Below are 456,738 nucleotides of genomic sequence, written 5' to 3'. Positions count from 1 at the left end.
CCCTGGCGCGCAAGCTGCACGAAGGCTTCAGACGAGTTAACGATATGGCACGGCACGCTGCCCGGCGGCAGGTCGAAGTTTTGCTGCAGGAACGCCTGATGCATATCGTCCAGATGGTCGAACGCCACGGCAGGGGCTTTCAGCAGCGCTGCGCGGGTGACGCCGTTCGGGAAGTAGCGCTCGGCAAAGGCTTTTGAACCCACAAACAGGTAATCCAGGGCGCCTAACTGATCGACAAGACAGCTTGGCAGCGCCTGAGGCTGGATACTGACCGCCCCAACTACCTCACCGCGACGCAGGCGCTCCTGAGTGCGGGTTTCGTCTTCAACCTGCAAATTCAGACGGATAGGGGAGTCCGCGAGGACCGGCGCAAGGGCCGGCAGCAGCCAGGTTGCCAGACTGTCGGCGTTGACCGCCAGAGAGAGCAGCAGCGGCGTAGAACCCGTTTGCTCGTCACCCAGCCACTCGTCTTCCAGCAGTTCAACCTGGCGCAGCAGGGCGAGGAGCTTTTGTCCTTGCTCGGTTGGACGTGGCGGTACGGTACGTACCAGCAGCGGTTGGCCGAACATATTTTCAAGCTGTTTGATACGCTGAGAGACGGCGGACTGCGTGATGCAAAGCTTTTGCGCCGCGCGCTCAAAACCTCGTTCACGAATAACTGCATCAAGTGCCTGTAGTGTTCTGTAGTCCGGACGTTTCATTGCTCTGGCTGGCTCCTTAATTTTGCTTATTCTGCACTATGACACAATTTTCCCTTTGTGGCAGACGAATTCCATTCGACGTGTTCTATAATGCGCCCTGAGTTTTCACACCACAGGCAAAACGATCATGACGCAGGATGAACTGAAAAAAGCAGTAGGATGGGCCGCTCTCCAGTACGTACAGCCGGGTACCATTGTCGGTGTCGGTACGGGATCAACCGCGGCACACTTTATCGATGCGCTGGGCACGATGAAGGGGCAGATCGAGGGCGCGGTTTCCAGCTCTGATGCTTCCACGGAAAAGCTGAAAAGCCTCGGCATTACCGTTTTCGATCTCAACGAAGTGGATCGTCTGGGGATTTACGTTGATGGTGCGGATGAAATCAACAGCCACATGCAGATGATCAAAGGCGGCGGCGCGGCGCTGACGCGTGAAAAAATCATCGCCTCCGTTGCGGACAAGTTTATCTGCATCGCGGACGCCTCCAAGCAGGTGGACATTCTGGGGAATTTCCCGCTGCCGGTTGAAGTGATCCCGATGGCCCGCAGCGCGGTTGCCCGTCAGCTGGTGAAGCTGGGTGGTCGCCCGGAATACCGTCAGGGCGTAGTGACCGACAACGGTAACGTGATCCTCGACGTTCACGGTCTGGAAATTCTCGACGCGATTGCGCTGGAAAATGCCATCAACGCCATTCCTGGCGTCGTGACCGTAGGGCTATTCGCCAACCGTGGCGCGGATGTGGCGCTGATCGGCACCGCTGACGGCGTGAAAACCATCGTAAAATGATCTGACGGGGGGAGTCCTCCCCCCGCTAAAAAATTTTTGATACGCTAAATTCGGTGACTTGTGTCACGTTTTTATGCCTCTTTTGCCGATCCTTCCGCATTTGTAAATTTCCATAGCATTTTCCTCTGCCATTTTGCGCTGTATGACTTTCCTTCAGCGTGCCGACGCAAACGTTCATATTGCTGCAATAGTTTTTTTTGATATGTTGGCTACAGCGGATTTATATCCAGCACAACATCAGTTCAGACAAAAACAGGGTCGGGTAAATGGCAAAGGTATCACTGGAGAAAGACAAGATTAAATTCCTGCTGGTCGAGGGCGTGCATCAAAAAGCAATCGATAGCCTTCGTGCGGCAGGTTACACCAACATCGAATTTCACAAAGGCGCGCTCGATACCGAAGAGCTGAAAGCGTCCATCCGTGATGCCCACTTCATTGGCCTGCGATCCCGTACTCACCTGACTGAAGATGTGATTGCCGCGGCGGAAAAGCTGGTGGCTATCGGCTGCTTCTGCATCGGTACCAACCAGGTTGACCTGAATGCTGCCGCGAAACGCGGTATTCCTGTCTTCAACGCCCCGTTCTCCAACACCCGTTCCGTGGCGGAGCTGGTGATTGGCGAACTGCTGCTGCTTCTGCGCGGCATTCCGGAGGCTAACGCCAAAGCACACCGCGGCGTCTGGAACAAACTGGCTGCGGGCTCCTACGAAGCCCGTGGGAAAAAACTGGGTATCATCGGCTATGGCCACATCGGTACCCAGCTGGGGATTCTGGCGGAATCTCTCGGTATGCATGTCTATTTTTACGATATCGAAAGCAAGCTGCCGCTGGGCAATGCCACCCAGGTTCAACACCTGTCTGACCTGCTGAACATGAGTGACGTGGTGAGCCTGCACGTGCCGGAAAATGCGTCCACTAAAAACATGATGGGTGCAGAAGAGCTGGCGCTGATGAAGCCGGGCTCACTGCTGATTAACGCCGCGCGTGGCACGGTTGTCGATATCCCTGCGCTGTGCGATGCGCTGAAGCGTAAGCACCTGGCGGGCGCCGCCATCGACGTTTTCCCGACGGAGCCTGCGACCAACAGCGATCCGTTTACCTCTCCGCTGTGCGAGTTCGACAACGTGATCCTGACGCCACACATCGGCGGTTCAACCCAGGAAGCGCAGGAGAATATCGGTCTGGAAGTGGCGGGTAAGCTGAGTAAATACTCCGACAACGGTTCTACGCTTTCTGCGGTGAACTTCCCGGAAGTGTCGCTGCCGCTGCACGGTGGCCGTCGTCTGCTGCACATCCACGAAAACCGTCCAGGCGTGCTGACCGCGATTAACCAGATCTTTGCCGAGCAGGGCGTTAACATTGCCGCGCAGTATCTGCAGACCAACTCGCAGATGGGCTATGTGGTTATTGATATCGAAGCGGATGACGATGTGGCCGAGAAAGCGCTGCTGAGCATGAAGGCCATTCCGGGGACGATTCGCGCGCGTCTGCTGTACTGATGGTGCGAGGTAAATGCAAAACGGTAACGACAGTTACCGTTTTTTATGTTTTCACCCTCTCCCTGTGGGAGAGGGTTGGGGTGAGGGCATCAGGCTGCACGCCTGTTTCACCACTCCCATAGCTTCGATGGCGTCACCACCGCCGGTAACGGCACATCCCATTTTTCTACCGGCAACGCCTCCACGCGCTGGCAATCATGCGCGTAGCCCACCGGCTGCAACCCATACTGCTGCCAGTTTTGCAGCGTCCGGTCGTAAAAACCACCGCCCATTCCCAGGCGCTGTCCCTGCTCATCAAACGCGACCAACGGCGTAGTCAGTACATCCAGCTGTGACAGCGGGAGCACGTCGCGCACGTCGAGTTTCGGTTCGGTGATTTTCAGACGATTCACTACCAGCTCGCTGTGCGGGTGATAGTGCAAAAACAGCAGATTGCCTTCACTGAACGGGTGCAGCACCGGCAGGTATACCTTCTTCCCGGCGCGCCAGAGTTGCTCTATCAGCGGTTGGGTGTCCAGCTCGCCGTCAAACGACAGAAAGAGGGCAACCGTGCGCGCCATCACGACAGGGGGATACGCCATCATACGGGCGGCGGCCTGCTGGGCAAAATGCGCTTGCTGAACGGGGGTTAACGCACGACGGCGTTGACGAATGAGCTGACGAATGTCCTGGCGTGAAGCCGAAACTTCAGGGAATTGAGTCATGGTAGTCGGTAGAAGAAAAGAGAGGGAATCTCCGAGATGCCGCCGCAGGCTGTAACCCTTGAACCCTTGGTTCAAGGTGAATGTGTCGTCATAGTTTTAAGGCTTCTCGGACGGACCGAGCATGCTCACCAACCATGGAGCGCCACATTCTTGTGGTATGAAATATCGGCTCAGGGGACTGGCCCGCTTGCGAACATCTCAGAGAAATTTTGTCTTCACAGTTACTCTACCATAGTCAACTGAGAAGTGTTATTCAAACTTGGGTCCCGGTCTTTCGGGATTGCGACCTTGATCAAGCAATGCCTGTTCTATGGTCTGCTGGAGCATTTTAATGCGCTGCTCCATGCTTGCCGCGTAGTCGCGGGTCTTCGCTTTTTCCTGAGTCAGTTCATAGCTGATGTTCAACGCGGCGATGAAAACCAGCTGCTCAGTATTTGTGACTCTAGTGCGTTCTTTTAGATCTTGCAACCGCTGATTCAAATCGTCCGCAGCCTGATTCAAAGCATCCCTTTGTTCAGGCGGACAATTCACTCGCAGTGAACGGCCAAAAATCTGGAGATCGACGGGTTGTGCAGACATGCCACCTTCCTGCTGATTGACTGCGCTGCCTTCGCCTGATGCCCCGGGGGCTGCGAAGGGGCGACACTATAGCTACCCTGATGTGAAGATACAAGCCCTTTTCTGGTATCACCAGGGTCCAAAGTGGTAGCATATCATGAAACTTCCCCCCAATGATGACGAATGCGCATGTCTATACAGAACGAAATGCCTGGTTACAAGGATTTAAACCAGTTACTGAACCAGCAGGGAGTCGGTTTAACCCCTGCCGAAATGCACGGTCTGATCAGTGGCATGCTGTGCGGCGGAAACAGCGACAGCTCATGGCAGCCGCTGATCCACGACCTCACGAATGAAGGGCTGGCGTTTGGTCACGAGCTGGCGGAAGCGCTGCGTAAAATGCATGCCGCCATCAGTGATTCGCTGGAAGACGATGGCTTCCTTTTTCAGCTTTATCTGCCTGAAGGCGACGACGTCAGCGTGTTCGATCGCGCCGATGCGCTGGCGGGGTGGGTAAATCACTATCTGCTGGGTCTGGGCGTCACGCAGCCTAAACTGGATAAAGTCACCGGCGAAGCGGGTGAAGCGATCGACGATCTGCGCAACATCGCCCAGCTTGGCTACGATGAAGACGAAGACCAGGAAGAGCTGGAAATGTCTCTCGAAGAGATCATCGAGTACGTGCGCGTGGCGGCACTGCTGTGCCACGACAACTTTACGCGCTCACAGCCGACTGCGCCGGAAGTCCGCAAGCCAACCTTACATTAAGAAAAATAACGCACAGGAGGGTGTCATGGTTATCTCGAGTCAAGAGTATTCGCGCCGCCGTCAGGCGCTGCTGGCAAAAATGCAGCCGGGCAGCGCCGCGCTGATTTTTGCCGCGCCCGAAGTGACGCGCAGCGCCGACAGCGAATATCCCTATCGCCAGAGCAGCGACTTCTGGTACTTCACCGGTTTTAACGAGCCGGAAGCGGTACTGGTGTTGATTAAGAGTGATGACACCCACAACCACAGCGTGATTTTCAACCGCGTGCGCGATCTGACGGCCGAAATCTGGTTTGGTCGCCGCTTAGGGCAAGAGGCCGCACCGGAAAAGCTGGGCGTTGACCGTGCGCTGGCGTTTAGCGAAATCAACCAGCAGCTCTACCAACTGCTTAACGGCCTCGACGTGCTCTATCACGCGCAGGGCGAATATGCTTACGCCGATGAGATTGTTTTCACCGCGCTGGATAAGCTGCGCAAAGGCTCGCGGCAGAACCTGTCCGCACCGGCCACGCTGACGGACTGGCGTCCGGTGGTGCATGAGATGCGCCTGTTCAAGTCTGAAGAAGAGCTTAACGTGATGCGCCGCGCGGGCGAAATCAGCGCGCTGGCGCACACCCGTGCGATGGAGAAATGCCGTCCCGGGATGTTCGAATACCAGCTGGAAGGCGAAATTCACCACGAATTTAACCGCCACGGCGCGCGCTATCCCTCCTACAACACCATTGTCGGCGGCGGGGAAAACGGCTGCATTCTGCACTACACCGAAAACGAAAGCGCGCTGCGCGACGGCGATCTGGTGCTGATTGACGCCGGTTGCGAATATCAGGGCTATGCGGGGGACATCACCCGGACCTTCCCGGTGAACGGTAAATTCTCGCCGGCACAGCGCGCGATTTACGATATTGTTCTCGAATCCCTTGAGACGGCGCTCAGGCTGTATCGTCCAGGTACCTCCATCCAGGAAGTGACCGGCGAAGTGGTGCGCATCATGATTACCGGTCTGGTCAGGCTCGGTATTCTGAAAGGGGACGTAGATACCCTTATTGCTGAAAATGCGCATCGACCGTACTTTATGCACGGCCTGAGCCACTGGCTGGGGCTGGACGTGCATGACGTTGGCGCCTACGGCACCGACCGTTCCCGCGTGCTGGAGCCGGGCATGGTGTTAACCGTGGAGCCGGGTCTCTATATCGCGCCGGATGCCGACGTGCCTGAAGCGTACCGCGGGATTGGTATTCGTATTGAAGATGACATCGTGATTACCGAGACCGGTAACGAAAACCTGACCGCCAGCGTCGTGAAAAACGCTGACGATATCGAGGCGCTGATGGCAGCGGCGCGCGCATGAGCGTGATTATCGTTGGCGGCGGCATGACCGGGGCCACGCTGGCGCTGGCCATTTCGCATTTGACGCAGGGGCAGCTTCCGGTGCACCTGGTGGAAGCCGTTGCGCCAGAGGCGTCCAACCACCCCGGGTTTGATGCCCGCGCCATCGCGATGGCGCAGGGCACCTGCCAGCAGCTTTCGCGCATTGGTATCTGGCAGGCAATTGCCGACCGTGCTACGGCGATCGGGACCGTACACGTCAGCGATCGCGGCCATGCAGGTTTTGTCACGCTGGACGCGCAGGATTACCGGATTGATGCCCTGGGTCAGGTTGTTGAGCTACACGACGTCGGATTGCGTCTGTTCCGCCTGCTCCAGGACGCGCCGGGCGTCACGCTGCATTGCCCCGCGCGCGTGGCCAGCGTGAGCCGAAGTGAAGCGTCGGTCAGCGTGACGCTGGAAAGCGGCACCGTCCTTGAAGGCCAGCTTCTGGTCGCTGCGGACGGTTCGCGCTCCTCGCTCGGCACCCAGTGCGGCGTGGAGTGGCGCCAGCAGCCTTACGGCCAGGTGGCGGTCATTGCGAACGTCGCTACCGCAGCTGACCACAACGGCAGGGCGTTTGAGCGCTTTACGCAGCATGGCCCGCTGGCGATGCTGCCGATGTCGGACGGGCGCTGTTCCCTGGTCTGGTGCCATCCGCAGGATAAGGCTGAAGAGGTGAAGGCCTGGTCCGACGAACGTTTTTGCACCGAGCTGCAGAAAGCCTTTGGCTGGCGGCTGGGGCGTATTACCCATGCCGGCAAGCGGACGGTCTATCCGCTTTCGCTGACTACGGCATCTCAGTCCATCTCCCATCGTCTGGCGCTTGTCGGTAACGCCGCGCAGACGCTGCATCCCATCGCGGGGCAAGGCTTTAACCTTGGCTTACGCGACGTCATGAGCCTGGCCGAATCACTGGCGCAGGCGTGGGGCGAGCAAAAAGACTGCGGGGCTTATTCGGTGCTGAGTCATTACCAGAAGCGCCGTCAGGCGGATAAAGAGGCTACCATCGGTGTGACCGATGGCCTGGTCCATCTTTTTGCCAATCGCTGGGCACCGCTGGTTGCGGGTCGCAATCTCGGGCTGATGGCGATGGAACTATTCATTCCGGCACGTGACGTGCTGGCGCAGCGGACCCTGGGTTGGGTCGCGCGTTAAGGAGTTATCACCGTGCAAAATGTTGATGTCGCCATCGTTGGCGGCGGAATGGTCGGACTGGCATTGGCCTGTGGATTACAGGGCAGCGGCCTGCGCGTGGCGGTGCTGGAGCAAAAACAGCCCCAGCCCGTTGCCCCGGATGCGCCGCCGGAACTCCGCGTCTCGGCCATTAATGCGGCCAGCGAAAAGCTGCTGACGCACCTTGGCGTCTGGTCAGATATTGTGGCGAACCGCGCCAGCTGTTATCACGGCATGGAGGTGTGGGATAAAGACAGCTTTGGTCATATTGCTTTTGATGATGAAAGCATGGGCTATAGCCATCTGGGCCACATCGTTGAAAACGCGGTGATCCACCACGCGCTGTGGCAAAAAGCACAGCAGTGCAGCGACGTGACGCTGATTGCGCCTGCGCAGATCCAGCAGGTGGCGTGGGGCGAAAACGAGGCGTTTATCACCCTGCAGAGCGGCGACATGCTGACCGCGCGCCTGGTGGTCGGTGCTGACGGTGCCAACTCCTGGCTGCGTAATAAAGCCGATATCCCGCTGACCTTCTGGGACTATCGTCATCACGCTCTGGTCGCGACGATCCGCACCGAAGAGCCGCACGGCGGCGTGGCGCGCCAGATTTTCCACAACGACGGCATACTGGCGTTCCTGCCGCTTGCCGATCCGCACCTGTGCTCGATAGTCTGGTCCCTGGTGCCGGACAAAGCCCGGCAGATGCATGAGGCGACGCCGGAGGCCTTTAACCAGGCGCTGTGCGTGGCCTTTGATAACCGCCTTGGCCTGTGCACGCTTGAGAGCGAGCGTCAGGTGTTCCCGTTAACCGGCCGCTACGCGCGTCAGTTTGCGGCGCACCGTCTGGCGCTGGTGGGGGATGCGGCGCATACCATTCATCCGCTGGCCGGGCAGGGCGTTAATCTTGGCTTTATGGACGCGGCGGAGCTGGTAGAAGAACTGCGTCGCCTGCATCGCGAAGGGAAAGATATCGGTCAGCATCTCTACCTGCGTCGCTATGAGCGCAGCCGCAAGCACAGTGCGGCGATGATGCTGGCGGGGATGCAGGGCTTCCGCGAGCTGTTTGCCGGCGCAAATCCGGCAAAAAAACTGCTGCGCGATATCGGTCTTAAACTGGCCGACACGCTTCCTGGCGTCAAACCTCAACTTCTCCGTCAGGCGATGGGTCTTAACGATCTCCCTGACTGGCTGCGCTAACTTAGATCCCCGTCACACTTTATTTTCCCGGCCTCTGCGCCGGGGAAATTCCCTCGTTTGAAATATTCTAATTTCACGTCATTTTTCGCATTAGATAATCTAATGTCACATTTTTCTCGTTACGGAAATTCGGCCCGATTTTCCGCACGAAATATCACCATGTGCTAAATCCTGTTAGATCATTGTTAATTTTGTGCGGGGTTAATCGCATTTTTCCAGTGAATAACTCTGTAGGCTTTTTAGCGATTTTTGGTCATAAGCTAATGTGATGACCCATTTTGCCTTATGGTTAACCGCCGGTTTCGGTGGTAAGTTCAGGTAAAAGAGAACGTTTGCGTCGGTGCCCGAACGCGGGGCCGATACCGGGTTTCACGGTGAATTTTTCAACGAGGACAAGATGGCTCAACAGACTCCTTTGTACGAACAACACGTGTTATGCGGCGCCCGCATGGTGGACTTCCATGGCTGGATGATGCCGCTGCACTACGGCTCGCAGATTGATGAGCACCACGCGGTGCGCACCGATGCCGGTATGTTCGACGTGTCCCATATGACAATTGTCGATCTGCGCGGTAGCCGCACCCGGGAGTTTTTGCGTTATCTGCTGGCAAACGACGTCGCCAAACTGAAGACGCCGGGTAAAGCGCTCTATACCGGCATGCTGAATGCCTCGGGCGGCGTGATTGATGACCTTATCGTCTATTACTTCACTGAAGATTTCTTCCGCCTCGTTGTAAACTCCGCCACCCGCGAAAAAGACCTCTCCTGGATCACCCAACACGCCGAACCTTATGCCATCGACATCACCGTCCGTGACGATCTGTCGCTGATCGCCGTGCAGGGACCAAACGCGCAGGCGAAAGCCGCCTCTCTGTTTAACGACGAGCAGCGCAACGCCACCGCTGGCATGAAGCCGTTCTTTGGCGTGCAGGCGGGCGATCTGTTTATCGCCACCACCGGCTACACCGGTGAAGCGGGCTACGAAATTGCGATGCCAAACGAGAAGGCCGCTGATTTCTGGCGTGCGCTGGTGGAAGCGGGCGTGAAGCCTGCGGGTCTGGGCGCGCGCGATACGCTGCGTCTGGAAGCGGGCATGAACCTCTACGGTCAGGAGATGGATGAAGGTGTCTCTCCGCTGGCCGCCAATATGGGCTGGACGATCGCGTGGGAACCGGCTGACCGTGACTTTATTGGCCGTGAAGCGCTGGAGATGCAGCGCGAGAAGGGCACTGAACAACTGGTGGGCCTGGTGATGACCGAGAAGGGCGTGCTGCGCGGCGAACTGCCGGTGCGCTTTACCGATGCTGACGGCAATCCTCGCGAAGGCGTGATCACCAGCGGAACCTTCTCACCGACGCTGGGCTACAGTATTGCACTGGCACGCGTGCCGGCGGGGATTGGCGAAACGGCGGTGGTGCAAATCCGCAACCGCGAAATGCCGGTCAACGTGACCAAACCGATTTTTGTTCGCGCCGGTAAGCCGGTCGCCTAATCATTTTTATCAGGAGAACTTCAATGAGCAATGTGCCAGCAGAACTGAAATACAGCAAAGAACACGAGTGGCTGCGCAAAGAGGCGGACGGCACTTACACCGTAGGGATCACCGAGCACGCGCAAGAGCTGCTGGGTGACATGGTGTTTGTTGACCTGCCTGACGTGGGCACGACCGTGAGCGCGGGCGACGACTGCGCCGTGGCGGAGTCCGTAAAAGCAGCATCCGATATCTACGCGCCGGTAAGCGGTGAAATTGTTGCCGTCAACGACGCGCTGAGCGATTCGCCAGAGCTGGTCAACAGCGAGCCTTATGAAGGCGGCTGGATCTTCAAGATCAAAGCCAGCGACGAATCCCAGGTTGCCGCGCTGCTGGATGCGACCGCATACGAAGCACTACTGGAAGACGAATAACGTTGTGCCGGATGGCGCTGCGCTTATCCGGCCTGGAGATCAACGTAGGCCCGGTAAGCGTTAGCGCCACCGGGCAACAGCGTTACAGATAACTACGATTCACTGCACGTTTCAGGAACCATCGCTCATGACACAGACTTTAAGCCAGCTTGAAAACCGTGGCGCCTTCATCGAACGTCACATTGGGCCGGATGCTCAGCAACAGCAGGAGATGCTAAAGACAGTAGGCGCGGATTCATTAAACGCACTGATCGGCCAGATTGTGCCAAAAGACATCCAGCTTGCCACGCCGCCTCAGGTGGGGGAAGCCACTACGGAATTCGCCGCGCTGGCGGAGCTGAAGGCCATCGCCGGCCTGAACAAGCGCTATAAGTCTTACATTGGCATGGGCTACACCAACGTGCAGTTGCCGCCGGTGATCCTGCGCAACATGCTGGAAAACCCGGGCTGGTACACCGCCTATACGCCGTATCAGCCAGAAGTCTCCCAGGGCCGTCTGGAAGCGCTGCTGAACTTCCAGCAGGTGACGCTGGACCTGACCGGCATGGATATCGCCTCCGCTTCTCTGCTGGATGAAGCGACAGCTGCCGCCGAAGCGATGGCGATGGCTAAGCGCGTGAGCAAGCTGAAAAACGCTAACCGCTTCTTCGTGGCGGCGGACATGCATCCTCAGACGCTGGACGTGGTGCGCACCCGTGCGGAAACCTTCGGATTTGACGTGATTGTCGACGACGCTGACAAAGTGCTGGATCATCAGGACGTCTTTGGCGTGCTGCTCCAGCAGGTGGGCACCACCGGTGAAGTTCACGACTACGGCGCGCTGATTGCCGAGCTGAAATCCCGCAAGGTGGTTGTGAGCGTTGCCGCCGATTTTATGGCGCTGGTGCTGCTGACGGCGCCGGGCAAACAGGGCGCGGATATCGTATTCGGCTCAGCACAGCGCTTCGGCGTACCGATGGGCTACGGCGGCCCGCACGCGGCGTTCTTCGGCGCGAAAGATGAATTCAAACGTTCCATGCCTGGCCGTATTATCGGCGTCTCCAAAGATGCTGCCGGTAATACCGCGCTGCGCATGGCGATGCAGACCCGCGAGCAGCATATCCGCCGCGAGAAAGCGAACTCCAACATCTGTACCTCACAGGTGCTGCTGGCGAATATCGCCAGCCTGTACGCCGTGTTCCACGGCCCGGCTGGCCTGAAACGCATTGCCAGCCGCATTCACCGCCTGGCCGATATCCTGGCCTGCGGCCTGCAGCAAAAAGGTCTTAAGCTGCGCCATGCCCACTACTTCGATACCCTGTGCGTGGACGTGGCGGACAAAGCCGCCGTGCTGGCCCGCGCGGACGCAGCAAAGATCAACCTGCGCAGCGACATCCACAACGCCGTCGGCATTACGCTGGATGAAAGCACCACCCGCGACGATATCCTGAACCTGTTCAGCGTGCTGCTGGGTGACGCGCACGGTCTGGACATTGATGCGCTCGACAAAGAAGTTGCGCTCGACAGCCGCTCCATTCAGGACAGCATGCTGCGTAACGACGCCATCCTGACGCACCCGGTCTTTAATCGCTACCACAGCGAAACCGAGATGATGCGTTACATGCACTCTCTGGAGCGCAAGGATCTGGCGCTGAACCAGGCGATGATCCCGCTGGGATCCTGCACCATGAAGCTGAACGCCGCAGCAGAGATGATCCCGATCACCTGGCCTGAATTCTCCGAGCTGCACCCGTTCTGCCCGCCAGAGCAGGCGGAAGGTTATCACGTGATGATCAACCAGCTTTCCGACTGGCTGGTGAAGCTGACCGGTTACGACTCGCTCTGCATGCAGCCGAACTCCGGCGCGCAGGGTGAATATGCGGGCCTGCTGGCAATCCGTCACTATCACGAAAGCCGCAACGAAGGCCATCGCGATATCTGCCTGATCCCAAGCTCAGCCCACGGCACCAACCCGGCCTCTGCCCAGATGGCGGGCATGGAAGTGGTGGTGGTGGCGTGCGATAAGAACGGCAACATCGACCTGGCTGACCTGCGCGCGAAAGCCGAGCAGGCGGGCGACAGACTCTCCTGCATCATGGTGACCTATCCGTCCACCCACGGCGTGTACGAAGAGACCATCCGTGAAGTGTGCGACGTGGTGCACCAGTTCGGCGGTCAGGTATACCTCGACGGTGCAAACATGAACGCGCAGGTGGGCATTACCTCGCCGGGCTTTATCGGCGCGGACGTATCGCACCTCAACCTGCACAAAACCTTCTGCATTCCGCACGGCGGTGGCGGCCCGGGCATGGGCCCAATCGGCGTGAAAGCGCACCTGGCACCGTTTGTGCCGGGCCACAGCGTGGTTCAGATTGAAGGCATGCTGACCCGTCAGGGCGCGGTTTCTGCGGCACCGTTCGGTAGCGCCTCTATCCTGCCAATCAGCTGGATGTATATCCGCATGATGGGCGCGGAAGGGCTGAAGCAGGCGAGCCAGGTGGCCATTCTGAACGCCAACTATATTGCGACGCGCCTGAAGTCTGCCTTCCCGGTGCTCTATACCGGCCGCGACGGTCGCGTGGCGCACGAGTGCATCCTCGATATTCGTCCGCTGAAAGAGCAGACCGGCATTAGCGAGCTGGATATTGCCAAGCGTCTGATCGACTACGGCTTCCACGCGCCTACTATGTCGTTCCCGGTTGCGGGCACGCTGATGGTGGAGCCAACGGAGTCCGAAAGTAAAGCCGAACTGGACCGCTTTATCGACGCGATGCTGGCCATCCGCATGGAGATCGACCGCGTACAGGACGGTGAGTGGACGCTGGAAGATAACCCGCTGGTTAACGCCCCGCACACCCAGCACGAGATGGTGGCGGAGTGGAACCACGGTTATTCCCGCGAGCTGGCGGTCTTCCCGGCAGGTGTGGCGAACAAATACTGGCCGACCGTGAAGCGTCTCGATGACGTCTACGGCGACCGTAATCTGTTCTGCTCCTGCGTGCCGATGAGCGAATACCAGTAACATTGCTGATGTAGTAACGTAGGCCGGGTAAGGCGAAGCCGCCACCCGGCTTTTTTATTGGGAGAAGATAATGGCAATTGCACTGGTCACCGGCGCCAGCCGCGGCATCGGGAAAGCCACCGCGCTGCAGCTGGCTCGCGAAGGCTACACCGTGGCGGTGAACTATCATCACAACATTAAGGCCGCAACGGATGTGATCAACCAGATTGTTGAGGCGGGCGGTAAAGCCTTTGCCGTTCGGGCAGACATCAGTGATGAAGCTCAGGTGCTGGCGATGTTTGACAGCCTCGATCGTGAAGGCGAGCCGCTGACCGCGCTGGTCAATAATGCGGGGATTCTGTTTGAGCAATCCACCATTGAGAATCTCTCCGCCGAGCGCATTAACCGCGTCCTGGCGACCAACGTCACGGGCTACTTCCTCTGCTGCCGGGAAGCGGTAAAACGCATGTCCTTCAAACATGGCGGCAAGGGCGGGGCGATAGTAAATGTCTCTTCCGCGGCGTCCCGTCTGGGCGCGCCGGGTGAATATGTGGATTACGCCGCGTCCAAGGGGGCGGTGGATTCGCTGACAACGGGTTTATCGCTTGAGGTCGCAGCGCAGGGCATTCGCGTTAACTGCGTCCGTCCGGGTCTGATCTATACCGATATTCATGCCTCCGGCGGAGAGCCGGGGCGAGTGGATCGCGTAAAATCGTTACTGCCGATGCAGCGCGGCGGCCAGCCGGAAGAGGTCGCCCAGGCGATTGTCTGGCTGCTGAGCGAAAAGGCGTCGTACGTAACGGGGAGTTTTATCGAGTTAGCGGGCGGGAAATAAGCCGGGTGGCGACCCGGCCTACTATGCGTATAGGCCCGGTAAGCGCAGCGCCACCGGGCAAAAAATCACAGCGCCTCGCCGTTGCTGGCAATCACGCCTTTATACCACTCGAAGCTCTTCTTACGGGAACGCGACATGTCGCCCGTGCCGTCGTCGTGCTTGTTCACGTAGATAAAGCCGTAGCGCTTGCTGTACTGGCCGGTGGTGAACGACACGCAGTCGATACAGCCCCATGGCGTATAGCCCATCAGATCCACGCCATCGTGGGTGACGGCCTTGATCATCTCTTCCACGTGGGCACGCAGGTAGTCGATGCGATAGTCATCGTTAATGCTGCCGTCTTCTTCCACCTTGTCGTAGGCGCCGAAGCCGTTTTCCACGATAAACAGCGGCTTCTGGTAACGCTCGTACAGTTCGCACAGGGAATAGCGCAGGCCTACCGGGTCAATCTGCCAGCCCCAGTCGGAGGCCTTCACGTGCGGGTTCGGTACGCTGCCTTCGAAACCGGAGATGGCATCGCCGGTACCGCCTTCCGCCTTCACCGCGTTGGTCATGTAATAGCTGAAGCCCAGGTAGTCGCAGGTGCCTTCACGCAGGATCTGCTCGTCGCCCGCTTCCATTTTGATGGAGAACCCGCGGCGCTCCCATTCGTTCAGCACGTAGGACGGGTAGTAGCCGCGCAGCTGGACATCGGTAAAGACGTAGCGCTCGCGCATTGATTCCTGGGCGAACATCACGTCTTCCGGTTTGCAGGAGAACGGATAGAGCGCCACCATCGCCAGCATGCAGCCGACTTTCATCTCCGGGTTGATGCGGCGCGCGGCTTTCACCGCCAGGGCGCTGGCCACAAACTGGTGGTGCAGGACCTGATACATGGTCTCTTCCGGATTTTCATGTTCGGTATAGACCACGCCCGAGCAGCAGTAGCCGAACAGCGGCGCGCGCCAGTTACGCTGGTTGTTGATTTCGTTGAAGGTCATCCAGTATTTGACCTTGTTTTTGTAGCGCTCAAAGACCACTTCCGCGAAGCGTACAAAGAAATCGACCACTTTACGGTTGGTCCAGCTACCGTACTCCTTCACCAGGTGCAGCGGCATTTCGAAGTGGGAGAGGGTGATCACCGGTTCGATGTTGTATTTCAGCAGCTCATCGAACATGTCGTCGTAAAACTTCAGCCCTTCTTCGTTTGGCTGCGTTTCGTCACCGTTCGGGAAGATACGCGTCCAGGCAATCGAGGTGCGGAAACACTTGAAGCCCATCTCGGCAAACAGCTTGATGTCTTCTTTGTAATGGCCGTGGAAATCAATCGCCTCATGATTGGGATAATATTTCCCCGGCACCACGTCCTGCGTGATTTCGCGCGGCACGCCGTGTGCGCCGCCGGTTAATACGTCGCAAATGCTTGGCCCTTTGCCGCCTTTGTTCCAGCCGCCTTCAACCTGGTGAGCGGCAACCGCGCCACCCCATAAAAAATCTTTTGGTAAGGTCAGTTTTTTCATCGCTGCTATTCCCAATAAATGGCTTATTGGCATCGAGTCTAGCAAAGCGAAATTAAATGTCACGATATAACAAATTGGGCATAATGTGATTTGTTACATCAAAAAAACAGGATGTTTTATTCTGTAAGTTTCTTCGCCAGCTTACGGCCGAGAGATTCCAGAATATAGATGACGGGAATTTGCGTGGTGATATCGTAGACACCTGCAATACGCGTCTGGGGAACGTGCCAGGAGAGATTAAAGTCGGCCAGTTTTGCGAGACGCGAGTGCTCGTGGCTGGTAATGGAGAGCACCTTGCAGTGATGCAGGCTAAACTGGCTGGCGAAGCGCAGGATCTCCTCGGTCTCACCCGAGACGGAGAGCACAATCGCCAGCGCATTTTTCGCCATGTCATTGGTGACCGGGAAATAAGGGTCATCAATATGGTTACTGAATTTTCCGATATTAGAAAAGAAACGTGCGCCATATTTTGCCAGCGAGCCTGACGTTCCTGCGCCGACAAATATAATGCGTTCCGACGATAAAATAATATCGACCGCACTATCTAATAACGCGTCGAACTCTTCATTATTTACGCTTTTAAAGAAGCTGATTATTTCGCTGGCGCCGAAATTCGCCTGCTGGGGCTCGTTTTGTTCAAGATAAAGCTTAAAGCGTACGCGAAACTCCGAGTAGCCTTCGCAGTTAAGCTTGCGGCAAAAGCGCAGGATAGTGGTCGTCGAGACACCCGCCGCATCCGCCAGCTCGCGGATGGTCATGTACATGACTTTGTCACGGTTTTTAATGACATAGTTGTAGACCATCATCTCCAGGTTATTGAGACTGGCAATGGCGGAGTGGGTAAACATACTCACAATGGCATAACCCTTATTCAGACCTCATGTATCCATCATAACATGCGGCCAGACGGCAGGATCCATTTTTATGCTCTTGATTCTTAATGATTAAATTTTAATGTGAACAAATGTTAGGTGAAAAATTCATTTATGCCTATGATTTTTAGGTATAAATCCTGAAGTGAAATTATTTTAGCTAACAGGTGTTCACTGGAATCATTCTCAGTTAGCATAGTGATGCGATGAATAATCATCTTTTGTTTTCCCGGAGTTTTGTATGGTGAGTAGACCATTAATCGCACAGGGATATTCGCTGGCTGAGGAAATAGCCAACAGCATCAGCCACGGCATTGGCCTGGTGTTTGGGATTGTCGGTTTAGTGTTATTGCTGGTGCAGGCGGTCGATGCCAATGCCAGCGCAATGGCTATTACCAGCTACAGCCTGTATGGCGGGAGCATGATCCTGCTTTTCCTGGCCTCGACGCTGTATCACGCGATCCCGCATCAGCGGGCCAAGATGTGGCTCAAGAAGTTTGACCACTGCGCTATCTACCTTCTTATTGCAGGCACCTACACGCCGTTTCTGCTGGTGGGGCTCAACTCACCGCTGTCGCGCGGCCTGATGATTGTTATCTGGAGCCTGGCGCTGCTCGGGATCCTGTTTAAGCTCACCATCGCGCACCGGTTTAAGGTGCTGTCGCTGGTCACCTATCTGACCATGGGCTGGCTGTCGCTGATCGTGGTGTACCAGCTGGCAATCAAACTGTCGATAGGGGGCGTCACGCTTCTGGCCTTAGGCGGCGTGGTGTATTCGCTCGGCGTCATTTTCTACGTCTGCAAGCGTATTCCGTACAACCATGCCATCTGGCACGGCTTTGTGCTGGGCGGCAGCGTGTGCCACTTTTTGGCGATTTATTTGTATGTGGGCCAGGCGTAGTTTTTTGTCGGGTGGCGGCTTCGCCTTACCCGACCTACGGGATTTGTAGGCCCGGTAAGCGCAGTGCCACCGGGCGATACAGCATCACTCTTCCAGTGAATAGGGCAGAGGCTCGATGCTCAGTGTGTTCACATCGTCACGCACGCGGAACACGCTGTCCGCTTCCATGTCGTTGTTCATAACGGCCTGCACCAGAAGACGTCCATCATCCAGCTGTACGGCGGCTAATACGGTGCCGGTACGGCGCCAGTTTTCACCCATCTTCAGCTCTAAATCTTCACCTGCTTCAGGTACGCGGCTGGCATGTCCCGCGAGTGTCCATAGCGCGCGTTTGTTTGCCCCGCGGAATTTTGCTCGTGCGACCATCTCCTGGCCGGTGTAGCAGCCTTTTTTAAAGCTGATGCCGCCCAGCGCCTGCAGGTTCGTTGCCTGAGGAATAAACTGCGCGCTGTTTGCGGCGTCAATGATCGGCAGACCCGCTTCGATGTTCAGCGCCAGCCACTGCTGACTGTTGTTAAGCTGCGCTTCGCCGCGCAGCGCCTCGGTGACGCGCTCGGCGGTTTCAGCATCGGTGACTAACAGAAAACGCTCTGCCGGGTGTTCAAACCACAGGATGGAGGTCGCGCCTTCGCTGACGAGCTGCTTTTCGGCATCCGGCAGTTCGCTGAACAGATTTTTCAGCGCCGCACGCGCCTGGAAGCCAGCCACACCCAGCAGGACATGTTCGTCGTCCGGGGCGATAGTGACTTTGGAGAAGACCGCGTATTTTTTCAGCTCTTTGAGCTGGGCGTCACGCAGGCTGCGGCGCTCAATAAAGGCAAAACCGTTCTGACGGCGGAACAGACGCAGGTTGCTCCACATTTTGCCTTTTGGGTCGCAATGGGCGGCCAGCAGGTGCTGGTGTTCGGTCATCTGACTGACGTCGGCGGTCACCTGGCCCTGCAAATATTTTTCGGCGTCGGCACCGGTGAGGGTCGCCAGCGCCCAGTCATCAAGAGAAATAAGCGTCAGCGGCAGACGCGCAGAGGCGGCGGGCTGGCGAGGAGAAAATGGTGTAAAGGCCATAACGATATCCTGAATTGCTTAACGCTTTAATAATGCCTAATGGTAAAAGAGCCTGCAGGCAATGCAAGCGCTTTCAACAGGCCATTTGTGCCATAAACCGGTTGTGCGTAACACCACGCAAAATAATGTAATCCGCTGTCTTTGTAGGGATTATTCTGGAAGCCTGCTCGTCGATCGCAATATTCCAGTAATGAAACGCTCAAAAACACGTTACACTAGCTGGTGTCCCCGTAGAGAAATAAAGAACACTGAATGGGGTACCGACTGTGCCAAACGTAATGCAGGAAACTGAACATGGATATTAACAACAAGGCCCGTATTCACTGGGCGTGCCGTCGCGGCATGCGTGAACTTGATATTTCCATCATGCCTTTCTTCGAATATGAGTATGACACCTTAAGCGACGATGATAAGCGTCTGTTTGTTCGCCTGCTTGAGTCTGACGATCCGGATTTATTCAACTGGCTGATGAACCACGGCAAACCCGCCGACACCGAGTTGCAACGGATGGTGCAATTAATTCAAACACGGAATCGGGAACGTGGTCCTGTGGCAATCTGATCTTCGCGTCTCGTGGCGCTCGCAGTGGATGTCTTTGTTGCTCCACGGCCTGGTTGCGGCCTTTGTGTTACTGATGCCGTGGCCGCTGAGCTATACGCCGCTGTGGCTGCTGTTACTCTCGTTTGTCGTGTTTGACAGCGTACGCAGCCAGCGTCGCATTAATGCCCGTCAGGGAGAGATCAAGCTACTGATGGATTCCCGCCTGCGCTGGCAGGGAAAAGAGTGGGATATTCTCGGTATGCCCTGGATGCTCAACTGCGGCATGATGTTACGGTTACGCAAGGTGGACGGCGGGCGTTGCCAGCATCTTTGGCTGGCGGCTGACAGTATGGATGCTGCCGAGTGGCGAGACCTGCGCCGGATGCTGTTGCAACAGACGACGCAGGAGTAATAGGCGTTAGCTAAACTTTTCTGCCATTTCGCCCAGAATCTGCTCGCACCAGTTTTGCAGGCGTTCATCGCTAAGATCGTACTGGTTGGTTTCATCCAGCGCGAGCCCAACAAACAGCTCGCCGTCGGCAATAATCGGTTTTTTACTGGTGAACTCGTAACCTTCGGTTGGCCAGTAGCCGATGAACGACACCCCTTTCGGCGCCAGCTTGTCGTGCAGCATGCCGAGCGCGTCCAGGAACCACTCCCCGTAACCCAGCTGATCTCCCATCCCGTACATGGCAACAATCTTGCCGTCGAGATTGACTGAATCGAGTTGATCCCAGATGGCTTCCCAGTCTTCCTGTATCTCACCAAAGTCCCAGGTTGGGATGCCGAGGATCAGCACATCGTACTGTTCCATCAGCGCGACCGCGTCATCTTTCAGGTTATGCAACGTCACCAGTTCCGGGCCAATGATGTCGCGAATTTTCTCTGCCGCCATTTCGGTGTAGCAGGTGCTGGAACCATAGAACAGACCAATATTCATCGCGTAACTATCTCAATTCTTGCGTTGACTTTGCGCGTAGTGTACCAGAAACCGGTCACAATCAGGCATAATGACCTGACTGCAGAATCAAAGGGGCTGATGTGGAAAAGGATCTCGCACTCGTTGAACAGTTTCTCGACGCGCTGTGGCTGGAAAAAAATCTGGCCGAGAATACGCTCAGCGCCTATCGGCGCGATCTTACCATGCTGGTGGAGTGGCTGGCCCGTCGGCAGCTCTCGCTGGCGAGCGCGCAAAGCGACGACCTGCAGGCACTGCTCGGTGAACGTGTAGAAGGGGGATACAAAGCCACCAGTTCCGCGCGCTTGCTCAGCGCCATGCGTCGGCTGTTCCAGCATCTCTACCGTGAGAAGATCCGCGAAGACGATCCCAGCGCGCTGCTGGCATCCCCAAAACTTCCGCAGCGGCTGCCGAAAGATCTCAGCGAAGCACAAGTTGAGAGATTATTACAGTCACCGGCAGTTGACCTGCCGCTGGAGTTACGCGATAAAGCCATGCTTGAGCTATTGTATGCTACAGGCCTGCGCGTTTCGGAACTGGTTGGCCTGACGATGAGCGACATCAGCCTGCGTCAGGGCGTGGTGCGCGTCATCGGTAAAGGAAACAAGGAAAGGCTGGTTCCGCTGGGCGAAGAGGCGGTTTACTGGCTGGAAACGTATCTGGAGCACGGTCGCCCGTGGCTGCTCAACGGCGCGTCTATCGACGTTCTGTTTCCGAGCCAGCGCGCACAGCAGATGACGCGGCAAACGTTCTGGCATCGCATCAAGCATTACGCCACACTGGCCGGTATCGACAGTGAAAAGCTTTCGCCGCACGTATTGCGTCATGCCTTCGCGACGCATCTGCTCAACCACGGCGCGGATTTACGCGTGGTGCAGATGCTGCTGGGACATAGCGATCTTTCCACGACGCAAATTTACACCCATGTCGCGACGGAACGCCTGCGGCAGCTACACCAACAGCACCACCCTCGTGCGTGAGTGCCGACGAATTGTAACAGGATCAACTATGAAAAAGAGTTTCGCGCTGTTCACCCTGCTGGCAGCCTCCTTTACCGGTTTCGCCCATGCGGACGACGCCGCTATCAAACAGTCGCTCGCTAAGCTTGGCGTCACCGGCAGCGATATTCAGCCAGCACCGGTCGCTGGGATGAAAACGGTACTGACCAACAGCGGCGTGCTGTATGTCACCGAAGACGGTAAACACATTATTCAGGGGCCAATGTACGACGTGAGCGGCGCGCAGCCGGTTAACGTGACCAACCAGCTGCTGATGAAAAACCTGAACGCGCTCGAAAAAGAGATGATCGTCTATAAGGCGGCGCAGGAAAAACACGTCATCACCGTCTTCACCGACATCACCTGCGGCTACTGCCACAAGCTGCATGAAGAGATGAAAGATTACAACGCGCTGGGTATTACCGTGCGCTATCTGGCCTTCCCGCGCGCGGGCGTACAGAGCCAGCCAGAGCAGGACATGAAGGCCATCTGGTGTGCGAAAGACCGCAACAAAGCCTTTGATGATGCGATGAGCGGAAAAGAGGTTAAGCCAGCCTCCTGCGATATCGACATTGCTAACCACTACGCGCTGGGCGTGCAGTTTGGCGTGAGCGGTACGCCAGCGATTGTCCTGAGCAACGGGTATGTCGTTCCGGGCTATCAGGGACCAAAAGAGATGAAAGAGTTCCTCGACGCGCACCAGAAACAGGTTAGTGGTAAATAATCCGCGTGAAAGCCCCGATAAAATTGCGCCGCCGCGAGGCGGTTGAACCGGTTGATTTACCGGACGATCTCCCGCCGCTGCTGAAGCGCCTCTACGCCAGCCGCGGCGTGCGTCGCGCTGAAGATCTTGAACGCAGCGTGAAAGGGATGCTGCCCTGGCAGCAACTGAACGGCATCGAAAAAGCCACTGAAATGCTCTACAACGCGCTGCGTGAGAACACGCGTATTGTGGTAGTAGGGGATTTCGACGCCGACGGCGCAACCAGCACCGCGCTGAGCGTGCTCAGCCTGCGCGCGCTGGGCTGCGATAACGTCACGTATCTGGTGCCGAACCGTTTTGAAGACGGCTACGGCCTCAGCCCGGAAGTGGTCGATCAGGCCCACGCCCGCGGGGCGCAGATGATCATGACCGTCGATAACGGGATCTCTTCCCATGCGGGGGTCGATCATGCCCACGCGTTGGGGATCCCGGTGCTGGTTACCGATCACCATCTCCCCGGTGAAACGCTGCCTGCCGCCGAGGCGATTATTAACCCCAACCTGCGCGACTGTGATTTTCCGTCGAAATCCCTTGCGGGCGTAGGCGTGGCGTTTTATCTGATGCTGGCGTTGCGTACCCTGTTACGCGACAAGGGCTGGTTCGAATCCCGCGGCATTGCCGTACCGAACCTGGCCGAATATCTCGATCTGGTGGCACTGGGTACCGTCGCTGACGTGGTCCCGCTCGATACCAATAACCGTATTTTGACCTGGCAGGGCTTGAGCCGTATCCGGGCAGGCAAGTGCCGCCCGGGGATCAAGGCGCTGCTGGAAATCGCCAACCGCGACCCGCTCAAGCTGGCGGCAAGCGATTTGGGCTTTGCCCTCGGGCCGCGCCTGAACGCGGCCGGAAGACTGGACGATATGTCCGTTGGCGTCGCGCTGCTGCTGTGCGACAACATCGGTGAAGCGCGCGTGCTGGCCAACGAGCTGGACGCCCTGAACCAGACACGTAAAGAGATTGAGCAGGGGATGCAGGCCGAAGCGCTGACCCTGTGTGAAAAACTGGAGCGCAGCGGCGATACGCTGCCGGGCGGCCTGGCGATGTACCATCCCGAGTGGCATCAGGGCGTGGTCGGCATTCTGGCGTCGCGCATCAAAGAGCGCTTCCACCGCCCGGTGATCGCCTTCGCTCCCGCAGGCGACGGCACGCTGAAAGGCTCTGGCCGCTCGATTCAGGGGCTGCACATGCGCGACGCGCTGGAGCGTCTCGATACGCTGTATCCGGGCTTGATGATCAAGTTCGGCGGCCATGCGATGGCGGCAGGCCTGTCGCTGGAAGAGGCGAAATTCGACGAGTTCCAGCGCCTCTTCGGCGAGCTGGTCACCGACTGGATTGACCCGGCCCTGCTGCAGGGTGAAGTGGTGTCCGATGGCGAGCTTTCACCGCTTGAGATGACGATGGACGTGGCGCAAATGCTCCGCGATGCCGGTCCATGGGGGCAGATGTTCCCGGAGCCGCTGTTCGACGGCCGTTTCCGCCTGCTGCAGCAGCGCATCGTCGGCGAGCGTCATCTGAAGGTGATGGTTGAACCGGTCGGCGGCGGCCCGCTGCTGGACGGCATTGCCTTTAACGTTGACACGGCGGTATGGCCGGACAACGGCGTGCGCGAGGTCGAGCTGGCGTACAAACTGGACATCAACGAGTTTCGCGGTAACCGCACCCTTCAGATCATCATCGACAATATCTGGCCAATTTAGCGGCAGTAATCTCTATAAAAAAGGGCGTGGATTCGGTACAATCCCGCTCTTATCACCGCATTTTGACAAGTCCATAAAAGAAAACAGACCATGTTTGAAATTAATCCGGTAAAAAACCGTATTCAGGACCTCACGGAGCGCTCTGACGTTCTTAGGGGGTATCTTTGACTACGATGCCAAGAAAGAGCGTCTTGAAGAAGTAAACGCCGAGCTGGAACAGCCGGACGTCTGGAACGAACCTGAACGCGCACAGGCGCTGGGTAAAGAGCGTTCCTCTCTCGAAGCTATCGTAGATACGCTGGATCAAATGGCCCAGGGGCTGGAAGATGTTTCCGGTTTGCTGGAGCTGGCCGTCGAAGCCGACGACGAAGAAACCTTTAACGAAGCCGTAGCAGAACTCGACGTGCTGGAAGAGAAGCTGGCGCAGCTTGAATTCCGTCGCATGTTCTCCGGCGAATACGACAGCGCTGACTGCTATCTCGATATTCAGGCAGGTTCTGGCGGTACCGAAGCGCAGGACTGGGCCAGCATGCTGATGCGTATGTATCTGCGCTGGGCCGAAGCGCGCGGCTTTAAAACTGAAATTATCGAAGAGTCTGAAGGTGAAGTGGCCGGTATTAAATCCGTCACCATCAAGATCATCGGTGATTACGCCTACGGCTGGCTGCGCACTGAAACCGGCGTTCACCGCCTGGTGCGTAAGAGCCCGTTCGACTCCGGCGGCCGTCGTCATACCTCCTTCAGCTCCGCGTTTGTTTACCCGGAAGTTGATGAAGATATCGATATCGAAATCAACCCGGCGGACCTGCGTATCGACGTTTATCGCGCATCCGGCGCGGGCGGCCAGCACGTTAACCGTACGGAATCGGCGGTGCGTATTACCCACATTCCAACCGGGCTGGTAACGCAATGCCAGAACGACCGTTCCCAGCATAAGAACAAAGACCAGGCCATGAAGCAGATGAAAGCGAAGCTTTATGAGCTGGAGATGCAGAAGAAAAATGCTGAGAAACAGGCGATGGAAGACAACAAGTCTGACATCGGCTGGGGCAGCCAGATCCGTTCTTACGTCCTTGATGACTCCCGCATCAAAGACCTGCGTACCGGGGTTGAAACCCGCAACACGCAGGCGGTGCTGGACGGCAGCCTGGACCAATTTATCGAAGCAAGTTTGAAAGCAGGGTTATGAGGAACCAACATGTCTGAACAACAAGCACAGGGCGCTGACGCGGTAGTCGATCTTAACAACGAACTGAAAACCCGCCGCGAGAAGCTGGCAGCGCTGCGCGAGCAGGGCGTGCCGTTCCCGAACGATTTTCGTCGTGACCACACCTCAGACCAACTGCACGCTGACTTCGACGCGAAAGAGAACGAAGAGCTGGAAGCGCTGAACGTTGAAGTGGCCGTTGCGGGCCGCATGATGACCCGTCGTATCATGGGTAAAGCCTCTTTCGTGACCCTGCAGGACGTTGGTGGCCGTATTCAGCTGTACGTTTCCCGTGACGATCTGCCGGAAGGCATCTACAACGAGCAGTTCAAGAAGTGGGACCTGGGCGATATCCTGGGCGCAAAAGGTAAACTGTTCAAAACCAAAACCGGTGAACTGTCTATCCACTGCACCGAGCTGCGTCTGCTGACCAAAGCCCTGCGCCCGCTGCCGGACAAATTCCACGGCCTGCAGGATCAGGAAGCGCGCTACCGTCAGCGCTACCTGGATCTCATCTCTAACGATGAATCCCGCAAGACCTTCAAAATTCGCTCCCAGATTATGGCCGGTATCCGCCAGTTCATGGTCAACCGCGACTTTATGGAAGTGGAAACCCCGATGATGCAGGTGATCCCTGGCGGCGCGTCTGCGCGTCCGTTCATCACCCATCACAACGCCCTGGACCTGGACATGTACCTGCGTATCGCGCCGGAACTGTACCTGAAGCGTCTGGTGGTTGGTGGTTTTGACCGCGTGTTCGAGATCAACCGTAACTTCCGTAACGAAGGGATCTCCGTTCGTCATAACCCAGAGTTCACCATGATGGAACTCTATATGGCGTATGCGGATTACAAAGATCTGATCGAGCTGACCGAATCCCTGTTCCGTACGCTGGCGCAGGATATTCTGGGCACCACGCAGGTTCCTTACGGTGAAGAAGTCTTCGACTTCGGCAAGCCGTTCGAAAAACTGACCATGCGCGAAGCGATCAAGAAGTACCGTCCGGAAACCAACATGGCCGATCTGGATAACTTCGATTCTGCGAAAGCGATCGCCGAAAGCATCGGTATCAAGGTTGAGAAGAGCTGGGGTCTGGGCCGTATCGTGACCGAGATCTTCGAAGAAGTGGCCGAAGCGCACCTGATTCAGCCGACCTTCATCACCGAATACCCGGCTGAAGTCTCTCCGCTGGCGCGTCGTAATGACCAGAACCCGGAGATCACTGACCGCTTCGAATTCTTCATCGGTGGCCGTGAAATCGGCAACGGCTTTAGCGAGCTGAACGATGCGGAAGACCAGGCTCAGCGCTTCCAGGATCAGGTTGATGCGAAAGCGGCAGGCGACGACGAAGCGATGTTCTTCGACGAAGATTACGTGACCGCGCTGGAGCACGGTCTGCCACCAACGGCGGGTCTGGGTATTGGTATCGACCGTATGGTGATGCTGTTCACCAACAGCCACACCATCCGTGACGTGATCCTGTTCCCGGCGATGCGTCCGGTGAAGTAAGGCGTTAAGATGTAAAAAAAGCCCCGAAAGGGGCTTTTTTATTGCGCCGCGAAGGCTTTGAGTTTTTCGCGGGCGGTTGTCGCTTCCATGACCATCCACGGGCTAAAGGCCCAGGGCGTCGCGTCCAGCGCGCGGAATAGCGCGTCCAGCTCAACCCACTGATAGTCCATCACTTCATCTTCGTTTATCGTCACGTCATTGGTGATGCGGGCGGCGAACACCGGGCAAATTTCGTTTTCCACGATCCCGGACGGGTCGGTTTCCCGATAGCGAAATTCAGGGGCGACGGCGGTGATATCGGTCAGTTCTGCGCCCACTTCAAAGCGGCAGCGGCGGATTATCGCCTGGACTGTCTCTTCACCCGACTGCGGGTGGCCGCACACGGAGTTGGTCCAGACGCCGGGCCAAGCTTTTTTGCTTAAGGCGCGTCGGGTGATCAGACATTCGCCTTTTGCGTTAAAAAGCCAGGAAGAGAACGCCAGATGCAGCGGGGTATGTAACGTGTGCGCGGCATATTTTTCCTGAGTGCCAATCACCATTCCCTGGTCGTTTACCAAAATAACGTGTTCTTGAATACTCATTGATGCTCCAGTGCCAAATTGCCGAGTGGTTCAGCACCATCAGCCGAAGCATTATACTGCATTCTTATACGAACGGTTTGGCTCGTAGAGCGGAAAAGGGCATGACCCCTGTTCGTTTTGGCTGTTATCATAGTGCGCCATTCACGCTGACCGAGGATCTGTTTTGTTTGCAGGAAGCCTGACGAGAAAACCCCTTACCGCTATTTTTTGCCTGACGCTGACGCTATTACTGGCGGGCTGTTCAGGGAGCAAATCTTCGGATACGGGAAGCTATTCCGGTTCGGTCTACACCGTCAAACGCGGGGACACCCTGTACCGGATTTCGCGCGCAACGGGAACCAGCGTGAAGGATCTGGCGCGGCTGAATAACCTCTCGCCGCCCTACACCATCGAGGTGGGGCAGCAGCTGAAGGTTAGCGGCGGTTCGTCCTCGGGCAAAAAGTCCTCTTCGAAAGGCAAAACCGCCAAAGTGACGCCGTCCTATCAGGTGCCGCAATCGTCATGGCCGCCGGTTGGACAGCGCTGCTGGATTTGGCCTGCCAGCGGTAAAGTGGTCGCCCCTTACTCACTCTCTGAAGGTGGCAACAAGGGTATTGATATCGCCGCTGCGCGCGGTACTCCGGTTTATGCCTCCGGGGCCGGGAAGGTGGTTTACGTCGGTAACCAGCTGCGCGGCTACGGTAACCTGATCATGATTAAGCATGGCGAAGACTACATCACGGCCTATGCGCACAACGACACGATGCTGGTCAACAACGGGCAGAACGTCAAAGCCGGGCAGAAGATTGCCACCATGGGCAGCACCGGTACGGATTCAGTGAAGCTGCATTTCCAGATCCGCTATAAGGCGACGGCCATCGATCCGCAGCGCTATCTTCCTGCGCCCGGCAGCAAACCGAAGTGCTAAGTGATTATTTAATCGCCGGTTAGTTGTGAAGAGGCTTGTATGAAGGTGCGTAAGGTCTATAATGCCTTACGCACCTCAAAGCGGGCGTAGTTCAATGGTAGAACGAGAGCTTCCCAAGCTCTATACGAGGGTTCGATTCCCTTCGCCCGCTCCAATCTCCTGATAAATCAACAAATTATGATTTATCCGTTAGTTACGTTGCCCCGCTTTAGCAGGTACAACTTAAACTACCCATTGTTCTACGCCCGCACCTGTCGCGTGATTGGTCTGTGGTACAAGGGAGCATATCATCACGCTGGCGGTGGTTCCAAGTTCTTACCGCGACAGTACAACAACGAACAAAAAGCCGCATACCTGGCATAACTCCCGAACAGACTGATCATACGCATTTAAGCCCGATGCGCGGCGTTATGGCTGCGTAAACAGGTGAATAGTGGTAATGCCCCGGTAGCTACAGATCCGGCTCTGCCAGCGCTTCGCTCACGCTCCGAAAGGTACACGAGCACCCTGATAAGGTGTGATCTCTCTGAACATTGATGTAGTCGCCTAACGGCTCCGCTTGTTGCTTGTACCACTAACGGGGCTTTATGGCTTCTATTGTCTGAAATCTGATACATTGCACAAACATCATATGGATTACTGTAAAGTTCATCTCTATGATTATGTGTGCCATTGCTAGTTAAGAAATGCGGAGAGGACAATATGGATGTTACTGATGAGGCTTTGTTGAGTTCTGGCTTTACACCATCGGATTTGAAGAAGATAAAGAACAACGTTGAAAGCTATGGTGGAACCTTGGGGAATGCAATCAGGGACCTGGCCAGGCGATTTATTCTTGCCGTGTGGGTTGTATCCGGTTGCCTTGCTGTATTCATTTTTCTTGTGATGTTCGCATCTGAGCAGAGTGTTTTCTCTGGTGCTATTGGCCTTTCTTGTGGCGCAGCGGTTGCAATTTTTATACAACCGCCTGTACTTGCTTATAAATCTTGGCGATTCTGTAGAGCGAACAAATCTTAATTAGTACTGTTATCAGTAGCCAGAAGATCAAAAATGACTTTCGCTTTGACACCATATCCAGCGATTTTCATCGTTAGCTTAGGCTTGCTCATTGTGTCAACTTTTCGGTAGTAATCACGCGGCAGCCAACGGAATAATCGCCAAGCTCCGGGTTTCCTTGCTAAGCCGAAGATACTATAGACACTCGCCCCTAGAGTCACCGTATTATAAAGAGCTAATCCACTTTTTGGGCTAAACCCCATGAATTGTGCGGTCTCCATTGCGCCATCAGCAAAAATTCCTTCCGATTTGGATTGTTCACCATAGCGAAGATGGCTTGCTTCTTTTGTTATACCGTTAATACCATCAACAAATAAAACTGCTCCTGCAAGAACTCCAACAGGGGTCATAGTGGACATCATAACCATCCCACCAAATAATGCTGCTCCAGATACCACTATATGGATTGCCGAAATCACGTATCCGACGATTTTATTGTTTTCCCTGACAAACTCGACCTTTGCATAAAGTTGGGCGGCTCTGGTTCTTAACAAGCGTTCTTGTTCTTGCAGATTATCTGTTTCGGCACGCAGATTTTTGATGCATGCAATGCATTCTTCATCGGTTTTGGCCCGTCGTGCAGTTTCAAATTCTTTCTCTACGACCTGCCTTATCTCTTCGACAAACTTGATACGTGTTATCCCATCTTGCAAATAGAATGCTGATAGCCGATTTGCAGTTTCGACGAGTTTCCGGGCTTCCAGATTTACCATGGTATCTGACCATGTTCTGTTCCAGCCCCTGTTGAGCAGCGCAATATCCATTAAAGACTCCCTCCCAAAATGTGTCTGGTCATTTTACGTGCAATAAGGTCGAAGACAACAGGAAATACTTTCACAACCCGCCCCCGTGGGTGTCCCGTTGCTTTATCCTTCCAGTTTACATTCTCCTGTTCAAAATATCCCCGGCTCTGTTGGTGATCTGCTAGACCGTCAGCCCAGGCCCTCGGTGAAAAGCGCTTTTCTTCGCCAAATATCGCTACGTGATGCCTTCAGCGACACACCTCACTGCAACAAGCAGTGCAGTTACACAATGCTGCTTTAGGCTGACGGAAGGGAAATAACTTGATGTTTTGGAGTGCATCTGTTCGCAAATTGTACGGCTGTTTAACATATTCTTTGTTATGCGCACCAGGATTGTAGAGGCTCAATCCTAATGTCTATTTGTGCATTGTCCAGGCTAGAGTTCTCAGATCTGTATGAGTTGCTCATTAATCGGGATGCCTTTTCGCTTCAGTGACTCAATGGCTCTTTCTATAGATGCATGGCTGACGATTCCAACGTAGAATCAACTCTAACTAGTCAAAATCAACAGATTGATCACCCGTAACGGACCTGAACACGTTCACTCGGAGCTTGCCATTCCGGTGCTTTCGTTATTTTGTTGCATTTCGAGTGGGAAAATAAGCCTTTCAACCACAACCAGAGAGACACACCATTATGTCATCACCCACCATGGTTCAGGAATACCCGGAACTCAATACTCTTAATCCCCTGCTAAATAGTATTGTTGATAAAACCGTTGATAATGTTGCACGAAAACTGATCGGCGGTTTTCGTAATAAACGAAATTCTCAACCGAATGCCAAGTCCCCCAACCTCAGTACAACGGTGGATGATACGCTTAACGCCACGTCGTCTGCGAGTGTGCTTGCCGTGGCGAATCGGGGTGTTCAGTGGAAGGAAATGATAAGCAAAAGTTTCACTCATGGCATTTCCTCTATTTCCACCATGAAGTTTGATGGCCAGTTCACGATCAAGAATGGTGTGCCGGAAGGCCTGAAAGATGTGCCAAATTCCCCAGGTGTCTATGTGGTTTATGACAGCGCCGGTGAGGTGCGGTATATCGGCGATGCGAAGGATTTACAGAAACGGTGGCATGCCGGGCATCTGAATGAAAATAAAAACGCCGAAAAGAATGGCACAGAATACAAAATGGCGGCGGAGTTTGAATCGGGCTGCACCGTCAAATTTATGGTCATGGATTCGGCAGAGACGGCAGCAGCGGTCGAGGCTAACATTTTAAAAAATGAGAAACCCCCGGTAAATAAGAAAGAAGAGCTGTGCACAGAACAGGGTACACGTTCTAATATCGAAGCAAAAAAAATGAAAGATGCGGCAAACGAGGCGGGAGGTCTAGCCTTTGGCGCAGGGAAAGAGGCATTAAAAAATGTCGGGTGGGATGTGTTTGAAATGCTCAGTACCACGATGATTAAAGCATTGAAGGATGAAGTTGTTGACCTGTTTATCACCCAGAAAGCGCAGGTGAAAATCCGTCTAAAACGCTTTTTTAATAAAATATGGCAGGTTATCGTTAACCTGATAAAAGCCCCGTTAAATCTGCTTAGAGGTTTATTCGAGTTTGTGTTAAATGCACTGTCTCAGGCCATCGGGAAAATTTATCAGTTAGCAAAAAATATCTATGATCTGGGCATGGCGGCACTCTCGCTGATGAAGGGGAGCAAAACCATGACCAGAGAAGAAACTATCTATAAGATCTCTGAGGTCATTATAACCAGCGGGACACTGGTGTTCTGGGATGCGGTAGAACCGGTGATTGAATCCGGTATGGTGGCTCTTTTTGCTCCACTGGCTCCCTTTGCCCCTTATATATCTGCCTCCCTGTGCGCGATGGGATTTGGACTGAGTAGTTACCTTTTGGCCGATATTGTCCCTAAAGCCGTCAGCCTAATTCTCTCAACGGAACCTGCCTATACCGCAAAAGGACGGGAGGCTTTCCAGCAGTTGATTGCTAACCATGAAACCAGTGTGAGTATGGTGGCAGAACTGCAAAAATATGCAGGTAGCACGGTGAATCTGATGAGTGAAACTCGGGAGCATACGTCAGAACTGAACAATGATGTCATCAGACTGACTCGCTTCACTCTTGCCGAAGAGATTAAAAAGCTGGGAGCGCAGTAATATGACGGTTGTCACGATTGTTGAGAAGAACAAAGACTGTAGCATCGACAGTTTCAAAAAAAATCTCCACGAAATAGGCAAAAAGCTGAAAGAGGGACAAGAGAGAAGTAAAGGGATACAAAAAGCGGCAGCTGACTTCAATAATCGGGGTTTTTTGGAACGTTGGGGTGGCAGTCTCACTTCGAGAAATGACACTGACTTAGCGACGATGATTGCAAGCCTGGGGGGCAGTCTGAATATCACCCAGGAAGTGATCGAGTGTTTATTACAAATCCAGTCAGAAAAAAATGTCGTGCTGAAAGAGTTTCATCTGGCGTTAATGAATACGATTCGAGACTTGAAACACAACGACACGATGCTGGATCTCAGCAGCCGTGAAAACTCAATGGCTATTTTTGAACATCTGAAATCCCAGGTGGAAGACAAACTGGAACAGGCACAGCGTGTCGAGGAACATGAAGAGGAGATTAACCGGTTACAGTCATTGACCTGGCAACAGGAGGAGATGCTTCAACGTTTGCAGGTAAGTCAGGATGAGCACGCAACACAGCTTGCACTCCTGAAGCAGGTTGTCCCACAATTCGAGCGACAGCAGCAGGAGCAATGGCAACAGTCAGGGAAGCTGGCTCTGGCCCTTGAAGAGCAGGCGGATCAGTACCAGCAACAGTTGGCCTTACTGAAGGATAAGCTGACCTTGCATGAAAACGTCGCAACAGGCATGGCAGCGCGGGTCAGCGAATTAGAGAAGACGTCTCGATTAAAACGTGCAGGACTGCGCGATTACTTGCTGTTTGCAACTAGCGCACTTGCCGCCGGACTGGTCGTTATCGAAGTGATGCGTTTTAACGGCGTTATTTAACTGCGAGGTTTACCCATTTATCTCCGCTGGGATGGGAACACATCAACCTGAGTGGAGATTGCGTCTGGCGAACAAACCTCAAGCTGGGACAGGGAAAAAACCGTTCTTTACGCTCAGTAGATAGCAGCCTGTATAAAAAATAGGCTTAACGTATGATATTTTCCGTTTCCCAAGTGGACCCCATTTAGAACCATTGAAGCAGCGGTAAACAGCGGTCATTCGGTCTGAGTGTCTCAAAGTATTTTGCAACATATGTACATTTATAATGAGCTAGCTATTAGACATTCCTATCGAGCTTTGACAAGGATTGTAACAGCAAAGTTGTAATGTCCGCTTTGGGCTAAGGTTACTACTTACTAAAATGTACCTTTGAAAAGTAGACTCTCTGCGGTACGCTTTTCGGTATCATTTACCTCGATTTTTCACGCAGCGCGCCGGAGGACTTCCGCCCCGGACGGGGCCCTGAATGCCCCTGATATCTGATGCTCCGGAGCTTAACCTGTCGCCAGCTGTCATTCTGCCCAATGAGAATTTCATGCCGATGCTGCCCGGAGGTAAAGGCCCGGTTAATCCTGCCCGGGCCTACCTGCTTTCCCTCAACTCCGCCCGTAGTTGGCAGACCAGGGCCTCGTTCCTTAGGATTCTCGCCGACATGCTCGGGGCCGCTTCCCTGGAGTCCAACCGCAGGGGTAGCCTGTGGCGCCATTACGTAATGGCCGTCACGGAACTCCTGCGCGATACCGGCCGTGCCACTGCCACCATCTGCGGCAGCCCAGGGCATTTCGCAATCTCTGTAAACCAGGCAAGTGCAGACGTTGTTGACAACGGAAAAGCAACATTTGAGAGGTAGATTGCATGCTCTCACTCTGTCAAAGCAAAAAAGGCTGTATTACGCAGCCTTTTAAAATTCACCCTTTCGGGAACACCCACACATGCTTCTCCGGCAGCGATAGATGGCAGTGCTGCGGATCCCGCACCTCATGCCCATACGCGCGAATGACAAAATCATCCCCCACCGTGCGGAACAGGTACTCCCAGCGGTCGCCGAGGTACATGCTGGTGAGCAGCGGTAGCTCAAGCTGATTTTCCCCTGGCCCCTCAACCACCGCGACGCGCTCGACGCGGATCACCGCCGTGGCGTCATTACCGCTCTGTACCCCTTCGCCCGCCTGGCCCCACAGCACCCAGCCTTTGCCTTCGATACGCGCTCTGCCGTCGCGCACTTCGGTGACCTTGCCGTGCAGGCGATTGTTGCTGCCCATAAACTCGGCGGTAAACAGCGTCTTCGGCGAGCCGTACATCTCCTGCGGCGTGCCCTGTTGCTCAATTTTGCCGTTGTTGAGCAGCAGGATGCGGTCGGAAATGGACATCGCTTCGTTCTGGTCGTGCGTCACCATCAGTGCAGATAACCCGAGCTTGATAATCAGCTCGCGCAGGAACACGCGGGCCTCTTCGCGCAGCTTGGCGTCGAGGTTGGAAAGCGGCTCGTCCAGCAAAATCACCGGTGGGTTGTACACCAGCGCCCGGCCAATCGCCACGCGCTGCTGCTGCCCACCGGAGAGCTGGTGCGGGTGACGTTTGCCAAGATGGCCCAGGCCAAGCTGGTCCAGCACGTCCTGCACGCGCTGCTGGATCTCTTTGGCCGGGACTTTGCGCAGCTTGAGCGGATAGGCCACGTTCTCAAACACGGTTTTGTGCGGCCACAGGGCGTAGGACTGGAATACCAGCCCCAGGTTACGCTCTTCCGCCGGGACCTCACTGCGCGGCGTGCCGTCGTAAACTTTACTGTTGCCAATCACAATCGAGCCCTGAGTCGGTTTTTCCAGGCCCGCGACGGCGCGGAGCAGGGTGGTTTTGCCGCTGCCGGAGGGGCCTAACAGGGAGACCACTTCGCCGCGCTTCAGGTTCATGGAGACACCTTTTAAAACAGGATTGTCGCCGTAGGTTAAGTGCAGATCGTCAACCGCTAATTCAATCATGTATTTTCACTCCGAAACGAAGGGCAATGCCCAGACCTACCACGACAAGCAGGATGTTAATGAAAGAGAGCGCCGCCACGATATCAATGGCACCCGCGGCCCAGAGGGAAACCAGCATCGAGCCGATGGTCTCCGTGCCGGGTGAAAGCAGGTACACGCCCGTTGAATATTCGCGCTCAAAGATCAGGAACATCAGCAGCCACGAACCGATAAGACCGTAGCGGGAGAGCGGAATGGTGACGTGGCGGGTGATCTGCCCGCGCGTCGCCCCGGTGCTGCGCGCCGCCTCTTCAAGCTCCGGCCCTACCTGCAGCAGCGTGGAAGAGATAAGCCTCAGCCCGTAAGCCATCCACACCACGGTATAGGCCAGCCAGACGCTGAAAATGGTGCTGCGCAGCGAACGCAGCCAGACGATGACGTTCTCACGCATCCAGTCGGTCCAGGCAAACCCGGAAAGCCAGCCTGATTTTAGCGAGTTATCCAGCCACATCGGCAGGAACAGGAACACCCACAGGAAGGCCAGACCCGCCAGCAGGCCAGGCACGGCGCGCGGCACCAGCACGCTGTAGTCCAGGAAACGCGTGGTGTTGTCCGGCTTACGGTGCATGGCAATGCCGACAAACAGGTAGCACACCACGGCCAGCGCGCCGCCAATGACGCCAATCGCCATGGAGTTGACGATGGCGCGCAGCAGGTTGGGCTGCGCCCAGATGGTGCGGAAGGTGTTCAGAGAAAGCTCGTCCCACAGCGAAACGCCCACGCCCCAGTTGGAGATAAACGCGCGCAGCACCACGCCGAGCAGCGGAACTCCGATGGTGACGGTGAGCCAGAAGGCAATCACCGCGCCAGCCACCCAGCGCCATTTACCCAGCGGTAGCGCGCGGGCCTGCGAGGCCTTGCCCTTCATGGTGACGAAGCGGTTGGCGGTGCGCATCAGGCGACGCTGGAGCATCACCAGCGGGATGGTGATGCAGATCAGCACCACGGCAACCGCCGCCATCAGGTTATAGGATGGGGTACCCATCTTGTTCGTCAGCTTATAGAGATAGGTCGCCAGCACCATGTTGCCTTCCGGGTCGCCGAGGACCAGCATCAGGCCGAACACTTCCAGCCCGAGGAAGAACAGCAGCACGGTGGCGTACAGAATGGACGGGCGTACCATCGGCAGGCTGACGGAGGTCATCACCTGCCAGGGCGACGCGCCCGCGGTGCGCGCGGCTTCTTCCACGTCGGAGCCCACGCTGCGCAGCGCTGACGAGATATACAGATAGGCGTGCGGGACGTGCGTCAGGCCGGCAATGACCACAATGCTCGACATGTCGTAGATGTTCCACGGCACAAAGCCAATCAGCGCCTCGGCCCACTGGGAGAGAAAGCCCACCGGACCGGCGGCCACCACGTAGCCGAAGCCCAGCACCATCGGTGACACGAAAATCGGGACCAGGATCAGCGGCTCAATCAGCCGGCGACCGGGCAGGTCGGTACGCACCATCAGAAACGCCAGCACGCCGCCCAGCGGGATAGAGATAAAGACCAGCCCGAAAGCCAGAATAAAGCCGCTTTTCAGGGCCTTATAAAAATCGGGGTCGGTGAAAATAAAATCAAATGATTCAAAGCTCCACTCTTTTGACGGCGAAAAGAACGGCGCGGACAGGAAGCTCTGGATCACGATAAACGACAGCGGCGTGTAGATAACCAGGGCGGTTATCAGCACGACGATGCCTCGCGGCAGGCTTTGCCACTTTCTGCGTAATGTATTCATGGGGTATCCCTGGTGTTGCAGCCCAGAAAAACGAACTCAGTCGATAAGGGAGCGCGGCGGCCAGCGCCGCGCTCAGACGCTTATTTAGCGGCGGCGGTACGCCACTCTTTGATGTACTCGAGGCGTTTTTTCGGCTGCAGGTATTCCAGCAGCGTTTGATCAACCGGGATCGGCTTCAGCGCGTTGCCGAGGATTTTGGTCAGGCCGTCGATATCGTTCTTGCCTTCGATATCGTTACGAATGGAGGGGATGTCCGCCTGATTGGCCAGAATGTTTTGCCCTTGTTCAGAGAGCACGTAGTCCAGCCACAGCTTCGCGGCATTGCTGTTTTGCGATTGCTGGCTGATGAACGACACGCGCGACAGCACCAGGGTGTAATCCTTCGGATAGGCAATGCCGAGTGACGGATCGTTCTTCGCACGCGCTTCCGCATAGGAACCGAGGATGTTGAAGCCGATCAGGTTTTCACCGGAGGAGACGCGCTCCATCATGGTGCCGGTAGACGACTGCACCGACAGGCCTCCTTTGGCGACGTCGGCCAGGGTCTTAAAGTAGTTTGGATCGGCGTTGTGATCCTGCACCGAAAGCATAAAGCCCAGACCCGATTTTTCGATATCGTAGGTGGTGACTTTGTTCTTGAATTTGTCCGTCTGGCTGGCAATCAGCTTCGCCAGCGCGGCGTGAGAATCCGGCACGTCGCCAGCCGGGATCAGACGCTTGTTGTAGATAAAGACCACCGGCTCATAGGTGGTGCCGTAGGCCTTATCTTTCCAGACCGCCCATTTCGGCAGCTGGCTTTGCTCCGGAGATTTGTACTCCATGGCGTAGTCGGTGGCGAGCTTCAGGCCGGTGTCCATCGAGGAGCTCCAGACCACGTCGCCGCTCACGCCGCCGGAAGCCTGTTCGCTGATGAAACGGTTGTACAGCTCGGTGCTGTTCATGTCGTTGTATTCGACTTTAATGCCCGGGTAGGTTTTTTCGAAGCCCTGGATCAGCGGCCCGGCAGCTTTGATGTCGGTGGTGGAATAGATGACAACCTTGCCCTCTTTCGTGGCGGCATCAACCACTTTTTGATACTCAGCAGGATAACCCTGCGGCAGGGCAGACAGTGCAGAAGCAGAGAACAGTACGGTAGCGGTAAGCAGAGAAATTCGGAACGTGTTCGACATTATAGTTAACCTTTTAGTTACATTTGAGGAACTAATTGTCAACATAGCGTAAAGCGCGCCTCCGACAATAGGGAGGCGAGGGCAATGATTCCGAAGTGTGATTGTCGCCGTCGTTTCAGCAATTAACACCATAAAATCCGCGAACGTTAGCCAACGAACGGTTGCGGATTACGGTTTATCGGGGGCTTTACGGTATAACCGGCGGGGATGACCAATATTGCCGTACAGCATTTCAACGCTGATTAAACCGCTCTCCACGCAGTATTCAAGATAGCGGCGCCCCGTGGTTTTGCTGATCCCCACGTTTTCCACCACCTCCTCAACCGACATCGCGCTGTCGGGATGCTCGGCGAACAGGCGTTTAATCCGCTCCAGCGTCTGGGGCTCAATGCCCTTTGTGGACGGCGTAACGGAGGCTTCCGCGGCAGGCAGATGAAACAGGCGATCCAGCGCATGCTGGTCGACTACCTTCACCTGCTGCACGGTGTGGATGAAGCGCATAAACCGCTCCAGCGAAGCGTGCAGGCGCTGGAAAAAGACGGGCTTGATGAGGTAATCAAACGCGCCGCTGCGCATGGCGTGGCTGCAGGTCTGCATATCGCTGGCGGCGGTGATGAAGATCACCGAACACTCATAGCTTTTCAGCAGCGGGTTATCGATGAGCTCCACGCCTTTACCGTCCGGAAGATAGTTGTCCAGCAGAATAAGTCGCGGCTGATGCTGACGAATCAGGCTGCATGCCTGCTCAATCGACGCGGCGATACCCACCACGCGTAAATGAAAATTCTGCTCGATATACTCGCGATGCAGCTCCGCCAGGTGCGGCTCATCTTCAACGATCACAACATCAAGTGCTCGGGTCATGCTTTAGCCCATTCGGAATAAACACAGAAAAAATAGTCCCTTGTGGCGTGTTGTCGGCAATCTCAATGCTGCCGCCAGCCTTATCGATATATCCTGCCACCAGATACAGGCCAATACCGTGCTCGGTGCCCACAATGTCGTTTTCACGTTCCGGTTTGCTGCTGAATCCCTGGCGGAAAATATGCGGCTTCATCGCATCCTCCACCCCACAGCCCCGGTCGGCCACCTCGATCAGCAGCTCCTGGTTACGGTCAGAAATGTAGAGTTCCACCGGCGCGGGGACCGGAGCCTTAAGGGTCGCGTCCACCGCGTTATCCAGCAGGTTACCAATAATGGACATCAGCTCCGTTTCGTTGAGCGTGGCAGGCATGCGGGTGAGCTGGCAGGCGGGGTCAAACAGCAGCTCGATGCCTTTTTCGCGCGCACTGACGTATTTTCCAAGCAGCAGACCACACAGCGCGGGAGAGGAAAAACGGGCGGAGACGAAGTCCAGCACCCGCTGCGCGCCTTCGGACTGCACCTGGATGTAACGAATCGCCTCGTCATAGTGTTTCATCTGCAGCAAGCCCACCAGCGTGGCGGTCCAGTTCAGTTGCTCGTGGCGCATAATGCGCAGGTTATCGGCATAGCGCTTGATCTGACTGAGCTGGCTGCTGAGGGTGTTGATGTCATTTTTGTCGCGAAAGCTGTAGACCCAGCCGCTTTCAACGCCGGGTTCGACCTCAATCGCCACCCGGTTGACGATTACCTCCCGCTGGTTCAGCACGGCAATCTGGTCGTGGCTGCCACTGCTCACCGAGGCGTAGCGCTGGGATAAAAAGCCCGGCGACGTCTGCAAAACGTCTTCCAGCGGTTTGCCGATAAGCGCTTTCTCACTTTGCCGAATATCCAGCATTTCTCGTGCGGCGCGGTTAATTAAAATCAGCTGCTTCTCTTCATTGACGGCAAATACCCCCTCATACATGGCTTCTAATAGCGCGCGCTGCTGCAAAACCAGCTGAGCGATATCTTTCGGCTCCAGTCGGAACATCTGTTTTTTGAGATTGCGGGTAAACAGCCAGGAGAACACAAACAGCAGCAGCAGAAGAGCCGCGCCGTACAGCCCGGACTGCCAGAGAATGCGGGCATTAATATTGGCAATATAGGAGGTCAGATAGCCGACCGAGACAATACCAATCACCTGGTGCTGCGCGTTAAAGATTGGCGCTTTGCTGCGCAGTGAAACCCCAATCCCGCCCTGGCGCACGGAAATAATGGTTTTGCCCTTTAATACCTCCGCATTATCTCCGCCGATCATCGGTAAATTAATCCGCTCCGGGGATTCCGAATGATAGAGGTGCTGTTCCTCGGTATCGCCAATCACAATGTAGCTGGCATCGCTTTCGGCGCGCAGCGGCTGGATTAACCGGGCGATGCCGGGGATATCTCTGGCCGCAACCATTGCCGCCAGACCCGGCATCAGCGCGATCTGGCTGGCCTGAACCCGGGCACGCTGGCCGAGATCGTGATGGAGCTGCCGGTCAATAAAATGAAACAGGATCGTTCCCAGCAGAACTAACAGCAGGCAAGAGAAGCACACCAGCGCTAAAAATAGCTTTACCTGAAAAGAGAGTCTGCGTTTCATTCAACCTGCGGATGTTATGTAAAAGTGACATTTGCCGAGCCTGACATGGGCAAATAGCGGACGCAATCTGGCAAGAAAAGAGTTGTGACCTGGCTTTTCGTTTTCGGCGTTATAGCCATCAGGATCCCGTCAGGCTATTCTTCATTCAGCACGATAATAATTACAGAGGCAATGTCATGGATAAAGAGCTACTGGATGCGGGTTACCGGGCCTATACCGGCGAGAAAATTGACGTTTACTTCAACACCGGGATCTGCAAACACTCCGGTAACTGCGTGCGTGGCAGCGCAAAGCTGTTTAATCTAAAACGTAAACCGTGGATTATTCCCGATGAAGTGGACGTTGAAACGGTTGTCCGCGTGATTGATACCTGCCCGAGCGGTGCGCTGAAGTATCGCCAAAAATAAGCGAGGAACCATGGATATTCTGGAAGGCCATAACAAGTTTTACGTGAATGATGCGAACGGCAACCAGGTCGCGGAGATTGTCTTCGTGCCGACTGGCGAGCATCTGAGCATTATCGAGCACACCGATGTGGATGAGAGCCTGAAAGGGCAGGGTGTCGGTAAACAGCTGGTGGCGAAAGTGGTGGAGAAGATGCGCGGTGAGAACCGCAAAATTATTCCGCTGTGCCCGTTCGCGAAACATGAGTTTGATAAAACGCGGGAATATGACGATATTCGGGCGTAAATAACACCGGCGATGGCCGGTGTTATTTTATCTTACCTGCTCAAGCAGCAATACCATCGCGATCAGCACCATTATCCCTCCAGATGCCATGCTCACGCGCCGCGCCGCCTGTGGCCGGGTCGCCAGCACCGCTTTCGAACCATACCCCACCAGCAGATAGACCAGCGTACAGGTGATAAGGTGCATCATCCCAAGCGTGGACATTTGCATTGCTAACGACCAGCTCCCGGTCGGGTCTGTAAACTGCGGGAGCAGGGCCAGGAACAGCAAAAACACTTTCGGGTTTAGGCCGCTAATACAGAGCCCTTTCACCGCCCACTGTCGCCAGTTTCCCGCGTGGTGGCTCGCCTTTTCCGGGGCGGCAGGGTGACGCAACAGTCCGATGCCGAGCCACAGGAGATACGCGGCCCCCGCGAGGGTCAGCCCGGTTAACGCCAGCGGATGTTGAGCAATCACGACCCCCACGCCAGCCACGACAATGAGCGTGGCTAACAGATGCCCTGACATCAGCCCCAGCACCGCCGGTACCACGCGTCGCCCGTTAATCCCGGCGCTAATGGCGTAGGCCCAGTCGGCGCCTGGCGTCATGATGAGCAGAAACGAAACCACCCAAAAGCCGGCCACAATACTCATTTCCATCGTTCTGAAAACTCCCGCAGTGCGTTAAACGTTGCGAAAAAGAATATCGTTAACCCTGCGAAATAGGCTTTCAATGTTATGCTCATAACACGGTGAAATTGAGAAAATCTTCCAAATGGACAGCATCGATCGAAAAATTCTTGCGGCGCTCCAGTCTGATGGACGCCTGTCGCTTACCGAGCTGGCTGAGCGGGTTAATCTGAGCCTCTCACCCTGCCATCGTCGCGTGCGGGCGCTGGAGCAAAGCGGGGCCATAACAGGATACCGTGCCAGCCTCGACCCCGCCAAAATGGGGTTTAACTTCCTGGCAATCGTCTTTGCGACGCTGAAAGAAGGGGACCGAAAGGCGGTTAGCGCGTTTGAAGAGGCGGTGGAGGAGATCCCGCAGATCGTGCTGGCGCAGCGTCTGTTTGGCGATCCCGATTATCTGATGCACGTTGTGACCCGCGACCTCTCCGCTTTCCAGAAGCTCTATGACGAGAAGCTTTCCGCCATGCCTGGCGTGCAGCATCTTCGCTCAACGCTTGTCATGAAAACGGTGGTGCAGGACAGACCTTTTCCGCTGGACGTTACGGGACGAGACTGAATGACATGCCCGGCAGAGAGCCGGGCATGAAAGGGGGGTTAGCCGACGAACATTACCGACACGCACAGCACCCCGACGATCAGCGTCAGCAGGTTGCCAATGGAACGGTACGGTTTCAGGGAGGGGATCAGATACGTCGACAGCGTCGGCATGATAAACAGGATCATGGCGATAAGCGGGCCGCTGATGGCGTAAATCATCGAAATGGCGTTCGGGTTAATGCAGCAGACAGCAAAGGTGATTAACGACACCCCCATAATGGAAATCGCGCGGTTAAAGGCGCGGCTCTTTTTCACGCCTACCTGATTGAGCGACGACTTCACGATCTCCGTCGCCCCTTCAATCACCCCAAAATAGGTGCCGAGGAACGATTTCGACATCGCAATTATCGCCACGACAATCCCGGAAATTCCCAGCCACGCCGGTGAAGAGGGCATCATCGACAGCGCGGACAGGATCGTCACCCCTTCCTCTTTGGCGGCCACAATGTACGACGGCGGAATAGAGAGCAGGCAGCTGAAGACAAAGAACAGCACGCTCAGGCAGATAATCAGGTACGCCACCTTCATGATTTTCTTGCATTTATCCATGGCGCCGTCGCCAAATTTCTCGCGACGATCAACGGCAAACGTGGAGATAATCGGCGTATGGCTGAACGCAAACACCATCACCGGAATCGAAATCCAGACCTGGTGCAGCGTGTGGCGATCGACGGCCATCTGGCTGGTCAGCAGCGAGGGCTGCCAGCTGCCGATCAGATAGAGCGAGACAAACAGGAAATAGGCAATCAGCGGAAACACCAGGAAGCCCATCACTTTTATCGTGATATGCCGTCCCATCAGGAAGATCAGATTCAGGACCAGCACCACGCCCAGGCTGACCAGCACGCGAACGGCGGTATCCACCGTCAGGTGTTTTCCCAGTTGCTCGGTTAACGAGTTGGTGATGGCCACCGCATAAATCTGCACCACCACAAAGAAGGCGATGAAATAGAGTGTGGTGATCAGGTTGCCGATCTTCCGGCCGTAATAGTGCGAAACGGCGCCGGTGATCCCTTCGTTGCCTTTCGTTTTTGACGAGAGGATAAATTGCGCCAGCGCTTTGTGCGGCCAGTAGGTTAAGGGGTAGGCCACGAGGGCAGTAATAAACAGGACGATTGCGCCTGCGGAGCCCAGCTGAATGGGCAGGAAGAGCGTTCCTGCGCCCACGGCCGTGCCGTAGAGAGCGAAACTCCAGAGAGTCTCATCTTTTGACCAAATTTTCGACATTAGAGCAACGTATCAACTATCAAACCATCAGAATGGAGTGCAATTTACCATAGTTATGCACGGAGAGCGCAGTTGCTTCGAAGGCGTTTGGCCGGAACGGACGTCCGGCCAGAAAGCGTTTAGCCTGCCAGGGCGCGTCGTTGCTGGCGGCGCTTAAGAAATTTCTCGCGAAGGCAATCGTACGCCCAGTTATAGAACATGGTGTACGGCAGGAAGAACAGGAAGAAACCTATTTCCAGTGTGAATGCCTGCAGCAGGGTGACGCCCAGTACGGCGGCGACAATCGACACGCCAATCACAATAAACCCGCATTCGAACCCCAGCGCATGCAACGCACGCACTTTTGCCGTACGTTTGACGCGCTGAACGGGCCAGAAACGGTCGAAGCCGAAGTTATAAATAATGTTCCACAGCATGGCGGTGGTCGCCAGAATAATGGTCAACCCACCCATTTCCACCACGGAACGCTGCATGAGCCACGCCGCCGTAGGGGCGAGGATCGCCGTCGCGATCCCTTCAAAACAGACAGCATGAAAGATCCGCTCCGGCAGTTTACGTTGGAGTGCATCCTGATGTTGCATAGCGATAGACCTCGTTAATTCGCCGGTATGGGCGTTGATGTGGCCTATTTTCATCGCTAAAGCTGATATATTAAAGATAGTATCCATCGCTAAAGTAGATAGGTTATGCGCTATTCACCCGAAGCCCTTACCGCGTTTGTCGAGACCGTTGCGGCAGGCTCTTTCTCTGCGGCCGCACGCCGGCTGCGTAAAAGCCAGTCGACGGTCAGCACGTCCATTGCCCATCTTGAAGCCGATCTGGGCTTCGAGCTGTTTGACCGCTCGACACGCCAGCCGGTGTTAACGGCCCAGGGGGAACAGGTGTTGGGCTATGTGCAGGCTATTCTCGCCGCCAGCACGCGGCTGGATGAGCTGGCGGTGTCGCTATCGGCGCAAACGGAGGCGCGTCTGACGTTTGTCCTTTCCGATACCCTCAACCCGGACGTGCTGGAAGAGATGATGAAACAGTTTGACGCGCGCTTTCCCCATACGGAATTCGAATGTCTGATTGGCGAGGAGGAGGACGTGATCGATCTGCTGCAAAAGGAGCGAGCGCAGATTGGCCTCACCGAGGCGCGAGACGGTTATCCTACGGATATCGGCGCTATCCGGCTGCCGATGCAGACCCGCATGGCGATCTATGTCGCGACCACGCATCCGCTCGCCGGACAACATGACGTTCAGCGTGACGAGCTGCACGGCTGGCGAGAGCTACGGCTGAGCACCTATCTTGAGCGCGAGGCGGAGATCGCGCGCGGGCCCGTCTGGTCAGCCCCGAATTACCTGTTACTCTTGAGTATGGCGGTACAGGGGTTTGGCTGGTGCGTCTTGCCGTGCGCGCTGGTGGATGAGTTTGCCGCCGCGAAATCCCTGGTACAGCTCAATGTTCCCGGCTGGCCGCGGGCGATCGGCATCGATCTGCTGTGGAATAAACGATCCCCTCCCGGCGTTGCCGGAAGCTGGCTGCGGCAGTATCTGCAGGATGCACGCTGATCCTTGTGATTAAACTCACTATTTTTAAACAATTAAGATAATTGCCAGTAACAATCCTCTACTATCGTCATGTCATTTAACACAGAGGTCGTGATGAAAGATGTCGTAATAGTGGGTGCGTTGCGTACAGCTATCGGCTGTTTTCAGGGAGCGCTTGCGCGTCACTCGGCGGTCGACCTGGGGAGCGTGGTGGTGAAAGCGCTGGTGGAACGTAGCGGGATCGCAGCACATGAAGTTGACGAGGTGATTCTGGGACAGGTCCTCACGGCCGGTGCCGGGCAAAACCCTGCGCGTCAGGCGGCGCTGAAGGGCGGGCTGCCCAATACCGTCTCCGCTATCACCATCAACGACGTCTGTGGTTCAGGGTTAAAAGCGCTGCATCTCGCGACGCAGGCCATTCAGTGTGGTGAGGCGGACGTGATCATTGCGGGCGGGCAGGAGAATATGAGCCGCGCGCCGCACGTGTTGACCGACAGCCGCACTGGCGCACAGCTGGGCAACAGTCAGCTGCTCGACAGCCTGGTGCATGACGGCCTGTGGGATGCCTTCAATGACTATCATATGGGTGTGACGGCGGAAAATCTGGCGCGCGAGTACGGTATCAGCCGTGAGGTGCAGGACGCCTATGCGCTGAGCTCGCAGCAAAAAGCGCGTGCGGCGATTGATTCCGGTCGTTTTCGCGACGAAATTGTCCCGGTCAGCGCGCTGCGTCAGAACGGCGAGGTGATGGTTGTGGATACCGATGAACAGCCGCGCACCGACGCCAGCGCTGAAGGGCTGGCCAGGCTGAATCCTGCTTTTGAAATGCAGGGCTCGGTGACGGCGGGAAACGCCTCTTCCATTAACGACGGCGCAGCCGCCGTCATGATGATGAGCGAAAGCAAAGCCCTCGAACTCGATCTTCCCGTGCTGGCCCGCATTAAGGCATTCGCCAGCGTGGGGGTTGATCCTGCGCTAATGGGGATCGCGCCGGTCTACGCCACCCGTCGCTGTCTGGAGCGTGCGGGGTGGCAGCTTTCTGATGTGGATCTGATTGAAGTGAACGAAGCCTATGCCGCACAGGCGATCTCCGTCGGAAAAATGCTGGAGTGGGATCCGCTTCGGGTTAACGTGAACGGTGGGGCGATCGCGCTGGGGCACCCGATCGGGGCGTCCGGCTGCCGGATCCTGGTTTCGCTGGTCCACGAAATGAAAAAGCGCAATGCCCGCAAAGGGATTGCCACGCTCTGTATCGGCGGCGGGCAAGGGGTGGCGCTGGCCATCGAACGCTAACCTTTCCTCATTGAAAAGACCTCCTCCGGGAGGTTTTTTTGTGCCCTTTTTCTCCCGTCGGTTTAATTGTGATCCGAACATCATTTCCGTTATAAACAAAAATAAAAAATGAAACGTTGTTTTAAATGTAATTGAAAAGCTCACTTTATGCCGATAGTATGTGCTTATTATGAAAAACGGAACGCTGTTTCGTTTTACTTCCCGCCTTCGGGCATGACCACATCTGGAGGTTACCGTGGACGTCAGAGAAAGCATCCACAGCGCGCACGCCAAAACGCTGGATACTCAGGGGCTGCGCAAGGCATTTTTAGTCGAGCAGATATTCGAGGCCGACAGGTACACCATGGTTTACAGCCATATCGACCGCATTATTGTGGGCGGCATTATGCCCGTCACGAAAACCGTCTCCGTGGGCGGCGAGGTCGGTAAACAGCTGGGCGTGAATTATTTCCTCGAGCGTCGCGAGCTGGGGGTGATCAATATCGGTGGGCCGGGCACCATCACCGTAGACGGACAGTGCTATGAGATTGGCCATCGCGAGGCACTGTACGTAGGTAAAGGGGCGAAAGACGTGGTCTTTGCCAGCATCGACGCCAGCAAGCCTGCGAAGTTTTACTACAACTGCGCGCCGGCTCACACCACCTGTCCAACCAAAAAAGTGACCACGGCAGACGTCGCGCCCGTGACGCTGGGCGACAACCTCACCAGCAACCGCCGTACCATCAATAAATACTTCGTGCCGGACGTGCTGGAGACCTGTCAGCTCAGCATGGGGTTGACCGAGCTTGCGCCAGGGAACCTGTGGAACACCATGCCGTGCCATACCCACGAGCGCCGCATGGAAGTCTACTTCTACTTCAACATGGATGAGGACGCCTGCGTGTTCCACATGATGGGACAGCCGCAGGAAACGCGCCATATCGTGATGCACAACGAGCAGGCGGTGATTTCGCCGAGCTGGTCTATTCACTCCGGCGTTGGGACAAAAGCCTACACCTTTATCTGGGGAATGGTGGGCGAAAACCAGGTCTTTGATGATATGGACCATGTTGCGGTCAGCGATCTGCGCTAGTCGCGGGCAGTGAAGCATAAACCTGCCTGTGAGTGACAGGCTCTGAAAGAGTAAGGAATAAACATGATTCTGGATGCATTCTCTCTGCAGGGGAAAGTGGCGGTGGTTTCCGGATGTGATACCGGGCTGGGTCAGGGGATGGCGTTAGGCCTGGCGGAAGCGGGCTGCGATATCGTCGGGATTAATATCGTTGAACCGACGGAAACCATCGAACGCGTGACGGCGCTGGGTCGCCGTTTCCTGAGCCTGACCGCCGACCTGCGTAAAATCGATGCCATTCCTGAACTGCTGGATCGCGCGGTGGCGGAATTCGGCCATATCGACATTCTGGTCAACAACGCCGGGCTGATTCGCCGTGAAGATGCGATCAACTTCAGTGAACGCGACTGGGATGACGTGATGGATTTGAACATCAAGAGCGTATTTTTCATGTCCCAGGCGGCGGCAAAGCACTTTATCGCCCAGGGGAACGGCGGCAAGATCGTGAATATTGCCTCCATGCTCTCGTTCCAGGGCGGTATACGCGTGCCGTCTTACACCGCGTCTAAAAGCGCCGTGATGGGCGTGACCCGCCTGCTGGCGAACGAATGGGCGAAGCATAATATTAATGTTAATGCCATTGCGCCGGGTTACATGGCGACCAACAACACCCAGCAGCTGCGTGCAGACGAGCAGCGCAGCGCGGAAATCCTCGACCGCATTCCGGCGGGGCGCTGGGGGCTTCCGCGCGATCTGATGGGGCCGGTGGTCTTTCTGGCCTCGTCGGCATCGGACTATATCAACGGCTACACCGTGGCGGTCGATGGCGGCTGGCTGGCACGTTAATTCCACCTGCATGACGAACCTCTGCCCTCGGGTGGAGGTTTTTTTTGGCTAAAAATTGCCATTATCCATATGACATAAGATGAAAAATCCATACTGAAAATTCATAAATGACGAGCTTCACAGTTTTATTGTTTAAATATTAGGTAATTAATAAAAAACAGTGCGATTTCAGCATTAGTTGAAATTGTAATGTCCATCACAGATCGTGATGCCATAGCGAAATAATCCATATCTTCACGAATTCCCGCCTGACACTTTTCTTCACTATCTCGTAATTTCATTTAACGAATTTTGCTGTTGAGGCAGGAAAAATATGACATCTATAAATGACTCTACCCTAATGCCCGCTGCGCTGCGCGATACCCGGCGCATGAACCAGTTTGTCTCCATTGCCGCTGCCGTGGCGGGCCTGTTATTTGGACTGGATATTGGCGTCATTGCCGGTGCATTACCGTTTATTACCGATCACTTTACCCTGAGCAGCCGCCTGCAGGAGTGGGTGGTGAGCAGCATGATGCTGGGCGCGGCCATCGGCGCGCTGTTCAACGGCTGGCTCTCGTTTCGTCTGGGGCGCAAATACAGCCTGATGGCCGGGGCGATTCTGTTTGTCGCCGGCTCCATTGGCTCCGCGTTTGCCGCAAACGTTGAGGTTCTGCTGCTTTCCCGCGTACTGCTGGGCGTGGCGGTGGGGATTGCCTCCTATACGGCACCGCTTTATCTCTCCGAAATGGCGAGTGAGAACGTGCGCGGGAAGATGATCAGCATGTATCAGCTGATGGTCACGCTGGGTATTGTGCTGGCGTTCCTGTCTGACACGTACTTCAGCTACAGCGGCAACTGGCGCGCAATGCTTGGCGTGCTGGCGCTGCCAGCGGTGGTGCTGATTGTCTTAGTGATTTTCCTGCCGAACAGCCCGCGCTGGCTGGCGCAAAAAGGGCGCCACGTGGAGGCAGAAGAGGTGCTGCGCATGCTGCGCGATACCTCCGAAAAAGCCCGCGAAGAGCTGAACGAGATCCGCGAAAGCCTGAAGCTCAAGCAGGGGGGCTGGGCGCTGTTTAAAATCAACCGCAACGTGCGCCGGGCGGTCTTCCTCGGCATGCTGCTGCAGGCGATGCAGCAGTTCACCGGCATGAACATCATCATGTACTACGCGCCGCGCATATTCAAAATGGCCGGGTTCACCACCACGGAACAGCAGATGATCGCCACCCTGGTGGTCGGGCTGACCTTCATGTTCGCCACCTTTATTGCCGTATTCACCGTGGACAAGGCGGGCCGCAAACCGGCGCTCAAAATTGGCTTCAGCGTGATGGCGCTCGGCACGCTGATCCTCGGCTACTGCCTGATGCAGTTTGATAACGGCACGGCCTCCAGCGGACTTTCCTGGCTTTCTGTCGGGATGACCATGATGTGTATCGCAGGCTACGCGATGAGCGCCGCGCCCGTAGTGTGGATCCTGTGCTCCGAAATCCAGCCGCTTAAATGCCGTGACTTTGGCATCACCTGCTCCACGACCACCAACTGGGTATCGAACATGATCATCGGTGCGACTTTCCTGACGCTGCTGGACGCGATTGGCGCAGCGGGAACGTTCTGGCTCTATACGGTGCTGAACGTGGCGTTTATTGGTATCACGTTCTGGCTGATCCCGGAGACTAAAGGCGTGACGCTGGAACACATCGAGCGCAAGCTGATGGCCGGGGAGAAGCTGCGGAACATCGGCGTGTGATCGTATTGCCTGTCTACGTATTCCAGCGTATGCAGGCGATAACCGATATTGGTTTAACAAGGCGCTGAACAGAGCGCCTTTTTTTATTGGCATCGGTTATGTTAAAAGAAGAAATCAACGAAAAGGAGGGATGATGAAAACGATCGGCCTGTTAGGTGGAATGAGCTGGGAATCGACAATCCCTTATTATCGCCTGATTAACGAAGGGGTGAAGCAGCGTCTGGGTGGTCTGCACTCCGCAAGCCTGCTCCTGCACAGCGTGGATTTCCATGAAATCGAAGCCTGCCAGTCGAGCGGCGAGTGGGATAAAGCCGGGGAGATCCTGGCCCAGGCGGCGCTCGGGCTTGAGCGGGCCGGCGCCGAGGGGGTAGTGCTGTGTACCAATACCATGCACAAGGTGGCGTCGCATATTGAGAACCGCTGCTCGCTGCCGTTCCTGCATATCGCTGACGCGACCGGGCGTGCAATTGCGGCATCCGGGATGCGCCGCGTAGCGCTGCTGGGCACACGCTACACCATGGAGCAGGATTTCTACCGCGGGCGCTTACACAGCGAGTTTGGGATCGAAAGTCTGATCCCGGAAGAAGAAGACCGGGCGCGCATCAATCAGATTATCTTTGACGAGCTCTGCCTTGGAACCTTCAGTGAAACCTCCCGCGCCTTCTATGTCAGCGTCATCGAGAAACTCGCGCAGCAGGGGGCCGAAGGGGTGATCTTTGGCTGCACGGAGATCGGTTTACTGGTACCCGTTGAGCGAAGCCCTCTCCCGGTATTTGATACCACCGCTATCCATGCTGCGGATGCCGTGGCGTTTATGTTGTCCTGAGCGTCCGGTTCTGGTTACGTGTTGGCGGCGTCATAAGCGGATTGTGCCGCCACAATAGCATCAATATTATTTTCCACCCAGTGCGCCAGCACCGTCACCGTTTCAGTTAACGTCTGGCCAAGCGGTGTCAGGCTGTACTCGACTGTGACAGGTACCGTGGCGAATATCTTTCGCGACACCAGCCCATCTCGTTCCAGCTTGCGTAAAGACTGGGTCAGCACCTTTTTGGTGATTCGCTGAATATCGCGTTGAAGATGATTAAAGCGCATCGGTCCATTCTCAAGGCGCGCAAGGATTAACAGTGCCCACTTATCGGCGATACGCGTCAGCACGCCGCGTGTCGGGCAGCGCTCATCGAACACGTTGTAAGGAGGCATCTCCTTTTTCAATACTGCTGTAGGGGTCATGGTGGTTCCCTCGAGGTAACCAGGTGAGATAAAAGTGCCTTCTTACGCCCGTGAATATTTGCGTGTATAAAACGACGTAAGGTTTCTATTTGATACCAGGGAACCGAAAATGGCAACGGGCTCGCAGAGCAATTTTAAAATCGTCTTAATCGTTTGACTCACAAGGCAATATTGCATCAGGAGATAAATCATGAGCGTTGTAGTTATCTATTATTCTGGCTACGGTCATACTAAACGCGTTGCAGAAACAGTCGCCGAGGGCGCGCAGGCTGAGCTGATCGCCATTGACAGCAATGGCGATATTCAGGAAAGCGACTGGCAAAAACTCAACGATGCTAAAGCGATTATTTTTGGCGCGCCAACCTACATGGGAAGCGTACCGTGGCAGTTTAAGAAATTCGCTGATGCGACCTCTAAAGCCTGGTTCGTGCGTAGCTGGCAGGACAAAGTGTTCGCGGGCTTCAGCAACAGCGCCAGCCTGAACGGTGATAAGCAGGTGTCGTTACAATACCTGCAAACGCTGGCCTCTCAACACGGTGGGATTTGGGTGAGCCTGGGGCTACCGCCGTCAAATACGCTTGCCGCTACCCGTCAGGACATTAATAATCTGGGCGGTTCTGTTGGTTTATTGGTGCAGTCTCCTTCAGATGCCGATGCTGGCGCCATTGCCAGCGGCGATCTGCAAACCGCGGTGAAATTCGGCGAGCGTGTAGCGGCTATTGCGAAACGTTTTAACTGAGTGTTCAGGCGCCCGCTGTTTAGTGGGGCGTCTGATTCAACATCTTATTCAGCCGGTCGGTCAACATACTTAGCCCTCCTTGCAGATGCTCACTGAACGCCTCCACCAGCGCCGACGCCGGGCGATGCAATGGGCGGATTAGGCTCACGGTAAAAGGAACCGAGACGCTAAACCGACGCACAACAATTCCACTTTCCGCATAGTCCAGCGCCGTAAGCGGATTCACCACCGCGACGCCGACGCCTGCGCGCACCATCGCACAAATCGAGGCCGCGCTGTGCGTTTCTACCACCATTCGCCGTTTTACCTGATGCTCGGCAAACAGGGTATCCAGCAGCTGTCGATAACTGTCGGTCTGCGACAGGCTAATGTAGTTTTCCCCATGGAAATCTTCCGGCGTGAGCACCGCCTTACCGGCAAGCCGATGTCCGGCGGGCAGAACGCACACTTCATCTAATGAGAGCAATTCCGTGCGCGCCGTGCCCGCTGGGGAGGAGAGGGTCTCGGTTATCCCTAAATCATGGCGCTGAGCCGAAAGCCACTCTTCAAGCAGGGGAGACTCCTGCGGCACGATGGTGAGGCTGACCTCCGGATAGCGGGCCAGAAAGGGCTGGAGCAGCATCGGCAAAAAGGATTGCGAGAAGACGGGCAGGCAGACAATCGACAGCTCGCCCTGGCGAAACTCGCGCAGGCTTTCCGCGGCACTCACTATTCTGTCCAGCCCGTACCAGGAGCGCTGGACTTCCTCAAACAGACGTAACCCCTGTACCGTCGGGTGAAGCCTGCCCCGCGTGCGTTCGAACAGCTTCAGCCCCAGCACTTTCTCGAAGCGGGCCAGCTCGCGGCTTACCGTCGGCTGCGAGGTATGCAGCATCTGTGCGGCTTCGGTGAGATTACCGGTGGTCATCACGGCGTGGAAAATCTCGATATGGCGTAAATTGACGGCGGGCATAGGGCACCTGAAAGCAGAGAACTGTCCATATCATTTTTGCATAGACTCGCGATAAAACGATATTTTTTATTCTCTTTGCGGTGTGGCGTAATCATCAAAACGCATTTATCCGGAGAAAACCATGCCACGCCCGCTGAACCAGACTGATACCGATTTGAACGCCGACAACCTGCTGCGCCTGCCTGCCGAGTTTGGCTGCCCGGTGTGGGTCTACGACGCGCAGATCGTCCGCGAGAAGATCGCCGCCCTGCATCAGTTCGACGTGGTGCGTTTTGCCCAGAAGGCCTGCTCCAATATTCATATTCTGCGCCTGATGCGCGAGCAGGGCGTGAAGGTGGACTCCGTGTCACTCGGCGAAATCGAGCGTGCGCTGGCGGCCGGATACGATCCGAAAGCTGACAGCGACGCGATCGTCTTTACCGCCGATGTGATCGACGATGCGACGCTTGAGCGCGTTCACGAGCTGCAGATCCCGGTGAATGCCGGTTCTGTGGATATGCTGGAGCAGCTGGGTCAGGTTTCTCCCGGCCATCGCGTCTGGCTGCGCGTGAACCCGGGCTTTGGTCATGGCCACAGCCAAAAAACCAATACCGGCGGCGAAAACAGCAAGCACGGGATCTGGTATGCCGATATGCCTGCCGCGCTGGAGGTATTACAACGCTACAGCCTGAAGTTGGTGGGGATTCATATGCACATTGGATCAGGGGTGGATTACGGCCACCTGGAGCAGGTGTGCGGCGCGATGGTGCGTCAGGTTGTCGACTTCGGTCAGGATCTGGAGGCGATCTCTGCGGGCGGCGGTCTCTCCATTCCTTATCGCGAAGGGGAAGAGGCGATCGATACCGATCACTATTACGGTCTGTGGAGCGCCGCGCGCGATCAAATCGCCGCGCATCTTGGCCACGCGGTAAAACTGGAAATTGAGCCGGGCCGTTTCCTGGTGGCAGAAGCCGGTGTGCTGGTTTCGCAGGTGCGCAGCGTGAAGGAGATGGGGTCTCGCCACTTCGTACTGATTGACGCGGGCTTTAACGACCTGATGCGTCCGTCCATGTACGGCAGCTATCACCACATTACCGCCCTGGCTGCCGACGGCCGCGATTTAACGCAGGCGCCGCGCGTTGAGACGGTCGTTGCGGGGCCGCTGTGCGAATCGGGTGACGTGTTTACCCAGCAGGAAGGCGGCAAAGTGGAGACCCGCGCGCTGCCAGAGGTCAAGCCGGGGGATTATCTTGTGCTGCACGACACCGGCGCGTACGGGGCGTCAATGTCCTCTAACTACAATAGCCGCCCGCTGCTGCCGGAAGTGCTGTTTGATAACGGCAAGGCGCGGCTGATCCGCCGTCGCCAGACCATTCAGGAACTGCTGGCTTTAGAACTCATCTGAGTAAAGTAGGGCCCGGTGGTGACCGAATCGCGTAATACCAGCGTGCCGGTAAACGGCGGGATGGCATCGACCGGCTGGTTTCTTGCCAGCCGGATCGCCTGATCGATGGCGGTGACAATCATATTGTCGATGGGCAGATAAACCGATGAGAGCGCAGGCTCCAGCCATTTCGCGCTTGGGGCATCGTCAAAGCCGAACAGTGAAATATCCTGCGGGATTTTAAGCCCCGCTTGGTGCAACGCTTTGGACGCGCCCAGCGCCATGTCGTCGTTACAGGCAAACAGGGCGCTAAACGATACACCGTCGGCAATCAATTCCTTGCACAGCTCATATCCCCCGGTCATTCCCGCATCGCCGTACTTAATCCGACGCTCGTCCAGACGGATGCCGTGCTTTTCCAGCGCCTTGCGATAGCCCATCAGCCTCGCTTTCCCGGTTGGGGTATGGATCGGGACGGTGATACAGGCGATCTCCCGATGCCCCTGTTCGATCAGATAATCCACAGCCTTAAATGCGGCATCCTGCTGTTCGAAGAACACGCAGCGATCCGGTGCCTGGCTCACTTCACGGTTAATGACCACCAGCGGTGTTTTTACGGTGTTCATCAGTTTGATGATCGCTTTTTCGCTCATATAGCGCGTATAAAGCACGATGGCATCGCACTGGCGATCGGCCAGCATCTGCACCGCCTGTTCTTCCTGTTCCGGTGCGTCGTGACCGTCGGTGACGATCAGCTGTTTCCCGTGGGTTTCAGTCTGCCGCGACGCCTGCTGGAGAAGGCGGCCAAAGTAAAAGCCGTCGAAGGTCGAGACGACCAGACCAATGCTGTTGCTGGTCTGGTTAGCCAGCGAGCGTGCGAGAAAGTTCGGCCGATAGCCCAGCTCTTCCATCGCAGCAAACACCTGCTGACGCGTACTCTCTTTAACCTGACCCGTGCCGTTCAGCACGCGCGATACCGTGGCCTTCGACACGCCCGCGCGCAGTGAGACATCCAGCATTGTTGCCATTCTACATTCCTGCTTCCACGTAATGATCTGCAGTTTAACACAGAGCTTACGCCGTATAAGCGATGCGGGAAGCGCAAAAATTCCGCCACGATCACGCTTTTTGGTAACGATTCGTCAGGCCTGCCTGAAGTCAAACTAAATAGTCTGACTCTGGTAAAATAATCGCCAATCGAGCTGGAGACGTCAGGCCAGCCCATTAATGAGAATACGCAGGTGAAACGTGAAAAAGACAGTTATCCTCCCGCTCTACGATGCACCGCAGTATGCTGAGCAGGTTACCGACTGGATCTGGCAGGCCTTTGGCGAAGGGCTTCCCCGGGAATTTTTCCACAGTATTGTTGAGCACAGCCAGACGCCGGGGGCATTACCGTTGACGTTTATTGCCGTTGAGGACGAAAAGCTTCTTGGTACGGTGGGGCTCTGGCGCTGCGATTTGATCACCCGACAGGATCTCTGTCCGTGGCTGGCGGCGCTGTACGTTGACGACGCGGCGCGAGGCAAGGGGCTGGCGGGAGAACTTCAGCGGCATGTTATCGCTTACGCCGCGCAGTTCGGGTATGAGGAGCTCCATCTCTGGTCTGCCTGCCGCGACTTCTACGAACGTTACGGCTGGCAGTATATCGGTGATGGGCTGGAATACCCCAACACGCGGGTTCACCTCTACCGTTATTCGCTCTGCGCTTCTGCAGGTGACGCAACGGAGTGACGACGGACCAGCGTCGGGCTAAACAGATGCGTTATTTCCGGCGGCTGACGCTGTTCAGCCAGCGCGAGTGCCAGCTCGGCGGCCTGCGTTGCCATGGTGATGATAGGGTAGCGCACGGTAGTCAGCCGCGGGCGAACGTAGCGGGAGACCAGCACGTCGTCGAAGCCAATCAGTGAAATTTCGGCCGGTACCTCAATCCCGTTGTCATTCAACACCCCCATCGCTCCTGCGGCCATGGAGTCGTTATAGCTGGCAACCGCCGTGAAATTCCGTCCGCGACCCAGCAGCTCGGTCATGGCCTGTTCACCGCCGCTCTCATCCGGTTCGCCGTAGGCCACCAGACGGTCATTACACGGCAGCCCGTTTTCACGCAGGGCGTCGTAGTAGCCCTGCAGGCGATCCTCCGCATCGGAAATCGGGTGATTGGAACAGAGATAGCCAATTCGGGTATGGCCCTGCTGAATCAGGTGCCGCGTGGCAAGCCAGGCACCGTAGCGGTCGTCGAGCGCCACACAGCGTTTCTCAAAACCGGGAATGATACGGTTGATAATCACCATGCCCGGCATCTGCTTCATCAGATGAATCAGTTCGGCATCCGGGATCATTTTGGCATGAACCACCAGCGCCGCGCAGCGGTGACGGATCAGCTGCTCAATGGCCTGGCGTTCCTTTTGTTCGTTATGATAGCCATTGCCGATCAGCAAAAAATTGCCTGTCTGATAAGAAACCTGTTCAACCGCTTTCACCATGGCGCCGAAAAAGGGATCGGAAACATCGCCCACCACCAGCCCGATGGTTTCTGTCGACTGCTGGGCGAGCGCGCGGGCATTGGCATTGGGATGATAATTCAGGGATTCCATGGCGCTTTGTACCGCCTGACGTGATGCGTCACTGGCTTTTGGTGAATCATTAATTACGCGCGAGACGGTTGCCACCGACACGCCTGCCAGACGGGCCACATCCTTTATTGTCGCCATTCATTACCTTCTTATTGGGGGTAAGCGTTTACACACCAAATAGTGTTGCGGAAAAGCGCCGTGCATTCAAGGGGAGCGGATTTTCGCGCTCCACAAACGTGACGCAGCACACCCCTGGCGGTGTAATCGTTACACGCCCAGTCATGTCTGAAGAATGTGAATCTGAACCTTTAGTTACACTTTGCCTCAGGCTGTTGCGATTGTCCGATAGCAAGGGTGTTAAAGAGGTTGATACAGTTGAGATCCCAGAGGTATTGATTGGTGAGAATTCTTAGTACGGTTTCGTACTCATCTCTTGCACCAACCTGCGCGGATGCGCAGGTTTTTTTTCGCCTCCACTTTTGCTGTCGCTCCCTTAACACTTCTCGTGTAATCTGCCACCATTTACTATCGACCCTCCACACTGGCTGGCAAAGGGAGTTGAGATGCTATTTGGGTTCTTCCGTACGCTTTTCCGTATTCTGTTTCGCATCCGCATCACCGGCGATGCCCGGGCGCTTCGCGGCGAACGCGTTCTCATCACACCAAACCATGTTTCCTTTATAGACGGCATCCTGCTGGCGCTGTTTTTGCCCGTGCGCCCGGTGTTTGCGGTGTATACCTCCATCAGCCAGCAGTGGTACATGCGCTGGCTCACGCCGTTGATTGATTTTGTCCCGCTCGACCCGACAAAACCGATGATGATTAAACATCTGGTACGCCTGGTCGAGCAGGGGCGCCCGGTGGTCATTTTTCCGGAAGGGCGTATCTCCGTGACCGGTTCGTTGATGAAAATCTACGACGGTGCGGGGTTTGTCGCGGCGAAGTCAAAAGCGACCGTGGTGCCGCTGCGTATTGAAGGCGCGGAGCTGACCCATTTCAGCCGTCTCAAGGGGCTGGTGAAGCAGCGTCTGTTCCCCAAAATCACGCTGCATATCCTGCCGCCAACGTCGTTACCGATGCCCGACGCGCCGCGTGCCCGCGATCGCCGTAAAATCGCCGGGGAAATGCTGCATCAGATTATGATGGAAGCGCGTATGGCCGTGCGCCCGCGCGAAACGCTGTACGAATCCCTGCTTTCCGCGCAGTACCGCTATGGCGCGAAGAAAAACTGTATCGAAGACATCAACTTTACCCCGGATACCTATCGCAAACTGCTGACCAAGACCCTGTTTGTGGGCCGTATTCTGGAGAAGTACAGCAAAAAGGGCGAAAAGATTGGCCTGATGCTGCCTAACGCGGGCATCAGCGCGGCGGTGATTTTCGGCGCGGTTTCCCGGGGCCGGATCCCGGCGATGATGAACTACACGGCGGGCGTGAAGGGGCTGACCAGCGCCATTACTGCCGCTCAGATTAATACCGTCTTTACCTCCCGTCAGTTTCTGGACAAAGGCAAACTCTGGCACCTTCCCGAGCAGCTCACCCAGGTGCGCTGGGTCTTCCTGGAGGATCTGAAAGCGGACGTGACCACCGGCGACAAGCTGTGGATTTTTGCGCATCTGCTGGTGCCGCGTCTGGCGCAGGTCAAACAGCAGCCGGAAGATGACGCCATTATCCTCTTCACGTCAGGCTCGGAGGGCAACCCGAAAGGCGTCGTCCACAGCCACAAGAGCATTCTGGCGAACGTTGAGCAGATTAAAAGCATCGCCGACTTTACCGCGAACGACCGCTTTATGTCGGCGCTGCCGCTGTTCCACTCTTTTGGCCTGACGGTGGGGCTGTTCACGCCGCTCCTGACCGGCGCAGAAGTGTTCCTCTACCCGAGCCCGCTGCATTACCGCATTGTGCCGGAGCTGGTGTATGACCGTAACTGTACCGTTCTGTTCGGGACCTCAACCTTCCTGGGGAACTATGCGCGCTTCGCCAATCCGTATGATTTTTATCGCGTGCGGTATGTGGTGGCTGGCGCGGAAAAACTGCAGGAGAGCACGCGCCAGATCTGGCAGGACAAGTTTGGCCTGCGCATTCTCGAAGGCTATGGCGTTACCGAGTGTGCGCCCGTGGTCTCGATTAACGTGCCGATGGCGGCGAAACCGGGCACGGTTGGCCGAATTCTGCCGGGGATGGACGCGCGTCTGCTGGCGGTGCCGGGCATTGAGGACGGTGGCCGCCTGCAGCTGAAAGGGCCAAACGTGATGAACGGGTATCTGCGCGTGGAAAATCCGGGCGTGCTGGAAGCGCCTACGGCGGAAAACGTCAACGGCGAGATTGAAACCGGCTGGTACGACACCGGCGATATCGTCCGTTTCGATGAGCAGGGCTTTGTACAGATTCAGGGACGCGCGAAACGCTTCGCCAAAATCGCCGGTGAAATGGTCTCTCTGGAAATGGTGGAGCAACTGGCGACGGCCGTGTCCGCGGATAAGATGCATGCGACGGTGGTGAAGAGCGATGCCAGCAAAGGCGAGGCGCTGGTGCTGTTTACGACCGACGGTGAGCTGAAGCGCGACAGGTTACTGAGCTATGCGCGTGAACACGGTATTCCTGAACTGGCCGTGCCGCGCGATATTCGCTACCTGAAACAGCTCCCGGTGCTGGGCAGCGGAAAACCCGATTTCGTGACCCTGAAAGGCATGGTTGAAGAGGCGGAACAGCAAAATGCGTGAGTCAGTACACACTAACACATCCCTCAGGTCGAAAGGCATGATGGCCGTAATCGCCGCGCAGTTTCTTTCTGCGTTCGGTGATAACGCGCTGCTGTTTGCCACGCTGGCGCTGCTGAAAGCCGAGTTTTACCCCGACTGGAGTCAGCCGATCCTGCAGATGGTGTTTGTGGGCGCTTACATTATTTTTGCTCCGTTTGTGGGGCAGGTGGCGGACAGCTTCCCGAAAGGCCGGGTGATGATGTTTGCCAACGGCCTCAAGCTGCTGGGGGCGGCCAGCATTTGCTTTGGCTTCAATCCGTTTATTGGCTACACGCTGGTGGGCATTGGCGCCGCTGCCTACTCCCCGGCGAAGTACGGCATTCTCGGCGAGCTGACCACCGGGGATAAGCTGGTGAAAGCCAATGGTCTGATGGAGTCATCTACCATTGCCGCTATCCTGATTGGCTCCGTTGCGGGCGGCGTGCTGGCCGACTGGCATGTGCTGGCGGCACTGGGCGTGTGTGCAGTGGTGTATGGCGGGGCTGTCGTGGCGAACCTGTTTATTCCGAAGCTGCCTGCGGCTCGCCCGGGTCAATCCTGGCGATTTAAACCGATGACCGGCAGTTTCTTTACCGCCTGCCGCGTGCTGTGGCGTAACGGTGAAACGCGTTTCTCCCTGATGGGGACCAGCATGTTCTGGGGCGCGGGCGTCACCCTGCGCTTCCTGCTGGTTCTGTGGGTGCCGGTGGCGCTGGGCATTACGGACAACGCGACGCCAACCTATCTTAATGCGATGGTGGCCATCGGCATTGTGGTTGGGGCGGGCGCGGCGGCGAAGCTGGTCACGCTGGAGACGGTCGCACGCTGCATGCCCGCAGGGATCCTGATTGGCGTCGTGGTGCTTATCTTCTCGCTGCAGCATGCGTTGTTGCCCGCGTATGCCCTCCTCATCCTGATTGGTATTCTGGGGGGCTTCTTCGTGGTGCCGCTGAATGCGTTACTGCAGGAGCGGGGCAAGCAGACCGTCGGGGCAGGCAATGCCATTGCGGTACAAAACCTGGGTGAAAACCTGGCGATGCTGTTAATGCTGGGGCTTTACTCGCTGGCGGTAAAAGTGGGTGTGCCGGTGGTCGGGATTGGCGTCGGGTTTGGCGGGCTGTTTGCGATTGCGATTGCGGGTTTGTGGATGTGGCAACGTCGCCGTTGATATCTGGCCGGGTGGCGGCTTCGCCTTACCCGGCCTGGGTTTGAGCACCTGTAGGCCCGGTAAGCGTAGCGCCACCGGGCAAAAGCGTCAGGCTATGGTGCAGGATAAGTATAAACCTGATGCACTGCTTCAATCTCCGCTAACACCTCTTCACTCAGGTTCAGGTGGAAACTCTCAATATTGGTTTTCAGCTGTTCCATCGTGGTTGCGCCCAGCAGGGTACTGGCAACAAACGGCTGACGACGCACGAAGGCCAGCGCCATCTGCGCAGGGTCAAGACCGTGACGCTTCGCGATATCCACATAAGCGGCAACGGCTTTCTGCGTCTGCTCGCCGCTGTAGCGAGTAAAGCGGCTAAAGAGGGTGTTACGCGCCCCGGCCGGTTTCGCGCCGTTCAGGTATTTCCCCGTCAGGGTGCCGAAGCCGAGACAGGAGTAAGCAAGCAGTTCCACTTCTTCATACTGCGACACTTCGGCCAGGCCCACTTCATAGCTGCGGTTAAGCAGGCTGTACGGGTTCTGAATAGTCACGATACGCGGCAGATCGTGCTTATCCGCCAGGTGCAGATAGCGCATGACCCCAAAGGCCGTTTCGTTAGACACGCCAATGTAGCGGATTTTTCCCGCACGCTGGCATTCGGTCAGCGCTTCCAGCGTTTCCAGCAGCGTCACCACGGGGGCGCTCTCATTCCAGCTGTACCCGAGCTTGCCAAAGCAGTTGGTTGGCCGCTGCGGCCAGTGTACCTGGTACAGGTCAAGATAGTCGGTTTGCAGGCGCTTGAGGCTGGCGTCCAGCGCGGCGCGGATATTTTTGCGATCGAGGATCTGGTTCGGGCGGATCCCGGTATCGTTGTTGCGCGCGGGGCCGCTGACTTTGGAGGCAATCACCAGCTTTTCACGGTTGCCGCGTTTTGCCAGCCAGTTACCAACGTAGGTTTCGGTAAGTCCCTGCGTCTCAGGACGTGGCGGAACAGGGTACATCTCTGCGACATCAATCAGGTTAATGCCCTGGCTGACGGCATAATCGAGTTGTGCATGGGCATCGGCTTCGCTGTTTTGTTCACCAAATGTCATCGTGCCCAACCCCAGTTGGCTAATTTCCAGAGCGCTGTGGGGGATACGGTGATAATGCATAGCCGGCTTCCTCAGTAGACATATAAACCGCGTCAGGGCGTACCCGACAAAGGAATATAAACATGGCAGAGGGGAAGCAAAAGGGGAAGAAAAAAATCAAAAAGGCCAGCAAGCGACTGACCTCTCTCTGATTATCGCTCGATAATTTGCGATACTTCGTCGCGATTGATCTGCATTTTATTGCCTTCCTGGTCGCGGTAGCTGACCAGACCGGTATCATCGTCGACTTCGGGTTTACCGTCGGTCAGGATCATTCGACCATCTTTTGTCGCCATGACGTAATCGCTGCTACAGCCCGATACGGCAAACGCTAAACCGACTGCTGACACTAATACTGCCCATTTTTTCATCGTTATCGTCCTCATCTGGCTTGTATCAAATCATAATCTAGTATTAACCCGATATGGCGACTTGAGGAAGCGGTAAAATCTTAAAAAGCAGTCGATTATGTTTGAGAGCTCTCAAAATAAGTAAAAAACTATGTTTTCAACAGGAAATGACGTGCGAGTAGTGCGCCGGTGAAATTCTTTTTGAGATAAAAACCGCGCGGCAACGTCAGTATCGGCTCACCCTGCGCGCCGATTGCCTCGGTAAGGGCTTTACTGTTGGCTGCTTTTGGGCGCAGCTGTAATACCTCTCCGTGTCGGGCGGTGATGCGCTCAACCTGCCCAAGAACAATCATGTCCATCAGCTCCTCCCAGTCCAGACGCAGCTGATGCTCCTCATTCTCGTCCGGGCTCCAGAGCAGCGGCGCGCCAACGCGACGGTCGGCCAGGGGGATCTGACGCTCACCCTCAACCGGTACCCACAATACGCGCTTCAGCTTGTGACGAACGTGGCTGGTTTCCCACGTTACGCCGGTATTGCCGGTTAATGGCGCAACGCAGACAAAGGTGGTCTCAAGCGGCTTGCCCTGGCGGTCTACAGGAATGGTTTTTAGCTCCACGCCAAGGGCTGCAAAATCTTGCTCAGGTTTGCTCCCTGCGCTTGCACCCAGCCATAGCTCCAGCAGCATGCCGATCCAGCCTTTATCTCGTTTCAGATCCTTCGGGATCGGCAGCCCGGCCATTGCTGCCAGCTCGCCAAGCGAAAAACCGGCCAGACGCTGTGCCTGCAGTAGCAACTGGCTCTCGCTGGACGGTGGTGAGCCCAAGGGTGTAAGCGGATGCATGACGGTAACCTTTTGATTAAAAAATAAACGAAGAATTTGTCCCCTGTGGATAGAGTTTAACTTTTTCTGTACCAATATGACATCTCTATGATTTATAGGTTTTTTTATCGGTCTGAAATCGTTTCGCCTGGGTGGAAAAAGCGGTTGTTCAAATCTGGTCACTGACAATGAACAGGATCTTACACCATGTTATCCACAGAAAAATGGGATAACTGGGCATAACCCTGACTACTGTTTCCATTTACAGCCTTGACGTGCGATGAAAATCGAATTTTCACACAAATTGTGACTAACTTATTGGCACAATCTGTGGATAAAAGCGACGCTGTTCGATCTTTCATCAGCACGACGATCCCTGGTGTGACGATCGTCACGCCATTCAGTTTTTTGTTTACGTAAATGCATATAACTCTATGAATATAATCATGTTAATGAATGCGAGCAAAAGAGGGTGTGCGGCGGTCGTTGAGGTTGTTCATCGGTAATCAGACACTTCTTCACAACTATATCCACAGAAAAGGTGAATAAAATTCCCTTCACTGTCGCTCATCTGTTTATAACTCAGCACTTATTTGTGAGTTATTCAATTGTTATTAGGTTGCAGGCCTGTAAGAGAGTGGTTTACCGCCTCCCTGTAGTGTGAAACAATCATTCATATATAAGGTTTAGTTTGGGGTAGTCCGGTGATTGATGACGATGGCTACCGCCCGAACGTAGGAATAGTAATTTGTAATCGTCAGGGCCAGGTGATGTGGGCCCGTCGATATGGTCAACACTCCTGGCAGTTCCCGCAAGGCGGGATCAATCCGGGAGAGTCCCCAGAACAAGCGATGTACCGGGAGCTTTTTGAAGAGGTCGGTTTGAGCCGAAAAGATGTTCGCATCCTGGCTTCGACCCGCAACTGGTTGCGTTACAAGTTACCGAAACGTTTGGTGCGTTGGGACACAAAGCCGGTTTGTATCGGCCAGAAACAGAAGTGGTTTCTGTTGCAGTTGGTGGGCAACGATTCAGACATCAATATGCAAACCAGCAGTACGCCGGAGTTTGATGGCTGGCGCTGGGTGAGCTATTGGTATCCTGTTCGTCAGGTCGTGTCATTTAAGCGCGATGTTTACCGTAGGGTGATGAAAGAGTTTGCAAGTGTGGTGATGCAGCTTCAGGAGATCCCGCCTAAGCCGCAGAGCGCACCTGCCTGGCGACGTAAAAGAGGTTAAGCTACGCAAATCATGCTCACCCGCTTGCGAGAAATAGTCGAGAAGGTGGCCAGCGCGCCGCGTCTGAACGAGGCGTTGAATATTCTGGTCACCGACATCTGTCTTGCGATGGAGACCGAGGTCTGTTCGGTGTATCTGGCCGACCACGATCGGCGCTGCTATTACCTGATGGCGACCCGTGGTTTGAAAAAACCACGTGGACGCACCGTTACGCTCGCATTTGATGAAGGTATCGTGGGTCTGGTTGGGCGACTGGCTGAACCCATTAACCTTGCTGACGCGCAAAAACACCCCAGCTTTAAATACATCCCTTCCGTAAAAGAAGAGCGCTTCCGCGCTTTCCTTGGCGTGCCGATTATCCAGCGTCGCCAGCTGCTCGGCGTGCTGGTTGTCCAGCAGCGTGAGCTACGTCAGTACGACGAAAGCGAGGAGTCTTTCCTCGTCACGCTGGCCACGCAGATGGCGGCGATCCTCTCTCAGTCTCAGCTTGCCGCGCTCTTTGGTCAGTATCGCCATACGCGCATTCGTGCCCTTCCGGCATCGCCAGGTGTAGCGATTGCTGAAGGCTGGATGGATGCCACGCTGCCGCTCATGGAGCAGGTTTACGAAGCCTCAACGCTTGATGAAGCGCTTGAGCGCGAGCGTCTTACCGCCGCGCTGGAAGAGGCCGCGAATGAATTTCGTCGCTACAGCAAACGCTTTGCCGCAGGCGCGCAAAAAGAGACGGCGGCCATCTTTGACCTCTATTCGCACCTGCTTTCCGATGCGCGTCTGCGTCGTGAGCTTTTTGCGGAAGTGGATAAAGGCTCGGTCGCGGAGTGGGCGGTTAAGAAGGTCATCGAAAAATTTGCCGATCAATTTGCGGCTTTGACCGACGGTTACCTGAAGGAGCGGGCAGGCGATCTGCGCGCCCTGGGGCAGCGCCTGCTGTTCCATCTTGATGACACCATTCAGGGCCCGAATGCCTGGCCAAAACGGTTTGTTCTGGTCGCCGACGAACTCTCGGCAACGACGCTGGCTGAACTGCCGCAGGACAGGCTGGCCGGTGTGGTGGTACGCGATGGTGCCGCCAACTCACACGCCGCTATTATGGTGCGCGCGCTGGGCATCCCTACCGTTATGGGGGCGGACATTCAGCCGTCGGTGCTGCACCGACGTACGCTGGTGGTCGACGGCTATCGCGGTGAGCTGCTGGTCGATCCTGAGCCAGTTCTGCTCCAGGAATACCAGCGTCTTATCAGCGAAGAGAATGAACTAAGCAAGCTGGCGGAAGATGACGTTAACCTGCCCGCCCAGCTTAAGAGCGGTGAGCGGATCAAAGTCATGCTCAACGCCGGTTTAAGCCCCGAGCATGAAGAGAAGCTGGGCAGCCGCATCGACGGCATTGGCCTGTACCGAACCGAAATCCCGTTCATGCTGCAAAGCGGTTTCCCCTCTGAAGAGGAACAGGTGGCGCAGTATCAGGGCATGCTGCAGATGTTTAACGACAAACCTGTCACCCTGCGAACCCTGGACGTCGGGGCGGATAAACAGCTGCCCTATATGCCGATCAGCGAAGAAAACCCGTGCCTGGGCTGGCGTGGGATCCGCATTACGCTCGATCAGCCGGAGATCTTCCTGATCCAGGTGCGCGCGATGCTGCGCGCCAACGCGGCGACGGGCAATCTCAGCATCTTACTGCCGATGGTCACCAGCATTGATGAGATCGACGAGTCCCGGCGACTGATCGAACGTGCTGGCCGTGAAGTGGAAGAGATGATCGGCTATGCGATCCCGAAACCGCGGATTGGGGTCATGCTTGAAGTGCCTTCGATGGTCTTTATGCTGCCGCAGCTGGCAAACCGCGTTGATTTTATCTCTGTCGGCACCAACGACCTGACGCAATATATTCTGGCCGTCGACCGTAACAATACCCGCGTCGCCAGTATCTACGATAGCCTGCATCCGGCGATTATTCGCGCCTTAGCGATGATTGCCCGAGAAGCGGAGCAGTACGGCATTGATTTACGCCTGTGCGGTGAAATGGCCGGGGATTCCATGTGCGTTGCGATCCTGATTGGTCTGGGATACCGCCATCTGTCGATGAACGGTCGCGCTGTTGCTCGCGTGAAATACCTGTTGCGGCATATCGACATCGATGATGCCCGCGAGCTGGCAGAACGCAGCCTTGAGGCGCAGCTGGCAGCGGAGGTCCGTCATCAGGTCGCGGCGTTTATGGAACGACGCGGTATGGGCGGTCTGATCCGCGGCGGGCGGTAATCGCCTTTCGCCCTCTCCCTGTGGGAGAGGCGCGAGGTGAGGGCACCAGCGCGCATAAAACCCTATACACATCTTTTACATCTCTGGCGCATCCTCCGCGCCCGCCTTATGCTATGATTCGCAACTTTGGAGCCTCTGCTTACGGCAGAATCGCATTTCTACCGCTGTCCACTTTCAGCGGAATAACAACATCTTGTGGTGACAGATGAACAGTGGTTATCTGCATTTTCCGGAATTTGATCCGGTCATTTTCTCAGTAGGACCTGTTTCGCTTCACTGGTACGGTCTGATGTACCTGGTGGGCTTCATTTTTGCCATGTGGCTCGCTGGCCGTCGCGCCAGCCGTCCTGGCAGCGGCTGGACCAAAAACGAAGTTGAAAACCTGCTGTATGCGGGCTTCCTCGGCGTATTCCTCGGTGGCCGTATTGGGTATGTGCTGTTCTATAACTTCCCGGTATTCCTGAACGATCCGCTCTATCTATTCCGCGTCTGGGACGGCGGCATGTCCTTCCATGGCGGCTTGATTGGGGTGATCCTGGTGATGGTGATTTTTGCCAAACGCACCAAACGCAACTTCTTCCAGGTGTCCGATTTTATCGCGCCGCTGATCCCGTTTGGTCTCGGGGCGGGCCGTCTGGGCAACTTCATCAACGGTGAGCTGTGGGGCCGCGTCGACCCGAGCGTTTCCTTTACCATGCTGTTTCCGGGCTCGCGCGCGGAAGACATGGCGCTGCTGCCGTCGCATCCTGAGTGGCAGTCCATTTTCGATACCTACGGCGTGCTGCCGCGCCATATGTCTCAGCTGTACGAGCTGGCGCTGGAAGGCGTGGTGCTGTTTATCATCCTCAACCTGTTTATCCGCAAACCGCGCCCGATGGGGGCTGTCTCCGGCCTGTTCCTGATTGGCTACGGCGCATTCCGTATTATCGTTGAGTTCTTCCGCCAGCCGGACGCACAGTTTACCGGCGAGTGGGTACAGTACATCAGCATGGGGCAGATCCTCTCCATTCCGATGATTGTCGCGGGTGCCATTATGATGATTTGGGCGTATCGTCGTCGTCCACAGCAACAGATTTCCTGAGGAACCATGAAACAGTATCTTGAACTGATGAAAAAAGTGCTCGATGAGGGCACGCCGAAAAACGACCGCACCGGCACCGGTACGCTCTCCATTTTTGGCCACCAGATGCGCTTCAACCTGCAAGAAGGTTTCCCGCTGGTGACGACAAAGCGCTGCCATCTGCGCTCGATCATTCATGAACTGCTCTGGTTCCTGCAAGGCGATACTAACGTTGCGTATCTGCACGAAAATAACGTCTCAATCTGGGACGAATGGGCAGATGAAAACGGCAATCTGGGCCCGGTTTACGGCAAGCAGTGGCGCGCATGGCCCACGCCTGATGGCCGCCATATTGACCAGATCACCACCGTGATGAACCAGCTGAAAAACGATCCGGACTCGCGCCGCATCATCGTTTCCGCCTGGAACGTCGGCGAGCTGGATAAAATGGCGCTGGCACCGTGCCACGCGTTCTTCCAGTTCTATGTGGCGGATGGAAAGCTCTCCTGCCAGCTCTATCAGCGCTCCTGTGACGTGTTCCTCGGCCTGCCGTTTAACATTGCCAGCTATGCGCTGTTAGTTCACATGATGGCGCAGCAGTGTGACCTGGAAGTGGGCGATTTCGTCTGGACCGGTGGGGATACCCATCTCTACAGCAACCATATGGAACAGACGCATCTCCAGCTGACCCGCGAACCGCGTGCGCTGCCGAAGCTGATTATCAAACGCAAACCGGCATCAATCTTCGATTACCGCTTTGATGATTTCGAGATTGAGGGCTACGATCCGCACCCGGGCATCAAAGCGCCCGTCGCGATCTGATGCGATAAAGCCTGACACAACCGGTGCTGTTTAGCGCCGGTTTTTTTTCGCCTTTCTCCCGTTTCCCGAAGCGTTATCCAGAAAGCCTGCAACGCGCTGCAACTCTCCCAATTCTGCGGATAACGTCTCGTAAAACGAGGATCCGATGCTCGTCATGTCCACGGCGCTTCGCCACACTCCCGGTATGAAAAAAGAGAACGGTTTTACGCTTATCGAAACGCTGGTCGCCGTTTCGCTTGTCGTCATCCTTAGCGCCTCGGGCCTGTACGGCTGGGACAGCTGGCAACGGCAGCAGCGGTTGTGGCAAACCGCCAGCCAGGTGCGAGATTACCTGCTGTTTCTGCGCAACCATGCCAACCGCCACAACCGCGACCATCAAATTACCCGTCAGCGGATGGGGGACCGGGACTGTCTGGCGAGCTCTGCCGTGCAAGGCTGTGAGAAGGACAGTCCCTTTGTGCTGATACCCCTCTGGCCTGAGGTCACGATCGGCGAGGTCACGCCGTCCCTCGGGTTCTATGGATTACGGGATACGGCATGGGCGGGGCGGATACGCGTTCAAAGCCGTGCTGGAGAATGGCTGATTATGGTCTCAAATGGAGGACGCATCAGGATGTGTCAGGTCTCTGAGGGAGGTGCATGTTGATGAGGCAGCGCGGTTTCTCACTAACAGAAGTGCTGATTGCCACGGCGATGAGCAGCCTTTTGCTGATAAGCGCATCGCGTTTTTTACCCGGGCTACAGCGGGCCGTATTACTGCAATCCGGCCAGCGAGAGCTGGAAGAAGAGGTCTGGCAACACCTGTTCGCCCTCGGCAAACAGCTTCAGCGTGCGGGGTACTGCGCGGGAAATTGCCAGGGACAGGCGCTGGCGATCGGCAGGCAGGGGAGCTGCATCATTGTGCGATGGGATGCCAACAGTAACGGTCGCTGGGATAGCAGCGCATCAGAAAATGACAGCACCGGTTTTCGTCTGGAATCGGGGGCGCTGGAAACCCTGCGTGGCGCGACGTCGTGTGAAGGAAAAGGGTGGGAAAAGCTCACGGACCCGGACAGGATTGCGATCGCGCATTTTGTCGTGAGGAAAGTGGAACATGCCGGTTTTGCGCCAGAGCTGAATATCGAACTGGCCGCGAGGCGTAAAGGCGATAAAGGGGAACTCTGGCAGGCGTTGTATACGGTCACGGGGTATAACCTGTGAGCCGTCAACGCGGGATGTCTTCGCTGGCGCTGGTTCTGCTTTTACTGGTGCTCGGTACCCTGATCCTGACGGGGCTAAACCAGCAGGTCACAACGTTCAGTGCGCTCGTTGGCGGTGAGAGCCGCTCGCTTCAGCAGCAGGCGACGGTACAGTCCGCGCTTGAGTGGGGACGTGTTCAGCGCTGGGCGCCAGAGCTACAAATCCAGTGCAAAACGACATCGACATGGCGAGTGTGTTTGCGTCAACTGAGTGAGGTGCGTTTACTACTGATAGCCAGCGGCAACGACCTGCTGCTCTGGCGCGCAGGAGAGATCGTCGACGGGAACGTTCGCTTTTCGCCTCACGGCTGGAGCGATTTTTGTCCCCTTAAGGAGAGCGCGTTATGTCAGTTGCCGTGAGCAGAGAAAAAGGGTTTAGCATGGTTGAGGTCCTGCTGGCGATGATGCTGCTGGTGGTGGTCGTGACCGCACTGTCGGGGTATCACCGGGCGCTGGCGGCGCGGTTCACCGCATTTAACCAGTATCGCCAGCTCTGGCACCATGCCTGGAACCAGTCTCAGCTCTCAACAAATGTTCTTCCTGCAGGCTGGCAGGCCCGTCGGGGGCAGACAACGCTCGCAGGATGTGTCAGCATCACGGTTACACTTATTTCTCCTCTGGGGCGGCGCGGTGAGTTAACGCGTCTGCATTGCCCGGTTAGCCAGTAGTCGGGAGCGTCTATGTTAAGGGTCTACCACTCAAATCGTCTGGATGTGCTGGAAGCACTGATGGAGTTTATCGTTGAGCGCGAGCGGCTTGACGATCCTTTTGAGCCTGAAATGGTGCTGGTGCAGAGCACCGGTATGGCACAGTGGCTGCAAATGTCGCTTTCCCGCAAGTTTGGTATTGCCGCGAATATTGATTTTCCGCTGCCGGCGAGCTTCATCTGGGAGATGTTTGTCCGCGTGTTGCCGGATATCCCGGAGCAGAGCGCGTTCAACAAGCAGGCCATGAGCTGGAAGCTGATGGCGCTGCTGCCGGAAATGCTGCAGCACGATGAATTTGCCATGCTGCGTCACTACCTCAATGACGATACCGACAAGCGCAAGCTGTTCCAGCTGGCGTCGCGCACCGCCGATCTCTACGACCAATACCTTGTTTATCGCTCTGACTGGTTAATTCGTTGGGAAGCGGGCGAGTTGGTTGAAGGCCTGCCGGAGGCGCAAATATGGCAGGCCCCGCTGTGGAAAGCCCTGGTAGAGCATACGGAGAAACTGGGCCAGCCTAAGTGGCACCGTGCCAATCTCTACGATCGGTTTATCTCGATACTTGAAAATGCGTCGGAGCGCCCGGCCCGACTGCCGTCACGCGTATTTATCTGCGGAATATCCGCATTACCCCCTGTCTATCTGAAAGCGTTGAATGCGCTGGGTAAACATATTGATATCCATATTTTGTTTACCAACCCTTGCCGACAGTACTGGGGGGATATCCTCGACGAACGCTGGCTGGCGCGGCTGGTGACCCGCCAACGAAAACGCCTTTTTGAAGAACGATCCATCCCGCTGTTTAAAGACGGCTCGACGGCCGGGCAGCTTTTCGATGAAGACGGTATTCAGAACCTGCCCAATCCGCTGCTTGCCTCATGGGGGAAGCTGGGGCGTGACTACATTCACATGCTTTCAGACATCACTTCCTCAGGTGAAGGTGACGTGGATGCCTTTGTTGAGATCGCCCCGGACAGCCTGCTGCATAATATCCAGTTAGATATTCTGGATCTGGAAAACCGTGCCGTCATGGGCGTGACGGCGAACGAGTTCGAACGCAGCGACAATAAGCGAAAACTGGATCCTGACGATCGCAGTATCACGATCCACGTTTGTCACAGCCCGCAGCGTGAGGTCGAAGTGCTTCACGACCAGCTGCTGGCGATGCTGCAGGAAGATCCCGACCTGACGCCACGCGATATCGTGGTGATGGTGGCGGATATCGACAGCTACAGTCCCTTTATTCAGGCCGTTTTTGGCAGCGCAACGGGCGAGCGATACCTGCCTTACGCGATATCTGACCGTCGTGCCCGTCAGTCGCATCCGGTATTGCAGGCGTTTATCACTCTCCTGTCACTGCCGGATAGCCGGTTTATCTCCGAAGACGTCCTGGCGTTGCTGGATGTTCCCGTGCTGGCCGCACGCTTCAACATCAATGAAGAGGGCCTGCGCTACCTTCGTCAGTGGGTTAACGAGTCTGGCGTACGCTGGGGGATCGATGACGATAACGTTCAGGAATTCGAGCTTCCCCCTACCGGGCAGCACACCTGGCGATTTGGCCTGACGCGTATGCTGTTGGGCTATGCCATGGAAAGCAGCCAGGGCGAGTGGAATGAGGTGCTGCCTTACGATGAGTCCAGCGGGTTAATTGCTGAACTGGTGGGGCATTTAGCATCGCTATTAATGCAGCTTAACCGCTGGCGATATGCGCTGTTGCAGCCGCGTCCACTTGAAGAATGGCTCCCTGTCTGCAGGGCGTTACTCAATGATTTCTTCCTGCCGGACAATGACACCGAAGCGGCCATGGCGCTCATTGAAACCCAGTGGCAGGCTATCATCGACGAAGGCGTGAATTCTCACTACCACGAGGCCATCCCGCTCTCGCTGTTGCGGGATGAGCTGACGCAGCGGCTTGACCAGGAGCGAATCAGCCAGCGTTTCCTGGCGGGTCCTGTCAATATCTGCACCCTGATGCCCATGCGCTCTATCCCGTTCAGGGTAGTCTGCCTGCTTGGCATGAACGACGGTGTGTATCCGCGCGCGCTGCCGCCGCTGGGGTTCGATTTGATGAGCGCAAACCCTAAACGGGGCGATCGTAGCCGCCGTGATGATGACCGCTACCTCTTCCTGGAAGCGCTCATTTCCGCGCAGAGTAAGCTCTATATCAGCTATATCGGTCGTTCCATTCAGGACAACAGCGAGCGTTTCCCCTCCGTACTGGTGCAGGAGCTGGTGGACTATATCGGCCAGAGCCACTACCTGCCGGGAGATGAGGAGCGCAACTGTGATGAGAGCGAGCAGAGGGTGAAAGCCCATATCACCTGTTTCCACAGCCGCATGCCGTTTGACCCGGTGAACTATATTGCCAGCGAGCGCCAGAGCTACGCCCTTGAGTGGTTGCCGGCGGCGAAAAAGGAAGGGAATGCGCATACCGATTTCATTCAGGAACTTGACCCGCGCCCTATCGACACTCTGACCTTCGAGCAGCTTCAGCGGTTTTGGGCGCATCCGGTGCGCGCCTTTTTCCAGCAACGACTGCAGGTCAACTTCCGCTCTGAAGAGAGCGAAATTCCTGAGGCAGAGCCGTTTACGCTGGAAGGTCTGGAGCGCTATCAGTTAAATCTGCAGCTGCTGAACGCGCTGGTTGAAGAGGAAGATGCCGACAAACTTTACCGCCGCTACCGTGCTGCAGGTCAGCTGCCCTACGGAGCGTTTGGGGAGATCGTCTGGGAGGCGCAGTGTCAGGAGATGACCGCCCTGGCAGAGCGCGTACGAGCGTGCCGACAGCCAGGGAAAAGTATTGAAATCGATCTCAACTGCAACGGGGTACAGCTCACGGGCTGGTTAACCCAGGTTCAGCCGGATGGGCTGCTGCGCTGGCGGCCCTCTATGCTCAGCGTTTCCCAGGGTTTGCAACTCTGGCTCGAACATCTTGTCTACAGTGCGGGTGGGCATAAAGGCGAAAGCCGGATTTTCGTGCGCAAAGAGGGCGAGTGGCGCTTCCCGCCGATGGAAGCCGAGCAGGCGTTAGGGTATCTCTCTTTGTACATTGAGGGCTACCGCCAGGGAATGAACAAACCGCTCCTGTTACTGCCGGAAAGTGGCGGCGCCTGGATAAAAGCCTGTTATGACGCGCAGAATGATGCGATGTTAACGGATGAGGCTTCGCTGCAGAAAGCACGCAGCAAATTTATGCAGGCCTACGAAGGAAACATGATGGTGCGGGGCGAAGGGGATGATGTCTGGTATCAGCGTTTGTGGCGAACGCTCGAGCCAGAATACCTGGAGGCTATCACGGAAGAGGCGCAGCGCTACCTGCTGCCGTTGTTTAAATTTAATCAGTCATGAGCGCTGTATAAAAATTGCGCAGATAAGGGTGTTCATTTATGATGCATTTCTTATCACGGACTGATGTACCCAAAGAAAGAGATGTTGGCGTGTCCAGCACGCAGTTTGTTAATGATGTAGCCGTGATAAAGAGGTCGTAATGCCAGGCAGCACCTTGTTTAAAGCGTTTGTTTTGTTTATTGCCCTTTGGGCGCCCGTCACTCACGCAGACTCCGGTTGGCAACCCGTTCAGGAAACTATCCGTAAGAGCGAAAAAGATACCCGTCAATATCAGGCTATTCGCCTTGATAACGGGATGACCGTGCTGCTGGTTTCCGACCCACAGGCGGTGAAATCCCTGTCGGCATTAGTGGTGCCGGTTGGGTCGCTGGAAGATCCTGATGCTCATCCTGGGCTTGCACACTATCTGGAACATATGACGCTGATGGGGTCAAAAAAATACCCGCAGCCAGATAGCCTGTCCGAATTTCTGAAGATGCATGGCGGCAGCCACAATGCCAGTACGGCGCCGTACCGCACCGCCTTTTATCTCGAAGTTGAAAATGATGCGCTGGAAGGGGCGGTCGATCGCCTCGCTGATTCCATCGCCGCGCCGTCGCTGGATAAAAAATACGCCGAGCGTGAACGCAATGCGGTGAATGCCGAGCTGACCATGGCCCGCACCCGAGACGGTATGCGCATGGCGCAGGTCAGCGCCGAAACCATCAACCCTGCGCACCCGGGCTCGCGCTTCTCCGGGGGTAACCTGGAAACCTTGAGCGACAAACCGAACAGCCCGGTGCTGGATGCCCTGCACGCGTTTCGCGATAAATACTACTCCGCCAACCTGATGAAGGCGGTCATCTACAGCAATAAACCGTTGCCAGAGCTGGCAGCCATGGCGGCCAAAACCTTTGGCCGGGTGCCGAATAAAAATATCGACCTGCCGCAAATAACCGTTCCGGTGGTCACGGATGCGCAAAAAGGCATCGTGATCCACTACGTTCCTGCCATGCCGCGTAAAGTGCTGCGCGTGGAATTCCGCATTGATAACAATACGGCGCAGTTTCGCAGTAAAACCGATGAGCTGGTCACCTACCTGATTGGTAACCGTAGCCCGGGTACGCTGTCTGACTGGCTGCAAAAGCAGGGGCTGGCGGAAGGCATTCGCGCCGACTCCGATCCGGTTGTGAACGGCAATAGCGGCGTGCTGGCGATCTCCGCGACGCTGACCGACAAAGGACAGGCCAACCGCGATGAAGTTGTGGCGGCTATCTTTAGCTACCTCGCTTTGCTGCGCGAGAAAGGCGTCGATAAACGCTATTTTGATGAACTCGCGCACGTGCTGGATCTCGATTTCCGTTACCCATCCATCACCCGCGACATGGACTATGTGGAGTGGCTGGCGGATACCATGATCCGCGTGCCGGTGGAACATACTCTCGACGCGGTGAATATTGCCGACCGGTACGATGCCGGGGCGGTAAAAGCCCGCCTGGCGATGATGACGCCGGAGAATGCCCGCATCTGGTACATCAGTCCGAACGAACCGCATAACAAGACGGCGTATTTTGTCGATGCCCCTTATCAGGTGGATAAAATCAGCGCTCAGACCTTCGCCGACTGGCAGAAAAAGGCCGGGGAGATTGCGTTGAAGCTGCCGGAGCTGAACCCCTATATTCCGGATGACTTCTCGCTGATCAAAACGACGAAAGATTACCCGCACCCGGAACTCATCATTGATGAGCCCACGCTGCGCGTCGTGTATACCCCAAGCCGCTATTTCGCCAGTGAGCCTAAAGCCGATGTCAGCGTGGTGCTGCGTAACCCGAAAGCCATGAACAGCGCCAAAAATCAGGTGATGTTCGCGCTCAATGACTATCTCGCCGGTATCGCGCTCGATCAGCTCAGCAACCAGGCCGCCGTGGGCGGGATCAGCTTCTCCACCAATGCCAATAACGGTTTGATGCTTAATGCAAACGGCTATACCCAGCGCTTGCCTCAGCTTTTCCAGGCCCTGCTGGAGGGCTACTTCAGCTACACGCCGACGGAAGAGCAGCTTGAGCAGGCTAAATCCTGGTATGCCCAGATGATGGATTCTGCCGAGAAGGGCAAGGCTTACGATCTGGCCCTTATGCCAGCGCAAATGCTGTCGCAGGTTCCTTATTTCCAGCGTGAGGATCGCCGCGCGCTGCTGCCTTCCATCTCCTTAAAAGACGTGCTCGCGTACCGCGATGCGCTGAAAACCAACACGCGTCCGGAGTTCCTGATCGTCGGCAACATGAGTGAGGAGCAGGCCAAAACCCTGGCGGAGAATGTTCGCACTCAGCTCGGCTCTAAAGGCGACGAGTGGTGCCGCAACCAGGACGTGCTGGTTGAGAAAAAACAGAATGTGATTTTTGAAAAGGCGGGCAACAGCACGGATTCCGCGCTGGCCGCGGTCTTTGTGCCAACGGGCTATGATGAATTCGCCAGTTCAGCGCAGAGCGCCGTGCTGGGACAGATTATTCAGCCGTGGTTCTATAACCAGTTACGCACAGAGGAGCAGCTTGGCTACGCGGTGTTTGCCTTCTCCATGAACGTCGGTCGTCAGTGGGGGCTTGGTTTCCTGCTGCAAAGCAGCGATAAACAACCGGCGTATCTCTGGCAGCGTTACCAGGCCTTCTTCCCGCAGGTGGAAGCAAAACTGCGCGCCATGAAGCCGGAAGAGTTTGCCCAGATCCAGCAGGCCGTCATCGCGCAGGTGATGCAGCCGCCGCAGACGCTGGGTGAAGAAGCCTCGCAACTGAGCAAAGATTTCGATCGCGGTAATCTGAAATTTGATTCGCGTGATAAAGTAGTGGCCGAGATAAAACAGCTGACGCCGCAGAAGGTTGCCGACTTCTTCCATCAGGCGGTCATTAAGCCGCAGGGAATAACCATCCTGTCTCAGGTTTCCGGTAGCCAGAACGGGAAAACGGAGTACGTAAACCCGAAAGGCTGGAAAGTCTGGAAGAGCGTCAGCGCGCTGCAGCAATCTATGCCCTGGAGTAAGAAAGAATGACCGATACCGCTGAGTCCCTTGATCCCTTACGTTTACCTCTGCAGGGTGAACGATTGATTGAAGCCTCAGCGGGAACCGGAAAAACCTTCACCATCGCCGCCCTCTATCTGCGCCTGCTGTTAGGGCTTGGCGGCAACGCTGCTTTTCCACGTCCTTTGAGCGTGGAGGAGCTGCTGGTGGTGACCTTCACCGAGGCCGCTACCGCGGAGCTGCGGGGCCGTATTCGTACCAATATCCACGAGCTGCGCATTGCCTGTCTGCGTCAGAGCACGGATAACCCCCTCTACGCCAGCCTTCTGGAAGAGATTGCCGATAAGCAGCAGGCCGCCCAGTGGCTGCTGCTCGCTGAACGGCAGATGGATGAAGCGTCCGTCTTTACCATTCACGGTTTTTGCCAGCGCATGCTGAGCCTGAATGCGTTCGAGTCCGGTATGCTGTTCGAACAGCAGCTCATTGAAGATGAGTCCGTGCTTCGCTATCAGGCCTGCGCGGATTTCTGGCGTCGCCACTGCTACCCCTTACAGCGTGATATCGCCGAAGCGGTACATGCGTTATGGAAAGGCCCGGAAGCGCTGCTGCGCGCGATCGATCGTTATCTGCAGGGGGAAGCGCCGGTCATTAAATCCCCACCGCCGGCAGATGAAACCCTGGCCTCACGGCATGAAAAAATCATCGCGAAAATTGCGGATATCAAGCAAAAATGGATGGAGTCAGTCGGCGAGATTGACGCCATTATCGAAAATTCCGGGATTGACCGTCGCAAGTTCAACCGCGGCAATCAGGCAAAATGGATCGACAAGGTCAGCGCCTGGGCGCAGGAAGAGACGCGGGGCTATCAGCTCCCGGATGCGCTGGAGAAATTCTCCCAACGTTTCCTGGCTGAGCGGACCAAAGCCGATGGCATTGTGCCTGAGCATCCGCTGTTTGTGGCGATTGAAACCCTGCTGGCGGAGCCCCTTACGCTCAACGATCTGATGATCACCCGCGCCATGACCGAAATTCGTGAAGCCGTGGCGCGCGAGAAACGCCGCCGGGGTGAACTGGGTTTCGACGATATGCTGAGCCGCCTGGATGCGGCGCTGTGCAGTGAGAATGGCGAAGCGCTTGCCGCCGCGATTCGCACCCGCTTCCCGGTCGCGATGATTGATGAATTTCAGGACACCGACCCTCAGCAGTACCGCATTTTCCGCCGTATCTGGCGCCAGCAGCCCGACACCGCGCTGCTGTTAATCGGCGATCCCAAACAGGCCATCTACGCCTTCCGCGGCGCGGATATTTTCACCTATATGAAAGCCCGCAGCGAGGTTGACGCGCATTACACGCTCGATACTAACTGGCGCTCCTCTCCCGGCATGGTGGAAAGCGTCAACGCGCTGTTTAGCCGTATGGATACGGCGTTTATGTTCCGGGAGATCCCGTTTCAGCCGGTAAAATTTGCCCCGAAAAATGCCTCGCTGCGCTTCGAGTTTAACGGCGTGACGCAGCCTGCCATGAACTTCTGGCTGCTGGATGGGGAAGGCTGTGGCGTTGCCGACTATCAAAATGCCATGGCCCAGCACTGTGCCGCGCAAATCCGTGACTGGCTCAGTGCCGGGGCGCGGGGCGCGGCGCTGCTGTGGAAGGGGGATAACCCCACCCCGGTAAAGGCATCGGATATTACGGTGCTGGTTCGCAGCCGTCAGGAGGCCGCATTCATCCGCGACGCCCTGACGTTACTGAATATCCCCTCCGTCTACCTCTCGAACCGTGACAGCGTCTTTGAAACGCTTGAGGCGCAGGAGATGTTATGGCTGCTGCAGGCCGTGCTGGCCCCGGAGCGGGAAAGCACGCTGCGCAGCGCATTAGCCAGCGCGATGCTCGGACTGAACGCGCGCGATATTGATACCCTCAACAATGACGAAGCCGCGTGGGATGCCGTGGTAGAGGAGTTTGTGCGGTATCGCGAAAAATGGCAGAAGCGCGGCGTGATGGCGATGGTGCGCGAGCTCATGGCTCAGCGCCACATTGCGGAGAATATGCTGGCTACCGCAGGCGGGGAGCGGCGTTTGACCGATATTTTACACATCAGCGAACTCTTGCAGGAAGCGGGTACGCAGCTGGAGAGCGAGCACGCCCTGGTGCGCTGGCTGGCGCAGCAGATTGCCGATCCGAACAGCAATTCCTCCAGCCAGCAGATGCGCCTCGAGAGTGATAAACATCTGGTGCAGATCGTCACCATTCACAAGTCGAAAGGTCTGGAATATCCGCTGGTCTGGCTGCCGTTTATCGCCAATTACCGCGTGCAGGATCAGGCTTTTTACCACGATCGCGAGTCTTTTGAGGCGGTGCTCGATCTCAGCAACGCGGAGTCCAGCGTTGAGCTGGCAGAGGCCGAACGTCTGGCGGAAGATTTACGCCTGCTCTACGTGGCGCTAACCCGCTCGGTCTGGCACTGCAGCCTGGGTGTTGCGCCGCTGTTCCGGCGTCGGGGCGAAAAGAGCGGGGAGAGCGATTTTCATCTGAGCGCGCTGGGGCGGCTTATTCAGCAGGGTGAACCCAAAGACGCGGCGGGCCTGCGCCAGTGCATCGAATCCCTTTGCTCTGAGCATGTTGCCCTGCATATTCCTTCGCTGCCCGACAACAGCCGCTGGCACATGCCAGAGCCGCACGAGTCAGATCTCCATGCCCGTCGGGTGATACGCACTATTGCGGACGACTGGCGCGTGACCAGCTACTCCGGCTTACAGCAGCACGGGCAGAGTATTGCGCAGGATCTGATGCCAAAACTGGACGTGGATGCCGCAGGCGCCGGTAGCGTACCCATTGAGCCGGTGCTGACGCCGCACCAGTTCCCGCGCGGCGCCTCGCCGGGCACGTTTTTGCACAGCCTGTTTGAAGAACTGGATTTTACCCAGCCGGTTTCCGAAGAGTGGGTGCTAAAGATGTTACAGAGCGGTGGTTACGACGCGCAATGGCAGCCGGTTCTCACCGACTGGATCCGCGCGGTTCTGCATGCTCCGCTCACCGCGCAGGGGATCTCGCTTAGCCAGTTGACCGCCAAAGATAAGCAGGTGGAGATGGAGTTTTACCTCCCCATCGCCAGCCCGCTCAGGGCCGAGGCGCTTGATGCGCTGATCCGCGAGTACGATCCGTTATCCGCCGGATGCCCGCCTCTGAACTTCCGCCAGGTACAGGGGATGCTAAAAGGCTTTATCGACCTTGTTTTCCGCCACGAAGGGCGCTACTACCTGCTGGATTACAAATCGAACTGGCTGGGCGAAAACAGCGAAGCCTATACCCAACAGGCGATGGCGTCGGCTATGCAACTGCATCGCTACGATCTGCAGTACCAGCTTTATACCCTGGCGCTGCACCGTTACCTGCGCCATCGTATTGCCGATTACCGTTACGACGCGCATTTTGGCGGCGTGATTTACCTGTTCCTGCGCGGCGTGGATGCCAACGACCCGCGTTCCGGCGTCTTTAGCACGCGTCCGGCTGTGGAACTGATTGAAAAAATGGATAACCTGTTTGCTGCAGGCACGGAGGAGGTGGCATGACTATGCAGGCGCTACTGATGGACGCGGTTGAACAACGATTACTGCGCCACCTGGACGTGCAGTTTGCCATGATGGTGGCAGGCGAGGAGCCTGCCGTCATGCTTGCCGCCGCCATTCTGAGCAAAGACGCGGGGGAGGGGCACGTATGTCTGCCGCTGTCGCGTCTGGCGGTGGATGAGAAAACGCCTCCGGCTTTACAGGCGTGTTTCGCGCTGCTGGGTGACGCCGTGGACTGGCAGGCGATACTACGCCGTTCGCCTGCCGTGAGCGGAGCCGATACCGGGACGCCAATGATTCTGGTCGGCGAGCGTTTGTATCTTAACCGGCTGTGGCGTAACGAACTGACGGTGGCGCGCTTCTTCAGCGAGACCAACGCGCCGCTTCCCTGCGATGAAACGCGGCTCCGGCAAACGCTGGATGCGCTGTTTTCCTCTGACGAGGCGACTGACTGGCAGAAAGTGGCGGCTGCCGTGGCCTTAACGCGACGGATCTCGGTGATTTCTGGCGGTCCGGGCACCGGGAAAACGACCACCGTGGCAAAACTGCTTGCCGCGCTGATTCAGCTCTCGGGCGAGCAAAAGTGCCGTATTCGCCTGGCGGCCCCCACCGGTAAAGCGGCGGCGCGTCTGACGGAGTCGTTAGGCGGCGCGCTGCAAAAGCTGCCGCTTACCCGGGAGCAGCTTGCGCTTTTCCCCAACGAAGCCAGCACGCTACACCGTTTGCTTGGCGCTCAGCCAGGTAGCCAGCGTCTGCGCTACCATGCCGGTAATCCGCTGCACCTTGACGTGCTGGTGGTGGATGAAGCGTCGATGATTGACCTGACGATGATGTCGCGTTTGATTGATGCGCTACCGCCGCACGCGCGCGTCATTTTTCTCGGCGATCGTGACCAGCTTGCCTCCGTGGAGGCGGGAGCCGTACTGGGCGATATCTGCACCTATGCCAGTCTGGGATATACCGCTGAACGCGCTCAGGAGCTCGCCCGTCTCACCGGATGTACGCTCACCTCTGAAAGCCACTCGCTTGCGGGCGCGCTGCGCGACAGCCTGTGTCTGCTGCAGAAAAGCTACCGTTTCGGCAGCGATTCCGGCATCGGCCAGCTTGCGGCGGCCGTAAACCGGGGAGACAGGCACGCCACCTCCGCGGTGTTTGCCGGAACCTTTACGGATATTGAGAAAAAATCGCTGGAAAGCGGGGAGGCGTATCAGGCGATGCTGGATGACGCCCTGCAGGGGTACCAGCACTTTCTGACGGGCGTACAACAGCAGCGTCCGCCGGAGCAGGTCATTGCCGCGTTTGGTGAATATCAGCTGCTCTGTGCGCTGAGGGAAGGTCCCTTTGGTGTCCGGGGCCTGAACGACAGGCTGGAACAGTTGCTGGCGCAAAAGCGTAAAATTAACCGTACCCCGCACTCGCGCTGGTATGAAGGGCGGCCGGTGATGATTTCCCGTAACGACAGCGCGCTGGGGCTCTTTAACGGGGACATCGGGATTGCGCTCGACTGCGGACAGGGCCTGCGCGTCTGGTTCCAGATGCCGGACGGGAGCGTGAAGTCTTTCCAGCCCAGCCGCTTGCCCGAGCATGAAACCGCCTGGGCGATGACGGTGCATAAATCCCAGGGCTCCGAGTTTAACCACGCGGCGCTGGTCCTGCCCACGCAGCTTTCCCCCGTCATCACCCGCGAGCTGATCTATACCGCCATTACGCGCGCGCGTCAGCGCCTGTCACTGTATACGGATGAACGCGTGCTGGTGCAGGCGATAGCCACCCGCACGGAACGCCGAAGCGGGCTGGGCGCGATATTTGAGTCACTCTGAACGAACGCCCTCGCCGCACGGTGAGGGCGTCGTATCATCCCAGGTCCGCCATCAGCACTTTTGAACGGCGCTGATAGTTGTACATCTCTTTCTTCGTTTCCGGCAGGGAGTCAATATCCACCGGCGTGAACCCGCGCTCCTGGAACCAGTGAATGCTGCGCGTCGTCAGGACGAACAGCTTGCTCAGCCCCATCTGGCGCGCCTGTGCCGCCACGCGCTCAAGCAGCATTTCACCGCGTGAAGAGCTGCGGTAATCAGGATGCACCGCCACGCAGGCCATTTCACCGATCTTCTCTTCCGGGAACGGATAGAGCGCGGCGCAGGCGATGGTCAGGTTATCGCGCTGAATAATGGTGAATTTGTCGATCTCCATCTCCAGCTGCTCGCGTGAACGACGCACCAGAATACCCTGCTGTTCCAGCGGGCGGATCAGTTCCAGAATACCGCCGATATCGTTGATGGTGGCGCGGCGTATCTGCTCCGCGCTCTCCATGACAATCTGCGTACCAATACCGTCGCGGGAGAACAACTCCTGCAGCAGGGCGCCATCTTCCTGATAGCTGATCAGGTGGCTACGGCGCACGCCGCTGCGGCAGGCCTTCACGGCGCCACGCAGGAAGCGGACGGTGCCGGAGTAGTAATCGCCTTCAGCTTCCAGCGCCTCCACGCGGGCCTGGGCTTCATTCGGGAAGAGTTCCGGCACGATCGTTCCTTCATCGTTCACGACGCCCTGGGAGGAGCAGAACCCAATCATTTTTTCCGCCTTCAGCTTGATCGCCAGCTGCGTGGCGATCTCTTCTGAGGTGAGGTTAAAGCTTTCGCCGGTCACTGAAACGGCGACCGGGCCCATCAGGACGATGGCTCCGCTGTCCAGCTGGCGGTGTATGGCTTCTTCATCAATACGACGAATGCGGCCGCTGTGGCAGTAATCTACGCCATCGTCCACGCCGAGCGGCTGGGCAATGATGAAGTTGCCGCTCACGACGTTGATATGCGCGCCCTGCAGCGGCGTGTTGTTCAGGCTCATGGACAGGCGAGCGGTAATATCCAGCTGCAGCAGACCTGCCGCCTGCTTCACCAGCTCAAGGGTTTTGGCATCGGTGACGCGGGTATGTTTGTGGTAAATCGGCTCGTGCTGGTGAGCGGCCAGGTTGGCGTCGATCTGCGGGCGCGCGCCATAGACCACCACCAGGCGGATCCCCAGGCTGTGCAGCAGGCCAATGTCATTGACGATGCTGGAAAAATTTTCATGCTCAATGGCTTCGCCGCCAAGCATGATGACAAACGTTTTTCCCCGATGGGCGTTGATATAGGGAACAGAATGGCGGAATCCCTGGACCAGTTCGGTTCTACGTTCCTTCACCATGGCACAACCCTTAATGAATGTTTATTCGTAATTTCTGTATTTTTATTCGATTGTGGCCGCGTGTGCAAGCGCAAATTTTCCGCGACCCACAGAAAATGATAAGTAATCCGTGCGTTAGCGTATGATTGTTTACCCTTTTATAGATGACAGTTTATGAGTCATTCGTTAAAGTTTTCGGTCAATCTGGAGATTTTGTATATCAGTCAGTGTTCTTGCTCGGGAGAAGCATGTCGGGATCCAATTCAGCAATAAGCCGCCGCCGTTTGTTAAAAGGGGCCGGGGCAATGTGGTTGCTTAGCGTCAGTCAGGTCGGTCTTGCCGCCACCAGTCAGGTCGTGGCGGTGCGCGTCTGGCCATCGTCGACCTATACGCGCGTGACGGTCGAATCCAATCGCGTGCTGAAATATAAGCAATTTGCCCTCAGTAACCCGGAACGTGTGGTGGTGGATCTCGAAGGCGTTAATCTCAACTCCGTGCTGAAAGGGATGGCGGCGCAGATCCGCGGCGACGATCCGTTTATTAAATCGGCGCGCGTCGGGCAGTTCGATCCGCAAACCGTGCGCATGGTGTTTGAACTGAAGCAGAACGTGAAGCCGCAGCTTTTTGCCCTGGCGCCTGTCGCGACGTTCAAAGAGCGCCTGGTGATGGATCTCTACCCGGCCAATGCGACGGATATTCAGGATCCGCTTCTCGCTCTGCTGGAGGACTACAACAAGGGCGATCTGCAGCGTCAGGTTCCGCCGGCGCAAAGCGGTCCGCAGCCGGGGAAAGCAGGGCGCGATCGTCCGATTGTGATCATGCTCGATCCAGGCCACGGCGGCGAAGACTCCGGTGCGGTGGGGAAATACCGCACGCGTGAAAAAGACGTGGTCCTGCAAATTGCCCGTCGTCTGAAGGCGCTGATTGATAAAGAAGGCAATATGCGCGCCTATATGACGCGCAATGAAGACGTCTTTATTCCGCTGAAGGTCCGGGTGGCGAAAGCGCAGAAGCAGCGCGCAGATTTGTTCGTCTCAATCCATGCGGATGCGTTTACCAGCCGTCAGCCAAGCGGCTCGTCGGTGTTTGCGCTCTCAACCAAAGGCGCAACCAGTACCGCCGCGCGATACCTGGCGGACACCCAGAACGCCTCGGACCTGATCGGTGGCGTGAGCAAAAGCGGCGATCGCTACGTCGACCACACCATGTTCGATATGGTGCAGTCGCTGACCATTAACGACAGCCTGAAGTTTGGTAAAGCGGTGCTGGGCAAGCTGGGCAACATCAATAAGCTGCATAAGAACAGCGTTGAACAGGCCGGGTTTGCGGTACTCAAGGCGCCGGACATCCCGTCCATCCTCGTTGAAACCGCGTTTATCAGTAACGTGGAAGAGGAGCGTAAGCTCAAGACGGCAAAATTCCAGCAGGAAGTGGCGGAGTCGATTCTGGCAGGGATTCGTGCGTATTTCTCTGACGGGGCGACGCTGGCGCGGCGCGGGTAGATCTTTTGGCCGGGTTTACGCCCGGCAAATTCACAAACGACAGATACAAAAAAACACCCTTAAGGGTGTTTATTGTTTTAGAAGTGTTGGTTGCGGGGGCCGGATTTGAACCGACGACCTTCGGGTTATGAGCCCGACGAGCTACCAGGCTGCTCCACCCCGCGTCCGTCTTTCTACTCTTGTAGAAGCTTACTTCTTCAAATTTGATTGGTTGCGGGGGCCGGATTTGAACCGACGACCTTCGGGTTATGAGCCCGACGAGCTACCAGGCTGCTCCACCCCGCGTCCGTCTTTCTACTGTCGTAGAAGATACTTCATCAAATTTTAATTGGTTGCGGGGGCCGGATTTGAACCGACGACCTTCGGGTTATGAGCCCGACGAGCTACCAGGCTGCTCCACCCCGCGTCCGTGGATGCGCACTATACTCGGATAGGTTTGTGATGCAACCCCTTTTTCACATTTATCATGATTTTGTATGCAAATTGAACGACATGGCGCTGTTTGGACTATTTTTTGCGCAAAATTTGCCAAAGGGCATGCGATCGCATTTCATTAGCCCTGGCGGTTTGTTATCTTCATCACGCGGAAATGGGCAACTTAAAGACGAGACAGAATGAAAGGACGTTGGGCGAAGTATCTGATGGCGGGCGCAATGGTAGCGATTCTTGCGGCCTGTTCTTCCAAACCGACCGATCGCGGTCAACAGTATAAAGACGGGAAGTTATCCCAGCCTTTCTCTTTAGTTAATCAGCCTGATGCTGTCGGCGCACCGATTAATGCCGGTGATTTCTCCGAGCAGGTCTACCAGATCCGCAACGCGTCACCGCGTTTATATAGCGCACAGAATAACGTTTATAGCGCGGTACAGGACTGGCTGCGGGCGGGCGGTGATACGCGCAACATGCGCCAGTTTGGTATCGACGCCTGGCAGATGGAAGGGGCCGATAACTACGGCAACGTTCAGTTTACCGGCTACTACACCCCGGTTATCCAGGCGCGACACACGCGTCAGGGCGAATTCCAGTACCCTATCTACCGTATGCCGCCTAAACGCGGTCGTCTGCCGTCGCGTGCCGAAATTTACGCCGGTGCGCTGAGTGAAAATTACGTTCTGGCCTACAGCAACTCGCTGATGGATAACTTCATCATGGACGTTCAGGGCAGCGGCTATATTGATTTTGGCGACGGTTCACCGCTTAACTTCTTCAGCTATTCCGGTAAAAACGGCCACGCCTATCGCAGTATTGGCAAGGTGCTGATCGACCGCGGCGAAGTGAAGAAAGAAGACATGTCGATGCAGGCGATCCGCGAGTGGGGCGAAAAGCACAGCGAGGCCGAGGTGCGTGAGCTGCTGGAGCAGAACCCGTCGTTCGTCTTCTTTAAACCGCAAAACTTCGCGCCGGTGAAAGGGGCGAGCGCGGTACCGCTGATTGGCCGTGCGTCGGTGGCATCGGATCGTTCGATTATTCCTGCGGGCACCACGCTGCTGGCAGAGGTCCCGCTGCTGGACAACAACGGCAAATTCAACGGCCAGTATGAGCTGCGTCTGATGGTGGCGCTGGACGTCGGCGGCGCGATCAAAGGTCAGCACTTCGATATCTATCAGGGCATTGGCCCGGATGCAGGCCACCGTGCAGGCTGGTATAACCACTACGGACGCGTGTGGGTACTGAAGGCCGCACCGGGTGCCGGGAACGTATTCAGCGGCTGATTGTGGTATTCTGAGCGCAATACGGATTACTGTTCAGGGTGAGGAGAACCTCACCCTTTTTACATCTGAGGTGTTATGTCTGTGGTAATCAGCGATGCCTGGCGCCAGCGTTTTGGCGGCACGGCACGTCTCTATGGTGAAAAAGCCCTGCAGCTGTTTGCGGATGCGCATGTCTGCGTCGTGGGCATTGGTGGTGTGGGGTCGTGGGCCGCAGAAGCGCTGGCGAGAACCGGTATTGGCGCAATCACGCTGATTGATATGGATGACGTGTGCGTCACCAACACCAACCGTCAAATCCACGCCCTGCGTGATAACGTCGGCCTGGCAAAATCTGAGGTCATGGCGGAGCGCATCCGTTTGATCAACCCGGAGTGCCGCGTGACGGTGATCGACGACTTTGTGACGGCAGATAACGTCGCGGAGTACATGAGCAAAGGCTACAGCTATGTGATTGACGCCATCGACAGCGTGCGTCCAAAAGCCGCGCTGATCGCCTACTGTCGTCGTTACAAGGTCCCACTGGTGACGACCGGCGGCGCGGGCGGGCAAATCGATCCGACGCAGATCCAGGTGGCCGATCTGGCGAAAACCATTCAGGATCCTCTTGCCGCCAAGTTGCGTGAACGCCTGAAAAGCGACTTTAATGTTGTGAAAAACAGCAAAGGCAAGCTGGGCGTTGACTGCGTGTTCTCGACCGAAGCGCTGGTCTACCCGCAGGCGGATGGCTCCGTGTGTGCGATGAAAAGCACGGCGGAAGGGCCAAAAAGAATGGATTGTGCCTCAGGCTTTGGCGCGGCCACCATGGTGACCGCTTCCTTCGGCTTTGTGGCGGTGTCTCACGCCCTGAAGAAGATGATGGCGAAGGCGGAACGTCAGGCCTGAACCTGACGGGCGGCGTCCAGTACCGCGTCGCTGAGCGCGATCAACCCCTGACCGCGCGAGGCGCTGAGCTGCGCGCGCAGCCCCAGCTCATCAAATAACGCCAGCGGCGAGTGCGCCAGCAGTTCCGCCGCGCTTTTCCCTTCCACTGCCGTCAACAATACGGCCAGCAGACCCCGAACGATGCGGCCTTCGCTGTCGCCGAAGAAGTGCAGTTTCTCGCCGGACACGCTTACGCCCAGCCAGACGCGGTTTTCACAGCCAGCGATCTCTTTCGCCTGCGCCTTGAGATCGTCAGAGAGGGTCGGTAATTGCTTACCAAGAAGAATCAGCTGGCGATATTTATCTTCCCATTGTGAAAGCGGGGCAAAGGTCTGTTTTAACGTCTCTTCAGTGATGACGGTGCCAAACGGATGTCCGGCTAAAGCAGCGTGAGTCATTAATCCACCAGTATTTCAAGCGCGCGGTCAACGGCAGCGACCAGCGCGTCAACATCGCTTTGTGTGTTATAGGGCGCGAACGAGGCACGCAGCGTACCGCTCACGCCGAGCGCCGCCAGCAGCGGCTGCGCGCAGTGCTGCCCGGCGCGCAGGGCGATGCCATACCCGGCCAGCAGCGTCACCATGTCGCTGTGATGCACACCCGTAAAATCAAAGGCGAGCAGGCTTGAGTCCTGAACGCGGAACGAGCGGAAACCCGGGCGCTTCTTCAGTTCTTCCTCTGCCAGCGTCGCCAGTCCCCGGCTCCAGCTTTCAGCCTGAACAACGTCTGTTTCTGCCAGCCACTCCAGCGCCGCGCTTAGGCCAATGACACCCGCCACGTTCGGCGTACCGGCTTCCAGGCGGTAAGGTACATCCTGCGTTTTGAAACCGTCAAAAGTCACTTCCGTGATCATCTTGCCGCCCCCGAGCCACGGCGTCATTTTTGCCAGCAGTTCCGGCTTGCCGTACAACGCCCCTATACCGGTTGGTCCGTAGAGCTTGTGCCCTGAGAAGGCATAGAAGTCGATATCCAGCGCCTGTACGTCGGCGGGGAAGTGCACCACGCCCTGCGCGCCGTCGACCATCACCACCATCCCGCTGGCATGGGCTATCCGAATAGCCTGAGCCAGGTCCGGGCAACCACCGGTAACGTTGGACATCTGTCCGAGCGCCAGAATGCGGCTGCGGGGGGTAATCAACTCAGGGAGACGGGCCACATCGGGCAGAAGGTCTGCGCCAAGCGGAAGCTTCACCACACGTGCACCCGTTTGTTCGGCCACCATCAGCCACGGCACCAGGTTGGCGTGATGTTCCGCCTCGCTGACGACGATCTCATCGCCCGGCTGAAGTAGCGGGCGCGCGTAGCACTGGGCCACCATATTGATGGCCTCGGTGGTGCCGCGCGTCCAGACGATGTTCTTCCCGCTTTCGGCATTGATCAGGTGCGCAACCCGATCGCGCGCCGCTTCATAGCGCGCGGTTAATCGCTGCGCTTCGGCAAACTGGCTGCGATGCACGTTCCCGGCGCTCAGGCTGTAGAACTGCTGCGTGGCGTCAATGACCGCCTGTGGCTTGAGGGCGGTGGCGGCACTGTCCAGATAAATACCGGCATCGGCCAGCGCCGGAAACTGTGCGCGGAACTGCGCAGGACTGAAAGCGTTCATGGGATTCCTCATTTCAATATCACGATCGTCGCGCAATTTCAGCGGCAGGGCAAGGAGGTTGATATCTATCGGAATTGTCTGCTTATCCTGATGACCCCAAAAAAGCAGGTTATGCTAAATAGTGTTAGGCGGATGTTTTAGCCTGTTATAAATCGAGGTTTGAATAGCATTAATTGCTAAAGGAGAATAATCATGAATAAGACAGCTGCAATCATCTCTGCCTGTGCGTTTACTTTTGCCCTGAGCGCCTGTTCCGGTAACAACTACGTGATGCACACCAACGATGGTCGTTCCATCGTTTCGGAAGGGAAACCGACAACCGATAACGATACCGGGATGATTTCGTACAAAGATGCTAACGGGAACAAGCAGCAGATCAACCGCACGGACGTGAAAGAGATGAAAGAGATCGAGCATTAACAGATCGCAGGCGAAAAAAAGCACCGCAAATTGGCGGTGCTACATTAATCACTATGGACAGACAGGGTAAATGTACAGGAAGTGAAAAATTGGTAGCGTTGCTACCGTGGTCTGAATCGCAGACCAATTGCAAACACAACAACACAACATCACAACCGTAAGCCAAAAGCCCTTCAGAACACGCATTCCGAAAAAAGCTCTTCGTTCCGGCTCAGGAAGTGCCGCCACTATAGGTATTTGCTGGTAGTTCCTCAACGGACAAATTATAATGGCTCAGATAAAAAAAACTAATAGGTTAAACGTTGTTTCCTATTTGTTAAATTCCGTTAACATCTAAGCCAGATAACCATGTCAAAGCGATTGCCCCCCCTCAACGCATTACGTGTTTTTGATGCAGCAGCACGTCACCTGAGCTTCACCCGCGCAGCCGATGAGCTTTTTGTGACACAGGCCGCAGTAAGTCACCAAATCAAGTCTCTGGAGGATTTTCTGGGCCTTAAGCTGTTTCGTCGACGCAACCGCTCGTTGCTGTTGACCGAAGAGGGGCAGAGCTATTTTCAGGATATTAAAGAGATTTTTTCGCAGCTCACTGAAGCCACGCGTAAGCTACAGGCCCGCAGTGCAAAAGGTGCCCTGACTGTCAGTTTATTGCCCAGTTTTGCCATTCAGTGGCTGGTGCCAAGACTCTCAAGCTTTAACTCAGCTTATCCGGGGATAGACGTTCGAATCCAGGCCGTGGATCGTCAGGAAGACAAGCTGGCCGATGACGTGGACGTCGCGATTTTTTATGGTCGCGGTAACTGGCCGGGCTTGCGTGTTGAGAAATTATACGCAGAATATCTCCTGCCGGTCTGTTCTCCCCTGCTGTTAACGGGTGACAAGGCGCTGAAGTCCCCCGCTGACCTGGCGCAGCATACGCTTTTACATGATGCCTCTCGACGCGACTGGCAAACTTATACCCGTCAATTAGGTCTTACTCATATAAACGTGCAGCAGGGACCCATCTTTAGCCACAGTGCGATGGTGTTACAGGCTGCCATTCACGGGCAGGGCGTGGCGTTGGCGAATAACGTCATGGCGCAGTCCGAAATTGAGGCAGGTCGCCTGGTCTGCCCTTTTAATGATGTACTGGTCAGCAAGAATGCGTTTTATCTGGTTTGTCATGACAGTCAGGCAGAACTGGGTAAAATAGCCGCCTTCCGGCAGTGGATACTGGCGAAAGCGGCAAGCGAGCAAGAAAAATTCCGCTTCAGGTATGAACAATAACGTTTGTGTGCCGGGCACGCATTAATTCAGGACTTAAACATGACCAGCCGATTCATGCTGATTTTTGCCGCGGTGAGTGGCTTTATTTTTGTTGCACTGGGCGCCTTCGGCGCACATGTCTTAAGCAAGTCGTTGGGCGCTGTAGAGATGGGCTGGATCCAGACCGGCCTTGAATATCAGGCGTTCCATACGCTGGCGATCTTTGGGCTGGCGGTGGCGATGCAGCGCCGTATCAGCATCTGGTTTTACTGGAGCAGCGTCTTCCTGGCGCTGGGCACGGTGCTTTTTAGCGGCAGCCTCTACTGTCTGGCACTTTCGCATTTACGCCTGTGGGCGTTTGTTACACCTGTCGGCGGCGTCAGCTTCCTGGCGGGTTGGGTATTAATGTTTATCGGAGCTATCCGTCTGAAACGCAAGGGCGTTGTTCATGAATAAGGTTGTTTTATATTGTCGCCCGGGGTTTGAGAAAGAGTGCGCCGCGGAAATTACCGATAAAGCGGCGAAGCGCGAAATCTTCGGCTTTGCTCGCGTAAAAGAAAACGCGGGTTACGTGGTTTTTGAATGCTATCAGCCTGAAGATGCGGATAAGCTGGCACGCGAGCTGCCGTTCAGCTCGCTGATCTTTGCGCGCCAGATGTTTGTCGCGGGTGAGTTGCTGAAGGATCTTCCCCCGGAAGACCGCATCACCCCCATTGTCGGCATGCTGCAGGGCGTGGTGGAGAAGGGCGGCGATCTGCGCGTTGAAGTGGCGGATACCAACGAAAGTAAAGAGTTGATGAAATTCTGCCGTAAGTTCACCGTTCCGCTGCGTGCGGCGCTGCGTGATGCGGGCGTGCTGACGAACTACGAAACGCCGAAGCGTCCGGTGGTGCATATCTTCTTTATCGCACCGGGCTGCTGCTATACGGGCTATTCGTACACCACCAACAACTCTCCTTTCTTTATGGGCATCCCGCGTCTGCGCTTCCCGGCCGATGCGCCAAGCCGTTCCACGCTCAAGCTGGAAGAGGCGTTCCACGTCTTTATCCCGGCGGATGAGTGGGATGAGCGTCTGGCAAACGGCATGTACGCCGTCGATCTCGGCGCGTGCCCGGGCGGCTGGACCTATCAGCTGGTGAAACGCAACATGTGGGTATCGTCCGTCGATAACGGCCCAATGGCGCAAAGCCTGATGGACACCGGGCAGGTCACCTGGTTGCGTGAAGACGGCTTCCGCTATCGCCCGAACCGTAACAACATCTCATGGATGGTGTGCGACATGGTTGAGAAACCGGCGAAAGTGGCTGCGCTGATGGCCTCCTGGCTGGTAAACGGCTGGTGTCGCGAGACCATTTTCAACCTCAAGCTGCCGATGAAAAAGCGCTATGAGGAAGTGTCGCAGAACCTGGCCTACATTCAGGAGCAGATGGACGAACACGGGATTAACGTGGAGATCCAGGCACGTCAGCTGTATCACGACCGCGAAGAGGTGACGGTGCATATTCGTCGCTGGTGGGCGGCCGTAGGCGGGCGTCGCGACGAGCGATAGTACGTGCTTTGTTTTGCCCGGTGGCGCTGCGCTTACCGGGCCTACAAAACCGTGTCGTCGCTTTAACGTTCTAACCTTAACTGCTGTAAATTCCCGTCCAGCTGTAAATCCGTCTGTAGCGTTGCGATTTCCCGGCAGATAAACGCCATCTCTTTATGCGCCTCCAGCTTCTTGCGCCATTTTTCTGGCACCTCGTCCAGACGGGCGTAAATGCCTTCCAGACTCTGAAAATCGGTCAGCAACTGCGCGGCGCTCTTCGGCCCAATCCCGGCCACTCCCGGCACTTTAGAACTGCTGATGCCAGCCAGGCCCCAGTAATCCGGCAGTTGCTCTGGCGATACGCCAAACTCGCTGGCGATGAACGGCGCGTCCAGCCAGCGTTTTTGAAAATAGTCGCGAATACGGATAGTGGGGGAGAGCAGCTGGCAGTAGCCTTTGTCTGTAGAAACGATAGTGGCCTGATGCCCGGCACTCGCCACCTTTACGGCCAGGGTGGCTGCGAGATCGTCGGCTTCATTTCCCTGGGCGCCCCAGCAGGGGACGCCCCGCAGTTCAAATGCGGCGCGCAGCATGGGCAATTCGGCGTGAAGATCGTCCGGCATCGGTGCGCGTCCTGCTTTGTAGTCGGGCAGACGCTGGTGCCGCCAGCCCGTATTGCGGGCTTCGTCATCAAATACCGCGACCGCATGGGTGGGTTCACTGTGGCGGATAAGCTGTTCCAGCGCGTGCAGGCAGGTGTCTTTACAAGGCGTCCCCTGTACCGCATGGATACGGCGAATCAGGTTAAGTGCATCGACGATAAGTAAATGAACGGCCACAGATAATCTCCCTTCTATCTAATGCATGAAGGGTAACACTGTCAGCAGCATGAAACTATGAATGGTGGGGAAAACAGGAAGAAGCCTCGCAAAACGAGGCTTCCTGAGAGGCTTAATCGCAGGTTACGATCTTCATCGCCAGGCCGCCGCGAGAGGTTTCGCGGTATTTGGCGTTCATATCTTTACCGGTTTCGTACATGGTCTCGATAACCTTATCGAGACAGACGCGCGGTTCGCTGGTGCGGCGCAGCGCCATACGCGCCGCGTTCACCGCCTTCACGGAGGCAATCGCATTACGCTCGATGCACGGAACCTGTACCTGGCCGGCAACCGGGTCACAGGTCAGCCCCAGGTTGTGTTCCATGCCGATTTCCGCAGCAATGCACACCTGCGCCGGGCTTGCGCCCAAGAGCTCCGCCAGACCGGCTGCCGCCATGGAGCACGCCACGCCGACTTCACCCTGACAGCCCACTTCCGCACCGGAAATGGAGGCGTTCATCTTATACAGAGAACCAATCGCACTGGCCACCAGCAGGTAGCGCGCCAGCGAGTTCGCATTCACTTCACGGATAAACTTGTCGTAGTACGCCAGTACCGCCGGAACGATGCCGCAGGCACCGTTGGTCGGCGCGGTGACCACACGGCCCCCAGCGGCGTTTTCTTCGTTTACCGCCAGGGCAAACATGTTGATCCAGTCCACCACGGCCATCGGGTCCGTTGTCGTTTTGTCGGTGCTCACCAGCATACGGCGCAGCGCTGCCGCACGACGCGGTACGCGAAGCTTGCCCGGCAGAACGCCTTCGGTGGTGATCCCGCGCTCAATACCGCCGCGCATCACATCCCAGACGTTAGCGAAGTGCTGTTCCAGCTCCTCTTTGCTGTGCAGCGCCAGCTCGTTTTTCATCATCAGACCGGAGAGGGAAAGGCCCGTCTCCTGGCAGTGACGCTGGAGGTCTGCCGCCGTTTTGTACGGATACGGCACCTCGACAGAAGAGGTGTTGGTTTGACCAAAGTGGTCTTCGTCGACGATAAAACCGCCGCCGATAGAGTAATAAGTCTGGCTGTATACCGCTTTGTCGCCGGCCAGCGCGGTGATGCGCATACCGTTTTCGTGCAGCGACAGGTTGTCCGCATGGAAATTCATGCAATGGTCAACCGGGAATTCAACCTCATGCTCGCCGTTCGCCAGCAGCAGGCGCCCGTGGGTGTTCACGTCCTGGATAAAGCCAGGGATCGCATCAATATCAACGGTATCCGGCAGGTTTCCCGCCAGGCCCATGATAATGGCGATATCGGTGTGGTGGCCTTTCCCGGTCAGGGAAAGCGAGCCGTATACATCGACAACCACGCGGGTGATGTCGTGCAAGATGCCGCGTGCAATCAAGTCATCCGTGAACTGCTTACCGGCTTTCATCGGTCCGACGGTGTGAGAGCTGGAAGGACCAATACCGATTTTGAAAATATCGAATACGCTAATCATGATGCGTCCATTGCTTTCAGTCAGAGAGGAGGGAGTGCGCCGTCCGGGGACGGCGCGGGTGAGAATCAGAACATGGTGTACAGGGAGTAGAAGATCGCAGAGATAGCGATAAGCCCCATGATAACCACAAAGACGTTGCTGACATGACCGCTGTACTTACGCATAGCCGGGACTTTCTGAATCGCGTACATCGGCATCAGGAACAGAATCATCGCGATTACCGGGCCGCCCAGGGTTTCAATCATGCCCAGGATGCTTGGGTTCAGCGTCGCTACCGCCCAGGTGGTGAGCAGCATGAACAGTGCAGTGATTTTGTTCAGCTTGTTGATTTCAATGCTCTTGCCTTTACCGCGCAGAGATTTAATCACCATACCGTTGAAGCCTTCACGTGCGCCCAGGTAGTGGCCCAGGAAGGATTTGGTGATGGCGATCATCGCGATGATCGGTGCCATCCACGCAATCAGTGGTGCGTTAAAGTGGTTCGCCAGGTAAGACAGAATAGAGATGTTCTGCTCTTTCGCTGCCGCCAGGTCCGCCGGGGAGAGGCTCAGTACGCAGCTGAAGACGAAGAACATAACGGTCAGCACCATCATGATGTGAGCGCGTGCCAGAATGCTGGAGCACTTCTTCTCTGCACCATTACCGTACTCTTCACGTTTCGCCACGGCGAAAGAGGAGATGATAGGAGAGTGGTTGAAGGAGAAGACCATTACCGGGATCGCCAGCCACAGGGTCATCAGCAGGCCGTTACCGGTCGCAGACGCGCTGCTCAGGGACAGGGTTTCCAGCGCTGCACCGTTCCACTGTGGGATCAGGTAGCAGGCCAGCAGCATCAGTGCGGCCACAAACGGGAACACCAGTACGCTCATCGCTTTCACAATCATCTGCTCACCGAAGCGCACGATGGTCATCATGCCGACAATCAGGATCAGAGACAGGATGGCACGCGGTGGCGGCGTCATGTGCAGCTGGTGCAGCATGAAGCTTTCAACGGTGTTGGTGATCGCCACGCTGTAAACCAGCAGGATAGGGTAAATCGCGAAGAAGTAGAGCAGGGTAATCAGTTTACCTGCGCCCACGCCGAAATGCTCTTCAACCACTTCAGTGATGTCTTCACCCGGGTTTTTACCGGACAGCACGAAGCGGGTCAGACCGCGATGTGCAAAGAAGGTCATCGGGAAAGCAATGATAGCCATAATGATCAGCGGGATCAGACCGCCGACGCCTGCGTTGATAGGAAGGAACAGTACACCAGCGCCGATTGCCGTGCCGTAAAGGCCAAGCATCCACATGGTATCCGTTTTGCGCCAACCACTTCGGGATTCAATCGAAGCAACGGTGCTGGTTTGAGTGGTTTCCATCTGTATCTCCTGGAGGAAGCGAATTGTCAGGTTTTTAGTCAAATCCGATGAAAAAGTGCCTGACGGTAATATGAAATTCGTTCAGTGACGGTTTTTTAATAATTTTTGCCCGTAACTATTGGCGGGCGGAAAGATACATTCTAGTTATGAATCTATCAGTGATCGTGATCCCAAATGCAATAATCCACTTATGATGTGGGCATCTTTAGACCATTTATCTGTTAAAAAAACATCAAAGAGAATTTACGGGCGCGAAGGCTACCACCAACGACATGTGCGCTGAAAGACCGCCCCGTGATATAGGTGTCTTTCGCTGTAAAGAAATAGGTTTTTAGTATTTTCTGGCAGGTAATTTGGATTAAGGCTGATAATTTACGGTTGCAAAATGCAGGTAATCGTTTGCGTATGTGACAACTTTGTAAAAGATATAAGTGATGCCTATGAATTACATCAGGAATAAAAAAAGCCGGGACGCGCAACAGGGCGCCCCGGCTTTGATGAGATATCGCTAAGCGTCAGGTGCAGATTTCGTAGCAAGGAATATAGGCAGAGCCCGGCAGCTTCATGCGGTGCTGGGCGACAAAGCCCTGAAGCATGTCATCCATACGGCGCATCATCTCCGGATCGCCGTGGATCTTGTACGGACCGTACTGCTCAATGGCGCGGATACCGACCTCTTTGACGTTGCCCGCCACAATCCCGGAGAAGGCGCGACGCAGATCGGCGGCCAGGACTTCCACCGGCTGATCCGGGTAAAGTTTCAGGTTCGCCATATTCTCGTGTGAAGGCTCGAACGGGATCTGCAGATCCGGTGCAATGCGGATTGACCAGTTAAAGCTGTAGGCATCCCCGGTATCGCGACGGTTCTCTTTCACCAGCGGCATCGCTTTTTTCATCTGACGCGCCACTTCCGCAGCATCGTCGATGATGATGCGATAGTGACGACGCGCGGCTTCACCCAGCGTGTGCACGATAAACTCGTCCAGCACGCGGAAGTAGTCGGCGCTCTCTTTTGGCCCGGTCAGGATCAGCGGCAGAACCTGATCTTTGTTGGCCGGGTTCATCAGAATACCCAGCAGATAGAGCAGCTCTTCCGCTGTCCCCACGCCGCCCGGGAAGATGATGATGCCGTGGGCGATACGGACAAACGCTTCAAGACGTTTCTCGATATCCGGCATGATAATCAGTTCGTTAACCAGCGGGTTAGGTGGCTCAGCGGCGATGATGGACGGCTCGGTCATACCGATAAACCGTCCCTCTTTGTAGCGCTGCTGCGCGTGACCCACTGCGGCACCTTTCATTGGCGCTTCCATCGCACCCGGACCACACCCGGTACAGATATTGAGTTCGCGCAGGCCAAGCTGGGTGCCCACCCGACGCGCATAAAGGTATTCGGTTTCGTTAATGGAGTGACCGCCCCAGCAGACAACCATGTTCGGCGCTTCACCCACGTGCAGGGCACGGGCGTTGCGCAAAATGGAGAACACCAGGTTGGTGATATGGACCGAGCTTTCCAGATCGAGATGCTGGAAACGGCCTGCGTTGTGGATCTGCCCGTTAACAAACAGGATGTCACGCAGCACGGCAAACAGGTTAGCCTGAAGTGAACGGATGATGCGTCCGTCGACAAACGCCTCTTCCGGCGGGTTGATGACTTCAAGCTTCACGCCGCGCTCGCGGCGCAGCACGTTGATATCAAAGCTTTCGAAGCGGGACAGCAGTTCTTTACTGTTATCTGTCAGGCTTCCGGAGTTCAGAACGGCAAGTGAACAGTTACGAAACAGTTGATAAAGATCGCTGCTGGCCGTGCGTTTAAGCATGTCCACTTCCAGCTGCGACAACATATCCATTGAGCCAAGCGGGCTAATATGTGTAATCAAGTGAGCTCCTTACGGGACGATTATCGTCTTTCCCTGTTGATTACAATAGCCCTGGCGCGTGACGTTTCACAACCTAAAGCGCGGAAGATACCGCGCATATTGTGAAAATATTTATATTACTGACGCACCAGCCGGCCCGTCGCCGGCACAAAATCGGTATTGGTGCGCCACGGGTTAATGTCCAGACCGCCGCGGCGGGTGTAGCGCGCGTAAACGCTCAATTTTTCTGGCTGGCAGAAGCGCTGAATATCGCTAAAGATGCGCTCCACGCACTGCTCGTGGAATTCATTGTGATGGCGGAACGACACCAGGTAGCGCAGCAGCTTTTCCCGGTCAATTTTCGGGCCGCGGTACTGGATCTGCACCGAGCCCCAGTCCGGCTGATGCGTGATCAGACAGTTGGATTTCAGCAGATGGCTGACCAGCGTCTCTTCGACCACCTTGCCGCTCGCCGCGTTTTCGAGGTAGTCCGCGCTGAATTCATAATTCTCCACCTCGATGTCCTGATCGTCGATGCAGGTTCCGTTGAAGTGGGCGACCGGCTGGCCTTCCAGCTCGTGCAGGCGATAGAGTGAGACGCTCACCTTTCCCTGCGCGCAGGCGCTTAAATCACGTTCCAGGGTGTGCTGAACGTCGTCCCAGCTGTTGAATTTGGTCTGGTTAAAGCTGTTGAGATAGAGCTTAAAGCTTTTCGACTCGACGAGATTCACGCTGGCGTAGTCCAGCTCAACGTGACCCACCGCCACCTGCGGCAGGCCGCGCGCGTTGAGCCACGAGAGTTCGTACAGCGTCCAGATATCGCCACCCACGAACGGCAGCGCGTCCGCGTGCAGTCCCAGAGGATCGCGGTTCAGGCTACGCGGCACGCCCTGCAGCAGGCTTGCATCGTAGGTATCGCGGTAATCGGTCGATTTACCCAGCGTTAAGCCGGTTAACGCCTGATGATTTTCGTAAGACATGTTTCATAGCCACTTTACAGGTACACTTATGGCCTGAGTTTATCCTGTCTGACAAGAAGAGAGAAATCGGTGGACATCGAAACTGCAAATGCCCTCACTACCTTTACGACCCGCTACTGCGATGCATGGCATGAAAAGCAGGGCACGTGGCCGCAAAGTGCTGATTTATATGGCGTCCCTTCGCCGTGCATTATCTCTTCGCTTGACGATTACGTGATCTGGCAGCCGAAGCCGAATACCGGCGAGCAGAATGTAAATGCGGTTGAACGGGCAATGGACATTGTGGTACAACCAGCGGTTCATGCGTTTTATGCCATGCAGTTTGCAGGGGATATGCCTGCGCGCTTTGCGGACATGACGCTGACGCTGTTGCAGACCTGGAGCGAAGACGATCTGCAGCGTGTTCAGGAAAACCTGATCGGTCATCTGGTCACGCAAAAGCGCCTTAAGCTTTCTCCGACGCTCTTTATCGCCACGCTGGACAGCGAGCTGGACGTTATCTCCGTCTGTAACCTGTCAGGTGAAGTGATTAAAGAGACTATCGGTACCCGCAATCGCGAGACTCTCGCCCCCTCTCTTGCGGATTTCCTCACCCGACTTGAGCCCCTTCTGTAATCCATGCTGCTACAGCGCGTGTGAGAGATCTCTTACAAGGTTTGTGAGAGATCGCTGGAACATTCAGTATTACCTCATTAAATTCAGATTAATATCACTCTATTTTTCAATGGATTAGTTGTTCATCCTATTATTTTTAGGGAGTCCCGGCGTCTTACAACGCTGGCTGAGTGGGTTGTAAGACGAAGCGGAATAGCGGATTCTATCTCCGTCGACAGGAAGCCGACACGAGAAACGAACATCAGGATGATGGCGTTTCTCACACAGGACTCGTCAGGATGGCGCTGCAGGAAGGCTTCAGGATGAAGCAAAGTGGATAACGCAGGATGCGTAAGGGACACCTCCAGGAAGGAGAACGAGAGCCGGTCAGGATGATCGGTGGGTCAGGAAGGCCAGGACGTTTCAGGATGAAACAAACACGTCAGGAAGATGTGTGCAGGATGCGAAAGGTAGACGGATGACCAGGCCTTCGGGCTTCAGGAAAAGTTGTCACGGATGAGCAGGGAGCACGAATTGTAGCTGGAATGCTGCGGAACGAACCGGGAGCACTGTTTTTACAGTGCTCCCTTTTTTTATTTCTGCCTTTCGCAATGCTATGCTGCGCGCCGTTCACATTTTCAGTTGAGGTTACTATGACGCAACACGATAGCGTTCGTGCTCAGTTGCACGCCATCGAAGCCCTTTTGCGCCAACATCAGCTGTGGCAGGAGACCGCGCCGCAGCCAGAAGCGTTCGCCAGCACCCAGCCCTTCTGCCTGGATACGCTGGCCCCGTTTGAGTGGCTGCAGTGGGTGTTAATTCCGCGCATGCACGCCCTGCTTGAGGGGGGGCACCCCTTGCCGCAGGCGTTTGCTGTCTCTCCCTATTATGAAATGGCGCTCGAAGCGACGCACCCTGCGCGCGACGTCATGCTGGTCGAACTGGAAAAACTGGATGCCCTGTTTGCCGGTGAAGATGCATGACGCTTGAGATCCTCTATCAGGACGAGTGGCTGGTGGCGGTGAATAAACCGTCAGGCTGGCTGGTGCACCGCAGCTGGCTGGATCGCGACGAGAAAGTGGTGGTGATGCAGACCGTTCGCGACCAGATTGGTCAGCATGTATTTACCGCCCATCGCCTCGACCGGCCGACCTCCGGCGTGCTGCTGATGGGGCTTTCCAGCGAAGCTGGCCGTCTGCTGGCGCAGCAGTTCGAACAGCACCAGATCCAGAAGCGCTACCACGCGGTCGTGCGTGGCTGGCTGACCGAGTCTGCCACCCTGGACTACCCGCTGGTGGAGGAACTGGACAAAATCGCCGATAAATTTGCCCGGGATGACAAAGGCCCGCAGCCCGCCGTGACGGATTATCGCGGCATGGCGACGACGGAAATGCCGGTGGCCACCAGCAAATTTCCGACCACACGCTACAGCCTGGTTGAGCTTCTGCCCAAAACCGGGCGTAAGCACCAGCTGCGACGCCATCTTGCGCATCTGCGCCACCCGATTATTGGCGACAGCAAACACGGTGATTTGCGCCAGAACCGCAGCGCGGCCGAGCACTTTGGGTGCCATCGTCTGATGTTACACGCAAGCGAGCTCAGCCTGACGCACCCGTTTACCGGCGAGCCTCTGACTATCCGTGCGGGGCTGGACGACGTCTGGATGCAGGCGCTGTCACAGTTTGGCTGGCTCGGACAACTCCCCGAAAATGAAAGGGTTGAGTTTGTATCGGGCAACGTTCAGGATGAAGAGTAAGCGCATTCACTATGGGAAAATAGCATGGCTGAAGTAGGCATTTTTGTCGGCACAATGTACGGCAACTCGCTGCTGGTCGCGGAAGAGGCTGAGGCGATTCTGGCAAGCCAGGGTCATAAAGCCACGGTCTATGAAGATCCAGATCTGGCGGACTGGGAAAAGTATAAAGATAAATACATTCTGGTGGTGACCTCCACCACCGGGCAGGGCGATCTGCCGGACAGCATCGTGCCGCTGTTCCAGGGCATTAAAGACCAGCTTGGCTATCAGCCAGATGTTCACTACGGCATCATCGCCCTCGGCGACAGCTCTTACGCTAACTTCTGCGGCGGCGGCAAGCAGTTCGATGCGCTCCTGCAGGAGCAGAGCGCCCAGCGCGTGGGCGAGATGCTGCTGATTGATGCGGGTGAGCACCCGGAGCCAGAAAGCGAATCAAACCCGTGGGTGGAGAACTGGGCCTCACTTCTCAAATAACACGCTGCCCGGCGGCGCTTCGCTTGCGCGGGCCTACGGGTTTTCCAGGCCGGGTCAGGCGTAGCCGCCACCCGGCATTACCCCCCCCAACGCGATTTCCGTGAACCACCTTCCACTCCTCTGGGCTTATGCCCTAAACAACCTCCCTCACACCCTTTAATACTGTGTTTTTGCACGGTGAGGTGAAGAGGCACTCCTTCATATACTTTTCCGGTCACGATAAAACGGCTTCAGGCCGTACCAAAACGACAAAATCAATCTCATTCTGCTTACCCTACCGGTGCTGTACAGAATGAACCAGGCGAAAGCTATGTTTCAGGAGTGCAACAATGAGTTCATTAAGCCACGCAGCGAGCAGCGCTGAAAAGCGCACCAATGCCCGCTACTGGATAGTGGTGATGCTGTTTATCGTCACGTCCTTTAACTATGGTGACCGCGCCACGCTGTCGATTGCCGGCTCGGAAATGGCAAAAGATATCGGCCTCGATCCCGTGGGCATGGGTTACGTTTTCTCCGCCTTCTCGTGGGCCTACGTCATCGGGCAAATTCCTGGCGGCTGGCTGCTGGACCGCTTTGGCTCTAAACGGGTCTATTTCTGGTCCATCTTCATCTGGTCTGCCTTTACCCTGCTGCAGGGCTTCGTCGATATCTTCAGCGGCTTCGACATTATCGTGGCGCTCTTCACGCTGCGCTTCCTGGTGGGGTTAGCGGAAGCGCCTTCCTTCCCGGGCAACAGCCGCATTGTGGCGGCCTGGTTCCCGGCGCAGGAGAGGGGAACGGCGGTGGCGATTTTCAACTCCGCGCAGTACTTCGCGACGGTGATCTTTGCGCCCATTATGGGCTGGCTGACCCATGAGGTGGGCTGGTCGCACGTGTTCTTCTTTATGGGCGGACTCGGGATCGTCATCAGCTTTATCTGGCTGAAAGTGATCCACGAACCCAACCAGCATCCTGGCGTAAACAAAAAAGAGCTGGAGTACATCGCAGAAGGCGGCGCGCTGATCAACATGGATCAGAAATCCTCGACGGCGAAAGTCCCGTTCATCCAGAAATGGGCGCAGATCAGGCAGCTCGTCGGTTCGCGTATGATGATCGGGATCTATCTGGGCCAGTACTGTATCAACGCCTTGACCTACTTTTTCATCACCTGGTTCCCGGTTTACCTGGTGCAGGCACGCGGCATGTCGATTCTGAAAGCGGGGTTTGTCGCCTCGGTTCCGGCCATCTGCGGCTTCGTGGGAGGCGTGCTCGGCGGGGTCATTTCCGACTGGCTGATGCGCCGCACTGGTTCCCTGAACATCGCGCGTAAAACGCCTATCGTGCTCGGCATGCTGCTTTCCATGACCATGGTGTTCTGTAACTACGTCAATGCCGAGTGGATGATTATCGGCTTTATGGCGATGGCCTTCTTCGGCAAAGGCATTGGCGCGCTGGGCTGGGCGGTGATGGCGGATACGGCCCCGAAAGAGATCAGCGGCCTGAGCGGTGGTCTGTTCAACATGTTCGGTAACATCTCCGGGATTGTTACGCCCATCGCTATCGGCTACATCGTCGGCACCACCGGATCGTTCAACGGTGCGCTAATCTACGTGGGTGTGCACGCGCTGGTGGCGGTCCTGAGTTACCTGGTGCTGGTGGGGGATATCAAACGCGTCGAACTTAAACCTGTTGCGGAGCGTGGCTGATGACAACGCAATCGAGCCCAACCGTCACGGAGATGAAGGTCATCCCGGTGGCCGGGCAGGACAGCATGCTGCTCAATATTGGCGGTGCGCATAACGCCTGGTTTACCCGTAATATCGTCGTGCTGAAAGACAGCGCAGGAAATACCGGCGTGGGCGAGGCGCCAGGCGGAGAGGTGATTTACCAGACGCTGGTCGATGCCATTCCGCAGGTCGTGGGGCAGGAGATTGCCCGCCTGAACAAGGTGGTTCAGCGGGTGCATAAGGGCAATCAGTCGGCAGACTTTGAGACGTTCGGAAAAGGTGCCTGGACGTTTGAACTGCGCGTCAACGCGGTTGCCGCCCTGGAAGCGGCCCTGCTTGATTTACTGGGGAAGGCGCTCAATGTCCCGGTCTGCGAACTGCTGGGGCCCGGCAAACAGCGCGATGCGGTCACCGTGCTGGGCTATCTGTTCTACGTTGGCGATCGCAATAAAACCGATCTCCCCTATCTGGCCCGAACCGCGGGCGACCACGACTGGTATCAGTTACGCCACCAGGAGGCGCTCTCCAGCGACGCGGTGGTGCGGCTGGCCGAGGCGGCGCAGGATCGCTACGGCTTCAAGGATTTCAAGCTGAAGGGCGGCGTACTGCCCGGCGAGCAGGAGATTGAAACGGCCCGGGCGCTGAAAAGGCGCTTCCCGGATGCACGGATCACCGTCGATCCGAACGGCGCATGGCTGCTGGATGAAGCCATTAGCCTGTGCAAAGGGCTGGGGGATGTTCTGACCTATGCGGAAGACCCCTGCGGCGCGGAGCAGGGCTTCTCGGGCCGTGAAGTGATGGCCGAGTTCCGACGCGCCACCGGGCTGCCGGTGGCGACCAATATGATCGCCACGAACTGGCGCGAAATGGGTCACGCAGTGATGCTGAACGCCGTCGACATACCGCTGGCGGACCCGCACTTCTGGACGCTCTCCGGCGCAGTGCGCGTGGCCCAGCTGTGCGATGACTGGGGGCTCACCTGGGGCTGTCACTCGAACAATCACTTTGATATTTCGCTGGCGATGTTTACCCACGTTGGCGCCGCAGCGCCGGGTAACCCGACCGCCATCGACACCCACTGGATTTGGCAGGAAGGGGAAGCCCGCCTGACGAAAAATCCGCTGGAAATCACAGAGGGCAAAATTGCCGTACCGGATGCGCCGGGCCTGGGCGTGGAGCTGGACTGGGATCGGATCCAGAAAGCCCATGAGGCGTATAAAAAATTGCCGGGCGGCGCGCGTAACGACGCGGGCCCGATGCAGTACCTTATTCCCGGCTGGACATTTGACCGTAAGCGCCCTGTTTTCGGACGTCACTGATAAAAGGATTGAATGATGAGTACTTTTTCTACCCCTGTCGTCACCGCCATGCAGATCGTTCCGGTTGCGGGCCATGACAGCATGCTGATGAATCTGAGCGGCGCGCACGCGCCGTTCTTTACCCGTAACATTGTCATTATCAAAGACAATGCTGGCCATACCGGCGTGGGCGAAATTCCGGGCGGGGAGAAGATCCGCAAAACCCTGGAAGAGGCCATTCCGCTGGTGGTGGGCAAAACGCTGGGCGAATACAAAAATGTCCTCAACACCGTGCGCAATACCTTTGCCGATCGCGATGCCGGGGGCCGGGGCCTGCAGACCTTCGATCTGCGCACCACTATCCACGTGGTGACCGGAATTGAAGCCGCGATGCTGGATCTTCTGGGCCAGCATCTGGGCGTTAACGTTGCGTCGCTGCTGGGCGAGGGGCAGCAGCGCAGCGAAGTGGAAATGCTGGGCTATCTGTTCTTTGTCGGCGACCGCAAGCTGACGCCACTGCCGTATCAGAGTCAGCCCGAAGAACAATGCGACTGGTACCGGCTTCGCCACGACGAGGCAATGACCCCCGATGCGGTGGTGCGCCTGGCGGAAGCCGCTTACGAGAAATATGGCTTCAACGATTTTAAACTGAAGGGCGGCGTGCTGGCCGGGGAAGAAGAGGCGGAAGCCATCACCGCGCTGGCAAAACGCTTCCCGCAGGCGCGCGTGACGCTGGATCCGAACGGCGCCTGGTCGCTTGATGAAGCGATCGCGATCGGCAAGCAGCTGAAAGGCGTGCTGGCGTATGCGGAAGATCCGTGCGGCGCTGAACAAGGCTTCTCTGGACGTGAAGTGATGGCGGAATTCCGTCGCGCTACAGGGCTGCCAACCGCGACCAATATGATTGCTACCGACTGGCGTCAGATGGGGCATACCTTATCCCTCCAGTCAGTCGACATTCCGCTGGCTGACCCGCACTTCTGGACGATGCAGGGCTCGGTGCGCGTGGCGCAGATGTGCCATGAGTTTGGCCTGACCTGGGGTTCGCACTCCAACAACCACTTCGATATCTCTCTGGCGATGTTCACGCACGTCGCCGCCGCCGCGCCGGGCACCATCACCGCTATCGACACCCACTGGATCTGGCAGGAAGGTAATCAGCGTCTGACTAAGCAGCCGTTTGAGATTAAAGGTGGCATGGTGCAGGTGCCTTCCACGCCGGGGTTGGGGGTTGAGCTGGATATGGATCAGGTCATGAAGGCCCATGAGCTGTATCAGAAACACGGTCTGGGCGCGCGCGACGATGCGATGGCGATGCAGTATTTGATCCCGGACTGGACATTCGACAATAAACGTCCGTGCATGGTACGATAAACGCATTGGGACCGCTCCCATGAGCGGTCTTTTACGTGGTGTATGCTTAACGTAACGACTATGCGTAAGGATGGCTTATGAAAATTGTTATCGCACCGGACTCGTATAAGGAAAGTTTGAGTGCGCTTGAGGTTGCGACAGCGATAGAACGTGGTTTTCGCGAGATCTTTCCCGAGGCGGTTTATGTGAAACTGCCGGTCGCGGACGGTGGCGAAGGGACGGTTGAGGCGATGATCGCAGCAACGCAGGGAAGCATTGTGCATGTTCCGGTGACCGGCCCGCTGGGCGAGCGCGTGGAGGGGTTCTATGGCTTGTCCGGAGATAAGCAGAGCGCCTTTATTGAAATGGCGGCGGCAAGCGGCCTGGAGTTGGTTGCACCTTCGCAGCGTAATCCGCTGAAAACCACCTCCTGGGGCACGGGCGAACTGATTCGTCACGCGCTGGATGCGGGCGTTAAGCATATCATTATTGGCATTGGCGGCAGCGCCACCAATGACGGCGGCGCAGGCATGGTGCAGGCGCTGGGTGCGAAGCTGCTGGACGACAATGAACAGCCTCTTGGGCTGGGCGGGGGCGAGCTGGGAAAACTCGCGCGTATCGACCTGAGCGGGCTGGACAGACGTCTGGCGGAATGCCGGATTGAGGTGGCCTGCGATGTAACCAATCCGCTTACCGGGAAGGACGGCGCGTCAGCCGTATTTGGCCCGCAGAAGGGGGCCACACCCGAGATGATCGTCACCCTGGACAACGCGCTTGCGCACTATGCGAGCGTGATTGCCCGGGACCTGGATATTGATGTGCTAAACCTTGCTGGCGGCGGCGCGGCGGGGGGCATGGGCGCGGCGCTCTACGCCTTTTGCGGCGCGCAGCTGCGCCAGGGCATTGAGATTGTGACCGATGCGCTACACCTGGCCGACCAGGTGGCCGATGCGGATCTGGTGATCACGGGAGAAGGCCGCATTGACAGCCAGACGATCCACGGCAAAGTCCCGGTGGGCGTGGCGAAAGTGGCGAAACGCTTTAACAAACCCGTTATCGGCATTGCGGGCAGCCTGACGTCGGACGTCGGCGTAGTACACGATCACGGCATTGATGCGGTGTTTAGCGTGATCTACACCATCTGCTCGCTGGAAGACGCGCTGGAAAATGCCGGTGAGAACGTCAGGATGGCCGCAAGAAATATCGCGGCGGTGCTGAAAGTGGGGCAGGCATTTTAGCTGTGATTGCCGGGTGGCGGCTTCGCCTTACCCGGCCTACGTTAGTGCACCTGTAGGCCCGGTAAGCGGAGCGCCACCGGGCTTTTACCTCAGCTCCCCAACACCTTCATCGCTTCGCGCGTCACGTTATCCATTTCATCCAGCAGTTCCAGGAACTCCGGTTCAAGCTCCGATTCCGGCGTGCCCGCACGCAGCTGCTGCTCCAGCAACTGACAGAGGTTTTTCAGCCGCGGTACGCCGCTGTACCCGCAGCTGCCGTGCAGCTTGTGGATTGCGTCCAGCAGATCTTCCGGGTTTTCACCCACCAACTGCTCTTCCACCTTATTGCGAATTTCCGGCAGAAACGCGACCAGCATTTGCAGCATGTCGCGGGCGAGATCGGGTTTACCTGCCGCCTGGCGCAGCGCAAGCTGCCAGTCAAAGGTGGCGTTCTGATTAACGCTTATCTCAGCCTGCTCGCTGGAAACCGTGTACGTTCCGCCAATATGACCCGGCTTGTAGCGCAACAGCAGGCTATGAAGTTTCTCTTCATCGATGGGCTTTGCCAGATAGTCATTCATCCCGGCGCTCAGCAGCTTCTCCTTCTGGCCCGCCATCGCGTGCGCGGTGACAGCAATAACCGGCGTTTGCTGCTGATGCGGCAGCTGGTGGATCAGCTCGCAGGCCCGAATGCCGTCCATGCCCGGCATCTGAATATCCATCAGGATTAAATCGAACTGCATCTGCTTAGCCTGTTCAACCGCCTGCGCGCCGCTGGTGCACAGCTCAACATGCTGAACCTGGTCTTCAAGCAATGCGCCAATGAGCTTCAGGTTGGCCGGATTATCATCCACCGCCATCACGCTCATCGGCAATTTTTGCTCATCGTTAATCAGCGGAAGGGCATGCTGGCTAAGACGGCAATATTCCGTGAGCGCGGGCAGCAGGCGGGTCGCAGTGAGCGGTTTAAGCAAGCAGGCGGCGGCCCCGTCATTTTTCAACTCTTCTGCATTCAGTTGCGCGTGGCAAGGCAGCGCCAGCAGCAGGTAGTCGGTCATCGACGCGGCTTTCGCCAGCCGCTCCTGCTGCATGGTCAGCTCGCCGGTGAAGGTGACCGGGATCCCCATCAGCAGGATGTCATAATGCTCAACGGCCAGAGCGGAGAAGGTTGGGCTGTAGACCACCTCCAGCGGCGTGGTGCTTAAGATGTCGAGCGCACACTGCGCCGCTGCAGCGTTAGGTTCAACGTAGGCCAGACGCTTGCCTTTCAGGCAGTCCGTTACCGGGCCATCGGTCAGCACGTTCGGATTTAGGTCCAGATTAATGTGGAACCAGAAGGTTGAACCGCGATTTGGCTGGCTGTGGAAAGAGATATCGCCGCCCATCTCGTTCACCAGACGCTGGGTGATCACCAGCCCCAGACCGGTGCCGCCATGACGGCGGGAGATGCTGGCATCCGCCTGACGGAACGCCTGGAACAGACGCGACTGGTCGCGCTCCGGAATGCCGATGCCGGTATCGCGGATCTGAACTTCAATCTGGACCTTATTGCTGCTGATCGAGCGTTTCTCTACCAGGACGTCGATATTACCGCTTTCGGTGAATTTAATGGCGTTCCCGACAAGGTTGGTAATGACCTGCTGCAGGCGCAGCGGATCGCCAATGACGTTATCCGGCACGTCGTTTTTAATGTTAAGCGTCAGCTCAAGGCCTTTGTCGTGCGACGAGTGCGCGAGCAGCGTCACTACCTCATCGAGCGTGCTGCGCAGCGGGAAGGGAATACTCTCGAGGATCAGCTTGCCCGCTTCCAGCTTGGAGAAGTCCAGCACGTCGTTGATGATCGCCAGCAGGTTGTTGGCCGAGCGTTCAATGGTGTGCAGGTGATCGCGCTGAGTAGGATTCAGCTCGCTTTTCAGGGTCAGACGGGTAAAGCCGATCACGCCATTGAGCGGCGTGCGCAGCTCGTGCGACATATTGGCAAGGAATTCCGATTTGATACGCGCCGCTTCCTGAGCGCGCTTTTTCGCCAGATCCAGCTCAACGTTCTGGATCTCCATCTGCTCCAGCGTTTCGCGCAGGTCGGACGTCGCCTGGTCAACGTTGTGCTGCATCTCTTCGTGATAGGCCGCCAGCGACATCGCCATCGAGTTGATGCCGTTTTTCAGCATATCCAGCTCGCCCAGCATAAACCCTTCCACACGGCTGTCGAGCTGTCCCCGGCGGATGCGGTCAACCGTGTTAACCATGTTGCGGATGGGACCCGTCACGTCGCGCATCAGGCGCCAGCCGAAGATCAGCGCAATGCCGATGCAGAACAGCATCATCACGCCGGAAATGAAAATCTCTTTGTACTGCTGTAGCCGGACCGACTTGAGATCCAGCTCCAGCGCCACATATCCCAGCATATTATTGCTGGATTTGGCGTCGGATTGCGCAGACTCATCGGGGGAATAACTCTCCGACACGATCGGCGTGCGCAGGATCATGATATCGCCGCGCCGCAGTACGGTGAGGTGACGCGGGAACGGCGTACCGTCCGGGATCTTCAGGGCTGCCGGATCGAGATGAAAGTTCGAGGTGACAAACAGGCGGTTATGTTCGTCGTAAACGGAAATGGCGCGTACGATGTCCGAGTGGCGGCGGTGGAGTACGCTGATTAACTGCCCAATGGATTCGCGGTTTTGCAGGTTCATGCCGTACTCGCTGGAGACGGCAAGCGGTTCGATAATGCTGGCGCCTGCATCCTCCAGCTGTCGCTGCAAATCGTTATAGCGGTGCACCACAAAGAAGATACTCAGCAGCAAACCGATGAGAACGGTGGGGGCGAGGATCAAAATCATCATGCGCGCGCGCAGGCTGTAGTTGGTCATGGCGTTCCGTTATGGGACAATTAAGATAATTATGTTTATGTGAGAAAAATCTCTGCGATGGCGCAATTCTACTCTGCAAAGCGACGCGTGACGACGCGTCAAATCATCACTGTTGAGGCCACGGACCTTGATCCGTTTGGTCAGGGAGTGGCACGCCACAATGGTAAGGCTCTGTTTATAACAGGTTTACTGCCAGCAGAACGAGCAGAAATTACGCTGACGGAAGATAAACGCCAGTTTGCGCGCGGGCAGGTTAAGCGTCGACTCAACGACAGCCCGGAGCGAGTGGCGCCCCGCTGTCCTCATTTTGGCGTGTGCGGCGGCTGCCAGCAACAGCACGCAAGCACAGAATTACAGCAAAAAAGCAAAAGCCGCGCGCTGGCGCGTCTGCTTAAACATGACGTTAACGAAATTCTTGCCGATGCGCCCTGGGGCTATCGTCGTCGCGCACGCCTGAGCCTCAGCTATCAGCCAAAAACGGAGCGGCTGGAGATGGGGTTTCGCAAGGCCGGCTCCAGCGACATCGTTGATGTGAAGCAGTGCCCCATTTTGGTGCCCCATCTTGAGGCATTGCTTCCGGAGGTGCGCATCTGCCTCTCCGGGCTGGACGGCGTTCGCCATCTTGGGCATGTCGAACTGGTCATGGCAAACAATGGCCCGCTGATGGTGCTGCGCCATACCGCGCCGTTGTCGAAAAAAGATCGCGAAAAACTGGAACGCTTTTCGCATTCCCACGACCTGGCGCTTTTCCTTGCACCACAAAGCGAGATACTTGAACAGGTTACCGGTGAGGCGCCCTGGTATGCGTCAAACGGGCTACGCTTAACGTTCAGCCCGCGGGATTTCATTCAGGTGAATGATGGCGTTAACCAGCAGATGGTGGCGAAAGCGCTGGCGTGGCTGGATGTTCAGAAAAGCGACCGGGTGCTCGATCTGTTCTGCGGAATGGGCAACTTCACGCTGCCGCTGGCGCGAGAAGCGGCCAGCGTCGTCGGCGTGGAAGGCGTTGAGGCGCTGGTGGCGAAAGGGCAGGAGAACGCGCGGCAGAACGGCTTGCAAAATGTGACATTCTTTCATCAAAATCTTGAGGAAGATGTCACCCAACAGCCGTGGGCAAAGCAGGGCTTCGATAAAATTTTGCTCGACCCGGCACGTGCCGGTGCCCCGGGCGTGATGGCACATATTATTAAACTCGCGCCGAAGCGTGTGGTCTATGTTTCCTGTAACCCGGCAACCCTTGCCCGGGACAGCGAGGCATTACTCAGCGCGGGTTACCAGATTCAGCGTCTGGCAATGCTGGACATGTTCCCGCACACTGGGCATCTGGAATCGATGGTGTTGTTCGAGCACATCTAATTTGTTTGGCTTGTCGACTTCGACAGGCCCTGGTCCCTAAAGGAGAGGACAATGGTTGCGGTAAGAAGTGCACATCTCAATAAAGCTGGGGAGTTTGACCCACAAAAATGGATCGCAAGTCTGGGAATTTCCAGCCAGCAGTCGTGTGAACGCTTAACCGAAACCTGGGCCTATTGTCTGCGCACCACGCAGGGGCATCCCGACGCCGATCTTCTCCTGTGGCGCGGCGTGGAGATGGTTGAAATCCTGTCCATGCTGAACATGGACATCGAAACGCTGCAGGCCGCCCTGCTGTTCCCCCTCGCGGATGCGGACGTGGTCAGCGAAGACGTGCTGCGCGACAGCGTCGGGAAATCCGTCGTCGCGCTGATCCACGGCGTACGCGATATGGCGGCTATCCGCCAGCTTAAAGCCGCGCACACCGATTCCGTCTCCTCAGAGCAGGTCGATAACGTTCGCCGGATGCTGCTGGCCATGGTGGATGATTTCCGCTGCGTGGTCATCAAGCTGGCCGAGCGTATTGCCCACCTGCGAGAGGTGAAGGATGCGCCGGAAGACGAGCGCGTGCTGGCCGCCAAAGAGTGTACAAACATCTATGCGCCGCTGGCGAACCGCTTAGGGATTGGTCAGCTGAAATGGGAGCTGGAAGATTACTGCTTCCGCTATCTGCACCCGGCGGAATATAAACGGATTGCCAAACTCCTGCACGAGCGCCGTATCGACCGAGAGCACTATATTGAGGAGTTTGTCGGCGGCCTGCGTCAGGCGATGAAAGAAGAGAACGTGCGCGCCGAAGTCTACGGTCGACCAAAACACATCTACAGCATCTGGCGCAAAATGCAGAAGAAACACCTCGCCTTTGACGAGCTGTTTGACGTGCGCGCCGTGCGTATCGTGGCGGAGCGTCTGCAGGACTGCTACGCCGCGCTGGGGATAGTACACACTCACTTCCGTCATCTGCCGGATGAGTTCGATGACTATGTCGCCAACCCCAAACCGAACGGCTATCAGTCTATTCATACCGTGGTGCTTGGCCCGGGCGGTAAAACGGTCGAGATTCAGATCCGCACCAAACAGATGCATGAAGATGCCGAACTGGGCGTTGCCGCGCACTGGAAATACAAAGAAGGCACGTCCGGCGGGGCGCGTTCAGGCCACGAAGACCGCATTGCCTGGCTGCGTAAGCTGATTGCGTGGCAGGAAGAGATGGCCGATTCCGGCGAGATGCTCGACGAAGTGCGCAGCCAGGTCTTTGACGATCGGGTGTATGTCTTTACGCCGAAAGGGGACGTTGTTGACCTGCCGGCCGGCTCTACGCCGCTCGATTTTGCCTACCACATCCATAGCGATGTGGGGCACCGCTGCATCGGGGCGAAAATTGGCGGGCGTATCGTACCGTTCACCTATCAGCTGCAGATGGGTGACCAGATTGAAATCATTACCCAGAAGCAGCCGAACCCGAGCCGGGACTGGCTTAACCCGAACCTGGGGTATGTCACCACCAGCCGCGGACGCTCGAAAATTCACGCCTGGTTCCGTAAACAGGATCGTGACAAGAATATCCTTGCCGGTCGTCAGATCCTCGACGACGAGCTGGAGCATATTGGAATCAGCCTGAAAGAGGCGGAGAAATTCCTGCTGCCGCGCTACAACTTCAACGAGCTTGATGAGCTGTTAGCGGCCATTGGCGGCGGTGATATTCGTCTGAATCAGATGGTGAACTTCCTGCAGGCGCAGTTCAATAAGCCAAGCGCGGAAGAGCAGGACGCGGCGGCGCTGAAGCAGTTGCAGCAGAAAACCTACGCGCCGCAGCAGCGCAGCAAGGACAACGGCCGTGTGGTGGTCGAAGGTGTCGGTAACCTGATGCACCACATTGCTCGCTGCTGCCAGCCAATCCCAGGGGATGATATCGTCGGCTTTATCACCCAGGGGCGCGGAATTTCGATTCACCGTTCCGACTGCGACCAGCTTGCCGAGCTTCAGTCCCATGCGCCGGAGCGCATCGTGGAAGCGGTCTGGGGGGAAAGCTATTCTGCTGGCTATTCGCTGGTGGTGCGCGTTACCGCCAACGACCGCAGCGGCCTGCTGCGCGACATTACGACCATTCTCGCCAACGAGAAGGTCAACGTGCTGGGCGTCGCCAGCCGCAGCGATACCCGCGAGCAGCTTGCCACCATCGATATGACCATCGAAATCTACAACCTGCAGGTGCTGGGCCGCGTGCTTGGCAAGCTGAACCAGGTGCCGGATGTGATTGACGCGCGTCGTCTGCACGGCGGCTAAACATCCTCTTCCGTAGGCCGGGTAAGGCAACGCCGCCCCCCGGCATTTTTTCATCAGGACAGAACTATGACTCAAATCGACCGCCTGCTCGGCATCATGAAGCGCCTGCGCGACCCGGAAAACGGCTGCCCGTGGGACAAAGAGCAGACTTTCGCCACCATCGCCCCGTACACCCTTGAAGAGACCTACGAGGTGCTGGACGCCATTTCCCGTGAAGATTTTGACGACCTGCGCGGCGAGCTGGGCGATCTGCTGTTCCAGGTGGTGTTCTACGCGCAGATGGCGCAGGAAGAAGGGCGCTTTAACTTTGACGATATTTGCGCTGCCATCAGCGACAAGCTTGAGCGCCGTCATCCCCATATTTTCGGTGACGCCACCGCAGAAAACAGCACCGAAGTGCTGGCCCGCTGGGAGCAGATCAAAAGCGCAGAGCGGGCAGAAAAATCCCAGCACTCCGCGCTGGATGATATCCCGCTGAGCCTGCCCGCGCTGATGCGCGCGCACAAAATCCAGAAACGCTGCTCCGCCGTGGGGTTTGACTGGACCTCCCTCGGCCCGGTGCTGGATAAAGTGCACGAAGAGATTGACGAGGTGATGCACGAAGCGCAGCAGGCGGTGGTGGATGAAGCAAAGCTTGAGGAAGAGATGGGCGATCTGCTGTTTGCGACCGTCAACCTTTCTCGCCACCTGGGTGTAAAAGCGGAAACGGCACTGCAAAAAGCCAACCTGAAATTCGAACGCCGCTTTCGCGAAGTAGAGCGGATTGTCGCCTCGCGAGGCCTGGAAATGACCGGTATTGACCTCGACGCGATGGAAGAAGTCTGGCAGGAAGTAAAGCGCCAGGAAACTGATCTCTAACGACATTTTGCGATCAAGCGCAATTTGTGTGATTTTTTAAATGACAAGCGCTTGATTTGCGTCAAAAACATTTACCCAAAAGGGGCTATTTTCTCACTCCGTATGTTTGTCATGGCCTGGAATGGAGACGGAGAATGAAAGTTTGTGGCGCTCGCCGTGTTCGGGTATACTACTTTCCCGTCCTGGTTATTCCATCGTTTCACCCTAACTTCTCAGGTTCAGCATGACAACGAACTATATTTTTGTGACCGGCGGGGTCGTATCCTCTCTGGGTAAAGGCATTGCCGCAGCCTCCCTCGCAGCCATTCTTGAAGCCCGTGGCCTCAATGTGACCATGATGAAACTGGATCCGTACATCAACGTCGATCCAGGTACCATGAGCCCAATCCAACACGGGGAAGTGTTCGTTACTGAAGACGGCGCTGAAACCGATCTGGATCTTGGCCACTACGAGCGTTTCATCCGCACCAAAATGACCCGTCGTAACAACTTCACGACCGGCCGCATTTACTCCGACGTTCTGCGTAAAGAGCGCCGTGGTGATTATCTGGGTGCCACCGTTCAGGTTATCCCGCACATCACTAACGCCATCAAAGAACGCATTGTTGCGGGTGGCGAAGGCCACGACGTGGTGCTGGTTGAAATCGGCGGTACCGTGGGTGATATCGAATCCCTGCCATTCCTGGAAGCGATTCGTCAGCTGGCGGTAGACATTGGCCGTGAACACGCGCTGTTCATGCACCTGACGCTGGTGCCGTACATGGCCGCTGCAGGTGAAGTGAAAACCAAACCGACTCAGCACTCTGTTAAAGAGCTGCTCTCCATTGGTATTCAGCCAGACATCCTGGTTTGCCGTTCCGATCGTGCGGTGCCAGCGAACGAACGTGCGAAAATTGCATTGTTCTGTAACGTGCCTGAAAAAGCCGTTATTTCAATGAAAGATGTCGATTCCATTTATAAAATCCCGGGCCTGTTGAAATCTCAGGGCCTGGACGATTATATTTGTAAACGATTCAGCTTGAACTGTCCGGAAGCTAACCTGTCTGAATGGGAACAGGTTATTTACGAAGAAGCCAATCCGGCAGGCGAAGTGACTATCGGTATGGTCGGCAAGTACATTGAGCTGCCGGATGCCTATAAGTCCGTGATCGAAGCGTTGAAACACGGTGGTCTGAAGAACCGTGTCTCCGTGAACATCAAGCTGATTGATTCGCAGGATGTTGAAACGCGTGGCGTTGAAATCCTGAAAGATCTGGATGCTATTCTTATCCCTGGCGGCTTCGGCTACCGTGGAGTAGAAGGCAAGATCGCCACCGCGCGCTATGCGCGTGAAAACAATATTCCATACCTCGGCATCTGTCTGGGTATGCAGGTTGCGCTGATCGAATTTGCGCGCAACGTAGCGGGAATGGAAAACGCGAACTCTACGGAATTTGTGCCAGACTGTAAGTACCCTGTTGTGGCGCTTATCACCGAATGGCGTGACGAAGAAGGTAACGTCGAAGTCCGTACCGAGAAGAGCGATCTGGGTGGCACCATGCGTCTTGGCGCACAGGCCTGCCAGCTGACTGACGATAGCGTGGTTCGCAAGCTGTATGGCGAGCCGGTCATTACCGAGCGCCATCGTCACCGCTATGAAGTCAACAACATGTTGTTGAAACCTATTGAAGCCGCGGGCCTGCGTGTTGCGGGACGCTCCGGGGATGATCAGTTAGTCGAGATCATTGAAGTGCCAAACCATCCGTGGTTTGTCGCCTGCCAGTTCCACCCGGAATTTACTTCAACGCCACGTGACGGGCATCCGCTGTTTGCAGGCTTTGTGAAGGCCGCCAGCGACTACCAGAAGCGTCAGGCGAAGTAAAAAAAGTTAGAACGGCAACGCGTACCTTTGGTACGCGTTGTTTGTCTGGAGTTTTAGTTTAACTTGTACTGAGGAAAATCTAATGTCCAAAATCGTTAAAGTCATCGGTCGTGAAATCATCGACTCCCGTGGTAACCCGACCGTTGAAGCCGAAGTTCACCTGGAAGGTGGTTTCGTTGGTATGGCTGCTGCTCCATCAGGTGCTTCTACCGGTTCCCGCGAAGCGCTGGAACTGCGCGATGGCGACAAATCTCGCTTCCTGGGTAAAGGCGTACTGAAAGCGGTTGGCGCTGTAAACGGTCCTATTGCTCAGGCAATCATTGGCAAAGACGCCAAAGACCAGGCTGGCATCGACAAGATCATGATCGATCTGGACGGTACTGAAAACAAATCTAACTTCGGTGCGAACGCAATCCTGGCTGTTTCTCTGGCAAACGCCAAAGCGGCTGCGGCTGCGAAAGGTATGCCACTGTTCGAGCACATCGCTGAACTGAACGGCACCCCAGGCAAATACTCCATGCCTGTACCAATGATGAACATCATCAACGGTGGTGAGCACGCAGACAACAACGTTGATATTCAGGAATTCATGATTCAGCCAGTTGGCGCGAAATCCCTGAAAGAAGCGGTACGTATGGGTTCTGAAGTGTTCCACAACCTGGCTAAAGTTCTGAAAGCTAAAGGCATGAACACGGCTGTTGGTGACGAAGGTGGCTATGCGCCAAACCTGGGTTCTAACGCAGAAGCACTGGCTGTTATCGCAGAAGCAGTAAAAGCTGCAGGCTACGAGCTGGGCAAAGACATCACCCTGGCGATGGACTGTGCAGCATCTGAATTCTACAAAGACGGTAAATACGTTCTGGCTGGCGAAGGCAACAAAGCGTTCACCTCCGAAGAGTTCACTCACTTCCTGGAAGACCTGACCAAACAGTACCCAATCGTGTCTATCGAAGACGGTCTGGACGAGTCTGACTGGGCTGGCTTCGCATACCAGACTAAAGTACTGGGCGACAAAATCCAGCTGGTGGGTGACGACCTGTTCGTAACCAACACCAAGATCCTGAAAGAAGGCATCGAGAAAGGCATCGTTAACTCCATCCTGATCAAATTCAACCAGATCGGTTCCCTGACCGAAACGCTGGCTGCGATCAAAATGGCGAAAGACGCTGGCTACACCGCGGTTATCTCTCACCGTTCTGGCGAAACTGAAGACGCTACCATTGCTGACCTGGCTGTGGGTACCGCTGCAGGCCAGATCAAAACCGGTTCTATGAGCCGTTCTGACCGTGTTGCTAAATACAACCAGCTGATTCGTATCGAAGAAGCGCTGGGCGAAAAAGCACCATACAACGGTCGTAAAGAGATCAAAGGCCAGGCATAATCGCCTACGCCTTAAAATGAAAATGCCAGTCGAATGACTGGCATTTTTTTTGGCTATTTAAAATCGACCGCCATTTGCTCCGGAATGGTCAGCCCCTGGGTGGTTTGCACGCAGCGGGCGATATAATCCGTAAACCGGGGTGGCTTCGGCATCCCCATGCTCAGCAGCTTATCGTTGCTGAAGCGCACGTTAAGCGTGGCAAACGCACCGTATAACCGCATGGCTTTTAGCATCAGACGTTCGTTGCACGGGCCAAAAATCGTTTTCAACTCGCGGCGCATTCTGACCAGCGTTTCGTAGCTAACCTGCGCATATTTATCCCCGACGGGGGCTTTCTCCAGCGCCTGCGCCATCGCCTGATCGATATCCGCAAAGCGAACGCTGTTCTCTTCACCGGCAGAAATGTGTACCACTTCCCCCGGACGCGCGTTGCTGTTCAGCAGCATTAACAGCGCGTCGGCGCAATAATCCACCGGAACAACGTCGATCCTGTCTTCCATGGAGCACATAAACTTCTGCAGCATCAGGCCCATGCTAAAGACCCAGAAAATGCTGCTCGACGGCGTGCAGCCGTGGCGGGTATGGCCGACAACGATGGACGGACGCGCGATGAGCAGCGGCAGGTTCGGACATTCCTGGCGCATCAGCTGTTCGATGGTTGACTTCGAATAAGTGTATTCCACCAGGTGTTCAGCATTCTCTCTGAATTCGGCGCTTTCGGCGACCAGGGAATCCTGCTCCGGTGTGCATGACATTGCCGTGCCTACGTGGAGGAAACGCTGCAGTCCTGAGACCTGCTCCATACGGCGCGCCAGCGCCAGCGTTCCTTCAACGTTGACCTTCCAGATGAGTGGGTTGTTACCAAATGAGGCGACAGCCGCACAGTTCACGACATGCGTGACCCGATCCAGACGGGTATCGTTCAGGAAGGCTTCAGGCTGGCTGAGGTCGCCAATCAGGATATTATCCACATTCAGAGAGGCCAGTTTGTCCTCAGGAACGTTGAACTTGCGCATGTTCTCCAGCACGCGCTCCAGCCCGCTCTGCGGATCGCTGGCACGCGCGAGCAAAAGCAGTTTTACGGGTTGATCGCTGGTGAGTATTTTTTCCAGTACTGCACCGCCCAGAAATCCGGTCACGCCTGTAATCAATAACATCTTCATTAATACCGTCTCATTATGATTGATGAGGCGGATTGTAGGCGGGCAAAAGTAAACGGCATTTAAATAATAAAACGCCGAAATCAATGGCGTCTTAAGCTTATTTTAAGGAAAGAAAATCAGGTGGAGATATTGGACATTACAGGTTGGGTAAAAATTCAATTTATTAAAATTAATATTTTAAGGTGTTGATTTTAATGTTTTTTACGGCTTATCTGCCAAGTGGTTAGCTTAATTCAAAATGTAATAAATATAATACTTTGTTACACCAAACATTTACCGGATAAATGATTTAAACGCCCCTTAACGTAAATCAGACGACACAAGACGCAGGCTGTTTTATTTAGCCTGCGAATGATTTTCAGAGCAAAAGGGGAAGCGTGGCGCTGGCTGTTTGCTGGCTAACGTCGCCGTAATGACCATCCAGCGCAATCAGGGACGTAGTCAGCAGCTCAACCAGCAGCATGACCCCAACCTTAGCATTGAGCGCGCCCGCGCTAAGCGGCCCCTCTGGCTTGGCGGCCACCAGTTGCATGTCGCTCAGGGACGCCAGCGGGCTGCGGGGCGTATTGCTGAGAGCCAGTACCTTAACGCCACGTTTGCGGGCAAGCTTCACCACGTGGAGTAAATCCCGCGTTGAACCCGAGCTGGAGATAGCCACCACCAGGGTCTCTTTTGAAAGCGTTGTCGCATTCATGGCCGCGCGGTGCATATCGCTAAACAGCTGTGCGGGTTTCCCCAGACGCAACAGCTTGTAGTGGAGATACTCCCCGAGGATCGCGCTGGCCGCAACGCCATAAATCTGCACCGACTGCGCCTGATGCAGCGCCAGCGCGGCCTTTTCAAGCAGCGCGCGGTCAAGAAGCCTGGCGGTATCCTGCAATGCCTGCACCGACTCATCCACCACGTTATCAATCTCATCCCCCGCCTGACGCGCGGGCTGGCCCTGCTGAATATCCAGCGCAAGCGCCATTTTAAATTCGTTATAGCCCTTGCAGCCCAGCGTCCGGCAAAGACGCGTGACGCTGGCCTCGCTGGTGTGGCTCTCGCGCGCCAGCTCGGTGATCGTCAGGTAGAGCACCCGGGCTGGATCGCTAAGGACAAACTCACCGAGTTTTTGTTGTGTTGGGCTGTACCCGGAAGCCTCCTGGCGTAGCTTCAGCAGCAGGTTTTCATGGTCTGACATGCTCGATCCTTAATGCGTTTCTCTGCGACTAGTGTGGCGGAAAGCGGGGGAAAGATGCCAGTCATTTTGAAAAAGTATGATCGTCGTCCTGGTTTGTGATGATAATTTTCACTATTAAATATTTATGTGGTAAAAATTTTCATCGTTTAATGAGGGGATGAAAAAATGATGCAAATATTCAGTGGGGCTTCTTCAGGAGGATGGTTTGAAAAAGCGCAGCGCTTTGGCAAATCCTTTATGTTGCCGATTGCCGTGTTGCCTGCGGCGGGTCTGCTGCTGGGGATAGGCGGCGCGCTATCGAATCCCAACACGCTGGCAGCCTATCCGTTTTTAGACGTGAGCTGGCTGCAGGCCATTTTCACCATCATGAGCAGCGCAGGATCCATCGTGTTTGCGAACCTCTCGGTGTTGTTTGCCGTTGGGGTGGCCGTCGGGCTGGCAAAAAGCGATAAGGGCACGGCGGGTCTGGCGGCGTTACTCGCGTTTCTGGTGATGAATGCCACCATCAACGCGCTGCTGATCCTCACCGGCAAACTGGCGCATGAGAACCCGGGGGCCGTGGGGCAGGGCATGACGCTGGGTATTCAGACGCTGGAAACCGGCGTGTTTGGCGGCGTGGTGATTGGACTGGTGACCTGCGCGCTCCATCATCGGTTTAATAAAATTGCGCTTCCGCAGTTTCTGGGTTTTTTTGGCGGCTCGCGCTTTGTTCCTATTATCAGCTCGCTGGCGGCGATACTCGTCGGTGCGCTCATGACCGTGGTCTGGCCGCATTTCCAGAAGCTGATTTTTGGTCTGGGCGGGCTGGTGGATGCGACCGGCTATCTGGGCACCCTGCTGTACGGCTTTATTCTCCGCATGCTGGGCCCGTTCGGTCTGCACCACATCTTCTATCTGCCTTTCTGGACCACCGCGCTTGGCGGGAGTGAAATCGTCAACGGACACCTCGTGGAAGGCACGCAGCGGATCTTCTTCGCTCAGCTGGCTGACCCGAACACGCAACATTTCTATGAGGGTACGTCACGCTTCATGTCCGGGCGCTTTATTACGATGATGTTTGGCCTGCTCGGGGCGTGCCTGGCGATGTACCACACGGCAAAACCCGAGAACAAAAAACGCGTTGCCGGACTGCTGCTTTCTGCGGCGTTAACCTCGTTCCTGACGGGGATTACCGAGCCTATCGAATTCTCGTTCCTGTTTATTGCGCCGGTACTCTACGTCATCCATGCGCTGTTTGACGGGCTGGCATTCATGCTCGCGCACATGCTGCATATCACCATCGGGCAAACCTTCTCCGGCGGTTTCATCGACTTCGTGCTGTTCGGCATTTTGCAGGGAGAGGCCAAAACCAACTGGATGTTCGTTCCGCTGGTCGGCGTACCGTGGTTCTTCCTGTACTACTTTACCTTCCGCTATCTGATTAACCGCTTTGATTTCGCGACGCCGGGTCGGGAAAAGGAGGCGATGGCTGACGAAGTCAGTCTGCCGCAAAACGAACGCGCTGCTGCGGTGATCGCCGGATTAGGCGGAAAAGACAATCTGGACGAGGTGGACTGCTGCGCCACGCGTCTTCGCGTGACGGTTAAAGACGGCAGCAAAGTGAATGACGCGGCGCTGAAAGCCACCGGGGCGCGCGGCGTTATCGTGCGCGGCAACGGCGTTCAGGTCATCTATGGCCCGCACGTCACGATTATCAAAAACGAAGTGGAAGAGATCTTATCGTAATGAAAACTGTACTGGAAAACCTGAAGGGAAAACTGATCGTCTCTTGTCAGGCGCTGGAAAATGAACCGCTGCACAGCCCGTTTATTATGTCGAGAATGGCGCTGGCGGCGGCACAGGGCGGGGCCGCGGCTATTCGCGCCAACAGCGTGGCGGATATTGAGGCCATAAAGCAGCAGGTGTCTTTGCCGGTCATCGGCATCATCAAACGGGATTATCCAGAAAGCGAGGTGTTTATCACCGCGACAATGAAAGAGGTGGATGAGCTCATGCGCGTCTCGCCGGACATCATTGCGCTTGATGCGACGGCGCGGGAACGTCCCGGCGGAGAATCCCTGGAAACGCTGGTCTCGCGCATCCGCTCACGCTATCCCGCGGTGCTGCTGATGGCGGATATCTCCTCCGTGGACGAAGCCGTGACGGCACAGGCGCTGGGCTTCGACTGCGTCGGCACCACGCTTTACGGCTACACGGCGGAAACCGCGGGCCATGTATTGCCTGACAACGACTGCGCGTTCCTGAAAGCGGTGCTGGCGGCCGTGACGGTGCCCGTGGTTGCAGAAGGCAACGTGGATACGCCTGAACGTGCGGCCAGGTGTCTGGCGCTGGGCGCGCATACGGTGGTGGTCGGCGGCGCGATCACCCGTCCACAGCAAATCACGGAACGGTTTATGGCGGTGATTGGCGCGTAAAGCACCGATGGAGCATGACCATCCGGCGGGGATCTGCGATACTTATCGTTTATCCCCTTTACTGAGATGACTATGCAGTACCCGATTAACGAGATGTTCCAGACCCTGCAAGGCGAGGGTTACTTTACCGGCGTTCCCGCTATTTTCATTCGTTTACAGGGATGCCCGGTTGGCTGTGCCTGGTGTGACACCAAACATACGTGGGATAAGCTCGCAGATCGGGAAGTGTCGCTGTTTAGCATTCTGGCGAAAACCAAAGAGAGCGATAAGTGGGGCGCGGGCAGTGCCGAAGATCTGCTGGCCATTATTGGCCGTCAGGGCTGGACGGCCCGTCACGTCGTGATCACCGGCGGTGAACCCTGCATCCACGATCTGACCCCGCTGACCGAGCTGCTCGAAAAGAACGGCTACAGCTGCCAGATCGAAACCAGCGGCACCCATGAAGTGCGCTGCTCGCACACCACCTGGGTGACGGTATCGCCAAAAGTGAATATGCGCGGCGGGTATGACGTGCTGTCTCAGGCGCTGGAGCGCGCGGATGAGATTAAGCACCCGGTAGGGCGCGTGCGTGATATCGAAGCGCTGGATGAACTGCTGGCCACCCTGACGGATGAAAAGCAGCGGGTGATTGCCCTGCAGCCTATCAGCCAGAAAGACGATGCAACGCGCCTGTGCATTGAAACCTGTATTGCGCGCAACTGGCGCCTGTCGATGCAGACGCACAAATATCTGAATATTGCCTGAAAAAAAGCCCGGTGGCGCGAACGCTTACCGGGCCTACGGTTCGAGGCGCTTGTAGGCCGGGTAAGCGTCAGCGCCACCCGGCAAGCATCACTCCCCGCGATAGATGCAGCCCGCGGTGCAGGTCTCTTTGATCATCACCGCGCTCAGCAGCGGTACCCGCGGTTTCATCTGATCCCAAATCCATTTTGCCAGCACTTCGCTGGTCGGGTTTTCAAGGCCCGGGATCTCATTCAGGTAGTAGTGATCCAGACGATCGTAGGTCGGCTTAAACGCCGCCTTCAGCTCGGCAAAATCCATGATCCAACCGGTATGCGGATCAACTTCACCGGTGATCTCAAGACGCACCATGAACGAATGCCCGTGCAGACGGCCACATTTATGCCCTTCAGGGACATGCGGAAGGTGGTGGGCGGCTTCGAAGGTGAAATCTTTAAACAGTGTGGTGGACATGATCGCTCTCAGTAATGCGGAAAAAACCGCCGCATAGTACCGGAAAGCACAATTTTTAGCATTAACTAAAACGGCTCTGAGCGGCAACCGCCTCGTATTCAGGGTGTTTATCGCTTTTTGTTCTTTTATTTCATATGGTTATTTAATCGGTTTTATCGCTAAGCATGACAACCAAAACAGGTTAGTCCATTTGGTTATTTATTATTTCCATCCCTTCTTTAATTGTTATTATCCTCGCCGTTAACCTTATCTTCAGTTTGGATTTATTCGCTTAAAGTCCGCTTGGCTACTGGAACATAACGACGCATGACAACACAGGCCCCACCTTCAAATTTGCTTCCCCTGAACCCGGAGCAACTGGCGCGCCTTCAGGCTGCCACCTCTGATTTTTCTCCCACTCAGCTTGCCTGGGTCTCCGGTTATTTCTGGGGAATGCTCAATCAACAGCCTGGCGCTGTGGCGGGTGCTCCGGCCACGGCCGTTGAAATTCCGGCCATTACCCTGATTTCCGCCTCGCAGACGGGCAATGCCCGCCGCGTGGCCGAAGCACTGCGCGACGACCTGCTGGCCGCGAAACTGAACGTGAACCTGGTTAACGCCGGGGATTACAAATTTAAGCAAATCGCGTCAGAAAAACTGCTGGTGGTGGTTGCCTCTACGCAGGGTGAAGGTGAACCCGCTGAAGAAGCGGTGGCGCTGCATAAGTTCCTGTTCTCGAAAAAAGCGCCGAAGCTGGATGGCACGGCGTTTGCCGTCTTTGGCCTGGGCGACACCTCCTATGAATTCTTCTGCCAGTCCGGCAAAGACTTCGACAGCAAGCTGGCGGAGCTGGGCGCGGAGCGCCTGCTGGACCGCGTTGACGCGGATGTCGAATACCAGGCCGCCGCCGCCGAATGGCGCGCCCGCATCGTTGAGGTGTTAAAAGCGCGCGTGCCGAAAGAGACGTCGGCGCAGGCCGCGTTCACCGCGACGGGTGCTGTTAACGACATCCACACCAGCCCGTACACCAAAGAGGCGCCGCTGACGGCGAGCCTGTCGGTGAACCAGAAAATTACCGGCCGCGATTCAGAAAAAGATGTGCGCCATATCGAAATCGATCTGGGCGACTCGGGCCTGCGCTATCAGCCTGGCGATGCGCTGGGCGTCTGGTATCAGAACGATCCGGCGCTGGTGAAAGAGCTGGTTGAGCTGCTGTGGCTGAAAGGCGACGAGCCTGTCACCGTTGACGGTAAAACGCAGCCGCTTTCTGATGCGTTGCAGTGGCATTTTGAGCTGACGGTGAACACCCCGAATATCGTCGAAAATTATGCCACCTTGACGCGCAGCGAATCCCTGCTGCCGCTGGTGGGCGACAAGGCGAAACTTCAGCATTACGCCGCGACGACGCCGATCGTTGATATGGTGCGCTTCTCTCCGGCTCAGCTGGATGCCGATGCGCTGATCGGTCTGCTGCGTCCGCTCACTCCGCGCCTGTACTCCATCGCCTCTTCGCAGGCTGAAGTGGAGAGTGAAGTGCATATTACCGTCGGCGTAGTGCGTTACGATATCGAAGGCCGCGCCCGCACGGGTGGGGCATCAGGCTTCCTGGCGGATCGCGTGGAAGAAGAGGGCGAAGTGCGCGTCTTTATCGAGCACAACGATAACTTCCGCCTGCCGGCAAACCCGGAAACGCCGGTCATTATGATTGGCCCGGGCACCGGCATTGCGCCGTTCCGCGCTTTCATGCAGCAGCGCGCGGCAGACGGCGCGCCGGGTAAAAACTGGCTGTTCTTTGGCAATCCGCACTTTACTGAAGATTTCCTCTACCAGGTTGAGTGGCAGCGCTATGTGAAAGAAGGCGTACTGACCCGCATCGATCTGGCCTGGTCCCGCGACCAGAAAGAAAAAGTATACGTACAAGACAAACTGCGCGAACAGGGCGCAGAGCTGTGGCGCTGGATCAATGACGGTGCCCACATTTATGTCTGCGGCGACGCCAATCGCATGGCGAAAGACGTTGAGCAGACTTTGCTGGAAGTGATTGCCGAATTCGGCGGTATGGATGCCGAAGCGGCGGACGAATTTTTAAGTGAGCTGCGCGTTGAGCGCCGTTATCAGCGAGATGTCTACTAATGAGCGAAAAACATCCAGGGCCACTGGTGGTCGAAGGTAAACTGACAGACGCCGAGCGCATGAAGCTGGAAAGCAACTATCTGCGTGGCACCATTGCTGAAGATCTGAATGACGGTCTCACCGGCGGTTTCAAAGGCGACAACTTCCTGCTGATCCGTTTCCACGGCATGTACCAGCAGGACGACCGCGACATCCGCGCCGAGCGTGCAGAGCAGAAGCTGGAGCCGCGTCACGCGATGCTGCTGCGCTGCCGTTTGCCGGGCGGGGTGATTACCACCAAACAGTGGCAGGCGATCGACAAGTTTGCCGGTGAAAACACGATCTACGGCAGCATCCGTCTGACTAACCGTCAGACCTTCCAGTTCCACGGCATTCTGAAGAAGAACGTCAAGCCGGTGCACCAGATGCTGCACTCCGTTGGGCTGGACGCGCTGGCGACCGCCAACGACATGAACCGTAACGTGCTCTGCACCTCGAACCCGTATGAGTCCGAGCTGCACGCCGAAGCGTACGAGTGGGCGAAGAAGATCTCCGAGCACCTGCTGCCGCGCACGCGCGCCTATGCAGAGATCTGGCTCGATCAGGAAAAAGTCGCCACCACCGACGAAGAGCCGATCCTCGGTCAGACCTACCTGCCGCGTAAGTTTAAAACCACGGTCGTTATTCCACCGCAGAACGATATCGACCTGCACGCCAACGACATGAACTTCGTGGCGATTGCCGAAAACGGCAAGCTGGTGGGCTTTAACCTGCTGGTGGGCGGCGGCCTGTCCATCGAACACGGTAACAAGAAAACCTACGCCCGTACCGCCAGCGAGTTCGGCTTCCTGCCGCTGGAGCATACGCTGGCCGTGGCGGAAGCGGTGGTGACGACCCAGCGCGACTGGGGTAACCGTACCGACCGTAAAAACGCGAAAACCAAATACACCCTGGAGCGCGTGGGCGTGGAGACGTTCAAAGCGGAAGTGGAGCGTCGCGCGGGCATCAAGTTTGAGCCGATCCGCCCTTACGAATTCACCGGTCGCGGCGATCGCATTGGTTGGGTGAAGGGTATCGACAATAAATGGCACCTGACGCTGTTTATCGAAAACGGCCGTATTCTGGATTATCCGGGCCGTCCGCTGAAAACCGGCCTGCTGGAAATTGCGAAGATCCATAAGGGCGAGTTCCGCATTACGGCTAACCAGAACCTGATCATTGCTGGCGTGCCGGAAAGCCAGAAGGCGAAGATCGAGAAGCTGGCGCGCGAACATGGGTTGATGGATGCGGTGAAGCCGCAGCGCGAAAACTCAATGGCCTGCGTGTCGTTCCCGACCTGTCCGCTGGCGATGGCGGAAGCGGAACGTTTCCTGCCGTCGTTTACCGACAAAGTGGAAGCGATTCTGGAAAAACACGGCATTCCGGACGAGCATATTGTTATGCGCGTCACCGGGTGTCCGAACGGCTGCGGTCGTGCGATGCTGGCCGAGCTCGGACTGGTGGGGAAAGCGCCGGGTCGTTACAACCTGCACCTGGGCGGTAACCGAATCGGTACGCGCATCCCGCGTATGTTCCGCGAGAACATCACCGAGCCGGAAATTCTTCATTCCATCGACGAGCTTGTCGGGCGCTGGGCGAAAGAGCGCGAAGCGGGTGAAGGCTTCGGCGACTTTACGGTGCGTGCGGGCATCATTCGCCCGGTGCTCGATCCCGCCAGGGATTTCTGGGAGTAAACACGAGAGGTAATTATGTCCGTACTCGATCTAAACGCCCTTAATGACCTGCCAAAAGTCGAACGCATTCTGGCGCTGGCAGAAACCAATGCCCACCTTGAAAAGCTGGACGCCGAAGCGCGCGTGGCATGGGCGCTGGAAAACCTGCCGGGAGAGTATGTGCTCTCGTCGAGCTTTGGTATTCAGGCGGCGGTCAGCCTGCATCTGGTGAATCAGATCCGTCCGGACATTCCGGTGATCCTCACCGACACCGGCTACCTGTTCCCGGAAACCTACCAGTTCATTGACGAGCTGACGGACAAGCTCAGGCTGAACCTCAAAGTTTACCGCGCGACGGAGAGCGCGGCCTGGCAGGAGGCACGCTACGGCAAGCTGTGGGAGCAGGGCGTTGAGGGCATTGAGAAGTACAATGAGATTAACAAAGTTGAGCCGATGAACCGGGCGCTGAAAGAGCTTAATGCGCAGACGTGGTTTGCGGGTCTGCGCCGCGAGCAGTCCGGTAGCCGGGCAACCTTACCGGTGCTGGCGGTGCAGCGCGGGGTGTTTAAAGTGCTGCCGATCATCGACTGGGATAACCGGACGGTGTATCAGTACCTGCAAAAGCACGGGCTGAAATACCATCCGCTGTGGGACCAGGGCTATCTGTCGGTGGGCGATACCCACACCACGCGTAAGTGGGAACCGGGAATGGCGGAAGAAGAGACGCGATTCTTCGGGCTGAAGCGCGAGTGCGGGTTGCACGAAGGGTGATAACCTTTTTGCCCGGTGGCGCTGCGCTTACCGGGCCTACAAAGGCTCGTTCCCTATGTAGGCCCGGTAAGGCGTAGCCGCCACCGGGCTTAACGGCCTCAGGCTTTCCCCGCTTTCGCCAGCTCCTTCACCAGCGGCAGCATCACCTTCACCACATCACGACTGCGGTGCTCAATCCGCTGCGGCAGCGCGCGATCGATGTGCTGCTGATTGTCCAGCATCACGTTGTGCCAGCTCGTCCCGTCCGGGAAGGCCTTCGATTTAGCCCGCTGCTGGTAGCCATCTTTTTTGCCCAGCGCCCAGTTTGTCGCTTCCACGTACAGCACCGGAATGCCCGCCTTATCGAACACTTCCCCGTCGTTGCAGCAGCCTGTGCCTCGCGGATAATCCGGGTTACCGCCAGGGTTGCTGGTGGCATAAACACCATGGCTGCGGGCTATCGCCAGTGCCCGGTCGCGCGTCAGTTTCCGCACGGTACCCGGCGTACTCTGCCCGCTGTTGAAATAGAGCTTGTCGCCGACGATCAGGTTGTCGAGGTTAATCACCAGCAGCGTATTTTTCTTCTCCTCAGCGCTCATGCGCTTAAGGAGATTCTCAGCGCCGAGTTTGCCCTCTTCTTCGCCGCTGGTGGCAACAAAACGAATGCCATATTGGGTGGGAATATCTTTCATCCGCTCGGCCAGTTCGAGCATCACGCCCAAGCCTGCGGCATTGTCGTCCATGCCCTGCAGCGTCAGCCCGCCAAGATTATTATCCGTATCGGCGTCACTCATCGGGGCGTAGGTATCAAGGTGCGCCATAATAATAATTTGCTCTTTTGCGGTGCCTTCGTGGGCCGCAATCACCGTACTGCCGGTCACGTTATGCCAGTTTTTCGTTTTATTTCGTGAGGTATAGACGTAGCGGCTGTGAAACGACCGGATATCGCTCTGATAACCCATGTCGGCAAACTGCTGGCGAAGATAGTCTGCAGAGAGCATTTCCGCAGGCGATCCGGTCATGCGACCGGGGAAAACGGTGGCAATATGCCGCGCCTGCATATTGGCGATTTCACCATAAGGTTGGTTTTTTGCCTGAGCGGGAAGAATAAAGCAAACGCCGAGCGCCAGGGCAGCAATACGGTGGCGCGTTGCGGAAAACATAGTGAGTCCTTAAAAACAGAGCAAAATAGTCACCCGCCTAGTATGAAACTGTGATCGTCCATACACAATTTGAATTGCTCTTAAATGCCCGAAATATCGCGTGTTAAGCACTTTTTGGTATTAGCATTTTCATCGCGTTATTCCATTGAGTAACTACTCATTCCAATTCGTAATTTCATTCGGTCTAAGCCGCCCCCTATAGTCCCTCTATTCCTCGTTGTTAGTGAGTTGTTGCTTGTGGACTATCTGCCCTTATTTGCTGCGATTAAAGAGAAACCGGTGCTGGTTGTTGGCACGGGTGAAATCGCCGATCGCAAAATTGCGTTTCTGCAGCGCGCAGGGGCGCAGGTGCAGGTCGTTGCAGAGGCAGATTTTCACGAGTCACAAATCGATAGCGTCGTGCTGGTGATTGCGGCGACCGAAGATCGTGACCTCAACCGGCGGATCTCCGACGCCGCTCAGGCCCGTTACCGCCTGGTGAACGTGGTGGACGACCAGCCTTTATGCTCGTTTATTTTCCCGTCGATCGTTGACCGCTCGCCGCTGCTGGTGGCGATCTCCTCCGGCGGGACCGCACCGGTGCTGGCGCGCGTGCTGCGGGAAAAAATCGAAGCGCTGCTGCCGACCAGCCTCGGGCGGATGGCGGAGAAAGCCAGCTATTGGCGCAACCATCTGAAAACCCGCCTGACCAGCGTGACGGAACGCCGTCGCTTCTGGGAGCGCGTGTTTCGCGGCCGCTTTGCCAGCCTGATGCATGCCGGTAATGAGACAGCGGCGCAGAAAATCCTCGAGGACGAACTGGATAACCCCGGCAGCACTGGCGGGGAGATCATTCTGGTAGGCGCAGGGCCGGGCGATGCCGGGCTTCTGACGCTGCGCGGCCTGCAGGTGCTGCAGGATGCGGACGTGGTGTTCTACGACCATCTGGTTACCGACGGCGTGCGCGAGCTGATCCGTCGTGACGCGGAGCAAATCTGCGTCGGCAAACGGGCAGGCGAGCATTCTGTGCCGCAGCACGACACCAACCAGATGCTGGTTGACGCCGCCAAAGCGGGCAAAACCGTGGTGCGCCTGAAGGGGGGCGATCCGTTTATCTTCGGTCGCGGCGGCGAAGAGCTGCAGGCGGCAGCCGAAGCGGGCATACCGTTCCAGGTGGTGCCCGGCATCACGGCGGCCTCTGCGGTGACGGCTTACGCCGGTATTCCGTTGACCCACCGCGATTACGCTCAGAGCGTCACCTTTGTGACCGGACACTACAAGGCGGACAGCACGCCGTTTGACTGGTCGCATCTCGCCCAGAGCCGCCAGACGCTGGCGATATACATGGGCACGATGAAGGCGGCGGACATCAGCGAACAGCTAATTCAGCACGGTCGCGAGGCGACGACGCCCGTTGCCGTCATTTCTCGCGGCACGCGCGTCGATCAGCACGTTGCGACGGGCACCCTGGAACATCTTGCAACCCTGGCGAAAGACGCCCCTATGCCCGCCCTGATCGTGGTGGGGGAAGTGGTGCAGCTGCACAGTACGCTCGCCTGGTTTCAGCACACAACCGATACAGAAGGCTTTGGTTCTTCTGTTGTAAATTTGGCTTAAGGAACGGTTATGGACCAAAAACGTCTTACACACCTGCGGCAGCTCGAAGCGGAAAGTATCCATATCATCCGCGAAGTGGCCGCCGAGTTTTCTAACCCGGTGATGATGTACTCCATCGGTAAAGATTCCAGCGTCATGCTGCATCTGGCGCGTAAAGCGTTTTATCCAGGTACGCTGCCGTTCCCGCTGCTGCACGTGGATACCGGCTGGAAATTCCGCGAGATGTACGAGTTCCGCGATCGTACCGCGAAAGCCTACGGCTGCGAGCTGCTGGTGCATAAAAACCCGGAAGGGGTAGCGATGGGCATTAACCCGTTCGTCCACGGCAGCGCCAAACACACCGATATCATGAAGACCGAAGGGTTGAAGCAGGCGCTGAACAAATACGGTTTTGATGCGGCCTTCGGCGGTGCGCGCCGTGACGAAGAGAAATCCCGCGCTAAAGAGCGTATCTACTCCTTCCGCGACCGCTTCCACCGCTGGGACCCTAAAAACCAGCGTCCGGAGCTGTGGCACAACTACAACGGCCAGATTAACAAGGGCGAAAGCATCCGCGTCTTCCCGCTCTCCAACTGGACCGAGCTGGATATCTGGCAGTACATCTATCTGGAAAACATCGAAATCGTTCCGCTGTACCTGGCTGCCGAGCGCCCGGTGCTGGAGCGCGACGGCATGCTGATGATGATCGACGACGATCGCATCGACCTGCAGCCGGGCGAAGTGATCAAAAAACAGATGGTCCGTTTCCGCACCCTCGGCTGCTGGCCGCTGACCGGCGCGGTGGAGTCCAGTGCGCAAACGCTGCCGGAGATCATCGAAGAGATGCTGGTATCGACCACCAGCGAGCGACAGGGGCGCGTGATTGACCGCGACCAGGCAGGCTCCATGGAGCTGAAGAAACGTCAGGGTTATTTCTAAGGAGCCGCCATGAACACCACTATTGCTCAACAAATTGCCAAAGAAGGCGGTGTGGAAGCGTATCTGCATGCGCAACAACACAAAAGCCTGCTGCGTTTTCTGACCTGCGGCAGCGTGGATGACGGGAAAAGCACCCTGATTGGCCGCCTGCTGCACGATACGCGCCAGATTTACGAAGATCAGCTCTCTTCCCTGCATAATGACAGTAAGCGTCACGGTACCCAGGGTGAAAAGCTGGATCTGGCGCTGCTGGTGGATGGCCTGCAGGCGGAGCGCGAGCAGGGCATCACCATCGATGTGGCCTACCGCTATTTCTCTACCGAGAAGCGCAAATTTATTATCGCCGACACCCCGGGGCACGAACAGTACACCCGCAATATGGCGACCGGCGCGTCGACCTGCGACCTGGCGATCCTGCTGATCGACGCGCGTAAAGGCGTGCTGGATCAGACCCGTCGCCACAGCTTTATCTCCACGCTGCTGGGGATCAAACACCTGGTGGTGGCGGTCAACAAGATGGATCTGGTGAACTTCAGCGAAGAGAAGTTCGAGGAGATCCGCCAGAGCTATCTGACCTTTGCCGAACAGCTGCCGGGCAACCTGGATATCCGCTTTGTGCCGCTCTCGGCGCTGGAAGGGGATAACGTCGCCTCCCAGAGCGCGAACATGCCGTGGTACAGCGGCCCGACGCTGCTGGAAGTGCTGGAAACGGTTGAAATCCAGCGCGTGGTCGACACCCAGCCGATGCGCTTCCCGGTGCAGTACGTGAACCGTCCAAACCTCGACTTCCGCGGTTTCTCCGGTACCCTTGCGTCAGGCTCTGTGAAGGTCGGTCAGCGCGTCAAGGTGCTGCCATCCGGCGTGGAATCGACCATCGCCCGTATCGTCACCTTCGACGGTGATCTGCAGGACGCGGGCGCCGGTGAAGCGGTTACGCTGGTGCTGAAAGACGAGATTGATATCAGCCGGGGCGATCTGCTGGTGGATGCCCAGGAAACCCTGGCCGCCGTACAGGGGGCTTCCGTGGATGTGGTGTGGATGGCAGAGCAACCGCTGACGCCGGGCCAGAGCTACGACATCAAAATTGCCGGCAAGAAGACCCGCGCCCGCGTGGACGGTATTCAGTTCCAGGTGGACATCAACAATCTGACCCAGCGCGAGGTTACCGAGCTGCCGCTGAACGGTATTGGTCTGGTCGATCTGACCTTCGACGAACCGCTGGTGCTGGATCCGTATCAGCAGAACCCGGTGACGGGCGGGCTTATCTTTATCGACAGGCTGACCAACGTTACCGTCGGGGCCGGTATGGTACGCGAACCGATTAAACAGGCTGCCGTGGCCTCTGAATTCAGCGCCTTTGAGCTGGAATTGAACGCGCTGGTGCGTAAACACTTCCCGCACTGGGGCGCGCGCGATCTGCTGGGAGGCAAGTAATGGCCGCCCATGATGAGAACGTCGTCTGGCATCCTCATCCGGTCACCGTCGCCCAGCGCGAACAGCTCCACGGTCACCGTGGGGTTGTGCTGTGGTTTACCGGGCTGTCCGGCTCGGGTAAATCGACGGTGGCGGGCGCGCTGGAAGAGGCATTGCATCAGCAGGGCGTAAGCACGTACCTGCTGGATGGCGACAACGTGCGCCATGGCCTGTGCAGCGATTTAGGGTTCAGCGACGACGACCGCAAAGAGAACATCCGCCGGGTCGGGGAAGTCGCCAGCCTGATGGCCGATGCCGGGCTGGTGGTGCTGACCGCGTTTATCTCTCCGCACCGCGCCGAGCGCCAGATGGTGCGCGAACGCGTCGGTCAGGATCGCTTTATTGAAGTGTTTGTGGATACGCCGCTGGAGGTTTGCGAAGCGCGCGACCCGAAAGGGCTGTACAAAAAAGCGCGTGCCGGAGAACTGCGCAACTTCACCGGAATTGACGCGGTCTACGAAGCACCTGAATCGCCTGAAATTCACCTGGAGGGTCAACAATTGGTAACAAATTTAGTAAGCCAATTATTAGACCTGCTCAGACGGGACGATATTATCAGATCCTGAGACGGTATCGTTCGGGAGCTGTCTTCCCGAACGATGAGTCACGGTCACAGGACTAGCTATGCGCAACAGTGAACATTACATTACCACCACCGGGTCGGAGCCGCTTGCGACCGACGACGAAACGACCTGGTCATTTCCTGGGGCCATCATTGGCTTCGTCTCATGGTTGCTGGCGCTGGGTATCCCGTTTCTTATCTACGGCGGCAACACGCTGTTCTTCTTTCTCTACACCTGGCCTTTCTTTCTGGCGCTGATGCCCGTGGCGGTTGTCGTCGGCATTGCGCTGCACTCGCTTCTCAATGGCAAGCTGCTCTACAGTACCGTGGTCACGATTGTGACGGTGGTTCTGATGTTTGGTCTGTTATTTTTGTGGCTCATGGGCTAACTTCAGCCATAATTCAAACCGTAACCAACTGTGTAACGATATTGAGCAGGACGATTCTGCGGAAAAAATGTGGTACATTTGCCCGCGATGTTGCGGCATCTCTGTTACCCCGGCGTAGTGCTCTGGGGAGGTCTTGGGATGATGATGCCGTTTTTCAGGGGGCAGGATGGGTAAACTAACGCTGCTGTTGCTGGCTTTGCTAATCTGGCTGCAATATTCGCTGTGGTTCGGTAAGAACGGACTGCACGACTATAGCCGGGTGAGCGATGACGTCGCGGCTCAGCAGGCAACAAACGCCAAACTTAAGGCGCGAAACGATCAACTCTTCGCTGAAATTGATGACCTCAATGGCGGGCAAGAGGCGATTGAGGAACGCGCACGCAATGAACTCAGTATGACTAAGCCGGGCGAAACCTTTTATCGTCTGGTTCCGGATGCGTCTAAACGCAATCAGGGCTCAGCACAAAACAATCGATAATCAGGCCCAGGATTACGACATGGCAGTAACTTTTTCGGACGTTTGCGCCGTGGTGCCGGCCGCAGGTTTTGGCCGGCGCATGCAGACAGAATGTCCCAAGCAATACCTCTCTATTGGCGATAAAACGATCCTCGAGCACGCCGTGGCGGCGCTGCTGGCGCACCCGCGGGTGACGCGGGTGATCATCGCTATCAGCCCGGGCGATGCGCGCTTCGCGCAGCTACCGCTGGCAAATCATCCACAGATTACCGTTGTCGATGGCGGTGCCGAGCGCGCCGATTCCGTGCTGGCAGGCATTCAGGCTGCCGGTAACGCGCCGTGGGTGCTGGTGCATGACGCGGCGCGTCCGTGTCTGCATCAGGACGATCTCGCTCGCCTGCTGGCGTTGAGCGAAACCAGCAAAGTGGGTGGCATTCTGGCCGCCCCCGTGCGCGACACCATGAAGCGTGCCGAGCCGGGCAAACGGGCTATCGCCCACACCGTCGATCGCGTCGATCTATGGCACGCGCTGACGCCGCAATTTTTCCCCCGCGAATTACTCCACAACTGCTTAACGCGCGCGCTTAACGAAGGTGCGACCATTACGGACGAAGCCTCTGCGCTGGAGTACTGCGGTTTCCACCCAACGCTTGTTGAAGGACGTGCTGATAATATTAAAGTGACGCGTCCGGAAGATTTACAGCTCGCGGAATTTTATCTTACCCGTTTGACCCATCAGGAGAAGGCATAATGCGAATTGGACACGGTTTTGATGTACACGCCTTTGGCGGCGAAGGCCCAATTATCATTGGCGGCGTGCGCATTCCTTATGAAAAAGGGCTGCTGGCGCATTCTGATGGCGACGTGGCGCTGCATGCGCTGACCGACGCGCTGTTGGGCGCGGCCGCACTGGGTGATATCGGCAAGCTGTTCCCGGACACCGATCCGGCGTTTAAAGGGGCAGACAGCCGTGAACTGCTGCGCGAAGCGTGGCGCCGCATCCAGGCGAAAGGCTACACCCTTGGCAACGTCGACGTGACGATTATCGCCCAGGCCCCGAAAATGCTGCCGCACATTCCGCAGATGCGCGTATTTATTGCAGAAGATCTGGGCTGCCATATGGACGACGTGAACGTGAAAGCGACGACGACCGAGAAGCTGGGCTTCACCGGTCGTGGCGAAGGGATTGCCTGTGAAGCCGTGGCGCTGCTGGTGAAGGCGAGCAAATGACAGACTTCGACAACCTGACATATCTGCATGGCAAACCGCAGGGGAACGGGGTGCTGAAAGCCAGCCCTGAAGATTTCCTCGTGGTCGAGGATCTGGGCTTTGAGCCGGATGGCGAAGGCGAACATATCCTGGTGCGTATTCTGAAAAATGGCTGCAATACCCGCTTTGTGGCCGACGCGCTGGCAAAATTTCTCAAAATTCATGCCCGCGAGGTGAGCTTTGCCGGGCAGAAAGATAAACACGCCGTCACCGAACAGTGGCTCTGCGCGCGCGTTCCCGGCAATACGATGCCTGATTTAAGCAAATTTGAGCTTGAGGGCTGTAAGGTACTGGAATATGCCCGCCACAAGCGCAAACTGCGTCTGGGGGCGTTGAAAGGCAACGCGTTTACGCTGGTGCTGCGCGAAGTGACTGATCGTGAAGACGTTGAAAAACGTCTGAACGCCATCAGTGACCGCGGCGTACCGAACTACTTTGGCGCGCAACGTTTCGGCATTGGCGGCAGCAACCTGCAGGGCGCACTGCGCTGGGCGCAAAGCGACGCGCCGGTGCGGGACAGGAATAAACGCAGTTTTTGGTTGTCGGCGGCCCGCAGTGCGTTGTTTAATCAGATTGTGAGCGAAAGGCTGAAAAAACCGGACGCGAATCAAGTTGTTGTTGGCGATGCGCTACAATTAGCGGGACGCGGAAGCTGGTTTGTGGCAACGGCCGAAGAGATGGCCGATGTCCAGTCGCGCGTGGACGCAAAAGGGCTGCTGATCACCGCTGCGTTGCCCGGTACGGGCGACTGGGGAACACAGGGCGACGCCCTGGCCGCCGAGCAGTCAGCCGTGGCGGATGCGCCAGAATTGCAGTCCTTGCTGGTGCGGGAAAAAGTCGACGCGGCACGCCGCGCGATGCTGCTCTATCCGCAGCAGTTAAGCTGGAACTGGTGGGATGACGTGACCGTCGAGTTACGCTTCTGGCTGCCGGCAGGCAGCTTTGCCACCAGTGTTGTCAGGGAACTTATCAACACCTCGGGTGATTATGCGAATATTGCTGAGTAACGATGACGGGATCCACGCGCCAGGCATTCAGACCCTGGCGAAACACCTCCGCGAGTTTGCGGATGTGCAGGTTGTGGCACCCGATCGTAACCGCAGTGGAGCGTCTAACTCGCTGACGCTGGAGTCGTCGCTTCGCACCTTTACCTTTGAAAATGGCGATATTGCCGTACAGATGGGCACGCCAACCGACTGTGTTTTTCTGGGCGTAAACGCGCTGATGCGGCCGCGTCCGGATATCGTCGTCTCCGGCATTAACGCCGGGCCTAACCTCGGCGATGACGTGATTTACTCCGGCACCGTGGCGGCCGCAATGGAAGGACGTCACCTGGGGTTCCCGGCGCTGGCGGTCTCGTTGAACGGCTACACGCACTACGATACCGCCGCCGCGGTGACCTGTTCGATCCTGCGGGCGCTCGGCCGCGAGCCGTTGCGTACCGGACGCATCCTCAACATCAACGTGCCGGATCTTCCTCTTGATGAAATTAAAGGCATCCGCGTCACCCGTTGCGGGAGTCGACATCCTGCCGATCAGGTGATCCCGCAGCAGGATCCGCGCGGCAACACGCTTTACTGGATCGGCCCTCCCGGCGATAAGTGCGATGCGGGTCCGGATACCGACTTTGCCGCCGTGGAGGAAGGCTATGTTTCGGTTACCCCGCTGCACGTAGATTTAACCGCGTATAGCGCGCATGATGTGGTGTCGGGCTGGCTGGATCGCGCAGGAGTGAACGCGCAATGGTAAACAAACGTGTACAAACTCTTCTGGAACAACTACGCGCGCAGGGGATCCGCGACGAGCACGTGCTTGAAGCGCTCGCCCTGGTTCCGCGTGAGAAATTTGTAGACGAGGCGTTTGAACACAAAGCGTGGGAAAACGTGGCGCTGCCCATCGGGCAGGGCCAGACGATTTCGCAGCCTTACATGGTGGCTCGCATGACGGAGCTGCTGGAGCTGACGCCCGACTCCCGCGTGCTGGAGATTGGCACCGGTTCGGGGTATCAGACCGCGATCCTGGCGCATCTGGTGCATCATGTTTGCTCCGTTGAGCGGATCAAAGGTTTACAGTGGCAGGCGCGTCGTCGCCTGAAACAACTTGATTTACATAATGTTTCGACACGACACGGTGATGGATGGCAGGGTTGGAAGGCTCGTGCCCCGTTTGACGCGATCATCGTGACGGCGGCCCCGCCTGAAATTCCAGCAGCCCTGTTGTCGCAGCTGGACGAGGGGGGCATTCTGGTTCTGCCGGTCGGGGACGAGCAGCAGCTGTTGAAGCGCGTTCGTCGGCGCGGCGGCGAGTTTATTATCGACACCGTGGAAGCCGTGCGCTTTGTGCCTCTGGTGAAGGGGGAGTTGGCCTGAGACTCGGAATTATCCAGGGTTATTAAGGCAAATTCAGCGTATGGTGTGGCGCGAAAGATTCGTGCCATCACGGTAAATTTTAAGTCACTGGTAGTTAACACATTCCTGGGGGATAAATGAGCGCGGGAAGCCCTAAATTCACCATCAGCCGTGTTGCGGCATTATCACTGGTTTCGCTCTGGCTGGCAGGCTGTACAAGTTCTAACAACGCGCCTGCGCCCGTCAGTTCCGTCGGCGGAAACAGCGGCTCCGGTAACACGTCCAGCGGAATGTTAATCACGCCGCCACCTAAAATGGGGACGGCTGCACCGCAGCAAACGCCACAAATTCAGCCTGTGCAACATCCTGTTACACAGCCAATGCAGGTTAAGCCAGTTGAACAACCTGTTCAGACCCAAAATGGCCGCATAGTCTATAACCGCCAGTATGGGAACATTCCGAAAGGCAGCTACACCGGTGGCAGCACCTATACCGTGAAACGCGGCGATACGCTGTTCTACATTGCGTGGATCACCGGGAACGATTTCCGTGACCTCGCGCAGCGCAATAACGTCCAGGCCCCATACGGTCTGGAAGTCGGGCAAACGCTCCAGGTGGGCAACGCGACGGGCACGCCGCTTACGCCTGGCAACACGGTTTCAGCGGCCGATGTGACGGCTCAAAATAACAGCGTTAAGCCTGCACAAAAATCCACCACGGTGGTTGCTTCACAACCTGTAATTACGTATTCTGAGGATTCAGGTGATCAGACTGCTAACAAAATGTTGCCGAATAATAAAGGGACTGCGACTGCTGTCACAGCACCGGTTACGGCACCTGTGGTTAGCTCTACTGAACCGACTGCCAGCAGTATGACCTCCAGTTCGCCGATTTCTGCATGGCGCTGGCCGACTGACGGCAAGGTTATCGAGAACTTCTCTTCCTCCGAAGGGGGAAATAAAGGGATCGATATCGCAGGGAGTAAAGGACAGGCTATCATCGCGACCGCAGATGGACGCGTTGTGTATGCCGGTAACGCTCTGCGCGGTTACGGTAATCTTATTATCATCAAACATAACGATGATTACCTGAGTGCCTACGCCCATAACGACACAATGCTGGTCCGGGAACAACAAGAAGTTAAGGCGGGGCAAAAAATCGCTACCATGGGTAGCACCGGAACCAGTTCTACACGCTTGCATTTTGAAATTCGTTACAAGGGGAAATCCGTAAACCCGCTGCAGTATTTGCCGCAGCGATAATTTGACGGGGCATGCCAGCCAGGGTGTCTCGTTCAGGGATCACGGGTAGGAGCCACCTTATGAGTCAGAATACGCTGAAAGTTCATGATTTAAATGAAGACGCGGAATTTGATGAGAACGGAGTAGAGGCTTTTGACGAAAAAGCCTTAGTAGAAGAGGAACCCAGTGATAACGATTTGGCTGAAGAAGAGCTGTTATCGCAGGGTGCCACACAGCGTGTACTGGACGCGACTCAGCTTTACCTTGGGGAGATTGGTTACTCCCCACTGCTAACGGCCGAAGAAGAAGTCTATTTCGCACGTCGTGCTTTGCGTGGTGATGTCGCCTCGCGTCGTCGCATGATTGAAAGTAACCTGCGACTGGTCGTGAAAATTGCCCGCCGTTACGGCAATCGTGGTCTGGCTCTGCTGGATCTGATTGAAGAGGGCAACTTAGGTCTCATCCGCGCAGTTGAGAAGTTTGACCCGGAACGCGGGTTCCGTTTCTCAACCTACGCGACCTGGTGGATTCGTCAGACCATCGAACGGGCTATTATGAACCAGACCCGTACGATCCGCCTGCCGATCCACATCGTCAAAGAGTTGAACGTTTACCTGCGCACCGCACGCGAGTTGTCCCATAAACTGGACCACGAGCCAAGCGCAGAAGAAATTGCCGAACAACTCGATAAACCGGTTGATGACGTAAGCCGTATGCTGCGTCTCAACGAGCGCATTACCTCCGTTGACACCCCGCTGGGTGGCGACTCCGAAAAAGCGCTGCTGGACATCCTGGCCGATGAAAAAGATAACGGTCCGGAAGACACCACGCAGGACGATGACATGAAACAGAGCATCGTCAAATGGCTGTTCGAACTGAACGCCAAACAGCGTGAAGTGCTGGCACGTCGTTTCGGTTTACTGGGGTATGAAGCTGCGACACTGGAAGACGTTGGCCGCGAAATTGGCCTGACCCGTGAACGTGTTCGTCAGATTCAGGTTGAAGGTCTGCGCCGCCTGCGTGAAATCCTGCAGGGGCAAGGTCTGAATATCGAAGCGCTGTTCCGCGAATAAGCAACCTTTCGTCAAAAAAGGCCCGTCGTGAGACGGGCCTTTTTCTTTTGTGTTACGGCTGTGCCGCCGTCTCGTGCAGCAGACGCCACGTTATGTTGTCGCCTTCCTGACTGAGCACCGCGGTCGACCAGCGCACGTTGACGGGCAGGTCTGGACGGGTTTGCGTCTCCCGGTAGTGAATCACAGCACCCCGTTCGCCGCTTTGGATCGTGGTTAATTCGTCAATGACAATTTTCAGCCCGGGACGGCTTCCGCGCTGTTTTTCCAGAAAACTGGCCAGGCCGCGATAGTCGATCTGCACACCGCCCGGCGGGATCATCAGAAAATCGGGACGGAAACGGGCGAGCAGGGCGTCGGGATCGCCTTCACCTTTGCCTAACCAGTCTTCAAGCGCAATGTGGAGGTCGATAATGTCGTGTTCGAAAGGCGTCATGTATTCTCCTGTCGCAGTTGGTTTAGCACCTGCGTATTGTTAAGACGAAAAACGTACAGTACAGGCAGCAAGGTCATGCCTGCAGCAAAAATAAACATCCCGTGCCAGGCGGCGTGAGGTGTCAGCCACGCCTGCGCCAGGTTCAGCACCTGCGCAAGCAGCAGGGCACCGGCAAAAAAGCTCAGCTGACGATTAAGATTCCACAGCGCGCTGGCATCCGGCATCTCGTCCCGGCGCATTGTCAGAAACGCGCTGCTCTGAGCCGTACTGCTGCACAGGCTTCCTCCCGCGCCCATCAGGGTAAACGCGACGGCAGGCAACAGTGTTGACGAGCTGACGTCAATCAAAAGCAGAATACCCGCCGCCTGCAACAGGCAGCCGATGACGATCAGCGGCCGGGGGCCGATACGGTTAAAATAACGTCCCGTCGCCGTGATGGCGAGAAACGATGCCACAGACCACGGCAGCATGAGCATTCCCGTTGCGGCTGGGCTCATGTTCGCCTCGTGCTGAAGATAAAACATGCCCGTGACGTTCACCCCAATAAATATGCCGGGGACGCATAAATAGACAAGCATGGAAAAACGCAAAAGCGGGTCCGCGAGCAAGGTCAGGTTTAGCAGTCTGGCCGCGTTCATCGTGGGTTTTTCGTGTTTAAGCCACAGACAGGCCAGAACAAAGGTCACAATAGCCACCGGGAGCGTGGCGAAAAAGATCCATCGCCAGCCCAGCGTCTGCACCAGCACGCCGCCGACAGCCGGGGAGCAGGCCGGGGCAAGCAACGCAACCAGCATCACCGCTGAGGAGAGTCGGGCCCGCTCGTGCGGCCTGAACTGTTGCCAGGTCAGCGCCTGTCCGACCGGGATCAGTAAGCCTCCTCCTGCGCCCTGAAGCACTCGCCAGGCGATCAGACTCTCAAGTGTTGCCGACGTGCCTGCCGCAGCAGAGGCGGCACTGAACAGAAAAAGCGAAAGCAGGATGACGCGCTTTGGCCCGATGCGGCGCGTGAGCACGCTGCTGAACGGGATCACCAGCGTCAGACCGGCAATATACCCGTTACTGACCCAGGCAAGCGCAGAAGGCGTGGCAGTAAAGGCGTGAGCCATTGCCGGAAAGGCGACGCTGGCAATAAACATGTTGATCAAATCAAGAAAAAAGCCCAGCAGATAGACAACGGCAATTTTGCTGCGATACGTCATGGTGGATCCTCCGGTGAGGTGGCGTATCGTATCGGCTCGGGAATCACGGATAAACCTGACAAAGCGCGATATACTGTCAAAAATATTTTGACAGTATCGGGCGAGATGATGATTAACCTACAGAGGACGCAGATGTTTATCGCAGTGGCCGACACCGGCAGTTTTACGGCGGCCGCCGAGGCGATGGGGCTGACAAAAGCGGTCGTCAGCTTCAATATTCGCCAGCTTGAAGATGAGCTGGGTGTTACGCTGCTGCTGCGCTCTACCCGCCGCCTGACGTTAACCGAGGCGGGCGCGCTGTTTCATCAGCGCAGCGTGGCGCTTCTGAAGGACGCCGAACGGCTGCAGGAAGATGTCCGCGCGAACCATGCGGGGCTCACCGGCGAACTGCGGATCACGACCACGCCGGAATATGGCTCCCGGATCGTGGTGCCGCTGCTGGCCAGGTTTAGCCAGCAGCACCCGGATCTTCGCGTACGACATGCTTCGTCGTCACTGCCTGCTGATCTTATCTCGGAGCGTTTTGACGTGGCCATCCGGCTGGGCACGCTTGTCGATTCGCGCAACCATGCCGCACTGATTTCTCACTTTTCTATTCTCCCCGTCGCAACGCCCGAGTGGCTTGCGCGAAACCCGATCGACTCGCTTGCGCAGCTGTCGCAAGCCGACTGGATCATCCACGAGCGCCTGGCCTCGCCGCTGCGCTGGCAGGTGAAAGATGCCAGCGGTGCGCCTGACATGCTGGAGATAAAAAAAGCGCCGCGTTTGTTTGCCGACAGCGCTCAGTCGCTAATGGCTTTTGCGCTCGCAGGCGGTGGCGTGGCGTTACTGCCGGAATGGCTGGTGCGCGATGCGCTTGATGCGGGAACGCTGGTGACGGTTTTACCGGGGTATAGTTTTGCGCGGCAGGGCATCTATGCGGTCTATCCTGATGCCCGGCATGTGTCAGCGAAAGTGCGCACCTTTATCGATTTTATGCGCACCAGCGTGAATTAATCGTGCATCATCTTTTTGATGAGAGCCGAGAACTGCTCCCGCTCGGCCTTGTTTAGACGGCCTAAAAAGGCCTCATCAACCTCATTGCCTACCGGCTTACAGTCTGCAAGCAGGGCCTCACCTTCTGGCGTGAGGAAGACAAAGCGACGGCGCTTATCCGCAGGGTCGTGCTCGCGTTTGACCAGCCCGCGCGCCTCCATGCGGCTGAGCATTTCCGCCAGGGTCGCTTTCGTGCTGACCGCGACTTCAGTTAATGCCACCTGTTCGATGCCTGGATGCTCGGCAATAGAGCGCATCACCGCATACTGCGGCTTGGTCAGCTCCGGTAATGCATGTTGCCACTGGGCGGTATGCTGTTGAAAAAGCTGACGTAACAGGTGGAACGCCTCTTGTCTTAGTTCCATGAACACTCCGACGGAAAAAATCTCCCTCTATGATAGCCGCTCTTGCTTTAGATTTTAACGCGGCATTTTTTAGCAATTCGTGTGATCGTATACGAACAATCTTGTCAGGAAATCGATCCGGGAGTAGTTTACTCATAATGTTCGTGTACGAACAAATTGATTGAGGTGCTGAATGAGATTAATCGTGGGAATGACGGGAGCAACGGGTGCTCCGCTGGGCGTGGCGCTGCTGCAGGCGCTGCGGGAAATGCCGGAAGTAGAGACGCATCTGGTGATGTCGAAGTGGGCAAAAACCACCATTGAACTGGAAACCCCTTACACCGCGCAGGACGTTGCTGCGCTGGCTGACGTCGTCCACAGCCCGGCTGACCAGGCCGCCACCATCTCCTCCGGTTCATTTCGTACCGACGGCATGATCGTCATTCCCTGCAGCATGAAAACGCTGGCCGGGATCCGCGCGGGCTATGCCGAAGGGCTGGTGGGCCGTGCGGCGGATGTGGTGCTGAAAGAGGGGCGCAAACTGGTGCTGGTGCCCCGTGAAACGCCGCTCAGCACCATTCATCTGGAGAATATGCTTGCGCTCTCCCGCATGGGTGTGGCGATGGTGCCGCCTATGCCTGCGTATTACAACCACCCGCAAACCGCCGATGACATTACCCAGCATATTGTGACCCGCGTGCTTGACCAGTTTGGTCTGGAGCATAAAAAGGCGCGCCGCTGGAACGGGTTGCGGGAGGCGAAACATTTTTCACAGGAGAATAAAGATGGCATTTGATGATTTGAGAAGCTTCCTGCAGGCGCTCGATGAGCAAGGGCAACTGCTGAAAATTGAGGAAGAGGTAAACGCCGAGCCGGATCTGGCGGCGGCAGCCAACGCGACTGGCCGCATCGGTGACGGCGCGCCCGCGCTGTGGTTCGACAACATACGCGGATTTACCGATGCCCGCGTGGTGATGAACACCATTGGCTCCTGGCAGAACCATGCCATCTCGATGGGGCTGCCTGCGAACACACCGGTGAAAAAGCAGATCGACGAGTTTATTCGCCGCTGGGATAAATTCCCGATTGCGCCAGAGCGCCGCGCCAATCCGGCCTGGGCGCAGAATACGGTGGACGGTGAAGACATTAACCTGTTCGATATTCTGCCGCTGTTCCGTCTGAACGACGGCGACGGGGGGTTCTATCTCGATAAAGCGTGCGTCGTCTCGCGCGATCCGCTTGACCCGGATAACTTCGGCAAGCAGAACGTCGGCATCTATCGCATGGAAGTGAAGGGCAAGCGCAAGCTCGGCCTGCAGCCGGTACCGATGCACGATATCGCTCTGCATCTGCACAAAGCCGAAGAGCGCGGCGAAGACCTGCCGATTGCTATTACCCTCGGCAACGATCCGATCATTACCCTCATGGGCGCGACGCCGCTGAAATACGACCAGTCAGAGTATGAAATGGCCGGCGCGCTGCGTGAAAGCCCATATCCGATTGCCACCGCGCCGCTGACCGGCTTCGACGTACCGTGGGGTTCTGAAGTGATCCTGGAAGGGGTGATTGAAGGCCGCAAGCGCGAAATTGAAGGTCCGTTTGGCGAGTTTACCGGGCACTACTCCGGTGGCCGTAACATGACGGTTGTGCGTATCGACAAAGTTTCTTACCGCACCAAACCGATTTTCGAATCCCTTTATCTCGGTATGCCGTGGACCGAGATTGATTATCTGATGGGGCCAGCCACCTGCGTGCCGCTCTACCAGCAGCTAAAAGCGGAGTTCCCGGAAGTGCAGGCGGTGAACGCGATGTACACCCACGGCCTGCTGGCGATTATCTCCACCAAAAAGCGTTACGGCGGTTTTGCCCGCGCGGTTGGCTTGCGCGCCATGACCACGCCGCACGGCCTGGGCTACGTGAAGATGGTGATCATGGTGGATGAGGATGTCGACCCGTTCAACCTCCCGCAGGTGATGTGGGCGCTGTCGTCGAAGGTCAACCCGGCAGGCGATCTGGTGCAGCTGCCGAACATGTCGGTGCTGGAACTCGATCCAGGATCCAGTCCGGCGGGCATTACCGACAAACTGATTATCGATGCGACCACGCCTGTCGCACCGGATACCCGGGGCCACTATAGCCAGCCGGTACAGGATCTCCCCGAAACCAAAGCCTGGGCTGAAAAACTGACCGCGATGCTGGCTGCACGCCAATAAGGAGGAAAAGATGATTTGTCCACGTTGTGCCGATGAGCATATTGAAGTGATGGCGACGTCACCGGTGAAAGGGGTCTGGACCGTTTATCAGTGCCAGCATTGTCTTTATACCTGGCGCGATACCGAACCGTTGCGTCGTACCAGCCGCGAACATTACCCGGAAGCGTTCCGCATGACGCAGAAGGATATCGATGAGGCGCCGCAGGTGCCGACAATCCCGCCGCTGCTGTAAAAAAGCCCGGTGGCGCTGTGCTTACCGGGCGATTACATCGTGCGGTCTTTTTTGCCGGGCGGCGGCTTCGCCTTACCCGGCCTACAAAAACCGTAGGCCCGGTAAGCGCAGCGCCAACGGGCAAAGACCGCAGAAAACTAAACCAGACTCTTCAGGCGATAAATCCACTCCAGCGCCTGACGCGGCGTCAGTGAATCCGGATCGAGGTTTTCCAGCGCTTCCACGGCAGGCGATGTCTCTTCCGCCGGTACCAGCAGCGACATCTGCGTACCGTCAATCTGCGTCGCTGCCGCATTCGGTGACAGGCTTTCCAGTTCACGCAGTTTCTGACGCGCGCGCTTGATCACCTCTTTCGGTACCCCGGCCAGCGCCGCAACGGCCAGACCATAGCTCTTGCTAGCCGCGCCATCCTGCACCGTGTGCATGAAGGCGATGGTGTCGCCGTGCTCCAGCGCATCAAGGTGGACGTTAGCCACCCCTTCCATTTTCTCCGGCAGTTGCGTCAGTTCGAAGTAGTGGGTGGCGAACAGCGTCATGGCCTTGATTTTATTCGCGAGGCTTTCCGCACAGGCCCATGCCAGCGACAAACCGTCATAGGTTGATGTTCCGCGTCCGACTTCGTCCATCAGCACCAGGCTGTGCTCCGTCGCGTTATGCAGAATGTTAGCCGTTTCAGTCATTTCGACCATGAAGGTTGAGCGACCGCTCGCCAGATCGTCCGCAGCCCCGACGCGGGTAAAGATACGGTCGATGGGGCCAATCTCCACGTTTTGCGCCGGAACGTAGCTGCCAATATAGGCAAGCAGGGCAATCAGCGCCGTCTGACGCATATAGGTGCTCTTACCGCCCATGTTCGGACCGGTAATGATCAACATTCTTCGCTGCGGCGACAGGCTCAGCGGGTTGGCGATGAACGGTTCGTTCAGCACCTGCTCGACCACCGGATGACGGCCTTCGGTAATACGAATGCCTGGCTTGTCAGTAAAGGTCGGGCAGGTGTAGTTCAGCGTTTCCGCGCGCTCTGCCAGGTTCACCAGCACGTCCAGTTCCGCCAGCGCGCTGGCGCTCAGCTGCAGGTCGGCCAGGTGCGGCATCAGCATGTCGAACAGCTCTTCATAGAGCTGTTTTTCCAGCGCCAGCGCTTTCCCTTTCGAGGTGAGGACTTTGTCTTCGTACTCTTTCAGCTCGGGAATGATATAGCGTTCAGCGTTTTTCAACGTCTGGCGGCGCACGTAGTGAATCGGCGCCAGGTGGCTCTGCCCGCGGCTGATTTGAATGTAGTAACCGTGAACCGCGTTATACCCCACTTTCAGAGTGTCGAGCCCAAGACGCTCGCGCTCGCGGATCTCCAGCTTATCAAGGTAGTCTGTCGCACCGTCCGCCAGCGCGCGCCATTCGTCCAGCTCCTCGTTGTAGCCCGGGGCAATCACGCCACCATCACGCACGAGAACCGGAGGCGCATCAATAATGGCGCGTTCAAGCAGCTCGCGGAGTTCGGTAAATTCACCCATGGTTTCGCGGAGTTTCTGTACCGGCGCGCTGTCAACGTCACTCAGCTGCGCGCGCAGTTCCGGTAACTGCTGGAAAGCATGACGCATCCGCGCGAGGTCGCGCGGTCGCGCCGTGCGCAGCGCCAGACGGGCCAGGATACGTTCCAGATCCCCTACCTGGCGCAGGACAGGCTGCAGCTCGGTATACCGATCCTGCAGGGCGGCAATCGTCTGCTGACGGCAAACCAGCGTTGCGGTATCGCGAATCGGCATATGCAGCCAGCGTTTCAGCATACGGCTGCCCATTGGCGTGACCGTACTGTCCAGGACCGACGCAAGCGTATTTTCTACACCTCCCGCCAGGTTCTGCGTGATCTCCAGGTTACGGCGCGTGGCGGCATCCATGATGATGCTGTCCTGCTGGCGCTCCATGGTGATAGAGCGAATGTGCGGCAGGGCAGTGCGCTGGGTATCTTTCACGTACTGCAGGAGGCAACCTGCCGCGCACAGACCGCGCGGGGCATTTTCAACGCCAAAGCCAATCAGATCGCGGGTGCCAAACTGCAGATTCAGCTGCTGGCGCGCGGTATCAATTTCGAATTCCCACAGCGGACGGCGGCGCAACCCGCGACGACCTTCAATCAGCGCCATTTCGGCGAAATCTTCGGCGTAGAGCAATTCTGCCGGGTTGGTGCGTTGCAGTTCGGCTGCCATCGTTTCACGATCGGCCGGTTCACTCAGACGAAAACGCCCGGAGCTGATGTCCAGCGTCGCGTAGCCAAACCCTTTGCCGTCCTGCCAGAGCGCGGCCAGCAGGTTATCCTGGCGCTCCTGAAGCAGGGCTTCATCACTGATGGTGCCTGGCGTGACGATGCGCACGACTTTGCGTTCCACCGGACCTTTTGAGGTCGCGGGGTCACCGATCTGTTCGCAGATGGCGACAGATTCACCCTGATTCACCAGTTTCGCCAGGTAGTTTTCTACCGCGTGGTGCGGAATGCCTGCCATCGGGATGGGCTCACCTGCCGATGCGCCACGTTTGGTCAGCGAGATGTCGAGCAGCTGCGATGCACGCTTAGCATCGTCATAAAACAGCTCGTAAAAATCGCCCATACGGTAAAACAGCAGGATTTCCGGATGCTGTGCCTTCAGCTTCAGATACTGCTGCATCATCGGCGTATGTGCGTCGAAATTGTCGAGTGTGCTCATGGAGTTATGATGTCCATTTCTTTGAATATAAACCGTTTTGAGCGGCTCAGTGGCCGTTTGTTCCTTCTATTGTCGCATGAAAAAAAGGTACGGCGCAGAAAAATGTCGTCGCTTTACGAGGCATCTTCCGACATTAACTCAATGACTATTTTTCCATGCTCAACGCCTACGCGAACCCGGGAGTGGGTGGTAAACCCTGCCTGTTCAAGCCAGTCTCCTTTTAAGCTCAGCGCCGCATGCACGCTGTAGCGCTTCGGTATCTTGGTATTGCGGTCTTCATGGCGCTTTCTGAAATATCCCACGGTTAAATGGCGATAGGGTTTGTTGATAGCGAGTTCTTGCATAGGGTCTCCCGACAACACGGATAAAAGTCATTACTGATGCCTGTATAAAATACCAGTGATTGTCGGGCGGTGCAGGGCTAAAACTGGAATCAGGCTTCAGAAAACCGCATGCAAAAACTGAAATTCTGCATTGAAAGGTGTATTATTTTTGCACTTTATTGTTCGGTAAGTCGCTATGTCCAGTAAACGAATTTCACGCGAAAAAGAGACCATCGCGAAAATGATCGCGCTGTATCAGAAGCAGTGTCCTCAGGCCTCTGCGGAAGAGGGGCACTATCAGGCGCTAAATGCCTATGCCGATAAGCGCCTGGATAAATGCGTTTTCGGGGAGGAAAAGCCTGCCTGTAAACAGTGTCCGGTCCACTGCTACCAGCCTGCCAAACGCGAAGAGATGAAGCAAATTATGCGCTGGGCAGGCCCGCGAATGCTCTGGCGTCACCCCATTCTGACCGTCCGTCATCTGATGGATGATCGTCGTCCCGTACCGGAACTGCCGGAAAAGTATCGTCCGAAAAAGTGACCGGTTCAGCTTCTGAGCGGGCGGCAAATCACGTTCATGGCCAGCGCGCTGCAGAGCGGGAAGAGGGCCAGCAGCAGCCAGGGGAGCATCGCCTGCGTGGAGGGCACCAGAGCGCGATCCAACAGACTGCCAAACAGCAAATTCCCCGTCAGGACCGCGACTCCGCCAGCGGTGGCGAGTGCGCCATAGTGCGCCCCCAGCGTGGACTCTTCGGCAAACCTTGGGATCAGATCCTTTGCCGAGGGGACCAGCAGCATCTGCCCCAGCGTCAACAGCGTCACGAAACAGACCGACGGCAGCAGGCGCAGCCAGCCCTCTGGCGGTGCCGTCGACGCAAACATTGCCACGCTTGCAAAGGCGGCGGAGAGCAGCAAAAAGCCCACCGGCAGGATCCTCACCGCGCCCACGCGCCGGGCGAAACGCGCCAGCGGCAGTTGTAAAGTGATGATCAGAATGGAGGCCAGCATAAAAAGCGGGCCGAGATCTTTCTCGTTACCGCCGGAACGCTGGATCTCTACCGGCAGCGCCAGATAGAGTTGGTTATAGCTCAAAAGCCACGAGCTATAGGCAATGATAAAGGCGACAAAGCGCGGCTGGCGGAACGTCGTCCACCAGGGAACGAGCTTCAGCGTCCGCGAGGCGTGGCGTGACGCGGGCAGGCAAAAGTAGAGCACCACCAGCGCAACGATAAAGACCCCTGCGCCCGCCAGCGCCACCTGGCGAAAGCCCAGGCCGGTGAGCAGGGCGCCGGCAACCGGGCCCAGTACCGCACCGAGTTCCCCGCAGACCGCAAAGAGCGCGAACCACTCCGCCCGGCTTCGTTTACCTTTCGCCTCGCTGTGCGTGCCCGCTTTCGCCAGCAATGCTTCAATCGACGGAGAAAACAGCGCGCCGCCCACGCCTGTCAGACACGCGCCCAGAATAATCGGCCACAGCGATCCTCCGAACGCCAGCAGCAGATACCCCGCAACGCGAACAATACAGCCGCTCAGGATAACAACTTTCGCGCCAAACCTGTCCGAGAGCGCACCGCCGACGATAAACATCCCCTGCTGAGAGAAGGTGCGCAGGCCGAGGATCAGCCCGATTAGCCCGCCGGAGAGCAGCATGTCGTCGCGCAGGAATATCGCCAGAAAGGGAACAACGGCGTAAAAGCCGATGTTAAAAACAAACTGGCTACCCAGTAAGACGGGCGGCCAGAGCGTGGTGGCAGGGCGAAGGGGCATCGTTGTTCACTCGCCCCTAAACGATAAAGTGAATGTGCTTTTTGCCATGGAACGGTGAGATCTCAATTTTGGTTTTGACCCGGAAGACGTCCCAGAGCAGCGACTCGGACAGGATGTCCTGCGGTGTTCCCGTCGCCACAATTTGCCCTTTCTGCATCACAATCAGCGAGTCGCAGAACATCGAGGCGTGGTTGAGATCGTGGATGGCGACAATGCTGGTGACCGGTAATTCGCTGATTAACTGCATCAGCTGCATCTGATGATGAATGTCCAGGTGGTTGGTCGGTTCATCCAGCAGGATTTCCGTCGGGGTCTGGGCCAGCGCGCGGGCAATGTGGACGCGCTGACGCTCGCCGCCGGAGAGGCTCAGCCAGCCCTGGTCGCTTTTATCCAGCATATCCACGCGCTGTAGAGCGGCGGTGACGGTCTCGTCATCGTGCGTGCTCCAGTTGGAAAAGGCGGAGTGGTGCGGAATACGTCCAAGTTTCACCACGTCGCGCACGCGCATATTGGCGTCAGTCATGCCGTGCTGTTCCACGAAGGCGACCCGGCGGGCAAGCTGTTTTTTGGCGATGCGGGTAATGTCCTGTCCGTCCAGGGTGACGCAGCCAGCATCCGGGCGACGCAGCCCCGCGAGGATACGTAAAAGAGAGGACTTACCGCAGCCGTTAGGGCCAAGCAGCCCTACTGTTTCGCCCCGTGACACCTTCAGCGAGACGTCATTAACGATGACTTTTTTGCCGACCTTCCAGGTAATATTTTCCGCACAGATGCTCATCACTTATTCCTTGAACGGTAGATAATCACGGCAAAGAAGGGGACGCCAACCAGCGCGGTGACCACGCCGACGGGCAGGCTTTGCGGTGCTATCAGCATGCGTGAGGCAATGTCTGCCAGCACCATCAGGATCGCGCCTGCCAGAGCGCTGGCAATCAGCAGCGTGCGGTGCAGCGGCCCGAACAGGAAACGCATCACGTGCGGCACCACCAGCCCGACAAAGCCGATTGACCCCGCCATGCTGACGATGGTTGCGGTAATCAGCGCGGTGGTGGTAAAGAGCGCCAGGCGCACCCAGGGAACGGCAATGCCCAGCGACGCGGCGGCGTCGTCACCGAACGTAAAGGCATCCAGCGCCCGGGAATAGTAGAGGCAAATGGCTAACCCAATCAGCACCACGACCAGTGCCAGCTGGAATTCAGGCCAGCGTACGCCGCTGAAGCTGCCCAGCAGCCAGAACATCACGTCGCGCGCCTGCTGGGCGCTGGCGGAGGTGCTGATGGTGTAGGCGGTAATGGCGTTGAAAAGCTGCGAGGCGGCGACGCCTGCCAGAATAGTACGTTCATTCCCGCCGCGCGCGCCGTTCGTCAGAAACGCGACAAATGCAAACGCGGCGAATGCCCCGGCGAAGGCACCGGCAGAAAGGGAGACCGCACCGGTGCCGATCCCCAATACGACAACAGAAACCGCCCCGGTCGACGCGCCCGCGGACACGCCGAGCACGTAGGGTTCCGCCAGCGCGTTCTTCAGCAAGCTCTGCAATACGGCACCGCAGATGGCCAGCCCCGCGCCGCAGCAGGCCGCCACCAGCGCGCGGCTCAGGCGAAAGTCCCAGATGACGCTTTCATAGATGCGAGTGAGCGGAACCTCGGTGAGCCCCATTTTATTGCTGATGGCGTAAAACACGTTATCCAGCGGGATGGACAGCTCGCCGACGCTGACGCTCAGGGCGATCACCAGAAATAGCAGTACCAGGGCGAGCAAAGCCGAGGTCGTCAGAACCAGGCTCTGCCGGGCCTGAAGAACGGCGATTGTCATCAGTTCAGCCCCAGCTTTCTGAGCTGTTCGCCGACCTGCTCAGCCCCGTAAATCGTGCGAATCGTCGGGTTCATGGCCTGACCGTCCATCACCACGATGTGGCCTTTTTTCACCGCGTCCAGCTGGCTGACGGCCGGATCGCTCTTCAGGAATTTGATTTTTTCTTCCGCGTTATCCAGCGCCCAGCGGTTGCGGTCCAGGCTGGAGACCACAATCACATCCGGATTGGCGGCAATAATGCTCTCCCAACCCACGGTTGGCCATTCGGTCTCGGAGGTGATGGCGTTATGCCCGCCCATCAGGCTCGCAATAAACCCGGAGGGGCTATTTTTACCGCCTACGTAGGCGTCCGCAGAGGGGGATGAGCTGGAGAACCAGAAGACAAACGAGAGGTCTTTTTTGTTCTTGCCGAATTCCTTACGCAAGTCGGCCTCACGTTTTTTGAAATCGGCAATCACGGCCTGACCGCGGTCTTCAACGTTAAAGATTTTGGCGAAATCCTCAATCTCCTGATAGAGATACGTCATATCCCACAGTTTCTGGCGGCTGCCGTACATATCGCCCGTGGCTTTTTTGGTCGCGCACATGCCCGGGGACACGTAGCTGTTCACGCCCAGGGTCATCAGATCGTCGCGTTTTGCGACCTTGCTTTCCGGCCCCAGCAACAGCGGCGTTTGGGCGGGGACAAAGTCGGGATTTTGCGCAAGCACGGATTCAAGGGTAGGGATTTCAACCGTCAGGGTTTTGATTTTTGCGTTCTGTTCCGCGAGCTGCGGCAACACTTTCGTCGGCCAGAAGGCGCTGGCCTTCACCTTATCTTCCAGCCCCAGCAGGAGCAAGATTTCGACGGTATTCTGACCCAGGGCCACGACGCGTTCCGGCGCTTTGGTGAATGTCTCTTTATAGCCACAGTTTTCAATGGTCAGAGGATATGTGGTTGCCAGAGCAGAACTGACCGACGCAACCGCCAGGCCTAACGCGCAGATGACCTTCTTCATGAAACGCTACCCTTGATTAATATTATTATTGATGCAAATGAAACTCATTATTAAGGCGGAATTTTATACAGAGGAAACGATTTTGTGTCAATGAGGGACAATTGCGCAGGGTAACGAAAGGCGGTGTCAGAGCAACACCGCCGGATTGGGGGGCTTAAACCAGGCTCTCTTTATCGATTCCGAGACGCTTCATGCGCGACAGCAGGGTAGTGCGTTTTAACCCTAAACGCTGGGCGGCACCTTTTGGCCCGGCGACCACGCCGTTGGTCTCTTTGAGTACGCGCATAATGAGCTGATATTCATCTTCTCCCTCTTTCGCTGTCTCGGCGGCGGGCACGCTCACGTCAGGCAGCGTCACTTCAGGCAGTGAGAGCTGCAGGACATTGCCGCGCGTCAGCAGCACCGCACGCTCGATGACGTTTTCCAGCTCGCGCACGTTGCCGGGCCACTCCATCGATGAAAGGGTACGTAACGTCTCGGCAGGAATGCTGTCGATATTTCGACCCATCCGTCGCGCGATCTTGGCGGTAAACGCTTTGACCAGCAGGGGAATATCTTCCGGGCGCTCGCGCAGCGGCGGCAGGAAGATCGGGAACACGTTCAGGCGATAGTAGAGATCGCTGCGAAACTCGCGGTCGGCGACCATCTTTTTCAGGTCGCGGTTAGTGGCGGCAATCAGCCGCACGTCAGTCTGGATAAGCTTGTTGCTGCCAAGACGTTCAAACTCTTGCTCCTGCAGGACGCGCAGCAGTTTCGGCTGTAGCTCCAGCGGCATATCGCCCACTTCGTCGAGGAACAGCGAGCTTTTGTCCGCCAGCTCAAACCGGCCCAGCCGCTGACTGCTTGCCCCGGTAAAGGCACCTCGTTCGTGGCCGAACAGGTCGCTTTCCAGCAGCCCTGCGGGCATCGCGGCGCAGTTCATCTTCACCATCCGACGGCTGTTGCGGTTACTCAGGTTGTGGATGGCACGGGCAATCAGCTCTTTACCCGTACCGGTTTCGCCCAGAATCAGTACCGTGCTGTCGCTTTGCGCCACCATCTCAACCTGCTTGAGCACGTTGTACATGGCGTCGCTACGTCCGATGATTTCACCAAACTCGCTGTCCACGTTGTTGAGCTGTTCGGTCAGGGCCAGGTTCTCATCCACCAGCCGCTCCTTCAGACGATGAATTTCCTGATAGGCGAGGGCGTTATCCAGGGCGATGGAAATACGCTCGGCGATCTGACGCAGCAGCTTCAGGTTGGCAGTGGTAAAGACGCCTTCCTCGCACTGCGCCAGCTTAAGCACGCCCAGCATGGTGTTGCCGGACATCAGCGGCAGCAGGCACAGGGTCTGAATTTTGTTACCCCAGGTGTTAAACAGCATCCGCTCGTACGGTGCCACCGGATCCTGTTCGTTGAGGTTGATCAGGAGGATCTCTTTGCTTTTGAAGACCCGCTCCGAAAGGGTCCCCGCTTCATCCACTTCACTCTGCTCGTGTGCCGGGTTGGCTTCATCCAGATAATGCGTAGAGTAGATGTTCAGCTTGCCCTTGCGATGGCCGCGAAGCGCGATGCTGATGGCATCGATTTTGAAATAGTGATGGATCTCTTTCGACACTTCGCTGACCAGCTCGTCCATATCGAGCCGTGACAGTACGGCGTTGGTGATGGCGACCAGAATGCGGAAGTTGTCGCGTTCGCGGCTCAGCAGGTCGTAATCTACATTATTGGTCACGCGGCTTTGGATCTGCTCCGCGACGACGGCCACAATCTGGGTAAAGGTGTGCAGGCGTTCGTATTCCGCCTCGCTCCAGGGCTGGTCGGTCGTGCGGATAAACTCGCAGCCGCCAAAAATCTGACCCTCTGCTGCCAGCGGCAGCATGCAGTAATGCCCGAACGGCTGATAGAGGTTACTCTCCGCGAGCCGCGGCCATGCCTGCCGGAACTCCTCAAAGTTACAGTGCAGCACTTCAGGTCGGGAGAGAATGCGGCGCACCGGGCCATGCGCGAGATACGTTTCGTCTTCGTATTCAAACGTTTTGCCATTGTCACGCGTTGAGTAGTAGCTCGCGCGGTGCGTTCCGCTATGCCACAGTACAATCGCGGCGCTGTCGGCCAGCGCCGACTGCCTGACCAGCCGCGTCAGGGCATCGCTCAGCGCACCGAGATCGGGCTGCTGTAAAAGTGTGCGCGTAATGTCAAACAGGCCCTGCTGTCCAAGATCGCTCATCGGTGTATACGGCATAGTGCTTTCCAGTAGAAACGAGCAAAAAATCCATGCTGGCCGCTTGTGGCGCGGCCTAGCAAATACGGGGTAAGGGTTCAGCGTGCGGCAGATCCAGCGTGCGCTTCACGCCATAAAGTCCGGTCAGGCGCACCCCTTTGCGCTCAACCACTTCACCAATTATCGCCGCCTCTTTTCCTGACGGATGAGCCTGCAGCTGTTCAAGAACGGCTTGTGCTGCGGCCCGTTCAACGCCAATCACCAGCTTGCCTTCGTTTGCAAAGTTGAGCGGGTCCAGCCCCAGCAGTTCGCAAAGCCCACGAACGGCGGGCTTAACGGGCAGGCTGCGCTCGGTGAGTTCAATCCCGCATCCGCAGCTTGCCGCAAACTCATGGACCACGGCGTTGACACCGCCTCGCGTGGCATCCCGCAGGGCCTTCACGCCGGGAATACCGCGCAGCGTCTGAATCAGCGGGGTGAGTACCGCGCAGTCGCTGCGCAGTTCGCCGTCCAGCCCCAGGCCTTCGCGCAGGTTCAGGATGGTCGCCCCGTGGCAGCCCAGCGTGCCGGTCACGATCAGCACGTCGCCCGCACTGAGGCGCTGCGCACCCCAGTGAATATCGGCGGGGATCGCCCCCATGCCGGCGGTGTTGATAAACAGCTTGTCGGCCGCGCCGCGCTGCACCACTTTGGTGTCGCCGGTGACGATAGCTATCCCCGCCTCGCGCGCGGTCTGCGCCATGCTGTTGACCACGGCCGTGAGCGTCTCCATCGGTAATCCCTCTTCAAGGATAAACCCGCAGGAGAGGTAGCGCGGGATGGCGCCGCTGACGGCGACGTCGTTCGCCGTGCCGCAGACGGCGAGCTTGCCGATATCGCCGCCCGGGAAGAACAGCGGATCAATGACGTAGCTGTCGGTGGAGAAGGCCAGCCTGTCGCCCTGGGCGGTGAGGGTGGCGAGGTCAATGCGCGCCTGGTCTTCCTGTTCGGCGAGCCAGGGGTTGTTAAAGGCCTCCATAAACAGCCGGTTAATCAGCTGCTGCATCGCCTGTCCGCCGCTGCCGTGCGCCATTTCAACCGTATTCATGCTTCACTCTCCTGGTTGCGATACTGATACCACGCGGCACACGCCCCTTCGGAGGAGACCATCAGCGCACCAAACGCCGTTTGCGGGTTACAGGTATTGCCAAATAACGGACACTGATGCGGTTTGCATTTGCCGGTGAGCACCTCGCCACAGCGTGCCCGGGGATCGTCGCAAACCTGCTGCGGCTGCGGGCGGAAATGCGCTTCGGCGTCGAACGCGCGATAGGCTGGCGTCAGGCGCACGCCGGATTCAGCAATTAGCCCCAGGCCGCGCCATTCGCTGTCGCCCTCAACGCTAAACACGTCGGCTATCGCCTGCTGCGCTCGTTCATTTCCCGCATCCGGCACCACGCGGCGGTACTGATTTTCCACGGTACTCAGGGCCGCTATTTTCTGCTCAACCAGCATGGTGACACCTTGTAGTAGATCAAGTGGTTCGAAACCAGCCACCACTAACGGACGATTGTACTGTTCAGCGATAAAACCGTAGGCGTCTGTGCCAATCACCATGCTGACGTGGCCCGGTGCCAGAAAGGCGTCAATGCCGTTGCCTGGCTCTTCCAGCAGGCTGCGCAGGGTGGGGATGAGCGTAATGTGCTGGCAGAAGAAGAAAAAGTTATCGACACCGCGTGCTTTCGCCTGCTGCAGCGTGATGGCGGTGGCGGGCATAGTGGTTTCAAACCCCAGGCCAAAAAACACCACCTTGCGCGCGGGGTTATCCGCTGCCAGCGTCAGGGCATCCATCGGCGAATAGACGATCCGGATGTCTGCGCCGCGCGCTTTCGCCTGCAGCAGCGAACCATTTTTCCCCGGCACGCGCATCGCGTCGCCAAAGGTGCAGAAAATGACGTCGGGCTGGCTGGCAATTTCAATACAGCTGTCGATGCGCCCCATCGGCAGCACGCAGACCGGGCAGCCGGGGCCGTGGATAAACTCAATGTTCTCCGGCAGCAGCTGGTCGAGGCCAAATTTGAAGATCGCGTGCGTGTGCCCGCCGCACACCTCCATTATCCGCAGCGGCCTTTCTTTCGTGTAGTCCAGCCGCGCTGCGCGCGTTTTCAGGTGGCCGATAAGCTGCAGCACCTGCTCCGGCGCGCGGTATTCATCAACGTAACGCATGATTACCGCTCCTCGCCGTACAGCAGCGCGCCCACGTCAGGCTCCACGTCGAACATATTTTGCAGGGCGTCGAGCGTGTCGCGGGCTTCCGCTTCGTTAATCACGCTCATGGCGAACCCCACGTGGACCAGCACCCACTGGCCGAGACGCGAGGCGCCCGTTTCATCGGTGCTGCCCACCAGCGTCAGGTCGACGTCGCGCAGGATGCCGCAAACCTCGACTTTGGCCTGATTACCGTCGATGGCGTGAATTTGTCCCGGTACGCCTATGCACATCGTTCGCTCTCCAGCCAGTGTAGCCAGCCGTCCATGCCGTCGCCGCGCGTGGCGGAGACCAGCAGGATCTCAATCTCCGGGTTCACCTCGCGGGCATACGCCAGGCACTTATCCACGTCGAAATTCAGGTACGGCAGCAGGTCGACTTTGTTCAGCAGCATGACGGACGCGGCGGCAAACATGTGCGGGTACTTCAGCGGTTTGTCTTCGCCTTCGGTCACTGAAAGCACCGCCACCTTGTGTCGTTCGCCGAGGTCGAAGCTCGCCGGGCAGACGAGGTTGCCGACGTTTTCAATAAACAGGATGCCGTTATCTGCCAGCGGCAGGCGCGGGGCCGCGTCGGCAATCATCTGTGCATCCAGGTGGCAGCCTTTGCCGGTGTTGACCTGAATCGCCGGGGTGCCGGTTTCGCGAATGCGCGCCGCGTCGTTAACGGTTTGCTGGTCGCCTTCGATCACCGCACAGGAGACGCGCCCGTTCAGGCGCTTGAGCGTTTCGGTCAGCAGCGTGGTTTTACCGGAACCGGGGCTGGAGACCAGGTTCAGCGCCAGCTGTTTGCGGGTGGCAAAGCGGGCGCGGTTGCGGGCGGCGAGCTGGTTATTTTTGTCCAGCACGTTGATTTCCACCTCCAGCATCTGGCGCTGGCTCATGCCCGGCGCGTGGGTGCCTGCTTCGCCGTGGCCGTAATGCAGGTCGCCCGCATCGGAGCGTTGCGGCGCAAAGGTAATGCCGGTCAGGGCTGCCGCAGGGCGTGGGGCGGGTGAAAAGGGCGCGGAGCGAAACGCGGAGTGGGGGCGGTGTTCATCCCCTTCTATATACAGGTTGCCTTCGGCGCAACCGCAGGTACTACACATACTTTACTCCTTCTCGATTTCGAGGCGTTGGATCTGCATGCCGTCATCCGCCACGATGCGCAGACCGCCGCTCTGACACTGCGGGCAGCGCTGTACCTTCGATGACAGCAGGGTGACGTACTGCTGACACTGCTCGCACCAGCACTCCGCCTGCTGTTCTTCAATATGCAGTTCGCAGCCTTCCGCCAGCGTGCCGCGGCAGACCAGCTCAAAACAGAAGGTCAGGGCGCTGGTCTCGACGCAGGAAAACGCTCCGACCTTCAGCCAGACGCCGGTGACGCGCTTCGCGTGGTTTTGCACTGCCTGCTGTTCGATAAGTTCCAGAGCCCGCTGGCAGAGGGTGATTTCGTGCATGACGCCTCCTCAATGAATTGCCCCGGTAATGCAATAACAGTGCCAGCTTGATTTTTGTTAAGGCGTGACGATGTCAACGCTGACGAAATGACACGTCGACACCGCGGTGATGACAGCGGTTTTTTAGTTTAATCCCTTTAAAATCAGCAAAATAAAAACTGGCATGGAATCTGCTTAACAGCCGCTATCTCCATTAAACGGATACCTTCTATGACTATTTGGGAAATCAGCGAAAAAGCAGATTACATCGCGCAGCGTCATCAACAGTTACAGGACCAGTGGCACCTTTACTGCAACTCGCTGGTTCAGGGCATTACCTTGTCGAAAGCGCGTCTTCACCACGCGATGAGCTGCGCGGCGCAGGGGGATATGCGCTTTGTCCTCTTCGGCCATTTCACCATCAACGTGACCCTGGCGGATAACTTCAACAGCCACACCATTGAGTACTATCTCGAGACAAAAGACGGCGAAAAACAGTGTATTGCGAAGGCGCAGCTGATGGCCGACGGCATGGTGGATGGCCACGTCAGCAACCGCGATCGCCAGCAGGTGCTGGAGCACTATCTGGAAAAAATCGCGCCGTTTTATAACGGCCTGTACGCCGCCGTTGAGCACGATCTTCCGGTCAACCTGAAGCAGCTGATGGACGGAAATGCCTCAGCGAACGTGGCCTGACCCATGCGTGTCGAGAAGTGTCGACAAGACAGCTTTTCGACAAAAATGACTATCACCAGAGGATAACCCGGTGAACCGTTTTGTAATTGCTGACTCGACGGTCTGCATTGGCTGTCGAACCTGTGAGGCGGCGTGTTCGGAAACGCATCGCCTGCATGGGCTGCAGTCCATGCCGCGCCTGCACGTCATGCGTAATGAAAAAGAGTCTGCCCCGCAGCTCTGCCATCACTGTGAAGATGCCCCGTGCGCGGGCGTCTGTCCTGTAAATGCCATCACCCGCGTGGATGGCGCAGTCCAGTTGAACGAAAGCCTGTGCGTAAGCTGCAAGCTGTGCGGCATTGCCTGTCCGTTCGGCGCGATTGAATTTTCCGGCAGCCGCCCGCTGCATATTCCGGCCAATGCCAACTCGCCTAAAGCCCCGCCCGCGCCGCCGGCGCCTGCACGCGTCAGCACGCTGCTGGACTGGGTGCCCGGCATCCGTGCCGTGGCGGTGAAGTGCGACCTGTGCAGCTTCGATGAACAGGGCCCGGCCTGCGTACGGACCTGTCCGACGAAAGCGCTGATTCTGGTTAACATTCGCGACATCGCCCGTACCAGCAAGCGCAAGCGCGAGCTGGCCATCAACAGTGATTTTGGCGACCTTTCTCTGCTACAGGCGCTTAACGAGGGGGCGAAATGAACGCGGCCATAATGATTACCGGCGCGGTAGCTTGTTTTATTGCCGCAGCTATTCTGGCGCCAATCTTCTCCTTCCATAAAACCCTGAGCGGCGGGGTTGCCGGGATCGGCGGGGCGGTAGGTAGCCTGTTGACGCTGGTGGCAGGCGGCGTTGTTCTGCTCGGCGGACAATCCGTTGACACCCTCATACCGCTGGTTCGCCACACCGTTGAGATTACGCCGCTGAACGCCCTCTGGCTGGTGACGTTTGGCCTGTGCGGGCTGTTTATCAGCCTGTTCAATATCGAGTGGCATCGCCACCCGCACGCTAAAGCCAACGGCTTGCTGGTGAACCTGCTGATGGCGACGGCGGTCTGTACCGTTACCGCCAGCAACCTCGGCGCGCTGGTGGTGATGGCGGAGATCATGGCGCTCTGCGGCGTGTTCCTGACGGGCTGTAGCGCCTCCGGAAAATTGTGGTTTGCGCTGGGACGCCTCGGGACGCTGCTGCTGGCGCTGGCCTGCTGGCTGGTGTGGCAGCGCTTCGGCACGCTGGACTTCGCTGCGCTTAATGGGCATCCGCTGGGGAATGACGTCTGGCTGCTGGGCGTGCTCGGCTTTGGCCTGCTCGCCGGAATCATCCCGCTGCACGGCTGGGTGCCGCAGGCGCATGCGAATGCTTCCGCGCCCGCCGCCGCGCTGTTTTCGGTGGTGGTAATGAAGGTCGGTCTGTTTGGGATCCTGGCGATTACGCTGACCGGCGGACAACCGCCGCTGTGGTGGGGCGTGGTGCTGCTGATTGCGGGCATGATCACCGCCTTCGTCGGCGGCCTGTACGCGCTGATGGAGCACAATATCCAGCGTCTTCTGGCGTACCACACGCTGGAGAATATCGGCATTATTCTGCTCGGCATTGGCGCGGGCGTGACCGGGCTGGCGCTGAATCAACCGGCGCTGATTGCGGCCGGTTTTATCGGTGGTCTTTATCACCTGATCAACCACAGCCTGTTTAAAAGCACCCTGTTCCTCGGGGCGGGCAGCGTCTGGTTCCGCACCGGTCATCGGGATATCGAAAAGCTGGGCGGGATTGGCAAAAAGATGCCGGTGATTTCACTGGCGATGCTGGTCGGGCTGATGGCGATGGCCGCGCTGCCGCCGCTGAACGGCTTTGCCGGGGAGTGGGTAATCTATCAGTCCTTTTTCTCCCTCGGTCAGAGCGAGGCGTTTATCGCCCGTCTGCTGGGGCCGCTGCTGGCGGTCGGTCTGGCGATTACCGGGGCGCTGGCGGTGATGTGCATGGCGAAAGTTTATGGCGTGACCTTCCTCGGCGCACCGCGTACGCGTGAGGCTGAGAACGCCTGCTGCGCACCGCTACTGATGGGCGTAAGCGTGGTCGCGCTGGCGCTGTGCTGCATCGCGGGCGGCGTCGCCGCACCGTGGCTGCTGCCGCTGCTGGGCAATGCCATTCCGCTGCCGCTGACCGCGGCGAACACCACCGTTTCCCAGCCCATGATCGCGCTGCTGCTGATAGGCGCACCGCTGCTGCCGCTGGTGCTGATGCTGTTCTTCAAACGCGACCGGCTCACCTCCCGCTCGCGCGGTGCAGCATGGGCCTGCGGCTACGAACACGAACAGTCGATGGTCATCACTGCCCACGGTTTCGCTATGCCGGTGAAAGAGAACTTTGCCGCCGTGCTGAAGCTGCGCCACTGGCTGAACCCGGTGCGCTGGGTACCCGGCTGGCAGAGCGCTGCCGTACCCGCGCTGTTCCGCCGTCTGGCGGTTATCGAGCTGGCGGTGCTGGTGATCGTTGTGATTTCACGAGGAGCCTGACATGAGTCTGTTACTGGCAATTCTTCAGGCGCTGGTGCTGTTTGCCGCCGCGCCGCTGCTGTCGGGCATCACGCGCGTGGCGCGCGCCCGGATGCACAACCGTCGCGGGCCTGGCGTGCTTCAGGAGTACCGCGATCTCTTCAAACTGCTCTCGCGTCAGAGCGTCGCCCCGGATGCCGCAGGCTGGGTCTTCCGCCTGACGCCGTTCGTGATGGTGGGCGTGATGCTCACCATCGCCACCGCGCTGCCGGTGGTGACGGTGGCTTCGCCGCTGCCGGCACTCGGGGATCTAATTACGCTGATCTACCTGTTTGCCATCGCCCGCTTCTTCTTTGCGATTGCGGGTCTCGACACCGGGAGCCCGTTTACCGGCATCGGTGCCAGTCGCGAGGCGATGCTCGGCGTGCTGGTTGAGCCGATTCTGCTGCTGGGGCTGTGGGTCGCCGCGCAGGTTGCGGGCTCAACCCATATCAGCTTTATCACCGACACCGTGTACCACTGGCCGGTTGCCCGCTCCCTTCCGCTGGTGCTGGCGCTGTGCGCCTGCGCATTCGCCACCTTTATCGAGATGGGCAAACTGCCGTTCGATCTGGCCGAAGCCGAGCAGGAACTGCAGGAAGGACCGCTCACCGAATACAGCGGCTACGGCTTTGCGGTGCTGAAGTGGGGCATCAGCCTTAAACAGCTGGTGGTGCTGCAGATGTTTGTCGGCGTCTTCTTCCCGTGGGGGCAGATGACGCACTTCTCCGCGGGCGGTCTGCTGCTGGCCGTCGTGGTTGCCGCCCTCAAGCTGCTGGTCGGCGTGCTGGTCATTGCCCTGTTCGAAAACAGCATGGCGCGTCTGCGTTTTGTGGAAACGTCACGCATTACCTGGGCCGGTTTTGGTTTTGCATTTTTAGCGTTCGTCTCCTTGCTGGTGGCGTGATTAAAGAGAGTGTTTATGTCTGAAGAAAAGAAAGGTCAGCAGTATCTCGCCGCGTTGCATCAGGCTTTTCCCGGCGTGGTGCTGGAGGAGTCCTGGCAAACCAAAGACCAGATCACCGTTACCGTAAAGGTGAACTATCTGCCAGAAGTGGTGGAGTTTCTCTACTACCGGCAGGGCGGCTGGCTGTCGGTGCTGTTCGGTAACGACGAGCGCCAGCTGTGCGGTAATTACGCGGTGTACTACGTGATGTCGATGGAGCAGGGCGAGAAGTGCTGGATCACCGTGCGCGTCGAGGTTGACCCGAATAAACCGGAATACCCGTCCGTTACGCCGCGCGTGCCCGCTGCAGTCTGGGGCGAGCGCGAAGTGCGCGACATGTATGGTCTGGTGCCGGTTGGCCTGCCGGATGAACGCCGTCTGGTGCTGCCGGACGACTGGCCGGACGAACTCTATCCGCTGCGCAAAGACAGCATGGACTACCGCCAGCGTCCGGCCCCGACCACCGACAGTGAAACCTACGAATTCATCAACGAGCTGGGCAGCAAGAAGAATAACGTGGTGCCGATCGGCCCGCTGCACGTCACTTCCGACGAGCCGGGCCACTTCCGCCTGTTCGTCGACGGCGAAAACATTATCGACGCCGACTACCGCCTGTTCTACGTCCACCGCGGCATGGAAAAGCTGGCGGAAACCCGCATGGGCTACAACGAAGTCACGTTCCTCTCTGACCGCGTGTGCGGCATCTGCGGCTTCGCCCACAGCACCGCCTACACCACCTCGGTAGAGAACGGCATGGGGATCGTGGTGCCGGAACGCGCGCAGATGATCCGCGCCATCCTGCTGGAGGTGGAGCGCCTGCACTCGCACCTGCTGAACCTCGGCCTGGCCTGCCACTTCGTCGGCTTTGACTCCGGGTTTATGCAGTTCTTCCGCGTGCGCGAAGCGTCGATGAAGATGGCGGAGATCCTCACCGGGGCGCGCAAAACCTACGGTCTGAACCTGATCGGCGGGATCCGCCGCGACCTGCTGAAGGATGACATGATCCAGACCCGCCAGCTGGCGCAGCAGATGCGCCGCGACGTGCAGGAGCTGGTGGACATGCTGCTCAGCACGCCCAACATCGAGCAGCGCACCGTCGGCATTGGCCGCCTCGATCCGGAGATCGCCCGCGACTTCAGCAACGTCGGCCCGATGGTGCGCGCCAGCGGCCACGCCCGCGACACCCGCGCCGATCACCCGTTCGTCGGCTATGGCCTGCTGCCGATGACCGTGCACAGCGAGCAGGGCTGCGACGTCATCTCCCGCCTGAAGGTGCGCATCAACGAGGTGTTCACCGCGCTGAACATGATCGACTTTGGTCTGGACAACCTGCCGGGCGGCCCGCTGATGGTGGAGGGCTTCACCTACATTCCAAACCGCTTTGCCCTCGGCTTTGCCGAAGCGCCGCGCGGGGACGACATTCACTGGAGCATGACCGGCGACAACCAGAAGCTCTACCGCTGGCGCTGCCGTGCGGCGACCTACGCCAACTGGCCAACCCTGCGCTACATGCTGCGCGGTAACACCGTGTCTGATGCGCCGCTGATCATCGGCAGCCTCGACCCGTGCTACTCCTGCACCGACCGCATGACCGTCGTGGACGTGCGCAAGAAGAAAAGCCAGGTGGTGCCGTACAAAGAGCTTGAGCGCTACAGCATCGAGCGTAAGAACTCGCCGCTGAAATAAGGATTCGTCATGTTTACCTTTATCAAAAAACTGATCAAAACCGGCACGCAGACCAGCCGCTATCCGCTGGAGCCGATGCCGGTCGACAAAAACTTTCGCGGCAAGCCGGAACACAACCCGCAGCAGTGCATCGGCTGCGCGGCCTGCGTCAACGCCTGTCCGTCGAACGCCTTAACGGTGGAAACGGATCTCAAAACCGGCGAGCTGGCCTGGCAGTTTAACCTCGGGCGCTGCATCTTCTGCGGCCGCTGCGAAGAGGTCTGCCCGACGGTCGCCATCCGCCTGTCGCAGGAGTACGAGTTGGCGGTGTGGAAGAAAGAGGATTTCCTGCAGCAGTCGCGCTTTGACCTGTGCCACTGCCGCGTCTGCCAGCGCCCGTTCGCCGTGCAGAAAGAGATCGACTACGCCATTGCGCTGCTGCAGCACAACGGCGACGCCCGCGCGGAGCATCACCGTGAAAGCTTTGAAACCTGCCCGGCATGCAAGCGACAGAAGTGTCTGCTGCCGTCCGACCGCATTGATATCACCCGCCACATGAGAGAGGCCAGCTGATGGACAATTTACTTGGCCCACGCGACGCTAACGGCATTCCGGTGCCGATGACGGTGGACGAATCCATCGCCAGCATGAAGGCGTCGCTGCTGAAAAAAATCAAACGCTCGGCCTACGTCTACCGCGTGGATTGCGGAGGCTGCAACGGCTGCGAGATTGAGATCTTCGCTACGCTGTCGCCGCTGTTTGACGCCGAGCGCTTCGGTATCAAAGTGGTGCCGTCCCCGCGTCATGCGGACATCCTGCTGTTCACCGGGGCCGTCACCCGCGCCATGCGCTCGCCCGCGCTGCGCGCCTGGCAGTCCGCGCCTGATCCGAAAATCTGCATCTCGTACGGCGCCTGCGGCAACAGCGGCGGCATCTTCCACGACCTCTACTGCGTCTGGGGCGGCACCGACAAAATCGTGCCGGTGGACGTCTACATTCCGGGCTGTCCGCCGACGCCCGCCGCCACGCTGTACGGCTTCGCGATGGCGCTCGGCCTGCTGGAGCAGAAAATCCACGCCCGCGAGCCGGGCGAGCTCGACAACCAGGCTGCGGCCATTCTGCACCCGGACATGGTGCAGCCGCTGCGGGTGAAGGTCGATCGCACGGCGCGCAGGCTGGCGGGCTATCGCTACGGCCGTCAGATTGCCGACGACTATCTGCGCCTGCTGAGCCAGGGCGAGCATCAGGTCGCACGCTGGCTGGAGGCGGAAAACGATCCGCGCCTCAATGAGATTGTGGCGAACCTGAACAGCATCGTCGATGAGGCGCGTATCCGATGAGTGAAACGGTGGTGTTCAGCCAGCTGAGCCGTAAGTTTATTGATGAGAACGATGCCACGCCGGATGCGGCGCAGCAGGTGGTCTATTACAGCCTGGCGATTGGGCATCACCTCGGTGTGATTGACTGCCTGGAGGCCGCACTGAGCTGTCCGTGGCCGGAATACCTGGCGTGGATTGCCACGCTGGAGGAGGGCAGTTCGGCGCGGCGCAAAATGGAAGGCGTGCCGAAGTACGGTGAGATCGTGATCGATGCGAACCACATTGCCATGCTCGCCAACGCCTTTGACGCGGCGCTCGGCAGACAAACCCCGAAGCAGCAGGCGTGGAGCAAAACGCTGCTCGGTATGCTGCATGATATTCATCAGGAGAGCGCCATCTACCTGATGGTGAGGAGATTACGTGACTGACGTTTTACTGTGTGTCGGCAACAGCATGATGGGCGACGACGGCGCGGGTCCGCTGCTGGCGGAGATGTGCGCCGCGAACCCGCAGGGCAGTTGGGTGGTGATTGACGGCGGCAGCGCGCCGGAAAACGACGTGGTGGCCATACGCGAGCTGCGTCCGGACAGGCTGTTAATCGTCGATGCCACCGATATGGGACTCAACCCCGGCGAGATCCGCCTGATTGACCCGGACGACATCGCCGAGATGTTTATGATGACCACCCACAATATGCCGCTGAACTACCTGGTGGATCAGATCAAAGGTGACGTGGGCGAGGTGCTGTTTTTGGGCATTCAGCCGGACATTGTCGGGTTTTATTACCCGATGACGCCGCCGGTGAAAGAGGCGGTGGACGTGGTGTATTCACGGCTAGCGGGATGGGTTGGGAACGGAGGGTTTTCTCAGCTCTGAGCAGCGCCCGGGGGCGCTACGCTTACCGGGCCTACGGTTTTGTAGGCCGGGTAAGGCGAAGCCGCCACCCGGCAAAACAGGCTACGCCAGATCCCCCCCGTTACTCGCAATCACCTTCTTATACCATCCGAACGATTTCTTGCGTTTCCGCTCCAGCGTGCCGTTCCCGGCGTCGTCGCGGTCGACGTACACAAACCCGTAACGCTTGCTCATCTCACCGGTTGAGGCCGAGACAAGGTCAATGCAGCCCCAGGTGGTGTAACCCATCAGCGGCACGCCATCCTCAATCGCATCGCCCATCGCGCGGATATGCTCGCGCAGATAGCTGATGCGGTAGTCGTCGTTAATCTCGCCGTTTTCATCAACGACATCTTTCGCTCCCAGGCCGTTTTCCACCAGGAACAGCGGCTTCTGGTAGCGGTCGTACATCATGTTCATGGTGATGCGCAGGCCGAGCGGGTCGATGCCCCAGCCCCATTCGCTCACCTGAATGTGCGGGTTGCGCAGAGATTTGACGATGTTCGCCGCATTGGTATTGTTCGCGTTCATATCCGCCGAGGCGCAGCGCGAGGCGTAATAGCTGAACGAGACAAAATCGACGGTATTTTTCAGCAGTTCGTCATCGCCCGGGTCTTTAACAATCACGACGCCTTTCTCGCGGAACACGCGGGCAGAATAGGCCGGATAGCTGCCGCGCGCCTGCACATCGATAAAGAACAGGTTCTCGCGGTCTTTCTCCAGCGCCATCCACACGTCTTCCGGCTTGCAGGAGTACGGATAGAAATTTCCGCCCGCCAGCATGCAGCCGACCTGGTTTTCCGGGTTCACCTCGTGAGCGATTTTGGTCGCCAGCGCGCTCGCCACCAGTTCGTGGTGCGCGGCCTGGTATTTCACCTGGTCTTCGTTTTCGCCTTCCTCAAACACCAGCCCCGCGCCGGAGAACGGGCTGTGCAGCATGATGTTGATTTCGTTGAAGGTCAGCCAGTATTTCACCAGCCCGTTAAACTCCTCGAAGCAGGTGCGGGCGTAGCGGGCAAAGAAATCCACCATTTTGCGGTTGCGCCAGGAGCCGTACTCCGTCACCAGGTGCATCGGCACGTCGAAGTGGCAGAGGGTTACCAGCGGCTCGATGTTGTACTTTTTGCACTCCTCGAACACCGCGCGGTAAAAGGCAATGCCTTCTTTGTTCGGCAGCGGCTCGTCGCCGTTCGGATAGAGGCGGCTCCAGGCGATCGAGGTGCGGAACACCGTAAAGCCCATCTCCGCCATCAGGGCGATGTCCTCTTTATAGCGATGGTAAAAATCAATCGCCTCGTGGCTCGGGTAGAATTCGTCCTCACGCAGCGAAAAACGCTTTTCCTTACCGAGCTTCACCGCCAGGCGGTTCGCGCCGTGGGGGATCATATCGACCGTTGTCAGCCCTTTGCCGCCCTCACGGTAAGCGCCTTCACTCTGGTTGGCGGCAAGCGCGCCGCCCCATAAAAATCCTTGTGGAAAAACAGACATTCTTACCTCGCTTTCAATTTATGCTTTTGCTGCGTTGTTCTGTACCGGTGCGGTCTGCAGGGCGCGCGCTTTTTCAGCCTCGTCTTCGACCGGAATATCCTCAAAGCCCAGTATCAGGGTCAGAACAAACGACAGCACCACTGCCAGACCCATCACGCCAAACACCCAGACGATGGTCATCGGGTTCGCCGGGTCGAAGAACTGTACGCTGGTAAACAGCCCCGGTGCCGCCATCGAGTGGCTGGCAAGACCCGCGATACCGGCAACCGCGCCGCAGATAAAGCCGCTGATCAGGCTTGCAATCAGCGGGCGTTTCAGACGTATTGCGACACCGTACAGGGCCGGTTCAGAGATCCCCGCCATGATGGCGGAGGCCGCCGCTGCCAGCGCCGTCTGGCGCAGCTCCGGGTTTTTGGTTTTCCACGCCACCGCCAGCGACGAACCGCCGAGCGACAGGTTGGCGCCAATTTCCGACGGCATCACCATCCCTTCCTTGCCCGTTTCGGCAATGGTCTGAATGATGGTTGGCGTAAACACGCGGTGCATGCCGGTCATGACCAGCAGCGGCCACAGCGCGCCCATGATGGCCACGGAGAGCCAGCCCAGATAGCCGTGAATGGTGTAGACCAGCGCGGAGATCGCGCTACCGATCCAGATGCCCAGCGGCCCAATCAGCACGATGGCGAGCGGGGCGGCAATCAGCACGATCAGCATCGGCTTGAGGAAGTTTTTCGTCACCGCCGGGGTAATGCGATCCACCCAGCGCTCGATGTACGACAGGCACCAGGTCATCACCAGCGCGGGGATGACGGTGTAGGTGTATTTCACCGCCGTCACCGGGATAAAGGCGAACTCAACGTGCTCGCCCTGCGCGGCTTTCGCCATCAGCTCGATAAAGCTCGGATGCACCAGCACGCCCGCAATGGCTATCGCCAGCGACATGTTGGTTTTGAATTTCACCGCCGCCGAGGCCGCCACCATCAGCGGCAGGAAGAAGAACGCGCCGTCGCCGATGACGGTCAAAATGGTGAGCGTCGGCGCGCCTTTGGGCAGCACGCCGGTCATCTCAAGGATCATCGCCAGCAGCTTGACCATCGAGCCGCCGATGATCGCCGGGATCAGCGGGGACATGGTGCCAATCAGCGCGTCGAGGATCCCGGCGCCAATGCGGCGCAGCGTCAGCTTTTGCGGGCCTTCCGGCACCGCGGGCTGCAGGTCAGCGGGCAGCAGGCTTACCACCTCGCGGTACGCCTGGGAGACGGTATTGCCAATAATCACCTGGCACTGGTTGTCGTTGCGCACCACGCCGAGCACGCCGCTGATGCTTTTCAGGCGCGCGGCGTCGGTGAGGGTTTCATCTTTCAGAACGAAACGCAGTCGCGTCATGCAGTGGGTAACGGCGACGATGTTCTCTTTGCCGCCCAGCGCGCTGATAACGTCGTTCGCCAGCGCAGCGTAATTTTTGGCCATCGGATGTGATCCTGTTATCGTTGTGTGAAATGTAGGAAACCGGTTCCACATAATCATCATGAGTTTTTATGAATGAAACAAGATCGCTTTTTGACCATTTTTTTATTTCGTGACGCCGATCACCAGCAGGAACCCAAAGCGTGATGTCGCCGCTGCGACAATTTTTCTGCAGTGCAGTACACTGCGCTCCATCAGATTCAGACGGAATAACAACATGACCACGATGCTTGAAGTGGCGAAGCGGGCAGGCGTTTCGAAAGCCACGGTATCCCGGGTGCTGTCGGGCAATGGCTATGTCAGCCAGGAGACCAAAGATCGGGTGTTTCAGGCCATTGAAGAGAGCGGCTATCGCCCAAATTTGCTGGCGCGCAACCTGGCGACCAAACGTACCCAGACGCTGGGCCTGGTGGTGACCAACACCTTGTATCACGGCGTCTACTTTAGCGAGCTGCTGTTTCACGCCGCGCGCATGACGGAGGAGAAAGGGCGGCAGCTGATCCTCGCGGACGGCAAGCACAGCGCCGATGAAGAGCGCGAGGCGATCCAGTATCTGCTCGATATGCGCTGCGACGCGGTGATTATCTATCCGCGTTTTCTGAGCGTGGAAGCTATGGATGAGATCGTCGAGAAGTGCGAGCAGCCCATTATGGTGCTCAACCGCCGTCTGCGGAAAAACAGCAGCCACAGCGTGTGGTCCGATCATAAAGCCTCCAGCCAGGACGCGGTGTCACAACTGATTGCGAAAGGGCATCGTGAGATCGCCTTTATCACCGGCTCGCTGGATTCTCCCACCGGGGTTGAGCGTCTCTCCGGCTATAAGGACGCGCTGGCGCAGCACGGTATTCCGCTGCGCGAGGGGCTGATTGCGCAGGGGAAGTGGAACCCCGCCAGCGGCGCGGCGGCGGTGTCCGAACTGCTTGCTCGGGGTGAGCGCTTTACGGCGCTGGTGGCGAGCAATGACGATATGGCCATCGGTGCCATGAAGCAACTGCACGACAGCGGCGTGGCCACACCGGACGCAGTGTCGGTGATCGGTTTCGACGATGTGGCCATCGCGCCTTACATTGTGCCGTCGCTCTCCAGCGTCCGCATCCCGGTAACGGAGATGATCAAAGAGACCATCAGCCGCCTGATCTTCATGCTCGACGGCGGTGAGTTTAAATATCAGCAAACCTTCTCCGGCGAGCTTGTCCTGCGCGACTCGGTTATTGACGGCCCGCACCGCTGATGTCGACAGCCGTCATCGTCATAAGTGACGATGACGGCACCGCTTTAATTTTTAAAATCAAATAAAATCAATAAGTTAATTATTGGCACGGTTTATGAATATCTCCGCGCATAACTGTAATGCTGGAGAAGCAGATGAACCGTTTTATTATGGCCGATGCCAGTAAGTGTATTGGTTGCCGTACCTGTGAAGTGGCGTGCGTGGTTTCCCATCAGGCGGAGCAGGACTGCGCGTCGCTTACCCCTGACACCTTCCTGCCGCGCATCCACGTCATCAAAGGCGTGAATATTTCCACCGCCGCCATCTGTCGCCAGTGCGAAGACGCACCGTGCGCGAACGTCTGCCCGAACGGGGCGATTAAACGCGAGAAAGGCTTTGTGCACGTGATGCAGGAGCGCTGCATTGGCTGCAAAACCTGCGTGGTCGCCTGTCCGTATGGCGCGATGGAGGTGGTGGTCCGTCCGGTAGTGCGCAACAGCGGTATGGGGCTGAGCGTGCGCGCGGACAAAGCAGAAGCCAACAAATGTGACCTGTGCTACCACCGTGAGGCCGGCCCGGCCTGTATGGAAGCCTGCCCGACACACGCGCTGGTCTGCGTGGATCGCGACAAGCTTGAGCAGATGAGCGCCGAAAAGCGCCGTCGCGCGGCGTTCGACACCTCGTCATCACTGCTGTTCTGAGCCGTATGAGCAGCAACGGCGTTCAGTTGCGGGTGCGCGGCAAAGTGCAGGGCGTCGGGTTTCGTCCCTTCGTCTGGCAACTGGCGCAGGCGCTTCAGTTGACCGGTGACGTCTGCAATGACGGAGAGGGCGTGCTGGTGCGCCTCGCGGGTAATGGGGGGGCCTTTACCGCGAGGCTGCATCAGGACTGCCCGCCGCTGGCACGCATTGACCGCGTGGAAGCGCAGCCGTTTACCTGGGCGCGCGTGCCGGAGGACTTTACCATCCGCCACAGCGCGGCCGGGACGATGGACACCCAGATTGTCCCCGATGCGGCGACCTGCCCGGCGTGTCTGGCTGAGATGGGCGACACACGCGAACGCCGTTATCGCTATCCGTTTATCAACTGCACCCACTGCGGGCCGCGGTTTACCATTATCCGCGCCATGCCCTACGACCGCCCGGCCACGGCAATGGCGCCGTTCCCGCTCTGCGGGCCGTGTGAAGCAGAGTACCGCAATCCTGCCGACCGCCGTTTTCACGCCCAGCCGGTCGCCTGCCCGGACTGCGGGCCCGCGCTTATGTGGCGTGCGGGCGACATGACCGCTGAGCGCGAGGCTGCGCTGCGCGCGGCGGTGGCGATGCTGAAAAGCGGCGGTATTGTCGCCGTCAAAGGGCTGGGGGGCTTTCACCTCGTCTGTGACGCGCGTAACCCGCAGGCGATCGCGACGCTTCGGTCACGCAAGCAGCGGCCCGCGAAGCCGCTGGCGGTGATGATCCCGCATGCGGATGACCTGCCGGAGACGGTTCAGACGCTGCTACGCTCACCCGCCGCACCCATTGTGCTCATGCCAAAAGCCTGGCTGCCCGCGTTCCCGGAAGGTATCGCACCCGGTCTGGATTCCGTCGGCATCATGCTTCCTGCGAACCCGCTGCAGCACCTTCTGATGATGGACTGCCAGTGCCCGCTGGTGATGACCTCCGGCAACCTCAGTGGCAGACCGCCTGCCATCACCAACCGGCTGGCGCTGGATGAGCTCAGCGGCATCGCGGACGGTTTCCTGCTGCATAACCGCGATATTCTGCAGCGGATGGACGATTCGGTGATGGATCGGGACGGTGCGATGCTGCGCCGCGCGCGCGGTTTTGTGCCCGATGCCATCACGCTGCCTGCCGGGTTCGACAATATCCCCGCCATGCTGTGCACCGGGGCGGAGATGAAAAACACCTTCTGCCTGGTGCGTTGGAATCAGGCGGTGCTGAGCCAGCATTTTGGCGATCTCGGTGACGAGGGGGTGGAAGCGCAGTGGCGTTCCGCGCTGTCGGTGATGCAGGACATTTACGCCTTCCAGCCGGAGCGTGTGGTGTGCGATGCCCATCCGGGATATCGCGCTCGTCAGTGGGCGCAGGCGCAGGCGTTGCCCCTTGAAGAGGTACACCACCATCACGCCCACGCCGCGGCGTGCCTGGCCGAAAACGGCTGGCCGCGCGATGGCGGAGACGTTATCGCCCTGACGCTGGACGGGATCGGCATGGGGGAAAACGGCGCGCTGTGGGGCGGAGAGTGCCTGCGGGTCAGCTATCTCGACTATGCGCATTTGGGTGGTCTGCCTGCTGTTGCGCTGCCGGGCGGCGATCTGGCGGCCATGCAGCCGTGGCGTAATCTGCTCGCCCACTGTCTGGCGTTTGTACCCGACTGGCAGCAGTACCCGGAAACCCATGCGGTTCAGCGCCAGAACTGGCCGTTGCTGGCGACGGCGATCCAGCGTGGCATCAACGCGCCGCGAGCTTCTTCCTGTGGTCGCCTGTTTGACGCGGTTGCCTGTGCGCTCGGCATCGACACGCAGCGTTACGAAGGGGAAGCGGCCTGTCGGCTGGAAGCCCTGGCATCGCAGTGCACGGGTGTCGACCATCCGGTGACGCTGGAAGTGGATAACCTCGCGCTTTTCTGGCAGCAGTGGCTGAGCTGGCAGGCGGAACCCTGCGCGCGCGCCTGGGCGTTTCATGATGCGCTGGCAAAAGGGTTGGCGGAGCTCGCCGCGTTTCATGCCCGGCGCCTGTCGCTTTCGACAATCTGTCTCAGCGGCGGGGTATTACACAACCGTCTGCTGCGCGCGCGTCTGCGTCATTATCTTTCTGACTTTACGCTTCTTTTTCCTTCGCGCCTGCCCGCAGGTGACGGAGCGATCTCCTTCGGGCAGGCGGTGGTCGCCGCTGCCCGGTCATGTTTACAAAGGACTAAAAATGTTACGACTGTTACGCAATGAACCTCGCGCCGCGCTTCTGCTGCTGGCTCTGGTAATGGCAAACCTGCTGGCCTGGGGATGGGCATGGCACACCTTTAGCGGCAGCACGGCGCTGATGGCGGCAAGCCTGCTGGCGTGGTGCTACGGACTGCGTCATGCGGTGGACGCTGACCACATCGCAGCCATAGATACCGTGACGCGTAAGATGATGCAGCAGGGCAAACGCCCGTCCGGCGTGGGGGCGTGGTTCTCGCTGGGCCACTCCACCATCGTGGTGCTGGCTTCCATTGCCATCGCCGCTACCGCCACGGCGTTTCAGAAGAACATGGCGTGGTTCCACGAAACCGGCAGCCTGATTGGTACCGCCGTTTCCGCGACCTTCCTGCTGGCGATGGCGCTGGTGAATATGGTGATCCTGCGCGGCGTCTGGCGCAGTTTTCAGGCGCTGAAACACGGCAGGCCCGTGCAGGACGACATCACGCTACCTGCTCAGGGCGGGGTAATGAACTGGCTGTTTGGCAAGACCTTCCGCCTCGTCAATAAAAGCTGGCAGATGTACCTGGTTGGCTTCCTGTTTGGTCTCGGCTTTGATACGGCCACCGAAATCGGCGTGCTGGGGATCTCTGCCGCCAGCGCGTCCAGCGGGATGTCGGTGTGGTCAATCATGATCTTCCCGGCACTCTTCGCCAGCGGCATGGCGCTGGTGGATACCCTCGATAACCTGCTGATGGTCGGCGCCTACGGCTGGGCGTTTAACAAGCCGCAGCGTAAGCTCTACTACAACATGACCATCACCGGCACCTCCGTGGTGGTGGCGCTGTTTATCGGCGGGCTGGAAGCGTTGGGTCTGCTGATGGATAAATTTGCCCTCAGCGGCGGCCTCTGGGATCTGATTGGCACGGTGAACGACAATCTGGGCAACGCCGGGTTTGTCGTGGTGGGTCTGTTTGTCGCCTGCTGGCTGATTTCCATGGCGAATTACCGCTGGCGCGGCTACGACGCGCTGGTGGTACGTTCCTGAACGACCCAGCCCGGCGGCGCTACACTTGCACGGGTCTGCATGTAGGCCGGGTAAGCGGAGCGCCACCCGGCATTACGAGGGTTAAGCAGGGAGCGATTTCAGCAGGGCGAAGGCCTCTTTCATCCTGTCTTCACTGACGACAAAGGCGCGCATCTGACCGTCATTATCCGTACCGCGCGCCACCATGCCCTGCGGCGAAAGGGCAATCTGCCAGTCCAGATCCTGACGCTGCGTTTCGCCTGCGAGATGCAGTGGTAATTCCGGCGTTTTCACTTTGACCAGCATGGCGGGTAATTTCACCGGCGTACTGCCGCCGAGCAGGTTTTTCGCCAGAGACAGCGCGCTTAATTGAATCGGCTGTAAAAAGGGCAGCACCTGGCCGTTAATTTCCGCGCAGTCGCCCAGGGCATAAATGTCCGGCTGGGTGGTTTGCAGGTAGCTGTTAACCTTCACGCCGCGGTTGATTTCGGCGCCTGCGCGATGCGCCAGCGCCGTTTCCGGGCGCAACCCTGTCGCCGCAATCACCACATCCACTTCCACGCTGCGGCTGCGGTCGAGCGTTACACGTATGCCGCTGCCGGTTTTGCTCAGGCTCTGCAGCTGCGATTTCAGCAGCAGATGGACGCCCATATCGGTCAAACGATGCTGTAAGCGGCTGCTCACTTCAGCGGGCATCAGCGCTGACAGAATGCTCGCCGCGTGGTCGACCAGGGTGACGGATTTACCCGCACGGCAGAAATCCATCGCCAGTTCGGTGCCGATCAGCCCGCCGCCGACAATCATCACCCGCGTGGCGTCGCGAAGCTCCGTTTCGCTGGCCTGATACGCCTGCTGGCTGTTGAGCGTGACCATCAGCTCGCGGCCCTCAACCGGCGGCACAAACGCAGAGGCACCCGTGGCCAGCACCAGCTTGTCGTACTGCCAGGTTTTATCTTTCGCTTTCACCAGACGGGCGTCGGCGTCGATATCGGTGACCCAGGTGTACGGAAACAGACGCAGGTTAAACTGTTCTGCGAACGCCCCCGCCGTCTGGCGGGTGAGATCGTCGGCGCGCTGGTTCTGGCTCATGACGTGGCTTAAATCAGGCTTGTTGTACTCGTCCATGCTGTCGGCGGCGATCAGCGTCAACGGCACGTTAGCGTCCTGTTTGCGGATATTTTTTACCAGCTGGCGGGCGGCAAAACCCGAGCCGATAATGACGATACCATGGCTCATTTTGCCTCCGTTGCCAGTTCATCAAAGACGTCTTTCCCGAGGGAACATTCCGGGCAGAGGAAGGTGTCCGGCACCTCACTCCACGGCGTGCCCGGGGCGACATCCTGCAGCGGCTCGCCCCGTTCCGGGTCGTAAATCCACTGGCATACGCTGCACTGCATGCAAGGACCGAGGTCGGCAGCGGCAGCTTTTGCTTCGGCTTCCGGCGCAACCGCCGCAGCGGGGGTGGTTTCCAGCAGCGGTGCGAGCGCCCACTGACGGGCGATGTCGCGGCCGTGCTGGCGGCAGATTTCCAGGGCGTCGATATCCGGCCGCCATTTCGCTTTCAGGCTCATCGACATCTCAAACCCTGCATCCTGTAAACGGGTAGAGAGACGGTCTACCGCGCCGCCGCTCCAGCCGTGGGAGCCAAAGGCGCTGGCGCGCTTGTTGCGAAAACGCAGGCCGGTCATCTCTTCGACCAGACCGGCAATCTTCGGCATCATCACGTTGTTCATGGTGGACGTACCCACCAGCACCCCTTTTGAGCGGAAGACGTTGGTGAGGATCTCGTTTTTATCGCTGCGCGCCACGTTGAAGATTTTCACCGCCACGTTCGGGTCCACTTCGTTGATGCCCTGGGCAATGGCGTCCGCCATCATGCGGGTGTTGTTGGACATGGTGTCGTAGAAGATCGTGATGCGATCTTCCTGATAATCCGCCGCCCATTTCAGGTACAGCTCGACGATCTGGGTGGGGTTTTCACGCCACACCACACCGTGAGAGGTGGCAATCATCTCCACCGGCAGGTTAAAGCCGAGGATCTCGGTGATTTTTGGCGTCACCAGGCGGCTGAACGGGGTCAGGATGTTGGCGTAGTAACGCTGGCACTGCTCGAAAAGCTCGGTCTGATCCACTTCGTCATTAAACAGGCGTTCGTCGCAGTAGTGCTGGCCGAAGGCGTCGTTGCTGAACAGCACCGCGTCGCCGGTCATGTAGGTCATCATGCTGTCCGGCCAGTGCAGCATGGGCGTTTCCACGAAGATCAGCTGTTTGCCGTTGCCGATATCCAGCGCGTCGCCCGTTTTCACGGTATGGAAGTTCCACTCCGGATGGTGGTGGTGACCGTTGATCGAGTCGATGGCGTTGGTGGTGCAGTAGATCGGAGTGTCCGGAATATACGACATCAGCTCGGTCAGGGCACCGGCATGATCCTCCTCCGCATGGTTGATGATGATGTAGTCGATGGCGTTCAGGTCGATTTCACCGCGCAGGTTCTGCACGAACTCGCGGCTGAACTTGTGATCGACGGTATCGATCAGCACGTTTTTTCCTTCGCGGATGAGATAGCTGTTGTAGCTGCTGCCGCGCAGCGTTTTATATTCCGTCCCGTGGAAATCGCGCACTTCCCAGTCACGTTGACCCACCCAATGAATGTTATTTTTAACCAGAATAGACATAGCAAACCTCAGCGTAATATCGCGTTTTTCAAAATAGGATGCTTTGCTTATATCAAGCTGCGTGCCAACTTTTAATTTATTGATTTTTATATATTTATATTTTAATGATCCGTAATGGTTAGTCATTTTGACTATCAAAAGCAGTGTCACTATGACAATATGCATTGTCAAAATGACAGCGAGGCAGAAATGAGCTTTTCCGTAGACGTGCTGGCGAAGATCGCCATTGAGCTGCAAACCGGTATCGGCCATCAGGACCGCTTTCAGCGGCTGATCTCCACGCTGCGCCACGTGCTGGCGTGCGACGCTTCGGCGCTGCTGCGCTACGAAGGGCGGCAGTTTATTCCCCTGGCGATCGACGGCCTGGCGAAGGACGTGCTCGGGCGGCGCTTTACCCTTGAAGGCCATCCACGTCTGGAGACCATTGCCCGCGCGGGTGACGTGGTGCGTTTCCCGGCGGACAGCGATCTGCCCGACCCGTATGACGGGCTGATTCCCGGACAGGAGAGCCTGAAGGTGCACGCCTGTATTGGCCTGCCGCTGTTTGCCGGGCAAAATCTGATTGGGGCGCTGACCCTCGACGGCATGTCGCCGGACCAGTTCGATACTTTCAGTGATGAAGAGTTGCGCCTCATTGCGGCGCTGGCCGCCGGGGCGCTTAACAACGCGCTGCTGATTGAACAGCTGGAGAGCCAGAATATCCTTCCCGGCAGCCCGGCGGCGTTTGAGCAGGTCACGCACACGGAGATGATTGGCCTCTCTCCGGGCATGGTGCAGCTCAAAAAAGAGATTGAGATTGTTGCCGCGTCCGATTTGAACGTGCTGATCTTCGGGGAGACCGGCACCGGCAAGGAGCTGGTGGCGAAGTCGATTCATGAAGCGTCGCCGCGCGCGGTCAATCCGCTGGTGTACCTCAACTGCGCCGCGCTGCCGGAAAGCGTGGCGGAAAGCGAATTGTTTGGTCACGTCAAAGGGGCGTTTACCGGCGCCATCAGCAACCGCAGCGGCAAGTTCGAAATGGCCGATAACGGTACGCTGTTTCTGGATGAAATAGGCGAGCTCTCTCTGTCGCTTCAGGCCAAACTTCTGCGCGTATTACAGTACGGCGATATCCAGCGTGTGGGCGATGACCGCAGCTTAAGAGTGGATGTGCGCGTGCTGGCGGCGACCAACCGCGACCTGCGTGAGGCGGTGCTGGCCGGGCAGTTCCGCGCCGACCTGTTCCACCGCCTGAGCGTGTTCCCGCTTACCGTGCCGCCGCTGCGCGAGCGCGGGGACGACGTGGTGCTGCTGGCGGGCTATTTCTGCGAACAGTGCCGTCTCAGGATGGGGCTTTCCCGCGTGGTGCTGAGTCCGGGGGCGAGGGCGCATCTGCTGAGCTACGGCTGGCCGGGCAACGTGCGCGAGCTGGAACACGCGATTCACCGTGCGGTGGTGCTGGCGCGAGCGACGCGTTCGGGTGATGAAGTGGTCATACATGCCCGGCATTTTGCGCAGCATGATGAAACCGCACCCACGATTGCCCATGCAGCTCCGGAGATAACGAGCGAAAACCTGCGTGACGCGACAGAGGCGTTTCAGCGTCAGATGATTATCCGCGCGCTGGATCAGAACAACCGCAACTGGGCGGCGTGCGCCCGGGCGCTGGAGATGGACGTCGCCAACTTGCACCGGCTGGCGAAGCGTCTCGGGCTGAAGGGTTAGATAATCCCGGCCTGATAGAAATCCTGCAGGTTGATGGCGCCGCACAGCCTGCCGGAGTCATCCACCACCGGTGCGGCGGTGATTTTGCGCTTCATCAGCACCTCTTTGGCTTCAATGGCGCGGCTCTCGGCGTTCAGCGTCAGCCCGCCCTGGGTCATGGCGTCCGACACTTTGGTTTCCAGCTTGCCGCCGCCCACCAGCCAGCGGCGCAGGTCGCCGTCGGTGAACACGCCTTTGACGTACCCGTCGTCATCGCACACCGCCACCAGCCCCAGACCGGTGCGGCTGAGCTCCAGCATCGCGTCCATGACGCTGGTATTGAGTTTGACCTGCGGAATCGCATCGTCAGTGCGCATCAGGTGGTGAACCTTGTTGAGCAGGCGTGCCCCGAGCGCCCCCGCCGGATGCGAGCGGGCGAAATCTTCTTCGTTAAACCCACGCGCCTGCATCACCGCCATCGCCAGCGCGTCGCCCATCATCAGGGTATTCACGGTGCTGGAGGTCGGGGCGAGGTGCATCGGACAGGCTTCACGCTCAACGGAAATATCCAGCGTCGCTTTGGCGGCCAGCGCCAGCGGCGAGCGGGATTTCCCGGTCATCGCCAGCAGGGCAACCGATTTTTCCTGCAGACGTGGAATGATGAGATCCAGCTCTTTTGCCGAACCGGAGTAGGAGATAAACAGCATCACGTCGCGGCTCTCAATCATCCCCAGATCGCCGTGCAGCGCCTCTGCAGGATGCACGAAGAAGGCTGGGGTGCCGGTGCTGGCCAGCGTCGCGGCAATCTTTTTGCCGATGTGGCCGGATTTACCGATGCCCGCCACGATCACTTTGCCTTCGCAGTGGATAATGGTGTTGGCGGCGCGGACAAAATCCTCGCCCAGACGTTCCGGCAGGCGGCTGGCTTCCTGCAGCTCCAGCATCAGCGTCTGGCGGCCCGTTTCTAACAGAAAATCACTCATCTCTCTCTCCGGTTACGATCACGTCGATGCCTTTCTCTTCCAGCGCTTTTTTGAACGCCGGATCGATACCCGCGTCGGTAATCAGCTTATCAACACTTTCCAGGCTACAGACAATGTTGGGGCTTTTGCGGCCAAACTTCGACGAGTCTGCCATCAAAATCACCTCCCGCGCGGCATTGCACATGGCTTTACTGACGCTGAACACTTCGTTGAACGTCGTGACGCCCGCGTTCAGATCGATGCCGTCGGTGCCCATAAACAGTTTATCAAAGCTGAAGTGATCGAAGGCGTTCTCCGCCAACTGTCCGTGAAACGACGCCGATTTTTTGCGGAAGGTGCCGCCGGGCATCAGGATGGTCTGCTCGCTGTCGAACTCCGACAGGGCGTTGACGATGTGCAGGCTGTTGGTCATCACCGTGATGTTGTTAAAGCGGCTGAGCAGCGGGATCATCTGCAGGACGGTACTGCCGGCATCCAGAATGATGGAGTCGCCATCGTGGATAAATTTTACGGCGGCTTCGGCAATCAGCGCTTTCTGGTGGGTATTGATCAGCGTTTTGTGGTCGATAGGCGGGTCCGCTTCGTCTTTATTGAGCACCACGCCGCCGTAGGTTCGAATGACGGCGCCAGAGTTTTCGAGCAATACGAGGTCCTTGCGTATCGTTGTGCCGGTGGTGTCAAAGTAGTGGGCCAGATCCTCTACCGAGCATTTTCCCTGCTTTTGCAGATGCTCAAGAATGGCCGCCTGGCGCTGACGAGGTTTCATAGGCGCTTCGTTCCTTAGGTTGCGAAATGATAATTTCGCAAGTCTATATCTTTCACAACGAAATTATCCATGTTTCAGATTAAGCGCTAATGATAGTGCATTCTGACAGAGTGGATCATGGGGAAAGATCACATCAGGCTGTAATTCCTGCAGCGAAATGCCGTTGATTGCCTGGATTTTCACCGGACGGGCAAAGACGGTCATGCCGCGCATGATGAGGGAATCGCAGACGTTATTGTTTTCATCCAGCGCAATAGCCACGACGACGCGTGGTTTAAAGCGTCCGCCGGAACGCCCGACGCCCACGCGGCCTTTCTGGCACAGGGCGTCAAACGCGCGGTTAAACTGGTGGATTTGCCAGCCGCCGAACGCCATCTGGCAGAGCCAGGCGAGGGCGGCGACGGTGATGAGTGCGGTAACCATATCTGCTCCTTTAATGGCCGGGTGGCGGCTGCGCCTTACCCGGCCTGGGGGGATGGTAGCCCCGGTAAGCGCAGCGCCACCGGGGAATGAACTCAGAACATCACCTGCCCGCCGGTGACGTTAATCGACTGCCCGGTGCAGTACGAGGCTTTCGGGCTGGCGTAAAACAGCAGCATGTTCAGCACGTCCTGGTAATCGCACCCGCGCTTGAGCGGCACTTTATCGATGTAGTACTGCTCCACTTCTTCCGCTTTGATGCCGAGCTTGGTGGCGTACTGCGGCAGCAGGGACTGGAACATCGGCGATTTCAGCAGGTTGCCGAGCATCAGCGAGTGAACGGTAATGCCGTATTCGGCCAGATCCAGCGCCAGAGACTGCGTCAGCCCCACGCCGCCAAACTTCGCCGCGCTGTAGCCGGAGTTATGCTTGCTGCCCACTTTCCCCGATTTAGAGTTGATCTGAATGATGCGCCCCTGAATGCCGTCGCGGATCATCAGACGGGAAAACTCGCGGGCACAGAGGAAATAGCCCACCAGATTGACCTGCAGCGAGCGGTCAAAATCCCCCAGCTCGAAATCGCTGATAAAGGCCGCTTTCGCAATTCCCGCGCTGTAGACCAGCAGGTCGGTACGGCCAAAAATCTCGTCCACGCCGCGGGCCAGCGCCATCACGCTCTGCTCGCTGGTGGCGTCGGCGCCAAACCCGTACGCCATTCCTTCACCAAACTCGGTATTGATGGTGTCCGCCACGCGGGCGGCTTTTTCACTCTGGATGTCCACTACCGCCACGCGGTAACCCTCTGCGGCAAGCCCACGGCAGAGGAACTCGCCTAAGGTTTGTCCCCCACCAATGACAACGGCAACCTGACTCATGTCTATCTCCTTAATTACGCAACAAATTTTAACGTGCAGCCTGGGGTGACAGCCTGCGGAACCGGGCCCGTTACGTGAACCGTGCCGGGATACTCCGCCTGCGGCTGGCCGTCGAAACGCAGGGTGATGTGGCCCAGCTCGCGCAGGTTTTGTTCAGCGACGTCGCCGACGGCGGTCACGGCATAGCGCGCCTCGCCCAGCTCCAGCTGGCTCCCGGCCTTCAGCTCACCGTTCAGCTCGCCGTGGCAGTGGATGAAGCAAAACTCTTCGATATCAGCAGGCGCCCCTTCGCGAAAGGTGATCAGCATCTGGTCGCTCAGCGCGTCGGCGGCGCTTTGGCCGATGCGGGTAATGGTGGTCTGGTAAATCACGGTCATGGCAGGCACCTCTTATTGATAAATAAAGCCGGAAACAAACCAGGCAATCAGCACCGTCGGCGCGCCCGTCAGGAAGCGGCTGACCAGCACGGACGGCACGCCCACGCGCACGGTGTCCTGGCGCGCTTCGGCCAGCGACAGCCCCACAGGGATAAAGTCGCACGCCGCCTGGGCGTTAATGGCAAACAGGGCGGGCAGGGCGAGGTGCGGGGGAATGTTCCCCAGACCAATCTGCACGCCAATCAGCACGCCGATGACCTGAGCAATCACCGCGCCCGGGCCGAGGAACGGCGACAGCAGCGGGAAGGAGCAGATCAGCGCCAGCGTCACCAGCCCAAGCGGGTGGCTGGCGAGCGGGGCAAGGCCATGTGCAATCCAGTCGCCCAGGCCGGAGGCCATGATGATGCCGATCAGCGCCGAGACGAACGCCATAAATGGCAGAATGGTCTTCAGCACCGTGTCGATGGTGTCGCGCCCGGACTGGAACAGCACCGCCACGGCGGAACCCATGCCCATCCCGACTTTCGCCAGCAGGCCATCGCTCTGCTCGGTAATTTTCTTGCTGGTGTCGTACTCGCGCGGAGCCGCTTTTTGCGGTGCAGACGTCCCCTTCACCAGGGTGATGTTGTCTTCCTTGACGCCCGAGACATAAATGTCTTCGAGGATGTACTGCGCCAGCGGGCCGGATTTCCCGGTGGAGTGAATATTTACCGTCGGAATGCGGCGCTTCGGATAGATGCCGCAGCGCAGCGTGCCGCCGCAGTCGATCACCGCCACGCCGATTTCCGCCTCCGGTGGTTCTCCTTCCTTGAAGCCGTCGACCGCTTCCCAGCCCGTCAGCTCGCGCAGCCTGTCGACGATCGCCGGGCGGGTACCCGCGGTGATGTAAACAATCTTTTTGCCTTCGGTGGCGTCGAACTCCAGCGGGCCGCCCCAGCCGCCCGTGCCTTTCTCAATGCGGATCCGGTTCATGCTGTGGCTCCTGAAAGATGGACCTTCTGTTCAAGCTGGATGCCCATTTTTTTCTCGAAAATAGCGGTGGTGAGGTCGGTCACCCAGCCGCGGAAGAAGTTGGTGACCAGACCGACCAGCAGGTAGCTCACCGCCAGCGGGCCCAGCGGCAGGCCAAGCGTGGTAAGGCCGCTGGCGATCCCGAGATAAACGAATAGCTCGCCGGGGTTGATGTGCGGGAACAGGCCATTCATCGAATGGCAGCTGTAGGAGGCGGCGGCGTAATAGCTCGGCTTGTACTTCTCAGGCATAAAGCGGCCGAGGCTTAAGGTCATCGGGTTGCAGAATACGAAGGTGCCGATAAAGGGCAGTATCAGGTAGCGGGACAGCGGGTTTCCGGCGCAGCGCTGGGCGAAGCGTTCAATACGCTGCTGCCCGATAAAGTTAATCAGCGCGTTCATGATAACCAGCAGGCTGATCAGCAGGGGCAGGATCCCGGTCACCATGCCGGTGAACACTTCTCCGCCTTTCTGAAACAGCCCGATGAACCACTCGGCGCCGTGGGTGATGGTTTCTATCATTCTTCTCTCCTGTAGAGCGTTTGTTTTTGTCTATCTGCGGTTAATAATAATCACTTTGAAAGGTTTTAAAGTGTTAGTTAGATCTCACAATGAAAGAAAAATGTATTATTTTGAAAGTTAATTGACGTGGTGAATGATTTTCGGGGGAAAAAAGCACGGATTTGCGTTGGGGAGGTGCGTACCGCTTCCTTGAGGTGTTGCGGATGCTTTACCATACTGGGTTCTTATCGAACCCGTTAAATGGATGTCTCATGTTCAAGCGTCGTTATGCAGCGCTGTTGCCTGCGCTTATTCTGCTGTCTGCCTGTAGTAGCAAACCTAAGACCGAAGCCGTTCAGCAAACGGCGGGCGCGCCTTCCGGAGGATTCCTGCTGGAGCCGCAGCACAATATGATGCAGATGGGCGGCGACTTCGCGAATAACCCGGCGGCCGAGCAGTTCATCGATAAAATGGTGAGCAAACACGGCTTTGACAGACAGCAGCTGCACGAAATTTTGTCTCAGGCCAAGCGTCTGGACTACGTGCTGCGCCTGATGGACAGACAGGCGCCGACGGCCCAGGTGCCGAGCGGGCCAAACGGAGCGTGGCTGCGCTATCGCAAACAGTTCATTACCCCGGACAACGTGCAAAACGGCGTGGCGTTCTGGAATCAGTATGAAGAGGCGCTCAACCGCGCGTGGCAGGTGTACGGCGTACCGCCTGAAATCATCGTCGGGATTATCGGTGTGGAAACCCGCTGGGGCCGCGTGATGGGCAAAACCCGCATCCTGGACGCGCTGGCGACGCTCTCCTTTAACTACCCGCGCCGCGCGGAGTATTTCTCTTCCGAGCTGGAAACCTTCCTGCTGATGGCGCGTAACGAACAGGACGATCCGCTCGATCTGAAAGGGTCGTTTGCCGGCGCGATGGGCTACGGCCAGTTTATGCCGTCGTCCTATAAACAGTATGCCGTCGACTTTAACGGCGATGGCCATATCAACCTGTGGGATCCGGTGGATGCCATCGGCAGCGTGGCGAACTACTTCAAGGCGCACGGCTGGGTGCCGGGCGGCCAGGTGGCGGTGCAGGCGAACGGCCAGGCGCCGGGGTTGGAAAACGGCTTCAAAACTAACTACAGCATTTCGCAGCTGACCGCGGCAGGCTTAACGCCAACGCAGCCGCTGGGCAATGCACAGCAGGCGAGCCTGCTGCGTCTGGATGTCGGAACGGGCTATCAGTACTGGTACGGACTGCCGAACTTCTACACCATCACCCGCTATAACCACAGCACCCACTATGCGATGGCCGTATGGCAGCTGGGGCTAGCGGTATCGCAGGCCCGCGTGCCGGCGGCGTCACCGTTTAGTCAGTAAGTTACCCCGACGGGTAGGCCGGGTAAGGCAACGCCGCCACCCGGCATGGCTGCGCACACGGTGCGGCCTGATGCCCTCTCCCACGGGAGAGGGCGTTTTGCAGAAACATTTCGCCACACTCCCTATTCAAACCTGCCATTTACATCTTAGCCACCTTTCATTATTGTTATGTTATAACATTTAATATGGTGTCGAGATGTCAACGTCCCTTTTTTCTCTGTCTGCTCCGGTTCGGCTTTTGCTGGCGCTGGTGCTTATTGTCTTTCTCGGGCTGGCCGTGCGCTGGGCGGTGGCGTTGCCATGATTGTGATGAATGAACTGGTCGCGGGTTATGAACGCCAGCCCGTGACGCGACCCCTCTCGGGCACGATTGCGCGTGGAAGTATGACCGCGATTGTCGGCGCTAACGGCTGCGGGAAATCTACCTTACTGAAAACGCTCGCCGGGTTTATCCCGCCCGTAAGCGGCAGTTTTCGCTGGCAGGGAAAGCCCCCGGTGATTGGCTGGCTGGCACAGCGCCACGCGCTGGAGGCGCAGTTTCCGCTAACCGTACGGGACGTGGTAAGCATGGGCTGCTGGCCGGGCATTTCGCTGTTTTCCGGGTTTCGCCGCGAAACGCGGCTGCGCATTGCCAGCGCGCTTGAGCGCGTCGGGCTGGAATCCATGGCGTTATCCACCATCGATGAGCTCTCCGGCGGCCAGTTCCAGCGCATGCTGTTCGCCCGCGTCCTGGTGCAGCAGGCGCCGCTGGTGATGCTGGATGAGCCCTTTACCGGGGTCGATGAGGCCACCTGCAACGTGCTGATGGATGTGATGCTGGAGATGTATATGCAGGGGCAAACGCTGCTCGCGGTACTGCACGACAGCGAGCGCGTGTCGCGCCACTTCCCGCAGACGTTACGGCTGGATGCTGACGTTCCTCAATGGAAAACCGAGCGGGTGAGGGTGGCATGATCTGGCATCTCTTTTTTCAGCCGTTTATCGAGTATGGCTTTATGCGTCGCGCGCTGGTGGTTTGCCTGGCGCTCTCGGTCAGCACCACCGCGCTTGGCGTGTTTCTTCAACTGCGCAGAATGAGCCTGATGGGCGATGCCCTTTCGCACGCCATTTTACCGGGCGTCGCCGTGGGATACTTGCTCAGCGGCATGTCGCTGCTGGCGATGAGTATCGGCGGTTTTATCGCGGGCATTACCGTGGCGCTGCTGGCCGGTCTGGTCAGTCGCCGCACGCCGCTTAAGGAAGATGCCAGCTTTGCCGGGTTTTATCTCGGCTCACTGGCCCTGGGGGTCACGCTGGTATCGCTTCGTGGGTCGAATGTCGATCTGCTGCATTTGCTGTTTGGCTCCATCCTCGCCGTGGACAACGACGCCGCGCTGTTTGTCACAGGCGTGTGCATGTTCACTCTCATCGTGCTGGCGATGTTCTATCGCGGGCTGGTTACCGAAGCGTTTGACACCGCCTGGCTACAGGTGAACGCCCGCTGGCTGCCCGGCCTGCTGCACGGACTGTTTCTGGCGCTGCTGGTCCTTAACCTGGTGGCCGGTTTTCAGGTGCTCGGCACGCTGATGGCCGTTGGTCTGATGATGCTGCCGGCTGTGGCGGCTCGCTGCTGGGTACGCACGCTACCGGCGTTACTCCTGATGGCGGGCATCAGCGGTATTTTCTGCGCATGGCTGGGGCTGAGCCTCTCCTGGGCGATGAGTCTTCCGGCCGGGCCATCCATCGTGCTCACCGCCAGCGCGCTGTTCTTTATTTCCATTTTATTGGGTACGCGAAGCAGGCTCGCTGGCAGTCTGCGGGCGTATTTTTAACGCAAGGGGAAACGATGAAACGTACAGGATTAGCAGTGGCGCTCGCGCTGGGGATGATGTCGCACGGCGTGATGGCGAAAACGCTGAATGTGGTCACCAGCTTTTCGATACTGGGGGATATCACCCAGGAGGTGGGCGGCGATCACGTGAAGGTGACGACGCTGGTGGGGCCGGATGGCGATCCGCATACCTTCGAGCCGTCGCCGAAAGACAGCGCGGCGCTGAGCAAGGCCGATGTGGTGGTGGTAAACGGCCTGGGGCTGGAGGGCTGGCTTGACCGTCTGGTGAAGGCCTCCGGGTTCAAAGGACAGCTGGTCGTCGCCTCAACCGGGGTGAAAACCCACATGCTTGAGGAAGATGGAAAGACCGTGACCGATCCGCACGCCTGGAACAGCGCGGCGAACGGGGCGTTATATGCACAAAATATTCTGAACGGGCTGGTGAAAGCCGATCCGCAGGACAAAGCCGCGCTGGAAGCCTCCGGTAAACCCTATATCACGCAGCTTAACCAGCTGGATAGCTGGGCCAAAACGCGCTTTAGCCAGATCCCGCAGGCGAAGCGTAACGTGTTGACCAGCCATGACGCGTTCGGCTATTTCAGCCGTGCCTACGGCGTGAGGTTTATGGCGCCGCAGGGACTGTCCTCCGAGAGCGAGGCCAGCGCGGCGCAGGTTGCTGAGATTATCAATCAGATCAAAGCTGACGGCGTAAAAACCTGGTTTATGGAAAATCAGCTCGATCCGCGTCTGGTGAAGCAGATTGCGTCGGCGACGGGCGCGCAGCCGGGGGGCGAGCTTTACCCCGAAGCGCTGTCGGCCAAAGGCGGGGTGGCAGACACCTACGTTAAGGCGTTTCGCCACAATGTGAATACGCTCGCCAACAGCATGAAATAACTTTTCCACGGCCGGTGCGCCCGCACCGGCTTTTTTCTGAAGCTCCCTCGTAAAACCCGAAGCGCGTCCCCACATCTGACGAGAAAGTGCTATCTTGTGCAGCACGTTTTTCTGATGCCTGGAGCGAGAATGACTGACCATGAATTGATGCAGCTTAGCGAGATAGTTGGCCTTGCGCTTAAGCAACGTGGGGCGACCCTTACCACCGCTGAGTCCTGCACCGGCGGCTGGGTGGCGAAAGCGATTACCGATATTGCCGGCAGTTCCGCCTGGTTTGAACGCGGATTTGTGACCTACAGTAACGAAGCTAAAGCACAGATGATTGGTGTGCGCGAATCCACGCTGGAACAGCACGGCGCGGTCAGCGAACCGGTGGTCATCGAGATGGCGATTGGCGCGCTCAAAGCGGCGCGTGCAGATTTCGCCATTTCCATTAGCGGCATCGCGGGGCCGGACGGCGGCAGCGACGTGAAGCCTGTCGGTACCGTCTGGTTTGGTTTTGCCACCGCGAAAGGTGAAGGGATCACCCGCCGGGAGTGCTTTAGCGGCGATCGCGAAAGCGTGCGTCGTCAGGCAACCGTTTATGCGTTAAAAACGCTCTGGCAACAATTTCTACAAAACACTTGATACTGTATGACCATACAGTATAATTGCACCATCAGAACAGAAATCCACGGTGAAGCACAGTCGCTTCTCCCGGCATGACAGGAGTAATAATGGCTATCGACGAAAACAAACAGAAAGCGTTGGCGGCAGCACTGGGCCAGATCGAAAAGCAATTCGGTAAAGGCTCCATCATGCGCCTGGGTGAAGACCGTTCCATGGATGTGGAAACCATCTCCACCGGTTCGCTTTCTCTGGATATCGCGCTGGGCGCTGGCGGTCTGCCTATGGGCCGTATCGTAGAGATCTACGGGCCAGAGTCCTCCGGTAAAACCACCCTGACGCTGCAGGTCATTGCCGCAGCACAGCGCGAAGGTAAAACCTGTGCGTTTATCGATGCCGAGCACGCGCTGGACCCTGTGTATGCCCGTAAGCTGGGCGTCGATATCGACAACCTGCTGTGTTCTCAGCCGGACACCGGTGAGCAGGCGCTGGAAATTTGTGACGCGCTGGCGCGTTCTGGTGCCGTTGACGTTATCGTGGTCGACTCCGTTGCTGCACTGACGCCAAAAGCGGAAATCGAAGGTGAAATCGGCGACTCTCACATGGGCCTCGCGGCACGTATGATGAGCCAGGCGATGCGTAAGCTGGCGGGTAACCTGAAGCAGTCCAACACGCTGCTGATCTTCATCAACCAGATCCGTATGAAAATCGGCGTGATGTTCGGTAACCCGGAAACTACGACCGGGGGTAACGCCCTGAAATTCTACGCTTCTGTCCGTCTGGATATCCGCCGTATTGGCGCGGTGAAAGAGGGTGAGAACGTCGTCGGTAGCGAAACCCGCGTCAAGGTTGTGAAGAACAAAATCGCTGCGCCGTTCAAGCAGGCTGAGTTCCAAATCCTCTACGGCGAAGGTATTAACTTCTTCGGTGAGCTGGTTGACCTGGGCGTGAAAGAGAAGCTGATTGAAAAAGCGGGCGCCTGGTATAGCTACAACGGTGACAAGATTGGTCAGGGTAAAGCGAATGCCATCTCCTGGCTGAAAGAGAACCCGGCTGCGGCGAAAGAGATCGAGAAGAAAGTGCGTGAGCTGCTGCTGAACAACCAGGACTCCACGCCAGATTTCGCGGTTGATAGCGCGGATGCTGAAGAAACTAACGAAGACTTTTAATTCTTTCGTTTAACAATGAAGGGCTGCTGATGCGGCCCTTTTTGCATTTCTGAATCAGCAGGTTTTTTTATGAGTGAACCGACAACACGTCGACCCGCGTATGCACGCCTACTGGATCGCGCGGTGCGCATCCTGGCCGTTCGTGACCACAGTGAACAGGAGCTGCGGCGAAAACTGTCGGCACCGGTGATGAGTAAAAACGGCCCGGAAGAGATTGATGCCACCGCGGAAGATTATGACCGCGTCATCGCATGGTGCTATGAGCATCGCTATCTTGATGACGAGCGTTTTGCCTCGCGGTTTCTCGCCAGCCGTGGCCGCAAGGGGTACGGGCCCGCGCGCATCCGGCAGGAGCTAAACCAGAAAGGGGTGGCCCGGGAGTCCATCGAAAAAGCGATGCGCGAATGCGACATTGACTGGTGCGAGCTGGCAAAAGAGCAGGCTATTCGTAAGTACGGCGAACCGCTGCCGCGTGAATTTTCAGAAAAAGTCAAAATCCAGCGCTTTTTGCTCTACCGCGGCTTTCTGATGGAAGATATTCAGGATATCTGGCGTAATTTTGCCGATTGAACGCATGCGGGATTTTACTTCCCACCAAAGAAAACTTATCTTATTCCCACTTTTTCCAGTAGCTGGTCTGTCCAACGGTTTACCGATACAGGCTGGCTACGACATTTCGTTAGCTTGATTTCAGGATAATTATGAGCAAGAGCACCGCTGAGATCCGTCAGGCGTTTCTCGATTTTTTCCATAGTAAGGGACACCAGGTTGTTGCCAGCAGCTCCCTGGTACCGAACAACGATCCGACTCTGCTGTTTACCAACGCCGGGATGAACCAGTTCAAGGATGTGTTCCTTGGTCTCGACAAGCGTAATTATTCCCGCGCCACAACCTCACAGCGTTGCGTGCGTGCGGGCGGTAAACACAACGACCTGGAAAACGTCGGTTACACCGCGCGTCACCACACCTTCTTCGAAATGCTGGGTAACTTCAGCTTCGGCGACTACTTTAAACACGATGCTATTCAATATGCGTGGGAACTGCTGACCGGTGAAAACTGGTTCAACCTGCCGAAAGAGCGTCTGTGGGTTACCGTCTATGAAACCGATGACGAAGCCTACGAAATCTGGGAAAAAGAAGTCGGGATCCCGCGCGAGCGTATTATTCGCATCGGCGATAACAAAGGCGCGCCTTACGCGTCCGACAACTTCTGGCAGATGGGTGACACCGGTCCTTGCGGTCCGTGCACCGAGATCTTCTACGATCACGGCGACCACATCTGGGGCGGCCCTCCTGGCAGCCCGGAAGAAGACGGCGATCGCTACATTGAGATCTGGAACATCGTCTTCATGCAGTTTAACCGTCAGGCCGACGGTACGATGGAGCCGCTGCCGAAGCCGTCCGTTGATACCGGTATGGGTCTGGAGCGTATTGCCGCGGTACTGCAGCACGTTAACTCCAACTATGAGATTGACCTGTTCAGCACCCTGATCAAAGCCGTTGCCGAAGTGACCGGCGCGACCGATCTGAACAACAAATCGCTGCGCGTTATCGCGGACCACATTCGTTCCTGCGCGTTCCTGATTGCCGACGGCGTTATCCCGTCGAATGAAAACCGTGGCTACGTGCTGCGTCGTATCATTCGTCGAGCTATCCGTCACGGCAACATGCTGGGCGCGAAGGACACCTTCTTCTATAAACTCGTTGGGCCACTGATTGGCGTGATGGGGTCAGCCGGTGACGAGCTGAAACGCCAGCAGGCGCAGGTTGAGCAGGTTCTGAAAACCGAAGAAGAGCAGTTTGCCCGTACGCTGGAGCGTGGTCTGGCGCTGCTGGACGAAGAGCTGGCGAAGCTTAAGGGCGACACGCTGGATGGCGAAACTGCTTTCCGCCTGTACGACACCTACGGCTTCCCGGTTGACCTGACGGCGGACGTTTGCCGTGAGCGTAACATCAAAGTTGACGAAGCGGGCTTCGAAGCCGCGATGGAAGAGCAGCGCCGTCGTGCGCGCGAGTCCAGCGGCTTCGGCGCAGACTACAACGCGATGATCCGCGTTGACAGCGCGTCAGAATTCAAAGGCTATGAGGCGCTGGAACTGACCGGCAAAGTGACCGCTCTGTTTGTTGATGGTAAAGCCGTGGACAGCATCAGCGCGGGTCAGGATGCGGTTGTCATTCTGGACAAAACGCCGTTCTACGCCGAATCCGGCGGTCAGGTTGGCGATAAAGGCGAGCTGAAAGGCAATGGCTTTAGCTTCAGCGTCACCGACACCCAAAAATACGGTCAGGCGATTGGTCACCAGGGCAAACTGGTTTCCGGTTCTCTGAAAGTGGGCGAGGGCGTCCAGGCGAACGTTGATGAAGCTCGCCGCGCGCGCATTCGTCTGAACCACTCGGCAACCCACCTGATGCACGCTGCCCTGCGCGACGTACTCGGTACCCATGTTGCACAGAAAGGTTCTCTGGTTAACGACAAAGTGCTGCGCTTCGACTTCTCGCATTTTGAAGCGATGAAGCCGTCTGAAATCCGTGCGGTGGAAGATCTGGTGAACGCGCAGATCCGTCGTAACCTGCCAATCGAGACCCATATCATGGATCTCGAGGACGCGAAGAAAAAAGGTGCGATGGCGCTGTTTGGCGAGAAATACGACGAGCGCGTTCGCGTGCTGAGCATGGGCGACTTCTCTACCGAGCTGTGCGGCGGTACGCACGCCTCGCGCACCGGTGATATCGGCCTGTTCCGCATTGTTTCCGAGTCGGGAACGGCGGCAGGTGTGCGTCGTATTGAAGCGGTGACCGGTGAAGGTGCGATTGCCAGCCTGCATGCGCAGAGCGATCAACTGCACGACATCGCGCAGCTGCTGAAAGGCGATAGCCAGAACCTGGGCGAGAAAGTGCGCGTTGCGCTGGATCGCACGCGTCAGCTGGAAAAAGAGCTGCAGCAGCTGAAAGAGCAGGCTGCTGCGCAGGAGAGTGCAAACCTCTCCAGCAAGGCTGTAGACATTAAGGGCGTCAAACTGCTGGTCAGCGATCTGGCGGGCGTTGAGCCTAAGATGCTGCGTACTATGGTCGACGATCTCAAGAACCAGCTTGGTTCGACCGTTATCGTGCTGGCGACAGTGGCAGAAGGTAAGGTTTCTCTGATTGCGGGCGTCTCTAAGGATGTGACTGACCGCGTAAAAGCAGGGGAACTGATTGGTATGGTCGCTCAGCAGGTGGGCGGCAAGGGTGGCGGTCGTCCGGACATGGCGCAAGCCGGTGGTACGGATGCGGCGGCACTTCCTGCGGCATTAGCCAGCGTTGAAAGCTGGGTAAGCGCGAAACTGTAATAACTACAAAGCACAAGCAGACGCCATAGCGGTAACGTTATGGCGTCTTGTTCACTGTGCTATCGATAACGATAAAGTCAGGTTGAGTTTGTGTATATCGGCTAAACTTACGTTTAACAGAATGTGATGCCGTGACTGCTTACACTTTACGTGTTTGTCATCGCTTACTTTTTGGCGTTATATGATGGATAATGCCGGGATACAAGAGACCCGACTCTTTTAATCTTTCAAGGAGCAAAGAATGCTGATTCTGACTCGTCGAGTTGGTGAGACCCTCATGATTGGGGATGAGGTCACCGTGACAGTTTTAGGGGTAAAGGGTAACCAGGTACGTATTGGTGTTAACGCTCCTAAAGAAGTATCTGTCCACCGTGAAGAGATCTACCAGCGTATCCAGGCTGAAAAATCCCAGCAGTCCAGTTACTGATATTGTCGCGTCTCGCTGTCGGGCGAGACGCAACCCTCCCGCTATTTTTCCTGCTCAAAGTTACCGTTTAATTTCAATCGCTCTCTTTTTAACCACTCCGCTACCCTTATCTCGTCCCAACACTGTCCTTTCTGCATCAGTTTTCTGTGAAGATGCCTGCAAAATCCGCTTATAAAACACCCTCTTTGCGGCTTTTACATGCGAATTGCGTGTGATTTGTGCAAACGATAAAAGCTTTTGGAAAATTGTTTGACTTATAAGTCCCAGAAAGTAATATATGCGCCACGCAGCGACGAGAAGCTCTTAACGAGTTGCTCGAAGCACTCGAAAGAGGCGTTGTGTGGTGAGGTGGCCGAGAGGCTGAAGGCGCTCCCCTGCTAAGGGAGTATGCGGTCAAAAGCTGCATCCGGGGTTCGAATCCCCGCCTCACCGCCATTTTGCATCCGTAGCTCAGCTGGATAGAGTACTCGGCTACGAACCGAGCGGTCGGAGGTTCGAATCCTCCCGGATGCACCATCTATTACTTCATATTGCTTTAGAAGTGATATGAATATCGAGCAGTACAGTAGTAAATCCCGATGCATCCGTAGCTCAGCTGGATAGAGTACTCGGCTACGAACCGAGCGGTCGGAGGTTCGAATCCTCCCGGATGCACCATTTACTATTTCTGAAAGCAGTACCCTGATGCATCCGTAGCTCAGCTGGATAGAGTACTCGGCTACGAACCGAGCGGTCGGAGGTTCGAATCCTCCCGGATGCACCATTACTGTTTCTAAAAGCATTTCCCGATGCATCCGTAGCTCAGCTGGATAGAGTACTCGGCTACGAACCGAGCGGTCGGAGGTTCGAATCCTCCCGGATGCACCATCTTCTCCTTCTTTGTTTATTCCTTCGACGTTCCGTCAGCAATCACACTCTCTGTCAGCGACAAAAACCACCATTTACGATAAAGTAATGCTTTGTTAATCGGTTAGCGAGAGCACGATGTACGCACAGTATGACGGTTTGATCTTCGATATGGATGGTACCCTTCTGGATACCGAACCCACGCATCGTCAAGCCTGGACCGACGTCCTGGGCCGCTACGGTATGCGTTTCGACCTTCAGGCGATGATCGCCCTCAACGGCTCCCCAACCTGGCGTATTGCACAGGCCGTGATTGAACTGAATCAGGCCGATCTCGACCCGCACCTGCTCGCACGCGAAAAAACCGATGCGGTAAAAGCCATGCTTTTGGATACCGTACGTCCTTTGCCGCTGATTGATGTGGTAAAAGAGTGGCACGGGCGTCGCCCGATGTCGGTGGGGACGGGCAGCGAAAGCGCGATTGCAGAGGCATTACTCAATCATCTTGGCCTGCGCCACTATTTCTCTGCCGTGGTTGCCGCCGATCATGTTAAACATCACAAGCCCGCACCGGACACCTTCCTGCTCTGCGCAGAATTAATGGGCGTCCCGGCGGCAAAATGCGTCGTGTTTGAAGACGCCGATTTCGGCATCCAGGCCGCGCGTGATGCTGGAATGGATGCGGTGGATGTGCACTTACTGTGAGTGACGCGCTGTCACTTGCCTCATTATTCGCCAGCAGTTTTCTCAGCGCCACGCTGTTACCGGGCAATTCGGAAGTGGTGCTGGTGGCGATGCTGTTGTCCGGCGTGAGTCAGCCCTGGCTGCTTGTAGTAATAGCAACAATGGGTAATAGCCTTGGAGGGCTGACTAACGTTATTCTTGGGCGTTTCTTTCCGCTGCGTGAAAAATCGCGCTGGCAGGAAAAGGCAGTCGGCTGGCTAAAACGCTATGGCGCTGCCACGCTGTTATTAAGCTGGATGCCTGTAATAGGCGATTTACTGTGTCTGCTGGCGGGATGGATGCGCATCTCCTGGGGACCGGTGCTCTTTTTTTTGTGCCTTGGCAAGGCGTTGCGTTATGTCCTCGTGGCATGGGCAACGCTGCAGGGTATGACGTGGTGGCACTAATTGGTGGAATGAATACGCGACCTTCAATCGTCAACCATTACAATTATGCTGAGTAACATTACTTTGACAGGCGGGAGGTCAATTTGATCCCGGACGTATCTCAGGCGCTGGCCTGGCTGGAAAACCACCCTCAGGCATTGAAGGGTATTCAGCGTGGTCTCGAGCGTGAAACGCTGCGCGTTAACGCGGACGGCAGTTTAGCGACAACGGGTCACCCGAAGGCGTTAGGCTCGGCGCTGACACATAAATGGATCACAACCGATTTCGCTGAAGCGCTGCTGGAGTTCATCACCCCAGTAGAGGGTGATATTGATCATATGCTGACGATCATGCGCGATATTCATCGCTACACCGCGCGCAACCTGGGCGACGAGCGCATGTGGCCCCTCAGCATGCCGTGCTATATCGAGCAGGGCCAGGAAATTGAGCTGGCACAGTACGGCACGTCAAATATCGGTCGGCTGAAAACGCTCTACCGTGAGGGGCTGAAAAACCGCTACGGCGCGTTGATGCAGACCATCTCTGGCGTGCACTACAACTTCTCGTTGCCGATGGCTTTCTGGCAGGCGAAATGTGGTGAAACGGATAAAGACACGATTTCTGAAGGCTACTTCCGCCTGATCCGCAACTACTACCGTTTCGGCTGGGTGATCCCGTATCTGTTTGGTGCCTCCCCGGCGATCTGTTCTTCGTTCCTGCAGGGGAAACCGACCACGCTGCCGTTCGAGAAGACCGACTGCGGAATGTACTATCTCCCGTACGCCACCTCTCTGCGCCTGAGCGATCTCGGTTATACCAATAAATCGCAAAGCAATCTCGGTATTACGTTTAACGAATTGCACGAATATGTGGCAGGATTGAAGCGGGCGATCAAAACCCCGTCGGAAGAGTACGAGAAAATCGGCCTCGAAAAAGACGGCAAGCGCCTGCAAATCAACAGCAATGTGCTGCAGATTGAAAACGAGCTGTATGCGCCTATTCGTCCTAAGCGCGTAACGCGCAGCGGCGAAACCCCGTCGGATGCGCTGCAGCGCGGCGGAATTGAATACATTGAAGTGCGCTCGCTGGATATCAACCCGTTCTCACCGATTGGCGTTGATGAACAGCAGATTCGCTTCCTGGATCTGTTTATGGTCTGGTGCGTGCTGGCGGATGCGCCGGAAATGAGTTCAGACGAATTGTTCTGCACCCGTACAAACTGGAACCGCGTGATTCTGGAAGGGCGTAAACCGGGTCTGACGCTGGGTATCGGCTGTGAAACGGCACAGTTCCCGCTGACCACAGTCGGCAAAGATCTGTTCCGCGATCTGAAGCGTGTTGCCCGGACAATGGACAGCATCGACGGCGGAGAGGCGTATCAACTGATCTGCGACCAGCTGGTGGAATGTTTTGATAATCCGGAACTGACGTTCTCAGCGCGCATTCTGCGTTCTATGATTGATCAGGGCATTGGTGGTACGGGGCGTTCACTCTCGGCGGAGTACCGTGAGATGCTGATCCAGGAGCCGTTAGAAGTGCTGAGCGAAGCGGATTTTGTAGCGGAACGCGATGCGTCCGTTGTGCGTCAGAAAGAGGTTGAAGCGGCGGATACCGAGTCGTTTGAGGCATTTCTGGCGAAGCAGGCTTAAGCAGAAAAGAAAAAGGCCACATCGCTGTGGCCAAAATATACATCTCTGAATTCAGGGATGATGATAACAAATGCGCGTCTTTCATATACTCAGACGCGCATTCTGTAGAAGAGTTCAGTTTATTTTAAAAAAAATCACTATCGGAGGTGACGTATGCCGTTATTAGATAGCTTTACTGTCGACCATACCCGTATGGAAGCACCTGCAGTCCGCGTGGCGAAGACCATGCACACCCCGCACGGCGACACGATCACCGTCTTCGATCTGCGTTTCTGCGTGCCAAACAAAGAAGTGATGCCGGAGAAAGGCATTCATACGCTGGAACACCTGTTCGCTGGCTTCATGCGTGACCACCTGAACGGCAACGGCGTTGAGATCATCGATATCTCTCCGATGGGCTGCCGTACCGGTTTCTACATGAGCCTGATTGGTCAGCCTGAAGAGAAACGTGTGGCAGATGCCTGGAAAGCGGCCATGCAGGACGTGCTGAAGGTGAAAGAGCAGAACCAGATCCCTGAGCTGAACGTTTACCAGTGCGGTACCTACCAGATGCACTCTCTGGAAGAAGCGCAGGAGATCGCGCGTCATATCATCGAGCGTGATGTGCGCGTGAACAGCAACGAAGAGCTGGCCCTGCCGAAAGAAAAACTGCAGGAACTGCACATCTAGTATTGTGCCTGTGGATGCCCGGTGGCGCTTCGCTTACCGGGCCTACATTGTGTTGGTGCCTCCTTTGACCACAACCTTAACCTTCTCCTTTACCCACCGTCCCCTCGTTCCGTTTGCCCATGATTACGTTCATGGTGACAGCGAACCCTGGCACAAGCACGACTGCGCGCAGCTGCTGCACACCCTGAGCGGCGTGGTACGGGTGGAGACCGCATCAGGCTGTTGGGTTGTTCCTCCTGGTCGCGGCGTCTGGCTGCCTGCGGGCACGCAGCATTCCTTGCGCATTACCGGCAACGTGGCGGCGCGAACGCTGTTTATCGATCCGCTGGCGCGGGCCGATCTCCCGGCCACCTGCCAGATCGTGCAGATCACGCCGCTGCTGCGCGAGCTGATCCTCGTCTGCCTTGCTTTACCTGAATCGTACTTACCCGGAAGCCGGGATGAGCGCGTCTATGAGCTCATTCTCGATGAAATCCGCACTATGCCGGTGCTGCCGTTTCACCTGCCGGAGCCGGAAAGTAAGGCGCTACGTCGCCTGTGTCTGCAAATCCGGCAACACCCGGGTGAAAGCTGGAGCAGCGCGCAGGCTGCGAGCATGATGAACATGAGCGAGCGCACGCTGAACCGCCATTTTCAGCAGCAGACGGGATTAAGCTACGGAGAGTGGTTGAGAAGGGCGCGCCTGCTGGAAGCCTTAGTGCGGCTGGCGCAGGGCCAGCCGGTATTACGCGTGGCGCTGGATCTGGGGTACGGCAGCCATAGCGCCTTTACGGCCATGTTCCGTCGGGTGATGGGGGTCTCTCCCAGCGATTACTTTAAGAACGACTGACGGCGTTAAAGAGCGCCTGAAGCGACGCGCGCGCCACGTCGCTATCAATGCCCACGCCCCAGCGGCTGCTGCCGTCCTGGAACAGACAGCGGATGTAGGCCACCGAGCGGCTGTCGCTGCGTTCACCTAACGTATGCTCGTGATAATCCTTAATCACGAACGGGGCGTTGACCCAGCGGCTCAGGCCGTGAGCGGCGGCGGAGAGCAGACCGTTGCCCTGACCTTCCAGCTGGCGCGTTCCTCCCTGTGTGACGACGCTGGCCGTCAAACGCAGCTGGCCGTCCTGCTGGCTGTCGCTGCGGTAGGATTGCAGCGCATAGTGCGGCGTTGCCACCAGGCCGTAGCGGGTGCGGAACAGCTGCCACAGCGCATTTTGCGTCATCTCTTTTCCGTGACGATCGGTTTCCTGCTGCACGTGCTGGCTGAAATCCTGCTGCAGGGCGCGGGGCAGTTTCAGCCCATGGTTTTGCTCAATCAGCCACGCGCTGCCGCTTTTTCCTGACTGGCTGTTTACGCGGATCACCGCTTCGTAGGTGCAGCCGATATCCTGGGGATCGACGGGCAGGTAAGGCATCTCCCAGCGATCGCCTGGCCTGCGGGCATCAAAGCCTTTTTTAATCGCGTCCTGGTGCGAACCGGAGAAGGCGGTATAGGCCAGCCGTCCTGCCCACGGATGGCGCGGGTGAACCGGCAGCTGATTGCAGGTTTCCACCACTTCCACCACCCGGTTCATATCGCTAAAGTCCAGATTCGGGCTAACCCCCTGGCTGTAGAGGTTCATTGCCAGCGTCACCAGGCAGACGTTGCCCGTACGTTCCCCGTTACCAAACAGACAGCCCTCCACGCGGTCAGCCCCCGCCATTACCGCCAGCTCCGCGCAGGCGACGCCGGTACCGCGGTCGTTATGTGGATGCACGCTGATGCAGACATCGCGGCGGCGGCTGAAGTAGCGACAGAAATACTCGATCTGGTCGGCATAGACGTTCGGCGTGCTCACTTCGACGGTGGCAGGTAAGTTGATCACCATAGGCCGCTCGTCGCACGGCTGCCAGATTTCCGCCACGGCTTCACAAATCTCCAGCGCAAACTCCGGCTCGGTAAAGCAGAAGGTTTCCGGAGAGTATTCATACTGCCAGCGGGTGTCGGGATTTTCCTCACACAGCTGGCGAATAAGTCGCGTCGAGCGCGTCGCCAGCTCAACGATTTGCGCTTTCTCCATGCCGAAGACCAGGCGGCGGAACAGCGGAGCGGTGGCGTTATACAGATGCACGGTAGCCTGCTTCGCGCCGCGCAGGGATTCAAAAGTGCGATGGATGAGATCTTCCCGTGCCTGAGTGAGCGCCTGAATCGTCACGTCATCCGGGATGCGTTTCTCTTCAATCAGCTGGCGAACAAAGTTGAAATCCGTCTGTGAGGCGGAAGGAAAGGCAACCTCGATCTCTTTGAATCCGCAGTCCAGCAGCAGTGCCCAGAACTGCAGCTTGCGGGCGCTGTCCATCGGCTCGGCAAGGGCCTGGTTGCCGTCGCGCAGGTCGGTCGAGAGCCAGCGCGGCGCGCGGGTGATGCGTTGTTCCGGCCAGCGACGGTCGGGCAGGGAAAGGGTGGGATAGGGTTGGTACTTGTCGGCGGGTGTGTTCAGCATGATGCGCTCCTGTTGTCTTTTCACTATCGTGAATCGATTTCAGGCGCGCTGCTTTATCGGAACTGACAATGGCTGTCGCGTTCTGGACACGGTGCGGTTTTTTGCCGGATGGCGGCTACGCCTTATCCGGCCTACGTTCGTAGGCCCGGTAAGCGTAGCGCCACCGGGCAACCGTCGCACAGAACGAGCAACCCGCGCACAAGACTAGTGCGCGCCGCCACCGCCGCCACCGGCACCAAACGGCGGTCTGGCAAACCACACCAGCCCCAGCAGGACGATAAAGATCCCTGCCGATATCCAGAAAATCTCGTTGGCCGAGATAATCAGCCCCTGGTTGGTGATCTGCTGGGCAATCCAGCCGGACGCCTGCTGCTCCGTCATTCCCATCCCCTGAAGCTGGCTATACATCTGCTGAGCATTCGGGTTGTACGGGTTCACCGCTTCGGTCAGCTGTGCGTGGTGCATCGATTCGCGGTTCGTCCACAGGGTGGTGGTGATCGACGTACCGATGGAGCCCGCCAGCGTACGGGTGAAGTTCGACAGGCTCGATGCGGCCGCCAGACGCTCGGGCGGTAAGCCAGAGAGCGTGATGGTGGTCAGCGGCATAAAGAAGCACGCCACCGCGAAGCCCTGAATGAACTGTGGCCACGCCGAGGCGCCAAAGTCCATTCCCGGCTCAAAGGTATACGCACGCCAGTAGAAGCACACCGCATACATAATGAAGCTGAACGTCACCAGCCGACGCATGTCGAGCTTATGGGCGAAGCGGCCAATTATCGGCGACAGCAGGACCGGGATCACCCCAACGGGTGCCGACGCCAGACCTGCCCAGGTGGCGGTATAGCCATACACCTCCTGCAACAGCTGCGGCAGCAGAACAATCGCGCCGAAGTAGAGCATATAGGCGAGGCTGATACACAGGCAGCCGATGGTGAAGTTTCGCGACTTAAACAGCGAGAGATCGACTATCGGGTTGTCGTCCGTCAGCTCCCAGACGATCAGGAAGCTGATCGACACCACCGCGACAATGGTCAGGATGATAATTTCCTGCGAGTTGAACCAGTCGAGCTCTTTACCGCGGTCGAGCATGATCTGCAGACTGCCGATACCCAGGATCAGCAGCGCCAGCCCGATGCTGTCGATACGCCGTTGTTCGGTGCGCGTCTCTCGTCCTCGCAGCGACTGCAGCGTCATCAATACCACGACAGCGCCAATCGGTACGTTGATGAAGAAGATCCAGCCCCAGTGGTAGTTATCGCTGATGTACCCGCCCAGAATCGGTCCGCAGATAGGCGCGACGATAACGGTCATCGACCAGAGCGCCAGCGCGACGGAACGTTTTGCGGGAGGGTAGTTGCTCAGCAGCAAACTCTGGGAAAGCGGGATCAGCGGCCCCGCGACAATCCCCTGAAGGACGCGGAAGAAAATCAGCATCGTCAGGCTGCTGGACATGCCGCACGCCCACGAGGCCAGTACAAACGCCACCGTGGACCAGAGGAACAGCTTCACCTCACCGACGCGCTTTGCCAGCCAGCCGGTGATCGGAATGGAGATGGCGTTTGCCACCCCAAACGAGGTAATGACCCAGGTCCCCTGGCTCAGCGACGAGCCAAGGTTACCGGCGATGGTTGGGATCGCCACGTTTGCGATGGTGGAGTCCAGCACCTGCATGAATGTCGCCAGCGACAGCGCAATGGTCATAATGACCAGCTGCGCGCCTTCCAGCGGTTTTTGCGGCTTTTGCTGTTGCATAACGCTCACCTTCGGATTAACCGGCGTTTGCCTTCACGATGTCATCGATCAGCTTGTTGACCGGATCGAGGCTAATTTCACGGGCGTTACTTTCATAAGCCGGGCTGCTACGCACCTGGCTTGCCAGGATCTGACCGTCGCGGTTGGCGGTGTCAACCGTCACCAGCGTTGACAGGCCGATACGCAGCGGGTGATCCGCCAGCTGCTTAGCATCCAGTTCGATACGCACGGGCAGACGCTGTACGACTTTGATCCAGTTACCGGTGGCGTTCTGCGCAGGCAGCAGGGAGAAGGCGCTGCCGGTCCCCATATCCAGACCCACCACTTTCCCGGTGTACTTCACGTCATCGCCATAGATGTCGCTGACAACCGTCGCGGTCTGGCCGATACGCATATGGGCAAGCTGCGTCTCTTTAAAGTTGGCGTCGACCCACAGGTTGTCTGCCGGTACGACCGCCATCAGCGGCGTGGTTGGGCTGATCTGCGCCCCTGGCTGGACGGAACGACGGGAGACATAGCCGGTCATTGGGCTGACGATTTTAGTACGCTGCAGGGCAAGCCACGCGTTGCGCACTTCGGTCGCCGCCTGCTGAACGGCGGGCTGGTTTTCCAGGCTGGTGCCCAGCACCATCGCCTGGTTGGCGTTGTACTGTTGAATGGCCACATCCAGCTGTGCCTGAGCGCTGGCGACGGCGTCGCGGGCGTGCTGCAGCTCTTCACGGCCAATCAGGTTGGCGGTGCCGAGCGGCACGCGGCGGTTCAGGTCGCTCTGCGCCTGTGCGAGTGCGGTTTTCTGCACGTCGATGTTGGCCTGCAGCTGCTTGCTGTTGATCATCAGCTGGCGGGTCTGACGGACGCTGGAGGCCAGCGCGGTCTGTGCTTTTTCAAACGCCTGCTGGGCGTCGGTTGGATCGAGGGTCACCAACACATCGCCTTTTTGCACAAAGTCGGTATTGTCAGCCCAGACTTTCGTCACGCTGCCCGACACCTGCGCCATAATTTGTACCTGGTTCCCTGCCACGTACGCGTCGTCAGTCTCTTCAGCATGACGCAGTACTAAAAACCAATAGATCCCATATGCCACGGCAATAATGATAAAGAGCAAGGTCAACAGAAGAAGGGCGCTCTTACGTTTGCCTTTCTTGTTGGCCGGTTGCTGCGGGGTAGTGCTCTCCGCATTTGCGCTCATTGTTGTTCTCCACGATCTTCTTATTTTCACATCGGCTGAGCCGACCTGTTGTCAGAAAGGCCAGCAGTGTGACGTGCTGGCCTGTCGGTTTTCTTATGAATCTGGAATGGTGAGCGTGTCGTCGCGTTAGCGCAGCGCCTCAAGAACGGCGCCGTCTTCATCCATCTGGTCCAGACGGGTGAGCAGCTTGCGAGTGATGTGCTCAAGCTGGTCACGCTCGGCGGTGCTGAGGGCGGACCAGAGTTTGTGCAGGCAATTGTGCTGAGGTGGCAGCACCTCGCGCAGGAACTGGTGACCTTTATCGGTCAGTTGCAGATGCAGGCAGCGGCGATCGTTGTCGCTTTCACGGCGCTCAATCCAGCCACGCTTTTCGAGCTCATCGGCAATTCGGGTCGCATTGGTACGGGAGGAGCCCAGCGCGCAGCTCAGCTCGGAAGGCTGAATGCTGTGGTTTTCCTGAGACTCCAGCGTGATCAACGCCATAAACAATGTCTCGTTAATCCCTTGAGCTTTCAGCATTTTATTACGGTTTTCCAGTAGCTTACCCTGCATGTGCATGCACAGGCGAGTCAGCAGGATTTCCTGGTACGGGAAGTCCTCATGGCGACTGGCGCGGAATTTAAGCATTTGTTCAATGGGCGTAAACGAACTATCCATTTGGGCATAACCTCATTAATTACAGCCGATATAGTAACGATAGTGACAAATAATGTAAATGAATTATTTGTGCGGTTATATCCGCCAAATTAATGTCACCATCAGAAAGCGCCGGGTAAGTCCGTGACCCGGTGAGCACAGAAAGCGTAGGGTGTGAACCCGCTGAAGAGAGGATGTGAGGACGGGGGTCTGAACTATTCATGCCGATTGTAAATATGTCACCCACATTAAAATTTCTGGGATAAATGATTACGTTTACATTAACAGAGTGAAGGGCCTCTTAACACCCTAAGAGGCCAACGCAATGTAAAACTTAATGAATTGCATCCTGACGATGGTAGCCGTGCCACCATACTAGCAGGTTAAGCGTGGCGACGATGGCGCCGATCGCACATACCCCTGACCAGCCGGCATGCTGCCACACCGAGGCGGAAATGAGCGAGCCCGCCGCGCCGCCAATGAAGTAGCTGGTCATGTACCCGGCCGTCAGGCGGTTACGCGCCTCTGGCTTCACGCGATAGATGACGGTCTGATTGGTGATGTGAACGCCCTGCACGGTGAGATCGAGCACCAGAATACCGACGATCAGCGCCAGCACCGAGACGTGCCCATACCAGATTGCCGCCCAGGAGAGCAGGAGTAATACCAGCCCCGCGGAGGTGGTCAGATGGGATTTGCCCTTGTCGGCCAGCCCGCCTGCGGGACGTGCGCCCAGTGCGCCTGCGGCACCGGCCAGACCGAACAGGCCAATCACCCCTTCGGAATAATTGAACGGCGGCGCGGCCAGCAGAAACGCCATCGACGTCCACAGAATGCTGAAGTTGGCGAAGGTGAAGCAGCCCAGCAGGGCTCGGGTGCGCAGAAGCTTATCCTGGGTGAACAGGCTGAAAACGGAGGCCAGCAGCTGCGGGTAGTTCAGGTGATTTTCCTGCTTCACTTTTGGCAGCCCGCGCCACAGCGCCAGCGCCATGACGACCATCAGCACGCTCGCCACCCAGTATACGGTGCGCCAGCCGCCGAGGCTTGCCAGCAGCCCGGCAACGGTACGCGCCAGCAAAATCCCCAGCAGCAGGCCGCTCATGATGGTGCCCACCACCTTGCCGCGTTTTTCCGGGGAGGCGAGGGTCGCTGCGAGCGGAACCAGGATTTGCGCGACCACGGAGAACAACCCCGTCAGCGCAGTACCGATAATCATCATCGTCAGCGACTGGCTGCTGGCGGTGATCAGCATCCCACCGGCGGCCAGCAGGGTCATGGAGACGATCAGCATTCGGCGTTCAAACATATCGCCGAGCGGCACCAGGAACAGCAGCCCGGCGGCATAACCGAGCTGGGCTGCGGTGACAATAAAGCCTGCTGAACTGGCGGAAAGGTCAAACGCGCGGGTGATGGTGTCGAGAAGAGGTTGCGCGTAATAGTTGCTGGCGACGGCCAGACCCGTGGCCACGGACATTAAAAGAATGAGTGCGGGGCTAAGCCCTTGAGCTGTTTTTGTCATTAGTTTCAGGAATCGTTAGTTAAGTGATTATTTTTCCGGAAACCATAATAGCGAATGATTGTGAATGTTGGGGGATTGTTGTGTGTGTGTTTGTGCGGTTAGCCCTCACCCTCTTCCCTTTGGGATGTACAGGGGAGAGGGTGAGGGGTAGGGTTTTGTTTTTTACTTCTGCGCCTCAAGCGCCTCTTTCACCCAGCCGTCAAACTGCTGCTGGTGGGCTTTGATCCAGCCGTCGACGTGGCCTTTGACATCTGCCTCAGACGATTTACCCGCGTGCATCATCGCGTTCTGGGCGTTGATGTCCGCCAGCGGCAGCTTCATCACCGAGAACAGCTTCGCCGCGGCCGGGTTTTTCTCGGCCCAGGCTTTGTTCGCCACGATATGCATGGTGTTCACCGGGAAGCCGTAGTTCATGCCGTTCGGCAGTTTGGTGTCGATATCTTTCTGCTCGCCCGGCAGGGAGGAGAACGGTACCTGCAGCCACACCACGTCTTTCCCCGGCTTCAGCACGTCGCTCACCCAGTATGGCGTCCAGGTGTAGTAAATCACCGGTTTACCCTCTTTGAAGCGGGCAATGGTGTCGGCCATCATCGCAGAATAGTTGCCGTGGCTCACGTCGACCGTTTTCGCCAGATCGAACGCCTTGTTCTGGTGGTTAATCACCGCTTCGCAGCCCCAGCCCGGCGAGCAGCCCATCATGTCGGCCTTGCCGTCACCGTTGGTGTCGAACAGTTTGGCGATCTTCGGATCCTTCAGCTGTTCGATATTGGTGATGTGGTACTGGTCGGCGGTTTTCTTGTCGATCAGATATCCCTGCGCCGCGCCGGTGACAAAGGTGCCTTCACGGTAGAATTTCTTGTCGCCACCGGCGGCGGCATACATGTCATCGTGCAGCGGCTGCCAGTTCACGGCGGTGAAGGTGGCGTCACCGGAGGCAATCGAGGTATAGCCCACGTTGTAATCCACTTCGCTCGGCGTGTTAACCGTGTAGCCGAGTTTTTCCAGCGCGCGGCTGACGATCAGGGTCTGGAAGCTCTCTTCCGAAATGGTGCTCTGCACCGGCTGCACGGTAATGCCTTTGCCCGGCAGATCAGCCGCGAACGTGCTGGTGGAGACAAGGGTGGCAAACGCTGTGGCAAAAAGGACGTTATGTCGCATCGTTGTTCCTTATTTTCTAAAGGGGCGGGTGAGTAACCCGACAGGGCCGGTGGAATACCAGCGACGGTTGCCGCGACTGCGTGAATCGCGACCGACGGCCTGGGTCAGGCGGTCAAGAATAATGGCGAGGATCACGATCCCGACGCCGCCGACGGTGGCCAGCCCCATGTCGAGACGGCCAATGCCGCGCAGTACCATCTGACCGAGACCGCCAACGGCGATCATCGAGGCAATCACCACCATCGACAGAGCCAGCATCAGCGTCTGGTTAACGCCCGCCATGATGGTTGGCATGGCCAGCGGGAGCTGAACCTTAAACAGCATCTGGCGCGGGCTGGCACCGAACGAGCGTGACGCTTCGATCAGGTCCGCAGGCACCTGGTTGATCCCGAGAATGGTCAGACGAATAATCGGCGGCAGGGCGAAGATAATGGTGACCACCACGCCCGGCACGTTGCCGATGCCGAACAGCATCACAATCGGCACCAGATAGACGAAGGCCGGGGTGGTCTGCATTGCATCCAGTAGCGGACGGATAATCTTCGCCGCCCGCGGGCTGCGCGCCAGCCAAATCCCCATCGGCAGGCCGATGACAACGCAGAAGAGCAGGGCGGTCAGCACCAGCGCCAGGGTGATCATCGCCTGCGACCAGGCCCCAATCGCGCCGATGGCAATCAGCGAAATCAGCGTGGCGACACCCATGCCGGCGCTGCCAAACTGCCAGGCGATCAGGGAGAACAGGATAATCGCCACCGGTGCCGGCATGCCCAGCATCAGCTGCTGGAAGCCGTTCAGGATGTAATCCACCGGGATGCGGATCCCCTGGAACACCGGGCGGAAGTGCGTCACCACCCAGTCGATCCCCTCCGTGACCCAGCTGTCCAGCGGGATCAGCGTTTTATGGAACGGGTCCATGATGTTGAAGTGTTCTGGCGCAGGCGCGGGGGCGCTGTTCAGCCAGTCTGCCGCGCCGCCGCCGTCGGCGGGGGCTGGCGTGGAACCCCACGCGTCGGCGGATTGTGCAGCGTTATCCGCCGCTTCAGTGGTACCCCACGGGTTAGTTTGGTCAGCCATTGTTTGCCCCCTCGCGATCTAAAGCCTGCAGCAGCATCCGCTTTGAGATGATGCCGACGTACTGTTGTTCCTCACCCACGACCGGCACGGCGCACGGCGCCTGCCCTACGTGAGAGAGCAACTCGCTGAGCGGCGTTTCGGCGTCCACGGCAAGCGGAGCGTCAATCAACGCCGCATCGATCCCCTGGTTTTCGCTGAGCGCGGTTTTCAGAGAGTCGATGGAGACAACGCCGACAAATTTATTGCCGCGTTCAACCAGATAACCGTATTCACGGTCTTCGTCCTGCAGCAGCTTAAGCGCCGAGCGCGGGCCGAAGCCTGGGGTTTTACGAATAATGCCGTTTGGCGTTCGACGGGCAATATCTTTGGCGCTAAAGACCTGGCTAATATCCACGCCGCGGAAGAAGGTGCGGACATAATCATTCGCCGGATTATTCAGTATTTCATCCGGCGTGCCGACCTGCACCACTTCACCATTTTGCATAATGGCAATACGGTCGCCAATACGCATGGCTTCATCCAAATCGTGGGAAATAAAGACAATGGTTCGCTGATGTTTCGCCTGTAATTTTACCAGCTCATCCTGCATCTCGGTGCGAATTAACGGATCGAGGGCGGAGAAAGCTTCGTCCATTAATAAAATGTCTGGATTAATGGCTAATGCGCGGGCTAATCCCACGCGCTGACGCATACCGCCGGAAAGTTCATCCGGGTACGCATGCGCATAATTTTCCAGCCCTACCTGGCGCAGGGCATCAAGGGCTTTTTCCTGACGTTCCTGCGCAGGCGTGCCGGCTAATTCCATGCCAAAGGCGGTATTATCCAGTACCGTCATGTGCGGCATCAGCGCGAATGACTGGAATACCATCGCAATCTTCTTTCTGCGCACCTCGCGAAGCTCGGCGTCTGATATTCTGGCGATATCCACGCCGTCAATCAGTACCTGTCCGCGGGTGGGTTCAATCAGGCGATTGAGAAGGCGAACCATAGTGGATTTACCCGAACCGGATAATCCCATGATGACAAAAATCTCGCCTTCTTCAATGGCCAGACTGGCGTCTTTAACGCCAAGCGATAGCCCGGTTTTTTCCAGAATTTGCTCTTTCGAAAGGCCTTTCTCAATATATTTGAATGCGCGCTGCGGATGCTCGCCAAATACTTTATAAAGATTTTTCACTTCTAATTTAATTGCCATGCAATAGAGAGTGTCCTGTTATTTGTTTATGTCGATATGATTACCATGGTAAATTGTTAACGGGCATAACCCTAACATACTGAGAATCTGAGACAACCCTGGGTTTGCTTATGACGTGAATTTTCAGGGAAGCGAAACGGCTGAATTTCCCATGAGTAAAGGGCTGAGCGTGATCTGAATTTTTCTCAATTTTTTGCTGTGGCGCAGGAGAATTTCGCCTGAATCGGGTGATTCAGGCGAATATGACGCAGAAATGACAGTGTAGTTGCTTTGTAAATATTAGAGAGGAAATTGTTGGGTTTATATTAAATTAACGAACGTTAACGTTCGTTAAAAATCCCAGTCTTCATCCTCAGTTTCCACCGCTTTGCCCATCACGTACGATGAACCCGACCCGGAGAAGAAATCGTGGTTTTCGTCGGCGTTGGGCGACAGCGCGGACAGAATCGCCGGGTTCACCTCCGCCATCTCCGGTGGGAACAGCGCCTCATAACCCAGGTTCATCAGCGCCTTGTTGGCGTTGTAGCAAAGGAAGGCCTTCACGTCTTCCTCCCAGCCGGTACCAGCGTAGAGTTCTTCGGTATAGCTCAGCTCGTTGTCGTACAGATCCATCAGCAAATCGAGCGCAAAACCTTTTAGCTCCTCTCGCTCCGCGTCGCTGACCTTTTCCAGCCCTTTCTGATACTTATAGCCGATGTAATACCCGTGCACCGCTTCATCACGAATGATGAGGCGAATCAAATCGGCGGTGTTGGTGAGCTTGCCCCGGCTCGACCAGTACATGGGCAGCCAGAAGCCAGAATAGAAGAGGAAGGATTCCAGAAACACGCTGGCGATCTTCTTCTTCAGCGGCTCGTCGTTCCGATAATACGTCAGCACCAGCTCCGCCTTTCTCTGTAGTGACTCGCTTGCTTCACTCCATGCGTAGGCTGCGTCCACGTCTTTGGTCTGGCACAGCGTGGAGAAAATCGAACTGTAGGAGCGGGCGTGCACCGCCTCCATAAAGCTGATGTTCGACATCACCGCCTCTTCGTGCGGCGTCAGCGCGTCACTCATCAGAGCCGGTGCGCCGACGGTATTTTGAATGGTGTCGAGCAGCGTCAGGCCGGTAAAGACGCGGATCGTCAGCTGCTGCTCGGCGTGACTCAGGGTTTGCCAGGCCGGAATATCGTTGGAGAGCGGAACCTTTTCCGGCAGCCAGAAGTTGCTGGTCAGGCGGTTCCATACCTCCAGGTCTTTATCGTCCTGGATTTTGTTCCAGTTAACGGCACTCACGCGTGACAGTTTCATCCTTTCTCCTTACAGCGCGCAGGACACGCAGCCTTCAATTTCGGTGCCTTCCAGCGCAAGCTGGCGCAGGCGAATGTAGTAGAGCGTCTTGATTCCTTTCTTCCAGGCGTAGATCTGGGCTTTGTTGATGTCCCGCGTGGTGGCGGTATCCGGGAAGAACAGCGTCAGCGACAGTCCCTGATCCACGTGTTTCGTCGCCTCGGCGTAGGTATCGATGATTTTTTCCGGGCCGATCTCATACGCGTCCTGATACAAAGCCAGGTTCTCATTGGTCATAAACGGGGCAGGGTAGTAAACGCGTCCGGTTTTGCCTTCTTTGCGAATTTCAATTTTCGACACGAGCGGGTGAATGCTCGACGTGGCGTGATTGATGTAGGAGATCGAACCGGTTGGCGGTACGGCCTGCAGGTTCTGGTTGTAGATGCCGTAGCGCATCACATCATCACGCAACTGCTGCCACATCGCGCGCGTCGGCAACACAATTCCGGCGCGAGCAAACAGTTCGCGTACTTTTTCGGTTTTCGGTTGCCAGTCGCCTTCAAGATACGGGCTAAAATACGCTCCGCTGGCGTAGCGGGACTGCTCAAAGCCCGCAAAATGCTGGTTGCGTTCGCGCGCCAGCATCATCGAGGTATGCAGCGCGTGCCAGGTGACGGTGTAAAAATAGAGGTTGGTGAAGTCCAGCCCTTCCGGACTGCCGTAGGCGATGCCCTCCCGCGCCAGATAACCGTGGAGATTCATCTGCCCCAGCCCGATAGCATGCGACGCAGAGTTGCCCGCTTCGATGGACGGCACGCTGCGGATGTGGCTCATGTCCGACACCGCCGTCAGCCCGCGAATGGCGGTTTCTATCGTGCGGCCAAAGTCGGGTGAATCCATGGTGTGGGCGATATTCAGCGACCCGAGGTTGCAGGAGATGTCTTTGCCGATCTCCGCATAGTCCAGATTCTCTTCATAGCCGGACGCGCTGTTGACCTGCAAAATCTCCGAGCACAGGTTGCTCATGTTGATGCGCCCGGCAATCGGGTTCGCGCGGTTTACCGTATCTTCGTACATGATGTACGGATAGCCGGACTCAAACTGAATTTCGGCAAGCGTCTGGAAGAAATCGCGGGCGTTGATATATTTTTTGCGAATGCGCTCGTCGGCTACCAGCACGTCATAAAGTTCGCTGATGGCCACGTCGCCAAAAGCTTTGCCATAGATTCGCTCAACGTCATACGGCGAGAAGAGCGCCATCTCGGCATTCTCTTTGGCCAGTTTAAAGGTGATATCCGGGATCACCACGCCAAGCGACAGGGTTTTGATACGGATTTTTTCGTCGGCGTTTTCGCGCTTGGTATCGAGAAAACGCAGAATGTCCGGATGATGCGCATGCAGGTAAACCGCCCCTGCGCCCTGGCGCGCGCCAAGCTGGTTAGCATAGGAGAACGCATCCTCCAGCATCTTCATCACCGGGATCACGCCGGAGGACTGGTTTTCGATGCGCTTGATCGGCGCGCCCGCTTCGCGCAGGTTAGAGAGCAAAAACGCCACGCCGCCGCCGCGTTTGGAAAGCTGCAGCGCCGAGTTCACCGCGCGGCCAATCGACTCCATATTATCTTCGATACGCAGCAGGAAGCAGGAGACCAGCTCACCGCGCTGGGCTTTGCCGCAGTTGAGAAAGGTAGGCGTGGCGGGCTGGAAGCGGCCGGAGAGGATCTCGTCGGTGAGCTGTTGCGCCAGCGCTTCATCGCCCTGCGCCAGGGTCAGCGCGACCATCACCACGCGATCTTCAAAGCTTTCTAAATAGCGCTTACCATCAAAGGTTTTCAGGGTGTAGCTGGTGTAGAACTTCCACGCGCCAAGGAACGTCTGGAAACGAAAGCCGCTGGCGTGGGCGCGTTCAAACAGCTTCACGACGAAGGCGCGTTCGTAGCGGGTGAGGACGCGCGCATCGTAGTAACCCTCGTTAACCAGGTGGTCGAGACGTTCATCCTGGCTCGTAAAGGTCACGCTGTTGGGCCGCACGTGGGCGGCAAAAAAGGCGTCCACCGCCTCACGGTCTTTATCAAACTGAATGCGTCCCTCCCGGTCATAGAGGTTAAGCATCGCGTTTAATGCGTGGTAATCCGGCGTCGCCTGCATTACCCGTTCTGCGGTTGTCGTTGCCAAAATTCGTTCACTCCTTTACGCACGTTTTCGACGTCCTGCTGCGTCCCCATCAGCTCAAAGCGATAGAGATACGGCACGCCGCATTTTTGAGAGATGACATCTCCGGCGCGGCCAAAGGCGTCGCCGAAATTGCGATTCCCCGCCGCAATGACGCCGCGGATCAGCTCCCGGTTATGAGGATCGTTCAGAAAGCGGATCACCTGGCGAGGCACTGCGCCCGCCGTGCCGCCTCCGCCATAGCTGGGCACCACCAGAATGTAAGGTTCCTCTACCCGGATCCGCTCCCGCTCGTTAAGCGGAATGCGCACCGCAGGCAGCCCGACGCGCTCAATAAAACGGAGCGTGTTTTCCGAGCTGCTGGAGAAGAACACCAGTCTGCTCATGCCCGTGCGGCCTGCGCGGCGATGCGGTTGATCATGTCCGGGCGGAAGCCAGACCAGCTGGTCTCCCCGGCCACCACCACCGGAAGCTGACGGAAACCCTGCGCGCGAAGGGTATCGGCGGCCTCGGGCTGCTGGTCAATATTCACCATCTCAAACGCCACGCCGCGGCTTTCCATCGCCCGTTTAGTTGCGTGGCACTGAACACAATCGTTACGAGTGTAAATAATAATGCTCATGATTCGTATTTCCATTTAAAATGAGAGAACGGCGCGAATCATCGCGTCAGGTTGTGTGTGTCTTGCTAAAAGGAATACTAGATGTAGTTGTCTTAAGTTTCAACCATACAAGATATGGGAAATTCAGATTGATGTTGTCCCGATGATGAGCTCAGCGGGGCAGGGCAGGCTATACGGGTTTTACAGCCGAGAAGGCAAAGAAAAGCCCCGGCAGCCACTGACCACCGGGGCAGATAACGGTGCGTGAGCGGGTTATTTGCGCAGGCTAAGCAGAGCGCCCACAAAGATACCGACTGCCGCTACCGTGCCGAGCGTACAGAGCGGCTTCTCGCGCACGAAGGTCGTTGCGCAGCTGACCGCATCGCAGGCAGCCTGTGTCGTACGCGTGCGGCCGTTTAAGCGCGCGCGGGTTTCACGGAGCAGAGACTGAGCCTTACGTTTTGCGGCATCCGCTTCGTCCTTCGCGTCACTTCCCCAGGATTTCAGCACCTCTTCCAGCGTGTCCGCTAATTGGCTGACATCATTACGAATATCCTGCGCATCGTCATTAATATCGTTTCGGTTCGGTCTGTTAAACATACGATCCTCCGTAATTTTGCGTTCCCGTTCAGTTTAGTTCAGAAATTTAATATCTGAAGCGCATCACGCGTTATCCGGCAGTTTATGGACTATTCTGAAAGCCCTGCTAATGCTGAATACTGTAAGGTTGCCGGGCAGGAAAAGATAACGAGGAAAAGATATGTATTTACGACCTGATGAGGTGGCGCGCGTTCTTGAAAAAGAGGGATTCACCATGGATGAGGTGACACCAAAAGCGTATGGATATCGCCGTGGCGAGAATTATGTTTACGTTAATCGTGAAGCAAGAATGGGACGTACCGCTCTCATTATTCACCCGACGCTGAAAGACAGAAGTCTGTCATTTGCTGAGCCTGCCTCGGATATTAAAACCTGCGATCACTATCAGCAATTTCCGCTCTATTTAGGCGGAGAGACGCATGAGCATTATGGTATTCCGCATGGTTTCAGCTCGCGTATGGCGCTGGAACGGTTTTTGAAGGGACTGTTTGGCGACGTACAGTAAATTTGCGACTGGCATGCGCCAGTCGCTTCATATCACGCTTTTGCCTGGCTGTACTGGCTGACCTTAAACAGGCGGCGACAGTAGTCGAGGAAATAGCCGTACACCGCCCCCATCAGCATTGAAATCACAATATTCGAACTGACCGCCGCAGCGATCTGGTGCCAGTCCGCGCCCACCGTCAGCAGAATAGCCACGTAAACCGGCGACTGGAACGTCACATAGGCCAGAACGTCCGCCAGGTTTTTCACCCAGCCTGCGGGGCTGATACGACGTGCGAAACGCATGACGGCATCGCGGTATAAGCCGTAAGGCCATGCAATAATAATATTGACCGGGATCGCCACCAGACGAGAAGAAAGTGACTGCTCGAAGGTCATTCCGGAGAGGAATATTTCGATCAGCATGTTCACAACGGAACAGTAGACAACCATCGCGAAAGTATCCGCCACTGCATGGCGAAGGCGTGATTGCGGTGAGAACATGTCTGAACTCCTTGAGAAGAACACAAAAGAAACGATTTTCCCGAAGCGATTAGTGCTTTAGGTTGGTTTGTTTGACGTGTATAGCGTATATCTCTATGTTTGAACTAACAACTAGTGATTAATTTTTATTTAAACGCGTTTTGTCCACAAAATTCTCTAAAATTGATGGTTTTTTGTTCGCTTCGTTATAATGTGTCTCGTGTGATGATTTTCTAATGTAAATCAGTTGGTTGTGTCTCGTCTCACTGACGAAGGCTTCAACCCGCTTTTGGACAGCGCAGGATGCTGAAATTTTGATTAAGGATTACCATTTATATTGATGGGGTGAATGAATCCATGCGTATCCCACAGGCGTTATAAGATAATATTAACGGTGGCAGTAAAACATATTTACGCTATTGGCAGGGTCGCCCCGCGGGTAGATATTTCAACGGAAATGAATTATTCTGTCGGTGATTTATCTATTTACCCTAAAGAGAAGGTTTTCAAATAATATGTCTTTGACGTTACAGAATCTTAATAATATCCGAACTCTGCGCGCCATGGCACGCGAATTATCCCTGGACGTTCTTGAGGAAATGCTGGAAAAGGTCAGGGTCGTTGCTGAAGAGAAACGTAGTGAGCTGGCGGAATTAGAGCAGCAGCGGGCTGAGCAGCAGGAGAAAATTAATGCCCTGCTGGAACGAATGAAAGCCGATGGTATTTCACCGACCGATCTGCTGGGCTCTGAACTGGGGCAGGCGGGTAAGCCAGTGAAAAAGCGCAAGCCGCGTGATGCCAAATATCGCTTTATTGACCAGAACGGTGAAGAGAAAACGTGGACCGGCCAGGGCCGCACGCCGAAGCCTATTGCCAGCGCGCTGGCAAACGGCAAATCACTGGAAGATTTTCTGATCTAAACAGGTAAACCGGGCGGAACACACCGCCCGGCATTTTTTCAGCAGACGCCGAAATCACCGTCTTCAGTATACGGCGCCAGATCGGCCGCTTTCAGGGTATATTTCTCGCCTTGCTCATTGCTGGCCTGTACCGCCACAACGCTGTCACCATTCACTTCAAGCACTTTCAGCTTCGGGCCGCCTTTACGCGGTTGTACATAATCACCGACAGAAAACATATTACCTCCTCATCGTTTTAGCGATCTTCACCTTAGCCCACGTATGACGGCGGGTACAGCGTATTTCAGCGATTACTGCTTATGAGGTACGACGGTTCCAGGGCATCACCTTGAGCAGCCTCGCCATGCCGCAAAAACCGGTCACACCGGCGAACAGCAGCCCGGCTCCTACGAAGCCGCTGAGCAGGAAAAAGCCGCCGGAGACGCTATAGCCGAGCACCACGCCGCAGAGAATGAGCAGCCCGGCGGCAATTTGCACCTGACGCATCAGCGGCAGCGGCTGGGTTTTGTCTTCGACAGTCTGCAGACCCGCCTGCTTCCAGCCCTGAATGCCCCCTTCGACCACCAGTGCCTGAGCGAGGGCGGCGGCCTGCGCAAGGCGTTCGGCATTGCCTGAGGTGCGGGCGCCAGACTGGCAGTGAAAAATCACCGTTTCGCCCGCGTGCGTTTTAAGTCCACCGGGTAAGGTATCCAGCGGCATGGACTGCGCGGCGGGAATATGCTCGCGGGCGTACTCGTCGGCATCACGAATATCAATCAGCTTTGCACCTTCAGCGATGCGGGCGCTGGCCTCGCGCGGCGAAATAAGGGGAAGTGACATGGCGGCTCCTTACGGGCAATAAAGGGTTTTCAGGGTGCTGATGAGCTGATGCACCGCATCGTTTTTAATGAAATAGCGAATGCGCTGCGCCTCGCGGGTACTGTCAATCAGACCTTCCTCACGCATGCGCGCCAGATGCTGCGACGTGGCGGAAGGGCTCAGCCCCGTCGCGCGGGCCAGTTCCCCCGCGCTGGTGCCGGGGGCGCCGCACAGCGTGCAGAGGATCAGCAGGCGACGCGGATTGCTCATCGCTTTTAAAAGGTTTGCGGCCTGCTCTGCGCTGGCCTGAAGCTGTTCGAGTTCGGTCATGATAGTTTAGTATTTGCTTAATTAAGTTAATGCTAAAGTAATTGTGCGCATTACGCCAGCGTCAAAAGCGTAAAAGAGGGTAAACGCGGGGGAGAGAACTGGCGCAGACAGGTAAACTGGCTATGCTTAGAGATAGTTCTCTTTATTATTTTCAATGGATTAGCTTGCACGGAGTTTTGATATGGGTTTTTGGCGTATTGTTTTTACCATCCTGTTGCCGCCGCTGGGCGTGCTGTTGGGCAAAGGTTTCGGCTGGGCGTTTATTATCAACATTATTCTGACGCTGCTGGGCTACATCCCAGGTCTTATCCACGCTTTCTGGGTTCAGAGTAAGAGCTAAGCACGCCAGAGTAAGTCGCTGTAGATCCCGGTCAGCACGCCCTGGGGGCCAAACTGCTGTTTGATCCAGCGCGTGACCTGGCCGGTCGCGGCATGCTGCGTGGCGAGCAGCATGCGAGAATCCTGACGCGGGTTATTGATACGCCGCGTCACCAGCAGCCCGTCTTCCACCGCTTCCCGCGCCATATACTCCGGTAAAAAACCTATCCCTTCGCCCAGAATCTGACACTGGCATTTGGTATTAAAGTCCGGCACCAGAATCGCCTCCTGTCCGTGTAGCAGCCAGCCCACCTTCTTGTTAATGGTGTGCGCGGTATCTTCCACCATGATGTTGGGGTACAGGCGCAGCTGGCTTTCCGCTATCGGTTCCGGAACGAACGCCAGCGGGTGCGCCGGCGCGATGGCGAACACCCAGCGAATGGCGCCGATCTCGGTGTAGTCAATTCCGCCGCCGTCGAGCAGCGTGTCCGGTGCGCCAATGGCGATATTGGCCTGGTTGTTGATAATGGAGTCCCATACGCCGTTATAGACCTCGGTGGTGACGGTGATCTGGCAGGTGGGAAACTGCTTTTTCAGCACCTGCAGCAGCCGCGCCGTATGGCGCGGCGTATACAACAGCTGGTTGATACAGATGCGCACCCGCGCCTCGATGCCCTGTGAGATGGTATCAATCCCGCGCTTGATGGCGTGAAAGTCGTTAAGCAGGTCGGTGGCTTTGCGGTAAAAGTAAAAGCCGGACTCGGTCAGTTCAATGCTGCGCGTGTTACGCACGAACAGCACCACGTCCAGCCCGGTCTCCATGCGCTTAATGGTGTAGCTGATGGCAGAGGTGGTGACGCCCAGTTCGGCGGCGGCTTTGCTGAAGCTGCCAAAGCGGGCGGCGGTGGTGAAGGCCAGCAGGTTCTCTTCGGTAAAGATGGAATTCATATCACGGCTCCGTCAGACATCAGTTTTGAACATATTTTAACAACGCTGTTACAACGCATTTGAAGCCGATCACAGTTCTGACGCTTTGCCGAAAGCCCTGGTGCATAAGGCTTTATCAGACATAAGCATAATGCGTTTTGACGCGCTAAAAAGCGGTTAAACATAAGAAAAAGGTTGCACAGACGCACGTTTTGACCGAACTGTTGAATTTAACTCAACAATGAATTGACTGTCGATGAATCATTTTTAAGCGGATTCTTTTATGACCAGGCTGTTGCTATTCTCAGGTCAACAGAAAGAAAAACATCGGGAGTCTGAATATGTCTGCAACTGAACTGGTTACGGAATTTCTGCTGGCGGCAGAAGAGGGCAATAGCGATGCGCTAAAAGCCTGTCTGGAGAAAGGCGTGGATATTAACGCCACTAACCGCCAGAAAAGAACCGCCGTTACGATTGCCAGCCTGAAAAAACACTATTCCTGCGTAGAATTTTTAATTGCCGCCGGGGCAGATATTGATAAACAGGATCAGACCTGCTTTAACCCTTTCCTCATTAGCTGCCTGACCAATGATTTAACCCTCCTGCGGCTGGTATTACCCGCGAATCCGGATCTCGACCGCCTGACGCGTTTTGGCGGCGTGGGCATTACGCCTGCCAGTGAAAAAGGGCACGTGGAGATCGTGCGCGAGCTGCTGGAAAAAACCGATATCAACGTTAACCACACCAACTTTGTCGGCTGGACGCCGCTGCTGGAAGCCATCGTGTTAAACGACGGCGGCGAAAAGCAGCAGGCGATCGTGAAGCTGCTGCTGGATCACGGCGCGAACCCGCATATGACCGACAAATACGGCAAAACCCCGCTCGAACTGGCGCGGGAGAAAGGCTTCACTGAGATTGCCGACCTGCTGCTGGCGGCGGGCGCGTAAAACGATCGGTCAGCCCGTTCCGGCTGGCCGCTAATTAAATAAAGCATTTTTTACCGACGTGCATTTTGCACGACGGCGGCCCCCCTTTTATCCGCGAACAGGTGCAAATAATGCCAACGAAAATCGTGATTAAAAAGAACACCTATTTTGACTCCGTGTCATTAATGTCCGTTTCCACTAAAGCCAATAAATTGCCGGGCGTTGAACAGGCCTTTGTCGCCATGGCAACGGAAATGAATAAGGGCGTATTAAAAAACCTCGGGCTGTTAACGCCGGAATTAAATGAGGCGAAAAACGGCGACCTGATGATCGTCATTAAAGGCGACGCGGCGAATGATGAAACGCTGGCCGCTATTGAAGCGCTGTTCACGCGTAAAGAGAGCGCGGGCTCCCATGAAGCGCGCTACGCGACGATTGCCAGCGCCAAAACCCATCGCCCGGACAGCAACCTTGCGGTGATTTCCGTCAACGGCACCTTCGCCGCCCGCGAGGCGCGTCAGGCGCTGGAAAACGATCTCAACGTGATGCTCTTCTCCGATAACGTCTCGCTCGACGACGAGCTGGCGCTGAAGCAGCTGGCGCACCAGAAAGGACTGCTGATGATGGGGCCGGACTGCGGCACCGCCATCATCAACGGCGCGGGACTGTGCTTCGCCAACGCGGTGCGCCGCGGCTCGATTGGCATTGTCGGCGCATCCGGCACCGGCAGCCAGGAGCTGAGCGTGCGCATCCATGAATTCGGCGGCGGCGTGTCGCAGCTGATTGGCACCGGCGGGCGCGATCTCAGCGAGAAAATTGGCGGACTGATGATGCTCGACGCCATCGACATGCTGGAAGCCGACGAGGGCACCCAGGTTATCGCGCTGATCTCCAAACCAGCGGCTCCTGCCGTGGCAGAAAAGGTACTGGCCCGCGCCAGAGCCTGCCGCAAGCCGGTGGTTGTTTGCTTCCTCGGCCGCAATGAACCGCCCGCCGATGAGGACGGACTGCAGTTCGCGCGCGGCACCAAAGAGGCGGCGCTGAAGGCCGTTTTGCTCACCGGCATCAAAAAAGATTCCCTTGATCTGCATCCGCTCAACTGGCCATTGATTGAAGAGGTGCGCGCCCGCCTGACCCCGCAGCAGAAGTACATTCGCGGCCTGTTCTGCGGCGGCACCCTGTGCGACGAGGCGATGTTTGCCGCGCTGGAGAAGTTCGACGACGTGTACAGCAATATCCAGCCGGATCCCGCTAAACGCCTGCCGGACGTCAGCGTCAGTAAAGCCCACACCTTCCTCGACTTTGGCGACGACGATTTCACCAACGGCAAGCCGCATCCGATGATCGACCCGACCAACCGCATCAGCCGCCTGCAGCAGGAGGCGCGCGATCCGGAAGTGGGCGTCATCGTGATGGACTTTGTGCTGGGCTTCGGCGCGCACGAGGATCCGGTGGGGGTGATGATCGACGCGATCAAAGAGGCGCAGGCCATCGCGAAGGCCGATAACCGTCCGCTTGAGATCCTCGGATACGTGCTCGGCACCGATCAGGATCCGCAGTCGCTGGCGCAGCAGTGCCAGATGCTGACCGACGCAGGCGTCATCTGGGCCAGCAGCAGCACCAATACCGGATTACTGGCACGCGAATTTGTCTGCAAAGGGGAGAACGCATAATGACCACCTTATTTAACCAGCCGCTGAACGTCATTAACGTGGGTATCGCGATGTTCAGCGACGATCTTAAAAAGCAGCACGTTCCCGTGACCCAGCTTGACTGGACGCCGCCGGGGCAGGGCAATATGCAGGTGGTTGAAGCGCTGGATCAGCTGGCGGAAAAACCGCTGGCGGAGAAGATCGCCGCCGCCAACCAAATCGCGCTTGAGCGCATTATCCAGTCCCATCCGGTGCTGGTGGGCTATGACCAGGCGATTAACGTTGTGCCGGGGATGACCCGCACCACCATTCTGCACGCTGGTCCGCCTGTCTCCTGGGAAAACATGTGCGGCGCGATGAAAGGCGCGGTCACCGGTGCGCTGGTGTTTGAAGGGCTGGCGAAAGATCTGGACGACGCGGCACGGCTTGCCGCCTCAGGGGAGATCACCTTCTCGCCATGCCACGAGCATGACTGCGTGGGCTCCATGGCGGGCGTCACCTCCGCGTCGATGTTTATGCACATTGTTGAGAACAAAACCTACGGCAACCGAGCCTTCACCAACCTCAGCGAGCAGATGGCGAAGATCCTGCGCATGGGCGCCAACGACCAGAGCGTCATCGACCGCCTGAACTGGATGCGCGATGTGCTCGGCCCGATGCTGCGCGACGCGATGAAGATTATCGGCGAAATCGACCTGCGCCTGATGCTGGCCCAGGCGCTGCACATGGGCGATGAGTGCCACAACCGCAACAATGCGGGCACCACGCTGCTGATCCAGGCGCTGACCCCGGGGCTGATCCAGGCGGGCTATCCGGTTGAGCAGCAGCGCGAGGTATTTGAGTTTGTCGCCAGCAGCGACTACTTCTCCGGCCCGACGTGGATGGCGATGTGTAAAGCCGCCCTGGACGCCGCCCACGGCATTGAATACAGCACCGTGGTTACCACCATGGCGCGTAACGGCTACGAGTTCGGCCTGCGCATTTCCGGCCTGCCGGGGCAGTGGTTCACCGGCCCGGCGCAGCAGGTGATCGGCCCGATGTTCGCGGGCTATAAGCCGGAAGACTCCGGGCTGGATATCGGCGACAGCGCGATCACCGAAACCTACGGCATCGGCGGCTTTGCGATGGCGACGGCCCCGGCGATCGTCGCTCTGGTGGGCGGCACGGTGGAGGAAGCTATCGACTTCTCCCGCCAGATGCGTGAAATCACCCTCGGCGAAAACCCGAACGTCACCATTCCCCTGCTCTCGTTTATGGGGATCCCGACCGCCATCGACATCACCAGAGTCGCCGGCAGCGGCATTCTGCCGGTGATTAACACCGCCATTGCCCACAAAGACGCGGGCATCGGCATGATAGGGGCGGGCATCGTTCACCCACCGTTTAGCTGTTTTGAAAAGGCGCTGTTGACCTTCCGCGATCGCTACTTTTTATAAGGCATGCATCCATGAAAAACATGAAACTGGAGTGGAAAAGAGGTGACTGGGCGGCGTATTTCGGGTTGATGACCAACAACCTGACCAATTTGCTGACCATGATGGGGTTGCTCATTTTTGTCGTCGGCATCCCGAAGGAGATTGTTTATGGACGCATTGCGCCAGCCTTCGGGCTGGCGGTGCTGACCGCGAGTATTTGCTACGCCTGGTTTGGCATGCAGATGGCGCGCCAGACCGGGCGCACGGACGTCACCGCGCTGCCGTCCGGCCCCAGCGCGCCGTCTATTTTTACCGTAACCTTCCTGGTGCTGATGCCGGTCTATCAGCAGACCGGTGATGCGGAGTTCGCTATCCAGATTGGCCTGGTGTGGTGCTTCGTGGAGGCGATGATCCTGGCGGGTGGCTCGTTTTTAGGGGAAACCATCCGCAAGATGATCCCGCGTACCGTGCTGCTGTCGTGCCTGTCCGGTTTGGGTCTGCTGCTGCTGGCGATGAACCCGATGCTGCAGGCGTTCGAGGCGCCGACCGTGTCGTTTATCGTGCTGCTGCTGATTTTCATCAACTGGTTCGGTAAAAAGCCGATCTTTGCCCGCATCCCAACCGGATTGCTGCTGCTGATTGCCGGCACGGCCCTGGCGTGGATCTCCGGCCTGCAGAGCCCGGAGGCGATTAAAGCTTCCATGTCATCCTTCGGCTTTAACCCGCCGCAGGTGCACGTGGAAGGTTTCCTGCAGGGGCTGCCGCACGCGCTGCCGTATCTCGCCTCTGCCGTACCTCTGGGTCTGGCGAACTACATCTTTGACCTGGAGAACATCGAAAGCGCCCACGCGGCGGGGGATGAATACCCGACGCGTAAAGTCATGCTGGCAAACGGTCTGGCCTCCATGCTCGGCTGCCTCATGGGGAACCCGTTCCCGGTGACGGTCTACGTCGGCCATCCCGGCTGGAAAGCGATGGGCGCGAGCATCGGCTACACGCTGGCTTCCGGCGTGACCATGTTCATCGTGCCGCTGTTCGGGCTGGGGGCGTTTATGCTCGCCATCATTCCGATGACTGCCATCGTGCCGATTCTGGTGTTTATCGGCGTGGTCACCGCCAACCAGGTGGTGAGGGAAACGCCGAAGGTGGAAGTGCCCGTGATCTTCATCTGTCTGTTCCCGTGGATCGCCAACTGGGCGCTGACCATGATGAACAGCGTGATGGGCGCGGCGGGCACCAATGCCGCCAACATCGGTACCGACGTGCTGCACAGCAAAGGGATCTACTACGAAGGATTAGTCCATCTGGGGAACGGGGCACCGCTCGCCAGCATGCTGTGGGGCTGTATCGCCATTTTCGCCATCATCAACAAACCGCTGCGCGGTGCTGTGGCTGCGGCGGGCGGGGCGCTGCTGGCGCTGTTCGGGGTGATCCACGCTCCGGTCGTGGGCTTTGCCGAAGGCAGTTCGCTGATGTTCGTCACTGCGTATCTGATGATGGGCGGCATGTTTGTGGTGAAGCATGTGCTGGATAGCCGTGAAGCGGCGAGCGCTGAGCCGGGTACTGTTGCGAAGGAGCACGTATGAAAGAGCTTATGGTCGTCGCCATTGGCGGCAACAGCATTATCAAAGACAACGCCAGCCAGTCGGTTGAACATCAGGCGCAGGCGGTAAAAGCGGTGGCAGAGTCCGTGCTGGAAATGCTGGCTTCCGACTATGACATCGTGCTTACCCACGGCAACGGCCCTCAGGTGGGGCTGGATCTGCGCCGGGCTGAAATTGCCCACGAGCGGGAGGGGCTTCCCCTCACGCCACTGGCAAACTGCGTGGCGGACACCCAGGGCGGCATCGGCTACCTGATCCAGCAGGCGCTAAACAACCGCCTGGCCGCGCGCGGGGAGCAAAAAGCAGTTACGGTCGTCACGCAGGTGGAAGTGGATAAAAACGATCCCGGTTTTACGCACCCGACGAAACCGATCGGCGCGTTCTTCAGCGAGGCGCAGCGCGACGAACTGCAGCGCGCGCACCCGGACTGGCACTTTGTTGAGGATTCGGGCCGGGGATATCGTCGCGTGGTGGCCTCTCCGCAGCCGCTGCGCATTGTCGAGGCCGATGCGATCAAGACCCTGACGCAAAAAGGCTTCGTGGTGATCGGCGCGGGCGGGGGCGGTATTCCCGTGGTGCGCTCGGCGCAGGGCGATTACCAGAGCGTCGACGCGGTGATTGATAAAGATCTCTCCACCGCGCTGCTGGCGCGCGAGATCCACGCCGACGTGCTGGTGATTACCACCGGCGTGGAAAAGGTGTGCGTCAACTTCGGCAAGCCAAACCAGCAGGCGCTGGACACCGTCAACGTAGCGGAGATGACGCGCTACAGGGAAGAAGGTCATTTCCCGGCGGGCAGCATGCTGCCCAAAATCGTCGCCTCGCTGGAATTTTTACACCACGGTGGCAAGCGGGTGATCATCACCTCGCCAGACTGCCTGCCCGCCGCGCTGCGCGGGGAAACCGGTACCCATATTGTGAATGAAGGAAGATAAGATGAGTGAAAACAAAAGCCGCCGTGAATTTATCAGCCAGAGCGGCAAAATGGTGACCGCCTGCGCGCTGTTTGGCGCGACCGGATCCGTCGCGTATGCTGCTGACTCCGCAAAGCCACTCTGCGAGACCGGTAAATCTATGAATATCACCGCGAAACATTACTATCTGGACAACGTGCTGCTCGAAGCCGGGTTTAACTTCGACGGCGGCGTGGCGACGAGCACCCGTACCGAGCTGAAAACGCTGGAGATCAAGGACGGGAAGATCGTCGCCCTGCACGACAACAAGCGCCACGCCGACGCCACGCTGCCGCACTACGATGCGGGCAACAAGCTGATGCTCCCGGCAATGCGCGACATGCACATCCACCTGGATAAAACTTTCTACGGCGGCCCGTGGCGATCGCTCAACCGCCCGGCGGGCACCACGATTCAGGATATGATCCGCCTGGAACAGAAGCTGTTGCCTGAGCTGCAGCCCTACACCCAGGAGCGTGCGGAAAAGCTGATCGACCTGATCCAGTCGAAAGGCTCCACCATCGCCCGCAGCCATTGCAACATTGAGCCGGTTTCCGGTCTGAAAAACCTGGAAAACTTGCAGGCGGTCCTGGCGCGCCGCAAACCTGGTTTTGACTGCGAAATCGTCGCCTTCCCGCAGCACGGGCTGCTGCTGTCGAATTCTGAAAAGCTGATGCGCGAGGCGATGCAGGCCGGGGCGCACTACGTGGGCGGGCTGGACCCGACCAACGTCGACGGCGCGATGGAGAAATCTCTCGATCTGATGTTCCAGATTGCGCTGGACTACGACAAAGGGGTGGACATTCACCTGCACGAAACCAGCCCGGCGGGCGTGGCGGCGGTGAACTACATGGTCGAAACCGTGGAGAAAACGCCGGCGTTGAAGGGGAAACTCACCATCAGCCACGCCTTCGCGCTGGCGACGCTCAACGAACAGCAGGTGGATGAGATCGCCACCCGCATGGCGGCGCAGCAGGTGACCATCGCCTCTACCGTGCCGATTGGCACCCTGCATATGCCGCTGAAGCAGTTGCGGGACAAGGGCGTGTTTGTGATGACCGGCACCGACAGCGTGATCGACCACTGGTCGCCGTACGGTCTGGGGGACATGCTGGAGAAAGCCAATCTTTACGCCCAGCTCTACATCCGCCCGAACGAGCAGACGCTCTCCCGCGCGCTGGGGATTGCGACCGGCGACGTGCTGCCGCTGAACGACAAAGGGGAGCGCGTGTGGCCGAAAGCGCAGGATGACGCCAGCTTTGTGCTGGTGGACGCCTCCTGTTCCGCCGAAGCCGTGGCGCGCATTTCCCCGCGTACCGCAACGTTCCATAAAGGAAATCTGGTCTGGGGTACGGTGGGCTAAAAGCGAGCCGGGTGGCGGCTTCGCTTACCCGGCCTACGGTTCGGAGATTTTGTAGGTCGGGTAAGGCGAAGCCGCCACCCGACAATGCAGTATACTGCTGTGCACATTCTTAAAGAGGGATCTGCCATGGCACAAAACATCTACGACAACCCGGCGTTTTTTGAAGGCTACGCCAAGCTTCCGCGTTCGGTGCAGGGTCTGGACGGCGCGCCGGAGTGGCCTGCACTAAAAAGCATGCTACCGGATTTAACCGGTAAATCGGTTGTCGATCTCGGCTGCGGCTACGGCTGGTTCTGCCGCGCCGTGCGCGAGCTGGGCGCTGCTGACGTCACGGGGGTCGATATCTCAGAAAAGATGCTCGCCCGCGCGGCTGAACTGACTGACGACGCACGGATTCACTATCAGCGTAGCGATCTGGAATCACTTAAGCTCAACGAGAACAGCCTCGATCTGGTCTACAGCTCGCTGGCGCTGCACTACCTGCCGGAGCTGGATACCCTGTTTGCGAAGGTTCAGCGCGCGCTTAAGCCCGGCGGCAGCCTGGTCTTTTCGATGGAACACCCGATTTACACCTGCGCCTCGCGTCAGGGCTGGCTGACCGACGATAACGGCGAGCGGTTCTGGGGCGTGAATCATTATCAGGACGAAGGCCAGCGCGTCAGCAACTGGCTGGCGGATGGGGTGATCAAATACCACCGCACGCTGGGCACCACGCTTAACGCGCTCATCAGGGCCGGATTAACGATAAGCAACGTCAACGAGTGGGGACCAACGCAGGCGCAGGTTGACGTCTGGCCCGCGCTGGCCGAGGAGGCGGAGCGCCCGATGCTGGTGCTGATCGCCGCCCGCAAGGATCAGTAGCCGACCTTGTATACGCGCCCGGTCTGCACGCCTTCCACGCTGCGACGATAGGCTTGCGCCACCGTGGCGGCAGGCACGCTTTCGAAGCCCGGGAAGAAGCCATCGTACGTGTCGACCGATTCGGTGAGCACCGTCGGGCTGATCAGGTTGATGCGGATCCCGCGCGGCAGTTCGCAGGCTGCGGCGCGAACAAACCCTTCCAGCGCGGCATTCACCGTGGTGGCGTTTACGCCCTGCGCAATCGGCTCGTGTGCCACGACCCCGCTTATCAACGTAATCGAGCCGCCTTCATTCAGGTAGTGCTGGCCGGTCAGCGCCAGGCGCACCTGCCCGAGCAGTTTATCCTGCAGGCCCTGGTTAAAGTCGCTGTCTTTCATGGTCGCGAGCGGGCCGAAGTAGAGGCCACCGCTGGCGGACACAATCGCATCCACCTGGCCGATTTTCTCGAAGAGCGCCTGAACGCTTGACTGCGAGGTGATATCCACCTGCTCGTCGCCCTGCGTGCGACCGACGCGGATGACCTCGTGGCGACGACTCAGCTCTTCCGTTACCGCACAACCGACCGTACCGCTGGCACCAATAATGACGATTTTCATAGCCGACTCCTTATGTTGTGAGCCTTCATTCTTTAATAAATTAAAATGCGGATAAACTGGGCTAAAGTTAGAAGATTGCTAACCAGAGGTTTGGAATATGGATAAGCTCCGCAGCATGGAGACGTTTATTGCCGTGGTGGAAAGCGGCAGCTTCACCGGTGCGGCGGCACGGCTGGAGATGTCGGCGGTGATGGTGGGCAAGTACGTTGCGCTGCTGGAATCCCAGCTTGGCACCCGCCTGCTGGAGCGTAACACGCGACGCCAAAGCCTGACGGATGCCGGACGGGTCTATTTCGACGAGGCGAAGCGGGTGCTGGAGCAGGTCATGATTGCCGAAAGCGCGGTTGAACGGCTGCGCGCCGCGCCGTCTGGCACCCTGCGCGTCACGGCGCCCACGTCGTTTGGCGGCTGCATGATCGCCCCGCTCACGGCCACCTTTTTGCAGCGCTACCCGGAGGTACGCATCGAGCTGGATCTCACCAACCGGATGGTCGATCTGGTGGAGGAGGGCGTCGATCTGGCCATTCGCATTGGCGACGTTCGCAACGACGATCTGGTGGCGAAATACCTGTGCCCCTACAACATGGTGATCTGCGCCGCACCGGACTATTTAGCGCGACACGGCACGCCGCAAACGCCAGACGATCTGGTGGATCATCTCTGTCTTTCGCACACGGTGTGGACGGCACGCAACGAGTGGCGGCTGCCGGGCGTGGAAGGGGAGGTGCGCTGGAAACGGGATGCCGTATTACGGTGCAACGACGGCTACGGCTTACGCATGGCGGCGCGAGCCGGGGCGGGGCTGTTGCTGCAACCGGAAGTGCTGGTGGCGGAAGAACTGGCAAGCGGCAGACTGGTGCGGGTAATGGAACCGTTCACGCCCGCGCCAAGGCCTGTGCATCTACTGTGGCGCCAGGATTTGCGGCCACTGCCTAAGCTGACGGAATTTATCGCCCATATTCTGCTAAGATTGAGCACACTATAAAAACAGAAGGTAAGCAAAGAATGTCCGTGAGTAAACTCGCCAGCAGCGCGCAGGGCCTGCAATCATCTGCCATCCGTGAATTATTAAAACACAGCAAAATGGCGGGCGTGATCTCGCTGGGGGGCGGTATTCCAAACCCTGATCTGTTCGATCGTGAAGGGCTGAAAATTGCCGCTGATGCCGTATTATCTCAGCATTTTGGCGAGGCGTTTCAGTATGGCCTGACCGAAGGCGTACCGGGACTGCGGGAAGAGATTCAGCGCATTTGCGAGGGGCGAGGCATTCGCTGTAAGGCCGATGACGTGGTCGTAACCTCCGGTTCACAGCAGTCCCTCGACGTGCTGGCGCGCGCGTTAATTAACCCGGGCGATATTGTTGTCGTCGAGCGTCCAACCTATCTCGCCGCCCTGCAGGTATTCGGCCTGGCGCAGGCGAATTTTGAATCCGTTGGCACCGACGGCGACGGCATGAAGGTGGATGAGCTAGAAGCGCTGGTGGCCAAAAAAGCCATTAAAGCGGTGTATATCGTTCCAACCTTTGGTAACCCTGGCGGCGTGACGCTTTCTGAGGCGCGTCGTAAACAGCTGGTGGAACTCTCGAAGCGCTATGACTTCGTGATCATTGAAGACGATCCGTACAGCGAAATTAATTATACCGATGAAGTCTTCCGCCCGTTAATTGCCCATGCCAAAGATATCGGCAACGAAGAAAACGTGGTGTATACCTCCACCTTCTCTAAAATCCTCGCGCCGGGCACGCGCGTAGGCTGGGTGGTGGTGCCGGAATGGCTGAAGCGCGCGGTGGTGAACCTAAAGCAAACCACCGATCTGCACACCAGCACGCTGTCGCAGCTGATGACGTATGAGTACCTGAAGACCGGCCGTCTGGCCGATCAGATTAAAACGATCCGCGAAGCCTATCGCCAGAAATACCAGACGTTCGCCACGGAACTGGAAGCCGAGTTGGGCGACGTGATGTCGTTCCACAAGCCGAAGGGCGGCATGTTCCTGTGGGCGAAAATGAACAACGGCATGAACACCACCCGCTGGCTGAAAAAAACGTTAAGTAACGGCGTGGTATTTGTGCCGGGCGAATTTTTCTACTGCAATGAGCCAGACCCAGCGACGCTGCGCATGTCGTTTGTCACGCCAACGGATGAAGAGCTGAAAGAGGCCGTTCGACGCCTGAAAGCCTCTTTATAACAGAATGGTGGGGTATGATTCTGGACGTTATTTAAGCGGTGAAGCTGAAAATGCAGATCAGGAACTTCACGTTAACTTGCGCAGGATCATACCCGGGCCATGTTTTTGGATTGTATTCGAAAAGTAATACCAAAATTAACATTAACTAACTCATTAATTATTAATGCTTTTTTTCTAAGAAAAGCATTTTTTGTATTATCCTTTTTCGGATTGCTCTTACACTTGTTGCCCATATTCTTATTTGCATCTCATTCATTTTGATCTGAATAATGTCTCATGGAATAAGCGCAGTCGTTGGATGATTTTTTAGCGTTCGCTCAGGGTTAAATCACTTCACAGGCTCTATTCCCGGAATGTTATACATGGATCAGTATAAGGTTACGGATGATGATTATTTGTGTATCTGATAATGTCTGGTTCAGAATTGGGTTGAGTGAAATCATACAAAATTGCCAGAGAGATAAGCAGGAACTGAAGTTTTTAGCATTTGAAAAAGCCAGCGTAACGCTGAGCACGATGGTAATGAGATCACCGGTCACGATAATCATTGACTATTATATTGCTGACCACGGTTTACTGTTGTTACTGTTAAAGATGAAGCGCCAGAATGTTTTTGACAATATACTTATTATTACGACTAATGCGCGAATTGTGGAAGTGACTGAAAATATTTTGCTGGACTCGGTTGCGGATATCTTAATTGATAACAGCGAATCATTTGATAAACTCAGCACTTTTATGGTCAAAGATAAGGCTGGACAGATTATTTCAAAATCCGTGACCAATAAAACCTGGGCGATGATTAAGAAAAATTCAAATCTCACCCACCGGGAATTAGACCTGATGCCATTTTTTATTACAGGGAAAGGTAATAAAGAGATCTCCCGGCAGGTCGATATTAGTGAGAAAATGGTCAGTATTCACCGGCGTAACATTTATTCCAAACTCCAGGTCGAGAGTCTTACCGGGCTTTATCATTACCTGACAACGGATATAAAGGTTACATAACGTTCGCCAGGAAATGAAGCGTTTTATGCGGGTGTAGTATTCAGGCAGAAACGATGCACTGTTATTTATAATATGTTGTATAAACAGAAGGAGCTGTATATGAAATTGAAATCTCTTTGCGCGGCGATGGTTGCCCTGGGGCTTTTTACCTCTTTTGCCCATGCGGCAGACGGTAAGTTAAAATTTGTAGGGCAAATTGGCTCATCATCCTGCAAGCTCTCCGGGGAAAGCACTGCCGAAATTACGGTTCCGATGGGAACTATTCCGATGGAAACCTTAAAACAAGATGCCAACGGCCCGGAGGTGGGCTTTGCCATTAACCTGACGGGCTGTCAGCCGGGCACCTATTATCTGGTTCTTGACGGCGTCAGCCCGTCCGGTCAGCCGAACGTGCTGGACCTGGATAACGCGACCGCCAGCACCACGGCAAAAGGGGTGGGGATTCAGATTAAAGATATCTCCGACCAGAACATTACCTTATCCAAAACCCTTGATAAATCCGATGCCAGCATCACAATTGCTGAAGGCGACACCTCGGGCAGCGGGACGTTCTTCCTGAAAGCGAACTATTACGCCTATAACAAAGATGCGGTCACCACCGGGGAAGCAAACGCAACGGCCACCTTCACCATTGTTCAACAATAACAGGAGCAGGCCTTCGGGCCTGCTTTTAAGGTGGTATGATGAAGTCACTTATTATTGCGCTATTCGCGCTGTACTCCGCATCGGCTATTTCAGCTATTCAGATTGAAAGTTCACGGGTGATTTATTCCGGTGAGAATAAATCGGCCTCGTTAACGCTGCATAACGCGTCGCAAAAAAATTATATTATCCAGACCTGGCTGGACGAAGATTCAGACAAGCCCGGAAAAGAGATGGTGGTGACGCCGCCTATTATGAAGGTGAAACCCGATCAATCCGCCGTGTTACGTTTTATCTATTCCGGTAAAGGATTACCGACCGACAGAGAAAGCGTTTACTGGATTAACGTTCAGGAAATACCGCCCCGGGCCAGCGAGCCTAATGTGATGCAGCTGGCGATTCGAACGCGCCTTAAGCTTTTTTATCGCCCGGTTGGGATGAAGGCAAAACTGGACGAGCAGATAGGTCAGTTAACGCTGACGAAAAGCAGTGAGGCACTGGTCGTCAGCAATCCGGGGCCTCTGCATATTAGCCTGAGCCAGTTAATTATTAAAACCCCGCAGGGAAAAGAACAAAAAATAACGGCCCCGATGATCGTTCCCTTTGGCAGCGAAACGATTCCTTTTCCCAAAGGCTCGCGGGTGGTTGGCTTAACGTACATTAACGATTACGGCGGCGTTGCCGACGTGAAAATGCACTAAGCCCACCGTTGCAGATTATTAAATAATGTCATGGATGAATCATTATGCAACGAACATGGATCCCCCTGTGCGCGCTTACCTCTTTACTGGTTTCCGGCAGCGAATGTCTGGCGCAAAGTGAATATAACACCGCATTTTTTCATGGAACGGGCGAGCAATCGTTCATTAATTTGATCGACCCTGATTCCGGCATTATTCCCGGAACCTATTCCCTCGATGTTTACGTTAACCGAAAGCTTGTTGAACAGCGTGACGTTGAGATCGTCCGCGATAAGCCCGACAGCGCGCTGCACCCGTGCATTAGCGCCGATCGGCTGCGCGCGTGGTCCGTCGCTCTTCCCGCTGACGATGACGAGTCGTGCTATCCCCTCGAGCGCCGGATTGCGGGGGCGTCCATGAACGTTACGATGACCGAGCACCGGCTGGATATTCAGGTTCCCCAGCTCAATATGCTGACGCAACCGCGCGGAACGGTACCCTCCACGCGTTACGACGAGGGCATCAATGCCGCTTTTGTGAACTACAACCTGGCGGCGAACACCATCAGAAGCGACGGGCAAAACAGCCAGTACGCCTACCTTTACCTGAATAACGGCATCAATATAGGGGCGTGGCGCTTGCGCCAGATGGCGAACCTGACAAAGCGGGATGGGGAAACGGGCCACTGGAAAAACGTCTCGTCGTGGGCTGAAAGGGCGCTTCCGTCACTCAGGAGTCGTCTGCTGCTGGGACAAGGGAGTACCGGAACAACCCTTTACGACAGTATTCCGTTTCGCGGGGTGCAGCTGGCCTCGGAGCCCATGATGCGTGCAGACAGCCAGTCGCGCTATGCCCCTGTCGTCAGAGGCGTCGCGGAAAGCAATGCCCGCGTGGAGGTTCGACAGAATAAGTATCTGATCTACTCCACCAACGTGCCGCCGGGACCGTTCGCGTTTGATGACATTGTGCCGGTCAGTCAGAGCGGGGATCTGTTTGTCACCATCATTGAAACCGACGGACGGAAAACCAATCTGGTGATCCCCTATACCGTGCTCCCGGGACTGGTTCGCAAGGGGCAGTGGAACTATGAAATCACGGCCGCAAAATATCATGACGGTGCCGACGGCTATGCCCCTGCGTTTGTTGAAAGCCAGCTCGCCAGAGGGATGAGCGATACGGTGACCCTGTCGGGCGGCCTGCTTTCGGCGGAACACTACCGCAGCGCGGCGATGGGCGTGGGCAAAAACATGGGGCATTTTGGCGCGGTGTCCGTCGATCTGGCGTTATCCGACACGCGGCTGGCGCGGGGCGACGATGAGCAAGGGGGGAGCGCTCGCTTCCTGTACGCGAAATCCTTTCTCGATTCCCGCACCGATTTTCAGGTGGCGGGCTATCGTTACTCCTCGTCCGGTTATTACGATTTCCAGGAGTCGGTTCAGGAACGTCGCCGCTGGGATAATGGCCGATATAAAACCTATTACTGGGATGACGCCGATCAGGATAACCCTGACTGGGTCGCGTCAAAGCCTGAAATCCATTACGACAGCCGCTACGCAACCAAAAAAGCGCGGCTGGATATCTCAATGAGCCAGCAGATAGGTGAGATCAGCCAGCTTTATCTCACCTTCAGCAAGCAAAGCTACTGGCAGGATGCCGGTTCTGATACCACGGTTCAGTCTGGCTTTACCTCACGGCTGGGCAATGTGACCTGGAGTCTGTACTACCAGAATACGCGCAACCACTACATTGCACATGACAGCAGCATTAACCTGCGCCTGTCCCTGCCGCTCAGTTTTGGCAGCCACCCGGCGACGGCGACGACAGGCCTTCACGCCGATCGTGCCGGAAACGTGTCCTCCTCCGCGGGGCTGAGTGGCTCCCTGCTTGAGGATAACCGCCTTAGCTACGCCATGCAGGTGCAGCAAAACGATGCTGAGGGGACGGCGGGCGATCTGAGCATGGGCTACAAGGGGGGCGCCGGAAATCTGTGGCTGGGCTATTCCAGAGCGGAAGATGTGCAGCAAAGCAGCATGAACCTCAGCGGCGGTATCCTTGCTCACGCTGGCGGCGTGACGCTGTCCCAGCCACCGGGCAGTACCTTTACCCTGATTGAGGCTCAGGATGCGCAGGGGGTGAGGGTAGAGAATCAGGCCGGAGTGCGGATCGACGCTGCGGGCTATGCCGTTGCCCCGCATGCGATTCCTTATCGCAACAATACCTGGTCGTTGAACACCCAGGACTTCCCGGAGGGGCTCGACGTGCCTGTTGCCACCCAGAATAACGTCCCTACCCGCGGCGCGATTACGCGCGTGACGTTTGAAACATATCGGGGCGACAGCGTGCTGATTCACAGCAAACGACCCGACAACAGCGTGCCGCCGGTTGGCGCGCAGGCCTACAGCCGGGGCGAGCGTAACAACGGCATTGTCGGGCCTGACGGGGATATTTTTGTTTCAGGCGTGCTGCCGGGCGAAGCGATCGCCATTCGCTGGGGGGAGGGGGATGACGAACAGTGTCGCATCCAGCTTCCGGATGAGGAACGGCGTGAACAGGATACCGCGGGCTATCGCGAGATCAGCGCAATTTGTCGATAAAGGAGAGGACAATGCAATTTCAGGGACGACATATGCTGTACGCCGCGGTGATTTTTTGCTTCGGCCTGTTTTCTTCCACCGTTATGGCGCTGACCTGTAAAGCCCAGGGCTCGGTGAGCCAGTACGTTGCCATTAACAGCATCATCAAAGCGTCAATCGGCGACTTCGGCACCAACACCAAAATATGGGTATCGTCACCGATCACGGCGACGTTTACCTGCTCTGACACGGACGCCTATCCAAACGGCGAGAGCGCCTATTTATGGCTCGATCCGAAAGATGCGGTGAAAAACGTGCACAACTCTCTGGAGATTGGCATCACCTTCAGGAACGTCGATTACAAGCTGAAGAAGGGCGATAAAATAGAAATTGGACCAGGTACCGTGTGCCGCCCTAACGGCAACAAAGGCTGTCTCTCCCCGGCGGCCCCGCAGACGTTCACGCTCACCTATCAGGTTTACATCAAAACCACCGGCCTTCCGGCGGCCACCAATGGCAAAGTGATGGGGGATGTCAGCCTGTCGCTCTTTCAGGTAGATGGCGTGGGCGGTCTGCGAGGCGGCACGGTGACTCAGGACGGTAACTTTAACCTGACCATTACCGGGCTGGATAAAATCACCTTTCTGGCCTGCACGCCAAAAGTGCTGCTGGTACCCGATACCCTCGACTTTGGCGTCATCAACGGCAGCTGGGCGACGCCCGGTAAGATTGAGAAAACAAAACCCTTTACGTTACAGGTCGATTTGACGCGTGAAGCCAGCGGTAAAACCTGCACGGGGGAGACGTTGCTGATGACGTTAAGCTCGACGAATACGGTCAAAGACGGAGCAATCATCATGCCCGCGGCAGACAGCGGCTTTGGCTTTATCATTTCCGCCAGCAGCCTGATGGAGCCGCGCATTGCGCTGAACACGCCGCAGGAGATAGGTACGATCGGTGGAGACCGGCTCACGCATGATTATCACGCAGGGTTTATATGGACGACCACGACGCCGAAGCTTGGGAATTACAGTGCGACAGCCACCTTTACCGTGACGTTCAAGTAACAAAAGTGGGGATTGCGCGCGGGCTATTTTGCGTAATACTAATCCCGCGCGATAACGGCCGCGTGATACCCACGGTAAACAGCTATGTTCGAACAACTGACTGGTATTCTGACGCACACCCCCATCTGGGTCTGGGTGCTGTTTGTGTTTCTGGTTTCTCGTGGGCTCCGGGCCCGCCGGCCCGCCACGGTCACGCTGGAAAAACTGGCGATAATCCCGGCCATTTTTCTGCTATGGGATATTTACGATCTGGTGATGTACCGCACCCTCAGCGTCGCGACGCTGTCGATGTGGCTTGCGGGCATTCTGGCTGGCGCTGCGCTGGGTTACGCATTGATTCGCCCGACGGCGGTAACTCGCGCCGCCGCGCCGCGTACCCTTTGCCGCCAGGCGGATTACACCGCGCTGCCGTTTATGATGCTGGCGTTCGCGGTGAAATACGTGCTGGGGGTAATGAGCGCCATCGCGCCGCAGACGCTGCAGCAGCCCGCCATCAGCGCCCTTGCGATTGTCTCCGGCGGGCTGTTTGCCGGGGTGTTTATCGGCAAGTTTACGCGGTATGTTGAGGTGTTTAGCCGTACCGCGCCGCGCCCGGCGGAGTGACGTTATTCTGTCGCGTGTGCCAGGGTGCGATCTGAAGCATCGCCGCTGAGGGCTCGCGTGACTTCATGGATCCGCCAGATTTTCCCTTCACGCAGCGCGGCAAACAGATAAACCTCTATCTCTGCCTGACGACCATCAGGATACGTGACCGTCACGATATGCCGGTCAGCCAGAAGTTCGTCATGACAGGCTATCTCCGCCACGCTAAAGGCGATCGCGCGGATCTGCGAGCGAACGTGGTTCAGGTGCTGAATAAAACCCCGGTAGTCAAGGGCGTGACCGTCCGTAAACTGCTGGTAATCGGGCGTAAATACCTCTGCCGGATCGATATCGCCGTTGAATAAGCGGGTTAACAGGCACGCCATTTTTTCGCGCTGCGCGGCGTTGTCAGGCTGGGCTACCAGGGAGGTGATAATGCTCATACGGGCTCCTTATGTGGTTGAGTCCCCATTATCCTTGACAGCTGAAGACGTGGTTTCTGTAATAGGTCGATGAATAACGATTTTCGGTCAAAATGAGATGGTCAGTTTTGAAACGCTCCGTCATCCCGGCGGGTATCGAACACCGTGGCACAGTCATCGCACCGGCCAGCTGTGGCGCATTGCAACGGGTCTGCTGGTCATTGAGACGCAGCAGGCGCGCTCGGTCGTACCGGCAAAACACATCGGCTGGATCCCGCCAGGTCAGCAGCATGCCGCCTTTTCTGAAAGCGCAATAGAAGGCTGCGCCATCTATCTTGACCCCGCCTGCTGTGCAGGGCTTCCCGATGCGCCCGCGCTGTTCGAGCCCGACGATCTCACTCATGCACTGTTTTCCCGTTTATGTGGTGCAGAGAACGAGTACGATCCGCGAAAGCTGACTTTGCTGCTGGATGAGCTTGCCCTGACGCCCCAGGTTCACTTTTCTCTGCCCGTGCCGACGGATCCGCGTCTGAAGAACGTGGTCAGCCATTTGCTGCAGTTTGTCGATGATAACCAGACGGTCGAGAGTCATGCTATTCATGCTGGGATGAGCGTGCGTACGTTCAATCGTCGGTTTAGTGCCCAGACTGGAATGAACTTTGTTAACTGGCGGCAGCTGGCGCGCGTCATGCAGGCAATGGAGTGGCTGGCGGCGGGGAAGCCGGTAGGGTGGATTGCGCTGTCCTGCGGCTACAGCAGCGTCAGCGCATTTATTGAGGTTTTCAGAGCATGGACCGGTAAAACACCGGGGCAGTGGGCGATGTTGCGGTCTGATGCCCTCCCCACGTCCCGCTGAGCTTTACAATGTAGGCCGGGTAAGGCGAAGCCGCCACCCGGCGATTGACTACCGCTCCCTCAGCGCCTCTTTCGCCCGGTTAAACGGCTTAATCAGATAATCCAGCACCGTTTTTTCTCCGGTCTTAATGTCCACCGTGGCAATCATCCCCGGCACAATCGAGAAATGCCTGCCCGCCTTATTGACCAGGTAATCCTGGCTGGTGCGGATAAATACCCGGTAGTAAAACACCTCCGGCTTGGCCTCGTCCTGAATAGTGTCCGGCGAAATCGTCTCCACGACCCCGTGCAGCCCGCCGTAAATGGCGTAATCGTAGGCGGTGATCTTCACCAGCGCCTCCTGATTCGGGTGGATAAAGGCGATATCACGGGGCGACAGGCGGGTTTCAATCAGCAGATGATCGTCCACCGGCACAATCTCCATCAGCTCGCCGTTGGGCGGGATCACGCCGCCGATGGTGGTGACCTTGATGTTTTTGACGATCCCGCGCACCGGGGATTTTACCGTCAGACGGGTGACGGAATCCTGACGGCCCTTGAGGATCGCCGAAACCATATCCACCTCCGCGTTGGCCTTGGAGAGCGCCTCGCGGGCCTGGACGTAATACTGCGAACGCACGTCGGTGAGCTTCAGTTCCAGATCGCTTTTCTGCCGCTGCAGGCGCAGCACCTCCACGTGGCTGGCGGCCCCGGTCTTCACCAGCCTCTGGGTAATGGCCAGCTCTTTATTCGCCAGATCTAACGCGGCGCGAAGCTCCCGCTGGGTATCCTCCAGCTGCGCGCGGCGCGAGTTGTACAGCCGCGTTTCGTCGGCAATCAGATCCGGCCATTTCGCCAGCGAAGGAGGGAACTTCAGCGGCAGATCGTTCACCTCGGCATACAGGCGGGCGCTGGAGGCCAGAGAGGCGCGGTAGCGCGCCGCGCTTTCGCCGACGTTTGATTCGGAACGGGTAGGGTCAAGCCGCGCCAGCACCTGTCCGGCCTGCACCTGATCGCCCTCGTGGACGTTCAGCTCGGTGAGGATCCCCCCGTCCAGCGACTGTAAAACCTGCTCGCGCGAGCTGGGGATCACTTTCCCCGATCCGGTTGACACCTCATCCAGCACGCCAAACCACGCCCAGACGCCCAGCACCACAAACATCAGCAGCGAGAAGATCACGATCCGACGCGCGCCGGTGTAGCCGCTTTCGGAGTCGAGGGCATTATCCAGATCGTCCATTGCCGCCACGTCACGCTGACTGATTTTCATTTTTCCACTCCCGTCCGGTTGCTGCCTGCTGCTGTTGCTGTTGCATACGGCTGTTGCTCAGCGCCTGGGCTTTTGGCGCGTCCATCACCAGCATCCCATCTTTCAACACGACCACGCGCTCCACCAGCTCCAGCACCGGTACGCGATGGGTGGCGACGATCAGGGTGCGGTGCCCGAGCCAGTCGCCCAGCCGCTGGATAAATTCCCGCTCGGTGTGCTCGTCCAGCGAGGCGGTGGGTTCATCCATCAGCACGATATTCGGATCGCGCAGCAGCATCCGCGCCAGCAGAATCGACTGACGCTGCCCGCCGGAGAGCCCCACGCCGTTTTCCATGATCGGGTAGTCCAGCCCCTTGGGCAGCTTCTGCACGAAACTTGCTGCGCCGGTCAGTTCCAGCGCCTCAAAGATCTCTTCGTCGGTGGCGCGCGGCATGCCGAGGGTGATGTTCTCGCGCAGGGTGCCGTAAAACAGCCGCGCGTTCTGGGTCATAAAGCCGACGTTGCGCCGCACGTCCGCCACGTCGAGATGCGGCAGGCTGAAGCCGTCGAGCCGCAGCTCGCCCGCCGCCAGATCCATCCCCCCCGCCATCGCCTGCAGCAGGGTCGATTTGCCCGCGCCGTTGCGCCCGAGGATCGCCACTTTCTCACCCGGCCCAATCTCCAGGCGGTTAATGCGCAGCGCCATGCGCGGATCGTCCGGCTGATAGCGGAACTGCGCCTGTTCAAAGAGGTAGTGACCGCGCAGCACGTCCTGGCGGATCGGCGTCTCCTCGCGCTGGTTTTCGGTGGGGAGCTGCATGATGCTGTCCAGCCCCTCTTTTGCCGCTTTGACCTGCTGCCAGCGGGCCAGCACGCCGCACAGCGTCGCCATCGGGGCGATCATGCGGGAGGCCAGCATCGAGGCGGCGACCACCGAGCCGGTGGTCAGGGTGCCGTCGATCACCATCGGCGCGCCGACCACAATCACGGCGGCGTAAACCAGACTCTGAATGGTCATCCCCCAGCTGATCAGGTTCTGCGTCAGCTCGCGGGTGCGCAGGCCGGATTCGGCGGTGATCTGGATATAGCTGTTCCACTGCTGCAAAAAGCGGTTTTCCGCCTGCATCAGCTTGATGTCCTCCAGCCCCTGCACGCTCTCCACCAGCACCGCATTGCGCAGGGTTGATTCATGGGCCGACTGCTTTGCCAGCTCCGCCAGCTTTTTCTGCAGCAGCAGGCCGGGCAGGACCATGATCACCGCCGCGACCGGGGCGATCCACGCCAGCTGTGGGGCGATGATCGCCAGCACCACCACGAACAGTAAAAAGAAGGGCAGGTCGACAATCGTTGAGATGGTGGACGAGGTGACCATCTCGCGGATCTGCTCCAGCTCGCGCAGCTGTGAGATAAAGCTGCCGGTGGAGCGGGGAATCGCACTGTTGCGCAGCCGCAGCGCGTGGCCGAAGACGCGATCCGAGACGCGCATATCCGAGCGCTTGCCCAGCAGATCCATAATGTGCCCGCGCGCCACGCGCAGCACGAAGCCAAACAGGGTGGCGATCAGCACCCCAATGGTCAGGACGTACAGCGTCGGGTAGGACTGGGCGGGGATCACCCGGTCATACACCTGCATGGAAAAGACGATCCCGGAAAGCGACAGCACGTTGATAAACAGCGCGGCGAGCATTACCCAGCTGTAGGGGCGGAGATCGCGCATCACCAGCCGGTAGAGCCAGTCCGGGCGATATTTTGAGATATAGGCATCCACGCGGCTGTCCTTCAGCGCGGCGAGTGGCCGCAGGGCAATGACGTGGCGGATGGCGGGCAGCATGGCCGTCATCGACAGCCGGTTAGTGTAGGTCTGGTCGTCGAAGAAGCTGACTTCCAGCGTGTCGTCGCCATCGAAGTGTTCGATCGCGCCGACCCGGCCGTCATTCAGCGCCACCACCACCGGCAGACGCCAGCTGTTGATCGACTGCTGGTCAGCGGTGAGCAGTTGAAACGACAGCCCCGCCTCACGCGCCAGCTGGGTGAGGGCGGGCACCATCGGTTTGCCTTTCAGCCACGGTGCGCCTGCGATCAGCGCGCCGGGCGAGCAGGCGACGCGGTAGCGCGTGGCGATAAAGCCAAAGGCCTGCGCCCACTGCGCCAGCGCCTCATCCGTCATGTTTTCACCTTGCGGGATATCACGCTGCTTCATGGCTGGATCTCCACGGTCTGGATGGTGCGGTTATCAAGGTCGAACGCATGACGCAATTGCCCGGTGTTATACAGGCAGTTGAGCTGCAGCTGGTGCAGCTGACCGAGGGTCTGCTGCTGGGTGAAACGCGCCTGATAAACCTCCTGTTCGGCGTTAAGCACGTCGAGCAGCGGGCGCGAGCCGAGGTCGAGATACTGCTGCTGGTACAGTTCGCGGGTGCGGGCGCTGAGCGCCTCCTGGCGGCCCTGAATTTGCAGCGTGCTTTGCAGGCTCATCACCTGACTGCGGGCTTCCAGCAGTTTCTGGCGGACATCCAGGCGCGTGCGCTGAATGGTGGACTGTGCCGCTTCCACCGCGTGTCCGGCGGCGTTACGCCGGGCGGTGAGGCCGCCGCCCTGATAGAGCGGCATCTGTACTTTCACCCAGGCGGAATACTGGGTGCGATCCCGCGTGTCGCTGCCCGCGTAGCGATCGTTCATGTAGTGGCGCACCTCCGGCTCCAGCGAGACGGTTGGTGTCATCTGCGCGTCGGCGTAGTCGAGGTTAGCCTGGGCGACGTTAGCCTGCGCCCAGGCGGCGAGCACCGCAGGAACCAGGCGGTCGTCCGGCTCGGCGACATCGCAGCTGCGGGCCAGCTTTTGCGGAAAGTCGTTGCTGATCGCGTTCAGGCCGTTCCAGCCGAGAAAGCTCATCAGCGTCGCGCGGGCGCTCTCCAGGCTTGCCTGGTATTGCATCAGCTGGGCGCGCGCGCCTTCGATACGGGCATCGGTCTGCACCACGTCAGAGAGCGACGTGGCGCCCTCGTCGTTACGCTGGCGGGTCAGCGTGCCGATGGAGGAAAGAGCCTCAAGCTGCTCTTTGGCGGTGTCGACCATCTGCTGCCAGGTCTGCACCTGTACCATGGCGACGGCGGTATCGTGGGCGATGGTGTCGATACTCACCAGCACGTTGGCCTGCTGCTGGGCAACGCCAGCGCTCTCGGCGCGCACCTGGCTGGCCACTTTGCCGAAGTCATAGAGCATTTGAGAGAGAGAAAGCACCAGCGACGGCGTAAAGCCATTCTGGTCGCCGTCGTGGGAATACCCGTTGTCCACGCCGGCATTAATCTGCGGATAGTATTTTGACTTCGCGACGTCCACCTCTTCGCTCTGCTGGTAGAGTTTGCCCACGGCTTCGCTGATGGCCGGGTGCCACGTGACGGCACGGTTAACGGCTTCGCCAAGCTGTAATGAACCGGGAGCGGCGTTGCCAGCCACCGGGGCCACGCGGCCGTTGAGTGAGGGGAGTTCCTGCGTTTCGCGAAGCTGTCCGGTATTGATGGTTGCCGCCGGATTTGCGCAGAAAGCGGGCACAGATATCAGGCAGCACGAGAGCCACCAGTAAGGCATCTTCATTCCCATGTCATGTCCCTAATAAAAATGTACAGCTTTATTATTAATGCCCGGGCGCTGTGCGCCCGGGTCATCTCTTGCAGGTGCTATCAGGTAATGATGTGTTGCTGGTTAACGAGCTCGTCGTACGTGGTCTGAACGTTATCAAGCGTAACGAGTGCAGTATTAGTGTAGGTGGACCCTGCACCATCACGGTCGATGGAGATCACAGTGTTGCTACCGCTTTGTGTGACATGGATATAATTCCCCAACGAGGCGGTATTTCCGTCCCAGCCCACCAGCAGATCGCCGATGTCGATCTTGTCCCCCTGCGCCAGCGAGAATCCGGTCCAGTGATCGCCTCCGGCGCTGCTGGTGTTACCCGCCGTGGCATTTCCCACCGTACTGTTCAGCACCTGGTAAATCAGCGTATCGCCGTAGGCTGTACCGGTGATGGCGTCGTTATGCTCCGAGCTGATGAACTGCGGCGCCATATTGATGGTCAGCGTGGCGCTGTCCGTTCTTCCGGCAGAGTCGGTCAGGGTGTAGTTGAAGGTCTCCTTCGAGGTCATGGTTGAGAGCGATACCCCGCTGTTGAGGGTATAGGTGTAATGGCCGTCTGCGCCGATCGCCAGGATACCGTAATGGCCGGTGATGTTCACCGTTGCGCTGCCGGTGTACGGATCCAGCGTGGTGGTTACGCCGTTGTAGCCGGTTACGCTCAGACGGGTATCCACCGAGTGGAGCTGATCCAGCACGCCGCCAGAGTCGGTGCCGTCAAAGATATTGCCGTTGACGGTGTGGCTGCCGGTGACGTCGAAATTACTCAGCGAGTAGGTGGTGCCGTTTACGCTTGGCGTGATGGTGATGGTCCCGACGCTGAGCCCCGGTACGCTACCGGTAAAGCTCAGCGTATAGGTCCCGGCGTTCAGATCCAGCCCGGTCAGCGGGACGTCGATACTGCCGCCCAGCAGCGAGGCGCCGCTGAAGGAGCCGCTGCGGATCGCGCCGTTGGCATCGCTAATCGTCCAGTTCACCGTCAGCCCGCCCAGCGCCAGCAGCGAGGCCACGCTAAAGTGCAGCGACGCGTTGTGCAGCGCGGTGTTCGGGTCGACAACGAAGGTTCCGCTGCCGCTGCCCTGGGTTGATGAGAACAGGGCCGTCGTCCAGCTGGCGACGCCCACGGTGGTATCCGAGTAGACCGACGTGTGGTGCACCGAGGTGAGGTCCATCGTGGCGCTGACATCGTTGACCGCATTCATTGCCTGCGCGGTTGGAGTGATGTTGAGCGATGCCGTATCCTTCGAGCCGTCAGGCGCGGTAACGGTGTAGACGAACGTATCCGGCGTGCTGATATGGTCCGCGCCCACGCCGCTCCTCAGGGTATAGGTGTACTGACCGGACGCATTGATGGTCAGCGTGCCGTATTCCCCCTGAATGGTGGTGGTGCCGCTGCTGTTGACCGCCACGCCGTTCACTTCGGTGACCAGCGTGCCCGCCGGAACCGGATCATTCGCCAGCACGTCGCCCGTGGTCGTTTCGCTGATGCTTGCCACGCTGTAGACATGATCCTGCAGGACGCTCAGGGTGTAGCCCGTCAGTACAGCGATCCCGGACGCGGTATTCAGCAGGAACAGGTACTCCCCGGCAGGCAGGTTCAGCGTCAGCTGTGGTGACGTTCCCCCCAGCAGCGGCGCGCGCAGCCAGCCCGACTCGACGCGGACCTGCTCGAAGGTCTGGGTCGCGTTGTTGAACTTATAGACGTACAGATCGAACACCGACGCCAGCGCCACGCCGCCTACGGAGGCCTGGATGGTCATGGTACGGGTCGTGCCTTCCTCCACGTTGTAGATGATCGGGTTGGTCATGTCGTCCAGCAGGTTAAGCCCCAGCGTGCTGCCGAGATTAATGCCCACCACGGTAAAGCCACCCTGAGACGAGGCGCCGTTATTAATCTCACTTACGGTGGTGTCAAAGGTCAGCGAGGCCGTGTCGTCCACCGCCACAATGCCGTTGAGTACCGTACCGGCACCCAGAGACAGCACCAGGTTCGCCGACGCGCTGACGCCGTTATGGGTGATGGTGTAGGTGAAGCTCTCCGTCCGGCCAATGACGGCGGCACTGGTGTCGGTCAGGTTGTAGGTGTAGCTGCCGTCGCGGTTGATGGTCAGCGTACCGTATTTGCCCTGGATCACCGTGCCGTCGGCGTTCACGCTGATGGTCACGCCCTGCGCGTTAGTAACCGTGGAAATGGTGGTTCCGGCCGGGGCATTGTCGCTGCCGGCGGTCGGGTCCGTATCGAGGATCACGTTGCCGTTGAGGCTGGTATCGCCCGTGACCGTACCCGGACCGGTCTCTTTCACCGCCACGTCGAGGCTGGTGTAGGAGCCGGTCGCCAGCAGGTTGGTGTTATAGCTGAGTACGCGGTAGTTGCCGTCGGCCAGCCCGGTCAGGTTCAGCGAGACGCCGGTAGCGCCGAGGGTCAGGAGATCGGCAAACTGCGGCTGGCCGGTATCCACCACGGTTGTCCAGACACCGTTGACGTAGTGCTGCACCACCAGCTCAAGGGTATTGAGCAGAGAGAGCACCGCCCCTGTGGCGTTGGCATTGACCACAATGTCCGCGCTGCCGCCGTTGCCCACCGTGAAGTTCACCTGCGCGGTGTCATTGCCCAGCAGCGTCAGGACGTTGCCCACGGCGCCGACCAGCAGGAAGCCGTAGTCGCTGTACTGGCTGTTGGTCACGGTTGCCGTGGTGCTGAGGTTCAGCTCTTCAACGTTGTTGCTGGCAGAGAGCGGCACCACCGGCGCAAGGGCGGAGCCCGGCAGAGAGGTGTTGCCCGCGACGTCGGTCGCGGTGATCTGCAGCGTCTGGCCTTCGATCTGCTTGTTCGTGAAGGTGTAGCTGTAGGTGCCGTTGCTACCCGCAATGGCGGTCACCGTTGAACCGTCCGCAAGGCGGATTGTGACGGTGCTGCCCGCCTCCGCGCTCCCGGTCAGGACGCTACCGTCGGCGTTGAAGGTGCCGGTCGGTGCCGTTGGCGCGGTCGTATCGACGATAATCGTCGTCACGGCTGACGCCACGCTGGTGTTGCCCGCCGCATCGGTGGCCGTGGCGGTGAAGTTATGCGTGCCCTGCGTCAGCGTGGTGGTAGTTTGTGGCAGGGTCCAGTTGCCGCTGCCATCGGCGGTGACCGTACCCACCAGCGTGATGCCGTCGTAGATCCGAACCGTGGCATTCGCTTCGGCGGTCCCGCTCAGCGTTGGGCGGGTGTCGTTAGTCGGGTTCGTACCGGTCACGGGGCCGGTGACGCTGCCGACATCATCAATGACCGAACTGATGACCGGTGCGGCTGGCGGGAGGGTATCGACGTTAATCACATACCCGGCGGTGGGCGCGCTGGCGTTGCCCACCGCATCGGTGGCGGTAAAGGTCAACGTGTGCGCGCCGTTGCTCAGCGCCGGAGATGGCGTAAAGCTCCACGCGCCGCCGGTCGCCGTCACGCTGCCGATCTGGACCCCGTTATCAAAGATTTTCACCGTGGCTCCCGCTTCCGCCGTACCGCTGAGCGTCGGCTGCGCGTCGTTGGTGAACCCACCGTTGGCAACCGGCGTCGCCGCGTTGCCCACATCATCCAGAATACTGGTCAGCACCGGCAGCGCTGGCGGCGTGGTATCGACGGTGAGGCTGAAGCTGGCCGACGACACGCTGGTGTTGCCTGCCGCATCCGTGGCCTGCGCGGTGAAGCTGTGCGGGCCACTCGCCAGCGTGGTGGTGAGCAAGATACTCCAGCTCCCGCTGCTGTCCGCGGTACCCGTTCCGACCAGGGTGGTTCCCTCATAGATCTTCACGGTGGCAAACGGTTCGCTGGTTCCAACAAGCCGCGGTACGGTGTCGTCGGTCGTCTGCCCGGACGTGAGCGGTCCGGTGAGGCTGCCTACGTCGTCTATCGCCTGGCTGATAACCGGCGCGTTCGGTGCCGTGGTATCGACAATCAGGGTAAAGTTTGGCGACGCCGGGCTGACGTTGCCCGCTGCATCGGTGACCGTGGCGGTCCAGGTGTGGCTGCCGCTGGACAGCGGCGTTGACGGCGTAAAGCTCCAGTTGCCGCTGCCGTCCGCCAGCACGGTGCCGACCGGCTGTCCGTTTTCATATACGGTGACCGTGGCGTTGGCGCTGGCGGTGCCGTTCAGTGTCGGCGTGGTGTCGTCGGTGCTCTGCCCGGAGGAGAGCGGGGTTTGAATACTGCCCACGTTGTCACCCGCGGTCGAGATGACCGGTGCCGACGGCACGCCCGTATCCACCGTCAGGTTAAACGGTGCCGTTGTGGTGCCGGTGTTGCCTGCCGCATCGGTAGCGTTGAAGGTGATCGTATGGGACCCGTCGCCCAGATCGGTGCCCGGGGTGAAGGTCCAGTTGCCCTGGGCATTCACCACCGCCGTACCTATTTCGCTCCCGTCGACAATCACGTGCACTGTGGCACCGACGTCGCCCGTGCCGTTGAAGGTCGGACGCGCGTCGTTAGTGCTGTTGCCCGACGTGAGCGTCCCGGTGACCGGACCGACATCGTCAACCACGCTGGTGACTACCGGTACGCCAGGGGCTGCGGTATCCACGGTAAAGGCGAAGACCGATGAGTTAGCCGAGGCATTGCCTGCCGCATCCGTTGCATAGACGCGAAGAGCGTAGCTGCCGTCGCCCAGCGGCGTGGTCGGGGTAAAGGACCAGTTCCCGCTTCCGTCAACGGTTGCAGTACCAATCTGCGTCCCGTTGTTCATGATGTGAACAGTGCTGCCTGCCTGTCCGGTGCCGCTAATTGTAGGGGTGTTGTCGTTGGTCACCTGCCCGCTGGTGAGGTTGCCCTGGACGCCGCCTGGGACGTTGTCATTTACCGTATCCAGCGTTGGAACCGTCGGTGCCGTCAGGTCAATCACCACGCTCCAGGGTGCGGAGACCGCGCTGAGGTTGCCCTGCGGGTCGGTCGCCTGGACGGTGAAGCTGTGCGAGCCTTCGCCGAGGGCGGTATCAGGGGTAAACGTCCATGCGCCGGTACTGTCAGCTGTCACTACGGCAATCTGCGTGCCGCCGTCGAAAAGGGTCACCACGCTGTTTGCGTCAGCTGTCCCCGAAAGGGTTGGCGTGGCGTCGTTGGTGAGACCACCGCTGACCACCGTGGTGGCGGCATTGCCCACATTATCCGTGACGTTGGTGATGACCGGCGTGGCGGAAACGGAATCCACCACGATGGTGAAGCCCGCCGAAGGACCGCTCTGGTTCCCTGCCGGATCGGTCTCGCGGATGGTCAGGACGTGATTGCCCTCTGCCAGGACAGGCGTGGTGTAGCTCCAGGTGCCGGTGATACCGACCTCTGCGGTCCCCAGCAACACGCCGTTGTTGTAGATGGAGATGATATCACCCACAGCACCAGTGCCGGTGAGGGTCGGCTGGTTGTCATTGGTGATCTGGCCGCTGGTCAGCGGGCCGGTGCCCGGACCAACGTCGTCAATCACGGCGCCGATGGTCGGCGTGCCCGGCGCGGTAAGGTCAACGGTGACGCTGGCCGCCGGAGATCGACCGCTGGTCTGACCGTTGAGGGTCGCGGTCACCTCAAAGGTGTGCAGCCCTTCGCCAAGCGCGGCTGGCGTATAGCTCCAGTTGCCGCTGCCGTCGGCGGTGACCGTCGTCAATGGCGTCGCGCTACCGTCCAGGTAGATGGTAATCAGGCTGCCCGCTTCGGCCGTACCGGTAAGCGTTGGGGTGGTGTCATTGGTGGTTTTGCCTTTCACATCGCCAGTGAGCGGGTCCACGTCATCGACGATTGCCGTGATGACAGGCACCTGCGGCAGCTCAAGCGACGAGTCGGTGACGACAAAAGGCACGCCCGCGCTGGCATTCCCTGCGGCGTCCGTAGCGTTCACGGTCAGCGTGGTCGGATCCAGCTGCGCCGGACTCAGCGCAATGGAGAAACTGCCGTCGCTGCCGACAACGCCGGTACCAATGACGGTACCACCGCTGTCTTTCACGGTAATGGTACTTCCTGCCTCGGCGTTACCGGTCAGCGGTGTTCCTTCCTGAGCCAGGGCCATGTTGATCGGGTCGGCAGGCGCGGCGGTATCCACCGTCACGCTCAGCGGTGCTGAATTCCCTGACGTGTTACCGGCAGGATCGATAGACGAGACGGTGAAGGTATGAGGACCATCCGGCAGTGTTGTACCGGCAGTCCAGCTCCAGCTGCCGTCCGACTGTATCGTCACCGGCACGCCAGACGGGTTACCGTCGACGGAGACGATAACGGTAGTGCCGGGTTCGCTGGTCCCGGTGAGTGTCGGCGTGCCGTCTTTCGTGTAGAGCTCGTTATTGGACAGCTGGCTGTCAGCTACGGCGCTAATGACGGGGATCTCTGGCGCTACGGTATCGAGGGTGACGGAAACGACCGGGCTCAGCGCGCTGACGTTACCCGCGGCATCCACTGCTGCAACGGTGATGTTCAGCAGGCCGTCCGTTTGTTGTGGCAGGACAAGGCTCCATTCTCCGTTAACGACATCTACACGTCCTACCTCGACGCCGTTGTTGTAAACGATGACCGTCTCACCGTTAATGCCGGTTCCTCCGACGGTTGGCGTCGCGTCGGTGATAAAGCCACCATTCGGCTGCCCCCCGACGGCGTCAAATATCGGCGTAGCCGGCGCCACGGTATCCACGGTGATCGCGATCGCCGGGGAAGCGTCAGAGACGTTGCCCGCTTCATCGGTGGCGGTGGCGGTATAGACGTGGCTACCCTCCGCAATATTACTGTCAGGGCGCCAGCTCCAGTTGCCGTTGCTGTCTACCGTGACGGTACCAACGATAGCTGGCGTGCCGCCGTTGACCGTGTCAGTGATGTTGATAACGTCGTTCGGCGTACCGGTGCCGCTCAGCACCGGACGCGGATCGTTGGTGGTGCCGCCATTGGGAACGGGGCCGGTGATCTGGGTGACGCTGTCAGTAATGACCGGCGCTGCAGGCGTAGCCGGCGCCTCGGTATCAATGGTGATGGTGACCGGCTGCGACGGAGCGCTTTCGTTGCCCGTGCCGTCCACGTTGGTGACGGTCAGGGTGATGTCATAGGTGCCGCCAGCCAGGGGGGATGGCGGCGTCCAGGTCCAGTTGCCGGTATTGTCCACGACAGCGTCGCCGATTTTGACGCCGCTGTCGTAGATCGTCACGGTATCACCCGGATTGCCGGTACCGCTCAGGGTCGGTGTGGTGTCGCGGGTGATTTCGCCCGGGTTCAGCGGCGTTGCTGTGCCGTCAGGATTGACGGTAATGGCCGGGATATCCGGCGTGGCAGGCGCAACGGTATCCACCGTCAGTTCAAATGGCGTTGAGATGGTGGTATTGCCCGCGGCGTCCGTGGCGTGCACCGTCAGGGAATGCGGACCGTCGGTAAGCGGGGTCACGGGCGTGAAGCTCCAGCCGCCGCTGCCGTTGAGGATGGCGGTGCCAAGCAGAGTCGTGCCGTCATAGACGGTGATCACCGTGTCTTCAGGGGCGGTGCCCTGCAGCAGGGGTCGAGTGTCATCCGTGGTATCGCCGCTGTTGAGCGAACCCTGTACGCCGCCGACATCGTCGATCACGGTGGCGATGGTGGCCGCCGCTGGCGCAGTGATATCGACGTTCAGGGTGAAGTCGTCTGACGGCTGGCTGGTGTTACCCGCCGCGTCGGTGGCGACGACGCTAAAGGTATGAGGACCCTCGCCAAGCGGCGTGGTAAGGGTATAGGTCCAGGTGCCGCTGCCGTCGACCGGGATCGTAATAAGATCGGCACCATCCAGGCGGATGGTAACGGTTGAGCCCGGTTCAGCCGTGCCGTTGAGCGTTGGCGTGGTGTCGTTGGTGCTGTCGTTGGGGTTGAGCGCGCCGAGGCGCTCCGGCACATCATCCAGCACCTGGGTAATGACCGGCGCCGCAGGCGCGACGCTGTCAACCGTCAGGGTCCAGGTGTTGGAGATGGGGCTGGGGTTGCCTGCCGCATCGGTTGCGACGGCGGTCAGGGCGTGGGAGCCTTCACCGATTGAGGAGGAAGGGGTAAAGCTCCATACGCCGAGGCCATTGGCAACGGTTGTACCAATTTCAACACCGTCCACGCGCAGGCTGATCGTCGCGTTTGCTTCAGCGGTACCGCTGAGCGTCGGGGTGGCGTCGTTGGTGGTCCCGTTCAAGTCGATCGCGCCGGTCTGCCCAGGGATATCGTTTGCAACCTGTAAAATCACCGGGGCGGTTGGCGCCGTCCCGTCAACGTTAATTGTCCACGCATTTGATATCCCGCTCGGGTTACCGGCGGGATCCGTCGCCTTCGCGGTCAGCACCCAGGTGCCGTCGGTCAGCGGTGTGGGCGGCGTAAAGCTCCACTGGCCGGAGGAGGGAACAACCACCGTACCGAGGGCATCGCTGCCGTTATAAATCGTGATGGTCGAGCCTGCCTCGCCTGTGCCGTTCAGGGTCGGTGCCCGGTCGTTGGTCAGCCCATTCTGGGCCACGGGGCCGGTGGTGGCCTGCACGTCATCAATCACCGACAGGATGACCGGGGTCTGCGGCGGGGTAATGTCCGGTGCCGCTGCGGAGGTGGTTGGACTGGTGTTGCCCGCCGTGTCGGTGGCGTCAGCGGTCAGGATTTCGCCGTTGATCCTCGGCGGGCTCAGCGTCAGGCTGAAGTTCCCCTGGCTATCAACAACCACTGTGCCAAGGGTGAAATCGCCTTCACGGATGGTCACCGTGCTGCCTGCTTCTCCGATACCGCTGATGGTACCGCCATCATTTGACACCACGAGGTTTCCTGGGGCAGACGGCGGCGTGGTGTCCACGGTAAAGGTGATGGGTTCAGAGGCCGTACTCTGGTTTCCGGCGGCATCGGTTTCAGTGACGGTGATCGAATGCGTACCGTCCGGAAGCGGGCCCCCTGGGGTAACGCTCCAGGTACCGTTAGGTAGCACCGTCGTTGTGCCAATCGCCACGCCGTTATCGTAAATAGTGATGGTTCCACCGGGTTCGCCCGTTCCCGCCAGAATCGGCTGCGAGGCATCGGTAGGCACGCCCGACGTGATTGTTCCTCGGATAATGCCCGTATCGTCGAGCAGCACAATCGCGGTGGGTGCTGTCGGAGGGGTGAGATCGACGGTGAGGGTGAATACCGGTGAGGCTGGTCCGGTGTTGCCGGCGGCGTCGGTTGCCCGTACGGTAATCTGGTGGGTGCTTTCATTCAGGTCGACGGACGGGGTGAATGTCCATGTGCCATTGCTGGCGACGACCGCGGTGCCAATGGCTATTCCGCCGTCATAAATCGTCACGGTGGAGCCCGCTTCGGCGGTGCCGGAGAGTTGCGGCCGCTGATCGTTGGTGCTGCCGCCGTTGGTCACCGTCCCCGTCTGAGGGGCGATATCGTCGATTACGCTGCCAATCGTTGGTGCATCGGGTGCGGTGAGATCCGGTGCGGTGACGCTTGAACCCTGGCTGGTATTCCCGGCGCTATCCGTTGCGGTGGCAGTTACCTGCTCGCCGTTGGTCAATGGTGTCCCGAGGGAGACGCTAAAGTTGCCGTCGCTGCCCGTTTTTCCTGTACCAATGACGTTGCCGTTCGCGTCTTTCAGCGTGATGGTGCTGCCGGGTTCGGCGGAACCGGTGACGGTTTTACCGTCTGACGAGAAACGAAGGCTGGATGGCGCATTCGGCGGTGTCGTATCCGGATCGGCGGGGTCGACAGGGGTGTTGGGGTTGGTGCTGTTGTTATTACCGTCATCGCCACCACCACCTCCTCCGCCAGTACTTGCCGCGGCCGCGATGCCGCCCGCAGCCGCAATACCGCCCAGAGCCCACGGCCAGATGGCGGCGCCACCGGCATCACTTCCTGATGCCGCAAGCAGCACATCCGTGGACGCGATAGATTCGTACGTGGCGGCGCCAGCCGGATCTTCAATCCACCATAACGCGCCGTTGCTGTCCTGCAGAACCAGTTGGCTCACGCCCTGCGCATCCGCGACGTAGAAATTTTTAAGGGTGATCACTTCGCCGGAGTGCAGTGTCACCAGCAGGTCGTTACCGCTTCGCGCGAAGTGGGAGACGCTCGCTCGCTCGACGTGAAGCTCAACGACAGAGGAATGGTTCAGCGTAACCTGTGTACCTTCCAGGGTCGTTTCTACGCCAGTAAGTTTTGAAATAACAGAGATTTGGCTCATTTTGTTATTACTCCAGCAGAAGTGTCATGAACGGCGAGCAAGACGAGCCATCTCTGCTGAAGGTAAAGGGCGCCCCCGGCGCAGTTGCTGTTATAAAGCAGCTCACACCGTAGAATTCAGCGCGCACGATGCCCGCCATGCGTCAGAGTGGCAACATCAGAGCGAATCTAATGACTTATGAAAAAACGTTTTAATGGGTGTTTTGTATTTTATAAAACCCTGTAATTAATAGAGGAATTGGTTTCTGGAATATAAAAATGATATAGACAGAAAATGCGTGTTGTGCAAATTAAGCTTTCGTAAATAACGGCGCAAACAATGAAGGGGGCATTAATCTATTGATGTATTTTATAATTACCTTTTTCTATCTTTTTGTTTTTGCATGTTTTTTATTTATTGTGATGGCGCTGTTATTTAAGGTTTACGACCCGGTATGATAATTGGTAGGGATCATTTTAAATAACATGTTAAGCGTTATTGTTTAAGCGGGCTTAACGTGTGTTTAAGTTAGGGTAACGTTTTTGATGTAAGATATATTATGTCATCGAGGTAATGAAATATATTCTTGTACAGGGTTAAAACTCTGCTATCACGCGTAAGCAATAATAACGGGCAAGCAAAGAGAAAATAAGCTGATTTATTTTCTTTGGGACTGAGGCGCGGGCAGGACTTCAGGACAGTAAAAAAATTCACCGAAGAATGAATAAAAATCGTCAGCCGGACGTTTACTGACGTCACTCCCCACTTACCCTGGAGTTTTGTATGAACACGACCTCGTTTCGTTTGATCCCGGTGCTGATTTTTTCCCTGCTGTCTCCACTGGCGCTGGCCATGGGCAATAATAGTACCGAGAGCAAAACGCCTGATTGTCCTTCCGGACAGGTGTATGACAGCGCCACGCAGAAATGCGTGCCGGACAAGAGCAGCAGCCTCAGCGACCAGGACAAAACCAACTACGCGTACCATCTCGCGAAGAAAGGGGAGTACCAGGCGGCGCTGAATCTGCTTGATTCGCTGAAAAATGGCAATACGGCTGAAGCGTGGAACTATCGCGGGTTCGCCACGCGCAAACTGGGCCGCACGGACGAAGGGATTGGTTACTACCAGCGCGCGCTGGCTATCGCGCCGGATTATGCCAAAGCCCGGGAGTATCTCGGTGAAGCATGGATGGTGAAAGGACGCCCGGACCTTGCGAAAGAACAGCTGAAGGTGATTGCCGGTATCTGTGGCCAGTCCTGCGAGGAGTACCGTGACCTGCAGGCCGCCATCAATGGACACCCGGAATCCTGATTTTCTCGTGGAGGGAAAACCCATCGCAACCCGTGAGGTTCGTCAACAGCTCGCCGCACTCCTGCCGCGTCTCTGGCGCTATGGGCTGGTGCTGTCGCGAAACAGGGATATCGCCGAAGAGCTGGTTCAGTCCACCTGCGTGCGTGCGCTTGAAAGAAGCAGTCAGTATACGCCTGGCACGCGCATCGACAGGTGGATGTTCGCGATCCTGCACTCCATCTGGATCTCTGAGCTTCGGGCACGACACGTTCGACAGGGGCAGGGATTTGTTCCCAGCGACGAGCTGCTGGCGCCGGACACCCACGAACAGAATGAGACGCGCCTGCATTACCTTCAGGTAATGCAGCGCGTTAACGCGCTGCCAGAAGCCCAGCGCAACGCGGTATTTTTGGTTTATGTCGAAGGCTTTACCTACCTGGAGGCGGCGGAGACCCTGGCGGTGCCGATCGGTACCGTGATGAGCCGGCTGGCGACGGCGAGGGCTCGGCTTGCCAGATCCGCTGACGCACTCCCTCCGGTAAAGGAGAAACGCTCTTGAACGCGCACCGTTTTACACCGCCCTATAACGACGACGCCATCGTGGCCTGGATAGATGGCGAGATGTGTCGCGCCGACGCGCAGCAGTTTGAAGAACAGTTAAAGTGTGACGAACGCCTCGCCGGACGAACCGATGAACTGATGAAAAGTAGCCAGGATTACGCCGGGGCGTTTGCTTCCCTGCTGGATGACGCGCCTCTTGAGACGATGCAGGCGCGTCTTGCGGCACTTCCCGACCCGCAGTCCGCCACGCCGACTGGCGTCAGCCGACGGGCGCTGATCGCCGCCTCGGTCAGTTTCTTGCTGGTCGGCTCCGGGCTGGGCTACCTGCTGCGGCCTGCTGCTGGCCCAGAGGATGAGAACGCCCATATCCGCGACCTCGAAGCGCAATATATGTCCCTGTACAGCGTCGAGACGCTGCTGGATATGGACAGCGCAACGCCGGTTCTGCAGCGCGGGCTGGAACGGGCCGCGCAGGACATCGGCATGAGGCTAAACCTGTCGCAGCTTACCCTGCAGGGGGCAGAGCTTAAAATGGTGCGCATGCTGCGCTATGAAACGACGTCTATCGCGCAGATTGCCTGGATCAACGCCGACTACGGCCCGATGGCCCTCTGTATTTCGCCTGTTGATGAGAAGACGACGGCCTCGCTCCAGCAGGAGCAGCGGCACAGCATGAACCTGGCGTGGTGGCTGGAGGCGGGCTACCAGTTTGTCCTGATTGGCCGCAACCCGCCGTCCTATCTGCGGGAACACGCGGAGCAGCTACAGCGCCTGATCTCAGGGTGACGGCACCTTGTTCGTCTGAATCGCAATGGCGATGGCAATACGATCGTCCACGACCAGGGCAAACTTATCCATCCCATAGGACGCGCGCGAGATCGCCGTGGTGGCGTCCAGTGTGGGGGCCTGCGCATGCGGGTCTTTCACCACGGCCTCCAGGATCACCGGCCGGGCAATGTTTCGTACGGTCAGGGTGCCGAACACCCTGAACCGTCCGGCGCCCTGGGCGACCACGCGAGAGCTGATGAACTCGATGGTCGGGTAGTGCTCCGCATCAAAAAACATGTCGCTTTTTAATTGCCAGGTGAGCAGCTTGTTTGAGGCCACCAGGGTGGCCACAGGAATGGTGACGTGGATGTGGTCGTCAACGTCGTTATCCGGATTGAGTGTCACGGCACCCGTCATGCCGCTGAACGTTGCCCAGGAGAGGATGCCGCCGAAGGCATGCCACGAGAGCCGAATGGCGGTGTTATCGGTATCGATAAGGTAGCTTTTCGGGGCAGCATGCAGGGAAGGGCACAACAGCAGAACGGTCAGAAAGGCCAAAAGGCGGTACATAGTGGTTTCTCCGATAAGTGCGCACTGCGTAAACGCCTGAGGTGCTAATTATATTCGAAGAAATAAAAAAGGCCGCAAGCGCGACCTTTTCGTGAGTATAACTAATTACTCAGTGACTTTCTTTTCCAGCTCGCTGGCACCTTCTTTGGTTTTGTTCCAGCCTTTCTCAGCGCCTTCTTTGGTGGCATCCCACCCTTTCTCGGTGCCTTCTTTGGTTTTATGCCAGGCTTTCTGGGAATCTTCGCTGACCTTGCTGCCCAGGCTCTCGCTCTTGCCTTCCGCAGCATGCTTCTGTTTCAGCTTCAGCTCTTCACCTTTGTTCTGCTCTTCATGCAGTTTTTGCTTCGCCTCGTTGGCGTTTGCGTTCGCCGCCGCGACGGTATCGTCAGTTGCATGTGTGGTCGCAGCAAATACTGGGGAAGCCAGCAGAACGGCAGATAATGCGATAATTGTTTTTTTCATAATATCCTCATTTAACGTTATCGGTTATGAGCGTGATTCAGCATGGCACAGGCGAAACGGGATGGCTTTAGGAAAAAACTGTAATGAGATCAACATGCCCTGATGAGAGGTATTTAGCCTGAGGATTATCCAAAGGATAAAACGCCTATTTCCGCGAGGGCGGCGAGCGTCAGAAGAATGAATATGATGACGGTTATGGGTCTGTACATGGTGACGTTCCTTCCGGGTTAAGCGGCTATTCCGTAGCGCTGGGTAGGGGTGTTTTTTTATTCTCCATAGGGGGAGGGGCGGTGTCGTTGATGTTGGTCAAAGGGAGAGGATAGCTTCTCAAGCGAGAAGATGAATGAGCTCTGTCAGGGCTGGACGTAGTGATTGTGGTGGAATGATCGCAGATTCACTCCCTTCTCGCTGGCGGCTCGCTTGTTCATGGCGGGTTCGATCAATACTCCGATCTTAATTTTGTCGTTGTGGTAGACCCTCTCTACTATGACGAAATCATGGCTCAGCGTATTGTGTTCGCCGGAACACTGGGTCACCTGCTCCATGCTTTCACCGGGGAACATGTGGGAGAACCTCGTCTGCTTAGCCATGCTGAAAGTCGGAGTCCGGGCCTGAAAGGTTTTGGTCTGTTCCGCCCCCCATGTTCAGACGACGTTTGCTAAAAAATGGTCGTCTGAATTTCGGTTGTGAGGTTCTTCCTGAGTGCTTAGATTCATCTTCAATCTATCGAGAGGATATGAATATGAACTTTGCAGAACGTCACTATCAGCATGAGCCTCTTCTTATCGCCAACGTCTGGGATGCCGCCAGTGCTGTCGCTGCGCAAAAAGCAGGCTATCAGGTACTGGGAACATCCAGTGCAGCTATAGCGTCCACACTGGGATATGACGACGGGCAGGGAGTGCCGTTTGATGAGTTGTTTTATATGGTCACCCGGATCCGGGCTGCCAGCAGCCTGCCATTGAGCGTTGACATGGAAGCAGGGTATGGTGATTCAGCCGAAGAGATAGCAGACAATCTGCGGCGCCTTGCTCAGACAGGCGTCGCAGGCGTTAACCTCGAAGACAGCCGAGTCATAAACGGGGTTCGTCAGCTTGACGATGCCTCTGATTTTTCCCGTAACCTGAGAACAGTATGCGATACGCTGAGAAGCGAAAATTACAGCCTGTTTCTGAACATCCGGACTGACACTTACCTGCTCGGGCATGAAGACGCGTTGCAGGAGACGATATTACGGGGTCAACGCTATAAAGCTGCAGGTGCTGACGGCCTTTTTGTTCCCTGCCTGACCTCAGAGAAAGACATCAGCCTCATTGCAGAGGCAACGGGATTGCCTTTGAATGTCATGTGTATGCCCGATCTTCCGTCATTCGACAGGCTGAAACGGGCAGGGGTAAGCCGCATTTCAATGGGCAATTTTGTTCATTCAGCGATGCAGTCAACGCTGACTGATGTCATGCATGCGATCCGATCTCGTCAGACGTTTGAAGGACTTTTTGGCGATGAAAATAACCGATAAAAATCTGTGTGATATCTGGTATCAGGCATTACTTGAACGTGCTTCAGACTACACTGGCGTGTTTTTTGTTGGCGTCAAAACCACTGGCGTATTCTGCATTTCGGTATGCCGGGCGCGAAAGCCCAAGCGCGAAAATGTTGAATTTTATAAAGATGCCAAATCTGCCCTGGCGGACGGCTTTCGTCCCTGTAAAGTCTGCAGACCTGCGGAAAATGCGCACAGCGCGCCATTATTCGTTGAGCAGGCGCTTGCGCTTGTCAGGCGCGATATCAAATCCCGTGTAGCAGACGCGGAGCTTCGTCAGCATGGCATCAGCCCGGAGCGGGTAAGGCGCTGGTTCCTGCAACATCACGGCATCACTTTTCAGGCTTTCCAGCGAATGCAGCGGGTGAACGTTGCCCTGCAGGAGCTAAAAAGTGGACGACCGGCGACTGACGTTGCGCTGGACAATGGCTATGAATCGCTGAGCGGCTTTGGTTATACCTACAAGCGGCTTACTGGCGCAGCGCCGACTCAGACAACCCAGGTGATAGTCATTCACCGGTTTACCACGTCGCTTGGACCGATGTTTGTCTGCGCGACAGAGCGGGGAGTCTGTCTGCTGGAGTTTACCGATCGCCGGATGTTAGAAACAGAATTCCGCGATATTCAGCGTTTATTTAACGCCAGAATCGTCACCGGCGAAAACAGCCATACCCGGCAGACAGTAAAAGAGATCGGCGAGTATTTTGCCGGAACGCGCCGACAGTTTGATCTCGCTTTAGATGCTCCGGGCAGTGATTTTCAACAATCCGTCTGGCATGCGTTGCGTGCTGTTCCCTATGGACAGACCTCACACTATCAGGCCATTTCACTACGGCTTAATAAGCCTAATGCTGTGCGCGCCGTCGCTGCCGCTAACGGTGCCAACCGGATTGCGATTGTGATCCCCTGTCACAGGATAATTGGAAAAGATGGGGCGATGACAGGTTATGGAGGGGGGATTTCACGCAAAGAATGGCTTATTGAGCATGAGAGAAATAATGTTTAATGGCGTGATGTTTCTGTGTCGCAGGGAAATTTTACGGACTTCGCGGGACATGTTGAGGGTACAAAAAAGCCCGCAGGGCTTGCGCCGTGCGGGCTTTCAGGACTTCATCGGATGACTCTGGTAATCACCGATGGAGAATTTTTGGTGGAGCTGGCGGGAGTTGAACCCGCGTCCGAAATTTCTACATCCTCGGTACTACATGCTTAGTTTGTCTTTACATTCGCACGCCAGCTGCGGACAGACACGCCACTAACGAACTAGCCTGATTAGTTTTAACGCTTCAACCCCAGGCAGGGCTTCCACGCGATCTCTTTTGGGTTTGACCTCTCTTTGATCCCCGTCTTAAGAGCGGAAGCTAGGGAGAGAGGGCTCAGAGCAGGTTATTAAGCTGCTAAAGCGTAGTTTTCGTCGTTTGCGACTATTTTTTTGCGGCTTTTAACGAGGCAAACCGCCCCTCGGCATGCACCTTGGGTTTCGCAAATCCCGTCGAATCCAGAATCAGCCCCAATAGTGTTGAACTGAGTATACCAGATTTCACTTCCTGGATACCAGCCCGGAACGCTAACTTATTGAATAGTACAATAAGTGTGCAGAATCAACGTCCTGCGTTTTTCATGATGCGCGCTTTGTCCAACTGCCATTCGCGCTCTTTCAGGTCAGTACGCTTGTCGTGCTGTTTTTTACCCTTCGCGACACCAATTTTCACTTTGCACCAGGCGTTTTTCCAGTACAGCGACAGGGCGACCACGGTGAAACCTTCGCGGTTGATACGTCCGTAGAGGGATTCCAGCTCACGCTTGTTCAGCAGCAATTTGCGCGTGCGCGTTGGGTCACACACGTAGTGTGAAGAGGCGACGGTCAGCGGCGTAAAGTTCGCGCCGAACAGGAAGGCTTCGCCATCTTTCAGGATCACGTAGCTATCGCCGATGTTGGCTTTCCCGGCGCGCAGCGATTTTACTTCCCAGCCCTGCAACGCAAGGCCAGCTTCGAATTCTTCTTCAATGAAATACTCGTGGCGAGCACGCTTGTTGAGCGCAATGGTCGCCGAGCCTGGTTTATGTGCTTTTTTCTTCGTCATAAGTGTCGTAAAGCCGTCGGTAATCTGATTTCAAAAAGTCACCTCATTGCGTCCTGTGAGGTCTAACGCGCTATCTTAGCACGAGATGAGGCTTAGCGTTTTTTTAACAGGTGATAAATGTTATTATTTGTCCGTTGTGTGACCATGGGAAATGCTATGCCTCAGATTAGCCGTACTGCGCTTGTGCCTTACAGCGCGGAACAAATGTATCAGTTAGTGAACGATGTTCAGTCTTATCCAGAGTTTATTCCGGGATGCACCGGGAGCCGCGTTCTGGAGTCCGGCCCGACGCAGATGACCGCGGCGGTGGATGTCTCCAAAGCGGGGATCAGCAAGACGTTCACCACCCGTAATACGCTGACGAGCAATCAGAGTATTTTGATGCATCTGGTGGATGGTCCGTTTAAGACCCTGATGGGGGGCTGGAAGTTTACGCCGCTGAGCGCTGACGCCTGCCGCATTGAGTTCCATCTGGACTTCGAGTTCACCAATAAGCTGATTGAGCTGGCGTTTGGCCGCATCTTTAAAGAGCTGGCATCGAATATGGTTCAGGCGTTCACCACCCGCGCCAAAGAGGTTTACAGTGTCGCATAAGATTGCTGTAGAAGTGGTGTACGCGCTGCCGGAGAAGCAGTATCTGCAGCGCGTGACGCTGGAAGAGGGGGCGACCGTTGAGGCGGCTATCCGTGCTTCCGGCATCCTCGAGCTTCGCAGCGATATCGACCTGGCGAAGAATAAGGTCGGGATTTACAGCCGTCCGGTGAAGCTCGGCGATGTGCTGAAAGAGGGCGACCGGGTGGAGATTTATCGTCCGCTGATAGCCGACCCGAAAGAGCTGCGTCGTCAGCGTGCGGAGAAGGCCAGTAAGTAGCGCTTTCTTCCCCTCACCCTGACCCTCTCCCCAAAGGGGCGAGGGGATCAACACAAAACAAAAAAGGTGCTCAATGAGCACCTTTTTGCATTTCTGACACCGGATTATTTGGTCAGGGCAGGCTTGTTGTCGATGTTGGTCAACACACCGGCGCTGCTGAAGGTCAGCGTCAGGGTCTGCTGGGTCGCATCTTCATGGCCCGGCTTCTGACGGAATACATAGAACCAGGTGTTAGTGCCGAACGGATCGGACATCATCGGGGTTCCCAGTGCATAAGCGACCTGCTGTTGTGTCATCCCCACGCGGATTTTGGACACATCGTTAGGGGTAAGGTAGTTCCCCTGGTTGATGTCAGGACGGTAAACCACTTTCTCCAGAGTGGAACAGCCTGCGGTCAACATCAGAAGAACCGCTGCGGCAGCGGTCAGCATTTTACAACGCATAGTGATTTGATTCCTTTTCGGGCCCGAGCAGAACGCGGCTCATATGTAATATGCCGATGATAATAGACCTTGCCCCACTTTGAAACCGGTCTGGCGGCGTTTTTGTTGTTCTGTATGACCCTGAGATCCCGAAAAAGTTTATGCCGCCAGCAGTTCTTTCGCGTTCGCGAGCGTGTTACGCGTGACTTCGCTGCCGCCGAGCAGGCGTGCCAGCTCCTGTAGACGCGCACGTTTATCTAGCGGCTTCATGTGCGTTTCGGTCATTTCACCGTCGGTTTCTTTGCTGACGATAAAGTGATGATGACCGCAGCCCGCGACCTGCGGCAGGTGGGTGACACACATCACCTGCGTTGATTCGCCGAGCTGGCGCAGCAGTTTACCTACTACCGCCGCCGTCGGGCCGCTGATGCCGACATCCACTTCATCGAAAATCAGCGCCGGGGTGTCCATTTTACGCGCGGTGATCACCTGAATCGCCAGCGCAATACGTGACAGTTCACCGCCTGAGGCCACTTTGGAAATCGCCTGCAGCGGCTGCCCCGGGTTGGTGGTGACGCGGAATTCGATGCGATCCGCACCTTCCGCCGTCAGGTGATTCTCTTCAAAGCGAACGTCAATGGTGAAGACGCCATGCGGCATCGCCAGCGTGTGCATGCTGTCGGTAATGTGCTGGCTTAACTCCTGAGCATAGTGCTGACGAATTTCATGCAGCTTTTGCGCTGTCGCCAGCGCCTGTTCATGGTGCAGGCTCACCGCCAGAGAGAGGGTTTCCAGCGAGTCAGCCTGATCGTCAAGCTGCTGCTGCTCGTCCAGCAGAGACTGATAGTAGCCCGGCAGCTCTTCCGGCGTAACGTGGTGCTTGCGCGCCAGCGAGATCTGACGGGAGATACGCTGTTCCAGCTCAAACAGACGGTTCGGGTCGAGATCCAGACGCTCACAGTAGTGGCGCAGTTCGTCACCGGCTTCAGAGATCTGAATGGCCGCCTCTTCCAGCATATCCAGGACGCCAGACAGTTTGCTGTCCATGCCGACCAGTTCGGTAAGCAGCTGACGGACGTTATACAGCTGGCTCTGCAGGTTCACGTCTTCGCCATCCGCCAGCAGGTTGAGCGCATTCTGGCTGGTTGAGAGCAGATGCCCGCTGTTCGCCAGGCGCTTGTACTCTTCGTCGATTTGCTCAAACTCACCCGCCTGCGGGTTAAATTCGTTCAGCTCTTTGAGCTGGTATTCCAGCAGCTCCGCACGGGCGGCGCGCTCCTGGCTTTGCTGCTGGTGCTGAGCGAGCTCGCGGCAGCTCTGATGCCACTGGCGATAGTGCTCCGCCATAAGCTGAGTAAGCGCGTACTCACCCGCATAGCCATCCAGCAGCGCTTTCTGCTGTTCGGGTTTAACGAGTTGCTGATGCGCGTGCTGGCCGTGGATCTGGATAAGCAGCTGGCCGAGTTCACGAAGCTGGGAGAGCGGGACCGCCGTGCCGTTGATAAAGCCGCGTGAGCGACCGTCGCTGCTGATCACACGGCGAAGTAAACACTCACGTCCATCTTCAAGCTGGTTCTGCTCCAGCCAGCGCTGAGCTGCAGGGGTGTCTTTCAGGGAGAAGCGGGCGCACAGGTCGGCACGGTTTGCGCCCATGCGCACCATGTCGCCCTCGGCGCGGCCGCCAAGGCACAAGCCGAGGGCATCAATGGCAATGGATTTACCCGCACCGGTTTCCCCGGTGATCGCCGTCATGCCGCTGTGGAAATCGATCTCAAGCTCACGAACAATGGCAAAGTTGCTGATGGTCAGTTGTGCCAGCATAATTGTTTTCCTGTATGAAAAACCATAACTGTGTTTTCATACAGTATAAACTGGTTTTATATACAGTAAAGTCCTGGATGCAAAATCAGAACAATTTTTTTGACCAGCCAAGCTTCGAGCTTAATGTATTGAAATAGCTGTAATCTTTCGGATGAATCAAATTCAGGTGGTAATCACACCGGCGAATAAGCACATCTTCACCTTCCTGGATCGGCAGCGCAATCTGGCTGTCGCAGCTGATCTCCAGGTCGTTACGGCGGTGCGAGAAGCGCAGACGGATCGTGCTGTCGCCGTTGATCACCAGCGGGCGGGCGGAGAGCGTGTGCGGGAACATCGGCACCAGGGTAATGGCGTCCAGAGAGGGGGTCAGGATTGGGCCGCCGGCAGACAGCGAGTAGGCGGTTGAGCCGGTCGGTGTCGAGATAATCAGCCCATCAGAACGCTGGGAGAAGGCAAAGATTTCGTCGATATAGACTTCGAACTCAATCATGTGCGCCACTTTTCCGGGGTGAAGAACTACCTCGTTAATCGCGGTGCTGATGCGCTTCTGGCAGTCCTGCTGGCACACCTGCGCTTCCAGTAAAAAACGTTTTTCGCTGATATAATGGCCTTCCAGCACGTCTGCCAGCTGCTGCTGCGCATTGTCCGGGTCGAGGTCGGTTAAAAAACCGAGATTGCCACGGTTGATACCGATGACCTTGATGTCATAACGCGCCAGCGTGCGGGCCGCGCCGAGCATGTTGCCGTCACCGCCCACCACCACGGCGAGATCGGCCTGTTGGCCAATTTCCGCCAGCGTGCCGGTTTTGACGCTCTTCAGCTGCAGCTCCTGGGCAATCTGCTGCTCGACCATCACTTCATAGCCTTTGCTACACAACCAGCGATACAACATTTCATGTGTCGTTAGTGCGGTAGGGTGACGCGGATGCCCGACGATCCCAATACACCTGAAATGATTATTCATTTTCTGGAGGTCCTTGTGCCTGATGAATGATGACAATCTGTCTTGTTCCCTTGAATCCCGGAAACTGATCCCCATAATAAGCGAAGTTAGCGAGATGAATGCAGAAAAACGCGGAGAAATTCATGAGTAGTAAAGAACAGAAAACGCCTGAGGGGCAAGCCCCTGAAGAAATTATCACGGAACAGCACGATGAAGTTGAGGCTGTAGAGCCAGACGCATCTGCTGAGCAGGTGGACCCGCGCGATGAAAAAATTGCGAATCTGGAAGCCCAGCTGGTAGAAGCACAGAATCGCGAACGCGACAGTCTTCTGCGCATCAAGGCGGAAATGGAAAACCTGCGTCGCCGTACCGAGCAGGACGTTGAGAAGGCGCATAAATTTGCGCTGGAGAAATTCGTCAACGAACTTCTGCCGGTGATCGATAGCCTCGATCGTGCGCTGGAAGTGGCTGACAAAGCGAATCCGGACAACGCCGCAATGATCGAAGGTATCGAACTGACGCTGAAATCCATGCTCGACGTGGTGCGTAAGTTTGGCGTGGAAGTGATTGCCGATACCGACGTTCCGCTGGATCCAAACGTTCACCAGGCGATTGCAATGGTTGAATCTGAAGAGATTGAAGCCGGTAAAGTGCTGGGCGTAATGCAGAAAGGTTACACCCTGAACGGCCGTACCATTCGCGCGGCGATGGTAACCGTGGCGAAAGCGAAAGCGTAATTCGCTATCCGTAGTGCCGGGTAGCGGCGTTCGCCTTACCCGGCCTATAACCTTACTCCGCGATACTTTCGCGCAGGGGTTTAACGGGCAGGACTTTCACCTGCTTGATCATATTGTCCTGCACGTCCAGGATATCAATATCGTACTGCTCAATGCGCACCCGCGTGCCCGCGGCCGGGATCTCTTCCAGCGCTTCCAGAATCATCCCGTTAATGGTGCGAGCCTCATCTTCCGGCAAATGCCAGTTAAAGGCTTTGTTGAGTTCACGAATGTTTGCGCTTCCGTCAATCAGCACCGAGCCATCGTTTTGCGGGGTGACCTCTTCCGCGAGGGAAGGAGACATTGAGGTGGTAAAGTCCCCGACAATCTCTTCCAGAATATCTTCGACCGTCACCAGCCCCTGGATATCGCCGTACTCGTTGACCACCAGGCCGACCTTCTTCTTGTTGCGCTGGAATTTCACCAGCTGCGTGCTGAGCGGCGTTCCTTCCGGCACGTAGTAAATCTCGTCGGCGGCGCGCAGCATCACCTCTTTGGTGAACTCTTTTTTCTCGGTCATCAGACGGTAGGCTTCGCGCACGCGCAGCATGCTGATGGCGTCATCCAGCGAGTCGCGGTACAGCACAATGCGCCCGTGCGGGGAGTGCGTCAGCTGGCGAACGATGGCTTTCCAGTCGTCATTAATGTCGATACCGACGATTTCGTTACGCGGCACCATGATGTCGTTCACGCTCACCTTTTCCAGATCCAGCACCGACAGGAGCATGTCCTGATTGCGCCGGGAAATCTGCGAGCGGGATTCATTCACGATGGTGCGCAGCTCCTCTTTGCTGAGTGCGCTGCTGATGGTGACGTCGGCTTTGATTCCCACCATCCGCATCAGGACGCGCGTCACCATGTTCAGCAGCCAGACCAGCGGCATCATCAGGATCTGCAGCGGTGCCAGCAGGAAGCTGCTCGGGTAGGCGACCTTCTCCGGGTAAAGCGCGGCGATGGTTTTCGGCAGCACTTCGGCAAACACCAGCACCACGAACGTCAGCACGCCGGTGGCAATCGCCACCCCGGCGTTACCGTACAGGCGCATCCCGACGATGGTGCCGAGGGCGGAGGCCAGAATGTTGACGAGGTTGTTGCCGATGAGCACCAGGCTTATCAGGCGATCCGGCTTGCGGAGCAGCTTTTCAACGCGACGGGCGGCGCGGTTACCCTGTTTAGCACGATGCCGTAACCGGTAGCGGTTTAAGGTCATCATGCCGGTTTCCGAGCCGGAGAAATAGGCGGAGATGACCACCATGACGATCAGCGTAACGATCAGCGTGGTGGTAGAGATGTGTTCCAGGGGGAACTCCTTTGTTTCTTAGCCAGCAAATTGCTGTATGAAGCGGCTGCCAAAATAGGCAAGGGTGAGAATGCCCGCACCCGCGACGTTGAACCAGACCACGCGACGACCGCGCCAGCCTTCATGATAATGGCCCCATAACAGGACAATATAGACAAACCACGCGATGATGGAGAGCACTGCTTTATCGATATTCTCCACGCTGAACAGGTTCTTCATGTAAAACAGGCCCGTGCAGAGCGTGAGCGTCAGCAGCACCACCCCCACCTGGGTGATATGGAACATCTTACGCTCAATGACCATCAGCGGCGGCATTTCATGGTTAAAGGCCAGCTTTTTGTTTTTCAGCTGGTAGTCAATCCAGGCGAGCTGCATGGCGTAAAGCGCGGCGATAATCAGCGTCGCGTAGGCAAAGAGCGAAAGGCCGATATGCACCAGCATCCCCGGCGTCGCCTCCAGATGCGTAATGAACTCATTAGGCATAAAGGTGGCGAGGGCCAGATTGATCAGCGCGAAGGTGTAGACAATCGGCAGCAGTAGCCAGCCGCGATTTTTAGACGCGACGATGGTCATTACCGTACAGATCATCAGGCTGACCAGCGAGCCGACGTTGAGGACGCTCAGGTTTTGCACGCTGCCGTCGCCGGGGATGATGCGTGATTCCAGCGCAAAGGCGTGGCTAATCAGTGCGATGACCGCAGAAAGAATAGCCATGCGCCGCCAGCCGCTGTTTTTTTGCAGCAGTCCGGGAACGATCAGCGCGAGGCTGACAGAGTAGGCAACAAGGGCGATCAGTGCGAAAACAGGCATATAGGCATCGACAGTTGTCTTAATAAGAAAGAGAAGCAGTATAACGTTACATGACGCCTGCTCCAACCGTTGCATAACAACAAAGGCGCCTTCATGTTATACTCCGGCAAAATTCTGTGTATGTGTCGCTCATGGCGGCCCAACGTTTCTACTCAGGCGAGAGACAATGTTTGATAATTTAACCGATCGTTTGTCGCGCACGCTGCGCAACATCAGCGGCCGCGGACGCCTTACTGAAGAGAATATCAAGGAAACGCTGCGCGAAGTGCGCATGGCGCTGCTGGAAGCAGACGTCGCGTTGCCGGTTGTTCGTGATTTTATCAACCGCGTAAAAGAGAAGGCGGTTGGTCATGAAGTTAACAAGAGCCTGACCCCGGGTCAGGAGTTCGTCAAAATCGTTCGTAATGAACTGGTTTCGGCGATGGGCGAAGAGAACCAGGTGCTTAACCTGGCCGCTCAGCCACCGGCCGTGGTGCTGATGGCGGGCCTGCAGGGTGCGGGTAAAACCACCAGCGTCGGTAAGCTGGGTAAATTCCTGCGAGAAAAGCACAAGAAAAAAGTGCTGGTGGTCTCTGCGGACGTCTATCGCCCGGCGGCGATCAAGCAGCTGGAAACCCTGGCAGAGCAGGTTGGCGTGGATTTCTTCCCGTCCGACGTGGCGCAGAAGCCTGTCGACATCGTTAACGCCGCGCTGAAAGAGGCGAAGCTGAAATTCTACGACGTGCTGCTGGTGGATACCGCCGGTCGTCTGCACGTTGACGAAGCGATGATGGACGAGATCAAGCAGGTACATGCCTCTATCAACCCGGTAGAGACCCTGTTTGTTGTCGACGCCATGACCGGTCAGGATGCGGCGAATACCGCGAAAGCGTTTAACGAAGCGCTGCCGTTAACCGGCGTGGTGCTGACCAAAGTGGACGGTGACGCCCGCGGCGGTGCGGCCCTCTCCATTCGTCATATCACCGGTAAGCCGATCAAATTCCTCGGCGTGGGCGAGAAAACCGAAGCGCTGGAGCCGTTCCACCCGGATCGTATTGCCTCTCGTATTCTCGGCATGGGCGATGTGCTGTCGCTGATCGAAGATATCGAGAGCAAGGTTGACCGCGCGCAGGCCGAGAAGCTGGCCAGCAAGCTGAAAAAAGGCGACGGTTTCGATCTCACCGACTTCCTTGAGCAGTTGCGTCAGATGAAAAATATGGGCGGCATGGCCAGCCTGATGGGCAAACTGCCGGGCATGGGCCAGATCCCTGACAACGTGAAAGCGCAGATGGATGACAAGGTGCTGGTGCGTATGGAGGCGATCATCAACTCGATGACGCTGAAAGAACGTGCTAACCCAGACATCATCAAGGGTTCCCGTAAACGCCGTATTGCAGCCGGTTGCGGCATGCAGGTGCAGGACGTTAACCGCCTTCTGAAACAGTTCGACGACATGCAGCGCATGATGAAGAAAATGAAGAAAGGCGGCATGGCGAAGATGATGCGCGGCATGAAAGGGATGATGCCTCCCGGTTTTCCTGGGCGTTAATCGCTTTTGAGATTGCTTTTTGCCCGAAAATGAGTAAAATTTTCGGGCTTTTAATATGACACCCGGGCTCCGTTCCTCGATGGGGCCCGGTTGTTTTATTCACACAAGAGGATGTTATGGTAACTATTCGTTTAGCACGTCACGGCGCTAAAAAGCGTCCGTTCTACCAGGTTGTTGTGACTGACAGCCGTAATGCACGCAACGGTCGCTTCATCGAGCGCGTTGGTTTCTTCAACCCACTGGCCGCTGGCGCAGAAGAAGAAACTCGTCTGGATCTGGATCGTATCGCTCACTGGGTTGGCCAGGGCGCTACTGTTTCCGATCGCGTTGCTACGCTGATCAAAGCAGCAAACAAAGCAGCTTAATCTGTCACGGTGGTCATGATGAGCAATAAAGCACCTGTTGAACCGATCGTATTGGGAAAAATGGGTTCTTGCTACGGTATCCGTGGTTGGCTCAGAGTGTTTTCCTCCACTGAAGACGCTGATAGCATTTTTGATTACCAGCCCTGGTTTATCCAGAAAGGCGGTAAGTGGGAAGAGGTCGAGCTGGAAAGCTGGCGTCACCACAATCAGGACATCATCATCAAGCTGAAAGGCATTGACGATCGTGATGCCGCGAATGCGCTGACTAATTGTGAAATTGTCGTGGATTCGTCGCAGTTGCCACAGCTGGAAGAGGGCGACTACTACTGGAAAGACCTTATGGGTTGCCAGGTAGTCACTACCGAAGGCTACAGCCTGGGAAAAGTCATCGATATGATGGAAACCGGGTCAAATGACGTTCTCGTCATTAAGGCAAACCTGAAAGATGCATTTGGCATCAAGGAGCGGTTGGTCCCGTTCCTCGATGGACAGGTTATCAAGAAAGTCGATCTCACTACTCAAACCATTGAAGTAGATTGGGATCCTGGTTTTTAAATTCTCCGGATAAACGGTAAAAGACGGCGCTATGTGGATTGGCATAATTAGCCTGTTTCCTGAAATGTTCCGCGCGATTACCGATTACGGGGTAACTGGCCGGGCAGTAAAGAATGGCCTGCTGAGCATCCAGAGCTGGAGTCCTCGTGACTTTACTCATGACCGGCACCGTACCGTGGACGATCGTCCTTACGGCGGCGGACCGGGGATGCTAATGATGGTGCAACCCTTACGGGACGCCATTCACACAGCAAAAGCCGCGGCAGGTGAAGGCGCAAAGGTGATTTATCTGTCACCTCAGGGACGCAAGCTTGATCAAGCGGGCGTGAGCGAACTGGCGACGAATCAAAAGCTGATTCTGGTCTGTGGGCGCTACGAAGGGATAGATGAGCGCGTAATTCAAACCGAGATTGACGAAGAATGGTCTATCGGCGATTACGTTCTCAGCGGTGGTGAGTTACCGGCAATGACGCTGATTGACTCCGTCGCCCGGTTTATTCCGGGTGTTCTGGGCCATGAAGCTTCGGCAACGGAAGATTCCTTTGCCGATGGATTGCTGGACTGCCCACACTATACTCGTCCTGAAGTGTTAGAAGGGATGGAGGTCCCGGCAGTGTTACTGTCTGGAAACCATGCCGAGATACGTCGCTGGCGTTTGAAGCAGTCGCTGGGCCGAACCTGGCTTAGAAGACCTGAACTTCTGGAAAACCTGGCTCTGACTGAAGAGCAAGCAAAGTTGCTGGCCGAGTTCAAAACTGAACACGCGCAACAGCAGCATGAACATGATGGGAATGCGTAATACGCTCCCGAATATCAGTTTACCCAGGATAAGAGATTAAATTATGAGCAACATTATTAAGCAACTTGAACAAGAGCAGATGAAGCAGGACGTACCTTCCTTCCGTCCAGGTGACACCGTGGAAGTGAAAGTATGGGTTGTTGAAGGTTCCAAAAAACGTCTGCAGGCATTCGAGGGCGTGGTTATCGCTATTCGTAACCGCGGTCTGCACTCTGCATTCACTGTTCGTAAAATTTCCAACGGCGAAGGCGTTGAGCGTGTCTTCCAGACTCACTCTCCGGTAGTTGACAGCATTGCTGTTAAACGTCGTGGTGCTGTACGTAAAGCTAAACTGTACTACCTGCGTGAGCGTACTGGTAAGTCTGCTCGTATTAAAGAGCGTCTGAACTAAGATTCGCTTAAGCGACATCCTGTTAGAAAGGGCTGGCCGAAAGGCTGGCCCTTTTTTTATCCCATCGCACCTCTCGCGTTAACCCTTTCGTCATAAATCATTTACAATGCTTGCCTCTTGAATGGAGGGGACGTGGATAACGTACTGCATCAGCCTGACCGGAAACGCGCAGCGGCATTGACCGCGCTGTTCGCGATCCTGCTGATCGTGGTAGCACCCCTTATCTCCGTTTCGCTGCAGAAAGATCCCATGAGCGCCATGCCGGGCATGCATCATGACATGAGCATGATGTCGATGGACGAGCATCACGGCGATATGCCGCACACGATGCCTGTCGACCATGCGGAAGCGTGCGGCTACTGCGTGCTGTTAGCGCATGTCCCTGGCGTAATGCTGGCGCTCATCGTCCTGCTCAGCGTGGTGCTGCAGAGGCTTCGCATTAAGCCGCCGCGTCAGGCGGTCAACCACTGGCACTTCTTCCCCTGGCTTTACCCTGATACCCGCGCGCCGCCGCGGCAGTCCGCTTTTTCCCAATAAAAATTATCGATAACTTTTTGCCTTAAAAAGGAAAAGTATGACTACCTGCACCTCGCGCGCGGCATGGGGAAACCTGCTGCGTCGCCTTCATTTCTACGTTGGGCTGTTTGTCGGCCCGTTTATCTTCTTTGCCGCGCTGACCGGGACGCTGTATGTGGCGACCCCACAGCTGGAAAACGCACTCTACCGGCACGCGCTCCACGCGGATTCCGTGGGCGAGCCGCAGCCTCTGGCGGAACAAATCGCCGTGGCGGAAAAAACCGTTGGATCAGATTTACGTTTGCACGCCGTTCGTCCGGGGCTGGCGGAAGGGGAAACCACCCGCGTGATGTTCACTGACCCGAAACTTGGGCCATCGGAGAACCGGGCTATCTTTATCGATCCGGTGAGCCTGGCGGTGCTGGGAGATCTGACGGTATACGGCACCAGCGGGATTTTACCCCTGCGTCAGACTATTGATTACCTGCATACGTCCCTGATGCTGGGCGACATTGGGCGCCTCTACAGCGAGCTTGCGGCCTCGTGGATGTGGGTTGCCGCGCTGGGCGGTATTGCCCTGTGGTTTTATACCCGACCCAAACGACGGATCAACAATCGCTTCCAGAACCGGCGTCGGGTGCACGTGACGCTGGGCTGGGTTCTGCTGGGAGGAATGCTGCTGTTCTCCGCAACCGGCCTGACCTGGTCCCAGTGGGCTGGCGGGAACGTGGATAAGCTGCGTGCAGAGATGAACTGGCTCACCCCGCAGGTGAACACGACGCTATCCGGCCAACATGAGGTTATGGATGAACATGCCGAACACCGTGGTCATCACGGCGGAATGGTGATGCCGGAAATGGCGATGGATCTGACGCAGTTTGACGGGGTGTTAAGCGCGGCGCGTCACGCGGGAATTGATGCCAGCAAGCTGGAGATTCGCCCGGCGAAAACGAGGGATCGTGCCTGGACCGTGACGGAAATCGATCGCAGCTGGCCGACCCAGGTGGACGCCGTTGCGGTAGATCCCCATACGATGCAGATCCTGGACAGAACCCGATTCGAGGATTTTCCGTTAATGGCAAAACTGACCCGCTGGGGCGTGGATTTCCATATGGGGATCTTATTCGGCCTGGCAAATCAGCTGCTGCTCGTGGCGTTCGGCCTCGCCCTGTGCGTGCTCATTATCTGGGGATACCGGATGTGGTGGATGCGTCGTCCTGCGCAATCGGCAGTGAGCCCGGTACAGACGCTGTGCCAGAGCTGGCTGGCGCTGTCAGGATGGGGAAGAGGCGTTACGGCGATGGTTAGCCTGCTGCTGGGGCTGTGCTTGCCCGTTATGGGCGTGAGTCTGGCGCTGTTTGTTCTGGTGGACTGGCTGCGCTGGCGAGCGGCAACCAGGCTGACGCTCGCCGATTCATCCGCTAAATAACCCTATGGCGTGCTGATCACCACTGCGACGCGGCGGTTTTCAGCGCGCCCTTGCGGGGAACTGTTGCTCGCAACAGGGTATTTTTGACCTAATCCCCGCGTGGTGAGATTGCTGCGCGGGATATTGGCCCCCTTCGCCCAGGCGTCGGCCACGGCGTTGGCGCGTTTTAACGACAGCGCTTCGTTGTAGCTTTCTTCCCCGTAGTTATCCGTGTGACCGTCCATTCGCGCGTGGTTCAGGCCGGTTTCGGCCAGGCGAGAGGCCATGGACTGGATCTGCGTTTCACTTTCCGGGCGCAGTCGGGCGTCATTTTTATCAAACAGGATGGTGTCCGACATGCCAAGCGACCAGTCACCGTTCAGTTCGTTAAAACCGTAAGACTTCATCGCCGCAATTTGCTCAGGAGTGAATTTGCCTTCCGGCGGCGACTGACAGCCTGCCAGAACCAGTGAGGCCAGTACTAACGGCGCGAAGTAACGTTTTAACATAGTGTATCCTTTCTAACTTATTGTTTTCGTACGCTGGTTTTTAACCTGGTACATATTGCGGTCAGCCCTCTCCAGTAATGCTTCCACGGAAGCATTTTCCCACGCCAGAGCAAAGCCAATGCTGAGTGACATCGATGCTTTTTGTCCGTTATGAAGATCAAACGGACGGATAAACTGCTGCGAAAGCGCAGCACAAATGTGTTGAACCTCAAGCTCAGAGTGAACGCCGTACAGCACCATGGCAAATTCGTCTCCGCCAAGACGGTAAGACTGATGACGTTTGTCGCCAAACTCCATCATCCTGCTGGCGACTTCGATCAGCACGCAGTCTCCTGCCGCGTGTCCCCAGGTGTCGTTAATAAACTTAAAATTATCACCGTCGAGGAAGAGCAGGGCCGAGTTTGTTCTGGCTGAAGGGTCGTTCATTAATGCCGCAATGCTGTTACGAAACGCCGCGCGGTTGGCAAGACCGGTAAGCGGGTCGTGCATGGCGGTCCGCAACAGCTGAGCGTTCTTCGCCTGAAGCTTCAGTTGCCACTCTTCCATTTCGTCCAGAAGACTGTTGAAGTCCTCGCCAAACTGGTGAAATTCTTCGATACGGCCGTCTTTCACCCGACGGGAGAAGTTGCGGTTCGTGCGTACGTCATGCACGACGTCGGTAATGTTCTGCAGGGCCGTGACCATTCCACGATGCAAAGACTGGGTTATGATGAGCGCGACGACGGCGGCAAAGAGAATGCAGCCGGTCAGTACGGCAAACGACGTCCAGATGAAATGGCTGATCAAACTGTCGCGTGCGGTAAGGCGGATTTCGCCGATCGTTAAGCCGTTATGCATGATGGGCTGCGCAACCGGTACGGGGAAAAGCCAGCGACTGACCAGCGCGCCCAGCGTGTCGTTGTTATCCTCCGGGTTCCAGGACCAGTAGGCGAACCGCTTTTTATGCGCGTTAATCACCTCCGCCGCGGCAAACTGCCCCTGTTTGCCCAGGGCGGCAAGCGTTTCGTTGGCCGCCAGCGAGTCGTTGAAAACCAGCGAGGCTTCCAGGCTGTGGCTCATTGTGGCGCCGGTTAATTCGAGATTCTTTTGCGCGTATTGTTTTAACGTCACGACGGAAGCAAAACAGAGCAACAGCCATATTAACGTCATGGTAATAATGACGCTTATCATGCTGTTTCGCCTCAACGTTCTTTTAAACGTCGGACGTGGCGTTGATGTGAAATCTTTATCCATGCTGCTTATTCCGTGCCAGCATTAATACATCCGGATTGACTCTTACGCCACTGCGCGTCAATGCATCCAGGTTGACGGAAAACCGTACCTGGCCGCGATCGATCATCAGGCAAAAGGCACTGCCAATTACACATTCCGGATTTTGCTCTGAGATTAATAGCAACGCTCTGCCCTGATATTGACTTATTAATTCAAGTTGTTTTGCCGGTGATTCAGACCCGAAATATATCGCATCGCACGTCGCGGCCAGGGCTTCCCGATCGTTACGTACAATAACGGGAGTATAGGGTAACTCGTTGTGCCCTTCGTCGCCGCTGAGCGCGTGTGTATAGTGAGAAGTGGCATAGACGCAAAGTCTGGGCTGCCCGGATAGTGACGGCCATCGCGTATAGCTCACAATGCCTGAGACAATCGAACGTACCGATTTATCCGTTTCCGTAAGCGTGCCTGCCGTCGCTGGGCCCACCATAAGGAACAGCATTAACACCAGAGTGAGTCGGAAAAAAGAGATCAAGAATAAATTTCTCACCAGAATCCGCCACATCGCTCCGGAAATAGATGTCCTTAAGAGTTGCGGGCAGAATACCATTGTTTATCAGAGCCGTCATTATGTCAGAAATAGCCTCAGGCCAACCTAAGCTAAATCCTACTGTTGTTTATTTTCCGGTGGTTAAAAGCGGACTTAATTGAGTCTGCTGGAACGCATACCTTCATCCATTCCTTTTTGCCATGACGCACGCAGTTTTGTCGCGTTTTCGACAGTATCGCAACTGGCAGGGAAAGATTTGCCCGCTAATCCCCAGGCGTGAATAAACCCTTCTTCGCAGACTCTCTTCTGACCATCGGCATAGCCGCGAAGATATTCGCTACGATCAACGTGGGTGTCGTTAAAACTATCGGCCAGGGTCTGGTTATCTTTAACCGGCAGGCCATTCATGGCGTCTTCTTTACCGGCATCAAACCAGGATGGACTGGTCCAGTCGGGCTGGAAGGTGTAAGGATTGATCTGGCAGCCCGTTAAAAACAGCGACAACAGCGTGAGAGCAATTGAACGCATAGCCATTCTCCTTTTTTCTTCAGCATAGCCTGGCTTAAGAAAATATGTCTGTAATTTAAAATTTACGTTTTTATCGGCTGATTTTTGCAATAAATCGGCTTCTGTAAACTAATGTGTACACATTTTGGATTGAAATGTTTACTTTTTATGGTATCGTGGTCTCACCTCATTGAGGAAAACAACTATCGCAAACGAGCTTTACAGGATCGCCATCATGCAAAAAGACGCGCTGAACAACGTACATATCACTGACGAACAGGTTTTAATTACTCCGGATCAACTGAAAGCGGAATTTCCGCTGAGCGTCGCGCAGGAGGCTCAGATTGAGCACTCGCGTCAGACCATTTCAAATATCATCGCCGGCCGCGATCCGCGCCTGCTGGTGGTGTGTGGTCCTTGCTCCATTCACGATCCTGAAACCGCCATTGAGTACGCTCGTCGATTTAAAGCATTAGCGGAGGAGGTCAGCGATAGCCTCTATCTGGTGATGCGCGTCTATTTTGAGAAGCCACGTACCACTGTCGGCTGGAAAGGATTGATTAACGATCCGCACATGGATGGCTCGTTTGATGTGGAAGCAGGTCTGAAGATTGCGCGTCGCCTGCTGGTGGAGCTGGTCAGCATGGGGCTGCCTCTGGCAACCGAAGCGCTGGATCCGAACAGCCCGCAATACCTTGGCGATCTGTTCAGCTGGTCCGCGATTGGCGCGCGTACCACGGAATCGCAAACCCACCGCGAGATGGCGTCTGGTCTGTCGATGCCGGTTGGTTTTAAAAACGGTACCGATGGCAGTCTGGCGACGGCGATCAATGCCATGCGCGCTGCCGCCATGCCGCACCGTTTCGTCGGTATCAACCAGGCGGGCCAGGTCTGCCTCCTGCAAACGCAGGGCAACCCGGACGGTCACGTGATCCTGCGCGGTGGGAAAGCCCCGAACTACAGCCCGGCGGACGTGGCGCAGTGTGAAAAAGAGATGGAGCAGGCGGGACTGCGCCCGGCACTGATGGTAGATTGCAGTCATGGTAATTCGAATAAAGATTACCGTCGCCAGCCTGCGGTTGCGGAATCCGTGGTCGCACAGATCAAAGATGGCAATCGTTCGATTATCGGTCTGATGATTGAGAGCAATATTCATGAAGGCAATCAATCATCTGAACAACCGCGCAGCGCCATGAAGCACGGCGTCTCCGTGACGGATGCCTGCATCAGCTGGGAGACCACCGATGCGCTGCTGCGTGAGATCCATAAAGATTTAAGCGGCCAGCTGGCGACGCGTCTGGCTTAAGAGGGTAGTTATGGTTGCTGAATTGACCGCACTGCGCGATCAAATTGATGAAGTGGATAAGGCGCTGCTGGATCTGCTGGCGCGCCGCATGGCCCTGGTTGCCGAAGTTGGTGAGGTGAAAAGCAAATACGGCCTGCCGATCTACGTCCCGGAGCGCGAGGCCTCCATGCTGGCCTCCCGTCGCAAAGAGGCGCAGGCGCTGGGCGTTTCGCCGGATTTGATTGAGGATGTTCTGCGTCGCGTGATGCGGGAGTCCTATTCCAGTGAAAACGACAAGGGCTTCAAAACCCTCTGTCCGACCCTGCGTCCGGTGGTGATTGTCGGCGGTGCAGGACAGATGGGGCGCCTGTTTGAAAAAATGCTGACCCTTTCTGGCTATCAGGTGCGCATTCTGGAAAAAGAGGACTGGGCCCAGGCGCCGGAACTCATGAAAGATGCCGGAATGGTTATCGTCAGCGTGCCGATCCACGTGACGGAGCAGATCATCGGGAAGCTGCCTCCTTTACCGAAAGATTGCATCCTGGTGGATCTGGCCTCCGTCAAAAATGGTCCGCTACAGGCTATGCTGGCGGCGCATACGGGGCCGGTGCTGGGTCTGCACCCAATGTTTGGCCCGGACAGCGGCAGCCTGGCTAAGCAGGTGGTGGTTTACTGCGACGGTCGTCAGCCGGAAGCCTATCAGTGGTTCCTGGAACAGATTCAGGTATGGGGCGCACGGCTGCACCGCATCAGCGCGGTTGAGCACGACCAGAACATGGCGTTCATTCAGGCGCTGCGCCACTTTGCGACGTTTGCCTACGGCCTGCATCTGGCGGAAGAGAACGTGCAGCTTGAACAGCTGCTGGCGCTCTCTTCACCTATCTATCGTCTGGAGCTGGCGATGGTCGGGCGTCTGTTCGCGCAGGATCCGCAACTGTACGCGGATATTATTATGTCCTCGGAAAATAACCTGGCGCTGATCAAGCGCTACTATCAGCGCTTTGGTGAAGCCATTACGCTGCTGGAGCACGGAGACAAGCAGGCGTTTATCGACAGCTTCCGCAAGGTCGAGCACTGGTTTGGCGATTACGCGCAGCGTTTCCAGAATGAGAGCCGGACGTTGTTGCGCCAGGCAAATGACAGTCGCCAGTAATGCGATGATGTATATACTGAAAGCCAGCCTTGCTGGCTTTTTTCATTTTGGGGAACTGTCATGGCCGAACCGCAGCTGCTGTTGAATTACACCGGGCATTTGCCTGAATGCCCGACGTGGAGCGCCGACGAGCACGCGCTCTACTGGGCCGATATTCTGAAAGGAGAGATCCACCGCTACCATCTGCCGACGGCGGAACACACCGTGCTTTCTTTCCACGAGGAGGTGGGCTGTTTCGCGCTGCGAGAGCGCGGCGGGTTTATTGTCGCCATGCGCAATGGCATCTGGCTTGCCGATAAGCATGGCCTTCTGCAGCGCAAGGTGTGCGACAACCCCTCTAACCCGCAGCTGGCGCGTTTTAACGATGGGGGTACCGACCATCAGGGCCGGTTCTATGCGGGCACGTTCTGGGGGCCGGGAGATTACAACGGCGCCCTGCTGATGCGCATCGACAACGACCTGACGCCGAAGGTGATCCAGTGCGATATTCACGGGCACAACGGCTTAGCGTTTAGCCCGGATAAGCAGTGGATGTTTACCTCAGACACGCCAAACGGTGTGATTTACCGTACCCCGCTTGATGAGCAGGGCGAACCGGGTAAGCGAGAGGTGTTTCGTCAGTTTAAAGAGGGCGAGGGGATACCGGACGGCGCGGCGATGGATGTGGAAGGTTGCTACTGGAGCGCGCTGTTTGACGGCTGGCGCATCGCGCGTTTTTCACCGCAAGGGGAGCAGCTGGAAGAGTATCGCATGCCGGTACGTTGCCCGACGATGGTCTGCTTTGGCGGCGATGATATGAAAACGCTGTTTATTACCACCACGCGGGAAAATATGGATGCGGAGGAGGTGACGAAATATCCGCTCTCCGGCGCCATCTTCACCCTGCCGGTGAGCGTGGCAGGGATGAAGAAAAGCCGTTTTATCGAACGTTAGATCGGATCGACCGGCACGACGTTTTCGCTCGGATAGCAGCCCAGCACTTTCATGGAGCGGGTGATTTCGCCCAGCTCGCGCAGGGCTTTCTGCATGGAAGCAGACTCGAGGTTGGCCTGGATATCGAGGTAGAACATCTCTTCCCATGGGTTACCGTGGATTGGGCGCGATTCCAGCCGGGTCATGATCAGGTTGTGATTACGCAGTACCAGCAGGGCTTCAACCAGCGCACCGGCCTGTTGGCCGGTAGCCATCAGCAGCGTGGTTTTGGCCGGTACCTGGTCAGACACATTGATTGCCTTGCGGGCCAGCACCACGAAGCGGGTAATGTTTTGCGTCTGGTTTGCCAGGTTGCGTTCCAGCACCTGTAAACCATACAGCGCGCCGCCCGCTTCGCTGCCGAGCGCCGCGACGGTGGGAGAGTTCGCCTGGGCGACTTTTTCCATCGCCGCCGAGGTGCTTTCGGTGTACTCAATTTTCCAGTTCGGATAGCGGTTCAGGAACTGGCTGCACTGCTGGAACGGCTGCGGGTGGCTGTAGACGGTTTCGATCGTGTTCAGGTCCGTTGAACCGGAGACCAGCACGCAGTGATCGATAGGGATCGTCAGCTCGCCGACCAGCGACAGGCTGGTGTGCTGCAGCAAGTCGTAGACATCGTTGATGGCGCCGGAGCTGGTGTTTTCAATCGGCACCACGGCGTAATCCGCCTGGCCGGTCTCGACCTGGTTAAAAATGTCGGCAAACTTCGCGCAGCCGCTTTCAATAAATTCTTCGAAATGGCGAGCGGCATACTGACGTGCGGCCAGGTGAGAATAGGAGCCCTTTGGCCCGAGGAAAGCGATACGCGCAGAGTGCGGATTGGTTTTATTGAGATGCTGCTGGAGTAGTGCTTGCTGGGTCAGAACGGAATCTTCGATGATGAGCTGGAACAACCGGGTGATGTAGTGGGCATCGAGGTGATGCGCTTTGCCGAGCTGAATGAGCCGTTCCAGCAGATCCCGCTCGCGGTCGATATCACGGACCGGACGATGGGAGTCCAGTTTGGCTTTACCCACTTCAACGGTAAGGGCGCGGCGTTCGGCCAGCAGCGCCAGCAGTTTCTCATCCAGCGCGCTGATTTTTACTCGCAGATCCAGTAACGGGTTTTCCGGTGTCATAGTGTTGCCTGTCTCATCTTATCGTTATCAATAAAAAAGGCCCCCCGGTGTGGGAGGCCTTGTTGTTCGTCTTCGCATTCTTTATCACACGACGAAACGCCTCCCGTTCAGGGGAAGGTAAAAAAGAATGCGAAGAAGAACGGCGTAAGTTTCATAAAGTCATCCTGTGAGTGATACCGTTAAAGTACCCGTACTGTTTTCACCCTGTCAATAAAAAACAAAAAACGCGCCCGAAGGCGCGTTGGCGGTACACTCAATTTAAAGGATTACTCTTCTTCAACTTCTTCCGCGAAGCTGGCGTCTTTCACCGACGTTGTGGCGCGACGGGCTTCACCTTTGTGTTGCACTTTATTGAGCTGCCGTTCCAGCTTGTTGATCAAATCGTTAATAGCGGTGTACATATCCTCATGTTTTGCGCTGGCGACCAGATGGCCGTTTGGAGTATTGATAGTTGCGTCAGCGATGAAACCCTGCGGCTCCTTGGATAGGATGATATGTGGATTAATCAAATGTGTTTGCCATTTATCCAGTTTGGCGAGACGGTCTGCGACGTGCTGGCGAATTGCCGGAGTAATTTCCATTTGTTTACTGGTAATGTTCATTGTCATAAATTTTACCTCTTGTCTTTCCGTCTTGGTGATTCCAGCATACCCGACCTAATGTCAAAATGTGTGATTTAGATCACGTTATTTTGTCGGTTTTTGTCAGGGAATCTTTTTTGTGAGGCAGGGCAGGAAGAGGTGAGATTTACCTTGTAGAAGGCATAAATTGGGGCCATAGTTGACAGGATGTGTTGAGGCTAACGCGCTTCAGCGACGCTCAGAAACGAATAAAAAACGGCAGCCTTCGGGCTGCCGTTTTGCATTGAGGCAAAATCAGGTGTTGCTGCTGTTCGCGGCGATGATTTTCGCCACTTTTTCAGCCTGACCGGTCATCTGCATCTGACGGTAAGCATTTTCCATCAGCTTCAGGCCGTCGCGCGTTGCCTGAGTATCCGGGTAATCACGCAGCATACCTTCTACGCGGTTAACCACGGCAACCCATGCGCCACGGCGGGTATAATATTCCGCCACGGAGTATTCATATTTCGCCAGACGATCTTTAAGGAACACCAGACGTTTGGTTGCGTCGGTCACGTACTGGCTGTTCGGATAGCCGCGCACCAGCTTGGAGAAGTCATTGAAGGCATCACGCGCATGCTGCGGGTCACGGTCAGAACGATCCACGCCGAAGAAGCCCTGCAGCGCACTGTCGTCCAGCGCCATGTTGGTGAGGCCGCGCATGTACATTACGTAGTCGATGTTAGGATGAGTCGGGTTCAGACGCATGAAACGATCGATGGTTGCCTGAGCCAGCGGCAGATCGGCATTTTTATAGTATGCGTAGATGAGATCTAACTGTACCTGCTGCGAATACGGACCAAATGGATAGCGATTATCCAACGCTTCCAGTTGCGTTATCGCCTGTTTCCAGTTACCGTCCTGCAACTTTTGTTGTGCAGTCGCATAGATTTCATTCGGCGGATTGTCAGGGACCTGTTCATTTGAACCGGAGCAGCCCACCAAAGCCAGGCTCAACGTGGCCGCTGCCACCAGATATTTCATGCGCGTCATGACGTTTTGACTTTCCTCAAATGTTTGTCCGGGAGAAACTCTGTTCCTGCTCCCGATTAAGACCAGCTACAATAGCACACTATATTAAACGGCAAAGCCGTAAAACCCAACGTTAAACGAAGAAGCAGTTTATGGCACAACGAGTAGAACTCACCGCAACAGTCTCCGAAAATCAGCTCGGTCAACGCTTAGATCAGGCTTTGGCCGAATTGTTCCCTGATTATTCGCGTTCACGCATAAAAGAATGGATCCTTGACCAGCGCGTGATGGTAAACGGCAAGATCTGGGACAAACCAAAAGAGAAAGTGTTAGGTGGGGAAGCTGTCGCCATCAATGCTGAAATCGAAGAGGAAATCCGCTTCGAGCCGCAGGATATCCCACTGGACATCGTCTATGAAGATGATGACATTCTGGTGATCAACAAGCCGCGCGACCTGGTTGTTCACCCGGGTGCGGGAAACCCTGACGGTACGGTACTTAACGCACTTCTCCATTATTATCCGCCGATCGCGGATGTTCCGCGCGCGGGCATCGTGCACCGTCTGGATAAAGACACTACCGGTCTGATGGTGGTGGCGAAGACCGTTCCTGCTCAGACCCGTCTGGTGGAGTCGCTGCAGCTGCGCGAAATCACCCGTGAGTATGAGGCGGTAGCCATTGGGCATATGACCTCTGGCGGGACGGTAGAAGAGCCTATCAGCCGTCACCCGACCAAGCGAACCCATATGTCGGTGCATCCGATGGGTAAACCGGCGGTGACGCACTATCGCATTATGGAGCATTTCCGTATCCATACGCGTCTGCGTCTGCGTCTGGAGACCGGACGTACCCACCAGATCCGCGTGCATATGGCCCACATTACCCATCCGCTGGTGGGGGATCAGGTCTACGGTGGTCGTCCTCGCCCGCCTAAAGGCGCATCGGATGAGTTCATCAGCGTATTGCGTAAATTCGACCGTCAGGCGCTGCACGCGACCATGCTGCGTCTTTACCATCCTATCACCGGCATTCAGATGGAGTGGCATGCGCCTATCCCGCAGGATATGGTGGACCTTATTGACGCCATGCGTGCTGATTTCGAAGAACATAAGGATCAAGTGGACTGGTTATGACCAAACTGATTGTCCCGGAGTGGCCATTGCCTGCCGGCGTGGCTGCCTGCAGTTCAACCCGCACTGGCGGTGTTAGCCAGGGCGCGTGGGCGTCGTTGAACCTCGGCGCACACTGTGGCGATAACCTGGAACACGTGGAAGAGAACCGCAGGCGTCTGTTTGCTGCGGGGAACCTGCCTTCAAATCCGGTCTGGCTGGAACAGGTTCATGGCAAGGCGGTGCTGAAGTTGACGGGAGAACCCTATGCTTCTAAACGCGCTGATGCCTCTTACAGCAATACTCCGGGAACCGTTTGTGCCGTAATGACCGCCGATTGTCTGCCGGTGCTGTTCTGCAACCGTGCAGGCACCGAGGTGGCTGCAGCGCACGCGGGCTGGCGTGGACTGTGTGAAGGCGTGCTGGAAGAAACCGTCGCCTGCTTTAAGGATGAGCCCGCCAATATTATGGCCTGGCTTGGCCCGGCCATTGGTCCTCGCGCTTTTGAAGTGGGGCCGGAGGTTCGCGAAGCCTTTATGGATAAAGATCCGCAAGCGGTGGACGCCTTCCTGCCTTCTGGAGATAAATATCTCGCCGATATTTACCAGCTTGCTCGTCAGCGCCTGAACAGCGTCGGCATAACGCAGATCTTCGGCGGCGATCGCTGTACATTCACCGAAAAGGGTGATTTTTTCTCTTATCGCCGCGACAAGACGACGGGGCGTATGGCAAGTTTCATTTGGCTGATATAACCTAAAGAATCAAGACGATCCGGCACGTGCCGTTTTCTTTTCACATAATTCAGGTCATTAACCTTGAATAATTGAGGGATGACCTCATTTAATCTCCAGTAGCAAATTTGACCTGTTATGGGAGGAGTTATGCGTCTGGATCGTCTTACTAATAAATTCCAGCTTGCTCTCGCCGATGCCCAGTCCCTCGCACTGGGGCACGACAACCAATTTATCGAACCTCTTCATTTAATGAGCGCCTTGCTGAATCAGGAAGGGGGATCGGTACGTCCTTTATTAACGTCCGCTGGCATTAATGCTGGCCAGTTACGCACCGCTATCGATCAGGCGCTGAGCCGTTTACCGCAGGTCGAAGGGACCGGCGGCGACGTTCAGCCGTCGCAGGATCTGGTGCGCGTCCTGAACCTTTGCGACAAGCTGGCGCAAAAACGTGGGGACAATTTTATTTCGTCAGAGCTGTTTGTTCTGGCGGCGCTTGAATCACGCGGTACCTTGACCGACCTGCTGAAATCTGCCGGTGCGACCACCGCCAATGTGACTCAGGCGATTGAGAATATGCGCGGAGGTGAAAGCGTGAACGATCAGGGAGCCGAAGACCAACGTCAGGCTTTGAAGAAATTTACGGTCGATCTGACCGAGCGTGCTGAACAGGGCAAACTTGACCCGGTGATCGGCCGTGATGAAGAAATCCGCCGTACCATTCAGGTACTGCAGCGTCGTACCAAGAACAACCCGGTACTGATAGGTGAACCGGGGGTCGGTAAAACCGCCATCGTTGAAGGGCTGGCGCAGCGTATTGTGAACGGTGAAGTGCCGGAAGGTCTGAAAGGCCGCCGCGTACTGGCGCTGGACATGGGCGCGCTGGTGGCCGGTGCGAAATACCGCGGCGAGTTCGAAGAGCGCCTTAAAGGCGTGCTTAACGACCTGGCGAAGCAGGAAGGCAACGTTATCCTGTTTATCGATGAGCTGCACACGATGGTCGGTGCCGGTAAGGCAGACGGCGCGATGGATGCCGGGAACATGCTGAAACCTGCGCTGGCGCGCGGTGAACTTCACTGCGTCGGTGCCACCACGCTGGATGAGTACCGTCAGTACATTGAGAAAGATGCTGCGCTGGAACGTCGTTTCCAGAAAGTGTTTGTTGCCGAGCCAAGCGTTGAAGATACCATCGCCATCCTGCGTGGTCTGAAAGAGCGCTATGAACTGCACCACCATGTGCAGATCACTGACCCGGCGATCGTTGCGGCGGCGACGCTTTCGCATCGTTATATTGCTGACCGTCAGCTGCCGGATAAAGCGATCGACCTGATTGATGAAGCGGCGTCGAGCATTCGTATGCAGATTGACTCGAAGCCGGAAGAACTGGACCGACTCGACCGACGCATCATTCAGCTCAAGCTGGAACAGCAGGCGCTGAAGAAAGAGTCTGATGAAGCCAGTAAGAAACGCCTCGATATGCTCAATGAAGAACTGGACGATAAAGAGCGCCAGTATTCTGAGCTGGAAGAAGAGTGGAAAGCCGAGAAAGCCTCCCTTTCCGGTACGCAGACTATTAAAGCTGAACTCGAACAGGCAAAAATTGCCATTGAGCAGGCGCGACGCGTGGGTGACCTGGCGCGAATGTCTGAGCTGCAGTACGGCAAAATTCCTGAGCTGGAAAAACAGCTTGAGATCGCGACGCAGTCAGAAGGTAAAACGATGCGTCTGTTGCGTAATAAAGTGACGGATGCCGAGATCGCGGAAGTCCTGGCACGCTGGACCGGTATTCCCGTGGCGCGCATGCTGGAAGGCGAGCGTGAAAAACTGCTGCGCATGGAGAACGATCTCCACAATCGTGTGATTGGTCAAAATGAAGCGGTTGAAGCGGTATCGAATGCTATTCGTCGTAGCCGTGCAGGGCTGTCCGATCCGAACCGCCCGATTGGTTCGTTCCTGTTCCTGGGGCCGACCGGTGTCGGTAAAACCGAGCTGTGCAAAGCGCTGGCTAACTTTATGTTCGACAGCGACGATGCGATGGTGCGTATCGACATGTCCGAGTTTATGGAGAAACACTCCGTCTCGCGTCTGGTCGGGGCGCCTCCAGGATATGTGGGTTATGAAGAAGGTGGGTATCTGACAGAAGCGGTGCGTCGTCGTCCTTATTCCGTCATCCTGCTGGATGAGGTGGAAAAAGCGCATCCGGATGTGTTCAACATCCTGCTTCAGGTGCTGGACGATGGTCGTCTGACCGACGGGCAGGGGAGAACGGTCGACTTCCGTAATACGGTTGTCATTATGACCTCGAACCTGGGTTCCGATTTGATTCAGGAACGTTTCGGTGAACTGGACTACAGCCATATGAAGGATTTGGTGCTGGGTGTAGTAAGCCATAACTTCCGTCCGGAGTTCATCAACCGTATTGATGAAGTGGTGGTATTCCATCCTCTGGGTGAGAAACACATTGCGTCGATTGCGCAGATCCAGCTGCAGCGTCTGTACAAACGTCTGGAAGAGCGTGGATATGAAATTCACATCTCCGACGATGCGCTGAAGCTGCTGAGTAAGAATGGTTACGATCCGGTGTACGGTGCGCGTCCATTGAAACGCGCTATCCAGCAGCAGATCGAAAACCCGCTGGCGCAACAGATCCTCTCCGGGGAGCTGGTTCCTGGCAAAGTTATCCGTCTGGAAGCCAACGACGATCGCATTGTGGCAGTGCAGTAAGTCACAAAACGCAAAAACGAGCCGCTTGCGGCTCGTTTTTGTTTAAAAACCAGGCGAAAATTGAGGTCTGGAGTTAGTTTTGCCTGGAAAGTGAGCGGTCAGTAAATAAATTTCACTTTATCCTTGCAGGTTCAGAATTACTCCCTATAATGCGCCTCCACTGACACGGAACAACGGCACACACGCCGCCGGGTCAGCAGAGAAAAGCGAAAATAAACGCTTGACTCTGAAGCGGGAGAGCGTAATATGCACACCCCGCGCCGCAGCGAAAACGAAGCGGCACTGCTCTTTAACAATTTATCAGACAATCTGTGTGGGCACTCAAAGTGACATGGATTCTTAATGTCTTCGGACAATAAATGAATACCAAGTCTCTGAGTGAACATACGTAATTCATTACGAAGTTTAATTCACGAGCATCAAACTTAAATTGAAGAGTTTGATCATGGCTCAGATTGAACGCTGGCGGCAGGCCTAACACATGCAAGTCGAGCGGCAGCGGAAAGTAGCTTGCTACTTTGCCGGCGAGCGGCGGACGGGTGAGTAATGTCTGGGAAACTGCCTGATGGAGGGGGATAACTACTGGAAACGGTAGCTAATACCGCATAACGTCGCAAGACCAAAGAGGGGGACCTTCGGGCCTCTTGCCATCAGATGTGCCCAGATGGGATTAGCTAGTAGGTGGGGTAACGGCTCACCTAGGCGACGATCCCTAGCTGGTCTGAGAGGATGACCAGCCACACTGGAACTGAGACACGGTCCAGACTCCTACGGGAGGCAGCAGTGGGGAATATTGCACAATGGGCGCAAGCCTGATGCAGCCATGCCGCGTGTATGAAGAAGGCCTTCGGGTTGTAAAGTACTTTCAGCGGGGAGGAAGGTGTTGAGGTTAATAACCTCAGCAATTGACGTTACCCGCAGAAGAAGCACCGGCTAACTCCGTGCCAGCAGCCGCGGTAATACGGAGGGTGCAAGCGTTAATCGGAATTACTGGGCGTAAAGCGCACGCAGGCGGTCTGTCAAGTCGGATGTGAAATCCCCGGGCTCAACCTGGGAACTGCATTCGAAACTGGCAGGCTAGAGTCTTGTAGAGGGGGGTAGAATTCCAGGTGTAGCGGTGAAATGCGTAGAGATCTGGAGGAATACCGGTGGCGAAGGCGGCCCCCTGGACAAAGACTGACGCTCAGGTGCGAAAGCGTGGGGAGCAAACAGGATTAGATACCCTGGTAGTCCACGCCGTAAACGATGTCGACTTGGAGGTTGTGCCCTTGAGGCGTGGCTTCCGGAGCTAACGCGTTAAGTCGACCGCCTGGGGAGTACGGCCGCAAGGTTAAAACTCAAATGAATTGACGGGGGCCCGCACAAGCGGTGGAGCATGTGGTTTAATTCGATGCAACGCGAAGAACCTTACCTACTCTTGACATCCAGAGAACTTTCCAGAGATGGATTGGTGCCTTCGGGAACTCTGAGACAGGTGCTGCATGGCTGTCGTCAGCTCGTGTTGTGAAATGTTGGGTTAAGTCCCGCAACGAGCGCAACCCTTATCCTTTGTTGCCAGCGGTTAGGCCGGGAACTCAAAGGAGACTGCCAGTGATAAACTGGAGGAAGGTGGGGATGACGTCAAGTCATCATGGCCCTTACGAGTAGGGCTACACACGTGCTACAATGGCGCATACAAAGAGAAGCGACCTCGCGAGAGCAAGCGGACCTCATAAAGTGCGTCGTAGTCCGGATTGGAGTCTGCAACTCGACTCCATGAAGTCGGAATCGCTAGTAATCGTAGATCAGAATGCTACGGTGAATACGTTCCCGGGCCTTGTACACACCGCCCGTCACACCATGGGAGTGGGTTGCAAAAGAAGTAGGTAGCTTAACCTTCGGGAGGGCGCTTACCACTTTGTGATTCATGACTGGGGTGAAGTCGTAACAAGGTAACCGTAGGGGAACCTGCGGTTGGATCACCTCCTTACCTTAAAGAACCTGCCTTTGCAGTGCTCACACAGATTGTCTGATGAAAAGTAAATAGCAAGGCGTCTTGCGATTGAGACTTCAGTGTCCCCTTCGTCTAGAGGCCCAGGACACCGCCCTTTCACGGCGGTAACAGGGGTTCGAATCCCCTAGGGGACGCCACTTGCTGGTTCGTGAGTGAAAGTCACCTGCCGTCATATCTCAAAACTGACTTACGAGTCACGTTTGAGATATTTGCTCTTTAAAAATCTGGATCAAGCTGAAAATTGAAACGACACATCTTTAATGGTGTGTTCGAGTCTCTCAAATTTTCGCAATCAGAAGTGAAACATCTTCGGGTTGTGAGGTTAAGCGACTAAGCGTACACGGTGGATGCCCTGGCAGTCAGAGGCGATGAAGGACGTGCTAATCTGCGAAAAGCGCCGGCGAGGTGATATGAACCTTTGACCCGGCGATGTCCGAATGGGGAAACCCAGTGCAATTCGTTGCACTATCGTTAACTGAATACATAGGTTAACGAGGCGAACCGGGGGAACTGAAACATCTAAGTACCCCGAGGAAAAGAAATCAACCGAGATTCCCCCAGTAGCGGCGAGCGAACGGGGAGCAGCCCAGAGTCTGAATCAGCTTGTGTGTTAGTGGAAGCGTCTGGAAAGTCGCACGGTACAGGGTGACAGTCCCGTACACGAAAGCACACAGGTTGTGAACTCGAAGAGTAGGGCGGGACACGTGGTATCCTGTCTGAATATGGGGGGACCATCCTCCAAGGCTAAATACTCCTGACTGACCGATAGTGAACCAGTACCGTGAGGGAAAGGCGAAAAGAACCCCGGCGAGGGGAGTGAAAAAGAACCTGAAACCGTGTACGTACAAGCAGTGGGAGCACCTTCGTGGTGTGACTGCGTACCTTTTGTATAATGGGTCAGCGACTTATATTCTGTAGCAAGGTTAACCGTATAGGGGAGCCGAAGGGAAACCGAGTCTTAACTGGGCGTTAAGTTGCAGGGTATAGACCCGAAACCCGGTGATCTAGCCATGGGCAGGTTGAAGGTTGGGTAACACTAACTGGAGGACCGAACCGACTAATGTTGAAAAATTAGCGGATGACTTGTGGCTGGGGGTGAAAGGCCAATCAAACCGGGAGATAGCTGGTTCTCCCCGAAAGCTATTTAGGTAGCGCCTCGTGAACTCATCTTCGGGGGTAGAGCACTGTTTCGGCTAGGGGGCCATCCCGGCTTACCAACCCGATGCAAACTACGAATACCGAAGAATGTTATCACGGGAGACACACGGCGGGTGCTAACGTCCGTCGTGAAGAGGGAAACAACCCAGACCGCCAGCTAAGGTCCCAAAGTCATGGTTAAGTGGGAAACGATGTGGGAAGGCACAGACAGCCAGGATGTTGGCTTAGAAGCAGCCATCATTTAAAGAAAGCGTAATAGCTCACTGGTCGAGTCGGCCTGCGCGGAAGATGTAACGGGGCTAAACCATGCACCGAAGCTGCGGCAGCGACACTATGTGTTGTTGGGTAGGGGAGCGTTCTGTAAGCCGTTGAAGGTGTGCTGTGAGGCATGCTGGAGGTATCAGAAGTGCGAATGCTGACATAAGTAACGATAAAGCGGGTGAAAAGCCCGCTCGCCGGAAGACCAAGGGTTCCTGTCCAACGTTAATCGGGGCAGGGTGAGTCGACCCCTAAGGCGAGGCCGAAAGGCGTAGTCGATGGGAAACAGGTTAATATTCCTGTACTTGGTGTTACTGCGAAGGGGGGACGGAGAAGGCTATGTTAGCCGGGCGACGGTTGTCCCGGTTTAAGCATGTAGGCGGAGGTTCCAGGTAAATCCGGTACCTTATTAACGCTGAGGTGTGATGACGAGGCACTACGGTGCTGAAGTAACAAATGCCCTGCTTCCAGGAAAAGCCTCTAAGCATCAGGTAACATCAAATCGTACCCCAAACCGACACAGGTGGTCAGGTAGAGAATACTAAGGCGCTTGAGAGAACTCGGGTGAAGGAACTAGGCAAAATGGTGCCGTAACTTCGGGAGAAGGCACGCTGATATGTAGGTGAAGCCCCTGCGGGTGGAGCTGAAATCAGTCGAAGATACCAGCTGGCTGCAACTGTTTATTAAAAACACAGCACTGTGCAAACACGAAAGTGGACGTATACGGTGTGACGCCTGCCCGGTGCCGGAAGGTTAATTGATGGGGTTAGCGGCAACGCGAAGCTCTTGATCGAAGCCCCGGTAAACGGCGGCCGTAACTATAACGGTCCTAAGGTAGCGAAATTCCTTGTCGGGTAAGTTCCGACCTGCACGAATGGCGTAATGATGGCCAGGCTGTCTCCACCCGAGACTCAGTGAAATTGAACTCGCTGTGAAGATGCAGTGTACCCGCGGCAAGACGGAAAGACCCCGTGAACCTTTACTATAGCTTGACACTGAACACTGGTCCTTGATGTGTAGGATAGGTGGGAGGCTTTGAAGCGTGGACGCCAGTCTGCGTGGAGCCGTCCTTGAAATACCACCCTTTAATGGCTGGTGTTCTAACGTAGACCCGTAATCCGGGTTGCGGACAGTGTCTGGTGGGTAGTTTGACTGGGGCGGTCTCCTCCCAAAGAGTAACGGAGGAGCACGAAGGTTAGCTAATCCTGGTCGGACATCAGGAGGTTAGTGCAATGGCATAAGCTAGCTTGACTGCGAGAGTGACGGCTCGAGCAGGTGCGAAAGCAGGTCATAGTGATCCGGTGGTTCTGAATGGAAGGGCCATCGCTCAACGGATAAAAGGTACTCCGGGGATAACAGGCTGATACCGCCCAAGAGTTCATATCGACGGCGGTGTTTGGCACCTCGATGTCGGCTCATCACATCCTGGGGCTGAAGTAGGTCCCAAGGGTATGGCTGTTCGCCATTTAAAGTGGTACGCGAGCTGGGTTTAGAACGTCGTGAGACAGTTCGGTCCCTATCTGCCGTGGGCGCTGGAGAATTGAGGGGGGCTGCTCCTAGTACGAGAGGACCGGAGTGGACGCATCACTGGTGTTCGGGTTGTCATGCCAATGGCACTGCCCGGTAGCTAAATGCGGAAAAGATAAGTGCTGAAAGCATCTAAGCACGAAACTTGCCCCGAGATGAGTTCTCCCTGAGACTTTAAGTCTCCTGAAGGAACGTTGAAGACGACGACGTTGATAGGTCGGGTGTGTAAGCGCAGCGATGCGTTGAGCTAACCGATACTAATGAACCGTGAGGCTTAACCTTACAACGCCGAAGCTGTTTCGGCGAAGAGACAGACACGATTTTCAGCCTGATACAGATTAACAGAATTTGCCTGGCGGCTTTAGCGCGGTGGTCCCACCTGACCCCATGCCGAACTCAGAAGTGAAACGCCGTAGCGCCGATGGTAGTGTGGGGTCTCCCCATGTGAGAGTAGGGAACTGCCAGGCATCAATTAAGAAGAACCCCGTACCGGAAGGTGCGGGGTTTTTTGCTTTTGTTTTCCCACTCTGGCTTTTGTCTTAATCCCTTATCCTGCTAATGGAATGTGTGATCTCTGTCTCAATGTGATTTATAACAAAATTATAACATTTCATTTACGAGGTTATTGAGTCTCCAGGCTCAATACGCCGCAGTTTATGGCAGGAGCATAATCACAATGACAGAAAGCATGACATCAAACGGGACGCTGGCTCACAGTGATACCCGAAGAAGGGTATGGGCAATCATCAGCGCCTCTTCAGGGAATCTGGTTGAATGGTTCGACTTTTACGTCTACTCATTCTGTTCACTCTACTTTGCACATATTTTCTTCCCCTCCGGCAACACCACCACGCAGCTGCTACAAACGGCAGGAGTCTTCGCCGCAGGCTTCTTGATGCGACCCATCGGGGGTTGGCTGTTCGGCCGTATTGCGGATCGTCGCGGGCGTAAGGCCTCTATGCTGATCTCGGTGTGCATGATGTGCTTTGGCTCGCTGGTGATCGCCTGTTTACCGGGATATGCATCGATTGGTACCTGGGCACCGGCACTACTTTTGCTGGCCCGCTTATTCCAGGGATTATCGGTGGGCGGTGAATACGGTACCAGTGCAACCTACATGAGTGAAATTGCACTGGAAGGCCGTAAAGGTTTTTACGCCTCATTCCAGTACGTCACGCTGATTGGCGGTCAACTGCTGGCCATTCTTGTGGTGGTGATCCTGCAGCAAATTCTGACGGACGAACAACTTCACGCCTGGGGATGGCGGATCCCTTTCGCAATGGGCGCTGTACTGGCGGTCGTTGCACTTTGGCTACGCCGTCAGCTAGATGAAACCTCTCAGAAAGAGGTCAGGATGCTGAAGGAGGCGGGAACATTCAAAGGGTTATGGCGTAACCGTAAAGCTTTCCTGATGGTGCTGGGCTTCACTGCCGGCGGCTCTCTCAGTTTTTATACGTTCACCACCTATATGCAAAAATACCTGGTAAACACCACCGGCATGCACGCAAACGTCGCCAGCGTGGTCATGACCGTGGCGCTGTTTGTCTTTATGCTCATACAGCCGATCGTCGGCGCGCTCTCGGATAAAATTGGCCGACGTACGTCGATGCTCATTTTTGGCGGATTGTCGGCATTATGTACCGTCCCCATTCTGACTGCGCTTCAGCATGTCTCTTCACCGTATGCTGCCTTTGCGCTGGTGATGGTGGCGATGGTGATTGTCAGTTTCTACACCTCCATCAGCGGGATACTGAAAGCCGAGATGTTCCCGGCGCAGGTCCGTGCGTTAGGGGTAGGGCTCTCTTATGCGGTCGCCAACGCGGTGTTTGGCGGATCGGCGGAGTACGTAGCGCTGTCGCTTAAATCATGGGGAAGCGAAACGACATTCTTCTGGTACGTAACGGGAATGGGGGCACTGGCGTTTGTTGTCTCCCTGATGCTGCATCGCAAAGGGAAAGGCATTCGACTTTAATACCGCGCCATCTGCCATACGGCATAGCCGGTCGTTGCACCAGCAACATCCCAGGCGAAATCTTTCCAGCTCCAGCCGCTCCCTGCGGGGCGGCTATCCCACAGTTCTTTTGATGCCCCAAGACTTACTGAGAACATCAGCCCGATCGCTGCGCTACGATCCCGGCTGTATCCCTGATGCTGGGCATATTCATTACCGGCTGCGGACAACATCGCGGAGGCGAGAAAATGCTGTGCTTTATCCTGTCCGGACCAGCTATCGTTGGCCATATGGCTACAGCCACTCAGGAAAATGACACTCAGTAACAAAGGAATACGCATCAACGGGCCCCATAAAAAAGCCCTGCGGGTGACAGGGCCTGGATATTACAGAATACGGCTGATAAGTCGGTCGATACGGATACGACGTAAGCGGCGAATAAGCTTGCGAACTTTCACCGGATAATCGGCAATGCTCTGCAGTTCGCGGTAGTGATTCACCACGGTTGTATGGGTGCGAATCAGCTCCAGCTCGCGTTCACGTTGGGCGGCTAACTCATGCTGCGGATCATGGATCAGGATAGCGTTTTCCAGATCCAGTCGCCACGCGCGCGGGTTCAGGTTGTTACCGGTCAGCAGCATCCACTCATCGTCGACCCACATGCCTTTCAGATGGTAACTATTGTCTTCATCTTTCCAGAGACGCACAACCAGCTGGTCAGTGTTGACGTAATACTGTAAGCGGCTCAGGAAACGGCGAAGGTTAATCTCATAGAGATAAGGCAATGCACCGATGATTTTGAACGGCTGATCTTCGGGAATAAAGAAGTCGTTTGCCGTTTTATCACCCACGATGATTTCCACTTTTTTACCCTCGCGCAGCAGCTGAATGATATTACGCACCAGCACGGCAGGAAGGTTGAAATACGGCGTGCAGATAGTGAGTTTCTGCTCCGCGCATGGCATCAGATGGAAAATCGTTTTGTTCAGCAGGCTTGATTTGCCGAGCCCTACCAGCGGGGTAACGGATAACTCTTCGTTGTTCGCATCGCCCTGGAAATGATAGACCGCATCGCGCAGCTCCTGGCGGAAGGCGCGAACATCATTTTTGATTTCCGGACTTTTAGGGCGCTCGGGATCGTCAAGACGATTAACGCCACGGCCATGAACCAGATTTTTATCAACCCAGTTGAACATGATATCGGCCATCTGCGGATTACGGATCAGATGGTAGCGGTCGTAGCGATATTTATCGAGCTGATGAAGGTAGACATCATTAAGGCTGGCGCCGCTGTAAAGCACGCTGTCATCAATGATGAACCCCTTGAAATGAAGAACGCCGAGCGCTTCACGGGTATTCACCGGGACGCCATAAACAGGCACGTCAACGCCAGGATTTTCCTGCGCCGTGCGGCAATACCAGTCAGCATTGGTGTTTGACGCGGCAGCGCCAATACGGCCACGCTGGGCGCGATGCCAGTCTACCAGCACGCGTACATCCAGTTCCGGACGCTGACGTTTGGCTTCATAGAGCGCGTTCAGGATCGCGCGCCCGCCTTCATCCTGTTCAAGATACAGTGCCACAATGCAAATGCGTCGCGTGGCGCTGGCAATCTTTTCCAGAAGCGTCTCCCGAAAATGAGCGGGAGCGTAAAAGAACTCTACATCATCAACTGACTGAGAAATCTTCGGTAGTTGAGCAAGGTGTTGTTGATGTTTATTACGCTTAAATTTTGACAACATCACAGTGCGTTTCTTCTCTGTTCATTGAAGGGTTGTCTGTACTATGCAAACAACATAAGCGGACAATGATACCACCAGTCCCGTCCAAAGTGGGTAACATTTCCAGTAGCTTACTCGCGTTTGTCTGCTGATGACAGACTGAGGGACAAGGCAACAATACCTTCGTCCAGCTGAATATCAACGTCAAAACCAAGTTTTCGCGCCAGGGTCACCATACCGCGATTGTTAGGCATAGTAATGCCATTAAGGCGTAACAATCCGTGATCTCGCGTATAACTGATGAGTTTTTCCAGCAGTCGTCTTCCCAGGCCCAGACCTTTAAGATCGGAGCGTACCAGCACGGCAAACTCCGCATCGACGTTATCCGGGTCAGAAATCGCACGCGTGACGCCTAGGATCTCATCACCCTTATCGGCGCGACGAACGGCAACAAACGCCATTTCTCGATCGTAGTCGATCTGGGTCATATTGGCTAAATCATCGTGGGTAAATTCGTTGATTTCGCTAAAATAGCGATAATAAAGATCCTCTTTCGTGACCTGAGAGATAAAGGCCCGCAGCTGGGGCTCATCTTCCGGCAGAATAGGGCGGAACAGGGCGCGTTCCCCATTTTTCATCTCAACCCACTCCTCCAGCTGCAGGGGATACGGGCGGATCGCAAGACGGCTCTCTCTGTCTCCTTCGAATGGCGCGATATCCAGGGTCACGTCCAGCGCCGTAAACTCATTGCCGGAGGCAAGCAGCGGATGAATGTCTAGCCGCTGGATCTCGGCACAATCCACAATCAGGTTAGAGACCTGCACCAGGAACTGACTTAGCCCGGCAATATCAAGCGGACGCAGCGCGCTCCGGCCGCGGATCTTTTTGCTTTTGATCGCCTGGATAATCAGATAACGTGCCAGGTTCATGTTCAGCGGCGGTAACGCCACCACGGCCTGTTCCTCCGGGCGCCACTCCACGCCGCCTTCACCCAGCATGATGAGCGGGCCGAAGACGGGATCGTGTTCGACCACCACCCGTAACTCCTGAGCGCCTGCGCGGTTAGCCATGCTTTGCACCAGCAAGCCGTGGATCCTGGCCTGTGGCCAGGCCATTTTGACCCGGTCAAAAATGGCATCTGCGGCCTGCTGCACCTCAGTCGCCGTTCGCAGGTAGAGCATCACCCCCTGAACGTCAGACTTATGCGGGATATCCGGGGAGCGCAGCTTCAGGGCAACCGGATAGCCAATCTGCTCGGCAATATGCACGGCCTCAGCGCTGTCGCTGGCGATCCAGGTCGGCAGGGTCTGCATCCCGTAGCTGCCCAGAATGGGCTGGACTTCATGCGTATCCAGTGACGTTGCGCCTTCTTCGATTGCCTGCTGCAACAGCCGGTGAACGTCGACGGTATTGGCCGTCAGATTTCCGGGCAACGCCGGCGTCTCGCGGAGCTGTTTCTGGTTGCGGCGATATTCCACCATATGCATAAACGCGGTAATGGTGCCTTCCGGCGTGCGGTAGGTTGGCAGTCCGGCTTCGCTGAACAGACGTCGCGCCTCCTGCGAAGAAAACTCTCCGCACCAGTTGGTCAGCAGGGTGACATATTTGCCTCGCGGATGGTTGCGCACCGCCTCAATGAGCGCACGCGCGCTTTCGCTGCCCGGCGCGACCGCGCTGGGGGAGTGGATAATCATCAGCGCATCGAAATCCTGGCTATCCAGCAAAATGGAAATGGCCTTGATATAGCGCTCGCTGCTGGCATCATCGCGCAAATCAAGCGGATTGCCGGGCGTCACGCTGGTCGGAAGCGCGTCTTTCAGGCGCTGCAGCGTCTCTTCACTCGGCGTGGCCAGCTTGCCGAAGCGCCGCCACAGCTCATCCAGGGCGAGTGCGGCAGGGGCGGCGCCGTTACTGACAATCATTAACTTCTCGCCGCGCAACGGGCGCATATGGCTTAACGTCTCAACGGCGGAAAAAAGCTCGTGCGTATCCTGTACCCGCAGCAAACCCGCGCGCTGAATGGCGGCGTCCCAGGCGGGATCCATGCCGGAATGCGAATGCAGCAGACGCTGTGCCGCAGGGCTGCGTCCGCTTTTGATCACCAGGATCGGCTTATTGCGCGACGCGCTTCGCGACGCCGAGACAAAACGACGCGCGTCGCTGAGGTGTTCAAGATAAAGCAGGATCGCACTGGTTTTGCCGTCGCGCGCCAGAAAATCCAGCAGCTCATCAACGTCGATATCCAGGCTGTCACCGAGCGCAATGAAGTAGGAGAATCCCATTTCACGCTGCTGCGCCCAGTCGAGAATGGTGTTCGATACCGCAGCCGACTGCGAGATAAAAGCGAGCTTGCCTTTGCGGATTGGAACCGGAGAGAAGCTGGCATTCAGACCCTGCCAGGGGGCGAGCAGGCCCAGACTGTTTGGCCCAAGAATGCGCATTTGATAGCGGCTGGCGCAGGCCAGAAGCTCGGCTTTCTGTTCAGGCGGAGACGAGAGAATAATGCAGGTTTTACAACCTTTCTTGCCGAGCGATTCCAGCAGTTCCGGATTACGTTTTGCGTTTGTACACAGTACGGCCAGATCCGGTACGAAAGGCAGGCTCTGTACATCAGGCCATGCAAGCACCCCCTGAACGGCTTTATACGCCGGTGTGACGGGCATGACGGGGCCATTAAATCCCCCGGCCAGCAGGTTGCGCATCATCAGATAGCCAGCACGATCCGGTTTCATTGATGCGCCGATGACGGCAATGGATTTAGGACGAAGTAGCGCTTCTAACCCTCGCTGGCTCATGCAGGCCTCCTGTGAATGCAAGCGACCTGATGATTTTAAACGCTTTCCGTCTCGGCTGCTGTGACGCTGCCCTTATGAACGGTTTTTCCCGCCAGATAGCGTTCCCGGAAACAGGAGAAATGGTTGCCCAGGGCGTGAGCCGCAGCGGTATCACCCGCCAGGTCCAGAAGCGCAATGGCCACTTCGGCGGTGCAGTATTGCCCGTCAGCATGCGCTTCACGCAGGCGATAGGCGGAGACGCGGGACAGATCGACAGAAATCACCGGCAGTGCGTCGAGATACGGGCTTTTACGAAACATTTTTCGCGCTTCGGTCCAGGTGCCGTCCAGCATAATAAACAACGGCGGTTTACCGGATGGCGGCGTCGAAAGCACCTGGCGATCGACACCTGCATATGATGCAGGGAAAACGACCATCGGCTGATAGTCCGGGCTTGCCACTAAGTCGAGCAGCGCCTGAGGGGGCTCCGTACGGGACCACTGAAATGCCGCGGTATCCGGCAGAATATCGGCAATGAGGCGACCTGTATTACTGGGCTTCATCGGCTCGGTATCAAACATGACCAGACAAAAACGGCTCTGGGCCGTACTCGGCGCCAGCGTCTCGCACAGGCAAACCTTCAGCGGCAGCAGGCAGCGCTGACAGCGGCGAATACGGTTTCCGCGCGCGAGGAAGGGGCGGGTAGCGCGCGCAAGGCGTTCGGCGCGTAATTGGAGAACAGCGTTATCAGTCATGGGCGAAATGCAGGAAAAACCCTATTTTCGCAGAGGCGAGAACGGGGCACAAGATGTGCCCCGAGAATGTTACAGCGACTCGTTTAACCAGCTTTCAAAAGGCGCTTTAGGCACCGCACCGTTGAGCATATCGAGCACTTCACCATTTTTGAAAATCATAATGGTCGGGATGCTGCGAATGCGAAAACGGGCGCTCAGTTCGGGTTCAGCCTCAGTATTGACCTTAACGAAACGTATTTTTCCGCTGCGCTCTTCGGCCACGTCTTCGAAGATCGGCGCGAAGCTCCGGCATGGGCCGCACCAGGGAGCCCAGAAATCAACCACGACAGGAAGATCGTCCTTGAGGAGTTTGTCCAGCGTAGCACCCGTCGCGTTAATGACCTCGCCATCAAACAATTCATGGCCGCAGCGTCCGCATTTCGCACCATCTTCAATCCGATCGTCCGGAATGCGGTTAAGAGCCTGACAGTTGGCACATACGGTATTCATAACTAACCTCTGATAGAGCCGTGGGACAGCGGCAAAATGCCGATAATGTTTCTAATATGTTACATATTATCAATGAGCCTGTTTGAAACAACAATGCGTTTTATTCAATGAGAACAATAGTCACAGGCTTTTGTACGAAATTATGGCTATGCGCTGGCACATCGGGTAATCTGCGCGCTTCGCGCAGCGCTGGTGGAGAAAAGCATGAACGACGAAATGAAAAATAAAAGCGGCAAGGTCAAAGTGATGTATGTCCGCAGTGATGATGACTCTGATAAACGCACCCAAAATCCGCGTACCGGAAAAGGTGGCGGGCGTCCGGCGTCTTCTCGTGCAGACGGTGGCCGTCGCCCCGCCCGCGATGACAGAAACAACCGCGGTGATGACCGCAAACGTGATGACCGCAAGCGTGACGATCGCAAACGCGATGACCGTCCGCGGGATGACTTCTCACGTGATAACGCCTCCCCGTGGCGCACCGTTTCTCGCGCCCCTGGCGACGAAACGCCAGAAAAGGCCGATCACGGCGGTATTAGCGGTAAAAGCTTTATCGACCCGGAAGTGCTGCGCCGTCAGCGTGCGGAAGAGACTCGCGTGTATGGTGAAAACGCCTGCCAGGCGCTGTTCCAGAGCCGTCCTGAATGTATCGTCCGCGCCTGGTTTATTCAGAGCGTAACCCCGCGCTTTAAAGAAGCGCTGCGCTGGATGGCGGCAAACCGCAAAGCCTACCACGTGGTTGATGATGCCGAGCTGACCAAAGCATCCGGTACCGAACACCACGGCGGCGTCTGCTTCCTGATCAAAAAACGTAACGGTACGACCGTTCAGCAGTGGGTCAGTCAGGCGGATGCCGATGACTGCGTACTGGCGCTGGAAGACGTGGGCAACCCGCATAACCTGGGCGCAATGATGCGCAGCTGCGCGCACTTTGGCGTGAAAGGCGTGCTGTTGCAGGATGCCGCGCTGCTGGAATCCGGTGCCGCGATCCGTACTGCGGAAGGCGGAGCTGAACACGTACAGCCGATCACCGGCGACAGCGTGCTGGATGCCCTTGAGCAGTTCCGTAAAGCGGGTTATTCCATCGTGACCACCTCGAGCCATGCCGGTACGCCGCTGTTTAAAGCGACGCTGCCACGCAAAATGGTGCTGGTGCTGGGTCAGGAACGCGATGGTCTGTCTGATGCGGCGCTCTCCAGTGCGGATCTGAGCGTCTCTATTGATGGGACAGGCAATGTGGAAAGTCTGAACGTATCCGTTGCAACCGGCGTACTGCTGGCCGAATGGTGGCGTCAGAATAAGGCATAAGCCCCTTCATGTGCCGGGTCAGACCCGGCACATTCAAATACTATTCGCTCTCTGCCGGTAACACAGGCATCCAGTCAATGGGCGTTTCGCCACGTTTTTCCAGCCATTCGTTCGCCAGAACAAAATGATTACTGCCAAAGAAACCGCGATGTGCAGACAGCGGTGACGGGTGCGGCGCTTTCAACACGTGATGACGCTGACGGTCAATAATCGCCCCTTTCTTCTGCGCATGCGATCCCCAGAGTAAAAACACGACCCCTTCACGGTGTTCGTTGATCAGGCTGATGACTTTATCGGTGAACGTCTCCCAGCCCAGGCTGGCGTGCGAGTGCGCCTGGCCGGCCCGAACGGTGAGTACCGTGTTCAATAACAGCACGCCCTGACGCGCCCAGCTTTCCAGGTAGCCATGGTTTGGCCGGGTAAACCCGGGCACAGTTCCCTCAAGCTCTTTATACATGTTGAGCAGAGAAGGGGGGATCGCCACGCCGGGACGTACGGAAAACGCCAGCCCATGCGCCTGACCCGGGCCGTGATAGGGATCCTGGCCCAGAATGACCACTTTCACATCGCTCAGTTCGGTGTAGCGAAAGGCGTTGAACACATCTTTCTGCGGCGGGTAAATCGTCTGTCCGGACTGGCGCTCAGCCGCAACGGTGCTGAGCGTATTGATAAAATAGGGCTGCTGCTTTTCTTCTGCCAGCACGTCATGCCAGGTTAAAGGTGTCGTCATCTCGCTCTCCTGCGAATTTCAATCTCTGACTAGCTTACCTGTTAAAGCCCGGTGAGCAAAATAGCACACTGAAATGCGCGCTAAGTGGCTAAATTTATGTTGAAAATGTGCAGGTTAAATTGAATTGGCAAGGTCGTGAAATTGATCTAAAGCAATAAATTCAAACCACACTCTTTATGTGGTTGGTGTTTTTGTTGATTTAAATCAATAAATCACCGGGGTGTGAATGATATATATACACACAAGAAACAATGGTTTTACCAATTGGCCGCGAGAGGCCGACATCAGTTAATGTAGCCTAAGGGAGGCAACACATGATTACAGGTATCCAGATTACTAAAGCTGCAAATGACGATCTGCTCAACTCTTTCTGGCTGCTGGACAGCGAGAAAAACGAAGCGCGCTGTGTCGTCGCGAAAGCGGGTTTTGCTGAAGATGAAATCGTGCCGGTGAGCAAACTGGGCGAAATCGAATACCGTGAAATTCCAATGGAAGTAAAACCGGAAGTGCGCGTGGAAGGTGGTCAGCACCTGAACGTAAACGTACTGCGTCGCGAAACGCTGATGGACGCGGTTGAGCACCCAGAAAAATACCCACAGCTGACCATTCGCGTGTCCGGCTATGCGGTACGCTTCAACTCTCTGACCCCAGAACAGCAGCGCGACGTTATCGCGCGTACCTTTACTGAAAGCCTGTAAGGCTTCAGCTACGGGGGGAATAAAAAAGCCGGGGATTTCCCCGGCTTTTTTTACTCTTCCGTTTTTGTCTCTGGTGCGGCAGAGCTTGGCTTACGGCGCTTACCAATATTTTTGGTGTCGCGGTGGCGCTGCTTCACGCGTGGTTTCTCTTTTTCTTTCTCTTTTCTCTCAGCACGTTTCGCGAGCGCTTTCTTGGACGGTTTACCCGTCATTTTTTCACTCGGCGCACGTGTGGTTGGGCGCAAGCCATCAATAACCCGCGCTTTCAGCGGCTCGTCAACATAGCGGCCAATTTTCTGCAGCAGCAGGTAGTCATGCGCTTCGACCAGTGAAATCGCAATCCCTTTGCGGCCCGCGCGGCCGGTACGGCCAATACGGTGCAGATAGGTATCGCCGCTGCGCGGCATATCGAAGTTAATGACGTGGCTGACGTCAGGGATGTCGATCCCGCGAGCGGCAACGTCTGTGGCAACCAGCACGTTAACGCGGCCATCGGTCAGGCGCTTAATGCCTTCGGTACGCTTGATCTGCGCCATCTCGCCTTCAAGATAGCAGTTGTTGATCCCGGCGTTACGCAGCATTTCTGCCAGCTCATGCACGCGCTCGCGCTTACGGACAAACACGATTGTGCGCAGCGCATCTTCCTGCTTCAGCAGGTGTTTGAGCAATTCGACCTTGTGCTCAAGGTTGTCCGCGCGGTAGTACCACTGGTGGATCTTCTTACGCTCACGGGTGGACGGCGTCGCCGACACTTCTACCGGATCTTCCAGCAGACGCTCTGCGAAGTCTTTAATCGCTTCCCCTTCGAGGGTGGCAGAGAACAGCATCGTCTGGTTACGCCAGCGCGTTTCCCCGGCAATGTGCTCGATATCCTGTGCGAAGCCCATGTCCAGCATACGGTCGGCTTCGTCGAGGATCAGCGTTTCAACCGCACGGCAGTCGAAGTTCTCTTCTTTAATGTACTGCAGCAGGCGGCCCGTCGTCGCAACGACGATGTCCTGGTTTTCGCTGAACACTTCGGCGTGGTTCATATACGCAACGCCGCCGGTGATGGTCGCGATATCCAAGTGGGTATTTGCCGCAAGTTCACGCGCGTGATCGGCCACCTGCATGGCCAGTTCGCGCGTCGGCGTCAGGATTAAAATACGCGGCGGGCCAGATTTTTTACGTGGAAAATCGAGCAGATGCTGCAACACAGGCAGCAAATAGGCTGCTGTCTTCCCCGTGCCGGTTGGCGCAGAACCGAGCACATCGCGGCCCTCAAGCGCAGGCGGAATGGCCGCTGCCTGAATGGCGGTCGGGCGTGTAAAGCCTTTGCTCTCAAGTGCATTGAGCAGGCTTTCATCGAGTTCAAGTTCGGAAAAAGTCGTTACAGTCATGTTCTACCTCTGTGTGGGGCGCTGATTATAGACGTTACGGCTGTAATCTTCATCTGTTTGTATGGATATCGCTTTTCGGCCACTTCGCTTTCCCCTATGCTACTCCAGTTTCACTTAGAAGGTTGCTCCGACATGTCTCAACTCAAAGCGCAGCTGCGCCGCGATGGTTTTACGTTTAAACAATTTTTTGTCGCTCACGATCGCTGTGCCATGAAGGTCGGTACGGACGGTATTTTACTGGGTGCATGGGCGCCTGTCGCAGGGGTTAAGCGTATTCTTGATATCGGTACCGGCAGCGGGCTGGTGGCGTTAATGCTGGCGCAGCGCACGGAAGAGCATGTCACCATCGATGCCGTCGAGCTGGATGCGCAGGCGGCAGAGCAGGCAAGTGAAAACGTGGCCGAATCCCCCTGGGCTGCCCGCATGAAAGTGGACTGCGCCGATGTGCTGACCTGGGCACCTGAACAAACCGCGCGTTACGATCTGATCGTCAGCAACCCTCCCTACTACGCGCCCGGCGTTGAGTGCGGGACACCCGAGCGCGAACAGGCGCGTTATACCCGTTCCCTCGATCATAAAGCGTTGCTCACCAGTGCGGCCGAACTCATCTCCGAAGAAGGATTTTTCTGCGTGGTCCTGCCAGAGAGTACCGGCAACACGTTCATCGGTATCGCGCAGGAGATTGGCTGGACGTTACGTCTGCGTACCGATATTTCGGATACGGAAGGGCGACTGCCACACCGCGTGCTGCTGGCGCTCTCGCCGAAAGAGGGTGAATGCTTTAACGATCGAATGGTGATCCGTGGGCCAGACCAGCGTTATTCCGAAGATTACACTGCCCTGACCCAGGCGTTTTATCTGTTTATGTAAACCTGCGGGGCGAGGATCGACGGGCCGGACTCCGCAAGCTGATCCGGATAGTCCAGCGTATAGTGCAACCCGCGGCTCTCTTTACGCATCATCGCGCAGCGAACGATCAGTTCGGCAACCTGCACCAGATTGCGCAGCTCCAGCAGATTATTCGATACGCGGAAATTGGCATAATACTCATCAATTTCCTGCTGCAGCATCGTGATGCGGCGCAGCGCGCGCTCAAGACGTTTCGTGGTGCGCACAATCCCGACGTAATCCCACATGAACAGCCGTAGCTCATGCCAGTTATGCTGGATCACGACCAGCTCGTCCGGATTTTCCACGCGGCTTTCATCCCAGGCAGGCAGGCGCTCTGTCTCGCGGGCGTAGGGCATGCGTTTGGTGATGTCTTCTGCGGCCGACCAGCCGTAGACCAGGCACTCAAGCAGCGAGTTAGACGCCATACGGTTCGCGCCATGAAGCCCGGTATAGCTGACCTCACCGATAGCATACAGGCCATCGACATCGGTACGCCCATGATCGTCAACCATCACCCCACCGCAGGTATAGTGGGCGGCTGGCACAATTGGCACCGGATCGCGCGTTAAATCGATGCCAAGGTTGAGCAACTTTTCGTAAATCATCGGGAAGTGCTGGCGAATAAACTCTGCAGGTTTGTGGCTGATATCAAGATACATGCAATCCACGCCAAGACGCTTCATTTCATGGTCGATGGCGCGGGCAACGATATCGCGCGGGGCCAGTTCGCCACGAGAGTCAAAGTCTGTCATAAAGCGGGTGCCGTCAGGGCGTTTCAGATAGGCGCCTTCACCGCGCAGGGCTTCCGTCAGCAGGAAGTTGCGCGCCTGAGGATGGAACAGGGCGGTTGGGTGAAACTGATTGAACTCAAGGTTCGCCACCCGGCAGCCGGCGCGCCAGGCCATCGCAATACCGTCTCCGGAGGCAATGTCCGGGTTCGTGGTGTACTGATACACTTTAGAGGCACCGCCCGTGGCCAGCACTACAGCCTTCGCCTGGCAAGTTTCCACCTTCTCTTTATTGCGGTTCCAGACCCAGGCGCCCACCACGCGACGCGTGCCCGGCAGGCCAATCTTGTCGGAGATAATCAGGTCAACGGCGTTACTTCGTTCAAGCACCCGAATATTAGGATGGCTCAGCGCCTTGCCGACCAGCGTGGTCTCCACTTCTTTCCCGGTGGCATCTGCTGCGTGCAGGATGCGGCGGTGGCTATGGCCGCCTTCACGCGTCAGGTGGTAGCTCTCTTCACCGTTGGGTTGAACCTGCGTATCGAATAAGACGCCCTGGTCGATGAGCCACTGCACGCAATGGCGGGCATTGCTGGCGACAAACTCTGCGGCATGCGCATCCACGATCCCGGCCCCGGCAATCAGCGTATCGTCGACGTGGGAGGCAATGCTGTCTGTCTCATCAAACACGGCGGCAATTCCGCCCTGGGCATAAAACGTGGAACCCTCGCTTATCGGCCCTTTACTCAGAACGATAACGTTTTGATGCTCGGCCAGGCGTAGCGCCAGAGAGAGACCGGCAGCGCCGCTGCCGATGATCAGTACATCACAATGGAGTTCAGGTGTTGTGTTCATGATTGTTGTTTAATTTACTAAACAGTGTTAGGCCAGAATAGCACCTGAATGCGATTTATCGCACGTTTTTTTTGATGGCTGTTGCAATGACTAAACGCGTAAGCAGAGGTAAACGGAGGGTAAATGAGTGAAATTATTTTGCGAAGCAGATCGTTAGCGTCAGATTTTGTGATGAAATAAAGACTGGGTTGCGTTACTCTTCTGGCGGGAAAAAGATGTTTCTTGTCAGAAAGTGGTGCGTATCGTGAACAGACTTATAATGAGAGAAAATGAACAGTCTGCGGCGCGATGAACAAAAACAAAGGCGTTACGGAACTTATTGAAGATCAGACACTCTAATTCGGTGCTTGCTCAAAGTGCGGTATTTTTAGAGTGGCGTTTCGATAACGCGTGGAATTTAGGTTTGGGGAGACATTACCTCGGATGAGCGAGCAGTTAACGGACCAGGTCCTGGTTGAACGGGTCCAGAAGGGAGATCAGAAAGCCTTTAACTTACTGGTGGTGCGCTACCAGCATAAGGTGGCGAGCCTGGTTTCCCGCTATGTACCGTCAGGCGATGTGCCTGATGTGGTGCAAGAGTCTTTTATTAAGGCCTATCGCGCGCTGGATTCGTTCCGGGGAGATAGTGCTTTTTATACCTGGCTGTACCGTATTGCGGTCAATACGGCAAAGAATTATCTGGTCGCTCAGGGCCGTCGTCCGCCTTCTAGTGATGTGGACGCAATCGACGCCGAAAACTTCGAAAGTGGCGGCGCATTGAAAGAAATTTCGAACCCTGAGAACTTAATGTTGTCAGAAGAACTGAGACAAATCGTTTTTCGCACGATCGAGTCGCTCCCGGAAGATTTACGCATGGCAATTACGTTACGGGAGCTGGATGGTCTGAGCTATGAAGAGATAGCCGCTATCATGGATTGTCCGGTCGGCACGGTACGTTCACGAATTTTCCGTGCGCGAGAAGCTATTGATAATAAAGTTCAACCGCTTATCAGGCGTTGACGATAGCGGGATACTGGAAAAGGTATTAGGCATGCAGAAAGAAAAACTTTCCGCTTTAATGGATGGTGAAACGGTGGATAGTGAGCTGCTCAACGAGCTGTCTCATTCTCCCGAAATGCAAGAGACCTGGGAGAGTTACCATCTCATCCGTGACACCCTTCGCGGTGACACCGGCGAGGTTCTCCATTTCGATATCTCAGCCCGCGTCATGGCGGCGATTGAGAATGAGCCTGTTCATCAGACCACTCCGCTGATTCCTGAAGCTCAACCCGCGCCTCACCAGTGGCAGAAAATGCCATTCTGGCAAAAGGTGCGTCCGTGGGCCAGCCAGCTTACCCAAATGGGTGTGGCTGCATGCGTATCGCTTGCAGTTATCGTTGGCGTCCAGCACTATAATACTCAGTCTGAAACTAATCAGCAGCCAGAAGCGCCAGTGTTTAACACACTGCCGATGATGGGCAAAGCCAGCCCGGTAAGCCTGGGCGTACCGGCTGATGCTTCCGCCAGCGGCGGTCAGCAACAGCAGGTTCAGGAGCAGCGCCGTCGCATTAATGCGATGTTGCAGGATTACGAGTTGCAGCGTCGTCTGCACTCTGAACAGCTTCAGTTTGAGCAGGCGCAGACACAGCAAGCTGCTGTGCAGGTGCCCGGAAACCAAACTTTAGGAACGCAATCGCAGTAATGAAGCAACTTTGGTTCGCCATGTCTCTGATGGCGGGTAGCCTGTTCTTCTCTGCCAACGCCTCGGCTGATGTATCATCCGGGGCGTTGTTGCAGCAAATGAATCTGGCCAGCCAGTCACTCAATTACGAGTTGGCATTTATCAGCATCAATAAGCAGGGCGTCGAGTCGTTACGCTATCGCCATGCCCGTCTTGATAACCAGCCGCTCGCCCAGCTTTTACAGATGGATGGCCCGCGTCGGGAAGTTGTCCAGCGTGGTAACGAAATCAGCTATTTCGAGCCCGGCCTGGAGCCTTTCACGCTGAATGGCGACTATATCGTTGATTCTCTGCCGTCACTCATTTACACCGACTTCAAACGGCTGGCCCCTTACTATGATTTTATCTCGGTAGGGCGTACGCGTATTGCGGACAGACTGTGTGAGGTGATCCGCGTTGTCGCCCGGGATGGAACGCGCTACAGCTATATTGTCTGGATCGACGCGGAAACTAAACTCCCCATGCGTGTAGATCTGCTTGACCGTGACGGTGAAACGCTGGAACAGTTCCGCGTTATCTCCTTCAGTGTGAACAATCAGGTTGGCAACAGCATGCAGAATCTGGCTAAGGCCAGCCTGCCGCCGCTGCTTTCCGTTCCGGCAGGCGATTCCGTTAATTTCAACTGGGTACCTGCCTGGATCCCACAAGGGTTTAGCGAAGTGTCCAGCAGCCGTCGTCAACTGCCAACGATTGAAACGCCGGTGGAATCGCGCCTCTATTCCGATGGTTTGTTCAGCTTCTCGGTGAATATCAATCGCGCAACGGCAAACAGCGCCGAACAAATGCTGCGTACCGGGCGCCGTACGGTGAGCACAACGGTACGCGATAACGCAGAGATCACCATTGTAGGTGAACTTCCTCCGCAAACGGCGAAGCGCATCTCCGACAGCATTAAATTCAGGGCCGCACAATGATCAAAGAGTGGGCGACGGTAGTCTCGTGGCAAAACGGCATTGCGCTGGTGAGTTGCGATGTAAAAGCCTCATGCAATAGCTGCGCATCCCGAGCCGGTTGCGGCAGCCGCGTGCTGAATAAGCTCGGGCCGCAAACATCGCACACGATTTCTGTGCCAAGCGAACAGCCGCTGATGGCCGGGCAGAAGGTTGAACTGGGCATCGCGGAAGGCAGTCTGCTCAGCTCCGCCATGCTGGTCTATCTCTCTCCGCTGATCGGGCTGTTTATTATGGGCGGCGTTTTCCAGATGCTGTTTGGCACCGACGGAGGCGCCATGTGCGGTGCCGCATTAGGTGGTCTGGGGGGATTCTGGCTTGCCAAAGGCCTCTCCCCGACGCTTGCCGCGCGCGAGGAGTGGCAGCCTGTCATTCTCAGCGTTGGGCTGGCGCCAGACCAGCTTCGCGTCGAGACGCTCTCTTCTGAGGCCCGGTGATTCATCGGGCTTTATCATTTTTACGTCTTAAAACAGAAAACGTCCTTTCTTCACGCTATACCCGGCGCTAAGTCCATTTCCAGGTAGCGGAGATGTAGTGTAGAATGCTGCGTTTTCGCACTGAAAAACGTCAGGCTAAGAACAGCGGCCTCCAGGAATTCGTAAGGCATAATTATTTAACTATATGAAGAACATACGTAACTTTTCGATCATTGCTCACATTGACCACGGTAAGTCGACGCTGTCTGACCGTATTATCCAGATTTGCGGTGGCCTGTCTGATCGTGAAATGGAAGCCCAGGTTCTGGACTCCATGGACCTGGAACGCGAACGCGGTATCACCATCAAAGCGCAGAGCGTCACGCTGGATTACAAGGCGGCTGATGGCGAAACCTATCAGCTGAACTTTATCGACACCCCAGGCCACGTTGACTTCTCCTATGAGGTTTCACGCTCGCTCGCGGCCTGTGAAGGCGCACTGCTGGTAGTCGATGCCGGGCAGGGCGTAGAAGCCCAGACCCTGGCAAACTGCTACACCGCGATGGAAATGGACCTCGAAGTTGTGCCGGTTCTGAACAAGATTGACCTGCCAGCCGCCGATCCTGAGCGCGTCGCGGAAGAGATTGAAGATATTGTCGGCATTGACGCGACCGATGCCGTGCGCTGCTCTGCTAAAACCGGTGTCGGCGTGACCGACGTGCTGGAACGTCTGGTGCGTGATATTCCGGCCCCGGAAGGCGATCCGGATGCCCCGCTGCAGGCGCTGATTATCGACTCCTGGTTCGATAACTATCTGGGCGTTGTTTCCCTGGTGCGTATTAAAAACGGCACCATGCGCAAAGGCGACAAAATCAAGGTTATGAGTACCGGACAGGTCTACAACGCCGACCGTCTGGGTATCTTCACGCCAAAACAGGTTGACCGTACCGAGCTGACATGCGGTGAGGTAGGCTGGCTGGTATGCGCCATCAAAGACATCCTCGGTGCGCCGGTGGGCGATACCCTGACCGGTGCGCGTAACCCGGCAGAAAAAGCGCTGCCAGGCTTTAAAAAGGTGAAGCCGCAGGTTTACGCGGGCCTGTTCCCGGTTAGCTCTGACGACTATGAAAACTTCCGTGATGCGCTTGGCAAGCTGAGCCTGAACGATGCCTCCCTGTTCTACGAGCCAGAAAGCTCAACGGCGCTGGGCTTCGGCTTCCGCTGCGGCTTCCTCGGCCTGCTGCACATGGAGATCATTCAGGAACGTCTGGAGCGTGAATACGATCTGGACCTGATCACCACCGCGCCGACGGTAGTGTATGAAGTTGAAACCACCTCGAAAGAAGTGATCTACGTCGACAGCCCGTCCAAGCTGCCGCCGCTGAACAATATTCACGAGCTGCGTGAGCCTATTGCCGAATGTCACATGCTGCTGCCGCAGGAATTCCTCGGTAACGTCATTACGCTGTGTATTGAGAAGCGCGGCGTGCAGACCAACATGGTTTACCACGGTAACCAGGTCGCGCTGACCTACGAAATCCCGATGGCGGAAGTGGTACTCGACTTCTTCGACCGTCTGAAGTCCACCTCCCGTGGCTATGCGTCACTGGATTACAACTTCAAACGCTTCCAGGCCTCCAACATGGTGCGTGTGGACGTGCTGATCAACGGCGAGCGTGTGGATGCGCTGGCGCTGATCACCCACAACGACAATGCGCCATACCGTGGTCGAGAGCTGGTTGAGAAGATGAAAGATCTGATCCCGCGTCAGCAGTTCGATATCGCGATTCAGGCGGCCATCGGCAACCACATTATCGCGCGTTCCACCGTGAAACAGCTGCGTAAAAACGTTCTGGCGAAGTGCTATGGCGGTGACGTCAGCCGTAAGAAAAAGCTGCTCCAGAAGCAGAAAGAAGGTAAGAAGCGTATGAAGCAGGTCGGTAACGTCGAGCTGCCGCAGGAAGCATTCCTTGCCATCCTTCATGTTGGTAAAGACGGCAAATAACCCTAAGGAGTTGGCATGGCGAACATGTTTGCCCTGATCCTGGTCATTGCTACCCTGGTGACAGGTCTGCTGTGGTGTCTGGATAAGTTTATCTTCGCCCCAAAACGTCGTGAACGTCAGGCTGCCGCACAGGCAGCCACTGGCGATGGTATTGACGCGAAAACCCTGAAGAAAGTCGGTCCGAAACCGGGCTGGCTGGAAACGGGCGCCTCGGTGTTTCCGGTGCTGGCGATTGTGCTGGTGGTACGTTCGTTTATTTACGAACCGTTCCAGATCCCATCAGGTTCAATGATGCCAACGCTGCTGATTGGTGATTTTATTCTGGTAGAGAAGTTTGCCTACGGCATTAAAGATCCTATTTACCAGAAAACGCTGATCGAAACCGGTCATCCAAAACGTGGCGACATCGTGGTGTTCAAATATCCGGAAGATCCGCGCCTGGACTACATCAAGCGTGCGGTAGGTCTGCCGGGTGACAAAGTGACTTACGATCCGGTTGCGAAAGAAGTCACCGTTCAGCCAGGCTGCAGTTCCGGTACCGCATGTGAAAACGCGCTGCCAATCACCTACTCAAACGTCGAGCCAAGTGATTTTGTGCAGACCTTTGCCCGTCATAACGGCGGTGAAGCGACCAGCGGATTCTTCCAGGTACCGAAAGGCGAAACCAAAGATAACGGTATCCGTCTGGTTGAGCGCAAAGAGACGCTGGGCGACGTGACGCACCGGATCCTCACCGTGCCAATCGCGCAGGATCAACTGGGTATGTACTATCGTCAGCCGGGTCAGCAGCTTGCAAGCTGGATTGTACCGCCGGGCCATTACTTCATGATGGGTGACAACCGCGATAATTCTGCGGACAGCCGTTACTGGGGCTTTGTGCCGGAAGCGAATCTGGTGGGTAAAGCGACCGCGATCTGGATGAGTTTTGAGAAGCAGGAAGGCGAATGGCCGACCGGCGTACGCCTGAATCGTATTGGCGGAATCCATTAATTCTCACTAAATGAACGTGTAGCCGCTAATTAAAGCGGCTACACGAATTATTTCACCGATAAATCTCTTCGAACTAACGACATCCCCTGTCGTTGTGTATAGAATATTCCCCCGAAGTTTAAGGTTGGCCCTGCAAGGGTGCCACGGCACACGAAACCGCGTTGGTTTTCTCAGGTCGGTTTCGTGTGCTGCATTTTTGACGCATTCATTTATTGGTATCGCATGAACCCCATCGTAATTAATCGGCTTCAACGGAAGCTGGGCTACACTTTTCATCATCAGGAGTTGTTGCAACAGGCATTAACCCACCGCAGTGCCAGCAGCAAACATAATGAGCGTCTCGAGTTTTTAGGCGACTCTATTTTAAGTTTCGTGATTGCGAATGCGCTTTATCATCGTTTCCCGCGTGTGGATGAAGGGGATATGAGCCGCATGCGTGCCACGCTGGTTCGGGGTAATACCCTTGCGGAAATCGCGCGCGAATTTGAACTGGGCGAATGTCTGCGTCTTGGGCCGGGTGAACTGAAAAGCGGCGGCTTCCGTCGTGAATCTATTCTTGCCGATACGGTCGAAGCATTAATTGGTGGTGTGTTCCTGGACAGCGATATCCAGACCGTCGAAAAGCTGATCCTGAACTGGTATCAGACCCGTCTGGACGAAATCAGCCCGGGCGATAAACAGAAAGATCCCAAAACGCGTCTGCAGGAATATTTGCAGGGTCGTCATCTGCCGCTGCCATCTTATCTGGTGGTGCAGGTTCGTGGCGAAGCGCACGATCAGGAATTTACCATCCATTGCCAGGTCAGTGGCCTGAGTGAACCGGTGGTGGGCACAGGTTCAAGCCGTCGTAAGGCTGAACAGGCTGCCGCCGAACAGGCGTTAAAAATGCTGGAGCTGGAATGAGCGAAGATAAGACCTATTGCGGATTTATTGCCATCGTCGGACGTCCGAACGTTGGCAAATCTACTCTGCTGAATAATCTGCTTGGGCAGAAGATTTCTATCACCTCGCGTAAGGCGCAGACCACGCGTCACCGCATCGTTGGTATCCATACTGAAGGCGCGTATCAGGCGATCTACGTCGATACCCCGGGCCTGCACATGGAAGAGAAGCGTGCTATCAACCGTCTGATGAACAAGGCGGCGAGCAGCTCGATTGGCGACGTGGAGCTGGTGATTTTCGTTGTGGAAGGCACCCGCTGGACGCCGGACGACGAGATGGTGCTGAACAAGCTGCGCGACGGCAAAACGCCGGTCATCCTCGCCGTCAACAAAGTTGACAACGTGCAGGAAAAGGCCGATCTGCTGCCGCATCTGCAGTGGCTCGGTAGCCAGATGAACTTCCTTGACATCGTTCCGCTGTCTGCGGAGACGGGGCTGAACGTGGACACCATCGCGGGCATCGTGCGTAAGCACCTCCCGGAAGCGATTCACCACTTCCCGGAAGAGTACATCACCGATCGTTCTCAGCGCTTTATGGCGTCTGAAATCATCCGTGAAAAGCTGATGCGTTTCCTGGGTGCTGAACTGCCGTACTCTGTGACGGTGGAGATCGAGCGTTTCCAGAGCAACGAGCGTGGCGGCTACGACATCAACGGCCTGATCCTCGTTGAGCGTGAAGGGCAGAAGAAGATGGTGATCGGCAACAAAGGCGCCAAGATCAAAACCATCGGCATTGAAGCCCGTAAGGACATGCAGGAGATGTTCGAAGCGCCGGTTCACCTCGAACTGTGGGTGAAAGTGAAATCTGGCTGGGCCGATGATGAGCGTGCTCTGCGCAGCCTCGGTTACGGCGAAGACCAGTAACTCAAGACGACGAGCATATGGATGGATGGCAGCGCGCCTTTGTCCTGCATAGTCGTCCCTGGAGCGAAACCAGCCTGATGCTGGACGTCTTCACGGAAGAGTCGGGCCGCGTGCGCCTTGTTGCGAAAGGCGCACGTTCCAAACGTTCTAATCTGAAAGGTGCCCTACAGCCTTTCACGCCGCTGCTGGTACGTTTTGGTGGGCGAGGGGAAGTTAAAACCCTGCGCAGCGCCGAAGCCGTCTCCCTGGCGCTTCCTCTCTCGGGCATCACGCTCTACAGCGGCCTGTATGTCAATGAACTCATCTCACGCGTTCTTGAACATGAGACGCGCTTCTCTGAACTTTTCTTTGATTATCTGCACTGTATCCAGGCGCTGGCTGGCGCAACCGGCACGCCCGAGCCTGCGCTGCGGCGTTTTGAACTGGCGCTGCTGGGCCATCTTGGGTACGGGGTCGATTTTCTGCACTGTGCGGGCAGCGGTGACGAAGTGGAAGACACCATGACCTACCGCTACCGCGAAGAAAAGGGCTTTATTGCCAGCATCGTGATCGACAACAGCACCTTTACCGGGCGCCAGCTCCGGGCGCTGTATGAGCGCGAGTTTCCCGATCAGGATACCCTGCGCGCAGCAAAACGCTTTACCCGGATTGCCCTCAAGCCGTATCTTGGCGGCAAGCCCTTAAAGAGCCGCGAATTATTCAGGCAGTTTGTGCCGAAACGTTAGACTACAGAATCGAAAAGAAAACCGAGGATTGTCATGGCTGAATTACTGTTAGGCGTCAACATCGATCACATCGCCACGCTGCGTAATGCGCGCGGCACGGCGTATCCCGATCCGGTTCAGGCGGCGTTTATCGCTGAACAGGCTGGCGCCGACGGCATTACCGTTCATCTGCGTGAAGACCGTCGCCACATCACCGACCGCGACGTGCGCATTCTGCGCCAGACGCTGGATACCCGTATGAATCTGGAGATGGCGGTCACCGAAGAGATGCTGGCGATTGCCTGTGAGACTCAGCCGCACTTCTGCTGCCTGGTGCCGGAAAAACGCCAGGAAGTGACGACCGAAGGCGGTCTGGATGTGGCCGGTCAGCTCGACAAAATGCGCGATGCCTGCAAGCGCCTGGCGGATGCCGGTATCCTGGTTTCGCTGTTTATTGACGCCGATTTCACCCAGATTAAAGCGGCAGCCGACGTGGGCGCGCCGTATATCGAAATTCACACCGGCTGCTATGCCGATGCCAAAAATGATGAAGAGCAGGCGAAAGAGCTGGAGCGTATTGCTAAAGCGGCCACCTACGCGGCGAGCCTGGGTCTGAAGGTCAATGCCGGTCACGGCCTGACCTACCATAACGTGAAGCCCATTGCCGCCATCCCGGAAATGCACGAGCTGAACATCGGTCACGCGATCATTGGCCGTGCGGTGATGAGCGGCCTGAAAGAGGCCGTCTCAGAGATGAAACGCCTGATGCAGGAAGCGCGTCAGTAATGGCCATTCTGGGCTTAGGCACCGATATCGTTGAAATAGCCCGCATTGAAGCGGTGATCGCCCGCAGCGGCGATCGCCTCGCAAGACGCGTGCTGAGCGATAACGAATGGGCCATCTGGGAAGCGCATCAGCAGCCTGTGCGTTTCCTGGCGAAGCGCTTTGCGGTAAAAGAAGCGGCCGCCAAAGCCTTCGGAACCGGCATTCGTAACGGTCTGGCGTTCAACCAGTTTGAAGTATTTAACGATGAGCTGGGTAAGCCAAGCCTGCGCTTATGGGGCGAGGCGCAAAAGCTGGCCGAGAACCTGGGCGTGAATCACGTGCACGTGACGATCGCCGATGAGCGTCACTATGCCAGCGCAACGGTGATCATCGAAAGTTAAAGTTTGTCCGCGTGGTGCATCAGGACAAACTTATCCCACAGCTGCTCTTCGCTCTCGACGTGTGCCGGATCCTTCAGGATGGTATTGGGGATCGGGCACACTTTCTGACAGGTCGGCGTTTCATAGTGGCCGATGCATTCGGTGCAGCGGTCGCTGTTAATCTCATAAATGCTGTCGCCCATCGAAATGGCCTGGTTCGGGCATTCGGGCTCGCACATATCGCAATTAATGCATTTTTTGGTAATTAACAGCGCCATCAGGAAATTCTCAGAAACAACACAAACTGGGCGGGCATTATACGCGTCAAACCAGTTTCTTTACCAGTTCTTCGCTGTGGCGAATGCGCTCTGGCGCACGCTCCAGATCCTGCTGCACCAGCGCCATAAACAGCAGGTCCGTCAGCATCATTTGTGCGCTGGTGGACGAGATAGCCGCGCTGCGCGTGGCCTGTTCCTCGGCAATGGTATATAAACAGCGCGTGGCCCGCTGCTGCAGGGCATTCGGCGTAAAACCGGTGATCGCCAGAATTTTACCGCCGACTCGCAGCACTTCATCGGTGGCCATGTTGATCTCGCGGCGCTCGCCGGAATAGGAGATCGCCAGCAGCAGATCGTCAGGATCCATCGCCTGTACGGTCGCCAGCAGGGCGTGCATATCCTGCTCGACGATGGCGTTAAGGCCAATTTTTGTCAGCTTCCAGCCAAAGTTACGCGCCACAAGTCCGGACGCGCCGATGCCGGTCAGAATGATTCGCCGCGCGCCGCGCAGCATCGCCACGCTCTCCAGCAGCTTCTCTTCCGTATTCACATCGAGCGTCGCATGCATGGCCGCCACGTTCTCTTTGATCAGCTTTTCGCCAACCAGCCGCATCGGATCGTCTCCGCGGATCTGATTATGCACCGGCATGGACTGCGGATTGGGGTTACTGACCAGCGCTTCACTGATCGCCAGCTTGAGAGCAGGGAATCCCTTAAAGCCAATCTTCTGCGCAAATTTCACCACGCTGGACTGGCTCACACCGGCTTCACTCGCCAGCTGCTGCGAGCTGAGATGGCGCGCGTGATCGGGTTGAGAAAGCAGAAAATCCGCCAGCTTCTTGTCGCTTTGGGCAAAGCCTGCGTAGCGCTGGCGAATGCGAATTAAACAGTTCATACGGTCTCCTGGCGAAAATGTGATTATCTGCGCAAATACGGATTTTGCTCGCCTGAATGAATTTTATATTCCATTATAGTGTGATTATTATGAATTAAAAATTCTTGAGGTACAAAAATGAATCTTGGCTCACTTGTTTCTGAAACGCGTAACCCGCAAACCATGGATCTGGATGCGCTCTCCACCCTGGAGCTGGTTAACCGCTTTAATCAACAGGATACGCTGGTCGCGCAGGCAGTGAAAGAGACATTACCTGAGGTGGCGAAAGCGGTCGATGCGGCGGCGGAAGCCCTCAAGGCCGGTGGACGCATTATTTACATGGGGGCGGGAACCAGCGGGCGTCTTGGGGTCCTGGACGCGTCAGAATGTCCGCCAACCTTTGGGGTGCCGCATGGTCTGGTGGTTGGGCTGATTGCCGGTGGACCCGGTGCGCTGCTGAAAGCCGTTGAAGGGGCGGAAGATAACAAACAGCTGGGCGAGAATGACCTGAAGGCGCTGAATCTGACGGCGAAGGATCTGGTGGTCGGGCTGGCGGCATCCGGGCGCACGCCGTACGTGATTGGCGGGCTGGAATACGCTAACCAGACCGGCTGCACGACGGTTGCCATCTCCTGTAACCCAGGCTCACCGATTGCACAGGTGGCCGCTATCGCTATCTCTCCGGTGGTTGGGCCGGAAGCGCTCACAGGCTCCACGCGCCTGAAATCCGGGACCGCGCAAAAGCTGGTGCTCAATATGATCTCCACCGGCGCGATGGTGAAGTTCGGCAAGGTGTATCAGAACCTGATGGTGGATATGCAGGCCACCAACGTCAAGCTGGTGGACAGAGCCTGCCGCATGGTGATGGAGGCGACGGGCGCAGGCCGTGAAGAGGCGGAAGCGGTGCTCAAACAGACCGATCACGATGTTAAGCCTGCCATTCTGATGATCTTAAGCGGGCTGGATGCGGCGAGCGCGAGAGCCAAACTCGATGCGCATAACGGCTTCTTACGGGCGGCATTAGAAAACTAACAGAGGCGTGTATGGACAAAACAGCAGCGCTCGCCAGCGGTATCCTGCAGGGGATTGGTGGGGAACAAAATATTCAGCGTCTCGAAAACTGCATGACGCGCGTGCGCGTCGAGGTGCATGACGACGACCAGCTTGACGTGCCGCGTCTGAAGCAGCTTTCCGGCGTCAGCGGCTACGTGAAACAGGGGCAGCAGCACCAGCTGATCGTCGGCCCAGGGAAAGCGGCGCAGGTTGTCGATGCCATGCGCGCGCTGATGGGCGTTAGCGCGAGCGTGTCGATTGACGATGCTGAGCGCACCAAAGCGCAGGTGAAGGCCAAATATAAAGCCCCGATGAGCGACGCGCTGCGACAGCTCGCAAACGTCTTTATTCCGCTGATCCCGGCGTTTATTGCTTCGGGCCTGATCACCGGGATCATCAATATCCTCAAGCGACCGGATATTGTGGGGGATTTCGCCACGCAGTATCCGAACCTGCTGGGGATTCTCGGGATCTTCGGCAGCGCGGTGTTCGCCATCATGAACATTCTGGTCGGGGTCAATACCGCGAAGGTGTTTGGCGGATCGCTGGCGATGGGCGGCGTGATGGCGGGCATCTTGTCCAGCCCGCAGCTGGCGCAGATCACGCTGTTTGGTGAGGCGCTCCAGCCCGGCCGCGGCGGGGTGATTGCGGTGCTGCTGGTGGTCATCCTGATGTGCTGGATTGAGAAAAGGCTGCGCGCGGTTTTGCCAGGCTCTATCGAGCTGATTCTCAACCCGCTGCTGACTACGCTGATTACCGGTAGCGTAGCGATTGTCGCCCTCCAGCCGTTAGGCGGGTGGATCTCTGAAGCCATCGCCCACGGTGCGTCGCTGGCGATTGACCGCGGCGGCCTGTTAGTGGGCGCGGTGCTGTCGGGTACTTTCCTGCCGCTGGTGCTGACCGGCCTGCATCAGGGTCTGGTGCCGATCCACGTCGAGCTGGTGCAAGCGCACGGCTATAACGCGCTTCTGCCAATTCTGTCGATGGCGGGGGTGGGGCAGGTCGGTGCGGCGATTGCGGTACTGATGAAAACCCGCAACGCGCGTCTGAAAAAGGTGATTAAAGGCGCACTCCCGGTCGGCCTGCTCGGTATTGGCGAGCCGCTGATTTTTGGCGTCACGCTGCCGCTGGGTAAACCGTTCCTCGCGGCCTGTCTGGGCGGCGCGGTAGGCGGGGCGCTGATCAGCTACTGGAAGGTCGCAACCGTTATTACCTTTGGCATTTCGGGTTTACCGCTGGCATTAACCATCGTGACCGGAAAAGTGATGCTCTATCTGTTAGGCTATTTAGTAGCGGTGATCGCCGGGTTCCTGTTTACCTGGCTATTAGGATTCAACGACCCAGAGGAGTAAGGTTTGGCAAATCACGCGCGTCGCGTTGTTTTTTTCGACCTGGATGGCACGCTGCATCAGCAGGATATGTTTGGTACGTTTATGCGTTACCTGCTGCGGCGTCTACCTCTGAATGCGCTGCTCGTGCTACCGCTCTTACCGGCGATCGGTATCGCGCTGCTGGTGAAAGGCCGTGCGGCGCGATGGCCGATGAGCCTGCTGCTGTGGGGATGTACGTTTGGGCACAGCGAAGCGCGGCTTAAACAGCTGGAGCAGGATTTTGCGCACTGGTTTCGCGGCCACGTTGCCGCCTTTCCGGTGGTGCAGGCGCGCCTGACCGGCTATCTCGACGCGAATGATGCGGACATCTGGCTGATTACCGGCTCCCCGCAGACGCTGGTGGAGCAAGTCTATTTTGATACCCCCTGGCTACCGCGCGTGAATCTTATTGCCACGCAAATTGCCCGCGGCTACGGAGGTTGGGTGCTGACGATGCGCTGCCTGGGACATGAAAAAGTGGTCCAGCTGGAGAAACGCATCGGTACGCCGCTGCGCCTGTACAGCGGCTACAGCGACAGTAAACAGGACAACCCGCTGCTCTATTTTTGCCAGCACCGCTGGCGCGTTACGCCATCAGGTGAACTCCAGCAACTCGAATAGTCTTATCCATAATCGGCGTGTATAATGCGCCCCGCTTTTCGACTGGAGTATCAACCGTTGTCCAACCCTGAACTCGATCATGAATACTGGATGCGCCATGCGCTGACGCTGGCTCAGCGTGCCTGGGACGAGGGCGAAGTGCCCGTGGGCGCCGTGTTGGTCCACAATAACCAGGTGATTGGTGAAGGGTGGAACCGCCCCATTGGCCGCCACGATCCGACGGCGCACGCCGAAATCATGGCGCTTCGTCAGGGCGGTCTGGTGCTGCAAAACTATCGCCTGCTTGATACCACGCTGTATGTGACGTTGGAGCCGTGCGTGATGTGTTCCGGGGCGATGGTGCACAGCCGGATCGGGACTCTGGTCTTCGGGGCGCGGGATGAAAAAACCGGCGCGGCCGGTTCACTGATGGACGTGCTGGGTCACCCGGGGATGAACCACCAGGTGAAGACTATTGGCGGGGTGCTTGCACCAGAGTGTTCGGGGCTATTAAGCGATTTCTTTCGAATGCGCCGTCAGCAGAAAAAGCAGCAAAAGGCAGAATTGAAGCCGTCGGACGATTAAGCTCGTCCGGCGCCACGACAGGGTAGCTTTGGGCCAGCTGTTTGGCCTCTGTCGCCTCTTTCTCTTTTTCCAGCAGATACCCGACCAGGCTAATCTGATATTTACGGATATTTTCCACGTAGGCGTAGGCTTCATGCCCGCGCGCGTAGCCGTACGTCAGCTTGTTATACCATGGCTTCTGGCTCAGCAGCGGCAGCCGCTGCTTTACGTCTGACCAGCTGTCCGGGTTGCCTTTCGTTTTGGCCGTCAGCGCTCGCGCATCCAGCATATGCGCATAGCCCATATTGTAGGCCGCCAGCGCGAACCAGATCCGCTCCTCTTCCGGCACCGTTTCCGGGACTTTGGCCATCATATCCTGCAGGTAGCGCGCGCCGCCGCTGATGCTCTGTTCCGCATCGGTACGGTCATTGACGCCCAGGCTCAGCGCGGTATTTTTGGTTAACATCATCAAACCACGCACGCCAGTCGGAGACGTGGCCTGGGTATCCCAGTGGGATTCCTGATACGAAATAGCCGCCAGCAGTTTCCAGTCAATTTCCTGGGCGTATTTTTCGAACAGCGGCTGCAGGTCCGGCAGGACGCTGTCTACCGCACGCAGGAAGCTGCGGGTGTCAACGTAGTCAAAGTCATCACCATGCCCGAGGTACTTCTCCTCCAGGCGCGCCAGCGTACCGTCTTCATTCATGGTGTTGAAGAAATCGAGCATCGCGGCAGAGAGGGTCTGATCGTCATCGAGCTGAGTAAACCAGGTCACAGGCTGCTCGTCGGTGACGTCCAGCGCCACGGCGATTTCTGGATGTACCCGCTGGAACAGGCTGATCGCGACCGAATCGGCGATGGTATAGGGGACTTTCTGATCTTTTACCTGCTCCAGCAGCTCCGTCGTGCCGAGTTTCGCATCCACTGTCCAGCTCAGGTCCGGATATTTCTTCTCCTTGAGCTCACGCAGATCGTCAATCACCACGTGACCGGGGGCAATCGTCAGCTGCCGATCGTTAATCGAGGCCAGCGAGCGCGGGCGCAGACTCCCGACGCGATAAACCAGCTGCTGCGAAACGGAGTAGTAGGTCGGGCCTGGCTGGTAGTTTTTGCTGCGCTCGCTGTTATACACCAGCCCGGCGGCAAGCATATCGGCATCGTCGTTATCGAGGTCATCAAACAGCTGGTTGATATTCTGGCGGACGGTGATTTTTAGCTTCACGCCAAGATAATCGGCGAACTGTTGTGCCAGTTCATAATCCAGACCAATGATTTTGCCGTTGATGTCGCTGTAAATCAGCGGAGAGTTAAGGGTACTGACGCGCAATTCCCCCCGCTCCTGAATGGCGGCGATACGGTTTTCGGCTTTGCCGATCCAGGGGAGGGAAGGCCAGAGGGCCACTGCCAGCAGCAACGTTACAATGCCGATGAGCAGATAATTAATCTTTAATTTTTTCAATTAGTTAATTCTCTGCGACGCCGGTTGCCTCAGTCTGCTGTAGCCATGTTAACAATAAGGTTTGCCATTGAATGAGCGGCATTTTGCGTAAACTTGCGCCACTTGGCAACCAATTAGAGAGACAGGTCACATCTATTGTTAAATCTCTTCGTCAATTTTATTTCGACGCAAACGGTTTCGTCGGCGCTCAGGATTCTCTATAATGACGCCCGTTTTCCCCCCTTGCGCACACTGTAAGCGCCCCGGCGCTTCGAAGACGAGAGACTTATGATGGAAATTCTGCGTGGTTCGCCTGCACTGTCTGCCTTCCGTATTACCAAACTGCTGGCACGTTTTCAGGCGGCCGACCTTCCGGTAAGCAATATTTACGCTGAGTATGTCCATTTTGCTGACCTGAATGCCCCCCTGAATGCAGAGGAGCGCGTACAGCTGGAACGCCTGCTCAAGTATGGCCCAAGCCTCAGCAGCCATACGCCAACCGGCAAACTGATCCTTGCGACGCCGCGTCCGGGCACCATCTCCCCCTGGTCTTCCAAAGCCACCGACATCGCCCACAACTGTGGCCTGAGCCAGATTAACCGTCTGGAGCGCGGCGTGGCGTACTACGTGGAAGCCTCTACCCTGAGCGACGCGCAGTGGCAGGCGGTCGCGGCTGAACTGCACGACCGCATGATGGAGAGCGTGTTTGCCTCTCTCGATGACGCGCAGAAGCTTTTCTCCCACCATCAGCCTGCGCCGGTACAGAGCGTGGATCTGCTGGGGCAGGGCCGTCAGGCACTGATTGACGCCAACCTGCGTCTCGGCCTGGCGCTGGCAGAAGACGAAATCGACTATCTGCAGGATGCGTTCGTTAAGCTCAACCGTAACCCGAACGACATCGAACTCTATATGTTCGCGCAGGCGAACTCTGAGCACTGCCGTCACAAGATTTTCAATGCCGACTGGATTATTGACGGCGAACAGCAGCCAAAGTCGCTGTTCAAAATGATCAAAAACACCATGGAGCAAACCCCTGACCACGTGCTGTCTGCCTATAAAGACAACGCCGCGGTGATGGAAGGTTCCGAGGTGGGCCGCTTCTTCGCCGATCGCGAAGCAGGGCGCTATGACTTCCATCAGGAGCCCGCGCATATCCTGATGAAGGTTGAAACCCACAACCACCCGACCGCGATCTCCCCGTGGCCGGGGGCGGCGACCGGCTCCGGCGGTGAAATCCGTGACGAAGGGGCGACCGGTCGTGGTGCAAAACCCAAAGCGGGTCTGGTCGGTTTCTCCGTCTCCAACCTGCGTATCCCGGGCTTTGAACAGCCGTGGGAAGAAGATTTCGGCAAGCCAGAGCGCATTGTGACCGCGCTGGATATCATGACCGAAGGCCCGCTGGGCGGCGCGGCGTTTAACAACGAATTTGGTCGTCCGGCGCTGAACGGTTACTTCCGTACCTATGAAGAGAAAGTGGACAGCCACAACGGCGAAGAGCTGCGCGGCTACCACAAACCGATCATGCTGGCGGGCGGGATCGGCAACATCCGTGCCGATCACGTGCAGAAAGGTGAGATCGTCGTCGGCGCGAAGCTGATCGTGCTCGGCGGCCCGGCGATGAACATCGGTCTGGGCGGCGGTGCGGCCTCTTCGATGGCCTCCGGCCAGTCTGATGCGGATCTCGACTTCGCGTCCGTGCAGCGTGACAACCCTGAGATGGAGCGTCGCTGCCAGGAAGTGATCGACCGCTGCTGGCAGCTGGGCGATGCTAACCCGATCCTCTTTATCCACGACGTGGGCGCGGGCGGTCTGTCCAACGCCATGCCGGAGCTGGTGAGCGACGGCGGTCGCGGTGGCCGTTTCAACCTGCGCGATATCCTGAGCGATGAGCCGGGCATGAGCCCACTGGAAATCTGGTGTAACGAATCCCAGGAGCGCTACGTGCTGGCCGTTGCGGCGGATCAGCTGCCGCTGTTTGACGAGCTGTGCCGCCGCGAGCGCGCGCCGTATGCCGTCATCGGTGAAGCGACCGAAGAGCAGCACCTGACTCTGAGCGACACCCATTTCGACAACCAGCCGATCGATCTGCCGCTCGACGTTCTGCTCGGTAAAACGCCGAAGATGACCCGCGACGTGCAGACCCGTAAAGCGGCGGGCAAAGCGCTGGATCGCCAGGGCATTACCGTAGCTGAAGCCGTTAATCGCGTGCTGCACCTGCCAGCTGTCGCGGAGAAAACCTTCCTGGTGACCATCGGCGACCGTACCGTGACCGGTATGGTATCCCGCGATCAGATGGTTGGCCCGTGGCAGATCCCGGTGGCAAACTGCGCCGTGACCACCGCGAGCCTCGACAGCTATTACGGCGAAGCGATGGCGCTGGGCGAACGCACCCCGGTCGCGCTGCTGGACTTCGCGGCCTCTGCCCGTCTGGCGGTCGGTGAAGCGCTGACCAACATCGCCGCCACGCAGATTGGCGATATCAAACGTATCAAGCTCTCCGCAAACTGGATGGCCGCTGCCGGTCACCCAGGCGAAGATGCGGGCCTGTATGAAGCCGTGAAGGCGGTGGGTGAGGAGCTGTGTCCTGCCCTCGGCCTGACCATTCCGGTGGGCAAAGACTCCATGTCGATGAAAACCCGCTGGCAGGAAGGTAACGAGCAGCGCGAGATGACCTCCCCGCTGTCGCTGGTGATCACCGCGTTTGCCCGCGTGGAAGACGTGCGTCACACCGTTACGCCGCAGCTGGCGACCGAAGATAACGCCCTGCTGCTGATTGACCTGGGTAAAGGCCACAACGCGCTCGGCGCTACCGCGCTGGCGCAGGTTTACCGTCAGCTTGGCGATAAGCCAGCCGACGTGCGCGACGTGGCGCAGCTAAAAGGCTTCTACGACGCCATCCAGGCGCTGGTGGCGCAGCGTAAGCTGCTGGCCTACCACGACCGTTCCGACGGCGGCCTGCTGGTAACCCTGGCAGAGATGGCCTTCACCGGCCACTGTGGGGTTGAAGCCAACATCGCTACGCTGGGTGAAGATCGTCTGGCGGCGCTGTTTAACGAAGAGCTGGGCGCCGTGATTCAGGTGCGTGCGGCAGATCGCGACGCGGTTGAAGCGATTCTGGCGCAGCACGGTCTGGCAGACTGCGTGCACTATCTGGGTAAAGCCGTTCAGGGCGATCGCTTCGTCATTGAAGCTGACGGTCACGCCGTGTTCAGCGAAAGCCGCACCACGCTGCGCATGTGGTGGGCGGAAACCACCTGGCAGATGCAGCGCCTGCGTGATAACCCGGAATGTGCCGATCAGGAGCACAACGCGAAGGCCAATGACCAGGATCCAGGCCTGAACGTGAAGCTCTCCTTCGACATCAACGAAGACATCGCCGCGCCGTACATTGCGACTGGTGCGCGTCCGAAAGTGGCCGTGCTGCGCGAGCAGGGCGTTAACTCCCACGTTGAGATGGCTGCCGCCTTCCATCGCGCGGGCTTTGACGCTATCGACGTTCATATGAGCGACCTGCTGGCCGGACGTACCGGTCTGGAAGATTTCCAGGCGCTGGTGGCGTGCGGTGGTTTCTCCTACGGTGACGTGCTGGGTGCGGGCGAGGGCTGGGCGAAATCTATCCTCTTCAACAGCCGCGTGCGCGACGAGTTCGAAACCTTCTTCCATCGTCCGCAGACCCTGGCGCTGGGCGTGTGCAACGGCTGTCAGATGATGTCTAACCTGCGCGAACTGATCCCGGGCAGCGAAGCTTGGCCGCGTTTTGTGCGTAACCAGTCTGACCGCTTCGAAGCGCGCTTTAGCCTGGTGGAAGTGACCCAGAGCCCGTCTCTGCTGCTGCAGGGAATGGTCGGGTCGCAGATGCCAATCGCGGTGTCCCACGGCGAAGGTCAGGTCGAAGTGCGTGATGCCGCGCATCTGGCTCAGCTGGAGAGCAAAGGTCTGGTAGCGCTGCGCTTTGTCGATAACTTCGGCAAGGTCACGGAAACCTACCCGGCCAACCCGAACGGTTCGGTGAACGGTATTACTGCGGTAACCAGCGAAAGCGGTCGTGCAACCATCATGATGCCGCATCCGGAACGTGTGTTCCGTACCGTGAGCAACTCCTGGCACCCGGAAAACTGGGGCGAGGACAGCCCGTGGATGCGTATCTTCCGCAACGCCCGTAAGCAGCTGGGTTAAGTTTCAGCATCCTGACTGTAGGCCCGGTGAGCGCGAGCGCCACCGGGCTTTTTTGTCTCTGTCGCAAAATCGCGACAACACTTTGGTTTGGGTGTCTCCAAAAGGAGACATTTAACTTATTGATTTATATGTGGCAGGAAAGGTTCCCGTTAAGGTGTTGCTAAACAGCGACACTTAGCCTGAAAATCATTCAACCGATAACGAACGGGTTAAGCGAGTAAAAATTATATATTTCAAGGTGTTAATTTTTTGTTTTGCATTCTGGCACGGGTGTTGCATAATATTAACCAGTGGCTCATTCACCTTCTTATGTCAGCCCCTTCGGGACGTGCTACATAAACTTCGAATGACGCACAAAAAGGTGCCTGCCGTCCAACTACTGATCATAGCGATGCTTTATCAGGCCAGGGCGAAACGTCGAGTTAGGCACCGCCTCATTCCATGACAAAGCCGGGTTTTTACCCGGCTTTGTTGTATCTGAAGGGCAGACTCAGTTACGCTCTGCGTAAACCCCCATTAAGAGAGTAATGCGTTGAAACGCTGGCCCGTTTTTCCCCGCTCCCTGCGACAGCTCGTCATGATGGCCTTTCTGCTGATCCTGCTGCCGTTGCTGATCCTTGCCTGGCAGGCGTGGCAAAGCCTGAACGCGCTGAGCGCGCAGGCGGCATTGACCAACCGCACGACGCTTATTGACGCCCGGCGCAGTGAGGCCATGACCAACGCCGCCCTGGAGATGGAGCGCAGCTATCGTCAGTACTGCGTGCTTGACGACCGCACGCTGGAAAAGGTGTACCAGAGTCAGCGCAAGCGCTACAGCGAAATGCTGGACGCCCACGCCGGCGTATTGCCTGACGACAAGCTGTATCAGGCGTTACGTCAGGATCTGAACGATCTCGCACAGCTGCAGTGCCAAAATAGTGGACCCGATGCCGCCGCCGCCGCGCGCCTGGAAGCCTTCGCCAACGCCAACACCGAGATGGTGCAGTCAACCCGCACGGTGATTTTCTCTCGCGGCCAGCAGCTTCAGCAGGAGATCGCCGAGCGCGGCCAGTTCTTCGGCTGGCAGGCGCTGGTGCTGTTCCTCGTGAGCCTCGGGCTGGTTCTGCTCTTTACCCGCATGATCATCGGCCCGGTGAAGGGGATCCAGCGGATGATCAACCGCCTGGGGGAGGGAAAATCGCTGGGTGATACAGTCGCTTTTAAAGGTCCCCGGGAACTGCGATCGGTGGGTCAGCGTATTATCTGGCTGTCCGAGCGCCTGGCGTGGCTTGAATCACAGCGTCATCAGTTCCTGCGCCATATCTCCCATGAGCTTAAAACGCCGCTCGCCAGCATGCGCGAAGGGACGGAACTGCTGGCGGACGAAGTGGCAGGGCCGCTTACGCCCGAACAGAAAGAAATTGTCGAGATCCTGGATAACAGCAGCCGCAATCTGCAGAAGCTGATTGAGCAACTGCTGGATTACAACCGCAAGCTGGCTGACGGGGCGGTTGTACTGGAAAACGTCGACATTGAACCGCTGGTGGATATGGTGATCTCCGCCCATAGCTTGCCAGCAAGAGCTAAAATGATGCATACCGGTGTAGAGCTGAATGCGCCGACCTGTCTCGCTGAACCCATGCTGCTAATGAGCGTGCTGGATAATCTTTATTCCAATGCGGTGCACTATGGTACTGAATCCGGTAACATTTATATCCGAAGCTATACGAAGGGCTCCCGGGTGTTTATAGACGTCGCTAACACCGGCACCCCGATCCCCGATGACGAAAAAACCATGATCTTCGAGCCCTTTTTCCAGGGGAGTCATCAGCGGAAAGGTGCGGTGAAAGGCAGTGGTCTGGGCTTAAGCATTGCCCGGGACTGCATACGACGTATGCAGGGTGAGCTAAACATTGCCACGGACGAACGTTCGGATGTTTGCTTCCGTATTGATCTGCCCCTGAGCCGGAAAAATCAATAAAATGAATCTATGTCTGGTGAGTATGTCACACGTCTTTTCACGCGCCGTACGCGCGGTGTTTTCCCGCAGCACGCTTCGCCTGAGCCTGCCCTGTTTATTTCTGGCTGGGTGTGTTTCCCATGTGCCGCAAAGTGCGATTAGCGATAAACAAGAAGATAAATGGCCCGATAACCAGCTGGCCGATTTCCTCTCAACCCGCTGTGACGACATCTGGAACCTCTCAGGCCATGACGTCGAAACTAACCCGCTGTTCTGGCTGCGCGGGATAGACTGCGCCCAGCGTCTGGCGCCGGTTGATGCCCGCGCGAAAGCGGCGATGCTGGATGATGATACCTGGCAGGACGCGTTCAAGCGTGGGATTTTGCTGGCGGATGCGAAAATCACTCCCGTTGAACGCCGCGCCAACGTGACCCGACTGGACACGTTTGTGGTCAATCTTCCGGTACAGATCCGCCCGGTATACCAGCTCTGGCGCGAGGGACAGACGCTACAGCTTCAGCTTTCTGAAGAGCGCTCCCGCTACAGCAAGCTGCAACAGTCAACCGATAGCGAGCTTGATACACTGCGCCAACAGCAGCAACATTTACGTACGCAGCTGGATACCACAACGCGTAAGCTGGAGAACCTGACCGATATCGAAAGACAGCTCTCGTCGCGTAAATATCAGCCGGGGAGTTCATCCGCTGCGCCGGACAGCGATACGCCGAAACAAGAGGATGTGAAGCATGACGAGCCGTAAACCAGCCCATCTCTTACTGGTGGATGACGATCCCGGTCTGTTAAAGCTGCTGGGGATGCGTCTGGTGAGTGAAGGCTACAGCGTCGTGACCGCGGAAAGCGGGCTGGAGGGGCTGAAAATTCTCAGCCGCGAGAAAATCGATCTGGTGATAAGCGACCTGCGGATGGATGAAATGGACGGCCTGCAGCTGTTTGCGGAGATCCAGAAGCAGCAGCCGGGTATGCCCGTGATTATCCTGACCGCGCACGGGTCGATCCCGGATGCGGTTGCCGCGACGCAGCAGGGGGTATTCAGCTTCCTGACCAAGCCGGTGGACAAAGACGCGCTGTATAAGGCTATCGACAGCGCGCTGGAACATGCCGCTCCGGCGGGGGATGAAGCGTGGCGGGAGCCTATCGTCACCCGCAGCCCCGTGATGCTGCGCCTGCTGGAACAGGCGAGGATGGTGGCGCAGTCTGACGTCAGCGTGCTCATCAACGGCCAGAGCGGAACCGGGAAAGAGATCCTCGCGCAGGCGATTCATAACGCCAGCCCGCGCAGCAAGAACGCCTTTATCGCCATTAACTGCGGCGCGCTCCCGGAACAACTGCTTGAATCCGAACTGTTTGGTCACGCCCGCGGCGCATTCACCGGCGCGGTAAGCAGCCGTGAAGGGCTGTTCCAGGCGGCGGAAGGCGGCACGCTGTTCCTGGACGAGATTGGCGACATGCCCGCGCCGCTGCAGGTCAAGCTGCTACGCGTGCTGCAGGAGCGCAAAGTGCGCCCGCTGGGCAGCAACCGCGATATCGATATTAACGTGCGAATTATCTCCGCTACCCACCGCGATCTGCCAAAAGTGATGGCCCGCAACGAGTTCCGCGAAGATCTCTACTACCGTCTGAACGTGGTCAACCTGAAAATCCCGGCGCTGGCCGAACGTGCGGAAGACATCCCGCTGCTGGCGAACCATCTTTTGCGTCAGGCGGCCGATCGTCATAAACCGTTCGTGCGCGCGTTTTCCACCGATGCGATGAAGCGGCTGATGGCCGCAAGCTGGCCGGGTAACGTGCGTCAGTTGGTCAACGTGATTGAGCAGTGCGTGGCGCTGACCTCCTCACCGGTCATCAGCGACGCGCTGGTGGAGCAGGCGCTGGAAGGGGAAAACACGGCGCTGCCGACGTTTGCCGAAGCGCGTAACCAGTTTGAGCTGAACTATCTGCGTAAGCTGCTGCAGATCACCAAAGGCAACGTGACCCACGCGGCGCGGATGGCCGGGCGCAACCGCACCGAGTTTTACAAGCTGCTCTCGCGTCACGAGCTGGAAGCGAACGATTTTAAAGAGTAGTACCGCAAAATTCGCCTGAATATGGTACTGTGAGCAATCGATTACGAGGCAGCTTACAGGCAAGAGTTTAAGGACCCACCATGAAAAAGATTGATGCGATTATTAAACCTTTCAAACTGGATGATGTGCGTGAAGCGCTGGCGGAAGTCGGCATCACCGGGATGACCGTGACGGAAGTGAAAGGTTTTGGTCGTCAGAAAGGTCACACCGAGCTTTACCGTGGCGCAGAATACATGGTCGACTTTCTGCCGAAAGTGAAAATTGAAATCGTGGTCAGCGACGATATCGTGGACACCTGTGTGGACACCATTATCCGCACGGCGCAAACCGGCAAAATTGGCGACGGTAAAATCTTCGTCTTTGACGTGGCGCGCGTGATCCGTATCCGTACCGGCGAAGAAGACGACGCTGCGATTTAACGTTCTTGCCGGGTGGCGCTGCGCTTACCCGGCCTACCAAACTCTTCGTAGGCCCGCGCAAGCGAAGCGCCGCCGGGCGATTACAGCACCTTATGCGGGCCGAAGCACTCGTAATGAATGCTGTCTTTGTTCACACCCAGCCCCACCAGCTGCTGCGCGGCATACTGCATAAACGCCACCGGTCCACAGACGTAGAACTGCATGTCCGGCGCGCTAAACGCCCCTTCCATCTGGCTTAAATTCATCAGACCTTCGCTGTCAAACCGTGCGGCTGCGCGATCTGCATCCGTCGGCAGGCGATACCAGGTGTGCGCGGTGAAACGCGGCAGGGAGGCCCCGAGCGTTTTCACCTCATCCGCAAAAGCGTGCACGTCGCCGTTTTCGGCGGCATGGAACCAGTTAACTTGTGCACCGTGGTGTGATTTTGCCAGCGTATCGAGCATCGCCAGCATTGGCGTCTGGCCGACGCCCGCAGAGATCAGCGTGACCGGTGTATGAGTGTCAACCGCCATGAAGAAGTCGCCCGCTGGCGCGGCCAGATGGACCACGTCGCCCACGTTCGCTTCGTTGTGCAGCCAGCTGGAAACCTGACCGCCGTCCTCACGCTTCACCGCAATGCGGTAGCCTTTACCGTTTGGCTTGCGGGTAAGAGAATACTGACGGATCTCCTGATGCGGGAAACCTTCAGGCTTCAGCCACACGCCCAGATACTGCCCTGGCTGGTAATCGGCCACCGGTTGACCGTCCACCGGCTCAAACTCGAAGCTGGTGATTAACGCACTGCGCGGCGTTTTCTCAACGATGCGGAACGCGCGCGTGCCTTCCCAGCCGCCGTTCTTACTGGCGTTTTCGCTGTAGATCTGCGCTTCACGGTTGATAAACACGTTTGCCAGCACTCCGTAGGCTTTACCCCACGCGTCCAGCACCTCCTGGCCCGGGCTGAACATCTCGTCCAGCGTTGCCAGCAGGTGACCACCCACGATGTCGTACTGCTCGGGTTTGATCTGGAAGCTGGTATGTTTCTGCGCGATTTTTTCCACCGCAGGCAGCAACGCTGGCAGGTTTTCAATATTGCTGGCGTACGCCGCGATGGCGTTGAACAGCGCTTCACGTTGATCGCCGTTACGCTGGTTGCTCATGTTGAAAATCTCTTTGAGCTCCGGGTTGTGCGTGAACATGCGATCGTAGAAATGGGCGGTGAGTTTAGGGCCGGTTTGCACCAGCAGGGGAATGGTGGCTTTTACGGTAGCGATGGTTTGAGCGTCGAGCATGAGCGCGTCCTTTTGATGTCACTTTAATGATGTATTTTAAATGCATCTTATAAAAAATACCCCTGCGTTGTAAATGGTTCTTTGCAAGATGAAAAATATGCATCACAAACCTGAAAAGAAATCCGCTGGAAAGGGCGAGAGCTTTATTCCTCAAACCCTTGCGTGGCGGGTAGGAAAACGTTTGCGTAAAATCGTTTGTCAAGACCTGTTATCACAGAACTAATCAGTTATACTGTTGCCCGTCGTCCAACAGGACTGCCTTTTCAGGCCAAAATTTACTTGTTAGCTGAGTCAGGAGATGCGGATGTTAAAGCGTGAAATGAACATTGCCGATTATGATGCCGAACTGTGGCAGGCTATGGAGCAGGAAAAAGTACGTCAGGAAGAGCACATCGAACTGATCGCCTCCGAAAACTACACCAGCCCGCGCGTTATGCAGGCGCAGGGTTCTCAGCTGACCAACAAATACGCTGAAGGTTACCCGGGCAAACGCTATTACGGTGGTTGTGAGTACGTTGATATCGTTGAGCAGCTGGCTATCGATCGTGCGAAAGAACTTTTTGGCGCTGACTATGCAAACGTCCAGCCGCACTCTGGCTCTCAGGCTAACTTCGCGGTCTACACCGCGCTGCTGCAGCCGGGCGATACCGTTCTGGGTATGAACCTGGCACAGGGCGGCCACCTGACTCACGGCTCCCCGGTTAACTTCTCCGGCAAACTGTACAACATCATCCCTTACGGTATTGATGAGTCCGGTAAAATTGACTACGAAGACATGGCGAAGCAGGCTAAAGAGCACAAACCGAAGATGATCATCGGTGGCTTCTCTGCTTACTCCGGTATCGTTGACTGGGCAAAAATGCGCGAAATCGCAGACAGCATAGGTGCTTACCTGTTCGTTGACATGGCGCACGTTGCGGGTCTGATCGCTGCAGGCGTTTACCCGAACCCGGTTCCACACGCTCACGTTGTGACCACCACCACCCACAAAACCCTGGCGGGTCCACGCGGTGGCCTGATCCTGGCGAAAGGCGGTGACGAAGAGCTGTACAAAAAACTGAACTCCGCGGTGTTCCCAAGCGCGCAGGGTGGCCCACTGATGCACGTTATCGCGGCAAAAGCGGTCGCGCTGAAAGAAGCGATGGAGCCAGAGTTCAAGGTTTACCAGCAGCAGGTTGCTAAGAACGCCAAAGCGATGGTGGAAGTGTTCCTGAACCGTGGCTACAAAGTGGTATCCGGCGGGACTGAAAACCACCTGTTCCTGCTGGATCTGGTTGATAAGAACCTGACCGGTAAAGAAGCTGACGCAGCCCTGGGCCGCGCCAACATCACCGTGAACAAAAACAGCGTGCCAAACGATCCGAAGAGCCCGTTCGTGACGTCCGGTATCCGTATCGGTTCTCCGGCCGTGACTCGCCGCGGTTTCAAAGAAGCAGAAGTGAAAGAACTGGCTGGCTGGATGTGTGACGTTCTGGACAACATCAATGACGAAGCGGTTATCGAGCGCGTCAAAGGTAAAGTTCTGGATATCTGCGCACGCTTCCCGGTTTACGCATAATTCCTCTGCTTTGCAGAAATAAAAAAGGCCGCGCATGCGGCCTTTTTTTATGGCTTAACGCCGGTCCAGGGAGATGGCGCCTGGCCCCACAATCGCCAGCAAAATAAAGGCGCCAGCAATACTGACGTTCTTGTAGAAGTTAATCATGTTCGGTACGACCGCATCACCGGTCATATCCCAGTAATGATGCCCAATCACCGCCGTTCCGAGAGTGTAGAACACAAACAGTACCGCGAGAGGACGGGTGAAAAAGCCCAGTACGATCAGAATGGCGGCAGGCACTTCCATGACTACCGCAATAATGGCCGCCAGCATGGGCATCGGCGTGCCCAGCGAGGTCATGTATTGTACGGTGCCGCTAAACCCCGTCAGTTTTGGATAACCAAAGATAATAAACAGCACGACAAGCGCGATGCGGCCAATGAGCAGCAGCAGGTGACGTGACTGGCCGAAATCGAGATAACGTAGTGAGTTCATGGCAGAAAAACCTCTGCAAGTGGAGTAATTTAAACGTAATACATATTTTCATTCCCTGCCATAAGCCAGACGATTGCACAAGATGTTAATTTTTCGTTAATTTATAGCAGGCTATCTACTTGCTTAATTTTTATATTCTCGCCAGACTATGGCCTCGATTTCGGGAGGGATTCATGGTCTTGCATTCCACGCGCTGGCTGGCGCTCAGTTATTTCACCTATTTCTTTAGCTACGGCATTTTTCTGCCTTTCTGGAGCGTCTGGCTTAAGGGTATCGGCCTGACGCCCGAGACCATCGGCGTTCTGCTGGGAGCCGGGCTGGTGGCGCGTTTCCTCGGCAGCCTGCTGATCGCCCCGCGCGTCAGCGATCCCTCCTTACTGATCAAGGCCGTGCGCATTCTGGCTCTGTTGACCCTGGTCTTTGTGGCCTGCTTCTGGGTCAGCCACCAGTTTGCCTGGCTGATGGTGGTGATGGTTGGCTTTAACCTGTTCTTCTCACCGCTGGTGCCGCTGACGGATGCCCTGGCGAACACCTGGCAAAAGCAGATCACCATGGACTACGGTCGCGTGCGCCTGTGGGGCTCTATCGCTTTTGTGATTGGCTCGGCGCTGGTGGGAAAACTGGTTAGCCTGTACGATTACCGCGCCATTCTTGCCCTGTTGAGCATCGGTATTGCCTCGATGCTGCTGGGCATGCTGCTGCGACCATCGGTGATGCCGCAAGGGGAAAGCCGCCATCAGGAGAGTGCTGGCTGGCCCGCATGGCGGAGCCTGGTCGCACAGAGCTGGCGTTTTCTGGCGTGCGTATGCCTCCTTCAGGGGGCACATGCGGCGTACTATGGTTTCAGCGCCATCTACTGGCAGGGGGCGGGATATTCTGCTTCCGCCGTGGGCTATCTGTGGTCGCTGGGCGTGGTGGCCGAAGTCATTATCTTTGCCCTGAGCAAAAAACTGTTCCGCCGCTTTGGCGCGCGTGACCTGCTGCTCCTTTCCGCCGTGTGCGGGGTGGCGCGCTGGGGGATTATGGGCTGGACGACCGATCTGCCGTGGCTGATTGTGGCGCAAATTCTTCACTGCGGCACCTTTACCGTGTGCCATCTGGCGGCCATGCGCTATATCGCTGCGCGCGAGGGCGGGGACGTGATTCGCCTGCAGGCCGTCTATTCGGCAGTGGCAATGGGGGGCAGTATCGCGATGATGACGGTCTTTGCAGGGTTCCTCTACCAGCATCTGGGGCATGGCGTGTTCTGGGTAATGGCTCTGGTGGCGCTACCGGCAATGTTTGTTCGACCGAAAGTGGCCGCACGCGCGTAACTATGATTCCAGCATGGCGCGAATATGTTCTTGCTGCTGCGCGTTCAATGTCTCAACGGCATGAATCAACGGCGGCGAGAACAGCGGCAGGGCAGTCGGGTAAGGGGTGATAACCAGCGCGGCTTCGCGCGGCGCTCCCTCTTTCTGGAAAGCCTGTAGCGTCAGATAGCGAATGTTGAGCGGCAGCAGCGTCAACTCGCGAAGCTGCTGTTCGATCTGCTCCTCACTGGCTTTATCGTCTCCCGTCAGCAGGATCACCTGTTTTTCATGCAGGTCGGTCTCCTGCATCAGCCAGGCCCCGAAAATTACCGCCACCAGGCTCATCTCTTCGTCGGAAAAACGCAGCCCGAATTCCGCCTCCAGCTCAAACAGCGCCTCTTTCGTGGTACGTAACAGCCGGGGATAAAGGCGGTGGATCTCCTCCGGCAGGCTGTTGTCGATGCCGATCTCAAACAGCGAACGGTCCAGCGCCTGAGCCAGATGGATATACAGCTGATCGGTCAGCCCTTGTTCATCGCTGAAGTTCATCCCGGTCTGCGAACGAAAGCGGGCCACCATGCGCACGATGGCCCGGCGCAGACGCTGATCCTGCTGGTGCTTATCAAGCACCGGATCGGGGGTGCGGAGCATCATAAACAGCAGCGCCAGAAACAGCTGTTCATCCCCGTGGGCACCCTGCGGGACGCGCCGTCTCCAGTGGCGCACGATCTCCTGCGCTGTAAAATACTCCCCTCTCGACTGGGTCCAGCTGCGCTGAACGTGGGAAAACTGCGGCGTATTCCCGAGCTGGTGCTGAATAAGGCAGTATTGCAGATAGAGCTGTAAAAACTGGACGTCGCGGCATTCAAACTGGCGCTGGAGCTTGCGTGAGCAGAAGCCGATCAGCGCCCGCAGGTTCGCATCGTCGTAAAGTGGGCGCGCGATGCCGTGTTGTTTAAGCGCGGTTTTTAATGCGGGGGTAAACTGGTGCGAGACGAACTGCGGGCAAAGCCGTAGCGCCCGGCGCAGCCAGTGCAGCAGGCATAAACGCTGATTCAGGGCTGTGCCTTCAATCCGGTAGCAGCCGTCGTGGTGCGTAACGATATCCAGCCGGTGATAGCGCTGGATTTCATCGCGCGTCTCGGCTATATCTTGCCGTGCCATCGCGTCGTCCACGCCGTTGGCAGCGATTATGCTCTGTGCGGTGACGGCAGCATCGGGCAGGTAAAGCATCAAAAGCACCTGGCAGCGGCGCTGCGAACTGGAAAGCACAGATGGAATTTCAAGCGTCGTCATCATCTGTCGGGTATCCAGTGTGAATGTTTGATAAGAATAGCTAAAGGATGAGCGCTGAAAAGCGCGCCGGCAGGCCTTTCATTCAGGATTGCTGGGGAACATCACAGAATTTTTGACGTGAGGAATTGATGCAAACAGTTAAACAATGTGCGATGGCGTTATTTTTGGCGGTTATCAGCTTAACTGCCAGCGCACACCCTCACAGCTTTATTGACCTCAAAACCGAGCTGGTCACCGACGGCACGCAATTGAGCGGCCTGAAAATGCGCTGGACGATGGATGAAATCACCTCGGCTGACCTGCTCTATGACGCGGGAAACGCGAAGCCCGGTGACGAAATCTGGAAAAAGCTGGCGGCGGAAGTAATGGCCAACGTGCTCGGCCAGCACTACTTCACCGAGTTCTGGCATAACGGCCAAAAGGTCAAATTTCTGAACCGACCAACGGAATACGGGATGACGCGTGAAGGGCACCAGGCGGTGCTGACGTTCGTGCTTCCGCTGGCGCATCCTCAGCCGCTGGCCGGGCAAACGTACACGTTTTCCACTTTTGATCCCACTTACTATGTTGATATGCGCTATGACAAAGACAGCGACGTACGATTGCCGGACGCGCTGCAAAAAAGCTGCAAAATTGGCGTTCATACCCCGAAGCCCAGCGAAGAGATGCTGAACTTTGCGGTCTCACTCGACAAGGACGATGCCCCACCCGAGGATATGGAATTGGGTAAACAGTTCGCACAGGAGGTGACATTACAATGTCAGTGATCTCCTCTCCGGTTCGGAAACCTCGCCGCTGGCTGCATCTCTGGCCGCTGGCGCTCTTTTTGCTGTTAGCGGTTTGCGGCGCGCTGTGGCTGTGGCACGCCTGGCCGCAGGTCATGATGAAAAGCATTATCTGGCAGCGTGAGGTCAACCAGCAGATGAGCGGACTGCTGAAGGCGGTGGCGGAGAACCCGACCAAAGCGGGCGGATCCCTGCTGGCGTTCAGTTTTGTCTATGGCGTTCTGCACGCGCTGGGGCCGGGGCACGGCAAAATCGTGATTACGACCTGGCTCGCCACCCATCCGTCAAAGCTGAAATCGAGCATCGGCCTGACGCTGGCCTCCTCGCTGCTGCAGGGCGGCGTGGCGATTGCGCTGGTCGTTGTTGTGCTTTCACTTTTGCAGCTTCCGGCGCGCCAGCTGCACATGAGCAGCTTCTGGCTGGAGAAAGGGAGCTACGCGCTGGTGGGCGTGCTGGGGCTGATCCTGTGCTGGCGGGCGCTGAAAAAGCTGCGCGTGCTGCTGCAAAAACCGACATTCAAAACCTTTACGCCGCACCACGTTCATGATGAACACTGCGGCTGCGGACATCAGCATTTGCCCACGCAGGAACAATTACAGAACGGCGACGACTGGCGCGCGAGGTTGATGATTGTTCTCTCGATGGGGATGCGCCCGTGCTCGGGGGCCATCATGGTGCTGCTGTTCAGTAAGGTCATCGGCGTGTTCGGCTGGGGCATGCTGTCCGCGCTGGCGATGGCGGCAGGAACCTCTCTCACCATTTCGTCTTTAGCGCTGCTGGTACACAGCTTTCGTCAGCTGGCGGTCAAACTCAGCGGCAATAAAACGCCGGTGCTGTGGCGACAAATAGGGTGGACCACGCTTGCGCTGGCGGGTGGGGTGATTCTGCTGGTGGCTGCGGTGACAATGTGGATGAGTGCGGTACCGGTGGGAAGGGGATTACGGCCTTTCTAGCATACTGAGGGATTATGTAGGCCCGGTAAGCGTAGCGCCACCGGGCTTAACAAAGTGGATTAACGCTTCAGCGCATCGCTCAGTTCATCACGCATGTTGGCCAGCATGGCTTTAACAACGCGTGGGTTACCCGCAACGATGTTGCCGGTAGACATATAGTTATGGCCGCCGGTGAAGTCACACACAATGGCGCCTGCTTCACGCGCGATCAGCTCGCCCGCAGCAAAATCCCATGGCTTCAGTGAGAGTTCGAAGTAACCGTCAACGCGGCCGGTTGCCACGTAGGCCAGATCCAGCGCAGCAGAACCGGTGCGACGGAAGTCCGCACATTCGGTGAACAGTTTGCCCAGGATATTCATATAGGTGGTCGCGTGCTGTTTCGCCTTGAACGGGAAACCGGTCGCCAGGATGGTGCCGTCCAGATCACGTGCGTTGCTGCAGCGCAGACGGTAGCCGTTCAGCTGCGCGCCCTGACCGCGGGTCGCGGTGAACAGTTCGTTACGCATTGGATCGTACACAACGGCGACTTCAGTACGGCCTTTAATGCGTACTGCGATAGACACAGAGAAGTGTGGCAGGCGTTTGACGAAGTTGGTGGTGCCATCCAGTGGATCGATAACCCATTGAACATCCTGATCGGTACCTTCATGTTCACCGCTTTCTTCGGTGATGATGGTGTGCTGTGGGTAAGATTTGCGGATCGTTTCGATAATAATCGCTTCTGCGGCTTTATCGACGTTTGTCACGAAATCATTGCTGCCTTTCTGGCTGGTTTCTACGGAGTCTGGCGTTTCGTAGTGTTTGGCAATTACATTACCCGCCTTGCGCGCTGCGCGCACGGCGATGGTCAGCATCGGATGCATCGGTCTCTCTCACTGGATGTTAAAGAACAGGAAAATCGGCGCAGAGTATAGCAGCGGGATCGGATTATGTCTCCCGTTTATGATAATATGCCCGAATATTCTTCAGACACTGAATTCAGACATTAAAAATTATGCTGCAAAACATTCGAATTGTGCTGGTCGAAACATCGCATACCGGCAACATGGGCTCCGTTGCCCGCGCTATGAAAACCATGGGCTTAACGAACCTGTGGCTGGTTAACCCGCTGGTGAAACCTGACTCGCAGGCTATTGCGCTGGCGGCCGGGGCCAGCGACGTGATCGGCAATGCCCAGATCGTCGATACCCTTGACGAAGCGCTGGCTGGCTGCAGCCTCGTTGTCGGTACCAGCGCGCGTTCGCGCACGCTGCCGTGGCCAATGCTCGATCCGCGTGAATGCGGCCTGAAAAGTGTCTCGGAAGCAGAACAGGCACCGGTTGCGCTGGTATTTGGCCGCGAGCGCGTTGGCCTGACCAACGATGAACTGCAGAAGTGTCATTATCACGTCGCGATTGCGGCAAACCCAGAGTACAGCTCGTTGAACCTGGCGATGGCGGTGCAGGTTATCGCCTATGAAGTGCGTATGGCGTGGCTGGCAACGCAGGAAAAAGGGGTTGAGCCTAAAGAAGAGACGGCTTACCCGCTGGTGGACGACCTTGAGCGTTTCTACGGTCACCTGGAGCAGACGCTGCTCTCAACCGGCTTTATCCGCGAAGGCCATCCGGGTCAGGTGATGAATAAGCTGCGCCGTCTGTTTACCCGCGCGCGTCCGGAAAGCCAGGAGCTGAACATCCTGCGCGGGATCCTGGCGTCGATTGAGCAGAAGAATAAAGAGTAGTGTCGTCTGTTCGCCGGGTGGCGCTTTGCTTACCCGGCCTACAAAACCGTCGGTCGGGTACGCGAAGCGTCACCCGACAAAAAACGGCACGGAAGGTTAAATACCTGACTAAAACAGTCAAGTAAATAGTTGACCATTTTAGTCAGGAATGTCAGACTTGGCCCTGCTATGCAATACCCCATTTTACAATAAAAAACCCCGGGCAGGGGCGAGTTTGAGGTTAAGTAAGACATGAGACTGACATCTAAAGGGCGTTATGCCGTGACCGCGATGCTGGACGTTGCGCTCAACTCCGAAGCGGGCCCGGTTCCGTTGGCTGATATTTCTGAACGACAAGGGATCTCCCTCTCTTATCTGGAACAGCTGTTCTCCAGACTGCGTAAAAATGGACTGGTTTCCAGCGTTCGTGGCCCAGGCGGCGGTTATCTGCTGGGTAAAGACGCGGGCAGTATTGCTGTTGGCGAAGTGATCAGCGCAGTTGACGAATCCGTTGACGCGACCCGTTGCCAGGGTAAAGGCGGCTGCCAGGGCGGCGATAAGTGCCTGACCCACGCGCTGTGGCGCGATCTGAGCGACCGTCTGACCGGCTTCCTGAACAACATCACCCTCGGTGAGCTGGTGAACAACCAGGAAGTTCTGGACGTATCGGGCCGTCAGCACGGCCATGATTCCCAACGCAGCACCCGCGCGCAGGACGCTATCGACGTCAAATTACGCGCGTAATAAAACGATAAGTATTTCAGAATCAGGCCGGGGCGAAGACTCGCCCCGTGTACTCGGTCGTACATCCAGCCGGTTGCCTGATTCCTTGCATTGAAGCGATGTACGGAGTTTATAGAGCAATGAAATTACCGATTTATCTCGACTACTCCGCAACCACGCCGGTGGACCCGCGTGTTGCCGAGAAAATGATGCAGTGTCTGACCCTGGACGGAAACTTTGGTAACCCAGCTTCCCGTTCACACCGTTTTGGCTGGCATGCTGAAGAGGCGGTTGATATCGCCCGTAATCAGATCGCTGACCTGGTGGGTGCCGACCCGCGTGAGATTGTTTTCACCTCCGGTGCGACCGAATCCGACAACCTGGCGATCAAAGGTGCAGCCAACTTTTATCAGAAAAAAGGCAAGCACATCATCACCAGCAAAACCGAACACAAAGCCGTGCTGGACACCTGCCGTCAGCTGGAGCGTGAAGGGTATGAAGTCACCTACCTGGCGCCACAGAGCAACGGCATTATCGATCTGAAAGAGCTCGAAGCGGCCATGCGTGATGACACCATTCTGGTCTCCATCATGCACGTCAACAACGAAATCGGCGTGGTACAAGACATCGCGACCATCGGCGAAATGTGCCGCGCGCGCGGTATCATCTACCACGTGGACGCGACCCAGAGCGTGGGCAAACTGCCTATCGACCTGAGCCAGCTGAAAGTGGACCTGATGTCCTTCTCCGGCCACAAAATCTATGGCCCGAAAGGGATTGGCGCGCTGTACGTTCGTCGTAAACCACGTATCCGCATCGAAGCGCAGATGCACGGTGGCGGTCACGAGCGCGGCATGCGTTCCGGTACGCTGCCTGTTCACCAGATCGTGGGCATGGGCGAAGCCTACCGCATTGCAAAAGAAGAGATGGAAACCGAGATGGCACGCCTGCGCACGCTGCGTAACCGTCTGTGGGACGGCGTGAAAGATATGGAAGAAGTGTATCTGAACGGCGATCTCGAGCAGGGTGCTCCGAACATCCTCAACGTCAGCTTCAACTATGTTGAAGGCGAGTCGCTGATCATGGCGCTCAAAGACCTGGCGGTTTCTTCCGGTTCTGCCTGTACGTCTGCAAGCCTTGAGCCATCCTACGTGCTGCGTGCGCTGGGTATGACTGACGAGCTGGCACACAGCTCTATCCGTTTCTCTTTAGGTCGTTTCACTACCGAAGAAGAGATTGACTACACCATCAAGCTGGTTCGCAACTCCATTGGCCGTCTGCGCGACCTTTCTCCACTGTGGGAAATGTTCAAGCAGGGCGTGGATCTGAACAGCATTGAATGGTCACATCACTAATCGGTACATAAGGAGAATTCAATCATGGCATACAGCGAAAAAGTCATCGATCATTACGAAAACCCACGCAACGTTGGCTCTTTTGACAACAGCGATGAATCTGTTGGTAGCGGCATGGTCGGTGCGCCAGCGTGTGGCGACGTGATGAAGTTGCAGATTAAAGTCAACAATGAAGGTATCATTGAAGACGCGCGCTTCAAGACCTACGGCTGCGGTTCTGCTATCGCGTCCAGCTCCCTGGTCACCGAATGGGTGAAGGGCAAGTCTCTGGACGAAGCACAGGCAATCAAGAACACGGATATTGCTGAAGAACTCGAACTGCCACCAGTGAAAATTCACTGCTCAATTCTGGCAGAAGACGCGATCAAAGCCGCCATTGCGGATTACAAAAGCAAACGTGAAGCAAAATAATTGAGGTTTGAGTATGTCGATTACCCTTAGCGACAGCGCTGCCGCGCGAGTAAGCTCTTTTCTGGCGAACCGTGGTAAAGGCTTTGGCCTGCGACTGGGCGTACGTACCTCCGGCTGTTCTGGTATGGCTTACGTACTGGAGTTTGTTGACGAACCGGCGTCTGACGACACCGTGTTTGAAGACAAGGGCGTGAAGGTGGTGGTCGATGGCAAAAGCCTGCAATTCCTCAACGGCACTCAGCTGGACTTCGTTAAAGAAGGCCTGAACGAAGGGTTCAAATTCACGAACCCGAACGTCAAAGACGAGTGTGGTTGCGGCGAAAGCTTCCACGTTTAACCGCGCGTCATCCGAAACCCCACCGTGGCGTTACCCGCTACGCGTGGGGTTTGTTTTAACAGGCTACCCCTGAGATTGTTATGGATTACTTCACTCTCTTCGGACTACCCGCTCAATACCCGATTGATCTCCAGGCGTTGACGATCCGTTTTCAGGATCTGCAGCGTCAGTACCATCCGGACAAATTCGCGAGCGGTACTCAGGCAGAGCAGCTGGCTGCGGTTTCCCACTCTGCCACCATCAACCAGGCCTGGCAGACGCTGCGCCATCCGCTGGCGCGCGCTGAATATCTGCTCTCGCTCCACGGTTTTGATCTGGCGAGCGAACAGCACACCGTGCGTGACACGGCGTTTCTGATGGAGCAGCTGGAGCTTCGCGAAGAGCTCGATGAGATTGAACAGGCCAAAGACGAAGCGCGTCTGGAAAGCTTTATTACGCGCGTAAAGGGCATGTTCGATACCCGCCATCAGCAGATGGTGGAGCAACTGAACAACGAGACCTGGGACGTGGCGGCAGATACTGTGCGCAAACTCCGTTTTCTCGATAAACTGCGAAGCAGTGCTGAACAACTCGAAGAAAAGCTGCTCGATTTTTAATTTCGGAAGCAATTATGGCCTTATTACAAATTAGTGAGCCTGGCTTAAGTGCCGCACCGCACCAGCGTCGTCTGGCGGTGGGTATTGATCTGGGCACCACCAATTCCCTCGTGGCGACCGTGCGCAGCGGCCAGGCGGAAACGCTGGCTGACGAGCAGGGGCGCCATCTGCTGCCTTCCGTGGTCCACTACCAGCAGCAGGGTCACACGGTAGGCTATGACGCCCGCGCTAATGCCGCGCGCGATCCGGCGAATACCATCAGCTCCGTCAAGCGCATGATGGGCCGCTCGCTGGCCGATATTCAGACCCGCTACCCGCATCTGCCGTATCAGCTGCAGGCAAGTGAAAACGGCCTGCCGATGATTGCGACCGCGGCCGGTCTGCTGAACCCGATTCGTGTTTCTGCTGACATACTCAAAGCGCTGGCTGAGCGCGCTACGGCAACGCTCGGTGGCGATCTGGACGGCGTGGTGATCACCGTTCCTGCCTACTTTGACGATGCACAGCGTCAGGGCACCAAAGACGCCGCGCGTCTGGCGGGTCTGCACGTGCTGCGTCTGCTGAACGAACCGACGGCGGCGGCGATTGCCTACGGCCTCGATTCCGGTCAGGAAGGGGTGATCGCGGTTTACGATCTCGGCGGCGGGACGTTTGATATCTCTATCCTGCGCCTGAGCCGCGGGGTGTTTGAAGTGCTGGCGACCGGCGGGGATTCCGCGCTGGGAGGTGATGACTTCGACCATCTGCTGGCGGACTACATCCGCGAGCAGGCGGGCATCAGCGATCGCAGCGATGCGCGCGTACAGCGTGAACTGCTGGATGCGGCCATCGACGCCAAAATCGCCCTGAGCGATGCGCAGACGGTTACCGTCAATGTTGCGGGCTGGCAGGGTGAGATCTCTCGCGATCAGTTCAGCGATCTGATTGCCCCGCTGGTTAAACGCACCCTGCTGGCTTGCCGTCGCGCATTGAAAGATGCGGGCGTTGAGGCGAACGAGGTGCTGGAAGTAGTCATGGTGGGCGGTTCGACCCGCGTGCCGCTGGTGCGCGAGCGCGTGGGCGAATTCTTTGGCCGCACGCCGCTGACCTCCATCGACCCGGACAAAGTGGTTGCCGTGGGCGCCGCAATCCAGGCCGATATTCTGGTTGGCAACAAGCCGGACAGCGAAATGCTGCTGCTGGACGTCATCCCGCTGTCGCTGGGCTTAGAAACCATGGGCGGCCTGGTGGAGAAAGTGATCCCGCGTAACACCACCATTCCGGTGGCGCGCGCGCAGGAGTTCACCACCTTTAAAGACGGCCAGACCGCGATGTCCATCCACGTGATGCAGGGCGAACGCGAGCTGGTGCAGGACTGCCGTTCTCTGGCGCGCTTTGCGCTGCGCGGTATCCCGGCGCTGCCTGCGGGCGGGGCGCATATTCGCGTCACCTTCCAGGTGGATGCCGACGGCCTGCTGAGCGTCACGGCGATGGAAAAATCCACCGGTGTGGAATCGTCCATCCAGGTGAAGCCGTCCTACGGCCTGACCGATGGCGAAATCGCCTCCATGATTCAGGACTCAATGAGCTACGCCGAGCAGGATGTGAAGGCGCGTATGCTGGCCGAACAGAAAGTTGAAGCCGCACGCGTGCTGGAGAGCCTGAACGGCGCGCTCGCTGCCGACGCCGCGCTGTTAAGCGCCGCTGAGCGTCAGGTGATTGACGAAGCCGCCGCGCGCTTAAGCGCCGTGGCCGAAGGTAATGACGCTGACGCAATAGAAGAAGCCATTAAAAACGTTGATAAACAAACCCAGGACTTTGCTGCTCGCCGCATGGACAAATCTGTCCGCGTCGCGCTGAAAGGCCAGTCCGTGGACGAGGTTTAATATGCCAAAGATTGTAATTTTGCCTCATGCGGACCTCTGTCCGGATGGCGCTGTTCTGGAAGCGAAGACCGGTGAAACCATTCTCGATGTTGCCCTGCGTGCAGGTATCGAAGTGGAACACGCCTGTGAAAAATCCTGTGCCTGCACCACCTGCCACTGCATCGTGCGTGAAGGTTTTGACTCTCTTGCCGAGAGCACCGAAGACGAAGACGACATGCTGGATAAAGCATGGGGTCTGGAGCCAGACAGCCGCTTAAGCTGCCAGGCTGCGGTGACCGATGAAGATCTGGTCGTGGAGTTCCCACGCTACACCATCAACCACGCACGCGAGCATTAATATGGGACTTAAGTGGACAGACAGCCGTGAAATCGGCGAAGCGCTCTACGACGCGAACCCGGATCTCGATCCGAAGACCGTACGATTCACCGATATGCATCAGTGGATCTGCGATCTGGAAGATTTCGACGACGATCCAAACGCATCCAATGAAAAAATTCTGGAGGCGATTCTGTTAGTCTGGTTAGATGAAGCAGAATAAATAACAAAACGGGCTGCCTTCAGGCGGCCCGTTTGCTAGTTGCTAATAAGGAAAAATAAAATGACCGAAGCGATGAAGATTACGCTCTCTACGCAGCCCGCCGACGCGCGCTGGGGCGAGAAAGCCAGCTACAGCATCAACAACGACGGTATTACCCTGCACCTGACGGGCAACGATGATTTGGGCCTGATCCAGCGCGCCGCGCGTAAAATTGACGGTCTGGGCATTAAGCATGTCTCGCTGGAAGGCGAAGGCTGGGACACCGACCGCAGCTGGGCGTTCTGGGCGGGTTACAAAGGGCCGAAAGGCACCCGCAAAATTGAGTGGGCGAACCTCGACGAAGCCGGTCAGAAAGAGCTGGAAAGCCGTCTGCAAATCATCGACTGGGTACGCGACACCATTAACGCTCCGGCGGAAGAGTTAGGCCCTGAGCAGCTGGCGCAGCGCGCCGTTGACCTGCTGTGCGGCGTGGCGGGCGACAAGATGTCCTACCGCATCACCAAGGGTGAAGACCTGCGCGAGCAGAACTACATGGGTATCCACACCGTGGGCCGTGGTTCTGAGCGTCCACCGGTGCTGCTGGCGCTGGACTACAACCCAACCGGCGATAAAGACGCCCCTGTCTTTGCCTGCCTGGTAGGTAAAGGTATCACCTTCGACACCGGCGGCTACAGCCTGAAGCAGAGCGCGTTCATGGACTCCATGAAGTCCGACATGGGCGGCGCGGCAACTATCACCGGTGCGCTGGCGTTTGCCATCACCCGCGGTCTGAAAAAGCGCGTGAAGCTGTACCTGTGCTGCGCGGACAACATGGTCAGCGGTAACGCCTTCAAGCTGGGCGACATCATTCGCTACCGCAACGGCAAAAACGTTGAGGTGATGAACACTGACGCCGAAGGCCGTCTGGTGCTGGCCGATGGCCTGATCGACGCGTCTGCCCAGAAGCCTGAGCTGATCATCGACATGGCAACCCTGACCGGTGCGGCGAAAACCGCGCTGGGTAACGACTACCACGCGCTGTTCAGCTTTGACGACAAGCTGGCCGCACGCCTGCTGGCCAGCGCTGCGGCGGAAAACGAACCGTTCTGGCGTCTGCCGCTGGCCGAGTTCCACCGTAGCCAGCTGCCGTCCAACTTTGCCGAGCTGAACAACACCGCCAGCGCGGCGTACCCGGCGGGTGCAAGCACCGCAGCAGGCTTCCTGTCTCACTTCGTTGAGAACTACCATGAAGGCTGGCTGCACATTGACTGCTCCGCAACGTACCGCAAAGCGGCGGTTGAGCAGTGGTCCGCGGGCGCGACCGGTCTGGGCGTGCGTACCGTGGCGAACCTGCTGACGGCTGAGTAATCTTTTTTGCCGGGTGGCGCTACGCTTACGCGCGCCTTCGGATTCATCATATTGCCCGGCGGCGCTGCGCTTGCACGGGCCTACGGTTTTGTAGGCCGGGTAAGCGAAGCGCCACCCGGCATTTTTTGAAGTAGCCAAACTATGTCAGATACCAAAAACGAATTAGAGACCCTGCTGGAGCAGGCGGCGACCGAGCCCGCCCACCGTCCGGCATTTTTCCGCACGCTGCTGGAGTCCACCGTCTGGGTGCCGGGTACCGCCGTGGAAGGTGAGCAGGTCGTAGAAGACAGCGCGCTGGATCTGCTGCACTGGGAGAAAGACGACGGCACGTCGGTGATCCCGTTCTTCACCTCACTGGAAGCGCTGCAGGAAGCGGTTGAAGACGAACAGGCGTTCGTGGTGATGCCGGTGCGTACCTTGTTTGAAATGACGCTCGGCCAGACGCTGTTCCTCAACGCGAAGCTGCCGACCGGGAAAGAGTTTACACCGCGTGAAATCAGCCACCTGATTGGCGAAGAGGGCAACCCGCTCAGCACGCAGGAAGTGCTGGAAGGGGGCGAAACGCTGCTGCTGTCTGAAGTGGCCGAGCCGCCCGCGCAGATGATTGATTCTCTGACGACGTTGTTCAAAACGCTCAAGCCCGTCAGGCGCGCGTTTCTCTGCTCCATCAAAGAGCGTGCGGACGAAAAGCCGGTGCTGTTGATCGGTATTGAAGCCGATGGCGATTTCGACGAGATCGTTCAGGCGGCGGGCAGCGTGGCGACCGACACGCTACCGGGCGATGAACCAATTGATATCTGTCAGGTGAAAAACGGTGAGAAGGGCATCAGCCACTTTATTACCGAGCACATCACGCCGTTCTATGAGCGTCGCTGGGGGGGCTTCCTGCGCGATCTCAAAACCAACCGCATCATCTGATTTCAGCGGGGTGAATATCACCCCGTTGCTTCCAGCAGCAGTAAATCCATCAGCAGCACCAGATTCGACTCAAACGACGTCACCCCTGCGGCTTCGGCGGCAAAGTGTATCGCTTCGTCATAGAGCGCAAAGTGCACGTCGGCCATCTCCGCCAGCGTGTTGGCCGAGGCGCGGGTAAACGCGACGATGGTCATGCCAACGTTTTTGGCTATCCGCGCTTTATCCAGTACCTGTTCCGTTTCGCCGCTGCGTGAGACGGCAATAAACACCTGATAGCGAGCGGCATTGCTGAGAAAAATGTTCCGGCTGTCGCCCGGTCCGGAGATAAACGCCGTTTTGCCCAGCACCTGCAGCTTCTTGGTCAGGTACTCCGCAAACAGATAAGAGAACCCGGCCCCGTAGAGAAAGAAACTCTCTTTCTGGCGCAGCAGGTTAGCAAACTGCTGGCGTTTGTCCTGGGTGACCCACTGAAAGGTGTGCTGATAGTTGGCGATAAACTGATTAAACAGCGCCGGGAGCTCAGGGGGCGATTGCCCCTGAACGGCAATGTGCGGTGTGTCGGTGAGCAGCTGCTTGCAGTGCCAGATAAACTCGCTAAAGCCGCTGAACCCCAGCTTCTGGCACAGCCGCATAATGGTGGCGGTAGAAACGAACGTCGCCTGTGCCAGCTCGCGAACCGTAATATTGCCCACTAGCAGCGGATGCTCCGTGAGGTGGGCGAGGACGCGATACTCCGCGCGGGTCAATGACGCTCCGCGCGTTAACAGCGTGGCCAGGCGGTTATCCATTATTTTGCGGGTTCGACAGGCAGATCGTCTCGCGCACCCCATTCGCTCCAGGCGCCGTCGTAGAGCGTGACGTCGCTTACGCCGAGCGTGGCGAGCGCCAGAATGACCACGCAGGCCGTTACGCCGGAACCGCAGCTGGCAATCACTGGACGATGTAAATCAACCCCTGCCCGGTCAAAAATGGCGCGCAGTTCGTCGGTAGTTTTCAGCTCGCCCTCAAATACCAGATCGCCCCACGGCACGTTCAGCGCGCCCGGAATATGTCCGCGCTTCAGCCCCGGACGCGGTTCATCCGCTTCGGCATTGAAGCGAGGAGCAGGGCGGGCATCGACGATTTGCGCCGTTTTTTCATGGCTCACGACCAGCACGTCGGTCAGGCGTTTTACCACGTGGGTGTCAAAGGTCGCGTCGAATTCACCTTCCGGCAGCGTGACGTCACCCTGCTGAAGCGGCAGCTCGTCGCGCTTCCACCCCGCCAGCCCACCGGCAAGAATCGAGACTTTTTCCACGCCGAAGTTTTTCAGCATCCACCACGCGCGCGGCGCGGAGAAGAGGTTACCTTCATCATAGACAACGAGGTGTTTGTCTTTGCTGATGCCCAGCTCGCGCATCGCCACGGAAAACGCTTCCGGGCGCGGCAGCATGTGCGGCAGGGGAGAGGTGTGATCGGAGAGGGCTTCAATATCAAAAAATACCGCACCCGGCAGATGCCCGGCACGGTATTCACCGGGCACGTCACGATGCTCTTGTCCCGGAGGGGCCATACGCGCGTCGATAATCTGAACTTCCGGATCGTCGCCGTGCTCAATCAGCCAGTCGGCAGCGACAAAATATGAGGTGGACATGGGTTGCCTCCATTCTTTTCCGTAAAAAAGGATTGTCGGTGTTTTTTCTGACACCGACAAGCAAACCACGTTCAACTCGCGAGCAAGCCCCTATTTTTTCACCGGTTCGCCGTCCTGCCAGGCTTTTTGCAGCGCTGGCCAGTAGTCACGGTTGGCCTCAATCATCTCATCCAGAATGGCTTTTGCATGTTCCATGGTCGGCACAGTGCGGTTGAGGGTAAACGCCTGCAAGGCTTTCTCATAGCTGCCTTCGATAGTCGCCTCCACCAGCAGCTGTTCAGATGCGAGCTGCTGTTGCAAAAGCGTCTGATGGAACAGCGGCACCTGACCAATACGGATCGGTTCTGGGCCCTCGGAGGTGATATAAGCGGGAACTTCCACCACCGCATCGTACGGCAGGTTGGTAATCGCCCCGCGGTTTTCCACCATCACCAGATGGCGGCTTCTCAGGTTAAAGGCCAGCGAGCAGGCCACATCGACGATAAACTCGCCGTGGACGCCCACGTGAAAGGCATCCGGTAAAATTCCGGTGCGTTGATATTCTTCGGCGGCGGCGAACAGCTTTTTCTCGCGCCCGTCCATCACTTCATTTGCGCGGGTATAGTCCGGGCTCTGGTGCGCCACAATCTGGTTCGGCATCAGGTAATACTGCAGATACGGGTTCGGCAGATACTCGGGGAAATTGTCCATGATCGGCTTGATGTTGCGCCAGGTTTTCACCCAGGAGGGGTCGGAATGCTGCGGATCGGTTTTAGCCGCATCTTCCGTCAGCAGGCCAAACTTAGCGATATGCTTACGCAGCGCCGGGAGCTTGTCTTCGCCGTCCACCAGCACGCGGGTAAACCAGCCGAAGTGGTTCAGACCGAAGTAGTCCACTTCCAGCTTGCGGCGATCGACACCCAGAATCGCCCCCATATTGCGCATGGCGGCCACCGGCATATCGCAGATGTTCAGCACCCGCGCATTTGGCCGCAGACGGCGCACGCCCTCCGCGACGATCGCCGCCGGGTTGGAGTAGTTCACGATCCAGGCTTTTTCATGCGCGTAGCGATCGACCAGATCGATAAGCTCCACCATCGGCAGGATCGTGCGCAGGCCGTAGGCCAGCCCGCCGGGGCCGCACGTTTCCTGGCCCACCACGCCGTGACGCAGCGGGATCTTCTCATCCTGCTCGCGCATCTTATACTGACCGACGCGCATCTGGGCAAAGACGAAATGGGCGCCGCTGAAGGCCACTTCCGGGTCGCTGGTGACGGTAAATTTGATATGCTGACTGTGGTCGCGAATGACCTTCTCGACAACCGGCGCAATGGTGTTCTGACGCACCTCGTCGATATCGTAGAGGCGAATTTCGGCCAGCGGGAAATCCTGCAGGCGCACCATCAGGCTTTTCACAATGCCCGGCGTGTAGGTGCTGCCGCCGCCGGCAATCGACAGAATGAATGGGGGTGTAAACATCTTTAGCTCCTTTCAGAGAAACGTCTCAACGGCTTCTCGCATTTTTTTGACATGCAGCCCGTAGACCACCTGAACGTTGTTACCTTGTTTGATAATCCCTTTCGCGCCGGTCGCCTTCAGACGCGGCTCGTCGATAATGGCGACGTCCTTTACCGTGACGCGTAAGCGGGTGTAGCAGTTGTCCACCACTTCAATATTTTCCCGGCCGCCCAGCCCCACCACGATGGACTCGCCCAGACCGTCGTTATTGCCCTTCGCCTGGTACTCCTGCTTGCTGTAGAGGCGCGTCTCCTGGTCCTCATCTTCACGACCCGGCGTTTTCATGTTGAAGCGCAGGATCAGGAAGCGGAACACCACGAAGTAGAGGGCGAACATGATCAGCCCGACAACGATGTACATCGGCCAGTTGGACTTGGCCGTGCCGAGCGGCAGGTTGTAGAGGATGAAGTCGATAATCCCGTTGGCGCCGATGGCGTGAACGCCCAGCAGGGAGAACAGCATCATGCCGATGCCGGTCAGCACCGCATGCACCACGAACAGCAGCGGGGCGACGAACAGGAAGGAGAACTCAATCGGCTCGGTGACGCCGACCAGCAGCGAGGTCAGCGCCGCCGGGATCAGAATCGCCTTCGCCGCCGCTTTACGCTCTGGCCTGGCGGTCATATACATCGCCAGCGCCGCGGCGGGCAGGCCAAACATCTTGCTGATGCCGCGGGCGTCCCACACCACTGTGCTGCTGAGCTGCTTCACGTCCGGGCAGGCCATCTCAGCGAAGTAGATATTGCGCGCACCCTGATACACCGTGCCGCAGACCTCCTGCGTGCCCCCGAGTTCGGTATAGAGGAACGGGGTATAGACCAGATGGTGCAGGCCAGTGGGGACCAGAATGCGTTCCAGGAAGCCGTAGATGGCCACGCCAAATGGTCCGGAGCCTTTGATGGCCAGCGCCAGGACGCTAATGCCGTGCTGGGCAAACGGCCACAGTTCGCTCATCACCACGCCGAGCAGCATGGAGACTGGAAGCATTACAATGGCGACAAAACAGTGGCCGGAGTAAATCGCCATCGCGCCGTTAAACTGTACGCCGGAATATTTATTGTACAGGTATCCCGACAGCGCCCCGGTCAGGATCCCGGCGAAAACGCCCATCTCCAGCACCTGGACGCCCAGCACCATGGTCTGCCCGGCCGCCTTCATTTCGGCTGCAGGTGCCAGCGCGCCCTGCAGCTGCAGCGTGACGTTCATGGCGTTGATGAATACGACAAAGGTGACCAGGCCAATCAACGCGGCATAGCCTTTATCACGCGTCGCCAGACCAATCGGAATACCAACGGCAAACACCAGTGCCAGGTTCACCAGCACCGACACGGCCGATTTCGCGATAAGCTGACCAAGATGCTGAATCAGCGGATGGCCAAGAAAGGGCAGGTATTCAGCGAGATTACCGTTACCCAGCACGTTACCAAAGGCGATAAACAGACCGACGATCGGTAAGATAAGCACCGGTCCGTACAATGATTTTCCGAAATTTTGTAGGGCGTTCACGGCTCGTTTCATGGCTTTCTCTCTTATTGAACCGCGCACTCGGGGTGCGTCATGGTTATAAAACTAGCAGCCTTCAGGGACGCTTATCCAGCTATCCTCTTGTTTTAAAAACAAATGACGTGAAAGGTAACATGTGACGTTTGGGGCTGTGATCGCGGTTCCATCACGGCGTAGCGGCGTGTTGCCATTCTGCGAGGCGCTTTCCAGATTCTAAAATTGGACTTTTTGAATTAATGAAACTTGCGGATAATACTTATCCGGACGACGACAAACAGGCCCCCTCAGGGCCAGGGACAAAGGATGAAACCGTTTCGCTTAGCCGCGCTCTCCCTTGCGCTGCTTACCACGTTTACGCTTGTCGGCTGTGATAACAGCGACGATAAATCTCAGGCTGCGGCTCCCGCGGCATCCACCGCATCCACACCGAAAGCCGCGGAAAAGCCAAATGCTGAAACGCTGGCTAAGCTCGCCGCCCAGAGTCAGGGAAAAGCGCTGACCCTGCTGGATGCCTCTGAAGTTCAGCTCGACGGTGCCGCCACGCTGGTGCTGACATTCTCGGTTCCGCTGAATCCCGATCAGGATTTCGCGAAAACCGTGCATGTCGTGGACAAAAAAAGCGGCAAAGTTGACGGGGCGTGGGAACTTGCGCCTAACCTGAAAGAGCTTCGCCTGCGCCATCTGGAGCCCAACCGCAACCTGGTCGTCACCGTTGAACGGGGCCTGCAGGCGCTGAACAAGGCGACGTTCGGCATTGATTATGAGAAAGCCCTGGCCACCCGGGACGTTGAACCCACCGTTGGTTTTGCCAGCCGTGGCTCGCTGCTGCCGGGTAAGGTGGTGGAAGGGTTGCCGGTAATGGCGCTCAACGTCAACAATGTTGACGTCAACTTCTACCGCGTGAAGCCGGAATCGCTGGCTTCCCTTGTCAGCCAGTGGGAGTACCGTAACTCGCTGACCAACTGGGAATCCGACAACCTGCTGAAGATGGCGGAGCTGGTTTACACCGGTCGATTCGATCTTAATCCGGCGCGCAACACGCGCGAAAAATTACTGTTGCCCCTGAAGGATATTAAACCGCTCCAGCAGTCTGGCGTTTATATCGCGGTCATGAACCAGGCCGGGCACTACAACTACAGCAACGCCGCGACGCTCTTTACCTTAAGCGATATTGGCCTGTCCGCTCACCGTTATCATAATCGCCTGGACATCTTCACCCAGAGTCTGGAGAACGGTGCGGCGCAGTCTGGCGTCACCGTCACCCTGTTGAACGATAAAGGGCAGACGCTTGCCGAAGCGAAAAGCGACGGTGATGGCCACGCAAAGCTTGAGACCGACAAAGAGGCCGCGCTGATCCTGGCCAGTAAAGACGGCCAGACCACGCTGCTTGACCTCAAGCTACCGGCTCTTGATCTGGCGGAGTTTGATATCGCCGGGAGTCCGGGCTACAGCAAGCAGTTCTTTATGTTTGGCCCACGCGATCTCTACCGCCCGGGCGAAACGGTGATCCTCAACGGCCTGCTGCGCGACAGTGACGGTAAGCCACTTACCGATCAGCCCGTGAAGCTTGACGTGCTGCGTCCGGATGGACAGGTCGCGCGTACCATCGTCGTCAAGCCGGAGAACGGACTCTATCGCTTCAACTATCCGCTGGACAGCGGGGCGCAGACCGGCATGTGGCATATCCGCGCCAACACGGGCGATAACCTGCAGCGCCTGTGGGACTTCCACGTCGAAGACTTCATGCCAGAGCGCATGGCGCTCAACCTGAGCGGACAAAAAACGCCGGTTTCACCGCAGGATAACGTGGACTTTAACGTGGTCGGCTATTACCTGTATGGCGCTCCGGCCAACGGTAACTCTCTGCAGGGCCAGCTCTTCCTGCGTCCGCTGCGTGACGCGGTGGCCGCGCTGCCGGGCTTCCAGTTTGGTGATATCGCCGAAGAGAACCTGAGCCGCAGCCTGGATGAAGTGCAGCTTACGCTGGACGAGCAGGGACGTGGGCAGGTTTCTACCGAAAGCCAGTGGAAAGAGGTGCACTCTCCGCTGCAACTGATCCTGCAGGCCAGCCTGCTGGAGTCGGGCGGTCGTCCGGTGACGCGTCGTGCTGAGCAGGCCATCTGGCCCGCAGCGGAATTGCCGGGTATCCGTCCTCAGTTCGCCAGCAAGGCGGTTTATGACTACCGCACCGATACGACCGTCAACCAACCGATTGTTGATGAGAACGGCAATGCCAGCTTCGACATCGTGTATGCCGATGCCAGCGGCGCGAAAAAGGCCGTTTCCGGGTTACAGGTTCGTCTGATTCGCGAGCGTCGGGACTACTTCTGGAACTGGTCTGAGAGCGAAGGCTGGCAGTCTCAGTTCGATCAGAAAGATCTGGTCGAAGGTGAGCAGGAGCTGACGCTTAAGGCCGATGAAACGGGTAAAGTCACCTTCCCGGTGGAGTGGGGCTCTTATCGTCTGGAGGTGAAAGCGCCTGATGAGATGGTCAGCAGCGTGCGCTTCTGGGCGGGGTACAGCTGGCAGGATAACAGCGACGGCACCGGCGCTGCACGCCCTGACCGCGTGACCTTGAAACTGGATAAGCCAGCCTATCAGCCAGGCGACACCATCAACCTGCACATTGCCGCGCCAGCCGCAGGCAAGGGCTATGCGATGATCGAGTCCAGTGAAGGGCCGCTGTGGTGGAAAGAGATCGACGTACCGGCAAACGGACTGGATCTCGCTATCCCGGTCGACAAGGCCTGGAAGCGTCACGACCTCTACCTGAGTACGCTGGTGGTACGTCCCGGAGATAAATCCAAATCCGCCACGCCGAAACGTGCGGTCGGCCTGCTGCATCTGCCGATGGGTGACGAAAATCGCCGCCTGAATATTGCGCTCGATAACCCGCAGAAAATGCGTCCAAACCAGACGCTCTCGGTGAAGGTGAAAGCCAGCGTGAAAGAGGGGGCCGTGCCGCAGAAGGTGAACGTCCTGGTATCGGCGGTGGACAGCGGCGTGCTGAATATTACCGATTACGTCACGCCGGATCCGTGGCAGGCTTTCTTTGGTCAGAAGCGTTACGGCGCGGATATCTACGATATATACGGCCAGGTCATTGAAGGGCAGGGCCGTCTGGCCGCGCTGCGCTTTGGTGGCGATGGGGATGAACTGAAGCGCGGCGGCAAACCGCCGGTGAACCACGTCACCATCATTGCCCAGCAGGCACAGCCGGTTACGCTGGATGCCAACGGGGAAGGCACAATTACATTGCCAGTTGGAGACTTCAACGGTGAGCTGCGTCTGATGGCGCAGGCCTGGACGGAAGAGGATTTCGGCAGCAGCGAAAGCAAGATTATCGTGGCCGCGCCGGTCATTACCGAACTGAATACCCCGCGCTTCCTGGCAAGCGGAGATACCTCGCGGCTGACGCTGGATATCACTAACCTGACCGACCAGCCGCAAACGCTGAATATCGCCCTGAACGCGACAGGCAAACTGGCGCTGGAAGGCGCGCAGCCTCAGCCGGTTCAGCTGCCACCGGGGGCGCGCAGTACGCTGTTTATTCCGGTACGCGCGCTGGACGGTTATGGTGACGGTGAAGTGACCGCGCAGGTGACCGGCCTGCAGCTTCCGGGCGAGACCTTCGTCCCGCAGCAGAAGAGCTGGAAAATCGGTGTGCGTCCGGCGTTCCCGGCGCAGACGGTCAATACCGGTGCCATGCTGAACCCTGGCGAATCCTGGACTGCACCGGCGCAGCACAGCAACGGTTTCTCTCCTGCCACCCTGCAGGGGCAACTGCTGCTGAGCGGCAAACCACCGCTCAACCTGGCGCGCTATATTCGTGAACTGCAGGCCTATCCGTATGGCTGTCTGGAGCAGACCACCAGCGGTCTGTTCCCGTCGCTCTACACCAACGCGGCGCAGCTTACGGCGCTTGGCATCAAAGGTGATACGGACGATAAACGCCGTGCCGCCATTGATATCGGTATTTCCCGTCTGCTGCAGATGCAGCGTGAAGACGGCGGGTTCGCGCTGTGGGATAAAAACGGTCCGGAAGAGTACTGGCTGACGGCCTACGTGACCGACTTCCTGGTCCGTGCGGGCGAGCAGGGCTACAGCGTGCCTGCCGATGCGGTGAATAATGCCAATAGCCGGTTGCTGCGCTACCTGCAGGACCCGGGCATGATGTCTGTTCGCTACAGCGACGATACGCAGGCCAGCAAGTTCGCCGTGCAGGCCTATGCCGCGCTGGTGCTGGCACGTCAGCAAAAAGCGCCGCTGGGCGCGCTGCGTGAAATCTGGGATCGTCACGCTCAGGCGGCGTCCGGCCTGCCGCTGATGCAGCTGGGCATGGCGCTCAAGCTGATGGGCGATGCCCCGCGCAGCCAGCAGGCGCTGGATCTGGCGCTCAAAACGCCGCGCAACGACAGCAAAAACTGGATGGCCGATTACGGTAGCCAGCTTCGCGATAACGCGCTGATGCTCTCTCTTCTGGAGGAGTACAAACTTCTGCCGGATGCGCAAAATACGCTGCTGAATGCCCTGTCTGAGCAGGCCTTCAGCCAGCGCTGGTTGTCCACTCAGGAGAGCAATGCGCTGTTCCTGGCCGGTCGTTCGCTGCAAACCTTGTCGGGTGCGTGGCAGGCGAAAACCTCCCTGTCAGATTCCGCATCAGGTGGCGATAAAGCGCAGGTACAAAACGTGAGCGGCGACCAGCTTGGCGCGCTGCAGGTGACCAATACCGGTACTTCACCGCTGTGGGTACGCCTTGATAGCACCGGTTATCCTGACTATGCTCCTCAGCCGAGCTCGAACGTGCTGCAGGTTGAACGCCATATTCTGGCAACGGACGGCAGCACGAAATCGCTCTCTTCGCTGAAGAGCGGTGAGCTGGTGCTGGTATGGCTGGAAGTCAAAGCCAGCCAGAACGTGCCGGACGCGCTGGTGGTGGATCTCCTCCCTGCGGGTCTGGAGCTGGAAAACCAGAACCTGGCAAGCAGCAGCGCCAGCCTGCAGGACAGCGGTAGCGAAGTGCAGAACCTGCTCAGCCAGATGCAGCAGGCGGACATTCAGCATATGGAATTCCGCGACGACCGCTTTGTGGCGGCCGTGCCAGTAAATGAAGGTCAGCCGGTTACGCTGGTTTATCTGGCGCGCGCCGTGACGCCGGGAACCTACCAGGTGCCGGTTCCGATGGTCGAGTCTATGTATGTGCCGCAGTGGCGGGCAACGGGTGCGGCCAGTGGCCCGCTGATTGTTGTTCCGTAATATGCGAATGGCACGTTTGACACGCTCCCGCTGGCTGTGGCTGGCGGGAGCGCTTCTCGTTTTATGGGGGCTGATTGTCGCCGCCGACCGCCTGTGGCCGTTGCCGCTGAAAGAAGTTAACCCTGCCCGGGTGGTGGTGGATGAGAAGGGCACGCCGCTCTGGCGTTTTGCCGATAGCGACGGGATCTGGCGCTATCCGGTGACGATCGAAGAGGTCTCTCCCCGTTATCTTGAGGCGCTGATCCAGTACGAAGATCGCTGGTTCTGGGATCACCCCGGCGTAAACCCGCTTTCTGTCCTGCGCGCTGCCTGGCAGGATCTCAGTTCCGGGAAAGTCATCTCTGGCGGAAGCACACTCACCATGCAGGTCGCGCGACTGCTGGACCCGCATCCGCGCACCTTCGGCGGTAAAATTCGCCAGCTCTGGCGTGCCATGCAGCTGGAGTGGCATCTTTCCAAACGCGAAATCCTCACGCTCTATCTCAACCGCGCGCCGTTTGGCGGTACGCTGCAGGGCGTGGGAGCGGCAAGCTGGACGTATCTGGGCAAGCCGCCATCGCAGCTCAGCTATTCCGACGCGGCGCTGCTGGCGGTGCTACCGCAGGCACCGAGTCGTTTACGCCCGGATCGCTGGCCTGAACGGGCCGAAGCGGCGCGCAATAAAGTGCTCGACCGCATGGCGACGCAGGGCGTCTGGTCCGCAAAGCAGGTCAAAGAGTCCCGTGAAGAATCAGTATGGCTGGCGCCCCGGCAGATGCCGCAGCTGGCACCGCTCTTTGCTCGGATGATGCTCGGTAAAAGTCGCGACACGAAAATTGTCACCACGCTGGATGCCGGACTGCAGCGGCAGCTGGAAGAGCTGGCGATGAACTGGAAATCCCGCCTGCCGGCACGCAGCTCGCTGGCGATGATCGTGGTCGATCATACCGATATGAAAGTGCGCGGCTGGGTGGGATCGGTAGATATCAACGATGACACGCGTTTTAGCCATGTGGATATGGTCAATGCGATCCGATCGCCGGGATCGGTGTTAAAACCCTTTATCTACGGCATGGCGCTGGATGATGGCCTGATCCATCCCGCCTCGCTGCTTCAGGACGTTCCCAGAAAAACCGGTGATTATCGGCCCGGGAATTTTGACAGCGGATTTCATGGACCGGTCAGCATGAGTGAAGCGCTGGTACGCTCCCTCAACCTGCCTGCCGTTCAGGTGCTGGAAGCCTACGGACCAAAACGATTTGCCGGGATGCTGAGCAACGCAGGCTTGCCGCTGATCCTGCCTGCGGGGGCGCAGCCGAATCTGTCTCTGATCCTCGGCGGGGCAGGCGCGCGGCTGGCAGATATTGCTGCGGCCTACAGTGCTTTTGCCCGACACGGTAAGGCGGGTAGGCTGCGCCTGCAGCCAGGCGATCCGCTGACTGAACGTCCGCTGTTATCACCGGGCTCGGCGTGGATTATTCGCCGTATTCTGGCCAATGAAGCGCAGCCGCTACCGGATAATGCGCTACCGCAGGTTGCGCCGCTGGCGTGGAAAACCGGTACCAGCTACGGCTACCGTGATGCCTGGGCCATCGGTCTGAATGCCCGTTATGTGATAGGCATCTGGACCGGACGACCGGACGGCACGCCCGTGGCGGGACAGTTTGGGTTTGCCAGCGCGGTTCCGCTGTTAAACCAGGTCAATAACCTGCTTCAGTCGCGCTCAACGGTAGACGAAGCCCGCCTGCCGCGCGATCCGCGTCCGGCAAGCGTCGGGCGGGGCGTGATCTGCTGGCCGGGCGGCCAGTCGCTACCGGAAGGCAGCGAAAACTGTCGACGTCGCCTGTCGACCTGGCTGCTGGAAGGCAGTGAACCGCCCACGCTGCTCCTGCCCGAACAGGAGGGCATACGCGGGATCCGTTTCCCGGTCTGGCTGGATAAAACCGGCAAACGCGTGGCCGCAGATTGCCCGGATGCTACTGAAAAAGTCCTGGATGTATGGCCGCTGCCGCTGGAGCCGTGGCTGCCTGCAACCGAGCGTCGTGCGGTACGGATTCCGCCTTCATCAAGAATTTGTCCTCCACTCTTGCAGGACGCACCTGCGCCACTCATTCTGACCGGCGTGCGTGAAGGGGCCGTTATTAAACGTCTGCCGGGGGAATCCCGCGTTTCGCTGCCGCTTCAGGCGACCGGCAACAGCGGTGAGCGCTGGTGGTTTTTGAACGGTGAACCGCTGAATGTGAAAGGAAGCGTTTACACATTACAGCTTGATAAGTCGGGCGATTATCAGTTACTCGTTATGGATGAGACCGGGCAGGTCGCGACGGTGAATTTTACGCTTCAGTGACCTGAAAACAGCTTTCTGATGTGAGCTGTTGCTAAAACTCGTCTTATTTTAAAAAAATGTTACCTGAATCCATAGGCAATGGCGCCATTGCTCATTATAATCCGCGCCACACCATACTCAGGTATGCAAAACAACAGAACATTGACAGAGGTTATCATGGCTATTGAACGTACTTTTTCCATCATCAAACCAAACGCGGTGGCAAAAAACGTTATTGGCAGCATCTTCGCTCGCTTTGAATCTGCAGGGTTCAAAATTGTTGGCACCAAAATGCTGCACCTGACCGTTGAGCAGGCGCGCGGCTTCTACGCTGAGCACGAAGGTCGCCCATTCTTTGACGGCCTGGTTGAGTTCATGACCTCCGGTCCAATCGTGGTATCCGTACTGGAAGGCGAAAACGCCGTACAGCGTCACCGCGACCTGCTGGGTGCAACCAACCCGGACAACGCGCTGGCAGGAACTCTGCGCGCTGACTACGCTGACAGCTTCACCGAGAACGGCACCCACGGTTCTGACTCTGTTGAATCTGCCGCACGCGAAATCGCTTTCTTCTTCGCAGAAGGCGAAGTGTGTCCACGTACCCGTTAATTTAACGGTTTCGTTTACACATTATTTTCGTAAATGCCGCGTCCAGACGTGGCATCCCTGCGCCAGACTTTGTACAATGCAACGCCCCGGACGAGCAGACCGCTTTCCGGGGCGTTTCTATTCAACCCTCCATGGGCCATAACGTGTAACAACGAGGCCGGTAAATATTATGTCTGAATTAGTGAATACCTCCGAAGTCGCCATTCCTGCGGTTCCCAATAAAAATGGAAAAATCAACCTGCTGGATCTGAACCGTCAGCAGATGCGCGAGTTCTTCAAAGAGATGGGCGAAAAGCCGTTTCGTGCCGATCAGGTCATGAAGTGGATGTACCATTACTGCAGCGACAATTTTGATGACATGACTGACATCAACAAGGTCCTGCGCAATAAGCTCAAAGAAGTGGCAGAAATCCGTGCACCGGAAGTGGTGGAAGAGCAGCGCTCCGCGGATGGCACCATCAAATGGGCGATTGCAGTCGGCGATCAGCGCGTTGAAACCGTCTACATCCCGGAAGAAGACCGCGCGACGCTGTGCGTCTCCTCCCAGGTTGGCTGTGCGCTGGAGTGCAAATTCTGCTCAACCGCGCAGCAAGGCTTTAACCGTAACCTGCGTGTTTCAGAAATTATCGGCCAGGTCTGGCGTGCCGCGAAAATCGTGGGCGCGGCAAAAGTAACCGGCACGCGCCCTATCACCAACGTGGTGATGATGGGGATGGGTGAACCGCTGCTGAACCTGACCAACGTCGTTCCGGCGATGGAAATCATGCTGGATGACTTTGGCTTTGGCCTGTCCAAGCGTCGCGTCACGCTGTCGACCTCAGGCGTTGTGCCTGCGCTGGACAAGCTCGGCGACATGATTGACGTCGCGCTGGCGATCTCCCTGCACGCACCAAACGATGAAATTCGTGACGAAATTGTGCCGATCAACAAAAAGTACAATATCGAAACCTTCCTCGCCGCAGTACGTCGCTACCTGGAGAAATCCAACGCCAACCAGGGCCGCGTGACCATCGAGTACGTGATGCTGGACCACGTCAACGACGGCACCGAGCATGCGCATCAGCTGGCTGAACTGCTGAAAGATACGCCATGTAAAATCAACCTGATCCCATGGAACCCGTTCCCAGGCGCGCCGTATGGCCGTAGCTCGAACAGCCGTATCGACCGTTTCTCCAAGGTGCTGATGGAGTATGGTTTCACCACCATCGTGCGTAAAACACGTGGTGATGATATTGATGCCGCATGTGGACAGCTGGCTGGTGATGTTATTGACCGTACCAAGCGTACCCTGCGTAAACGCATGCAGGGCGAGACGATCGCGGTTAAAGCTGTTTGATTATTATGCACTCGCGGCGCATTATCTGCGCCGTGAGACATAACCTTACTGAGTAATCAGTCAGATTCGTGAAGACTGATCAATAATTACGGTGCGTTTCATCCGACTTTCGGGCAGTATGTAACGACGTAACAACAGTTTAGCCGTACGGGCAGGGCTGTACTGTCATCTCCGGGCTGACAGTCTTATACTCTCTGTTCAAGGTTAACTGACCAGAAGTTTCGCGGTGCGGGTGGCATTGTGACTCACCGGCGCCTGAACCCTTATTTTTCACGTACCAGTAGTTGTAGCGAATGAATACTGAAGCCACTCACGACCAACATGAAGCACTCTCCACTGGCGTTCGTCTTCGCAACGCCCGTGAACAACTCGGACTCAGCCAGCAAGCCGTTGCGGAACGCTTGTGCCTGAAGGTTTCCACGGTTCGCGATATTGAAGAAGATAAGGCGCCTGCCGATCTGGCTTCAACGTTCTTGCGCGGTTATATCCGCTCTTACGCAAAACTGGTGCACATCCCCGAAAACGAATTACTGCCAATGATGGAGAAGCAGGCGCCGGTCCGTGCAGCAAAAGTTGCGCCGATGCAGACCTTCTCCCTGGGGAAACGTCGTAAAAAACGTGATGGCTGGCTGATGAGCTTTACCTGGCTGGTGCTGTTTGTGGTGGTCGGTCTGACCGGTGCATGGTGGTGGCAAAACCACAAGGCGCAGCAGGAAGAGATCACCACCATGGCCGATCAATCCTCCGCCGAACTCAACCAGGCCGGAAATGATAACGCCCAGAGCGTGCCGCTGAATACCGACGGTGCGGCGTCCTCCAGCGAGCCACAGACCGCAGCGCCAGACGCATCGGCGACTGGTGCAGCACAGGCCCCGGCAGCAACGGCTAACACCGCTGCGCCGCAGGCTCAGGATCAAAACGCGGTGGTTGCCCCTTCTCAGGCAAATGTTGATACGGCGGCGAACGCGCCTGCAGCTACTCAGCCTGCAGACAATACCGCAGCGTCTCTGCCAACCAGCCCGGCGGGTACGGCGACCACAGCCGTCGACCCTAATGCGCTGGTAATGAACTTCAGCGCCGACTGCTGGCTGGAAGTGACTGACGCGACAGGTAAAAAACTGTTCAGCGGCCTGCAGCGCAAAGATGGCACGTTAAACCTAACAGGTCAGGCTCCCTATAAACTTAAAATCGGCGCTCCGGCAGCGGTACAGATCCAGTATCAAGGAAAACCTGTCGACCTGAGCCGCTTTATCAGAACTAACCAGGTTGCACGTCTTACCGTTAATGCCGAACAATCAGCAGCACAGTAACAGACGGGCAACGCGGGAGATTTTTCATGCATAACCAGGCTCCGATTCAACGTAGAAAATCGAAACGGATTTACGTTGGGAATGTGCCAATCGGCGATGGGGCACCTATCGCCGTTCAGTCGATGACCAACACGCGCACCACCGATGTGGAAGCGACGGTCAATCAAATCAAAGCATTAGAACGTGTAGGCGCGGACATTGTTCGCGTCTCCGTCCCGACCATGGATGCCGCTGAGGCGTTCAAACTGATCAAACAGCAGGTCAGCGTTCCGCTGGTGGCGGATATTCACTTCGACTACCGCATCGCACTGAAAGTGGCCGAATACGGCGTCGATTGCCTGCGTATTAACCCGGGCAACATCGGTAACGAAGAGCGTATCCGCATGGTCGTGGACTGCGCCCGCGATAAAAATATTCCTATCCGTATCGGCGTTAACGCCGGTTCGCTGGAAAAAGATCTGCAGGAAAAATACGGTGAGCCGACGCCACAGGCGCTGCTCGAATCCGCGATGCGTCACGTCGATCATCTCGATCGTCTCAACTTCGATCAGTTCAAAGTCAGCGTAAAAGCCTCCGACGTGTTCCTGGCCGTAGAATCTTATCGCCTGCTGGCAAAGCAGATCGACCAGCCTCTGCACCTCGGGATCACTGAAGCGGGCGGCCTGCGCAGCGGCTCGGTAAAATCCGCGATCGGTCTGGGGCTGCTGCTCTCTGAAGGGATCGGTGACACCCTGCGCGTCTCGCTGGCGGCCGATCCGGTCGAAGAGATCAAGGTCGGTTTCGATATCCTGAAGTCGCTGCGTATTCGCGCGCGTGGGATCAACTTCATTGCCTGCCCAACCTGTTCGCGTCAGGAGTTTGATGTGATCGGGACGGTGAATGCCCTGGAGCAACGTCTGGAAGACATTATCACCCCGATGGACGTCTCTATCATCGGCTGCGTGGTGAACGGTCCGGGGGAAGCACTGGTGTCAACCCTGGGCGTGACCGGCGGTAACAAGAAAAGTGGTCTCTATGAAGATGGCGTTCGTAAAGATCGTCTGGATAATAGCGACATGATCGACCAGCTTGAAGCCCGCATCCGTGCGAAAGCCGCCATGATGGACGAGACACAGCGTATTAACGTTCAGCAGGTTGAAAAATAACGTGATGGGAAGCCGCGAGCTTCCCATGTATGATTGAACCCATTCTTTGGGTTTTTTTTGTATATAGAAAGAGAATAAACGTGGCAAAAAACATTCAAGCCATCCGCGGCATGAACGATTATCTGCCTGGCGAAACCGCCATCTGGCAGCGCATTGAAGGCACGCTGAAGCAGGTGCTCGGCAGCTACGGTTACAGCGAAATCCGTTTGCCGATTGTAGAGCAGACCCCGTTATTCAAACGCGCGATTGGTGAAGTTACCGACGTGGTTGAAAAAGAGATGTACACCTTTGAGGACCGCAACGGCGACAGCCTGACCCTGCGTCCGGAAGGGACGGCGGGCTGCGTACGCGCCGGCATCGAACATGGTCTTCTGTACAATCAGGAGCAGCGCCTGTGGTATATCGGCCCGATGTTCCGCCACGAACGTCCTCAGAAAGGGCGTTATCGCCAGTTCAATCAGCTGGGTGTGGAAGTCTTTGGCCTGCAGGGCCCGGACATCGACGCTGAACTGATTATGCTGACCGCCCGCTGGTGGCGTGCGCTCGGTATCGCCGATCACGTTTCCCTCGAGCTTAACTCTATCGGTTCTCTGGAAGCGCGCGCTAACTACCGCGATGCGCTGGTGGCGTTCCTGGAACAGCATAAAGAGAAGCTGGACGAAGACTGCAAACGTCGCATGTACAGCAACCCGCTGCGCGTTCTGGATTCCAAAAACGCAGATGTTCAGGCACTGCTGAACGATGCGCCTGCGCTGGGTGATTATCTGGATGAAGAATCTCGCGAACACTTCGCGGGCCTGTGCAAGCTGCTTGAAGCGGCTGGCATCGCCTACACCGTAAACCAGCGCCTGGTACGCGGTCTGGACTACTACAACCGTACCGTGTTTGAGTGGGTGACCACGAGCCTCGGCTCTCAGGGCACCGTGTGCGCGGGCGGTCGTTATGACGGTCTGGTTGAGCAACTTGGCGGTCGCGCAGCACCTGCTGTAGGCTTCGCGATGGGGCTTGAGCGACTTGTTTTGCTGGTTCAGGCAGTTAATCCGGAATTTAAAGCAGATTCCGTTGTCGATATATACCTGGTGGCCTCAGGCGCGGAAACGCAGTCTGCGGCAATGCAGCTTGCCGAACGCGTGCGCGATGCGCTGCCGGGCGTTAAGCTGATGACCAACCATGGCGGCGGCAACTTCAAAAAACAGTTTGCTCGTGCCGATAAGTGGGGCGCAAGTATCGCACTGGTGCTGGGTGAGTCCGAAGTGGCCAACGGCGAAGTGGTGGTGAAAGACCTGCGCTCTGGTGAGCAGACAACGGTAACGCAGGACGGCGTTGCGGCGCACTTGCGCACTCTATTGGGCTAAGGAGAAGGACTGCGTGGAAATTTACGAGAACGAACACGATCAGGTCGACGCGATTAAACGCTTCTTTGCTGAAAACGGCAAAGCGCTGGTTGTTGGGGTTATTTTAGGTGTCGGTGCGCTGGTAGGCTGGCGTTACTGGAACAATCATCAGGCGGATTCCGCGCGCGGCGCGTCCCTGTCCTATGAAAATACCGTGAGCGCAATTCGTGCCGATCAGCCGCAAACGCTGACGGCGGCAGAAAAATTTGCGGCTGACAACAAAAACACCTACGGTGCACTGGCTGCGCTGGAAGTGGCTCAGCAGTACGTTGATAAGAACGAACTGGATAAAGCCGTAGCACAGCTGTCTCAGGGCCTTGCTGCCGCCAGTGATGAAAACCTGAAAGCGGTGATCAATCTGCGCCTGGCACGTATTCAGGTTCAGCAGAAGAAAGCTGACGATGCGCTGAAAACGCTCGATACCATCAAAGGCGAAGGCTTTGCTGCCATCGTTGCCGATCTGCGCGGTGAAGCACTGCTGAGCAAAGGTGACAAAGCGGGCGCGCGTAAAGCGTGGCAAGCTGGCGTAGAGAGCAATGCTTCACCTGCGCTGAGCGAAATGATGCAGATGAAAATAAATAATTTGTCCGTCTGAGAGGGACCCGATGCAATTGCGTAAATTACTTCTGCCAGGACTGCTTTCTGTTACGTTATTGAGTGGTTGTTCACTGTTCAGTGGCGAAGAAGACGTTGTGAAAATGTCCCCACTGCCGACGGTTGAAAACCAGTTTACCCCATCCACCGCGTGGGATGTCTCCGTGGGCAATGGGATTGGTGATTTCTATTCCAACCTTCATCCAGCGTATGCAGACAGCGTTGTCTATGCGGCTGACCGCAAAGGTACCGTGAAAGCGGTGAACGCGGATGACGGAAAAGAAGTGTGGTCCGTTAACCTGGCGGAAAAAGACGGCTGGTTCTCCCGTAAGCCGGCACTGCTGTCTGGCGGCCTGACCGTTGCCGGTGGTCACGTCTACGTGGGCAGCGAAAAAGCGCAGGTTTATGCCCTGAACAGCAGCGACGGCTCCATTGCCTGGCAAACAACCGTGGCGGGTGAATCCCTGTCGCGTCCGGTAGTGAGCGACGGCCTGGTGCTGATTCATACCAGCAACGGCCAGCTGCAGGCGCTGAACGAAGCGGATGGCCTGGTGAAATGGACCGTTAACCTGGATATGCCTGCGCTCTCTCTGCGCGGCGAATCCGCTCCGGCTACCGCATTTGGCGCTGCCATTGTGGGCGGTGACAACGGTCGCGTGAGCGCCGTGCTGATGCAGCAGGGCCAGATGATCTGGCAGCAGCGTATCTCTCAGGCCACCGGCTCAACGGAAATTGACCGTCTGAGCGACGTAGACACAACGCCGGTCATCGTTAACGGTGTGGTTTACGCGCTGGCCTACAACGGCAACCTGACCGCGCTGGATCTGCGCAGCGGCCAGATCATGTGGAAACGTGAGCTGGGCTCGGTAAATGATTTCATCGTTGAGGGTAACCGCATCTATATGGTTGACCAGAACGACCGTCTGCTGGCCCTGAGTACCGAAGGCGGCGTGACGCTATGGACGCAAAGCGACCTGCTGCACCGTCTGCTGACTGCGCCAGCGCTGTACAACGGTAGCCTGGTTGTGGGCGACAGCGAAGGGTATATGCACTGGATCGATCCGGATAACGGCCGCTTTGTTGCGCAGCAAAAAGTCGACAGCTCCGGTTTCCTGACCGACCCGGTTGTGGCCGACGGCAAACTGCTGATTCAGGCAAAAGACGGCACGCTGTACGCGATCACGCGTTAATTACCCGGCGGTTGTAGTATACTAAACGGCTCCTGTTCACTCAGGAGCCGTTTTGACATTTTTAAAAACGCCGCGAAAGCGACGTTATTTTGAATTTTATGAGGCTTCAAACATGGTACCTGTGGTCGCGCTTGTCGGGCGCCCTAACGTTGGAAAATCCACTCTTTTTAACCGTTTAACACGCACCCGTGATGCGCTGGTTGCGGATTTCCCGGGGCTGACGCGTGACCGTAAGTACGGTCGTGCAGAGGTGGAAGGACGCGAGTTCATCTGTATTGATACCGGTGGTATTGACGGCACAGAAGACGGCGTGGAAACCCGCATGGCGGAACAGTCGCTGCTGGCGATTGAAGAAGCGGACGTGGTGCTGTTTATGGTGGATGCACGCGCTGGCCTGATGCCGGCGGACTCCGCTATCGCTAAACACCTGCGTTCACGCGAAAAACCAACCTTCCTGGTGGCGAACAAAACCGACGGCATCGATGCCGATCAGGCCATCGCGGATTTCTGGTCTCTGGGCCTGGGTGAAATCTATCCTATCGCGGCGTCGCATGGCCGTGGCGTTACCAGCCTGCTGGAAACCGTTCTGCTGCCGTGGGTTGACGAAGTGAACCCGCCGGAAGAGGTGGACGAAGACGCTGAATACTGGGCGCAGTTTGAAGACGGAGAAGAGGGCGAAGAAGAAGAACCTGAAGACGACTTCAACCCGCAGGATCTGCCGATCAAGCTGGCTATCGTGGGCCGTCCAAACGTAGGTAAGTCTACACTTACTAACCGTATTCTGGGTGAAGAGCGCGTGGTCGTTTACGACATGCCGGGCACGACCCGCGACAGTATCTACATCCCGATGCAGCGCGATGAGCGTGAGTATGTCCTCATCGACACCGCCGGGGTGCGTAAGCGCGGGAAAATCACCGATGTGGTGGAAAAATTCTCCGTTATCAAAACCCTGCAGGCGATCGAAGATGCCAACGTCGTGCTGCTGGTTATCGACGCACGCGAAGGGATCTCCGATCAGGACCTCTCTCTGCTCGGCTTTATCCTGAATAGTGGGCGCTCACTGGTTATCGTGGTCAACAAATGGGATGGCCTGAGCAACGAGGTTCGTGAGCAGGTGAAAGAGACCCTCGACTTCCGTCTGGGCTTTATCGACTTTGCTCGCGTGCACTTCATCTCTGCGCTACACGGCAGCGGCGTGGGTAATCTGTTCGAATCCGTGCGCGAAGCTTACGACAGCTCCACCCGTCGTCAGAGCACCGCCATGCTGACTCGTATTATGAATATGGCTGCGGAAGACCATCAGCCGCCGCTGGTGCGCGGTCGTCGCGTGAAGCTGAAATACGCCCACGCCGGTGGTTATAACCCACCAATCGTGGTGATTCACGGCAACCAGGTGAAAGACCTGCCGGATTCCTACAAGCGCTACCTGATGAACTACTTCCGTAAATCGCTGGACGTGATGGGCACGCCTATCCGTATCCAGTTCAAGGAAGGGGAAAACCCGTTTGCCAACAAGCGCAACACCCTGACGCCAAACCAGATGCGTAAGCGTAAGCGCCTGATTAAGCACATTAAGAAAAGCAAATAAGCTTTGCTGCTCTCACGAAAGCCCGCGATGATCGCGGGCTTTTTTTTGCCCAATCATACCGCCGGTTTTCCCTGTGTGAAGTCAATCACTATTCACTTTTAACCATGTTTAAATCTAAGAAAGTAGACAATCGTCGAATTTTCATCTTAAAGTCCAGGGTCCGGTACTAGACAAAACTAGCGCCTGGTTATCAAATGGTTAACTAACTTTTCGCCGCATGTAAAAAATCGGCCAGATACGTAACTGGCCGGCGTACCTGCTGGTGTTTACAAGCACGACGACATACCTTTCGGGAGAATTATGCAATCCACTGTTAATCAAAAAGAGAGCCGAACGTTCTTCGGCCACCCGTATCCGCTCGGTTCGCTGTTCTTCACCGAGATGTGGGAGCGTTTCTCGTTTTACGGCATTCGTCCGTTACTGATCCTGTTTATGGCCGCCACCGTCTATGACGGCGGGATGGGGCTGGCGCGTGAAAACGCCTCGGCGATTGTCGGTATCTTTGCCGGTACCATGTACCTGGCTGCGCTGCCGGGCGGCTGGCTGGCGGATAACTGGCTCGGTCAGCAGAGAGCCGTCTGGTACGGTTCGATCCTGATTGCGCTCGGTCACCTGTCGATTGCGCTCTCGGCGGTGATGGGCAACAACCTGTTCTTTATCGGCCTGATGTTCATCGTGCTCGGCTCCGGGCTGTTCAAGACCTGTATTTCAGTGATGGTCGGTACCCTGTATAAAAAAGGCGACGCGCGTCGCGACGGCGGTTTCTCGCTGTTCTATATGGGTATCAACATGGGCTCGTTCATCGCGCCGCTGATTTCCGGCTGGCTGATTAAAACCCACGGCTGGCACTGGGGCTTTGGCATTGGCGGTATCGGGATGCTGGTGGCGCTGATTATCTTCCGCGTGTTTGCCGTTCCGGCCATGAAACGCTATGACGGCGAAGTCGGCCTCGACTCCACCTGGAACAGCCCGGTGGTGAAGCGTAACGGCGTGGGCGTTTGGCTGCTGGCGCTGGCGGCAGGCGTGGCAACGCTCGTGACGCTGATTGCGCAGGGCGTGATTGTAATTAACCCGGTCGCGGTAGCCAGCGTGCTGGTCTACGTGATTGCGGCATCCGTTGCCCTCTACTTTATTTATCTGTTTGTCTTTGCTGGACTGAACCGTAAAGAGCGCGCCAGACTGCTGGTCTGCTTTATTCTGCTGATCTCCGCGGCGTTCTTTTGGTCCGCGTTTGAACAGAAGCCAACCTCGTTCAACCTGTTTGCCAACGACTACACTAACCGCATGATCGGCGATTTCGAAATCCCGGCGGTGTGGTTCCAGTCAATCAACGCCCTGTTCATCATCCTGCTGGCACCGGTGTTCAGCTGGGCGTGGCCGAAGCTGGCGAGCATGAACATTCGTCCGAGCAGCATCACCAAGTTTGTTATCGGTATTCTGTGTGCCGCAGCGGGCTTTGGCCTGATGATGCTGGCGGCACAGAACGTGCTGAGCAGCGGTGGGGCGGGCGTATCGCCGTTTTGGCTGGTAGGCAGCATCCTGATGCTGACGCTCGGCGAACTGTGTCTCAGCCCGATTGGCCTGGCGACCATGACGCTGCTGGCGCCGGAGAGAATGCGCGGTCAGATGATGGGGCTGTGGTTCTGTGCGAGCGCGCTGGGTAACCTGGCGGCGGGTCTGATTGGCGGTCACGTGAAGGCCGACCAGCTGGATATGCTGCCGGATCTCTTTGCGCGCTGCTCTGTCGCGCTGCTGATTTGTGCCGCGGTACTGATCGTCCTCATTGTTCCGGTACGCCGCATGCTGGAAAATGCGCAGACTAAACCGGCAGCTAACGCCTCATAAACCTCGGGCTTGCCGGGGCGGCGTTATGCCCCGGCAATTTACTCAACGAGGTAAGAACATGCTGTTAGGGTTTGTTGGTCTTGGCGCAGTCGTTGAAACAGCTTACCTGCCCGCAATACGAAAATGCTTTGATAATCTCCCTCACTGTTTAGGCTTTGATATCCAGCCCGTAAAACAGCCGGAGGGGGTAACGCGTTGTGCCACACTGGCTGAACTCCTCTCCCGGCCGCTTGATACCCTGTTTATTACCACGGCGTCGCTGCACCATCTTGAGGTGCTTGAACACGCTCTCGCCTCATCGGTTTCCCGCATCGTGGTTGAAAAACCGATCGTTGCCACGCTTGCCCAAATCGAAAAGCTCAATTCGCTGCTGGCAAACCCCGGCGTTGCATCCCGCGTGCTGGCGCTCGATCACTGGATGGCGCGCCTCGAAACGGTGAAGCGGTCGCTGGTGGGCACTGTCTCTGACATCGTCAAAATCGACGGCTTTTTGCAGGAGCCGAGCGGAGTTAACGCCGCAGGAGAACCCATCGCGCTTAACTTTGCTACCGGCGAACCGGACACCCGTACGCTCCGTCACCCTGACGGCGTGATTCTGGATATCGGTACGCACGTTCTGGCGATGCTGCGCGAAACGGTGCGTTATCTGGGCGGGAATGATGAGATGACGTTGCAGGTGGTGACGGCTAAAGACCGCCTGAGCCGCGCTATTGCGAAAGGCGACCTGACCACGGCGGAGGGCGAGGCGCATCTGCAGGGCAGCATCAGCGGCGTGCCGGTGGATATCTGGCTTAATAAATATGCGGGACCCGCGGGCGGGCAAAAAGGCTTACGGCTCTGGTTACGCGACGGGCGCATCATTAGCTACGACCGGCGCGGTGCGGAGGATGTGCTGGAGCTGATTGAGGGTGAGAACATTCAGCGCTGGCATATCCCCGGGACAATCTACGAGCACTGTCTTACCGGACACATTCTGGGCACGAACAGCCTGTTTGAACGGGATCCGCACGAGGTGAGCCGCACAACGCGTCGCCGAATCGAGGAAGTTGAGCTGCTGCTGACCTTGCAGCAACAGCTGCGTGGCCCGCACTGAACGCAACGTGGTAAAATTATTACAGACCACAATGCTTTAAGGAGTCACCATGACGATTACCTGCCCGGATTGCCAGGCACCGCTTGAGCCCCTGAACGGGGTGGCACACTGCGAGAGCTGTAATAAGGATATTGCGCTTGAAGCCCGCTGCCCGGAGTGCCATCAGCCACTCCAGGTCTTAAAAGCCTGCGGGGCGGTGGACTACTTCTGCCAGAACGGCCACGGTCTTATCTCTAAAAAACGCGTGGAGTTTGTTCGGGCCGAAGGTTAATCGCACACGCAGCCTTCGCCTTTCTTCCACAGCTCGACCAGCGACTCGGGCGCTTCCTGCTCCGGTACCAGCACGATGATATCGGCGTAGTGCGCCTGATTTTGCCCGGTCCAGATAATCTGGATGCGGAAATAGCGCTGGTCGCCGCTGCCGGGGGACGAGGCCTGTCCCGGCGGCTGACCGCGCGGAAAGGCCTGCTCCAGGATGCTTACCAGGCGCTGGCGCTGGGCCTCATTGAGCGAGGAGAGCGCAATGGTGCGCTGGCCGCTCAGCTTGGGAATATAGGCGACGCCGCCTTCCCGGGCCAGCTCAACCACGGCGTCATCCGTCAGTTCCGGAACCTGCATTTACAACACTCCCACCTGTTCCCAGGCTTGTTTAATGGCCGCCCCAACGTCGCCGCCGGAGCGTTTCTCTCCATGCGCGATCGTCAGTTTTGCGAAGGCCTCAAAATCTGCATCCTGCGCCAGATTGCGATCGCAAACCGTGTCGTACCAGGCATAACCCGCTTTTTCCCAGGCGTAGCCGCCGATCGCTGTCGCGGCCAGATAAAATGCCCGGTTGGGGATGCCGGAGTTCAGATGCACGCCGCCGTTATCCTCACGCGTTTTGATGAAATCCTTCATGTGTGCAGGCTGCGGGTCTTTGCCGAGCAGCGGATCGTTGTAGGCGGTGCCCGGTTCAGACATCGAGCGCAGCCCTTTGCCGTTGATGCCTTTCGCCAGTAATCCCTCACCAATCAGCCAGTCCGCTTTATCGGCGGTTTGCTTCAGATGGTACTGCTTCACCAGTGAGCCAAACACGTCTGACAGCGATTCGTTCAGCGCGCCGGACTGCTCAAAGTAGATAAGCCCGGCTTCGGTCTCGGTCACGCCGTGGCTCAACTCATGCGCCACGACGTCTATGGCGATGGTAAAGCGGTTAAATATTTCCCCGTCGCCGTCGCCAAATACCATCTGCTGACCGTTCCAGAAGGCGTTCTGATATTCCCGGCCATAGTGAACGGTACCGGTTAAAATAAGCCCTTTGTTATCGAGCGAATCGCGCTGATATTCCTTCCAGAAGAAATCATGGGTAATACCCAAATACTCGTAGGCTTCGTCTACTGCCACATCGCCGTTCGACGGCTGACCTTCATAACGCACCTGCGTACCCGGTAGCTCCTGAGTTTGCTTCGCGTCGTAGATATCCCGCTCCAACTGCCCGGCTTTATTCACGTGCGGCGCGGCGGGTTTGCCCGGCATATGGGCCATCAGCGTCTGGACGTGGGTTAAGGTCTGGCGGGCACAGCGCTGCTGCGGTTCGGAACCGCTTTCGATAATACGACGAAGAATATACGGGGGGATCACGCTATAAAGATGGGACATGCTGCTCTCCTTATTAAAAAAGGGAATAGCAGCAGTATAGTAAGTAACCGCCGAAGAATTATCCGGTTTTACGCTGACGCGTCTTTTTCACCGGTTTAATTGATTTCACTTCGCTTTCTACCCAGCCGTCTGACAGACGCGTCGTCAGCACATCGCCGGTATTCACCTGTTTGGTTTGCTTCAGCACCTTGCCGTCCGTCGCCGTCGTCACGCTATAGCCGCGCGCCAGCGTGGAGAGGGGGCTGACCGCTTCAAGGTGGGTCACCGCATTGCCAAAGCGTTCGCGGGTGGTGCTCAGTCGCGCACGGAGAGTTTCCGCCAGACGGTACTCCAGCTGCTGAATCCGTGTTTGCGCGCGATAAATTTTCGGCTGCGGGTTCTGCTGGTTCAGACGCTGCGTCACGCGCTGCTGGCGCGACACCGCGCGTTTGATCTGCGTGTCCACCGCCACGTTCATGCGCTGGCGCAGACGCTCCAGCACGGTTTGCTGACGCGCCAGACGCAGCTGCGGGTGTTGCTGCTGAAGACGGTGATGAAGCTGGGTAAAGCGACGGGTCCGGTTGGCGAGGTAGTAGTCCATCGCCATCTCAAGACGTTGCTGGCCGCTCTGGATCTGACGCAGCAGCTCCAGCTGGTTGCGGCTGACCACCTCTGCCGCCGCGGACGGCGTCGGCGCGCGGAGATCCGCGACAAAATCGGCGATCGTCACGTCCGTTTCGTGGCCGACGGCGCTCACCACGGGGATCTGACTTGCAAAGATTGCCCGCGCCACGCGCTCGTCGTTAAAGCTCCACAGATCTTCCAGCGAGCCGCCGCCGCGTCCGACGATTAAGACGTCGCACTCCTGACGCGCGTTCGCCAGCGCTATGGCGCGCACAATTTGGCCCGGCGCATCGTCACCCTGAACAGCGGTCGGGTAGATGATGACGGGCAGGGAAGGGTCGCGACGCTTCAGAACGTGTAAAATATCGTGCAGTGCTGCACCGGTTTTCGAGGTGATGACACCCACGCAGTGGGCAGGCGAGGGTAGCGGCTTTTTGAACTGCTGGTCGAAAAGTCCCTCTTCGGAGAGCTTCGCCTTTAACTGTTCGTACTTTTGCTGCAGCAGGCCTTCGCCCGCAGGCTGCATGCTCTCGACGATAATTTGATAATCACCGCGCGGCTCATACAGGGTGATATTGGCGCGCACCAGAACCTGTTGGCCGTGCTGAGGACGGAACGTCACGCGGCGGTTGCTGTTGCGGAACATCGCGCAGCGCACCTGGGCGGTATCGTCTTTTAGCGTAAAGTACCAGTGGCCGGAGGAGGGCTGCGTGAAGTTAGAGATTTCACCGCTGATCCAGACCTGCCCCATTTCCTGCTCAAGCAGCAAACGCACCGTCTGATTAAGGCGGCTGACGGTATAAATTGAGGAGGATTGAGAGGATAACATGTGAGCGGGATCAAATTCTAAATCAGCAAGTTATTCAGTCGATAGTAACCTGCTGAGAGGTGAGCGCAAGCATTTTTTTTAAAAAAGTGTGGATGCAATCGGTTACGCTCTGTATAATGCCACGGCAATATTTAACCACCCAGGTCAGAGATATTGCCCATGCTACGTATCGCTAAAGAAGCACTGACGTTTGACGACGTCCTCCTCGTTCCCGCTCACTCCACTGTTCTGCCGAATACTGCCGATCTCAGCACGCAGTTGACGAAAACCATTCGCCTGAACATTCCTATGCTCTCTGCGGCAATGGACACCGTGACTGAAGCGCGCCTGGCTATTGCCCTGGCACAGGAAGGTGGCATTGGCTTTATTCACAAAAACATGTCTATCGAACGTCAGGCGGAAGAAGTTCGCCGCGTGAAGAAACATGAATCCGGTATCGTGTCCGACCCACAGACCGTTCTGCCAACTACCACCCTGCACGAAGTGAAGGCCCTGACCGAGCGTAACGGCTTCGCCGGTTACCCGGTGGTGACCGAAGAGAACGAGCTGGTCGGTATTATTACCGGTCGTGATGTGCGTTTCGTGACTGATCTGAACCAGCCTGTCAGCGTGTACATGACGCCAAAAGAGCGTCTGGTCACCGTTCGCGAAGGTGAAACCCGCGACGTGGTGCTGGCAAAAATGCACGAAAAACGCGTTGAAAAAGCGCTGGTTGTTGACAGCAACTTCCACCTGCGCGGCATGATCACCGTTAAAGATTTCCAGAAAGCAGAACGTAAACCGAACGCCTGTAAAGACGAGCATGGCCGTCTGCGCGTTGGTGCTGCGGTTGGCGCAGGTGCCGGTAACGAAGAGCGCGTTGACGCGCTGGTTGCTGCGGGCGTTGACGTCCTTCTGATTGACTCCTCTCACGGCCACTCCGAAGGCGTGCTGCAGCGTATTCGCGACACCCGTGCCAAATACCCTGACCTGCAGATCATCGGCGGTAACGTGGCCACTGGCGCAGGCGCTCGCGCGCTGGCTGACGCTGGCTGCAGCGCGGTCAAAGTGGGTATCGGTCCTGGCTCTATCTGTACCACGCGTATCGTGACCGGCGTGGGCGTTCCGCAGATCACCGCGGTGTCTGACGCGGTTGAAGCCCTGGAAGGGACCGGTATTCCGGTTATCGCTGATGGCGGTATCCGCTTCTCTGGCGACATCGCAAAAGCGATCGCCGCTGGCGCCGCTGCTGTGATGGTAGGCTCCATGCTGGCCGGTACCGAAGAATCCCCGGGTGAAATCGAACTCTACCAGGGCCGTTCTTACAAATCCTACCGCGGCATGGGCTCCCTGGGCGCGATGTCCAAAGGTTCCTCTGACCGTTACTTCCAGACCGATAACGCCGCAGACAAACTGGTGCCGGAAGGTATCGAAGGTCGCGTTGCCTATAAAGGCCGTCTGAAAGAGATCATCCACCAGCAGATGGGCGGCCTGCGCTCCTGTATGGGTCTGACCGGCTGTGGTACCATTGACCTGCTGCGTACTAAAGCGGAATTCGTACGCATCAGCGGTGCGGGTATCCAGGAAAGCCACGTTCACGACGTGACGATCACCAAAGAGTCCCCGAACTACCGTCTGGGCTCCTGATAAGTTTCCGCGCCCGGCTTCTGCCGGGCGCTCTGTTTTTGTTTCACTTGCCTCGGAATTAGCGTCAATGACGGAAAACATTCATAAACATCGCATTCTCATCCTGGACTTCGGTTCGCAGTACACTCAGCTGGTGGCGCGTCGCGTACGTGAACTGGGCGTTTACTGTGAACTGTGGGCGTGGGATGTCACGGAAGCACAGATTCGCGAATTCAATCCAAGCGGCATCATCCTGTCCGGCGGCCCGGAAAGCACCACCGAAGAGAACAGTCCGCGCGCGCCGCAGTACGTGTTCGAAGCTGGCGTGCCGGTATTCGGCGTTTGCTACGGTATGCAGACCATGGCAATGCAGCTGGGCGGCCACGTAGAAGGCTCCAGCGAGCGCGAGTTCGGCTATGCGCAGGTTGAAGTGGTTAACGACAGCGCGCTGGTGCGCGGTATCGAAGACTCCCTGACCGCAGATGGCAAACCGCTGCTGGACGTGTGGATGAGCCACGGCGACAAAGTCACCGCTATCCCGTCTGACTTCGTGACCGTTGCCAGCACCGAAAGCTGCCCGTTTGCCATCATGGCGAACGAAGAAAAACGCTTCTACGGCGTGCAGTTCCACCCGGAAGTAACCCACACCCGTCAGGGTATGCGCATGCTGGAGCGCTTCGTGCGCGACATCTGCCAGTGTGAAGCCCTGTGGACCCCGGCAAAAATCATCGACGACGCCGTTGAGCGTATCCGCCAGCAGGTTGGCGATGACAAAGTGATCCTCGGCCTCTCCGGCGGCGTGGACTCCTCCGTGACCGCGATGCTGCTGCACCGCGCTATCGGCAAAAATCTGACCTGCGTCTTCGTGGACAACGGCCTGCTGCGCCTGAACGAAGCCCAGCAGGTTATGGACATGTTCGGCGACCACTTCGGTCTGAACATCGTTCACGTGGAAGGCGAGCAGCGCTTCCTGGACGCGCTGAAAGGCGAGAACGATCCGGAAGCAAAACGTAAGATCATCGGTCGCGTGTTCGTGGAAGTGTTCGACGAAGAAGCGCTGAAGCTGGACGACGTGAAGTGGCTGGCGCAGGGCACCATCTACCCTGACGTGATCGAATCCGCGGCATCCGCCACCGGTAAAGCGCACGTCATCAAATCTCACCACAACGTGGGCGGCCTGCCGAAAGAGATGAAGATGGGTCTGGTTGAGCCGCTGCGCGAGCTGTTCAAAGACGAAGTGCGTAAGATCGGTCTGGAACTGGGTCTGCCGTACGACATGCTCTACCGTCACCCGTTCCCGGGTCCGGGTCTGGGCGTGCGCGTGCTGGGCGAAGTGAAGAAAGAGTACTGCGACCTGCTGCGTCGTGCGGACGCGATCTTCATCGAAGAGCTGCATAAAGCTGACCTGTACAACAAGGTAAGCCAGGCGTTCACCGTGTTCCTGCCGGTTCGCTCCGTCGGCGTAATGGGCGATGGCCGTAAGTACGACTGGGTTGTCTCCCTGCGTGCGGTGGAAACCATCGACTTCATGACCGCGCACTGGGCGCACCTGCCGTATGACTTCCTGGGCCGCGTGTCTAACCGCATCATCAACGAAGTGAACGGTATTTCCCGCGTGGTGTATGACATCAGCGGTAAGCCACCGGCTACGATTGAGTGGGAATGATTTCCCAACCGGATACGTCTGGTACTAACAGGTTCTAAATTATCTCTAAGCCCGCGGATTGCGGGCTTTTTTTTGGGCCATGGCTGGCAACATCATGTCAGGTGAGTGCCAGGAGCGGGCGCAACGTAAGGCTATCCATTCAATCCTTATTCGATGCGTTCCACATTTGGATGACGATCGGTTGCGGCTTCATGGAAAATGTCACCCAGCCAACCGGCAATCTCGCCTTCAGTCATATCGTCAGGAATAGCGATGTCATAGAGTCGAGAAAACTTTCTCTCCGTCAGGTCAGCACGAAATACCAGCCACCGATCATGCTTACGTTGAACGCCAATATGCCGTCCAAAAACGTTATATATCAGCATATGCAATCTCCGATCATGCTAGTGAATTCCTGTATCTATGATACATGTCAGATCAGGCCAGAGCGTAAATCGTACAAATATGAAAGGTCAGCGTTCGCATCTCGCTTACAGTGGACATCATGCTTCTGTATCTGCTCTGTCTGCTCTGTGCCTGCAGCAGACGCTGCAGTATATTCCACTTTCGGCTCGAATCGGACTGAGGTAACGTAGCAGAAATATTTATCCGGACTCAACCAAGATGCCTTCCATCGAAACGTTTATCACTTTTCTTCTCGCGCTGACGCTTCTGGAGATTTCTCCGGGGTCAGACATGATGCTAACTATCGCCAGAGGCGTCGGTCAGGGAAGACGTATTGCACTGTTTACGGTACTGGGTAATGTATTTGTAGCGGGTTTTGTGCAAGTTTCTTTTCTTGTCCTGGGGCTGGTAGCCGTTGTTCATGCCTGGCCGGTTGCACTAGATCTGTTAAGGTGGGCTGGTGCGGCTTATCTGATGTGGCTGGGCATAAAAATGATTGCGACTTCAGGCACAGATACGCGGCTGCGAAAAACGGCCAAAATTTCTGACTGGAGTGCCGTTAAGGAAGGCGCCCTGAACAGCCTGACTAACCCAAAATCCCTGCTGTTCATGTTTGCTTTTCTTCCTCAGTTTGTCGATCCTGCCGCGGGTCCTGTCTGGTTGCAATTGCTTGTTCTGGGTAGTATCCAGAAGCTGGCAGGAATTATTTCCCTGGGGTCAGTCGCGATGGCATCAGGGACATTTGGAAACTGGCTAAGTAAACACCCTGGCTTTATCAAATGGCAGGAACGATTTACAGGTGTTGTCATGATAGGCCTCGGTATCCGCATGTTGTTTAGCGGGTCTGGTGTCGTATCGAAATCTTCCAGTTAAGTTTTACCGAAAGGGTAAACCCAGTGTCCGCTCCGTGCCAGAAGCGGACATTGTCGAAGAAGGATGTGTAGAAATAAATAACAGAAAGATAAAACTCTTATTGGCTCTCTGTTTCTTGATCGGTTAGTCCCAATTTTTCCGGTACGATATCTTTGAATATTGCTATCAACTCAGGATCCATAAAAAGATAATCGTCAGAGATATCGAGCACATGCAGAGGCTTGAATGCGATGATCCTGCCATATTGGGCCACTAAGCGATTTTTGTGCTTCTGCTCCATCACACAGACAACATCAGCCCATTGAAGCAATTCGGCAGAGACTCTTTTTTTTGCATTCCGGCTAGTCCCAGCGGAAAGTACGGCAAGGGATGGATAACGGCGGAACACCTGTTCCGCCGTGGGGCTTCGCCATTGATTACGACTGCATATAAAAAGTACGTTCATCCGAATAGAGGTACTCTTCCAGACCTCTCAAGGCAAGCTGTTGGTTAGTAATACGTGGATACTCAAGCCCCAGTTGTGCGGCACGCAACAATTTATCCGACCGCGTGTAAAGCATCTTCCAGTTTTTTTCGCCACGGAATTTTAATAAGGTCTTGCGGATATCACGAGACTTGTTACGTCGCTTCTGTGCATTGCGCCAATCTCGAGTACGTTTTGTTTCCATTGTTTTACTCTCTCAGATTAATCGGGTCAGCAGCCGCGATAATACGGGGAGAACAAACTGTAAAAGCTTAGCATCTTACGGGGGCAGTTAATACTCCCGTTTATGGTGAGTCATAGTCAAGTTTCTGGCTTCGGTGATAGGTATACTCCGCTCAAACGAAGGGTAAATACCCCATCAAAACAGAACATTCGTTTTTAGAAAATTGTCCGAAAATGGTCGAGTTAATCATAAAGCTCACTTCCACTCCTGGCTCATATAGGACAACCATAATCACATCTACTAACCCAATGGAGATTGAACATGACAATAGATCCATGGAACAAAAGCCGCATTATGGGCCAGAAGCGTTGTAAAATGCGTGAGGTACCCTTCCTGGCTGGATAAAAACCAGTCCAAATCATATTCTACAAACTCATCGTCAATTTCCTTCATTTTTAACACCACGTAGCAGTCATATTAATCAGCCCTGTCTTTTCCAGACAGTGATGTCACTGCTTGTTGCCGATATAATTAACTCACCATCCCATGAGAAACCAACACAGTGAAAGTAATCATTCGCAAGTCTGAGACACCCTTCTTTATGGGATGCGATTAATGCACTCTTGCCCGGCGGGCACCAGATTAACATTTCCAGAGGCCACTCTGGCGATACTCGCTCGAGTGCTTCTCCATACCGGTTAAACATTGGTAAACCACCGCCACACAGACCGGCGATGGAAAGAGTTTCACCGCTCAGCGGTCCTATACCTGTACATGCAAGGCCAATTGAGTCGTACCAGTTACCATATTCTTCATAATCTCTGGCAATAATCTCTCCACTCAGGCAATCAAGCACCCCTCTTCCGGAAGAGGAAATGATCAGGAGCAAGTGGTTATAATTGCGTGAAAAAGCGACTTCGGTTAAACCACCTACAGCCCTCTTGACACAAGGCACCCAATTACAATCAGGAATATCTCTGAGTAGCAATTTAAGGCTATTTTCGCGGCTCTTTGGCTGCCAGATAGACATCTGAACTCCTTATCAGTGTTAGGCGGCACATAGCATCTCATAATGAGTAGAAATGTTATTTTAACAGCAGTTAGGATGAAGTGTCATAAACTGTCATCTATACGCGCGCCCCTTCGTTCAGGTTCAGACAGACAAGCATTGACCTGCACCCTGTTGATTCGCTCAGAATGCTGTTAGCAATGTCCGCTGGTCAGATAGCAGGGGAGCAAACTGCCATGGACAGAATCACTGCAAAATCCACCAGAACGAAAACGAATATCACCCCTACATTAAGTGGTGAGTGGTGGCTGCGTGAAGGTGGTTCATCTATTCTGCTTGTATCAGCGGGCAGGCCGGAGTCACTCTTTGTGGATAATCCATCCTTCAGAAAACCATCATTACCTTTATTCTCATCCTGTGGGTAATCGATAAATTCAGGGCCAGGAAAAGAAAATGTTCTGACCCCGCTATTGAAGCAGCTGATGCCAGAGAACGCCATGAATGGCGCTATCTCAGATGGGGGTTCCGGACTATACCAGTGGCAGCGACAGTGTATATCTTTGTTCAGCTGATTCAGGTATTACTGAGATAAATGCCACAGGCAGGTACAACTGGACAAAAACATCTTACTGTCCAGTTGAGCCTCATGATCGCCGTTGTGTAGGTCACCTGAGTGCCAAGAACGGACATTTCACACTTCTGTCTATGTTGCCAAAATCGGAATGCCACTACGCCGGACTATCCTGCGGGTACGGGTTATTTCAATACATACTCGAACTTTTCTTCCCAATTTGAATTCAGGTCTTGCAGTTTTGCCCTCTCAAAAACCTTGATAATTTCGTCGAAATAACTGCCAAGATATATTCTGGATAAGTCAGAGTTTAACCATATTATTTTTACCGGCCTTTCAACATCGGTGCTAAGGCGATCCCACAATGCATCGAGATTTCTACCATAGTAAGGCCCAAAGTCTAATGATGCAGACATAATGGAATGGAACTCTTTTTCAGATAGGACGTGCGCTCCATCCAAATACAATTCACCTACACTCATTCCTGTTCACTCACTTTGACTTTCTACCCGTTAATTAATACACGACAATGCACGTAATGTCCGCCTTGATGGTTTCAACAATTACCATCTTCCGCTCCTCGCTCAGAGCGGACCTAACCCGCCCCACAAACCCACTCCGTATACAGCATATTAGTTCAGCTCTTTAAAATCGCATGACTCACCGGGATAGGGCCCTTACAATTGCCTCCGGGCTGAACTTTCGACGAATGTTAGGTCAACAAAAAGCTAAACGGGCTGTTTCCTGTTGAAACTCAGAACCCTCCAGGGTTGTTCACCCTCATGATGGTTCCACCGCGCCCGGCGTAAAGCCGACATTCATTAACCAACGGAGATTATCATCTTGAACAAATCAATACTCGCATGCTCTGTGGCCGCGCTGCTGGCCGTGTCCGCCATGTCCGCCCAGGCCAGGACCCCCGCCAGGCTCAAGTCGCCAGTATCGGGCGTGCTCTGCGACCGATATGTATGCGCCAATGACAAGGGATTATCCCGCGCGTTGACAGAGACCTATCTCGGTAAGAAGGCTGCTGCAAACGAGGTGTTCACGTCGAGCAATGTCGATCTGACTGAATTCACCTTTGCCAACGGCATTTTCTGCGATGTGAAGGAGCGACTGTGCCGTGAAGATCGCTATTATGGCGCGAACGGACAGCGCTCCGGGGCTATCTCTAAAAAGTACACAAAGCTGCTCTTCGGCGAATAATGGTAATGAAAAGAGACTACGTTATAGGGATATAAATTATATTTTACAGTATATATTATAAATAATGATGTGGTCATCAAAGTTAAATTTCTATTTAAAGGTTATATTGCGGAATATTACTCTATTACTACCCTTTAGCTGAGCGTAACAGTGAAGCGGTCTGGTTACGTGAATTCCCATTCACTACCATGAGCGAATAAAGGAATGAAAAACCGCATAATGATTGTCGGCGGCGGCACGGGAGGAACCATTGTTGCCAATCTGCTGGCCAGGAAATTACGACGTGAAATTGCTGCCGGTCAGGTAGAGCTGGTACTGATTTCCGAATCACCGGTGCACTACTACAAACCCGCCTTTATGTATGTCGCCTTTAACCTCTTCCATCACCATGAACTAGCCCGGCCTGAACGGCAATTACTGAGTCCGGAAATTCAATTTATTACCGACAGGATTGAATCTTTCGATTTTAAGCAGCGTCGACTGTACGGGGCCAGTAAGCGACATTACGACTGGGATCTGCTGGTTATTGCCACCGGCTGCACACCTTTTACACAAAAAATCCCTGGCCTTGCCGACGCGGGCGATCATTTTTATCAATACGCGGCTGCCAGACAATTAGCGCATAAGCTCGCCACCCTCAAAAAGGGGCGAATATTTATTACTGTCTCTTTCCCTGAAACACCGAATGTTCCCCACCAGTGCGGCATTGCCCCCATTGAAACCACGCTGATGGTTGATGACTATTTGCGTCAGCGTGGCGTACGTAATCAGGTTGAGATTGTTTATACCTATCCGACCGTCGCGCAGCTGCTGCGAAACTGCCTGTTCCTGCAACGTCCGGTGGGGGAGGCGCTGGGCGATATTTTTGCCGCCAAAGGAATACAGCATCAGCGTGGTTTTACCTTAAGCCATGTCGATCCTGACAGCAAAATTGCGTATTCCGCCGAGGGCGATTCACAGAATTTCGACATCCTGATGGCAACGCCGCCCATCCGGGCAGTCGACGCGGTGCGTGATACCGGGCTTAGCGAGGTTCAGAACGGTGAAGGCTGGCTGCCGACGGATCACCAGACGCTGGGCGTCTACGGTTTAGAAGGGGTATATGTGATCGGCGATACCGTCGATCTGCCGATCAGTAAAGCGGGAGGGTCGTGCCACAACCAGGCGCCCGTCATTGCTGACAACATTGTGGCGGAGCTTTACGGCAGACCGCCCGGAAGCGGTAACCATTATGATGGACGGGTTCAGGCCGTCGCGCAGATGGGGCTCTGGGCCGGCATGCCGTTGGTATATGACTATCGCAATGACGTGACCCCCATGCCGGCGACAAAACTCGGCGGCATGCTGCGAAACGGTTTTAACCGTGGACTGTATTGGGGCGTCGTGAGGGGGATGTTCTGATGAGTGACCAGGAACAGTTACTAAAAAGCCTTGCCCCGCTTATGGCGGGCAATCGTCTGAATAATCTGGTTGATCTGCTTGCCGTCGTCGCAGACATGCTGGAAATGGCCGATAACGCGATGGTCGAAAAACTGGCTGGCGTTTTTGACGATGTCGTGACCGTCGGCTGGGAAGGGGGAACCGCGCTACGCATGGCGTGGGGGGAGCAGGTTAACCGGGAAGGGGATATTTCGCTTCGTCAGGTGTTTACTATGCTCAACGACCCTGATACCCGCCGCGGCATCATGCTTTTGCTGCGCGTGTTACAGATTACGGGGCAGCGTCTAAATGCCCTCGCTTCGGTCAGCTATCCTGAGTGTCCTGAGATCGAAAACCGCTAAGATCGGGCGGATGTTCACCGGAAATGGCGATTATGCCGGGTAGCGGGTTTATGTTACCCGGCCTGTTGAGCGGTACCGTGGGCTATTTATCCCCGCCACCCAACCGATACGCCAGCGCCACCACCAGCGACTGCACCAGGCACAGCGTCGCCGACTGAGACCGAAACGCGTCCACCTGCGCCTCTTTCACCACAAAGCAGAGATCGCTGAACGTCGCCAGCGGGCTTATCTGGCTGTCCGTAATCACAATCTGCCGCGCGCCGACGCTGGCGGCGGTTTCGCTGACCATCACCGTCTCTTCCGCGTACGGCGAGAAGCTGATCGACACCACAATGTCGCGCGCCTTAATGCGGCTGATTTGCTCGCGCAGCATCCCGCCCATGCCGTCGAGCAGGATAGGGCGGCACTCCAGATGGCTCAGGGCATAGGTGAGGTAGGCCGCGACGCTAAAGGAGCGGCGCAGTCCGGCGATGTAGATGGTATCGGCGTCGGCCAGCAGCTGTACCGCGCGCTCCAGCATCTCCGGCTCGGCGCGGGCGGCCAGCTGCTGCAGCGCCTGCGCGTTTGAACGGGCAAACTCCTGCAGGATATCGAGCGGCGTTTCCGGCACGGCCTCGCTCTCCATCTCGCGGAACAGACGGGCGCGGTCGCTGTAGCTGGCGGTCTCCTCCACCAGGTTCATGCGAAACAGCTGTTTCATTTCGTTGAAGCCGGTGAAGTCAAAGGCGTTGGCAAAGCGGATCAGCGTCGAGGGCGGCACGTCGGCGCGCTCGGCGATGACGGCAACCGTATCGAAGGCCACGCTGTTGGTATTGTCCAGCACGTAGCGGGAGACCTGCTGCAGCCTCTTGCTCAGGCTATCGTAGCGATCGCGGATTTGCTGCTGCAGTTCGTTCAGGCTGGTTGCTGTCGTCATCTTTTCCCCCAATACAGTCATATGATTCTAAACGCAAAACCGCGTCTTTTAAATGTCGGCCATCCATCTGGCAGCAAAAATGAAACAGAAACTTCAGTCATTTCCTCGCCCGAAATCCCTTAATAGCGCACGCGGCGTCAGTGGTGCTGGCTGTTAACATAAAAATCCATCCTTGATCACAATAATCATCATTTATTTTATTTCAACTTAAAATGGAATGTTTGTTTCATATATAGTGGTCAGTACACAGTGTTCAGGTCACAGTCACGTATCAACAGCGAGAGGTTAAGGATGGAGACGGTAGCGAATTTTATTCACGGCGAATGTGTCACCGGTTCAGGCCAGCGCGTTCAGGCGATCTTCAACCCGGCCACCGGCGAGCAGATCCGCCAGGTGGTGATGAGTACGGCACAGGAAACGGAGCAGGCGATTGCCGCCGCGCAGCAGGCGTTTCCGGCGTGGGCGCGTCATGCTCCGCTTAAGCGCGCGCGCGTGATGTTCCGCTTCAAAGCGCTGCTGGAAGAGAACATGGATCGCCTGGCTCGCCTCATCAGCGAAGAGCACGGCAAGGTCTTCTCCGACGCGGTGGGCGAACTGACCCGCGGCCTGGAAGTGGTGGAGTTTGCCTGCGGTATTCCGCATCTGCAAAAGGGCGAACACTCGGCGAACGTCGGGACCGGCGTCGACAGCCACTCGCTGATGCAGCCGCTCGGCGTCTGCGCCGGGATCACGCCGTTTAACTTCCCGGCGATGGTGCCGATGTGGATGTTCCCGATTGCGCTGGCGACCGGGAATACCTTCGTGCTGAAACCGTCGGAAAAAGACCCTTCTCTGGCGCTCGCGCTGGCGCAGCTGCTGAAAGAGGCCGGCCTGCCGGACGGCGTCTTCAACGTGGTGCAGGGCGATAAAGAGTCCGTTGACGTGCTCCTGACCGACCCGCGCGTGCAGGCGGTGAGCTTTGTCGGCTCCACGCCGATTGCGGAATACATTTACCAGACCGCGTCCGCCCACGGTAAGCGCTGCCAGGCGCTGGGCGGTGCGAAAAACCACTGCATTTTAATGCCGGATGCCGACATGGAGATGGCGACCAACGCCATCATGGGCGCGGCCTACGGCGCGGCGGGCGAGCGCTGCATGGCGCTCTCGGTGGTGCTGACCGTGGGGGATAACACCGCCGATGACCTCTGCGACCGGCTCGAAAAACAGATTGCCGCGCTGCGCGTCGGACCGGGGCTCGACCAGACGCCGGAAAACGAAATGGGGCCGCTCATCTCCTCCGCGCACCGTAGCAAGGTGCTGGGCTACATCGACAGCGGGGAAGCGCAGGGGGCGAAACTGCGCGTGGACGGCCGCGGCTTTAGCGTGAAGGGCCACGAGCAGGGCTATTTTGTCGGGCCGACGCTGTTCGATAACGTCACCCCGGAGATGACCATCTATAAAGAAGAAATTTTTGGTCCGGTGCTTTCTGTGGTGCGCGTAGCAGATTACGCCAGCGCGGTGGACCTGATTAACCGCCATGAATATGGTAATGGCTCGGCAATCTTCACCCGCGACGGTGGCTGCGCGCGTCGCTTCTGCGAAGAAGTGCAGGCGGGCATGGTGGGGGTCAACGTGCCAATCCCGGTGCCGATGGCATTCCACAGTTTCGGCGGCTGGAAGCGCTCCATCTTCGGTGCGCTCAACGTCCACGGCAACGACGGCGTGCGTTTCTACACCCGAATGAAAACCATCACCGCGCGCTGGCCGGAAATGCAGCAGGAGACAGGCGCTGCGTTCTCCATGCCGACGCTGGGCTGACAGGAGGCGTTATGCAAACCGAACGTATGACTATGGCTCAGGCGCTGGTCCGGTTCCTTAACCAACAGTACGTTAGCGTGGATGGTCACGAAACGCCCTTCGTGGAGGGCGTCGCCACCATCTTTGGGCACGGCAACGTGCTGGGTATCGGCCAGGCGCTGGAGCAGGATCCCGGCCATCTGCAGGTGATGCAGGGCTGTAACGAGCAGGGCATCGCCCATATGGCGACGGGATTTGCCAAACAGCACCGTCGTCAGCGCATCTTTGCCGTCACCTCCTCCGTCGGGCCGGGCGCCGCCAATATGGTCACGGCCGCGGCAACCGCCACGGCGAACCGTATTCCGCTGCTGCTGCTCCCGGGCGATATCTATGCCAGCCGCCAGCCGGACCCGGTGCTGCAGCAGATTGAGCAGTATCACGACCTCAGCATCAGCACCAACGACTGTTTCCGTCCGGTCTCCCGCTACTGGGACCGCATTAACCGCCCCGAGCAGCTGATGAGCGCGATGCTCAGCGCGATGCGAACGCTTACTGACCCGGCAGATACCGGTGCGGTGACGATTTGCCTGCCGCAGGACGTGCAGGGGGAAGCGTGGGATTACCCGCTGAGCTTCTTCGCGCGTCGCGTGCACCACATCGAGCGCCGTCCGCCCGATCCGCAGCGTCTGGCGCAGGCGCGGGCGCTGATCGCCCGCAAGCGTCGTCCGCTGGTGGTGTGCGGCGGCGGCGTGCGCTATTCCGGCGCACATGAGGCGTTTCGCGACTTTGTCGAGACGCTGCAGCTGCCGTTTGCCGAAACCCAGGCCGGAAAGGGGGCGCTGGTAAGTGACCACCCACTTAACCTCGGTGGCGTAGGGGTGACGGGCGGAATGGCGGCCAACCAACTCGCGCCGCAGGCTGATCTGGTGATTGGCATCGGCACGCGCCTGACCGACTTTACCACCGGCTCCAAGGCGCTCTTTTCCCATCCGGATGTCGAATTTCTGCTGCTGAACGTGGCCGAGTTTGACGCCCTGAAGCTGGACGCCACGGCGCTCATTGCCGACGCTCAAACCGGGCTCGAGGCATTGACCCACGCGCTCGGTGATTACCGCAGCGGCTGGGGAGAGGCGATCGCTGAGGCGAAATCCGCCTGGCGCGACGAGTGCCGTCGCCTGTGGGATCGCCAGTGGCGTCCGGACGACGCGCCCGAAGTGGCGGGGCACCTGGACGCGCAGCTGGCGGAGTACGGCGAGACGCTCAACACCCGCCTGACCCAGACGCGGGTGCTGGGCCTGATCAACCAGCATATTGAAGATAACGCCATCGTGGTGGGCGCGGCCGGTTCGCTGCCGGGCGATTTGCAGCGCCTCTGGCAGGTCAAAACGCCGGACAGCTATCACCTGGAGTACGGCTACTCCTGCATGGGCTATGAGATTGCGGCAGCCCTCGGCGCGAAGCTTGCCCGGCCCCAGCAGCCGGTATACGCCATGGTGGGGGATGGCTCCTACATGATGCTGCACTCCGAGCTGCAAACCGCCGTTCAGGAGGGCATTAAGGTCACCGTTCTGCTGTTTGATAACGCCAGCTTCGGCTGCATTAACAACCTGCAGATGGGGCACGGCATGGGCAGCTTTGGCACGGAAAACCGCCATCGCAACCCGGAAACCGGACTGCTTGACGGTCCGCTGGTGAAGGTCGACTTCGCGCAAAATGCGCAGAGCTACGGCTGTCGCGCGTGGCGGGTGCACGACGAGCAAACCCTGCTGGCGGCGCTGGAGGCGTCCCGCGCGCATCCTGGCCCCACGCTGCTGGACATCAAGGTGCTGCCGAAGACCATGACCCACGACTACGCCTCCTGGTGGCGAACCGGTGATGCGCAGGTGGCGGAATCGTCTGCCGTGCGTAAAGCCGCGGAGCAAACGCAGGCGCAGGTGAAAAAAGCCCGTCAGTATTAAGTTTTTCCGTCGTAACGAAATTTTCATTTCATTTTCCCCTCACCCTAACCCTCTCCCCAAAGGGGAGAGGGGACGGTGTGGTGCACTCTTTTCTCCCTTGCCCCTTTGGGGAGAGGGCCGGGGTGAGGGGAGCTGCTGTATGTCCTCCCATGTTGTGAGATTGATAACAAAATTTATCTCATTCATCTCAAAAGTGTTAACCCGCACTCAAAAACATAATTTTCACTATTTATAAAAATGAAATAAATGTTTTATTTATAGGGTCGTTAGTTCACAGCATTCACCAACACCGGGAGCCGTTATGTTTAACATTGCTTTACTGGGCGCTGGCCGAATTGGCCAGGTACATGCAGCTAACATCGCCAGCCACGGCGCGACCACGCTCTGGTCCGTGGTTGACCCGAATCAGGAATTTGCCACCCGCCTTGCCACGCAGTATCAGGCCCGCCAGCAGAGCCTGGATGAAGCGATGACCGACCCTAACGTTCACGCCGTGCTGATCGCCTCCGCCACCGATACCCACGCGGACCTGATTGAAATAGCCGCCCGCCACGGCAAGGCCATCTTCTGTGAAAAGCCGGTCCACCTCGACCTCGCCCGCGTGCGCGACTGCCTGAAGGTGGTCAAAGAGTATGACGTGCCGCTGTTTATCGGCTTTAACCGCCGCTTTGACCCGCAGTTCCGCCGCGTGAAAACCGACGTGCAGGCCGGGCGCATCGGCAAGCCGGAATCGCTGCTGATCATCTCCCGCGACCCTTCTCCACCACCTGCGGAGTACGTGCGCGTCTCCGGCGGCATGTTCCGCGATATGACCATTCACGATTTTGACATGGCTCGCTACATCATGGGCGAAGAGCCGGTGTCGGTGTATGCCCAGGGCAGCAACCTGGTGGATCCGGCGATTGGCGAGGCAGGCGACATCGATACCGCGTTTATCGTCCTGAAATACGCTTCCGGCGCGATGGCGACCATCGTCAACAGCCGCCGCTCCTCGTATGGCTACGACCAGCGCCTGGAGCTGCACGGCTCCGAAGGGCTGCTGTGCGCGGGCAACATTCTGGAAAACCAGGTGCAGCACTACGGCAAACAGGGCTGCACCAGCGCGCTGCCGGAACACTTCTTCCTGCAGCGCTACAAATCCGCTTACGCCGCGGAATGGGAACACTTTGTCGCGGTCCTGCGCGGCGAAGCGGTGCCTGACTGCAGCGGCGATGATGGTGAACGTGCGCTGTACCTTGCGGATAAAGCGCTGGAGTCACTGCGCAGCCAGCGCGAGATCGTCCTCTAAACACCACAACCCTACACAGAGAGACATAATAATGAAAAAACTGATCGTAGCCGCCCTCATCGCCATGACGTCCGGGGCCGCCCTCGCCGAAAACGAGCAAATTGTTTTCAGTACGCCAAACCTGGCCATGCCGTTTGAAGTTCACATGCAGCGCACGGCGGTAAAAGCCGCAAAAGAGATGGGCGTGAAGCTTCAGGTACTGGACGGGCAGGGCAGTTCACCGAAGCAGGTGGCTGACCTGGAAAACGCCATCACCCGCGGCGCGCAGGGCTTTATCGTCTCCCCGAACGACGTGAACGCGGTCTCCAGCGCGGTGGATGAAATTCAGGATGCGAAGCTGCCGGTGGTCACCCTTGACCGCTCCGTCGACAGCCAGAAGAAGGTGCCGCACTTTGGCGCCAACAACTACAAAGGCGGCCAGGCGATTGGCGACTTCGTCAAAACCAAATTCCCCGACGGGGCGGAGATCATTCTGCTGACCGGCCAGCCGGGCTCCTCCTCCAACATCGAACGCACCAAAGGGATCCGCGACAGCCTGAAGGCGGGCGGGGATAAGTACAAGATCGTCGCCGATCAGACCGGCAACTGGATGCGTTCTGAAGGGATGCGCATCGTGGAAAGCGTGCTGCCCTCGCTGCCAAAGCGTCCTCAGGTGATCCTCTCCGCCAACGACGACATGGCGCTGGGGGCGATTGAAGCGCTGCAGAGCCAGGGCGTGAAGCCGGGCGAAATTCTGGTCACCGGTTTTGATGCGGTACCGGAAGCGCTGGCCCGCGTGCGCGACGGCTGGCTGGCGGTGACGGCGGATCAGCGTCCGGGCTTTGCGGTGCAGACGGCGATGAGCCAGCTGGTGGCCAACGTGCGCGAGAAAAAAGCCATCATCGGGGCCGACTACCCGCCGACGCTGATCACCAAAGAAAACCTGCAGCAGGCTGAGCGTATCGGTGAGGCCGGTAACTGATTTATCCGCAGCCGCCGCTGGCGCGGCGGCTCACTCTAAAGGAGGAGCAGACCGATGTCGCAACCCTTACTGAAAGTGACCGACCTGGCAAAAAGCTTTTCCGGCGTCTGGGCGTTAAGCAGCGTCCAGCTGACCGTCGGCGCGGGCGAGATCCACGCCCTGCTGGGGGAAAACGGGGCGGGTAAATCCACGCTGCTGAAGGCGCTCGCAGGGGCGCAGCCGCAAACCCGCGGGGAGATCTGGTTCAACGGCGAAACGCTGCCGGTGGACGACTCCCCGGTTGAACGGCAGAACAAGGGCATTATCACCATCTATCAGGAATTCAACCTGCTGCCCAACATGACCGTCGCGGAAAACATGTTTCTCGGGCGCGAGCCGCGTAAACGCAACCTGATCGTCGACGAAAAGGCGGTCAATCAGGAGGCGCAGGTCATTCTCGACTATCTGCAGCTGAACGTTGCACCGACCACCCCGGTCGCCCGCCTGAGCGTTGCCCAGCAGCAGATGGTGGAGATCGCCAGGGCGCTGACCCTCAACGCCAGGCTCATCATTATGGACGAACCCTCCGCCGCGCTGAGCGACAGCGAGGTGGAAAGCCTGCACCGCGTGGTGCGCGAGCTTAAAAACCGTGGCGTGAGCATTATCTATGTCACCCACCGCCTGCACGAAGTTTTCCAGCTCTGCGACCGCTTCACCGTTTTCCAGGACGGCCGTTTCACCGGCACCGGCGCGGTGGCGGAGACCAACGTCGAACAACTGATCCGCCTGATGGTCGGGCGCGACGTGGCCTTTAATCGCCGTCCCGCCAGCGAAACCCATCATGAGGACAAACCCGTCCGCCTGGCGGTGAAGGGGCTGAGCCGCGAAAAACCGCCGCTGGATCCGCACGGCATCGCCCTGCACGACATCAGCTTCCACGTTCACGCCGGGGAGGTCTTAGGCATTGCCGGACTGGTGGGCGCGGGACGCACCGAGGTGGCGCGCTGCCTGTTTGGCGCAGACGCGTTTACCGCCGGGAGCTTTGAGCTGGACGGCGTACCGTACCAGCCGCGCGACCCGCTCTATGCCCTCGACCAGGGTGTGGCGCTGGTACCGGAAGACCGCAAAAAAGAGGGGGCGGTGCTGGGACTGTCGATTCGCGACAACCTGTCGCTCTCCTGCCTCTCCTCGCTGCTGCAGTGGCGCTGGTTCGTGAACACCCGCAAAGAGGACGATCTGATCGAGTCCTACCGCAAGGCGCTGCAGATCAAAATGGTCAACAGCGCGCAGGAGGTGCGCAAGCTCTCCGGCGGTAACCAGCAAAAGGTGATCCTCGCGCGCTGCATGGCGCTCAACCCGCGGGTGCTGATCGTCGATGAGCCGACGCGCGGCATCGACGTGGGAACCAAATCGGAAGTGCACCAGGTGCTGTTTGACATGGCGAAAAAGGGCGTGGCGGTGATCGTGATCTCCTCCGATCTGCCTGAAGTGATGGCGGTGTCAGACCGGATCATCACCCTGAGCGAAGGGCGAGTGACCGGCGAGATCCACGGTGACGACGCTAACGAAGAACGGCTGATGACGATGATGGCCATCAACCACAACGCCCTGAACGCGGCATAACGGAGTTTCTCATGACGCAGATGATTTCTAAAACGCAGGCCCCGGTCAAACGCGCCGGACGCATCGATCCCATCGCCTTCTTCGAGCGCTTCGGGGTCCTGATTTTCATGATCCTGCTGCTGATCTTCTTCCAGTCGCAGAACAGTAATTTTTTCTCTGAACGCAATATTTTCAACATCCTGACCGAAGTCTCCATCTACGGGATCATGGCCGTGGGGATGACCTTTGTCATCCTGACCGCCGGGATTGACCTCTCCGTGGGTTCTATTCTGGCGGTCTGCGCCATGACCGCGGCGTACGTGATCAAGGGCGACAACTTCACCACCGTCGACCCGAACGCCTGGGGCGGCATGAGCTGGCTGATTGGGCTGGGGATTTGCCTGGCGATGGGCACGGCGATTGGCTTCCTGCACGGTCTGGGCGTGACCCGCCTGCGCCTGCCGCCGTTCATCGTGACCCTCGGCGGGATGACCATCTGGCGCGGCCTGACGCTGGTGATCAACGACGGCGCGCCGATTGCCGGTTTCGATCAGGGCTACCGCTGGTGGGGGCGCGGGGAGCTGCTCGGCATCTCCATTCCGATCTGGATCTTCGCCATCGTCGCCCTCGGCGGCTATCTGGCGCTGCATAAAACCCGCTGGGGCCGCTTCGTCTACGCCATCGGCGGTAACCCGGAGGCAGCGCGCCTGGCGGGGGTGAACGTCAAGCGCGTACTGGTCAGCGTCTACGTGCTGATTGGCTGCCTGGCGGGGCTGGCGGGCTTCATTCTGAGCGCGCGTCTGGGGAGCGCCGAGGCGGTGGCCGGGATCTCCTTTGAGCTGCGCGTCATCGCCTCGGTGGTGATTGGCGGCACCTCGCTGATGGGCGGCTACGGGCGCATCGGCGGCACCATTATCGGCTCCATCATCATGGGGATTCTGATTAACGGCCTGGTGCTGATGAACGTCTCGGCCTACTACCAGCAGATTATCACCGGATTAATTATCGTTCTGGCGGTGGCGTTTGATACCTACGCCAAGAGCCGTCGCGGCGCACTGTGAGGATCACGATGAAAGAGGTTCGTATTGGATTGATTGGCACCGGGTATATCGGCAAGGCGCACGCTATCGCCTATGCCCAGGCCCCGACGGTGTTCAACCTTCGCGGCAGGCTGGTGCGCGAGATGGTGGCGGAAGTCACGCCGGAGCTGGCGGCAGCGCGCGCGCAGGCATTTGGCTTCAACCGCTCCACCGGCGACTGGCGGGCGCTGGTGGCCGACCCGGCGATTGACGTGGTGGATATTTGCTCACCCAACCATCTGCATAAAGAGATGGCGCTGGAGGCGATCCGCCACGGCAAGCACGTCTACTCGGAGAAGCCGCTGGCGCTGAACGCCCACGACGCGCGCGAGATGGTCGACGCCGCGAAGCGGGCTGGGGTGAAAACGCTGGTGGGGTTCAACTACATGAAAAACCCGACGGCGCAGCTGGCGAAGGAGATTATCGCCCGCGGCGAGATTGGCGAGGTGATCCACTTCTACGGCACCCACAACGAAGACTATATGGCCGACCCGCGCTCGCCCATTCACTGGCACTGCTTTAAAGAGACCGCCGGGCTGGGCGCGCTGGGCGACCTCGCGGCGCATATCGTCAATATGGCCCAGTACCTGGTCGGGGAGATTGAGCAGGTTTGCGGCGACCTGAAGATCGTGGTCCCGGAACGCCCGGCGAAGGCCGGCTCGTCGGACATGGTTGCCGTCGAAAACGAGGATCAGGCCCACGCGATGGTGCGCTTCGCGGGCGGGGCGCAGGGCGTGATTGAAACCTCCCGCGTCGCCTGCGGCCGCAAGATGGGGCTGTCGTACGTCATTACCGGGACGAAAGGCGCCATCAGCTTCACCCAGGAGCGCATGGCGGAGCTGAAGCTCTATCTGCATGACGATCCGGTGAACCGTCAGGGATTCCGTACCTTACTCGTCGGCCCTGCACACCCGGACTACGCCGCGTTCTGCATGGGCGCAGGCCACGGGATTGGCTTTAACGATCAAAAAACGGTGGAGGTGCGCGACCTGGTGGACGGGATTGCCGCCGACGCGCCGATGTGGCCGGACTTCGAAGAGGGCTGGAAGGTGTCGCGCGTGCTGGACGCGATCGCGCTCTCGCACCGGGAAGGCCGCTGGCTGAACGTGAACGACATTGTCTGATGAGGTATCAACGTGGAAAAGCAGTTTGATGTGATATGCATGGGCCGCGTGGCGGTAGACCTCTACAGTCAGCAGATTGGTGCCCGTCTGGAGGATGTGTCGAGCTTTGCCAAATACCTCGGCGGCTCGTCCGGCAACGTGGCGTACGGCACCGCACGCCAGGGCCTGCGCTCGTCGATGCTGGCGCGCGTCGGCGATGAACATATGGGCCGCTTTCTGCGGGAAGAGCTTAACCAGGTGGGCTGCGATACCAGCCATCTGATTACCGATAAAGACCGCCTCACGGCGCTGGTGCTACTCGGCATTAAAGACCGGGACACCTTTCCTCTGATTTTTTATCGCGATAACTGCGCGGATATGGCCATTACGGCCAGCGATGTGGACGAAAGCTACATTGCCTCCGCACGTTGTCTTGCCATCACCGGGACTCACCTTTCTCATCCCCAGACCCGCGAGGCGGTGCTGACGGCGCTGGGCTATGCCCGCCGTCACGGCGTGCGCACGGTGCTGGACATCGACTACCGTCCGGTGCTGTGGGGGCTGACCTCCTTAGGCGACGGTGAAACGCGCTTTATCGCCGCCGATAAGGTCACCCGCGAGCTGCAGGAGGTGCTGCACCTCTTCGACGTCATTGTCGGCACCGAGGAGGAGTTTCACATTGCGGGCGGTAGCACGGAGACCCTGCAGGCGCTGGGGCAGGTGCGTGCCGTGAGTCAGGCCACGCTGGTCTGCAAGCGCGGCGCCCTCGGCTGCTCGGTCTATACCGACGCCATTCCGCCCCGGCTGGACGACGGCCTGACGGTGACCGGCGTGCGCGTGGAGGTGCTGAACGTCCTCGGCGCGGGGGACGCGTTTATGTCCGGCCTGCTGCGCGGCTACCTGAACGACGAGGGCTGGGAGCAGGCGTGCCGCTATGCCAACGCCTGCGGCGCGCTGGTGGTCTCGCGCCACGGCTGCGCCCCGGCGATGCCGAGCAAAATCGAGCTGGATGACTATCTCTCCCGCGCTGCGGATGTGCCGCGCCCGGATCTCGACCCGCGTCTGAACCACCTCCACCGGGTGACCACCCGACGCCGCGAGTGGCCGGAGCTGTGCGTGATGGCCTTCGATCACCGCAGCCAGCTTGAGGATATGGCGCTGCAGTGCGGCGCGTCGATCGGGCGCATTCCGGCGCTGAAGCAGCTGATCCTGCAGGCCAGCCGCGAGGCGGCGAGCCGTGCCGGGCTGGAGGGCAAAGCTGGCCTGCTGTGCGACGGCACCTTTGGTCAGGACGCGCTGAACGCCATCACCGGCGAGGGGTGGTGGATTGGTCGCCCCATTGAGCTGCCGGGCTCGCGTCCGCTGGAGATGGAGCATGGCAACATTGGCACCCAGCTCATCAGCTGGCCGCAGGAGCACGTGGTGAAGTGTCTGGTCTTTTTCCATCCGGAAGACGCTCACGGCCTGCGCCTGGAGCAGGAGCAGAAAATTGCCGAGGTGTATCACGCCTGCTGCCGGTCCGGGCACGAGCTGCTGCTGGAGGTGATCCTTCCCGCCAGCATGCCGCGCAGCGACGAGCTCTACCTGCGCGCCATTTCCCGCTTCTACAACCTCGGCATTTATCCCGACTGGTGGAAGCTGCCGCCGCTCTCAGCGGAGGGCTGGACGGCGCTGAGCGAGATTATCGAACGCCGGGACCCGCACTGCCGCGGGGTGGTGATCCTCGGCCTGGACGCTCCTGCGGAACAGCTGCGCGCCGACTTCAGGGCCGCAGCGGGGCAGACGGTAGTAAAAGGCTTCGCCGTAGGGCGCACGCTGTTTGGCGATGCCTCCCGCGCGTGGCTGAAGCACGATATTGACGATGCGCAGCTGGTGGCGCGCATCCGGGACAACTACCTGCAGCTTATCGCCTGGTGGCGCGAGCGCGGACACGCATAATGGAGACGACAATGAGTGTACAACTGGGCATTAACCCGCTGACGTGGACGAACGACGATCTGCCTTCTCTGGGCGCAGAGACGCCGCTGGAGACCTGCCTGAGCGAAGGTAAAGAGGCCGGTTTCGCCGGTTTCGAGCTGGGCAATAAGTTCCCGCGCGAAGCGCGCCTGCTCGGCCCCATCCTGCAGCGCCACGACCTGCAGCTGGTCTCCGGCTGGTATTCCGGCCGCCTGCTGGAGCGCAGCGTGGAGGAGGAGATCGCCGCCGTGCAGTCCCACCTGACGCTCCTGCGCGAGCTGGGGGCGAAGGTGCTGGTCTTTGCGGAAGTGAGCGGCTGCATTCACGGCGAGCAGCAGACCCCGGTGCACCTGCGCCCGCGCTTCCCGCAGTCGCGCTGGAAGGAGTACGGCGAGAAGCTTACCGAATTTGCCCGCTACACCCAGCAGCAGGGCGTGCAGATTGCCTACCATCACCATATGGGCACGGTGATTGAGTCCGCCGACGACGTGGACAATCTGATGACCCACACCGGCGACGCGGTGGGGCTACTGCTGGATACCGGTCATCTGACCTTTGCCGGGGCCGATCCGCTGGCGGTGGCGCAGCGCTGGGCGTCGCGTATCAACCACGTTCACTGCAAAGACGTGCGTGCCGACGTGCTGGCGGACGTGAAAAACCGTAAAACCAGCTTCCTTGATGCGGTACTGAGCGGCGTGTTTACGGTGCCGGGCGACGGCTGCGTGGATTATCCGCCGATTATGCAGCTGCTGAAGGCGCAGGACTATCACGGCTGGCTGGTGGTGGAGGCGGAGCAGGATCCGGCTATTGCCCATCCGCTGACCTACGCCCGTCTGGGGTATAACAATCTGAGCCGTCTGGCGCGCGACGCCGGACTGATTTGAGGAGGTGACATGTCACGTCTGTTATCACGCTGGCAACAGCCAAACGCGGAGGGGCGCACTCAGTCCGTCACGCCGGAAAGCGCAGGGTGGGGGTACGTCGGCTTTGAGGCGTATGAGCTGCAGGAGGGGCAGACGCTGACGCTGCCCGCCGTCCGTGAAGAGCGCTGCCTGGTGCTGGTCGCCGGGCGCGCCTCCATCAGCACGCCTTCCGCGCAGTTTAACGACATCGGCGAGCGGATGAGCCCGTTCGAGCGCATCAAGCCGTGGGCGGTGTACGTCACTCCGCAGGAGACGGTGCAGGTGAAGGCGCTGACGACGCTGGAGCTGGCGGTCTGCGCTGCGCCGGGCAAGGGCACCTATCCGACGCGGCTGATTGCGCCGCAGGATATCGACGCTGAAGCGCGCGGCAAGGGCCACAACCAGCGCTACGTGCATAACATTCTGCCGGAAGACAAGCCCGCCGACAGCCTGCTGGTGGTGGAGGTCTGGACCAACGAGGGCTGCACCAGCTCGTACCCGAGCCACAAGCACGACACGGATAACCCGCCCCAGGAGACGTATCTGGAGGAGACCTACTACCATCGCCTCAATCCGGAGCAGGGGTTCTGCATGCAGCGGGTTTACACAGACGACAGAGCGCTGGATGAGTGTATGGCGGTCTATAACCGTGACGTGGTCATGGTGCCGAAGGGCTACCACCCGGTGGCGACGATGGCCGGGTATGACAGCTATTATCTCAACGTGATGGCCGGGCCGGTGCGCAAGTGGATGTTCACCTGGGAAGAGGACCACGCGTGGATTAATCGGGATTATCCCGCGGATGGCGGGCGCTGAGGCTGTTTTTTGCCGGGTGGCGCTGCGCTTACCCGGCCTACAATTCGCAAAAAATTACTTTGCTTCAATCGCCTGCTCAATCGTCCGGGCAACGATCTGCGGCTGGCTCACCATCGACACGTGGCTCGCCGCCACCTCGGTGGTTTTCGCGTGGATCGTCTTCGCCATCGCACGTTCAAGATCGGGGTTGATCATTCGGTCATTTTTGCTGACCACAAACCAGCTCGGTTTGTCATGCCACGCCGCGTGGGCGACCTTTTCACCAAACGCCTCGGCCTTAATTGGCCCCTGCGTGGCTGCAATCGTATCTTGAATGGCTGGCTTCACGTCCGGCGCGAAATCCTTCCTGACGGCTTCCGTCGGCAGGTATAAATAGCCGTCCGCCGTTTTGGCAATGCCCGCGCTGCCCGGCGGTGCAGGGTAGCTTCCTGCCAGGTCCGCCGTCGACTGGCCGGAGTCCGGCGCGAAAGCCGCCACATACACCAGCGATTTTACCCGCGCATCGTTGCCCGCTTCGCTAATCACGGTGCCGCCCCAGGAGTGACCCACCAGCACTACGTCACCCTGCGCGCGGGCGATGGCCCGCTTTGTGGCGGCAACGTCATCTTTTAGCGACGTGAGCGGCAGCTGGACGGCAATGACCTCTGCGTGCTGTTTCTGCAACAGGGTAATGACCTTATTCCAGCTGCTGCCGTCGGCAAACGCGCCGTGGACCAGCACGACGCTGGTTTTACTCTGCGCAAAGGCGCTGGCGGAAAGCGCCAGCAGGCCTGCCGTGACTACAGACAGTGCTTTCATCTTCAGACTCCTTAAAAATGGTGGACCGCCGCGTGGGGCGGGACGGTGAATTCAACGGTTTTGTGGTCGAGCGGCTTGTGCGTCGGGTCGGCCAGAATTATCGTCACCTTGTGTTTACCGGCGGGCAGCCCCACCAGGATCACCGGCTCTCCGCTGGTGTCAGCCCAGTGCCACGGCGCATCATCCACCACCACGTGAATGTGCCCAATGCGCGGGGTGACCTTGAGCGCGTCGGGCCCGAATACCGGCTCGATGCGAAGGTTTTCGGCGCGGTACTGGATAAACACCGCGCCTTTGCTCAGCGGCCCGGCAAGCGGCGGATCGACGATCAGTTTTGCAGGCGGCTGCGGCTGCGCCAGCGGGGCAACGGCGGCGGGGCCGTTAACGTCCGCGGCGCTCAGATTGTCCAGGGGAGTGGCCTGGGCACCTGCGACGGATGTCAGGACAAGCAGGGGGAAAAGTACGTAGCGACGAATCATTGCTCTCTCTCCTCATCAGTTCTCAATGGCGACAGGGAAAGAAAACCATTTTTATGTATCGGAGATATTTGCCGGAGGGGGCGTTTTGTACCCGTTTGTCACCGTGGCCCGCGGGATACAGTGCGATACAGTTTGCCTCCCGGGACGGCGCACAATGGCTATCGCCAGCCCGGCAATCAGCAGCGTCAGGCCCGTCGACACCCCCATTGCACCCGCGATCCCCAGCGTTTTATTTAGCCACGCATAGGCATACGGTGAGGCTGCAGCCATCAGCTGGCCGGGAATAAGCAGCATGCCCGTGCGGCGGGCATAGCTTTCCGCGCTAAACAGCTCCAGCGGCAGGGTGGCTTTGACAAGGGTAACCAGCCCGTTGATGGCCCCATAGCCCAGCACAAAGCCGGCCGCACACCAGACAAACAGGGCGCTGCTCAACCCAACAAGAAAACAGAGCGGCATGGCGAGAGCGGTAAAAAGCGTTAATGTGAATGGCGTTAAGCGAGCCCCCGCCAGCACCTCCAGCGAGCGCGCGCCTGTCTGGCCGATTCCCCACAGCATGCCGATAGCGACCGGCAGGCCGTAGTGGGCAATAAACTCCGGCAGATGGGTGGAGGTGCCGTTAGAGACAAAGGTGATGAGGGCAATGAAGGCGGCATAAAGCCAGCCGTTTCGGCGCTCGTTGTTCAGCGGCGGTGCGGCGATTTTCGTCGTCACCGTCAGCCGCTGCCGGGGAAGCGTGCGGATCAGCAACGCGCTCAGCAGGCCAAGCAGGGCATAAATGCGTAATGCGTCCTGCCAGCGCATCACGTGAAGCAGCGCATCGCCCAGCGGCCAGAAGACGACAGAGGCCAGCCCGCCCGCCAGCGTGACGCGCGAGATTGTTCTTCGCGCCTGTTGTCCGTAGAGGTTGACCAGCGCGGCGAACAGCGCATCGTACAGCGACAGGCGCATTCCCACGCCCGTGACCAGCCAGGCGCCGTACCAGCCATAAAGCGTCCGGGTATACGCCATACAGGCGCAGCTTGCGGCGATCAGCAGCGTTCCGCCCATCACCACCTTTTGACCGCCAAAGCATGCCAGCAGGCGGGCGACAAAAGGGGAAACCGCCGCCATCACCAGCATCGCCAGCGTCAGGCCGAGGTAAATCTGCGGTGACGACCATCCCCGGTCGGCTGAAATGGCCAGCGCAAAGGTGCCGGGCATATAAAACGAGATCCCCCAGTTGATGAGCTGATTGCACCCGGCCGTAAGGGCGAGGCGGTGTGGCAGGGCAGGTGTTTCCATGAGTGTTCATTCCGCTATGCAGTTGTCCAGAGCATAACGGGCGCGGTATTGTGCTGGCAGGGCCGCAACCTTATGCGCGGTATAAGAGAAACTTTGAATGACGACGCTTAATCTGGGCTATCTCGCCACCTTCCGTCTGGTGATACAGCGCGGCAGTTTTTCAGCGGCAGCGGACGTGCTGGGCCTCTCCCAGCCCGCCGTCAGCCTGCAAATACGCCAGCTGGAGCAGTTTCTGCAAACGCGGCTGGTGGAGCGTACCGGGCGAGGGATTAAGGCGACGGCTGCCGGAGAAACCTTGCTGGCGCACGGGGAGCGTATTCAGCAGGTGGTGGATGACGCCATCCGGGCCGTGAATGCGTTTAGCCACGACGTAAGCGGCACCATTACGCTTGGCACGGGGGCAACGGCCTGCATCCATCTTCTGCCGCCGCTGCTGGAGCAGCTACGCCGCGACTATCCGCTCCTGAGCGTGGGGGTGACGACGGGCAACACCCTCGACATCGTCAGAGCTATCGAAGAGAACCGTCTCGATATGGGGCTGGTCACGCTGCCGGTGAGTGGCAGAGCGCTGGACGTGATGCCGGTGATGGACGAAGAGTTTGTCTTTATCGCCTCAAGGGAACAGCAGGCAGCTTTCAGGGACTTCACCCCAGCCGCGCTGCACGTTCATCCGCTGATAGCCTTTGAATCAGGTAGTGGCACCCGGGCGCTGATCGACGGCTGGTTTGACGGCCAGGGTTTAGCGATCGCGCCGGTGATGCAGCTTGGCAGCATCGAGGCGATCAAACGCATGGTTCGCGCAGGGCTGGGCTACAGCATCGTGCCGCGCATGGCGGTGGAACAGGAGGTCGATCGCGAAGGGCTATGGGTGATGTCGCTGATGCCCATGCTGCAGCGGCAGCTGGCGGTAGTCATGCGGCAGGATAAAATCCTCAGCAAAGGGATCGCGGCCCTTATTCGGCTCGTGCAACAGCCTTCGGCGGTTTAGCGGTCAGCGGTGTCGACGGTCAGGCTGGATTGCTGCGACTGGGTTTTATCCTGATGGTGGTACCAGGCGCCAATCGAAGAGTAAACGAAGCGGCCAAAGAAAAACAGGAAGCTGATGAGCAGTATGATGCGGGTCATTCGGGTGTTAAATCGATGTCGTTTGCGCATACGCGTGACCTGACTCACTCTGTTTTTCCTGGATAAGCCCTTCCGGGCGATAAGGATATTAAGGCACAGCGGGAAGATGGGGTCAATTCTGTGATGTGTAAATAACCGTCAATGTTTACATTAATTAATGTTATTGAAATTAATCAACGCATTTACCATATTGATAATATGAAGAAAAAGATGTCGAAAAAACGCCACAAAATGTTATTTGCGTAAAGTAGTTTGATTTATGTCAACGGATTCCCGGCCCTGATATTTAAAATCCTTCCTCCACACTGTTCGCCCGACATGCTGCCGGGCGGCGCGTACGTCAGGTTGGATGCCTGTCTTTATTTCCCTCTGGAGCGATAGGGGTTTAACCGGGCATCTATGACTATTCTCGCTTTCCTGAAAAACAATGCAAACCGCTGGTGGGCATTGCCGCTTATTTTACCTGTGGTTTTACTTCCCGCGCTGAGCGTCGCGAATACGTTTACGCAGCTGGGTGACGGCATTGTGGCACTCTATTATTTACCGCTCTCATTTTTGCTTTCGCTGATGATGTTTTTTGGCCTGGAAGCGCTGCCCGGGATCGTATTATCCCTGTTTATCCGCTATTACCCGTCGGTCGGGATGTTTGAAACGGTTGCCGGTGTGCTCCATTTTATCGTCCCTTTAGTGCTCAGCTGGGGCGGCTACCGGGTGTTTGCGCCCAGACGCAATATGACGGCGTACGGCGACATCCGCTTGATGGCGCAGCGCATCTTCTGGCAGGCCTTCTGCCCCGCGACGCTGTTTCTGGTGCTGTTTCAGTTTGCCGTGTATCTGGGCGTGTATGAGAGCCGCCAGAGCCTTGCGGGGTTGAACCCTCTTAACATTCGTACGCTCATCAACTACCAGGCGCTGCTGGTCAGCGGGCTGACGGGCGTGCCGCTGAGCTATCTGCTGATCCGCCTGATTCGTCATCCGCGCTATATCAAAAGTCTTCTCTCGCAGATCCGTGCCCAGATAGACAAAAAGGTGACGGTCGCTGAGTTTGTGCTGTGGGCGATTGCGCTAGGCGGACTGCTTACGCTGCTGCTGCTCCCGATGAATGAAAACAGTTCCATATTCACCACAAACTATACCTTGTCGCTGCTGATGCCGGTGATGCTCTGGGGCGCGATGCGTTTTGGCTATAAGCTGATATCGCTGATCTGGACGCCGGTGCTGCTGGTGTCAATTCACTACTATTATCACTATATCCCGCTGAACCAGGGGTATGACATTCAGCTGGCGATCACCTCGTCCAGTTACCTGGTCTTCTCGTTTGTGGTGATTTATATGTCGATGCTGGCGACTCGCCAGCGCGCCGTGAATAAACGCTCCCGCAGGCTGGCGCTGCTCGACCCGGTCGTCCATATGCCTAACCTGCGGGCGCTGTCGCGCGATCTGGCGAAGAATCCGTGGTCGGCGCTCTGCCTGCTGCGCATTCCGGAGCTGGAAATTCTGGGCCGAAATTACGGCGTGCTGCTGCGTATTTTGTACAAACAGCAGCTGGCGCAGTGGGTAAACGGTACCCTCCAGCCCAACGAGCAGGTGTATCACCTCACCGGGTATGACATGGCGGTGCGGCTAAACGCGGAATCGCACCAGCAGCGAATTGAAACCCTGGACGAGCATATCAAGCAGTTCCGCTTTGTCTGGGACGGCATGCCGCTGCAGCCGCAGGTGGGTGTAAGCTACTGCTATGTCCGGTCCCCGGTTAACCATCTTTATCTGGTGCTGGGTGAGCTGGGGGTGGTGGCCGATCTGTCACTCTCCTCAAACCATCCGGAAAATCTTCAGCAGCGTGGTGCCGTCCATTTGCAGCGCAGCCTGAAGGATAAAGTCGCGATGATGAGCCGCCTGCAAAAGGCGCTCGATAACGACGAATTCACCCTGCTGGTTCAACCCGTTCGCGGCCTGCGTGGCGATCGCTATCACGAAGTCCTGCTGCGGATGCCGGATACAAACGGGCTATTGATCTCTCCCGACCAGTTCCTGCCTGTCGCTCAGGAATTTGGTTTGTCCTCCCGGGTGGACCTGTGGGTGCTTGAGCATACGCTGCGCTTCCTGGCCGCGCATCGCGAGAGCCTGCCCGGCCAGCGTTTTGCCATTAATCTGGCCCCCTCAACCGTATGCCGGGTGCCGTTCCCGCTTGAGGTGAGTCGCCTGCTGACGAAATACGCCATTGAGCCGTGGCAGCTGATTTTTGAGGTGACGGAGTGCAGCACCTTCGGCAGCGGGGAGCAGGCGCTACACATCCTCCAGCAGTTGCAGAAAATGGGGGTACGCATTGCGATTGATGATTTCGGGACCGGCTATGCAAGCTATGCGCGGCTGAAAAGCGTGGATGCCGACATTCTCAAGATCGACGGCAGCTTTATCCGCAATATCGTCAACAACAGCCTGGATTATCAGATCGTGGCGTCTATCTGCCATCTGGCGCGCATGAAGAAGATGCTGGTGGTGGCAGAGTATGTCGAGACCGAGGAGATACGTAGCGCGGTTCACGCGCTAGGCATCGATTATGTGCAGGGCTATCTGATTGGCAGGCCAGCGCCGCTGGAATCACTGCTGGAAACAGAGGCGTCCTGCGCGGACGCCTGAACCGTTACGCGGCGACGTCAGCGCTCTCTTCTTCAATTTTGAGCAGCCAGCCGGTGACCGCTTCCCAATACTGTTGCTCTTTTTCCAGGTCCAGCAGGACCAGCGCATTCTGGCTGAACCAGTCGTGCGGGAAGCTCAGCGTCCAGTGATGGTCGTCGGTTTTAAGCTTCAGCGTGGGAGGCGTGGTGGTCGCCTGACGCTGGTTATTGAGCAGCACGCCAAGACGCAGCAGCTGAATGAGCGGCAGGAACTGCTTTTTCTTGAACAGCGTGAAGCGCGGCAGGTCGTCGAGCTTGATGGCTTTGCGGTGATACCGCACCAGAGTCGCCATCATGGTTTGCTGCTCCTGGTTGAAGCCAGGCAGATCGCTGTTTTGCAGAATATAGGCCGAATGGCGGTGCATCCCGCTATGGTTGATGTTCAGCCCCACCTCATGGAGCATCGCGGCCCATTTTAACAGCGCGGCAAGCTGCGGGTGCGCGAGCTTCGGATTCTGCTCTTCCCACTGCTCGTACATCTGCACCGTGGTGTCCAGCACGCGCTTCGCCTGCTCGCGGTCGATGTTGTACTGGTTAGCCAGGCTTTGCGCGGTGCGGCTGCGAATATCCTGATGGCGGAAACGGCCTTCCATTTCGTACAGCACGCCTTCGCGCAGCGCGCCGTCGGAAAGGCGCAGCTCTTTAATGGCGAGAGCGTCAAACACGCCGCAGAGGATGGCCAGCCCCGGCACGAAGACCGCCTTACGCTCGTCGGAAAGACCCGGCAGGCTTAAGGCGTCAAAACTTTTATGCTTCAGCACTTCGTCGGTCAGCAGCGTCAGGCGTTCGGGCGTGATGAACCCGTCTTTTTCACCCATTGCCAGCAGCACCTCATGCGCCGCTTTGATGGTGCCTGACGCGCCCAGCGCCACGTTCCAGCCCTGAATACGGTACTGCCAGGCCAGGTTTTCCAGTTTCTGGACAGCCGCCATACGCGCACGCTGGAAGTTCTCGCGGGTGATGGTGCCGCCCGGGAAATACATCTGCGCGAAGCTGACGCAGCCCATACGGCGGCTTTCCACCAGGCGAGGCTCAAAGTCTTCGCCGATCACCAGCTCCGTAGAACCGCCGCCGATGTCGATCACCAGCTTGCGCCCTTTTTCCGGCTGGGTGTGTTCGACGCCCATGAAAATCAGACGCGCTTCCTCGTTACCGGAAATGATCTCAATCGGGTAGGGGATCACCTTTTCGGCCCGCTTGAGAAACTCTGGCGCGTTCAGCGCCTGGCGCAGGGTGTGGGTGCCCACGATGCAGACGCTGGAGGGCGAGAAGCCCTGCAGGCGTTCAGCAAACAGCGACAGGCAGTTTAACCCACGCTCCATTGCCTCTTCGCTGAGCATGCTGCGTTCATCAAGGCCATCCGCCAGGTGCACGCGCTGCTTCAGACGACCGATGATCTGCAGCGCGCCATCCACCTCACGGGCGATGACCATATGGAAACTGTTAGAGCCTAGATCGACCGCGGCGAATTCCTGCGGGCGTGGGGTCTTATCATTTATCGGCATAGGTTAATCGGGTTGCTCGAGTGATTTGATATAGTCGTAAATCGCCAGTTGCGACCGCACTTTGCGGCGGTTGCCGCGCGGTACATAGCGGTTACTGAGTTCTTTGTCGATATAGCGTGCTTTCACGGTATCGCTGAACAGAATCTCGATGATGTCGAGGATCTGCTGCTTCAGGCGCGGATCCAGCAGCGGTGCCGCGACTTCAATTCGGTAGTCAATATTGCGCGTCATCCAGTCTGCCGAAGAGAGATAGACCTGTTTATCACCCGCATTATCGAAAATATAGACCCGATCGTGTTCCAGGTAGCGGTCAACAATGCTGATCACGCGAATATTGTCGCTGATGCCTTCCAGTTCCGGGATCAGCGAGCACATGCCGCGGATCAGCAGGTTAACCGGTACGCCGGAGCTGGACGCGGCGTACAGCCTGTCTACCAGCCCTTTGTCCACCAGGTTGTTGAGCTTCAGCGTGATGCCGGACGACAGCCCTTTCTGGGCATTGGCGATCTCTTTATCGATCATATCGTACAACAGACGGCGCGAGTTCTGCGGCGAGACCAGCAGATAGTCGAAGCTTACCGGACGGTACGGGTTCTCAATAAAGTTAAAGACCCGGCGCACCTCGTTGGTGATGCGGGCATCGGCGGTCAGCAGCGAGTAGTCGGTATAGATTCGCGCCGTTTTCTCGTTAAAGTTCCCGGTACCGATGTGGGCGTAGCGCACCACCTCGTCGCCCTCTTTACGGGAGATCAGGAACAGCTTGGCGTGAATTTTCAGCCCCGGCGCGGAGAAGATGACGTGTACACCGGCTTCCGTCAGACGACGCGCCCAGTGAATGTTCGCCTCTTCGTCGAAGCGCGCCTGCAGCTCCACCACCACGGTCACTTTTTTGGCGTTGTGCGCCGCGTGGATCATCGCATCGATGATGCGGGAATCTTTTGCCACGCGGTAGATGTTAATTTTGATCGCCAGCACGCTCGGGTCGAACGAGGCCTGACGCAGCAGTTCCAGCACGTGTTCAAAGGTGTGATACGGATAGTAGAGCAGGACATCGCGTTCGCGGATGGCGTCAAAACCGTTGCGGAATTTATCGAACCAGAGATGGCGCAGGCGCGGCAGCGGCTTGTTCACCAGATTGGCTTTGCCGACGTTCGGGAAACCGATAAAGTCTTTAAAGTTGTGGTAACGGCCACCCGGCACGATGGAGTCATAGCGCGAAATGGTCAGCTTCTCGCGCAGCATCTCCACCATGGCGTCCGGCATATCGCGCTGATAAACAAAGCGCACCGGCTCGGCCGTCAGGCGCTGTTTCAGGCTGGAGGACATCAGCTCCATCAGGCTGGCTTCCATCTCGTGCACCAGGTCATATTCGGCGTCACGGGTCATCTTCATCGAGTAGGCGTTTAACGCATCGTAATCGAAGAAGCCTTTGAAGATGTCGTCCAGACAGTAGCGCAGGATATTATCGAGCAGGATCATCGGCTTGCGTCTGCGCGGGGTTTCCGGCGGCAGGTTCACAAAGCGCGGCACTTTGTCGGACGGGATCTCCAGCAGCGCGTAACGGATAGATTCACCGCGGATAATTTCCACAGCCAGATAGGTGTAGTCATCTTTCAGGAACTGCACCAGATCGGTTTCGCGGTTGATGAGAATCGGGGTAATGTGCTGGCGCAGGTACTGTTTAAAATAGTGGCGCAGCCAGTTTTGTTGGTTAACGGAAAGCTGACGTTCGTTAATCAGGAAGATTTGATTACGCGCCATCTCCAGCAGCAGTTCGTTATACAGGCCGTCAAATTCCTGATCGGCTTTCAACACGCGGGACTGGATTTTGCCCAGCAGGTGCCGCGAGTGCGAGTTTAGGCCCTGTTCTTCGCTGATGATGATGCGTCTCTTTAGCTCGGCAAAGCGAACCTTGTAGAACTCATCCAGGTTGTTGGAATAGATGCCCAAAAAACGCATGCGTTCGATCAGCGGGTTACTTTTGTCAGCCGCTTCCTGGAGTACACGTTCGTTAAATGCTAACCAGCTTAGCTCTTTCTCGATATATAACTTTTCCTGACCCATTACAGCTCACACTCCAGTTCAATCACAGGACGTGGTAAATCCGTCTCGTCCTTATTATGGCGAGCATTTCCACGATATGTCCAACAGTGCCAGAAAAGTATGACAGTTATTTTTTTTGTTGGGGAATTTAGAGGGTTGGGGGAGAGGGGGCGGGTGGCGCTTCGCTTCCCACGACCTACGAGACCGTAGGCCCGTGCAAGCGAAGCGCCGCCGGGCAATTCAAACAGACTACTCTTCGGCAGCATGACCCTGCGGGGGTAACTTCACGCCATCCAGCCAGGCTACGCCGTCGCGCATTTCAAGACGCCCGTCGACAAACCAGCTTACCACCAGTGGGTAAATGGCATGCTCCTGGGTCTGCACGCGTTCGGTCACGTCTTCTTCGCTGTCGCCTTCAAAGACCGGGACTTTGGCCTGCAGGATCACCGGACCGCCATCCAGCTCGTCGGTCACGAAATGCACGGAGGTGCCGTGCTCCTCATCGCCGTTTTCCAGAACCTGACGATGGGTGTGCAGGCCGGGATATTTCGGCAGAAGAGAAGGGTGAATATTCAGCAAACGTCCGGCGTAGTGCGCGACAAAGGCCGGGCTCAGAATGCGCATATAGCCCGCCAGCACCACGACGTCCGGCGCGTAGGCATCAATCTCCTGAACCAGCTCGCGGTCAAAGGCTTCACGCCCGGCGAACTGGCTGGCTTCCAGCGCGTGCGCGGGTATGTTCGCTTCCCGCGCGCGCTCAAGGCCGAACGCGTCGGCCTTGTTGCTGAATACTGCCCGAATGGTGCCGTTGATTTTCTTCTGCTTGCAGGCGTCTATGATGGCCTGCAAATTACTTCCGTTGCCGGAAATGAGCACCACGATGTTTTTCATTCAATGACCACACGCTGTTCGGAATCGGAGGCTTTAATCGTACCGATTTTCCACGCGTTTTCACCTTTTTCGGTCAGCAGCTTGACCGCTTTATCCGCTTCGCTTGCCGGCAGGGCGATAACCATGCCCACGCCGCAGTTAAAGGTGCGGTACATTTCGTGAGAGCTCACGTTGCCTGCGGTCTGCAGCCAGTTAAAGACCGCTGGCCACTGCCATGAGGACTCGTCGATCACCGCCTGGGTGTTGTCCGGCAGCACGCGCGGGATGTTTTCCCAGAAGCCACCACCGGTCAGGTGGGCAATGGCGTGCACGTCGACGTTCTCGATCAGTTCCAGCACGTTCTTCACGTAGATGCGGGTTGGGGCCAGCAGATGGTCAGCCAGCGGTTTCCCTTCAAGCTCGGTCGTCTCTGGGTCGCAACCGCTCACCTCGAGGATTTTACGCACCAGGGAGTAGCCGTTGGAGTGCGGGCCACTGGAGGCCAGCGCGATCAGCACATCGCCATCCGCCACTTTGCTGCCGTCAATAATTTCTGATTTTTCTACTACGCCGACGCAGAAGCCTGCGACGTCATAATCTTCGCCGTGATACATGCCCGGCATTTCCGCGGTTTCACCGCCGACCAGCGCACAGCCAGACTGCAGGCACCCTTCGGCGATACCATTAATGACGCTTGCAGCGGTATCCACGTCCAGTTTGCCGGTCGCGTAGTAATCGAGGAAGAACAGCGGCTCTGCGCCCTGAACCACCAGGTCATTCACGCACATCGCGACCAGATCGATACCGATCGTGTCGTGACGTTTTAAATCCATCGCCAGGCGCAGTTTGGTGCCTACACCGTCAGTTCCCGAGACCAGAACAGGTTCACGATATTTTTGCGGCAGCGCGCACAGTGCGCCGAATCCACCCAGACCACCCATCACTTCCGGGCGGCGGGTTTTTTTCACCACACCTTTGATTCGGTCAACCAGCGCATTACCTGCGTCAATATCAACACCGGCATCTTTGTAGCTGAGAGAAGTTTTGTTGGTCACGGCTTAAATCCCCACGCGATTGCATAGCTAGTAAGAAAAATCGGCGCAATTCTAACAGTCCAGGCAAACGTTTGCGAGCCTATTCTCGGCGAGAGGATCTTTTTTTACGTGCAGCCTGCCAGTGCGCCCAAACTTGCGTCTGTTCACGAAAATGAAACCGGTTTCGGTATTCTCCTTGCAACCCGAAACGGCTTTGCACATCATTCAACTGAAACCGGTTTCTGTAATTGTTTTTGCAGAAAATAACGCAGAATGAGGGAAAGCGAATGTCAGGATTTAAAGCAGATTTTCTGTGGGGCGGTGCGGTTGCGGCGCACCAGCTGGAAGGTGGCTGGAAAGAAGGGGGTAAAGGCGTAAGCGTAGCCGACGTCATGACTGCAGGCGCGCACGGCGTGCCGCGTGAAATCACCAACGGCGTGCTGCCGGGGAAAAATTACCCTAACCATGACGCCATCGATTTCTACCACCGCTATAAAGAAGACATCAAACTCTTTGCCGAGATGGGGTTCAAATGCTTTCGTACCTCTATCGCCTGGACGCGCATTTTCCCGAGAGGGGACGAGCTTGAGCCGAACGAGGCTGGCCTGAAATTCTATGACGACCTGTTCGACGAGTGCCTGAAGTACGGCATCGAACCGGTTATTACCCTCTCTCACTTCGAGATGCCTTTCCACCTGGTCACCGAATACGGCGGCTGGCGCAACCGTAAGCTGATCGACTTTTTCGTTCGTTTTGCAAAAGTGGTTTTCCAGCGCTATCAGCATAAAGTGAAGTACTGGATGACCTTTAACGAGATCAACAACCAGGCCAACTTCCATGAAGACTTTGCGCCGTTCACCAACTCCGGGCTGAAGTACGCGCCGGGCGAAGACCGTGAGCCGGTGATGTTCCAGGCCGCACACTATGAGCTGGTGGCCAGCGCGCTAGCGGTGAAGGCGGGGCGCGAGATTAACCCGTCCCTGCAGATCGGCTGCATGATTGCCATGTGCCCAATCTACCCGCTGACCTGCGCGCCGGACGACATGATGATGGCGATGAACGCCATGCACCGCCGCTACTGGTTCACCGAAGTGCACGTGCGCGGCAAGTACCCGCAGCATCTGCTCAACTACTTCGAACGTCGCGGCTTCACGCTGGATATCACCGAAGAAGATAAAGCCGCGCTGACACAGGGCTGCGTGGATTACATCGGGTTTAGCTATTATATGTCCTTCGCCACCAAGGCGACGGCGGACAACCCGCAGCTGGACTATGACGAAAGCAAGAGCCTGGTCTCCAACCCGTACGTGCAGAAATCCGACTGGGGCTGGCAGATTGACCCGGTGGGGCTGCGCTACTCCCTCAACTGGTTCTGGGATCACTACCAGCTGCCGCTGTTTATCGTTGAGAACGGCTTTGGCGCAATCGACGTGCAGGAGAGCGACGGCACGGTGAACGACCAGTACCGCATTGACTACCTGGCCGCCCACATCCGCGAGATGAAAAAAGCGGTGGTGGAAGATGGCGTAGACCTGATGGGCTATACCCCGTGGGGCTGTATCGACCTGGTGTCTGCCGGTACCGGTGAAATGAAAAAACGCTACGGCTTTATCTTTGTCGATAAAGACAATGAAGGAAACGGCACGTTGAACCGCAGCAAGAAGAAGTCGTTCGACTGGTATAAGCAGGTGATCGCGAGCAACGGGGAGCAGCTATAATTGCCCGGTGGCGCTGCGCTTACCGGGCCTACGGGATGTGTAGGCCGGGTAAGCGTTAGCGCCACCCGGCAGAACCCCGCACCCAAGCCGGAGCCCAGCCTCTGGCTTTTTTGTTTTTGATTGATGTACATCAAGCAACATGGGTATGGCCTAATCCGAAAAAAGCGGTATAATCCCGCGATTTTTTTGCGGATGCCATTCAGAGGAGAAAGAGAATGAAGATTGTGGAAGTGAAACACCCACTCGTTAAACACAAGTTGGGCCTGATGCGTGAGCATGACATCAGCACGAAGCGTTTTCGCGAACTGGCCTCTGAAGTCGGCAGCCTGCTGACCTACGAAGCGACCTCTGATCTGGAAACGGAAAAAGTCACCATCGAAGGCTGGAACGGTCCGGTACAGGTTGAGCAGATCAAAGGTAAGAAAATTACCGTCGTGCCTATCCTGCGTGCCGGTCTCGGCATGATGGAAGGCGTGCTGGAGCACGTGCCAAGCGCGCGCATCAGCGTGGTGGGGATCTACCGTAACGAAGAAACCCTCGAGCCAGTTCCTTATTTCCAGAAGCTGGTGTCCAACATCGACGAGCGTATGGCGCTGGTGGTTGACCCGATGCTGGCAACCGGCGGTTCAATGATTGCCACTATCGACCTGCTGAAAAAAGCGGGCTGCAGCAGCATTAAAGTGCTGGTGCTGGTTGCGGCACCGGAAGGGATCGCGGCGCTGGAAAAAGCGCACCCGGACGTTGAGCTGTATACCGCCTCTATCGACCAGGGCCTGAACGAGCACGGGTACATCATCCCGGGGCTCGGCGATGCCGGCGATAAGATCTTTGGTACGAAATAATCGAATAACGATAAATAAGCCGACTTTGATAGTCGGCTTTTTTTTGAATAAAACACCAACAACGATACTACTCAGAGGAAAACACTATGACGCGCCGTGCTATCGGGGTGAGTGAAAGACCGCCGCTTTTACAGACTATCCCGCTTAGTTTGCAGCACCTGTTCGCCATGTTTGGCGCAACCGTGCTGGTGCCAATCCTGTTCCATATTAACCCGGCTACCGTGCTGCTGTTCAACGGCATCGGTACGCTGCTGTACCTCTTCATCTGTAAAGGCAAAATCCCGGCGTATCTCGGGTCGAGCTTTGCCTTTATCTCTCCGGTGTTATTGTTGCTGCCGCTGGGTTATGAGGTCGCGCTGGGCGGCTTTATCATGTGTGGCGTGCTGTTCTGCCTGGTCTCCTTCATCGTGAAGAAAGCCGGTACCGGCTGGCTGGACGTGATGTTCCCACCAGCGGCGATGGGCGCCATCGTGGCCGTCATCGGTCTCGAACTGGCGGGCGTGGCGGCGAATATGGCCGGTCTGCTGCCTGCTGACGGCCAGTCACCGGATTCCAAAACCATTATCATCTCGCTGGTAACGCTGGGCGTAACGGTCTTTGGTTCCGTACTGTTCCGCGGCTTTATGGCGATTATCCCGATCCTGATCGGCGTGCTGGCGGGCTACGCGCTCTCCTTCGTGATGGGCGTGGTGGATACTACCCCGATTGCCGAGGCGCACTGGTTCGCGCTGCCAACCTTCTACACGCCGCGTTTCGAATGGTTTGCGATCTTCACCATTCTGCCTGCGGCGCTGGTGGTGATTGCGGAGCACGTCGGCCACCTGGTGGTAACGGCGAACATCGTTAAGCGCGATTTAATCCGCGATCCGGGCCTGCACCGCTCCATGTTTGCGAACGGTTTCTCCACCATCATCTCCGGTTTCTTTGGGTCTACGCCAAACACCACCTACGGTGAAAACATCGGCGTGATGGCGATTACCCGCGTTTACAGCACCTGGGTTATCGGCGGCGCGGCGATCATCGCCATTCTGCTCTCCTGCGTCGGCAAGCTGGCGGCAGCGATTCAGATCATCCCGGTTCCGGTGATGGGCGGCGTGTCTCTGCTGCTGTACGGGGTAATTGGTGCCTCCGGTATTCGCGTGCTGATTGAATCTAAAGTGGATTACAGCAAGGCGCAGAACCTGATCCTGACGTCGGTGATCCTGATTATCGGCGTGAGCGGCGCGAAGGTGCACATCGGCGCGGCCGAGCTGAAAGGCATGGCGCTGGCAACCATCGTCGGCGTGGGCCTGAGCCTGATTTTCAAGCTGATCTCCGTGATCCGTCCGGAAGAGGTGGTGCTGGACGCTGACGAAAACGAAAAAGCGTCACAGTGATCCTATAACCGGGCGGACGATCCGCCCGGTTCTCTCCTTGCAGGTTCCGTGTTAAACTCCATGCCGATTTTATGTCAGATCTGGTTGAGGTACTTCTGAACGGACCGGCACAGCTCTCTCTGCCACTCTATCTCCCTGACGACGAAACGTTTGCGAGTTTCTGGCCGGGTGATAACCCCTCTTTACTGGCTGCACTGCAAAACGTGCTGCGTCAGGAACACAGCGGATACATCTATATCTGGTCACGCGAAGGCGCGGGGCGCAGCCACCTGCTGCATGCCGCCTGCGCGGAGCTCTCTGCGCGCGGTGATGCGGTAGGCTATGTGCCGCTGGATAAACGAACCTGGTTTGTCCCTGACGTGCTGGAGGGGATGGAACATCTCTCCCTGGTCTGCATCGATAACATCGAATGCGTGGCGGGGGATGAGCCGTGGGAAATGGCGATCTTTAACCTCTACAACCGCATTCTGGAATCGGGCAAAACCCGGCTGCTGATCACCGGCGATCGTCCGCCTCGCCAGCTGAATCTGGGACTGCCGGATCTGGCGTCTCGCCTGGACTGGGGCCAAATCTATAAGCTTCAGCCGCTGTCGGACGAAGATAAGCTTCAGGCGCTACAGCTGCGCGCAAAGCAGCGCGGCTTTGAGCTGCCGGAAGACGTGGGCCGTTTCCTGCTGAAGCGGCTGGATCGTGAAATGCGTACGCTGTTTGACACGCTGGATCAGCTCGATCGCGCCTCCATTACCGCCCAGCGCAAGCTGACCATTCCGTTTGTGAAAGATATTCTGAAGCTATAGTTGTGCCGGGTGGCGGCTGCGCCTTACCCGGCCTACATATGGCACCCGTAGGCCCGCTAAGCGCAGCGCCACCGGGCGAAACCATCAGAGGATCTCGAGCACGTCTTCCGGCGGGCGTCCAATGCGCGCCTGGCCGTTCGCCACGACAATCGGGCGCTCAATCAGCTTTGGATTTTCAACCATCGCCTGTATCAGCTGGGCCTCGGAGAGACGGCTGTCATCCAGGTTAAGCGACGTATACAGATCTTCTTTCTTGCGCATCAGATCCCGCGCACTGCCCATGCCCAGCATATGCAGCAGCTGGCGGAGGGTCTGCGCGTCCGGTGGGGTGTCGAGGTACAGCACCACCTCCGGCTCCACGCCGTTAGACTTCAGCAGGCTCAGGGTATCGCGGCTCTTGGAGCAGCGCGGGTTGTGGTAAATTTTTACGGCGTCTGTCATGACGTGAATTCTCCTTGATTACATCTTCTCGTACGGCTTGAAGCGCTGCTGCAGGCCGCGAAGCTGATCGATACGCGCGTCGTATCGGGCCTGCTGGAGGCTGCCGAGTTTGACCTGCGAGCTGGCGCTACTGAGTGCGGAAATGGCCTGATCGAGGCGCCCCACCAGGGCAAAGCCTTCGGCGCGTGCCGCCAGCTCCTGATCGCGGTTGCCGAGCTGGGCTTCCGCCTGAGCGAGCAGATCCCAGCCGTTTTGATCGTCTTTATTATTAAAGGTGTAGCGGTTCAGGATGGTCGCTGCTTCACCCGGCTGGCCGCCCTGCAAGTAAGCGTTCGCCAGGTTAAGCTGCAGCACCGGGTTGGTACGGACGTCTTTCGCCCCTTTCAGTCGGTTAATCGCATCGGCAGGCTTCTTCTGCCCCAGATCGATATCCGTCGACAGATCGAGGTACCACGGGTTGTTCGGGTCGGCAGCCAGAAGCGGCTGCAGCGCCTTACGCGCATCGTCGTATTTGCTGGCTTCCATCGCCTGGAGCGCCTGACCATATTGCGCGGCGTTCTTCTCGCGCACGTTGCCTTTCGCCAGGGTATCCAGCAGGTCGCTGGTGAGCTGGTTCCGCCCGGAATTGTACATCCCCAGCGTTCTCACTTTCGCCATGTAGAAATCCTGCGAAGACTGGACCACGACCGGGCGCATCTGGTTGGCACGGTTACGCGCGTCCGACAGACGGCTCTCAGGCAGCGGGTGCGTGAGCAAAATTTCCGGTGGACGGGAAGAATAACGCGCTTGATCGAGCAGTTTTTCGAGGAAGCTCGGCATGGCCTGCGGGTCAAAGCCTGAACGCTGTAACACCTGGATGCCGATGCGGTCTGCTTCCTGCTCGTTCTGCTGGGTAAAGCTGATCATCCCCTGGCGCGTTCCTGCCAGCGTACCGGTCAGCGCTGCCATCCCGGCCTGCGGGCTGGCCATCGCCAGCAGAATCGATCCCAGTGCGCCTACCCAGGTAAGGGGAGCGTTACGTTTCTGGTCTTCCATCGCACGCGCCAGGTGACGCTGCGTGACGTGCGAAATTTCGTGCGCCATCACCGAGGCCAGCTGGCTTTCGTTGTCTGAGTAACGGAATAACGCCGAATGCAGCACCACGTTACCGCCAAAGAAGGCGAAGGCGTTGATTTCGTCGTTATTAATTAAATAGAAATGGAAGGGGGTTCTAACCGAATCGGCGTGCGCCACCAGACGCATTCCCAATCCGTTTATGTACTGTACCAGCAAAGGGTCGTTAATCAGCGGGGCGCTGCCGCGCAGCTGGCGAACATAGTAATCCCCCATTTGCATCTCTTGCCCAATAGAGAGCGTGCTTCCTGCTGTGGTGCCCATGTCCGGCAATGTATCGGACGAGTCAGCAAAAGCGGGCAACACCTGACCGACCGTCACCGCGGCAATCAGTGTTGCAACCAGTGTTTTTCTCAATTGCCTGAACATAACCACTGTCCTGTATGTTGGATGTGCTAATTTGACCGATGAACCGGCATATCGTTCATCTCTGCTGCCCTGCGAGTGTAGCCGTGTTGTAGCATGAAGAAAATCCCATTCATCAGGCTTTTGCGGATTGCGATCGGGATACAAAAAGCGAAAGTCTTTTTTGTGACAGTTAGATACAATTCACCGTCTCACTCCCGCCATTCGATTCAGGGAAGGGTTGTATGCTCGAAATGTTAATGCAGTGGTACCGGCGTCGCTTCAGCGACCCGGAAGCCATTGCTTTGTTGGTTATTCTGGTTGCCGGGTTCGGTATCCTGTTCTTCTTTAGCGGTCTGCTCGCCCCTCTGCTGGTGGCGATTGTGCTGGCGTACCTGCTGGAGTGGCCCACGGCGCGCCTGGAACATATCGGCTGTTCCCGCCGCTGGGCGACCAGCATCGTGCTGGTGCTGTTTGTTGGCATCCTGCTGCTGATGGCCTTTGTGGTGATGCCGGTTGCCTGGCAACAGGGAATCAACCTGATCCGCGATATGCCCGGCATGCTGAACAAGCTGTCTGATTTCGCCGCCACGCTGCCGCGTCGTTATCCTGCGCTGATGGATGCCGGGATTATCGACGCGATGGCCGAAAACATGCGCGCCCGCATCATGACGATGGGCGATTCGGTGGTGAAGTACTCGCTGGCGTCCCTGGTCGGACTGCTGACGCTGGCGGTCTACCTTGTGCTGGTGCCGCTGATGGTCTTCTTCCTGGTGAAAGATAAAGACCAGATGCTTAACGCCGTGCGCCGTATTCTGCCGCGCAACCGCGGGCTGGCGGGGCAGGTCTGGGAAGAGATGAACCAGCAGATCACCAACTACATTCGCGGCAAGGTGCTGGAGATGATTGTCGTGGGGGTCGCCACCTGGATTGGCTTCCTGATTTTCGGCCTGAACTACTCGCTGCTGCTGGCGGTGCTGGTGGGGTTATCGGTCCTGATCCCGTATATCGGCGCGTTTGTGGTGACCATTCCGGTGGTTGGCGTGGCGTTGTTCCAGTTTGGGCTGGGGACCGAGTTCTGGAGCTGCTTCGCGGTGTACCTGATTATTCAGGGGCTGGACGGTAACCTGCTGGTACCGGTGCTGTTCTCCGAAGCGGTAAACCTGCATCCGCTGGTGATTATCTTATCGGTGGTGATTTTCGGCGGGCTGTGGGGATTCTGGGGCGTGTTCTTCGCCATTCCGCTGGCAACGCTGATTAAAGCGGTCGTCCACGCGTGGCCGGATGTGCCGGCGGTAGAAGAGCAGTAAGTTTTGCCGGGTGGCGCTGCGCTTACCCGGCCGACTTATCCTTGTAGGTCGGGTAAGGCGAAGCCGCCACCCGACACTCACTTTCAGGCACTTTCTTTCAGCCAGTTCAACACCACGTCGTGGTGGTTGCTGGTTTTGAAGTCGTCAAACACGTGTTCAACTTTACCGTCAGCGTCAATCAGGAAGCTGATGCGGTGAATGCCGTCGTAGGTTTTACCCATAAACGTCTTCTCGCCCCAGACGCCGAACTGCTCGCAAACCTGATGATCTTCATCAGAAAGCAGCGTGAAGTTCAGCAGCTCTTTTTCAGCAAATCGTGACAGCTTTTCTGGTTTATCGGTGCTGATACCCAGCACTTCCACGCCGACTTTCTTCAACTCATCCATGTTGTCGCGTAAGCCGCAGGCCTGTACGGTGCAGCCGGGGGTCATGGCTTTCGGGTAGAAATAGACCAGAACACGCTGTCCCTGGAAGTCGGTCAAATTTACTTGCTCGCCGTCTTGATCCGGTAAGCTAAATTTCGGTGCGATGTCACCGGCTTTCAGTGGATTCATTACTCAACTCCATCCTGTTCGTGCTGCGAATAATTGACGACGCTTATACTGCCCTGCGCGTTTAATTCTGTACAGAGGGCTTTGAACGCTTGCTCGATATTTGACGCATCCTGTGATGCAGGACTGTGCGCGGTAATTTGAATAAAGAGCGTGGGAACCGTGCTTGCGTCCCCCGGCTGTGTGCGGGAAACGAGCTCGGCGATGTTCATCTGATGGCTGTCAAACAGCGCGGTGAAGCGCTCAATCAGATGCGGAGAATCAGGCACTTCAACCTGCACCCAGACGGTAGAAGGCATAGCCGGACGCGGTCGCGCGGTGGTGCGCTTCATGACGATCAGCAAGTCCAGCTCGGCGCCTTTCAGCGGCAGAGTCGATTCAATCAACGTGATGGCGTTCCATGTCCCGGAAAGCAACATAATGAATGTGAACTCTTCGCCGAGCATGGCCAGACGGCTGTCTTCGATATTACAGCCGCAGCTGCTTACGTGGCGGGTGATGGTGTTCACGATACCCGGCCTGTCGGCACCCAGCGCAGTGATAACCAGGTAATGTTGTGATGAGGTTGTCAAACCTGTTCTTCCTTTGCATGGTTAAGTCTTCCTAAGGAAAGCATAAAAAAAACATGCATACAACCGCCTGAGGGCCTCAGGTCGCTTGCTTTTATTACAGTTCCAAACGTACCATTGAGACTCTTGTTCGCACAGAGGATGGCTCATGTTCACGGGAAGTATTGTCGCGCTTGTAACACCGATGGATGAAAAAGGTAACGTCTGCCGGTCTAGCATGAAGAAGCTGATTGATTACCATGTCGCCAATGGAACCTCGGCGATCGTTTCGGTAGGGACTACCGGTGAATCTGCAACGCTGAGCCACGACGAGCACGGCGATGTGGTTATGCTGACCCTGGAACTGGCTGACGGACGTATTCCGGTCATCGCGGGCACAGGCGCGAATGCCACCGCAGAAGCGATCAGCCTGACTAAACGTTTTAACGACAGCGGCATTGTCGGCTGTCTGACGGTGACCCCTTACTACAACCGTCCCACTCAGGAAGGTTTGTTCCAGCACTTCAAAGCCATCGCTGAACATACTGACTTGCCACAAATTCTGTATAATGTGCCGTCCCGTACCGGTTGCGATATGCTGCCGGAAACCGTTGGCCGTCTCTCGGAAGTAAAAAATATTATCGGTATTAAAGAGGCGACAGGGAACTTAAGCCGCGTTCATCAGATCAAAGAGCTGGTTTCAGACGACTTTATCCTGTTGAGCGGTGATGATGCGACCGCGCTGGACTTTATGCAGCTCGGTGGTCATGGCGTGATCTCCGTAACGGCAAACGTTGCGGCGCGCGACATGGCTGAAATGTGCAAACTGGCCGCGGCCGGTCACTTTGATGAAGCGCGTGTCATCAATCAGCGTCTGATGCCGCTGCACAATAAATTATTTGTCGAACCCAATCCGATCCCAGTGAAATGGGCATGTAAGGAGTTGGGGCTTGTAGCAACCGACACGCTGCGTCTGCCAATGACACCGATTACCGACCATGGTCGTGATATCGTCAGGGCAGCGCTGAAGCATGCCGGTTTGCTGTAGAGTTTAGGGAGATTTGATGGCTTATTCAGTACAGAAGTCGCGCCTGGCGAAGGTTGCGAGTGTTTCGCTTGTTATGCTGCTCGCTGCCTGTAGTTCAGACTCGCGCTACAAGCGCCAGGTGAGCGGTGATGAATCCTATCTGGATGCGACCCCGCTTGCTGAACTTCACGCACCGGCTGGTATGATCCTGCCGATTCAGAACGGCGATTATAATATTCCCGTGACCAACGGCAGCGGCCTGGTCGGTAAAGCGCTTGATATTCGTCCACCAGCACAGCCTCTGGCGCTGGTTAACGGAGCGCGTACCCAGTTCACCGGTGATACCGCGTCTCTGATGGTTGAGAGCGCGCGCGGTAGCACGCTGTGGCCACAGGTTGTCAGCGTCATTCAGTCGAAGAACTACACCATCGATAAACGCGATGACGCCAGCCAGACGTTAACCACCGACTGGATCGAATGGAACCGTCTGGATGAAGATCAGCAGTACCGCGGTCGCTATCAAGTCTCCGTAAAACCACAGGGTTACCAGCAGGCGGTCAACGTTAAGCTGTTGAACCTGGAGCAGGCGGGTAAACCGGTTGCGGATGCCTCGTCCCTGCAGCGTTACAGCACCGAAATGCTGAACGTGATTGCCGCAGGTCTGGATAAAACCGCGACCGATGCCGCCAACGCCGCGCAGAGCCGCAACGGTGTAACCTACGATGTCCAGAGCGGCGCGGATGATACCGGCCTGCCAATGCTGGTGGTGCGCGCGCCGTTTAACCAGACCTGGCAGCGTCTGCCAGCGACGCTGGAAAAAGTGGGCATGAAAGTCACTGACAGCACCCGCTCAACCGGCAGCATAACGGCAACCTATAAGCCGCTCTCCGACAGCGCGTGGCAGGAACTGGGTGCGAAAGATCCTCAGCTTGCCTCCGGTGACTACAAAATTCAGGTCGGTGACCTTGATAACCGCAGTAGCCTGCAGTTTATCGATCCGAAAGGTCACACGCTGACCCAGTCGCAGAACGATGCGCTGGTCGCTGTCTTCCAGGCAGCATTCAGCAAATAAATACGAGGGCTGGTGAATCCAGCCCTTTTTATTTTCGTGCTACGCAAACGTGTGCGTGGCATAATATCCCCAGTTTTGAACACATATCATCACACCAGGAGTAATGAAGATGCAGAAGCAAGCTGAGTTGTATCGTGGCAAAGCGAAGACCGTATACAGCACGGAAAACCCGGATCTGTTGGTGCTCGAGTTCCGCAATGATACGTCAGCAGGGGATGGCGCACGCATTGAGCAGTTCGATCGCAAAGGGATGGTGAACAACAAGTTCAACCATTTCATTATGACCAAACTGGCCGAAGCGGGTATCCCGACTCAGATGGAAGCGTTGCTGTCCGATACGGAATGTCTGGTGAAAAAACTGGATATGGTTCCGGTTGAGTGCGTTATTCGTAACCGTGCGGCGGGCTCCCTGGTGAAGCGTCTGGGCATTGAAGAAGGTATCGAACTGAATCCACCGCTGTTCGATCTGTTCCTGAAAAACGACGCCATGCACGACCCGATGGTCAATGATTCCTACTGCGAAACCTTCGGCTGGGTGAACAAAGAGAACCTGGCGCGCATGAAAGAGCTGACCTACAAAGCCAACGACGTGCTGAAAAAATTGTTTGATGACGCGGGCCTGATCCTCGTCGACTTCAAGCTGGAGTTTGGTCTGTTCAAAGGCGAAGTGGTGCTGGGCGATGAGTTCTCTCCGGACGGCAGCCGCCTGTGGGACAAAGAAACCCTGGATAAAATGGACAAAGACCGTTTCCGTCAGAGCCTGGGTGGCCTGATTGAAGCCTACGAAGCGGTTGCTCACCGTTTAGGCGTTAAGCTCGACTAACTCCCTCACTTGCCAAAGGATGTTCGCATCCTTTGGCGTCTTACCTTTGTTTCCTATGGTAATCTTGCCGTTAACCGCCTACGATCATAGCTATTATAAATGGAATAGTTCGAGGTGGTTATGCGCTGGCAAGGGCGTCGTGAAAGTGACAATGTAGAAGACAGACGCAGTGATGGCGGCGGCGGTCCTTCCATGGGGGGACCCGGCTTCCGCTTACCCAGCGGCAAGGGCGGTATCATTCTGCTGATAGTGGTGCTGGTCGCGGGGTATTACGGCGTCGATCTCACCGGGTTAATGACCGGTCAGCCGCTGCAACAGCAGCATTCTCAGCGCTCCATCAGCCCGAATGAAGATGAAGCGGCCAAATTTACCTCCGTGATCCTCGCCACAACGGAAGACACCTGGGGTCAGCTGTTTGAGAAGATGGGGCGTACCTACCAGCAGCCAAAGCTGGTGATGTACCGGGGCGCCACCCGCACCGGATGCGGTACCGGACAGTCCGTGATGGGGCCGTTCTACTGCCCGGCGGACGGCACCGTCTATATCGATCTCTCCTTTTACGATGACATGAAACGCAAGCTTGGCGCTGACGGCGATTTTGCCCAGGGCTACGTGATCGCGCATGAAGTCGGCCATCACGTGCAAAAGCTGCTGGGGATTGAGCCAAAAGTGCGCCAGCTCCAGCAAAATGCGTCTCAGGCGGAAGTGAACCGCCTGTCCGTCAAAATGGAGCTGCAGGCGGACTGCTTCGCGGGCGTCTGGGGCCACAGTATGCAGCAGCAGGGCGTGCTGGAATCCGGCGATCTTGAGGAGGCGCTGAATGCCGCTCAGGCGATCGGTGACGACCGTCTTCAGCAGCAGAGCCAGGGGCGCGTCGTGCCGGACAGCTTCACCCACGGTACCTCACAGCAGCGCTACAGCTGGTTTAAACGCGGTTTCGACAGCGGCGACCCGGCGCAGTGTAATACCTTCGGCAAAGCGATGTAATGCTGGCGTTTGATCAGCTGATACGCGAGCTTGAGCGCACCGGCCATCGTCGGCTGGTGGTGCTCAGCGGCGAGGCGCAGTGGACGTTGAGTCAGGCGACTGACCTGCGTAATACCCTGCCGGGAGACTGGCTGTGGCTGGATGATAATCCCTCAAAAGCCCTCAGCGGACTGCTGGGACGCGAATATCGGCATGCTGTCTTTGACGCGCGCGCCGGGTTTGACGTCTCAGCGTTCGCCGCGCTCAGCGGAACGCTGCGCGCCGGAAGCCTCCTGGTACTGCTGGTTCCTCCACTTGCTGACTGGGCCGACAGGCCAGACAGCGATTCTTTGCGCTGGAGCGACAGCGCTGAGCCGATCGCCACTCCACACTTTGTGCACCACTTCTGCCGGACGCTTGCCGCCGATTCGGATGCGATTGTCTGGCAACAGCATCGTCCCTTGTCCGTTCCCGTTGCGCCGGAATTACCCGCCTGGCAGCCTGCCAGCGGCGCACCGCAGCGCGAGCAGGCGGAGATCCTCGACGCGCTTCTGACCATGCCTGCGGGCATCGCAGCCGTAACGGCACCGCGCGGGCGCGGAAAGTCAGCGCTGGCGGGGATGCTGCTCAGTAGCATTCAGGGGCGTGCGGTGGTCACGGCACCGGCTAAAGGGGCAACGGATGTCATTGCGCGCTTTGCGGGCGAGCATTTCCACTTTATGGCCCCGGATGCGCTGCTGGCCTCCGCGCTGCAGGCCGACTGGCTGATTGTCGATGAAGCTGCTGCCATCCCGGGCCCGCTGCTGGAAAAGCTGGTCACGCGCTTTCCGCGCGTAGTGTTAACCACCACGGTGCAGGGCTATGAAGGGACGGGCAGGGGTTTCCTGCTGAAGTTCTGCGCCCGTTTTAGCGGATTGCGGCATTATGCCTTATCGACCCCCATTCGCTGGGCTGCCGGATGTCCGCTTGAGCGGTTCGTGGCGAATGCTCTGTTATTTGATGATGCGCTTATCGACCGCAAACCGGAAGGCGACGTGCGTATAACGCCGCTGGCGCCGCGGATGTGGGAGAGCGACCCGGCACGCGTGGCAAGCGTTTATGAACTGCTGTGTGCGGCACACTACCGCACGTCACCGCTCGATTTACGCCGGATGATGGACGCGCCCGGCCAGCACTTTGCTGTTGCCGGGACGGAGGCAGAGATTGCAGGCGCGCTCTGGCTGGTGGAAGAGGGCGGGTTGTCCCCTGAGCTTAGCCGCGCCGTGTGGGCAGGATACCGGCGTCCACGCGGGAATCTCGTGGCGCAGTCCCTGGCGGCGCACGGCGGCTCTCCGCTTGCGGCGACGCTGAAAGGGCGACGGGTTAGCCGCATTGCGGTTCACCCCCTGCGCCAGCGGGAAGGCATCGGGCAACGGCTTATCCGTAGCGCCCGCGGGGAAGATTATCTGTCGGTGAGTTTTGGCTACACCGACGAGCTGTGGCATTTCTGGCAGCGGTGCGGGTTTGTGCTGGTGCGGATGGGGAGCCATCGGGAAGCCAGCAGCGGCTGCTACACGGCGATGGCGCTGCTGCCGCTGAGCGAGGCAGGGCATCGGCTGTGCGCGCAGGAACATCAGCGTTTGTGCCGGGATATGCGCGTCCTGTCGGCCTGGAACGGTGAAAAGATCCCGGTGGACGACGGCTGGGAAGCTACCCTTAATAGTGATGACTGGCGGGAGCTGGCGGGGTTTGCTTTTGCCCATCGCGCGTTTTCAACCTCGGTTGCTGCGCTGACGCGGTTGTTGCTCACCGTTGATATGCCGCTTCCGGCCCTGCGGGGGAAAATGGCAGGGAAAACGGATGAGGTCGGGCGAAAAGCGTTGCTGGCCAAGCTGCGCAGTGAAACCGCGCAAGCGCTTGAAAGTCTTGATTATCCCCGCTGCCAGCAGTTGAAGGAAGCCATTTTGCAATGGCAATTTTTTCAATGACTTCTTCAGTAAAGTGGCATGGTCATTCCCGCCGGGAGGCGTAGAATCCAGGTCATCTATTAAGGAGACCACCATGAAACATGACCATTTTGTTGTTCAAAGCCCTGACAAACCGGCTAAACAGTTACTGCTTCTGTTTCATGGGGTTGGCGATAATGCCGTCAATATGGGGCAGATTGGCAGCTGGTTTGCGCCCGTTTTCCCCGACGCGCTGATTGTCAGCATCGGGGGCGTAGAGCCATGCGGCCCGAACGGGCGCCAGTGGTTCTCGGTTCAGGGCGTGACGGAAGAGAACCGTCAGGCGCGCATTGATGCCATCATGCCGACCTTTATCGAGGTCGTTCGCTACTGGCAGCAGCAGAGCGGCGTAGGAGCCGATGCGACCGCGCTGATTGGCTTCTCGCAGGGGTCAATCATGTCGCTGGAAAGCGTAAAGGCGCAGCCAGGTCTTGTGTCACGGGTGATCGCGTTTAACGGCCGTTTTGCGACGTTACCGACAAGCGCAACCACGCAGACCACGATCCACTTAATCCACGGCGGTGAAGACCGGGTGATTGAACTCTCGCATGCGGTTGCTGCCCAGGAAGCGCTGATTCGGGAAGGTGGGGATGTGACGCTGGATATCGTTGACGATCTGGGCCACGCCATTGACGACCGCAGCATGCAGTTTGCGCTCGATCGTTTACGCTATACCGTACCGAAGCACTACTTTGATGAAGCGCTCAGCGGCGGTAAGCCGGATAACGATGATATTGTTGAGTTTATGTGAGGTTATCCCCTCTCCACAGGAGAGGGGATACAGACCGGTTACTTCTTCTGGTCTTTCTTCGGCCAGTCGTCGTCATCGTCCCACTTGTCGTTGAAATCACGGTGCGGGGGAAGATCCGGTTTGTTGGCGAGAAATTTTTTATGGTCCACGCGCTTAAGGTCTTTAATCACGTTAAGCAGTACGCCGACCAGAAAAACCAACACCAGAACCCACCAGTACTTTGAAAGCCAATCCATTCGCTATTCCTCTCAGAGCGTTCGTCAGGCGACGATTTGCTCCATAATACGTTGATACATACGGGCCAGCAGTTGTAAATCTGCCGCATTGACACACTCATTTATTTTATGAATGGTTGCGTTCACTGGCCCCAGTTCGACAACCTGAGCACCCATACGGGCGATAAAGCGTCCGTCTGAGGTACCACCCGTTGTCAGCAGCTGTGGCTTAATTTCATTATAGTGCTCGATGGCGTTCACCACCGCATCCACCAGTTTGCCGCGCTGCGTCAGGAACGGCTGGCCGGAAAGCCACCACTCCACGGTGTAGCGCAGTTGATATTTTTCCAGCAGGGCGATAACGCGCGCCTTGATCATCTCATCGGTCAGTTCCGTGCTGAAGCGGAAGTTGAACTGGACGAAGTAATCCCCCGGGATCACGTTATTGCTGCCGGTCCCGGCCTTGACGTTCGCAATCTGCATGCTGGTCGGCGGGAAGAACTCGTTACCCTTATCCCACTCAATCGCCACCAGCTCGCTCAGCATTGGCGCGGCGCGGTGAACCGGGTTATCGGCCAGATGTGGGTAAGCAACGTGGCCCTGAACGCCGTGAATGGTCAGGTTACAGGTCAGCGAGCCACGGCGTCCGTTTTTGACGACGTCACCCACCACTTCGGTGCTGGACGGCTCACCGACCAGACAGTAGTCGAGACGCTCGTTGCGTGCCATCAGCGCTTCAACGACCTTTACGGTACCGTTGTGCGCGCTGGCTTCTTCGTCAGAGGTGATCAAAAACGCGAGACGGTTTTTGTGGTTCGGATGCTGCGCCACAAAGCGCTCTGCCGCCACGACCATCGCCGCCAGGGAGCCTTTCATGTCTGCCGCGCCGCGACCAAACAGCATGCCATCCCGAATGGTCGGCTCAAACGGCGGGTTAATCCAGCGATCCGCATCACCGGCGGGAACGACGTCAGTATGCCCGGCGAAGGCCAGCGTTTCGCCCTGTCCGCGCCACGCCCAGAAGTTCTGGGTATCGCCAAAATCCATGCGTTCAACGGTAAAACCGATGGCGCGCAGGCGTTCAATCATAAGAGCCTGACAACCTGCGTCGTCCGGGCTAAGGGAAGGACGGCGAATAAGCTGCTGAGTCAGCTCAATGACCGGGCATGACATAAACTACACCTCAACGAAAAAAGTCGGAATAAAGGGTTTCACTGAAACCCAGCAGCATAGGCTGCCCTGGCGCGCAGAGCAATGGGCGTTTGATAATTGCCGGCATCTCGAGCATCAGTTTTGCCGCGCTGTCGGCATCTTTGATGCTGGCGCGCAGAGAGTCGTCCAGTTTACGCCAGGTGGTACCGCGGGTGTTCAGCAGGGCTTCCCAGCCCAGTTCGCGAATAGCGCTATGCAGAAATTCTGCATCGAGCCCATCGGCACGGTAATCGTGGAAGCGGTACTCTACGCTGTTAGCGTCCAGCCAGCGGCGGGCTTTTTTGATGGTGTCGCAATTTTTAATGCCGTACATCACAACCATGGTGAATCCTTTTGATGTTCTGATAATTAAATGTTCAGTAAATTCGAAGATATATCCTTAAGTGGAATATAACACATTCAGGAATTGTCTGGATTAATGCGCCTGCTTAATTCGACTCACAACTGTACGCTGAATATTCTTTCATCATTTAAGCATAGATGTCCATAAACTTTAAAAACCCAATAAACTCAGCCAATAAAATAAAACTCACCCGTTCGTAGGGTTATTTCAAAATATTGCTGGCCGTCACAAAAAATTGAGGGCTCTCCGTTCATATTTATCATAAATCCCCGCAGGACGTGGGGTACAATCACAGCAATTGGTTAAATAGTCTTCACAATGATGGTACGTTTTTGTAGAATGCGCATAATAATAAGAGAGGTTGTTATGATTGAACGTGAACTGGGGAACTGGAAAGATTTTATCGAAGGCATGCTTCGTAAATGACATTCAGTAAGAATTGCAAGAGCACTAAAATAAGTAAAATAACCATAGTGTGAATTAATCACACAGTAAAAAGGCGGCCGATAAAGCCGCCTTTTTTTATTTCAACCACTTACTCAGGACGTTCCTTTAGCGGGAAGCGGCGACGCACCAGCACAAAGAACAGCGGAACGAAGTAAATGGCCAGGATGGTGGCCGAAATCATGCCCCCCATCACCCCCGTGCCGACGGCATGCTGGCTGCTGGAACCTGCGCCAGTGCTGGTCGCCATCGGCAGCACACCAAAAATAAACGCCAGTGACGTCATCAGGATTGGACGCAGGCGCTGACGGCAAGCGTGCAGCGTGGCGGCCATCAGCTCGTGGCCTTTGGCATTCATCTCGTTGGCAAACTCAACGATCAGAATGGCGTTTTTCGCCGATAGCCCAATGACGGTGAGCAGGCCCACCTGGAAGTAAACATCGTTCTCCAGGCCGCGCATCCAGGTCGCGAGCAGCGCACCGATAACCCCAAGGGGCACGACCAGCATGACCGAGAACGGGACCGACCAGCTCTCATACAGAGCGGCAAGGCAGAGGAAGACCACCAGCAGCGAGAGCGCGTAAAGGGCGGGGGCCTGCGCCCCTGAGAGACGCTCCTGGTAAGACATGGCCGTCCACTCGAGACCAAAACCGGCGGGCAGCTGTTGCACCAGTTTTTCCATGGTGTCCATGGCGGTACCGGTGCTGACGCCCGGCGCGGCTTCCCCGACGATTTCAACCGCAGAATAGCCGTTATAGCGTTCCAGGCGTGGCGATCCGCTCTCCCAGTGCGAACTGGCAAAGGCGGAGAACGGCACCATGCCGCCAGCATTATTTCTGACAAACCAGCGGTTAATATCATCCGGCAGCATGCGGAACGGCGCGGCGGACTGGACATACACTTTTTTCACGCGGCCGCGATCCATAAAGTCATTCACATAGCTCGACCCCCACGCCGTTTGCAGGGTGTCGTTGATATCGTTGATCGAGACGCCCAGCGCCTGCGCCTTACGCTGGTCGATATCCACCTGAAGCTGCGGGCTGTCGTCGAGGCCGTTATGGCGAACGCGGGTCAGGCCAGGATCGTTGCCTGCCAGCGCTAACAGCTTATCGCGTGCCGCCATCAACGCCGTGTGGCCCGCACCAGCGTGATCCTGCAGCTCCATATCGAACCCGGCGGAACTGCCCAGCCCGCTTATCGCCGGCGGACTGCTGGCAAAGACGCGCGCCTCTTTGATGTGCGCAAAGGCTTTTGTCGCACGTTCGATGATGGCAAACGAGGTGCCCGTCCGGGTATCGCGCTCGTCCCAGTCCTTCAGGCGAACAAACATGCGGGCGACGTTCTGCCCGTTACCACCCGGGCCGGAGCCGACGGTGGAGAAGACCGACACAACGTTATCTTTCTCTTTGGTGAAGAAGTACTGTTCCACTTTCTGCACCACTTTCAGCGTCTGCTGCTGCGTTGCGCCGCTCGGAAGCTGCACCGAGGTGGTGAACATCCCCCGGTCTTCCATCGGCAGGAACGAGGTGGGCAGGTGCAGGAACAGCCAGACCATGCCGCCCAGCAGCACAACGTAAATCATCATCCAGCGCAGGCTGCGGTGCAGTACGCGACCAACGGCAGATTCATAGCGCGCGGCGTTGCGGTTGAACATGCGGTTAAACCAGCCGAAGAACCCTTTCTGCCCGTGATGCTCTCCTTTGTGCAGCGGTTTCAGAATGGTGGCGCACAGCGCGGGGGTGAGGATCAGCGCGACCAGCACCGAGAGCACCATCGCCGAGACGATGGTGATCGAGAACTGGCGGTAAATCGCCCCGGTGGTGCCGCCAAAGAAGGCCATCGGGATAAAGACGGCCGACAGCACCATCGCAATCCCGACCAGCGCCCCCTGAATTTGCCCCATGGACTTGCGCGTCGCCTGGCGCGGAGAGAGCCCTTCTTCGCTCATGATGCGCTCGACGTTTTCAACCACCACGATGGCATCATCCACCAGAAGGCCGATTGCCAGCACCATCGCAAACATCGTCAGGGTATTAATGCTGTACCCGAAGGCGTAGAGCACCGCAAAGGTCCCCAGCAGCACCACGGGGACGGCAATGGTGGGGATCAGCGTCGCGCGGAAGTTTTGCAGGAACAGGTACATGACCAGGAACACCAGCGCGATGGCTTCGAGCAGAGTCTTCACCACGTCTTCAATGGAGGCTTTTACGAAGGAGGTGGTTTCATAGGCGACTTTGTACTCCAGCCCGTGCGGGAAATACTGCGACAGCTCGTCCAGACGGTCTAACACCAGTTTTGCCGTCGCCATTTCGTTCGCGCCGGAGGCCAGCTTAATCCCCAGACCGGAGGCCTGATTGCCGTTAAAGCGGCTCAGGTAGTCGTATTTCTCCGCCCCCATTTCCACCGTGGCGACATCGCCGAGACGCACTTCCGACCCGTCCTGATTCACGCGCAGGGTGATATTGCGGAACTGGTCCGGCGTCTGCAGTAGGGATTGCGAATTAATGGTGGCGTTCAGGGCTTGCTTATCAACGGAAGGCGTTCCCCCCAGTTGCCCTACGGCAATCTGGGCGTTCTGGGCTTTGATAGCATCCGTCACGTCGGTTGCCGTCATCTGGTAGCTGTTCAGCTTATTGGGATCGAGCCAGATACGCATGGAGTATTGTGAGCCGTAGGCGTCGATATCCCCGACGCCGTTAATCCGGCTGATGGGATCCTGAATATTACTGGCGACGTAGTCCGCGATGTACTGTTTATCCATCGAGCCATCTGTCGAGACAAACGCGATGGTCAATATGTTGGTATCGCCGGTTTTACGCACGGTCACGCCCTGGTTTTGCACCGCCTGGGGCAGCTTGCGCATGGCCGACTGCAGCTGGTTTTGGACCTGCTGCACCGCTTCGTCCGGGTCGGTGCCCGCCTTAAAGCTCAGGGTGACCGTCGCCTGTCCCGTGGCGCTGCTTTGCGAGGACATGTACATCAGGTTATCCAGACCCGTCATGTTCTGCTCGATAACCTGCGTCACGGTATTTTCCAGCGTCTGTGCCGACGCGCCGGGGTAGTTTGCGGTGACGCGCACGTTCGGCGGTGCCAGGTCGGGGTATTGCTCAACGGGAAGTGAAGTAATCGCCAGGACGCCTGTCAGACACAACAGGATGGCAAGCACCCAGGCAAAAATGGGGCGATCGATGAAAAAATTCGCCATGAAAGTGTGACCTCGTTTTGCTGCACGTCATTATTGTTTATTGCCCGCATAACTTTAGCGGTAAGGCCCAGGTCAAACGTGGAGAAATAAAGGAGATAGTGTAAATTATCATGCGCTTTTCCCTGCGCTTCCCTCTTTACCGTTATTTACCCGTTAACGGCGCGGGCGCCGGGAACGTCACGGTGACCAGCGTGCCGCCGTTTTGCGGCTGTGAAAAGAGCAGCACTCCTCCTAGCCGCTGCGCGCGTTCGCGCATAATGTTCAGCCCGTAATGTCCCGGCGGCTCGCTGGCTTCGCCAATCCCGATGCCGTTGTCGCGAATGCTGACGCTGTGCGTACCGTCCGCTGCGGTCACGCAGCTGACGGTGATTTCGCTCGCCTGCGCATGCTTAATGGCGTTCAACACCGCCTCACGCACGATCTGCAGCAAATGCACCTGCTTTTGCGCGTCCAGCGCCAGCGAGGAGAGGCGGCAGTCGAGATGCAGTTTCGCCTGCGTCTGACTCTGCAGCACGTCGAGGGACTCCTGCAGCGCCGCGGGTAAATTCGCATGGTTCAGCGTCAGTCGGAAGGTAGTCAGCAGCTCGCGCAACTGCTGCCAGGCATTGTTCAGCTCGCGGGAGAAGTCGGTGATAATGGCCTGCGCTTGGGTATTTTCTTTCGGCACGGCGCGTTTGAGCAGCGCAAGCTGAATGCGCAGATACGACAGCACCTGCGCCAGCGAATCGTGCAGCTCGCGGGCAATGGTGGCGCGCTCTTCCATCAGCAGCAGCTGCTGGTAATGCTTTTGCGCCTGGTTAAAGTACAGCCCGCGTCCGAGCATGGTCGCCACGCTTCTCATCAGCGGAAGGGGGACGCTGTCCGCCTCGCTTTGCCAGCGCAGCTCGCCATAGAGCGTGTCCTGCATCAGTACCGGCAGGTTTTGCAGAGGGATACCCTCAGCCTCCGTCCCTTCACACAGCCGCCAGTCGTCGCTGGTGCGCAGTTCCAGATAATTCATCTGCGTATAGTCATGGACAATCTGCAGGATATGCCGGAAACAGTGGCTGTCTATCTGGCCGGTATTGAGCGCCTGCGAGCACTTGAACAGCATGTCGAGCTGCTGGTGGGCTTCGTGCAGGTGCCGCGTCTTTTCCGCAACCGAGGCTTCGAGCGAACGGTAGAGCGTATCGAGCTCGGCTGACATGTGGTTAAAGGCGCGCGAAAGCTGGCCCAGCTCGTTCGGCAGGGCGCTATCCGGCGCAGGAGTGGCAAATTCGCCGCGCTCAATGCGTTCGCTGGCCGCCACCAGGTTATTCAGCGGCAGCACCACCTGACGACGGATGCGTCGCAGGGTAAACAGCGTCAGCAGCAGGATCCCGAGTGCGCCAGCCAGCGAAAGCAGGGTGACCGTCTGAATTTTGTGTTCGGTGTAGTGCTGGAGGGCGAGCACAAAGGCATCAATGCGGCCGACAAAATCTTCAATATTACGTTGATACCACGCGCTGTCGCCGCGGGCGATGCGCGCATCCATCTCCTGCCAGGCCACATGCAGCTGCTGATAGCGTGCTTTCACATTGTCCGGGACGTACCAGCGGTTCAGCTTCTGCAGGGCAGGCGCGCCGAGCGTCTGTTGCCAGCTCTCACGATGTGCCGCAAGGGAAGGGCTGTTGCGCTGCATCTCGTAGCCCAGACGATAGCTCTGCATGCGCAGTGAGCCAGCGATGTTGATGGCTTCGGCATCGCGCTGGCTGCTGGCCAGCGTCAGCAGCGCGACGGTGCTGCTGAGCACGGATAGGGCAATGATCGAAAAGAAAGCCCAGGCAAGGCTTCCGGAAACGGGTCGTTTAACGGTCACAGAACGGCTCTCTGAATAAAATTGATCTGCCACAGGTTCACTGGAAATAATTGGGCGTTCAGGGCATTTGAACATTGCCCGATCGCACCGTGATGCGTAAATACCATACTCTTATAAAGAGAAAGGTTATTGAACCAAAAACAGGTGTGGTTATGAATCGTTTTATTATGGCTAACAGCCAGCAGTGCATTGGGTGTCGCGCCTGCGAAGTGGCCTGCGTGATGGCGCACAACGATGAGCAGCATGTCCTGAGCGAGCGCCATTTTCATCCCCGTATCACGGTCCTGAGATCCGGCGAGAAGAGCCGCCCGGTGACCTGCCATCATTGCGAAAATGCACCCTGCGCGCAAAGCTGCCCGAACGGTGCCATCAGCAAATGCGATGACAGCGTACAGGTGAATCAACAAAAATGTATCGGCTGTAAGGCCTGCGTGGTGGCCTGCCCGTTTGGCACGATGGAGATTATCGTCACCCCGCTCGACAATGGCAGCGTGAAGGCCTCGGCGAATAAATGCGATCTCTGCCTGACGCGTCCACACGGCCCGGCCTGTATCGAAAATTGCCCCGCAGATGTCCTCTCCCTGGCGACGCCTGTCGTGCTGGATAATCTGGCGAAATCGCGCCGACAGCGCACGGCCTGCCTGGAGGCGCAACCCTGGCATGATGCGGAGGCCGTCAGCGTGGACGCGCCGCGTACCAAACTGCTACAGATGCAGGCGACGGCGCCCCGCGGCGAGCCCGATAAGCTGGCTGCCGTCGAACGCGTGAGCCATTTTAACGAAATTTACCTGCCGTTCCGGGCCGAACAGGCCGCCCGCGAGGCGTCGCGCTGCCTGAAGTGCGGCGAGCACAGCATTTGCGAATGGACCTGCCCGCTGCACAACCACATTCCGCAGTGGATTGAGCGCCTCAACGCGGGGGATATCACCGGCGCGGCTGAGCTTTCTCATCAGACCAACTGTTTACCTGAAATTACCGGCCGCGTCTGTCCGCAGGACCGGCTATGCGAGGGTGCCTGCACGCTGCGTGAAGCGGCGGGCGCCGTGACCATCGGCAACATTGAGCGCTATATCGCCGATCGGGCGCTGGCGATGGGCTGGCGGCCGGATATGTCCGCCGTCACGCCGTCAGGTAAACGTGTCGCGATTGTCGGCGCGGGGCCCGCCGGGCTGGCGTGCGCCGACGTGCTGGCGCGCCACGGCGTGAGCGTGACGGTCTATGACCGGCATCCGGAGATCGGCGGTTTGCTGACCTTTGGCATCCCGGCATTTAAGCTCGACAAATCGCTGCTCGCGCGGCGCAGAGAGATATTTACCGCGATGGGGATCCGCTTCGAGCTGAACTGCGAGGTGGGCCAGGACGTGTCGATGTCACAGCTAAAGCACGATTACGACGCCCTGTTTATTGGGGTGGGAACCTATCGTTCGATGAAGGCGGGTATCCCGAACGAGGACGCGCCAGGGGTCTACGACGCGCTGCCTTTCCTGGTGGGCAACACGCGGCATGTTATGGGGCTGGAGGCGACGGCCAGCGAACCGTTCATCGACACCCGTGGCCTGAACGTGGTGGTGCTGGGCGGAGGCGACACCGCGATGGACTGCGTCCGCACTGCGTTACGCCACGGGGCGGCAAACGTCACCTGCGCCTATCGTCGGGATGAGGCCAACATGCCAGGCTCGAAGAAAGAGGTGAAGAACGCCAGAGAAGAGGGGGCCGCGTTTGAGTTTAACGTTCAGCCGGTTGAGCTGACGCTGGATCCGAACGGTAAGGTCAACGGTATCCGGATGCTGCGAACCGTGCTCGGTGAACCGGATGCGCAGGGACGGCGTCGGCCCGTTCCGGTGGCGGGCAGCGAGTTTGTGATGGCCGCGGATGCGGTCATCATGGCGTTTGGTTTTAATCCGCACGCGATGCCCTGGCTGCAGGCGCAGGGGGTTGAAACGGACGACTGGGGACGGATCGTGGCCTCGGTTGAGAGCCGCTACCGTTACCAGACGACCAACCCACAGATCTTCGCCGGGGGCGATGCGGTACGCGGCGCGGATCTGGTGGTGACCGCGATGGCGGAAGGACGTCATGCCGCGCAAGGGATACTCGACTGGCTGGGAGGTAATGCGCCACAGCATCATTAATCCGGCGGGCGACAAAGCGGGATTCACGGCGTAGTATAGGACGACTCATTGTGTCGTGGAGCCCGTATGACCCTGAAAATAGACGTTATCAAAGACAAAATTCTCTCTGAAAACTACTTTGTCCTGCGTAACATCACCTACGATCTGACGCGTAACAACGGTGAAGTGATCCGCCACAGGCGCGAGGTCTACGACCGCGGCAACGGGGCAACTATCCTGCTCTATAATCGTGAAAAGCAGAGCGTGGTGCTGATCCGCCAGTTCAGGGTGGCAACATGGGTCAATGGCAACCCGGACGGACGTCTGATTGAAACCTGCGCGGGCCTGCTCGATGACGATGAGCCGGAAGTCTGCATCCGCAAAGAGGCCGTCGAAGAGACCGGCTTCGAAGTGGGCGAAGTCAAAAAGGTCTTCGAGCTGTTTATGTCGCCGGGCGGCGTGACGGAAATCGTCCATTTCTTCATCGCGGAATACAGCGACGCGCAGCGCACTCACCGGGGCGGCGGCGTAGAGGATGAAGATATCGAAGTGCTGGAGCTTCCTTTTGCCCGGGCGCTGGAGATGGTGCGTTCAGGCGAAATCAGGGATGGTAAGGCGGTGATATTACTGCAGTATTTACAGACGACCGGGCTGATGAATACCCCTTTCGAACGGATATAGCCTGTTTTTCGGGTATATCTGATAAATCCGATTGAGCAACCCCGGCGGGAACACGAAGATACTGCCCAGTTACGCGTTTTCGTTCCGGGATTGTGCCATTCATGCGCTACAGCGTCTTTTTATTTTCCCTGTTTTATGTGCTCCTCGCGCCGCAGGTGCGGGCTGCACCCGCGCAGCAAGCCTTTTCTGACTGGCAGGTGACCTGCAATAACCAGAACTTTTGCCTTGCCCGCAACACGGGCGAACACCGTGGTCTGGTCATGACGCTCACCCGAAGCGCCGGGGCGAAAACGGATGCCACGCTGCGTATCGATCTCGGCGGGCTTGATACGCCTTCCGTGAAAGAGCCTGAGATTGCCCCCCGACTGCTGCTGGATAATGTTCCCCTGAAGCTGGACAAACAGCGCTGGCAGCTCACGCCCTGGCATCTGAAAACGGACGATGCGACCACCATCACCGCCTTTCTGAAAAATATCCAGGAAGGGAAGGCCCTGACCCTTCGCGGCGGTAAGCAGGTGATTTCTCTGAGCGGTCTGAAAGCCGCGCTGCTGTTCATTGATGCGCAGCAAAAGCGCGTGGGCAGTGAAACCGCGTGGATCAGAAAAGGTGACGATCCGCCGTTAAGCGTACCGCCCGCACCCGCCCTGAAAAAGGTGGCGACCGTTAATCCTACCCCAACACCGCTTTCCCATGCCGAACTGAACGACCTGCTGGATTATGGCACCGGCAGGATGAACAGCAGCCAGTGCTCGCTGGATCCTAACCGCCGGGAAGTGCGCGTCACCGCGTTAACCGATGACAAGGCGCTGCTGATCGTCAGCTGCGAGGCGGGGGCCTATAACACCGTCGATCTGGCGTGGCTGGTGTCACGTAAAAAACCATTCTCTGCCCGCAGCGTCAGGCTGCGTCTGCCGTTTACGCCGTCAAGCGACAGCAGCGAAATAGAGTTGATGAACGCCAGCTTTGATGAGAAGACGCGCGAGCTGACCACGCTCTCGCTGGGGCGCGGTATGGGCGACTGTGGGTTCCAGACGCGCTGGCGGTTTGACGGCCAGCGTTTCCGCCTGGTGCGTTATGCTGAGGAACCCAGCTGCGATAACTGGAACGGGCCAGACGCCTGGCCCACGCTGTGGATCACGCGGTAGCTTTTTGCCGGGTGGCGCAGTCGCTTACCCGGCCTACGAATCTTGCGGCCTGTGGCAATGTGCCGGGTGGTGGCTTCACCTTACCCGGCCTACAAATCTTGCGGTCTGTGGCAATGTGCCGGGTGGCGGCTTTGCCTTACCCGGCCTACGAATCTTGCGGTCTGTGGCAATGTGCCGGGTGGTGGCTTCGATTTACCCGGCCTACGAATCATGCGGTCTGTGGCAATGTGCCGGGTGGCGGCTTCACCTTACCCGGCCTACAAAAAACCGAGCCGTAGGCCGGGTAAGCGATAGCGCCACCCGGCAACGCAGGCCGCACTACAGCACGCTCAGCGCCTTCTCCACCACGTTCTCAACGGTAAAGCCGAAGTACGGGAACAGCTTATCGGCAGGGGCGGACTCACCGTAGCCCCGCATGCCCACAATCGCTCCTTTGAGCCCGACATACTTGTACCAGTAGTCGGCAATACCGGCCTCCACCGCCACGCGCGCCGTGACGCTGGACGGCAGGACCGATTCCCGGTACGCCTCGTCCTGGGCGTCAAAGATATCCGTGGAAGGCAGGGAGACGACCCGCACCGCGTGGCCCTCGGCGGTCAGTTTCTCCGCCGCTTTCACCGTGATTTCCACCTCTGAACCGGTCGCAATCAGGATCACGTCCGGCTTGCCGCCGCTGTCTTTCAGGATATAGCCGCCGCGAGCGATGTTTTTCACCTGCTCCGGCGTGCGCTCTATCTGCGCCAGGTTCTGGCGTGACAGAATCAGTGCCGTCGGGCCGTTATGGCGTTCTACCGCCAGCTTCCAGCCCACCGCCGCTTCGACCTGATCGCAGGGACGCCAGGTGCTGAAGTTTGGCGTCAGGCGCAGGCTCGCCAGCTGTTCAACCGCCTGGTGGGTGGGGCCGTCTTCTCCCAGACCGATGGAGTCGTGGGTATAGACCATAATCTGCCGCGCCTTCATCAGCGCTGCCATGCGCGCCGCGTTACGGGCGTACTCGACGAACATCAGGAAGGTGGCGGTGTAGGGCACGAAGCCGCCGTGGTGAGCGATGCCGTTGGCGATCGCGGTCATCCCGAACTCGCGCACGCCGTAGTGGATATAGTTCCCGGCAATGTCTTCTTTCAGCGATTTCGAGCCCGACCAGATGGTCAGGTTACTCGGTGCCAGATCCGCCGAGCCGCCCAGCAGCTCAGGGAGAAGAGGGCCAATAGCATTCAGGGTGTTTTGCGACGCCTTACGGGTGGCGATTTTGGCCGGGTTGGACTGCAGGTTTTCAATCAGCGCCTGAGTTTTATCGTCCCAGTCCTCCGGCAGACCGCCGCTCATGCGGCGGGAAAACTCGGCGGCCAGATCCGGGTGCGCTTTTTTGTAGGCGGCAAACTTCTCGTTCCAGGCGTGCTGGGCTTTTTCACCCGCTTCACGGGCATCCCATGCTCTGTAGATCTCTTTCGGGATTTCAAATGGCGGGTATTTCCAGCCCAGCTTCTGGCGGGTCAGCGCCACTTCTTCGTCACCCAGCGCCGCGCCGTGCGCCTCTTCTTTGCCCGCCTTGTTTGGTGAGCCGAAGCCGATAACCGTGCGGCAGATAATCAGAGACGGTTTGTCCTTCACGCTCTGCGCTTCCTGAATCGCTTTTTTTACCGCCTCAGGATCGTGGCCGTCGATCCCATGCACCACGTGCCAGTGGTAGGCCTCGAAGCGTTTTGCCGTGTCGTCAGTGAACCAGCCTTCGGTTTCCCCGTCGATGGAGATGCCGTTGTGATCGTAGAACCCGATCAGCTTGCCCAGCCCCAGAGTGCCCGCCAGGGAGCAGACCTCGTGCGAGATCCCCTCCATCAGGCAGCCGTCACCCATAAACACGTAGGTGTAATGGTCGACAATCTCATGGTCCGGCTGGTTGAACTGTGCCGCCAGCGTACGCTCGGCAATCGCCAGTCCAACCGCATTGGCCAGCCCCTGACCGAGCGGCCCGGTGGTGGTCTCCACGCCCGGCGTATAGCCAATCTCCGGGTGCCCAGGGGTTTTGGAGTGAAGCTGGCGGAAGTTTTTCAGCTCCTCAAGCGGCAGATCGTAGCCGGAAAGGTGCAGCAGGCTGTAGAGCAGCATTGAGGCGTGACCGTTGGAGAGAATAAAGCGGTCGCGATCGTACCAGGTGGGGTCATTCGGGTTGTGCTTCAGGAAGTCATTCCACAGCACTTCGGCAATATCGGCCATGCCCATCGGTGCGCCGGGGTGGCCGGAATTGGCTTTCTGCACGGCATCCATGCTGAGGGCGCGGATGGCATTGGCGAGCTCTTTACGGGACATAGTTCACTCCGTGGCAAGGTTAAAGTTTGGCAGCGAGAAGATCTTCAAGTTTGCGCTGGTCGACGGCAAACAGACGGATACCTTCCGCCAGTTTTTCCACGGCCATTGCGTCCTGATTGTGCTCCCAGCGGAACTCCGCTTCGGTCATGGCTTTCGGTTTTGGCAGAACGGTAGAGGTTGGCACCAGCTTGCGGATCACCGTCTCTTCTTTGTCCTGTAGTTCTTTGAGCAGGTTAGGGGAGATGGTCAGGCGGTCACAGCCTGCCAGGGCAAGGATCTGCTCGGTACGTCGGAAGCTGGCCCCCATCACGATGGTTTCGTAGCGATGCTGTTTGTAGTAGTCGTAAATATTGCGCACCGATTTCACCCCCGGGTCCTCATCCACCACGTACGGATCCATCGGCTGTTTCGCCTGGTACCAGTCGTAGATGCGGCCTACAAACGGTGACACCAGGAACACGCCCGCTTCGGCACAGGCGCGCGCCTGGGCAAAGGAGAACAGTAGCGTCAGGTTGCAGTGAATCCCCTCTTTTTCCAGCACCTCTGCGGCGCGGATGCCTTCCCAGGTCGACGCCAGCTTGATCAGAATGCGTGATTTATCGATCCCCTGCTCCTGGTAGAGTTCCACCAGACGACGCGCTTTGTTAATGCTCTTTTCTTTATCGAACGAGAGGCGGGCGTCGACTTCGGTCGAGACGCGGCCCGGAATGCTTTTAAGAATTTCCGCACCAAAATTAACCGCCAGCTTGTCGCTGGCTTCGGCGACCTGTTGCTCCTGCGTTTTCCCGCGCTGCTTACCGTAGGCAATGGCGTCATCAATCAGATGACTAAAATGGGCAAGCCCGGCTGCCTTGAGCAGTAGCGAAGGGTTAGTGGTCGCATCCTCCGGCTGGTAGTGACGAATCGACTCGATATCGCCGCTGTCGGCTACCACGGTGGTGAATTGTTTGATGCCGTCTAGCTGGTTCATAAATGATTACTCCTTGGAAATAAAAGAGTTAGATGAGTGCGTTAGTTCACACTTCTGGAAAAATCATGATGGACTTAACAAAAAAGCATAGCAGACGGGGGAGGCATTGCTTTTGAGACGGGTAACATGGCTGTTATAAATTGATAACAATTTTTAATGTGTGATGGTGAGAGTTTGGCAGCCTTCAAAGTTTAGGAGGCGGTCTGAGGCGATACTAGGCGGCACACCAGGGTGTGCAACCGGATCGCTTTCGTCACCCTTTTGACCGATACGTGAAAGGATAAATAAGATGGATGAGCAGTTGAAACAGAGTGCCCTCGATTTTCACGAGTTCCCTGTCCCGGGCAAAATTCAGGTCTCCCCAACCAAACCGCTGGCAACCCAGCGCGATCTGGCGCTGGCCTATTCGCCGGGCGTAGCGGCCCCGTGTCTGGAAATCGAAAAAGATCCGCTGGCGGCCTACAAATATACCGCGCGTGGCAACCTTGTTGCCGTGATCTCTAACGGCACGGCGGTACTGGGTCTCGGTAACATCGGCGCGCTGGCCGGTAAGCCGGTGATGGAAGGCAAGGGGGTGCTGTTCAAGAAATTCGCCGGTATCGACGTGTTTGATATCGAGGTGGACGAGCTCGATCCTGACAAATTTATCAACGTGGTGGCCGCGCTGGAGCCGACCTTCGGGGGGATCAACCTGGAAGACATTAAAGCGCCGGAATGTTTCTATATCGAGCAGAAGCTGCGCGAGCGTATGAACATTCCCGTGTTCCATGACGACCAGCACGGTACGGCCATTATCAGCACCGCCGCCATTCTCAACGGCCTGCGCGTGGTGGAGAAAAATCTCTCCGACGTGCGCATGGTGGTGTCGGGCGCAGGCGCCGCGGCCATCGCCTGTATGAACCTGCTGGTGGCGCTGGGGATGCAGAAACACAACATTGTGGTCTGCGACTCCAAGGGCGTGATTTACAAAGACCGCGAGCCAAACATGGCGGAAACCAAAGCGGCGTATGCGGTAGAAGACGACGGTAAACGTACGCTTGAGGACGTGATCGACGGCGCGGATATCTTCCTCGGCTGCTCGGGTCCGAAGGTCCTGACCCAGGAGATGGTGAAGAAGATGGCGCGCGCGCCGATGATCCTGGCCCTGGCCAACCCGGAACCGGAAATTCTGCCGCCGCTGGCGAAAGCGGTGCGTGAAGATGCCATTATCTGTACCGGGCGTTCCGACTACCCGAACCAGGTCAACAACGTGCTCTGCTTCCCGTTCATCTTCCGCGGCGCGCTGGACGTCGGCGCGACGGCAATCAACGAAGAGATGAAGCTTGCCGCCGTGCACGCCATCGCGGAGCTGGCCCACGCCGAGCAGAGCGAAGTGGTTGCCTCAGCCTATGGCGATCAGGATCTGAGCTTTGGCCCGGACTACATCATTCCAAAACCGTTCGACCCGCGTCTGATTGTCAAAATTGCCCCTGCGGTGGCCAAAGCGGCGATGGATTCCGGCGTGGCGACGCGTCCGATTGAGGATTTCGACGCTTACGTCGATAAACTCACCGAGTTTGTCTATAAAACGAACCTGTTCATGAAGCCGATCTTCTCTCAGGCGCGCGCCGACGCCAAGCGCGTGGTGCTGGCGGAAGGGGAAGAGGCGCGCGTGCTGCACGCCACTCAGGAGCTGATCACCTTAGGCCTGGCGAAGCCGATTCTGATTGGTCGTCCGAGCGTGATCGAAATGCGTATCCAGAAGCTGGGCCTGCAGATTAAGCCGGGCGTCGACTTCGAGATCGTCAACAACGAATCCGATCCGCGCTTCAAAGAGTACTGGAGTGAATACTACGCGATCATGAAGCGTCGGGGGATCACCCAGGAGCAGGCGCAGAAAGCCGTCATCAGCAACACGACGGTGATCGGCGCGATCATGGTCCATCGCGGCGAGGCGGATGCGCTGATCTGCGGCACCATCGGCGATTACCACGAGCACTTCAGCGTGGTGCAGGAGATCTTCGGCTATCGCGACGGCGTGCACACCGCCGGGGCGATGAACGCCCTGCTGCTGCCGAGCGGCAACACCTTTATTGCCGATACCTACGTTAACGACGATCCCACCCCGGACGAGCTGGCGGAGATCACCGTGATGGCCGCCGAGACCGTGCGTCGCTTTGGTATCGAACCGAAGGTGGCGCTGCTGTCGCACTCTAACTTTGGTTCGTCTAAATCGGCGGCGGCGTGCAAAATGCGTGAGACGCTGGCGCTGGTGCGCGAGCGCGCGCCAGAGCTGATGATTGACGGGGAAATGCACGGCGATGCGGCGCTGGTGGAGAGCATCCGTAACGAACGTATGCCGGACAGCCCGCTGAAGGGTTCGGCAAATATCCTGATTATGCCGAACGTGGAAGCGGCGCGTATCAGCTATAACCTGCTGCGCGTCTCCAGCTCTGAAGGGGTGACCGTAGGACCGGTGCTGATGGGCGTGGCAAAACCGGTGCATGTGTTAACGCCGATTGCCTCCGTGCGCCGTATCGTGAATATGGTGGCGCTGGCGGTGGTTGAGGCGCAGACGCAGCCGCTGTAAACCCCTCACCCTAACCCTCTCCCCATAGGGGAGAGGGAACTGCACCGAGCCGTCTTTCACCCTCTCCCCTATGGGGAGAGGGCCGGGGTGAGGGGAGTTACACCCAATCCCGCACCTGAATAAACTCTTTTAATGCAGCCTCCGGGCTGCCATCTTTTGGCTCGTAGCAGTACTCCCAGCGCACCAGCGGCGGCATCGACATCAGAATCGACTCCGTGCGCCCGCCGGTCTGCAGGCCGAACAGCGTCCCGCGATCCCATACCAGGTTGAACTCCACGTAGCGCCCGCGGCGGTAGAGCTGGAACTCACGCTCGCGTACGCCGTAGTCGGTGTTTTTACGGCGTTCGACGATGGGCAGATAGGCGTCGGTATAGCCTTCACCTACCGCGCGCATAAAGCTGAACGCGGTATCAAAATCAGGCGTGTTGAGGTCGTCAAAGAACAGCCCGCCGATGCCGCGCTGCTCGTCGCGGTGCTTCAGGTAAAAGTAGTCGTCGCACCACTTTTTATATTTCGGGTAAACGTCTTCGCCAAACGGCAGACAAAGGTCCCGCGCGGTGGTGTGCCAGTGCACGGCATCCTCTTCGAAGCCGTAGTAGGGCGTCATGTCGAAACCGCCGCCAAACCACCAGACCGGATCGGCCCCCGGCTTTTCGGCAATGAAAAAGCGCACGTTGGCGTGGCTGGTCGGCACAAACGGGTTGTGCGGATGCACCACCAGCGAGACGCCCATCGCTTCGAAGCTGCGGCCGGCAAGCTCAGGACGATGTGCAGTCGCAGACGCGGGCATGGCGTCGCCATGAACGTGGGAAAAATTCACCCCGGCCTGTTCAAAGATGCCGCCGTTACGCAGCACGCGGCTGCGTCCGCCGCCACCGGCCTCGCGCTGCCAGGTATCTTCCTGAAATTCTCCGCCGTCTGCGGCGGCCAGTTTCTGGCAAATCTCATCCTGCAGCTGCAGCAGGAACGTTTTGACCAGTTGAGCATTGGGTTTCATCAACGTTTCCTGGAGTGCGCTTTTTGGTTATCGAACCAGTTGAAGTAACTGATAATGCCGGAAGCGATGGCGTTGGCAATCTTCTGACGAAACGCCGCGGTGCCGAGGAGTCGCTCCTCTTCCGGGTTGGTAATGAACGAGGTTTCCACCAGTACGGACGGGATGGACGGTGATTTCAGCACCACGAACGCCGCCTGCTCGGTGCCTTTACTGTGCAGTCGATGCACCGGCTTAATCTTTTTCAGAATATGCGAGCCGAGCGTCAGGCTGTTTTTGATCGTATCCGTCTGCACGAGGTCGAACAGCACCTGCTGTAGCAGGTGGTCCTTGTCCGTGGCTTTCTTCCCGGCGACTTCATCCGCCCGGTTTTCGCGATCGGAGAGGTATTTCGCCATGGCGCTACTGGCGCCGCGGTTGGAAAGCGCAAACACCGAGGCGCCGGCGGCAGACGGGTTGGTAAAGCCGTCGGCGTGAATCGACATAAACAGATCCGCCCCGTGCTGGTGGGCGATCTCTACGCGGTCATACAGCGGAATAAAGGTATCGCCAGAGCGCGTCAGGCGGGCGTCAATGCCGTTGCTGCGTAAAATCGCCCGCACATTTTTTGCAATCGCCAGCACGACGTGTTTTTCTTTCGACCCGTTTTTGCCGATGGCGCCGGTATCAATACCGCCGTGGCCCGGGTCGAGCATCACCAGACGCTTCGCGCCCGGCTTTTTCGTTTTCGGTTTGCTGTGTCCGTTACTGGTTTTGAGCGTGCTCTCGTCTTTCGCCTGAGCCTGCTTTGCGATGCCCGTCAACGTTAAGGCCGCCAGCCCCGCTTTGAGAACCTGACGACGCGATGTGAGTGCTTTTAATGGTTTGAATGTGCTCATGCGGCCTGAATACTAAAAAATGGGGTCCTGGTGTTATATCGTATCGCGTTTAGCGTTACGACAGTCCATAGTGAGAATTGTTTTACTTTTCATTTCAATACGTGACAAAGTGACATTATGCCAAATTTTGGCGAGATTTTCCCCGGTTATTGGCTAAAGGCGTGGTTCGCGCCATAATCACTGTTTTTAAACCCGAAAAGGCGGTTAATACCATGGAGATACGCGTTTTTCGCCAGGAAGATTTCGAAGAGGTGATCACCCTTTGGGAGCGCTGCGATCTGCTGCGTCCGTGGAACGATCCGGAAATGGATATCGAACGTAAGGTGAATCACGACGTCAGTCTGTTTCTGGTCGCGGAAGTCAATGGCGAGGTCGTGGGGACGGTCATGGGCGGTTACGACGGCCATCGCGGCTCGGCCTATTATCTGGGCGTGCACCCGGAATACCGTGGTCGTGGTATCGCCAATGCGCTGCTCAACCGGCTCGAGAAGAAGCTGATCGCCCGCGGTTGTCCGAAAATCCAGATCATGGTGCGGGAAGATAACGACGTGGTGCTGGGCATGTATGAACGCCTGGGCTACGTACACGCTGACGTGCTGAATTTAGGAAAGCGTCTCATCGAAGATGAAGAGTACTGAGATCCATCCGGCAGACTATGACGCGCAGGGGCGCGTCAGGCTGCCCTTTTTATTCTGGTGCGTTCTGCTGCTCCAGGCCCGGACCTGGGTGCTGTTCGTGATGGCCGCCGCGTCGCGCGGGCAGGGCGACACGCTGCTGACGCTCTTTTATCCCGATCACGATGCCTTCTGGCTCGGCTTGATGCCGGGCGTACCGGCGGTGGTGGCTTTCTTATGCAGCGGCCGACGGCATACGATCCCGCGTTTGTGGCGCGCGCTTCGCGGGCTGCTGATCCTTGCCCAGATTGCGCTGCTCTTCTGGCAGCCGGTACTCTGGTGGTACGGTGAACCGCTGACGGGCATCGGCGTTGCGCTGGTGGTTGCCGATATTGTGGCGCTGCTGTGGCTGCTGACCAACCCGCGCCTTCGCGCCTGTTTTGCGCCGCAGGATGATTAATGCGGCACTTTTTGCCGATGTCGCACTCCAACAAGCGTTGATTTAACACGTAAGGACGTTTCAATGAAATCGCTGCGTTTACTCTTATGCGCTCTCCCGCTGGCATTGACCGGCTGTTCGACGCTCTCCTCCATTAACTGGTCCGCCGCGTATCCGTGGAACTGGTTTGGCTCATCAACGGAAGTGACCGAGCAGGGCGTGGGGAAAATTACCGCCGCGACGGCGCTGGATCAGAATGCTATTCAGGATGCGCTCAGCAGCGATTACCGCCTGCGCAGCGGCATGAAAACAGAGAATGGCAATATAGTTCGCTATTACGAAGCGCTGAAGGGCGATAAGCTGGCACTGGTGATCAACGGTGACAAAGGCACGGTAAACCGGATCGCGGTGATGGACGAAGATATTCCGACCGCCAGCGGCGTGAAGGTCGGGACCCCGTTTAGCGATCTTTATAAGCAGGCCTTTGGCAACTGCTCCAGCGCGCCATCCGACGACAAGGTTGCAGTGGAGTGTAAGGCGGAAGGCAGCCAGCACATCAGCTATGTTTTTACCGGCACCTGGAGCGGTCCGGAAGGGTTGATGCCGTCTGACGACACGCTGAAGAGCTGGAAGGTGAGCAAAATACTCTGGAAGCAGTAATTTGCGTCTGAACAAACCGCCTCGCTGAAATCCGGGTATAATAGCCGCCATCAATGCCACGCTGACGTGGCATCTTTATTTCAGGAGGAGCGATGTCTCAGGTTCAGAGTGGCATTTTGCCAGAACATTGCCGCGCGGCGATTTGGATTGAAGCCAATGTCAAAGGGGACGTGGATGCCCTGCGTGCGGCCAGCAAAGCGTTTATTGATAAACTGGCGACTTTCCAGGCCAAATTCCCGGAAGCCCACCTCGGCGCCGTCGTTGCGTTTGGCAATAACGTCTGGCGTCAGCTGAGCGGCGGGGAAGGGGCGGAAGAGCTGAAAGACTTCATCCCTTACGGCAAAGGCTTGGCTCCGGCGACCCAGTACGACGTGCTGATCCACATTCTTTCTCTGCGTCACGACGTGAACTTCTCCGTTGCCCAGGCTGCGGTGGCGGCCTTTGGCGACAGCATTGAGGTGCAGGAAGAGGTTCACGGTTTCCGTTGGGTCGAAGAGCGCGATCTGAGCGGCTTCGTCGACGGAACGGAAAACCCGGCAGGGGAAGAGACGCGTCGTGAAGTCGCGGTAATCAAAGACGGCGTGGACGCGGGCGGCAGCTACGTGTTCGTGCAGCGCTGGGAGCATAACCTCAAGCAGCTTAACCGCATGAGCGTGCACGACCAGGAGATGATGATTGGCCGTACGAAAGAGGCCAACGAAGAGATCGACGGTGATGACCGTCCGGTCACCTCGCACCTGACCCGCGTTGACCTCAAGGAAGACGGTAAAGGACTGAAGATTGTCCGCCAGAGCCTGCCGTACGGCACGGCAAGCGGCACGCACGGCCTTTACTTCTGCGCCTACTGCGCGCGCCTGTATAATATTGAACAGCAGCTGCTGAGCATGTTCGGCGATACCGACGGCAAGCGCGACGCCATGCTGCGCTTCACCAAACCGGTGACCGGCGGCTACTACTTCGCGCCGTCCGTTGAGCGTCTGCTGGCGCTGTAAAACCGCTCTCCATACGTAGGCCGGGTAAGCGTTAGCGCCACCCGGCAATTTTCCCTGCCCCTTATTCCCTTTTCTGCTTCTAAATCACCAAACGGTATATAAAACCGTTACTCCTTTCATCCCCGTTATAAATATTATGACTATAAGATAGTCATCACATTTATAAGGGTGCGCAATGGCCGTTACTGTACTGAAAAAAGGAACTCTGGCGCTGGCAGGTTTACTGCTGGTGGCACAGGCGCAGGCGACTGAACTGTTGAACAGTTCGTATGACGTCTCCCGCGAGCTGTTTGCCGCCCTTAACCCCCCGTTCGAACAGCAGTGGGCGAAAGACAATAACGGCGATAAGCTGACCATCAAGCAGTCCCACGCCGGTTCGTCCAAGCAGGCGCTGGCCATTCTCCAGGGGCTGAAAGCGGATGTGGTGACCTACAACCAGGTCACTGACGTGCAGATCCTGCATGACAAAGGCAAGCTCATCCCGGCGGACTGGCAGAGCCGTCTGCCGAACAACAGCTCGCCGTTCTACTCCACCATGGGTTTCCTGGTGCGCAAGGGCAATCCGAAGAATATCCACGACTGGAGCGACCTGGTGCGTTCCGACGTGAAACTGATTTTCCCGAACCCAAAAACCTCCGGTAACGCGCGTTACACCTATTTAGCTGCGTGGGGCGCGGCGGACAAGGCTGACGGTAACGATAAATCCAAAACCGAGCAGTTCATGACCCAGTTCCTGAAAAACGTCGAAGTGTTTGATACCGGCGGCCGCGGGGCGACCACGACTTTCGCAGAGCGCGGTCTGGGCGATGTGCTGATCAGCTTCGAGTCGGAAGTGAACAACATCCGCAAACAGTATGAAGCGCAGGGCTTTGAGGTGGTTATCCCGAAAACCAACATTCTGGCCGAATTCCCGGTCGCATGGGTGGATAAAAACGTGCAGGCAAACGGCACCGAGAAAGCGGCAAAAGCCTATCTCAACTACCTGTACAGCCCTCAGGCGCAGACCATCATTACCGATTACTACTACCGCGTGAACAACCCGGACGTGATGAACAAGCTGAAAGATAAATTCCCGCAGACCGCGCTGTTCCGCGTGGAAGATCATTTTGGCTCCTGGCCAGACGTGATGAAAACGCATTTTGCCAGCGGCGGTGAGTTAGACAAACTGCTGGCGGCGGGGCATAAGTAATGTTTGCAGTATCGACTAAACGCGTGCTGCCGGGCTTTACCTTAAGCCTCGGGACCAGCCTGCTGTTCGTTTGCCTGATCCTGCTGTTGCCGCTCAGCGCCCTGGTGATGCAGCTTGCGCAGATGAGCTGGGCGCAGTACTGGGACGTGGTCACTAACCCGCAGGTGGTGGCGGCCTATAAGGTGACGCTGCTGTCGGCGTTTGTCGCCTCCATTTTTAACGGCGTGTTCGGCCTGCTGATGGCATGGATTTTAACCCGCTATCGCTTCCCGGGCCGCACGCTGCTTGACGCCCTGATGGATCTGCCGTTTGCGCTGCCGACGGCGGTCGCCGGCTTAACCCTCGCCTCGCTTTTCTCCGTGAACGGGCTGTACGGCGAGTGGCTGGCGAAATTTGACATCAAGGTGACCTATACCTGGCTCGGTATCGCGGTGGCGATGGCCTTTACCAGCATCCCGTTTGTGGTGCGTACCGTGCAGCCGGTGCTGGAAGAGTTAGGTCCGGAATACGAAGAAGCGGCGGAAACGCTGGGCGCCACGCGCTGGCAGAGCTTCCGCAAGGTGGTGCTGCCGGAGTTGTCTCCGGCGCTGATGGCGGGCGTCGCGCTGTCGTTTACCCGCAGCCTTGGCGAGTTCGGCGCGGTGATTTTTATCGCCGGGAACATCGCCTGGAAAACGGAAGTGACCTCGCTGATGATTTTCATTCGCCTGCAGGAGTTTGATTATCCGGCGGCGAGCGCGATTGCTTCAGTAATCCTCGCGGCCTCGCTGCTGCTGCTGTACTCGATTAACACTCTGCAAAGTCGCTTTGGTCGACGTGTGGTAGGTCACTGATGGCGGAAGTTACGCAATTGAAGCGATACGATGCGCCCCGCATCAACTGGGGTAAATGGTTTCTGATTGGGGCGGGCGTGCTGGTGTCCGCCCTCATTCTCGTCGTGCCGACGATTTATATCTTCGTTCAGGCGTTCAGCAAGGGCCTGATGCCCGCGCTGGAAAACCTGGCGAACCCGGATATGCTGCACGCCATTTGGCTGACCGTGCTGATTGCCCTGATTACCGTTCCGGTGAACCTGGTGTTCGGTACCCTGCTGGCGTGGCTGGTGACGCGCTTTAACTTCCCGGGACGTCAGCTGCTGCTGACCCTGTTGGATATTCCGTTTGCCGTGTCGCCGGTGGTGGCGGGCCTGGTGTACCTGCTCTTCTACGGCTCCAACGGCCCGCTGGGCGGCTGGCTGGATGCGCATAACCTGCAGATCATGTTCGCCTGGCCAGGCATGGTGCTGGTTACCATCTTCGTGACCTGTCCGTTCGTGGTGCGTGAGCTGGTGCCGGTGATGTTAAGCCAGGGGAGCAACGAAGACGAAGCGGCGGTGCTGCTGGGGGCTTCAGGCTGGCAAATGTTCCGCCGCGTGACGCTGCCGAACATTCGCTGGGCGCTGCTTTACGGCGTGGTACTGACCAACGCCCGCGCGATTGGCGAGTTCGGTGCTGTTTCCGTTGTTTCCGGAACCATTCGCGGTGAAACCCTGTCGCTGCCGCTGCAGATTGAACTGCTGCAGCAGGACTACAACACCATCGGCGCGTTTACTGCCGCAGCGTTGCTGACGCTGATGGCCATTTTGACCCTGTTTTTGAAGAGTGTGGTGCAGTGGCGTTTAGAAAATCAGGAAAAACGTCTGCATCAGGAGGGAAATCATGAGCATTGAGATTGCCAATATTAAGAAGTCTTTTGGTCGCACCCAGGTGCTGAATGATATCTCGCTGGATATCCCTTCCGGACAAATGGTGGCGCTGCTGGGACCGTCTGGCTCCGGCAAAACCACACTGCTGCGTATTATCGCCGGGCTTGAGCATCAGACCAGCGGGCACATCCGCTTCCACGGTACCGACGTGAGCCGCCTGCACGCCCGCGATCGTAAAGTGGGCTTTGTGTTCCAGCACTACGCGCTGTTCCGCCACATGACCGTGTTTGACAACATTGCGTTTGGCCTCACCGTGCTGCCGCGTCGCGAGCGCCCGGATGCGGCAACCATTAAGGCGAAAGTGACCAAACTGCTGGAGATGGTGCAGCTGGCTCACCTGGCGGACCGTTTCCCGGCCCAGCTGTCCGGCGGGCAGAAACAGCGCGTGGCGCTGGCGCGCGCGCTGGCCGTTGAGCCGCAAATTCTGCTGCTGGATGAACCCTTTGGCGCGCTGGATGCACAGGTGCGTAAAGAACTGCGCCGCTGGCTGCGTCAGCTCCATGAAGAGCTGAAATTCACCAGCGTCTTTGTGACCCACGACCAGGAAGAGGCGATGGAAGTCGCGGATCGCGTGGTGGTCATGAGTCAGGGCAACATTGAGCAGGTTGACGAGCCGGAACAGCTCTGGCGTGAACCGGCGACCCGCTTCGTGCTGGAGTTTATGGGCGAGGTGAACCGTCTGCAGGGCACCATTCGCGGCGGACAGTTCCACGTGGGCGCGCACCGCTGGCCGCTGGGCTATACCTCCGCCCACCAGGGACCGGTCGATCTGTTCCTGCGTCCGTGGGAAGTGGATGTGAGCCGTCGAACCAGCCTGGATTCACCGCTGCCGGTGCAGGTGCTGGAAGCGAGCCCTAAAGGGCACTATACCCAACTGGTGGTACAGCCGCTGGGCTGGTATACCGAGCCGCTGACGGTGGTCATGCGCGACGACGTCCCGCCGCATCGGGGAGAACGCCTGTTTGTTGGGCTGCAGCATGCCCGTATTTATCACGGCAAGGAACGCATCGAGACGCGCGAGGATATTGCTCTGGCGGAGTCAGCCTGATAGGTTATTAGGATGTTTATCGCCCGGTGGCGCTGCGCTGACCGGGCATACAGCTAAAACTGTGTCTTGTAGGCCGGGATCGCTGCGCGCAACCCGGCTTTTTTATTGAGTAAAAATCGTGAATACACTCGAACATACCATCGGCAACACGCCTCTGGTCAAGCTTCAGCGCATGGGGCCAGACAACGGCAGCGAAATCTGGGTCAAACTCGAAGGTAATAACCCGGCGGGGTCGGTGAAAGACCGTGCCGCGCTGTCGATGATCGTCCAGGCCGAAAAGCGTGGTGAAATCAAGCCGGGCGACGTGCTGATTGAAGCTACCAGCGGCAACACCGGTATCGCCCTGGCCATGATTGCGGCGCTGAAAGGCTACCGCATGAAGCTGCTGATGCCGGATAACATGAGCCAGGAGCGCCGCGCCGCGATGCGTGCCTACGGAGCCGAGCTGATTCTGGTGACCAAAGAGCAGGGGATGGAAGGCGCGCGCGACCTGGCGTTAGAAATGGCCGAGCGCGGTGAAGGTAAACTGCTCGATCAGTTTAATAACCCGGACAACCCTTACGCCCACTACACCACCACCGGCCCGGAAATCTGGCAGCAAACCGACGGGCGAATCACCCATTTTGTCTCCAGCATGGGTACCACCGGCACCATTACCGGGGTATCGCGTTTTCTGCGCGAGCAGGATAAAGCCGTCACCATTGTCGGCCTGCAGCCGGAAGAGGGGAGCAGCATTCCGGGCATTCGCCGCTGGCCGGCGGAGTATATGCCCGGCATCTTTAATGCGCAGCTTGTCGACCAGGTGCTGGATCTTCACCAGCGCGAGGCGGAAAATACCATGCGTGAGCTGGCCGTGCGCGAAGGCATCTTCTGCGGCGTCAGCTCGGGCGGCGCGGTAGCGGGCGCGATTCGGGTGGCGCAGGCAAACCCGGGCGCGGTGGTGGTGGCGATTATTTGCGATCGCGGCGATCGCTATCTGTCTACCGGCGTCTTTGGTGAAGAGAGTTATTCGCAGGGGGCGGGGATTTAAGCGTCATGGAGATGATTCTATTCCGGGATAATACCCGGGCGCAGCAAACCGATATTGTCGCGGTGCAGTCGCAGGTGGTGTATGGCAGCGTGGGAAACAGCATCGCGGTGCCGAATATTCGAACCCACAGGCTGAACGTCACCGCCGTGCCAACGGTACTGTTCAGCAACACGCCACACTATGACACGTTCTACGGCGGCGTGATCCCCGATGAGTGGTTCAGCGGCTACCTGAAGGCGCTGGAAGAGCGCGAGATCCTGCGCGAGCTTAAGGCGGTCACTACCGGATATATGGGAAATGCCAGCCAGATCGCCCTGCTGGCGCAGTGGCTGAAGGCGGTCAAAGCGCAGCATCCTGGCCTGCTGGTGCTGGTCGACCCGGTTATCGGCGATATCGACAGCGGAATGTACGTGAAGCCCGAGATCCCCGAGGCGTATCGGGAGCACCTGCTGCCGCTGGCGCAGGGGATCACGCCAAACGTCTATGAGCTGGAAGTGCTAAGCGGCAAACCGTGCCGCACGCCGGAAAGCGCCATCGCGGCGGCACAGGGACTGCTCTCTGACAGCCTGAAATGGGTGGCGATCACCAGTGCGCCGGTTGCTGACGACCCGCAAAACATCCACGTGGTGCTGGTGACGAATGAAGGCGTCACCGTCAGCGCGCATCCGCGAGTAGAAACCGATCTGAAAGGGACGGGCGATCTGTTCTGTTCAGAGCTGGTGAGCGGCATTGTTGAGGGGAAAACCGTTGCCGATGCCATTCGCATGGCTGGCGATCGGGTGACGGACGTGATGCTCTATACCCAGTCGAAAGGCTACGACGAGCTTATCCTGCCGGCATAAACAAAAATGGCGCCCGAAGGCGCCATTTTACTGTGCGGCAAGAATTACTTCTTGATGCGGATAACCGGGGTTTCACCCACGGTGACGCTGCCAGACAGTTTGATCAGTTCTTTGATTTCGTCCATGTTGGAGATAACAACCGGAGTCAGGGTAGACTTGGCTTTTTCTTCCAGCAGTGGCAGATCGAATTCAATCACCGGGTCGCCAACTTTAACACGCTGGCCTTCTTCCGCGATACGTTTGAAGCCTTCGCCTTTCAGTTCAACGGTGTCGATACCGAAGTGAACGAACAGTTCGATACCGCTATCAGATTCGATAGAGAACGCATGGTTGGTTTCAAAAATTTTACCGATGGTGCCGTCAACTGGAGCAACCATTTTGTTGCCAGTTGGTTTGATAGCAATGCCATCACCAACGATTTTCTCAGCAAACACTACATCCGGCACGTCTTCGATGTTGACGATCTCGCCGGAGAGCGGAGCAACAATCTCAATAGTTCCGGAGTCTTTCTTATCATCAGAAACCAGAGATTTCAGTTTATCGAACAAACCCATGATCTTCTCCTAAGCAGTAATTTGGGCCGCATCTCGTGGATTAGCAGATTGTTTTTTCTTCAATGAACTTGTTAACCAGCGTCATTAACTCGTCCGTTGTCGGTTGAGCAAGAGCCTGCTCTGCTAACACCTTCGCATCTTCGAAGTTCGTGTTACGGATAATCTTCTTAATGCGCGGGATGGAAATGGCGCTCATAGAGAATTCGTCCAGACCCATACCCAGCAACAGAAGTGTAGCACGTTCGTCGCCTGCAAGCTCACCACACATGCCAGTCCATTTACCTTCTGCATGAGAAGCATCAATAACTTGCTTGATCAAGTTCAGTACGGACGGTGACATTGGCTGGTAGAGATGTGAAATCATATCATTACCACGGTCAACTGCCAGGGTGTACTGAGTTAAATCATTGGTACCGATACTAAAGAAATCAACTTCTTTGGCTAAATGACGCGCAATGGTCGCCGCCGCTGGTGTTTCCACCATCACGCCGATCTCGATTGACTCGTCAAACGCTTTACCTTCGTCGCGCAGTTCCTGTTTGTAGATTTCGATCTCTTTCTTCAGTGCACGCACTTCTTCAACAGAGATGATCATTGGGAACATGATGCGCAGCTTACCGAACGCAGAGGCACGCAGGATCGCGCGAACCTGGTCACGCAGGATCTCTTTACGATCCATTGCGATACGGATTGCACGCCAGCCCAGGAACGGGTTCTCTTCTTTCGGGAAGTTCATGTACGGCAGCTCTTTGTCGCCACCGATGTCCATGGTACGGACGATAACCGCCTGAGAGCCACACGCTTCAGCCACGGCTTTGTAAGCAGCAAACTGCTCTTCTTCTGTAGGCAGCGCGTCGCGGTCCATGAACAGGAATTCAGTACGATAGAGACCGACGCCTTCCGCACCGTTGCGCTCAGCGCCATCAACGTCGCGGACGGTACCGATGTTTGCGCACACTTCAACCTGATGGCCGTCCAGGGTGATGGCTGGCAGGTCTTTCAGCTTAGCGAGTTCCGCTTTTTCAGTCGCAACCTGCTCCTGAACCGCGCGCAGTTTATCGATCTCTTCATTGGTTGGGTTGACGTAAACCAGATTGTTTACGGCATCCAGAATCAGATAGTCGCCGTTTTTCACCTGAGAGGTGACGCTACCGGTACCCACGATGGCAGGCAGTTCCAGAGAACGCGCCATGATAGAGGTGTGGGAGGTACGGCCACCCGCGTCGGTGATGAAACCGAGGACCTTTTTCAGGTTCAGCTGTGCGGTTTCAGACGGGGTGAGGTCAGCAGCAACCAGGATCACTTCATCCTGAATTGCGCTCAGGTCGATAATGGCCAGACCCAGGATGTTGCGCAGCAGGCGCTTACCGATGTCACGTACGTCAGCCGCACGCTCTTTCAGGTATTCATCATCCAGTTCTTCCAGGGCAGTTGCCTGACCTTCGATAACTTCATGCGCAGCCGCGTCGGCCGTCATGCCTTTATCTTTAATCAGGGCTATGATTTCCTGCTCCAGCTCCTCATCTTCGAGCAGCATGATGTGCCCTTCGAAGATGGCTTCTTTTTCTTCACCGAAAGTTTCGCCAGCTTTAGTTTTGATTGCTTCCAGTTGCGCAGATGCCTTGGCACGACCGCTCAGAAAACGTTCAACTTCCTGATCAACCTTGTCGGCAGAAATTTTTTTCCGGTCGATGACGATCTCGTCTTCTTTCAGCAGCAGTGCTTTGCCGAAAGCGATACCCGGGGATGCTAAAATGCCTGAAATCATAACCCTACCTTACTTGTGACTGATATTTAAAAGAACCCGGAAACTTACTCGAGCTCAGCCATCAGTTTTACCAGATGCTCAACTGCTTTCTGCTCGTCTTCACCTTCCGCAGAGATGGTGACAACGGTGCCCTGAGTCAGGCCCAGAGTCTGCAGTTTGAACAGGCTTTTTGCGCTCGCGCTTTTGCCGTTGGAAGTCACAGTGATTTCAGAAGAAAAGCCTTTTGCTTCTTTAACAAACTGAGCAGCAGGGCGGGTGTGCAGACCGTTCGGAGCGGTAATGGTAACTTCTTGCTGGAACATTGTATTTCCCCAACTTATAGGTTTAGTGTTGTGGAACTAAAGTCTAGCCTGGCGACTGAACTTTAGCCTGTATTGTTAGCGCTGA

The 456,738-nt window shown here is 57.1% G+C and carries 413 protein-coding genes, 10 tRNA genes, 3 rRNA genes, 2 other RNA genes, 1 pseudogene and 1 other annotated feature (1 of these 430 running past the window's edge); of the genes and pseudogenes, 269 read left to right on the top strand and 160 right to left on the bottom strand.

Annotation, left to right across the window (positions count from 1 at the left end):
• Positions 1-701, bottom strand: partial view of a DNA-binding transcriptional regulator ArgP gene (gene argP / locus ACMGGQ_RS16955; protein WP_008499727.1) — the 5' portion only. The gene continues 193 nt to the left of window position 1, outside the view; the window shows 701 of its 894 coding nt (coding positions 1-701); it begins with the start codon at positions 699-701; its stop codon lies beyond the left edge, outside the window.
• Positions 702-828: 127 nt separating this feature from the next.
• Here argP and rpiA point away from each other — a divergent pair, with 127 nt between their 5' ends.
• The gene (gene rpiA / locus ACMGGQ_RS16950) at positions 829-1,488 is read left to right on the top strand and encodes a ribose-5-phosphate isomerase RpiA (protein ID WP_420290311.1); all 660 of its coding nucleotides are present in this window, start codon (positions 829-831) and stop codon (positions 1,486-1,488) included.
• Between the two features lie 266 nt (positions 1,489-1,754).
• On the top strand, positions 1,755-2,987 hold the full coding sequence (gene serA, locus ACMGGQ_RS16945) for a phosphoglycerate dehydrogenase (RefSeq protein WP_021242062.1): 1,233 nt from the start codon (positions 1,755-1,757) through the stop codon (positions 2,985-2,987).
• A gap of 107 nt (positions 2,988-3,094) precedes the next feature.
• On the opposite strand, the gene ACMGGQ_RS16940 is transcribed toward serA, so the two are convergent.
• From ACMGGQ_RS16940 to zapA, 3 genes are all read right to left on the bottom strand, one after another.
• Positions 3,095-3,691, bottom strand: a complete 597-nt coding sequence (locus ACMGGQ_RS16940) for a 5-formyltetrahydrofolate cyclo-ligase (RefSeq protein ID WP_420290310.1) — start codon at positions 3,689-3,691, stop codon at positions 3,095-3,097.
• A gap of 24 nt (positions 3,692-3,715) precedes the next feature.
• Positions 3,716-3,899: non-coding RNA, 6S RNA (gene ssrS, locus ACMGGQ_RS16935), on the bottom strand.
• A 41-nt stretch (positions 3,900-3,940) separates the two neighbouring features.
• The gene (gene zapA / locus ACMGGQ_RS16930) at positions 3,941-4,270 is read right to left on the bottom strand and encodes a cell division protein ZapA (RefSeq protein WP_006811891.1); all 330 of its coding nucleotides are present in this window, start codon (positions 4,268-4,270) and stop codon (positions 3,941-3,943) included.
• A gap of 168 nt (positions 4,271-4,438) precedes the next feature.
• Between zapA and ACMGGQ_RS16925 the strand changes: the two genes are divergently transcribed.
• From ACMGGQ_RS16925 to ACMGGQ_RS16890, 8 genes are all read left to right on the top strand, one after another.
• Positions 4,439-5,017 carry a YecA family protein gene (locus ACMGGQ_RS16925; protein WP_024906571.1) on the top strand — a complete coding sequence of 193 codons (579 nt, stop codon included), beginning with the start codon at positions 4,439-4,441 and terminating at the stop codon, positions 5,015-5,017.
• Between the two features lie 31 nt (positions 5,018-5,048).
• A complete protein-coding gene (gene pepP, locus ACMGGQ_RS16920; protein ID WP_086374948.1) occupies positions 5,049-6,362 on the top strand; it encodes a Xaa-Pro aminopeptidase in 1,314 nt (437 codons plus the stop codon).
• Entirely contained in the window at positions 6,359-7,537 is a 1,179-nt protein-coding gene (gene ubiH, locus ACMGGQ_RS16915; RefSeq protein ID WP_420290309.1) for a 2-octaprenyl-6-methoxyphenyl hydroxylase, read from the top strand. Before pepP ends, ubiH begins: the two co-directional genes overlap by 4 nt.
• Positions 7,538-7,549: 12 nt before the next feature.
• Positions 7,550-8,752: an FAD-dependent 2-octaprenylphenol hydroxylase gene (gene ubiI, locus ACMGGQ_RS16910; protein ID WP_048029109.1), complete on the top strand. Its 1,203-nt coding sequence runs from the start codon at positions 7,550-7,552 to the stop codon at positions 8,750-8,752.
• A 397-nt stretch (positions 8,753-9,149) separates the two neighbouring features.
• Positions 9,150-10,244, top strand: a complete 1,095-nt coding sequence (gcvT, locus tag ACMGGQ_RS16905) for a glycine cleavage system aminomethyltransferase GcvT (RefSeq protein WP_045910150.1) — start codon at positions 9,150-9,152, stop codon at positions 10,242-10,244.
• A 23-nt stretch (positions 10,245-10,267) separates the two neighbouring features.
• Positions 10,268-10,657, top strand: a complete 390-nt coding sequence (gcvH, locus tag ACMGGQ_RS16900) for a glycine cleavage system protein GcvH (protein WP_008499718.1) — start codon at positions 10,268-10,270, stop codon at positions 10,655-10,657.
• Positions 10,658-10,784: 127 nt separating this feature from the next.
• A complete protein-coding gene (gcvP, locus tag ACMGGQ_RS16895) occupies positions 10,785-13,658 on the top strand; it encodes an aminomethyl-transferring glycine dehydrogenase (RefSeq protein ID WP_420290308.1) in 2,874 nt (957 codons plus the stop codon).
• Between the two features lie 70 nt (positions 13,659-13,728).
• Positions 13,729-14,472 carry an SDR family oxidoreductase gene (locus tag ACMGGQ_RS16890; protein ID WP_417929660.1) on the top strand — a complete coding sequence of 248 codons (744 nt, stop codon included), beginning with the start codon at positions 13,729-13,731 and terminating at the stop codon, positions 14,470-14,472.
• A gap of 65 nt (positions 14,473-14,537) precedes the next feature.
• On the opposite strand, the gene bglA is transcribed toward ACMGGQ_RS16890, so the two are convergent.
• Entirely contained in the window at positions 14,538-15,971 is a 1,434-nt protein-coding gene (gene bglA, locus ACMGGQ_RS16885; protein ID WP_023294510.1) for a 6-phospho-beta-glucosidase BglA, read from the bottom strand.
• A 116-nt stretch (positions 15,972-16,087) separates the two neighbouring features.
• The gene (locus ACMGGQ_RS16880) at positions 16,088-16,819 is read right to left on the bottom strand and encodes a MurR/RpiR family transcriptional regulator (protein ID WP_208763929.1); all 732 of its coding nucleotides are present in this window, start codon (positions 16,817-16,819) and stop codon (positions 16,088-16,090) included.
• A 265-nt stretch (positions 16,820-17,084) separates the two neighbouring features.
• On the opposite strand from ACMGGQ_RS16880, the gene trhA reads away from it, so the two are divergent.
• Complete coding sequence (gene trhA, locus ACMGGQ_RS16875) at positions 17,085-17,744, top strand: PAQR family membrane homeostasis protein TrhA (RefSeq protein WP_045335239.1); 660 nt, start codon at positions 17,085-17,087, stop codon at positions 17,742-17,744.
• Positions 17,745-17,828: 84 nt separating this feature from the next.
• Here the strand turns inward: trhA and ygfZ are convergent, their stop codons facing one another.
• Positions 17,829-18,809, bottom strand: a complete 981-nt coding sequence (gene ygfZ, locus ACMGGQ_RS16870; protein ID WP_420290307.1) for a tRNA-modifying protein YgfZ — start codon at positions 18,807-18,809, stop codon at positions 17,829-17,831.
• Between the two features lie 294 nt (positions 18,810-19,103).
• Here ygfZ and sdhE point away from each other — a divergent pair, with 294 nt between their 5' ends.
• Entirely contained in the window at positions 19,104-19,370 is a 267-nt protein-coding gene (gene sdhE / locus ACMGGQ_RS16865) for an FAD assembly factor SdhE (protein ID WP_006178375.1), read from the top strand.
• Entirely contained in the window at positions 19,351-19,761 is a 411-nt protein-coding gene (locus ACMGGQ_RS16860; RefSeq protein WP_420290306.1) for a protein YgfX, read from the top strand. The genes sdhE and ACMGGQ_RS16860 overlap by 20 nt, the downstream gene beginning before the upstream one ends.
• A 6-nt stretch (positions 19,762-19,767) precedes the next feature.
• Here the strand turns inward: ACMGGQ_RS16860 and fldB are convergent, their stop codons facing one another.
• The gene (gene fldB, locus ACMGGQ_RS16855) at positions 19,768-20,289 is read right to left on the bottom strand and encodes a flavodoxin FldB (RefSeq protein ID WP_045909912.1); all 522 of its coding nucleotides are present in this window, start codon (positions 20,287-20,289) and stop codon (positions 19,768-19,770) included.
• A gap of 101 nt (positions 20,290-20,390) precedes the next feature.
• Between fldB and xerD the strand changes: the two genes are divergently transcribed.
• The 5 genes from xerD to lysS all read left to right on the top strand — a co-directional run bounded on the left by xerD (position 20,391) and on the right by lysS (position 26,484).
• Positions 20,391-21,287 (top strand): site-specific tyrosine recombinase XerD, encoded by an 897-nt coding sequence (gene xerD, locus ACMGGQ_RS16850; RefSeq protein WP_008499709.1) that lies wholly within the window; start codon positions 20,391-20,393, stop codon positions 21,285-21,287.
• A gap of 28 nt (positions 21,288-21,315) precedes the next feature.
• Positions 21,316-22,029, top strand: a complete 714-nt coding sequence (gene dsbC / locus ACMGGQ_RS16845) for a bifunctional protein-disulfide isomerase/oxidoreductase DsbC (protein ID WP_023333302.1) — start codon at positions 21,316-21,318, stop codon at positions 22,027-22,029.
• Positions 22,030-22,034: 5 nt separating this feature from the next.
• Positions 22,035-23,768: a single-stranded-DNA-specific exonuclease RecJ gene (gene recJ / locus ACMGGQ_RS16840; RefSeq protein WP_111967500.1), complete on the top strand. Its 1,734-nt coding sequence runs from the start codon at positions 22,035-22,037 to the stop codon at positions 23,766-23,768.
• 90 nt (positions 23,769-23,858) lie between these two features.
• Positions 23,859-24,957 (top strand): peptide chain release factor 2 gene (gene prfB, locus ACMGGQ_RS16835; RefSeq protein ID WP_095908218.1). Its coding sequence is split into 2 segments (ribosomal slippage): positions 23,859-23,933 and positions 23,935-24,957, totalling 1,098 coding nucleotides; the frame shifts between segments, so codons are not numbered across the junction.
• Between the two features lie 9 nt (positions 24,958-24,966).
• Complete coding sequence (gene lysS, locus ACMGGQ_RS16830; RefSeq protein WP_021242046.1) at positions 24,967-26,484, top strand: lysine--tRNA ligase; 1,518 nt, start codon at positions 24,967-24,969, stop codon at positions 26,482-26,484.
• Positions 26,485-26,522: 38 nt separating this feature from the next.
• Here the strand turns inward: lysS and idi are convergent, their stop codons facing one another.
• Positions 26,523-27,065, bottom strand: coding sequence for an isopentenyl-diphosphate Delta-isomerase (gene idi, locus ACMGGQ_RS16825; RefSeq protein ID WP_039265495.1), 543 nt, complete (start codon positions 27,063-27,065; stop codon positions 26,523-26,525).
• A gap of 163 nt (positions 27,066-27,228) precedes the next feature.
• On the opposite strand from idi, the gene actS reads away from it, so the two are divergent.
• The 3 genes from actS (at position 27,229) to ACMGGQ_RS16810 (ending at position 28,989) form a co-directional block, all read left to right on the top strand.
• The gene (actS, locus tag ACMGGQ_RS16820; RefSeq protein ID WP_023294504.1) at positions 27,229-27,972 is read left to right on the top strand and encodes an amidase activator ActS; all 744 of its coding nucleotides are present in this window, start codon (positions 27,229-27,231) and stop codon (positions 27,970-27,972) included.
• An 80-nt stretch (positions 27,973-28,052) separates the two neighbouring features.
• Positions 28,053-28,126, top strand: a tRNA-Gly gene (locus tag ACMGGQ_RS16815).
• Positions 28,127-28,674: 548 nt separating this feature from the next.
• Complete coding sequence (locus tag ACMGGQ_RS16810; protein ID WP_015673660.1) at positions 28,675-28,989, top strand: hypothetical protein; 315 nt, start codon at positions 28,675-28,677, stop codon at positions 28,987-28,989.
• Here ACMGGQ_RS16810 and ACMGGQ_RS16805 read toward each other — a convergent pair.
• Complete coding sequence (locus ACMGGQ_RS16805) at positions 28,986-29,792, bottom strand: DUF4225 domain-containing protein (RefSeq protein ID WP_023306876.1); 807 nt, start codon at positions 29,790-29,792, stop codon at positions 28,986-28,988. The two genes, ACMGGQ_RS16810 and ACMGGQ_RS16805, sit on opposite strands and share 4 nt — an antisense overlap.
• Before the next feature lie 675 nt (positions 29,793-30,467).
• On the opposite strand from ACMGGQ_RS16805, the gene ACMGGQ_RS16800 reads away from it, so the two are divergent.
• Positions 30,468-31,949, top strand: a complete 1,482-nt coding sequence (locus ACMGGQ_RS16800) for a GIY-YIG nuclease family protein (protein WP_420290305.1) — start codon at positions 30,468-30,470, stop codon at positions 31,947-31,949.
• A 1-nt stretch (position 31,950) separates the two neighbouring features.
• Positions 31,951-32,808: a hypothetical protein gene (locus tag ACMGGQ_RS16795; protein WP_420290304.1), complete on the top strand. Its 858-nt coding sequence runs from the start codon at positions 31,951-31,953 to the stop codon at positions 32,806-32,808.
• Between the two features lie 908 nt (positions 32,809-33,716).
• Here ACMGGQ_RS16795 and ACMGGQ_RS16790 read toward each other — a convergent pair.
• The 5 genes from ACMGGQ_RS16790 to ACMGGQ_RS16770 all read right to left on the bottom strand — a co-directional run bounded on the left by ACMGGQ_RS16790 (position 33,717) and on the right by ACMGGQ_RS16770 (position 40,206).
• Positions 33,717-34,787 (bottom strand): ABC transporter ATP-binding protein, encoded by a 1,071-nt coding sequence (locus tag ACMGGQ_RS16790; protein ID WP_420290303.1) that lies wholly within the window; start codon positions 34,785-34,787, stop codon positions 33,717-33,719.
• A complete protein-coding gene (locus tag ACMGGQ_RS16785; protein WP_023294491.1) occupies positions 34,780-36,549 on the bottom strand; it encodes an ABC transporter permease in 1,770 nt (589 codons plus the stop codon). Before ACMGGQ_RS16785 ends, ACMGGQ_RS16790 begins: the two co-directional genes overlap by 8 nt.
• Positions 36,550-36,629: 80 nt before the next feature.
• Positions 36,630-37,718, bottom strand: coding sequence for an ABC transporter substrate-binding protein (locus ACMGGQ_RS16780; RefSeq protein WP_420290302.1), 1,089 nt, complete (start codon positions 37,716-37,718; stop codon positions 36,630-36,632).
• A gap of 168 nt (positions 37,719-37,886) precedes the next feature.
• Positions 37,887-38,582, bottom strand: coding sequence for a response regulator (locus ACMGGQ_RS16775; RefSeq protein ID WP_023326016.1), 696 nt, complete (start codon positions 38,580-38,582; stop codon positions 37,887-37,889).
• On the bottom strand, positions 38,566-40,206 hold the full coding sequence (locus ACMGGQ_RS16770; protein WP_420290301.1) for an ATP-binding protein: 1,641 nt from the start codon (positions 40,204-40,206) through the stop codon (positions 38,566-38,568). The genes ACMGGQ_RS16775 and ACMGGQ_RS16770 overlap by 17 nt, the downstream gene beginning before the upstream one ends.
• Before the next feature lie 176 nt (positions 40,207-40,382).
• Here ACMGGQ_RS16770 and yjdI point away from each other — a divergent pair, with 176 nt between their 5' ends.
• Both yjdI and ACMGGQ_RS16760 read left to right on the top strand, forming a co-directional pair.
• Entirely contained in the window at positions 40,383-40,613 is a 231-nt protein-coding gene (yjdI, locus tag ACMGGQ_RS16765) for a 4Fe-4S mono-cluster protein YjdI (protein ID WP_008499689.1), read from the top strand.
• A gap of 10 nt (positions 40,614-40,623) precedes the next feature.
• Positions 40,624-40,896 (top strand): GNAT family N-acetyltransferase, encoded by a 273-nt coding sequence (locus tag ACMGGQ_RS16760; protein WP_008499687.1) that lies wholly within the window; start codon positions 40,624-40,626, stop codon positions 40,894-40,896.
• 27 nt (positions 40,897-40,923) lie between these two features.
• Here ACMGGQ_RS16760 and ACMGGQ_RS16755 read toward each other — a convergent pair whose 3' ends face one another.
• Complete coding sequence (locus ACMGGQ_RS16755) at positions 40,924-41,535, bottom strand: LysE family translocator (protein ID WP_048029141.1); 612 nt, start codon at positions 41,533-41,535, stop codon at positions 40,924-40,926.
• A 115-nt stretch (positions 41,536-41,650) separates the two neighbouring features.
• Here ACMGGQ_RS16755 and ACMGGQ_RS16750 point away from each other — a divergent pair, with 115 nt between their 5' ends.
• A complete protein-coding gene (locus ACMGGQ_RS16750) occupies positions 41,651-42,121 on the top strand; it encodes an Lrp/AsnC family transcriptional regulator (RefSeq protein WP_008499685.1) in 471 nt (156 codons plus the stop codon).
• Positions 42,122-42,159: 38 nt separating this feature from the next.
• Here the strand turns inward: ACMGGQ_RS16750 and ACMGGQ_RS16745 are convergent, their stop codons facing one another.
• Both ACMGGQ_RS16745 and ACMGGQ_RS16740 read right to left on the bottom strand, forming a co-directional pair.
• Positions 42,160-43,389 carry an amino acid permease gene (locus ACMGGQ_RS16745; protein ID WP_045909904.1) on the bottom strand — a complete coding sequence of 410 codons (1,230 nt, stop codon included), beginning with the start codon at positions 43,387-43,389 and terminating at the stop codon, positions 42,160-42,162.
• Positions 43,390-43,508: 119 nt separating this feature from the next.
• Positions 43,509-43,970: a multidrug/biocide efflux PACE transporter gene (locus ACMGGQ_RS16740; RefSeq protein ID WP_023333288.1), complete on the bottom strand. Its 462-nt coding sequence runs from the start codon at positions 43,968-43,970 to the stop codon at positions 43,509-43,511.
• 105 nt (positions 43,971-44,075) lie between these two features.
• On the opposite strand from ACMGGQ_RS16740, the gene ACMGGQ_RS16735 reads away from it, so the two are divergent.
• From ACMGGQ_RS16735 to ACMGGQ_RS16710, 6 genes are all read left to right on the top strand, one after another.
• Entirely contained in the window at positions 44,076-44,942 is an 867-nt protein-coding gene (locus tag ACMGGQ_RS16735) for a LysR family transcriptional regulator (protein ID WP_420290300.1), read from the top strand.
• Between the two features lie 93 nt (positions 44,943-45,035).
• Positions 45,036-46,214, top strand: a complete 1,179-nt coding sequence (locus ACMGGQ_RS16730; protein ID WP_045415627.1) for an acetyl-CoA C-acetyltransferase — start codon at positions 45,036-45,038, stop codon at positions 46,212-46,214.
• A 235-nt stretch (positions 46,215-46,449) separates the two neighbouring features.
• Entirely contained in the window at positions 46,450-47,286 is an 837-nt protein-coding gene (gene kduI, locus ACMGGQ_RS16725; protein ID WP_045909902.1) for a 5-dehydro-4-deoxy-D-glucuronate isomerase, read from the top strand.
• Positions 47,287-47,349: 63 nt separating this feature from the next.
• A complete protein-coding gene (gene kduD / locus ACMGGQ_RS16720; RefSeq protein ID WP_048224726.1) occupies positions 47,350-48,111 on the top strand; it encodes a 2-dehydro-3-deoxy-D-gluconate 5-dehydrogenase KduD in 762 nt (253 codons plus the stop codon).
• A gap of 313 nt (positions 48,112-48,424) precedes the next feature.
• The gene (locus ACMGGQ_RS16715; protein WP_045909900.1) at positions 48,425-49,840 is read left to right on the top strand and encodes a sugar porter family MFS transporter; all 1,416 of its coding nucleotides are present in this window, start codon (positions 48,425-48,427) and stop codon (positions 49,838-49,840) included.
• Positions 49,841-49,973: 133 nt separating this feature from the next.
• The gene (locus ACMGGQ_RS16710; RefSeq protein WP_045909899.1) at positions 49,974-50,666 is read left to right on the top strand and encodes an aspartate/glutamate racemase; all 693 of its coding nucleotides are present in this window, start codon (positions 49,974-49,976) and stop codon (positions 50,664-50,666) included.
• Positions 50,667-50,680: 14 nt separating this feature from the next.
• Here ACMGGQ_RS16710 and ACMGGQ_RS16705 read toward each other — a convergent pair whose 3' ends face one another.
• A complete protein-coding gene (locus ACMGGQ_RS16705) occupies positions 50,681-51,073 on the bottom strand; it encodes a winged helix-turn-helix transcriptional regulator (protein WP_074180413.1) in 393 nt (130 codons plus the stop codon).
• 190 nt (positions 51,074-51,263) lie between these two features.
• On the opposite strand from ACMGGQ_RS16705, the gene ACMGGQ_RS16700 reads away from it, so the two are divergent.
• Positions 51,264-51,812, top strand: coding sequence for a flavodoxin family protein (locus ACMGGQ_RS16700; protein ID WP_045909897.1), 549 nt, complete (start codon positions 51,264-51,266; stop codon positions 51,810-51,812).
• Positions 51,813-51,831: 19 nt separating this feature from the next.
• Here ACMGGQ_RS16700 and ACMGGQ_RS16695 read toward each other — a convergent pair whose 3' ends face one another.
• Positions 51,832-52,764, bottom strand: a complete 933-nt coding sequence (locus ACMGGQ_RS16695; RefSeq protein WP_069720001.1) for a LysR family transcriptional regulator — start codon at positions 52,762-52,764, stop codon at positions 51,832-51,834.
• A 121-nt stretch (positions 52,765-52,885) separates the two neighbouring features.
• Here ACMGGQ_RS16695 and lysA point away from each other — a divergent pair, with 121 nt between their 5' ends.
• Positions 52,886-54,148, top strand: coding sequence for a diaminopimelate decarboxylase (lysA, locus tag ACMGGQ_RS16690; protein WP_048224715.1), 1,263 nt, complete (start codon positions 52,886-52,888; stop codon positions 54,146-54,148).
• Here the strand turns inward: lysA and ACMGGQ_RS16685 are convergent.
• The gene (locus tag ACMGGQ_RS16685) at positions 54,118-55,155 is read right to left on the bottom strand and encodes a LacI family DNA-binding transcriptional regulator (protein ID WP_111967509.1); all 1,038 of its coding nucleotides are present in this window, start codon (positions 55,153-55,155) and stop codon (positions 54,118-54,120) included. The two genes, lysA and ACMGGQ_RS16685, sit on opposite strands and share 31 nt — an antisense overlap.
• A 220-nt stretch (positions 55,156-55,375) precedes the next feature.
• On the opposite strand from ACMGGQ_RS16685, the gene ACMGGQ_RS16680 reads away from it, so the two are divergent.
• On the top strand, positions 55,376-55,861 hold the full coding sequence (locus ACMGGQ_RS16680; RefSeq protein WP_045909893.1) for a GNAT family N-acetyltransferase: 486 nt from the start codon (positions 55,376-55,378) through the stop codon (positions 55,859-55,861).
• Here the strand turns inward: ACMGGQ_RS16680 and galR are convergent.
• Complete coding sequence (galR, locus tag ACMGGQ_RS16675; protein WP_021242019.1) at positions 55,822-56,838, bottom strand: HTH-type transcriptional regulator GalR; 1,017 nt, start codon at positions 56,836-56,838, stop codon at positions 55,822-55,824. The genes ACMGGQ_RS16680 and galR overlap by 40 nt on opposite strands.
• Positions 56,839-57,263: 425 nt before the next feature.
• Here galR and aas point away from each other — a divergent pair, with 425 nt between their 5' ends.
• Together aas and lplT are read left to right on the top strand one after the other, a co-directional pair.
• Complete coding sequence (aas, locus tag ACMGGQ_RS16670; protein WP_111967510.1) at positions 57,264-59,423, top strand: bifunctional acyl-ACP--phospholipid O-acyltransferase/long-chain-fatty-acid--ACP ligase; 2,160 nt, start codon at positions 57,264-57,266, stop codon at positions 59,421-59,423.
• Entirely contained in the window at positions 59,416-60,609 is a 1,194-nt protein-coding gene (lplT, locus tag ACMGGQ_RS16665; RefSeq protein ID WP_111967511.1) for a lysophospholipid transporter LplT, read from the top strand. The genes aas and lplT overlap by 8 nt, the downstream gene beginning before the upstream one ends.
• Before the next feature lie 92 nt (positions 60,610-60,701).
• On the opposite strand, the gene ACMGGQ_RS16660 is transcribed toward lplT, so the two are convergent.
• The 3 genes from ACMGGQ_RS16660 to mutH all read right to left on the bottom strand — a co-directional run bounded on the left by ACMGGQ_RS16660 (position 60,702) and on the right by mutH (position 62,913).
• Positions 60,702-61,742: an NADP(H)-dependent aldo-keto reductase gene (locus tag ACMGGQ_RS16660; RefSeq protein ID WP_420290299.1), complete on the bottom strand. Its 1,041-nt coding sequence runs from the start codon at positions 61,740-61,742 to the stop codon at positions 60,702-60,704.
• A 131-nt stretch (positions 61,743-61,873) separates the two neighbouring features.
• Positions 61,874-62,092, bottom strand: coding sequence for a YgdI/YgdR family lipoprotein (locus ACMGGQ_RS16655; RefSeq protein ID WP_008499668.1), 219 nt, complete (start codon positions 62,090-62,092; stop codon positions 61,874-61,876).
• Positions 62,093-62,220: 128 nt separating this feature from the next.
• Entirely contained in the window at positions 62,221-62,913 is a 693-nt protein-coding gene (mutH, locus tag ACMGGQ_RS16650) for a DNA mismatch repair endonuclease MutH (RefSeq protein ID WP_045909890.1), read from the bottom strand.
• 683 nt (positions 62,914-63,596) lie between these two features.
• Between mutH and rppH the strand changes: the two genes are divergently transcribed.
• From rppH to recD, 12 genes are all read left to right on the top strand, one after another.
• Complete coding sequence (rppH, locus tag ACMGGQ_RS16645) at positions 63,597-64,127, top strand: RNA pyrophosphohydrolase (RefSeq protein WP_013098553.1); 531 nt, start codon at positions 63,597-63,599, stop codon at positions 64,125-64,127.
• 12 nt (positions 64,128-64,139) lie between these two features.
• Complete coding sequence (gene ptsP / locus ACMGGQ_RS16640; RefSeq protein ID WP_032643187.1) at positions 64,140-66,386, top strand: phosphoenolpyruvate--protein phosphotransferase; 2,247 nt, start codon at positions 64,140-64,142, stop codon at positions 66,384-66,386.
• A 205-nt stretch (positions 66,387-66,591) separates the two neighbouring features.
• Positions 66,592-67,467 (top strand): prolipoprotein diacylglyceryl transferase, encoded by an 876-nt coding sequence (lgt, locus tag ACMGGQ_RS16635; RefSeq protein ID WP_048224706.1) that lies wholly within the window; start codon positions 66,592-66,594, stop codon positions 67,465-67,467.
• A 6-nt stretch (positions 67,468-67,473) separates the two neighbouring features.
• Entirely contained in the window at positions 67,474-68,268 is a 795-nt protein-coding gene (gene thyA / locus ACMGGQ_RS16630) for a thymidylate synthase (protein WP_014885081.1), read from the top strand.
• A gap of 184 nt (positions 68,269-68,452) precedes the next feature.
• Positions 68,453-68,914 (top strand): prepilin peptidase-dependent protein, encoded by a 462-nt coding sequence (locus ACMGGQ_RS16625; RefSeq protein ID WP_406915607.1) that lies wholly within the window; start codon positions 68,453-68,455, stop codon positions 68,912-68,914.
• Complete coding sequence (locus tag ACMGGQ_RS16620) at positions 68,908-69,468, top strand: prepilin peptidase-dependent protein (protein WP_420290298.1); 561 nt, start codon at positions 68,908-68,910, stop codon at positions 69,466-69,468. Before ACMGGQ_RS16625 ends, ACMGGQ_RS16620 begins: the two co-directional genes overlap by 7 nt.
• Complete coding sequence (locus tag ACMGGQ_RS16615) at positions 69,465-69,866, top strand: DUF2509 family protein (RefSeq protein WP_420290297.1); 402 nt, start codon at positions 69,465-69,467, stop codon at positions 69,864-69,866. Before ACMGGQ_RS16620 ends, ACMGGQ_RS16615 begins: the two co-directional genes overlap by 4 nt.
• The gene (locus tag ACMGGQ_RS16610) at positions 69,851-70,174 is read left to right on the top strand and encodes a prepilin-type N-terminal cleavage/methylation domain-containing protein (protein ID WP_223539510.1); all 324 of its coding nucleotides are present in this window, start codon (positions 69,851-69,853) and stop codon (positions 70,172-70,174) included. Before ACMGGQ_RS16615 ends, ACMGGQ_RS16610 begins: the two co-directional genes overlap by 16 nt.
• Positions 70,175-70,186: 12 nt before the next feature.
• Positions 70,187-73,561, top strand: coding sequence for an exodeoxyribonuclease V subunit gamma (recC, locus tag ACMGGQ_RS16605; protein ID WP_420290296.1), 3,375 nt, complete (start codon positions 70,187-70,189; stop codon positions 73,559-73,561).
• A 139-nt stretch (positions 73,562-73,700) separates the two neighbouring features.
• On the top strand, positions 73,701-76,583 hold the full coding sequence (gene ptrA, locus ACMGGQ_RS16600) for a pitrilysin (protein ID WP_420290295.1): 2,883 nt from the start codon (positions 73,701-73,703) through the stop codon (positions 76,581-76,583).
• Positions 76,580-80,122, top strand: coding sequence for an exodeoxyribonuclease V subunit beta (gene recB / locus ACMGGQ_RS16595; RefSeq protein ID WP_420290294.1), 3,543 nt, complete (start codon positions 76,580-76,582; stop codon positions 80,120-80,122). Before ptrA ends, recB begins: the two co-directional genes overlap by 4 nt.
• Positions 80,119-81,939, top strand: coding sequence for an exodeoxyribonuclease V subunit alpha (gene recD, locus ACMGGQ_RS16590; RefSeq protein WP_417929624.1), 1,821 nt, complete (start codon positions 80,119-80,121; stop codon positions 81,937-81,939). Before recB ends, recD begins: the two co-directional genes overlap by 4 nt.
• A 34-nt stretch (positions 81,940-81,973) precedes the next feature.
• On the opposite strand, the gene argA is transcribed toward recD, so the two are convergent.
• Entirely contained in the window at positions 81,974-83,305 is a 1,332-nt protein-coding gene (argA, locus tag ACMGGQ_RS16585; RefSeq protein ID WP_069720011.1) for an amino-acid N-acetyltransferase, read from the bottom strand.
• A gap of 227 nt (positions 83,306-83,532) precedes the next feature.
• Here argA and amiC point away from each other — a divergent pair, with 227 nt between their 5' ends.
• The gene (gene amiC, locus ACMGGQ_RS16580; protein ID WP_021242006.1) at positions 83,533-84,786 is read left to right on the top strand and encodes an N-acetylmuramoyl-L-alanine amidase AmiC; all 1,254 of its coding nucleotides are present in this window, start codon (positions 83,533-83,535) and stop codon (positions 84,784-84,786) included.
• An 87-nt stretch (positions 84,787-84,873) separates the two neighbouring features.
• Here amiC and ACMGGQ_RS16575 read toward each other — a convergent pair.
• The 3 genes from ACMGGQ_RS16575 to ACMGGQ_RS16565 all read right to left on the bottom strand — a co-directional run bounded on the left by ACMGGQ_RS16575 (position 84,874) and on the right by ACMGGQ_RS16565 (position 85,192).
• Positions 84,874-84,950, bottom strand: a tRNA-Met gene (locus ACMGGQ_RS16575).
• Between the two features lie 44 nt (positions 84,951-84,994).
• Positions 84,995-85,071 (bottom strand) — tRNA-Met (locus ACMGGQ_RS16570).
• A gap of 44 nt (positions 85,072-85,115) precedes the next feature.
• Positions 85,116-85,192, bottom strand: a tRNA-Met gene (locus tag ACMGGQ_RS16565).
• A 208-nt stretch (positions 85,193-85,400) separates the two neighbouring features.
• On the opposite strand from ACMGGQ_RS16565, the gene mltA reads away from it, so the two are divergent.
• Positions 85,401-86,498, top strand: a complete 1,098-nt coding sequence (mltA, locus tag ACMGGQ_RS16560) for a murein transglycosylase A (RefSeq protein ID WP_021241890.1) — start codon at positions 85,401-85,403, stop codon at positions 86,496-86,498.
• A gap of 75 nt (positions 86,499-86,573) precedes the next feature.
• On the top strand, positions 86,574-87,380 hold the full coding sequence (gene tcdA, locus ACMGGQ_RS16555; protein WP_006811804.1) for a tRNA cyclic N6-threonylcarbamoyladenosine(37) synthase TcdA: 807 nt from the start codon (positions 86,574-86,576) through the stop codon (positions 87,378-87,380).
• On the opposite strand, the gene csdE is transcribed toward tcdA, so the two are convergent.
• Positions 87,371-87,817: a cysteine desulfurase sulfur acceptor subunit CsdE gene (gene csdE / locus ACMGGQ_RS16550; RefSeq protein WP_420290293.1), complete on the bottom strand. Its 447-nt coding sequence runs from the start codon at positions 87,815-87,817 to the stop codon at positions 87,371-87,373. The two genes, tcdA and csdE, sit on opposite strands and share 10 nt — an antisense overlap.
• The gene (csdA, locus tag ACMGGQ_RS16545; RefSeq protein WP_048224677.1) at positions 87,817-89,022 is read right to left on the bottom strand and encodes a cysteine desulfurase CsdA; all 1,206 of its coding nucleotides are present in this window, start codon (positions 89,020-89,022) and stop codon (positions 87,817-87,819) included. Before csdA ends, csdE begins: the two co-directional genes overlap by 1 nt.
• A gap of 192 nt (positions 89,023-89,214) precedes the next feature.
• Between csdA and ACMGGQ_RS16540 the strand changes: the two genes are divergently transcribed.
• From ACMGGQ_RS16540 to rlmM, 4 genes are all read left to right on the top strand, one after another.
• A complete protein-coding gene (locus tag ACMGGQ_RS16540; RefSeq protein WP_008499648.1) occupies positions 89,215-89,442 on the top strand; it encodes a YgdI/YgdR family lipoprotein in 228 nt (75 codons plus the stop codon).
• A gap of 348 nt (positions 89,443-89,790) precedes the next feature.
• Entirely contained in the window at positions 89,791-90,708 is a 918-nt protein-coding gene (gene gcvA / locus ACMGGQ_RS16535) for a glycine cleavage system transcriptional regulator GcvA (protein WP_008499647.1), read from the top strand.
• 39 nt (positions 90,709-90,747) lie between these two features.
• On the top strand, positions 90,748-91,143 hold the full coding sequence (locus ACMGGQ_RS16530; RefSeq protein WP_008499646.1) for a DUF423 domain-containing protein: 396 nt from the start codon (positions 90,748-90,750) through the stop codon (positions 91,141-91,143).
• On the top strand, positions 91,136-92,236 hold the full coding sequence (gene rlmM / locus ACMGGQ_RS16525; protein ID WP_048029185.1) for a 23S rRNA (cytidine(2498)-2'-O)-methyltransferase RlmM: 1,101 nt from the start codon (positions 91,136-91,138) through the stop codon (positions 92,234-92,236). The genes ACMGGQ_RS16530 and rlmM overlap by 8 nt, the downstream gene beginning before the upstream one ends.
• Positions 92,237-92,298: 62 nt before the next feature.
• Here rlmM and xni read toward each other — a convergent pair whose 3' ends face one another.
• From xni to queF, 5 genes are all read right to left on the bottom strand, one after another.
• Positions 92,299-93,054, bottom strand: coding sequence for a flap endonuclease Xni (gene xni / locus ACMGGQ_RS16520; RefSeq protein ID WP_069720014.1), 756 nt, complete (start codon positions 93,052-93,054; stop codon positions 92,299-92,301).
• A gap of 112 nt (positions 93,055-93,166) precedes the next feature.
• Positions 93,167-94,534, bottom strand: a complete 1,368-nt coding sequence (gene sdaB, locus ACMGGQ_RS16515; protein ID WP_048029187.1) for an L-serine ammonia-lyase II — start codon at positions 94,532-94,534, stop codon at positions 93,167-93,169.
• Between the two features lie 65 nt (positions 94,535-94,599).
• The gene (locus tag ACMGGQ_RS16510; RefSeq protein ID WP_008499642.1) at positions 94,600-95,895 is read right to left on the bottom strand and encodes an HAAAP family serine/threonine permease; all 1,296 of its coding nucleotides are present in this window, start codon (positions 95,893-95,895) and stop codon (positions 94,600-94,602) included.
• Positions 95,896-96,410: 515 nt separating this feature from the next.
• Positions 96,411-97,775, bottom strand: a complete 1,365-nt coding sequence (gene ppnN, locus ACMGGQ_RS16505) for a nucleotide 5'-monophosphate nucleosidase PpnN (protein ID WP_008499641.1) — start codon at positions 97,773-97,775, stop codon at positions 96,411-96,413.
• A 116-nt stretch (positions 97,776-97,891) separates the two neighbouring features.
• Complete coding sequence (gene queF / locus ACMGGQ_RS16500) at positions 97,892-98,734, bottom strand: NADPH-dependent 7-cyano-7-deazaguanine reductase QueF (protein WP_021241894.1); 843 nt, start codon at positions 98,732-98,734, stop codon at positions 97,892-97,894.
• A gap of 69 nt (positions 98,735-98,803) precedes the next feature.
• On the opposite strand from queF, the gene syd reads away from it, so the two are divergent.
• The 8 genes from syd (at position 98,804) to ACMGGQ_RS16460 (ending at position 107,153) form a co-directional block, all read left to right on the top strand.
• Complete coding sequence (gene syd / locus ACMGGQ_RS16495) at positions 98,804-99,349, top strand: SecY-interacting protein (protein ID WP_234085063.1); 546 nt, start codon at positions 98,804-98,806, stop codon at positions 99,347-99,349.
• A gap of 632 nt (positions 99,350-99,981) precedes the next feature.
• Positions 99,982-100,311: a YqcC family protein gene (locus tag ACMGGQ_RS16490; RefSeq protein ID WP_023309024.1), complete on the top strand. Its 330-nt coding sequence runs from the start codon at positions 99,982-99,984 to the stop codon at positions 100,309-100,311.
• Entirely contained in the window at positions 100,308-101,084 is a 777-nt protein-coding gene (gene truC / locus ACMGGQ_RS16485) for a tRNA pseudouridine(65) synthase TruC (protein WP_045908468.1), read from the top strand. Before ACMGGQ_RS16490 ends, truC begins: the two co-directional genes overlap by 4 nt.
• Before the next feature lie 24 nt (positions 101,085-101,108).
• Positions 101,109-101,558, top strand: a complete 450-nt coding sequence (locus ACMGGQ_RS16480) for a flavodoxin (RefSeq protein WP_229226456.1) — start codon at positions 101,109-101,111, stop codon at positions 101,556-101,558.
• A 329-nt stretch (positions 101,559-101,887) separates the two neighbouring features.
• Positions 101,888-103,243 carry an MFS transporter gene (locus ACMGGQ_RS16475; protein ID WP_420290292.1) on the top strand — a complete coding sequence of 452 codons (1,356 nt, stop codon included), beginning with the start codon at positions 101,888-101,890 and terminating at the stop codon, positions 103,241-103,243.
• Positions 103,243-104,583 (top strand): enolase C-terminal domain-like protein, encoded by a 1,341-nt coding sequence (locus tag ACMGGQ_RS16470; RefSeq protein ID WP_063622376.1) that lies wholly within the window; start codon positions 103,243-103,245, stop codon positions 104,581-104,583. The genes ACMGGQ_RS16475 and ACMGGQ_RS16470 overlap by 1 nt, the downstream gene beginning before the upstream one ends.
• Before the next feature lie 12 nt (positions 104,584-104,595).
• Entirely contained in the window at positions 104,596-105,936 is a 1,341-nt protein-coding gene (gene gudD, locus ACMGGQ_RS16465; protein WP_045908470.1) for a glucarate dehydratase, read from the top strand.
• 77 nt (positions 105,937-106,013) lie between these two features.
• A complete protein-coding gene (locus ACMGGQ_RS16460) occupies positions 106,014-107,153 on the top strand; it encodes a glycerate kinase (protein WP_325818947.1) in 1,140 nt (379 codons plus the stop codon).
• A gap of 89 nt (positions 107,154-107,242) precedes the next feature.
• Here ACMGGQ_RS16460 and barA read toward each other — a convergent pair whose 3' ends face one another.
• The gene (gene barA, locus ACMGGQ_RS16455; protein WP_048029196.1) at positions 107,243-110,002 is read right to left on the bottom strand and encodes a two-component sensor histidine kinase BarA; all 2,760 of its coding nucleotides are present in this window, start codon (positions 110,000-110,002) and stop codon (positions 107,243-107,245) included.
• A 57-nt stretch (positions 110,003-110,059) separates the two neighbouring features.
• Here barA and rlmD point away from each other — a divergent pair, with 57 nt between their 5' ends.
• From rlmD to eno, 5 genes are all read left to right on the top strand, one after another.
• Entirely contained in the window at positions 110,060-111,358 is a 1,299-nt protein-coding gene (gene rlmD / locus ACMGGQ_RS16450; RefSeq protein WP_048029198.1) for a 23S rRNA (uracil(1939)-C(5))-methyltransferase RlmD, read from the top strand.
• A gap of 51 nt (positions 111,359-111,409) precedes the next feature.
• Complete coding sequence (gene relA / locus ACMGGQ_RS16445; RefSeq protein WP_008499628.1) at positions 111,410-113,641, top strand: GTP diphosphokinase; 2,232 nt, start codon at positions 111,410-111,412, stop codon at positions 113,639-113,641.
• 66 nt (positions 113,642-113,707) lie between these two features.
• Positions 113,708-114,499, top strand: coding sequence for a nucleoside triphosphate pyrophosphohydrolase (mazG, locus tag ACMGGQ_RS16440; RefSeq protein ID WP_420290291.1), 792 nt, complete (start codon positions 113,708-113,710; stop codon positions 114,497-114,499).
• 223 nt (positions 114,500-114,722) lie between these two features.
• Entirely contained in the window at positions 114,723-116,360 is a 1,638-nt protein-coding gene (gene pyrG, locus ACMGGQ_RS16435) for a glutamine hydrolyzing CTP synthase (protein ID WP_032648095.1), read from the top strand.
• A gap of 82 nt (positions 116,361-116,442) precedes the next feature.
• Positions 116,443-117,741, top strand: a complete 1,299-nt coding sequence (gene eno / locus ACMGGQ_RS16430) for a phosphopyruvate hydratase (RefSeq protein WP_024909267.1) — start codon at positions 116,443-116,445, stop codon at positions 117,739-117,741.
• A 53-nt stretch (positions 117,742-117,794) separates the two neighbouring features.
• Here the strand turns inward: eno and ACMGGQ_RS16425 are convergent, their stop codons facing one another.
• Together ACMGGQ_RS16425 and ACMGGQ_RS16420 are read right to left on the bottom strand one after the other, a co-directional pair.
• The gene (locus ACMGGQ_RS16425; RefSeq protein WP_045908475.1) at positions 117,795-118,904 is read right to left on the bottom strand and encodes an SDR family oxidoreductase; all 1,110 of its coding nucleotides are present in this window, start codon (positions 118,902-118,904) and stop codon (positions 117,795-117,797) included.
• A gap of 358 nt (positions 118,905-119,262) precedes the next feature.
• Complete coding sequence (locus ACMGGQ_RS16420) at positions 119,263-120,087, bottom strand: MurR/RpiR family transcriptional regulator (protein WP_032675434.1); 825 nt, start codon at positions 120,085-120,087, stop codon at positions 119,263-119,265.
• A gap of 165 nt (positions 120,088-120,252) precedes the next feature.
• Here ACMGGQ_RS16420 and ACMGGQ_RS16415 point away from each other — a divergent pair, with 165 nt between their 5' ends.
• From ACMGGQ_RS16415 to queE, 3 genes are all read left to right on the top strand, one after another.
• Entirely contained in the window at positions 120,253-121,812 is a 1,560-nt protein-coding gene (locus tag ACMGGQ_RS16415) for a PTS transporter subunit EIIC (protein ID WP_063436634.1), read from the top strand.
• A complete protein-coding gene (locus ACMGGQ_RS16410) occupies positions 121,812-122,501 on the top strand; it encodes an N-acetylmannosamine-6-phosphate 2-epimerase (protein ID WP_420290290.1) in 690 nt (229 codons plus the stop codon). The genes ACMGGQ_RS16415 and ACMGGQ_RS16410 overlap by 1 nt, the downstream gene beginning before the upstream one ends.
• 72 nt (positions 122,502-122,573) lie before the next feature.
• Positions 122,574-123,245 carry a 7-carboxy-7-deazaguanine synthase QueE gene (queE, locus tag ACMGGQ_RS16405; RefSeq protein WP_021241905.1) on the top strand — a complete coding sequence of 224 codons (672 nt, stop codon included), beginning with the start codon at positions 122,574-122,576 and terminating at the stop codon, positions 123,243-123,245.
• Between the two features lie 87 nt (positions 123,246-123,332).
• On the opposite strand, the gene queD is transcribed toward queE, so the two are convergent.
• Entirely contained in the window at positions 123,333-123,695 is a 363-nt protein-coding gene (gene queD, locus ACMGGQ_RS16400) for a 6-carboxytetrahydropterin synthase QueD (protein ID WP_023294450.1), read from the bottom strand.
• Between the two features lie 306 nt (positions 123,696-124,001).
• Here queD and cysJ point away from each other — a divergent pair, with 306 nt between their 5' ends.
• Genes cysJ through cysH form a run of 3 tightly spaced genes read left to right on the top strand, consistent with a single transcriptional unit; the run spans position 124,002 to position 128,269 of the window.
• On the top strand, positions 124,002-125,807 hold the full coding sequence (cysJ, locus tag ACMGGQ_RS16395; protein WP_167213679.1) for an NADPH-dependent assimilatory sulfite reductase flavoprotein subunit: 1,806 nt from the start codon (positions 124,002-124,004) through the stop codon (positions 125,805-125,807).
• Entirely contained in the window at positions 125,807-127,519 is a 1,713-nt protein-coding gene (gene cysI, locus ACMGGQ_RS16390) for an assimilatory sulfite reductase (NADPH) hemoprotein subunit (protein ID WP_420290289.1), read from the top strand. The genes cysJ and cysI overlap by 1 nt, the downstream gene beginning before the upstream one ends.
• Positions 127,520-127,534: 15 nt before the next feature.
• Positions 127,535-128,269, top strand: coding sequence for a phosphoadenosine phosphosulfate reductase (gene cysH / locus ACMGGQ_RS16385; protein WP_193357660.1), 735 nt, complete (start codon positions 127,535-127,537; stop codon positions 128,267-128,269).
• Between the two features lie 98 nt (positions 128,270-128,367).
• Here cysH and ACMGGQ_RS16380 read toward each other — a convergent pair whose 3' ends face one another.
• The gene (locus tag ACMGGQ_RS16380; protein ID WP_048029216.1) at positions 128,368-129,411 is read right to left on the bottom strand and encodes an aminopeptidase; all 1,044 of its coding nucleotides are present in this window, start codon (positions 129,409-129,411) and stop codon (positions 128,368-128,370) included.
• Positions 129,412-129,657: 246 nt separating this feature from the next.
• On the opposite strand from ACMGGQ_RS16380, the gene cysG reads away from it, so the two are divergent.
• The 13 genes from cysG (at position 129,658) to rpoS (ending at position 140,737) form a co-directional block, all read left to right on the top strand.
• Complete coding sequence (gene cysG / locus ACMGGQ_RS16375; RefSeq protein ID WP_162270769.1) at positions 129,658-131,007, top strand: siroheme synthase CysG; 1,350 nt, start codon at positions 129,658-129,660, stop codon at positions 131,005-131,007.
• Positions 131,008-131,016: 9 nt separating this feature from the next.
• On the top strand, positions 131,017-131,925 hold the full coding sequence (cysD, locus tag ACMGGQ_RS16370) for a sulfate adenylyltransferase subunit CysD (protein WP_006811770.1): 909 nt from the start codon (positions 131,017-131,019) through the stop codon (positions 131,923-131,925).
• A 9-nt stretch (positions 131,926-131,934) separates the two neighbouring features.
• Entirely contained in the window at positions 131,935-133,359 is a 1,425-nt protein-coding gene (gene cysN, locus ACMGGQ_RS16365) for a sulfate adenylyltransferase subunit CysN (protein ID WP_032653189.1), read from the top strand.
• Positions 133,359-133,964 carry an adenylyl-sulfate kinase gene (gene cysC, locus ACMGGQ_RS16360; protein ID WP_021241908.1) on the top strand — a complete coding sequence of 202 codons (606 nt, stop codon included), beginning with the start codon at positions 133,359-133,361 and terminating at the stop codon, positions 133,962-133,964. Before cysN ends, cysC begins: the two co-directional genes overlap by 1 nt.
• 58 nt (positions 133,965-134,022) lie before the next feature.
• A complete protein-coding gene (locus tag ACMGGQ_RS16355) occupies positions 134,023-134,349 on the top strand; it encodes a DUF3561 family protein (protein WP_008499610.1) in 327 nt (108 codons plus the stop codon).
• A 166-nt stretch (positions 134,350-134,515) separates the two neighbouring features.
• On the top strand, positions 134,516-134,827 hold the full coding sequence (gene ftsB / locus ACMGGQ_RS16350) for a cell division protein FtsB (protein ID WP_008499609.1): 312 nt from the start codon (positions 134,516-134,518) through the stop codon (positions 134,825-134,827).
• Between the two features lie 19 nt (positions 134,828-134,846).
• Positions 134,847-135,557: a 2-C-methyl-D-erythritol 4-phosphate cytidylyltransferase gene (gene ispD / locus ACMGGQ_RS16345; protein WP_420290288.1), complete on the top strand. Its 711-nt coding sequence runs from the start codon at positions 134,847-134,849 to the stop codon at positions 135,555-135,557.
• A complete protein-coding gene (gene ispF, locus ACMGGQ_RS16340) occupies positions 135,557-136,036 on the top strand; it encodes a 2-C-methyl-D-erythritol 2,4-cyclodiphosphate synthase (RefSeq protein WP_008499607.1) in 480 nt (159 codons plus the stop codon). The genes ispD and ispF overlap by 1 nt, the downstream gene beginning before the upstream one ends.
• A complete protein-coding gene (truD, locus tag ACMGGQ_RS16335; protein WP_045908488.1) occupies positions 136,033-137,082 on the top strand; it encodes a tRNA pseudouridine(13) synthase TruD in 1,050 nt (349 codons plus the stop codon). The genes ispF and truD overlap by 4 nt, the downstream gene beginning before the upstream one ends.
• Complete coding sequence (gene surE, locus ACMGGQ_RS16330; RefSeq protein WP_021241911.1) at positions 137,063-137,824, top strand: 5'/3'-nucleotidase SurE; 762 nt, start codon at positions 137,063-137,065, stop codon at positions 137,822-137,824. Before truD ends, surE begins: the two co-directional genes overlap by 20 nt.
• On the top strand, positions 137,818-138,444 hold the full coding sequence (locus tag ACMGGQ_RS16325; RefSeq protein ID WP_008499604.1) for a protein-L-isoaspartate(D-aspartate) O-methyltransferase: 627 nt from the start codon (positions 137,818-137,820) through the stop codon (positions 138,442-138,444). The genes surE and ACMGGQ_RS16325 overlap by 7 nt, the downstream gene beginning before the upstream one ends.
• A gap of 116 nt (positions 138,445-138,560) precedes the next feature.
• On the top strand, positions 138,561-139,685 hold the full coding sequence (gene nlpD / locus ACMGGQ_RS16320) for a murein hydrolase activator NlpD (protein WP_420290287.1): 1,125 nt from the start codon (positions 138,561-138,563) through the stop codon (positions 139,683-139,685).
• Between the two features lie 59 nt (positions 139,686-139,744).
• Complete coding sequence (gene rpoS, locus ACMGGQ_RS16315; protein WP_008499600.1) at positions 139,745-140,737, top strand: RNA polymerase sigma factor RpoS; 993 nt, start codon at positions 139,745-139,747, stop codon at positions 140,735-140,737.
• A 52-nt stretch (positions 140,738-140,789) separates the two neighbouring features.
• On the opposite strand, the gene ACMGGQ_RS16310 is transcribed toward rpoS, so the two are convergent.
• The gene (locus ACMGGQ_RS16310) at positions 140,790-141,170 is read right to left on the bottom strand and encodes a DUF4440 domain-containing protein (protein WP_420290286.1); all 381 of its coding nucleotides are present in this window, start codon (positions 141,168-141,170) and stop codon (positions 140,790-140,792) included.
• Positions 141,167-142,369 (bottom strand): MFS transporter, encoded by a 1,203-nt coding sequence (locus ACMGGQ_RS16305; RefSeq protein WP_420290285.1) that lies wholly within the window; start codon positions 142,367-142,369, stop codon positions 141,167-141,169. Before ACMGGQ_RS16305 ends, ACMGGQ_RS16310 begins: the two co-directional genes overlap by 4 nt.
• 108 nt (positions 142,370-142,477) lie before the next feature.
• Here ACMGGQ_RS16305 and ACMGGQ_RS16300 point away from each other — a divergent pair, with 108 nt between their 5' ends.
• Complete coding sequence (locus ACMGGQ_RS16300) at positions 142,478-143,365, top strand: LysR substrate-binding domain-containing protein (RefSeq protein WP_420290577.1); 888 nt, start codon at positions 142,478-142,480, stop codon at positions 143,363-143,365.
• Here the strand turns inward: ACMGGQ_RS16300 and ACMGGQ_RS16295 are convergent.
• The gene (locus ACMGGQ_RS16295) at positions 143,362-143,769 is read right to left on the bottom strand and encodes a MarR family winged helix-turn-helix transcriptional regulator (RefSeq protein ID WP_023294441.1); all 408 of its coding nucleotides are present in this window, start codon (positions 143,767-143,769) and stop codon (positions 143,362-143,364) included. The two genes, ACMGGQ_RS16300 and ACMGGQ_RS16295, sit on opposite strands and share 4 nt — an antisense overlap.
• Before the next feature lie 172 nt (positions 143,770-143,941).
• On the opposite strand from ACMGGQ_RS16295, the gene ACMGGQ_RS16290 reads away from it, so the two are divergent.
• Genes ACMGGQ_RS16290 through ACMGGQ_RS16280 form a run of 3 tightly spaced genes read left to right on the top strand, consistent with a single transcriptional unit; the run spans position 143,942 to position 146,193 of the window.
• On the top strand, positions 143,942-144,544 hold the full coding sequence (locus ACMGGQ_RS16290; RefSeq protein WP_008499595.1) for a non-oxidative hydroxyarylic acid decarboxylases subunit B: 603 nt from the start codon (positions 143,942-143,944) through the stop codon (positions 144,542-144,544).
• Positions 144,534-145,961 (top strand): non-oxidative hydroxyarylic acid decarboxylases subunit C, encoded by a 1,428-nt coding sequence (locus ACMGGQ_RS16285; RefSeq protein WP_008499594.1) that lies wholly within the window; start codon positions 144,534-144,536, stop codon positions 145,959-145,961. The genes ACMGGQ_RS16290 and ACMGGQ_RS16285 overlap by 11 nt, the downstream gene beginning before the upstream one ends.
• 10 nt (positions 145,962-145,971) lie before the next feature.
• The gene (locus ACMGGQ_RS16280) at positions 145,972-146,193 is read left to right on the top strand and encodes a non-oxidative hydroxyarylic acid decarboxylases subunit D (protein WP_003862116.1); all 222 of its coding nucleotides are present in this window, start codon (positions 145,972-145,974) and stop codon (positions 146,191-146,193) included.
• A gap of 137 nt (positions 146,194-146,330) precedes the next feature.
• On the opposite strand, the gene mutS is transcribed toward ACMGGQ_RS16280, so the two are convergent.
• Positions 146,331-148,892, bottom strand: a complete 2,562-nt coding sequence (gene mutS, locus ACMGGQ_RS16275; RefSeq protein ID WP_023616757.1) for a DNA mismatch repair protein MutS — start codon at positions 148,890-148,892, stop codon at positions 146,331-146,333.
• Between the two features lie 113 nt (positions 148,893-149,005).
• Positions 149,006-149,236, bottom strand: coding sequence for a SymE family type I addiction module toxin (locus ACMGGQ_RS16270; RefSeq protein ID WP_045908493.1), 231 nt, complete (start codon positions 149,234-149,236; stop codon positions 149,006-149,008).
• A gap of 175 nt (positions 149,237-149,411) precedes the next feature.
• Here ACMGGQ_RS16270 and ACMGGQ_RS16265 point away from each other — a divergent pair, with 175 nt between their 5' ends.
• Entirely contained in the window at positions 149,412-149,756 is a 345-nt protein-coding gene (locus ACMGGQ_RS16265; protein ID WP_196365347.1) for a nitrous oxide-stimulated promoter family protein, read from the top strand.
• A 5-nt stretch (positions 149,757-149,761) separates the two neighbouring features.
• Here ACMGGQ_RS16265 and ACMGGQ_RS16260 read toward each other — a convergent pair whose 3' ends face one another.
• The 10 genes from ACMGGQ_RS16260 to hypA all read right to left on the bottom strand — a co-directional run bounded on the left by ACMGGQ_RS16260 (position 149,762) and on the right by hypA (position 159,689).
• Positions 149,762-150,982 (bottom strand): MDR family MFS transporter, encoded by a 1,221-nt coding sequence (locus ACMGGQ_RS16260; RefSeq protein ID WP_048029224.1) that lies wholly within the window; start codon positions 150,980-150,982, stop codon positions 149,762-149,764.
• A 16-nt stretch (positions 150,983-150,998) separates the two neighbouring features.
• Positions 150,999-151,760: an ABC transporter ATP-binding protein gene (locus ACMGGQ_RS16255; protein WP_063616845.1), complete on the bottom strand. Its 762-nt coding sequence runs from the start codon at positions 151,758-151,760 to the stop codon at positions 150,999-151,001.
• The gene (locus ACMGGQ_RS16250; protein ID WP_045908496.1) at positions 151,760-152,797 is read right to left on the bottom strand and encodes a FecCD family ABC transporter permease; all 1,038 of its coding nucleotides are present in this window, start codon (positions 152,795-152,797) and stop codon (positions 151,760-151,762) included. Before ACMGGQ_RS16250 ends, ACMGGQ_RS16255 begins: the two co-directional genes overlap by 1 nt.
• Complete coding sequence (locus ACMGGQ_RS16245; RefSeq protein WP_048029226.1) at positions 152,797-153,795, bottom strand: ABC transporter substrate-binding protein; 999 nt, start codon at positions 153,793-153,795, stop codon at positions 152,797-152,799. The genes ACMGGQ_RS16250 and ACMGGQ_RS16245 overlap by 1 nt, the downstream gene beginning before the upstream one ends.
• Positions 153,796-153,949: 154 nt before the next feature.
• Complete coding sequence (flhA, locus tag ACMGGQ_RS16240; RefSeq protein WP_048224598.1) at positions 153,950-156,022, bottom strand: formate hydrogenlyase transcriptional activator FlhA; 2,073 nt, start codon at positions 156,020-156,022, stop codon at positions 153,950-153,952.
• Positions 156,023-156,077: 55 nt separating this feature from the next.
• The gene (gene hypE, locus ACMGGQ_RS16235) at positions 156,078-157,088 is read right to left on the bottom strand and encodes a hydrogenase expression/formation protein HypE (protein ID WP_196352702.1); all 1,011 of its coding nucleotides are present in this window, start codon (positions 157,086-157,088) and stop codon (positions 156,078-156,080) included.
• Complete coding sequence (hypD, locus tag ACMGGQ_RS16230) at positions 157,085-158,206, bottom strand: hydrogenase formation protein HypD (RefSeq protein WP_167213728.1); 1,122 nt, start codon at positions 158,204-158,206, stop codon at positions 157,085-157,087. The genes hypE and hypD overlap by 4 nt, the downstream gene beginning before the upstream one ends.
• Before the next feature lie 2 nt (positions 158,207-158,208).
• On the bottom strand, positions 158,209-158,481 hold the full coding sequence (locus tag ACMGGQ_RS16225; RefSeq protein WP_063622353.1) for a HypC/HybG/HupF family hydrogenase formation chaperone: 273 nt from the start codon (positions 158,479-158,481) through the stop codon (positions 158,209-158,211).
• Positions 158,472-159,335, bottom strand: coding sequence for a hydrogenase nickel incorporation protein HypB (hypB, locus tag ACMGGQ_RS16220; protein ID WP_045908502.1), 864 nt, complete (start codon positions 159,333-159,335; stop codon positions 158,472-158,474). Before hypB ends, ACMGGQ_RS16225 begins: the two co-directional genes overlap by 10 nt.
• A gap of 3 nt (positions 159,336-159,338) precedes the next feature.
• Positions 159,339-159,689, bottom strand: coding sequence for a hydrogenase maturation nickel metallochaperone HypA (hypA, locus tag ACMGGQ_RS16215; protein ID WP_039265546.1), 351 nt, complete (start codon positions 159,687-159,689; stop codon positions 159,339-159,341).
• A 210-nt stretch (positions 159,690-159,899) separates the two neighbouring features.
• Here hypA and hycA point away from each other — a divergent pair, with 210 nt between their 5' ends.
• The 9 genes from hycA (at position 159,900) to hycI (ending at position 167,678) form a co-directional block, all read left to right on the top strand.
• On the top strand, positions 159,900-160,364 hold the full coding sequence (gene hycA, locus ACMGGQ_RS16210; RefSeq protein WP_420290284.1) for a formate hydrogenlyase regulator HycA: 465 nt from the start codon (positions 159,900-159,902) through the stop codon (positions 160,362-160,364).
• 70 nt (positions 160,365-160,434) lie between these two features.
• Entirely contained in the window at positions 160,435-161,043 is a 609-nt protein-coding gene (locus tag ACMGGQ_RS16205) for a 4Fe-4S dicluster domain-containing protein (RefSeq protein WP_420290283.1), read from the top strand.
• Positions 161,040-162,854, top strand: coding sequence for a formate hydrogenlyase subunit 3 (gene hycC / locus ACMGGQ_RS16200; RefSeq protein ID WP_420290282.1), 1,815 nt, complete (start codon positions 161,040-161,042; stop codon positions 162,852-162,854). Before ACMGGQ_RS16205 ends, hycC begins: the two co-directional genes overlap by 4 nt.
• A 1-nt stretch (position 162,855) precedes the next feature.
• The gene (locus ACMGGQ_RS16195) at positions 162,856-163,779 is read left to right on the top strand and encodes a respiratory chain complex I subunit 1 family protein (protein WP_334762554.1); all 924 of its coding nucleotides are present in this window, start codon (positions 162,856-162,858) and stop codon (positions 163,777-163,779) included.
• Between the two features lie 15 nt (positions 163,780-163,794).
• Positions 163,795-165,504 carry a formate hydrogenlyase subunit HycE gene (gene hycE / locus ACMGGQ_RS16190; protein WP_045908505.1) on the top strand — a complete coding sequence of 570 codons (1,710 nt, stop codon included), beginning with the start codon at positions 163,795-163,797 and terminating at the stop codon, positions 165,502-165,504.
• Positions 165,505-165,513: 9 nt separating this feature from the next.
• Positions 165,514-166,056 carry a formate hydrogenlyase complex iron-sulfur subunit gene (locus ACMGGQ_RS16185; protein WP_420290281.1) on the top strand — a complete coding sequence of 181 codons (543 nt, stop codon included), beginning with the start codon at positions 165,514-165,516 and terminating at the stop codon, positions 166,054-166,056.
• Positions 166,056-166,823, top strand: a complete 768-nt coding sequence (locus ACMGGQ_RS16180; protein ID WP_104950236.1) for an NADH-quinone oxidoreductase subunit B family protein — start codon at positions 166,056-166,058, stop codon at positions 166,821-166,823. Before ACMGGQ_RS16185 ends, ACMGGQ_RS16180 begins: the two co-directional genes overlap by 1 nt.
• On the top strand, positions 166,820-167,230 hold the full coding sequence (locus ACMGGQ_RS16175; protein WP_045908507.1) for a formate hydrogenlyase maturation HycH family protein: 411 nt from the start codon (positions 166,820-166,822) through the stop codon (positions 167,228-167,230). Before ACMGGQ_RS16180 ends, ACMGGQ_RS16175 begins: the two co-directional genes overlap by 4 nt.
• Positions 167,223-167,678, top strand: a complete 456-nt coding sequence (gene hycI, locus ACMGGQ_RS16170; RefSeq protein WP_048224568.1) for a hydrogenase maturation peptidase HycI — start codon at positions 167,223-167,225, stop codon at positions 167,676-167,678. The genes ACMGGQ_RS16175 and hycI overlap by 8 nt, the downstream gene beginning before the upstream one ends.
• An 81-nt stretch (positions 167,679-167,759) precedes the next feature.
• On the opposite strand, the gene ACMGGQ_RS16165 is transcribed toward hycI, so the two are convergent.
• Both ACMGGQ_RS16165 and ascF read right to left on the bottom strand, forming a co-directional pair.
• Positions 167,760-169,184, bottom strand: coding sequence for a 6-phospho-beta-glucosidase (locus ACMGGQ_RS16165; protein WP_420290280.1), 1,425 nt, complete (start codon positions 169,182-169,184; stop codon positions 167,760-167,762).
• Positions 169,185-169,202: 18 nt separating this feature from the next.
• A complete protein-coding gene (gene ascF / locus ACMGGQ_RS16160; protein ID WP_023325961.1) occupies positions 169,203-170,654 on the bottom strand; it encodes a PTS cellobiose/arbutin/salicin transporter subunit IIBC in 1,452 nt (483 codons plus the stop codon).
• 214 nt (positions 170,655-170,868) lie between these two features.
• Here ascF and ACMGGQ_RS16155 point away from each other — a divergent pair, with 214 nt between their 5' ends.
• The 4 genes from ACMGGQ_RS16155 (at position 170,869) to ACMGGQ_RS16140 (ending at position 175,808) form a co-directional block, all read left to right on the top strand.
• A complete protein-coding gene (locus tag ACMGGQ_RS16155; RefSeq protein ID WP_420290279.1) occupies positions 170,869-171,882 on the top strand; it encodes a LacI family DNA-binding transcriptional regulator in 1,014 nt (337 codons plus the stop codon).
• A gap of 134 nt (positions 171,883-172,016) precedes the next feature.
• Positions 172,017-172,562 carry an electron transport protein HydN gene (gene hydN / locus ACMGGQ_RS16150; RefSeq protein WP_032643033.1) on the top strand — a complete coding sequence of 182 codons (546 nt, stop codon included), beginning with the start codon at positions 172,017-172,019 and terminating at the stop codon, positions 172,560-172,562.
• 5 nt (positions 172,563-172,567) lie between these two features.
• Entirely contained in the window at positions 172,568-174,808 is a 2,241-nt protein-coding gene (gene hypF / locus ACMGGQ_RS16145) for a carbamoyltransferase HypF (protein WP_420290278.1), read from the top strand.
• A complete protein-coding gene (locus tag ACMGGQ_RS16140; protein ID WP_045908512.1) occupies positions 174,786-175,808 on the top strand; it encodes a HoxN/HupN/NixA family nickel/cobalt transporter in 1,023 nt (340 codons plus the stop codon). The genes hypF and ACMGGQ_RS16140 overlap by 23 nt, the downstream gene beginning before the upstream one ends.
• Positions 175,809-175,889: 81 nt before the next feature.
• Here the strand turns inward: ACMGGQ_RS16140 and norW are convergent, their stop codons facing one another.
• Together norW and norV are read right to left on the bottom strand one after the other, a co-directional pair.
• Positions 175,890-177,023, bottom strand: a complete 1,134-nt coding sequence (gene norW, locus ACMGGQ_RS16135) for an NADH:flavorubredoxin reductase NorW (RefSeq protein ID WP_420290277.1) — start codon at positions 177,021-177,023, stop codon at positions 175,890-175,892.
• Positions 177,020-178,462, bottom strand: a complete 1,443-nt coding sequence (gene norV, locus ACMGGQ_RS16130; protein ID WP_420290276.1) for an anaerobic nitric oxide reductase flavorubredoxin — start codon at positions 178,460-178,462, stop codon at positions 177,020-177,022. Before norV ends, norW begins: the two co-directional genes overlap by 4 nt.
• A 189-nt stretch (positions 178,463-178,651) precedes the next feature.
• On the opposite strand from norV, the gene norR reads away from it, so the two are divergent.
• The gene (gene norR / locus ACMGGQ_RS16125; RefSeq protein WP_420290275.1) at positions 178,652-180,166 is read left to right on the top strand and encodes a nitric oxide reductase transcriptional regulator NorR; all 1,515 of its coding nucleotides are present in this window, start codon (positions 178,652-178,654) and stop codon (positions 180,164-180,166) included.
• On the opposite strand, the gene gutQ is transcribed toward norR, so the two are convergent.
• The 7 genes from gutQ to srlA all read right to left on the bottom strand — a co-directional run bounded on the left by gutQ (position 180,163) and on the right by srlA (position 185,098).
• Positions 180,163-181,128, bottom strand: coding sequence for an arabinose-5-phosphate isomerase GutQ (gutQ, locus tag ACMGGQ_RS16120; RefSeq protein ID WP_196352689.1), 966 nt, complete (start codon positions 181,126-181,128; stop codon positions 180,163-180,165). The genes norR and gutQ overlap by 4 nt on opposite strands.
• A complete protein-coding gene (srlR, locus tag ACMGGQ_RS16115; protein ID WP_032640855.1) occupies positions 181,121-181,894 on the bottom strand; it encodes a glucitol operon DNA-binding transcriptional repressor SrlR in 774 nt (257 codons plus the stop codon). Before srlR ends, gutQ begins: the two co-directional genes overlap by 8 nt.
• 63 nt (positions 181,895-181,957) lie before the next feature.
• The gene (gutM, locus tag ACMGGQ_RS16110) at positions 181,958-182,317 is read right to left on the bottom strand and encodes a transcriptional regulator GutM (RefSeq protein WP_045908515.1); all 360 of its coding nucleotides are present in this window, start codon (positions 182,315-182,317) and stop codon (positions 181,958-181,960) included.
• Between the two features lie 92 nt (positions 182,318-182,409).
• Positions 182,410-183,189 (bottom strand): sorbitol-6-phosphate dehydrogenase, encoded by a 780-nt coding sequence (srlD, locus tag ACMGGQ_RS16105; protein WP_023294411.1) that lies wholly within the window; start codon positions 183,187-183,189, stop codon positions 182,410-182,412.
• A gap of 14 nt (positions 183,190-183,203) precedes the next feature.
• Positions 183,204-183,566, bottom strand: coding sequence for a PTS glucitol/sorbitol transporter subunit IIA (gene srlB, locus ACMGGQ_RS16100; protein ID WP_045908516.1), 363 nt, complete (start codon positions 183,564-183,566; stop codon positions 183,204-183,206).
• A 12-nt stretch (positions 183,567-183,578) separates the two neighbouring features.
• The gene (gene srlE, locus ACMGGQ_RS16095) at positions 183,579-184,538 is read right to left on the bottom strand and encodes a PTS glucitol/sorbitol transporter subunit IIB (protein ID WP_039025237.1); all 960 of its coding nucleotides are present in this window, start codon (positions 184,536-184,538) and stop codon (positions 183,579-183,581) included.
• On the bottom strand, positions 184,535-185,098 hold the full coding sequence (gene srlA, locus ACMGGQ_RS16090) for a PTS glucitol/sorbitol transporter subunit IIC (protein WP_003862164.1): 564 nt from the start codon (positions 185,096-185,098) through the stop codon (positions 184,535-184,537). The genes srlE and srlA overlap by 4 nt, the downstream gene beginning before the upstream one ends.
• A gap of 251 nt (positions 185,099-185,349) precedes the next feature.
• On the opposite strand from srlA, the gene mltB reads away from it, so the two are divergent.
• From mltB to ACMGGQ_RS15995, 19 genes are all read left to right on the top strand, one after another.
• A complete protein-coding gene (mltB, locus tag ACMGGQ_RS16085; RefSeq protein WP_045908517.1) occupies positions 185,350-186,450 on the top strand; it encodes a lytic murein transglycosylase B in 1,101 nt (366 codons plus the stop codon).
• A 300-nt stretch (positions 186,451-186,750) separates the two neighbouring features.
• Positions 186,751-187,404 (top strand): metal ABC transporter ATP-binding protein, encoded by a 654-nt coding sequence (locus tag ACMGGQ_RS16080; protein WP_420290274.1) that lies wholly within the window; start codon positions 186,751-186,753, stop codon positions 187,402-187,404.
• The gene (locus ACMGGQ_RS16075; RefSeq protein ID WP_024907701.1) at positions 187,401-188,261 is read left to right on the top strand and encodes a metal ABC transporter permease; all 861 of its coding nucleotides are present in this window, start codon (positions 187,401-187,403) and stop codon (positions 188,259-188,261) included. The genes ACMGGQ_RS16080 and ACMGGQ_RS16075 overlap by 4 nt, the downstream gene beginning before the upstream one ends.
• A 14-nt stretch (positions 188,262-188,275) precedes the next feature.
• Positions 188,276-189,154, top strand: coding sequence for a metal ABC transporter substrate-binding protein (locus tag ACMGGQ_RS16070; RefSeq protein WP_420290273.1), 879 nt, complete (start codon positions 188,276-188,278; stop codon positions 189,152-189,154).
• Positions 189,155-189,283: 129 nt separating this feature from the next.
• Positions 189,284-189,781 (top strand): nicotinamide-nucleotide amidase, encoded by a 498-nt coding sequence (gene pncC / locus ACMGGQ_RS16065; RefSeq protein ID WP_045908520.1) that lies wholly within the window; start codon positions 189,284-189,286, stop codon positions 189,779-189,781.
• Between the two features lie 89 nt (positions 189,782-189,870).
• On the top strand, positions 189,871-190,929 hold the full coding sequence (gene recA / locus ACMGGQ_RS16060) for a recombinase RecA (RefSeq protein ID WP_024907698.1): 1,059 nt from the start codon (positions 189,871-189,873) through the stop codon (positions 190,927-190,929).
• A 69-nt stretch (positions 190,930-190,998) separates the two neighbouring features.
• On the top strand, positions 190,999-191,499 hold the full coding sequence (recX, locus tag ACMGGQ_RS16055; protein WP_032640869.1) for a recombination regulator RecX: 501 nt from the start codon (positions 190,999-191,001) through the stop codon (positions 191,497-191,499).
• A 131-nt stretch (positions 191,500-191,630) separates the two neighbouring features.
• Positions 191,631-194,258, top strand: coding sequence for an alanine--tRNA ligase (gene alaS, locus ACMGGQ_RS16050; protein WP_262778889.1), 2,628 nt, complete (start codon positions 191,631-191,633; stop codon positions 194,256-194,258).
• A gap of 241 nt (positions 194,259-194,499) precedes the next feature.
• Complete coding sequence (gene csrA / locus ACMGGQ_RS16045; RefSeq protein ID WP_000906486.1) at positions 194,500-194,685, top strand: carbon storage regulator CsrA; 186 nt, start codon at positions 194,500-194,502, stop codon at positions 194,683-194,685.
• A 342-nt stretch (positions 194,686-195,027) separates the two neighbouring features.
• Positions 195,028-195,120: transfer RNA gene (locus tag ACMGGQ_RS16040), tRNA-Ser, on the top strand.
• A gap of 4 nt (positions 195,121-195,124) precedes the next feature.
• Positions 195,125-195,201, top strand: a tRNA-Arg gene (locus tag ACMGGQ_RS16035).
• Positions 195,202-195,265: 64 nt separating this feature from the next.
• Positions 195,266-195,342, top strand: a tRNA-Arg gene (locus tag ACMGGQ_RS16030).
• Positions 195,343-195,371: 29 nt separating this feature from the next.
• Positions 195,372-195,448: transfer RNA gene (locus ACMGGQ_RS16025), tRNA-Arg, on the top strand.
• Positions 195,449-195,475: 27 nt separating this feature from the next.
• Positions 195,476-195,552, top strand: a tRNA-Arg gene (locus ACMGGQ_RS16020).
• Positions 195,553-195,669: 117 nt separating this feature from the next.
• Complete coding sequence (gene yqaB, locus ACMGGQ_RS16015) at positions 195,670-196,236, top strand: fructose-1-phosphate/6-phosphogluconate phosphatase (protein WP_420290272.1); 567 nt, start codon at positions 195,670-195,672, stop codon at positions 196,234-196,236.
• On the top strand, positions 196,233-196,661 hold the full coding sequence (locus ACMGGQ_RS16010; RefSeq protein ID WP_021241956.1) for a YqaA family protein: 429 nt from the start codon (positions 196,233-196,235) through the stop codon (positions 196,659-196,661). Before yqaB ends, ACMGGQ_RS16010 begins: the two co-directional genes overlap by 4 nt.
• A gap of 83 nt (positions 196,662-196,744) precedes the next feature.
• On the top strand, positions 196,745-198,289 hold the full coding sequence (gene gshA / locus ACMGGQ_RS16005) for a glutamate--cysteine ligase (protein ID WP_420290271.1): 1,545 nt from the start codon (positions 196,745-196,747) through the stop codon (positions 198,287-198,289).
• A gap of 153 nt (positions 198,290-198,442) precedes the next feature.
• Positions 198,443-198,958 carry an S-ribosylhomocysteine lyase gene (luxS, locus tag ACMGGQ_RS16000; RefSeq protein WP_014833019.1) on the top strand — a complete coding sequence of 172 codons (516 nt, stop codon included), beginning with the start codon at positions 198,443-198,445 and terminating at the stop codon, positions 198,956-198,958.
• 64 nt (positions 198,959-199,022) lie between these two features.
• Positions 199,023-199,787, top strand: a complete 765-nt coding sequence (locus tag ACMGGQ_RS15995) for an AraC family transcriptional regulator (protein WP_420290270.1) — start codon at positions 199,023-199,025, stop codon at positions 199,785-199,787.
• Here the strand turns inward: ACMGGQ_RS15995 and leuA are convergent.
• The 13 genes from leuA to ACMGGQ_RS15930 all read right to left on the bottom strand — a co-directional run bounded on the left by leuA (position 199,774) and on the right by ACMGGQ_RS15930 (position 214,594).
• Positions 199,774-201,429 (bottom strand): 2-isopropylmalate synthase, encoded by a 1,656-nt coding sequence (leuA, locus tag ACMGGQ_RS15990; RefSeq protein ID WP_420290269.1) that lies wholly within the window; start codon positions 201,427-201,429, stop codon positions 199,774-199,776. The genes ACMGGQ_RS15995 and leuA overlap by 14 nt on opposite strands.
• Before the next feature lie 204 nt (positions 201,430-201,633).
• A complete protein-coding gene (gene emrB / locus ACMGGQ_RS15985) occupies positions 201,634-203,181 on the bottom strand; it encodes a multidrug efflux MFS transporter permease subunit EmrB (RefSeq protein ID WP_420290268.1) in 1,548 nt (515 codons plus the stop codon).
• A gap of 16 nt (positions 203,182-203,197) precedes the next feature.
• Positions 203,198-204,370: a multidrug efflux MFS transporter periplasmic adaptor subunit EmrA gene (emrA, locus tag ACMGGQ_RS15980; protein ID WP_045909303.1), complete on the bottom strand. Its 1,173-nt coding sequence runs from the start codon at positions 204,368-204,370 to the stop codon at positions 203,198-203,200.
• A gap of 126 nt (positions 204,371-204,496) precedes the next feature.
• The gene (mprA, locus tag ACMGGQ_RS15975) at positions 204,497-205,027 is read right to left on the bottom strand and encodes a transcriptional repressor MprA (protein WP_023308933.1); all 531 of its coding nucleotides are present in this window, start codon (positions 205,025-205,027) and stop codon (positions 204,497-204,499) included.
• A gap of 313 nt (positions 205,028-205,340) precedes the next feature.
• Positions 205,341-206,525, bottom strand: a complete 1,185-nt coding sequence (locus ACMGGQ_RS15970) for an MFS transporter (RefSeq protein WP_420290267.1) — start codon at positions 206,523-206,525, stop codon at positions 205,341-205,343.
• 162 nt (positions 206,526-206,687) lie between these two features.
• Entirely contained in the window at positions 206,688-207,683 is a 996-nt protein-coding gene (proX, locus tag ACMGGQ_RS15965) for a glycine betaine/L-proline ABC transporter substrate-binding protein ProX (RefSeq protein WP_048029249.1), read from the bottom strand.
• 9 nt (positions 207,684-207,692) lie between these two features.
• Entirely contained in the window at positions 207,693-208,757 is a 1,065-nt protein-coding gene (proW, locus tag ACMGGQ_RS15960; RefSeq protein WP_248222190.1) for a glycine betaine/L-proline ABC transporter permease ProW, read from the bottom strand.
• Positions 208,750-209,952: a glycine betaine/L-proline ABC transporter ATP-binding protein ProV gene (gene proV / locus ACMGGQ_RS15955; RefSeq protein ID WP_008502574.1), complete on the bottom strand. Its 1,203-nt coding sequence runs from the start codon at positions 209,950-209,952 to the stop codon at positions 208,750-208,752. The genes proW and proV overlap by 8 nt, the downstream gene beginning before the upstream one ends.
• A 330-nt stretch (positions 209,953-210,282) precedes the next feature.
• A complete protein-coding gene (gene nrdF, locus ACMGGQ_RS15950; RefSeq protein ID WP_126533948.1) occupies positions 210,283-211,242 on the bottom strand; it encodes a class 1b ribonucleoside-diphosphate reductase subunit beta in 960 nt (319 codons plus the stop codon).
• A 9-nt stretch (positions 211,243-211,251) separates the two neighbouring features.
• Positions 211,252-213,396: a class 1b ribonucleoside-diphosphate reductase subunit alpha gene (gene nrdE / locus ACMGGQ_RS15945; RefSeq protein ID WP_252074098.1), complete on the bottom strand. Its 2,145-nt coding sequence runs from the start codon at positions 213,394-213,396 to the stop codon at positions 211,252-211,254.
• Entirely contained in the window at positions 213,369-213,779 is a 411-nt protein-coding gene (nrdI, locus tag ACMGGQ_RS15940; protein WP_024907682.1) for a class Ib ribonucleoside-diphosphate reductase assembly flavoprotein NrdI, read from the bottom strand. The genes nrdE and nrdI overlap by 28 nt, the downstream gene beginning before the upstream one ends.
• Positions 213,776-214,015, bottom strand: a complete 240-nt coding sequence (gene nrdH / locus ACMGGQ_RS15935; protein ID WP_008502570.1) for a glutaredoxin-like protein NrdH — start codon at positions 214,013-214,015, stop codon at positions 213,776-213,778. The genes nrdI and nrdH overlap by 4 nt, the downstream gene beginning before the upstream one ends.
• Positions 214,016-214,267: 252 nt before the next feature.
• Positions 214,268-214,594, bottom strand: coding sequence for a DUF883 domain-containing protein (locus ACMGGQ_RS15930; RefSeq protein ID WP_008502569.1), 327 nt, complete (start codon positions 214,592-214,594; stop codon positions 214,268-214,270).
• 160 nt (positions 214,595-214,754) lie between these two features.
• Between ACMGGQ_RS15930 and ACMGGQ_RS15925 the strand changes: the two genes are divergently transcribed.
• Positions 214,755-215,099, top strand: coding sequence for a DUF2002 family protein (locus tag ACMGGQ_RS15925; protein WP_008502568.1), 345 nt, complete (start codon positions 214,755-214,757; stop codon positions 215,097-215,099).
• Positions 215,100-215,131: 32 nt separating this feature from the next.
• Here ACMGGQ_RS15925 and alaE read toward each other — a convergent pair whose 3' ends face one another.
• Complete coding sequence (gene alaE / locus ACMGGQ_RS15920; protein ID WP_023617655.1) at positions 215,132-215,581, bottom strand: L-alanine exporter AlaE; 450 nt, start codon at positions 215,579-215,581, stop codon at positions 215,132-215,134.
• A 494-nt stretch (positions 215,582-216,075) separates the two neighbouring features.
• Between alaE and stpA the strand changes: the two genes are divergently transcribed.
• Positions 216,076-216,480, top strand: a complete 405-nt coding sequence (gene stpA / locus ACMGGQ_RS15915; protein WP_048029252.1) for a DNA-binding protein StpA — start codon at positions 216,076-216,078, stop codon at positions 216,478-216,480.
• Between the two features lie 38 nt (positions 216,481-216,518).
• Here the strand turns inward: stpA and ACMGGQ_RS15910 are convergent, their stop codons facing one another.
• From ACMGGQ_RS15910 to ACMGGQ_RS15900, 3 genes are all read right to left on the bottom strand, one after another.
• On the bottom strand, positions 216,519-216,698 hold the full coding sequence (locus tag ACMGGQ_RS15910) for a hypothetical protein (protein ID WP_048029253.1): 180 nt from the start codon (positions 216,696-216,698) through the stop codon (positions 216,519-216,521).
• 79 nt (positions 216,699-216,777) lie between these two features.
• The gene (locus ACMGGQ_RS15905) at positions 216,778-217,299 is read right to left on the bottom strand and encodes a rhodanese family protein (protein WP_126533946.1); all 522 of its coding nucleotides are present in this window, start codon (positions 217,297-217,299) and stop codon (positions 216,778-216,780) included.
• Positions 217,300-217,308: 9 nt separating this feature from the next.
• On the bottom strand, positions 217,309-217,608 hold the full coding sequence (locus ACMGGQ_RS15900) for an ArsR/SmtB family transcription factor (protein ID WP_048029255.1): 300 nt from the start codon (positions 217,606-217,608) through the stop codon (positions 217,309-217,311).
• A gap of 181 nt (positions 217,609-217,789) precedes the next feature.
• Here ACMGGQ_RS15900 and ACMGGQ_RS15895 point away from each other — a divergent pair, with 181 nt between their 5' ends.
• A complete protein-coding gene (locus ACMGGQ_RS15895) occupies positions 217,790-217,948 on the top strand; it encodes a YqaE/Pmp3 family membrane protein (protein WP_045909293.1) in 159 nt (52 codons plus the stop codon).
• On the opposite strand, the gene ACMGGQ_RS15890 is transcribed toward ACMGGQ_RS15895, so the two are convergent.
• Positions 217,945-218,874: a LysR substrate-binding domain-containing protein gene (locus ACMGGQ_RS15890; protein WP_045909292.1), complete on the bottom strand. Its 930-nt coding sequence runs from the start codon at positions 218,872-218,874 to the stop codon at positions 217,945-217,947. The two genes, ACMGGQ_RS15895 and ACMGGQ_RS15890, sit on opposite strands and share 4 nt — an antisense overlap.
• A 320-nt stretch (positions 218,875-219,194) precedes the next feature.
• On the opposite strand from ACMGGQ_RS15890, the gene ACMGGQ_RS15885 reads away from it, so the two are divergent.
• From ACMGGQ_RS15885 to ACMGGQ_RS15855, 7 genes are all read left to right on the top strand, one after another.
• Positions 219,195-219,800 carry an ankyrin repeat domain-containing protein gene (locus tag ACMGGQ_RS15885; RefSeq protein WP_196352678.1) on the top strand — a complete coding sequence of 202 codons (606 nt, stop codon included), beginning with the start codon at positions 219,195-219,197 and terminating at the stop codon, positions 219,798-219,800.
• 110 nt (positions 219,801-219,910) lie between these two features.
• On the top strand, positions 219,911-221,452 hold the full coding sequence (gene fdrA / locus ACMGGQ_RS15880) for an acyl-CoA synthetase FdrA (protein WP_420290266.1): 1,542 nt from the start codon (positions 219,911-219,913) through the stop codon (positions 221,450-221,452).
• Positions 221,452-222,867 (top strand): DUF1116 domain-containing protein, encoded by a 1,416-nt coding sequence (locus ACMGGQ_RS15875; RefSeq protein WP_048226633.1) that lies wholly within the window; start codon positions 221,452-221,454, stop codon positions 222,865-222,867. The genes fdrA and ACMGGQ_RS15875 overlap by 1 nt, the downstream gene beginning before the upstream one ends.
• 11 nt (positions 222,868-222,878) lie before the next feature.
• A complete protein-coding gene (locus tag ACMGGQ_RS15870) occupies positions 222,879-224,432 on the top strand; it encodes a hypothetical protein (RefSeq protein ID WP_048029260.1) in 1,554 nt (517 codons plus the stop codon).
• Complete coding sequence (locus ACMGGQ_RS15865) at positions 224,429-225,385, top strand: carbamate kinase family protein (protein ID WP_045909287.1); 957 nt, start codon at positions 224,429-224,431, stop codon at positions 225,383-225,385. The genes ACMGGQ_RS15870 and ACMGGQ_RS15865 overlap by 4 nt, the downstream gene beginning before the upstream one ends.
• 1 nt (position 225,386) lies before the next feature.
• Positions 225,387-226,766 carry an amidohydrolase family protein gene (locus tag ACMGGQ_RS15860; protein ID WP_420290265.1) on the top strand — a complete coding sequence of 460 codons (1,380 nt, stop codon included), beginning with the start codon at positions 225,387-225,389 and terminating at the stop codon, positions 226,764-226,766.
• Between the two features lie 126 nt (positions 226,767-226,892).
• Positions 226,893-227,627 carry a class I SAM-dependent methyltransferase gene (locus ACMGGQ_RS15855; RefSeq protein WP_420290264.1) on the top strand — a complete coding sequence of 245 codons (735 nt, stop codon included), beginning with the start codon at positions 226,893-226,895 and terminating at the stop codon, positions 227,625-227,627.
• Here the strand turns inward: ACMGGQ_RS15855 and ACMGGQ_RS15850 are convergent.
• Positions 227,621-228,223, bottom strand: coding sequence for a short chain dehydrogenase (locus ACMGGQ_RS15850; protein WP_420290263.1), 603 nt, complete (start codon positions 228,221-228,223; stop codon positions 227,621-227,623). The genes ACMGGQ_RS15855 and ACMGGQ_RS15850 overlap by 7 nt on opposite strands.
• 97 nt (positions 228,224-228,320) lie before the next feature.
• Here ACMGGQ_RS15850 and ACMGGQ_RS15845 point away from each other — a divergent pair, with 97 nt between their 5' ends.
• The 8 genes from ACMGGQ_RS15845 (at position 228,321) to ACMGGQ_RS15810 (ending at position 236,983) form a co-directional block, all read left to right on the top strand.
• Positions 228,321-229,208: a LysR substrate-binding domain-containing protein gene (locus ACMGGQ_RS15845; RefSeq protein WP_420290262.1), complete on the top strand. Its 888-nt coding sequence runs from the start codon at positions 228,321-228,323 to the stop codon at positions 229,206-229,208.
• Between the two features lie 20 nt (positions 229,209-229,228).
• Complete coding sequence (locus ACMGGQ_RS15840; RefSeq protein ID WP_348957622.1) at positions 229,229-230,410, top strand: PLP-dependent aminotransferase family protein; 1,182 nt, start codon at positions 229,229-229,231, stop codon at positions 230,408-230,410.
• A 384-nt stretch (positions 230,411-230,794) separates the two neighbouring features.
• Complete coding sequence (locus ACMGGQ_RS15835; protein WP_063622322.1) at positions 230,795-231,418, top strand: LuxR C-terminal-related transcriptional regulator; 624 nt, start codon at positions 230,795-230,797, stop codon at positions 231,416-231,418.
• 99 nt (positions 231,419-231,517) lie between these two features.
• Positions 231,518-232,063 carry a fimbrial protein gene (locus ACMGGQ_RS15830; RefSeq protein WP_045909280.1) on the top strand — a complete coding sequence of 182 codons (546 nt, stop codon included), beginning with the start codon at positions 231,518-231,520 and terminating at the stop codon, positions 232,061-232,063.
• Positions 232,064-232,098: 35 nt separating this feature from the next.
• Entirely contained in the window at positions 232,099-232,761 is a 663-nt protein-coding gene (locus ACMGGQ_RS15825; RefSeq protein ID WP_420290261.1) for a molecular chaperone, read from the top strand.
• A 44-nt stretch (positions 232,762-232,805) separates the two neighbouring features.
• A complete protein-coding gene (locus ACMGGQ_RS15820) occupies positions 232,806-235,334 on the top strand; it encodes a fimbria/pilus outer membrane usher protein (RefSeq protein ID WP_420290260.1) in 2,529 nt (842 codons plus the stop codon).
• An 11-nt stretch (positions 235,335-235,345) separates the two neighbouring features.
• Positions 235,346-236,380, top strand: a complete 1,035-nt coding sequence (locus tag ACMGGQ_RS15815) for a fimbrial protein (RefSeq protein ID WP_420290259.1) — start codon at positions 235,346-235,348, stop codon at positions 236,378-236,380.
• 84 nt (positions 236,381-236,464) lie between these two features.
• The gene (locus tag ACMGGQ_RS15810; protein WP_069720370.1) at positions 236,465-236,983 is read left to right on the top strand and encodes a DUF6622 family protein; all 519 of its coding nucleotides are present in this window, start codon (positions 236,465-236,467) and stop codon (positions 236,981-236,983) included.
• A gap of 2 nt (positions 236,984-236,985) precedes the next feature.
• Here the strand turns inward: ACMGGQ_RS15810 and ACMGGQ_RS15805 are convergent, their stop codons facing one another.
• Entirely contained in the window at positions 236,986-237,405 is a 420-nt protein-coding gene (locus tag ACMGGQ_RS15805) for a nuclear transport factor 2 family protein (protein ID WP_048226657.1), read from the bottom strand.
• A 97-nt stretch (positions 237,406-237,502) separates the two neighbouring features.
• On the opposite strand from ACMGGQ_RS15805, the gene ACMGGQ_RS15800 reads away from it, so the two are divergent.
• Positions 237,503-238,240 (top strand): AraC family transcriptional regulator, encoded by a 738-nt coding sequence (locus ACMGGQ_RS15800; protein WP_048226659.1) that lies wholly within the window; start codon positions 237,503-237,505, stop codon positions 238,238-238,240.
• Between the two features lie 48 nt (positions 238,241-238,288).
• Here ACMGGQ_RS15800 and ACMGGQ_RS15795 read toward each other — a convergent pair whose 3' ends face one another.
• The 4 genes from ACMGGQ_RS15795 to ACMGGQ_RS15780 form a co-directional block, all read right to left on the bottom strand.
• Entirely contained in the window at positions 238,289-239,458 is a 1,170-nt protein-coding gene (locus ACMGGQ_RS15795) for an HlyD family efflux transporter periplasmic adaptor subunit (protein ID WP_086374946.1), read from the bottom strand.
• A gap of 10 nt (positions 239,459-239,468) precedes the next feature.
• Positions 239,469-241,667 carry a type I secretion system permease/ATPase gene (locus tag ACMGGQ_RS15790; protein ID WP_063622316.1) on the bottom strand — a complete coding sequence of 733 codons (2,199 nt, stop codon included), beginning with the start codon at positions 241,665-241,667 and terminating at the stop codon, positions 239,469-239,471.
• Entirely contained in the window at positions 241,664-243,067 is a 1,404-nt protein-coding gene (locus ACMGGQ_RS15785) for a TolC family outer membrane protein (RefSeq protein ID WP_063622315.1), read from the bottom strand. The genes ACMGGQ_RS15790 and ACMGGQ_RS15785 overlap by 4 nt, the downstream gene beginning before the upstream one ends.
• Positions 243,068-243,147: 80 nt before the next feature.
• On the bottom strand, positions 243,148-253,248 hold the full coding sequence (locus tag ACMGGQ_RS15780) for a BapA/Bap/LapF family large adhesin (protein ID WP_420290258.1): 10,101 nt from the start codon (positions 253,246-253,248) through the stop codon (positions 243,148-243,150).
• A gap of 762 nt (positions 253,249-254,010) precedes the next feature.
• On the opposite strand from ACMGGQ_RS15780, the gene ACMGGQ_RS15775 reads away from it, so the two are divergent.
• The 3 genes from ACMGGQ_RS15775 to ACMGGQ_RS15765 are packed head-to-tail and all read left to right on the top strand — an operon-like array spanning position 254,011 to position 255,864.
• Positions 254,011-254,538, top strand: coding sequence for a tetratricopeptide repeat protein (locus ACMGGQ_RS15775; RefSeq protein WP_023294382.1), 528 nt, complete (start codon positions 254,011-254,013; stop codon positions 254,536-254,538).
• Complete coding sequence (locus ACMGGQ_RS15770; protein ID WP_420290257.1) at positions 254,519-255,076, top strand: sigma-70 family RNA polymerase sigma factor; 558 nt, start codon at positions 254,519-254,521, stop codon at positions 255,074-255,076. The genes ACMGGQ_RS15775 and ACMGGQ_RS15770 overlap by 20 nt, the downstream gene beginning before the upstream one ends.
• Complete coding sequence (locus ACMGGQ_RS15765; RefSeq protein ID WP_420290256.1) at positions 255,073-255,864, top strand: anti-sigma factor family protein; 792 nt, start codon at positions 255,073-255,075, stop codon at positions 255,862-255,864. Before ACMGGQ_RS15770 ends, ACMGGQ_RS15765 begins: the two co-directional genes overlap by 4 nt.
• Here ACMGGQ_RS15765 and ACMGGQ_RS15760 read toward each other — a convergent pair.
• Complete coding sequence (locus ACMGGQ_RS15760; RefSeq protein ID WP_063622311.1) at positions 255,856-256,416, bottom strand: YceI family protein; 561 nt, start codon at positions 256,414-256,416, stop codon at positions 255,856-255,858. The two genes, ACMGGQ_RS15765 and ACMGGQ_RS15760, sit on opposite strands and share 9 nt — an antisense overlap.
• A gap of 105 nt (positions 256,417-256,521) precedes the next feature.
• Positions 256,522-256,878 carry a hypothetical protein gene (locus tag ACMGGQ_RS15755; protein ID WP_023333137.1) on the bottom strand — a complete coding sequence of 119 codons (357 nt, stop codon included), beginning with the start codon at positions 256,876-256,878 and terminating at the stop codon, positions 256,522-256,524.
• 386 nt (positions 256,879-257,264) lie between these two features.
• Here ACMGGQ_RS15755 and ACMGGQ_RS15750 point away from each other — a divergent pair.
• The 3 genes and pseudogenes from ACMGGQ_RS15750 to ACMGGQ_RS15740 form a co-directional block, all read left to right on the top strand.
• Positions 257,265-257,462, top strand: a pseudogene (locus tag ACMGGQ_RS15750) (nucleotidyltransferase domain-containing protein); the annotation flags it as partial.
• A 158-nt stretch (positions 257,463-257,620) separates the two neighbouring features.
• Positions 257,621-258,397 carry an isocitrate lyase/PEP mutase family protein gene (locus tag ACMGGQ_RS15745; RefSeq protein WP_111967713.1) on the top strand — a complete coding sequence of 259 codons (777 nt, stop codon included), beginning with the start codon at positions 257,621-257,623 and terminating at the stop codon, positions 258,395-258,397.
• The gene (locus tag ACMGGQ_RS15740) at positions 258,381-259,427 is read left to right on the top strand and encodes a bifunctional transcriptional activator/DNA repair enzyme AdaA (protein WP_420290255.1); all 1,047 of its coding nucleotides are present in this window, start codon (positions 258,381-258,383) and stop codon (positions 259,425-259,427) included. Before ACMGGQ_RS15745 ends, ACMGGQ_RS15740 begins: the two co-directional genes overlap by 17 nt.
• A gap of 142 nt (positions 259,428-259,569) precedes the next feature.
• On the opposite strand, the gene ssrA is transcribed toward ACMGGQ_RS15740, so the two are convergent.
• Both ssrA and smpB read right to left on the bottom strand, forming a co-directional pair.
• Positions 259,570-259,933: a transfer-messenger RNA gene (gene ssrA, locus ACMGGQ_RS15735) on the bottom strand.
• Between the two features lie 89 nt (positions 259,934-260,022).
• Entirely contained in the window at positions 260,023-260,505 is a 483-nt protein-coding gene (gene smpB, locus ACMGGQ_RS15730) for an SsrA-binding protein SmpB (protein ID WP_024908331.1), read from the bottom strand.
• A gap of 156 nt (positions 260,506-260,661) precedes the next feature.
• On the opposite strand from smpB, the gene ACMGGQ_RS15725 reads away from it, so the two are divergent.
• Both ACMGGQ_RS15725 and ACMGGQ_RS15720 read left to right on the top strand, forming a co-directional pair.
• Positions 260,662-261,099 (top strand): type II toxin-antitoxin system RatA family toxin, encoded by a 438-nt coding sequence (locus ACMGGQ_RS15725; RefSeq protein WP_014832955.1) that lies wholly within the window; start codon positions 260,662-260,664, stop codon positions 261,097-261,099.
• The gene (locus ACMGGQ_RS15720; RefSeq protein WP_008502503.1) at positions 261,089-261,376 is read left to right on the top strand and encodes an RnfH family protein; all 288 of its coding nucleotides are present in this window, start codon (positions 261,089-261,091) and stop codon (positions 261,374-261,376) included. The genes ACMGGQ_RS15725 and ACMGGQ_RS15720 overlap by 11 nt, the downstream gene beginning before the upstream one ends.
• Before the next feature lie 104 nt (positions 261,377-261,480).
• On the opposite strand, the gene bamE is transcribed toward ACMGGQ_RS15720, so the two are convergent.
• From bamE to nadK, 3 genes are all read right to left on the bottom strand, one after another.
• Positions 261,481-261,819 (bottom strand): outer membrane protein assembly factor BamE, encoded by a 339-nt coding sequence (bamE, locus tag ACMGGQ_RS15715; RefSeq protein ID WP_008502502.1) that lies wholly within the window; start codon positions 261,817-261,819, stop codon positions 261,481-261,483.
• A 138-nt stretch (positions 261,820-261,957) separates the two neighbouring features.
• Positions 261,958-263,619 carry a DNA repair protein RecN gene (gene recN / locus ACMGGQ_RS15710; RefSeq protein ID WP_048029282.1) on the bottom strand — a complete coding sequence of 554 codons (1,662 nt, stop codon included), beginning with the start codon at positions 263,617-263,619 and terminating at the stop codon, positions 261,958-261,960.
• A gap of 85 nt (positions 263,620-263,704) precedes the next feature.
• Complete coding sequence (gene nadK, locus ACMGGQ_RS15705) at positions 263,705-264,583, bottom strand: NAD(+) kinase (protein ID WP_008502500.1); 879 nt, start codon at positions 264,581-264,583, stop codon at positions 263,705-263,707.
• A 122-nt stretch (positions 264,584-264,705) separates the two neighbouring features.
• Here nadK and grpE point away from each other — a divergent pair, with 122 nt between their 5' ends.
• Positions 264,706-265,299: a nucleotide exchange factor GrpE gene (grpE, locus tag ACMGGQ_RS15700; RefSeq protein ID WP_053076389.1), complete on the top strand. Its 594-nt coding sequence runs from the start codon at positions 264,706-264,708 to the stop codon at positions 265,297-265,299.
• Between the two features lie 52 nt (positions 265,300-265,351).
• On the opposite strand, the gene ACMGGQ_RS15695 is transcribed toward grpE, so the two are convergent.
• Both ACMGGQ_RS15695 and ACMGGQ_RS15690 read right to left on the bottom strand, forming a co-directional pair.
• Entirely contained in the window at positions 265,352-266,638 is a 1,287-nt protein-coding gene (locus ACMGGQ_RS15695; protein WP_045909263.1) for an HlyC/CorC family transporter, read from the bottom strand.
• A gap of 18 nt (positions 266,639-266,656) precedes the next feature.
• Positions 266,657-267,448: a cytochrome C assembly family protein gene (locus tag ACMGGQ_RS15690; protein ID WP_014884879.1), complete on the bottom strand. Its 792-nt coding sequence runs from the start codon at positions 267,446-267,448 to the stop codon at positions 266,657-266,659.
• 166 nt (positions 267,449-267,614) lie between these two features.
• On the opposite strand from ACMGGQ_RS15690, the gene ffh reads away from it, so the two are divergent.
• From ffh to ACMGGQ_RS15655, 7 genes are all read left to right on the top strand, one after another.
• Positions 267,615-268,976: a signal recognition particle protein gene (gene ffh, locus ACMGGQ_RS15685; protein WP_014884878.1), complete on the top strand. Its 1,362-nt coding sequence runs from the start codon at positions 267,615-267,617 to the stop codon at positions 268,974-268,976.
• Between the two features lie 116 nt (positions 268,977-269,092).
• Positions 269,093-269,341, top strand: coding sequence for a 30S ribosomal protein S16 (rpsP, locus tag ACMGGQ_RS15680; protein ID WP_003863133.1), 249 nt, complete (start codon positions 269,093-269,095; stop codon positions 269,339-269,341).
• Between the two features lie 15 nt (positions 269,342-269,356).
• Positions 269,357-269,896: a ribosome maturation factor RimM gene (rimM, locus tag ACMGGQ_RS15675; protein WP_032640972.1), complete on the top strand. Its 540-nt coding sequence runs from the start codon at positions 269,357-269,359 to the stop codon at positions 269,894-269,896.
• 31 nt (positions 269,897-269,927) lie between these two features.
• Entirely contained in the window at positions 269,928-270,695 is a 768-nt protein-coding gene (gene trmD / locus ACMGGQ_RS15670; RefSeq protein WP_008502493.1) for a tRNA (guanosine(37)-N1)-methyltransferase TrmD, read from the top strand.
• A gap of 43 nt (positions 270,696-270,738) precedes the next feature.
• The gene (gene rplS / locus ACMGGQ_RS15665; RefSeq protein ID WP_002914145.1) at positions 270,739-271,086 is read left to right on the top strand and encodes a 50S ribosomal protein L19; all 348 of its coding nucleotides are present in this window, start codon (positions 270,739-270,741) and stop codon (positions 271,084-271,086) included.
• Positions 271,087-271,218: 132 nt separating this feature from the next.
• Positions 271,219-271,623 (top strand): DUF2946 domain-containing protein, encoded by a 405-nt coding sequence (locus ACMGGQ_RS15660; RefSeq protein ID WP_111967696.1) that lies wholly within the window; start codon positions 271,219-271,221, stop codon positions 271,621-271,623.
• Positions 271,624-271,660: 37 nt separating this feature from the next.
• The gene (locus ACMGGQ_RS15655; protein ID WP_420290254.1) at positions 271,661-273,031 is read left to right on the top strand and encodes a PepSY-associated TM helix domain-containing protein; all 1,371 of its coding nucleotides are present in this window, start codon (positions 271,661-271,663) and stop codon (positions 273,029-273,031) included.
• A 2-nt stretch (positions 273,032-273,033) separates the two neighbouring features.
• On the opposite strand, the gene ACMGGQ_RS15650 is transcribed toward ACMGGQ_RS15655, so the two are convergent.
• From ACMGGQ_RS15650 to ACMGGQ_RS15635, 4 genes are all read right to left on the bottom strand, one after another.
• Complete coding sequence (locus tag ACMGGQ_RS15650; RefSeq protein ID WP_420290253.1) at positions 273,034-273,519, bottom strand: OmpA family protein; 486 nt, start codon at positions 273,517-273,519, stop codon at positions 273,034-273,036.
• A 12-nt stretch (positions 273,520-273,531) separates the two neighbouring features.
• On the bottom strand, positions 273,532-274,752 hold the full coding sequence (dgcN, locus tag ACMGGQ_RS15645) for a diguanylate cyclase DgcN (RefSeq protein WP_045909259.1): 1,221 nt from the start codon (positions 274,750-274,752) through the stop codon (positions 273,532-273,534).
• A complete protein-coding gene (locus tag ACMGGQ_RS15640; RefSeq protein WP_198925595.1) occupies positions 274,745-275,296 on the bottom strand; it encodes a YfiR family protein in 552 nt (183 codons plus the stop codon). The genes dgcN and ACMGGQ_RS15640 overlap by 8 nt, the downstream gene beginning before the upstream one ends.
• Before the next feature lie 138 nt (positions 275,297-275,434).
• On the bottom strand, positions 275,435-275,809 hold the full coding sequence (locus ACMGGQ_RS15635) for a DUF2799 domain-containing protein (RefSeq protein WP_045909257.1): 375 nt from the start codon (positions 275,807-275,809) through the stop codon (positions 275,435-275,437).
• A 214-nt stretch (positions 275,810-276,023) separates the two neighbouring features.
• On the opposite strand from ACMGGQ_RS15635, the gene aroF reads away from it, so the two are divergent.
• Genes aroF through ACMGGQ_RS15620 form a run of 3 tightly spaced genes read left to right on the top strand, consistent with a single transcriptional unit; the run spans position 276,024 to position 279,159 of the window.
• The gene (gene aroF, locus ACMGGQ_RS15630) at positions 276,024-277,094 is read left to right on the top strand and encodes a 3-deoxy-7-phosphoheptulonate synthase AroF (RefSeq protein WP_069720408.1); all 1,071 of its coding nucleotides are present in this window, start codon (positions 276,024-276,026) and stop codon (positions 277,092-277,094) included.
• 10 nt (positions 277,095-277,104) lie between these two features.
• The gene (gene tyrA / locus ACMGGQ_RS15625; protein WP_048226728.1) at positions 277,105-278,226 is read left to right on the top strand and encodes a bifunctional chorismate mutase/prephenate dehydrogenase; all 1,122 of its coding nucleotides are present in this window, start codon (positions 277,105-277,107) and stop codon (positions 278,224-278,226) included.
• A 60-nt stretch (positions 278,227-278,286) separates the two neighbouring features.
• Positions 278,287-279,159, top strand: a complete 873-nt coding sequence (locus ACMGGQ_RS15620) for an SMP-30/gluconolactonase/LRE family protein (RefSeq protein ID WP_252074120.1) — start codon at positions 278,287-278,289, stop codon at positions 279,157-279,159.
• Here ACMGGQ_RS15620 and pheA read toward each other — a convergent pair.
• The 4 genes from pheA to bamD all read right to left on the bottom strand — a co-directional run bounded on the left by pheA (position 279,156) and on the right by bamD (position 281,929).
• The gene (pheA, locus tag ACMGGQ_RS15615; protein ID WP_420290252.1) at positions 279,156-280,316 is read right to left on the bottom strand and encodes a bifunctional chorismate mutase/prephenate dehydratase; all 1,161 of its coding nucleotides are present in this window, start codon (positions 280,314-280,316) and stop codon (positions 279,156-279,158) included. The genes ACMGGQ_RS15620 and pheA overlap by 4 nt on opposite strands.
• Before the next feature lie 30 nt (positions 280,317-280,346).
• Positions 280,347-280,472, bottom strand: a sequence feature (Phe leader region).
• Positions 280,424-280,471: a pheA operon leader peptide PheL gene (pheL, locus tag ACMGGQ_RS15610; protein ID WP_100249759.1), complete on the bottom strand. Its 48-nt coding sequence runs from the start codon at positions 280,469-280,471 to the stop codon at positions 280,424-280,426. Its footprint overlaps the feature before it by 48 nt.
• A gap of 110 nt (positions 280,473-280,582) precedes the next feature.
• A complete protein-coding gene (gene raiA / locus ACMGGQ_RS15605; RefSeq protein WP_008502470.1) occupies positions 280,583-280,924 on the bottom strand; it encodes a ribosome-associated translation inhibitor RaiA in 342 nt (113 codons plus the stop codon).
• 267 nt (positions 280,925-281,191) lie between these two features.
• The gene (gene bamD, locus ACMGGQ_RS15600) at positions 281,192-281,929 is read right to left on the bottom strand and encodes an outer membrane protein assembly factor BamD (protein WP_069720409.1); all 738 of its coding nucleotides are present in this window, start codon (positions 281,927-281,929) and stop codon (positions 281,192-281,194) included.
• A gap of 131 nt (positions 281,930-282,060) precedes the next feature.
• On the opposite strand from bamD, the gene rluD reads away from it, so the two are divergent.
• From rluD to ACMGGQ_RS15560, 8 genes are all read left to right on the top strand, one after another.
• A complete protein-coding gene (rluD, locus tag ACMGGQ_RS15595) occupies positions 282,061-283,041 on the top strand; it encodes a 23S rRNA pseudouridine(1911/1915/1917) synthase RluD (RefSeq protein ID WP_008502468.1) in 981 nt (326 codons plus the stop codon).
• The gene (yfiH, locus tag ACMGGQ_RS15590; protein WP_126289042.1) at positions 283,038-283,769 is read left to right on the top strand and encodes a purine nucleoside phosphorylase YfiH; all 732 of its coding nucleotides are present in this window, start codon (positions 283,038-283,040) and stop codon (positions 283,767-283,769) included. The genes rluD and yfiH overlap by 4 nt, the downstream gene beginning before the upstream one ends.
• Before the next feature lie 129 nt (positions 283,770-283,898).
• Positions 283,899-286,472, top strand: coding sequence for an ATP-dependent chaperone ClpB (gene clpB / locus ACMGGQ_RS15585; RefSeq protein ID WP_045909253.1), 2,574 nt, complete (start codon positions 283,899-283,901; stop codon positions 286,470-286,472).
• Between the two features lie 427 nt (positions 286,473-286,899).
• A 16S ribosomal RNA gene (locus tag ACMGGQ_RS15580) occupies positions 286,900-288,441 on the top strand.
• An 85-nt stretch (positions 288,442-288,526) separates the two neighbouring features.
• Positions 288,527-288,602 (top strand) — tRNA-Glu (locus ACMGGQ_RS15575).
• Positions 288,603-288,785: 183 nt separating this feature from the next.
• Positions 288,786-291,690 (top strand): 23S ribosomal RNA (locus tag ACMGGQ_RS15570).
• A 69-nt stretch (positions 291,691-291,759) separates the two neighbouring features.
• A 5S ribosomal RNA gene (rrf, locus tag ACMGGQ_RS15565) occupies positions 291,760-291,875 on the top strand.
• Together the 16S, 23S and 5S rRNA genes with 1 tRNA gene alongside form the textbook arrangement of a ribosomal RNA operon.
• A 209-nt stretch (positions 291,876-292,084) precedes the next feature.
• The gene (locus ACMGGQ_RS15560; RefSeq protein WP_045908524.1) at positions 292,085-293,380 is read left to right on the top strand and encodes an MFS transporter; all 1,296 of its coding nucleotides are present in this window, start codon (positions 292,085-292,087) and stop codon (positions 293,378-293,380) included.
• Here ACMGGQ_RS15560 and ACMGGQ_RS15555 read toward each other — a convergent pair.
• The 5 genes from ACMGGQ_RS15555 to trxC form a co-directional block, all read right to left on the bottom strand.
• Positions 293,377-293,700, bottom strand: coding sequence for a YfiM family lipoprotein (locus ACMGGQ_RS15555; protein ID WP_045908525.1), 324 nt, complete (start codon positions 293,698-293,700; stop codon positions 293,377-293,379). The two genes, ACMGGQ_RS15560 and ACMGGQ_RS15555, sit on opposite strands and share 4 nt — an antisense overlap.
• A gap of 45 nt (positions 293,701-293,745) precedes the next feature.
• Complete coding sequence (pssA, locus tag ACMGGQ_RS15550) at positions 293,746-295,101, bottom strand: CDP-diacylglycerol--serine O-phosphatidyltransferase (protein ID WP_023294337.1); 1,356 nt, start codon at positions 295,099-295,101, stop codon at positions 293,746-293,748.
• A gap of 110 nt (positions 295,102-295,211) precedes the next feature.
• A complete protein-coding gene (locus ACMGGQ_RS15545; RefSeq protein ID WP_196346716.1) occupies positions 295,212-297,875 on the bottom strand; it encodes a bifunctional acetate--CoA ligase family protein/GNAT family N-acetyltransferase in 2,664 nt (887 codons plus the stop codon).
• A 35-nt stretch (positions 297,876-297,910) separates the two neighbouring features.
• The gene (gene tapT, locus ACMGGQ_RS15540; RefSeq protein WP_063622284.1) at positions 297,911-298,609 is read right to left on the bottom strand and encodes a tRNA-uridine aminocarboxypropyltransferase; all 699 of its coding nucleotides are present in this window, start codon (positions 298,607-298,609) and stop codon (positions 297,911-297,913) included.
• A 69-nt stretch (positions 298,610-298,678) separates the two neighbouring features.
• Positions 298,679-299,098, bottom strand: coding sequence for a thioredoxin TrxC (trxC, locus tag ACMGGQ_RS15535; protein WP_045908528.1), 420 nt, complete (start codon positions 299,096-299,098; stop codon positions 298,679-298,681).
• Between the two features lie 204 nt (positions 299,099-299,302).
• On the opposite strand from trxC, the gene ACMGGQ_RS15530 reads away from it, so the two are divergent.
• A complete protein-coding gene (locus tag ACMGGQ_RS15530) occupies positions 299,303-300,403 on the top strand; it encodes a tRNA/rRNA methyltransferase (protein WP_008502192.1) in 1,101 nt (366 codons plus the stop codon).
• 40 nt (positions 300,404-300,443) lie between these two features.
• Here ACMGGQ_RS15530 and ung read toward each other — a convergent pair whose 3' ends face one another.
• The gene (gene ung / locus ACMGGQ_RS15525; protein WP_023333064.1) at positions 300,444-301,133 is read right to left on the bottom strand and encodes a uracil-DNA glycosylase; all 690 of its coding nucleotides are present in this window, start codon (positions 301,131-301,133) and stop codon (positions 300,444-300,446) included.
• Positions 301,134-301,447: 314 nt separating this feature from the next.
• Here ung and grcA point away from each other — a divergent pair, with 314 nt between their 5' ends.
• Positions 301,448-301,831: an autonomous glycyl radical cofactor GrcA gene (gene grcA / locus ACMGGQ_RS15520; protein ID WP_008502190.1), complete on the top strand. Its 384-nt coding sequence runs from the start codon at positions 301,448-301,450 to the stop codon at positions 301,829-301,831.
• Between the two features lie 50 nt (positions 301,832-301,881).
• Here grcA and srmB read toward each other — a convergent pair whose 3' ends face one another.
• Positions 301,882-303,210, bottom strand: coding sequence for an ATP-dependent RNA helicase SrmB (gene srmB, locus ACMGGQ_RS15515; protein ID WP_023344704.1), 1,329 nt, complete (start codon positions 303,208-303,210; stop codon positions 301,882-301,884).
• Positions 303,211-303,342: 132 nt separating this feature from the next.
• Between srmB and trmN the strand changes: the two genes are divergently transcribed.
• The gene (gene trmN, locus ACMGGQ_RS15510; protein WP_262806096.1) at positions 303,343-304,080 is read left to right on the top strand and encodes a tRNA(1)(Val) (adenine(37)-N(6))-methyltransferase TrmN; all 738 of its coding nucleotides are present in this window, start codon (positions 303,343-303,345) and stop codon (positions 304,078-304,080) included.
• Here the strand turns inward: trmN and nadB are convergent.
• Positions 304,065-305,684, bottom strand: coding sequence for an L-aspartate oxidase (gene nadB, locus ACMGGQ_RS15505; RefSeq protein WP_262806095.1), 1,620 nt, complete (start codon positions 305,682-305,684; stop codon positions 304,065-304,067). The two genes, trmN and nadB, sit on opposite strands and share 16 nt — an antisense overlap.
• Positions 305,685-306,027: 343 nt before the next feature.
• Here nadB and rseD point away from each other — a divergent pair, with 343 nt between their 5' ends.
• The 12 genes from rseD to acpS all read left to right on the top strand — a co-directional run bounded on the left by rseD (position 306,028) and on the right by acpS (position 315,440).
• On the top strand, positions 306,028-306,111 hold the full coding sequence (gene rseD / locus ACMGGQ_RS15500) for a rpoE leader peptide RseD (protein ID WP_223605340.1): 84 nt from the start codon (positions 306,028-306,030) through the stop codon (positions 306,109-306,111).
• Positions 306,108-306,683, top strand: coding sequence for an RNA polymerase sigma factor RpoE (gene rpoE, locus ACMGGQ_RS15495; RefSeq protein WP_006176728.1), 576 nt, complete (start codon positions 306,108-306,110; stop codon positions 306,681-306,683). Before rseD ends, rpoE begins: the two co-directional genes overlap by 4 nt.
• Before the next feature lie 31 nt (positions 306,684-306,714).
• Positions 306,715-307,365, top strand: coding sequence for an anti-sigma-E factor RseA (gene rseA, locus ACMGGQ_RS15490; RefSeq protein WP_008502186.1), 651 nt, complete (start codon positions 306,715-306,717; stop codon positions 307,363-307,365).
• The gene (gene rseB / locus ACMGGQ_RS15485) at positions 307,365-308,318 is read left to right on the top strand and encodes a sigma-E factor regulatory protein RseB (RefSeq protein ID WP_023308851.1); all 954 of its coding nucleotides are present in this window, start codon (positions 307,365-307,367) and stop codon (positions 308,316-308,318) included. Before rseA ends, rseB begins: the two co-directional genes overlap by 1 nt.
• On the top strand, positions 308,315-308,791 hold the full coding sequence (gene rseC, locus ACMGGQ_RS15480) for a SoxR-reducing system protein RseC (RefSeq protein WP_420290251.1): 477 nt from the start codon (positions 308,315-308,317) through the stop codon (positions 308,789-308,791). Before rseB ends, rseC begins: the two co-directional genes overlap by 4 nt.
• Positions 308,792-308,975: 184 nt before the next feature.
• On the top strand, positions 308,976-310,775 hold the full coding sequence (lepA, locus tag ACMGGQ_RS15475; protein WP_008502183.1) for a translation elongation factor 4: 1,800 nt from the start codon (positions 308,976-308,978) through the stop codon (positions 310,773-310,775).
• 15 nt (positions 310,776-310,790) lie between these two features.
• On the top strand, positions 310,791-311,765 hold the full coding sequence (gene lepB, locus ACMGGQ_RS15470; protein ID WP_045908532.1) for a signal peptidase I: 975 nt from the start codon (positions 310,791-310,793) through the stop codon (positions 311,763-311,765).
• A gap of 222 nt (positions 311,766-311,987) precedes the next feature.
• Positions 311,988-312,668 carry a ribonuclease III gene (gene rnc, locus ACMGGQ_RS15465; RefSeq protein ID WP_003860711.1) on the top strand — a complete coding sequence of 227 codons (681 nt, stop codon included), beginning with the start codon at positions 311,988-311,990 and terminating at the stop codon, positions 312,666-312,668.
• Complete coding sequence (era, locus tag ACMGGQ_RS15460) at positions 312,665-313,570, top strand: GTPase Era (RefSeq protein WP_069719826.1); 906 nt, start codon at positions 312,665-312,667, stop codon at positions 313,568-313,570. The genes rnc and era overlap by 4 nt, the downstream gene beginning before the upstream one ends.
• Positions 313,571-313,587: 17 nt before the next feature.
• Positions 313,588-314,295: a DNA repair protein RecO gene (gene recO / locus ACMGGQ_RS15455; RefSeq protein WP_023333058.1), complete on the top strand. Its 708-nt coding sequence runs from the start codon at positions 313,588-313,590 to the stop codon at positions 314,293-314,295.
• 33 nt (positions 314,296-314,328) lie between these two features.
• The gene (gene pdxJ / locus ACMGGQ_RS15450) at positions 314,329-315,060 is read left to right on the top strand and encodes a pyridoxine 5'-phosphate synthase (protein WP_045908533.1); all 732 of its coding nucleotides are present in this window, start codon (positions 314,329-314,331) and stop codon (positions 315,058-315,060) included.
• The gene (gene acpS / locus ACMGGQ_RS15445) at positions 315,060-315,440 is read left to right on the top strand and encodes a holo-ACP synthase (protein ID WP_420290250.1); all 381 of its coding nucleotides are present in this window, start codon (positions 315,060-315,062) and stop codon (positions 315,438-315,440) included. The genes pdxJ and acpS overlap by 1 nt, the downstream gene beginning before the upstream one ends.
• Here acpS and ACMGGQ_RS15440 read toward each other — a convergent pair.
• Together ACMGGQ_RS15440 and ACMGGQ_RS15435 are read right to left on the bottom strand one after the other, a co-directional pair.
• Positions 315,437-315,697, bottom strand: a complete 261-nt coding sequence (locus ACMGGQ_RS15440; RefSeq protein ID WP_008502177.1) for a YfhL family 4Fe-4S dicluster ferredoxin — start codon at positions 315,695-315,697, stop codon at positions 315,437-315,439. The two genes, acpS and ACMGGQ_RS15440, sit on opposite strands and share 4 nt — an antisense overlap.
• Positions 315,698-315,743: 46 nt before the next feature.
• Entirely contained in the window at positions 315,744-316,592 is an 849-nt protein-coding gene (locus ACMGGQ_RS15435) for a MurR/RpiR family transcriptional regulator (RefSeq protein WP_045908534.1), read from the bottom strand.
• Positions 316,593-316,709: 117 nt separating this feature from the next.
• Here ACMGGQ_RS15435 and murQ point away from each other — a divergent pair, with 117 nt between their 5' ends.
• The 4 genes from murQ to tadA are packed head-to-tail and all read left to right on the top strand — an operon-like array spanning position 316,710 to position 320,179.
• On the top strand, positions 316,710-317,603 hold the full coding sequence (murQ, locus tag ACMGGQ_RS15430) for an N-acetylmuramic acid 6-phosphate etherase (protein WP_063622281.1): 894 nt from the start codon (positions 316,710-316,712) through the stop codon (positions 317,601-317,603).
• A gap of 11 nt (positions 317,604-317,614) precedes the next feature.
• A complete protein-coding gene (locus ACMGGQ_RS15425; RefSeq protein WP_252077938.1) occupies positions 317,615-318,976 on the top strand; it encodes a PTS transporter subunit EIIC in 1,362 nt (453 codons plus the stop codon).
• A 3-nt stretch (positions 318,977-318,979) separates the two neighbouring features.
• Entirely contained in the window at positions 318,980-319,615 is a 636-nt protein-coding gene (gene yfhb / locus ACMGGQ_RS15420) for a phosphatidylglycerophosphatase C (RefSeq protein WP_045908537.1), read from the top strand.
• Positions 319,616-319,639: 24 nt separating this feature from the next.
• Positions 319,640-320,179, top strand: a complete 540-nt coding sequence (gene tadA, locus ACMGGQ_RS15415; RefSeq protein WP_196365181.1) for a tRNA adenosine(34) deaminase TadA — start codon at positions 319,640-319,642, stop codon at positions 320,177-320,179.
• Here tadA and mltF read toward each other — a convergent pair.
• Positions 320,067-321,617 (bottom strand): membrane-bound lytic murein transglycosylase MltF, encoded by a 1,551-nt coding sequence (gene mltF / locus ACMGGQ_RS15410; protein WP_420290249.1) that lies wholly within the window; start codon positions 321,615-321,617, stop codon positions 320,067-320,069. The two genes, tadA and mltF, sit on opposite strands and share 113 nt — an antisense overlap.
• Before the next feature lie 267 nt (positions 321,618-321,884).
• On the opposite strand from mltF, the gene purL reads away from it, so the two are divergent.
• The 5 genes from purL (at position 321,885) to glnB (ending at position 330,214) form a co-directional block, all read left to right on the top strand.
• Positions 321,885-325,772, top strand: a complete 3,888-nt coding sequence (gene purL / locus ACMGGQ_RS15405) for a phosphoribosylformylglycinamidine synthase (RefSeq protein ID WP_126534756.1) — start codon at positions 321,885-321,887, stop codon at positions 325,770-325,772.
• Between the two features lie 532 nt (positions 325,773-326,304).
• Entirely contained in the window at positions 326,305-327,732 is a 1,428-nt protein-coding gene (qseE, locus tag ACMGGQ_RS15400; protein ID WP_052714363.1) for a two component system sensor histidine kinase QseE/GlrK, read from the top strand.
• 1 nt (position 327,733) lies between these two features.
• Positions 327,734-328,471 (top strand): two-component system QseEF-associated lipoprotein QseG, encoded by a 738-nt coding sequence (gene qseG / locus ACMGGQ_RS15395; protein WP_032675345.1) that lies wholly within the window; start codon positions 327,734-327,736, stop codon positions 328,469-328,471.
• On the top strand, positions 328,458-329,795 hold the full coding sequence (glrR, locus tag ACMGGQ_RS15390; protein WP_045908542.1) for a two-component system response regulator GlrR: 1,338 nt from the start codon (positions 328,458-328,460) through the stop codon (positions 329,793-329,795). Before qseG ends, glrR begins: the two co-directional genes overlap by 14 nt.
• 80 nt (positions 329,796-329,875) lie before the next feature.
• Positions 329,876-330,214, top strand: a complete 339-nt coding sequence (gene glnB, locus ACMGGQ_RS15385) for a nitrogen regulatory protein P-II (RefSeq protein ID WP_003860685.1) — start codon at positions 329,876-329,878, stop codon at positions 330,212-330,214.
• A gap of 80 nt (positions 330,215-330,294) precedes the next feature.
• Here glnB and hmpA read toward each other — a convergent pair whose 3' ends face one another.
• Positions 330,295-331,485: an NO-inducible flavohemoprotein gene (hmpA, locus tag ACMGGQ_RS15380; protein ID WP_420290248.1), complete on the bottom strand. Its 1,191-nt coding sequence runs from the start codon at positions 331,483-331,485 to the stop codon at positions 330,295-330,297.
• A gap of 304 nt (positions 331,486-331,789) precedes the next feature.
• On the opposite strand from hmpA, the gene glyA reads away from it, so the two are divergent.
• The gene (glyA, locus tag ACMGGQ_RS15375) at positions 331,790-333,043 is read left to right on the top strand and encodes a serine hydroxymethyltransferase (protein WP_008502165.1); all 1,254 of its coding nucleotides are present in this window, start codon (positions 331,790-331,792) and stop codon (positions 333,041-333,043) included.
• A 54-nt stretch (positions 333,044-333,097) separates the two neighbouring features.
• Here glyA and ACMGGQ_RS15370 read toward each other — a convergent pair whose 3' ends face one another.
• Complete coding sequence (locus ACMGGQ_RS15370; protein WP_008502164.1) at positions 333,098-333,520, bottom strand: DoxX family protein; 423 nt, start codon at positions 333,518-333,520, stop codon at positions 333,098-333,100.
• 173 nt (positions 333,521-333,693) lie between these two features.
• Here ACMGGQ_RS15370 and ACMGGQ_RS15365 point away from each other — a divergent pair, with 173 nt between their 5' ends.
• Entirely contained in the window at positions 333,694-334,833 is a 1,140-nt protein-coding gene (locus tag ACMGGQ_RS15365) for a 3-phenylpropionate MFS transporter (RefSeq protein WP_420290247.1), read from the top strand.
• Here ACMGGQ_RS15365 and csiE read toward each other — a convergent pair whose 3' ends face one another.
• On the bottom strand, positions 334,834-336,111 hold the full coding sequence (csiE, locus tag ACMGGQ_RS15360; protein WP_126534752.1) for a stationary phase inducible protein CsiE: 1,278 nt from the start codon (positions 336,109-336,111) through the stop codon (positions 334,834-334,836).
• A gap of 125 nt (positions 336,112-336,236) precedes the next feature.
• On the opposite strand from csiE, the gene ACMGGQ_RS15355 reads away from it, so the two are divergent.
• The gene (locus ACMGGQ_RS15355; RefSeq protein WP_167211952.1) at positions 336,237-336,875 is read left to right on the top strand and encodes a DUF1007 family protein; all 639 of its coding nucleotides are present in this window, start codon (positions 336,237-336,239) and stop codon (positions 336,873-336,875) included.
• Complete coding sequence (locus ACMGGQ_RS15350; protein ID WP_420290246.1) at positions 336,866-337,846, top strand: nickel/cobalt transporter; 981 nt, start codon at positions 336,866-336,868, stop codon at positions 337,844-337,846. Before ACMGGQ_RS15355 ends, ACMGGQ_RS15350 begins: the two co-directional genes overlap by 10 nt.
• Positions 337,847-337,905: 59 nt before the next feature.
• On the opposite strand, the gene suhB is transcribed toward ACMGGQ_RS15350, so the two are convergent.
• Positions 337,906-338,709, bottom strand: coding sequence for an inositol-1-monophosphatase (gene suhB, locus ACMGGQ_RS15345; protein ID WP_003860668.1), 804 nt, complete (start codon positions 338,707-338,709; stop codon positions 337,906-337,908).
• Between the two features lie 131 nt (positions 338,710-338,840).
• Here suhB and trmJ point away from each other — a divergent pair, with 131 nt between their 5' ends.
• From trmJ to sseB, 11 genes are all read left to right on the top strand, one after another.
• Positions 338,841-339,566, top strand: coding sequence for a tRNA (cytosine(32)/uridine(32)-2'-O)-methyltransferase TrmJ (gene trmJ, locus ACMGGQ_RS15340; protein ID WP_420290245.1), 726 nt, complete (start codon positions 338,841-338,843; stop codon positions 339,564-339,566).
• A gap of 231 nt (positions 339,567-339,797) precedes the next feature.
• On the top strand, positions 339,798-340,289 hold the full coding sequence (gene iscR, locus ACMGGQ_RS15335) for a Fe-S cluster assembly transcriptional regulator IscR (RefSeq protein ID WP_045399615.1): 492 nt from the start codon (positions 339,798-339,800) through the stop codon (positions 340,287-340,289).
• Positions 340,290-340,408: 119 nt separating this feature from the next.
• Positions 340,409-341,623, top strand: a complete 1,215-nt coding sequence (iscS, locus tag ACMGGQ_RS15330; RefSeq protein WP_008502157.1) for a cysteine desulfurase — start codon at positions 340,409-340,411, stop codon at positions 341,621-341,623.
• A 24-nt stretch (positions 341,624-341,647) separates the two neighbouring features.
• A complete protein-coding gene (gene iscU / locus ACMGGQ_RS15325; protein ID WP_003860661.1) occupies positions 341,648-342,034 on the top strand; it encodes a Fe-S cluster assembly scaffold IscU in 387 nt (128 codons plus the stop codon).
• 13 nt (positions 342,035-342,047) lie between these two features.
• Positions 342,048-342,371, top strand: coding sequence for an iron-sulfur cluster assembly protein IscA (iscA, locus tag ACMGGQ_RS15320; RefSeq protein ID WP_003860659.1), 324 nt, complete (start codon positions 342,048-342,050; stop codon positions 342,369-342,371).
• Positions 342,372-342,451: 80 nt separating this feature from the next.
• Positions 342,452-342,967 (top strand): co-chaperone HscB, encoded by a 516-nt coding sequence (gene hscB / locus ACMGGQ_RS15315; RefSeq protein WP_024908642.1) that lies wholly within the window; start codon positions 342,452-342,454, stop codon positions 342,965-342,967.
• A gap of 14 nt (positions 342,968-342,981) precedes the next feature.
• The gene (gene hscA / locus ACMGGQ_RS15310; protein WP_420290244.1) at positions 342,982-344,832 is read left to right on the top strand and encodes a Fe-S protein assembly chaperone HscA; all 1,851 of its coding nucleotides are present in this window, start codon (positions 342,982-342,984) and stop codon (positions 344,830-344,832) included.
• Position 344,833: 1 nt separating this feature from the next.
• Positions 344,834-345,169, top strand: a complete 336-nt coding sequence (gene fdx / locus ACMGGQ_RS15305) for an ISC system 2Fe-2S type ferredoxin (protein WP_003860652.1) — start codon at positions 344,834-344,836, stop codon at positions 345,167-345,169.
• Between the two features lies 1 nt (position 345,170).
• Positions 345,171-345,371, top strand: a complete 201-nt coding sequence (iscX, locus tag ACMGGQ_RS15300; RefSeq protein WP_003860650.1) for a Fe-S cluster assembly protein IscX — start codon at positions 345,171-345,173, stop codon at positions 345,369-345,371.
• Positions 345,372-345,431: 60 nt separating this feature from the next.
• Positions 345,432-346,718, top strand: a complete 1,287-nt coding sequence (gene pepB, locus ACMGGQ_RS15295) for an aminopeptidase PepB (RefSeq protein ID WP_024908644.1) — start codon at positions 345,432-345,434, stop codon at positions 346,716-346,718.
• Between the two features lie 141 nt (positions 346,719-346,859).
• The gene (gene sseB / locus ACMGGQ_RS15290; protein WP_420290243.1) at positions 346,860-347,636 is read left to right on the top strand and encodes an enhanced serine sensitivity protein SseB; all 777 of its coding nucleotides are present in this window, start codon (positions 346,860-346,862) and stop codon (positions 347,634-347,636) included.
• 17 nt (positions 347,637-347,653) lie between these two features.
• On the opposite strand, the gene ACMGGQ_RS15285 is transcribed toward sseB, so the two are convergent.
• The 4 genes from ACMGGQ_RS15285 to ACMGGQ_RS15270 form a co-directional block, all read right to left on the bottom strand.
• Positions 347,654-348,424, bottom strand: coding sequence for a MurR/RpiR family transcriptional regulator (locus tag ACMGGQ_RS15285; RefSeq protein ID WP_420290242.1), 771 nt, complete (start codon positions 348,422-348,424; stop codon positions 347,654-347,656).
• Positions 348,424-349,269 (bottom strand): 3-mercaptopyruvate sulfurtransferase, encoded by an 846-nt coding sequence (gene sseA, locus ACMGGQ_RS15280; RefSeq protein WP_032675337.1) that lies wholly within the window; start codon positions 349,267-349,269, stop codon positions 348,424-348,426. The genes ACMGGQ_RS15285 and sseA overlap by 1 nt, the downstream gene beginning before the upstream one ends.
• A 90-nt stretch (positions 349,270-349,359) precedes the next feature.
• Positions 349,360-350,727, bottom strand: coding sequence for a 6-phospho-alpha-glucosidase (locus tag ACMGGQ_RS15275; protein ID WP_420290241.1), 1,368 nt, complete (start codon positions 350,725-350,727; stop codon positions 349,360-349,362).
• Between the two features lie 12 nt (positions 350,728-350,739).
• Positions 350,740-352,284: a PTS transporter subunit EIIC gene (locus ACMGGQ_RS15270; RefSeq protein ID WP_420290240.1), complete on the bottom strand. Its 1,545-nt coding sequence runs from the start codon at positions 352,282-352,284 to the stop codon at positions 350,740-350,742.
• A 288-nt stretch (positions 352,285-352,572) separates the two neighbouring features.
• Here ACMGGQ_RS15270 and ACMGGQ_RS15265 point away from each other — a divergent pair, with 288 nt between their 5' ends.
• The 13 genes from ACMGGQ_RS15265 (at position 352,573) to ACMGGQ_RS15205 (ending at position 372,205) form a co-directional block, all read left to right on the top strand.
• Positions 352,573-357,525: an alpha-2-macroglobulin family protein gene (locus tag ACMGGQ_RS15265; RefSeq protein ID WP_420290239.1), complete on the top strand. Its 4,953-nt coding sequence runs from the start codon at positions 352,573-352,575 to the stop codon at positions 357,523-357,525.
• 1 nt (position 357,526) lies between these two features.
• The gene (pbpC, locus tag ACMGGQ_RS15260) at positions 357,527-359,851 is read left to right on the top strand and encodes a peptidoglycan glycosyltransferase PbpC (protein ID WP_128301500.1); all 2,325 of its coding nucleotides are present in this window, start codon (positions 357,527-357,529) and stop codon (positions 359,849-359,851) included.
• 156 nt (positions 359,852-360,007) lie between these two features.
• A complete protein-coding gene (ndk, locus tag ACMGGQ_RS15255) occupies positions 360,008-360,439 on the top strand; it encodes a nucleoside-diphosphate kinase (protein WP_003860625.1) in 432 nt (143 codons plus the stop codon).
• Between the two features lie 169 nt (positions 360,440-360,608).
• Positions 360,609-361,775 carry a bifunctional tRNA (adenosine(37)-C2)-methyltransferase TrmG/ribosomal RNA large subunit methyltransferase RlmN gene (locus tag ACMGGQ_RS15250; protein ID WP_014171168.1) on the top strand — a complete coding sequence of 389 codons (1,167 nt, stop codon included), beginning with the start codon at positions 360,609-360,611 and terminating at the stop codon, positions 361,773-361,775.
• A gap of 293 nt (positions 361,776-362,068) precedes the next feature.
• A complete protein-coding gene (gene rodZ / locus ACMGGQ_RS15245) occupies positions 362,069-363,085 on the top strand; it encodes a cytoskeleton protein RodZ (RefSeq protein ID WP_111967885.1) in 1,017 nt (338 codons plus the stop codon).
• 26 nt (positions 363,086-363,111) lie between these two features.
• The gene (gene ispG / locus ACMGGQ_RS15240) at positions 363,112-364,230 is read left to right on the top strand and encodes a flavodoxin-dependent (E)-4-hydroxy-3-methylbut-2-enyl-diphosphate synthase (RefSeq protein WP_008502138.1); all 1,119 of its coding nucleotides are present in this window, start codon (positions 363,112-363,114) and stop codon (positions 364,228-364,230) included.
• 80 nt (positions 364,231-364,310) lie between these two features.
• Positions 364,311-365,585, top strand: coding sequence for a histidine--tRNA ligase (hisS, locus tag ACMGGQ_RS15235; protein ID WP_032622984.1), 1,275 nt, complete (start codon positions 364,311-364,313; stop codon positions 365,583-365,585).
• Positions 365,586-365,598: 13 nt separating this feature from the next.
• Positions 365,599-366,219, top strand: coding sequence for a YfgM family protein (locus ACMGGQ_RS15230; RefSeq protein WP_008502136.1), 621 nt, complete (start codon positions 365,599-365,601; stop codon positions 366,217-366,219).
• Positions 366,220-366,229: 10 nt separating this feature from the next.
• Positions 366,230-367,408 (top strand): outer membrane protein assembly factor BamB, encoded by a 1,179-nt coding sequence (gene bamB, locus ACMGGQ_RS15225; RefSeq protein WP_008502135.1) that lies wholly within the window; start codon positions 366,230-366,232, stop codon positions 367,406-367,408.
• 112 nt (positions 367,409-367,520) lie between these two features.
• Positions 367,521-368,996 (top strand): ribosome biogenesis GTPase Der, encoded by a 1,476-nt coding sequence (gene der / locus ACMGGQ_RS15220; RefSeq protein ID WP_024908655.1) that lies wholly within the window; start codon positions 367,521-367,523, stop codon positions 368,994-368,996.
• A gap of 300 nt (positions 368,997-369,296) precedes the next feature.
• Positions 369,297-370,841: a peptide MFS transporter gene (locus ACMGGQ_RS15215; RefSeq protein ID WP_069719846.1), complete on the top strand. Its 1,545-nt coding sequence runs from the start codon at positions 369,297-369,299 to the stop codon at positions 370,839-370,841.
• Positions 370,842-370,899: 58 nt separating this feature from the next.
• Complete coding sequence (locus tag ACMGGQ_RS15210; protein ID WP_420290238.1) at positions 370,900-371,934, top strand: Gfo/Idh/MocA family oxidoreductase; 1,035 nt, start codon at positions 370,900-370,902, stop codon at positions 371,932-371,934.
• Positions 371,935-371,983: 49 nt separating this feature from the next.
• On the top strand, positions 371,984-372,205 hold the full coding sequence (locus tag ACMGGQ_RS15205; protein ID WP_023294288.1) for a zinc ribbon domain-containing protein: 222 nt from the start codon (positions 371,984-371,986) through the stop codon (positions 372,203-372,205).
• On the opposite strand, the gene ACMGGQ_RS15200 is transcribed toward ACMGGQ_RS15205, so the two are convergent.
• From ACMGGQ_RS15200 to xseA, 3 genes are read right to left on the bottom strand one after another with little or no spacing between them, the layout of a single operon-like run.
• Positions 372,202-372,552, bottom strand: coding sequence for a protealysin inhibitor emfourin (locus ACMGGQ_RS15200; RefSeq protein WP_021241848.1), 351 nt, complete (start codon positions 372,550-372,552; stop codon positions 372,202-372,204). The genes ACMGGQ_RS15205 and ACMGGQ_RS15200 overlap by 4 nt on opposite strands.
• A complete protein-coding gene (locus tag ACMGGQ_RS15195; protein WP_048226222.1) occupies positions 372,553-373,572 on the bottom strand; it encodes a M4 family metallopeptidase in 1,020 nt (339 codons plus the stop codon).
• A 58-nt stretch (positions 373,573-373,630) separates the two neighbouring features.
• A complete protein-coding gene (gene xseA / locus ACMGGQ_RS15190) occupies positions 373,631-375,004 on the bottom strand; it encodes an exodeoxyribonuclease VII large subunit (RefSeq protein ID WP_420290237.1) in 1,374 nt (457 codons plus the stop codon).
• Between the two features lie 159 nt (positions 375,005-375,163).
• Here xseA and guaB point away from each other — a divergent pair, with 159 nt between their 5' ends.
• Together guaB and guaA are read left to right on the top strand one after the other, a co-directional pair.
• Positions 375,164-376,630, top strand: a complete 1,467-nt coding sequence (guaB, locus tag ACMGGQ_RS15185; RefSeq protein ID WP_008502128.1) for an IMP dehydrogenase — start codon at positions 375,164-375,166, stop codon at positions 376,628-376,630.
• Between the two features lie 67 nt (positions 376,631-376,697).
• Positions 376,698-378,275, top strand: a complete 1,578-nt coding sequence (gene guaA, locus ACMGGQ_RS15180; RefSeq protein ID WP_008502126.1) for a glutamine-hydrolyzing GMP synthase — start codon at positions 376,698-376,700, stop codon at positions 378,273-378,275.
• A gap of 146 nt (positions 378,276-378,421) precedes the next feature.
• Here guaA and ACMGGQ_RS15175 read toward each other — a convergent pair whose 3' ends face one another.
• Positions 378,422-378,640, bottom strand: a complete 219-nt coding sequence (locus tag ACMGGQ_RS15175; protein ID WP_032648750.1) for a DUF7661 family protein — start codon at positions 378,638-378,640, stop codon at positions 378,422-378,424.
• Positions 378,641-378,878: 238 nt separating this feature from the next.
• Between ACMGGQ_RS15175 and ACMGGQ_RS15170 the strand changes: the two genes are divergently transcribed.
• The gene (locus ACMGGQ_RS15170) at positions 378,879-379,532 is read left to right on the top strand and encodes a LysE family translocator (RefSeq protein WP_420290236.1); all 654 of its coding nucleotides are present in this window, start codon (positions 378,879-378,881) and stop codon (positions 379,530-379,532) included.
• A 97-nt stretch (positions 379,533-379,629) separates the two neighbouring features.
• Here ACMGGQ_RS15170 and ACMGGQ_RS15165 read toward each other — a convergent pair whose 3' ends face one another.
• The 3 genes from ACMGGQ_RS15165 to ACMGGQ_RS15155 form a co-directional block, all read right to left on the bottom strand.
• Positions 379,630-379,977 (bottom strand): low molecular weight protein tyrosine phosphatase family protein, encoded by a 348-nt coding sequence (locus ACMGGQ_RS15165; RefSeq protein WP_032651266.1) that lies wholly within the window; start codon positions 379,975-379,977, stop codon positions 379,630-379,632.
• Positions 379,949-380,200 carry a hypothetical protein gene (locus ACMGGQ_RS15160; protein WP_023292816.1) on the bottom strand — a complete coding sequence of 84 codons (252 nt, stop codon included), beginning with the start codon at positions 380,198-380,200 and terminating at the stop codon, positions 379,949-379,951. Before ACMGGQ_RS15160 ends, ACMGGQ_RS15165 begins: the two co-directional genes overlap by 29 nt.
• 460 nt (positions 380,201-380,660) lie before the next feature.
• Entirely contained in the window at positions 380,661-381,209 is a 549-nt protein-coding gene (locus ACMGGQ_RS15155) for a hypothetical protein (RefSeq protein ID WP_420290235.1), read from the bottom strand.
• Positions 381,210-381,567: 358 nt separating this feature from the next.
• On the opposite strand from ACMGGQ_RS15155, the gene ACMGGQ_RS15150 reads away from it, so the two are divergent.
• Positions 381,568-381,780, top strand: coding sequence for a hypothetical protein (locus tag ACMGGQ_RS15150; RefSeq protein ID WP_420290576.1), 213 nt, complete (start codon positions 381,568-381,570; stop codon positions 381,778-381,780).
• A 164-nt stretch (positions 381,781-381,944) separates the two neighbouring features.
• Here ACMGGQ_RS15150 and ACMGGQ_RS15145 read toward each other — a convergent pair whose 3' ends face one another.
• Positions 381,945-382,241: a barstar family protein gene (locus tag ACMGGQ_RS15145; protein ID WP_032651264.1), complete on the bottom strand. Its 297-nt coding sequence runs from the start codon at positions 382,239-382,241 to the stop codon at positions 381,945-381,947.
• 361 nt (positions 382,242-382,602) lie between these two features.
• Between ACMGGQ_RS15145 and ACMGGQ_RS15140 the strand changes: the two genes are divergently transcribed.
• The 3 genes from ACMGGQ_RS15140 to ACMGGQ_RS15130 all read left to right on the top strand — a co-directional run bounded on the left by ACMGGQ_RS15140 (position 382,603) and on the right by ACMGGQ_RS15130 (position 384,746).
• Positions 382,603-382,965 (top strand): YcgJ family protein, encoded by a 363-nt coding sequence (locus ACMGGQ_RS15140; RefSeq protein ID WP_306482312.1) that lies wholly within the window; start codon positions 382,603-382,605, stop codon positions 382,963-382,965.
• 204 nt (positions 382,966-383,169) lie between these two features.
• Positions 383,170-384,366, top strand: coding sequence for an NAD(P)/FAD-dependent oxidoreductase (locus tag ACMGGQ_RS15135; RefSeq protein WP_048029599.1), 1,197 nt, complete (start codon positions 383,170-383,172; stop codon positions 384,364-384,366).
• On the top strand, positions 384,366-384,746 hold the full coding sequence (locus ACMGGQ_RS15130; protein ID WP_063616404.1) for a DUF1641 domain-containing protein: 381 nt from the start codon (positions 384,366-384,368) through the stop codon (positions 384,744-384,746). The genes ACMGGQ_RS15135 and ACMGGQ_RS15130 overlap by 1 nt, the downstream gene beginning before the upstream one ends.
• Before the next feature lie 82 nt (positions 384,747-384,828).
• Here ACMGGQ_RS15130 and ACMGGQ_RS15125 read toward each other — a convergent pair whose 3' ends face one another.
• Positions 384,829-385,662, bottom strand: coding sequence for a MurR/RpiR family transcriptional regulator (locus tag ACMGGQ_RS15125; RefSeq protein ID WP_023344667.1), 834 nt, complete (start codon positions 385,660-385,662; stop codon positions 384,829-384,831).
• Between the two features lie 291 nt (positions 385,663-385,953).
• Here ACMGGQ_RS15125 and ACMGGQ_RS15120 point away from each other — a divergent pair, with 291 nt between their 5' ends.
• The 10 genes from ACMGGQ_RS15120 to iolB all read left to right on the top strand — a co-directional run bounded on the left by ACMGGQ_RS15120 (position 385,954) and on the right by iolB (position 399,082).
• Positions 385,954-387,459 carry a CoA-acylating methylmalonate-semialdehyde dehydrogenase gene (locus ACMGGQ_RS15120; RefSeq protein WP_420290234.1) on the top strand — a complete coding sequence of 502 codons (1,506 nt, stop codon included), beginning with the start codon at positions 385,954-385,956 and terminating at the stop codon, positions 387,457-387,459.
• 11 nt (positions 387,460-387,470) lie between these two features.
• Entirely contained in the window at positions 387,471-389,396 is a 1,926-nt protein-coding gene (gene iolD / locus ACMGGQ_RS15115) for a 3D-(3,5/4)-trihydroxycyclohexane-1,2-dione acylhydrolase (decyclizing) (RefSeq protein ID WP_420290233.1), read from the top strand.
• Between the two features lie 301 nt (positions 389,397-389,697).
• Positions 389,698-390,684 carry an inositol 2-dehydrogenase gene (iolG, locus tag ACMGGQ_RS15110; protein ID WP_420290232.1) on the top strand — a complete coding sequence of 329 codons (987 nt, stop codon included), beginning with the start codon at positions 389,698-389,700 and terminating at the stop codon, positions 390,682-390,684.
• Between the two features lie 31 nt (positions 390,685-390,715).
• A complete protein-coding gene (locus ACMGGQ_RS15105; RefSeq protein WP_420290231.1) occupies positions 390,716-391,645 on the top strand; it encodes a substrate-binding domain-containing protein in 930 nt (309 codons plus the stop codon).
• A gap of 54 nt (positions 391,646-391,699) precedes the next feature.
• Positions 391,700-393,247 carry a sugar ABC transporter ATP-binding protein gene (locus ACMGGQ_RS15100; protein ID WP_420290230.1) on the top strand — a complete coding sequence of 516 codons (1,548 nt, stop codon included), beginning with the start codon at positions 391,700-391,702 and terminating at the stop codon, positions 393,245-393,247.
• Positions 393,248-393,258: 11 nt separating this feature from the next.
• Positions 393,259-394,287: an ABC transporter permease gene (locus ACMGGQ_RS15095; RefSeq protein ID WP_008502116.1), complete on the top strand. Its 1,029-nt coding sequence runs from the start codon at positions 393,259-393,261 to the stop codon at positions 394,285-394,287.
• 8 nt (positions 394,288-394,295) lie between these two features.
• Positions 394,296-395,429: a Gfo/Idh/MocA family protein gene (locus tag ACMGGQ_RS15090; RefSeq protein WP_032646810.1), complete on the top strand. Its 1,134-nt coding sequence runs from the start codon at positions 394,296-394,298 to the stop codon at positions 395,427-395,429.
• A 12-nt stretch (positions 395,430-395,441) separates the two neighbouring features.
• Positions 395,442-397,346, top strand: coding sequence for a bifunctional 5-dehydro-2-deoxygluconokinase/5-dehydro-2-deoxyphosphogluconate aldolase (locus ACMGGQ_RS15085; protein ID WP_252077921.1), 1,905 nt, complete (start codon positions 395,442-395,444; stop codon positions 397,344-397,346).
• Positions 397,347-397,357: 11 nt separating this feature from the next.
• Complete coding sequence (gene iolE / locus ACMGGQ_RS15080; protein WP_196346741.1) at positions 397,358-398,248, top strand: myo-inosose-2 dehydratase; 891 nt, start codon at positions 397,358-397,360, stop codon at positions 398,246-398,248.
• Between the two features lie 9 nt (positions 398,249-398,257).
• The gene (gene iolB, locus ACMGGQ_RS15075) at positions 398,258-399,082 is read left to right on the top strand and encodes a 5-deoxy-glucuronate isomerase (RefSeq protein ID WP_063622246.1); all 825 of its coding nucleotides are present in this window, start codon (positions 398,258-398,260) and stop codon (positions 399,080-399,082) included.
• Positions 399,083-399,136: 54 nt separating this feature from the next.
• Here iolB and ACMGGQ_RS15070 read toward each other — a convergent pair whose 3' ends face one another.
• From ACMGGQ_RS15070 to ACMGGQ_RS15060, 3 genes are read right to left on the bottom strand one after another with little or no spacing between them, the layout of a single operon-like run.
• Positions 399,137-399,880 (bottom strand): alpha/beta fold hydrolase, encoded by a 744-nt coding sequence (locus tag ACMGGQ_RS15070; RefSeq protein ID WP_069719752.1) that lies wholly within the window; start codon positions 399,878-399,880, stop codon positions 399,137-399,139.
• Between the two features lie 11 nt (positions 399,881-399,891).
• Positions 399,892-400,359 carry a DUF6130 family protein gene (locus ACMGGQ_RS15065; protein ID WP_063622244.1) on the bottom strand — a complete coding sequence of 156 codons (468 nt, stop codon included), beginning with the start codon at positions 400,357-400,359 and terminating at the stop codon, positions 399,892-399,894.
• A gap of 51 nt (positions 400,360-400,410) precedes the next feature.
• On the bottom strand, positions 400,411-401,640 hold the full coding sequence (locus ACMGGQ_RS15060; RefSeq protein ID WP_420290229.1) for an MFS transporter: 1,230 nt from the start codon (positions 401,638-401,640) through the stop codon (positions 400,411-400,413).
• A gap of 97 nt (positions 401,641-401,737) precedes the next feature.
• Here ACMGGQ_RS15060 and ACMGGQ_RS15055 point away from each other — a divergent pair, with 97 nt between their 5' ends.
• Positions 401,738-402,628, top strand: a complete 891-nt coding sequence (locus ACMGGQ_RS15055; protein ID WP_420290228.1) for a LysR family transcriptional regulator — start codon at positions 401,738-401,740, stop codon at positions 402,626-402,628.
• Here the strand turns inward: ACMGGQ_RS15055 and ACMGGQ_RS15050 are convergent.
• On the bottom strand, positions 402,625-402,813 hold the full coding sequence (locus ACMGGQ_RS15050) for a YfgG family protein (RefSeq protein ID WP_021241815.1): 189 nt from the start codon (positions 402,811-402,813) through the stop codon (positions 402,625-402,627). The genes ACMGGQ_RS15055 and ACMGGQ_RS15050 overlap by 4 nt on opposite strands.
• A gap of 351 nt (positions 402,814-403,164) precedes the next feature.
• On the opposite strand from ACMGGQ_RS15050, the gene ACMGGQ_RS15045 reads away from it, so the two are divergent.
• The gene (locus tag ACMGGQ_RS15045) at positions 403,165-405,405 is read left to right on the top strand and encodes an EAL domain-containing protein (protein WP_420290227.1); all 2,241 of its coding nucleotides are present in this window, start codon (positions 403,165-403,167) and stop codon (positions 405,403-405,405) included.
• Positions 405,406-405,409: 4 nt separating this feature from the next.
• Here ACMGGQ_RS15045 and ppx read toward each other — a convergent pair whose 3' ends face one another.
• The 4 genes from ppx to purM all read right to left on the bottom strand — a co-directional run bounded on the left by ppx (position 405,410) and on the right by purM (position 410,916).
• The gene (ppx, locus tag ACMGGQ_RS15040; protein WP_008501646.1) at positions 405,410-406,948 is read right to left on the bottom strand and encodes an exopolyphosphatase; all 1,539 of its coding nucleotides are present in this window, start codon (positions 406,946-406,948) and stop codon (positions 405,410-405,412) included.
• Between the two features lie 3 nt (positions 406,949-406,951).
• Positions 406,952-409,012 (bottom strand): polyphosphate kinase 1, encoded by a 2,061-nt coding sequence (gene ppk1 / locus ACMGGQ_RS15035; protein ID WP_048029611.1) that lies wholly within the window; start codon positions 409,010-409,012, stop codon positions 406,952-406,954.
• Between the two features lie 228 nt (positions 409,013-409,240).
• Complete coding sequence (purN, locus tag ACMGGQ_RS15030) at positions 409,241-409,882, bottom strand: phosphoribosylglycinamide formyltransferase (protein ID WP_063622240.1); 642 nt, start codon at positions 409,880-409,882, stop codon at positions 409,241-409,243.
• Positions 409,879-410,916, bottom strand: a complete 1,038-nt coding sequence (purM, locus tag ACMGGQ_RS15025) for a phosphoribosylformylglycinamidine cyclo-ligase (RefSeq protein ID WP_063622239.1) — start codon at positions 410,914-410,916, stop codon at positions 409,879-409,881. The genes purN and purM overlap by 4 nt, the downstream gene beginning before the upstream one ends.
• 266 nt (positions 410,917-411,182) lie before the next feature.
• On the opposite strand from purM, the gene ACMGGQ_RS15020 reads away from it, so the two are divergent.
• The 4 genes from ACMGGQ_RS15020 (at position 411,183) to ACMGGQ_RS15005 (ending at position 415,628) form a co-directional block, all read left to right on the top strand.
• Positions 411,183-412,613, top strand: coding sequence for a 6-phospho-beta-glucosidase (locus tag ACMGGQ_RS15020; RefSeq protein WP_420290226.1), 1,431 nt, complete (start codon positions 411,183-411,185; stop codon positions 412,611-412,613).
• Between the two features lie 215 nt (positions 412,614-412,828).
• Positions 412,829-413,455 carry a uracil phosphoribosyltransferase gene (gene upp, locus ACMGGQ_RS15015; RefSeq protein WP_008501641.1) on the top strand — a complete coding sequence of 209 codons (627 nt, stop codon included), beginning with the start codon at positions 412,829-412,831 and terminating at the stop codon, positions 413,453-413,455.
• 86 nt (positions 413,456-413,541) lie between these two features.
• Complete coding sequence (uraA, locus tag ACMGGQ_RS15010; RefSeq protein ID WP_048226187.1) at positions 413,542-414,831, top strand: uracil permease; 1,290 nt, start codon at positions 413,542-413,544, stop codon at positions 414,829-414,831.
• A gap of 95 nt (positions 414,832-414,926) precedes the next feature.
• Positions 414,927-415,628, top strand: a complete 702-nt coding sequence (locus ACMGGQ_RS15005; RefSeq protein WP_213014348.1) for a DnaA inactivator Hda — start codon at positions 414,927-414,929, stop codon at positions 415,626-415,628.
• An 84-nt stretch (positions 415,629-415,712) separates the two neighbouring features.
• Here ACMGGQ_RS15005 and arsC read toward each other — a convergent pair whose 3' ends face one another.
• Together arsC and bepA are read right to left on the bottom strand one after the other, a co-directional pair.
• A complete protein-coding gene (arsC, locus tag ACMGGQ_RS15000; RefSeq protein ID WP_032675303.1) occupies positions 415,713-416,069 on the bottom strand; it encodes an arsenate reductase (glutaredoxin) in 357 nt (118 codons plus the stop codon).
• 18 nt (positions 416,070-416,087) lie between these two features.
• Positions 416,088-417,551, bottom strand: coding sequence for a beta-barrel assembly-enhancing protease (gene bepA / locus ACMGGQ_RS14995; RefSeq protein ID WP_420290225.1), 1,464 nt, complete (start codon positions 417,549-417,551; stop codon positions 416,088-416,090).
• A 221-nt stretch (positions 417,552-417,772) separates the two neighbouring features.
• On the opposite strand from bepA, the gene ACMGGQ_RS14990 reads away from it, so the two are divergent.
• Positions 417,773-418,837, top strand: coding sequence for an AI-2E family transporter (locus tag ACMGGQ_RS14990; RefSeq protein WP_045908583.1), 1,065 nt, complete (start codon positions 417,773-417,775; stop codon positions 418,835-418,837).
• 83 nt (positions 418,838-418,920) lie between these two features.
• On the opposite strand, the gene bcp is transcribed toward ACMGGQ_RS14990, so the two are convergent.
• Both bcp and ACMGGQ_RS14980 read right to left on the bottom strand, forming a co-directional pair.
• The gene (gene bcp, locus ACMGGQ_RS14985) at positions 418,921-419,391 is read right to left on the bottom strand and encodes a thioredoxin-dependent thiol peroxidase (RefSeq protein WP_008501635.1); all 471 of its coding nucleotides are present in this window, start codon (positions 419,389-419,391) and stop codon (positions 418,921-418,923) included.
• The gene (locus ACMGGQ_RS14980) at positions 419,391-419,960 is read right to left on the bottom strand and encodes a glycine cleavage system transcriptional repressor (protein WP_023325845.1); all 570 of its coding nucleotides are present in this window, start codon (positions 419,958-419,960) and stop codon (positions 419,391-419,393) included. The genes bcp and ACMGGQ_RS14980 overlap by 1 nt, the downstream gene beginning before the upstream one ends.
• Before the next feature lie 145 nt (positions 419,961-420,105).
• Between ACMGGQ_RS14980 and dapA the strand changes: the two genes are divergently transcribed.
• The 6 genes from dapA (at position 420,106) to ypfH (ending at position 426,560) form a co-directional block, all read left to right on the top strand.
• Positions 420,106-420,984, top strand: coding sequence for a 4-hydroxy-tetrahydrodipicolinate synthase (gene dapA, locus ACMGGQ_RS14975; protein WP_008501633.1), 879 nt, complete (start codon positions 420,106-420,108; stop codon positions 420,982-420,984).
• Positions 420,985-421,000: 16 nt separating this feature from the next.
• Positions 421,001-422,035, top strand: a complete 1,035-nt coding sequence (gene bamC / locus ACMGGQ_RS14970; RefSeq protein ID WP_420290224.1) for an outer membrane protein assembly factor BamC — start codon at positions 421,001-421,003, stop codon at positions 422,033-422,035.
• Positions 422,036-422,144: 109 nt separating this feature from the next.
• Positions 422,145-422,858, top strand: a complete 714-nt coding sequence (gene purC, locus ACMGGQ_RS14965; protein ID WP_008501631.1) for a phosphoribosylaminoimidazolesuccinocarboxamide synthase — start codon at positions 422,145-422,147, stop codon at positions 422,856-422,858.
• Positions 422,859-422,978: 120 nt separating this feature from the next.
• Positions 422,979-423,845: a neutral zinc metallopeptidase gene (locus ACMGGQ_RS14960; RefSeq protein ID WP_126289279.1), complete on the top strand. Its 867-nt coding sequence runs from the start codon at positions 422,979-422,981 to the stop codon at positions 423,843-423,845.
• Positions 423,845-425,791, top strand: a complete 1,947-nt coding sequence (locus ACMGGQ_RS14955; protein WP_420290223.1) for a tRNA(Met) cytidine acetyltransferase TmcA — start codon at positions 423,845-423,847, stop codon at positions 425,789-425,791. Before ACMGGQ_RS14960 ends, ACMGGQ_RS14955 begins: the two co-directional genes overlap by 1 nt.
• Positions 425,792-425,864: 73 nt before the next feature.
• The gene (gene ypfH, locus ACMGGQ_RS14950) at positions 425,865-426,560 is read left to right on the top strand and encodes an esterase (RefSeq protein ID WP_045908585.1); all 696 of its coding nucleotides are present in this window, start codon (positions 425,865-425,867) and stop codon (positions 426,558-426,560) included.
• 38 nt (positions 426,561-426,598) lie between these two features.
• Here ypfH and ACMGGQ_RS14945 read toward each other — a convergent pair whose 3' ends face one another.
• Genes ACMGGQ_RS14945 through ACMGGQ_RS14935 form a run of 3 tightly spaced genes read right to left on the bottom strand, consistent with a single transcriptional unit; the run spans position 426,599 to position 428,309 of the window.
• On the bottom strand, positions 426,599-426,796 hold the full coding sequence (locus ACMGGQ_RS14945) for a YpfN family protein (protein ID WP_008501627.1): 198 nt from the start codon (positions 426,794-426,796) through the stop codon (positions 426,599-426,601).
• 24 nt (positions 426,797-426,820) lie between these two features.
• Entirely contained in the window at positions 426,821-427,948 is a 1,128-nt protein-coding gene (dapE, locus tag ACMGGQ_RS14940; RefSeq protein ID WP_023294260.1) for a succinyl-diaminopimelate desuccinylase, read from the bottom strand.
• Positions 427,949-427,958: 10 nt separating this feature from the next.
• A complete protein-coding gene (locus tag ACMGGQ_RS14935) occupies positions 427,959-428,309 on the bottom strand; it encodes an ArsC family reductase (RefSeq protein WP_023294259.1) in 351 nt (116 codons plus the stop codon).
• Between the two features lie 387 nt (positions 428,310-428,696).
• On the opposite strand from ACMGGQ_RS14935, the gene ypfM reads away from it, so the two are divergent.
• Positions 428,697-428,756 (top strand): protein YpfM, encoded by a 60-nt coding sequence (gene ypfM / locus ACMGGQ_RS14930; protein ID WP_015572204.1) that lies wholly within the window; start codon positions 428,697-428,699, stop codon positions 428,754-428,756.
• Positions 428,757-428,865: 109 nt separating this feature from the next.
• Here ypfM and acrD read toward each other — a convergent pair whose 3' ends face one another.
• Both acrD and narQ read right to left on the bottom strand, forming a co-directional pair.
• A complete protein-coding gene (acrD, locus tag ACMGGQ_RS14925) occupies positions 428,866-431,979 on the bottom strand; it encodes a multidrug efflux RND transporter permease AcrD (protein WP_420290222.1) in 3,114 nt (1,037 codons plus the stop codon).
• Between the two features lie 142 nt (positions 431,980-432,121).
• On the bottom strand, positions 432,122-433,816 hold the full coding sequence (gene narQ, locus ACMGGQ_RS14920) for a nitrate/nitrite two-component system sensor histidine kinase NarQ (protein ID WP_343666372.1): 1,695 nt from the start codon (positions 433,814-433,816) through the stop codon (positions 432,122-432,124).
• Between the two features lie 152 nt (positions 433,817-433,968).
• On the opposite strand from narQ, the gene aegA reads away from it, so the two are divergent.
• The 3 genes from aegA to ACMGGQ_RS14905 all read left to right on the top strand — a co-directional run bounded on the left by aegA (position 433,969) and on the right by ACMGGQ_RS14905 (position 437,753).
• The gene (gene aegA / locus ACMGGQ_RS14915; protein WP_343666371.1) at positions 433,969-435,948 is read left to right on the top strand and encodes a formate-dependent uric acid utilization protein AegA; all 1,980 of its coding nucleotides are present in this window, start codon (positions 433,969-433,971) and stop codon (positions 435,946-435,948) included.
• A 66-nt stretch (positions 435,949-436,014) separates the two neighbouring features.
• Entirely contained in the window at positions 436,015-436,608 is a 594-nt protein-coding gene (gene nudK / locus ACMGGQ_RS14910; protein ID WP_048029618.1) for a GDP-mannose pyrophosphatase NudK, read from the top strand.
• Positions 436,609-436,709: 101 nt separating this feature from the next.
• Entirely contained in the window at positions 436,710-437,753 is a 1,044-nt protein-coding gene (locus tag ACMGGQ_RS14905; RefSeq protein ID WP_048226171.1) for a DUF1176 domain-containing protein, read from the top strand.
• A gap of 318 nt (positions 437,754-438,071) precedes the next feature.
• Here the strand turns inward: ACMGGQ_RS14905 and tkt are convergent, their stop codons facing one another.
• Positions 438,072-440,060, bottom strand: a complete 1,989-nt coding sequence (tkt, locus tag ACMGGQ_RS14900; RefSeq protein ID WP_420290221.1) for a transketolase — start codon at positions 440,058-440,060, stop codon at positions 438,072-438,074.
• 19 nt (positions 440,061-440,079) lie between these two features.
• Entirely contained in the window at positions 440,080-441,030 is a 951-nt protein-coding gene (gene tal, locus ACMGGQ_RS14895) for a transaldolase (RefSeq protein WP_045909457.1), read from the bottom strand.
• A 289-nt stretch (positions 441,031-441,319) separates the two neighbouring features.
• Here tal and maeB point away from each other — a divergent pair, with 289 nt between their 5' ends.
• Complete coding sequence (gene maeB / locus ACMGGQ_RS14890; protein ID WP_045406103.1) at positions 441,320-443,599, top strand: NADP-dependent oxaloacetate-decarboxylating malate dehydrogenase; 2,280 nt, start codon at positions 441,320-441,322, stop codon at positions 443,597-443,599.
• A gap of 97 nt (positions 443,600-443,696) precedes the next feature.
• Here the strand turns inward: maeB and hemF are convergent, their stop codons facing one another.
• Together hemF and amiA are read right to left on the bottom strand one after the other, a co-directional pair.
• Complete coding sequence (gene hemF, locus ACMGGQ_RS14885) at positions 443,697-444,596, bottom strand: oxygen-dependent coproporphyrinogen oxidase (RefSeq protein ID WP_420290220.1); 900 nt, start codon at positions 444,594-444,596, stop codon at positions 443,697-443,699.
• The gene (gene amiA / locus ACMGGQ_RS14880) at positions 444,596-445,471 is read right to left on the bottom strand and encodes an N-acetylmuramoyl-L-alanine amidase AmiA (RefSeq protein WP_045325904.1); all 876 of its coding nucleotides are present in this window, start codon (positions 445,469-445,471) and stop codon (positions 444,596-444,598) included. Before amiA ends, hemF begins: the two co-directional genes overlap by 1 nt.
• A 212-nt stretch (positions 445,472-445,683) precedes the next feature.
• On the opposite strand from amiA, the gene ACMGGQ_RS14875 reads away from it, so the two are divergent.
• The 10 genes from ACMGGQ_RS14875 (at position 445,684) to pdxK (ending at position 454,029) form a co-directional block, all read left to right on the top strand.
• On the top strand, positions 445,684-446,109 hold the full coding sequence (locus ACMGGQ_RS14875; protein ID WP_008501614.1) for a GNAT family acetyltransferase: 426 nt from the start codon (positions 445,684-445,686) through the stop codon (positions 446,107-446,109).
• Positions 446,096-446,545, top strand: coding sequence for a DUF2919 domain-containing protein (locus tag ACMGGQ_RS14870; RefSeq protein WP_420290219.1), 450 nt, complete (start codon positions 446,096-446,098; stop codon positions 446,543-446,545). Before ACMGGQ_RS14875 ends, ACMGGQ_RS14870 begins: the two co-directional genes overlap by 14 nt.
• 63 nt (positions 446,546-446,608) lie before the next feature.
• Complete coding sequence (locus tag ACMGGQ_RS14865; RefSeq protein WP_045909453.1) at positions 446,609-447,184, top strand: RpoE-regulated lipoprotein; 576 nt, start codon at positions 446,609-446,611, stop codon at positions 447,182-447,184.
• 92 nt (positions 447,185-447,276) lie between these two features.
• Positions 447,277-448,176, top strand: coding sequence for a Dyp-type peroxidase (locus ACMGGQ_RS14860; protein ID WP_048226164.1), 900 nt, complete (start codon positions 447,277-447,279; stop codon positions 448,174-448,176).
• A gap of 175 nt (positions 448,177-448,351) precedes the next feature.
• Complete coding sequence (locus tag ACMGGQ_RS14855) at positions 448,352-449,365, top strand: sulfate ABC transporter substrate-binding protein (protein WP_196351969.1); 1,014 nt, start codon at positions 448,352-448,354, stop codon at positions 449,363-449,365.
• Positions 449,365-450,198: a sulfate/thiosulfate ABC transporter permease CysT gene (gene cysT, locus ACMGGQ_RS14850; protein ID WP_004123378.1), complete on the top strand. Its 834-nt coding sequence runs from the start codon at positions 449,365-449,367 to the stop codon at positions 450,196-450,198. Before ACMGGQ_RS14855 ends, cysT begins: the two co-directional genes overlap by 1 nt.
• Positions 450,198-451,073, top strand: a complete 876-nt coding sequence (cysW, locus tag ACMGGQ_RS14845; protein ID WP_420290218.1) for a sulfate/thiosulfate ABC transporter permease CysW — start codon at positions 450,198-450,200, stop codon at positions 451,071-451,073. Before cysT ends, cysW begins: the two co-directional genes overlap by 1 nt.
• Positions 451,063-452,157: a sulfate/thiosulfate ABC transporter ATP-binding protein CysA gene (cysA, locus tag ACMGGQ_RS14840; protein WP_008501607.1), complete on the top strand. Its 1,095-nt coding sequence runs from the start codon at positions 451,063-451,065 to the stop codon at positions 452,155-452,157. Before cysW ends, cysA begins: the two co-directional genes overlap by 11 nt.
• A 118-nt stretch (positions 452,158-452,275) precedes the next feature.
• Positions 452,276-453,187, top strand: coding sequence for a cysteine synthase CysM (gene cysM / locus ACMGGQ_RS14835; RefSeq protein WP_044597836.1), 912 nt, complete (start codon positions 452,276-452,278; stop codon positions 453,185-453,187).
• Between the two features lie 5 nt (positions 453,188-453,192).
• The gene (pdxK, locus tag ACMGGQ_RS14830) at positions 453,193-454,029 is read left to right on the top strand and encodes a pyridoxine/pyridoxal/pyridoxamine kinase (protein ID WP_420290217.1); all 837 of its coding nucleotides are present in this window, start codon (positions 453,193-453,195) and stop codon (positions 454,027-454,029) included.
• Between the two features lie 44 nt (positions 454,030-454,073).
• Here pdxK and crr read toward each other — a convergent pair whose 3' ends face one another.
• From crr to ptsH, 3 genes are read right to left on the bottom strand one after another with little or no spacing between them, the layout of a single operon-like run.
• A complete protein-coding gene (gene crr / locus ACMGGQ_RS14825; RefSeq protein WP_003861316.1) occupies positions 454,074-454,583 on the bottom strand; it encodes a PTS glucose transporter subunit IIA in 510 nt (169 codons plus the stop codon).
• A 40-nt stretch (positions 454,584-454,623) separates the two neighbouring features.
• A complete protein-coding gene (gene ptsI, locus ACMGGQ_RS14820; RefSeq protein ID WP_023332954.1) occupies positions 454,624-456,351 on the bottom strand; it encodes a phosphoenolpyruvate-protein phosphotransferase PtsI in 1,728 nt (575 codons plus the stop codon).
• Between the two features lie 44 nt (positions 456,352-456,395).
• Positions 456,396-456,653 carry a phosphocarrier protein Hpr gene (gene ptsH / locus ACMGGQ_RS14815; protein ID WP_045909449.1) on the bottom strand — a complete coding sequence of 86 codons (258 nt, stop codon included), beginning with the start codon at positions 456,651-456,653 and terminating at the stop codon, positions 456,396-456,398.
• Positions 456,654-456,738 lie beyond the last annotated feature (85 nt).

The sequence above is a fragment of the Enterobacter sp. BNK-13 genome (assembly GCF_048685015.1).
Classification (GTDB): Bacteria; Pseudomonadota; Gammaproteobacteria; order Enterobacterales; family Enterobacteriaceae; genus Enterobacter; species Enterobacter quasiroggenkampii.
The sequence above is the reverse complement of the archived record's forward strand: the minus strand, read 5'-3'. Positions and strand labels throughout refer to the sequence as shown.

What these genes read in the sequence shown, in the direction of transcription:
- ACMGGQ_RS14905 (WP_048226171.1), top strand. Translation starts at nt 436,710, where the DNA reads ATGCGCTACAGCGTCTTTTTATTTTCCCTGTTTTATGTGCTCCTCGCG.
- rlmD (WP_048029198.1), top strand. Translation starts at nt 110,060, where the DNA reads ATGGCGCAATTCTACTCTGCAAAGCGACGCGTGACGACGCGTCAAATC.
- xseA (WP_420290237.1), bottom strand. Translation starts at nt 375,004, where the DNA reads ATGTTATCCTCTCAATCCTCCTCAATTTATACCGTCAGCCGCCTTAAT.
- ACMGGQ_RS16715 (WP_045909900.1), top strand. Translation starts at nt 48,425, where the DNA reads ATGACATCTATAAATGACTCTACCCTAATGCCCGCTGCGCTGCGCGAT.
- hmpA (WP_420290248.1), bottom strand. Translation starts at nt 331,485, where the DNA reads ATGCTCGACGCTCAAACCATCGCTACCGTAAAAGCCACCATTCCCCTG.
- ACMGGQ_RS16775 (WP_023326016.1), bottom strand. Translation starts at nt 38,582, where the DNA reads ATGACCCGAGCACTTGATGTTGTGATCGTTGAAGATGAGCCGCACCTG.
- ACMGGQ_RS15800 (WP_048226659.1), top strand. Translation starts at nt 237,503, where the DNA reads ATGGTCAGTTTTGAAACGCTCCGTCATCCCGGCGGGTATCGAACACCG.
- ACMGGQ_RS15785 (WP_063622315.1), bottom strand. Translation starts at nt 243,067, where the DNA reads ATGGGAATGAAGATGCCTTACTGGTGGCTCTCGTGCTGCCTGATATCT.
- ACMGGQ_RS15170 (WP_420290236.1), top strand. Translation starts at nt 378,879, where the DNA reads ATGCCTTCCATCGAAACGTTTATCACTTTTCTTCTCGCGCTGACGCTT.
- cysA (WP_008501607.1), top strand. Translation starts at nt 451,063, where the DNA reads ATGAGCATTGAGATTGCCAATATTAAGAAGTCTTTTGGTCGCACCCAG.
- hscA (WP_420290244.1), top strand. Translation starts at nt 342,982, where the DNA reads ATGGCCTTATTACAAATTAGTGAGCCTGGCTTAAGTGCCGCACCGCAC.
- ACMGGQ_RS16755 (WP_048029141.1), bottom strand. Translation starts at nt 41,535, where the DNA reads ATGGAAATGAGTATTGTGGCCGGCTTTTGGGTGGTTTCGTTTCTGCTC.
- ACMGGQ_RS16800 (WP_420290305.1), top strand. Translation starts at nt 30,468, where the DNA reads ATGTCATCACCCACCATGGTTCAGGAATACCCGGAACTCAATACTCTT.
- ppk1 (WP_048029611.1), bottom strand. Translation starts at nt 409,012, where the DNA reads ATGGGTCAGGAAAAGTTATATATCGAGAAAGAGCTAAGCTGGTTAGCA.
- ACMGGQ_RS16625 (WP_406915607.1), top strand. Translation starts at nt 68,453, where the DNA reads ATGAAAAAAGAGAACGGTTTTACGCTTATCGAAACGCTGGTCGCCGTT.
- ACMGGQ_RS15135 (WP_048029599.1), top strand. Translation starts at nt 383,170, where the DNA reads ATGAAAAACCGCATAATGATTGTCGGCGGCGGCACGGGAGGAACCATT.
- ACMGGQ_RS15250 (WP_014171168.1), top strand. Translation starts at nt 360,609, where the DNA reads ATGTCTGAATTAGTGAATACCTCCGAAGTCGCCATTCCTGCGGTTCCC.
- ACMGGQ_RS16740 (WP_023333288.1), bottom strand. Translation starts at nt 43,970, where the DNA reads ATGCAACATCAGGATGCACTCCAACGTAAACTGCCGGAGCGGATCTTT.
- proW (WP_248222190.1), bottom strand. Translation starts at nt 208,757, where the DNA reads ATGGCTGACCAAACTAACCCGTGGGGTACCACTGAAGCGGCGGATAAC.
- ACMGGQ_RS15125 (WP_023344667.1), bottom strand. Translation starts at nt 385,662, where the DNA reads ATGACGACAGCAACCAGCCTGAACGAACTGCAGCAGCAAATCCGCGAT.
- ACMGGQ_RS15195 (WP_048226222.1), bottom strand. Translation starts at nt 373,572, where the DNA reads ATGTCCCATCTTTATAGCGTGATCCCCCCGTATATTCTTCGTCGTATT.
- ACMGGQ_RS16705 (WP_074180413.1), bottom strand. Translation starts at nt 51,073, where the DNA reads ATGACCCCTACAGCAGTATTGAAAAAGGAGATGCCTCCTTACAACGTG.
- ACMGGQ_RS16165 (WP_420290280.1), bottom strand. Translation starts at nt 169,184, where the DNA reads ATGTCTGTTTTTCCACAAGGATTTTTATGGGGCGGCGCGCTTGCCGCC.
- raiA (WP_008502470.1), bottom strand. Translation starts at nt 280,924, where the DNA reads ATGACAATGAACATTACCAGTAAACAAATGGAAATTACTCCGGCAATT.
- iscA (WP_003860659.1), top strand. Translation starts at nt 342,048, where the DNA reads ATGTCGATTACCCTTAGCGACAGCGCTGCCGCGCGAGTAAGCTCTTTT.
- trxC (WP_045908528.1), bottom strand. Translation starts at nt 299,098, where the DNA reads ATGAATACCGTATGTGCCAACTGTCAGGCTCTTAACCGCATTCCGGAC.
- srlD (WP_023294411.1), bottom strand. Translation starts at nt 183,189, where the DNA reads ATGAGTCAGGTTGCCGTTGTCATTGGTGGGGGACAAACCTTAGGCGAG.
- ACMGGQ_RS15210 (WP_420290238.1), top strand. Translation starts at nt 370,900, where the DNA reads ATGCTGTTAGGGTTTGTTGGTCTTGGCGCAGTCGTTGAAACAGCTTAC.
- ACMGGQ_RS16270 (WP_045908493.1), bottom strand. Translation starts at nt 149,236, where the DNA reads ATGCAAGAACTCGCTATCAACAAACCCTATCGCCATTTAACCGTGGGA.
- fldB (WP_045909912.1), bottom strand. Translation starts at nt 20,289, where the DNA reads ATGAATATTGGTCTGTTCTATGGTTCCAGCACCTGCTACACCGAAATG.
- bepA (WP_420290225.1), bottom strand. Translation starts at nt 417,551, where the DNA reads ATGTTCAGGCAATTGAGAAAAACACTGGTTGCAACACTGATTGCCGCG.
- lplT (WP_111967511.1), top strand. Translation starts at nt 59,416, where the DNA reads ATGCGTGAGTCAGTACACACTAACACATCCCTCAGGTCGAAAGGCATG.
- ACMGGQ_RS16075 (WP_024907701.1), top strand. Translation starts at nt 187,401, where the DNA reads ATGATCTGGCATCTCTTTTTTCAGCCGTTTATCGAGTATGGCTTTATG.
- ACMGGQ_RS16475 (WP_420290292.1), top strand. Translation starts at nt 101,888, where the DNA reads ATGAGTTCATTAAGCCACGCAGCGAGCAGCGCTGAAAAGCGCACCAAT.
- gudD (WP_045908470.1), top strand. Translation starts at nt 104,596, where the DNA reads ATGATGAGTACTTTTTCTACCCCTGTCGTCACCGCCATGCAGATCGTT.
- glrR (WP_045908542.1), top strand. Translation starts at nt 328,458, where the DNA reads ATGACGAGCCGTAAACCAGCCCATCTCTTACTGGTGGATGACGATCCC.
- ACMGGQ_RS15270 (WP_420290240.1), bottom strand. Translation starts at nt 352,284, where the DNA reads ATGAAACGAGCCGTGAACGCCCTACAAAATTTCGGAAAATCATTGTAC.
- hycC (WP_420290282.1), top strand. Translation starts at nt 161,040, where the DNA reads ATGAACGCGGCCATAATGATTACCGGCGCGGTAGCTTGTTTTATTGCC.
- iolB (WP_063622246.1), top strand. Translation starts at nt 398,258, where the DNA reads ATGTCACGTCTGTTATCACGCTGGCAACAGCCAAACGCGGAGGGGCGC.
- cysN (WP_032653189.1), top strand. Translation starts at nt 131,935, where the DNA reads ATGAACACCACTATTGCTCAACAAATTGCCAAAGAAGGCGGTGTGGAA.
- srmB (WP_023344704.1), bottom strand. Translation starts at nt 303,210, where the DNA reads ATGACTGTAACGACTTTTTCCGAACTTGAACTCGATGAAAGCCTGCTC.
- emrB (WP_420290268.1), bottom strand. Translation starts at nt 203,181, where the DNA reads ATGCAACAGCAAAAGCCGCAAAAACCGCTGGAAGGCGCGCAGCTGGTC.
- ACMGGQ_RS15285 (WP_420290242.1), bottom strand. Translation starts at nt 348,424, where the DNA reads ATGGATAACCGCCTGGCCACGCTGTTAACGCGCGGAGCGTCATTGACC.
- upp (WP_008501641.1), top strand. Translation starts at nt 412,829, where the DNA reads ATGAAGATTGTGGAAGTGAAACACCCACTCGTTAAACACAAGTTGGGC.
- alaE (WP_023617655.1), bottom strand. Translation starts at nt 215,581, where the DNA reads ATGTTCTCACCGCAATCACGCCTTCGCCATGCAGTGGCGGATACTTTC.
- ACMGGQ_RS16245 (WP_048029226.1), bottom strand. Translation starts at nt 153,795, where the DNA reads ATGAAGAAGGTCATCTGCGCGTTAGGCCTGGCGGTTGCGTCGGTCAGT.
- ACMGGQ_RS16070 (WP_420290273.1), top strand. Translation starts at nt 188,276, where the DNA reads ATGAAACGTACAGGATTAGCAGTGGCGCTCGCGCTGGGGATGATGTCG.
- ACMGGQ_RS15840 (WP_348957622.1), top strand. Translation starts at nt 229,229, where the DNA reads ATGTCCGTGAGTAAACTCGCCAGCAGCGCGCAGGGCCTGCAATCATCT.
- ascF (WP_023325961.1), bottom strand. Translation starts at nt 170,654, where the DNA reads ATGGCCAAAAATTACGCTGCGCTGGCGAACGACGTTATCAGCGCGCTG.
- ACMGGQ_RS15770 (WP_420290257.1), top strand. Translation starts at nt 254,519, where the DNA reads ATGGACACCCGGAATCCTGATTTTCTCGTGGAGGGAAAACCCATCGCA.
- ACMGGQ_RS16255 (WP_063616845.1), bottom strand. Translation starts at nt 151,760, where the DNA reads ATGAGCATCTGTGCGGAAAATATTACCTGGAAGGTCGGCAAAAAAGTC.
- ACMGGQ_RS15555 (WP_045908525.1), bottom strand. Translation starts at nt 293,700, where the DNA reads ATGCGTATTCCTTTGTTACTGAGTGTCATTTTCCTGAGTGGCTGTAGC.
- mltA (WP_021241890.1), top strand. Translation starts at nt 85,401, where the DNA reads ATGAAAGGACGTTGGGCGAAGTATCTGATGGCGGGCGCAATGGTAGCG.
- ACMGGQ_RS16785 (WP_023294491.1), bottom strand. Translation starts at nt 36,549, where the DNA reads ATGAATACATTACGCAGAAAGTGGCAAAGCCTGCCGCGAGGCATCGTC.
- ACMGGQ_RS16305 (WP_420290285.1), bottom strand. Translation starts at nt 142,369, where the DNA reads ATGACGTATCGCAGCAAAATTGCCGTTGTCTATCTGCTGGGCTTTTTT.
- ACMGGQ_RS16490 (WP_023309024.1), top strand. Translation starts at nt 99,982, where the DNA reads ATGACGCAACACGATAGCGTTCGTGCTCAGTTGCACGCCATCGAAGCC.
- ACMGGQ_RS16195 (WP_334762554.1), top strand. Translation starts at nt 162,856, where the DNA reads ATGAGTCTGTTACTGGCAATTCTTCAGGCGCTGGTGCTGTTTGCCGCC.
- ACMGGQ_RS15105 (WP_420290231.1), top strand. Translation starts at nt 390,716, where the DNA reads ATGAAAAAACTGATCGTAGCCGCCCTCATCGCCATGACGTCCGGGGCC.
- recO (WP_023333058.1), top strand. Translation starts at nt 313,588, where the DNA reads ATGGATGGATGGCAGCGCGCCTTTGTCCTGCATAGTCGTCCCTGGAGC.
- ACMGGQ_RS15860 (WP_420290265.1), top strand. Translation starts at nt 225,387, where the DNA reads ATGAGTGAAAACAAAAGCCGCCGTGAATTTATCAGCCAGAGCGGCAAA.
- amiA (WP_045325904.1), bottom strand. Translation starts at nt 445,471, where the DNA reads ATGAGCACATTCAAACCATTAAAAGCACTCACATCGCGTCGTCAGGTT.
- nadB (WP_262806095.1), bottom strand. Translation starts at nt 305,684, where the DNA reads ATGAACACAACACCTGAACTCCATTGTGATGTACTGATCATCGGCAGC.
- pheA (WP_420290252.1), bottom strand. Translation starts at nt 280,316, where the DNA reads ATGACACCGGAAAACCCGTTACTGGATCTGCGAGTAAAAATCAGCGCG.
- ACMGGQ_RS16880 (WP_208763929.1), bottom strand. Translation starts at nt 16,819, where the DNA reads ATGTTTACCCACTCCGCCATTGCCAGTCTCAATAACCTGGAGATGATG.
- iolG (WP_420290232.1), top strand. Translation starts at nt 389,698, where the DNA reads ATGTTTAACATTGCTTTACTGGGCGCTGGCCGAATTGGCCAGGTACAT.
- ACMGGQ_RS15635 (WP_045909257.1), bottom strand. Translation starts at nt 275,809, where the DNA reads ATGCGTTCAATTGCTCTCACGCTGTTGTCGCTGTTTTTAACGGGCTGC.
- dapA (WP_008501633.1), top strand. Translation starts at nt 420,106, where the DNA reads ATGTTCACGGGAAGTATTGTCGCGCTTGTAACACCGATGGATGAAAAA.
- ACMGGQ_RS15745 (WP_111967713.1), top strand. Translation starts at nt 257,621, where the DNA reads ATGAACTTTGCAGAACGTCACTATCAGCATGAGCCTCTTCTTATCGCC.
- leuA (WP_420290269.1), bottom strand. Translation starts at nt 201,429, where the DNA reads ATGCTGAACACACCCGCCGACAAGTACCAACCCTATCCCACCCTTTCC.
- aegA (WP_343666371.1), top strand. Translation starts at nt 433,969, where the DNA reads ATGAATCGTTTTATTATGGCTAACAGCCAGCAGTGCATTGGGTGTCGC.
- aroF (WP_069720408.1), top strand. Translation starts at nt 276,024, where the DNA reads ATGCAAAAAGACGCGCTGAACAACGTACATATCACTGACGAACAGGTT.
- ACMGGQ_RS15815 (WP_420290259.1), top strand. Translation starts at nt 235,346, where the DNA reads ATGCAATTTCAGGGACGACATATGCTGTACGCCGCGGTGATTTTTTGC.
- glnB (WP_003860685.1), top strand. Translation starts at nt 329,876, where the DNA reads ATGAAAAAGATTGATGCGATTATTAAACCTTTCAAACTGGATGATGTG.
- recN (WP_048029282.1), bottom strand. Translation starts at nt 263,619, where the DNA reads ATGCTGGCACAACTGACCATCAGCAACTTTGCCATTGTTCGTGAGCTT.
- ung (WP_023333064.1), bottom strand. Translation starts at nt 301,133, where the DNA reads ATGACGACACCTTTAACCTGGCATGACGTGCTGGCAGAAGAAAAGCAG.
- ACMGGQ_RS16710 (WP_045909899.1), top strand. Translation starts at nt 49,974, where the DNA reads ATGAAAACGATCGGCCTGTTAGGTGGAATGAGCTGGGAATCGACAATC.
- ACMGGQ_RS16790 (WP_420290303.1), bottom strand. Translation starts at nt 34,787, where the DNA reads ATGATTGAATTAGCGGTTGACGATCTGCACTTAACCTACGGCGACAAT.
- ACMGGQ_RS16745 (WP_045909904.1), bottom strand. Translation starts at nt 43,389, where the DNA reads ATGTCGAAAATTTGGTCAAAAGATGAGACTCTCTGGAGTTTCGCTCTC.
- nrdH (WP_008502570.1), bottom strand. Translation starts at nt 214,015, where the DNA reads ATGAGCATTATTATTTACACTCGTAACGATTGTGTTCAGTGCCACGCA.
- cysI (WP_420290289.1), top strand. Translation starts at nt 125,807, where the DNA reads ATGAGCGAAAAACATCCAGGGCCACTGGTGGTCGAAGGTAAACTGACA.
- ACMGGQ_RS15810 (WP_069720370.1), top strand. Translation starts at nt 236,465, where the DNA reads ATGTTCGAACAACTGACTGGTATTCTGACGCACACCCCCATCTGGGTC.
- ACMGGQ_RS16410 (WP_420290290.1), top strand. Translation starts at nt 121,812, where the DNA reads ATGAAAACTGTACTGGAAAACCTGAAGGGAAAACTGATCGTCTCTTGT.
- nrdI (WP_024907682.1), bottom strand. Translation starts at nt 213,779, where the DNA reads ATGAGCAGACTGGTGTTCTTCTCCAGCAGCTCGGAAAACACGCTCCGT.
- ACMGGQ_RS15900 (WP_048029255.1), bottom strand. Translation starts at nt 217,608, where the DNA reads ATGACCGAACTCGAACAGCTTCAGGCCAGCGCAGAGCAGGCCGCAAAC.
- purN (WP_063622240.1), bottom strand. Translation starts at nt 409,882, where the DNA reads ATGAAAAACATCGTGGTGCTCATTTCCGGCAACGGAAGTAATTTGCAG.
- trmN (WP_262806096.1), top strand. Translation starts at nt 303,343, where the DNA reads ATGTCTCAACTCAAAGCGCAGCTGCGCCGCGATGGTTTTACGTTTAAA.
- era (WP_069719826.1), top strand. Translation starts at nt 312,665, where the DNA reads ATGAGCGAAGATAAGACCTATTGCGGATTTATTGCCATCGTCGGACGT.
- ACMGGQ_RS15925 (WP_008502568.1), top strand. Translation starts at nt 214,755, where the DNA reads ATGTATTTACGACCTGATGAGGTGGCGCGCGTTCTTGAAAAAGAGGGA.
- ACMGGQ_RS15365 (WP_420290247.1), top strand. Translation starts at nt 333,694, where the DNA reads ATGGTCTTGCATTCCACGCGCTGGCTGGCGCTCAGTTATTTCACCTAT.
- relA (WP_008499628.1), top strand. Translation starts at nt 111,410, where the DNA reads ATGGTTGCGGTAAGAAGTGCACATCTCAATAAAGCTGGGGAGTTTGAC.
- ACMGGQ_RS16510 (WP_008499642.1), bottom strand. Translation starts at nt 95,895, where the DNA reads ATGGAAACCACTCAAACCAGCACCGTTGCTTCGATTGAATCCCGAAGT.
- rnc (WP_003860711.1), top strand. Translation starts at nt 311,988, where the DNA reads ATGAACCCCATCGTAATTAATCGGCTTCAACGGAAGCTGGGCTACACT.
- bamE (WP_008502502.1), bottom strand. Translation starts at nt 261,819, where the DNA reads ATGCGTTGTAAAATGCTGACCGCTGCCGCAGCGGTTCTTCTGATGTTG.
- ACMGGQ_RS16735 (WP_420290300.1), top strand. Translation starts at nt 44,076, where the DNA reads ATGCGCTATTCACCCGAAGCCCTTACCGCGTTTGTCGAGACCGTTGCG.
- ACMGGQ_RS15835 (WP_063622322.1), top strand. Translation starts at nt 230,795, where the DNA reads ATGATGATTATTTGTGTATCTGATAATGTCTGGTTCAGAATTGGGTTG.
- ispF (WP_008499607.1), top strand. Translation starts at nt 135,557, where the DNA reads ATGCGAATTGGACACGGTTTTGATGTACACGCCTTTGGCGGCGAAGGC.
- ptsH (WP_045909449.1), bottom strand. Translation starts at nt 456,653, where the DNA reads ATGTTCCAGCAAGAAGTTACCATTACCGCTCCGAACGGTCTGCACACC.
- ACMGGQ_RS16460 (WP_325818947.1), top strand. Translation starts at nt 106,014, where the DNA reads ATGAAAATTGTTATCGCACCGGACTCGTATAAGGAAAGTTTGAGTGCG.
- trmD (WP_008502493.1), top strand. Translation starts at nt 269,928, where the DNA reads ATGTGGATTGGCATAATTAGCCTGTTTCCTGAAATGTTCCGCGCGATT.
- lgt (WP_048224706.1), top strand. Translation starts at nt 66,592, where the DNA reads ATGAACAGTGGTTATCTGCATTTTCCGGAATTTGATCCGGTCATTTTC.
- ACMGGQ_RS14865 (WP_045909453.1), top strand. Translation starts at nt 446,609, where the DNA reads ATGAAATCGCTGCGTTTACTCTTATGCGCTCTCCCGCTGGCATTGACC.
- ACMGGQ_RS15200 (WP_021241848.1), bottom strand. Translation starts at nt 372,552, where the DNA reads ATGCAGGTTCCGGAACTGACGGATGACGCCGTGGTTGAGCTGGCCCGG.
- hscB (WP_024908642.1), top strand. Translation starts at nt 342,452, where the DNA reads ATGGATTACTTCACTCTCTTCGGACTACCCGCTCAATACCCGATTGAT.
- srlE (WP_039025237.1), bottom strand. Translation starts at nt 184,538, where the DNA reads ATGAACCGGATCCGCATTGAGAAAGGCACGGGCGGCTGGGGCGGCCCG.
- lepB (WP_045908532.1), top strand. Translation starts at nt 310,791, where the DNA reads ATGGCGAACATGTTTGCCCTGATCCTGGTCATTGCTACCCTGGTGACA.
- ACMGGQ_RS15655 (WP_420290254.1), top strand. Translation starts at nt 271,661, where the DNA reads ATGACTACCTGCACCTCGCGCGCGGCATGGGGAAACCTGCTGCGTCGC.
- ACMGGQ_RS16280 (WP_003862116.1), top strand. Translation starts at nt 145,972, where the DNA reads ATGATTTGTCCACGTTGTGCCGATGAGCATATTGAAGTGATGGCGACG.
- ACMGGQ_RS15875 (WP_048226633.1), top strand. Translation starts at nt 221,452, where the DNA reads ATGACCACCTTATTTAACCAGCCGCTGAACGTCATTAACGTGGGTATC.
- ACMGGQ_RS15070 (WP_069719752.1), bottom strand. Translation starts at nt 399,880, where the DNA reads ATGAAAGCACTGTCTGTAGTCACGGCAGGCCTGCTGGCGCTTTCCGCC.
- mprA (WP_023308933.1), bottom strand. Translation starts at nt 205,027, where the DNA reads ATGGATAGTTCGTTTACGCCCATTGAACAAATGCTTAAATTCCGCGCC.
- trmJ (WP_420290245.1), top strand. Translation starts at nt 338,841, where the DNA reads ATGCTGCAAAACATTCGAATTGTGCTGGTCGAAACATCGCATACCGGC.
- ACMGGQ_RS14945 (WP_008501627.1), bottom strand. Translation starts at nt 426,796, where the DNA reads ATGGATTGGCTTTCAAAGTACTGGTGGGTTCTGGTGTTGGTTTTTCTG.
- srlR (WP_032640855.1), bottom strand. Translation starts at nt 181,894, where the DNA reads ATGAAACCTCGTCAGCGCCAGGCGGCCATTCTTGAGCATCTGCAAAAG.
- argA (WP_069720011.1), bottom strand. Translation starts at nt 83,305, where the DNA reads ATGGTGAAGGAACGTAGAACCGAACTGGTCCAGGGATTCCGCCATTCT.
- pdxK (WP_420290217.1), top strand. Translation starts at nt 453,193, where the DNA reads ATGGAGATGATTCTATTCCGGGATAATACCCGGGCGCAGCAAACCGAT.
- ACMGGQ_RS15095 (WP_008502116.1), top strand. Translation starts at nt 393,259, where the DNA reads ATGACGCAGATGATTTCTAAAACGCAGGCCCCGGTCAAACGCGCCGGA.
- rseB (WP_023308851.1), top strand. Translation starts at nt 307,365, where the DNA reads ATGAAGCAACTTTGGTTCGCCATGTCTCTGATGGCGGGTAGCCTGTTC.
- iscU (WP_003860661.1), top strand. Translation starts at nt 341,648, where the DNA reads ATGGCATACAGCGAAAAAGTCATCGATCATTACGAAAACCCACGCAAC.
- ACMGGQ_RS16530 (WP_008499646.1), top strand. Translation starts at nt 90,748, where the DNA reads ATGACCAGCCGATTCATGCTGATTTTTGCCGCGGTGAGTGGCTTTATT.
- ACMGGQ_RS16940 (WP_420290310.1), bottom strand. Translation starts at nt 3,691, where the DNA reads ATGACTCAATTCCCTGAAGTTTCGGCTTCACGCCAGGACATTCGTCAG.
- srlA (WP_003862164.1), bottom strand. Translation starts at nt 185,098, where the DNA reads ATGATAGAAACCATCACCCACGGCGCCGAGTGGTTCATCGGGCTGTTT.
- queE (WP_021241905.1), top strand. Translation starts at nt 122,574, where the DNA reads ATGCAGTACCCGATTAACGAGATGTTCCAGACCCTGCAAGGCGAGGGT.
- guaA (WP_008502126.1), top strand. Translation starts at nt 376,698, where the DNA reads ATGACGGAAAACATTCATAAACATCGCATTCTCATCCTGGACTTCGGT.
- pepB (WP_024908644.1), top strand. Translation starts at nt 345,432, where the DNA reads ATGACCGAAGCGATGAAGATTACGCTCTCTACGCAGCCCGCCGACGCG.
- tapT (WP_063622284.1), bottom strand. Translation starts at nt 298,609, where the DNA reads ATGACTGATAACGCTGTTCTCCAATTACGCGCCGAACGCCTTGCGCGC.
- srlB (WP_045908516.1), bottom strand. Translation starts at nt 183,566, where the DNA reads ATGACCGTGATTTACCAGACCACCATTACCCGCATCGGCCAAAGCGCC.
- ptrA (WP_420290295.1), top strand. Translation starts at nt 73,701, where the DNA reads ATGCCAGGCAGCACCTTGTTTAAAGCGTTTGTTTTGTTTATTGCCCTT.
- ACMGGQ_RS16780 (WP_420290302.1), bottom strand. Translation starts at nt 37,718, where the DNA reads ATGTCGAACACGTTCCGAATTTCTCTGCTTACCGCTACCGTACTGTTC.
- cysC (WP_021241908.1), top strand. Translation starts at nt 133,359, where the DNA reads ATGGCCGCCCATGATGAGAACGTCGTCTGGCATCCTCATCCGGTCACC.
- norV (WP_420290276.1), bottom strand. Translation starts at nt 178,462, where the DNA reads ATGTCTATTCTGGTTAAAAATAACATTCATTGGGTGGGTCAACGTGAC.
- ptsI (WP_023332954.1), bottom strand. Translation starts at nt 456,351, where the DNA reads ATGATTTCAGGCATTTTAGCATCCCCGGGTATCGCTTTCGGCAAAGCA.
- tcdA (WP_006811804.1), top strand. Translation starts at nt 86,574, where the DNA reads ATGTCTGTGGTAATCAGCGATGCCTGGCGCCAGCGTTTTGGCGGCACG.
- ACMGGQ_RS16250 (WP_045908496.1), bottom strand. Translation starts at nt 152,797, where the DNA reads ATGACAATCGCCGTTCTTCAGGCCCGGCAGAGCCTGGTTCTGACGACC.
- amiC (WP_021242006.1), top strand. Translation starts at nt 83,533, where the DNA reads ATGTCGGGATCCAATTCAGCAATAAGCCGCCGCCGTTTGTTAAAAGGG.
- iscX (WP_003860650.1), top strand. Translation starts at nt 345,171, where the DNA reads ATGGGACTTAAGTGGACAGACAGCCGTGAAATCGGCGAAGCGCTCTAC.
- ACMGGQ_RS16140 (WP_045908512.1), top strand. Translation starts at nt 174,786, where the DNA reads ATGTTACGACTGTTACGCAATGAACCTCGCGCCGCGCTTCTGCTGCTG.
- rimM (WP_032640972.1), top strand. Translation starts at nt 269,357, where the DNA reads ATGATGAGCAATAAAGCACCTGTTGAACCGATCGTATTGGGAAAAATG.
- pssA (WP_023294337.1), bottom strand. Translation starts at nt 295,101, where the DNA reads ATGTTGTCAAAATTTAAGCGTAATAAACATCAACAACACCTTGCTCAA.
- luxS (WP_014833019.1), top strand. Translation starts at nt 198,443, where the DNA reads ATGCCGTTATTAGATAGCTTTACTGTCGACCATACCCGTATGGAAGCA.
- ACMGGQ_RS16175 (WP_045908507.1), top strand. Translation starts at nt 166,820, where the DNA reads ATGAGTGAAACGGTGGTGTTCAGCCAGCTGAGCCGTAAGTTTATTGAT.
- ACMGGQ_RS15640 (WP_198925595.1), bottom strand. Translation starts at nt 275,296, where the DNA reads ATGTGGCGGATTCTGGTGAGAAATTTATTCTTGATCTCTTTTTTCCGA.
- rpsP (WP_003863133.1), top strand. Translation starts at nt 269,093, where the DNA reads ATGGTAACTATTCGTTTAGCACGTCACGGCGCTAAAAAGCGTCCGTTC.
- bcp (WP_008501635.1), bottom strand. Translation starts at nt 419,391, where the DNA reads ATGAATCCACTGAAAGCCGGTGACATCGCACCGAAATTTAGCTTACCG.
- acpS (WP_420290250.1), top strand. Translation starts at nt 315,060, where the DNA reads ATGGCCATTCTGGGCTTAGGCACCGATATCGTTGAAATAGCCCGCATT.
- ACMGGQ_RS16480 (WP_229226456.1), top strand. Translation starts at nt 101,109, where the DNA reads ATGGCTGAAGTAGGCATTTTTGTCGGCACAATGTACGGCAACTCGCTG.
- hypB (WP_045908502.1), bottom strand. Translation starts at nt 159,335, where the DNA reads ATGTGTAGTACCTGCGGTTGCGCCGAAGGCAACCTGTATATAGAAGGG.
- ACMGGQ_RS15775 (WP_023294382.1), top strand. Translation starts at nt 254,011, where the DNA reads ATGAACACGACCTCGTTTCGTTTGATCCCGGTGCTGATTTTTTCCCTG.
- ACMGGQ_RS15870 (WP_048029260.1), top strand. Translation starts at nt 222,879, where the DNA reads ATGAAAAACATGAAACTGGAGTGGAAAAGAGGTGACTGGGCGGCGTAT.
- ACMGGQ_RS15850 (WP_420290263.1), bottom strand. Translation starts at nt 228,223, where the DNA reads ATGAAAATCGTCATTATTGGTGCCAGCGGTACGGTCGGTTGTGCGGTA.
- pncC (WP_045908520.1), top strand. Translation starts at nt 189,284, where the DNA reads ATGACTGACCATGAATTGATGCAGCTTAGCGAGATAGTTGGCCTTGCG.
- ispG (WP_008502138.1), top strand. Translation starts at nt 363,112, where the DNA reads ATGCATAACCAGGCTCCGATTCAACGTAGAAAATCGAAACGGATTTAC.
- ACMGGQ_RS16420 (WP_032675434.1), bottom strand. Translation starts at nt 120,087, where the DNA reads ATGTCAGACCATGAAAACCTGCTGCTGAAGCTACGCCAGGAGGCTTCC.
- recD (WP_417929624.1), top strand. Translation starts at nt 80,119, where the DNA reads ATGACTATGCAGGCGCTACTGATGGACGCGGTTGAACAACGATTACTG.
- grpE (WP_053076389.1), top strand. Translation starts at nt 264,706, where the DNA reads ATGAGTAGTAAAGAACAGAAAACGCCTGAGGGGCAAGCCCCTGAAGAA.
- acrD (WP_420290222.1), bottom strand. Translation starts at nt 431,979, where the DNA reads ATGGCGAATTTTTTCATCGATCGCCCCATTTTTGCCTGGGTGCTTGCC.
- ACMGGQ_RS15820 (WP_420290260.1), top strand. Translation starts at nt 232,806, where the DNA reads ATGCAACGAACATGGATCCCCCTGTGCGCGCTTACCTCTTTACTGGTT.
- ACMGGQ_RS15265 (WP_420290239.1), top strand. Translation starts at nt 352,573, where the DNA reads ATGAAACCGTTTCGCTTAGCCGCGCTCTCCCTTGCGCTGCTTACCACG.
- idi (WP_039265495.1), bottom strand. Translation starts at nt 27,065, where the DNA reads ATGAGTATTCAAGAACACGTTATTTTGGTAAACGACCAGGGAATGGTG.
- bamD (WP_069720409.1), bottom strand. Translation starts at nt 281,929, where the DNA reads ATGACGCGCATGAAATATCTGGTGGCAGCGGCCACGTTGAGCCTGGCT.
- ACMGGQ_RS16185 (WP_420290281.1), top strand. Translation starts at nt 165,514, where the DNA reads ATGTTTACCTTTATCAAAAAACTGATCAAAACCGGCACGCAGACCAGC.
- fdrA (WP_420290266.1), top strand. Translation starts at nt 219,911, where the DNA reads ATGCCAACGAAAATCGTGATTAAAAAGAACACCTATTTTGACTCCGTG.
- ACMGGQ_RS14860 (WP_048226164.1), top strand. Translation starts at nt 447,277, where the DNA reads ATGTCTCAGGTTCAGAGTGGCATTTTGCCAGAACATTGCCGCGCGGCG.
- ACMGGQ_RS15020 (WP_420290226.1), top strand. Translation starts at nt 411,183, where the DNA reads ATGTCAGGATTTAAAGCAGATTTTCTGTGGGGCGGTGCGGTTGCGGCG.
- ACMGGQ_RS15545 (WP_196346716.1), bottom strand. Translation starts at nt 297,875, where the DNA reads ATGAGCCAGCGAGGGTTAGAAGCGCTACTTCGTCCTAAATCCATTGCC.
- ACMGGQ_RS15830 (WP_045909280.1), top strand. Translation starts at nt 231,518, where the DNA reads ATGAAATTGAAATCTCTTTGCGCGGCGATGGTTGCCCTGGGGCTTTTT.
- csiE (WP_126534752.1), bottom strand. Translation starts at nt 336,111, where the DNA reads ATGATGACGACGCTTGAAATTCCATCTGTGCTTTCCAGTTCGCAGCGC.
- zapA (WP_006811891.1), bottom strand. Translation starts at nt 4,270, where the DNA reads ATGTCTGCACAACCCGTCGATCTCCAGATTTTTGGCCGTTCACTGCGA.
- ACMGGQ_RS15780 (WP_420290258.1), bottom strand. Translation starts at nt 253,248, where the DNA reads ATGAGCCAAATCTCTGTTATTTCAAAACTTACTGGCGTAGAAACGACC.
- sdhE (WP_006178375.1), top strand. Translation starts at nt 19,104, where the DNA reads ATGGATATTAACAACAAGGCCCGTATTCACTGGGCGTGCCGTCGCGGC.
- yqaB (WP_420290272.1), top strand. Translation starts at nt 195,670, where the DNA reads ATGTACGCACAGTATGACGGTTTGATCTTCGATATGGATGGTACCCTT.
- ACMGGQ_RS16300 (WP_420290577.1), top strand. Translation starts at nt 142,478, where the DNA reads ATGATTAACCTACAGAGGACGCAGATGTTTATCGCAGTGGCCGACACC.
- ACMGGQ_RS15350 (WP_420290246.1), top strand. Translation starts at nt 336,866, where the DNA reads ATGTCAGTGATCTCCTCTCCGGTTCGGAAACCTCGCCGCTGGCTGCAT.
- mutS (WP_023616757.1), bottom strand. Translation starts at nt 148,892, where the DNA reads ATGAGCACACTCGACAATTTCGACGCACATACGCCGATGATGCAGCAG.
- ACMGGQ_RS15090 (WP_032646810.1), top strand. Translation starts at nt 394,296, where the DNA reads ATGAAAGAGGTTCGTATTGGATTGATTGGCACCGGGTATATCGGCAAG.
- queF (WP_021241894.1), bottom strand. Translation starts at nt 98,734, where the DNA reads ATGTCTTACGAAAATCATCAGGCGTTAACCGGCTTAACGCTGGGTAAA.
- ACMGGQ_RS16925 (WP_024906571.1), top strand. Translation starts at nt 4,439, where the DNA reads ATGTCTATACAGAACGAAATGCCTGGTTACAAGGATTTAAACCAGTTA.
- ACMGGQ_RS15120 (WP_420290234.1), top strand. Translation starts at nt 385,954, where the DNA reads ATGGAGACGGTAGCGAATTTTATTCACGGCGAATGTGTCACCGGTTCA.
- ACMGGQ_RS15885 (WP_196352678.1), top strand. Translation starts at nt 219,195, where the DNA reads ATGTCTGCAACTGAACTGGTTACGGAATTTCTGCTGGCGGCAGAAGAG.
- hypF (WP_420290278.1), top strand. Translation starts at nt 172,568, where the DNA reads ATGAGCAGCAACGGCGTTCAGTTGCGGGTGCGCGGCAAAGTGCAGGGC.
- ACMGGQ_RS15740 (WP_420290255.1), top strand. Translation starts at nt 258,381, where the DNA reads ATGAAAATAACCGATAAAAATCTGTGTGATATCTGGTATCAGGCATTA.
- rpoE (WP_006176728.1), top strand. Translation starts at nt 306,108, where the DNA reads ATGAGCGAGCAGTTAACGGACCAGGTCCTGGTTGAACGGGTCCAGAAG.
- ACMGGQ_RS15970 (WP_420290267.1), bottom strand. Translation starts at nt 206,525, where the DNA reads ATGACAAAAACAGCTCAAGGGCTTAGCCCCGCACTCATTCTTTTAATG.
- rodZ (WP_111967885.1), top strand. Translation starts at nt 362,069, where the DNA reads ATGAATACTGAAGCCACTCACGACCAACATGAAGCACTCTCCACTGGC.
- grcA (WP_008502190.1), top strand. Translation starts at nt 301,448, where the DNA reads ATGATTACAGGTATCCAGATTACTAAAGCTGCAAATGACGATCTGCTC.
- ACMGGQ_RS16425 (WP_045908475.1), bottom strand. Translation starts at nt 118,904, where the DNA reads ATGAAGATGTTATTGATTACAGGCGTGACCGGATTTCTGGGCGGTGCA.
- ACMGGQ_RS15435 (WP_045908534.1), bottom strand. Translation starts at nt 316,592, where the DNA reads ATGAACTGTTTAATTCGCATTCGCCAGCGCTACGCAGGCTTTGCCCAA.
- ACMGGQ_RS16695 (WP_069720001.1), bottom strand. Translation starts at nt 52,764, where the DNA reads ATGCCCGCCGTCAATTTACGCCATATCGAGATTTTCCACGCCGTGATG.
- ACMGGQ_RS16750 (WP_008499685.1), top strand. Translation starts at nt 41,651, where the DNA reads ATGGACAGCATCGATCGAAAAATTCTTGCGGCGCTCCAGTCTGATGGA.
- queD (WP_023294450.1), bottom strand. Translation starts at nt 123,695, where the DNA reads ATGTCCACCACACTGTTTAAAGATTTCACCTTCGAAGCCGCCCACCAC.
- ACMGGQ_RS15060 (WP_420290229.1), bottom strand. Translation starts at nt 401,640, where the DNA reads ATGGAAACACCTGCCCTGCCACACCGCCTCGCCCTTACGGCCGGGTGC.
- recA (WP_024907698.1), top strand. Translation starts at nt 189,871, where the DNA reads ATGGCTATCGACGAAAACAAACAGAAAGCGTTGGCGGCAGCACTGGGC.
- gcvP (WP_420290308.1), top strand. Translation starts at nt 10,785, where the DNA reads ATGACACAGACTTTAAGCCAGCTTGAAAACCGTGGCGCCTTCATCGAA.
- rpiA (WP_420290311.1), top strand. Translation starts at nt 829, where the DNA reads ATGACGCAGGATGAACTGAAAAAAGCAGTAGGATGGGCCGCTCTCCAG.
- hydN (WP_032643033.1), top strand. Translation starts at nt 172,017, where the DNA reads ATGAACCGTTTTATTATGGCCGATGCCAGTAAGTGTATTGGTTGCCGT.
- tkt (WP_420290221.1), bottom strand. Translation starts at nt 440,060, where the DNA reads ATGTCCCGTAAAGAGCTCGCCAATGCCATCCGCGCCCTCAGCATGGAT.
- hypA (WP_039265546.1), bottom strand. Translation starts at nt 159,689, where the DNA reads ATGCACGAAATCACCCTCTGCCAGCGGGCTCTGGAACTTATCGAACAG.
- ACMGGQ_RS15155 (WP_420290235.1), bottom strand. Translation starts at nt 381,209, where the DNA reads ATGTCTATCTGGCAGCCAAAGAGCCGCGAAAATAGCCTTAAATTGCTA.
- flhA (WP_048224598.1), bottom strand. Translation starts at nt 156,022, where the DNA reads ATGCCGTATACACCGATGAGCGATCTTGGACAGCAGGGCCTGTTTGAC.
- galR (WP_021242019.1), bottom strand. Translation starts at nt 56,838, where the DNA reads ATGGCGACAATAAAGGATGTGGCCCGTCTGGCAGGCGTGTCGGTGGCA.
- dapE (WP_023294260.1), bottom strand. Translation starts at nt 427,948, where the DNA reads ATGTCATGCCCGGTCATTGAGCTGACTCAGCAGCTTATTCGCCGTCCT.
- emrA (WP_045909303.1), bottom strand. Translation starts at nt 204,370, where the DNA reads ATGAGCGCAAATGCGGAGAGCACTACCCCGCAGCAACCGGCCAACAAG.
- ACMGGQ_RS15215 (WP_069719846.1), top strand. Translation starts at nt 369,297, where the DNA reads ATGCAATCCACTGTTAATCAAAAAGAGAGCCGAACGTTCTTCGGCCAC.
- ACMGGQ_RS14990 (WP_045908583.1), top strand. Translation starts at nt 417,773, where the DNA reads ATGCTCGAAATGTTAATGCAGTGGTACCGGCGTCGCTTCAGCGACCCG.
- ACMGGQ_RS15845 (WP_420290262.1), top strand. Translation starts at nt 228,321, where the DNA reads ATGGATAAGCTCCGCAGCATGGAGACGTTTATTGCCGTGGTGGAAAGC.
- ACMGGQ_RS15855 (WP_420290264.1), top strand. Translation starts at nt 226,893, where the DNA reads ATGGCACAAAACATCTACGACAACCCGGCGTTTTTTGAAGGCTACGCC.
- dsbC (WP_023333302.1), top strand. Translation starts at nt 21,316, where the DNA reads ATGAAAAAGAGTTTCGCGCTGTTCACCCTGCTGGCAGCCTCCTTTACC.
- glyA (WP_008502165.1), top strand. Translation starts at nt 331,790, where the DNA reads ATGTTAAAGCGTGAAATGAACATTGCCGATTATGATGCCGAACTGTGG.
- ACMGGQ_RS15065 (WP_063622244.1), bottom strand. Translation starts at nt 400,359, where the DNA reads ATGATTCGTCGCTACGTACTTTTCCCCCTGCTTGTCCTGACATCCGTC.
- ispD (WP_420290288.1), top strand. Translation starts at nt 134,847, where the DNA reads ATGGCAGTAACTTTTTCGGACGTTTGCGCCGTGGTGCCGGCCGCAGGT.
- iscS (WP_008502157.1), top strand. Translation starts at nt 340,409, where the DNA reads ATGAAATTACCGATTTATCTCGACTACTCCGCAACCACGCCGGTGGAC.
- gcvA (WP_008499647.1), top strand. Translation starts at nt 89,791, where the DNA reads ATGTCAAAGCGATTGCCCCCCCTCAACGCATTACGTGTTTTTGATGCA.
- ACMGGQ_RS15825 (WP_420290261.1), top strand. Translation starts at nt 232,099, where the DNA reads ATGATGAAGTCACTTATTATTGCGCTATTCGCGCTGTACTCCGCATCG.
- rluD (WP_008502468.1), top strand. Translation starts at nt 282,061, where the DNA reads ATGGCACAACGAGTAGAACTCACCGCAACAGTCTCCGAAAATCAGCTC.
- recB (WP_420290294.1), top strand. Translation starts at nt 76,580, where the DNA reads ATGACCGATACCGCTGAGTCCCTTGATCCCTTACGTTTACCTCTGCAG.
- ACMGGQ_RS15145 (WP_032651264.1), bottom strand. Translation starts at nt 382,241, where the DNA reads ATGAGTGTAGGTGAATTGTATTTGGATGGAGCGCACGTCCTATCTGAA.
- trhA (WP_045335239.1), top strand. Translation starts at nt 17,085, where the DNA reads ATGGTGAGTAGACCATTAATCGCACAGGGATATTCGCTGGCTGAGGAA.
- ACMGGQ_RS16760 (WP_008499687.1), top strand. Translation starts at nt 40,624, where the DNA reads ATGGATATTCTGGAAGGCCATAACAAGTTTTACGTGAATGATGCGAAC.
- der (WP_024908655.1), top strand. Translation starts at nt 367,521, where the DNA reads ATGGTACCTGTGGTCGCGCTTGTCGGGCGCCCTAACGTTGGAAAATCC.
- uraA (WP_048226187.1), top strand. Translation starts at nt 413,542, where the DNA reads ATGACGCGCCGTGCTATCGGGGTGAGTGAAAGACCGCCGCTTTTACAG.
- pyrG (WP_032648095.1), top strand. Translation starts at nt 114,723, where the DNA reads ATGACAACGAACTATATTTTTGTGACCGGCGGGGTCGTATCCTCTCTG.
- lysS (WP_021242046.1), top strand. Translation starts at nt 24,967, where the DNA reads ATGTCTGAACAACAAGCACAGGGCGCTGACGCGGTAGTCGATCTTAAC.
- ACMGGQ_RS15055 (WP_420290228.1), top strand. Translation starts at nt 401,738, where the DNA reads ATGACGACGCTTAATCTGGGCTATCTCGCCACCTTCCGTCTGGTGATA.
- csdA (WP_048224677.1), bottom strand. Translation starts at nt 89,022, where the DNA reads ATGAACGCTTTCAGTCCTGCGCAGTTCCGCGCACAGTTTCCGGCGCTG.
- ndk (WP_003860625.1), top strand. Translation starts at nt 360,008, where the DNA reads ATGGCTATTGAACGTACTTTTTCCATCATCAAACCAAACGCGGTGGCA.
- ACMGGQ_RS15620 (WP_252074120.1), top strand. Translation starts at nt 278,287, where the DNA reads ATGGCCGAACCGCAGCTGCTGTTGAATTACACCGGGCATTTGCCTGAA.
- purC (WP_008501631.1), top strand. Translation starts at nt 422,145, where the DNA reads ATGCAGAAGCAAGCTGAGTTGTATCGTGGCAAAGCGAAGACCGTATAC.
- sdaB (WP_048029187.1), bottom strand. Translation starts at nt 94,534, where the DNA reads ATGATTAGCGTATTCGATATTTTCAAAATCGGTATTGGTCCTTCCAGC.
- qseG (WP_032675345.1), top strand. Translation starts at nt 327,734, where the DNA reads ATGAATCTATGTCTGGTGAGTATGTCACACGTCTTTTCACGCGCCGTA.
- ACMGGQ_RS15275 (WP_420290241.1), bottom strand. Translation starts at nt 350,727, where the DNA reads ATGTTTACACCCCCATTCATTCTGTCGATTGCCGGCGGCGGCAGCACC.
- tadA (WP_196365181.1), top strand. Translation starts at nt 319,640, where the DNA reads ATGCGCCCCGCTTTTCGACTGGAGTATCAACCGTTGTCCAACCCTGAA.
- fdx (WP_003860652.1), top strand. Translation starts at nt 344,834, where the DNA reads ATGCCAAAGATTGTAATTTTGCCTCATGCGGACCTCTGTCCGGATGGC.
- gcvH (WP_008499718.1), top strand. Translation starts at nt 10,268, where the DNA reads ATGAGCAATGTGCCAGCAGAACTGAAATACAGCAAAGAACACGAGTGG.
- ACMGGQ_RS16180 (WP_104950236.1), top strand. Translation starts at nt 166,056, where the DNA reads ATGGACAATTTACTTGGCCCACGCGACGCTAACGGCATTCCGGTGCCG.
- ACMGGQ_RS15930 (WP_008502569.1), bottom strand. Translation starts at nt 214,594, where the DNA reads ATGTTTAACAGACCGAACCGAAACGATATTAATGACGATGCGCAGGAT.
- ACMGGQ_RS16610 (WP_223539510.1), top strand. Translation starts at nt 69,851, where the DNA reads ATGTCAGTTGCCGTGAGCAGAGAAAAAGGGTTTAGCATGGTTGAGGTC.
- ACMGGQ_RS15805 (WP_048226657.1), bottom strand. Translation starts at nt 237,405, where the DNA reads ATGAGCATTATCACCTCCCTGGTAGCCCAGCCTGACAACGCCGCGCAG.
- gutQ (WP_196352689.1), bottom strand. Translation starts at nt 181,128, where the DNA reads ATGAGTGATTTTCTGTTAGAAACGGGCCGCCAGACGCTGATGCTGGAG.
- rplS (WP_002914145.1), top strand. Translation starts at nt 270,739, where the DNA reads ATGAGCAACATTATTAAGCAACTTGAACAAGAGCAGATGAAGCAGGAC.
- hypE (WP_196352702.1), bottom strand. Translation starts at nt 157,088, where the DNA reads ATGAATACGGTTGAAATGGCGCACGGCAGCGGCGGACAGGCGATGCAG.
- guaB (WP_008502128.1), top strand. Translation starts at nt 375,164, where the DNA reads ATGCTACGTATCGCTAAAGAAGCACTGACGTTTGACGACGTCCTCCTC.
- nrdF (WP_126533948.1), bottom strand. Translation starts at nt 211,242, where the DNA reads ATGAAACTGTCACGCGTGAGTGCCGTTAACTGGAACAAAATCCAGGAC.
- ACMGGQ_RS16540 (WP_008499648.1), top strand. Translation starts at nt 89,215, where the DNA reads ATGAATAAGACAGCTGCAATCATCTCTGCCTGTGCGTTTACTTTTGCC.
- ACMGGQ_RS16655 (WP_008499668.1), bottom strand. Translation starts at nt 62,092, where the DNA reads ATGAAAAAATGGGCAGTATTAGTGTCAGCAGTCGGTTTAGCGTTTGCC.
- ACMGGQ_RS15795 (WP_086374946.1), bottom strand. Translation starts at nt 239,458, where the DNA reads ATGGACGATCTGGATAATGCCCTCGACTCCGAAAGCGGCTACACCGGC.
- suhB (WP_003860668.1), bottom strand. Translation starts at nt 338,709, where the DNA reads ATGCATCCGATGCTGACCATCGCCGTGCGCGCAGCGCGCAAGGCGGGT.
- csdE (WP_420290293.1), bottom strand. Translation starts at nt 87,817, where the DNA reads ATGACTCACGCTGCTTTAGCCGGACATCCGTTTGGCACCGTCATCACT.
- purL (WP_126534756.1), top strand. Translation starts at nt 321,885, where the DNA reads ATGATGGAAATTCTGCGTGGTTCGCCTGCACTGTCTGCCTTCCGTATT.
- ACMGGQ_RS16380 (WP_048029216.1), bottom strand. Translation starts at nt 129,411, where the DNA reads ATGTTTTCCGCAACGCGCCACCGTATTGCTGCCCTGGCGCTCGGCGTT.
- ffh (WP_014884878.1), top strand. Translation starts at nt 267,615, where the DNA reads ATGTTTGATAATTTAACCGATCGTTTGTCGCGCACGCTGCGCAACATC.
- ACMGGQ_RS16730 (WP_045415627.1), top strand. Translation starts at nt 45,036, where the DNA reads ATGAAAGATGTCGTAATAGTGGGTGCGTTGCGTACAGCTATCGGCTGT.
- yjdI (WP_008499689.1), top strand. Translation starts at nt 40,383, where the DNA reads ATGGATAAAGAGCTACTGGATGCGGGTTACCGGGCCTATACCGGCGAG.
- iscR (WP_045399615.1), top strand. Translation starts at nt 339,798, where the DNA reads ATGAGACTGACATCTAAAGGGCGTTATGCCGTGACCGCGATGCTGGAC.
- alaS (WP_262778889.1), top strand. Translation starts at nt 191,631, where the DNA reads ATGAGCAAGAGCACCGCTGAGATCCGTCAGGCGTTTCTCGATTTTTTC.
- ACMGGQ_RS15045 (WP_420290227.1), top strand. Translation starts at nt 403,165, where the DNA reads ATGACTATTCTCGCTTTCCTGAAAAACAATGCAAACCGCTGGTGGGCA.
- pbpC (WP_128301500.1), top strand. Translation starts at nt 357,527, where the DNA reads ATGCGAATGGCACGTTTGACACGCTCCCGCTGGCTGTGGCTGGCGGGA.
- ACMGGQ_RS16805 (WP_023306876.1), bottom strand. Translation starts at nt 29,792, where the DNA reads ATGGATATTGCGCTGCTCAACAGGGGCTGGAACAGAACATGGTCAGAT.
- ACMGGQ_RS15440 (WP_008502177.1), bottom strand. Translation starts at nt 315,697, where the DNA reads ATGGCGCTGTTAATTACCAAAAAATGCATTAATTGCGATATGTGCGAG.
- ACMGGQ_RS15865 (WP_045909287.1), top strand. Translation starts at nt 224,429, where the DNA reads ATGAAAGAGCTTATGGTCGTCGCCATTGGCGGCAACAGCATTATCAAA.
- iolD (WP_420290233.1), top strand. Translation starts at nt 387,471, where the DNA reads ATGCAAACCGAACGTATGACTATGGCTCAGGCGCTGGTCCGGTTCCTT.
- ACMGGQ_RS16310 (WP_420290286.1), bottom strand. Translation starts at nt 141,170, where the DNA reads ATGACGCCTTTCGAACACGACATTATCGACCTCCACATTGCGCTTGAA.
- hycA (WP_420290284.1), top strand. Translation starts at nt 159,900, where the DNA reads ATGACTATTTGGGAAATCAGCGAAAAAGCAGATTACATCGCGCAGCGT.
- cysW (WP_420290218.1), top strand. Translation starts at nt 450,198, where the DNA reads ATGGCGGAAGTTACGCAATTGAAGCGATACGATGCGCCCCGCATCAAC.
- recX (WP_032640869.1), top strand. Translation starts at nt 190,999, where the DNA reads ATGAGTGAACCGACAACACGTCGACCCGCGTATGCACGCCTACTGGAT.
- ACMGGQ_RS15175 (WP_032648750.1), bottom strand. Translation starts at nt 378,640, where the DNA reads ATGCTGATATATAACGTTTTTGGACGGCATATTGGCGTTCAACGTAAG.
- clpB (WP_045909253.1), top strand. Translation starts at nt 283,899, where the DNA reads ATGCGTCTGGATCGTCTTACTAATAAATTCCAGCTTGCTCTCGCCGAT.
- rseA (WP_008502186.1), top strand. Translation starts at nt 306,715, where the DNA reads ATGCAGAAAGAAAAACTTTCCGCTTTAATGGATGGTGAAACGGTGGAT.
- maeB (WP_045406103.1), top strand. Translation starts at nt 441,320, where the DNA reads ATGGATGAGCAGTTGAAACAGAGTGCCCTCGATTTTCACGAGTTCCCT.
- cysH (WP_193357660.1), top strand. Translation starts at nt 127,535, where the DNA reads ATGTCCGTACTCGATCTAAACGCCCTTAATGACCTGCCAAAAGTCGAA.
- lysA (WP_048224715.1), top strand. Translation starts at nt 52,886, where the DNA reads ATGCCACGCCCGCTGAACCAGACTGATACCGATTTGAACGCCGACAAC.
- ACMGGQ_RS14875 (WP_008501614.1), top strand. Translation starts at nt 445,684, where the DNA reads ATGGAGATACGCGTTTTTCGCCAGGAAGATTTCGAAGAGGTGATCACC.
- ACMGGQ_RS16225 (WP_063622353.1), bottom strand. Translation starts at nt 158,481, where the DNA reads ATGTGCATAGGCGTACCGGGACAAATTCACGCCATCGACGGTAATCAG.
- nadK (WP_008502500.1), bottom strand. Translation starts at nt 264,583, where the DNA reads ATGAATAATCATTTCAGGTGTATTGGGATCGTCGGGCATCCGCGTCAC.
- ACMGGQ_RS16770 (WP_420290301.1), bottom strand. Translation starts at nt 40,206, where the DNA reads ATGAAACGCAGACTCTCTTTTCAGGTAAAGCTATTTTTAGCGCTGGTG.
- ACMGGQ_RS15760 (WP_063622311.1), bottom strand. Translation starts at nt 256,416, where the DNA reads ATGTACCGCCTTTTGGCCTTTCTGACCGTTCTGCTGTTGTGCCCTTCC.
- ppx (WP_008501646.1), bottom strand. Translation starts at nt 406,948, where the DNA reads ATGCCGATAAATGATAAGACCCCACGCCCGCAGGAATTCGCCGCGGTC.
- bamB (WP_008502135.1), top strand. Translation starts at nt 366,230, where the DNA reads ATGCAATTGCGTAAATTACTTCTGCCAGGACTGCTTTCTGTTACGTTA.
- lepA (WP_008502183.1), top strand. Translation starts at nt 308,976, where the DNA reads ATGAAGAACATACGTAACTTTTCGATCATTGCTCACATTGACCACGGT.
- norR (WP_420290275.1), top strand. Translation starts at nt 178,652, where the DNA reads ATGAGCTTTTCCGTAGACGTGCTGGCGAAGATCGCCATTGAGCTGCAA.
- ACMGGQ_RS14960 (WP_126289279.1), top strand. Translation starts at nt 422,979, where the DNA reads ATGCGCTGGCAAGGGCGTCGTGAAAGTGACAATGTAGAAGACAGACGC.
- ACMGGQ_RS15905 (WP_126533946.1), bottom strand. Translation starts at nt 217,299, where the DNA reads ATGTCACTTCCCCTTATTTCGCCGCGCGAGGCCAGCGCCCGCATCGCT.
- ACMGGQ_RS16260 (WP_048029224.1), bottom strand. Translation starts at nt 150,982, where the DNA reads ATGCCCCTTCGCCCTGCCACCACGCTCTGGCCGCCCGTCTTACTGGGT.
- norW (WP_420290277.1), bottom strand. Translation starts at nt 177,023, where the DNA reads ATGAGCCATGGTATCGTCATTATCGGCTCGGGTTTTGCCGCCCGCCAG.
- ACMGGQ_RS14870 (WP_420290219.1), top strand. Translation starts at nt 446,096, where the DNA reads ATGAAGAGTACTGAGATCCATCCGGCAGACTATGACGCGCAGGGGCGC.
- bamC (WP_420290224.1), top strand. Translation starts at nt 421,001, where the DNA reads ATGGCTTATTCAGTACAGAAGTCGCGCCTGGCGAAGGTTGCGAGTGTT.
- ACMGGQ_RS15160 (WP_023292816.1), bottom strand. Translation starts at nt 380,200, where the DNA reads ATGGAAACAAAACGTACTCGAGATTGGCGCAATGCACAGAAGCGACGT.
- ACMGGQ_RS16285 (WP_008499594.1), top strand. Translation starts at nt 144,534, where the DNA reads ATGGCATTTGATGATTTGAGAAGCTTCCTGCAGGCGCTCGATGAGCAA.
- mutH (WP_045909890.1), bottom strand. Translation starts at nt 62,913, where the DNA reads ATGCATCCGCTTACACCCTTGGGCTCACCACCGTCCAGCGAGAGCCAG.
- ptsP (WP_032643187.1), top strand. Translation starts at nt 64,140, where the DNA reads ATGCTCACCCGCTTGCGAGAAATAGTCGAGAAGGTGGCCAGCGCGCCG.
- crr (WP_003861316.1), bottom strand. Translation starts at nt 454,583, where the DNA reads ATGGGTTTGTTCGATAAACTGAAATCTCTGGTTTCTGATGATAAGAAA.
- cysD (WP_006811770.1), top strand. Translation starts at nt 131,017, where the DNA reads ATGGACCAAAAACGTCTTACACACCTGCGGCAGCTCGAAGCGGAAAGT.
- ubiH (WP_420290309.1), top strand. Translation starts at nt 6,359, where the DNA reads ATGAGCGTGATTATCGTTGGCGGCGGCATGACCGGGGCCACGCTGGCG.
- gcvT (WP_045910150.1), top strand. Translation starts at nt 9,150, where the DNA reads ATGGCTCAACAGACTCCTTTGTACGAACAACACGTGTTATGCGGCGCC.
- ACMGGQ_RS15650 (WP_420290253.1), bottom strand. Translation starts at nt 273,519, where the DNA reads ATGTTAAAACGTTACTTCGCGCCGTTAGTACTGGCCTCACTGGTTCTG.
- ACMGGQ_RS15530 (WP_008502192.1), top strand. Translation starts at nt 299,303, where the DNA reads ATGAACGACGAAATGAAAAATAAAAGCGGCAAGGTCAAAGTGATGTAT.
- ACMGGQ_RS16080 (WP_420290274.1), top strand. Translation starts at nt 186,751, where the DNA reads ATGATTGTGATGAATGAACTGGTCGCGGGTTATGAACGCCAGCCCGTG.
- hycE (WP_045908505.1), top strand. Translation starts at nt 163,795, where the DNA reads ATGTCTGAAGAAAAGAAAGGTCAGCAGTATCTCGCCGCGTTGCATCAG.
- serA (WP_021242062.1), top strand. Translation starts at nt 1,755, where the DNA reads ATGGCAAAGGTATCACTGGAGAAAGACAAGATTAAATTCCTGCTGGTC.
- ACMGGQ_RS16325 (WP_008499604.1), top strand. Translation starts at nt 137,818, where the DNA reads ATGGTAAACAAACGTGTACAAACTCTTCTGGAACAACTACGCGCGCAG.
- nlpD (WP_420290287.1), top strand. Translation starts at nt 138,561, where the DNA reads ATGAGCGCGGGAAGCCCTAAATTCACCATCAGCCGTGTTGCGGCATTA.
- hemF (WP_420290220.1), bottom strand. Translation starts at nt 444,596, where the DNA reads ATGAAACCCAATGCTCAACTGGTCAAAACGTTCCTGCTGCAGCTGCAG.
- csrA (WP_000906486.1), top strand. Translation starts at nt 194,500, where the DNA reads ATGCTGATTCTGACTCGTCGAGTTGGTGAGACCCTCATGATTGGGGAT.
- ACMGGQ_RS15690 (WP_014884879.1), bottom strand. Translation starts at nt 267,448, where the DNA reads ATGCCTGTTTTCGCACTGATCGCCCTTGTTGCCTACTCTGTCAGCCTC.
- rpoS (WP_008499600.1), top strand. Translation starts at nt 139,745, where the DNA reads ATGAGTCAGAATACGCTGAAAGTTCATGATTTAAATGAAGACGCGGAA.
- murQ (WP_063622281.1), top strand. Translation starts at nt 316,710, where the DNA reads ATGAATCTTGGCTCACTTGTTTCTGAAACGCGTAACCCGCAAACCATG.
- arsC (WP_032675303.1), bottom strand. Translation starts at nt 416,069, where the DNA reads ATGACAGACGCCGTAAAAATTTACCACAACCCGCGCTGCTCCAAGAGC.
- ACMGGQ_RS15130 (WP_063616404.1), top strand. Translation starts at nt 384,366, where the DNA reads ATGAGTGACCAGGAACAGTTACTAAAAAGCCTTGCCCCGCTTATGGCG.
- ACMGGQ_RS16290 (WP_008499595.1), top strand. Translation starts at nt 143,942, where the DNA reads ATGAGATTAATCGTGGGAATGACGGGAGCAACGGGTGCTCCGCTGGGC.
- ACMGGQ_RS15100 (WP_420290230.1), top strand. Translation starts at nt 391,700, where the DNA reads ATGTCGCAACCCTTACTGAAAGTGACCGACCTGGCAAAAAGCTTTTCC.
- ACMGGQ_RS16355 (WP_008499610.1), top strand. Translation starts at nt 134,023, where the DNA reads ATGCGCAACAGTGAACATTACATTACCACCACCGGGTCGGAGCCGCTT.
- tal (WP_045909457.1), bottom strand. Translation starts at nt 441,030, where the DNA reads ATGAACCAGCTAGACGGCATCAAACAATTCACCACCGTGGTAGCCGAC.
- ACMGGQ_RS16810 (WP_015673660.1), top strand. Translation starts at nt 28,675, where the DNA reads ATGGATGTTACTGATGAGGCTTTGTTGAGTTCTGGCTTTACACCATCG.
- ACMGGQ_RS16795 (WP_420290304.1), top strand. Translation starts at nt 31,951, where the DNA reads ATGACGGTTGTCACGATTGTTGAGAAGAACAAAGACTGTAGCATCGAC.
- mazG (WP_420290291.1), top strand. Translation starts at nt 113,708, where the DNA reads ATGACTCAAATCGACCGCCTGCTCGGCATCATGAAGCGCCTGCGCGAC.
- mltB (WP_045908517.1), top strand. Translation starts at nt 185,350, where the DNA reads ATGTTCAAGCGTCGTTATGCAGCGCTGTTGCCTGCGCTTATTCTGCTG.
- ACMGGQ_RS16265 (WP_196365347.1), top strand. Translation starts at nt 149,412, where the DNA reads ATGTCCAGTAAACGAATTTCACGCGAAAAAGAGACCATCGCGAAAATG.
- barA (WP_048029196.1), bottom strand. Translation starts at nt 110,002, where the DNA reads ATGACCAACTACAGCCTGCGCGCGCGCATGATGATTTTGATCCTCGCC.
- sseA (WP_032675337.1), bottom strand. Translation starts at nt 349,269, where the DNA reads ATGTCCACCTCATATTTTGTCGCTGCCGACTGGCTGATTGAGCACGGC.
- ygfZ (WP_420290307.1), bottom strand. Translation starts at nt 18,809, where the DNA reads ATGGCCTTTACACCATTTTCTCCTCGCCAGCCCGCCGCCTCTGCGCGT.
- ACMGGQ_RS15790 (WP_063622316.1), bottom strand. Translation starts at nt 241,667, where the DNA reads ATGAAGCAGCGTGATATCCCGCAAGGTGAAAACATGACGGATGAGGCG.
- ACMGGQ_RS15755 (WP_023333137.1), bottom strand. Translation starts at nt 256,878, where the DNA reads ATGAAAAAAACAATTATCGCATTATCTGCCGTTCTGCTGGCTTCCCCA.
- ACMGGQ_RS15425 (WP_252077938.1), top strand. Translation starts at nt 317,615, where the DNA reads ATGGACAAAACAGCAGCGCTCGCCAGCGGTATCCTGCAGGGGATTGGT.
- ACMGGQ_RS15560 (WP_045908524.1), top strand. Translation starts at nt 292,085, where the DNA reads ATGACAGAAAGCATGACATCAAACGGGACGCTGGCTCACAGTGATACC.
- ACMGGQ_RS15370 (WP_008502164.1), bottom strand. Translation starts at nt 333,520, where the DNA reads ATGAACTCACTACGTTATCTCGATTTCGGCCAGTCACGTCACCTGCTG.
- surE (WP_021241911.1), top strand. Translation starts at nt 137,063, where the DNA reads ATGCGAATATTGCTGAGTAACGATGACGGGATCCACGCGCCAGGCATT.
- recC (WP_420290296.1), top strand. Translation starts at nt 70,187, where the DNA reads ATGTTAAGGGTCTACCACTCAAATCGTCTGGATGTGCTGGAAGCACTG.
- ACMGGQ_RS15205 (WP_023294288.1), top strand. Translation starts at nt 371,984, where the DNA reads ATGACGATTACCTGCCCGGATTGCCAGGCACCGCTTGAGCCCCTGAAC.
- stpA (WP_048029252.1), top strand. Translation starts at nt 216,076, where the DNA reads ATGTCTTTGACGTTACAGAATCTTAATAATATCCGAACTCTGCGCGCC.
- ACMGGQ_RS15355 (WP_167211952.1), top strand. Translation starts at nt 336,237, where the DNA reads ATGCAAACAGTTAAACAATGTGCGATGGCGTTATTTTTGGCGGTTATC.
- ACMGGQ_RS15910 (WP_048029253.1), bottom strand. Translation starts at nt 216,698, where the DNA reads ATGTTTTCTGTCGGTGATTATGTACAACCGCGTAAAGGCGGCCCGAAG.
- thyA (WP_014885081.1), top strand. Translation starts at nt 67,474, where the DNA reads ATGAAACAGTATCTTGAACTGATGAAAAAAGTGCTCGATGAGGGCACG.
- pdxJ (WP_045908533.1), top strand. Translation starts at nt 314,329, where the DNA reads ATGGCTGAATTACTGTTAGGCGTCAACATCGATCACATCGCCACGCTG.
- smpB (WP_024908331.1), bottom strand. Translation starts at nt 260,505, where the DNA reads ATGACGAAGAAAAAAGCACATAAACCAGGCTCGGCGACCATTGCGCTC.
- ACMGGQ_RS16295 (WP_023294441.1), bottom strand. Translation starts at nt 143,769, where the DNA reads ATGGAACTAAGACAAGAGGCGTTCCACCTGTTACGTCAGCTTTTTCAA.
- ACMGGQ_RS16155 (WP_420290279.1), top strand. Translation starts at nt 170,869, where the DNA reads ATGACCACGATGCTTGAAGTGGCGAAGCGGGCAGGCGTTTCGAAAGCC.
- gutM (WP_045908515.1), bottom strand. Translation starts at nt 182,317, where the DNA reads ATGGTTACCGCACTCATCACCGTCGCCGCCCTCGCCTGGCTCTGCCAG.
- ACMGGQ_RS16470 (WP_063622376.1), top strand. Translation starts at nt 103,243, where the DNA reads ATGACAACGCAATCGAGCCCAACCGTCACGGAGATGAAGGTCATCCCG.
- ACMGGQ_RS15725 (WP_014832955.1), top strand. Translation starts at nt 260,662, where the DNA reads ATGCCTCAGATTAGCCGTACTGCGCTTGTGCCTTACAGCGCGGAACAA.
- proV (WP_008502574.1), bottom strand. Translation starts at nt 209,952, where the DNA reads ATGGCAATTAAATTAGAAGTGAAAAATCTTTATAAAGTATTTGGCGAG.
- truD (WP_045908488.1), top strand. Translation starts at nt 136,033, where the DNA reads ATGACAGACTTCGACAACCTGACATATCTGCATGGCAAACCGCAGGGG.
- ACMGGQ_RS16620 (WP_420290298.1), top strand. Translation starts at nt 68,908, where the DNA reads ATGTTGATGAGGCAGCGCGGTTTCTCACTAACAGAAGTGCTGATTGCC.
- truC (WP_045908468.1), top strand. Translation starts at nt 100,308, where the DNA reads ATGACGCTTGAGATCCTCTATCAGGACGAGTGGCTGGTGGCGGTGAAT.
- rlmM (WP_048029185.1), top strand. Translation starts at nt 91,136, where the DNA reads ATGAATAAGGTTGTTTTATATTGTCGCCCGGGGTTTGAGAAAGAGTGC.
- cysT (WP_004123378.1), top strand. Translation starts at nt 449,365, where the DNA reads ATGTTTGCAGTATCGACTAAACGCGTGCTGCCGGGCTTTACCTTAAGC.
- yfiH (WP_126289042.1), top strand. Translation starts at nt 283,038, where the DNA reads ATGACCAAACTGATTGTCCCGGAGTGGCCATTGCCTGCCGGCGTGGCT.
- ACMGGQ_RS16415 (WP_063436634.1), top strand. Translation starts at nt 120,253, where the DNA reads ATGATGCAAATATTCAGTGGGGCTTCTTCAGGAGGATGGTTTGAAAAA.
- hypD (WP_167213728.1), bottom strand. Translation starts at nt 158,206, where the DNA reads ATGCGTTACGTTGATGAATACCGCGCGCCGGAGCAGGTGCTGCAGCTT.
- eno (WP_024909267.1), top strand. Translation starts at nt 116,443, where the DNA reads ATGTCCAAAATCGTTAAAGTCATCGGTCGTGAAATCATCGACTCCCGT.
- sseB (WP_420290243.1), top strand. Translation starts at nt 346,860, where the DNA reads ATGTCAGATACCAAAAACGAATTAGAGACCCTGCTGGAGCAGGCGGCG.
- ACMGGQ_RS16700 (WP_045909897.1), top strand. Translation starts at nt 51,264, where the DNA reads ATGAGCGTTGTAGTTATCTATTATTCTGGCTACGGTCATACTAAACGC.
- ACMGGQ_RS16660 (WP_420290299.1), bottom strand. Translation starts at nt 61,742, where the DNA reads ATGCATTATCACCGTATCCCCCACAGCGCTCTGGAAATTAGCCAACTG.
- ACMGGQ_RS14855 (WP_196351969.1), top strand. Translation starts at nt 448,352, where the DNA reads ATGGCCGTTACTGTACTGAAAAAAGGAACTCTGGCGCTGGCAGGTTTA.
- nudK (WP_048029618.1), top strand. Translation starts at nt 436,015, where the DNA reads ATGACCCTGAAAATAGACGTTATCAAAGACAAAATTCTCTCTGAAAAC.
- cysJ (WP_167213679.1), top strand. Translation starts at nt 124,002, where the DNA reads ATGACAACACAGGCCCCACCTTCAAATTTGCTTCCCCTGAACCCGGAG.
- ACMGGQ_RS16685 (WP_111967509.1), bottom strand. Translation starts at nt 55,155, where the DNA reads ATGGCAACAATGCTGGATGTCTCACTGCGCGCGGGCGTGTCGAAGGCC.
- ACMGGQ_RS15895 (WP_045909293.1), top strand. Translation starts at nt 217,790, where the DNA reads ATGGGTTTTTGGCGTATTGTTTTTACCATCCTGTTGCCGCCGCTGGGC.
- ypfH (WP_045908585.1), top strand. Translation starts at nt 425,865, where the DNA reads ATGAAACATGACCATTTTGTTGTTCAAAGCCCTGACAAACCGGCTAAA.
- rseC (WP_420290251.1), top strand. Translation starts at nt 308,315, where the DNA reads ATGATCAAAGAGTGGGCGACGGTAGTCTCGTGGCAAAACGGCATTGCG.
- proX (WP_048029249.1), bottom strand. Translation starts at nt 207,683, where the DNA reads ATGCGACATAACGTCCTTTTTGCCACAGCGTTTGCCACCCTTGTCTCC.
- dgcN (WP_045909259.1), bottom strand. Translation starts at nt 274,752, where the DNA reads ATGGATAAAGATTTCACATCAACGCCACGTCCGACGTTTAAAAGAACG.
- aas (WP_111967510.1), top strand. Translation starts at nt 57,264, where the DNA reads ATGCTATTTGGGTTCTTCCGTACGCTTTTCCGTATTCTGTTTCGCATC.
- ftsB (WP_008499609.1), top strand. Translation starts at nt 134,516, where the DNA reads ATGGGTAAACTAACGCTGCTGTTGCTGGCTTTGCTAATCTGGCTGCAA.
- tyrA (WP_048226728.1), top strand. Translation starts at nt 277,105, where the DNA reads ATGGTTGCTGAATTGACCGCACTGCGCGATCAAATTGATGAAGTGGAT.
- bglA (WP_023294510.1), bottom strand. Translation starts at nt 15,971, where the DNA reads ATGAAAAAACTGACCTTACCAAAAGATTTTTTATGGGGTGGCGCGGTT.
- ACMGGQ_RS15890 (WP_045909292.1), bottom strand. Translation starts at nt 218,874, where the DNA reads ATGAATTCCATCTTTACCGAAGAGAACCTGCTGGCCTTCACCACCGCC.
- ACMGGQ_RS16890 (WP_417929660.1), top strand. Translation starts at nt 13,729, where the DNA reads ATGGCAATTGCACTGGTCACCGGCGCCAGCCGCGGCATCGGGAAAGCC.
- kduD (WP_048224726.1), top strand. Translation starts at nt 47,350, where the DNA reads ATGATTCTGGATGCATTCTCTCTGCAGGGGAAAGTGGCGGTGGTTTCC.
- ACMGGQ_RS15165 (WP_032651266.1), bottom strand. Translation starts at nt 379,977, where the DNA reads ATGAACGTACTTTTTATATGCAGTCGTAATCAATGGCGAAGCCCCACG.
- iolE (WP_196346741.1), top strand. Translation starts at nt 397,358, where the DNA reads ATGAGTGTACAACTGGGCATTAACCCGCTGACGTGGACGAACGACGAT.
- ACMGGQ_RS14955 (WP_420290223.1), top strand. Translation starts at nt 423,845, where the DNA reads ATGCTGGCGTTTGATCAGCTGATACGCGAGCTTGAGCGCACCGGCCAT.
- ACMGGQ_RS14935 (WP_023294259.1), bottom strand. Translation starts at nt 428,309, where the DNA reads ATGGTTGTGATGTACGGCATTAAAAATTGCGACACCATCAAAAAAGCC.